Source organism: [Borrelia] turdi, assembly GCF_008828755.2.
GTDB lineage: Bacteria > Spirochaetota > Spirochaetia > Borreliales > Borreliaceae > Borreliella > Borreliella turdi.
Genome location: NZ_QBLM01000001.1, coordinates 1 through 461373 on the forward strand (window position 1 = coordinate 1; position 461373 = coordinate 461373).

Here is a 461373-nt window from a genome sequence, read left to right on the forward strand (position 1 = left end):
ATAAAACATCCCACTTCTATTCCAATCACGAATCGATTTAACTTCTTATATAATAAGAGAAGAGATGAGGTATTTTTAATATATACTAAAAGATAATAATATATATAATTTTTAATTAGTATAGATATCTTATTCATATCTAAAAAGATTATAAAGATTATGCTGAATATCACAACATTTAACGAAAAAATCCCAAACATTAACTGCTAAATCCAAAACTTTAATACGCTGGAAATGAAAAATTAGGTGAAATTTTTCAAGATTTTTCTCTGCAAAAAACTCCAACTCCAGATAGGCAGTGTGTTTTGCTATTATCATTCGATAGTATATTTACTTCAAAATCGGAGTAAATATAACGCATTTAGCAGTCAATTATATCATAGACTTAAGGATTTAGAACGAGCGGTTTACAAAATTTATGATAAGGAAATGGAAAATCCCGAAGGTTATTTTACTATGTGGAACCTAAACTCAATATAGTATAATTTACGAAATGTTGCAAAAAATTATTCAGAAAAGTTACAAATAGAAGTTTAATCCCTAAAAAGAACATCGCTTTTTGATATTTTCCCTAAAACCATAAAATATCCCTAAAAAACCATCCCCATCTTTTAAAAAGAAGAAAATAGATTGAACCATTTCTTACTTTTACTAATAGAACATAGTTTTATCACCCACAATTTCCTTTTTGTAAAACCCTGTTTACCCAAAACTATCTGCTTTTTAGTAGAGCTATTCTAATAACTTTCCCAGAAGCTTTTCTTTTACTATTTTTAGCTTAATATATGAATAAGCACTCTAAAACAAAAAAATAATACTCGGGGCCAATGTAAAAAAATCTACAACCATATACGGGTTAAATACTACGAAACTCTTTATCTACTAAATCGAGCCGATTAATCCAAACAAAAAATTAATATTCTGCGCTTAATATTTTTAAAAAGAGAAGTTAATTCTTCTCTTTTTTTATTCATACAAGCTAACCAAGCCCAAACCAAAAACACAAAGTAAAAATTAAATTTTTAATATCAAGTAGGTTTTGATATTACTTGAAAATAATATCAAATTATTATATTATTTTTTTATATTAAAAATTAATAAGTACTAAATTTAATATAAAAGGAGAACATTTTGAAAAAAAATAAATTAAATATCATTAAGCTCAACATTATTGCAGCAATATTAACATCAATTTGTATATCATGTGCACCTCTTGACAACGTTAATCCAAACAAGCTAAAGAACCACACCAATCCGAGAAAGCTAAAAAAAACAAAAAGACGTTCCAATTCAAAAAATCCAGCAGAAAATAATCAAAATCTTAAAAATGAATCTCAAAATCCAAAATATTCAAATCAAAACCCTCAAGAAAAAATCTTGCCCCCAAAATTAGCAAAAATTAATAAAGATCTGAAAGATCAAAAAAAACAAGAAGATATACAAATAGCTAATATTGATGCACAATATGATTTCCTAGAAACTTTTAAACTTAAAAACCATGAGTATTTTATGCACATTACAAAAATGATATTAAAAAGAATAATTTACTCATCCTTAAATTACGAAAAAGAAAAAATATTGACATTAAAAGAAATTCTTGAAAAACTTGATAACAATTATCAAAACCGACGAATAGCTGATATGTTTTTTGAAACATCTAGGGATATTCAACTTGATATAGAAAAACTACATTCAATAAAAATAGAAGATTTAAGCAAAAAAAAAGCCGAAGAGCTGCTACAAGATATGGAACTTAGTTTAAAGGGAAAACAAAATTTCGCAAAAACCTTAAACGCAACCATTGAAGCTTATAGCAAAGATTCCAACAACCTTAAAACCAATCTAAAAAATCTAGCAACTCACATAAAAGATAAATACTACCATATTACCCTTTATATACCAAATAAAATCTATAAAAAATAATATTCTGCACTTGATATTTTTTTAAAGAGAAGTTAATTCTTCTCTTTTTTTTATTCATACAATCTAAGTCCAAAAACAAAAAGTAGAAATTAAATTTTTAATATCAAATTTATTTAATATCATTGATCTTAGCATTATTACAATAATATTAACTTCAATTTGCATATCATGTACACCTATTGGTAATGTTAATCTAAACAAACTAAACAGAGTAGCCCCACTCTTAAAAATCCAAAAAAACAAAGAGCCTTACCACTCAGAAGTTTTAAAAAACAAACAGCTACAACAATTCAGAAAATCTAGAAAAATTCAACAATTTGATAGTGATACTAACAAGCATTCTGAAAACCATAATAGTATGTAGATAAAATTACTTATAAAGAAGATAAAAAGAACTTTATCATAACTCAACATTTTGTTGCCTTAAAGTTTTTAACTTTTGATTTAATTTCTAAGAAATTTTACTTATTTTTGCAAAGTCTCCAATTTGGTTTTTACTATTTAACACTATCTTAAATACCTTCTACAACCAATAACGAATTATAATTAAGCATCATAATCAAAAATATCCCCTTTTTTATTTTCTTGACATATTGACCTCATTAAAAATCCATTATCAATTACAACAACAAGTTCCATGTAATAAGATGAATAAAAATCTGTAAGATTTCGTTATCCTCCTAGGATAATCTTTTAAAACTTTCAGAGTAAACATTTACATCTAATTTTTTGAAGAATAGGCTTTTAACATTTCCAGAATCAAATTCTTTAAAAGAATATTTGAGCATAATAACACTATCGTATTCGGTTTATTGTGAATAATAATACTCCCTTTTCCTTATTTAAGCTATTCAAATAAAAAATTTCAAGCAACCAAGCACACAAAAGGATTGCACCAAAAAATTAGTAATCCAATAGGGTATTAAGGGAGCAAAATCCTGTCTTTTTAAGCTTAATTATTGCTTATCTTATTAATTATTTAAGACTTAACTTTCTTATAAACAAAGTATAGATTATCAATAGCGGTAATCATCTTTTCTATCTCTTTGTCTGTCTCCTTTCTAGCAAAAATTTTTACTCTTTCAAATCCACCCTTATATTCACCATAAATACTAGTAATAGCACCTACAATAACATCAACAGCATGGTCTCCTTTTCCATTAGCATATTGATTTGCAGCAACACTAAAATCTTTAACAGCTTGCTTAAATTCTATAGAAGATACACAAGATGTTAAAGAAGCATAAGCATTGGCATAAGCTATGCTAGCTATTTCTATAGTCTTTTTAATAACAGGAAGAAGATTTCTAACATTTTTTAAATGCACCATATTTTCTTTCTTTTTAGGTCCATCAGCATCTATAGCTTCTTGATGATCTTCTACTGTCTTTATTTTACTTTCAGCCTCACTAGCCTATTTTATAGCTTTCTTATACTCTTCTATTGTATCTTCTAAATCTTTTTTGTTATAAACAGAAACAGCTTTTTTAGCACATTGTTAAGATTAGAATATTCTTTGTCTAGATTTAATGTTTTTTAATGCATCAAGGGCTTGACTACGCCTTTCAGAAGGGACCCTTTGCTAAAACACCCAATACTATAATTGTTACAACCGGTATAGGTATTAATAGCATTATAAGATTTTGTATATTTGTTATAAATAGTATCTAAATTACATCGATATGTTATAGTTTTTTTAAAAAATTATTAAGCTTATCCCTGTCTTATTTAGCATCCTTTTTTCCTTGCTTTTCTAAACTAGCATTAGTATCAGAATCATCAGCAAGCATAGCAAAGCTACTATCATGAACATCAACTTAAGCTAAAGCAGCTTTACCACCTGTAACATCATTTTTATTTTCCTCTTGTTGTCCCGAAACAACTGAACCTGAATTACTAATATTGCTAGTAGTGTCAAACAAGGAAGCTCCTTCTTTACTTGTGATATTTTTTCCAAAAAACTTGCAAAATACAAACATTATTGTTGCTAGTAGTAAAATATACATATTGATTCTTATCATTAAGCCCCCCTTTTTATTTAGTTATTTTACCAAATATTATTTATATTACATGTTCTAAACTTAGAAAAGTTTCTAAGAAATTTGTGAAGTCTGATTGTACGTTTGCAGAAGAAAATTATCTTATATGGCTATTTAGTGTTTTATGATTTAATCAATATAATAGCTAATTAATTAATAGAGAAGATGTAAATGCAATATCTTAGTAAACAAACTAAATATAAGATGTGTTTAAATTAACAAAATAGTATCAAGAAAGAGTGATAGAAAAGTAAAGTTTCATTTAGTTACTACTTAATTTATAGATTTTTGATAAAGATAAAAGCAATAAAGTTAATTAAGCTGTTATGGTATATTATTCCAATATGTATAGGAGGTAAAATGAGATTAATAGTTAAAGTTTTAATCGCAATTAGTTTAATTAGTAACAATTTTACGTCGTGCAAGCTATATGAAAAGTTGGCAGATAAAAAGGAAGGGTCTTTAGATAGTAAAAAGGAGTATTTGAAAAAGAGGGAATTAATTGTGGAGTCTGCTGATAATGTAGAAACTGATACTTCAACTTATTATGTACAAGATAGTGGTAGAAGTGGGTATAAGACTAGGAGCGTAATTGAAGGAAGAAAAAGTGAGCAAAAAGGAAATATATTAGAAAAACAGATGGAAAAGAACATAAATATAAAGCTTTCGGTTGGTAGATCAACTAGCAGTGAGAATGCTAGTTATAATTATTCTGAACAAGTTGCTAATAAAGCTAAGGAAGCTGAGAATATTGAGAATAAAGCCTCTTTTTATATAGCAGAGACTGATAAAATGACTGCTAGTTTAAATAAGATAAGGTCAGAGCTTGATGCAATAAAAACTAAGATTGATACTGCTGAATCTGATCTTCAGAAAGCAAGAAGAACCTCTGGGATTAGTAAATCTAAGAGAAGATTATTGCCCGACCTGCACAAAGCAATTGTTAAGGCTAAAAATAGTAGGGATTATGCTGACAAAGTATGTTATAGTGATGCAATTAGTGTATTAAAAATTGCCAGGAATGGTTTTGAAAATGCAAAGAGAAGAGCAGTTGATGCTTTAGGAGAAACCAAAGATGACAGTTCTTCTATAGCATATTATGATTATTCTTACTTTTATTGGATGAAAGAAGCTAGAAAAGCAATGAATAATGCAGAAAGCATGTTTAAGAATGCGAAAAAGTATCAAGAAGATCTTCAAGCTAAGATGAATCAAGTAAATAAAGAGCTTGCTCAGTTGAAAGAAAAAATATGAAATTTGGAAAAAACATAAATCTAAGTAGTAGAATAGGAGTAGATTTAACCAAAATGGAATCCTTCTAAGAAGAGAAGGAAGGAGGGGCCTTTTATAACATATTAGGTAGGGGCTTCTTTCAAAGAAGACCCTAATATTAAATATATAAATATTAATATATTTATATATTTTTTTATTTATTTAAACTTGCTTAAAATAGTTTTTGCACGTTGAATAAGTTCTCTTATAGCCCTCTTTCTCCCCATTCCCTCAACTTTTTTAGAAGTATAATATTCTAAATTTTCTAAAGCATCCTCTGCTTTATATGCAGCCGATTTAGATAACTGTGCTGCCTCCTTATCTTCACGCTTCAATCTTTTAATAATACCTTCTTCTAAATTTTTCTTAGCTTCATCAAAAAAGGAAGCTGCGGATCTTATATATTGTTCTGCAACCTCAATGCTAACCATAATATTTTCAAGTTCATCATCTATCTTTAAATCATTTTCCAATTGTCCCAGTTCCTTTATTCCATAATTATTGCTACCAGAATTTCTCATTAGTAATGTTTTTTTATCCCTGACCTCAGTCTTTACCTCATAAAAATCACTTTTTATTAAAGTATATTCATTTTTAAGCGAACACACATTCTCGATTAACTTGGGAAACCCTAAACCTCCAATAATATTCTCTATCTCTTTAATTGCTTGATCCGCTCTCTTTTCTTCCCTAGTAGAAGGAATTAAATCATCTTTTTTTATCTCTTTTTTTTGATCATGCTCAATTATAATATTTGGTATGTCAGCCTTATCATCCAATACTCCAGACCCCGCGGTTTCCAAAAAAGATTCTACAACAGGCTCTAAATCCGAAGAAGACTCAGATAACACCTCTATGGACTCTTTTACTGAAGGATTTGTAGAACCTTCAGTAAGAATTATCCCCACATCTTTCAATTCCTCAAAATTTTTATTTTTAAAACCTTTTTTTTCTTCTTGATTACCATATAACTTATTAATAGCATTTCCTTGAACGCTGCCCAAAACTTCTTTTATATCTTTGTTATTTTTTTGCTCTTTACTCCCAAATAATTTAGAATCTGGGCTGCAAGATATCAATCCTATCGTTAATAATGTGTATAAAAACAAATTTTTTCTCATAAAAATATTCTCCTTTACTTTCGTTAAGAATATATATCATAAATAATAATGATTCTTAATTAATATTACTTATAATAATAATTCAATTATTATAAAATATAAATAAAATTATTTATATTTTATAATTTTTTACTTATTAATCACTCAAAGAACATCCGATAAACTATGAACTAAACTTTATCAAAACTCGAATATTTAATTTCATGATTTTAATAAAAATTAACAGATACCAGTACATTTTTACCTGGAGTTGTCAGCATGCTACTTTACGAATTCCTTTGCCCAATCAAGCTCAATTCCAGAATGGTAAAATCAATTTTTATTACTAAATCTTCAATAAGCTTTATAAGCTTATCTTTTACACTTAAGCATATATAAATTCTCCTTTAAATAGCATACACATTATCTACCACTTGTTCCTGGCAATTTTTTATCTATCTTGCTTGATTTATTTTTTTCTTTTATGAAACAGTATTTTTCTTTAACTACCCCATATCTAACAAAATTTTACTGATGATTAACACCGCGCATTTTAGATCGCGTATTTAAAATATTATTTATATTTTTTGTGGATTATTTAAATATATTTGTCATAATTGACACTCCCCCTTATTTTGCCATTAATAGTAGCAAAACTTTTTTTGCAAAAAGAAATTGGAACCTAGTTAAATTCTCTTCTTAAGAACTTAACCAAATCCCTTATTTATAAAGTACTAATAATTAAAAGAAATAATAAAAAAGCAATAAATATAAATTTTAATTAATAGGTAATTGATTTTGTTTTTATAATCAATAAATTGCCTTATTATTATTATTATTATTATTATTATTATTATTATTATTATTATTATTATTATTTTAATTCTTTATATATTTTTTAATATTTTTTTCTTTACTTCTTTTTTATTGTTAAATGATTTCTCTAAAAAAATACCCAGTGAATTTGACATTACTCTTATAAAAATTATAACATTCCTGACTTTTAAGTTGAAATCTTAATAGATTTTATTGGATTTCGTTTGGACTTCTCAACTGTATTAAAATTGCTATTTCATCATCAATACCAATTACTTATTATTTAAATATAATTAAACAATGGGAAAAAAATAAATTACTTGAAATATATTACAGAAAATTCATCTAAAAACCCCATGTATGGTAAGCCGGAAATATCCTCTCGAATAACCCTTAGATTTTATGAATACAATCAAGCATAAATAATGTTTTATAGTATCAATACACTATAAAACATTAAAATAACCAATCAAATTAATTTTAATGTCTTGAATAATCCCTAGATTTCATTAAAGAAGTATTCACTACAAATTAGTATACTTTTTGAATAGCCTTTAAATAAGTTGAAATATAAAGATTAAATGATGATAAAGCATAAAAATGGGAGTATCTTTATATTAGGATATTTAAAGAAACATGTTTTAAGATCTTGTAAAAAAAATATATAAAAGAATAGTAAAGGATCATTAAAGTGAACATTATGGAGTTAAAGAATATAGTAAGAAGCATTTAATAATCATAAATATAATAAGACTCAAAATAAAGAAGCATAATAGCGGGACTGTAAAGGAAGGCATAGAAAAGATTAAAATCTCTAAAAACATCGTCTTATTATTATGGCTTTTTGAAATTCAAAATGATCAAAGAAGCGTCACTTTTAAACTACAGTAATAGTTAATTCCAAAATTATGCTACTATTGCTTGAATTATAATACTAATATATTTGTATATATAGTCGAATTATGAAACAATGTCAATAATAAATATTGCTGAAGACAAAATATAAAAAAATTCCTACTATTGGGAATAAAACAACCAATACAAGATCTATCAAAAAGACATAGAACAATGAGCTTGCTTATAAAAATTTAGAGAATTTAGAAAAACAATTCAGGCAATTCGATATAAAATTTGATCATCTTAATAACAAGACAAATAGTGTAAATTTAAAATCAATGGTGTCAAAAATTATCTTGATTCAAAATAGGCTACTACAGTAATCAATTTTAAAGAAAAACCTAAAGCAGAAAACAAGTTATTGTGGATTTTAACAAATTAAAAGTTCAACTATAAAAAAATGAAATAATCTTTAAAATTATTAATTTACTTTGATATTTTATTGCTATCAACACAATATATAAAAATTATCAGTGTATCTTTTTTACGCCATAATAATATTATTAATTACAATTTTGTTTAAAGTTTTAAAAGAAAAAATGAATTCACTAAAATAGTAAATAACAAATATGGGAAAGACCTTACACAAAGATAATATATTTAGTGTTAAAAAATAAAATTAATGTAAAAAATAAATAGTATAAACACTAATAAAAGTGCTTGGAAAAAACTTAAACAAATAAATTAATACTCCTTTAAAAGAAAGTAGAAGTAGTAGAAGTAGTAGAAGTAGTAGAAGTAGTAGAAGTAGTAGAAGTAGTAGAAGTAGTAGAAGTAGTAGAAGTAGTAGAAGTAGTAGAAGTAGTAGAAGTAGTAGAAGTAGTAGAAGTAATTTTTTCTTTAATTATTTGCTATATATACTTAACAAGTATATTACAAAATTTATAATTGTCAAAATTTTTACAAAATATTAAATACTCTAGCATTGTACTATTATTTGTAATAACATGGGTTTATTTGTTTTAAAAGTTTTTTTATCACAAATGTATGTATGTAATTCATAAACAAAAGTAAAAAATGTTAGAAAATATTAATAATAATTATGCCTTTTTAATATACAAAAGTCATTCATTAATTTTTGCAATACAAATTGTTATCTTGGTTAGTTTTTTTTATTTTTACGATTTTTTTAGAAGTTAGAACTAAACCAATAGTTTTAAAAATATTGATTCGGCTAATAGTTAAAAAATTAAAACCCGGCAACTCAACAAATAAAAAATAATAACTATTGAAAAAATGATTAATTTAAAATAAAATTTTTAAGGATAAAATTCAAAAAAGTAAATATAAATTAAAACCAATTATATATATTCCGTAAAAGGGTAAAATTGGCAATATCTATTATGATAGAATTTACTAATTGGCTCCTAGCGTATGTTTGTTTATACTATTTTAGAGTTTTCATAAAGTAATATTTGATTATTAAAATCAGGATTAGGAAAAGATATTTATGAGCAAAAAATTTATTATTTCATTACTATATAGCATTATAAACCTTTTATTATTAGGTTGTGATTTATCAGAGAATACCCTTCAAAACAAAAGGAATAATATTCCCAATTTAGTAGGGAAGAACTACATGAATGATTCAAATTATAAATGCTTAACTAAAAAGGAGTCTGTGGGATTTAAAGATTCTCAAAAATTAGATAATAACAATAATAAAACTCATTCTTATTATTCTAGAGTATCTAATTTTTCAAATTTCCATAACAAAACTCATACATCTTGTAAGACAATAATACAAACAAAATGATTAGCGTTATCAAAAAAGTAAAAAATACTCAGCACATAATTAATTATTAAAGCTTATAATTTGCGCCTATATTTGTGGGTTTTGGCATTGATATTTGCTTCATTAATATCAAAAAACAGTCTTTATGAAAGTTTATTATACACAATTTATTTCTCCTATAGCCTTTTAATATTATCTAATCAATAATTTACTCCCCCTTAGCATTGCTTACATTAATATATTTCTGCAAGCTCTTCCCATTCTATGTCTAACTCGGGCAATTGCTTTTATAAATTTAACTATTTTATCTCTCTATTATAAAAATTTTCATGAAAATATAATATTTTCTTTCATTAAAATCTGTAAGTTCGTATTTTTATCGTTTTTTCTCATAGTTTAACTCAAAAAATACTACTAATACTATGTATTAGTAGTTAATATCTTTATTTATTGTTACTGCTTTTTGTTTTTTTTGATAATTTTTACCATTCCTAAGATATTCCTTAATTTATTTCTATAAATAAACAAGACTTGAGACTTAGAGTTGCATTTATTTCTTTATTATAGATAATATTATTAATTATTAAAATTTCACCTAATATCATTTAATTTTAGAATGATATTTTTAATATTATAATTACTACATAATTTAGTTCATGAAAAAAATTTGTATACTCTGTAAAAATATAATCTTATCCCGACTCGATTTATATAATAATTCTCTTACAAACTCATACCATCCTAAATTATTAATACTTTTCCTAAAAATTTCTTTTTGCATGACGCTAATTGACACTTTCCCCAGAATTATATTTTTATAATTAACCGCAAAATAATAAAATATATCATCTTTAGATTTATTGTCATTTTGATATCTATAATACTACATTTTTAATAATTTCATTGCTCTTGACACTTCTATATAAACATGGCTTTACAAACACTATTTTAAAAGCTTTATATATTAATTTTCTATTTTATTGAGTTTTTTATTATTGGCTCCAAAAACTTGCCTATTTCCCTATTATATTTAAAAATCCTTGCATTCTGATTTCCTTTTAATTTCTCTAAAAAGATTATTGTATATAGAGTTTAAATAAAATTAAAAATTGCCAAGAATAAAACTATCAATTTCCTCTTAAGAATATAAATTCTCTTTATCGCCTAGTAAAATTTATACAGTAACCTAAGCGCCTTTTGTTCATCTCCCCTATAAAAAAAGAATATTTCGTAAAATCTCCTTTACTTCTTTATAATAACCTTCTTTTGAATAAGATCCCATAAGTTCATTTGCAAAGACTTTTATGCTATTGGGGAAATAGATCTTGCCTTTAAGCTTTCTATTGACCACCTTTCTACTTAAACTGGAATAATAATGTGGTCTGTAATATTTAAAAGCATTCTTTAAAAAGAAATTTCTACTGAGAGAAATAAGAACTTAAAGAATTTTGTGAATCAAAATCAATTAATAATACTTTTTTATTTAAATTTTTAAGAGCATAAGAAAAAAGTATGGATAGCGAGCTTTTACCACCCCCCTTTTAAACTCGCCATTGTTATTATAATTAGGTTTTTGATCCATTTATTTACAACTCTCTCATTTTTCAATTTTTTATTATAAAATTCATATGCTTTTTCCCCATTTTTTTAAGTGTGATAAATTAAATTAATAATATTCTGCGTTTTCTTTATTTTTTCTTAAAAGCGTTCTTAAGGATTAAACATATGCTTTAATAGAACCATTTTTAAAGTTAAATTCTATATAATAGAGTTTTTTATCGCATAAGTTTTATTATTTTCCTTTTTAAGAAAAAAGGGTTTACTAAGTCTATCTACCTGTATCTTATTTCTAAAAACTCATCATACTTTTTTAAAGGGAAAAGATTGAAAAAAGAAAATCTTTAGTATTGCTAAACTCCTGAAAAGCTAGCCTTAGTCTTTCTCCCTTGTTTGTAATTCTAAAACCAACTAAAATGTTTAGAAATTTTTATATAGCGGCTCTTTCTACTATCTATTTCTTCTATTCTATTAAATAAAATTCTTTTTTAAAATTATTTTTCTTTCTTTTAAGTTTTTTAAGCAAACTACTCAATTTTTTATCCCTTTGTTAAAATGTCAGATAAAATATTATTAGCTAATATACCAGCATATCCTAAAAAACTAGTTATTTTTTTTATTTTCCATTTATTAGAATATATATATATCTTTAAATTCTTCAACAATGGAATAGAAATCAGTTTTATAGGGTGCAATTTTTCTCATAAAATGAATTTTATTTTTATAAAGTTTTAGCTTAAATAAGAGAAATCCCTTAATATATTTACTTCATAATCGTATTTTAGATAATTTTTAAAATCTTTATAGTTTAATAACGTATTTTTTAGAGTTTTTATTGGTTATTTAGTACAAGAAATTATTGATTTTATTTTTTAAACTATAAACTGAGCGAATAAAAGCACAAGCCGAAGTTAATAAGGTAAATATTAGCATTTGGTCTTCCAGTAAAGCCAGTAATTTAGGAAAGGGTACAGAAAATTTTAGACGAAATATTAAAATAAAAAGAATTGTAGCAGTAAAATCAGCCGCATCTATCGAAGAGGAGATAAAACTTGCTCGTGGCAGTGCACGATTTATTCAAATAACCCGACATATATACCAAACTCAAGGGCAATGTCTAGTGGAGTTTAATCAACCCGAATTAGAAATAATCGCTCCTGCATCAATAGATGAAAATCTACGCACAAACTTAAGGCCAAAATTATTACAGAAAAAATTACTAAATTACAAAAAAGCCAAAGCGATACGGTTATAAATAAATTTTTACTGCAATTTCAATGAAGATTTGCTTGATGTTAAAAAATTAGTTAGAATACTGAAATCAAAAAAACATTTGATGACCTTTAGAATGGTAAAGTAGAAAAATATAAAAAAATTTTCAAATCGCTTAATATTTTTCATTTTTTAGCATATATTTTTGGTGTTAATGGTTGATATAATAAATTATGAACCTAGCGCCTTGAAAAAGGCCGTTAGTAAAAGCTAACGACCTTTTTTTATACTATAGCCAGTATAAAGCAACATACTATTTTACTTATTTTCATATCGTTCTAATTTTTTAATAAGTTGTTCTTTGTTTTTTTGGTAAAAATCTTCAAGAAGCTGGTTGGTGAACTTCGGATTTTTTCTATAAAAATCACATGCTTCTTGGGTTTCTAGCCTAACCCTAAGCGGTTTTATTAAATTTGCTCTAGACTTAACTTTTTTATCTTTCATTAAATTAAATAAAGTTTTATCGATTCCATTTTCTATAATATTAACTTCTTTAAGCTTTCCTTCAAAAAGGAGTTTTGCTATTTTAATATACTTATACGCCTGAGTTCTGGCTATTTTAAATTCAAAAATAAAATCTTCAAATCTTTTATATCCATCTAAAACATAAAGCTTCCCATTTCTAATTTTTAGTAAAATTTTCATTGTATTTATTTTATTTCTAATATCATCTTCGATTCTATTTTTAAGCTCGTTTTTTAAAAGCTCATATTCTTTTTTGTTTAGTTCTTCAGTATTAATAGAAGTATTGCTTCCTATAATTCTATTATTTATTACTATTTTTTTAGTTTTTGCCATTTTTTAAACCTCTTTCTAAAAAAGTTCAGTCACTGTACTTTTAAAAAAGTAGATTTTTTCTAAAATTTTTAAGTATTCTTTATAATAATTTTCGTTTTGTTTTGGTTCTATAGCATAATCTATTACCTTTTTTAAAGCTTCACTTTTATGAACTTCTCCAATAAACTTATTTAAATATTTTGCTTTTAGTGCTGCCATAATCTCATTTGAAGCAACTCTGCCTATTTCAACTTTAGACGCAAAAATATAAATAATTTTGGTCTCTTTGCCTATAAAATTATTTTCCAGTTCCTTTATCTGATTTATTAATAATGGTAAATTTTCAACTGCCCATCTTTCAAGCGGGACCGGTATTACAACTTTATCTGCAATCACAAGAGCATTGTCAAGCTCTGATGATAAACTTGGAGGAGTGTCAATTATCACATAATCATAATCTTCTAAATAATTGTACAGTGCATTTCTAAGCATAAGCTCTTTGAACTGATTCCCTTCTTTACTGAATTTGGCAAGTTCTAAATAGCTTGGAATAAAATCTAAATTTTTAGATATATTAATAACAACATCCTTAAAAGTTTTCTCTTTCTTTATTAAAGAATAAGAATTATAAATATTAATTAATTCCATTCTAGGATGATCTTGAGTTATAAAATAACTTGTAACTGCATTTTGCGGATCAAGATCAATAAGTAGTACCTTATTGGTTTTATTAAGAATCGTTGAAAACATTATTGCTGAGGTGCTTTTCCCAACTCCCCCTTTGATTGAAGCAATAGCTATAATATTTGGTTTTTTATCCAATTTTTTTCTATCCATTTTATAAGAGGTCCTTTTTGTGGGTATTTTTTATCATAAAATTCGTATACTTGCTTTTCTAGTGCTGTAAACATACCAAATAATGTTTTACTATAAGGAACATTTATTTGTTCTTTTTTTAGCAACCTAAATAGACTCTTAAAGTAGCAAAAGATGCTCCCTTTTTTAAATCTAAACTCTAGGTAATATGTTTTTGACAATAAATAAGATTTTTTAACTCCGTTAAATTCGTACCTTACAGGAATTTTATTTATTAGTCTTTTATAGCCATAATAAATGCCTAAGAATTTATCGTCTGCTTTTAATGCAAATAAATTAAATTCTTCAACTTTTGATTGATTAAATAATCCTCTTAATGATATACGACATTTGTTTTTTTTCTTATTGAGTCCAAATTTGTAAATATCCATCATTACTTTTGTGTGATACATTGTTTTATCGCCATCTTTCTCAATCTTTATAAAAAGATCTTTTTTATTTGAACGTTTAACTATCGGTTTGTTTACTTGTATTAATTTTTCTATGCCTTGCATGTCAAACTTTTATACACCTTGTTTTAACATTGAAGATTTTTTTTCCTTATGAATTATTTCCAATAATTCATAATAATAGGTATTATCAAATACCTCCTTATATTCTAATTTATTTTTGCTATTCAAATAAGTTTTTATAATTGTCTTTAGAGCTCCAGTATTTTTCTGCTCCTTTAGTCGTTCAACAAGAATATTAAAAACGTTTATCTTTTTATTGTCGTAATTTTTTTGTGAGTTTTCTTTGTTTATTTCGATTGATTTTTCTAATTTGAGTTTCACTTTACTTAAATCATTATATTTTTTATTTTCAATAATAAAATGTGGTTTGTTTTTATAATTTTCATATACTTTTTGTATGTTTGTTTTTAATTGTTCTGTGTTATATCCTTTTTGTTCTAATAACTTTTGTGTATTTATTAGTATTTTTTTTAATTTTTCTTGCTGCTCTTTGAAAGGATATTTATTTAAGGTTATTTTCTTGTTTTTTGTTAGGTTAATTTCAATTCTTTTTATAATTCTAAGCACCTCAATCAATCTTTTTTTACTAAGATCTAAATTTAGTATGGAGAAAGTTTTTTTAGACATAAAGTTACATTTACTGTAATAATTTTTGATTTGAAATTTTTCTATTTGTTTTTTTCTTTCTTCTTTTTTAATATTATTACTATTATTAAAACACTCCCCTAAATCTACACTCCCATTTTTATTAAATTTGGATTTAAGATAGTTGTCAACTCTAAATTTAAACTTAGAGTCTTTTTTTTCTTTAAAATATTGATTTATGATAAGATAACACTCTTTTTTAGGATAATTAAGTTTATAGTAAATTTCAGTTCCAAAATTTACTCCCAGGTGTTTATAGTAGTTAGTTGTTACTTTTAATTCTTTCTCTAATTTGTAAAGATAATTTTGCATTGTCTTTAATTTAACGGCTGGCTGATTATTTCTTTTTAGATTTCCATTAAAGTAATATAGTATGTTTTTTTGAGTATACTTCTTAAATTTACTATTTATATAGTTAAGCGTTGAGATAAGAACTATTAACTTATGCTGTAGCTTGTTGTGGTAATTTGTGCTTTTTGTATTTTTTGATAAAATTTGCATTTTTAATCTCCTGTTTGGTAATGTATAATATGTTATTATGCACAATTTTTTATAAAAGTAAATACTTTTATAAAAAAACCATAAAAACTAAAAATTTGTTTAAATTTGGGAATTAGGGAAATACTAATTTTGTATAAATATAAATTGATTTTAATTCAAAGTTAAGTTATAATAAAAATAGCGTAGTAAATGAAAAAAGTTTTCATTACGGCTACCTGTTTGGTTCATTTACAATTATGGGGCTTAAGGAAGATCTCTTTAAATAAGAGAATTTCTTTAAGCCCTAATAGTGTGTTCTATTTCAATGTAGTGAACTATTATTGTCGAGTTATTTATACGTAAATAGAAATAGCCATAATTTCGATATATAATAAAGTATTATAATGTATTCTTTTTGCTTTAAATAGTCTATAAAGCTCCCTATCTACCTTTTAGATCATTGCTTGCAACTTTTTTTCAAAGCATATAGATCTTAGGAGAAGGCATAGCTCAATATATTATAAATATGTTATATGTAACATTATAAAAAATAAAAAACACAATTACTTAAAATTGTAATTTGTTTTGAAAATAAATTTGAAGTAAAATTACGTAAATAATTATACTTCTTATTCTTTTTATTGAGAATGAGACCCGTTTTTTAATATAAGTTTGTCCATCTTGATTATTATTTCTTTAAGCTTGGTTTTATTATTTATTGTAAATACACCTATTAGTAGATCTTCTGTTTATTCAGAGGAGATTGAGGGTGTAAATCATAGTAATACAAATGCGATTAAGTTTAAGATTACTTTGATAAATCATTTGGGATCTGTTGCTATTATTTATGATTGCAATAAGGATGCTAGTGAGAGATTTTATTTAGATTTTGAGATTATAACAGGTAAGGAGCCTTTTAATCTTTTAAGTGTTTCCCTTAATGGCGTTGATATTAAGCCCGAGGTTTTGTTTACGTCTAATAAAGAATTAAGGTTTGAAGAAGGACAGTATATTTTGGATTTTGACGATTCAATACAAAAGACAGGATTTTTTGTTGACCTAAATTCTCAAGATGAATATTTAAAAATATCAGAGCTTGTAAGAGAGGAGGATGGGATTAATTTTTGTGTTCAATGTATAGAGAGAGGAACAGGTGTTATACGAAATGTTTTTTTAAAATTAAGTGTGGAAAAGTTGAAAAAATTCTTTGATCTTCTTGAAGAATATAGAAAGAGTGTCAAGAATTTTTCTTGAGGATTTAATTTTGAGAAGAGGAATAGGTTGATTTGAGGCTATATATATAATAGCAGTAAATACATTTTATTAATAATGCTTATTGGGGTATTAATTTTTTATTGTGTAGTCTTTGTTTGGTTGTTTTAAATGTTTTATTTGCATAGATTAGAGGAAGGTGAAGGACTATATTATTCAGCAAGTCCCGCAGATAGTGTTATTATGCGAAAATGTTATTTTAAAAAATTTGCTTCTGGGAATGTTAAAAGCGTATTTTTCAAAAAATTAGATGTAAATGTTTACTCTGAAAGTTTTAAAAGACTAGACGAGGGGGGGGGTAAAAGAAATCTGACGGATTTTTATCCATCTTATTACATGGAGTTCGTTGTAATTGATAATGGATTTTTAATGAATTTTCAAAATGTTATTTTTGATGGAATAAATGCTAAAATATACAATCAATATCATATGGTTAACCAAGAAGGATTTAAATCTTCAAGAGTGGCTTATTCCCAAATTGATAGTGGTAGTAATGTTAATTATAAGAAAAAAATGGGGCAGTATTCAGTACGTGTAGTAAATGTTTTTAAAATTAGCATTAATACTACTCTATTTAATTTTTTATTAAAACGAAAAACTTTAAAAATTACTTTAATTACTGATGATAATAAAGAGTATAATTTAGAAACTGATAATTTCTTATTAAAGTATGATTTTTAACTAAAAATAATAAATAGATAATTAGATTTTGAGGATACTTCTAATGATATTGCTATAGAGGTCTCTTCCTTTAGAATCATTTTTTCTAGCACTTATTAAACACCCTTAATTATTTTATTAGATAATAACTAAGTACATTCCTCCTAAATAATTACTATTTACTTTCTAATGTGATAATTGAGTGCGATTGGACATTGAGCTTCAAGAGTGCTATAAAAAAGACTATTAATGAATTGAAAAAATAATTATTTTAGATATAAGGATAGATTTAATTTCTCCTTTTTTCTGCATTATGTCATATACATCGTGTTTTAAAAAATCATAAATTATGTAAGTGAGTAATTTAACCTTTGAAAAGCCGAATAAATTTCGTTTTAGGTTTAGTATTTAGATTATACTTTCATAGTATATACAAATTTATATCCACCTAAATTCCATAGGAAGATAGGTGGAGTATTCTTTGTTTTTTTGAAAAAATTATTTATTTCCTGATTATATTCATATAAACCAATGGTGCTTCAGGAGTTATACTTGGTTTACCATGTCTTACATCTTTAGATGGATACATTGCAATGTATTGTAAGTAATTTATTGTTCCCCATTGTCTTATCATGTGTAAATAATCAGAAATTGTCAGAGATGATGAAAAATGATCAGTTCTAACTAGATTTAAAACAGCACCTTGAATTCTATAGTCCAATAAAGGAGCAAGACTTAAAAAAAGTACAGCAGACACAGCTTCTGAGAAATAGGAAGTTATCTGTGAAGCGTCTTCGGGTTCGTGTTGCAATGCATCAAGAATTATATTTACAAGCTTAGTGATTTTACCTCTATCATGCAATGTAGTTCTAAATTCTTTACTATTGCTGTCTAAGTCCCCATTGAGATCTTTTAGTTTTATACTACTAGTCTCTGCTCTATAAATATTTTTTATTGTAGAACCAAAAAATCTATAATATCGTTTATTAAGATTTCTACGATCATGATGTCTAGCTCTGTGAACCAAGAATCCTTGGGGAACAAGATCGTCCGCTCTTACGACTATTTCCAGTTGTCCCAAGTGTGGACCACCAACGTGGGGAGTTACTACTCCTATTGTAAAAAATGTGCTTTCAGTAGGCGCGTCTGCATAATAAATATGAGCGGGTGGTATTGGAGTCATACCATTTTTTTCTCTTAGGCTTTCTATTTTTTCGTAATTTAATAAATTAGTACTTTTTAACAAACCAGATCTGTAAAGAGCTTCCTGAGAGGCTTTAATACTGTTTAAGAATAATGACCCAGAATGGAAGTCAACAGCAATTGTAACAGTTGGATGTAGATGTGGACTATTATCTTCTTCTGAATAGCTTAAAACCTTGTTTTTTTTACTGTGGCCGTCTTGACTACAAGCCGAAATAAAAATTAAAAGTATTAAAAATGCCACTTTGGGATAAATATTTTTTATTTTCATTTTATTCTCCTTATATGATGACATTAGTCATCTTATAAATTAATTATATTATTTTATAAGATAATTGAATATAATTAATTTATTTAAAAAAAATAATATTCAATTAATATCTTTTTTAGCTATTTTTTATATTATTTGCATAATAACGGTTAAACTTTATCTAAAAAATTCAAACTATTTTATATAGCTAATTATAATTGGCAATTAGATAATATTTTACTCGTTAATAATAAAATTGGTTTTACATATTTAAATGTTCATAATTATAATAAATACTTTTAATAATTTTAATTTTTCTTCATTCAAATCATTTAGAATCTTTTTAAGAAAAACATAAATTCAAAAGTTGCAGGACCCATGATTTCTATTAATAACACAATATTTTGTACATTTTCATTTTTAGTATTAACAATATGTTATGCTTTATATAAGTCTCACATTTATTTAATAAATTTTTTAATAGATAGTCGGAATCTACTTATTCTAATATCAAAATTGGGTTTAGAAGCTGCAATTTTAACTTTGGGTCTTTTTTAAATATTTAAATTAGTACAATGTAAATGTAGATAATTAAATTTTTCAAAAAAGTTAATGAAATTCTAGAAAATTTCAAGTAATTAATGAACCATGTATTAAAATTGTCTTTTTTCTCAGCTCTTCTGCTTCATCATATTTTTCTCGAATTTGATTAGAAAGTGCAGATATATAAGAACCAAGCTTAGGGACATCTGTTTTTAAAGAATTTTTATCATTTTGATAATCGAATAAAAGTTGTTTTGATATCTTGAAGACTACTTACTTTATAAATAAAATTCTATAAACAAATTTTTAAGTCTTTCTAAATTTGAAATTTCCAATTTATCTAAATCATATTTTTTGAGAATATAAGGGAACAATAACATCAACAAGAATGCCCTGAATATTTTATCTTTAATGTAAAAAATATTAATTGACTTCACAAAAGCGTATTATTCGATTTATAAATAGTCGTTCATGCAAGTTGTCACAATATCGCATAATACAACAACAGCTTTGCCTTCACTTTTATTAACAACCAATCGTTTTTTAAATATAAAAAAGAATTTACTCTAGAAAAAAATATTTAAATATACCTATGCGGTTCTTTACTCAAATATTCATAGAACTAAATTTAAGATTTCTTTCTTAAAAATAAACGTTTTAAAGGTGTTCTTGTAAATGGCGATGAAGTATTGGCAATTTTTGGCAAAATTGAAACATAGTTGATTAATTCCCATTTATAAAAGTAATTTCGCAATCAGATAAGAGAAACATAAATAAACTTTACTATAACCAAACTTCTAGATATCAACGGCTCTAAAAAGTATATAGTCAAACTATTCGAGGGTGTGTTCTTGAAAATACTTGAAATATAAAAAAGGAAGAAAAATCAGTGCTAATGAAGTCTAACATCTTTAAAGTCCCTGAGCAAAATTTTTCATATATATTTTCTACCTATCTTAATACCAAAATAAATTTAAATATACAAGTTTATAAACTTGTTTCTATTAAACAATTATCGAAAATTTATTTAGAAGCAACATATGCTATCATTTAAACAAACACACTTGATAAAAGTTAATAAAATAATATCAAAATAGATTTTAAAAACGCGCAAAATGCTATGAAAACTTCATATAATAATAGGTATACATTTATTAATCAAGCAAATGCAGTGTGTTAAGCTTATAACAAAAAACTTAGAAGAGGTGAAGAATTATGTTTAAAATGCACATAATTACTGGGGTTCTGCTAAAAACGTGCTAGAAAATGCTAAGGATAAATTAGGAGAATCTATTTATAAAAGAATGATTAATGAAAACAAAGAAGAGCATATGATAGGTGAAGGAAGATTTATCAAAAGAGAAAATAAACATGCAAAAGAATTAGTAAAAGATTCACTAATATATGCAAACAGGTGCATTGAAAATATGAAAAAAGCAATCTATTCTCTTCAATGTGGAAACTATCTAAAAAAAGAAATAGAAAAATTGTAACAACATCATAAAAGATTCTTAATAAAGCAAAGAATATGGAATACTAAATATTAGGCTCGTTTTTTATTTGGTGGCTTTAAAGATGTGCATTAGCAAGTGTTACAAAAAAACAAGGCTGGTTATCGGTCTTGTTTTTTTGGATATTGAGCTGGCATTTCTAATATCAAAAGTGTGGTATTTTAAAATATTTATAAAGTATCCAAAATTGCTAAGTAAAAAAATAAAGATCTCTTATTCATCAATAATACGTTATCGTGTATATCGTATTAAGTGCTATAAAAAAAGACCAACAAGAAATATTGTTTTTTTGATATTAAACTGCTGTTTCTATCAGCAAAAGTATGAGATTTTTTGAAAAATGAAAATAATCTATAAGATATTTGGTTACGAGATGCTTATAGCTAAGATAATAGCACTTGAGCCAACTGAAGAGTTTGAAAAAAAATACGAAGCTAAAAGTTTAAAGTTAAATTTTGAAAGATCAAATATTGATTTTGAAAAATTTGAAAAATATAGAATTGGTTTTCCTAAAATTAGTCTAAAGCTTATGGAGAACTTGAATACATTAATTCATATAATTTTGGGGTTTTTGACAATTCCTTAACAGTTTTTTTCAACTTTTTTATAATAAGAAGAAATATAATATTGTGCTGGCATGTCTTACTATAAGGAATAAAGAAACGGATAAAAATAAAACCTACAAATTGCATTAAATCTAAAACTATTTAATGATATTGTTATTGCTATTTGTTAAGTATTCAAATTTGTCGAAAGAAAAATTAAAACTCCCTATTAATGAATAATAGATAGTTTTAGCAGCTTCAGCTGTTAATTTATCAGAAATACCAGTAGCCATATTAAGTCTCCTTAATAAAAGGTATATAAGAATTAAATATACATACGACATTTAAATTAATTGCTCTTTCTACTCATTATTCCAATCTTATTATTAATATAACAAACTTTAAGAGAAGATTGAAAGATTTAATTAATTTGTTTATTAAAGCTAAAACATGTTTATAAATAACTAGAAGGGATAACTAAAAGCTTAATAAGTTATTAGGACTTAACTTTCTTATAAATAGCATGTAAATCATCAATAGCTCTAATCATATTATTTACTTAGTTTCCTTTTTTATTGTTGGCAAACATTTTTGCTCTTTTAACCCCCTTATCTTTAAAACCACTATATCTCTATCCCGTGAGAAATTATAATTGATGATATGAATAAAAGTAGAGAAAATAACAAGAAATGTATTTCTTTTATCTTAAACATAGATTATGTCTCCTACAAACAATAGTAAATATTATTAGAATTTATGTATGTAGGCTAATTTTAACATATTACTTGATATTAATAAATCTGAAGAAATTTTAGTAGATCAAAATCTTACATATTAAAATATAAAAATTTATTTTCTCAACTTTTAAATTTGGTCATATTAAAATAATAATTATAGAAGGAAATTCGGCCAACAATTTTGAATCTTTGCATACGTTAATTAATGAGTGTTATAAAAAATATTATGATTCTTTAATGTTTTGTTTTGATGACGCACATCTAAACAATATACTAAATGGATATTAATATTGTAATAAAATATAATAATGAAAAAAATAAAATAAATTGATTTACAGTAAAATAATTAAATTCACAGGCCACCTATTTAATTTTTAGTTAAAATTTATTTTTCTATTTTTTAAAAATTTCTTAATATTTTATATTTTTGGGTGTGTAATTAATGATATTTAATTTGTATTATAAAAAATATCCTTATTTTAGAATATGCAAAAAAAAGGATTCTATTTGCTCTCAGTTTATGAGAACAGATCATGGCAAAGCTTAAAATAAAGAATACCGATATTTTATTAAATAAAAAAATATCAATGATTAAAATCAATATATTGGGATAGCTATTATGGCGGCCACTAATCGATAATTTATATTATATATAAGAATTTTTACTTATTTTTATATTAGAAGATTGCTTTTTTCTAAGAATAAGTAAAAGAAAAAGGCTATTAGCTTCGACTGATAGCCTTTTTAATGATATTAACGCTGTAAAGATCAGGGGCAAATCTTTTAATTGGCATTGGTGTGCTTTTGATAATATGTTTACTTAAAAAAAAAGAATTTATTTATTCATATTTAAAGTAATATGATTCCTTTAAATAAATACCGGTTTAGACATGTTATTTTTTAGAAAGTTTCCGTCCAAAAATTTTTTTATTTTTTTGTGCTTAGTTTTTTACATTTAATACGTATTTATTTTTTTATAAGATTCGAGTTAAAAATGATAAGTCTAGATTTGTTTTATTGGACTGTATATTTTTATTAATAGAAAAGAGAAATCGTTTTAATTTTAATCTTGAGAAACAGATTAAATAATTCTTTGGATCTCTTAGAATTCAAACTCAAAAAAAATGTCAAAATTTTTTCATTATGGTTTTCAAATAATAGTGAAAGATGATTTAAATCATTTTTATTCAATTTATTAATAATCTTCTTCATATTATTCAAAATAAAATATTAAAATGCGGTACTCTCAAACTAGAGAGCATGTCTTTTTAGTAAAAAATCATTATACCGTATTTCAAGAAATCTCAGGAGAATTTCAAAATGCAATTGCAATAGACGTGGAAAGATGTTATATATCTGAAATTGTAGGAGAGGTATTTGGGTAATAAAATTTTCTATATTTTAGTAGTTTCAATTTTAATGGTTGGCTGTGATTGGGGGACTGTTAAAAATAAAAGTATAGAAATTTCTGAGATATTAAGAAAAGATAAGGATAAGACTAAAAATCAAGATAGTATAGAATTGGGTGAAAATAATTCTATGTTTAAAAACAATATATCTACCTTAGACGTAGATATAGATATTGCTTCCTTAGCTTTATTAGCAACTTGTTCAGAATAATTATAACTAGCATTCTCATTGCTAGTTGATCTACTATCAACTGAAAACTTCATATTTATGTCCTTGCCTATCTACTTTTCTAATATATTTCTTTTTTAGTCGCTTTTCCCTCCTTCAATTGCACTCCTAGTCCTACGCTTACCTCTATCACTATCTTGTACATAATAAGTTGAAGTATCGGTTTCTATCTACATTATCAGTAGATCCCACAATTAATTTATTTTTCTTCAAATACTTTCCTTTATTATCTAAAGGCGCTTCTTTTTTATCTACTAATTTTTCATATAGCTTACACGACATAAAATTGCCACTAATTAAACTAATTATAATTAAAACCTTAACTATTAATCTCATTTTATAACCTATACATATTAAAATAATATACCATAACAGCTTAATCAACTTTATTGCTTTTATCTTTATTGAAAATCTATAAATTAAGTAGCAGCTAAATCAAACTCTGCTCCCCATCACCCTCTTAATACTATTTTGTTAATTTAAACAACATCTTATATTTAGCTTATTTGCCAAGATACTGTACTTATATCCTCTCTATTAACTTAATTAACTATTATATTGATATAAATATAAAACACTAAATAGCTATAAGATAATTTTCTTCTGCAAATTCACAAGCAGACTCTACAAATTTATTAGAAACTTTTATAAACTTATAATATATAATATAAATAATATTTAGGCAAAATAACTAAAGAAAAAGGGTATACTACAGGTGAAGCTACTCTAGCTTAAGTTTATGATCATGATAGTAGCTTTGCCATGATTACTGATGATTCTGCTACTAATTTTAAAAAATTAAAACATATCAATTAGTCTAGATACTATCTATAACAAAAATACAAAATCTTATAATACTATTAATACTATAGAAGCTAATGAAACGATAAAGGGAAAAAACATAACTCATTTGCAAAACAATAAGAAATCTTATTCCTATTATTTTATTAAAAAGACTATAGAAATATAGCATAGCTTTATGCGAAGCTTATACTTCTATAGTAGATAGGCTTATCTTCTATAGAAGCATAAGAAAGATGTTAAAGATTTTAGTTTTACTATAAATCAATATACTAATGAAAAAGGAGACCTTGATGTTGATGTACATAATGTCTTTTTACTAAAAAGACACACTCTTTAGTTTAAAATTGAACGCAGTTAAGCATTGTGTTTTGAGTGATATTAAAAATGTCCTTGACAGGCAACAATAATCTTTTCTACTTCCTTGCCCGTCTTCCTTCTAGTAAAAATTTTTGCTTTTTTAAATCCATCATCATCCCTATATTCATCATGAATACTAGCAATGGCGCCACATCAACATCAATATGTAGTATTTCAAAAATTTCATATTTTTTGTGTTAGAAACATTAGTTCAGTATTAAAAAACACAATACTTCTTGTTTATTTTTTTTATTACCTTGAGAGATGGTTTTTTAAGAAATAGAAATGTCTCTTAATACAAGATACAATAATAAAAGGAGTTAAAAGTATTTTTAATCATAAACTTATTAAAATACTTTTTTTGATTTAAAATGAGGTTTTATTCTTTTTATTAATGAGGATAATTTAGTATGAAAAAAATTTTAAGTTTAGTATTTTTAGTGGTTTTATTAGTTCTTGTTAGTTGTAAAAATAATGTAGAAGCAGGCTTGGATAACAGATTTTTAGATTCATTTAATACTTTTAGTGGATTAATTGCAGATGTGTTTGGACTTAAAGCAGATCCAAAAAAATCCGATATAAAAGAATACTTTTCTAATATGGCTAAAGAGTTAGATAAAACTAAAGAAGGTCTTGTAAAATTACTTAAAGAAAATGGCGGGGTTGGCTCAGATGTTAATAGTAGGGGTGAGAAACGCGATAATAAAAAAAATCTTTTAGGCTTAGGAAGACAGTAAGCATGACTATTGAAATTGTAGAGGAGTTAATAAAAGGCGCCAATACCGCTGCTGCTGCTGCAAGTGATAAAGTGATCGGCATAGTTTTCATTAGCAGCAATAATGCTGGTGTAGTAAATAGTGGTAGTGTTAATGGAATTGCGAAGGGGAATAAGGTGGATTGTTGAGGTTGCTTATGGCGCTGCTGAGAAAAAAATAGAGAATAAAGTCGGCTCCAATGCTACTGGTACCAGCAATGAAGATGCAGAGAAATTATTTAGTGGTGGTGGTGCAGATAAGGATGCTGCACGGAAGGCTGTTGCTGCTGTTAGTGCGGTTAGTGGTGATCAAATACTACATACGATTGTTTCTGTTGCTAGAAACGGTAATGTGGATGTTGGTAGCGTTAGTGATGAGTTGAATATTAGCGGTAAGGATGCTCAGAGTGCTAAAAATCCTATTGAGGCTGCTATTGGGATGAATAGTGTTTCTAGTGGTAATCAATCATTTAGTAAAATTAAGAGGAATGATGAGATTGCTACTGCTATTGTTTTGAGGGGAATGGCTAAGGGGGGCAGGTTCTTTGCTAGTGATAATGCTGCTTCTGATGTAAAACAATCAGCACAGTTGTCAATATTTAAAACTGTTACGGCTTTAGCGGATTTGGTGAAAGGAGTTGTAAAAGAGTATCTTGATAGGATAGTTAAGATTCTTGAAGAAGAAGATCATAATAAGGCCCCCGCACTGCTTCTACTTAGTGTGGGCCTTAGAGATGAACTTAACTCTTTAGGGCTGGTTTATTCCCCCTATTAATTTTTCTTTAATACAAGTTATATTAAAATTAATAATAAAATTAATAAAATATTTCAAAATAAGATGAATTTTCTACTATAAAGTGGATTTTAAAAAAACTTATTGTCACCTAAATCTTACTGGTTAACTTTTTTTTAAAAGTTGTATAAACATATTCTTGAAAAAGTTTTTATAAATAACTAACGAGAAAGGGTATTTAGAAAGTATTAGATGAGTTAAGATCAATTATATACTAAAAAATAATAAATAAATTTATTATTTTTTAGTATAAAACGTTAAAACAATCTCTTTCCCTACACCACACCAATTAGGGCTTAAACTTGTATCAGTATAACTCACTTTGCATAAACCCTTGTTTTTACACAAAATTGACAATTGCCAACCTAGGTTATGAAACGCGAACATAAAACTTAACATATTACTATTGGGTATATATTATATACCTTATATATAGGGGTAAAGCATTCTTTATTTTATTTAATTAACATTGCTTCTTTGGTCTAAGATTTTAAAAAGGCACTTAAAAATAAATAAAAATAAATTAAAAATGTCACTTGGGTATTTTTATTTATTTAAAGGAGAACCGAAGATAATAATACCTATTCTTAACTCTTTTTATTATTTTTAAATTTATATGTCATAACAATAGATAATGTGCAAAAAATAAGCATTAATAAAAAAAATGTATTAACAGCACTTATAAAATTAGTTAAAATTGAACATATACCTAGTGCTAAAAATGAAAATATACGAGATAATGTACTATTAATAGAGGTTATAGTTCCTAAGACTTTTGAATCCACATTTTTTCTTAAAAAAAATTCTAAATTATTAGAATATACAGAAATTAAAATTACTAAAAATATTATTATAGTAATAAATATGTAAATATGTGAAACTATTTTTATTAAAACTGATAATAAAAATATTATAGCCAAAATAACATAAATATCATATTTTGAATGTTTAATTTTTCTAAATATCCATACTCCTATAATATTTGATAAGCGAAATAGTACATATATAATTCCAAATATATTAATAACTATATTTTTATCAATAAAAATTGCTTGCCAGTATAAATAAAAAGGTTGATAAAAAAATTGAATAGCACTATTTAAAATAAACAATTCTAAAAGTTCTTTAGATTTTAATAATATTATTATTTTTTGTTTAAACTTTATAAGATATAAAGTTAAATCTTCTTTATTGTGCTTATGATCTATATTTTTATCATTTGGTATGAAAAAAATTGTAATTAAAGAGGATATTAAATATATTAATAATGAAATTAGGTAAATTTTTATATCAATGTACAAATATAGTACACTTCCGATATATCCACCTAAAATGGCACCAATACTTAGTATTATTTTTACAAATGATATAAAAGCTTTTAGCTTTTTTGAATTATTTTGGTATATTTTAGTAAAACTAATATCAATTGTCCCGGTGTTAATAGCAGCTGACATCCCATATATAAACCACGAAATACAAAGAAGTACAAATGAAGAAGCGTTAAAAATAATAAAATAAGAAATCATTAGCAAGAAAATTGATGCCAAGTAAACAATTTTTCTATCAAAAATATCTGATATTACGCCTGATGGAAATTCAAAAATAATAATTGCTACCATATAGCAAATTTGTACTATAGCAATATTTTTTAGTGATAACCCCTTATTTATTAAAATAATAGTTAGTACAGCATGGGGCAACGTTCTTGCAAGTTCTGACAAAAACAATGAATAAAAATAATATCTTTTATGTTTGCTTTCTATCATAAATCCTTATTTATTACATTTGCAAAATTTATTTTTAATAATATCAATAAAATGAAATGAGAAATTATGATTACTAATGCCAATTCGTTTGTTTAAAGAATTAATTTTTTCATATTCATTACCAAAGTAAAATATGATATCAATAATAGCCATGCTCGATGCAATTGCATTATTAGTAAAGAAAGAAGGGGCTTGATAGTCTTTATTTGCTAATATTATTTTACTTTTCAATTTAGAAGATGCTGACTTTTTGATAACTCCTATGTCAGTACAGTAGTAGCAAGATGAGATATTTGGAATATAAAATGGACCAATAACTGAAAAATCATTAAGATATCCAATATTTATAAGTGGAATAGAATTTTCAATGCAAAATTTATTAACTAAAGGTAAACAGTAGTCATCATCTGCTGATAGCACTATTAATGTTGGTTTAATTTTTGAGTTAGTAAAAATATTCTCTAATAATTTTGCTGAAACTTTTTCCTTATAAGATTTAGTTTGAATGGTTTTATTTAGTGATTTTATTTTTTCTTTAATTATATCTACTTTGCTAGATCCTATATCATTATAACTAAATAAAAATTGTCTATTTAAATTAGATTCTTCTATTTCATCTTCATCTATAAAAGTTATAGCTCCTAATCCTAAAGTAGAAAGAGAATAAGACATAAAATTTCCAATACCACCAAATATTTATTCTTTAAGTAACATCTATTTTTTGGATGTTCATAAAAAGGAATCAATACTTTATTTTCTAATGCTAATTTTATAGTTTTATCGCTAATATCATTTTCAGTAGCAAATAATATTAATTCCTTGTATGTTTTTTTATTTTTTGCAAATATTGCGATATCGAGCAAATGTTCAAAAATGTTATCATTTACTTTCATTTGAAATTTGCCTAAATTAACAAGATTGCCAGAAATTGATTTATTAAAAAATGAAGTTGGATTTTTTATATAAGTCATTTTACCCCTTTTTAATACTTAAGACTAAGTACATTAAACATTTAAAATAATCTAATAGCACCTAGCCTTAAATATTAAAATATTAATTAAAATTCTTACCTAGCATAATTACAGCCTCCTATATATTATTATAATAATATATAGCACAATAATGAAAAACCATGATACGGCCAAAAGCAGCATTGGTTGGGACAAACATTAATCTCATTTTTTTGTGTGTGTTTTATAGGAAAGCTATCCACAACACAAAAGAACTGTCTAAAAACCTAGCAATACACATAAACGACATAATAAAGTATCTCAAAAAATCGGAAAACCTTAATATTTCGATATAATCGCACTAATACTTAAGATAACTTAAGCTTTATAAAAAATATCATTAGTAATAATTATTATTAACACTTAAAATGAAGTTATAACAAAAACCTAATTTTAATATAATTACTCTAATACTTGAGCCTATAATTTTGAGCTCATCTATTAAGCCTATCTATTAAGCTTATATCTATACACTATAAACTTGTAAAGTAGACTAAACCAGTTTTAAATGCCCTATAAACTTGTTCAGTAGCCTTAACGGTTTTAAATACATCCCATAACCTTGTAAAATAGCCTAACCCAGCTTAAAATGCTTCATAAAGATAAATAACGGCATATTTTTATATATACCGCATGCTATTATGCTTTAATTTTAACTTTTTTACAAAAATTTTTGCAAAAAAAGTGGGAACCTAGCTAAATTCTCTACTTAAAGAACTTAGTTATGTTCCCATATTACGATTTTTTGCAAATTACCATAAAAGGTAGTCAAACTGAAACACGTTTAAACAACTACGATACTTCTAGTGCAGCCCATTTTAAAATTAAAAGAGAAATTAAAGTTCCCTATTGATGAATAATAAATAACTCTTTGACATTTTTAACTAATAGATTTCTTTTTTAGAGGTATACTAGAAGTACTTTAAGAAGCAAAATAAAAGATAGCAATGATAAAAAAATGCTGTAGAAGCCACCAGCGATATTAGAGATAATTTAGTATAAAAAGAAAGCAAAATATCGTCAATACATACTCTTTGTGACCTTCTGTGCAAACCACAACCCTTTATTTCTAATATCTTTAGCTTTAAAAAACACCTGCCATGATACATTGCTACATTTTTAACATATAAACATTATTTTCTTTAATTTGTAAAAGTTTTTAGTTTCTCTATTGCTTTCTTTGAAAACCGCTTTATTGAAAATAACTTTTCAATTATTTTAGATCAATGTTTTTATTAAAAACATTGATCTAATTAAATAAATATAAATTTCTTTTAAATACCTTAACTAAGCTTGAATTGTTAAGCTTAGTTAAGTTTATTTTTATTCTTAAATAATTCTCATATCCTTTTATTAAAGACGAAATATAATCTTTTCCTTTTTTATTTTTTAATGCTTTGAAATCGCTAAGCAAAGTAATGAAATCTTCTTTGGTTAGTGAATAAAGACTAGCTATAATAAAGTTATTTTCATGTTTTTTTTCTTTAAAGAATTCATCTTCTATATCTAGATTTAGCATTTTATTAACTTTTTTTTATTAAAATCAAAATGTTTTAAGTAAAGTAAATATTTAAAGTTCTCAGGGTCTTTTTTAGCTATCAGCAGAGAAGTATTTTTGCAAGATTTAAATATAAAGAATTACTTAAGATTTTTTTTTCTTCGGGTTGAGGCATTGGACATTGATATAAACTGATTTTACAATATCGGTTTAAAGCAAATCTTCTTATTAAATAGTCAAATGCATATGAATTAAAGATAGATATAATAAATAATTTATTATATAGTGATATTGGCACTTTCTCATAATTTATATATAGTGTAGAAACACAATAACAACTCTTAGGAGACAAAGTGCTAAGATGGGAATTGATGGGAATAAAGAGCCACCCTCAAAATGAAAAAACCCCGCAGTATACTGTGGCGTCTTTAGAGGCTACCTAACAATAAAGCTAGTATACCAACAACAACAACCACAACCATTCCAATTGAGAATAATCAAAAAAAGAGATAAAACAAGAACAACTTTTTCCTTCTACTAATGAAGAAAAGAGAGCAGATAAAAAAATTAAAAATATAGAAAATGCTATTAGAGGCTCTGGATTTCCCAAGTTAATTGAGGATATGAGGTCACTTAAACATGAATATACTTCGATAAAAAGTGATTTTTATGATGTAATAGATAAGATTAACAATAAAATAACATCACTAATGAAAAATCGTCGTGAAAATAGAACTAAAATAACTAAGCTAAGACAATTACAAAATAATTTAAATACAGAAAACGAATTTGATGAAATTATGACTCGCATTGATATTGCAGAACAAGATATAGGATCTACAGATTTATTCTTTAATGAAGCTAAGGAAAGTTTAAAAGAAGGCATTATTAAAAGATTGGAAAATGAAAATAAGTTAAAATGGATAAAAAAATATATAAAAATATATTAATATTTAAAATTAGTTAGAGCCTTTCCTTAAAGAAGGCTCTCTTACTTATATCTTGATAAAATACTAATTATAAGCCTTTACTTTATCTATCAATTTTAACCTTTATTTTTTTGTTTTCTGGCTTTTTATATACTAGGAAGTTTTTTTATATTTTACTTTTAATTTTTAATTTTTAATATATTCAGGAGGTATTAAGTTAGTTATAATAGTTATATCTTTTATATTTAGCTTGCATGTCGTTTAATCTTTTTTGAAATTTTTTATTAGATATTTATCCTTTACTTTTGCCTTGTTTTAGAAATTCTATTTCTTTAGTAGATTTATCATCTAATCCACTTAATTTTTTTTATTATTTTGATTTATGTATTGGAATTCTTTTTAAGTCTTAAAAGTTAAACTTTATTTTGTTTTTTAAGCTCTTTTAAAATTTTGTTTCAATTATCTGTAATGTTTTTATCTAATTTTGCTTGAATCCCTTAAATATATTGCAACTAAATTTATTGCTATAGTGATAATTTCCATAATATGTGCAGTAAAGATAATTTTTTATTAACTTTTTTTAAAATCATTGTCTTTTTTTCTGATAAAGGAGTTTCTATAAATATTAGAAAAAAGCATATTAAAATCAATAAATCAATTTAACAAGCCTATCTTTAATTGTGGTTTATATTAATCTTTTATTATAGATAAGCTTAGAGTATTTCAATTTTAATACACAACCCAAAGGGTTTTTATTGATAATAAATCATTTTTTAGCTTTTTTGCTTCGTTTTCTTTTTCTTAGATCTGTTTTTGAATTTTGATTACATGAGATTGAAGCGTAGTGCTATTATTTGTTTTTATAGAATTTTTATCGTTTACTTACTTCTATTTTAAGATTTAGAAATGCATTTATATCTCTATCATATAAATATTACAACTATCGCAAGTGTTCACCTAGTATCACTTAATTTTAGAGTTGTATTTTTAATACCACAATTGTTGCATAGCTTGCTTAATAAAAAGTGTCTATCTAATTTATGCAAAAAGGATTCATACCATTCTGGTTTATGATAATTGTCTTACAAACTAATACCATACTAAATCATTAATACTTTGGCTAAATGCTACGAAACTCTTTATCTACTAAATTAAACCGATTAATCCAAACAAAAAAATTAATAATTCTGCGCTTAATATTTTTAAAAAGAAAAGTTAATTCTTCTCTTTTTTTTTCATATAAGCTAACCAAGCCCAAAACAAAACCACAAAGTAGAAATTAAATTTTTAATATCAAATAAGTTTTGATATTATTTGAAAATAATATCAAATTATTATATTATCCTTTTATATTAAATATTATATTATCCTTTTATATTAAAATTAATAAATACTAAATTTAATATAAAAGGATAACATTTTGAAAAAAAATAAATTAAATATCATTAAGCTTAACATTATTGCAGCAATATTAACATCAATTTGTATATCATGTAGAACCTCTTGACGAGGTTAATCCAAACAAGCTAAAGAGCCATACCAATCCTAGAAAGCTAAAAAAAACAAACCCTTAAACGCAACCATTGAGGGTTGTAGCAAAGATTCCAACAACCTTAAAACCAATCTAAAAAATCTAGCAACTCACATAAAAGATAAATGCTACCATATTACTCTTTATATACCAAATTAAATTCTACGGTTTTTAAAAGTATGGCAAATAAATTTAAAATTATTGTCTCTACTCTGCATTTGCTTTATAATAAAATAATATTTGAATAATGAATAACTAAAGAACAGAAGGGAATATTAATGATGAAAAGAAATATTACAGGCAAAACTAAAAAGAACAAGAGTAACCCTAAAATATTTGCTGAATGCCCCCCTCCACCGCCACTAGTAAAGAAAAAAGCAAGAAACTAAAGATAAATTAACTGAATAAGACAATAAAAAGTTTATGGATTTTTTAGCAAAACCAAAACATATCAATATAGTCTAGATTCTATTTATAGCAAATATACAAGATCTCATGGCATCATTAATACCTACGGCAGTTGTGGTGATTGTTAGAGATATTGGATGTTTTAGTACAGAGCCTTTCTAAAAAGCATAAAAAACTCTTGATAAACTAGAAAAAATAAACTTAGAAGAAGAGTATTCTAAGCTTAGTAAAATGCTAAAGAGTGCCTGCTTGTTTCTAGTTATAAGGACAACACTTTAGAAAACGCAGCAATAAAGAAGTATATGAAAGCTATAGAGCAAACTAGTAAAGCTTGAAAATAAAATAGAAAGGTAGTAAAAGATTGTACAGGGGCTAAAAGTGTTGCTGAAGAAGAGAAAAAGAAAAAAGCGTAGACCATTTAAAAACAGCTGGGGATGTTATTTCTGTTATTAAAGAAACTATTAAAACAGCCTGCCTGTCTTATGCTGATACTTTTGTTACTGGTAACATCAGCTTATCTTGTAACGAATTTAAGCAAGCTATCAACGAGTTTAATGCTGCTGATATTATTGTGGAGCCTATTTATGGAATGACATATAGTGGACTAAGAACTCAAATAAACGTTGGCTATAATAACTAAAATGGAAATAAAGAACTCAATAACAAATAATGGCAAAACAAACTTAAACCAAGTAGCATAACTTAATTTAGATATCCCTAATACAGCCATTATAACTCCGCTTGTAGGTGTTATTAAATTAATAAGTCCAGATGAAGTCTGCATAGCAATAACAACCGAAGACCTTGGCATTGACAAAAAATCGACAAGTGGCGCCATTATTGGCATAGTTAGACTAGCATGCCCTGATGAAGATGGAACAACAAATCCTATAAATATTTGAATAATTTCATTTAAAATGATAAAAAAAGGTCTGGGAAGATTATATAAAAAATTAGTAGCAGCGTTTAATATAGTAGCTGTAATCAAACCATCATCGCACACTATCATAACACCCCTAGCAAGTCCAATAATAAGAGCTGCTGTTATTACACTTTCAGAGCCTTTTACAAAAGCATCCCACATTTCAGATTCATCCAACCTACAAATAAAAGCGGCTATAATGGCAACTCCAAGATATAACATTGTCATTTCTTGCATCCACCAACCAAGCTTAACAATACTAAATACCAAAATCAATATCATAAGTCCAAATAAAAGTAAAACTAGTTTATGAGCAAAAGTAAAGTTAATAACATTCTGGGTATTGTTTCTAACAGAAAGCTCATTTTTTTCAACAAAATGTTGATAATGTTCATTTTTTTGAGAATAAACAAGTGATTTTGAAGGATCCTTTTTAATTTTAGATGCATAAACAGAAACATAAATTATAGCAATTAATACTGATACAAAATAAAGAACAATTCTAAAATAAAACCCATCCTGTAAACTAATAGAAGCTATTTCGGATGCAATTCCTGTAGCAAATGGATTTACAGTAGAAGCCATGGTACCCACCCCAGCTCCCAAAGCAATAATAGACGCTCCAACAAGACTATCATAACCCAAAGCCACTATCAGAGGAATAATAACAAAATAAAAAGGAAGAGCCTCTTCGCTCATTCCCGTTACAGTTCCACCAATTGAAAAAATAAACATTAACAAAGGAATAAGCAACTTATCTTTATGTCCCAACTTCTTAATTAAACAATAAATTCCTGCATTTATTGCTCCTGTTTTCATAATAACCCCATAAGCACCTCCAACAATTAAAACAAAAATAACAACTTCGGCTGCATGCTCCATGCCTTTTGACATTGCGGTTAAAATAGTCATAATAGGGTGTAAAAATCCTCTGGGACCTCGATCTATAGATTGATAAGTTCCGGCAACGATTATCTCCCTTTTAGAGCCGCCACTTATTTGCCTAAATTCTTTATCAAACTTACCAGCAGGAATTATATATGTTAAAATGGTAACAAATACAATTAAAGAAAATATCATTGTAAAACTACTTGGCATTTTGATCATAACGTTTATTCCTTCTAAATAATTTCATATAAATAAATTACCATTATCCCAAAGTCGATACCATAATAGCTTTAATAGTATGCACCCTATTTTCAGCAACATCAAAAACAACTGAATTTTTACTTTCAAAAATTTCTTCTGTAACCTCAATTCCATTAAGTCCATATTTATCAAAAATATCTTTACCAACTACAGTATTTAAGTCATGAAAAGCGGGTAAACAATGCATAAATATTGCATCATCTTTTGCTATGCTCATCAATTCTTTATTGACCTGATAAAACTTTAAAAGATTTATTCTATCTTCCCAATTACTCTCACCCATAGATACCCACACATCCGTATAAACAACATCAGCACATCTAACAGCCTCTTCTTTAGAATCTGTAATTGTAATTTTACCCCCACTCTTTAAGGCTAAAGACTTGGCCTTAAGCGTCAAATTGGGATCTGGGAAAAGCTCTTTGGGGGCAAAAATTCTGAAATCAAGACCCATAATAGCGCAGCCTTTCAATAAAGAGTTGGCAACATTTCCCCTGCCATCGCCACAAAAAACTATTTTAATTCCTTTTAAACTTCCCTTGTGCTCTTTTATTGTCATTAAATCAGCTAATATTTGGGTTGGATGAGAAACATCTGTCAATCCATTATAAACAGGAACATTAGAATAATTAGCCAAGCATTCAACACTTTGTTGAGAAAATCCTCTAAATCCAATGGCATCATACATGCGCCCCAAAACTCTAGCAGTATCTTTAATAGATTCTTTTATGCCTATTTGACTGCCTTTAGGTCCTAAATACGTAATATTTGCTCCTTGGTCATACGCTGCAATCTCAAAAGCGCACCGCGTTCTTGTTGAATCTTTCTCGAAAATTATAACTATATTTTTACCTTTAAGCTTCTGCACCTCAATTCCTGCGTATTTTGATTTTTTTAAATCGATCGATAAATCAAGTAGATATTCAATATCTTTGCTTGTAAAATCCAAAAGATTTAAAAAGCTCCTATTTCTTAAATTATACATAATAACCTCTAACCTTTACAATTAATTTTTAAATCTTATTTAACTAATTTAGCCCAAATATTAAATATCTTCTCTTATTAAAGGCATAGACATACATCTTGGACCACCACGCCCCCTTGAAAGCTCACTAGACGGAATTCTATGAACCTTAATACCATTTTCTTCAAACAACTTATTAGTCAGGTGATTTCTAGAATAAGCAATCACTTCACCTGGAGCTATAGCTAAAACATTAGCACCGTCACTCCATTGTTCCCTTGCAGCATGTATTAAATCTCCACCTGCACATTTTATTATGTCAATCCTTCTACCAAGATAGAAGCTCAAAACATCTTTAAGTCTAGCCCTTTCCTTTTTAATATGAATTTTACTAGAACTTGGATTATAAGTTAAAACATAAATCGAGAAATGCATATCATCACTCGTAAAACTTGTAAAAACGCTATAATCAATTTGAGTAAAAACTGTATCTAAATGCATATAAGCCCTATTCTTTGGAATTTTAAAAGCCAAAATTGTGTTAAATGAGGTCTTATTTTCAAAAAGACTAGTAGCTAATTTTTCTACAGACTCTGCTGATGTTCTTTCAGAAATCCCAATAACCAAAAGATCCTTACTTAAAACAAACTCATCTCCACCTTCCAAGGAAGCCTTTTCCCATCTGTTAAACCAAATTGGAACATTTTTTTTATAAACGGGATGGTATTTAAAAATATATTCCGCAAATATTGTCTCTCTATGTCTAACTTTAGTAAACATTTTATTTATTGTAATTCCATTACCAATACTAGCAAAAGGATCCCTAGTAAATAAAACATTAGGCATAGGATCAATAATAAAAAGACTTGCTCCATTAACCATATCATCAAGAGAAGATACATAATTTTTAAGCTCCTCTCTTGCAACACCCGAAATCATTTTAGAGACCATAATATCGATAGTCAAACTAGAAAAATAATCTTTTAAAAAATCAATTGTACAATCTGTTTTTACTTCTGCCTCCAGAATAAATTGAGATATAAATTTATTTTTGAGCGATACAGAAGAAGCAAGAACCTCACTAACAAGATCCTCAACATACTCAATTTCAACTGAATTATTTTTCAAAATACCTACAAAGACTTCGTGCTCTTGTCTTGCAACTTCAAGATAAGGAATATCATCAAATAAAAAATTTTTCATAACAAAAGGCGTTAAATTTTCCAATTCTTCTCCTGGCCTATGAAGCAAAACTTTTTTCAAACGGCCTATTTCAGAAAATATATTTATTGGGTTTAAACATCCTTTCATAGATTTTCCCTTTATAAAATTGCCATATATTGAAATATTATACTTTATATTCAAAAATATCAATTATATATTAGATAGAAAACTTACTAAAAACAAAAAAGCTCTAAAATAAAACTTTAAATCCAAAACATTAACGATAATTATGCTAAAATACTACCATGAAGAAAATCAATGGATTAATATTAATATTAGCTATACACGTCTTCACATTCTCTTGTGCTTTAATTGCGAATAACAAACCAAAAAATCTAAGCACATCAGAAATCATATTAACACAAAACACACCACTAGAAAGCTCTTTAATAAAGAATCCTTCTAGTACAGAATATCGAATACCAATATCTAGCATCCAAGAAATTTTAAACAATAATAATAGTTCTTTTTTAATAAAACAAACAGCAGCAAAAATAAAAATAAGCCCACAAAAACTAGAAGAAATCAAAAACTATTTAAATGCTTATAAAAATTATTTAAACAATGAAACAGAATGGATAAAATTTATAGATCAAAGCAGCGTCAATGGCAATCTAACAATTAAAATTGATACTGCTTTTGAAAAAAAAACAAATTTTAATCACACAAATTCAGATAATGAAAAATTGACAGCATTAATAGAATTACAAATGCATCTAGAAAAAGAAATTTTAAACCTAATTGAACAAACATTCCATGATAAAAATTTGGGATACATACAATTAAGCCATATTAATTCATTTTTCCCTCAAAAAAATATAAATTCAATAACAAAAGAAATAATAGATGGGGAAGAATATGTTGCACCGCATACAATAGCAAATCAATTATTAAAAATAAAAGATAAAAAATATTTTGAACAATTTATGTATTTTTTAAAAGTTGAAAACAACATAATAAAAACAATACTTGAAAAACAAAAAATTGCAGATCTTCACAATGAATTGTATTATTCAAAACAACCACCAAGAAGAAGGAAAAGATCAACTATTGATAATTCTGATAATAACAATCAATATGATCTAATACCCAAAATAATAGACCCAAATACAGGCATTGAAATAACCCCTAAAAAATTAAGATCTCTTTTATCAAATGGCGATATAATATTAATAAAACCAAAAATAGATTGGACAGAGTTTTTTTATTTTTGGCAACATGTAGGAATATTTGATGAAGAAAAATACGAAGCTACTAAAAAAATTGCATTTGATGGAAATGATAATTTTGATATAAAGTCAATAATTACAAGCAATCAAATCAAATTTGATACAGCATCTACTCAAGGATCAGGATATGAAAAACTTTCAACATACGTACAATCAAGAATATTAAAAATATTCTCGCCAATAACAGACACAAGAACAATTCAAAAAGCTATTAATTTTGGAAGAAGCAGATACATTGACAATAACTTTGGATATATGATTCCATTAATATCCTCTAATTTATGGACAGATTCATTTAATCTTGAAGAAATTCATAACAAAACCTATTGTTCTTTAGTAGTTGATAGAATATATAAAATAGCAGGACTTAATGTATCAAGAAATTACGAAATTTCAGGAATAATTACTCCTGGAGAAATAAATGCAGCCGCTTACAATTTTTACATGTCTTATACGATTACAGGAATACTCCCAAGCGTGCTTCCAAAAAGACTCATTAAACCAAGCTTAAAAGAAAAATTCATTGGTTATAACAAAGAAATAGTAGATGCAATGGAATTTAAAAAATCGAAAGAAAAAATCTTTGGAAGAGCTTGTAACATAATAAACCTATGGTGCTCAGGAAGTTAATACTACTATCCATATGAACAAATATTATGCATGCATTTTGATCAATAGTAATGAAAAAATTATTTTCAAATCATGGGAAGAATGCAAAAATACCATTAAGGGGAAAAATAATAAAATAAAAAGTTTTAAAACAATAGAACAAGCTCAAAATTGGTTATTCTATAATGGGAATGAGGATAAAATTCATCATCACCCAATTGGTATATATTTTGATTCTGGAACAGGAAGAGGAAAGGGTGTAGAAATTAGGGTTGTAAACGAAAAAAGGATTCCAATATTGGACAAAATCCTAGATAAATCCTTGATTAATGAATATGGTAATCATTATGTCAAAGATTTTCAAGGGATTAGTAATAATTTTGGAGAACTGCTTGCCTTATATACAGCACTCAAAATAGCATTAAAAGAAAATGTAACAAATATATTTGGCGATAGTAAATTAATAATTGACTATTGGTCAAAAGGAATCTATAATGGCAAAAAATTAAAACAAATTACTATTGATTTAATCAAAAAAACAGTTAAACTAAGGAAAAAATTTGAAGAACAAGGTGGAAAAATTTCTCTTATTTCAGGAAATGAAAATATTGCAGATCTTGGCTTTCACAAAGCTAAGTAAAAATAGTACCAAAAAATACATAAAAACAATATTCCTGATTTCAATGGCTTATTTTTATTGTTGCGCTACAATAAAAATAAGCCCAGATGATTATGAAACTAATTTTAAAGTTTTAGATTCTCCCTTTAAATATATTGACATAGATATAATCAAGGGAACAAATGAATATATTTATATTCAAATTACAAACAATAGCTTAGACGCAGTAAAAATAAATTGGCAAAACACTAGCCTTAACAATAATAAAATTGTCTTAAAAAAAGAAGATCTTACAATAAACAATGAAACAAGGTATAAAAATAAATATAGTGAATTTTTTATTGGCCCTAAAACTTCATTTAAATTTGAAGCATATCCACTAAAAACTTTCTCTAAAGACAAAAATAACAATACCTTAAACTTAGCTATTAAATATCCATCTATTTTTAAACTCAACATAACAAAAATAGGTATTGACACAAAAAAAACAATAAATATTTTAATAACAAGAACTATAAAAACCAATGCTACCAATATATAAAAACCGTTATTATTTTTTTGCTTTTCTATTAATGATAAGATCATAGTTTGTATCTTTATTGTTTTCAAATGATGCTTTTACAGGAGCAAAAAAATTCCAAGAGATATAAATTGTAAAATTATTTCTCCAAATGGGAGAATAAATCCCGTCAGATCCTTTTATCAAATCTGGCTCTAAATGATATTCGCCAACAAACTTCCAATCATAAAAATTGAATTTAAAGCCTGATGAAAATTTTTTAATTTTAAAAAGTGAATTTTTTCTGTCTTGGAGATTAAAGAAATTAAAAGATTTCAACAAATCAGTAAAGATATTAACGGTCTCAAGGCCAATTTGATCCATATATACTTTAAAGTATCTAAAAATCTTAGTATTGACAGAAAAAGTAGAAAAGTAAATTTCTAAAAATTCTGTATATTTAAATTTAAAAGTTAATGCAGACCAAAGTTCATTATCAGTAAATTTCTGTAAATTTATTTTCCAGCCAGCATCTATCCCCAAAGTAAAAGAAAGTTTCTTATCAAACAAATTTAAAACACTAAACTCCTTCTTATAACTAGAATCTAAAGAATACGGAACAAGTTTAGTCGTAATACCAACCTTAGAAAAATTCCCTTTTAAAGAATCATAATTATATTCAAAGTCATCTTTCATAGCAAACAAAAACTGAAAATCAAAAACATTAAGTTTAAATGAAAGTTCAGAAATTCTATTTATCAAAGGATCATAAGCAGCTAAAAAAACAAATTTAAAATAGTTTAAATATTTCGGCTCAATTTTATAATACAAAGCAGGAGACATTTCTAAATTTTTATAAGGTGATGATGGCTTTTGGGGCTCTAAAGAATTCAATAAAGATTGCTTAACAGAAATTTCGGGGTTTTTAATGGGGTCTTCTTTAAATTTTTTATAATATTTAATTCCAATTCCAGCTTCTTGTAACAAATAAGGAAAATCTAAAGAAAATTTAAGCTCAGAAGAAGCCTTAATATCTTCAAAACTATTTTTTAATTCGCCTGAAAGCTCAGCATTAAAATAATTATAATCATAAATAAAAGAAGCTGTTAAGCTTTGATAAAAAGTTTCCGGATCAGATAAAAAAATACTACCATTCTTATTAACTAAAGATTTGGCATCAGTATCATATTTTTTATTAAATGAATACAAAGTAGACTTATTTTCAAACTTTAAAATACTCCTAGAAAATAAAGGATACCTAATAAACGGAAGCAAGTTTAAATTTATTTGATTAATAATAGAGTGTTCACTTTTTTTATCTTTATCTTCAACTTCAAAGTTTTTATTTAAAGGATTGTACTCAACAGTATTAAGATATAATGAATTTTCAAAAGTAATTAAACGATTATAAAAATCTGCATGAATTTTTATATCCGTTTTATTTTTTATATCAAATAAATAATTTTTTATCTCATAATTAAAGTCCTTTGGACTTGTAATACCATAATTATTGAAAAAAACATTATTTCTTAAATAAGGATTAATGCTAAACCTAATAAAAAAAGAATCAAATTGATCAGTATTTTCTAAAGTAATTAGTTCTGGAGGAACATATAAATTTTTATTTAAATCTTTTATTTTTTCGGCCTTTTTGTCTTTTGCACTCTGTTTATTATTATCCTTATCTTTTAGATTTTTAATTTCTGGGCCCATTATCATTTCTTTAGCATCAGCTGAAAATGTCCATTGATTATTGTAAAGGTCTTTTTGAAAATTTAAATCAATATATGGGACATAAATTCTCTCTAAATAAAACCATTTTCTTGTAGGATCATTAATCCCTTTTGGCTTTTCTAAAGGAGATCTAATATAAAGATTATCATAATCTGACAATTTAAAACTTAAGCCCAAATTATTTAATTTGTAATCTAAAATTGAACCATCATCAAATTTCCGACTATAAAAAGAAGATAAATTCCAATCAAAAGTGTTAATTTTAGTTTGCTCTTTAACCGAATCTTTATCTAAATTTAAAAGAGAAAAAAATGAAGCACTCTCTATTCTATCTCTAAAATCAATATTAACATATGGATCAGAATAGTGTTCTAAAACAACTGAAAAAAGTGCATCGCTTAAAAGGAATTCTGTTTTTGATTTAAGTAAATATCTAAAAGGAACTTCAAACCCCAATATATCTCCTTTGTTAAGATTGGAAAAACTAAAAAGGGATTGTTTTAAAGTTCTATTGTCAAAAGGATAATATCCTTCATCGTAACTATAAACATTCCTAGTAAAACCTAATCCGAAATTTACTTCCAAAGTTTTAAAACGCCCAAAAGTATTGCTCAAATCAAAATCAATTCCAGAATAAAATCCTAAATTAGCATAAATATCAAAAATCAACTTAACATAATCTTTATTAAGATTATGTGCTAAATTTTCTGCAAAAAAATAAGTTAAATATCCATTTCTTATATAAGGTTTTTTACCTGAATTATAAACAGAATTAAAATCAAAATCTAAAAAAGAAGAATCTTCATTTGAAGATTTATTGCCAAAAAGATAAATAGTATTAAAAACAGAAAAACCTTTTCGTGGATTTAAGCCTAAAGATGGATTAAAAAATAAACCATCTCCCGGCCTGAAGAAAAAAGGAATATAAAATACTGGGACTCTTCCCATATAAAATATAGCATTTAAAAAGCCAAAATCTCCTGAAGGCAATACCCATATTTTAGCAGCTTTGATCGAGTAGTAAGGCTCAGGAATTTTACTAGTTGTTGCAAAAGCTTGCTCCAAAATAGTAACATCATTGTCTATCTTTTTTATAACCTTTCCTCCAAACGAAAGAATATGATCTATTTGATTTTTTTGCATTTTTTTTTGAAGAATACCATCTTTTAATAGAAAATTTTGAGAATCAAAATCAACAAAAAATTCATTACCATAAAAATAAAGCTTTTCATTGCTATCCATATCAAGAATATATTCAACATTTCCAATAGAATAAAGTTTTTTAGAGTCCTTATTAAGGACTATCCTATCACCTTTAATATTATGTTTCTTATTCTCTTTAATATCTTCAACCAAGATATTAACTCTTCCTTCAAAAACAATACTTTCGTCCTTAGTAAGCCCATAGGTAAAATTTTCAAGATTGTCTGTAGCTTCAATTATTATTTTATATCTACCAGATCCAGCAAGTCCTTTTCCTTTGACAAAAAGCCCAGGATCTATTCCAAACTTTTTTAAAAGCAATTCTCGTATTTTTAAAACATCCGTTTCTTCTAGGCCTTCTTGTAAGGCCCATTTTTTCAAATCTTCATCAGTTGAAAGCTCAAGTTCTCTTAAATAAGATTTTTGACTTAAAGTCAGCTTACTTCTTTTTTTAGAATTTTCGTCATTTACAGTTTGAGCAAAAATTACATTAGAAAATGTAAAAAAAATTAATAATATTACAAAAAATTTTTTAAAAACATTCCTGTATAGGAATTCTCGCATTTTGCAACCTCTTCAGGAATACCAGAAACAACAATATTTCCCCCTGCCAATCCACCATCAGGCCCCAAATCTATTATATAATCTGCCTGTTTAATTACATCCAAATTGTGCTCTATTAGTACAACTGTATTGCCATTAGAAACTAACTGCTGCAAAACCTCTAACAACTTCTTTATGTCATCAAAATGCAATCCAGTTGTAGGTTCATCAATAATATAAAAGGTTTTGCCTGTACTCTTTTTGCTCAACTCAAAAGCTAACTTAATGCGTTGAGCCTCGCCTCCTGACAAAGTTGTTGCAGATTGCCCTAACTTAATATATTCAAGCCCAACTTCAATTAAAAATTTCAAATAATGGCTAATTTTTGGAACATTCTCAAAAAAATTTCTAGCTTCAAATACACTCATCTCTAAAACATCATGTATATTCTTTCCTTTATACCTAACTTCTAAAGTTTCCTCATTAAATTTTTTTCCCTTGCACAAATCACAAGGAACAAAAACATCTGGTAAAAAATGCATCTGAATATTAAGATATCCGTCCCCTTGGCATTTCTCGCACCTTCCACCCTTAACATTAAAAGAAAATCTACCAGCTTTAAACCCTCTTGACTTTGCTTCCGGGAGTCTGGCAAAAAGCTCTCTAATTTCTGTAAAAAATCCTACATAAGTTGCTGGGTTTGATCTTGAAGTTCTGCCTATTGGTTTTTGATTTATTTGAATAATTTTATCGATTTTTTCGTATCCAACAATATCTTTAAAACCATCACAATACTTTTCATCAAGCTTTAATCTGCTATCAAGAGCTAGAAAAAGTACTTCGTTAAGTAAAGTACTTTTTCCGCTACCAGAAACACCTGTTATTACAGTAAAAACTCCTAAAGGGATGCTTACGTCTATATTTTTAAGATTGTTTTTATTAGCTCCTAAAAGCAAAATTTCTCCCTTATTTGTCTTTCTTCTAGAGTCTGGAATATCTATTTTAAACTTACCGCTTAAATATTGCCCGGTTAAACTATTTTTACTATTTAAAATATCAATTAAAGCTCCCTTTGCAACTATTTCCCCCCCAAGAATTCCAGCACCAGGGCCCATATCAATAATATAGTCTGCAGTACGCAAAGTTTGCTCGTCATGCTCAACAACAATTACTGTATTGCCAAGATTTTTAAGATTAACAAGAGTAGAGATTAATTTTTCGTTATCTCTTTGATGAAGCCCGATACTTGGCTCATCAAGAACATAAATAACACCCGAAAGTGCTGACCCTATTTGAGTAGCAAGCCTAATGCGCTGAGCTTCACCTCCAGATAAACTGCCTGATATTCTATTTAAATACAAATAAGAAAGACCAACATCAATTAAAAATTTAAGCCTACTTTTAATTTCCTTTAAAATTTCTTTAGATATTTTTTCATCCACCAAATCAAGCTGTAAATCTTCAAAAAACATATAAGAATCAAATACAGATAAATTACTAAGATCTTGAATGTCTCTCCCATTGATTTTCACAGTTAAAGCTCCAACGCTTAAACGCTTACCCTTACATGAATTACAGATTTTTTTAGACATCAAATTTTCATAAAAAATTTTAGTACTCTCTGATTCTGTTGTAAGATATCGTCTTTTTAAAAGAGGTAAAAGCCCTTCAAACTTTTTAGAATAATGAAACCCTCCATCTACTGCCTTTGCTTCCATTTCTTTAGACTGATAAATAAAATCTATTTTTTCATTTGAGCCGTATAAAATTTGTTTAAGAACTTTGTCTGGAATGTCTTTTACAGGGGTATTTAATTCAAAATTAAAATGCTTAGCAAGTCCTTTAAAAATAGCCACGGACCAAGATGAACTTGTCTTAAACGTAATAAAAGCATCATCATTAAAAGAAAGGCTAGTATCAGGACAAATACTCTCAAAATCAAACTCAAGTGTAACACCAAGGCCAGAACACTCACTACAAGCACCAAATGGACTATTAAACGAAAAAAGCCTGGGCTCTATAAAAGGAAGCGAAAACCCACATAAAGGACAACTATTATGCTCTGTAAAAAGCTTATCTATTTTTTCTAAATCATTCTCAATCTCCACTCGCAAATATCCATTAGAAACAAGAAGAGAAGTCTCAATAGATTCTGCAAGCCTAACTCTAACATTATTGTCAAGTTTAATCCTATCAACTATAATTTCAATGGTATGTTTTTTATTTTTATGCAAATTTAAATTAAGTGCATCTTCTATTAAATAATCTTCAGAATTTATTCTCACTCTATTGAAGCCTTGATTTAATATTTTTTCTAAAACTTTTTTATGAGAACCTTTAGAACCCCTTACAATTGGTGCAAAAAGTATAACCTTAGATCCCTCAGAATAACTTAAAATAGTATTAACTATTTTATCTAAAGATTGCTCTTCTATTAATCTACCATCATTTGGGCAGTATGCTTTGCCTATTTTGGCAAATATTAGTCTATAATAATCATAAATCTCAGTAATTGTTCCAACAGTAGAACGAGGATTATTACTTATTGTTCTTTGCTCAATAGCTATAGAAGGAGAAAGTCCGTCTATATAATCAACATTGGGTTTTTTCATTACACCCAAAAACTGTCTTGCATAAGCTGAAACAGACTCCATATACCTTCTTTGCCCTTCTGCAAAAATAGTATCAAAAGCCAGAGAAGATTTACCAGAGCCACTCTTACCAGATATTACAACTAAACCATCTTTTGGAATATCCACATCAATGTTTTTCAAATTATGTTCTTTTGCTCCCCTGACGATAATTTTTTTTTCCAAATTTTTTACCAAAGATTATACCTCTCTTTTATTTACTACTAGCTGCACTAATTTTGCTACTAAGCTCTTTTATTTTATCTCTTAAAACAATTGCATCTTCAAATCTTTCATCATTAACAGCTTCTTCTAGCTCAAACTTAAGCTTATCAATAAGCTTTTTTTTAGACAATCTCTTGCCTGAAATAATTTTTTCAAGGTCATAATTAATATTTTTATTTTTATTATTAAGTTCTTTTTCTAAAATATTTTGAATCTTCTTAACAATTGTCTTAGGAATAATATTATTTTTCTTATTATAATCAATCTGAATTTGACGCCTTCTATTAGTTTCTTCAATTGCCTCCTGCATAGCTAAACTTATTTTGTCGTAATACATTATTACAAATCCATTAGAATTTCTAGCAGCTCTACCAATTGTTTGTATTAATGAAGTAGTAGATCTTAAAAACCCCACCTTATCAGCATCTAATATTGCAACAAGAGATACTTCTGGAATATCTAAGCCTTCTCTAAGCAAATTAATACCAACAATAACATCAATTTCAGATTTTCTAAGCAATGAAATAACTTCCACTCTTTCAAGAGCGTCAAGTTCTGAATGTAAATATCTTGCCTTTATGCCAAGATTTATTAAATATTCAGTTAAATCCTCAGACATTTTTTTTGTCAAAGTAGTAACTAAAACCCGCTCTTTAAGAGCTACTCTTTTTTTAATCTCGCTATAAAGATCTTCCATTTGACCATCAGAATGCCTAGTAATAATTTCAGGATCAACAAGTCCTGTAGGTCGAATTATTTGATCAATAACCACACTGCTCTTTGAAATCTCTTCAAAGCCTGGGGTTGCAGATATAAATACAACCTGATTAATCAATGTATCAAATTCATCATATCTAAGAGGTCTATTTTCAAGTGCTGAAGGAAGCCTGAATCCAAAGTTAACAAGATTTAATTTTCTAGAATAATCTCCATTATACATTCCCCTAAATTGCGGCAATGTAACATGAGATTCGTCTACAAACAATAAGTAATCTTTTGGGAAAAAGTCAAAAAGACAATAAGGCCTTCCCATTGTACTTCCACTTAAATACTTAGAATAATTTTCAATACCCGAACAAAATCCTGTTTCTCTAAGCATTTCCAAATCATATTCTACCCTCTGCCTAAGCCTCTCAGCTTCTACAAGCTTACCATTATCTTTAAAATATTGACATTGAAGATCCAAATCATAAGATATTTTAGGTATTGCTTCTAATACTTTTTGATAAGGAATCACAAAATAAGATTTAGCAAAAAGAGTAAAACTATTTGTGATTCCTAAATTTTTTTTAGAAAATGAACTAATCCTGTATATTCCAACAATTTCATCAAAATCTAAACAAATTCGATAAGCAAACTCTCCGTGCTCACTACTAGGCCAAATTTCAACAACATCTCCCTTAATTGAAAATTTATCCCTTTCTAGATTAATCAAAGTTCTCTCATAATAAAGCTCTACAAAAATATCTGATATTTCTTTAATAGAAATTTTTTGGCCTACAAAAAATTCTCGCGCTGATTTTTTAAAAAAATCTGGAGATCCAAGAGCATAAATCGAAGATACAGTTGCAACAACAATAACATCTCGTCTTTTAGCAAGAGACGTTACCGCCCTTATTCGCTTAATTTCTATCTCAGTATTAATAGTAGCTTCTTTTTCAATAAATAAATCTTTTGAAGGCACATAGGATTCTGGCTGATAATAATCATAATAAGAAACAAAATATTCAACAGCATTGTTTGGAAAAAAATCTTTAAATTCTCTATAAAGTTGTGCCGCTAATGTTTTGTTATGACTGACAACTAAAGCAGGCCTATTTAGATCTTTAATTATATTTGCAATTGTAAAAGTCTTTCCACTCCCTGTAACACCCTTTAATGTTTGATACTTATTCCCCAGTAAAATAGAATTTTCAACCTCTTTTATTGCCTTAGGTTGATCACCAGCAGGAAGATATTCAGACTCCAAAAAAAAATCTATCATTAATTTAACGACCAAAATTTAATACACATTCTCATAAATTATCTAATAATAAATTCTATATCAAGTATATAATTCATTATAAATCAATATAATTTAATTAATCTTTATTAAATAAAATAAAAGGAATAATTTATGCAAAAAATCGAAGCCAAAAAAAAATTGAAAAACTATATTCTTCTTGAAGAAGATATGCATTTTAAAGAAGAAGCAATAAAAATTCAAAAAACAAATAATGAGACAGAAATTCTAAACAGATTTTATAAAGATCTAGAATTTGGTACTGCTGGAATGAGGGGGATTATTGGAGCTGGAACATGCTACATAAATACATATAATGTAAAAAAAATAAGCCAAGGAATATGCAACTATGTACTTAAAGTAAATCAAACCCCCAAAGTTGCAATAAGTTATGATTCAAGATACTTTTCAAAAGAATTTGCTTACAATGCTGCTCAAATTTTTGCCTCAAATAATTTTGAAACATATATATACAAAAGCTTAAGACCTACCCCCCAACTATCTTATACAATAAGAAAATTTGATTGTGATGTTGGCGTTATGATAACAGCAAGTCATAATTCAAAAGAATATAATGGCTATAAAGCATATTGGAAAGGTGGAATTCAAATGATGCCACCTCATGACACACTAATAACTGATGAAATTAAAAAAGTGAAAAAAATAATAAATACAATTACTATAAAAGAGGGTGTTGAAAAAAAGATTATCAAAGAACTAGACGATGAGATCGACCAAGAATATGTGGCAACAATCAACAAAGAATTCCCTGATTTTGAAAAAAACAGTAGAAAAACAAACTTAAAAATAGCCTACACAGCGCTACATGGCACCGGTGGAACTATAATAAAAAAACTCTTTGCAAATAGCAAAATACAACTTTTTTTAGAAAAAAGTCAAATAATGCCTAACCCTAAATTTCCAACAATAAACTATCCTAATCCAGAAAAAAAAACATCAATGCTTAAAGTAATAGAGCTTGCAAAAAAAAAAGATTGTGACATTGCTCTTGCAACAGATCCAGATGCTGACAGAATAGGGGTCGCATTTAAAGATCAAAACGAATGGATATTTTTAAATGGAAATCAAATATCATGCATTTTAATGAACTATATACTTTCAAAAGAAATAAATCCTAAAAATACATTTGTAATATCATCCTTTGTAACAACACAAATGCTAGAAAAAATTGCAAAAAAATATGGTTCTCAAATTTTTAGAACTTACACAGGATTTAAATGGATAGGAAATTTAATTGATGAAATGGAAAAAAATGAACCAAATAAAAAATTTGCTTTTGCCTGCGAAGAAAGTCATGGATATCTAATAGGAAGAAAAGTTAGAGATAAGGATGCATTTTCAGCCATAAAAGGGATTTGTTCTTTAGTACTTGATTTAAAAGCTAAACAACAAACAATTAAAAATTATCTTGAAAAGATATACAAAGAATTTGGATATTATGAAGAATTTAATATAGAAAAAAACTTTGAAGGGGTTAATGGAGAAATTCAAAGAGAAGAACTAATGTCAAAGCTAAGAAAAGAACAAAAAATGCAATTCGCAGGAATTAAAATAATTGAAAAATTAGACTATAAAACTCTTAAAAAAATTAACTTCAAAAAAGAAATTTCAGAAATTGAAGAATATAGATATCCTATAAACGCAATAAAATTCATACTTGAAAATGAAATTGTAATAACCATAAGACCCTCTGGAACAGAACCAAAAATTAAATTTTACATATCTGTAAAGCTAGAGTATAAGGAAAAACATAAAATATTTGATATAATAAATGCAATAAAGATGGAGATAAAAAAATATTAACATAACAGAAAATTTAATAAATTTGGTAGAAATAGATTCAAAAGAAATTGCAAGAAAAAATAAAAATAAAGAAGTTTCAATTTGGCATCTATTAATGTCTATAATTACTACTCCTAAAAAATCTGAAATAAAATTTATAGATACCAAAACTCTAAAAAGCATTAAACAAGAAGTTCTATGTGAAATAGATAAATTAGAGAAAATTTTAATAGAAAAAAATGAAATAATTATTCCAAAAATCAATAAAGAAGTCTTTACCCTTATAAAGGAAGCTAAAAAGGAGTTTAAATCTAAACCCTTAATAGGGGCAAAAGAAATTTTTTATCAAATATTAAAAAATAAAAAACTTTTAAAAAAGTACAAACTAAGTAAATCTAGCTTCGACTTTAAAGATCAAAATATATTAGAATACATGGAAAAAAATAAAATAAGATTAATTGAAACCTACAAAGAATTTGACGAAGAAATACGCTTTGAAAACGAACACTTCGAAATTGAAAAGTATGTCAAAAATTTAACAGCGCTTGCAAAAAATAAAAAATTAGATCCCTTGATTGGAAGAGAAGCGGAGATTAAAACTCTTACAAATATACTCTTAAGAAGAAATAAAAATAGTGCAATGTTAATAGGTGAGCCTGGGGTAGGAAAAACAGCAATAGTTGAAGGACTTGCATCAAGCATAGTACAAAAAAAAATAAGTAGCAAACTCCAAAACAAGACAATTCTAATGCTTAAAGTTTCAAACTTGGTATCGGGAACAAAATATAGAGGTGAATTTGAAGACCGCTTAAATAATATAATTAAATATATTGAAAAAAACAAAAACACAATAATATTTATTGATGAAATACACACTTTAATAGGAGCTGGAAATTCCGAAGGGGCTCTTGATGCATCAAATATATTAAAACCATCGCTCTCTAGGGCTGAAATACAAATTATTGGAGCAACCACTTATAATGAATATCGAAAATATATCTCAAAAGACAAAGCATTTGCCAGAAGATTCCAAACAATTACTGTAAGAGAACCTAATGAAAAAGATACACTAAAAATAATCAAAAACATTGCAAAAAATTTCGAAGACTATCATGGAGTGATCTATGAAAAAAGTGCGCTTATAGATATAATAAAACTTTCATCCAAATATCTAATAAATAAAAGATTTCCGGATAAAGCAATAGATATAATAGACATTGCCGGCGCAATTAAAAAGGAAGAACCTACAAAGGACAATATTGTAACATCAAATGATATACAAAAAGCAATAAATGAAATACTATCTATTAAAGCAACAAATAACATAAAAGAAGAAATTTTAGAATTAAAAGAAATAGAGAACAAAATAAATCAAAAAGTGATCGGACAAAAACATGCAGTAAGCGAGCTTATTAAAGAAATTATTAAAGTCAAACTTGGACTTAATGACGATTCTAAACCTTTAACTTCAATATTGTTAATAGGATCAAATGGATGCGGAAAAACCACTTTAATTGATGAATTATCTAAAAAAATTATCAAGGATCAAAATTCAATATTAAAACTAGATATGTCAGATTACAGAGAAGAAAACTCTATTTCAAAACTAATTGGCACAAATCCAGGATACGTAGGCTATTCTGATGGGGGCATTCTGACAAACAAATTAAAACATTCATTTGAAACTTTAATATTGTTTGAAAACATTGAAAATGCCCACAACTCTATATTAAACTTAATAAGTCGAATGCTTGAAAATGGAGAACTTATTGATAGCAAAGAAGATAAAATACTATTTAAAAACACAATTATAATAATGACTACAAACGTTGGATCTAGAATGCTGCTTGGAGAAAAAAATATGGGATTCAACAAAAATCAACAAAAAATCGCAGAAATAAAAAACTTTAAAGAAGAAATCAAGCAAGATCTTGAGAAAAGATTTAAGCTATCCCTTTTAGACAGAATCCAAAAAAAAATTATACTAAATGTCCTTACAAAGGACAATGTAGAAGAAATTTGTAAAAACTACTTAAATACCCTTAAAACAAAATTTAACTCTAAAGGAATAGAAGTAGAAATAAATAAAGATGTTAACAACTTTATAACTACAAAATACTATAAAAAAAATTCGGGAGCAAGAAGCATAATTGCTGCAATAAAGGAAAAAATAGAAGAAAATATTATCACAAAAATAGCTGAAAATCAAAACATAAATAAAATAACAATTTATTTAGAAAAAGAAAAAATAATAATAGAGTAAAGGAGAATTATAATATTAATATGTTTAAAAAAGTAGAAAACAGGGAAAATTTTCCTAAAATAGAAGAAAAAATATTAAAATTTTGGACTGATAACAAGATCTTTGAAAAATCAATGGAACAAAGAAAAGGATGTGAAGAATTTACATTTTATGACGGACCGCCTTTTGCAACAGGACTGCCTCATTTTGGACATTTTGTTCCAAACACAATAAAAGACATAATTCCAAGATATAAGACAATGCAAGGTAAATATGTTAAAAGAAATTTTGGATGGGATACTCACGGACTACCTGTTGAATACGAAGTAGAAAAAAAATTGGGAATTTCTGGCAAATACGAAATAGAAAATTATGGCATTGAAAATTTTAACAAAGAATGCAAAAAAATAGTACTCAGATATACAGAAGAATGGAAAAATATAATCTTAAGGCTTGGAAGATGGGTAGATTTTGAAAAAGGCTACAAAACTATGGATATAGACTTCATGGAATCTGTGTGGTGGGTATTTAAAAGCCTTTATAATAAAGGTTTAATCTACGAGAGTTATTATGTACTACCCTATTCTCCAAAACTAGCAACTCCGCTTTCAAACTTCGAAGTGAATCTTGGAGAATATAAGGAAGTCAATGATCCATCATTAACAATAAAATTTAAAATAAAAGATAAAAACGAATATCTACTAGCATGGACAACAACTCCTTGGACATTACCTTCAAACCTTGGAATTGCAGTTGGACAAGAAATAGAATATTCTAAAATTTTTGACAAAAAAAAAGAAGAAATTTTAATACTTGGATCAAAAAAACTTAATAGCTATTATGATGATGAAAATTTATATACTATTATAGAAAAATTCAAAGGAAGCAAGCTTGCAGGTATAGAATATGAACCTATTTTTAACTACTTTTTAGAACAAAAAAATAAAGGTGCTTTTAAAGTCCATACAGCCGATTATGTTACAACTGACGATGGAACAGGAATTGTTCATATTGCTCCTTTTGGGGAAGAAGACTACAAGATACTTAAAAAACATACAAATGTCGATATAATAGATCCCTTAGATGCTGAATGTAAATTTACAAATCAGGTAAAAGATTTTAAAGGACTTTTTGTAAAAGATGCTGATAAAAAAATAATAGAAAACCTAAAATTACGCAATTTTTTATTCAAAAGAGAAAATTATCTACACAGGTATCCATTTTGTTACAGAACAAACTGCCCAATTATTTACAGACCAATAAGCTCATGGTTTGTAAATGTAGAAAAAATAAAAACCAAACTCTTAAAAATAAATGAAGAAATTAATTGGATGCCAGCTCATTTAAAAAAAGGAAGATTTGGAAAATGGCTAGAAAATGCAAAAGATTGGGCAATAAGCAGAAACAGATTTTGGGGAAACCCAATTCCAATTTGGATATGCTCAAAAACAGGAAAAAAAATTTGTGTTGGATCTAAAAAAGAGCTTGAAGAGCTATCTGGTCAAAAAATCGAAGACTTACACAAAGACAAAGTAGATAAAATAACCTGGCCAAGCGAAAATGGCGGCACATTTATCAGAACAAGCGAAGTTCTAGATTGTTGGTTTGAATCTGGAGCAATGCCTTACGCAAGCAATCATTATCCATTCAAAAATGAAAGTAATTTTAAAAATATATTTCCTGCTGACTTTATTGCAGAAGGTCTAGATCAAACAAGAGGATGGTTTTATACTCTTACAATTCTAGGAACTTCTCTTTTTGAAAACACAGCATTCAAAAACGTCATTGTAAATGGACTTGTACTTTCAAGTGATGGAAGGAAAATGTCAAAATCTTTTAAAAATTATACAGACCCAATGGAAGTGATAAACACCTTTGGAGCCGATGCCTTAAGGCTTTATTTAATAATGAGCCCTGTAGTTAAAGCTGATGATTTAAAATATAGCGACAATGGGGTAAGAGACGTTCTTAAAAATATAATAATACCAATTTGGAACGCTTATTCCTTTTTTACAACTTATGCAATAATTGATAAATTCAAACCTCCAAAAAATATAAGCTTGGTTAAAAGCAATAGCCTTGACAAATGGATCATAAGCGAACTTGAGAGTCTAAAAAAAATACTAAATAAAGAAATAGACAAATATAATTTAACAAAATCAATAGAATCTTTACTTGAATTTATAGATAAATTAAATAATTGGTATATAAGAAGATCTAGAAGAAGATTTTGGAAATCAGAAAATGATAAAGACAAAAACGATGCCTACGAAACATTATATTATGCAATCAAAACTTTAATGATTTTACTTGCACCATTTATTCCATTTATAACAGAAGAGATTTATCAAAATTTAAAAACCGATGAAGATAAACAATCAATACACCTTAACGATTATCCAAAAGCAAATGAAAATTTCATCGACAAAACAATTGAAAAGAAAATAAATCTCGCAAGAAAAATAACTTCAATGGCAAGATCACTCAGATCACTACACAATATAAAAATACGCATGCCTATTAGTACAATATACATTGTCACAAAAAATGAAAATGAACAAAATATGCTAATAGAAATGCAAGAAATAATATTAGACGAAATAAATGCAAAAGAAATGAAAATAAAATCTAATGAAGAGGAGCTTATAACTTACAAAGCAAAAGCAAACTTTAAAGCACTTGGGAAAAAGCTTGGAAAAGATATGAAAACGGTGTCTACTGAGATTAGCAAGCTAAAAAATGAAGACGTAATAAAAATAATAAATGGAATATCTTATGAAATAAAAGTGGATAATGCAAAATATTACTTATCATTAAATGATATAATATTAGAAAGAGAAGAAAAAGATAACTTAAAAGTAATAAATGAAGAGTCTATTACAATAGGAATAGACTCACTAATAACACAAGAATTATATTTAGAAGGGCTTACAAGAGAATTTGTAAGACAAATCCAAAATTTAAGAAAAGAAAAAAATTTTGATGTTAGCGATAGAATAAACTTATACATAGAAAATAATACAACATTGAAAGAAATACTTAATAAATTTGAAGAATATATTAAATCTGAAACATTAACCTTAAATATTATATTAAACAAAAGCAAGCTAGAAAAGAAAATCAACCTTGACGATAACATATTTACAGTAATAGGAATTGAAAAATGTTAAAAACATTAACAAAAATAATTACAATTTCATACCTCATAATAGGATGCACCAGCCTGTCTTACAGTCCTCCCCAAAAAAATCTAAATTACTTAATGGAACTTTTGCCCGACGCAAATTTATATGCCCATGTAAATTTAATTAAAAATAGATTTATTTACAAATCTTTAAGTCCTAAATATAAATCCATTTTAGGACTTATAAACGATTTATACTTCAGCTATAAAAAAGAAAATAACGACTTTGCTCTACTAATAATGGGAAATTTTCCAAAAGATATTTTCTGGGGAATTCACAAAAATAAAAATATGAAATCAATAGGCAATATACTTACAAGCCCAAAATGGAAACTTAAAAATTCAAACATATACATTACCCCAAACAGAGCTAGAACTAGTATTACAATAAACCAAAAAAAAGATAATACCCTAAAAGAACACAATATACTAACAACAAAATACATTAAAGAAATAGAAAAAAATGAAATGTTTTTTTGGATTCAAGATTCAGCATTATTGCTCCCAGACCAAATAGCAAATAGTAATAAAAATTTAATTCCTTTTAACGGCGGAACCTTGTCTATAAACAGCCTAAATCAAAACGAATATATTTTTAAATCTTTGCTCAAAACAAATAACCCATCAGTGCTAAAAGTATTGTCAAAAAAGTTAATCCCAACTATCTTGACAAACACGACTAATCTCACAATATCAAACAACATAAAAGCTACAATAAAAGACCAAAATACAGTAGAAATAGAATTTAATATTCAAAAATCTAGCGTTGAGAGCTTTATTACAAAACTAGCTAAATATTCAAACCTAAAATAAGCCTCTAATAAGAGAAATTATTTTGCTTTTTGCGAGTAAAATAATGATACAAAGCTCCAATTTTACCAGACTCATTATTAAATTTAGTCGGCTCAAGTGTTACAAGATTTTTTATATCATTATTATTAATAAAAGCCATTTCTAAAGACCATAAATTTTCTAATTTTTCATATATTCTATCTATTAAATCAGGCCTTGCACTTATTCCTCCTCCAATTAAAATTTTTTCGGGATTTAAAATAAAAGTTAAATTAAAAATACCAAATGATAAATTCTCAAAAAATCTGTCAACCTCATTTTTGGCATGAATATTTCCATTCTCAGCAAGATCAAAAACATACTCTCCTGAAATTTCTTTTAAAGGCTTCTCTAGGCGCATAGCAACTCTTTTCCTTAAGGCTAAAACAGAAGAAATGGCTTCCCATCTACAATTAAAAGGAATATTATTACTAATACCTCTAGTAATCATAAATCCAACCTCTCCAGACATAAAAGAATTTCCTCTTAAAAGTTTACCATTTGTAAAAATTCCAGCACCAATTCCTGTACCAAGAGTTATAGCAATAAAATCATTAGAATCAACAGCATTACCCTTAAATTTTTCTGCTAAGGCTACACAATTAGCATCATTTTCAATCTCTGTACTTACTCCAGTTAAAAATTCTAATTTCTCTTTCAAAGGATAATTAACAAACCCAGAAATAGCATTTACCCTAATGACATTTCCATTAATATCAACAAACCCAGGGATGCAAATTGCAACTCCCGCTATATTACTTGATTCCCTGTAAGAATTAATAAGGTTAACTAAAATATTTACTTGTTCATCAGAAGTAGCAGCTGTACTTATTTCATTTTTATCAAAAAAAACACCACTTGAATCTGCAAGCGAATACTTAGTGCTAGTCCCACCAATATCAATTGCTAAATAACATTTCATACTCACCCTCAAAGCTTAATTTTACATAAATGATCATAAATTTTCCATAGCAATATAAGAAATTTTAGAAATCTTGTTTATAACTATTTGTGCTTTAATCATCTCCTTCAAATAAGAAACATGAGAAATTATACCGATTTGTCGTCCAGTCATTATTTGAAACTTAGAAAGCTTAGGCATAATTTGAGCTAAAGTATCTTCATCAAGATTGCCAAACCCTTCATCTAGAAAAAAAGCTTCTATCTTTAGCTCACTATCCCTTATTTTATCCGACAAAGCTAAAGACAAGGCTAAAGATACAAGAAATTTTTCACCCCCAGACAAAGTTTTTACCGTTCTTATTTTATTAACATCTTTTTTATCTTCAATTAAAAAATCAAACTCCTTACTCTCTTTATTAGTTTTAAGCTCAAAATCAGGGAAAATCCACCTTAAATACTTTTCATTTGCTAGTCTTAAAATATCATTAATTAAAAAAGTTTGAACATAATATTTCAATCCAGAAGCCCTAATAACCACCTTTCTCAAAACATCTAGCTTATCTTTCCTTTCTTTGGCAAGATTTAATTCTCCTCGTAGCGCGTCTAAATTAATTTTTTGTTGATTAATCTTTTTTTGAAGAGCTTGAAAATTTAAAAACTTTATTTTATACTTTTCAATGTCTCTAGATAAAAATTCAAACTTAGAACTAATTGACAAGCTCAATTTTTGCAAGAAATCAAGGCTATTCTTATTGATTTGTTCTAAAGCAGTTTCTGATTCAAAAGAAAATGAACTAAAAAAAATACTTTTTAAATCTGAGACTATATTAATAAAACTATTCTGCTCTTCTTTTAGTCTTGCTTTTAAAGTTAAAATAGATTTCTTTATAAATTTAATTTGGGTTTCGGTTTTAATTTTTAAATCTTCTAAATTTTTAAGATTTAAAACAAGCGTATTCCATTCATTTTCTACACTTTTTTGCCTAGCCAAAATAACATTAAATTCTTTTTCCAAGGAGGAATAATCGCTAAAACTTAAATTTAAATTAAATTTTAATAATAAGCTTTTAATTTTTAAAAGATTTTGATCAAAATTCTGATTTTTTAAAGAAATCTCAATTTTTAAATCTTTTTTTCTAGCCTTAAATTGCTCAAACTTTTCCAATTTATTTTCAAATGCTAAAATTTTTTCCCTGTCAAAATAATTTATGTATTTATCAAATAAATTTTTTCCAATCAATCTTAAAATTTCAGCATTATTCTTTTTAAATTCTAAAGTATTAATCTCTTGCTTAGAAATTTCTTCTTGCCTACAAGATAACTGATATTTAAGCTCATCAATTTGACTTTGTATCAAATGAAGTTTTGAATTTAAAACGTAAAGCTCTTTCAAACTACAAACCGATAATTTATCTTTATGCTGATAATTTTCATATTCAACCTCAATATATTTTAACTTCTCTTTATCACTCTCAATAGAAAAATTTTTATCATTAAGATATTTTAACAACTCTTTATACAAATCAATCTTAATAATATTTTTTTCCTTATTTTTATTAAAAGTTTCTTTGTCAGTAGATTTTAATAAAAATTCCAACCTATCTCTATATTTTGAAATCAACTCATCATTAAAAGTTTGAAATAATTTCAATGCTTCATAATAAACATATTTGTCAAAATCGAAATTAGATTTCTCAGAAGAAATACTTTTAATCTCATCATTTTTTCTGCTTTGAGCCTTCAATAATTCTTTTTTTTCATCTTCAAGACTATTTTTCCTTAAAAGCAAACTTTGACAATTATTCTCAATAAATTTAAAATTAAAAATATTGCAATTCTTATTATAAAGCTCCTTAACATAATTAAAATTAAAATTATTAATATCCAAATCTTTAATTTCTTTTAAATTATTTATCACTTTTGAAAGTTCTAAATCAAGTAATCTAATATCATTAAATAACTCGCCTTGCATAGCGACAAGATTTTTCAAATTCCAAAAATCTGAACACAAATAAATTTTTAAATCCAAATCCAACTCTTCTTTTAATTTCTTTTGAAAAGAATAGTCCACCTCTAAAGAATCTTGGTATTTAACCTGAGAAGACAATTGATCTTCTAAAGAAGATATTTCAACTTCTAAACCTAAATATCTCTCATTAGATACTATTGCCTGATTACACAAAGAAATAGCTCTTTTAATATTTTCAAGATCAATTTCCAATCGACCAATATCAACTAAATCTAAATAATCCTTAAGAGATTTATATTCCTTCTCATCATAATCAAGGATTGATTTTTCATAAGACTCAGAATTTAATAATTTATCTATGCTAAACTTTGTACGTTCAAAGTCACTTTTTAAATAAAATTCTAAATTATCATATTTTTTCAAATTAAAAATATTATCAATTATTGCGGCTTTCTCTTTAGGAGTTGATGTTAAAAATTCTTGAAAATTACCTTGTGGTAAAATTACAGTTTGACAAAATTGATTAAAGTCTAATCGACAAAGACTTTTAATATGCTCTAAAACATCAGTTCGACCCTCAATAATCCTATCATCAAAAAAACAACTAAGCAACATGCTCTTGGGGGTCTCTATGTTTTTTACATTAAGCTCAATAAAAGATTCATAAATCTTACCAGAAATAGTAAATGTTAATTTAACATAAGCACTGGTCTCGCCTTTTGATATAATATCCACAATTTTTTTTCCAAGTCTATAAACACGCGCATATAATGCCAAAGTTATACAATCTAAAATTGTGCTTTTACCCGATCCAGTATTGCCAGAAATTAAAAAAATGCCCGATTGCCTTAACAAAAGAGCATCGAAATTTAACTCATGCTCACCCTTATAAGAAGCAATATTTTTAAATATGAGCTTATTTATCCTCATATTCGCCTAAATATCCTTTAGCTAAAACCTCATTAAAAAGAGAAATAAGTTCTTCTTCCTTAAATTTGATATCCTTAATAACGCCACTTTCAAAATCTCGTCTCAACTTTTTCTCAAAAAAATATTTTTCATCCATTTCAAGCACTTCGAGTTCTCCAATAAAACTAGAATCGTCTTGTAAATTCTGACTTAAGAGCAAAGAATAGGAAATAGAAACTAAATTCATAAAATTAAGCTTTGCTAAATCATAAATAGTCTCCTCAGCACTAGTATCAATCGCTTCATTAAGTTCAATTTTCAAATAAATCACAAAAGACTCTTCTTTTTTAAAATTAGTCAAAAAGTCAAGAACTTCATCCAAAGAACCTTTAACAAAGATTAATTTATTGAAAACCGGCACAAGAAATGCTTTTTGCAAGATTAATTTATTGTCATTAAAATGTAAAACATTTATATATTTATCATGAGACTCATTAAATGAATATTGCATGGGAGACCCCGAATAAACAATATTATCCTTTAGTTTCATGAATTTATGAATATGCCCAAGAGCAACATAAGAAAAACTATTCCCAAAAACATTAAAAGGAATAATATAACTACCTCCCAAGGTATCAATCTTTTTACTGTTAGCAAAAAAAGAATGTGCCATTAATATTTTAGGAATTCCTTTATGATTGTTTTCTAAAAAATTAGATAAACTTGATATCTTTTCTCTGTAAGCATTTTCTAAATTTTCAAGAAATAGATTACTGGAAGGCTGATCTTCTAATCCAAAGGTATTGTCAAAATTTTGCCCTAAAATAAGCCTTTCATTTATATGCGGAAGACAAACAACAATAAACTTAAGATTTCCATTATCTTTTAAGAAAACTATTTGCTCATCAGAATCATGCTCTGTTATTAAAAAAAAATTAAATCTCGAAAGAAGTTTTTTATTAATACTCAAATAATCTTTTTTGTCATGATTTCCAGAAATAACCACACACCATTTACAAGAAGTAAAAGAAAGATCATAAAAAAAATTATTTACCAATTTTTGCTCTTCAAATCCGGGCCTTTTGGAATCATAAACATCCCCAGCAACAAGTAAAAGATCTATCTTTTCTTTTTGAATAAATTCTAACAGAAAAAATAAAAATTTTTTCTGTTCCTTAAGTATTGAAAAATTTTCAATTTTTTTTCCAATATGCCAATCTGAAGTGTGCAGAATTTTATAATTGCTCATGAAATACTCTCACTTTTTTTAATTCTTAAATTATGTTTATATATTATAATACAATATATAAACATAAGGAATTTATGCAAAATAAAAAATTAATAATAGTTGAATCACCAACAAAAGCTAAAACAATAAAAAAGTTTCTTGATGACTCATTCTTAGTAGAAGCATGCATTGGACATATAGTAGATCTACCAAACAATGCAAAAGAAATTCCCAAAGAATATAAGAAATACGAATGGGCAAATATTTCTATAGATTATAACAATGGATTTAATCCAATTTACATTATTCCTAGCAATAAAAAACAAGTTGTATCAAAACTAAAAAAATTAATACAAACAATCAATGAGATATATCTTGCAACTGACCAAGACAGAGAAGGAGAAACTATAGCATTTCATTTAAAAGAAGTATTAAAAATTAAAAATTATAAACGGATGGTATTTCATGAAATCACAGAAACTGCAATAACCGAATCACTAAAAAATACTAGAAATATAGACATGAACCTTGTTAATGCCGGGGAAGCTAGAAGAATATTGGACCGACTGTACGGATATACCATCTCTCCGCTCCTTTGGAAAAAAATAGCTTATGGACTTTCTGCTGGAAGAGTACAATCTGTTGGTTTAAAATTATTAATAGAAAAAGAAAACACCAGAATAGATTTTAAAAAGGCTAATTATTATACAATTTTACTTCAATGTAAACACGAGAAAAAAGATTTGTTGCTTGAAACAAAATTAGAAGAAATTGACGGCAAGAACATAGCAGAGGGTAAGGACTTTATAAACGAAACTGGGAAACTTAAAAATAGCGAAAAGACAATAATAATAACTCAAGATTTAATGATCGAGCTTCAAAAAGAATTAAAAAATGGACAAAAAATTGAATTAATTTCAATAGAAACTAAAGAAATAAAAATACCTCCCCCAAAACCATTTACTACATCCACACTTCAACAAGAAATAAATAAGCGCCTTAAAATTGGAACAAAGCAAATCATGCAACACGCCCAAAAACTTTACGAACACGGATACATTACCTATATGAGGACAGACTCTCATAATATTGCTAAAATTGCAAAAGACAAAATAACAAAAATAATAAAAAACAAATACGGAAAAGACTATATAGAGGAAAAAGATAGAATTTATAAAAAAGAAAAAATGACTCAAAATGCACATGAGGCAATAAGGCCTTCTGAAATGTTTATTCCAAACGAAAACATAGAAATAGAAAGCAAAACCGCTAAAGAAATTTACAAAATAATATGGGATAGAACTATTATTTCTGGAATGAAAGATGCAATAAAAGAAAATATAAAGCTGACTTTTAAGTATAAAAACTTAATTTTTAAATCAAGTTTTACAAAAATAATTTTTGATGGATTTCTTAAACATACTAAAGAAAAAGATGAATATATTAACATAAACTTTGACTTAATTGAAAAAGGAGATACATTTTCTATAGTCAAAATGAAAACAAGTGAGCATGAAACAAAAGCTCCATTTAGATACACAGAAGCATCTCTTGTGCAAAAAATGGAAAAAGAAGGAATAGGTCGTCCTTCAACCTATTCTACAATTATATCAACACTTTTAGAAAGAGAATATGCATTTAAACTCAACAATACGTTAATACCAACTATAAAAGGCGCTGCTGTAATAAATCTTCTTGAAAAATATTTTCCAGTACTAATTGAACTAAATTTCACCTCTAATATGGAAGAAAAATTAGATAAAATAGCAATAGGAAAACTGGATAAAATAAAATATCTAAGTAAATTCTATAATGGTAAAAAAGGACTTAAAGATACAGTAATGCAACTAGAACCTAAAATTAATTCTTCTGAATTTAGAACTGTTATTGAAAGTAAAAAAATAGAAAATAAAGATAATAGCATTAATTACACAATAAACATTGGTAAATATGGGCCTTATTTAATATTTAAAGGGAATAATTATTCAATTAAAACAACAACTCCATTAGAAAATTTGTACAAAAAAGATGAAATAGAAAAAATAATAAATGAAAAAGAGCTAAAACCAAATATACTTGGTATTGATCCTTTAACGGGACTTAATGTAATCTTCAAAAATACAATTTATGGAAACATTGTACAACTTGGAGAAGACACTTATGCTCCTCAAGAATATACAAAAAAGGGAAAACCTAAAAAATTAAAAATAATAAAAGCAAAAAAAGCATCAACTAAAAAAATTGATCCTGAAAACATAACATTAGAGCTTGCTTTAAAATTACTTTCACTTCCAAAACAAATCGGCAAATATCCTCAAACCAATGAACAAATCATTGCTGCAACTGGTGTTTTTGGAGATTATATTAAAACTGAAAGCGGAAGTATTGCTTGCTCACTAAAAAAAGATATAAAAGCATATGACATAACGCTAGACGAGGCTATCAATCTACTTAACGAAAGAGTTAATAAAGTAGGGACAATAGTTAAAATGATCCCATTTTCTAAAAACAAAATTGGCAACAAAATATATATTTACAAAAAAAACGACAAATATTATGCTAAAATTAAAAGAAAGAAGATTGATTTACCTGATAACATTAGTCTTGACGAAATAAATGAGAAATATGTATTCAGTTTGTTGTAAATATGAATGATTTCAAACTCCCAATTTATAAATACAAAGATGAATTAATCAAAGTATTAAAAAATAATAATGTTTTAATTGTTGAAAGTCCAACAGGCAGTGGAAAAACTACCCAACTACCAAGAATAATATATGAAGCGGGTTTTGCAAAATTAGGAAAAATTGGAGTAACTCAACCAAGAAGAATAGCTACAATATCAATAGCTGAATATATTGCCAAGCATATTGGTGTAAACGTTGGAGAAGAAGTTGGTTACAAAATAAGATTTGAAGAAATTACAAGCCCAAAAACCAAAATTAAATTAATGACTGACGGGGTGCTTTTGCAAGAGCTAAAAAAAGATACATTGCTTTATGAATATGATGTAATTATAATAGACGAAGCACACGAACGAAGTTTAAACATCGATTTTATATTAGGTCTTATTAAAGATATTTCAAGAAAAAGGGACGATTTTAAAATCGTAATTTCATCTGCTACAATAAACACAAAAATATTTTCAAAATATTTCAACAATGCACCGGTTGTTAGCATTGAAACTATTGCGTACCCAGTACAAATAATATACAATCCTCCTCTTTTAAGCACATCAAAAGGAATGATATTAAAAATAAAAGAAATTGTCTTGAACGTAATAAAAGAAAAAAAAGCAGGAGATATTCTTATATTTTTATCTGGAGAAAAAGAAATAAAAGAAACTATAAAAGAATTACAAGAATTAAACTCAAAAAAAAATTTAATAATATTTCCTTTATACGGTAGGATGCCTAAAGAAGCTCAAGAACAAATATTTGTAGCTACTCCTAAAAATAAAAGAAAAATAATAGTCTCAACAAACATCGCAGAAACTTCAATCACAATTGAAAATATTAAAATAGTAATCGATAGCGGAAAAGTTAAAACAAACAAATTCCAAACAAAAACTCATACCTATTCACTCCAAGAAGTTCCAATTTCAAAATCATCAGCAACTCAAAGAGCCGGTAGAGCAGGAAGACTTTCAAAAGGAACTTGCTACAGACTTTACAAAAGAGAAGATTATCAACTAAGAGAAGATTATCAAAAAGAAGAAATATATAGAACAGACCTATCTGAAGTAGTACTGAGAATGGCAGATATTGGAATCAGAGATTTTACACACTTTGACTTCATATCAAAACCATCAACGCATTCGATTCAAACTGCAAGCAAAATATTAAAATCTCTGGATGCTATAACCAATAACAACGAACTTACAGAAATTGGTAAATATATGATACTATTCCCATTAATTCCAGCACATTCAAGAGCATTAGTCGAAGCAATGATAAATTACCCACAAGCTATCTATCAAACTACAATAGGGCTATCATTTTTATCCACAAGTGGAGTTTTTCTATTACCTCAAAATGAAGAGATGGAAGCTAGACAAGCCCACTTAAAATACAAAAATCCAATGGGAGATTTAATTGGATTTATTAATATCTTTGAAGATTTTGTAAAAGCTACAAATAAAGAAGCTTTTACAAAAGAAAATTATTTAGATTTACAAGGACTTGAAGAAATAGTAAATGTACAAATGCAGCTTGAAAACATTGTTAGCAAACTAAATATACCAATAATACAAAAAGATACTCTTGACAACGAAGGATATTTAAAATCTATAATGAGAGGAATGAGGGATTACATTTGTTTTAAAACCTCAAAAAAGAAATATAAAACAATCAAAGCTCAAAACGTAATAATTCATCCTGGATCACTTATTAGTACTGATTCTGTTAAATATTTTGTTGCAGGAGAAATTATAGAAACTACAAAAATGTATGCAAGATCCATTGGCGTCTTAAAAAAAGAATGGATTGATGATATTAACCTTAATGAAGAGTTTAAGCATAAAAACATACCCGAGAAAGAGAAACAAATAACAAATACCAAACAGACAAAACTTGTCAACGAAATCAAAATAGGAAAAAAAATCTTCAAAGTGGAGCACAAAAATAACATTTATGTAATAAAAATTAGCATAGAAGAACTAAAAGAAATAATTTCAAAAAACGAATTAAATAATCAAAATAATGAAAATTTTAAAAAAATTAAAATACAATTAATGCATAAGAATGTAACAGTTTTCAGCAATAAAAAATTTTTAGAAACTATAGAAATAGTCAAAGGTATGGGAAAAAATTGGCATTGTATAAAAAAATATGAAACAAGCAATGTAAACATTGATGAACCTGAAAAAATGAAAAATCTTTTAGAGTGTACAATGCAGTTCATAATCTCTCCTCCCAAAAAAAATGCTCTTTTCTTATCATTAGAAACAGATCGCTTTGGAAATTTTAGACTAAAACCTAAACAAAATTTCATAATGGCAATAGAAGAATCTATGGAGAGTATAAAAAGCCTAATAGAAAACAAAGAATACATACAAAAGTTACATTCTATAAAGAAATTAATAAATAAAGTTTACAAAAAATTAAATTACTTTTTTTAAAAACTGAACCTTGAAAGCCTTTTTATAATAGAAAAAATAATAATCAAATATTATTCATTATTATCGGCAATGCTAAGAATGATTTTAAATTATTTTCATTATTCTCAAAACAAAGTTTATAATAAATTATGAACTACTTATCCTTTTTTTATATTTTATTACTTTTATTAATTGCTCCTTTTGCATTACAAAGTAATAATAAGGAAAATACAGAAAATTTAATAAAGCTATATATGCTTTATGATTTAACTAATAACTTACCAAAAGAATTAGAAATAATAAATAAAATTAAAGATTTTGACTTAGAACAATATTACCTACTAATTACAAAATACTATCTAAAAATAAAAAAATACAAAGAAGCCAATGATTTTTTAAACAAAATAAACAAAAAAAAGATTAACAATCAAAAAATAAAAAACGAAATTATTTCACTAAAATTAAGAATAAATGAAAATAATATTAATGAAAAAGAAATTGCAAAAATTTTAAATAATGAAAAAAATATAGATGTCAAAATAATTTATCAAATATTTAATCTTATAAAATTTAAAAATAAAAAATTAGCAGCACAGATTAAAAATCTCATACTAACAAGCTATCCCAAAAGCATTTATTCTTATAAAATAAAAAGAAATGAATAAAAAAATATTAACAATACTAATATTTATTTTAAGTATTTCATCAGGACTAATGCTGTCCAAATCAATTGCTAAAAAAGTTAAATACAAAATTATTAAAGGGTATTTTATAAATAGCAATTATGTTCTAGTAAAAATTGAAAATAAAGATCTAAGATTCACCATATCAAAACCTATTTACGATAAAAAGCTAAATAATTATTACTTTAAAGGGCAGACAACAAGTCATTTCTTAATCTCCAACAATGTTGACATTGCAATTAACACAAGTCCATACGAAGTTAAACAAAACATGTTTTTTCCAAAAGGACTATACATATATAATAAAAAATTGATTTCAAAACAAATAACTAACTATGGAGAGATCACAATAAAACACAATAAAATTGTATTAAATCCTAAAGAAGAAGAAATAAAAGACTCCGATTACGGATTTAGCGGATTTTTTGTTTTAATCAAAAACGGAAATTATAAAAAAAACTTCAAAGACACAAGACACCCAAGAACAATAATAGGAACTGATAAAAATAACAAATATTTATTTCTTGCTACAATAGAAGGAAGAGGCGTCAACAATAGCAAAGGGGCTTCTCTAAATGAAGCTATTGATTTTGCATTAAGTTATGAAATGGACAATGCCATTAACTTAGATGGAGGAGGCTCAAGCACGCTAGTTGTAAAATCAAATAACGCTCCTCGCAAATTAAACTTCACCGCAAACATCTTTGGACAAGAAAGATATGTCCCATTTCATTTAGGAATAAAACTTCCTAATTAGAAAATCTCCAACCAATATTAAATCCAAGCATAATCTCAGTTGTTAATCCAGAAAAATTTTCATAATTAGAAAATGGAGAAATAGAAAGCATAAACAAGGGCCTAATGTATAAACCTTCAAAATCTGGGATAAAAAGATCAGCAGCAAGCCCCATGCTTAAGAAAAAGAGATTGTAGCTATTAGAAGTCAAATCAAAAGCATATTTAAACCCAATTAATGGAAAAAGCATTCTAACTTGTTCTTTAAAAACCATTGGATATGTTCCATAAAGCCCAAACGAGAAATATCTCCCATTATGAGTATTAACAAAAGCATCTTTGTAAGACATTTCAAAAAATACATAATTTGCATCAAAAAATAAATTCAAATTAATCCCATGATCTACCCTAGTAAAATTTGGAGCAAATTTATTGGAGCCTGTTTTATCAGTATAATTAGTAAATTGATAAGAAAGCCCCCCGCCAAAAGAAAGTGGATAAGAAATAATTAAATTATTAGAAGAGATGAGAAATAAAATAAAAAAAAGATATTTCTTCATTAACAATCCTTAAAAATTCTAAAAAATACTATATTATTATAGTAACATACTAGAGTAGTATATAAAAAATCAGGGAAATTATGAATACAAAAACATTATATTTAATATCCTTAATTCTTTTAGCTTGCAATAAAAATAACAAAATTCCTCTCATTCAAAAATTGAACTTGCCCAAAAGTAGCATTCTTGGCTTTAGCAATAAAGTAGGTATAATAATAAAAGACTATACTTTTCTTAGTAAAAGCACTAAGAAAAATAGCGAATTGGATTATGACTACGCAATTCTACTTAGAAAAGACGAAATCGTAAAAATTGAAAAAACACTAGAAAAAACAGAACGCTATGGAATTAAAGGGAATTGGATCCTAGTCAATTATAAGGGAACTAAAAGCTATATCTTTAGCAAAGACATAAACATAGTCAATAACATAATAATTGAACATTCTAAATAGTCTCCACTACATAACCAAAAAAAGTCCTATCAATAAAACAAATTATTTATTTTTTTTCTTATGTCTATTTTTCCTTCTTTTTTTCTTCCTTTTATGAGTAGAAATTTTTTTTAATTTTCTTTTTCTTCCGCAAGGCACTCCTTAAATCTCCTTATCAACTTTAAAAATTAAATTCAAAATGTTGTCCAAATCATCCTCTGGATGAAGCCATAAAACATCAGAAATCTTCGCAAAAAAGGTCATTTGCCTTTTTGCATATAAAAACGAATTTTTATTTATCAAACTTATTATATCATTTAAACCATAACAAGGTCTACTTTTCCATAATAAAAACTCATTATAACCTATCCCTTTAAAAGCGGGAGTATTTTCATTGTAACCCCTTCTAAACAAACTTTTAATCTCAGAAAGTAATCCACTATCGAGCATTTCATTAATTCTTATTGATATTCTAGTTTTCAAATCTTCAAAAGACCTTTTAAGCCCTATAATCATAATATTTTTAAATTCGCTATTTTGTTTTTTTTCAAATTGGCTAATAGGAATTCCTGTTTGGTAGTAGACCTCAAGAGATCTTTTAATACGATAAATATCATTCTTATTTAACATATTAAATCTAATGGGGTCTACATTTTGCAATTCTTTTAAAAGATAGTATTTACCTTTAAGATCCAAAAGATTGTTTACATAAATTCTTATTTCAGAAGTAACCAAAGGCGTTGAAGGAAATCCATCTTTTAAATGCTTAAAATAAAAAGCGGTACCTCCTACAAATATAGGAATTTTTTTTTTCTGTCTTAATTCTTTTACTATTCTTAAAGCTTGCTCGTGAAAAATTCCAAGAGCATACTCTTTTTCGGGATCTAAAAAATCTACTAAATGATGCTTTATATGCTTCATTAAATTTTTACTTGGCTTTGAAGAAGCTATATTAAACTCTTTATATACTTGAATAGAGTCAACATTAATAATTTCTGCTTTATTTCTTGGAAAATGAAACAAAATATTGCTTTTGCCCACAGCTGTAGGGCCAAAAATAAAAACTATTCTATCTTCCTTCAATTGAATAGATAAATTTACCAGTTAAAACATCATTAAAAGCTTGTCCTAATATTTTATCATCATAGACAACGTGTTCTGCTAAAGAAATATTGTCTATGATTTGTTCTGTACGCATTATAGTTGCAACAACAAGTTCATAAAAATTTCCATCAAAATCTTGTATTTTTTTTAAAGGCACTTTAGTCATCTAATCTCCTTACAAACTAAACATATTAAATAAGTTTAGCTAATTTTTTAAGTTTCTTTTATCAATTTCATCTCGAATTAATTCAAAAACTTCATTTGAACTAATGTTTGTAACATCAACCACTAAATCGGTCTGCGAAGAATAATCATCAATATCTATATTATAGATAGATAAATATCTTTTTTTATCATTTTCATCTCTATTAAAAGTACTACTTAAAACATCAGAATACATCCCCCCCTCTCTAGTCATTATTCTCTCAGCTCTGACTTCCATTTTAGCATAAAGATATATTTTTAAATCAGCGCTCTTAGAGATCCAAATAGCAAGGCGCGAAGCAAGCACTGTATTGTTTTTTTTAGAAAGTAAAGACAATCTTTTATCAAGATACCTATCCCAATAATAATCATCTCTTCCTATTATCTCTTTCTTGTAAAATTCCGAAAAAGGAATATTATGTTCTCTTGCAATATCGTGAAAAGTATAATTAATAAACTCAAGACCATAATGTTTTGCAAGCATATTACTAACAGTAGTATTACCACAACCACTCTTACCAGAAAGTGCTATTTTCATTCAACATTCCTTATTTGCTCTTTTATTTTTTCTAAATTTAACTTCATATTAAAAATCAAATTTTTAATATCAAGATCAACCGCCTTATTACTCATAGTTGTTATTTCTCTATGCATTTCTTGAGAAATAAATTCAAGAACTTTGCCACATATCTCATATTCAAGGTTTTTATAAAAAGTTTCTATATGAGAATCTAAACGCATGATCTCTTCATTGATATCTAGACGAATCGCCATTTTAGCTGCCTCTTCTGCAATACTTATATCTCTAAATTCATCCATTAATTTAGAGATATTTTCTTTAATACTTGCAAATAATCTGGCATTTATATCATTACAAGCATCCTTAACAACCTTAAGATCCTGCTCTATTAGCACAAGGGTTGACACTATATCTGATTTAGTATTTTCTCCTTCAAAACTTCTCCCATTATTATAATGAAATAAGGTTTCCTCTAAAACACCTTTAAACAACCCATAAATCTCTTCTTGATGATCACTATCCTCATCTATTATCAAAGCGCCTTTTAAGGATAAAAAATCACCTAAACTTAGTTCGTTCTTAATATTAAGATTAGTATGCGCCAAAGAATCTCTAAGTCTAGAAATAGCTTCAATATAATTAGGATTAACCGTAAAATTCATACGAGGAACCAATTCTTTATATCCTACATTTAAAAAAACATTACCTCTACTGATATATTTTGAAATCAAATTTCTTATATCAAGATCATACCCAGAAAAAATTTCTGGCAACCTAAATTTAAATTCTAAAAATTTTCCATTATAAGATTTCAAATTAACGCTAAACATATAGTTACCGATTATCTTTTCCAAATAAAAAAATCCCGTCATACTTTTCACTATAATACCCTTACAGAAAATCGTGTAAAATAAAATTATTTCCAGCGCCCATTGTAATAAACAAATCTCCTGATATTAATAAACTTTTTATAAAGTTAATAGAGTCTTTGACATCTTTAAAAAGATAAGTGTTTTTATTTATTTTTTTAATATTTGAAAATAATTTTACAGAAAGTTCGTCTGGATTAAAATTCTCTCTATTAGTAAGATATATATTGTGCAAAATTAATATATCAGCAACACTTAGAACTTCAACAAAATCATCAAAAAATTCTTTTGTTCTTGTAAAAGTATGGGGCATAAAATCCAAAATTATACGCTTGTTCTTATAAAAATTCTTAATACCCAAAAGCGTTTCTCTAATTTCCCTAGGATGGTGAGCATAATCGTCCATATAAATTATTCCCTTTTCCTCTTTAACAACTTCAGCCCTTCTTTTTATCCCACTATAATTTTTTGCAACTCTCTTTACCGATTCTTCAAAATTAAAAATTGATTTTCCCTTACTTTTCAAAAAAAAATTTAAAGCTAAAAGCGCTGCTGAAAAATTTAATACATTATGAAATAAAACAGTCTTAAGTTCAATATTACAAAAGCCTAAAAAAGAAAAACAAAAATATTCATTCTTAACTGCAATGTTACTTATTTGAAAATTCGACAAATCTCTAGATCCAAAGCTAAAAATATTTATATCTTTTCTATTGATTTTCCTTTTAATTTTAAGTAAATTATTATCATCAGAATTAATTATTAATATTCCATTTTTTTTCAAATTATTAATATATTGTAAAAAAGCATCTTCAAGGGACTCATAATTTTTAAAAAAATCAACATGTTCATAATCAACATTGGTTAAAATGAGCATATTGGGAATAAAATGCAAAAAATGTTTTTTATATTCACAAGTCTCAACAATAAAAATATTGCTAATACCAGCTATTGCAGAATTATCTTCAAAATCTTTAACACTTGATCCCACAATAACATTGGGATTCAATCCTAATTTGCTAAAAAGAATACCTAAAAACGCCGTAGTAGTGGTTTTACCGTGAGAGCCTGCAATTCCAATACTATAGTATTTTTTAGAAAGTTCACCAAGAACCTCAGGATAAGATAAAATAGGTATATTCAATTCTTTTGCTTCAAGTAAAACTTGCAAACCATCCTTATCATAAGCTGAAGAATATACTATTAAATCAAAAGACCTATCAAGCTCTTTTAATGAAAACTCATAAATATTTTCATAATAAGATATCTTATTATTACTCAAAATCTCATCAGTATAAAATTTATCGGGAATATCTACCCCTTCTATAAAATAACCTTTTGAATTTAAAAAACAAGCTAGAGAACAAACCCCACTCCCCTTTATTCCTACAAAAAAAATATTATTCAAACTGTCAAAATTAATTTTCATAGCTCTCTTCTAAATAATCTTTTTTGTCATAAAATTTATGTATAACTATATCAATAGATAATATATTAATTATTGTATACTTAAGTACGTTCGTAATAATATAAGTCCTAAGCATTTCTGTATTATTGAATAAGTTATTTCCAAGAGGAACATTCAAAAATAGCTTAAAAAGATAATTGCTTCCATCTTTTTTAATTTTAAGATCATAAACAATATAACTTCTATCATACTCAGAAACACAATGCTCAATAATTTGCCTTACAGCTCTTTTAGAAATAGATAAAACCCCTTCTTCATAAAAATGGGGCCTTACAACAGATCGAATATAATTTCTCTTCTTAGCAAAGAACCATCCGCTTTTAAAAAAAACTTTAATTGGATTTAATAGCAAATTGGGTCTAACAGACCTTATTTCAAAAGCAGCTGCTGGTACAACATGCTCTCCCATTTGCCTTGAAATCCTTGCTTTTTCTATTTCCTGTTTAGTTGAAACATCTGTTATGTAAATAATCTTATAAACATTTGGCAATAAAAGTCTTGAGATTATTTTATCTATCATTTTAAGACTTGTTCCTAATATTAATATTTTATTAAATTCTTCTCTTCCAAGAACTTCAAGCACTTCACTGCAATGAGCATAATCTTCAAATACAGATCTCTTTACTGCCCTAAAAACATTATCTTCAAACTTAGCAGAGCTCCCAGCAATAATTTTCATATCCTTGATTAAAACACCATCATCAATTATTAAAGGTATTGAATACTTATCTGCTACTAAATGTGATCTAAAGCTCTTGCCAGTTCCAGCAGATCCTACTAGTGCATACACCTTAACCTTAACAAATTTATGCTTAATGCTAGTTGCAAAGTTTTTAACCTTGCTTAATATTTTTTTTAAAAAAAAATCACTTGAAAAATTCTGAAAATTCATAAACACCAAAAATATCTTTTATTTGCTTTAAAAATTCTAAACCGGGCTTAGCATAAAATACATTCTTTTTAAAGAATGCTTGATTAAATTTTACCAAAAAAGCATGTAAAAAGTAATCGCTTTTTTTGAATTTATCACAGTACTTCTTGTCATTAATTAAAGGATGATTGTTAAACGAACATTGAGACCTTATTTGATGAGTAAAGCCCGTTTCAATAACAATCTCAGCAAGAGTAGCTCTTTTGGAAGACAATATTGGATTAACCCTTGTAATTGCATTAATAAACTCTTTATCCTCTAAAACAAAAGTTTTTTTCAGCCTTTTATTTCTAAATAAATGATTCTTATAAACAACAGATGCCTTAACCTCACCCAAAAGTATTGCGAAATATTTTTTAGTTATAGATCCGCTACTAAATGCTGTACTTAGCTTCCTTGCAGTATTTATATTTTTTGCGAAAATAATAATACCAGAAGTATTTCTGTCAAGCCTGTGAACTGCTGAAGGCTTAAAGCTTAGAGATCTTAGACCTTCTCTTAAAAGATAAGCATTCACTAAAAAATCAAGAGAGCTTCTGTCTCCATGAACTAAAATGCCTCTTTGCTTATCCAAAACAAGTAAATCACTATCCTCATAAATTATTCTTCTTCTAATAGATTGAAAATCAATATTGCTTTTATAAAATTCATCCATAGTTAAGTTCAAACTTTCGGCTAAAGATTTATACAAATAAATTTTATCACCTTCACAAACTCTATATGAAAAATGTGATTTTAGCCCATTCAGCCTAATGTCGCCCTTTCTTATATGTTTTATTATCCTAACTTTAGACAAATTTAAAATTTTAATTAAAATTGAATCTAATCGCTTGCCATCATCATTAGCAAGAATTTCTAAAAAAATATACTTATCTAAACGCAAAAAATAATCATCCTAATAAACTTTGCTATTTTTTTTACAAAAAAAATTAACTATTAAAAATGTAAATATAGAAATAAAAAATGCTGGAACAACAGGGTGAAAAAACCAAATATTAAAACCAAAGCATAAAATGCACAAATAAAATATCAAACCCAAAAACATAGATGCAAATGCTGCTATTTTGCTTGCAAAATTTAAATAAAGTCCAAAAACAATAATAGGGAAAAATGAAACTTCTAAAGCCCCAAAAGCAAAAATATTAACAAAGAATAAAAAATTGGGAGGAAAGAAAGAAAATAGAAGTATTATTGAAATAAAAAAAACATTAGAAATCATTATTACCCTACTAACCTTTACGTCTTCTTTTAAATCTTTTTTATAAATAAATATTGACTTTATTAAAACAGATGTTATTAAGAGCAAATTTGAATCTACTGTGGACATTATTGCAGATAAAAGGCCCATAAAAAAAATAAAACGGGAAAAAGGATTTAAAACTTTTAAAGCTACATTTAAAACAACTTTATCATTTGGATTTAAATCTGGAAAAAGAATAATAGAAAAAAACCCTATTAAATGCATTAAAACAATTAAAAAACTGATAATAAAAGTAGAAATGGGAAGAGAAAATTTTATGGCATTCTCATCTTTAAATGCTATAAAATTATTAATAATCTGAGGCTGCCCCAATATTCCTATTCCTATTAATATCCAAAAAGAAATTATATATTGTGGTCTTAGATCAACATTTGAAGGGAGCAATAGGCTTTTATCTAAACTAGACGCCGCTGTCTTGAACAAATTATTAATACCCCCTCCCAAATCTAACATTTTGGAAAACAAAATAACAGATGAAACTAGCATTAAAAATCCTTGAATCAAATCTGTATAGGCTACTGCTTTAAATCCACCAAAAAATACATAAATAAAAACCAATAAAGCAAAAAGCAAAAGACCCGCTGCATAATCAATACCCCAAAAAACTTCTATAAGCTTAGCGCCACCTATTAATTGGGCAGAAATCAAAAACATTGAAAAAAAAATTAATACACATCCACTCATTAACGCCAAAAAATCACTTTCATATCTATATCTAATATAATCAACAATATTTATTGCATTAATTTTTTTTGATTCGCGATTTAATCTCTCCCCAACAATAATAAAAGTAATTAAAGTTGTAGGAATTTGTATGGTAGCTAATAATATAAAAGATAAACCATACTTATAAACAGAAGAAGGACCAGAAATAAAACTGCTAGCACTAATATAGCTAGAAGAAAATAACAAGGCCATAACAATAAAATTAATATTTCGATTTGCAAGAAAGTATTTATTTAATAACAAAAAACTACCTCTATTTATTTTTAAAAAAATCTAAAAATGAAAAATTATCAATAATATATTAAGTTTTACTAATTACTAAAATAAAAAAACAAACCAAAAAAAAAATTATACCGGGGAACAAAATTCCTGACCAAAAAAACCACAAAGGAATATTAAATATAGTAGCTGATCTATCAATAAAATATGCAAAACAACACCATAAAAAAAATATACAAACATACAATAATACAACATATAAAATCCTATTTCTCATTTAAAACAACCTTAGCAAAAGGATATCAAAACTTATAAATTCAAATATAATGTATATTATATAATATATTATATGAATAAAAATAAGCATATATTAATTGGTATATGTGGAGGCATAGCCTCTTATAAGTCAGTTTACATAGTCTCTAGCTTAGTTAAATTAGGATACAATGTCAAAGTTGTAATGACAAAAAATGCAACTAAATTTATTACTCCATTAACTTTAGAAACCATCTCTAAGAACAAAATAATTACTAATTTATGGGATTTAGACCATAATGAGGTCGAACATATAAAAATTGCAAAATGGGCTCACCTAATTCTTATTATTCCTGCTACCTACAATACAATATCTAAAATTGCATCAGGAATTGCTAATGACGCGTTAACTACAATAATATCTGCAAGCACAGCCCCTACTTATTTTGCAATGGCAATGAATAACGCAATGTATTCAAACCCTATTTTAAAAGAAAATATAAAAAAGCTTAAAACTTATCATTATAAATTTATTGAGCCTGATAAAGGATTTTTGGCTTGCTCATCAAATGCATTAGGACGCCTTAAAAATGAAGACAAAATTATAAAAACAATATTAAATGAATTTAACCAAAAAAATTGCTTAAAAAACAAAAAAATACTTATAACGGCATCTAGAACTGAAGAATTAATAGATCCAATTCGCTATTTTTCAAATACATCAACGGGAAAAATGGGATTTTGTTTGGCCCAAGAGGCTATAAAGCTAGGAGCCCAGGTCACAATTATTACAGGACCAACTAATGAAAATAAACCTGAAGGAGCAAATATTATAAAAATAAAAACTGCAATGGAAATGTACAAAGAGGTTCTCAAAATATATAATAAATTTGAAATAATAATTGGAGCTGCGGCTGTTGCTGATTTTAGACCCAAACACATTTTTAATAGTAAAATTAAAAAAAATAAAACAAATAGATTATATATAAAATTAGTAAAAAATCCTGACATAATCCAACACATAGGACACAATAAGCTTAAAAACCAAATTATTGTTGGATTTTGCGCTGAGAATTCTAAAAATTTAATTCAAAAAGCAAAAGAAAAACTAAAAAAGAAAAATTTGGACTTTATTATTGCAAATGAACTTAAATATTTCGGCTCAAACTTAAACAAAATTTATATAATAAATAAACAAAGCATAAAAGAATTACCAGAAATGGAAAAATCAAAAGTAGCTAAAGAAATTTTAAAAATTTTATACTAATACTACTTTATAATAGTTTATCAATAATTAATAATCTTTTAAAAGCATTTTAATATATTCAGAGTTAGTTTCACTTTTAATTTTTTTAAGTTTATCAGAAAGTGATGAAGATTTATTGTAAATAGCTCCTTTTAATGCAAAATGCCTTAAATCAACATTTTTACTGTCAATGATTTTAGAATAGAAATTATCAAAATTACCCTTTTTACCAGCCAACATTGAAGCAATACCTTTTAAAACATTTGAAGGTCTATTAACATTTTCTTTGTTAACAACTTCTAAAGCAATTGACAATGCTTTTAGAGAGTCCTTATCTAAAAGGTAGCTAAACATTGATATTTTAAAACTATTATCAATCTTAAAATCAAATATGATATTTTTAATCTCAATATCCCCAAGATCCATATCAATTAAAGCCTTAGCAGAAGCCTCCCTAACCTTAAAAGATGGATCGCTTTTAACCTTGTAAATCAAAATATCCTTTGCTGAAGAGTCCTTATGACCTTTAATTGCATTAATAGCTTTAAATCTAATATTATCATCAGAATCTCTTAAAAATCCTTGTAAAATCTCTTTGGACTTCAAAGAAGGATCTTTAGATAAAGAAGCAATAATAGCCAATTTAACATTTAAATTATTATTATTACTCTGAAGATACAAATCAGCATTTGTAGTCACTTTATCTGGGGCAAGATATGACAACGCTTCAATTGCGGCAGCCTTAATTGATGGGCTCTCATAGTTATCTAGAGAAATTTCATGAATTTTATTCTGATAATCAACAGCGGACATTTTCCCAAGAGCAATAAGTATTTCTTTTCTAGTGCCATCATTTCCAGAATATTTTTCAAAAACTTCCATCATATTTTTAGAATATTCAAGAGAATTAAGTTCTCCTAGATAATAAGCTGCAATAGATACCACATTACCCTCTTTATTTTCAAGAATCTCAATAAGAGTTTTTTTTAATTTATCTTTATCACCAAACTCCTTAAGATACAAAATTGCCAAACTAAATAAAGCATTTGAATATCTTTTGCTCTCATAATTTTCAAGAATATAATTTGCCGTATCAATACCCCCTGAATACTTAAGAGAAATAAACAATTCAAGTATTTCCTTTTTGATCTCGGCATTAAAGGTTTTTTCAAGTCTTTTTTTAAGAGAAAAGTTATATTGACTGTCACTTGATTTTTTAAGAGCTTTTATAATGTTTGTAACTTGACTATCAAGTCCGTAAAGAATTGTATCGTTAACATACTTGCTGTCTAAACCAACATTAGAAAAATTATCGCCTTTAGAAAAATTTTCTCTCTCAAGCTTATTTTCTATAACTTCAGGCAACAAAGGAGGCTTAGGAAGAACTGGGGAATTAACATTTTGAGCATACACATTTAAAATAAACAACAAAAATAAAAAAATAAAGAATTTCATAAAACATCCCTCCTAATAAACTTAAAAAGTTTATTTATTCCTAAAAGAAAATAACAAACAAACAAAACAAAAATACTAACAATTCCTGCCAAAATTAAAAAATAAAAATTTTTAAAACTAAAACCCACATCCCACTGAAACTTTTCAAAAATTAAATAAACTATATATAAAGGAAAAAGAGTTAAAATTGACTTCACAAGAACAAATAAAATTTCAATTAAGTCAATTTTAACTCCACTTTTTAATATTATAAAATAAAAAACAATTACACAAATCATAAAAGAAATAGATTGGGCTAATGCCAAAGCATTCAAACCATAATAATTAATACCAAAAACAGAAAGTAAAATATCAAGAATAGAAAATAAAACACTCAAGTAAAATGGTGTTTTTGCATCGCGAATAGAAAAATAATATTTTTGAAAAAAACTAAACATCGAATAAAAAAGTAAGCCTAAAAGGAAACATTTTAAAACACCCGCTGTTTTTTGAGTATCATAAATAGAAAATTTACCCCCCATAAGAAATAAATTCAAAATATAATCAGACCAAATAAACATCAAAAAAGACACTGGAATAAAAATTAACAATAAAATTTTAATTCCATCTACTAAAAGGATGTTTAATTTTATATTATTATCCAAAACAGCATACTCTGCCATTTTAGGAAAAATTACTGTTGCAATAGAAATATAAAAAATTCCTACAGGAAGCTGATAATAAACTATAGCATTACTAAGAATAGAAACACTTCCTATCTCAAGGGTAGATGCTAATGCAAATGAAATCTGCTGAGTAACAATTGAAATAGAAAATCCAAAAATCATACGAATCCATCTACTTAAGAAATTTAAAAATACCTTTTCTTTAAAATAAAATGTTGGCTTCCAAGCAAAACCAATCATAAGGCAATTTACAAAAGGAATCAGAAATTGCAAAAACCCACCAAAAATTACTCCAATAACAGCACTATATATTCCAAAACGATCATAAAATAAAAATATGCTCAATATTATTCCAAAAGAAAACATAATAGGTGAAATTGAAGGAATAAAAAAAATTTTATATGAATTTAAAACAGATATGAAAATTGATGATAGACTTATTAATAAAATATACAATACCAAATAACTAAATACAGAACTTGCAAAAATTAAGCTTTCTCCCCTATAATAAGATAAAAAATACATAATAGGCTTTGCAAAAATAATCATAACTAAAACAATTAAACCAATAGAAATAACATTAAAAGTTATAACAGTCCTGAAAAAAGAAACAGCTTTATCTTTCGATTTGTTTTTTTCATATGTAAATTCGGGTAAAAAGGCTGAGGTCATTGCGCCCTCTGAAAGAATTTTGCGCAAATTATTAGGAATATTGAAAACATAGTTAAAAATATCAGCATCAAGATTTGCACCAAAATAATAAGAGAAAATCTTTACCTTTGCAAACCCCATTATTCGTGAAAAAAAAGTAGAAATCATGACCAAAACTGTAGAAACAACATATTTATTCATCAAAATTTCCCTCTTCATACTTTTTTAAGTATGAAGTTCTAAAGTTTAAAAAATTATCATTTAAAATTGAGGTTCTGATCTTTGAAATCAACCGAAACATATAGTGAATATTATGTTCACTTGCCAAAATTATTCCAAAAAGCTCTCTCGATTTTATCAAATGCCTTAAATATCCTCTTGAATACCTTTTACATAAAGTACACCCACAATTTTTCTCTACAGGAGAAGTATCCTCTTTGTACTCTTTCCTACTAATACGCATTATCCCATTATCTGTTAAAAGAGACCCGTGCCTAGCAATTCTTGCAGGATTAACACAATCAAAAATATCAATGCCATAGTATATGGCATCAAGTATGTAATGAGGAGTACCAATGCCCATTACATATCTTGGCTTTTCTTTTGGTATAAGAGAAGAACTATATTCAAGAATTTCTAAATATTTTTCTCTTGGCTCTCCAACAGAAATACCCCCAATAGCAACACCCGGACTATCTAATTCTAATATATCATTGATACTTCTTTTCCTTAAATCTTTAAAAAAATTTCCCTGAGTTATTAAAAATAAAAGACCGTTGTATCCTTCTTTTTTATTTTTATAAGACTTCAATGTACTACGAGCCCAATTGGTTGTAATATTTGTATATAAATTAGCTTCATTATAATTAATCCCATAAGAACTACAAATATCAAGTGGCATAATAATATCACTGCCAAAAATTTCTTGCATAGCAAATACTCCCTCAGGAGTAAAATAATGATAAGATCCATCCAGATGAGATTTAAAATGTACACCTTTTAAATCAATTTTTCTCAGACTAGAAAGAGAAAACACCTGAAATCCGCCCGAATCAGTTAAAAAATTTTTATTCCAAGTTGTAAAATTATGAAGACCGCCATATTTTTCAATAGTTTCAATACCCGGCCTTAAATATAGATGATAAGTATTTGCAAGCATCAAATTACATTCTAACTTCTCAAGAACAGTATGCTTTAATCCTTTCATTGCCCCCAAAGTACCAACTGGCATAAAACAAGGGGTATCTACTCTGCCATGAGGAAGATTTAAAAATCCAACCCTTGCATTAGAATGTTTGTCATTCTTAATTACTCTAAACATATAAACATCCTAAATAATATATTATTTCCTAACAATCCTATAAACAAAAAAATTAACAATCAAAAAAAATATAGTTGTAAAAGAGCTTGCCACATATATATCTAAATAACCAAGATCCGCTAAAAAATTAAAAATTACAATAGATATGACATAAACAACAGCAAAAGCGATACTATTTAATAAACTGAGTATAAAAATATTTTTTTTAAGAGCAAGAGCAATAAAGCCCACAGTAAAACTAAGAAGTATTAATCTAAATGAAAAAAATACCCTATTTAACAAATCAAACAATGCATTAGAATAATTTAAATGTTCACTTTTGAGAAAACTTATCCAATTAATAAGTTTAGTAAAATTTAACGCCTTTGATGACATCATCACAGTTCTTATGTAGTCAGGTTCTAGCTTAATAATTCCTGTCCCATCAAGAACATCATAGGCATTCTCTTTAATTTTTCTACCCGCCTTAACAAACTCTCTAATACCATAAAGCTTCCACTTATTATCTTTCCATTCAGCTTTATCTATATCATATCTTATTTGAAACTCATCTTTACTGTTTTTAATTATAATCATTAAGTTAGAAAAAGAATTCTCATCAATATCATAAGATTTAATATTATAAATTTCTCTAGCAAGATCTCTAATTATTATAGTTTTATCACTAGATCCACTATTGCCAATACTATTCCTAATAAGAATATCTCTTCTTGCTACAGTATCTACTACCAAATAATTATCAAAAAAGAAAAGAATAAATGAAATAAATGCACTAATTAAAATTATTGGTCTTAATATTCTGGTAAGTGAAACTCCACAACTAAAAAGACCTATTATTTCATTTCTCATAGAAAGATTACCAATAAGATTAGAAATAGCAAAAAGAAAAGATAAAGCAACTCCATCAGAGAAAGCTTTTGGCAAATACAAATAATAAATATAAAGAATATCCTTAAAACCAACATTCTTTTCAAGATAATTGAGAAGATTAACAAATAAATCACCAAGCATAATTAAAATCATAAAAAGTAAGTTCATGGATAAAAAAGTAAGAATGATGCTTTTTACAAAAAGCTTATCTATTTTCATTTTTTCAATAATCTCAAAAAGAGAATTGCTCCTGCAATAATTAAAATTAAATTTGGCAAAATAGTAACAATAATAGGATTTGGTGCATACTGCACAGTATAAACTTTTCCACCAATAAACATTACCCAATAAAAAACACAAACAATAATTGAAATTACAAGCTCAAGAATAATAGAATATTTCCTATTAGAATACATTCCCATTGAAAAAGCTAAAAAAATAAAAAATAAAACTGAGAGTGGTAAACTAATTTTTTGATAAAATTCAAGATTAAACAGAGCCAAATTTTGATTCATGCTTTTATCCTGATAAGGCTTAAAATTTAAATTTAAATTATACATATAGTTTAAATTTTCAAAAACATAAGATTCATCTGCATAATAGTTTTGGTTGTATAAGTAATTTAAATAAAGATTTGAAAAATTTAAACTTAAAAAGTCCCCTTCTAGATTATTTTTTATATTTGAATCTGCGATTAAATTGTTTTGCTTTTTAATTAATTTTATAACATCTCTCATGCTCATTTGAGAAGGAGTCACATAATTTAATAAAAAACTATCGCTAAATGTAACTTGATCAATTGAATATTTCATCTTATCTGCATAAAAATAATCATAAAATCCACCTTCGCTGTCTGTTAAAGCAATAGAGAGAACATCATTTAAAATAAAATAAACTTGAAAATTTTCTTTTCTAATATCAAGATTTTTTGCCATAAATATTCTATCAAATCCCTTAAGCCTTGTGTTATCAAAAAAAGTTACATTTTTATAACCATTTTCCGATTTCTCACCAGAAACAAAAATTAAATCTCCATACTGTTTGCTTGAATAAGGTTTTAATACTAAATGGGGGACTTCTTCTTTTATTTCATTGAAAATTTTCAGCCTACCAATAGATCCAAGTGGAAGTAAAATATCATTAGATATAAAAGATATAAAAACAATAACTACTCCCAATTTAAAAAATGGAATAAGCAAATCAAAAATTGATATACCAATTGAACGAAAAGCTAAAATTTCATTATTAATCTTGAATTTATGAATAGTAAGAATTACTGAAATCAAAGAAGCAAAAGGGGGAGAAAGCGCAATTACCATAGGAAGAGAATATATAATAAAAATAAAAGCTTTAAAAAAGGGAACATAATTTTGAAGAAGTATTCTCATAAAGAATAAAATTTGATTTATAAAAAATACGAAAAAGAAAAATAAAAACGTAATTAAAAAATATTTAAAAAATTCAGTAATTATGTAAGACTCATAACTGTTTTTTAATATTTTCATCTACAAAAACCAAGCCATTATTAAGAGTGGCCAATATAACATAATTTTCAAATCTAGAAACTTTGATTAAATTTAAATTAAGAAGTCCATTATTAGGCCCAAAATAATCCCAATTGTCATTTTCAGAATCATAAATCAATAGTCCATGATCAAAGGTTGCAAATAACAGCTTTTGATCTTTAATCTCCATATCCATAAAATAATTAACATTAATATTATTGGCAATAACGTGCTTTTTATAGCTATTTTTATTTAAATTTAATTCAAAAAGACCCCCACCATATGTTCCAATAAAATAACTATCTTTATATCTTTTTATAAAATTAATATTTTTTTCATTATCATTCTTGCTAAAAAAATCCAAATGCTCAATCTTCCCTAAATTATCGACATTAATACTGTAAATAGCCTTGTCAACTGTTCCAACTAATAATAAATTTTTCACACTATCAAAGCACATTGAAGAAATTTTATTAGATCCAAGTGGTATATTTTTCCAATTTTTTAAATCATAAAACCACAGCCCAGAATTTAAAGTACCAACAAATACTCCATTTTTAACACCAAGCAAAACTTGTACATTGCTAAAATCAGCATTATTAGGAACATTTATTTGCTTCAAATCTCCATCAGTATTATCTATATAATAAACAACATTTTTTCCCCCAATATAAATTGTTCCATTATACTCTGAAAAACCCCTAATGCCATTTAGAAAAATGCTTTTTTTATCTTTAAGGTAGACTCTATAATCATTTTTTTTAATATTGTACCTTAAAAGCCCACCCAATATATTAGTTACAAATATATTCTCGTTAAAGACAAATATATCAAAAACACTATTGTCAAGAAAGCCTAAGGATTCTAAGTTTAAATGACTTACCCCAAGCTTATTACTTAAAAAATCATAAATCTCTTTATCATAACCTGAAATAGAAAATTCATTAATCTCTTTAAATGCAGAGATTGCATCTGATTTTTCTTTAACAAGATATTTTAATTCAGCTAATCTTAAGCTAGCATGAGAATATTTATAATTTTTTAAAAATAGATCAAAATTATATTCAGAAAGATCATAAAAGCCATTCTCATAATTTACATATCCAAAAAACAAATTTGCCTTAGCTAACAATTCCCTATCATGCTGATTCTCATTAGCCACTATTTTGTTCAAATAATAGTTCGTCAAGCCAATATTTTTCTTAGCATAACTTTCTCTGGCCTTTTTAAAATAAAAATTATCTTCATTTAAAAAAGCATTACTAAGAAAAAAAGATTCATTATCTTTTAATCCTACCAAATAGTCTCTTTTAAATTCACTCTCATTAACAACATTATTATCATCAATGATAACCGCTTCTTTTTTATTTTCTACAAAATCACTAATTTTAGAATCTTGAATAACCCTATTTTGAATAGATCTATTTGTGGTAAGACAGGAAAAAAATAAGACAAAACATATAAGATAACCTTTAAATAAATTATTTAAAACAAATTTCATATTAATTTTAATAATCTTTATCTCTAACAATTTCAAGATCAATTTTTCCAAATTTGTCTATATCAATTATTCTAACTTTAATTTTCTGCCCTTCTTCTAATCTTGGAGGTCGAACTAATCCTGCATTGCCCCTTATATTGTCCCCACTACCACCAAATCTGGAATATCTATTACTATTCCCAAATCTTCCAGAACCATACTTGCTATCCCTGGATTTCAAGCGAGTACTTAAAAATCCTTCCTTTGTAGGAGTAAGTTCAATAAAAGCCCCAAAGCTATTAATCTTTTTAACAATTCCTTCATAAATTTCACCTACCTTTGGTTCCCTTACAATACTCTCTATTTTTTCCCTAGCCTTTTGCATCTTAAAATCATCATCGCCGAAAAGAATAATTTTTCCATTTTGTTCAATTTGAACCTTAACTTCAAATTCATCTGTTATGGCCTTAACAGTTTTCCCAGTGGACCCTATTACAAGAGATATCTTGTCAATATCAACTTGTAGCTGAACAATTTTAGGAGCATATTTAGATATACCAGCTCTTGAATCCGGAATTACGGCATTCATAATAGAGAGTATGTGCATTCTTCCTATTCTTGCCTGTTCAAGAGCATCCTTCATTAAATGTTTAGTAACATTTTCAATCTTAATATCCATTTGAAATCCAGTAATTCCATTTTTTGTACCAGCAACTTTAAAGTCCATATCTCCTAAATGATCCTCTTCTCCAAGAATATCACTTAAAACTACATATTTATCCCCTTCGCTAATAAGCCCCATGGCTATTCCTGCAACTTGCCTTTTAACAGGAACCCCTGCAGACATTAAAGACATACTCCCAGCGCAAACAGTAGCCATTGAAGAAGATCCGTTAGACTCCAAAATCTCAGAAACCACTCTAATAGTATACGGAAAATCGTTTTTTCCAGGCACTATTGATTCTAAAGCTCTTTGAGCCAAATGGCCATGGCCAATCTCGCGCCTACCAGTCATAAGTCTACCAGTTTCACCAACTGAAAATGGAGGAAAATTGTAATGAAGCATAAAATTAAGACGCTTATCACCATCAATATCATCCATTATTTGCTCATCGATACTCGTACCAAGAGTAGTTACTGCTAAAGCTTGTGTCTCCCCTCTTGTAAAAAGTGCAGATCCATGCGTTCTATTTAAAATATCAACTTCTGCAAGAATATCTCTTATCTCATTAGGAGCTCGACCATCTGTTCTAATCATATCGTTAAGAATAGAATTTCTAACAATCTCTCTTTCAAAATCATCAAAGGCTTTATAGAAAAGAGACTCATTGCTCTCAGTTAATTTCTCAAGAGAAAAAAAATGCTCATAAGATTTATTTCTCAACAAAGTTATAGCTTTATCTCTATTAAGCTTCCCCTTAACAAAACAAGCTTCTTTAAGGTCAGCATAAATAAAATCCCTAAGCTCCTCTTTAAATTCAAATATTTTTTCTTCAAAAGCTAAAGGAAGTTTTTCTTTTTTCCCTACAATATCTAAAAATTCTTTTTGAGCATTGCAAATTTGTTTAATATATTCATGTGCAGCATCTATTGCTGACAACAAAATATCCTCACTAACCTCATTAGCACCGCCTTCTACCATTGTAATTCCATTTAAACTTCCTGCAACAACAATATCAAGATCAGAATCATGAATCTCTTCAAACGAAGGATTTACTATAAACCTACCATTCAAATAAACCATTCTAACAGCTGCAATTGGACCATTAAACGGAATATCTGATAAAAAAACTGCCGTAAAAGCGGCATTCATTCCAACAATATCAGGAGGATTGAGCTGATCTGTAGCTAAAGTTGTAGGAATTACTTGAATTTCTCGACCAAATCTTTTATCAAAAAGAGGTCTCATTGGTCTATCTATTAATCTAGAAACAAGTATTTCTTTATCTTTGGGCTTTCCTTCTCTTTTGATAAATCCTCCTGGAATCTTCCCAGCTGCATAATATTTCTCATTATATTCAACAGAAAGCGGAACAAAATCTAAATCTTCTCTTACATTACTTGAACAACAAACAGTTGCAAGAACCGAAGATCCTCCATAAGTTGCAAGAACCGATCCATTAGCCTGCTTAGCCATAAATCCCGTCTCAAATACTAACTCGTCTTTGCCTATTTTCAACTTTAATATTTTCCTCAAAATTCAACCTCTTTTTATTTTCTAAGCCCAAGCTTAGATATCAATATCCTATAAGCTTCTAAATCTTTTTTCTGGTAATACCGCAATAAACTTCGTCTTTGCCCTACCAACTTTAACAAGCCCCTTTTTGAACTGTGGTCTTTTTTATTTATCTTTAAATGTTCAGTTAAATACTTTATTCTACCTGTAATAAGTGCAATCTGAACCCCAACAGAACCAGTATCGTTTTCATTTTTCCCAAATTCAGAAACTATTTTTTGCTTTTGCTTTTTATCTATCATAAAGCAACTCCTATACCATTATAGCAAAGCTCTAACAACCTATTGCTATAATTTAAATTAACTACTATGATAGATTATAATCTTTTTTCTAAAAAATCACAAAAACAATTTACCTTTTTAAAATTATTTTTAATAATAAATTATTAAATTGTTTAAAAAAAATAAAATTATAATATAACAACATATTTATATTTATTCAAACCTATTCCTTTAATGACCGCTAATATTTCCTCTTCTCTAGATTTTAAAATCTTAAATTCATTAATATTGACTTGAATTTCAACATAAGCCCCATTTCTAACAAGGTTTACCTTGTTAGAATCAATGTAAACCTTTTCAAAAATTCTTAAAGATTCTAATCTAATCAAAGAAGCTTTACTCAAATTTTCACACAACGTGGAATCTTCTAATCTAAACATACCTACCTTAGTTCTTTTTAAATTGCTAACATAAGCGCAAGTATTTAAAGAATAAGCTAAATCTCTTGCAATGCTCCTAATATAAGTACCTTTTGAACAACTAATTTTTAAACTAAGCAAAGAAGAATCACAATCGTAACTTAATCTTTGAATATCATAAACATTTACCCTTCGCTTTTTAGTTTCAAAAAACTTTCCATTCAAAGCAAGTTTATAAGCCCTGCTGCCATCAATATGAACAGAAGAAAATCTAGGGGGACTTTGATAAATCTCTCCCACAAAATCTTTAAGCTTTAAATCTATATCCTCTAAATTGGGAATATAATCTTTTTTATCAACTATTCTTCCATTTGGATCAAGGGTATCTGTTTCTAATCCAAATCTAAATTCTGCTATATACTCTTTATCTAAAGAAATAAAATAGCTTGCAAGCTTAGTATATTTTCCTACAAGAGCAATTAAAATTCCACTTGCAAATTTATCAAGCGTACCAGAATGCCCAACATGATTTGTATTAAAGTACTTTTTTATAGGAAAAAGAGTTTCAAAGGAAGTTTTGCCTTGTTCTTTATTAATTAAAAGGAATCCGTTTTCCAAATTTAATTCTCTCTTGTAATATTTAATCCTTCGATTATTTTATTAACATAAAACGATTTAGAAAGAGAATCATCCTTAACGAATAATAACTTAGGAGTACTTCTAACTTTAATTCGCTTAATAATTTGACTTTGAATAAATCCCTTAGCATTATTTAAAGCTTTAACTGCATTATCCAAAGAAGCACCTTCTTTAATAGAACCAATAAACACTTTGGCATTTATTAAATCTTTTGAAAATTCTACTTTAACCACAGTTAAAAATGAATGAATTCTGGGATCTTTAATTCCCCTACCCACTATTAAATTGCCAATTTCTTGAGCAATTAAACTCTCGAGTTTAAATTTTTTTATATTCTTATACATAAACACATATAAATAAAAGCAACGCTAAGTTTTAAAAGATTTTTTTACCCTTTTTACCTCAAATGCTTCAATTATGTCTCCTTCTTTAATATTAGCATAGTTATCAATCATAATACCACACTCATATTGTTCAGCAACTTCTTTAACATCATCTTTAAATCGCTTTAAAGATGAAATTTTACCAGAATGTATCTGCAAACCATCTCTCATTACATTAGTAATCGCATCTCGTTTTATTAAACCCCGAGAAACATAACAACCAGCTATTACCCCAACTTTAGGAACATTAATTACAGCTCTTACTTCAGCAAAGCCAATAAACTGCTGCTCAACATCTGGCTCAAGCATACCCTCAAGAACTGATTTAACATCACTTATAGCATCATAAATAACATTATACTTTCTAATCTCAACTTTTTCCTGATCTGCAAGTATCTGGGCTTTTACAGTAGGTCTTACATGAAACCCAATAACAATAGCATTGCTTGCTGAAGCAAAGCTAATATCTGTTTCGGTTATTACGCCCGCTGATGAGTGCACAACTCTTACTCTAACCTCATCGTTTGTTAATTTTTCAAGAGAATTCTTTAAAGCTTCGACTGAGCCTTGAACATCTGCTTTTAAAATTATTTTAAGTTCTTTAAGCGCTCCTTCTTTAATTGAATCATAAAGATTCAACATAGTAACTTTCTTTACATTCTTAGAAGATTCATACTTTTTAAGATCTTGTCTTTTAGAACTGATCAATTTTGCTTCTTTTTCAGTTTTAGTTACTTGAAAAGGATCCCCAGCCTGAGGCATTGAAGAAAATCCTAAAACACTAATAGCTTTAGCAGGTCCAACACTCTTAACAGAAACACCCTTATCGCTAATTAATGCCTTAACTTTACCATAACACGCTCCACCCACAAAAGAATCTCCTACATAAAGAGTTCCATCCTCAATAATAACAGAACAAACTATTCCGCGCCCCAAATCAATCTTGGCATCAAGTACTTTCCCAATAGCCCTTTTAGATGGGTTTGCCCTTAATAACATCATATCTGCCTGCAAAAGAATCATATCAATAAGCTTGGTAATTCCTATATTTTTAAGAGCAGAAATCAACACAAAAATAGTGTCTCCTCCCCAATCCTCAGGCACCAAGTCGTACTCTGAAAGCTGATGTTTAATTTTATCAGGATTTGAATCTGGTAAATCAATCTTATTTATAGCAACAATAATCGGAACATTTGCTTCTTTTGCATGATTAATAGCCTCAATAGTTTGAGGCATAACTCCATCAATTGCTGACACAACAAGAACAACAATATCTGTAACTTGAGCCCCACGACTTCTCATCATAGTAAAAGCTTCATGACCAGGGGTATCTAAAAATGTTATTTCTCTATCATTATAAACAATGGTATAAGCTCCAATATGCTGAGTAATACCGCCAGACTCTGTTTGATTTATATCTATATTTTGAAGCACAGAAAGTAGTTTAGTTTTACCATGATCAACATGTCCCATTATTGTAATAACAGGGGGTTTTTCAATTCTTTTACTATGATCTTCTACCTCTTCTTCTATAACCGTTTCATCATAAATAGAAACAACATTGACTTTTGAGCCATATTCTTCAACTAAAATAGTTGCCGTATCAGAATCTATCTTTTCATTAATAGTTACCATTACGCCCAAAGCCATCAATTTGGCAATCAAATCAGAAGATTTTAAATTCATCTTTCTTGCAAGATCAGAGACAGTAATGCTACCCATAATGTCAATTGATTTTGGAATAGGGTTAGCTAAATTTTCTCTTTTCTTTTTTTGAAGTTGTTCAAAAACCTTTTGCTCAATTGTCTTACTCTCAGTTTCTGCTTTTTTCCTCTTATAGCTTTTTTGACTTTCTTGTTGCTGTTTTTTCTTCTCACCAAGCTTACGATTTAACTCTTTGCTATTCTCAGAATCTACTGAAGACGTGCTGCTAACAATAGAAGGAACTTTGGCTTTTATAACTCTTCTAAAAGACATGGGAGTAGTATATTTATTCTGAGGGTTATTTTTGGCAACATATGTTTTCTTTATCGAACCTTGATATTGAGAAGCTAAGCTGTCTCTGTTTTGTGCATACCCACCAGTTCTGTTGTCTCTGTTTTGTGCATACCCACCAGTTCTGTTGTCTCTGTTTTGTACATACCCACCAGTTCTGTTGTCTCTGTTTTGTGCATACCCACCAGTTCTGTTGTCTCTGTTTTGTGCATACCCACCAGTTCTATTGTCTCTGTTTTGTGCATACCCACCAGTTCTATTGTCTCTGTTTTGTGCATACCCGCCAGTTCTATTGTCTCTGTTTTGTGCATACCCGCCAGTTCTATTGTCTCTGTTTTGTGCATATTCACCAGTTCTGTTGTCTCTGTTTTGTGCATACCCACCAGTTCTATTGTCCCTATTTTGTGAATATTCACCAGTTCTGTTGTCTCTATTTTGCGAATATCCAACTTTGTTGTTGTGCTTATACAAATCATCAATAGAGCTATTTGAATTATTTTTACTGCTTAAATCGTTATGCGTTACAATCTTTACTACTTTCTTTCTTAACTTAATAATCTTAATTTTTTTACCATCTTCATTTTTATTATTATCAATATCTTTCGACAAACTTACTCCTCCTCAAACTCGAAACTAAGCCCTATTTTACAACCCGGACAGGAGGTCATATTTTCATTAATAACAACACCACATTCAGGACAAAGAAGCTCTTCCCCTTCACCTTCTTCTATTTTTTCCATAGACTCACCATTGTCATTGTCATTAGAAATTATTATCATCCCCTCTTTTAATATTTTGTTAATTTCTTCTTGTTTTTCATAACTTACTCCAAGATTAAAAAGCACTCCCTCATCTGCTTGTAAAAAATTGTTAATATCATTAAGCCCCTCTTTTGATAAATTAGAAATCACAGAAGAATCGAGCAATTTAAGATCACTTATTTTACTAATCTCCTCAAATTGTTCCTCTTCAACAACATCTTGCATAACTTTATCAAACATTTCAAGTGTTTCTTGCTTAAACTCTGAATTAGCTTTCATTTCTGCAAATTGACTGCTAGTTTTAACATCAATAGCCCAGTCAAGAAGTCTATTAGCAAGTCTAACATTTTGACCCATTTTACCTATAGCAAGAGAAAGTTGATCATCGCTAACAACTACTAAGGCCTTATGTAAATCCTCATCAAGAATATAAACATGCTCTATCTTAGAAGGGGTCAAAGAATCTTTTATAAATTCTTTAATATCTTTACTATAAGGGATAATATCTATTTTTTCTCCTTCAAGTTCCTTAATTATAGATTGAATTCTAACCCCTTTTTGTCCTATGCAAGGACCAATAGGATCAATCTCTTCTTTTTCAGAATAAACGGCAACTTTAATTCTGTAACCCGGATCACGAACTATTTTATGAATTTTAATAATACCTTCTTCAATCTCGGGAATTTCAAGTGCTAAGAGCTCTTCAATAAACTTTGGATGAGTTCTAGAAAGAATAACCTCAATGCCATTTTTACCCTTTTTGACATTATGAACTAAAACTCTAATCTTATCATTAAGGCTATAAACTTCTCTTGGCGACTGATACTTTTTAGGAATTATACCATCAGTATTACCAAGATTAACATAAAGATCTCCATTTCTATTTTGTTGAACATACCCAATAACAACCTTATTCAACTTGCTTTTAAATTCTGATAAAATTTCATTATCCTCAATTCCTTGTAAATCGTTTTTGGTTCTTTGTTTTGCAACCTGAATAGAAAGTCTATCAAAAACTTTAGGATCAATTTCAATGTAAGCATAATCACCTTCTACAATATTTTCTCTTGAGATATCTTTTTCCAATATTTCAAGCAAAGAATCTTTCACCTCTTCTACAATTTTCTTTTTTGCATAAACCACCAAATCTCCAGTATCATCATCAAACTTAATAAAAGCATTCTCATTGCTTCCAAAATACTTTTTATAAGCTATTAATACTGATTCTTTAATTGTTTTTCTAATAGACTCTACGCTCATACTGCGATCATTTGCAATACTTACAATCATATGTCCCGTGCCCTTTATCATCCAAAATTCCTCCTTAAACTAGTCTAGCCTTCTTAACATCACTATAAAAAACATTTAATTCTTTGCTATCTGTTTTAAAAATAAAACTTTTTAATTTTGCTTCTAATATAAAACCCTCTTCAAATTCATTATCTAGCATCAACTTAATCTTTTTACCTTCAAAAATTTGGAACTCTCTGTCACTTTTTATCCTTCTACCTATTCCTGGTGTAGAAAGCTCTAAGGTAAAATTATATTTAAGATTTGCTTCCAAAATTAATAAAATCATCTTATGCAAATCAGTCATCAAATCAATACCTAAAGAAAAATCTTTACCATAAAGAACTATTTGAATTTTTCCGCCATTTTTATTTTTAAAAATATTAATTTCTAATATTTCAACATTTAAACGCTCTGCTAAATTTTTTATTAAATTATAAACTTCATTATTTTTATCAAAACATTTAATCAACTATATTCCTAAAAATAATAAGGTTCTTTTAAAAGAACCTTATTAAATACATAACTAAACCTTAAATCAAGGTTAACACTTGGAAAAAATAATGTCAATATTAAAGCAAATTATAAGATTTGGCCAAAGAAAGCCTTATAACATTATAAGCCCCACATTGCATAACAAGGTCTTCACAGATACACATAGATGTTCCTGTGGTAACAATATCATCAAGCAAAACAATCTTTTTAAATTGGAAATTTTTATACTTTGATCTTAATTTAATTTTATTTTCAAGATTTTTAAATCTAAGATTCCCTTTCATTAACTTCTGACTTTTCCCATACTTTCTTGAAAAAATATTCATATAATTAAAACCAAAACGGCTTAATAAAATACCAATATATTCCATGTGATCAAAACCATAAAATAATTTTCTTTTAAAGCTACAAGGAACAGTTACTATTTGATCAAAATCAATATTACTTAAACATTTAGCAATTCCACTTGCTAAAAATCTGCCAATTGATTTTTGACCATCTCTCTTATAAGACAAAATTAAAGATTTATAATGCTCTTTATATTCAAAAAAATAAATTAAATTCTCATCAAATTTAATTTTAAAATTAAAAAGCGACTTGCATTGGTTGCAAAGAGCATTTGAAGATACATATCTTTTTCTACAAAAAACACAAAAAGGCAAAAATATACTTCTTAAAACACTTAAATAACTCATACTAACTAGACTGAGAAACAACTTTTAAAACAATTTGATTTAGCAGCTCAATTGATTGAAAAGGGGTAATATTATTAATATCTATGTTAGAAATAAATTTTTTCAACTCTAAATACTCATTTAATTTAACATGAACATCAGTGTCATTTTTCAAGATCTCTTTATCACAACTATTAGAAGAAATATAAGGAATAAATTCCAAACAAGAGCTACTCTCTCGGCTCAACAAACTTTTTAGAATAGCATTAGCCCTGTCTATTACCCTTAAAGGAAGTCCTGCTATACGAGCAACATAAATCCCATAAGAATTAAGAGATGGTTTTTCTTCAACTTCTCTTAAGAAAACAAGATCATTACCCTGCTTTTCAATTTTCATTGAAAGATTGATAAAAGCTTTATGATTAATAGCCGATAGTTCATGAAAATGTGTGGCAAATAAACTTCTAGCTTTAATATGCTCTAAAATATATTCTATAATAGAATAAGCAATAGCAAGTCCATCGTTTGTACTAGTGCCTCTTCCAACTTCATCCATAATTATCAAGCTCTTTTCTGTTGCATTTCTCAAAATATTAGCTGTTTCGTTCATTTCAACCAAAAAAGTAGATTCCCCTTTAGCAAGATTATCACTTGCTCCAATTCTGCAAAAAATTTTATCTGTAATACCTATTACAGCATTAGAAGCTGGCACAAAAGAGCCTATGTGTGCCATTAAAGTAATTAAAGCTACTTGACGCAAATAGGTTGATTTACCCGCCATATTAGGGCCAGTAATCAAACAAAAATACCCTTCTTTATTAATCCTTACAAAATTTTCAGTAAAGATTTCGGTGTTTTTTACATAACGCTCAACAACAGGATGGCGCGACTTGTCAAGAAAAACTTCTTTATCTTGTGTCAACACAGGTCTTTTATATTCATTTTTTTTTGCCAAATACCCAAAGTTAACAACCAAATCAATATATGCAAAAAATTCTGAAACCTTTTTAAGAACTTTATTATGCTTAACAACATTTAATGCTATTTCATCAAAAATTTCCTGTTCAAAAGCAACCACACTGTCCTCAGCATTATTAATATCCACTTCAAGAGAAATAAGTTTTTCTGTTTTATATCTTTTTGAAGAATTTAAAGTTTGGCTTTCAATAAAATGTGTTGGCACTTGAGCATAATTACTCTTTGTAACTTCAAAAAATAATCCCCTATTATTAGTTTTTCTAATCTTTAGATTATTAATCTTACTAAGCAGTCTCTCTGATTCAAGATATTCATCAATATATTTATTTGCATTAATCTTTAAATCTTTTAAACTATCAAGTTTTAAATCATAACCTCTTTTAATAAGCTCATCTGATGAGCTTGAAATTGCGCTCTTTATTAAAAAACAAACTTCAGAAATATTATCCTCTTCAGACTTATCAAAATCCCAATAATCAAAATTATGCTTATCAAATAACTTTTTTACCAAAAAAAATACAGAAAGTGCTTTTTCAATAAATAAAAAATCTTTTTTAAGATATCTTTTCATCTGAATCCTAGATATTATTCTCTCAATATCCCATATATTAACAAAAGCTTCTCTTAAGGTCACAGTTAAGCTAATATTTTTGCAAAAAAATTCAACATGATCTAGCCTAGTATTGATTTCAGAAATATTTAAAATTGGATTTAAAATAAATTCACGCAAAAGCCTCTTTCCCATTGCGGTTTTACAATCATTTAAAACAGAATATAATGAGTATTGAGAAGAAAAATCTTTATTATTTTTTACAAGCTCAAGATTCACTTGAGTTACATCATCAAGAAACATATGCAAAGAATCATTATTAATATCTATTTTATCAATATTGCTTAATAAATTTTTTAAATTATTTTTTATATGATTTATAATGAGAAAAATTGAAATGTAATAAGGTTTCTCCTCATCAAAACCAAGAGAACTCAATCCAAGTATCTTAAAATGCTCCTTTATTGCTTTTATTGCAACATCCTTGTCAAGATGCCAATCAGGAACCCTGTTAATTAAAAACCGACTAAGATTAAGCTTCTCTGAGTATTCATAATAAAAGTTCTCAGAAATTATTATCTCTTTAGGAGAGTATTTCTCAAGATCCCTTTTAAGTTTTTCAAAAAAACTATTCTCATAAAACATTATCCCAAGACTAGAAGTAGATAAGTCTATATAAGAAAACGAATAATAATTTTTGTAATCACTAATAGCAACTAAATAGTTATTAACGTCATCATTTAAAAAATCTTCATCAATAATAACACCCGGGGTTATTACTTCAACAACCTCTCTTTCTAAAGGCCCACCCCCAGAAGTAGGATTAGACACTTGTTCACAAATTGCAACCTTTTTATCAAACAAAATTAATTTTCTTATATATTCCTTGCTAGTATGGCAAGGCACTCCACACATTGGAACATTTTCTCTTTTTGTCAATGTTAAATTAAGAAGTTTGCTTGCCTCAATTGCATCTTCGAAAAACATTTCATAAAAACTCCCTACTCTAAAGAAAATAATAGAATCTTTATATTTTTTTTTGATATCTAAGTATTGCCTCATCATTGGGGTAACATTATTTTCCATATGTTTCCTAAATAATATTGAATTATAATTGATATTATAAAATAAATATATTTCAATTAAAAATAAAGAATATAAAATGAGAAAAGGACTCTAAAAGTAATATTTTTACAATTAAAATAACCCAATCATTGGCAAGTTGACTGTTTTAATGAATAGGAACAATAAAAAAATTTGCAGTCTAATTACAGCAAATTTAATAAAGTAAAATCTTAAAGGAAAAGTCTTAAGGATTTTTATTATCCTTTTCTAAAAGATACTTAACAACACTGTCTGTTATATCAACAGTGCTGTTATGATAAAGAATATACGGATTATTTTTTTTCATGATCAAAGAAAACCCATTAGCTTCTGCAATATATTGAATACCATGAAGTATTTTGCTTAAAGATTCACTATTATTGTTTAAACTATTAATATTAGCCAATCTTTGTTGTTCTAAATTATTCTTTGCTAAACTAGATATTCTCTTTATCTCATCAACTTTCAAATTATACTGGTTTCCAAAAGATCTTGCATTATCTAAATCATTATCGGCAATTGATTTATCATACATCTGCTTCAAATTCTTGAGCTCTAAATTTAACAGATTTATTTGTTCTTGATATCTATTTTTTATTTGATCAAGATTAGCTTTCAATTGAGGATTTAAAACTTCAATCACAATCCTATCAAAATCAACAATGCCTATTTTAATAACATCTATTGAAAAAACATTTAAAGACAATAAAAAAAACAATGGTAAAATCAAAAAACACACAAATTTCCCTATAGTATTATATCAATATCTCATCTCAATTCCTAAGAAAAATTTAAATCCAGAAAAATATTTGTAATAACTGTTAACTTTATCATTGTCAAAATAAAAAGGATAAGCTATTACAAAAGAAAGCGGCAACTGAGGCAAAAGACTTCTAATTCCAGTTCCCCAGCTAAAAGCAAAACTACTAAAAGGTCTAAATAAAGAATTTTCTTGCCCTTCTAAAGAATAAGAAGCAAAATCTATAAAAAAAACATCCCAAACTAAAATATTTTTTAACAAAGGAATAGATATTTGAACAGTATTTACAAAAGAACTGTAAATATTTTTCAAAATCCCCCAACCTCTAGCCTGCATAAAATTTTCACTAAGAACTATATGATGATGGGGTTGAATTTCAATTTCAAAACCATTGCCAAGAGGAGGTAATATATTTGAATAGACACTCCTTAAAGTTAAAATAATGTCAAAATAAGGACTAAAAACATCCTCATATCCTAAAAGAGAAAAATACCTTTCAAAGGTTGTAGCTGATTTAATAAAATGGCTCTGACCAAATAAAAACCCGCCAAAAAAATCAAACTGCTGCTTAAGTAAAAATCCATTATTAGACAAAGAAGTAGAATTTCTTGTATCCCAAGCCGCACTCAAACTAAGAGAATTTTCAAATCTAAAAGTCTTATAATTATCTCTTAAATAATAATTTGAAGGCCTGTTAACCTCATTGTCATAAAAAACATATTTCAAAGCGGTTTGTAAAGTCCCAAGAAGAGTCTGCTTACCAAGATAATTAGAAAAAGTATATCCTGTAAATCCTCCAAAACTAAGTTTAAGCAAAGAATAATTCATAGCATTAAAATCGGAAAAGCTTTTGGCATCTCGATATTCTTCCCAACTTGTAAATGGATCAGGAACTTCCCTTTTGCCAGAAAAAATAGGTCCATTAATATCCTGATAAGCAGTATTAACAGAATGTGAAAAATCTACAAATCCACCTACAGTCCATCTTTTTTGAAAAAACCAATTATCTCTAAATGTCAAACTTAGACTTTGCTCTAAAAAAGATAAATTTAGTCTTGCAGCAAAATAATAGCCTTCGCCTAAAAAATTAGAAAGCTCCCATTGTCCAAATACTGAGAATGGGAAAGAAGAATTTGAATTACCTCCAAAATTCATACCAAATCCAAAATTACTTGTTGCTCGCTCCTCAATGTTTAAATTTATTTTCATAAGCCCTTCTGTATTGCTTGGAACAATGTCGGGGATTACGTTTGAAAAATAACCAAGCTGTTGTAAATTTACCATGCCCATCTTAAACTTATCCAAGCTAAAAACATCTCCCTCTTGAAGGGGAATCTCTCTAAGTATTACACGTGAGGCTGTATTTTTATTTTTAGAAACAGTAATAGACTCAATATGAGCTTTATCCTTTTCTAAGATTTTAATTAAAAAATCAACAAACTCTCCTCTTATCTTTTGTGAAGGAATAATTTCTGTAAAAATATACCCTTCCTTAAAATAACTTTCCTTAATTTTAATAAAATCCTGCTCAAATTTAGAATTATTAAAAATATCGCCTTCTTTAAATGTGATAAAATTTTTTAATTCTTCCAAACTAAAAACTGAATTACCAAAAATTTCAAACTTTCCAAATCTAAAAACATTACCTTCTGAAATAAAATATTTCAAAAAAACTTCCTTTTCTAACCTTTGAGAATCTTTAAGAGAATCTTTAATATCAACAGTACTATTTATAATCTTAATATCAATATATCCATTATTTTTATAAAAAGACTCTAATTGTCGCTTATCCTTGTCAACATTACTTTTTAAATATTTACCATCTGAGAAAAGAGATACTACTCTTGATGCTAAAGATTTTCTCAAAGTACTACTTTTAAAACTTAAATTTCCTTCAAAATCAATACCTTTAATAACATATTTGGGCCCAGCTACTATCTTAAAAACAATATCAACTAAATTTCCTTCTTCCTTGATTTCAAAATTTGCAGAAACCTCAAGATACCCCATATCTTTATACATCTCTTCAAGCTTGTTAACACCTTTGTTAACACTTGCAAGGTTTAAAGGCTCATTAGTTTTAATATTTACCTTCTCAACAAGTTCACTATTCCAAAAAACTCTACTGCTATCAGAAAAAACAACAGAATTAACCAAAGATTTCTCTTTTACAATAAATGTAATAAAAAGATCCTCACCATCTATTTTGAAAATCGGCTTAATAAGCCCAGAAAAATAATCAAGAGAATAAAGATCAATTTGCAATTTATCAAAAATTTCATTAGAATATGCTTTACCAATGTAAGGTTTTAAAATATTAATAAAATCTGCCTCTTTCTTATTCTTAAGTCCTTCAAAATTAATACCTTTTATTATTTTCCCTTTGTAATTTTCAACTTGAGCAAAACCAAAAACAACAAAAAACATTAAAAAACTTATAAAAAATAAACCTCTAATTGAACCCATCTTAACCTCTTAACAATTTAATATTTAAATTTCCAAGAAATACCTATATTATTTCCTATTCCATCTAAACCTTTTTTCATAAAATTGTAATCAAACTCATAATTAACTAAAAAAAATGGAGAATCAAACTCAATACCTAAATTAATAACAAAATTTAAATCTTTTGAAAAAGGAGTCATTTGCTCTTTTAAAAATCCAAAACCTCCACTAATAAAAACACCCTCAACAAGATATTTCCCGACCTTAACGCTTGTATTGTCAAGAACATCAACAAAAGTAGGATTTCCAATTTTAAAAAAATTACTATTAATAGAATTCTTCAATATATCTGTCTTTATACTCAACAAATCTAAGTTTAATACAGAACGCATATAATCTTCAATGGGTTGAATTAAAAAATCAAGAGCAATGTCACTTACTATTCCAATTGCCATTTCAGCAGCATTAGTCCCTGCCGATCGCAATCCCCCTTCAGCCCCCCCCTCCATTGTTGAACCTGAAAGCAAATATTTAATCTCCTGTTCAGTTCTAGAAGGATAAGACATAAACTCAATTTTCCATAAACTCAAAGGACAATCAATGCCTATTGTAACAAGCAGCTTATCATTTCTATCTTTAATAGTATTTGTAGCCTCTGCTTTTATCCATGGATCAAATTTAGTTCTGCTCTCATTAAAGGAAATATAAGAGCCACTTTTAAAGATAAATTTTTTATTATTATAATTAACAAAACCACTTGCAATATTCAAATCTCCCTTAAGAATAAAATCATCTGTTTTTGTATCAGATTTTATTATAAGCTTATCCCCTCTTGAAATAGTAGCTTGTAAAAACGAAATATTACTATCTGGCCAATGAAAAGTAACACCACTGTCAAAATTTATCTCAAGATGGGTTAAAATATCAAAATCTCGAATATTAACATCAACTGTTTGCACTTTTTTTACTTGCTTGAAGGGATTTATCAATAAATTAACAATAGAACTTTCAAGGGAATAAACCCAAGCATTTGAAACATTTAAAACGCCTTTAAACATAATTTCATCAGGATTTCCTTCAATTGAAAAATTACCTAAAGCATAGCCTGTAAAGCTTAAAGCAATTTTGTCAAACTTAATAGGAACTCCTGTTCTACCAGTCACATTAATATCTATTTTGTAATAATCAATAATAGTATCACTTAGAAAATTTAAATTTAAACTGGTAGAAACAAAAACTTTAGAGTATCGATCTAGGTTAAACTCATTGCTAAAAATGATTTTATTATCCTGAATTTCAACTGGCACATCAAATATTTCTAAAACCCTATCACCACCAAACTTTCTAAAAGCTCTTAAATACTCAGTACTTATTGATCCTTTTTGAATATTTAAACTTCCATTAATATTAGGATTATACAAATCTCCATCAATATTAAATTCACCATTTAAAACAAGATCATAAAGAATAAAATGAGTGTCAATATTAAATAAAAAATGTGAATCTAAAAAATCTTTAGTTATTATTTTTGAATCAAATTTAATATCTTTAACATTCCCAAGAATTTTATTTTTAATTATTTTGCCTGACGAATTAAAACTAAGAGGAAAATAATCTTTTAAAACAAAACTATATTCTCCACTATCATAATGATATAAAATATTAATAAGATCATAATCAATTGAAGTCATATTAAATTTTTCAAAATCATTGCTAAACTCAACTGTAAGATTAGATAAAAACTCATTTTTATATTTAATATCTCTAAAAGAGAATTCGCCCTCTGTTTTGGTTTTCAAAATTCCAAATTGATCTTTGTCTCTGCTTTCAAAGTTTCTAAAATTTGCACTAAGCTTATAAGAAAACAGGCCGCTATTAAAAACCATATTAGACACACCTATAGAACTGCTTAGATCATATCTTAGGCTGCCAGTAAGAAACTCTTTTTTATTGCGTTTAGCTTTTATATTATATATGTTAAGTTTATTGTCCAATAATCCTAAATTCAGAGAAAATTGAACAGGAATGCCTAATAAAATTAATTTATCAGCCTCAAGATATCCACTCAAAGAATAATTTTTAAAATCATTGTTTTTAAAATTTAGTAAAAAATTACCATTGACCTTCCCCTCTAAAAGAGACAAAGAATTAAAATTGCAAAAATCTAAATCTTGGAATTTAAGCAAAAAATAGCTTCCATATTCATCAGAATTAACCCCTAAAAAATATCGTTCTGAATTTACGCTAGAAAATAGATTCAAACTCCCATTAAAATCATCTTTTAAATTGAATTGTCCGTATCCTTGCAAATTTGAAAGTTTGTTTACAAACTTAACATCAGAAATGTATAACTTATCATATTCATATAAACCCTTAAAACCAAAATTAAAATTATAGGCGGGCATTTTAGAAACTTTTATTATATTAAACTTATCTATTTTAAATTTCAAATCATTATTAATGCCTAAATAGTTTCCATGAGAATTTATATTTATCAAAAGATCAGAAGTTTTATTATAAACCTTAAAACCATTAACATTAAGAGCATAAATTATTTTAGAATCAAAATAATTTATATCTAATTTAATACCAAGAGGAGATTCTGCAACAATAAACTTATCTTTAAGATTCACATTAAAGTTCAAAAGATAACTTTTGTCCAAATAAGAAAAGTTCATACCAATATTAAACCCGCTTTCAAATAACTCAACAAATAAACTAGAATGCAAATTGTAATCATTATACTGTAAATCAAAGTTATTTGATTTGTAAAAATTTTTTTCTCCACTAGCATCAAATATGAATTTGAAATTATCTAACTTTGAAAATACTATAAAATTAAATTTTTTTAATCTATTTTTATGATAGTCAAATTTGTTTAAATCAAAATCAGAAACTAAATTTAAATATTTACCTGAAAATAAAATCTGGGGAAAAAAATTTATTAAGTAAGAACTAGGAATGACTTCTTTTAAAAAAAGCAAAGGAAACTCTTTAATGCCTAAACTAAAAGAAAATTCCTCATCATTAAGATCACCCTTTAAATAAATTTGAGAATTTTTATTTTCTAAATAAATCAAATAGTCAAAAAAAACTTTATCCTTTAAAAAATAAGTTTTTAAGCTTAAATTTTGAAAACTAAGATTTCCAAGGCTAAAATTATTAGACTTAACTGAGAAAATATCCTTATCTTTCTTAAAATCCAAATACCCATTTAAGTCCTTAAAGTTTAAAATTTTTGCAGACTTAAAGTTAAGGCGTCCTATTGGAAGCAAGTCTTTTAAAGAATAATAACCTTTATAGTTTACAACTCCCCTTTTGAGCTTTAAAAAAGCATTCTTAACAATTACAACGCTTTCATCCCCCTTGATTTCAAGTTGTAAGCCTTGAATTTCTTTACCTATAGTATCTACATTTAAAGAAGAATTCATTATCCCTGCATATCTTAAATCTTTATCTTTAAAATCATAAGAAAATGCCACCTGCCCATTTAAACTTATATCAAAATAATCTTTATAAACTTCAAAGTCTTTGTTTAACTTAATCCAATTTAAAAGATTAACATTAAAAAATAAAGCATCTAATCGAATAAAACCATTAGCTTTGTCATAACTTAAATTAAAATCAAAATTCTCCCTTCGTAAATTAAAAATTTTTAAATTTCCTTTTGAATAATTTATTTGGAATCCTTGCTCAAGAAAAGAAAAATATCTTGTTTTAAATTCAAAAAAACTAAAATTAACATAACCATCCTCAAAGCCTTTTTTGAATTTTCCCTCAAAATAGAAAGTTGAATCTAAAATTCCATCATCAACTCTTTCAGGCGGTAAATTAATTTCTAAATTTTTAAAAGCACTAAAATCAATCACAGAGCTAAATAAAAAATCTTCATCTACGGTGCTTAAGGAAAAATTTTTAACTTTAAAATTCAACCAACTATTATTATTAAGCCTAATATTAATATTGATATTTTCTAAATTAATATTTAACCTATAAAGATAGTTTAAAACTTTATTAAAAATTACATTTCTATTATTGTAAGCACTGCTAGAATTTGAATCATCGAATAAACCAAAATCACTTATATCAAAATTCAAATTACTCCCTTTAACATAAACATTTAAAATAATATTTTCATCACCTAAAATTAATTTAAACAGATTTAAATCTACCCTAACAACATCCATTAATATTTTATCTTTTCCATCCAAGCTTAACTCTAAACCGTCTATTTTAATAGATGATAAAAAATACGGTGAAATTTTATCATATTTAATCTTAAAGCCAAATTTTGACTCAAGATATTTTACAACAAAAAACTTGGCAGAATAAATTTGAACTTGAACAAATAAATTAATGGAAAAAATTATTAAAACAAAAACAAAAAATGCTGAAATCAACAATAAAAACGATTTATTTTTCAAAAATCCCAAATTCATACACTCATATATTGATAATTATTATTATATAATAATTATCAATAACCTAATTATTGGCGCCAAAGGAAAGGAAGAAAAAATATTTGTGATTAAAATTTTAAAAAACTTTTATTGCATAGAAGGAATTGATGGAAGCGGAAAAACAAGCATAATTAATAAACTAAAAGCTCTTTGCGACGATAAATCAAGATATTATTTTACAAAAGAACCATCAAGCGGAATAATCGGAGAAATGATAAAAAAGCAATTAATGAATTTTAAAAATCCCTTAAAAGAATCAACATTTGCATATCTTTATGCAGCAGATCGACACGATCATTTATATAAAAAAGGTGGAATACTAGAAATTTTAAAAACAAAATCCATAAAAATAATAACAGATCGCTATTTATTCTCATCAATTGCCTATCAAGGAGAATTAGGATATGAATTAAATAAAAATTTTCCACTGCCTGAAAAAGTATTCTTTATTGAAACAGCTCCAAACATAGCTTACGAAAGAATACAAAAATATAGAACACAAAGTGATCTTTTTGAGCTTGAAAGATACAATACTTTTGAAAAAATTGCTCTAAAGTATTCAAAAGCATTCAAAACCCTAGAAAAAAAAATTGATGTGATTTACCTTAATAATTCAACAAAAGATAATTTAAATAAAAACGCAAAAAAAATTTTTAATCTAATAAAATTCTAATATAATTAATCGTATGATTAATTATATTTTCAAAAGTATAACTTTTCAAATAAGTTTATTTCTACTCCTTTTAGTAGCAGTTGCAAAGATAAATGCATCGTCCAAATTTTATTATGCAGAACAATGGTATGTAATCTTTAGCGCTCAAATGAAAAAAAAACCTGAAAACTATAAAAAAAATATATTTTTTCTTCAAAAAGCCTTAAAATACCCATTTGGAAATCCAAAATACTCACTAACTAAAATAGAAACAAAAGAGCAATGGACAAAATATAAACTTCTTTTCAAAATGCATGTAAATCTGCTCCTGGTTAAACAAAACTTATATCTGGGAAATTTATTTGACACAAGAAATTTATATTTTTTCAAAACTCCAGAAAAAAATGGAATTATTCTCAATTTAGAAAAATCAAAAAAAATATATAAAATGGCTATTAACTACTACGATGAAGCGCTAAAATACCATAAAAAACTTGAAAGCTACAAATCTATCAAACTAGAAACCGATGGAATAACAAATTGGGAAAACGAATATCACAAAATCTCTCTTAAAGAGTTCGATTACTATGACATTATCAAAAAAGAACTACTAAGAATTGACGAAACTAAAGCATTTTTTGAAAAAAGTTTAAACTATTATTAAAAAAATTCTTTGCCCTCTTTGGAAAAAAAAATTTTATTTATATAATCCTTGTTTAATGAAAACTTAAAAACAAGATCTTTAAAATTTTCTTTACTCAAGATACTATATTCTGAGAAAAGGGTTATTAATGCTCTTTCTGCTAAAAAAGGTAATTCTACAATATTTCTCAAAATTTCAGCCCTAAATTCACACATTTTTTCGCTATTTAAAGAATTTACAAAATTGGAATTTTCAACATCAGTGCTTAACTCTACAATTTCATTTTCAAGAAATTTTTTATCTCCTTGTGAATACAGTAGGGCAAATGGCTTTAAAAAAGAAAAAAAATATTCTTTACCCACAAGATAATGATGCATTGAACATCTTGTAGCATAATTTGGATAAATAGCAGATTCAATCTCTTCGTCACCACCAACAATAAGCAAAGGATCAAAATAAGGAGCTGGAATTTCTTTATTGTTGTAAAAATAATACCTATACGAAAAAAAAGATTCTTCCATGCAATCAATGTGACCACAATAAGCTCCAAGCTTATAAATCTTATCTGAATATTCTACCAAAAGTTTAGCAGTATCATTAAAAGACTCTTTTCTAAAATTATAAAGTAATGTGGGCAATATAAATAAAATATTCTCATTTAAAGAAATTTTATTTAAAACAAAAATCAAACGTTCATCATAAAAACATGCCTCATCAATAATAAAAGTACCACAACTAGGATTAGAAGCTATTAAATTTTCAATATCAAACGAGCTGCTGGCAAAACCAATCTCATCAATTTTATCTTTTCCGCCGCCTCTATATGGTATTACATTTTCTGGATAATCCTGAAATCTCCTCTTGTCTAAAAAATTTCTAATAAAAAATACATTAACCCTGCTCCTATTACCTTTAATAACATTGCCTAACACCTTGAAAGATTTTTTTCTTACAACAAGAGAATCTTTATAAATTTTTGCGGCATATTCTGTTTTTCCACTTCCCATAGGACCAACTACAAGAATCAAATTTATTTTGGCTTTAAAATCAAAATGACTAACAGAGATAATGTTATTTAATAATTTAGTATCTTCTTTATTAGCAAAGTCTAAACAAAAACTCAAGAATCCTCCCTGAAGTAAATTCAAATTCAATTATACAAATAAAGAACAACAAAAAACCTAAAATTAATAATTTAAGGCTCTATTAAAGTCATCATTCAAAAGAATAATAACTTTCAAAACAATCATCATCTAATAAAACTTTTTTTATTTTTAATTTGCCCTTCTCATAAATTTCAATATAATTAAATCTTGTAGAACCATTAACTTTTCTATAAATTGAAACCAAACTTCCAACCACATAATTTTTAATTTCTACTAAATTAAATCCAAAGTATTTTTTTTTACTTATCAAGCTTGATCTAATATCTAAAACAGAAATTTTTTCAAAAAATAAATTCAAAGCAGTGGGTAGGAAAAAATCTTTAATATTAATCAAGAATAATTCCCTGATCCCAAGATTATTAAAATCGTAACCTAAATGATTAAAAAGATTGAACTTAAAAGAATGTAAAGCAAATGTATAAACATCTCTTTTATTAGGATATTGAACCTCAATCATATCAACATAAGGATAAACAGAATAGTTTATTTTATAACCAAATAAACTATTCTCATAATAAACTGGAGACTTGTCTTTAAAATAAACTTTATTAAAATATCTGTTATTTAAACTAAATTTATTGCCAAAATCTGCTGTTCCTGAAAAAATACCTACTAAAATTCCATCTTTGAGTATGGCAATATTATTTTTATTGTCAATACAATAAATTCCTGACAACCTTTTATAATCTTCTAAAAATTTACTCTTCATCTCAGGATCTTCTAAAAGATCATAAAACATTTTATATTCATTTATTGTCTCAGGAGGAAATTTTTTAAAAATTCTATAAGCTTCAACGGGGTCTAAAAGCTTGTATTTTAAAAAATAAATGCCGTGAATTCCATTATATTCTTTAATTTTACCCTTAAGAAAAGAAAACAAAGAAACAGAATTGTCATAATTAAAATCTGAATTTCTAAATATATAATTAATATTTTCAGTCGTAAAGAAAAAATCTTCTTTTGATCTAATAGTATTAAAAATGCTGAAAAAAAACCTATCTTCTTTTAAGAACCACTTAAAAAATAAAAAATCATTGCCATACAAAGAAAAGGCTTTAAATAAAACTTTTTTAAAATCATTCCCAAAGCTTTTTAGCCTTCCAGAAGCTTCAAGTCTCATGCAAATTAAATCTTTATCTATTTGTAATTCTTCATTTAAGCTTCCATACAAAGTAATAATTTCTTTATACATATCCTCATTATTATTTTGCCTTAAAAGCAATGCAAAATAATAAGTGTATATTTCTTTAGTAGCTATTGTTTTAAAGTTATTAATCTTAATTGCTTCTTTTAATAAATAAATTCTATCTATTAAAGCAATATCCTCTTTTAATGCAAGCTCATAAAGAGAGTCTGATGCTAGCAAATTAAAATCAAGAGATCCATAAATCAAGTCACTTCCTTTTTGAAAATTGGAAAAATTTTTAGACTCATTAAAAAGAATACTTGAAATATCTTCATCTTCTTTGATTAGAGCTGCATTTAGGTTTATAGAAATAAAAAGAATCAAACCCATCTTTAAATAAAACATAAACACTTATCCTAACCTTTTATCTCTTCCTCCTTTACTTCTTTTGCAGTAGTAGAATCCACTACAAATAAATCGTACTCATCTTTACTAGCTTCAAAACCCAAAAGCTCTCTTACTTCTTTATCTGTCAAAGTTTCCTTTAAAACAAGTTCTTTTGCAAGCTTAACAAGCTGATCCTTATGCTTTACAAGAATATCTGATGCTTCTTTTAAACATTCTTCAAGTATTCTTTTTACTTCTCTGTCAACTTTATCAGCAGTATTCTCAGAATAAGCCTTAGCCTTTGAAAACTCTTTTGGAAGAAAAATGGGTGCTTCATCATCTACTAAAAATATTGGCCCAACCTCTTCGCCCATTCCCCACTCCGTAACCATTTTTTTAGCCAAGCTAGTAGCTTGCATTAAATCATTTTGAACACCCGCTGTTGTAAAGCCCAAATTTATTTGCTCACTAGCATAACCACCATAACATATTTTTATTTTATCAAGAATTTGGTACTTGTTTATTGAAAGTCTATCTTCTCTTGGAAGCGAAAATGCAACGCCAAGTGCCCTGCCTCTTGGGATAATGGTAACCTTATGGAGTGGATCGGCATGTTCAAGATAATAATGAAGCAAAGCATGCCCTGCCTCATGATAAGCAGTCTCAAGCTTTTGCCTATCAGTAATAGTCATAGATTTTTTTGCAACTCCCATCAGTATTTTATCTCTGGCCTCTTCCATATCCTTCATTAAAATTTCATCTTGATTATTCCTTGCAGCTATTAAGGCTCCTTCATTAATTAAATTTGCAAGATCAGCACCACTAGCTCCAGGAGTAGCTCTTGCTATTACATGCAAATTAATATCCTTTGAAAGCTTTGTTTTTGAAGAATGAATATTTAATATTGCCTCTCTTTCTTTAATATCAGGCAAAGAAACTGTTACTTGTCTGTCAAATCGCCCAGGTCTAAGCAACGCAGAATCAAGAACATCTGGACGATTTGTGGCAGCCATAACAATTACATTAGTATGTGTTCCAAATCCATCCATTTCAACCAATAGTTGATTAAGAGTTTGCTCTCTTTCATCATGACCACCGCCAAGCCCCGCGCCACGACTTCGACCAACAGCATCAAGCTCATCAATAAAAATAATGCATGGAGAATTTTTTCTAGCATTATCAAATAAATCTCTAACACGACTTGCACCAACTCCAACAAACATTTCAACAAAATCTGAACCTGACATGTGAAAAAAACTAACCCCAGCCTCACCAGCAACAGCTTTGGCAAGCAAAGTCTTGCCAGTACCTGGAGAGCCAACCAAAAGCACTCCTTTGGGAATTTTTGCGCCTATTTTTTCAAATTTTTTTGGATTTTTAAGAAATTCAACAACTTCACGAAGCTCTTGCTTAACCTCTTCTTGCCCAGCCACATCTTTAAAGGTGATTTTATTCTTTCCAGCTTCGTACTTTTGAGCATTGCTTTTTCCAAATGTAAAAACTTTTCCACCACCACCTTGGGTTTGACGAAATATAAAGAAAAAGAAAATAAAAAATAAAATCCATGGCAAAGTTTGCAATAAAACCCCAATTAATGAAGCTTGACTTTTCCCTGAGCTAAGCTCAACTTTTTTACTTTTTAACTCTGAAAGCAAATTTATATCAAGATAGGGAATAGTGGTAGAAAAATAAGATTTTACAAAGTTGGAGCCCTTAACAACAAATTGAATCAAATTTTTATCAATTATTACTACAGACTCAACTAAACCATTGTCCAAATAACTCTGAAAAGTGCTATAAGGAACATTTTTATAGCTTTCCCCTCCCCTTATAAAATATGACATAAATATTGCTGAAATTAAAAAAATAACAACAAGCCCTAAAATCCAATTTTTATTCTTCTTTTTGTTATTAGATTTGCCATTATTATTTATATTATTATTGCCATTCATTCCTTTAAAAGCCCTCCAATCAAAGATATACTAATTTTTTTAAGAATGCTTTTTTCACTCCATACTAAGTTTAAAGTATTTAAATCAATAATTCCAATTAACCTATTATCTAATGCTAACAACATTAAATAAATCGGATTGAACCTTATAAACTTAGAAAAAAATTTTTTTGCTTTCAACTTATTTTTAAAAAACTTACATCTAAACTCATAAGAACAACATTCTAGCCTTGATACAGAAGCTGTATTGCACTCTAAACATTTTAGCAAAATCTTACCTAAAGATAAACTATACCATTTACCAACTTCTAAAATAAAATCAAAAGGTTTGTAAAGTTTTTCATCCCTTTTAAAAATTAAATTAATTTTATTATGCCTTTTTTCTAAAAAAAAATCATTGGTTTTTAACAAAACATTGTTTTTCTTTTTACTAATCTCTACTTTAAACACTTCATTAAGAGCTTTATAGGAAACTTTAGTTACAATTCCTTCTGAGTTTAAAATTTTAAAAATCAATCTAAATACCAAATACTTGGGGAAATCTAAAAAAGCTTTCAAATCAAAAGAATAATAGTATCTACCCTTCTCAACAGGAAAAAATTCATCTTTTTCAAAATAATCTGAAAATTCTTTTGAAAATTCAGATATTCTCTTAAGACATTTTTCATACCCTTTAAAAATCTTTTCTATAGAAGGTAATAAATTATTTCTAACTCTATTTCTTAGATATAAATTTTGAGCATTTGTACTATCAATAAAAAAACTGATTTTATTCAAAGATAAAAAATTCTCAATTTCTAATCTTGAAACTTCGAGTAATGGCCTTATAATATTTTTGTTAATACTAGGAATGCCTGCAAGACCATCCAAAAAAGATCCTTGAAAAAATCTCATAATTATTGTTTCAATTTGATCGTTCTCGTTATGAGCAAGTGCAATATAATTTGCATCATTTTCTTTAAGGGCATTTTCTAAAGCATTATATCTACATTTCCTTGCAAGTTCTTCAATAGATACTCCCAACCTGGCTGATTCGCTTTTTATATCTATATCGCATTTTTTAATTTGCAAAGCAATGTTGTAAAAATTGCAAAACTCCTTTACATGCTTTATTTCTTGATTTTGCTCATTATCAGACCTAATAAAATGCGCAAAATAAAATGCAATAATATTATTGTCCAAGTAACATTTTAAATTCAATAATAAAGTTGTAGAATCGGCTCCTCCAGAAAAAGCAACAATAACCCGATTTTTATTTAAAGAATTTTTTTTATAAAATTTATCTATTTTAATTTGTATATTATCGTCTAAAAAATGCATTAAAAATTACTAGAATTGATTTTTTGAACCTTATCTTTAAAATTTGCCTCACTAATATCAATTAACTCATCACTTAAAAAGTCATACAATTTTTCAAGCCTATTTATTTCATCCTTGCAAAATCTAGAAAGAACAAAGCTCTTTATATCGTTCACAACATTGCTCCCAATCCCAATATAAAGTCTACTGTAATTAGGGCTTCCAAGAGCACTTGAAATTGACTTAAGACCATTATGAGTAGACGCACCACCCCGCTCTTTAAGTCGACATTTCCCCAAAGGAAGATCAACATTGTCAAGAACCACTAATAAATTCTTTATACTCATATAAAAATCTGAAAATATTGAAGGAAATAAAGATCCACTTAGATTCATATAAGTCAATGGCTTAACCAAAATTACCCTTCTAGAAATCATTCTTAACTCTGAATATTCATACTTTTTTTTTCTCTTTAAAAAGAGGCCATTCTTAGAAGCAATTTTATCTAAAAGAGAAAAGCCAACATTATGCCTCGTTAAAGAAAATTCTAATCCAGGGTTTCCTAATCCAAGTATCAACAACCCCATAAAATCACTTTATAATAACAACTTCCAAATTCTCATCACTTTCTGCAAGCCTAACATTAGAAGGCAACACAAGATCTTTAAGAAGAACGCTATCTCCTTTTTTAACAGGAGTTAAATCAAGCTCTATGAATTCTGGCAAATCCAAGGGTAAAGACTTTACCTTAACTTTCTCTTTCAAAACAGTCAAAATTCCACCCTCTTTAACCCCAATAGAAGCCCCAATAAGCTTAATAGGAATATATCTTTCAAGTTCAACACGCCTATCTACTTCATAAAAATCAATATGATAAATGAGATTGCTTGCAATATTTTCAGCAACATCTTTAATAAAAACGCATCTTTCAAGCTTACCGTCATCTAATATTAAGACAGTATTATCTGTAAACTTTGCAAATTTCTTATTAAACTCACTACTCTTAATTTTCAAGTGTGAAACATCATTACCCTGTCCGTAAACAACCGCCGGTATTTCATATTTAGATCTTATTCTTCGAGCACTAGAAGAGCCAAAGCTTGATCTACATTTACAACTCAAAATCCTGCTATTTTCCACCAAAAAACTCCTAATGTAAAATACTGGGACGGAAGGATTCGAACCCTCGAATGACTGGACCAAAACCAGTTGACTTACCGCTTGTCGACGTCCCAAAATACCTTAATACTTACAATTGACAAGCATACAAGATACAACACGCTTTGTCAATAATTATCTAAAAATCTAATTCAAGCTCAAGATCGGCTGGATTTTCTCTTATATATTCCTTAAAAATAGAAGTTTGTAAAATTTTCCTAAAATCCTGACTAATAGGATGTACAATGTCTTTATATTCGCCAACTCTAGTCCTTCTGTTAGGCATAGCAATAAATACTCCCTTTTGCCCTTTAATAACTCTAATATTGTGAAGAACTAAGCAATTGTCAAAAGTAACTGCAACGTATGCTAGCAATTTAGAACCAGAATTTTTACTTTCAACTTTCTTAATCCTTATGTCTGTAATATCCACTTATAAGCCTCCCGCAAAAAGTACATACCTTAAATCTAAAATATTTTCTATTTTTTGTAAACACATTTTTATGATATTTTTAGTTTTTTTAATTAAACAGTAATTAAGTATAAATCATAATTCCTTTGGACCATATTTTTTCAAGCTCATAGTATTCTCTAGCCTTTTCGCTCATTAGATGAATTACCAAATTTCCACCCGAAACAACAGACCAGTCATAAACCAATCCTTTCCCTTGAACATTAAAATTAATTTTCTTTTCTTTAAAAAATTTAACTATCTTATCAAAATACAAAGTTTCCATCTGCTTAAATGATACAAAGGTAGCTATTATAAAAAAATCAGTCCAATTGCAAATATTACTAACATTAATACCTATAACGTCAATTCCATTAAAATCGCTTATTATTTTGCATAAATTATTAATATCACTTGCTTTTAACATATCTTCCATCAAAATCAGCTCCTAAAATAACTATTACATCGGGATTAATATCAAAGTTATCAAGCTCTAAGAATCTTTTAGTTTGAACTTCAGAAATTGGCTTAATATTTACAGCTTTAATTACTTCCCCAACTCTAACAGCCATTTCCAAATTATCCGAATTATTTATAATCAAGGTATTTTTATAAGAATTTTTATCTGCATTGCCAAATTTTAAAACTTTAAATTTTAAAGAATTAAAAATATTTGCTGTTTTTTTTGCAAGCCCAGCAACTTTTGTTCCATTTAAAACAACAATCTTTACTATCTCTTCTACACCTTCATTAACCAACTCTTTATTCAATTTATCAACAGATTCTTTTAAAATAGCGCCCCCATAATAAGGGAAAACCACCTTTATTAAATTATTATCACTATCCTTAAAAATCTCTTCTTGTCCTTTAATATTAATAGAAATAATTTTATTATTATTTATTTTATAATTTTTAACAATATATTTAAAAACAACCTCTGAAAGGTTAGTATCTAACATGGAATATATTTTAAAAAAATTGTCATTTTCAATGCCAAAATCTGAAATTTGAAAAAGAAGTTTTTTAAAAAACTCTTTAAAAAACTCAACTCTCTCTTCAAACTGATTAACATTGTTAAAATATCTTAAGTAATCGTATGCTTTATCACCATCAAAATTAGAAGTACCAGAAGGTATTAAAATAGAATCCTCAAAGCTATAAACTTTTACTGGGTTTTTAACAAGAAGCCTAACTCCTCCCAAGTAATCAATGAGTTTAACAAAATTTTCTTTTTGAAAACGAATATAATAATCTGATTCATGAGATAGTTGTGTATAAATTTTAGATAAAAATTTATTAAAAGAATTTTTTTTATAAAGATCTTTAAACCAAGATATATTACCTTTTAAATCCTCATATCCAGTATGAATTGGAATATCTAAAAATCCAATATTTCCTGTTTTTATATTAATAAAAATTTCTTGCATACTTACAAGGTTTTTGTTAAGATCTTCTACTAGAAACAAAAAACTAATATTGCTCTTTGTATTAAGCTCAAAATAAACCAACTCTTTTTTAGAACTTCTAATAAAAAAAATTACTACACCTGCTATTATAAGAATAATTAAAAGCAAAAAAATTAAATCTTTCCTCAAATATTTACCTTTTTAACATACAAATTATTATCTTTAATGTATTTTAACACACCAAAGGGTAGTAAATAGCTAACAGGAAATCCATTAGCAATTCTATTTCTAATCTCTGACGAAGAGATCGGTATTATTTTATTGTCTACATAAATATGCTTAAAAGAACTTTTTAGCCTCTCTTTGTAAATTCTGTGAGCAATAACAAGATCAATAGAACTTGCAATACTTTGGGGGTCTTTCCATGAATCAAAATTTTGAAAAAGATCATCGCCAATAACCAAAAAAAGCTTATCGTTTTTATATTTTTTCTTAACACAAGAAACAGTATCAACAGTATAAGTTATTCCGCCATTTATTATGTCACAATCGTCTACAAACATTTTATTTTCATTTTCTAATGCAAGCTTAAGCATATCTATTCTATTTTTAACACTAACATCCCCCCCAATCAATTTATGAGCAGGATTACAAGTAGGAATAAATATTACCTTATCAATATTTAATAAAAACTCTATCTCTTTAGCCAAAAAAATATGTCCAATATGAACTGGATTATAAGTGCCTCCTAATATTGCAATTCTCATAAGTTATTTTTCCCTAAACAAATGAATTTGACATCCAAAAACCAAGTCTTAAAAATAAAAACACCAACAATAAAATCGGTTATTATTAAAAAGTTTTAGCCAAAATAAAAAATTCTTTAATAAGTTCATCAATCCCTTTGTTCTCATAAATAGAAATGCCCAAAATCTTTTCTTTTCCCAAGGTTTTTATCAAGTAATCAAAATTCTTCTTAGAACTATCCAAATCAAGCTTATTGGCAATAATAATTTTTTTTTTATTAAAAAGATCAAAGCTATAAGATTTTAATTCATTTAAAAGAATATTATATGATTCTAAAAAATTTGCTTCAGAAATATCAATTATTAAAGCTAAAATTTTAGTTTTAGTAATATGTTTTAAAAACTTAGTCCCAAGTCCTACTCCAAAGCTAGCACCTTTAATTATTCCCGGAATATCTGCAATTATTAAATTATCATAAGAATATCTGAGTACACCAAGATGAGGAATCTTTGTTGTAAAAGGATAATTTGCAACCTTAGATTTTGCTGAAGTTATTCTATTAAGAAGAGAAGATTTACCAGCATTAGGAAGACCAACAAGTCCAATATCAGCCACCAAAAAAAGCTCAAGACGCACATTTAAGTTAATGCCTGATTCTCCAGGTTGAGCAAACCTTGGCGCCCTTCTAATTGAAGTTTTAAAATTCCAATTACCAAGACCGCCTCTACCGCCTTTTAAAATAACAAATTCGTCATTTAATTTTTCAAGCCTACATAAAAGAGTTCCATCATCTTCATTATAAATATCTGTATTTGGGGGAACAAAAAGAATTAAATCTTCACCATTAGCACCACTTTTCTTAAAGCCCATTCCAGGTTTACCATTTTTAGCACAAAGCACATGACCATTTTTATAAGAAGATAAAGTGCGAAGATTTTCTCTCACCTTGAAAATTACACTCCCGCCACTCCCACCATTTCCACCATCCGGACCGCCCTTTGCATTAAACTTTTCACGCAAAAAAGAAACGCACCCAGAACCGCCATTGCCTGAAACTACTGTTATGCTTACAGAGTCCTTAAAGTTATACAAACTTTCTCCAATTTTTCAAAAATTAAAACTAAATATTAGTTACATACTAAATAATATTTACATATTTTCGTCCCTTCAAAGTTTTAAACTCTACCTTACCAGATGAAAGTGCAAATATTGTATAGTCTCTTCCAAGACCTACGTTTTTACCCTTATGAAATTTCGTACCTCTTTGTCTAACAATTATTTCTCCAGCCTTAACAAACTGACCACCACTTCTTTTAACTCCAAGTCGTTTAGATATAGAATCTCGCCCATTTTTTGAACTACCACCACTTTTACTTGTTGCCATTAATTTTCCTCCAAAACTAATTTAATATCATTAGGATACTCAAAGCACAAATCATTTATGCCTCTAATTAAAAATCTGCTATAATAAAAAAGGCTTTCTTTACTTAAATCCTTAAAAAAGGACTTAAATTCTAAATAACCTCTTTTTGAATTCTTTACAATAAAAGCCTCACCCTCAAGATCAAGAACACTGAAAAAGGTTCTCAAAATAAAAGAAAAAGAAGAACAGACAACGTTGACATTATTCTTACTTATAGCATGCCCATTGGCTAAAAGATAAATGATTACATCATCTTTTACTTTTACTAAAACATCAATCAATAAACTTAAGAAACTATTTCATCAACCAAAATGTAAGAATAGGTTTGTCTGTGTCCAACTTTTCTCTCGCTTGATTTTCTTCTTCTATATCTATAAGAAATAACCTTCTTATCTTTTTTGTCTTCTTTATAGGTACACCTAACAAGAGAATTTATAACATAAGGCTTTCCTATTTTAATCTCTCCATCTTTACTAACAAGCAAAACGCTATTAAATTCTAACTTCTCTTTTTCAATAGGAGAAATTTTATCTATTTTTAAAAATTCGCCCTCAATAGCCTTATATTGTTTGCCATTTATTTCTACCAATGCATACATTACATTACCTCAACTAAATATTGTAAATTTAATAAAAAAGAAAAGTCAAGCATTAAATTAATTGTACCTTACAAGGGAATTAACTTCATAGTCTTTAAGGATGTGTCTGCCATTAATACCACAAAGCTCAATAAAACAAAAAATATCCTTAACTCTGCCTCCGGATTTCTCTAGCAAAATTGCAGATGATTTTAAAGTTCCACCAGTAGCTAATATATCGTCTATTAAAAGAATATTGGAATACATTTTAACATCGTCTTTGTGCACCTCTATTCTCCCAAAACCATATTCAAGCTCATACTCTTCGCTAAAAACCTCTCTAGGCAATTTACCCTCTTTTCGAATTAAAATAAGAGGAAGCTGCATTTTTAAAGACAAAGGAGCGCCTATTAAATATCCCCTAGACTCAACAACTGCAATGCAATCAATTTTTTTAAAATTATAAAAAGAATATGCCTCATTTATTAATGAAGTATAAACTTCGGGTTTTAACAAAACACTAGTAATATCGTAAAAAAGAACACCCTTTTTAGGAAAATCGGGTACTTTTGTAATAAATTGATCATAATACTCTGCTTTATTTTTCATAAACCTACTTATCCCATCTATATGCTTATGTATTTTTTTCAAAATAGTAAAGTAAAAACAAAAACCAAATTTATTCTTTTAAAGGAGGAGCTGGAACAAGATTATGCAAGTCTACTTTTGGTATTTCATCAACTTCAGCTCTTGTCCAAATTTTACTTCTGCCAAAAATCCAAACTTTACCCTTAGTAATAAGATTCCCGGTTTTACTATCAACGCTCATTTCAGAATTATAAATTTTGCCGTTTTTAGGATCTATTATTTTACCCCTATCCCACTTTTTAAAAGAAGGAGAATACTTAAGCCCCCACATAAAATCAAGGCCTTCTATTGCAAGATTTTCAAACCCAACCACAGTGTCTCCTGAAGGACTTTTAGTATCATACTTTTTACCATCTTTTATTACAATTAAAATTCGTCCATAAACTTCTTCATTATATTTATAAATATAAATAATAGAATTTTTTATTTTACTTACATCATCATACCCAACCCAATATCCTAAAACCTCATCTCCAGAATTAAGGTTTTCAGCCTTATTAATAATTTTACTTTCATTTAAATCTTCTGAATTTGCAAATAAAAACATTGCAAAACAAAAAAAAAACTTTGACAAAATCCTATTCATCAATTCTCCTTAAAACTAATAATTCTAAACTATAGTTCTTTTTTTTAAAATTACTCATTTAAGATGGCTAATTGAAAAATTAGCCACAAAAATCATTATACAACTTATTTTATAAATTTTAATTATTAAGGTAAAAACCTAAACAAAAGTTGACCCAAAAAATATAATAATTAAGCAAAAAAACAATAGATCAATTAATTGTTATATAAGACAATTAATGGTAGTATTAATAAAGTTAATTGTCTTTAAGGATTTAATTCGTGATAAGAGGAATTTATACAGCTGCTAGCGGAATGATGGCAGAAAGGCGCAAGCTTGATGTAGTGTCAAACAATTTGGCAAATATAGATCTTATTGGGTATAAAAAAGATTTGTCCATTCAAAAAGCATTTCCAGAAATGCTAATAAGAAGACTAAATGATGATGGCCTTTATAAATTTCCCAAAGGGCATCTTGAAACAGCTCCTATTGTAGGTAAACTGGGAACAGGAGTTGAAGAAAATGAGATATATACAATATTTGAACAAGGCCCATTAAAAACCACTGGCAATCCATTAGATTTGGCGCTCACTGATCAAGGATTTTTTGTAATACAAACTTCAGATGGAGAAAGATATACAAGAAATGGTTCTTTTACTATTGGAAAAGAGGGAATCCTCGTTACAAAAAGCGGATTTCCTGTTCTTGGAGAAAAGGGATATATATATTTAAAAAAAAATAATTTTAAGATAACGCCCCAAGGGCAAATCTTTTACAATTCAAACTTTGAACCAAACCCTAAAAGACTTGTTAGCGAACGTGAAAATTCTTGGGAAAATTACGAACTGCTTGATACCATCAGAATTGTAAATTTCGAAAATCCCAGATTTCTCAAAAAACAAGGAAATTCTTTATGGATTGATACAAAAACATCTGGCAAAGCACAAGAAATTGATATATCATTAAGGCCTAAAATCGAAACAGAAGCACTCGAAGCTTCCAATGTTAATGCCATTAAGGAAATGGTTTTAATGATTGAAATCAATAGAGCTTACGAAGCTAATCAAAAAACAATACAAACTGAAGACGGTCTTTTAGGAAAATTAATAAATGAAATTGGAAAATATTAAGGAGCATATTTTATGATGAGAGCATTATGGACAGCAGCAAGTGGAATGACTGCACAGCAATACAATGTAGACACAATTGCCAATAATCTTTCAAATGTGAATACTACAGGATTTAAAAAAATAAGAGCAGAATTTGAAGATTTGATTTACCAAACCCAAAACAGAGCAGGAACTCCTGCAACTGAAAATACTTTAAGACCGCTTGGAAATCAAGTTGGCCATGGAACAAAAATTGCTGCTACTCAGAGAATATTTGAACAAGGAAAAATGCAATCCACTAATTTACTCACTGATGTTGCTATTGAAGGAGATGGATTTTACAAAATTCTTTTACCTGATGGAACTTATGCGTATACTAGAGATGGGTCATTTAAAATCGATTCTAACCGAGAGCTTGTAACAAGTCAAGGATACAAATTGCTGCCTAATATATTCTTCCCAGAAGAATATATCCAAAACTCAATTACAATATCTGAGCAAGGAATAGTGTCGGTAAAAATTAATAACAACAACGAACAAATAGAACTTGGACAAATTGAAATATCAAGATTTGTTAATCCTGCAGGACTAAGTGCTATTGGAAGCAATTTATTCAAAGAAACAGCTGGATCAGGCCAAGAAATAGCAGGAATACCAGGAAGCGAAGGCATGGGGATATTAAGACAAGGCATTCTTGAAATGTCAAATGTATCTATTGCTGAAGAAATGGTAACAATGATAGTAGCTCAAAGAGCTTATGAAATAAACTCAAAGACTATCCAAACTTCTGACAATATGTTAGGAATCGCAAATAATTTAAAAAGGCAATAAAAATAAATAATTTTTTCTTTATTTTTATTTTATTCTTAACAACAAACTCAATTATGAGCATTGCTCATGATTTGTGCTTCAACATTACTCCTAGTAAAGCATATTTTTTTTCAAGAAAGTATTCAAAAATATGCAATAATCAAAACTTATCAAAAATATATATTCCTCCGCATTTAAATAAAAAATCAATAATTTTTGAAATGATTTATTACATCACAAAAAATTTATCAAATGAAAATATCTACATACTTCAATTCAACTTTGATGAATCTGAAATAAACATAGACGATAAATTTTTCAAAAAAATAAAATTTAAAGTAAAAAGCAATAACTCATACAAAAATATTCCAATTCAAAAAACTCTAGTTTATTATGCAAAAAACTTTGAAAGCTATAAAAGACACAATTACGTTAACATGTATATTGATATAATTGAGCCTATTGCATTTGCAAAAGAAAATCTAAAAAAAAATGAAATCCTTAATGAGCATAATATCTACTTTAAATACAAAATAAACACAACTGGAATAAATGATGTTTTAAGTCTAAATGAATTAAATAATAGTAAATATAAAGTTATACGCAACACAATCAAAAATGAAGAAATACGATTAAATAACGTACAAAAAGAATAATGCTTTATTTTGTCAATTTAATAATTTTAAGATTAATTAGCAATTTGCCAAAAAAATTCATTAATTGCAATAATTGATATAAAATAATAGATATTAAAATAAATAAAATCAATAGGGTAAAGAATGAACAAACTAATGTTAATGTTAATTGCATTTACAACAAGTCTATTAGCCCAAACAAATAAAGCTTCAACAGGATTAAACACAGAACAATCATTTAACAACAAAATGTCTGAAAGCATAAAATTAAAAGAAATTGCTAATATTTGCCCTACCAACACAAATTTTTTAACAGGTATTGGAATAGTAGCAGGTCTTGCTGGAAAAGGAGACTCTTTAAAACAAAAAGACCTTATAAGTAAAATTTTAGAAGAAAATAATACAATAGATAAAATAAGCTTTAATAACATAGAAAGCAAAAATATCGCACTAGTAAGTGTAAGCCTCCAAGTAAAAGGCAATACAATCAAGGGTTCAAAACATAAAACTTGCATTGCACCAATGTTAGACTCAAAAGATTTAACAAATGGAATACTTTTAAAAACAAATCTTAAAAATAAAGAGGGAAAAATAATAGCAATTGCATCAGGAATTATAAAGACTAATAACAAATTAAAAGGTTCTGGATACACTCTAGACAGTATAATAATAAATGAGGATCAAGATATTAATTACAGTTATAATATAATTCTTAAAAAAGGGAATTATACATTAACAAACAGAATTCATAAAATATTGACCTCTAAAAAAATCAACAACAAAATTAAATCGGAGAGCACAATAGAAATAGAAGTGAAAAACATAGGCTTATTAGAAGAGATCGAGAATATTAAAATAGAAACTAATCCTAAGATACTAATAGACAAAAAAAATGGTATTATCTTAGCAAGTGAAAATGCTAAAATAGGAGAGTTTACATTTTCCATTGAAAAAGACAACCGAAATATTTTAAACGGTAATAATAAAATAACAATTCAAGTAAATTCAATGAAATTAAACGAATTTCTATTGAAAAATTCTAACAATCTTAGTAATAAAGAATTAATTCAAATAATTCAGGCTGCGCAAAAAATCAATAAATTAAATGGAGAACTTATCTTGGAGGAAGTTGATGGAAACTAAAATTAATTCACAAAATCTAAAATTTAAAAATCAAATAAATAATTTTAAAAATCCCATAGAAATAAAAAAATCCTTTAAAAAAAACGAAGAACTTCAAAAAGCCTCTTTAGAATTTGAAGCTATATTTATCAAGCAAATGCTTGATAGCATGAAAAAAACTCTTAACAAAGATCAAAATCTGCTAAGCGGAGGCCAAGTAGAAGAAATTTTTGAAGACATGCTTTACGAGCAAAGAGCCAAGCAAATAGCACAATCTCAAAGCTTTGGAATTGCCAATTTGATTTACAATCAATTGCAGAAAAATAAATAATTCGAAAACACTCCTCACCTCAAAAATTATAGCCAATTTAATTTAAAGATATTATTAAACTAAATTGGCACAATTTTTGCATGGAAGTTAAAGAAGTTAAGTAGTAAAAACTTAATCACAATATTCAAGAAAGGGGAGAAAAATATACTACTATGAACATATTTAGCAACGAAGATTTAAACATATATTTAAAATCGGTAAGAGAACATAAGCTAATTACTCACGAAGAAGAGATTAAACTTGCAGGACAAATACAAAGAGGCAGCGCACAAGCAAAAAACAAGATGATAAACGCAAATTTGCGACTTGTTTTGAAAATAATAAAAAGATATACGGGAAAAGGACTAAAAATTGAAGACCTAATTCAAGAGGGCAATTTAGGATTAATAAGAGCTGCTGAAAAATATGACCCGAATAAAAACACTAAATTTTCAACTTATGCATCTTTTTGGATTAAGCAATCGCTACAAAGAGCATTAAACACTAAAACTAGATTAGTAAAAGTCCCATACAGAAAAGAAAATCTAATACTACAAATAAATAAATACTTAACAGAAGAAGAAAAATCGCCCAAAAAAGAAGAAATAATGAAAAGATTCAATTTATCTCCTTCCCAATATATTAAAATTATTCCTTATCTTGAAAAAGAATATTCTCTGGACAAAGAAATAGAGGGATCTGAAAATTCAACACTTTTAAATCTATACGAGGACAATTCTTTTAATCCTGAAATTACTCTTGAACAAGACTCAACTCTAAAACATTTGAATTATATACTTGAAACAAAATTGACCGAAAAGGAAAGATATATAATCAAAAAAAGATACAACCTAGACAATAGTCCAAAAAAAAGCACCTTAAAAGATATTTCAACAGAACTTGGAATATCATCAGAAACTGTAAGACAAATTGAAAAAAGAGTTCTTAAAAAACTAAAAGAAGAGATAAATTAAGATTGACATTCATGACATGTTCTGATCTACTTTTAAGTCAGTGGTCATGAATGTTTATTTTTATGTTAAAAAAAACAAGTTTATTATTGTAATTTTTATTATAATTTCTATTGTTATTGCAAGAACTCAGGCATTTACAAATTTTTTCTATTTTAACAATAATTCAAAAGTTGCAAATGCACCACTTAAAGATGAGTTCCAAAAAATACAAACAGACAGCTTAATAATAAAAAATAAAAAAGCCAAAATTAAGCCTAAGTTTTACTTAATAATTGATGACGTAGGTTATGATGAATTTATGTTAGAACGATTTATAAAACTTAACCTTGAAATAAATTATGCAATTATTCCATTTTTACCAAAATCAATGAGTTTATACAAAAAACTAAAAAACAATAACAAAAAAGTAATAATACATTTCCCAATGCAATCAAAACATAGAAATTCAATAGAAAAATTTCATATAAACATAAAAGATAAAAAGGAAGAAATACATAAAAAAATAGAAAAAACATTTAAAATGTATCCTGATATAAAAATAATGAATAACCACATGGGTAGTTTAATTACTTCAAATAAAGATTTGATGAAAATCATTTTAATAAAGCTTAAAGAGATTGACAGATATTTTTTCGACAGCGTGACTATTGCGGGAGGCGTACCAGAAACAATAGGTAAAGAAATTGGAGTTAGAGTAGAAAAAAGAGACGTATTTCTTGATAATAAAGACACAGAAGAAGCCGTAGTCAAGGAACTTGAAAAAGCAAAAAATATTGCCAGAAAGCATGGAATAGTAAAAGTAATCGGGCACATTTGGTCTAAAAATACACTAAAAGTCCTCAAAAAAGAAGAACCTAATTTAAACCAAGAATTTGAATTTGACAACTTATTAAATCTTTACGAGGAATCAATCAGATGAAAGTACTTGGAATAGAAACCTCTTGTGACGACTGTTGCATAGCTGTAGTAGAAAACGGCATTCGTATTTTAAGCAATATAAAATTAAATCAAAAAGAACATAAAAAATATTACGGCATAGTACCTGAAATTGCCTCAAGACTTCATACTGAAGCCATTATGTCTGTTTGTATAAAAGCTCTCAAAAAGGCAAACACTAAAATATCTGAAATTGACTTAATAGCTGTAACATCTAGACCTGGACTCATTGGGTCTTTAATAGTTGGATTAAACTTTGCCAAAGGTCTAGCAATTTCATTAAAAAAACCTATTATTTGCATTGACCACATCTTGGGCCATCTTTATGCCCCTTTAATGCATTCAAAAATAGAATATCCATTTATATCATTATTATTAAGCGGCGGACATACATTGATTGCTAAACAAAAAAATTTCGATGATGTTGAAATACTTGGAAGAACTTTAGATGATTCTTGCGGAGAAGCTTTTGATAAAGTAGCAAAATATTATGATATGGGATTTCCGGGAGGTCCAAACATCGAACAAATATCTAAAAATGGAGATGAAAACACATTTAAATTTCCAGTTACCAACTTTAGAAAAAAAGAAAACTGGTATGATTTTTCATACTCTGGACTAAAAACAGCTTGCATACACCAACTCGAAAAATTCAAAAACAAAGATAATCCAACAACAAAAAACAATATAGCTGCGAGCTTCCAAAAAGCTGCCTTTGAAAATCTAATTACACCACTAAAAAGAGCAATAAAAGATACTCAAATCAACAAATTGGTAATAGCAGGCGGCGTTGCAAGTAACTTATACTTAAGGGAAAAAATAGATAAGCTTAAAATACAAACTTACTACCCTCCTCTTGATCTTTGCACAGACAATGGAGCAATGATTGCGGGACTTGGATTTCATATGTACTTAAAATACGGAGAAAGCCCAATCGAAACTGAAGCAAATTCAAGAATAGAAAATTATAAAAACCAATATAAGAGGAGAAAATAGCGAAGTGAAAAGAGTTTTAGCAATGCATGATATTTCAAGTATGGGAAGAACATCTCTTACAATATGCATACCCGTAATATCTTCGTTTAATATTCAAGTGTGTCCTTTCGTAACAGCTGTCCTTTCTGCTTCCACAGCTTATAAAAAATTTGAAATAGTTGATTTAACTAATCATTTGGAAAAATTTATCAAAACATGGAAAGAACAAAATGAACATTTCGACATGCTCTATACAGGATTTCTGGGAAGTGAAACACAACAAATAATAATAAAGAAAATAATTAAATTGATAAAATTTGAAAAAATTATAATTGACCCTGTATTTGCTGACGATGGAAAAATTTATCCTCTATTTAATAATAAAATAATTAGTGGATTTAGAAAAATCATAAAGTACGCAAACATAATAACACCTAATATCACAGAGCTTGAAATGCTAAGCAAAAGCTCAAAACTTAACAACAAAGATGATATCATAAAAGCAATATTAAATCTTGATACAAAAGGGATAGTAGTTGTTACAAGCGTCAAAAAAGGAGATCTTTTAGGAAACATCTGCTACAATCCTAAAAACAAAGAATACTCAGAGTTTTTTTTAGAAAAATTAGAACAAAATTTCAGTGGAACAGGAGATTTATTTACTAGCTTACTTATAGGATACTTGGAAAAATTCGAAATGGAACAGGCTCTAGAAAAAACAACAAAAGCTATTCACTTAATAATAAAAGACTCAATTAAAAAAAATGTTTTTAAAAAAGAGGGGGTTCAAATTGAAAATTTTTTAAAAAATACATTTTAAATTTTAATTTCATTAAATTTAATTTAAAAGATTGAATCGATTTTTTATTACAAAGGCAATATTTGCATTGTAATATATTGTTAAAATAACATGTATAAAAATCTGTTACAAAGCAAGTCTTTATTGTTTTTATAGGTAAATAAATATATGTCAAATAAAAAAATAATATTTTTTACAGGAGGGGGAACTGGGGGTCACGTATTTCCAGGAATTTCCATAATACAAAAATTAAAAGAATTTGACAATGAAATTGAATTTTTTTGGATAGGTAAAAAAAATTCAATAGAAGAAAAATTAATAAACGAACAAAATAATATTAAATTTATTTCAGTTCCATGCGGAAAACTTAGACGCTATTTTTCTTTTCAAAACTTTACTGACTTTTTTAAAGTAATACTTGGAATAATAAAAAGCTTCTACGTTTTAAAAAAATATAACCCTCAAATTGTCTATGCAACTGGAGGATTTGTATCAACTCCTACAATTATTGCATCTAGTTTGCTAAAAATAAAAAGAATAACCCATGAAATGGATTTGGATCCTGGACTTGCAACAAAAATTAACTCTAAATTCGCAAATAAAATATACACAAGCTTTAAAGAAAGTGAAAAATACTTTAAAAACCACAAAAAAATTATTTATACAGGATCTCCTATAAGAAAAGAATTTTTAATCCCAAATCCAAAAATAATCAAACAATTAACTCAAAATACTAACAAACCAATTGTTAGCATACTTGGGGGATCTCTTGGCGCTAATGCTTTAAACAACCTTGCGCTCTGTATTAAAAAGGATGCTGAAATCTACTTTATCCATCAATCAGGAAAAAACTTAAATGATCTCAGAGAAGATAATTATCTGAGAAGGCAATTTTTTAATGCAGAAGAAATGGCAAGTATAGTTAAATTTTCCAATATAATAATAAGTAGAGCTGGTGCTGGAGCAATAAAGGAATTTGCAAATGCTTGCACATGTGTAATTTTGATTCCATTTAAAAAAGGCTCTAGAGGAGATCAAATTAAAAATGCAAAATTACTAAAAAATCAAAATGCTTGCATTTATATAGATGAAGATAAAATTTTAAATACAAATATTTTGAAAATTATAAAAGAAACTTTAAAAAATAAAGAAAAAATCAACTCTCTCAAAACAAATATCAAAAAATTCAATAATAAGCATTCTTCAACTTTAATAGCCAAATTACTAATAAAAGATATTAAGGAGACAAAATCTAAATGATAATAAACGATCCTGTAAAAATAACCGGAATAGTAGATATACTAATAATAATAATTTTTACATCTTTGGGGTTTAGAGGATTTTTAAGAGGATTTATTAAAGAAATTAGCGGATTTGCTGAGGTTTTTGTTTTAATACTATTACTTTACAAAAAAACTGAAGAATTTAGAAGACTGGTTGAACCTATTATTGAACTATCTTACATTCAAGCCTTACTTGTATTTTTTCTGCTCATACATATAGGATTTTTAATACTACAAGCCTTAATAGAATCAATAATAAGCCAACTTAAATTATTATTCTTCAATAGAATACTAGGTTTAGTACTCGGCCTACTTGAAGCTTTTGGAATAATTGCAATCGTGGTTTATATAATACACTCACAACAAATATTTAAGCCTGAATATTTTCTAAAAGAAAGCAAACTCCTTGATTATTTAAACCCCGGAATAAACTATCTCTTTAAAATCTCAAAAACAAAATAAGGACCCAATAATGACAATACTCCCAAAGATTGCCAAAGACATAATAAACGCATATGATCAAAAAATATTGCCAAATGCAATTCTTTTACTAGGAGAAAAGTTTTCATCAAAAAAGGTCAGCGCAATTGAGCTTGCAAAAAAAATATTAAATGAAAAAAACTTAACAAACCCTAATTTGCTCATTTTCTCAAATATCGATACAATAGAAACAAAAGCACATCTCTCTGTAGATTCGCATAAGGTAATAAATAGATACTTAGAATACATTAAAACTATAATTTTTACCAAATGTTATTTCAGTAATGAAAAAAATTTAAAAAAAATAGAGAAAAATATAAACTACATCAATTCTGTTTATTATAAAAAAGAATATAATATAAAAATAAAAAATGAACTTATAAAAAATATAGAAAATATAAACAAAGAACTAAATCATAGCATTACTATTTATAATATAAAAAAAATTCAAACTTGGATTTTTTCCGAAAAAGAAAAACCCAAAGTAATCTACATAAACGAAATCGAAAATTTATCATTCAATGTACACAACTCGCTTTTAAAAATACTAGAAGAACCTCCTTTGAATATTTACTTTATCTTAGCAGCAAGAAATAAAAACAAAATACCAAAAACAATACTTTCAAGACTTAGGATCTATAATTTTGCAAAACCAGAAAGAAACTTAGAAATTCAAAGATTCAAAGAAAGTTTTCTAATAAACAAAGATATAACAATTGAAGAGTATTTCGCCTCATTTTATAAAGAAGAAAGCAAAAAAATAAAAAAAGAATTGATAAAAATTTTAAATATAATAAAAGAAAAAAAATCTATATTTAACCTTGAAGAAATCGACTTTATAAAAGATGATCAAAGCTTAAAAATATTTTTAAACGAACTTACAATTAATATTAGAAAAGATTTTTTAGAAAATAAGATAAATATTAACCAATATCTCAAATACACAGAACATTTAAAAAATATTTACAAATATCGCCCTTATAATCAAAATAAAAAATTAATAATAGAAAACTTAATGCTAAACTACGAGGAGATATGAATAATTTTTTTAAAAAAGCCTTAACAAAGCTAAACAAATTATCTAATGAACAAAAAACCAAATTTATTGAACAAATTTATAAAAAAATAGAAATATATGATGGTATATTTGCATCAATTAACGAAGGAATCATTGTACTTGATAAGCAAAACAATATAATCTATTCGAACAAGATTTTATACCAAATTTTAGCTTTAACATCTAAATCAAAAATAGAAATTCTTGATGATATTCAAATTCCAATCTTAATAAATTTAATAAAAGAACTAGTTAGAACAGAAGATAAAATAATAGGATTAGAAGTTCCAATCTCAAACAACATATATATTAAAATTTCATTTATGCCTTATGTAAAAGAAAAAAAACTTGAGGGCAACATTATTTTAATTGAAGACATTAAAGAGAAGAAGAAAAAAGAGGAACTGTTTAGAAGAGTTGAAGCTTTAGCCTCTTTTACAAGACATGCAAGAAATATTGCTCATGAAATCAAAAATCCACTTGGAGCAATCGATATAAATTTACAACTGCTAAAAAAAGAAATTAAAAAACAAAAAATAAAAAATGGTAAAGCTGACAATTATTTTAAAGTAATAAAAGAAGAAATAAACAGGGTAGATAAAATAGTAACAGAATTTTTATTAACTGTCAGGCCAATAAAAATCAACTTACAAGAGAAAGACATTAAACAAGTAATAAACAGTGTATGTGAATTGTTAAATCCTGAATTAGAAAACAAAAATATAAAACTATTGCTTAATTTAAACAAAATAAGCAATATTCTCATTGATGAGAAACTATTAAAACAAGTTATTATAAACATCGTTAAAAACGCAGAAGAAGCACTACTTGAAACAAAAAAAGAAATAAAAAAAATAGAAATTTTTCTTTTAGAAAAAGATAATAAAATACATATAAACATAAAAGATAACGGAAACGGAATAAAAGATGAAGTAAAAGAGGAAATATTTAAACCTCAATTTAGCACAAAAGAAAAAGGAAGTGGAATAGGTCTTACTATTTCTTATAAAATAATAAAAGAGCTTGGGGGTGAAATTTTTGCTGAAAGCAAAGAGGGTAAGGGCACTATTTTTACAATTACACTTCCCAAACTAAATAAAAAAAATATTTTAATTGAAGGGTATTGAAAATGAGCAAAATACTTGTAGCTGATGATGAAAAAAATATTAGAGAAGGAATTGCTACCTATCTCGAAGATGAAGGATATTTTGTTTTCACTGCTAGCGACGGAGAAGAAGCTCTTGAAACAATTGAAAATGAAAATCTTGATGTAATAATATCTGACTTGAGAATGCCCCAGATATCTGGAGAAAAATTGCTCAAAATAGTTAAAGAAAAAAAATTAGAAATACCTTTTATTATTTTAACAGCCCACGGAACAGTTGATTCTGCTGTAGACGCCATGAGAGAGGGAGCTTACGATTTTTTAACAAAGCCTTTAGATCTTGAAAGACTTTTACTAATAATAAAAAGATCGTTAAACAAAAAAGAACATAACAATGAAGAAAATATCAATTTAGAAAATATTCTTATAAGAAAAGATTTAAAATACTATGAAAAAATCATGGGGAAATCACTATTAATGCAAAAAATTTTTGAACTTGTAATAAAAATAGCAAAATCAAATGCATCTGTTCTTATAACAGGCGAAAGCGGTGTTGGCAAAGAAATAATAGCCGATGCCATTTTTGATCTTTCAAACAGACATGACAAACCATTTATAAAAGTAAATTGCGCTGCACTTTCTGAGAGCATTCTTGAAAGCGAACTTTTTGGACATGAAAAAGGAGCATTCACTGGTGCAATTTCCCAAAAAAAAGGCAGATTTGAACTTGCCAACAAAGGTACAATTTTTCTTGATGAGATAGCAGAAATTTCACCTGAAATTCAAGTTAAACTTTTAAGGGTATTGCAAAACAAAACTTTTGAACGTGTTGGGGGAGAAAATACAATTAAAGTTGACATTAGGCTTCTAGCTGCAACAAACAAAAACCTTGAAGAGGAAATTAAAAAAGAAAAATTTAGAGAAGATTTATTTTATAGATTAAATATCATTAATATAAACATACCGCCCTTAAGAGAGAGAAAAGATGACATATCCTATTTAACAAGCATACTAATAAAAGACGTAGCAAAGGAAAATAATAGAAAAGAAAAAACCCTTTCTAATGATGCAATGAAAGCCCTCTATTATTACGATTGGCCAGGGAATATTAGAGAATTAAAAAATGTACTTGAAAGCGCATTGATATTATCAAAAGGTAAGCAAATCACTAAAGAAGACTTACCGGCAAAAATTAAGAATAATGAAAATCTTATATTTAAGATAACACTTCCGATAGGAATTAGCCTAAAAGAAGCTGAAAAAGAGATAATAAAACAAACACTTTTTCATTGCAAAAACAACAAAAGTAAATGCGCAGAAATATTAAAAATAGGAAGAAAAACTTTACATAATAAAATAATCGAATATCGCATTGATCAATAAGATTTATTCTAAATTATCAAATTATAATCAATATAAAAAAATAACATCAATTTAAATTAAATGTATAGTTTTGAAACCAAAAAATTTTTTAATATCAATAATTATATTAAAATGAAACACTTTCTTTCAAAGATCTGGTAAAAAAGTGTAAAAATATTTTTATCAAACAATTAATTATACATTATTATTTATTAATAATCAATACAATTTAATAATATTATATTTAGCTGACTACAGGTTAGTTTTACTTTAAAAGCTTTAAAGGGTTAATAGGAATATTTTTTTTTAATATTTCAAAGTGTAAATGAGGCCCCGTTGAACGCCCCGTTTGCCCTACCTTTCCAAGGAATTCACCCGATTTAATCAAATCTCCTATCTTTACAGAATATGAATTTAAATGCCCATAAAGAGATTTGATATTATTTTTGTGGCCAACTACAACAAAATTACCGTAAAGATCATTGTATCCAACTTCAATAACTATTCCAGAAGAAGAGGCATATACTTCTGTATTCATTGGAGCTGCAAGATCTATTCCAGTATGAAAACTTTTATTGCCAGTAAAAGGATCATTTCTAAATCCAAAATCAGAACTAACAATAAATTTTTTTAAAGGAAAAATAAAGTTGGCATTTAAGAAAAAAAGTAACTCCGTACCTGAAAAAAGTCCATAATCTGAATTCTTAATAAAATCAAAAAAATAAAACTCATAAACTTTGCCATTCCTTTTAATTTTTATTTTTTCGGCTTTGGTAAGATCCCTTGTTGCTAAAAGTAAATTATTAAACCTATAATCTTTACTATCAAAAACAAAAACTCCTTTTTTACTAGGAATAAGAATCTCTTGACCAACACTCACAAAAGGAGAATCTAATAAATTAACGGTAGCAATGCCAGACTGCCATCCATTTATTTTATTAGCAATTTTAAAAAAAGTATCTCCTTTTTTAACCTTATATAAGTAAAAAAACAGGGGAATATGCTGTTTTTTATTATATTTTAAAACTTTAATTTTAAGATCAGAAAAAATAGGATCTTTTCTTGAAAAATTTTTTATTTCTGGATAAGAAAAAACACAAATTATTTTAAAAAAAAAGAAAACTACTTTAAATAAAAAAAAAATTTTATTCATACTGCAAATCATTTCCCGCTTAATTAATCAAATATAATAAAAAACATAAAAAAAATAAATCGGGGTTGGACTTGTAAATAATAACAAACTATAATAAACTGTCTCTTAACATGGAGCTAAACGAATACCAAGAAAAAGCAAAAAAAACTGCTAAGTACAAAAATAAAAAAGAAGAATTAATTTTAACAACACTTGGTCTTGCTGGCGAAACTGGAGAAGTTGTTGAAAAAATAAAAAAATTAGGAAGAGACAAAAATTATATTATTGATGATGAATATTTAATATCAATTAAAAAAGAGCTTGGGGACGTTTTATGGTACTTGTCAACTTTAAGTAATAATTTAGGCATTACGCTTGAAGATGTTGCCCTTACAAACCTAAAAAAAATAAAAAAGCGACATGAAGATGGAACGATAAATGGCGAGGGTGATGACAGGTAAAGCATTTAAATTGAAAAAACTTAAAGTCCAAAAATAAAAATGCTTAATACTTATATCAAGGGAATTTTACTTGGAATTGCAAACATAATCCCAGGTGTTTCTGGAGGAACACTAGCTTTAATATTAAGAATTTATTACAAAGTCATAAATTCTATTTCAGAACTCCTAAAATTCAAAGAAATTAAAAAAAATTCAACTTTTTTAGCTATTTTGGTAACAGGAATGTTAACCTCCATATTATTGACCGCAAAAACATTTAAAACTTATGCATTTGATAATGGAATAATAGAAGCATTGCTAATAATGTTTTTCATAGGATTAACATTCGGGAATATGCTAACACTAAAAAAAGAAATATCTATAAAAGAAATAAATAGTAATACAAAAATATTAAAGCATTTACTGTTTTTTATTGGTATGACCATCATTGTATTTTTCTTAATAATTAAAGAATCTAATATACAATTACAAAGTATAATATCTAAAGACAAAAACTCAATAAAATATTACTTATTATTAATATCCTCTGGGACAATAAGTGGAGCATCAATGATCTTGCCAGGAATCTCGGGATCTGCAATGCTTTTACTACTTGGATTTTATAAAGAAATAATACTTATTATATCTGAATTTAACATCGCTCTTATTATAATATTTGCAACAGCCGTACTAATAGGAATAATTACATCAATATTAATAATAAAGAAAATAATAGATAATCACCTCAATAATTTTATTTATTTATCAAGAGGCTTAATTTTTGGATCAATTCTACAAATGATATTAATAGTTTTAAAATTAAATTTTAAAATCAGCCTTACATCTTTTGCATCTTTAGGAACATCATTTATGCTAGGAATGTTTATAAACAAAAAAATGGCTGAAAAATGTAAATAAAAAATCTGGGAAATACCGAAGACCGGACTTGAACCGGTACGGAGCTTCCTCCTCAGGATTTTAAGTCCTGTGTGTCTACCACTTCCACCACTTCGGCATAGAATAATATAATAAATAATAATATATTGCGATGTCAAGTTAAACAAGAAAATAAATCTAAAAACTCAATTGATAACTATTTTTTGGGGAAAATTTTCAATAGAATAGTTGTTATGCAAATAATCTGTAATTACAAACATAAATGAATATAAAGAAACCCTGGCAAAAAAATTAGAAAAAACTCTAAAATCAATTTTATTTGCCAACATTGAAACATTGTTTGAATCATTTATTAGGCTAAAAAATCCATTATTGATTAATAAATCAATAATAACAAATTCAGATTTATCTAAAATAAACATTAATTTATCCATTTGGTCTTTTAAATATAAAATTTGCTCACTAATTTGCAAGCTAGTAGGATTTTTAATAAAATCATTGCTTAAATTATAAATAACAATACCATAGCGATTATCCTTAAATTTAAAATCGACAAGCAACCCTAATTTTAAATCGTCATAATCTTGAATTACACTTAAAACTTTAATTTTTATTTTACGCTTAGAAAGAATGCTAACAGAAAGCCCTTTCCCTTGATCAATAAAATAAGCATTCTTAAAAGTTCTAAATAAAAGTCTATTATTGATTAAATCAAGAACATTTTTATCCTCAAGGTTCTTAATAATTATTAAATCAAAACTTTGATTTAGAATATTATAAGCAGAATCTAATAATTCCTGAGAAAAATTATCATTTAAATTAAAACTTGCAACCTTAAGCTCCAAAACACTAAAATCTATATTTACAAAATTACAGGAAAAAAATAAAACACTAAGCAGAAATAAACTCTTCAAGTTGACACTTTGTCTCAACAACTTCAAATACAAGTCCATACTTTTTTGCAGCACTACTGTCTAACCAAAAATCCCTATCAGTATCCTTTTCTACTTTAGAAATCTTTTGTCCTGTTTCTTTTGAAATAATATTATTAAGCTCTTTTTTAACTTTATTTAACTCATTAGTATAAATCTCAATATCTGTGGCAACTCCTTTGAATCCACTCAAAGGCTGATGTAATAAATACCTGGCAAAAGGTAGTGAAAATCTATTTTCTAATTTTGCAGCCAAAAAAATTAAAGCAGCAGCACTAGCAACAAGTCCTACTCCAACTGTAAAAACTTTAGGCTTAACAAAACGGATCATATTAAAAATAGCAAATCCAGCATCAATATCGCCTCCTTCTGAATCAATATACACGAATATAGGCTTTTTAAAATCTAAGGTCTCCAACAATAATATTTTTTCCTGAAAAAGTCGAGAAACATCCTTAGTAATCTCACCAGCAATAACTATTGATCTACTCTTTAAAGCCAATTTCAATGATTTATCATGCAAAACACAAATATTATCATCTTCTCTACCAGTCATAAAACATCCCTTATACAAAAACATCATGATATATTATAATTGAAAATAAAAGGTTTTTAAATGATAAGAAAGCATAAAAACTAAACAATGACACCTAATTTCTGAAAAGCAAAAGACTAATAAATCTTTATTAAACTTCATTATATTTAAAAAATACTCTAAATTTATAAACAAGTAAAATCTAAAAAGGAGTTTATAGTGCATCATGAATTTGCAGTTATCGGGGGAGGAATAGCAGGAAGCACCATTACTTATGAACTACTTAAAAGAAATAAAAGGGTAATTCTTTTTGATGACGAAGATACAAAAGCAACAATAATATCAGGTGGACTTATTAATCCTATTATGGGTAGAAAAATGAATATTGCCTGGAAAGAATCGCATATTTTTGAATTTGCAAAAAACTACTATCAAGAGATTGAAAAAACTATTAAATCCAACTTTTTTATAGAAAAAAATATTTTTAGACCATTTACCACTGAAAATCAAAAAAATGAACTGGTTGATAAACTTAAAAATGATAAAAACATAACAAACTTTATTTTAAAAATAAAAGATGAAAAAATTTATGATTTCTCAAATGACTCTAACGGCGGAATGATAATAAAAGGCGCTAGGATTAACACAAAAATCTATATAAAAAATATTAAAAAATATTTAATCAAAAAAAATTCATACATAAACAAAAATATCGACGAAAATAAAATTAAACTTGAAGAAAGTCTTTTTAAAATAGAAAATTTCAAATTTGAAAAATTAATATTTGCAAAAGGATATAAAGAAAAAATTAAAGGATTTTTTTCCTACCTTCCATTTGAACCTGCAAAAGGCGAAATCATTATATTAGAATGCAAAAAATTAAATTTTAAAGAAGTTTACAATAGGCACGTATCTTTAATTCACTTAAAAGGCAATAAATTTTACCTTGGGGGCACTTATGAATGGAACACTTGGAATACGCTTACAAATGAATGGGCAAAATTAGAATTATTGAAAAAATTTAAAAAAATAACAAATCTAAAATGCAAAGTCATTGATCAAAAAGCACACATAAGGCCCTCAACTCTTGATAGAGAACCTTTCTTAGGAGAACACCCCAAGCATAAAAATATATTTATATTAAATGGTTTTGGAACAAGGGGTATATCTATGGCGCCATACTTATCCAATTTATTAGTTAATAATATTGAAAAAAATGAAAAAATTCCAAATCATTATAATATTAAAAGGTACGCAAAATATTACAATATTTTGTATCATCCTTAAAATCAAAAATTTAAATCCGTGCTAACAAATGATTACATATCTTAATATTTCTAAATTCATAAAAAAATAATATAATGTTTAGGTTAAGCTAAAATAATTCTTATCCAAAGAGAAACTAAAAGTGAAGCAAGATTTAATAAAACAATTAAAATTAATTAACACTTTCAAAACAAACCAGGAGAATAATCTTTGGGATTCAATATTAATATTATAGGAACTGGAGGAACAAGACCCCTCCACAATAGATATTTGTCATCCGTACTAATCGAATACAATGGAGATAATTTTTTATTCGATTGTGGAGAAGGAACTCAAATGTCTTTAAGGAAACAAAAAATATCTTGGCAAAAAATAAAAATGATTTGTATTACACACTTACATGCTGATCACATCACGGGGCTACTTGGAATAGTAATGTTAATGTCACAAAGTGGAGAAACAAGAAAAGATCCATTAATAATTGCTGGACCTGTTGGAATAAAAAACTATACAAAAGCTAATATAGATATGCTTAAAATCTATAAAAACTATGAAATAATTTATAAAGAAATAATCATAGATAAAACCGAAAAAATAATATATGAAGATAAAACAAAAAAAATTGAATATACTAGACTAAAACATTCAATAGAATGTATTGGATATTTATTTATAGAAAAAGATAAACCTGGTAAATTCAATACAGAAAAAGCAGAAGAGTTAAATATTCCTAAAGGGCCTATTAGAAAATCCTTGCAAGATGGAAAAGAAATACTAATAAACGGAAAAATTATAAAACCATCAGAAATACTTGGAAAATCTAAAAAAGGATTAAAAGTCGCATACATTACAGATACTGGTTATTTTAAAGAGCTCATAGAACAAATCAAAAATTTTAACCTTGTAATAATTGAGAGCACATTTAAAAATGAGCTTAAAAAAGAAGCAGATAAAAAACTCCACTTAACAGCTGGCAGAGCTGCAAATATTGCAAAGCAAGCAAAAGTTTTACAAACAGGACTTATTCATTTTAGTGAAAGATATACATTAAGAAAAGATCTTGAAAACTTACTAAAGGAGGCAAAATTGGAATATCCAGATGGAGAAATTTTTTTAACAAAAGATGGAATGAGACTTGAAGCAAGCAAAAATAAATTTATTATTAAATAGGAGGGTATATGATAAATGTAGAAAAAGTTACCAAAATGTATGGTTCATTTACAGCGCTATTTAATGTTAGCTTTAAGGTTGAAGAAGGAGAAGTGCTTGGCATACTTGGACCAAATGGAGCCGGAAAATCCACATTAATCAAAATCTTAACATCATTTCATTATCCAAGCAAAGGTAATGTAAAAATTTTTGGAAAAGACATTGTAGAACATTCAAAAGAAATATTACAACAAATAGGATATGTTCCTGAAAAATTAGCTCTTTATCCAGAGCTTTCTGTTAAAGAATATTTAAAGTTCATATCAGAAATAAAAGGTGTTAAAAAAATAAAAAAAGAGATTGACAAGGTAATAAGCATATTCAAATTAAAAGAAGTTGAAGATAAGTTGATTTCTCAACTTTCAAAAGGATTTAAACAAAGAGTAGGAATAGCTGGTGCTTTAATAAACAATCCTAAACTTGTAATACTTGATGAACCAACAAATGGTCTTGATCCAAATCAAATAATTGAATTTAAAGAATTCTTAAGAGAACTTACAAAAGAAAGTACAATATTATTCTCTTCGCACATACTAAGCGAAGTAGAATCCATTTGTAAAAGAATAATTATTGTCAACAACGGAGTAATTGTTGCTGATGACACAAAAGAAAATATTGTTAAAAATAAGCTCAAAGAGATTGAAATAGAATTAATAGTTTTAAAAAAATCTGAAAATGAAAAAAAAATTTTCAATAGTAAAAATGATATTTTTACATTAATACAACTTGAAGAACACAAGAAAGACTTAAATATTTCATTAAAACTATCTCAAGGCAAAACAGAAGAAGATCTCTTTAGTTACATAGTAAAAAATAATATAATCTTAAAAGCAATGATTCCAAAATACGAAAGCCTTGAAAAAATATTTAGCAAATTAACCAAGGAGAGAGAAAAATGAAAATAGATTTAAAGCAATCTTTATCGCTTTCTAAAAAAGAACTAAAAATATTATTTGGAACTCCAACTGCATACGTTGTGATGCTATTTTTTTTAATATTTATAAACTTTTCATTTATTTTTTTATCAGGATTTTTTATTAAAGACAATGCATCTCTTACCTCTTATTTCTCTTCAATGCCTATTATTTTGATGTTAGTACTGCCAGCACTTAGCATGGGGGTATTCTCAGAAGAACACAAAACAGGCAGCATTGAGCTTCTTTATGCTCTACCACTAAGTCCTCAAGAGATAGTCTTGGGTAAATTTATTACTCTTAAAATATTTACACTAATACTATTCTCGCTTACCTTGCCTCTTACAATAATGACAATTTTCATGGGTGAATTTGATCTTGGGATAATATTGCTTCAATATATAGGGATAATTCTTTATTCTCTTTCTGTACTAAGCATGGGAACATTTATCTCCTCTATTACAAAAAGTCAAATAGTCTCTTACATTCTAACTGTATTTACCCTGATATTAATATTATTTTCTGGAAAATTGGTCATGATCTTTGGTAAAGAAAATATAATAGGAGAAATGCTTAATTTTATTTCAATAACTAATCACTTTAGCTATTTTAATATGGGCATATTAAACTTATCAGACTTTATTTATTTTATTACATTCACAATCACATTTTTAATACTAAGCACACACAGCATAACGCTAAAAAAATGGAGATAAAATTATGAAAAATAAAGAAAATGAAGTTTTAAACCTAACTTTAAACCTTACAATAATCTTTTTGATTTTTTGCAATATATCTATTTTCATTTTTAAAATAGACTTTACAAAGCACAAAGCTTTTACAATATCTAAAGTTACAAAAAATTTGTTCTCAAGCGCAAATGAAACAATATATATAACATATTACAATTCAGGAAGCCTTGAAAACTATTTTGCGTTTCCAAATCAAATAAAAAATTTTTTAATAAGCTTTTCTGATGCTTCAAAAGGTAAGGTAATTTATAAAGAACTTGATGCTGATAAAATTTCAACACCATTAGAGCACATTGGCATTCCTTCTCAGCAAATCGACTTAAGAGATATTAATCAACTCTCAATACTTAAAATATACTCAGGAATTGAAATTATTTACGAGGGAAAAAGAGAAATAATACCGGTTGTAACAGAAATCAGCAATTTAGAATATGACCTTGCAAATGGACTTGACAAGCTAATAAACAATACAAAAAAAGTTTTAGGACTTGCTTTTGGAGACAGCACTTTAAAAGAAGCACACAAAAACTTTTCTGAAATAATGAAAAAAGCATTTGATATTGAAATAAAAGAAATAGATTTAAAAACTGAAAAATTAGAAGACATAAGAAAAGAAATAAATGGATTATTCATTATTGGGGCTAAAGAAATTGATGAAGAGATTGCAAAAAAAATTGACGATTTTATTGTTAATGATGGAAAAATATTTGTTGCAACAAGCACAATTGACTACAACCCTCAAAATCCATATGGCATAACTCCTATTAAATCTAAACTATTTGATCTATTTGAAAGCTATGGTATAAAATACGGCGAGAATATTATTCTTGATAAAAGAGCGCCTACAATCTTTTTAGGTGGCAATTTCCAAATTTACTATCCATGGATCTTAATAGACAAAAGTAATATTGTAAAAAAAGACATACCACTGCTGAAAAATTTTTATTCTGCTACAATTCCTTGGAGTAGCTCATTAGAACCTGTAAAAAAAGATACAGAAGAAGTAAAATTTTTACCTCTATTTGCAAGCTCCAAACAATCATGGCAAGTTAAAGAGCCTAATCTTTCAAACATATCTTTGAATGCATTTGAAGTTCCAAATAAATTTGAAGAGAATAAACTCAAAATACTAGGATACGCAATTGAAGGAAAAATTAAAAGCCTTTATAAAGAACAATATTCCAAAAATTCTAAAATCATCCTAACAGGATCAAGCATGATATTTAGTGATTATATGTACAATGGTTCTCCATCAAACTTTGAACTATCAGGAAGAATTTCAGATTATTTAATGCAAAAGGAAGAATTTTTTAATATTAAGTCCAGAGAAGTACGAGCTAAATTAAAATTCACAGGCTCTTCAAACGAAATGGTCAATGCAAAGTTTTCATTAATAATTGTTAATTTAATTATTCTTCCAACGATAATATTAATATTTGGACTTGTTAGATTTACTAGAAAAAGAAAAGCAAATTAAGAATAAAGGAGTGAGTATGACAAAGCTAAAAATATTCTCAATCAATAAAGAAAAAATAAAAATATTGATAATAATAGTGTTAACATCTACGTTCTTATTGGGAATAATTTTTTCAAATGAAAATAAAGTAGCAAGAATACTGGAAGAAAAATTTTTTGATTTTGACTTGAATTTAATTTCTAAGATTGAAACAGAACTTGAAGGAACACTAACAAAACTTGGCAAAGATTGGATACTAACATATAACAAGCAAAATATTCCCGTTGACAATAAAAAGGTTAATTCTCTAATCAAGGCATTAGACGAGCTTCAAAAAAATAAACTTGTAAGTAGAGATCAAAAAAAACATAAAGAACTGGGAATTGGAGAAAACCCAAGTTTCAAATTATTTGACAATAATAATAAACTGTTAACAGAAATTTTTGTTGGAAAATCAGGAGAAGGCGATTCAAGATTGGCATACATCAAAGGTAGTGACAAAAATGTCTACTTAACAAAAAATATTTTCTTATCATACAAAGGGAATTCTTATAATACATTTTCAGATACTACATTATTTCAAGAAAAAAACACAAAATTGGAAAATTTATCATTCAAAATAATAAGAAAATTAAACAAAGAAAATGAAAATAATATAAATAATAACTATGAGGTTACAACTAAAGATGGTCTTTATTTTTTAAATAACCAAAAAATATCAAAGGAAAGGCCTTTAAATATTATTGCTGAATTTAAAGCTGATGGACTTGAAATTGATAAATTTAAAATAAATGACTATAAGCTTCAATACAAAATTGAAATCAAATGGAGCAATAAAAGTGTTAACAATATGGAGGTTTATTTTAATAAAGACGAAGAAAATGACAAAGATATATTAATCAAAAAAGATAAAGATGAATATTACTATATGACTAGTAAATGGACTTTTTTTGATGTATTTAACTTAGAAAAAAAATTAATGGAAAAAGATAATACCTCTAACAATGATAATCAAGAAGATAGCCATGAACATCACAATAATACAGATTAATTTTGCTATGCATTAAAAAGAATAAAAAACAAAACATATAAAAATAAATATAATAAAATGCAACCACAACAATAAACAACATTTTATCAAAAAATAAGATGTTGTTTTGTTTTTTACCGATAAGTTAATCTTTTAAATTAAAATTAATATGTTAGTTAAAACAAAAAATAGTCTGTCTGTCAAAAATTAATTTAATAAATACTTTAATACTTTAATAGAAAAAATAAAATTTAAATGAATAGATTCTTTTAACCTTTAGTGTCTTTAGTAAGTAAAAATTTAACTTTTTTTAAAACTTCATACTCTTGTTTAATTTTAAAAACATTTCTATTAGGATTTAATTCAAGCTCGCTTTCTACCCTATCAATGAAATTTATTAATATGGCTTTTTCATCGTTATTTAGCGCAACGTTACTTAAAGATTCTTCAGCATTAAATTTGTTCACAACTTTTTCAACATCATTAAAATTAATATTAGAAAAAGAATGATCCTCAGTTATATTTTGAGAACTGGGCTTTTCACAATTAGCAATATCACTGCTTTTGCCTTGATCTGCTTCATCTCTCAAATTTTTATCTGAATCATTAGAAAAAGGGCCTTCAATAGCTTGAGAATTCAAGTCCTTTTTTAAAATGCTTTCAAAGTCATCAATTTCTTTTAACTCAAGACTTTCATCAGAACTCTTAAGAATAGTAGAATTACCGCTGTCCTCATGCTCAATGTTTTCATTCTCATCAATTAAATCTAAATGTTGTTTTTTATCTAAAGAACTCTCCAATTTTTCATTATGACCGTTATTGTTTTCATTCTCATCAATTAAATCTAAATGCTGTTTTTTATCTAAAGAACTCTCCAATTTTTCATTATGATTTAACTCAATATTTTCTAAAAAGACATTATCGCTTGCAAAATCAATACCTTCTTTTTCAAGAAAATTATTAGAAAAATTATCAGACATATGTAAATTGTTGGTCAAATTAGAATCTTTATCTCTATTAAATTTAACACCGTGTCGAACCCCTTCATTTTCTTTTGGAACATAATTGATACCTTCAAGCAACGCATCTAATTCTTCTTGTCCAATAGAAATATTAGGCAAATTGTCTTCTTTTTTAGAAAATGAATCGTCAATCTCAGAAGAATTTTTTTCAAAATCTTTCGAATCATAAGCAATAAAATCTCTTTTTGCAAGCCTAAGCCCATTATCAAGCATTTCTTTTTCAACTCTCTCAACACGAAGCTCAACATCCTTTAAACAATTAATCAACTCGCCATGCCTTTCTTTTAATATGTTATCTAGTTTTAAAAGCTTTTCATCCAAAAAAAATTTAATATTATCTGATGCTGTAGGAACAATATCAACAGAATCATTTCTTAAGAATACTTTTTCTATATCAAAATCAACTTCCTTAGGACCTTCTTTGATAAAAAAAATGTTTTTCTTCATGCCAAACCTGCTCTCCAAAACCACCCAATATAACTACAATCTAAATCAACTTTAACTACTTGTAAATATAGTATATTAAGAATATAATTACAAGCTATATGACTATTTATAAAAAAATTGCAATGTCTTTTTACTCAGGAATACTAAGCTATTTTATAATAGCTCCCATATTTGGAGAGAGAGGATTTGTCAATTATCAAAAATTGGACAACAATTTAACATTAATAAAAAATCACATCGAAAAACTAAAAGAAATTCAAAAAGAATTAAAAGCAAGATATATTAATTTGCAAGTATCTAAATCCGAAATTCTAAAAGAAGCCAACAAATTGGGCTACTACCCAAAAAACTCAACAGTAATAAAGATTAATAATAAAGATCAATATAACCAAGGGCAAATATTAACCTTACAAAAACCCATTTCCAAGAATCAAAATTTTTGCCTTATATCAATAGCAATAGGTTTAATTTATTATTTTTTATCAAGCTGCATTATCCAAACCAAAAAAATTACAAAAAGCAATAACCTTGCTTCCGACAGTTCTAAGGATTAGTCTTTATTGAAAGTATTTATTTTTAAAAATATAATATATTTATTAATTAATTTAATTTGTGCATCATTTTTTTGCATATCGTTAGTAAATTTTTTTTCAAATGAAAGCCAGTACAATCCTTTTGTTAAAACAAATATCCTAAAAAAATATTTGCAATACATTGGAATATGCAAAAGTATAAAAAAATATACCCTGATACATGATTTCAATCCTAAATTAAAATTAGAAAAAAATTGCTTTTTAAAGCATATAGCCGGCAATTCATATATAGTATACAAAACAAAAAATGAAGGAATACTATGGGGTGATTATCGGTACTCTTTACTGAGTAAAGGAAAATCAACCACTAAAATAATTTTTAACAAACTATTTAATACTTTAAAAATCTCAATTCCAGGCGCCCTACTCTCTTATATTGTAGCAATAGTCCTTATTATAATTTGGAAACTTTACATAAAAAATAACCTAATAAATAATTTTCTAGAATATTTAATGCTATTACTCCACTCCATGCCAAGAAACTTAACAGTATTTTTAATACTGTCTTTAATATATTGCTTAAATTTAAATCCAAAAAATTTAATAATAGGTGGATTTGCATGGTTTTTTTCATTCTTTATATTCAATTCTGTAATTTTTAAACAATCTCTTGACAAAACTTTATCAGAATTTTACATAAAAGCTGCAAAATCAAGAGGAATAAATAAATTACAAATAATCTTAAAACATGCATTAATTCCATCAATAACACCATTACTTACAAACATGAGGCCTATTATTACAACGGCTTTTTTTGGAGCATCGATGATTGAATCAATGTTTGAAATTGATGGAGTTGGGGCCTTATATTTAAATGCTTTAAAATACAACGATTATGTTATTTCTAAAGATTTGATTTTTATTGGTGTTTTCATTATGCTTATTCCAAATATAATAACAGATATACTAATTTACAAAATCAACCCATATAAGGATACGCTAAGCTAATGAAATCAGATATAATCATAAAAAAAATTTATATAGTACTCTTCAACATATTTATTATATTGTTAATCATTACTCCAGAATTGGTTAATGAAAATTCAAAAATTGCAATCTACAAAAAAAATCCAAATAAAGTTTATTTAAAATCTATCAAAAAAATTCCTATGCCACCCACAAAAGATAATCCACTAGGAATTGACAAAATGGGAAGAGATATTATGGCAAGATTAATAATTGCAACCAGAAATTCTATTCTACTCTCACTAAGCTACGCAACAATTTCTGCAATAATTGGAATCTTCATTGGAACAATAATTGGCATGTTTAGTTTTGAAATTTGCATGCTAATTTCAAAACCAATCGAAACATTGCAAACATTGCCTTTTTTTTATATTGTGTCTCTAGTTTTTTACTACTTTTTAAAACAAAAAACTTACAATATGCTTCAAACAGCAACACTATTGGCATTAATTCATGGATGGATTAGGTTTGCTTTTATTGCAAGAAACAATACATTGATAATAAAAAATTTAGATTATATTAAAGCCAGTGAAGCTATGGGAGCAAGCAAAATTAGAATAGTATTAAATCACATCTTTCCAGAAGTATTCTCATCAATATCATCTATAATCCCATTGCAAATGGCAAGAAGTCTTACCACTTTTGAAGTAGTAAGCTTTTTACAAAAACAAGATAAAAATTTATATCCCAGTCTTGGAGAACTACTCAACTATATGGAAATGGGTAACAAATATCTATGGATATGGATCAACCCCCTACTCATATTAATAAGTATAAACATAATACTAGCAATAATAAATTTAAAGCTGAGAAAAAAAATGAAACATTTAATCTCATCTTAACTAAAAAAATTAGCAAACTCTTGGAGCAAGTCTTTCTAAAAAACAATTAACACAACTTAAATTTCTAGAAGTGCAAATTTCTCTTCCATGCTTATTAATAGCCATAGAAAATCTATACTGTTTGCAAGGTTCTATTTTTCTTTTTAGATCCAGTTCAATCTTAATAGGAGACTTTTCCAAAGAAAGAGCATGTCTTGTAATAACTCTGCTAAAATGGGTATCTACAATAATTGCAGGCTTATTGTAAACAGATCCAAGAATAACATTTGCCGTTTTCCGACCTACTCCGGGTAGCTTAACAAGATCAAAAATATTATTTGGAATAACACCATTAAATTTTTCCAAAACATCAATAGAGCAATTTACAATACTTTTAGCTTTCCTTGAATAAAAACCGGTCTTATAAATTAATTTTTCAACATCTCTCACATCTGCTCTTGACAAACTTTCAAAATTTCCATACCTTTCAAAAAGATCCGGAGAAATTTTATTTACCAAATTATCTGTTGTTCTTGCACTTAAAATTACCATTATTAAAAGTTCATAATGATTTTTATAATTTAAGAAAGGTTTAACATCAGGATACCTAAACAAAGTTTCATCAACAATCAAATCAAGATTAATCATAAAAAAAATTATAAAACATTATAAACACAAAACAAAAAATATACAAAGTAAAGGTATCTAGATTTTATTGACAAGGATTTTTCAAAATGATATACTCATCATTAGCGTTTTTAAAAGCACTAATAGCTCAATTGGATAGAGCAACAGACTTCTAATCTGTAGGTTTTAGGTTCGAGTCCTAATTGGTGCGCTTCATTCGGGATGTGGCCTAGTGGCTAAGGCACCTGCTTTGGGAGCAGGGGATCGTGAGTTCGAATCCCACCATCCCGAAAAAATACTTAAAACTTAAAAAGCTAAAAACAAAGTTTTTAGCTTTTTAATAATTTTCACAAATCCAATAAAACTACAAAATCATTCAACTTTCTTTAAAGAATTTAAATCTAAAGTAATAAGGCTCTTAAACTCGTCTTGCAAATAAATAAAATTATTTCTCACAGAAAAACTAGTAAAAGGCAAGATTTTATTCTCTGAAAGAATAAACTGATCTAAACTTTTAGGAGAGAATTTAGCCAATCTCCAATCATTATTACTATCCTTAACAACTACCAAAATCATTTTAGAGTCAACATAAAGAGATGAATTTTTATTAATCTCAAAATTAGACTCTGATATCACTTTTAAATTCTCAAGTTTATTAAGTATCTGAAGCTTGGCTTTCCCTGAATCCATTTTAATAACAACTAAATCTTTTTCACGTTCATAAATTCCATACCGGTGAATGCCTTGTTGAGTACTTTTTTGGAGTCTAACACCAGTAGTTAAATCAATAAGTTGGAGCGTTCCTAAATTTGTAATTGGATCGATAACCTCCAAAAATACAGGACTACTGGAATCTGTAGACATAGTAGTCAAATCCCTATTTAAAAAATCAGATTGGCTTTTAATTGGGGACTTAGTTTCTTGCAAGTCAACATCTTTGTTATCTACGCCCGATTTTGAATCAATGTCTTTATAAGAAGAATTATCTAAAGGTGATGATTCGCTATCATTGTTGTTAGACTTGGAAATTTTATCTACTTTATCAACCTCAGAAACAGGTTTTAAATCTTTTTTACTATCTAATTTTTTATCCCCAGATAATTTTTCATCTTCAAGTGTCATAAGATTTTTGTTATTATTTAAATCATCTAAACTTGCCTGTGATTTGCCTTTGATTACTTCTTCTTCCTTGCCTTCAATTTTTTCTTTACTAGAATCTTTAGAATTTAAATCTCGATTAAGATCTAATGCTTTATCTTTACTTTTTAAAAGCTCTTCATCATTTTTTTTGATTTCAATTTGCTTTTCAATTTCTCTTTTTTGATTTTCATCACTAGTTTCTTTAAGCTGCTCCTGCAAATCTTCTAGGCTCTCTTTTATCTGTAGCTGTTTATCAGCTTTAGGAGAACTTACATCACCAGGTTTTGGCAAATTCTTTTCTTTATTAATCTCGTTAATATCCTCTTGAATCTTCTCTCTAACAGTATCCCTTTGAATATCTAAATTATCTTCATAAGAATCTAATTTTTGTTGGGCTTTATCAAGATTGATTATCTTTTTATCCAGTTCTTCTTTTTGTTTCTTTTTAGCATCAACCTGACTTTCAATCTCTTTTCTATGTTCTTCATCTGTAGCCTTTTCAAGCTGATCTCTTAAATTCTCAATAGTCTCTGTTATATTAGAATCACTTTCATGAATATTGTCTAATTCAAGATCAATTTTATCTTGATCTGCTTTATGGGTTTCGCCTTGAATGTCTGTAATATCTCTTGCAAAGTTAACACCTGCTTCATTCTCACTCAAAAGAGCTGACACCACTTTATCTGTAACTAAACTGTCAATATCAATGTCAGACTCAACATTTCCAGATAAAATATTTTTTTTAAGAGGAATAAATATTTGTGTATTACCAGCCCATTGACTGTACACCCTGGAAAGACCTGCATTTCCTTTGGTTAAAGACTTCAAAGCAGGCTCAATATAAAAACCTTTATAATAATCCAAATCTCCCCTATAAACAGCATTATATATTGTAATAACCTTAGCAATTAATTCCGCACTAGATCTCTCATAATCGAAAGACTTCATTAAATACCCTGTAAGAATTCTTCTTAGATTTAAGATGCTATCAAGCTGTGACTTAATGCCAATAGAAAAAACATCAACACTTGCTTTTTTATCTTGATCATCAATAAATCTATTAATAAAATATTTACCATAATAGCTTGAGCTGCTATTGGAATTGATTAACGGCCTTGCTAAAAACTCCCCAATACCCACTATCTGTTCGTATGTATTTGTAGAATCATAAGGACCTTTATAATTTACAAACTCAAGATCCATATTAACAAAATCCTTTAATTTCTCCTTATCAACTTCCCTTGCATTAAGAGGAAGTCCATTCAAAAAGATAAGAAAAAAACTAAAGATTAGTAACATTTTTTTCATAAAAGAAATTCTCCTATAAATTTAATTATAATCTACCTTACCAACTAAATTCACTAATTTAAACCTAATTTTAACATAATCAGATTTATATACAAAACAGCTATTCAGTCTTGAATGCTTGAAATAATTTCATTAATATAATTGTTAATATTTTCAGAAAAATTTTGCCGTCTCATAAACATTAATAAATTTAGATACTTATGTTTACAAAGTTTAAGAAGTTTGTCTGTTGAATTTAAAATTATATTTCTCAAATTTAAGATTACAGAATAAGCTATTTCTAAATTGCCTTGGTAATTTAACACTATATGCTGGATGTAGTTATATATAATACAATTTTGCCCATAATAATTTTCAAACTTGGTAATAGTTTGCACTATGGTAATTATATTATTAATATCTCTTTCTCTAATTGCTAAATTAATAAAACTCTTAATTGAAAATTCATCATTAACATATACAAAATATCTATAAAGCTTGCCCCTTGAAATAATTCTATCAAATCCCTTTTCTGGCAAAAGCCACACATTAAAAGCTTTTTTATATAAATTTAAATATTTTTTGGGGAAATTTCCATCTTTATTTGCAAGAAAATCTAAAATCCCTAAAAATTTATCATAAGCAGCATCACTATAGCTAGAATTAAGAATTTCATCAAGAAGTAAATAATTTTCATCATAATCTACAAAACCCTTCTCTTTTAAATCTATCCTACCTTGATTGTATTTATTACCTCTAAAATGATTCCATACACTAACATCAAACTCTTTGTCGTATTCGTAATAATAAGTACTAAGAACCCAATCGCCCCCCCCTACGACAATAATACCCGAATTAGCAGTAAGTCCTGACAAATCCTTAAGATTAGCATCTACAAAAGATGGCTCAAAATCTTCTTCAAAAGACAAAATTCCATTTGATTTGGTTGAAATTAAAAGATTTCTATTATTATAAAGAATAGCTTTCTCAATCTCAAGGTTCATTTTTTTTTTGAATTTAAGCTTAAAATTTCTACTTAAATTAAAAAGTATACCAACACTTGAAATTGCTACATATTCGCCATTAAACTTTTCAAACAAAAAATTAATAGGAAAGCCTAGCTTAACAGAGTTAACAACTTCTCCAAAATCTCTCCCATAAGCAACAATATGACCTGACTTATGACCAACAACTACCTCTTTTTTTGTATTTATCATTAACAAAAAAGGAAAAGCAACCAGCCTGGAAAACCATTTCTTATTACCCAAAGAATCAAACAAAAATATTTCATCATTTTCACTTGCAATGCAAAAATCACCATTATCAAAAACTACAGGAGAAGTAACAGATCTGCCACCTAAGTTGACTTCAAATATTTTTTTCCCACTATTTAAATCAATAGAAACAACCTCCTTATTAACAAGAGGGATTAAAATGCTAGCATTACCTATGGCAGGAGGATGCAAAGGTGAAAATTTGAGCTTATACTTCCAAACAAGCTTTCCTCTTTTGATCTTTTGAACTTCATTTCTAACTGTAATAACATAATACCCATTATCAAAATCTTTCAAAAGAAAAGGATGTGGAACCCTATTTAATCTATAAGAATATTTTTTTTCAAATGACATTGTATAAGTAGTCAACCACCTATCTTTTGTTAAAACCGTAATAGTATCACGTTTTTCATCAATAATTGGATTGCCCACAATTTTACCAGTTAATGCTTTTTGAAAATATAAATTAATATTAGAATAAAGCCTTAAAAAAGAAGTTGAAAAGACAAATATGAAAAGTACACATCTCAAAATAAAAAACCTTTTAACTTTTAAAAAAACTGCTGCTAAAGATTAAAACCAGCATTATCACCATAAAGGCTATTTCTCAGATCCCTAATCTTAGTATCATCAACATACTCAGAAAAATTCATGTGTCGATCAATTATTCCATTGGGAGTAAACTCGATAATTCTATTAGCAACAGTATCTATAAATTGATGGTCATGAGATGTAAAAAGAACAACTCCTTTAAACTCCTTAAGCCCAGCATTTAAAGATGTAATTGCTTCAAGATCTAAGTGGTTTGTAGGCTGATCTAGTATTAAAACATTTGCTCCGCTAAGCATAACCTTAGCAAGCATACATCTTACTTTTTCTCCTCCTGAGAGAACATTTACTTTTTTTAAAGCTTCGTCTTGACTGAAAAGCATTCGACCTAAAAATCCTCTAATATAAGTTTCATCTTGTTCTTTTGAATACTGACGCAACCAATCAACTAAATTTAAATCTAAATCGAAATATTTTCCATTATCCTTATTAAAATATGAAAAATTAACAGTAGAGCCCCATTCATAATGACCTTTATAATTTTTATCTTCATTTGTAATAATGTCAAACAAAAAAGTTGCAAACATGGGATTTCCCAAAAAAATAATCTTTTGCTGGGGTTCAACAACAATACTAAATTTATTTAAAATTAAATTCCCTTCAAATTCTTTTATCAAATTTTTAATTGTAAGAACATTTTTACCAAGCTCTCTTTCGCTTTTGAAATTAACATAAGGAAACTTCCTTGAAGAAGGTTTCAAATCTTCAACCCTTATTTTTTCAATCAACTTTTTCCTTGATGTTGCTTGCCTAGACTTAGACGCATTGCTAGAAAATCTTTGAATAAATGCCTTAAGTTCAGCAATTTTATCTTCAGATCGCTTTTTAGCATCTTTTAGTTGCTTGTTTAAAATCTGGCTTGTTTCATACCAAAAATCATAATTTCCAAGATACACTTGAATCTTTCCATAATCAATATCAACAATATGGGTGCAAACTTGATTTAAAAAATGTCTATCGTGAGACACAACAATAACTGTATTTTCAAAATTAATTAAAAACTCTTCTAACCATTTAACAGATTGTAGATCAAGATTATTGGTAGGCTCATCAAGAAGCAATATATCAGGATCACCAAAAAGCGCTTGCGCTAAAAGAACTCTAACCTTTAAAGACCCTTCAATATCGCTCATTAAATTATTATGAATTGACTCATCTATTCCAAGACCTTTAAGAAGAACTGCCGCATCAGATTCAGCCTCGTATCCTCCAAGCTCTGAAAATTCTGCTTCGAGCTCCCCGGCTCTAATTCCATCCTCATCGCTAAAGTCAAGTTTATTGTAAATTTCATCTTTTTCCCTTTGAACAGAATAAAGTCTTTTGTGACCCATAATAACAGTATCTATAACCTTATATGCATCATAGGCAAATTGATCTTGTTCAAGAGCCGCTACTCTTTGATTTTTAGGAATAAATATTTCACCCTTAGTAGATTCAATCATTCCACCTAGTACTTTTAAAAACGTGCTTTTTCCTGCCCCATTAGCACCAATTATTCCATAACAATTTCCAGAAGAAAATTTAATATTTACATCTTTGAATAAAACTCTCTCTCCAAATGCAACTTCCAAATTATTTACAGTTATCAAACCATTACCCTGCCTAAAATTGATATTCTAATAAGAAAATTATCTTGAAAATTAATTTAATTTTCAAGCACTATATAAATATATTGACTCAACTCTCAATTTTTTCGTATATTTAATATTATTAACATAAGGAGATGTTTGAAATGAAGAATATTAAGCCTTTAGCTGATAGAGTTTTAATAAAAATCAAAGAAGCTGAGAGTAAAACAATCTCAGGACTTTACATACCAGAAAATGCAAAAGAAAAAACAAATATTGGAACAGTTATAGCCATCGGCTCTAAGAAAGAAGAGATCACTGTAAAAGTTGGCGATACTGTACTTTATGAAAAGTATGCAGGAGCTGCTGTAAAAATCGAAAATAGAGAACATTTAATACTAAAAGCAAAAGAAATAGTTGCAATAATAGAAGAGTAAGAAGCTAAGTTTAGCCACTTAGCTTTAAGCTTAATAAAAAATGTATCATAAAAATTACTGAAAATAGGGTTTTAGTATGAATAAAAAAATGGCTGCGACTTAAAAAGAAAGTAAAAATGGTGCAAAGTTTTGTATTTTTAAAAGAAGAATTATTAAAATTTATAAATACTTATAAATCAAAATTTTTATTAAGACTTGCGGCCTTGAATTAAGATTGCAAGTTTATCATAAAAACTTATTATTCTGATCAATCAAATTAAAAATTTCAAGCTTACAGGATGCTGTAAGCTTGAAAAAGTGAACTTAAATGAAAAATCTAATTTTTAAAGAGAAAACCATATATTCAAGCAAATTTGATGACATATATTACAATCCAAAGTATGGAATTGAAGAGAGTTTTTATACATTTATTAAAGGTTGCAATCTGGATTTAGAATTAAAAACAAAAGAAAATCTTTTAATAGCAGAGTTAGGATTTGGAACAGGATTAAACTTTATATGTCTTTTAAAATTCATAAAAGAAAACAACATAACCTCAAAGATTAATTATTATTCTATAGAAAAATTTCCACTTAAAAAACACACAATAATGCAAATTTCAAAATTCTTCACTAAAGAGATCCCTTATTTCAAATTAATGTTAAAACGTTATCCTAAAATTCCAAAAAAAAATTTAAAACTAAAAATAACAGAAAATGTTAATTTAAAAATTTTAATTGGAAGTGCTAAAATAAAAATTAAAGAAATTCCAAAAAATGTAGAATACTGGTTTTTAGATGGATTTAATCCTAAAAAAAACCCTGAAATGTGGAACAATGAAATATTTAATTTAATTGCTAAAAAAAGCAGTCCAGAATGCAAACTTTCAACATTTTCCTCTGCACGAATCGTAAAAGATGGCTTAAAACTTGCTAATTTCAAATACATCCATATAGAAAAAGGATTTGGAAATAAAAGGCATATGATAAGGGCTCAAAAAACTAAAAAATTACTTTTTTAATGCCTTAGACAAAAATCAAAATTCTAGACAAAAACCTAATACAAAAATATTCAACGAATATGATACACTATAAAATAGCAAAAAGGAGAAATTTAATGTCAAAAAAAGTATTTGCTATAGTTTTAGTATTTTTAATATCTAATAATTATATTTTTGCAAAAGACACAATCAAGGATTTGTTTTTTATAAAAGATATATCAATAAAAAAAGAAAAATATTCTGAAGTCCTAAGTAATGCGAGCCTTGAGGGTATTATTGAAATTGAACATAAGGGATCATACATTAAAGATTATGATTCAAAAGTTAAACTTATCCTAAAAGAAAACGGATATAGAAGAAATTTTAGCTTTTTCAATCTTTTAAATACTAGCAATATAATCAGAAGTTTAAGCTTATTTGACGAGAGACCAAAAAGCATTAAAGAAAATGAAATCATATTATTGGGCACAAAAATGATTAAAGAAAATCCCAATAGACGATACAAAGACGATGATGATTTTGAATTAAAGCTAAGCACAACTCGAAAAGGTAATCAAATTTATTTAATTCTTGATTTTGATTTTCTCTTTAGTCGAAGAAAAACGTTTCCATCAATTTATATCAAAGAAGAAGATGTATCAACAATAATAAACAGCTTCATAAAACTACAAGATTCAAACTTTTTATCCCCTCAAACATTCCCTAACAATTAGGAGTGCAAAATAGCTATTAACAAAAAGCATAACTTTTGCTTAAAGTTAAAGGCTAGCCCAATAAATTAATTACATAAACAATTAGGAGTGCAAATGCTATTAACAAAAAGCACACCTTTTTGCTTAAAGTTAAAGGCTAGCCCAATAAATTAATTACATAATAATTTTTCACCTTTTTTACAGATTTTTTAAATTAAAAATATACCTATTTATCTTATCAATTAAAGAAGAAAATTCTACAAATTTTAATTTTTCAGATTCAATAATTTCTTTAGGAGCATTCATTAAAAAATTTTCATTTTCAAGTTTCTTTGAAACAGAAATCTTAAGCATTTTATACTTTTCAAGCTGCTTTTTAAGCCTTATTAACTCCTTAGTTTTATTTATCAATGACCTAACATCTGCATAAATTTCAAAACCAACTGCAGGCACACCAAGCATGTCATCATAATTTTCATTATAAAATATATTTTTAAAATTAATCATCTTTTTTGCAATGCTTTCATTAGCCTTAAAGTATCTCCCATATTTAAAGTCAACATCAAACTTCAAAGCAACATCGATCTCAACACTAGAAGATATATTAAATTCACTCTTAAGTGTTCTAACAGCCACAATGAAAGTTTTAAATACTTTAAAACTTTCAAATTCTTCTTGAAAATTGTTAGCAATATCAAAACTTGGATATTCACTTAAGGCTAAAATATCTCCTTTTTCTGAAAATTCAGAAAAAATTTTTTCTGTAACAAAAGGAATAAACGGATGTAAAATTAACAATACTTTTTTAAGAAAAAATAACAACTTAGAAACAGCCATATTCTGAATATCAACATTTTCACTATTCAAATCAATTTTACTAATTTCAATATACCAATCACAAAAATCATTCCAAAAAAACTCGTAAACAAATTTTGAAGCTTCATTGTATTTATAATTTGCAAAAGAAGACTCTACACCAAGAATGGTTGAATTTAAGCTTGTAAGCAACCATTTGTCAATGTCATTAAATTCCAAATCATTTACTATTTCTCTATTTTTTAAATTTAAAAGAATAAATTTAGAAGCATTAAAAACTTTGTTTGCAAATTTAGCTCCAAGCATAAAATCTTTAGCATCAATATTTAAATCTTGACCTTGAACAGATAAAAAGGATAAAGTAAATCTCAAAGAATCACTTCCATACTTATGAATAATGTCAAGAGGATCTATTCCATTGCCTAAAGACTTTGACATTTTTTTACCTTGTTTATCACGCAAAAGAGGGGTAATATAAACATCTTTAAAAGGAATTTGCCCTGTAAATTCTAATCCCGCCATTACCATTCTTGCAACCCAAAAAAATATTATATCGTAAGCTGTAATCAAGGTATTTGTTGGATAATAATTTTTAAAATCAACAGTATCATCAGGCCATCCAAGCGAAGAAAAAGGCCATAGCCAAGAAGAAAACCAAGTGTCAAGAACATCTGGATCTTGAACAAACCTCTTGCCCTTATTCTTTTCATCTAAAGAAGGATCAGTATCACTAACAATAATCTCAGATGTATCAATATTGTACCAAGCTGGTATTCTATGTCCCCAAACAAGCTGCCTTGATATACACCAATCTCTAATATTTGATAACCAATATTTATATGTATTTTCCCACTTTTTAGGATAAAATTTTAATTCACCATTCTCTAAAGCCTTTAACGCTTTGTCTGCTAAAGGCTTCATACTCACAAACCACTGAGTAGACAAATAAGGTTCAATAACCTCACCCGATCGATAACAATGACCAACCTGTTGTCTATGTTTTTTTACACATTGTAAAAATCCTTTTTCCATTAATTCTATCTCTATTTTAGATCTTGCATCCTTTATCCTTAATCCTTGATACTGTAAAGGAACATTTTTATTAAGTTTCCCATCTTGAGTTAAAATATTAACCTTGGGAATATTATGCCTTTTTGAAATTTCAAAATCATTAGGATCATGTGCAGGAGTAACTTTTAAAGCCCCAGTACCAAAGGTGCTATCAACATAAAAATCTGCAATAATTTTTATTTTTTTAGTTGTCAAAGGAATAGTAACATCTTTGCCAACTAAAGACTTATATCTCTCATCATTGGGATTAACAGCAATAGCAGCATCCCCAAACATCGTCTCGGGTCTAGTTGTTGCAATCTCAATAAAAGAAGAATCATCAATAAAATATTTAACAAAATAAAGTTTACCATCAACTTCTTTGTATTCAATCTCTTCATCACTAACAACACTACCAGATCCAGGATCAAGATTAACAAGATACTCACCCCTATAAATCAAGCCTTTAGAATATAAATCCTTAAAAACCTTGTTAACAGCCTTACAAAGACTCTCATCAAGAGTAAACCTTTCTCTTGAGTGATCATAAGATGCCCCAAGTTTTTTTATCTGATTAACAATTATGCTTCTATGCTTATCTTTTAATTTAAAAATTTCTCGAACAAGCTCTTCTCTTTCAAAATCATCCTTACTTTTACCAATATTTTTAAGATGTCTTTCAAAAACAGCCTGTGTTGCTATTCCTGCATGATCTGTTCCAAAAAGCCACAAAGTATTGTGTTTTTTCATTCTTTTATACCTTACAAGAACATCTTGTAAAACAAAATTAAGAGCATGCCCCATGTGCAATATACCAGTAACATTAGGAGGAGGCGCAACCATACTAAATTTTTTAAATAAAGAATTATCTGGAAAAAAAACATTATTTTTAAGCCACTTGTTATAAATTTCATCTTCAAATGCCTTAGAATCATATTTTTCAAGAGATATACAATTCATTGTTTTAAATCTCCTACCATATCAATAACGTTTAAATTTTCAAAAAGCTCTTCATAAGTTTTTGAATTTATAAGATTTGAGAAATACTTACTCTGTTTTTCCTTCTCAGTAAAATATATCTTAAAATATTTTTTAAGTTTATTAAAATCTTTTCCAAGCCCCCAAGTAGCATGAAAATCCTTTATATGGAATTTTAATATATTTAACCTAAAATTTAAATTACTATCCAAAAAGTGTTTTGAAGAGAATTTGAATAAATTTAAATTCTTAAAAATTCCACGACCAAACATAATTCCATCAATTAAATATTTATCAACATAATATCTAGCATCCTTTAGACTCAAAACATCTCCATTGCCAATAATCAGCGTAGAAGGACTAATATCATTTCGCAATTTAACAAGTTCATAAAAAATATCAAAATTAACAGGACCGTCACTCTGATTAACGGCAAGTCTTGGATGAACCGTTAACATATCAATTCCAAAGCCCAACAAAAACCCTAGCCAATCATCAACTTCTGGATATGAAAATCCATGCCTGGTTTTAACACTAAGGGGTAAATTAAATTTCGCGCAAGCTTCTTTGCTTGCCAGGATTATTTCTTTAGCCAAAGATTTATTATTAATTAAAGCTGAACAAACTCCTTTTTTAATTATCTTACTCTTAGGACAACCCATATTAATATCAATCCCCCAAAACCCCTTGCCTCCTAATATTTCTATTGCTCTATAAAATTGCTCGGGAATATTGCCCCAAATTTGAGCAATTAAAGGCCGATTAAGTTCATTGGGCTTTAAAAAAATATGCTGAATAGATTGTTTTGAACCATTTAAAATTCCTTTTACAGAAATAAATTCAGTAAAATAAATATGAGGCTCTCCTTCTCCAGATCCTATTAAGTGAATTAAATTTCTAAAAACAGTATCGGTAACATCCTCCATTGGAGCCAAAATCATAATTGGAAGAGGAATATCAAATAAAAACTTCATAAAATAACTATATAATAATAAAATAGAACTTTAATCAAAGCAAAACAGTTACTTAATAGATTTAAATTTTTTTAAAAAACATTACAATTTTTAGAATAAAAAACCACTATAAAAGAATTGATAATAAATATTATCATAAGATTTTAAAAAGTCGATAAACAATTTTTATAAAAAAATTTAAAAAATTAATCCATAACAAGACTCTCGCCCGGAACCCTGGTCTTTCTTACTAAAGTATCTTTATATCCAGCAGATTTAATCAACTCTATATTTCTTTGAACATTATCAGCACTCGTAGGAATAAAAACAGTATAAAACGGCCCATGAGAATTTACCACAACAAAAAGACCTGCTTTTTTTAATATTCGATAAGCTCTATCAGCATAATCTTTTTTTCTATAAGATCCAACTTGTATATAAAAATCTGTTTCTTTGTCAGCAGAAATTGAATAATCGGCTGACAAATTTGAAGATTTATTAATAGAAATATTCTTCTCTGATTGCCTGGTTTTCTTTTCTTCTTCAATCTCAGGAGTATTAAATGCTTTTTTAAAATCACCAGATTTTGATACAGAAGGTCTTTTTTCATTTACACTTTCAATGACTTCGATTTTTACAGGAGCAACTCCTATTCCTAAAAAATCAAGCTTCTCAGCGGCATGTTTTGATAAATCAATTATTCTATCTTTCCTAAAAGGACCTCTATCATTAATTCTTACAACAACTGATCTATTATTTAAAAGATTTGTAACCTTCACAGCAGTGTTAAAAGGCAATTCTTTATGAGCAGCAGTAAGAGCCATCATATCAAATTTTTCGCCATTAGCAGTAGTTTTCCCATGAAAAGCTTCGCCATACCATGAAGCAAGACCTACTGTAGCGGAATTTATATAAGAAGTAACAAAAAAAAATATAAACAGAAAAATAAAGCTTCTATTATCTCTTAAGATGGCATCAATTAAATTTCTCATAATGTTCATTATAATATAAAAACATATTTCAATAAACAATTGAACTCACAAATTGCTTATTTGCATTTTTTTTGATTTAATTATAAAAAGAAAAAAGTCTAAAAAATGATATCAACAGAAATAATCACCAGCAATCAAATACAAAAAGCAGCAAAGCTTATCAAAATAGGAGAGCTTGTTGTATTCCCAACAGAAACAGTTTACGGAATTGGCGCAAATGCTTACAATGAAGATGCTGTAAAAATGATTTTTTTAGTAAAAAAAAGACCTATTAACAATCCTTTGATAGTACACGTCGACACAGTAAAAAAAATAAAAGAATTATCAGAATATATTCCCAAAAGTGCGCTAATGCTAATTAAAAGATTTAGTCCAGGCCCTTTAACTTATGTTCTTAAAAAATCTGTAAAGATATCCAGATTTGTAAGTGGAAACTTAGACACAGTGGCAATAAGAATTCCTGCAAATAAAATAGCTTTAAACTTAATCAAAACATCTAAAGTCCCCATAGTAGCGCCATCTGCAAATATATCAAAAAGACCAAGCTCAACAAACTTTGAAATGGCCTTAAAAGAATTAAATGGACTTGTAAAGGGAATAATAAAGACAGAAAAAAGCAAAGACTTTAACATTGGAATCGAATCAACTGTAATTGGATTTGACCTAAAAGATAATGTGCTAATATTAAGACCGGGTGCAATAACAAAAAACATGATAGAAAAAGAGCTAAAAGGAAAATATACAGTAAATTATGCACAAACAAAAATAGAATTAGAAAAATCACCCGGCAACGTAATAGAACATTACAAACCAAAAATTCCTGTCTATTTATTTAAAGGTCAAGACAACATAAGAAAATATTTAAACAAAGATACAAAAATACTTATCACAAAACCTACTCTAAAATCCTATTTATTTAACTTTTTGTGGGATAAAAAAAATATTACGGTATTTAATACTCTTGAAGAATATGCACAAAATCTTTACAAAGAGTTAGTCAATTCTGAGAACAACTATAAACAAATCCTTAGTGAATTCTTAAAAGACGAAGAACTTGGATACTCGATAAACAATAGAATCAGAAAAGCTAGTTCAAATAGATTTATTAAATAAAAATAAAGCTAAATTATTCTTTTAAAAATTTAAATCGTCTAAAACATAGTACAACAAACTTCTTCTCCACACAACCTTAACGAACCAGTAAATTAACAATCAAATAAACTTAACCCGATTATTACAAAGCAAATTTTCACATAACCATAAGAAAAAATTCAATCTTTTGATTAATTAAAATAATCATGGATTAGCATAGTATATTCAAGGGGTATTTTGTCCTCATCAAAAGCAATACCAAGCGCGAAAACCTTTCCATTGGGCGTCTGGATAACACTTAAACTTTTTGATTTACCCTCAATAAAAATCTCTTTATCCATAAATTCAAAACTAAAAATCAAATCAATTGAATCATCCTTGACATTCCCATAATCAAAAGAAGAAATTATTAAAGCACCCCCATAAGATAAATCTTTTATTAAGCATTTATGTTTTAATCCATTAAACTTGATAAAAGCTTTATCAGAGTCAATTTTTAGCTTTCTAATAGAATCTTTATCAACAATAATTCTCTCATGAATTCTTTGATTTTGCCCAAGTTTTAAATCAAGAAGTTTTCCAACCTTAATAGCAATCTCTTCTGGCACAGGAGATAAAAATTCCAACGTTAATAAATTGTATTCTTTATCTTGAGAAGAATAAGCAGAGGCGCTTAACAGTTTTACAGACAAAAAGGGAAAAAAAGCCGTGCTATTCTTGGAATCTGAATTTTTCTTAAGTTGAATAGAGCCTAAATTTTTATTTTTAGCCAAAGCGGGCAATACAGTATCTTCTTGAAAAATAAGCTTAAGAGAATCCATAGAAATAGAATAAATTACTCCAAGCGCAGAATAAACACCTATCTTCATCTCAATAGTATTGCGAAGATTTAAAAAACTATTTATCTCTGTACTCATTTTAATTTCTTTGCCCCTATACTTAGCTCCATAATCTCTTATTTTTCTAGATAAAAGCATAAACCTCTCCTTTCTCCTTTTTTTTTAATATAAAAATAAAAATACTAAACAGAGTTTAAAACTGCTTTAAATAGCTTTAAACCAATAAAATTATAGACAAACTTAATCAACAATCAACAAATCTACTCTTAAAATCAAAACATAACATCACCCAACTCTTACAACTTACAACATACATCATTTGTTTAATTAATAAAATTAAAAATGGTGTTTACATAGTGTAAAATTATAACAATAATTTTACACTATAACAATCAACTTATAATATTATTAATTCTTATACACTTATAGTATACTTTAGTAAAAAGTATGAAATTAAATAGACTTGATTTGAAAAAAATAAATAAGCATAAGCTACTTATTTATTTAACATATTTCACAGTTAGTTTTTCTATTATCGCAGTGTCATTAGCAATATCTAAGACTATAAACATACAAAAAGATAAAAATTTCGGATATGTAAACCCAGCAGTTCCTTCAAGGCTTTTAGATATCAATGGAAAACAAATAACTCAATTTATATCTGATGAGAATAGAGAATTAATGCCTTTGAGAAAAATGCCTGACAATCTAATTAATACACTCTTAATACGAGAAGATATTGGTTTTTTTTCTCATCGAGGTTTTTCCTTGATAGGAATATTTAGAGCCGCATTTAATATTATTCTTGGTAGATATTTTTCAGGAGGCAGTACACTAACCCAACAACTTGCAAAGCTTCTCTACACAAATCAAGCAAGAAGATCTATTTTGAGGAAATTACATGAAATATGGTGGGCAATTCAACTTGAAAAAAAACTCTCAAAATACGAAATATTAGAAAAGTACCTTAATAAAGTTTATTTTGGAAACGGCAACTATGGAATAGTTGCAGCATCAAAATTCTTTTTTGGCAAAAGTGTAAATAAAATCAATACAGCAGAATCCGTGATGATGATAATCCAACTCCCAAATGCAAAACTTTATTCTCCTCTTTACAATCCAGAATTTTCAAAAAAAATACAGCGTGCAGTTTTAAACCAAGTTGTATCAAATGGAATAGTAAAAGCCGAAATTGCTGAAAAAGAATTTAATGAATATTGGCAAAATTATGATTGGACTAGAATGGCTGATACATCTGCGGTTTCAAACAAAAAAGACCAGGCCCCTTATTTCTCTGAATACATAAGACAAAAAATACTGAAATATTTACCAGATGGCGCAAATATATATAAGGATGGATACTCAATATACTCAACTCTTGACCTTGAAGCACAAAAATATGCAGATAAAGTTACAAACGATATGATTACTAAAGCAAGAACAATGCATAATTTAAATAGATCATCTGAAACAATAATTATTAATTCAGAAATTGTCCCTGTAGTAGATGCAATATCAGATTTATTAGGAATTAAAAATTTAAGAATAAATGGAAGGCAATATAAAAAACTAAGAAAAAGAAAATTTTACGAAGACAATATTGATCTAATTGCAAGCTTTGGGGCAATACTTGGAATTGATAAAATAGATAAAGCAACAAAAGAATATATTATTAAAAATAAATTAACACCAAAACTCATTGCACAGCCTGAAGGAGCAATGATAGCAATAGACACAACAAGCGGAGCAATAAGAGCAATGGTTGGGGGAAGTGGCCATGCTAAAGACAATGAATTTAATCGAGCCACACAAGCAAAAGTTCAACCTGGAAGTGCATTTAAAACATTATATTTTGCAGCCGCAATAGATCTAAAAAAAATAACAGCCGCCACGATGTTTTCAGACTCCCCGGTAGCATTTCTAAATAAAAACGGAGAAGTTTATGCTCCAGAAAATTATGGTGGCAAATGGCGAGGTAACGTTTTAACACGACAAGCATTAGCTTTGTCTTTAAATATTCCATCATTGAGAATATTAGACAAACTGGGTTTTGACTCTGCGATTAGCTACTCCTCAAAACTACTAGGAATAAAAGATCCAAAAGAAATAGAAAAAACATTCCCAAAAGTTTACCCACTAGCACTCGGTGTAATATCGGTTTCTCCAATCCAAATGGCAAGAGCATTTGCAATTTTAGGAAATAGTGGTAACGAAATCGAACCTTATGGAATAAGATACATTGAAGACAGAACTGGAAGAATAATAACAAATGAAGAAGCAAACATATTAGCTAAAATAAAAAATAAAGAACATCAAACTCAAATAGTGTCTCCTCAAGCTGCTTATATCATTACAGATATGATGAAATCAACAATTCAATACGGAACCTTAGCAAATCAAAGATATACAAATCTCAAAAATTTTAAATCTGACATTGCTGGAAAATCAGGAACAACCCAAAATTGGGCAGACGGATGGGCAATAGGATACTCCCCTTATATAACAACAGCATTTTGGGTTGGATTTGACAAAAAAGGATATTCACTAGGAATATCTGGAACAGGAACAGGATTGGCGGGGCCTAGTTGGGGAGAATTCATGGCAGAATATCACAAAAACCTACCTAAAAAAGTTTTTGTAAAACCTTCAGGAATAATTAGTATCCCTGTACAAGCAGAAACAGGACTATTACCAGAAGAAATTGCTGAGGAGAAAATAATAAATGAACTATTTATTTCTGGCACCCAACCAATTGAAAAATCAAAATACTATGAAAATAAATTGAAATTTAAAAATACAATGGAATTTAATATATATGGAATTGATGAGATTAACAACAACGAAATTAATTTTGACACTCCAGAATTTGAATATCTTGATAATAATCTTGAAAACCTAAACAACAACAATAATAATAATCTTGAAAACCTAAACAACAACAATAATAATAATCTTGAAAACCTAAACAACAACAATAATAATAATCTTGAAAACCTAAACAACAACAATAATAATAATAATAATAAAAAAAATAACGATGAAATAGAAATTAACATTCAAGAACCCTTAAATGAAATAGAAAATAAAAATTTACAACAAGGTCCAATAAACATTAACAACAATAATAAAGAAGAAATGTTTATTAAAAACACCAAAGAAATTAAAGACGAAGTCATTGTTAATAAAAGAAAAACAGAAGAACAAGACAAAAAAGAATTAGATTTACACAACAATGAAAATAAGAAAATTAACAATAAAGACGTCAACGGAGAAGATATCCAATTGGATTAAAACAATATGTTAATAGATATAGATCAAATAAAAATAAAAAAAAGAATTAGAAAAAATGTAGGAGACATTGAAACTCTTAAAAACAGTATTATAAAGCATGGATTAATTTATCCAATAATAATAGATAAAAATAAAAATTTAATAGCGGGATTTAGAAGATATCAAGCCTTAAAAGAAATCGGATATAAAGAAGCTGAAGTAAAGGTAATCTCAATTGAAAACAAAAAAACTTTACTTGAAATTGAGCTTGATGAAAATAATGTCAGAAAATCATTTACAAAAAGTGAAGCAAACGAAGGTGAAGCTTACTTAAAAATTTATTCTGAAAGTAATTTAATAATAAGATTCCTTAAATTTATTATCTTAAAAATTAAAAACATATGGAAAAGAAAAAATAGAAAAATTTAAACCATAGAAAAGGGGTGTGTTTATGATAAATTACAAAAATCTTAATGAACTTGAAAATTTCAAAGTTCTTGAAGGAATTGCTCCAGAAATGCTAAAAACCGCATTAACTGGAAAAAGAATAAAAGAGTACGACATTACACTAGAAGGGGATAAAGTGCATTATAATTATGCTTCAAAGCAAATTAATGAAAACCACCTTAAAATTTTTCAAAATTTAAGCGATGAAGCAAATTTAATAGAAAAATATAAAGAAGTACTTGATGGGAAAAGAGTCAATATTAGTGAAAATAGAAAAGTCCTACATCACCTTACAAGAGGACAAATTGGTAAGGACGTAATAGAAGACAATAAAGAAAATATGAGAGAATTTTTCCAATCAGAACTTGAAAAAATATATAATTTTGCAAAGCAAATCCATTCTGGAAATATTAAAAGTGCAAATGGTAAAAAGTTTAAAAATGTAGTTCAAATAGGAATTGGTGGATCCAGCCTAGGACCTAAAGCGCTTTATAGCTCAATAAAAAATTATGCAAAAAAACACAATCTGGCTTTAATGAATGGCTATTTCATTTCAAACATTGATCCAGACGAATCAGAAGAAGTGTTAAATAGCATTAATGTTGATGAAACGCTTTTTATTATTGTCTCAAAAAGTGGAAACACATTAGAAACCAAAGCTAATATGCAATTCTTAATAAACAAATTAAAATTAAATGGCATAAAAGAATATAAAAAACAAATAGCCATCATAACACTCAAGAATAGCATGTTAGCACTAGAGGAAAAAGGATATCTTGAACATTTCTTCATGCACGATTCAATAGGTGGAAGATTTTCTCCAACATCATCAGTTGGGCTTACGCTACTTACTCTTTGCTTCACAGAAAAAATTGTAAAAGAAATTATAAAAGGGGCCAATAAAACTGATAAAAAATCATTAAATAAAAACGTAAAAGACAATGCACCTCTATTAGCAGCACTAATTAGTATATACGAAAGAAATGTTCTCAACTACAGTAGCAACTGCATCATTGCTTATTCTAAGGCAATGGAAAATTTTTATCTTCACTTACAACAGCTTGAAATGGAAAGCAATGGGAAAAGTGTAAACAGGTTTAACGAAACAATAAACTATAAGACTGTAAGAATAATTTGGGGGGGCATTGGAACAGATGTTCAACACTCATTCTTTCAAATGCTTCATCAAGGAACAGATATAGTTCCAATGGATTTCATAGGCTTTAGTGAAACACAACTTAAAGAAGATGTAATATCTGATAATAGCTCAAGCAATGATAAATTAAAAGCAAATTTAATAGCCCAAATAATAGCATTTTCAAAAGGAAAAGAAAATAGCAATAAAAATAAAAATTTTAAAGGCGAGAGACCTTCTGCATTAATATATTCAAAAGAATTAACACCTTATACAGTAGGATCAATACTCTCCCATTATGAAAATAAAGTAATGTTTGAAGGATTTTTATTAAATATAAACTCATTCGACCAAGAAGGGGTTCAACTGGGGAAAATTCTTGCTAATCAAATTTTAAAAAATAACACCTCTGAAGATGAAATAATAGAATCTTATTCTAAAAAAATATTAAAACAAGATTAATTAATTTTAAATATATACCCTTAAGTTTAAAAAAGAATGCACTAAGCTTATACAAGAGGTAAGAATGGATAAGGTAAGTATATTATATACATTGATCAATATTGTGGCTATGTTTATTCTAATCAGCATAATTTATCTTTGTAAAAGAAAAAATGTTTCTTTTACAAAAAGAGTGTTTATATCGTTAGGGCTAGGAATATCATTTGGAATGACTATCCAATATTTTTATGGCACAAATTCATCTATAACAAACGAAACTGTCAATTGGATAAATATTTTGGGTGATGGATACGTAAGGCTTCTTAAAATGATTGTAACCCCTTTAATAATAACATCAATAATCTCTGCAATAATAAAATTAACCAACAGTAAAGATGTTGGGAAAATGAGCTTATTTGTAATATTAGTACTAGTATTTACAGCAGGCATTGCTGCTGTAATTGGCATTTTCACTGCTTTAATATTAGGATTAACAGCTGAAGGACTGCAAGCAGAAGCGAGCGAAATTTTACAAGGTGAAACATTACAAAAAGGCCTTGAAATATTAAATCAAACACCAATTACAAAAAAAATAGCAGAGCTTATTCCACAAAATATATTTGAAGATATGGCCGGACTTAGAAAAAGCTCAACAATCGGAGTTGTGATCTTGTCAGCTATCATAGGAATAGCTGCCCTTAAAACATCTATCAAAAAACCAGAATCAATAGAATTTTTTAAAAAAATAATATTAACGCTTCAAGACATAATATTAGGAATAGTAACTTTAATTTTAAAGCTAACACCTTATGCTATATTAGCTTTAATGACAAAAATTACAGCAACCAGCGAAATTAAAAGCATAATAAAACTTGGAGAATTTGTAATTGCTTCCTACATTGCCATAGGCCTTACATTTCTTATGCATATGGCATTAATTGCAATAAACAAATTAAACCCAATTACTTTTATAAAAAAAATATTCCCAGCACTAACATTTGCATTCATATCTAGATCTAGTGCTGCAGCTATACCTATTAATATAGAAATTCAAACTAAAAACCTAGGGGTAAGCGAAGGAATAGCAAACTTATCAAGCTCCTTTGGAACATCAATTGGGCAAAATGGTTGCGCAGCACTTCACCCCGCTATGCTTGCCATAATGATAGCACCAACTCAAGGAATAAACCCTACAGATACTTTATTTATACTCACACTTCTTGGATTAATAATAATAACTTCATTTGGAGCTGCTGGAGCTGGCGGGGGTGCAACAACAGCTTCACTAATGGTGCTCTCAGCAATGAACTTTCCAGTAGGATTGGTAGGACTTATAATATCTGTTGAACCTTTAATTGACATGGGAAGAACAGCTGTTAATGTAAGCGGTTCAATGCTTGCTGGGGTTATATCTGCTAAAAGGCTTAAGCAATTCAACCCAAATATATACAACAAAAAAGAGTTAATAAATAAATAAAATAAAATAAATAAAATAAATAAAATAAATAAAATAAATAAAATAAATAAATGGAAAAACAATTATGAAAATAATAATTATTGGGGGCACAGCAGCAGGAACTAGTGCAGCAGCCAAAGCAAAACGCTTAAACAAAAAACTAGACATTACTATATATGAAAAAACAAATATTGTATCTTTTGGGGCTTGTGGCCTACCCTACTTTATAGGAGGATTTTTTGACAATCCAAATACAATGATCTCAAAAACACAAGAAGAATTTGAAAAAACTGGAATCTCTATTAAAACTAACCACGAAGTTATCAAAGTCAATGCAGAAAGCAATACAATTGTAATAAAAAATCAAAAAACAAAAAGCATTTTCAACAATACTTACGACAAACTCATGATAGCAACTGGTGCAAAACCTATTATCCCAGCAATCAATAATATCGATCTAGAAAATTTTTATACGCTAAGAAATTTAGAAGACGGTCAAGAAATAAAAAATTTAATGGACAAAGAAGAGATTAAAAATATAGTAATAATTGGTGCTGGATATATTGGAATTGAAATGATAGAAGCAGTAAAAAATAAAAGAAAAAATGTAAGATTAATTCAACTAGACAACCATATACTAACAGATTCCTTTGACGAAGAAATAGTTAAAATAATGGAAGAAGAGCTAATACAAAAAGGAGTTAATCTTCATACAAGCGAGTTTGTAAAAAGTTTAATAGGAGAAAAAAAGGTAGAAGGAGTAGTAACAAACAAAAACACTTATCAGGCTGATGTTGTTATACTTGCTACTGGAATAAAACCTGCTACTGGATTTTTAGAAAATCAGCTTAAGACTACTACAAATGGAGCAATAATTGTAAATGAATATGGCGAAACTAGCATAAAAAATATTTTTTCTGCAGGAGATTGTGCAACTATTTATAATATAGTAAGCAAAAAAAATGAATACATCCCCCTGGCAACAACGGCCAACAAACTTGGAAGAATAGTCGGTGAAAATTTAGCTGGAAATCGTGTTCCATTTAAAGGTACATTAGGCTCAGCTTCAATTAAAATACTATCTTTAGAAGCTGCAAGAACAGGGCTTACAGAAAAAGATGCACAAAAGCTTCAAATAAAATATAAAACAATTTTTGTAAAGGATAAAAATCATACAAATTATTATCCAGGCCAAGAAGATCTTTATATTAAATTAATTTATGAGGAGAATACCAAAATAATCCTTGGAGCACAAGCAATAGGAAAAAATGGAGCTGTAATAAGAATCCATGCTTTATCAATTGCTATTTATTCAAAACTTACAACAAAAGAATTGGGAATGATGGACTTCTCATATTCTCCACCATTCTCAAGAGCCTGGGATATATTAAATATTGCTGGAAATGCTGCCAAATAAAAAGAATTTAATTAATTTAATTCTTCATGCTAATCGGCTGTCCCGTACTTGAGAGAACGTCTCTCCAAAAAGAACCATTTGGATTAACCTTATTTCTGTCAATTACTGCCATCTTAATCGGTATATGCACAAATTTTGTACTCCACAAACTAATTAGCATTTTTGTCTTACCAGACATTGCAGCATGCACAGCGTTTGACCCAAGTCTAGCACAATAAAGAGAATCACTAGCATTAGCAGGCGAACTTCTAATAATATAGCTAGGATCAATGTATTTAAGAGTAAATTGTATATTTTTTGCTTTAAAATATTCTGTAATTTTATCCTTAATATAAAGCCCAATATCCTCATAAAGCAAATTACCAGAATCATCTTTCTTGCGAGGAAAATGATCAAAATACTTTTGACCTGCTCCTTCTGCTATCAATATTACTGCATGAGGAATTTCTTCTAAGCTTTCTTTTTCTAAAAGTCGTCTTTCAAGATGAACAAGAAATCCATTAGGACCCTCTATGTCAAAATCAAGCTCTGGAATTAAACAAAAATTAACATCATTAGAAGAAAGCGCGGTATGAGCAGCTATAAAGCCAGAATCCCGTCCCATAACTTTAACAAGCCCAATGCCATTATAAGCGCTATTAGCTTCAAAATGAGCACCAGCAACAGCTGCAACAGATTGTTCTACAGCTGTCTCGAATCCAAAAGATTTTTGAACAAACATAAAATCATTGTCTACAGTTTTAGGAATACCCACAACTGCTATTTTTAAATTTCTTTTTTCTATCTCCTCAGCAATAAGAAGAGACCCCTTTTGAGTACCATCTCCACCAATATTAAAAATCATATTAATATTCATTCTCTCCAAAGTATCAACTATTTCCACAGGCTTAATACCACCTCTTGAAGATCCAAGAATTGTACCGCCAAATTTATTAATATCATCAACAACATCTGGATTAAGATTAATAAAAGGCGAATTTGACTCAGGAAGAAGACCTTGATATCCAAACTTTACACCATAAATATTGCGAACTCCATAAATTTTCCATAAAGTTCGCACAATAGAACGAATAACATCATTAAAGCCGGGACAAAGTCCACCACAAGTAGTAATAGCAGCTTTAACGTGTCTGGGTACAAAATAAATTTTTTCTCTAGGTCCGGCTTTCTCTAAAAGAACATCTTCATATTTATCTCCCTCATCCTCATTTCTATATACACTAAACTTAATTTTATTTTTTTCATTAACAAAATGTGAAGAACCCTCACCAGCATAAAAATCAATCAAAGGATTGTTTTGCTTACATTCTCCTAAACTATCTATTTTAAAATCTAAATTTTCATTTTTAATTCTATACACCAAATGCTCCTTTATAGTATTATAACCTATTTACTTTCTAATAAATTGACTTTGATCTTTAATCATATCGTATATGTCGTCGTAAATATAAGGAGACCCTTCAACAGGAGATTTAATTAAATTGCCAGCTATGAATTCAAAATATTTATTCAATTTTGAATTTTTCTCAAAATCAATAAATGGTACTCTATTATTAATAGCCTCTCTAAAACTTTTTGCAAAAGGCACAAAACCTATAAACTCTATTGGTATATTAATATTATTTTTAACAACATTAATCAAATTTTCACACATGGCAATCTCTTCGCTAGTTTCTATTCTATTTAACACTACTCTAGGATAAAAATTATTCATCATCTTCTTAACTTTCAAAGAAGAACTCAAAGAAATAAATTCAATCCCAACAACCAAATCTTTAAACCCAAGCTTTGTTCCTTCAATCTTATCTTTAAAAAAATTACCAATATAATCTCGCTCAGGACTTTTTTGCGGAAAGCCTAAATATAAAAGACGGAAAAGAGCATTCTTTAAAAAAGAATAAGCATTAAGTATGGAAGGGGTTTCTGGTACTGTAACAATTATACCGCTATAAGATGCCAAATAAAAATCTATTGTATTATAAGAAGTTCCAGATCCTAAATCTAAAAAAATAAAATCAGCAATAAGATCTTTTTGAATGGCTTCTATAATCTTTTTTTTAGCAGAAAAAGGAAGATTTGCCGTTCCTGTATAAAGAGCATCACCTGGAATAAGATAAAGTTTATCATAAGATGTTTTACATACTAAATCTGAAAAACTTTTATCCTTTCTATTAATAAAAGAACCAATGCCCACGCCCTTATTTTTAACACCCAAACACGTATGTAGATTAGAACCTCCAAGATCAAGGTCAACAAGTATTACAGTTTTACCTAAAGTAGAAAGCTTATATCCAACATTTGCAACAAAAGATGTTTTTCCAACACCACCTTTGCCACTTGCTACAGGAATAATTTTAGTCATTATTAAATCCTAATTATCCTTACGATCTTTTTGAAAAATTTTCATAAAATTAAAAATCCCTACAAATCTTGATTTTTTCTCAGTATCTTTATTTAAATTTTCATCCTCCTTAGAAACCGAAATTAAATCTTTAATTAAATCTTTATTGTTTGTAAAATTTTCAATACTATCTGGTTTCCCACAAATTACAATTTTATCATCTTTTAAAAAAAAATAATCGCCATCAACAAATTCATATCTAGAATTACTTAAATTCCTAACAGCAATAACTGTAATCCCACATTCTCTTCTAAGATCAGCCTCAAAAAGAGTTTTACCAACATATTCTTTAGGAATAACAGTTTCAGCAACAATAATATCATACCCAATAATATTATAAGTTGAAAGATTAGGAGATACTAATAATGGGGTTAATCTTCTTGCAGCATCTTTACTTGGAAATATAATTTTTGTTGCACCAAGAGTTTTTAATATTTCAGCATCATCTCTATTTTCTGTCTTAACGCATATTTCCCTTAAACCTAAAAGATTGCAATAATGAGTTACAAGAGCACTTTTGCCAAGATCATCATCAAAGTCAATCACAACAGCATCTGTATCTACAGGAATTATTTTTTTCAAAGCATTTTTAGTAAATTGCTCAATAACAAAGCTTTCTGTAGATATCACATCATATTCTTCAACAAGCTCTTTAGATGTATCTATAATAATAATTTGACAATCAAGTCTGCTTAAATCTTCAAGTAGGTGAATTCCTAAATTACTAAGCCCAATAATAACAAATGTCTTCATATGCTTCAACCAACCAAAATATCTTGCCTTGGCCTTGTAAATTCTTCAAAACGCGACTTTCTTGAAACAAAAACAGCCATTGAAAAAAGCCCTATTCGTCCTGCAAACATAGTAAAAATTATAATAACTTTACCCCAAAATGACAAATCCCTAGTTACTCCAACTGAAAGACCAACTGTTCCAAAAGCAGAAAATACTTCATAGCCCAAATCAATAACTTTCCAATTACCAGATCCTCCCTCAAAAAAAAGAAGCATAAAAAAAGAAAAACTTACAATAAAAATAGCTCTTGCAAAAAATAAAAGTGCAAATCTTATACTGTCTATTGAGACCTTGTAAGACCCAATAATATATCCATTGCCGTTTTGATTTTTAACAACAGCTAATATAATTAAAAAAAATGTCGTAATCTTAATTCCTCCTGCAGTTGAACCGGGTGCCCCACCAATAAACATAAATGGCAAAGAAACTATTTGAGTTCTTCCACTTATCAAAGAATTATCAAGATAATTAAAGCCTGCTGTCCTGGTACTAATCGAATAAAAAATTGAATTAAATATTAAAGTAATCACTGAATAGCCATCTTTTAATTTGTGCATCTCTGTAAAAAAAAATAAAATTGCACCAAATATAATTAAAACAAAACTTAAAGAAAAAACTATTTTAGCATGAAGTGATAGTTTTTTTTTGTTCTTAATAGTATTCCTTACATCTCTATAGACCATAAACCCAAGCCCACCACAAATTATTAAAATAGAAACCACAACTATGGCCTCAGGAACATCTTTCCATGCGTAAATACTCTCAGAATGCATAGAAAAACCTGCATTGCAAAAAGCAGAAATTGTTGTAAATAAAGCCTCTAAAAATGAAATATCAACCCCCCTAAGTTTAAAACAAATAAGTATCAATATTAAACCTATCATTTCAATTGAAAAAGTTATAAACAATATACTTTTTAAAATTCTAATAGGATTATATTCTATATTTGAAAGGGAATACTGCTTTATTATTCTTGCATCTGTTAAATTCATTTTCTTTTTAGGTATAAGCAAATAAAAAGTAGTAATACTTATAAATCCAAGCCCCCCAAGCTGAATTAATAACATTATCAAAATAAATCCAAAAGTAGAAAAACTTTCTATTTTAACCGTTATAAGCCCTGTAATACTTACAGCAGAAACAGCAGTAAAAAGAGCATCAATGTATGCTAATTTGCCATCACCTCCCCAAGAAATAGGCAGCATTAATAAAAGAGAGCCTATAAGCATAATTAAAACAAAATAACTAAAAAGTAAAAACTTATCGCTAAATTCAAATTTCAACATATCATACAAAAAGCTGTTTAAATTATTAAAAATCTATCTTATATAGCATAATATTTTAACATTGAAATATTATCATAATTACATTATTTTTAATATATGTTAGAAATAGAATTAAAAGCATTTATTCCCCCAAAAGAGTTAAAAAGAATTATCAAGTTAGCAAATAAAAAATTCAAGTTTATTAAAGAAGAAATAAAAACTGACATCTATTACTCAAACCTAAAAAAAATTATAAGAATAAGAAAATTAAATACTCTAGAAAAAATTGTTACATTTAAAAAGAAAATATTAGACAATAACAATGCTATAGAAATTAATAAAGAGGTAGAATTTAAAATAGATAATGTTAACAATTTTTTAATCCTTATAAAAGAACTTAAATTTAAAAAACTATACAAAAAGATAAAAAAAAGTTTAGTTTATCAAACTAATAATTTAAATATAGAAATAAATGAAATAAAAAATCTTGGATTTTTTTTAGAAATAGAAAAAATAATTAACAATCAAAATGATATAGATTTAGCAAAAAAAGAAATTATCAATATAATTAATCAATTTGGCTTAAAAGAAAACCTTGAAACTAGAACTTACTTTGAATTACTTAAATTGGCAAAACTAAAGTAAAAAATAATTCATTGGAATTAGTACTTAACGTAGAGACTAAAAGCCCTTGATTGCCATAAATTCCAATCTGGGGACTAGTAACATTACTCTTAAAATACTCTAATTTATTTAAAAAATACCAATTCTTATTTTTAAAATAAATTAATCTCACATTGTTACTGTCTTCAAAAGCTAAAAACAAATTATTTTTATAAAGCCCAATATCAATACTTAACCCTTCCACTTCAATATTAGGGCTTATATTAATCCATCTATTGCTTTTTAAAGGACAAATGCTTACAATGGGCCTATTCTCAGAAAGAAAACTCATAATTATTTGATTAAAATTAGAATCAAAAAAACCTTTAATAAAATTAGCCATATAAACAGAAGAAATATTTGCATTTACCCAAGCATTCTCATTGTTTACAATAAATTCAGATTTAATTTCATTATTTGACTTATAATTATAAAAAATACCCAAAAAAGGTTCGGATATTAGCCCAATGTTTGATGAATTAACATTAGCATCACCTTTGCTTAAATAAGAATGTATTACATCAGTCCAAACACTTCCATAGCCCATATTTGATATTAAATTTATTTTATATTCACCTTCAATTTCCCTTAAATATGTCAAATATAATCTATCTTTTAAATCAATACTAATATTTAATAAAGATCCAAAATTTTCTATGTACCCAGGACTAATATCAATCCATTTTCTACTATTAAACTTTTTAACTACAAGTTCACTAGCGAAATCGGAACCTGATTTCGTAACAAAAGCAATATATAAATTTCCTTTTGAATTAATTGAAAAATCAAAATTAACTATATTAGTAATATTTCCATTAACAGATGAATCAAGATTAAACCAACCAACATCCTCAATAAACTCAGCAACTTTAATATCATCGCTATTTTCTAGCTGATAAGCAATATAAATATTGCTTTTATAGATCCTTAATACATGCTTTTTAAGCTTGTTAGTTAAATTTAAAACAGGCAAATCTTTTAAAGTAAAAAATAAATCTTCTTTTTCAATCTTAGGTGTTTTAGCTTTCAAGGAATTGCTATTTAAAATTGAAAAATCTAAATCTGTAAGCGAAAACTTTATGTTTTCATTTTTAGTGCCAACGTATATTATTGCATAAAGAGAATTTTTATCTAATCTTATTTTAAAATCTCTTCTTTTTATTTTATCAGTTATGTACTTTTTATTAGAAATATCATAAATTTTAAAAACAAAATCAGAATTTGAACTCTTATCTAAAGTCAAAACATAATCAGAAGATTTGCTAACTTTTAAATAAACGCTTCCTTTCCCATTTCTGCTTAAAATGCTTAATGGACTAATTTCTGTTAATATTTGATTTACTTGAGCTTGAATAAAAGAAAGATTTATAAATAAAAATAGCAAAATTAATGTCTTATTTGTCTTCATATTTTTTTACATTCAAGAATATTAATACATAATCTAAAAATGATAAAATTGCAAAAAAAGCAGCACAAACATACGTTGTTTGAACAATAAATAAAAATTTGAATTCAAAATTTAAAATGTAGCTAATAAAATTTTGAGTCGGCTCTGTAAAACTCAGTTGATTTAAAGTATAAAACAAAAGACTTGCAAAAGTAGAAACAGCATAAAGAATTGACTTTAATTTTCCCAAAAAATTGGCTTGTTGAACTATATTAAACTGAATGATTAAATTTCTAACAAAACCAATAGAAATTTCACGATAAATAAATATTACAAAAAAATAATAAGGGGTTATGCCTTTGTAAAAGAAAAAAACAAAATATGTTAAATGCTGTAAAACATCCGCATAAGGATCTAAAATTTTACCCACATTACTAACAAGATCAAATTTTCTTGCAAGGTACCCATCAATAAAGTCAGTAAATTCATTAAAAATGATTAAAAACCAAATAATTCCAAAAAACAAATATGGAGAAAAAATATTTTCCAAAAAAAATAAAATTAATATAATAAAAGAAAGTATAATCCTGGCTAATGTTATCTTATTAGGAGTAATAACCTTGATTAAATTATTCAATTTATCAAATCTCCTTATCTCTTATTTTTAATAAAATAAGTTTGAGAGCTTCGTCAAGTTCAATTCCATTTATTTGCTTATTTGTTCTTGTTCTAATAGATATTTTCTCTTCTATTGCTTCTCTTTCTCCAATTATAAACATATAAGGTATTTTTTTAGTCTGATATTCTCTAATTTTAGCATTCATTCTTGAGGAGCTATTATCAAGTTTTATTCTAATCCTTTCATTTTTAAATTTATTAAAAACCTTAATAGCATAATCTTCTACAACATTGTTAACAGGAATGATTACTACTTGAACAGGAGACAACCATAAAGGAAACACTCCACCATAGTGCTCTACAAGAATTCCAAAAAATCTTTCAATAGAACCCAACAAAGCTCTATGAATCATAAATGGTCTTTTTTCTTTACCATCCTCAGCAGTATAAGTCATATTAAATCTCTCAGGGAGATTAAAATCAAATTGAACTGTACTCATCTGCCACTCTCTCTCAAGCGAATCGACTATCTTAAGATCAATTTTAGGTCCATAAAAAGCACCTCCTCCTTCATCAATTTCATAAGGAACTTCAAAATCAATTAACGCCTCTTCAAGAACTTTTAAAGACATTTCCCAATCAGTATCATTTCCAACAGACTTGTCAGGCTTTGTAGAAAGATACGCCTTTAAGTTATTAAAGCCGAATTTACTCCACATATAAATAGCAAACCTAATAACTTCTTTAATCTCATCTAGAACTTGAGAATGAGTACATATAATATGAGCATCATCTTGAGTAAAACCTCTTGCTCTCATCATGCCATGCAAAGCGCCTATCTTTTCATAACGATATACAGTACCAAGTTCAGCCCATCTAAATGGCAAATCTCTGTAAGAATGCTTGCCTGTATTGTAAATTGCAATATGAAAAGGACAATTCATGGGTTTAAGATAATAATCGCTTTTATCCATTTCTATTTTTTCAAACATGCTATCCTTATAAAAGTCTAAATGACCAGAAATTTGCCAAAGCCAAGATTTACCAACATGAGGAGTATAAAGAATATCATACCCATTTTTATAATGCTCTTCTCTCCAAAAATCTTCTATTAAAGCTCTTATTTTGGCCCCATTGGGATGAAAAAAAACAAGCCCTGGCCCAATCTCTTCATGAATAGAAAATAAATCAAGCTCTTTTCCAAGCTTTCTATGGTCTCTTCTTTTTATTTCCTCTCTCAAATTAAGATAAGATTTTAGATCTTTTTCATTATTCCATAAAGTCCCATAAATTCTAGTGAGCATTGTATTTTTTTCATTGCCTCGCCAATAAGCTCCAGCAATACCAGTAAGCTTAAATGCCTTTGGATCAATTTTATTCATATTCTCAACATGAGGACCCCTACAAAGGTCAATAAAATTGTGACTCTTGTAAATAGAAATTTCATTTTGTAAATCAAAATTTTTAATCAAATCAATCTTATAAGGCTCATCTTTAAAAATTTCAAGAGCCTGCTCTACGCTTATTATCTTTTTTTCAAAAGAACTACCGGTCTTTAAAATTTCTCTCATTCTATTTTCTATATCCAAAAGAGAGTCTTCTGTAATTTGCTTTTTAAATTCAAAATCATAATAAAACCCATCTTTAATAGGGGGCCCTATTGCAATTTTGGTATTTGGAAATAAATCACGCACAGCTTCTGCCATAACATGGGCTATTGAATGTCTTTTTTTGTAAAGAATATCTGCTTTATCTAAATCTTTGCTCACAATAATACCTTTAATCTTTCGATTTTTATTAAAAAATTAAAATTTACATTTATCACTTTTAAGTAAAAATACGCACCTCGAATATTTATAATTACTAAATTTAAATATACAAAAAAATTTTCTAAAAAAATAGAGATAAGAAAACAAAAAAATTAAAAATAAATTCTCAATCCATAGCAACTATTGATTCAATATTAAAATAAAAAGACATTGCTAAAAAAAATGTAATAGTAGAAGAACCCCCATAAGATAGGAAAGGAAAAGGAATCCCAGTAATAGGAAGAACTCCTAAAGACATTCCAACATTAAAAGAAGTATGAAAAAATAAAAGCCCCAAAATTCCAGATATTACCAAAGCCATATACCTATCTTGACATTTATTCATTATTATCAAAAATTTTAAAAAAAGAAAAAAAAATAATATTAAAATAGTGCTAACACCTAAAAACCCAAACTCTTCAGCAAGAATAGAGAAAATAAAATCTGTGCTTTGAGACGGCACATAATTAGCATGAGTATAAGGTCCCTTTAAAAATCCTTTGCCCAAAAGACCCCCAGAACCAATTGCTATTTTAACCTGATTTAAATTCCAACCAGCACCCTTAGCATCAATAGCCGGATCTAAGAAAACTAAAAAACGTTTAATCTGATAAGTCTTCATTAACTTTGAAAGGATTTTTGAAAACACTATTGAAACCAATAAAATAGAACTTGCAAAAAATACATAAAAATAAATTATTTTAATACTCAAGCCATATTTAGCAATAAAAAATCCTAAAACAGAAATCAAAAGTATTAATAGCAACACTCCTATTATTACTCTAAAATAAAAAGGATTTGAAAAAATAAGATAAAATACATTACCCATATTCACCTTATATTCATACCAAACTGGCAAAATTGCAAAAACAAAAGAAAAAAACCCTATCAATGCAAATGCTAAAACGTAATGTAAATCTATCCCTGCAAAAAAAGAAATAAATATAAAAATAGTTAAATATACTATTGCTGTACCAAAATCAGGTTGCAATAATATAAGAATTACCGATGGAAAAATTAACAAAAATGCAGTAGTAAAGATAAAAAATTCATTATAACCTTTTTTTTCAGTATAAAATTTTGAAAGGGTTAAAATAATAATAACTTTACCAAATTCAGAAGGCTGTCCTCCAAGCTTCCATATACCAATCCAAGACCTTGCTCCGTTTATAGTCATTCCAAAAAATGCAGTAAAAATTAAAGCCAATATTAATAAAAAATATAAAGGATATACCATGCTATAAACAAATTTTAAATCATATTTACCTACTATAAAAATTATAAAAAATCCAATAATTACCCAAAAAGTTTGTTTTATATATTCATTCTTAGTTAACAATCCACTAATATTATAATCGCTAGAATAAATCAGCAATATACCAACAAAAGAAACTATAAGCAAACTTATTAAAGCTAAATAATCATAATTTTTTCTAAAAACCATTAATCTACCTGATATACCATGGCCTATAACCTTTAAGAATATCTTCATAACTTTGATTTGCGAAAATACCCTGCATTATTAAATCTGTAGATTTTGCAGGCCACCAATCTACATTGCTTTTTGCCTCAACTAAACTAAAAACAATAATTTGATTCTCAACTGAACCATTATAAGGAGCAAGTCCAATAAAAGAGCTATTTTCAAAACCATCTATACCGGTTTGACCAGTACCTGTTTTGCCTCCCACTTTAACAGCTTTAGTAAGAACTGCATATCTTGCTGTACCATAAGTTACAACACTTCTCATATATTTTTTTAAAAGCTTAAATGTGTTCTTACTAATAAGATTTGTCTTTCTTAGTATTTCTGGCTTATTCTCAAGAATAACCTCACTTGTACCACCCTTTAAAATTTTATTCACAATTCTAGGCTTATATATAACACCTTCATTTGCAATCATAGCAACCATATTAACAATCTGAATAGGAGTAGCATTTAAAAAACCTTGACCTATTGAAAAATTTACAGTATCTCCTCCTACCCAAGGCTGATTAAAAGTTTTTTCTTTCCACTCAGGGCTAGGAAGAAGCCCAGATACTTCATTTGGCAAATCAATTTCTGTTTTTTCTCCAAACCCAAATTCCTTTGCATATTTTCTAATTTTATCAACCCCAAGATACTTAAGTCCAAGTGTATAAAAATAAACATTAGAAGAATGTGCAATTGCCTCTTCTAAATTAACATAACCATGACCACCGGGCTTCCAACAATGAAAAATTCTGTTTCCAACTTTAAAATATCCAGGACAATAAATTTTACGATCTTTATCTATAACTCTCTCCTCAAGAATAGCAGCAGCAACAACCAATTTAAAGATAGATGCTGGTGGATAAACAGATTGAATAGCTTTATTTAAAAAAGAGTAATCTTCCTTATTATATTTATTGTAAACATCTTTCATAGAATAATAAGGATAATTGTGAAGAGCAAGTACAGCGCCTGTTGATGGTTTTAATACCACAACAGAACCATACCTTTTACCTAAAGCATTCTTAACAAGATCTTGAATATCTTTATTAATATTAAGTACAACATCATTACCTGGTACCATATTCCTTATAATAGAACCGTCGTCTATTCTTCTCTCCTTAGAATCCACTTTGTATTTAATTAGCCCCTCTTGACCTCTAATATAATTATCATAAACTTGTTCAATACCTAACTTTCCAATCGTAGAAGTATTATCATACCCACTAACATTATAAAACGTTCTCAGTTCTCTTTGATTTATTTGCCCAACATAGCCTATTGAATGCGAATATGAATCGTCAACTAAATAGTTACGCTTAAAAGAATAGGCCCACAAAAGAGCAGGATAATAAAACTTTTTTTCAGAAATTTTAAACAACATCTTAGGAGTAAGTTCGACTATCTCAACATCTTTGAGATATCCACCAGGCTCTTGAAGCTTAGATAAAATAATTGATTTATCAATATCCAAAGTACTTGATAAAAAGTCTATCATCTCAATTCTAGTAGCAACAGGCATATTATAATACTGTTGCAAACTTATCTTTAAAACAAACATAGTTAAATTATTTGCCAAAATATTAGAATTAGAGTCTAAGATTTCACCCCTTGAGGCATTGATTTTTTCTAATCTTGTTAAAAAAACATTAGCTTCTCTATCATAAAATAAATGCTTACCAATTTGCATTTGAAATAAAATCGCTAGATAAAGCACCATAATTGCTATTAAAAAGAATATGCCAAACTTGTATCTAAAATTTGTTATAACACCCACTAATAATCCTCTTTAAAGGTATAAAAATTTCTAGTAAAATAATTTTGAATTGGATATAAAAAGTTAATAAACATTATATTTACAACAAGATCAAGGTTAAAAATTGAATAATTAAAAGATTTTAAATCTATTAAATCATAAAATAAAATAGCTAAAAACCATAATATAACTTTTGAAAGAATAAAAAATATTGTCATGCTAAGCATATTTTTAGGCATTAATAACTTTATTTTATTGTTAAAATAAAATATTATTGTATACCCAAAAACAAAAAATCCAAGTGACAATCCTGTAAAATAATCCATAAGAAGACCATATAAAATGCCGGATAATAACCCCACATTAAAAATAAAATTTAAAGAATTAAAAACTAGAAAAATTAAAAAAATATCTATTGAAAAATAAAAATAAGTTGCAAAATAGTGTTGAAAAATTTTACCTAAAAATGCACTAGAAATGAAATATGTTAAAAATGCTACCATTATTCACCAATCTCTTTGTTGTTTTTAATAAGAAAAACATACTCAAGCTTATCTAAAACTATAGCTGGCTCTACTTCTATTTTTAAAAGAGAATTGTAATCAAGAATATGAAAATTTGTAATCTTTCCAATATAAATGCCAACTGGATATTCACTAAAACCAGCAGTAACAATAGAATCACCTATCTTTAAATCTTTTTCAGCAAGTCTATTAACATAATTCATTTCAAGTTTTTTGCCATAACCATTGCCTTCTACAAGGCCTATAAACCGGCTACTTTGAATCCTTGCCGATACAAAATTTTCATAATTAGTTAAAGGCAAGATTTTAGCAGTATTAGAATAAACCTTTACAACTTTGCCTACAAGACCACTAAACCCATCTTGATATGCAACTGCTATCATATCCTTTTCTATCCCATCATTGAATCCTTTATTAATAGCCATTAAAGTCGATATATTTGAATAATTTAGATATATAATCTCTGCTGAAATAAAATCATTAGGACTTGAGGAATAAAAATTTAATTGCTCTTTAAGCCGAACATTCTCTTGCCTTAATGATTGTATATTCTTAGTTACTATTTCAAGCTGTTGTATCCTTTTTTTATAAAATTCTATTTTGTCTTTATAATTCTTGTATTCACTTACAGTTTTAAAAACATTGGAAATAAAACTAAAAATTCCATGCATTCTACTTTGAATATAAGAATTAAGAGTAAAAAACAAAAAATTATCAGGCTTTCTCCTTTGAATACTGCTTGAATCATAAATCATAAAAACAAAAGAAACTATCAACACTAAAAATACTTTGATAAAATTTTTGAATTTAACAAGAAAATTCATAACTTATTCATTGATAAAACTGTAAATATTCTTACTAATATCTATTCTGTTAGCATAATCATAAAATAATCCAGCACCAACAGCCACAGAGAGAAGCGGATTGTCTGCAACATAAACAGGAACTCCTGTCTCTTTTGAAAGAAGTCTATTTAAACCCTTAAGAAGGGCACCTCCTCCTGTCAAAATGATACCACGCTCAACAATGTCTGTAGCAAGCTCTGGCGGAGTTGCACCAAGAGTACGCTTAACTTCATCTACAACAACATTAATAGGTTCTTGCAAAGACTCTCTTACCTCCATAGAATCAACAAGCTGCTTTCTAGGAAGACCTGTTACAGCATCTGTGCCCTTAATATCTATTTTTTCTACCCTTAAATTTTGAATATCAGGGTATACATTTCCTATCTTAATTTTTAATTTTTCTGCTGTCTGTTGACCAATTATAATATTATGAGAATTTCTCATATACTTTATTATACTCTCATCAAATTCGTCACCACCAGTTCTAATTGCTCTACTTACAACCATACCACCAAGAGAAATAACCGATATTTCTGTAGTTCCACCCCCAATGTCACACACCATGTGGCCTGTAGGTTCAAAAATAGGAATATCAGATCCAATAGCAGCTGCAAGAGATTCTTCTATTACCTTAACTTCTCTTGCACCTGCATTCATTGCACTCTCTTTTACAGCTCTTCGCTCAACCTCTGTAATACAAGTTGGAACACCTATTACCATTCTTGGCTTAAAAAACAATTTTTTACGAGAAAAAATTTGATTAATAAAATATTTAATCATCTTCTCTGTATTTTCAATATCAGCAATAACTCCATCTCTAAGTGGGCGAACGGCTTTAATATTTTCTGGGGTTTTCCAAAGCATTTTTTTAGCGTTTCGGCCAACTGCAACGACCTTATTGCCTTTAGTAATATCTATTGCAACAACAGAAGGCTCACTCATAACCACACCATAATCTTTAATATAAACTAACGTATTACATGTTCCAAGATCAATACCAATATCTATCAAAAAAGACTTAAACAAATTCAAATCAACCTCCCTAAAAGTCTTCCAAAGTAATTCCAAGCCTCTCTCTTGCTGATTCTAAATAAGGATTAAGATTGAGAGCTTCTCTCCAGTATTTTCTAGCTTTAGGATAATCTTTATCTCTTTTCCTATATATATCTCCTATTTTAACATAAACGCTAGAATTTGAACTATTAATTTCTAGAACTTTATTATAGTAATTAAAAGCATTGTCATAGTCACCTTTATCTAATAGAATGTCTCCATATAGCAAATATACCTTTTGAATTAAATTTTCATCCGTTTTCTCACCCTTTGACAATTTTTCCTGCTCTTCTTTTATTATTTTTTTTATATACTCGATGCTTTTGTTTACATCATTCAACTTATAATTAACATAAGCTAAACTCCAAAGCACTAAATCAGATTTATTTTCATTATAAGCTTTTTCAAAAAACTTTAAACTGGACCTGTAATCTCTTAAAAGCTGATACGAATACCCCAAATATTCAAAAATATCTTCTTTAATATTCATGAAATCAAAATTATCAACACTTAAAGCCTTCTTCAAAAATTTTACAGCAAGTTCACTATAAAACTCTCCTTTATGAGAATATGCCTTTCCTAATATATAATACAAAGGACCTATAGAAACTCCATTATTTATAGAAATTAAAAATCTTAATCTTTCTATGGATTTATCTAAAAATTCTCCTTTTAAATATCCTTCATTTACTATCAAAGAATAATAAAAGTATGAAAATCCCAAAAGCAAATTTAAATTAAAATCAAATCTATGATTTTTAATATCATTCTCAGCATAATCTATTATTTCTTTATATTCTTTTTTATCCCACAGCAAAAGCAAATCAACTTCTGTTGGCCCTGCTTTTAAATAAGAATTAGAAAAAGATTTAAAATATGACAAGATATAATAAATTAAAAAAACAAAAATGAAAATCATAAATAAATAAACAATGTATCTTAAATACCTTATTTTCATTTAAAACTCTCTTTTGGGCTTATGAAATTAAGCTGACACCCATAAGCCGAGTTCTGTACTATGCCATCATCTCTCTTGTTTTTTTATCGCTAAAAAAATCATGCGATCTACCCGTAAACATGTCCTCAAGAACAAAGGAAGCTTACATACTTGATCTTGCTCCTAATGAGGTTTATCTTGCCTGTATTTATTGCTAAATAAGCGGTGAGCTCTTACCTCACCTTTTCACCCTTGCCTTTTATGGCGGTAATTTTCTGCGACACTTTCTTAGGTTTAAAACCCCTAGGCATTACCTAGCATTATGTTCTTATTGGAGCTCGGACTTTCCTCTTAAGCTTTAATTATTATAAAACTAAGCGATGGCTGACTGTCAGCTTAAATAAAAAGTATCAAATTAATAAATTTTATTCAATAAGATCTGCTAAACTGCCAGGAATTATTTCATCACTTATTTGAATTTTATCCTGATAATAGAGTATTCTACTGCAATAAGGGCAAAATTTAATATCATTGGGCTCCCGTCTTACTTTATTTGCAAATTCAATAGGAAGTATCATATTACAGCCTTTGCAAACATTGTTAATCAAGGGCACAACGCCATTTGATTTATTTCTTATTATTCTTTGAAATTTAAATAAAAAATCCTCATTCATTTTAGAAGTACAATTTAACTCTTCGCTCTCTATTTCTAAAAGTTTCTTTTCAATTTCTAAAAGCTCCAACTCTAAACTATTGCTTTCAGACCTAAAACATTCTTCTTCTTTACTATGCTTCTCGTTGATATCTAATATTTCCTTTTCTATTTTAGTTTTAAGCCCATTAACATGTGTCATCTTTTTTCTAATTGTAACTTCATCATCAATAATAACCTGAAGTTCTTTTTCAAGAGCCTCATATTCTCTTTGCGTTTTAATGCTATCGATTTTTTCTTCTGCCTTACTCTTTCTTGAATTAATATCTTGAATATCTAACTTTAAAGCAGAGTCTTCTTTTTGATATTCTTTAAACTTTTGTTGCAAATCAATAAGAACTTTAGATAATTCTTCAATCTGATTTTTTTTCATCTCCAAATACTTGGGAATACTTTTTCGCCTTTCCTCAAGCTCAAACTTAGACTTATATATAACTTCAAGTTTTTTTAATGTATCAATATTATTCTCCATCAATCCTCCATTTTCAATTTAAATCTTCAAGATAATCTTTTAATTTTTGAGTTTTTTTGGGATTTTTAAGACGCCTTAATGCCTTAGATTCAATTTGCCTAATTCTTTCTCTTGTAACATTAAAATGAAGTCCAACCTCTTCAAGAGTTAAAGAATAACCATCTTCAAGGCCAAATCTCATTTTTACAACTTCTTGCTCTCTTTCGGGAAGAGTTCCAAGAATTGCTCTTATTTGATCTTGTAAAACTACAAAGGATGTATGATTTGCAGGATTTTTTATTGCCTTATCCTCAATAAAATCACTAAGAACAGAATCCTCTTCTTCTCCAATTGGTGTTTCAAGAGAAACTGGCTCTCTTGAAACACTTTTTACAGTTTTAACCTTTTTAAGTTCCCATCCAAGTCTGTCTGAGAGCTCTTCATCTGTGGGATCTTTCCCTAAAACTTGGATTAAATATCTAGTTTCTCTATTAAGTCTATTTATTTGTTCAATCATATGTACAGGAACTCTAATTGTACGAGCTTGATCAGAAATAGATCTTGTTATAGCCTGTCTAATCCACCAAGTAGCATAAGTTGAAAACTTAAAACCTCTCTTATATTCAAACTTTTCAACAGCTTTAATTAATCCAATATTACCTTCTTGAACAAGGTCAAAAAAATGAAGCCCCCTATTTGCATATTTTTTAGCAATACTTACAACAAGCCTTAAATTGGCCTTAATCAACTGATCTTTAGCATGTTGCATCATTTGTTTCCCTTTAGCAATCTCTTCTGACATACTTATTATTTTATCCATTGGATATTCATAATACATTTCAATTCTCTCAAGTTCTTTTTGAGCAAGCTGAGCCTCTGTAATCTGCTCTTTAATAGCATCTTCTTTAAGTTTAAGAGATTTTTCTATCTCTATTCTTTTTTCAGCAATAGTCAAATCCCTTCCAAGCACCCTTAAGTCTCTTATTTTTTCAATTTTCAACCTGCCTAGAATTATTCTTTGCTGTCTTTGTAAATCCTTTATTTTGTTAGCAGAGTCAATATAATCATCTGAAAAGATCCTTAATTCATCTTGATACAAAGGAATGTCTCTTAAAAGCTCTTTTAGGGCTAATCTTTCCATTTTTAAATTTTTTTCAAAAATATCCCCCCCAAGCTCGTATACCCTATGCTTATTATCTACATAACTTATTAAACGATCTTGAATTGGTTTTAAAGGAATTTTGTAAAAAGAGGCAATTCTTTTTTTTTTATTATAATAATCGGGATTACTCTCTTTATCCTTATCTTTTTCTCTTTTAAAAAACTCTTCTCTTTCCATTCTTGAATAAATAGTATTAACAAGATTATAATAGTTTTCTATAACAAGTCCTTCATTCTTGAGAATATTCTCAATTATACTCTCTCCAGAATCCATTTGCTTTGCAAGTTCAACTTCTTGATTTCCTGTTAATAGAAACTCTTTTCCTATTTCCTTTAAATAAAGCTTTATTGGATCTTCTGAGTGACTATCTTTTAAGACATTGTTTTTAATATAACCTGAACCTAAATCATCCTTAACAGAAATATTTTCTTCATCACAATCATCCAGCTTTCCATCAATATCAATATCCTCCTCATCACTTTGAAAACCATCATCTAAAATCATAAAATTTCTATCAGATTCAATATCTTCCTCTTCTTCTTCATTTCCATCTTCGGTGCTGACCAGATCTAATTCTGAAATTTTATTAACTAACCTTATTCCTCTATCCTCAAGCATTGAACAAATACAATCAAGTATCTCTGGCTCTAATATGTCATCAGGAAGCAAATTTGATAATTCACTAAAACTAAGAGATTTTCTATCTCCCAAATGAATAATAATACCCTCTATCAGCTTCGAATATTTCTTTTCCAAATCGGACAAAACTTAACTCCCCGAAACATCGTCTGTATAGATTTTTAAATTTTTTCTTTGCATATTTAAAAACATTAACTCATTTATTTGAATCTTAGCATCTATCAAAGAGTCCCCATCAGATCTTTTTTTGCAAAGCAAAACACGGGACTCTAATTTTCTTCTCTTGATTGCAAGTAAAATATGAATAAGTGTCTCATTATCCACTTCAAATTCAGAATTTAAAATTTCTTCAAAAAAAAATTCACTAACTTTGTAGCTATCCTTTAAAGTTCTTTTTAAATCCATTAATGAAAAATCTTTATTATTTTCAAATAAATACTCAAAGCACATAAAAATTTTTCTGACATTGATATCAATTAAATCGCTATCAATAATGTTGCGCCTTATTATACCAAAATAACTAAAATTTTTCAACAAAGCTACTATTAGATACCTCTCATAAGAATCATCATTATGAGCATACAAATTTCTTTTATTATTGTCAACTACAAATCTTTCTTTTATCCTATAATAATCTTTTAATAAAGTCGCCATACCAATACCAAGCTTATTGCTTAGCTTGTCTAAAAAAATTTTTTTCTGAGTATCTATTTTTGATAAATTTATCAAATTTAAAAATAAATTAATCATTGCATTTAAATCTACAGTCTTATTTAAATCATATTTATTAGAATAAACATCTAAGAGATAATCAAAAGCATCACATCTATTATTTAAAATTTTATGCAAAAAGCTTTCACCTTCATCTTTAAGAGCATCTGCAGGATCACGACCAAAATCCATTTTAACAACACTAACATTGATATTAAACGGCAAACAAATTTGATACGCCTTTAAAGTCGCAGAAAGTCCAGCATCATCACCGTCAAAAGAAAATATTACCTCATTAGCATATCTTTGAATCAAAGCTAGGTGTTCTTTTGAGAAAGAAGTGCCAAGAGTAGATACGGCTCTCTTAACCCCAGATGTAAAAAAAGCAAGAACATCTATATATCCTTCTACTAAGATAACTGACTTTGTAGATTTAATCTCATCAAGCCCTTCGTAAAATCCATAAAGAAGCTCCTTTTTTTTAAAAACTTCAGTTTCGCTTAAATTAATATACTTAGGACCTTTCTCATCTAAATCTCGACCCCCAAAGCCAACAACATTTCCTTTAAAATCTTTAATTGGGAAAATTAATCTTTGAGATAAAATAGAAGCTTTAGGATTTGCTTTTGAGAATAACCCACTTTTTCTTAGTATTTCAGAAGAGTACCCCTTTGAAACTAAAAAACCATAAAGATCTAAACCATCTTTAACATAAAATGGTAAATAACCAAGCTCAAATAAATCAACAACTTCTTTAGATATTGATCTATTCTTTAAAACGTAATCTAAAGCTTTTTTGTTTTTATTTAAAAAAAATTTAATAGTATTTATTAATCTAGAATTCAAAGAGTAAATTTTTGAAACTATGTCTTTATTTTCATTTTTTTTTTCACTTTCTCTATTTATTTTTAAATCATTATAATAAATACCAGATTTTTCACATAAAATCTTAAGAGCATCATTGTAATTAATTTTTTCCATGTCCATTAAAAATCCAATAACATCTCCACTCTTTTTACATCCAAAACAATAAAAATATCCCTGCAAAGGGTTTACAAAAAAAGAAGGGGTTTTCTCAGCATGAAAAGGACAAAGCCCTTTATAAGTAGATCCCGATTTAATAAGCTTAATATACTGCTCCACAATAGCTACAATGTCAAATTTGGCTTTAATTGAAGTTGCAGTTTGCAAATATTCCATACTTCCTAATCCTTAGTAATAAAATTTTTAATATAATCTTTTGCTCCTAAAAGATGTGAAGAATAATCTGATGAAAATTGATGTGTGCCTAACTTAGAGTCTTTAACTACAAAAAATAAATACTGCGTATTTTTCGGGAAAAAAGCTGCTTGTAGCGAAATAATACCAGCATTTGAAATTGGAGTAGGAGGATACCCTTTATTAATATATGTATTATAAGGAGAATTTATTTCTAAATCTGAAAAATAAATTCTTTTAGGATGACTTCGTCCTAGCTCCTCTGTAATAACATATTCAATAGTAGCACAAGATTGTAATGCCATACCAGATTTTATTCTGTTATAAAAAACCGAAGACATTATTGAAGCTTCACTTTTAACTCTATATTCACGCTCAACAATAGATGCTATAATTACTCTATTGTAAAAATCTTTACTTGAATAATCACTAAAAACAATGCCTATAGATTTAAGCTTATTTAAAAAATTATCAACAAACATGCGAACAATATTCTTTATTTCCATACCCTTATAAAATTTATAAGTATCTGGAAATAAAAATCCTTCAAGAGAGTCATAATCAAATCCAAGCTCATAAATAAACGATTTTTCTTTGATCAAAAAAATAAAATCTTTAACATCATCAATTAAAGCACATTCTTTAAGCTTAAAAGCAATTCTTCTGCTGGAATACCCTTCGGGTATTGTAACATCAATATTTATATTAGAAGATCCCCTTAACAATTCTTTATATATCTCAAATGTAGAAAGATCACTATTGATTAAATATCTTCCCTCTTTAAATTGTTTATCACTACCAAAAATATAAGAAATAAAAACAAGAAGTAATTCGGATTTAATTAATTTCTGCTTTTTCAATTCTTTAGCTATTTTTCTAACTCCCCAACCTTTTTCAACATCAAATTCATAAACTAAACCATTTGATAAATAAGATAGATTTAAAAAATATATAAAAATTGACAAAACAGATCCCAAGAAGAACAAAAGAATAAATACTTTCCCAATTTTAATAAGCACAAGAATCTCCTAGCTAAACAAAAGTATTTGCTAATATAAGTAATAAGAACTTTTCTAAATAAGCAAAAATATAAGAACCGCAATTAAACGACATAACGCATTTAAAAGATCATAACCAAAACATTTTAAAAAGGCAATCATTTATAATTCCACTAAATTGGGGAGGGTGGGATTCGAACCCACGTAGGCAAAGCCAACAGATTTACAGTCTGCCCCGGTTAACCACTTCGGTACCGCCCCTAAAAGCCGACTGTCGGAGTCGAACCGACGACCTGCGGTTTACAAGACCGCTGCTCTGGCCAGCTGAGCTAAGTCGGCAAATAAGAAACTAATAGTTAGTTTATAAAAATAAAATTCATTAGTCAATAGAATAATAAAAAACAATTACTGCAATCTTTTTATTAATCTATTTGTTACCAGAAAGAAAAATTTTAAAAACAAGAGCACAAGAAAAAATCATAAAACTAAAAATTAAAATTAAATAATAATTAATTTTTTTATTTCTCAATAAATAAAAAAATATCAACCTAGTAGATTCAAGCCCAAAAGAAACAGAGCTTAAAATAATAGTAAGATCAAGGTAAAATTTCTGAAAATTGTAAACAAAAATATTGTAAGAACCAGCAAAAAAAACGAATAAACTCAACAAAGAATTTAAAAACAATACAATAACCAAAATTCTAATAAAATTTGAAAAACGTCTTAAATTTTTTACTTTAAAAGCTCCCATGAAATTTATAAATTTTTTATTATAAAAAGTGCTTGGTTGATGATTTCTAAAAGATTACCAATAACATCAGCTAATGTAATTTTTTTATTTTCATTTCCCATTGACTTATAAGAAACTGTTAAAGATTTTCTAATAAAAGCATTATGATTTTCCAAAAGAGTCAAACATCTCTTTTTAAGCTCAATAAAATAATCTACAAATCTATTTGAAACCTTATCAATAAAAGCAGATTCATTTAAACACCACTTTAAAATCCTTTCTTTATAAGAATCATCAATTTTGCTATCTCTTTTATGCCTTTCAAACTCCTCATTTTTATAATCAATCTCAAAGTAAATATTATAAATTTCTTTTTTTAAAACAGTAATATTATTTTCAATATCAACATATATATTTCTCAAATCATGATTATTAATTAATACAACATTATTTATAGTTCTTAAAACTTCCATCATTCTAACATCATATATATTTTTAAAAAAATAATTGAGAAAATATAACTTTTTAAAGCTATAGCGACTAAGATTTAATTCGTTAAAAATCTCACCCTTTAAATTTAAAATTATACTAGGATCTCTAATAAGACTTTTTATCTCTTTAATCACAAGAACTTTTAAAGAACTATCACGCCTTGTAATAGCTTGTCCCATAACATTTAAAAATAAAATATTCTCATAAAAATTTTTTATATCAAAAAAGGGTACATATTTTTTAGGAGATGCAACTGGGTTTTTGCAATATACCCTAAAAACATCCAAATAAGGTAAAGTTCTCGATAAGCTAACAATCTTAGATACAATAGATAAAACATTTTTCAATACATATTCTACTCGAGATAAATGATCTTCTCTTGAAATTATTTCTGAATTACTAATATCATCGGATATTAAAAAATAGTTTGATATAATACTTTTAACGATATCCTCATCTATCTCAACATCTTTTAATGTATACAAAATGTCAAAAAAATAATTCAAATACTTACTAACACTTGAAAAGCTAGTTCCAAATCCAACCTCAAGATCAACAATACTAATATTTTCAACATTATCTAAAAGATCTACATTAAAAAATGAAAAAAAAGATTTGTAAGGAAAAAACGCTAAACTATTAAAAACATAATAAAATTCAAACATATCAGAGACAGTTTTATAAGTATCTGCTGGGATTGAATTAATATACTCATTTATCTTGATCTTAAGCGATTCTTCTAAATCGTTTTGGGTCTTTTCTTTTTTTAAAAAAAGCTCATATTCACCTTCGTCCAAAAAATCTTCCAAATTTTTCTTAAAATGAAGAACTTTATTTTGAATAATTTCTAAAATAGTCTGTTCAACAGCAATGCCACCTTTTTCTAATTTCTTAAAAAATTCTTTCAATTCCATTGAATATCGACAAACGCCAAAAAACATTTCTACAAAACCAACATACAAACATTCTCTCTTAAAATCTATTACTGGATTTTTACACATTTCATTAATTTGATTTTCTAGACTCTTTATAACATAAGCTTTATAAATATCTTCTTTACTCTTATCCTTCTGAAAAAAATTTAAAATGGTTAACCAAATTCTTATAAGAAATGATTCTTCCATTAAACGCCCTGAAAGAAATTTTTCAAGCTGAGAATCAACATAAGGCTCATTGCTACAATTGGGCAAAACAAACTCAGAAGAATTTAAACCCAAACTTTTTCTTATATCATTCATCAACCTATTTTTAGTCTCTTTTGAAAGCTGACATATAGCGTTGTATACACTATTGTTATTACCACTCATAAAACCTCAATAAAACCATTTAAAAAAATAAATGCACTATTTATAACATAGTTCAAATAAATTAAAATTGTAAATCAATTTTAGAAAAAAATTATTTACACTATAATATAATTTTATATGAATCTGGGCAAAAATAATCAAAATATAATTAAAATTGCTAGAATATTTAAAAAAAACAACTATGAATTTTATTTAGTTGGAGGCGCTTTAAGAGACTTATTGCTTAATAAACAGCCTTGCGATTTTGATTTTGCAACAAATGCAACTCCTGAAGAAATAATAAGATTATTTCCAAATAACATTAAAACGGGAATAAAACATGGCACAATTAGTATTATTTTTAATAAAAAAATCTTTGAAATTACCACATATAGAATAGAAAAAGAATATAAAAACAAGAGAGCCCCTAAACAAGTAGAATATACTAAAAATTTAATTAAAGATCTTAAAAGAAGGGATTTTACAATCAATGCAATTGCAATGGATATTTTTAACTTTAACATAATAGATTGCTATGATGGGAAAAAAGACCTTAATAAGAAAATAATAAGATGCATAGGAAACCCAAATAAAAGACTTGAAGAAGACGCCCTTAGAATACTAAGAGCAGCAAGATTTTCATCTACACTCAATTTTAACATTGAAAAAAATACTTTAATTTCAATGAAATATAAAAAAGAAAATATTTTAATGATTTCAAAAGAAAGAATAAAAAATGAATTTCAAAAATTATTAGAAGGTACAAATATACAAAAAGGAATTTATTATCTTAAAAAAGTTGATTTTTTTAAGATTTTTTTTAATTTAGAAGTAAAAACAAAATTAATTAAAAAAACTGCCCTGCTTAACAAGGATAAATTTTATCTAAAGGCAATAACTATATTGACAATTAAAAAACCCATAAAAGAACTAAAAGAAAAATTAACTTTGCTTAAATTTTCAAATAAAGAAATTAAATTAATTTTATTTTATAGAAATATAATTGATAATAACAACATTTTTAATGTTAAAAAATTGAGCGATATTAGATATTTGCTTAGCAAAAGCACAAGAGAACATTATAAAGAAATAATTGATATATACAAGGCACTCAAAGGAAAAAAGAAAAAATATTTATTTATAATAAAAAATATCAAAAGAAAAAAATTACTAAAAAATCCCCTCTCTTTAAAAGATTTAAAAATAAACGGAACAGATATCCAAAATCTAGAACAAATAGAAAGTAAAAACATAGGCAAAATTTTAGAAATGCTCCTAAGCTATGTAATTGAAAATCCCAAACTTAATACTAAAAATTGCCTTATTGAAAAAATCAAAACCCTAAAGATTAATATTTTCCATGGCTTTTAAAGCTACTTCGGCCGCTCTCATTTCAGCCTCTTTTTTAGACTTACCCTTTCCATTTGATATAAACTTTTCTCCAACATAAAGCTCAACGCAAAAAACTTTATCATGATCTGGACCTATTTCCTTGTCTAACTTATAACTTGGTGAGATTTTATATTTCTTTTGAACATATTCCTGCAACAAGCTCTTATAATCTTTAAAATCTCCCCTATTAAACATCAATCTTATATACATGTCAAAAAGTTCAACTACGAATTCTGTTGCTATTGAAAACCCGCTATCAAGATAAATAGCGCCTACAAAGGCTTCAATAGCATCTGCAAGAATGCCTTTTTTATTGCGACCATCATTACTTTCCTCTCCTCTGCCAAGTAAAATATAAGAACCAAGATCAATCTCTCTGGCAATACTAGATAAAGAATCTTCGCTAACAATATAAGATCTGGCCTTACTAAGCTCTCCTTCACTTTTATTTGGATAAGTTTTATAAAGATAATCCGTGATAATCAAATTAAGCACAGAATCTCCTAAAAATTCCAATCTCTCATTATTGTCAGATTTTTGATCCAGCTCATTAGAATACGAGGAATGACTCAATGCTATATTTAATAAATCAAAATTATTAAAATCAATACTCAAATTTTCCAAAAATTCACTCAATTGGGCTTTTCTTTCACTATCAAAACAAAAATCGGAAGATTTTTTTTTCATCAACCTTTTCTCTTTTTAATAAAATTAACAACATCGCCTACCGTCTCAAATTCATTGGCTTCGTTCTCTGGAATCTTATCATCAAAAGCCTCTTCAAGCAAATACAAAAGTTCATAAATATCAAGACTATCTGCACTAAGATCTTCAACAAATCTAGAGTCTAGGGTAATTTCATCTTCTTTTTTATCAAGCTGCTCAGATATAATAGACCTAACCTTACTAAAAATTTCATCATTATCCATGAATACACCTTCCTTGCTACAAACTATAACCCTATTTCTAGATATTGATTATTCCTATAATATCCACATTTTAAACAAATTCTGTGCCTAACTCCAAGATTACCACAATTAGAACATTCTTGAAATTGCGGAATTTTCTTTCTCATATTTATGCTACGCCTTGTTCTACTTCTAGACTTTGAAGGCTTAAATTTTGGAACAGCCATTACTTTCTCCTACTACTTTTAAACTAGATTAAATTATCTTAATAATATATATATTAACCAAGGCATTTGTCAACAAACTTAGATTTCAATCTATTGAACACCAATTCTGGAACAAAATGAGAAAGATCAACATCCTTTTTCCTCATCAACTCCTTTACAAACTCTGACCTTACATATAAATGTTCTGCACTACTTGGTAAAAATATAGTATCAATTTTAAAATTTAACTTATTATTAACAAGATACCTTTCAAACTCTATATCAAAATCATTAAAAGCCCTAATTCCCCTAACAATAAATCTAATAGAATTAATTAATGCATAATCAACAATAAACCCATTATACCTATCTACAAATACATTAAAAAGATTTAAAGACAAAATAACATCTTTTGTAAGACTAAACCTCTCAATATCGCTTAGCAAATATTTTTTTGATTTGTTGTCAGCTACTAAAACAACAATTTTGTCAAAAATAGCCAATGATCTTTTAATTAAATCAATATGGCCCCAGGTAATTGGATCAAAAGATCCTGGAAAAACTGCCACCTTCATATCAACGAAGTCTAACCCCTCTATTGACATCTTTGAGAATTTTTTTGCGCCATATTGGCTGTTCTTCTAAATTTTCAAACTCAATTTCTTTAATAATTTTGAAATATAGATATTCTCCCCTAGAAGATGTATCCACAACAAAAAATTTACCAACACCCCTATAAACTAATTTTTCATTACTTGAAAGATTATTTTCAACTGTTAATTTATTTATAGCACAATCAAAATGAACAGGCCTATCTTCATTTTCAACCTTTAAAGACATGCTGCAAACAATATCATTAATTTTTTTTTCACAAATAGCACAAGTAATATCAAGATTTATTCTTGTTTTAAATTTTATATTTTTTCTTCTAAATTTACCTTTAAAACCATTTTGTTTATCTGTATTTAAAACAGTAGATCTATTATTAAAACTATTTAAAGGGGCAACATTTTGACTTTTGCTCTCAGAATTTAATCTTTTATTTTTAAAACCATAAAAACGCTTATTGTATTTATGAAAATTGCTACCCTTAAATTTACTTTGAGTATATTCCAAAATCAACTCTCCTTAACGATAACAAATAAATATTTGCCGTCCAAAAAATAAAAACAAAAACTTAAAGACGAATACTTACACAACTTAAAAGCTTTTCAACAAATCGGAATTTCAAACCCTTGGCTTTTTAAAGGACAAAAAGCGAAATTAAAGCCTCATTGAAATTAATAAGAATAATTAGTTAATTAATGCTTTTAATCGTAACAAATACCCGACCAAACTTAACAAGTTAATTTTCAAAACAGTAAAAATTCTAAATTTTGAATAAAAATTATTAAAACAAAAGCACATTCAAAAATAATTTTTAATCTTAATCTAATTTGCCGCTAAAATATTTAAAATAACTTAAAAACTAATGCTTAACTTTTTTAATATTAAGGCGCTCCTTTATCTTCATAGCGGCTTTACCAATTCTATTTCTCATATAATAAAGCTTTGCCCTTCTAACCTTTCCCCTTCTTAAAACTTCAACTTTTTCTATAATAGGAGAATATACTGGAAAAATTTTTTCAACACCTATTCCTGAAGAAATTTTTCTAACTAAAAATGTTTTACCAATTCCCTTATTTTGAAAAGAAATAACAATCCCTTCAAAATTCTGTAACCTCTCATTATTACCTTCAATAATTTTATAAACAACCTTAACAGTATCACCCACATTAAAGACAAAACCCTCATTTATCTTATTTTGGGCTTCAATTTTTCTTATCAAATCCATTATCTTCTCCTATTATCTTTAAATATTTAAGGTATAAATCATATCTATTTTTCTTAGTTTTTTCTCTAGCCTTAAAAAGCCTCCAATTCTTTATATTTTCATGATGCCCTGAAACAAGAACTTCTGGAACCTTTATTCCCATGAAATTATAAGGCCTAGTATAATGAGGATATTCAAGCAACCCATTTTTCATACCAAACGATTCCTCTAATAAAGAATTAGGATTTATTACTCCATCCAACAATCTATATACACTATCTATTAAAACAAGAGCTGCGATCTCTCCAGAAGATAAAACATAATCTCCAATAGAAATCTCAAAATCAACATACAAATCTATAATACGCTGATCAATTCCCTCATATCTTCCACAAATTATAACAATTTCTTCTTTTTTTGACAAGGAATACGCTAAGTCTTGAGTATACTTTATACCAGAAGGACTTAAAAATATTGTTGTTTTCTTAATAGCTTCTACATGCTCAAGAGCAAAAAACATGGGCTCAGCCTTTAATACCATCCCAGCACCGCCTCCATAAGGCAAATCATCACATCTTTTATGTTTATCTTTTGAGAAATCTCTAACGTCAACAAGCTCAAAATCTACTATTCCTTTGTTAATAGCTTTTTTCATTATTGAATTTTCAAAAAATGGTTTAATTATTACTGGAAAAAGGGATATAACTGTAAATTTCATCTTAAAAGATCTAGAACCTTAAGCTCAATTGTTTTTTCTCTTACATCTATATCTCCAATATAAATGCTCAAAAAGGGAATAAAAAAAAATTTAATACCCACTTTAACTTCAAGAAATACGCTATTTAAATATTCAAAGAAAGCTACAACTTCCCCGAGCTTCCTATTGTCATTAACAATAGTATAGCCAATCAATTTTCCCAAATAATATTCGCCTTCTTTCAAACTCGATGCAAGCGAATCATCAACCCATAATTCAAAGCCAATCAAAGACCTGACCGACTCTGGGGTATTAATCCCTTCAAACTTCAAAAATAAGGAATTGCTTTTTATATTAACATCCACAACCCTAACTTCAAGGGTAAGTCCATTGCTTTTTTTTAAAAGGACTTTATTGTCTTTTAGATTAACAAAATCATAAAAATTATTGGATATGCTTTTAATCTTAGCATATCCATTAACTCCATAAGACGATAATATCACGCCTTTAATAAACATAAATCAATCTAAAATTTCTAATTGTACTCGCCTATTGGTTTTAGCAGCACAAGCTCCAAGCAAAGTTCTAATAGCTCGTGCAATACGACCTCGTCTTCCTATTATCTTGCCCACATCACTTTGAGAAACCCTTAATTCTAAAATAGTTGATTTTTCCCCTTCAATTACATTTAGTTTTACTTCATCTTGTTTATCTACAAGAGACTTTACTATAAACTCTATAAGTTCAATCTCATTTCCATACTCTTTCATTTAAACCTCCTGACTTTTCACATTCAAGTTGTTTTTATTTAAAAGCATTTTCACTGTATCGCTTAAAATTGCTCCCTTGTTTATCCAATCTTTCATTCTATCTTCCTTAATTTTTATTTGTTTTTGCTTTTCAACAGGATGATAATAACCAAGTTCTTCAATTGCTCTACCATCTCTAGGAGAAGCAGAATTCATAACTACAATCCTATAATAAGGTCTTTTCTTAGCCCCCATTCTCTTCAATCTTATCCTAACACTCAAATTTATTCCTCCTTATTTTCCCAAAAGGGATGCAATCTTATTTTGAAAATCTTTATTTTTCATTTTTTTCATAATCAAAGTTGTTTGACTAAACTTTTTTATGAGTTTATTAACATCAAAAATAGTTGTTCCACTTCCCAAAGCTATTCTTTTTTTTCTTGAGGGATTGTTCAAAATCACTGGGTTTATTCTTTCTTTTTTAGTCATAGAAAGAATAATAGCTTCTTCTTTATTAAAACTTTCTTCGGTTAAATTATTGATATTCAGCATTGATTTTGAAACACCTGGTAAAAAACTCACAAAATTAGAAAACCCTCCTACTTGCCTTATACGTCTAAATTGGCTTAGATAGTCTTCAAAATTAAAACTAGCTTTATTAATTTTTTCCTCAAGCTTAATAGCCTCTTCTTTATCAACAACACTTTGAATCTTCTCTACAAGACTAACAACATCCCCCATGCCAAGAATTCTAGAAGCAATTCTTTCTGGATAAAAGGAATCAAGATCTTCAATTTTTTCTCCAACTCCAATAAATTTAATAGGAACTTCACAAATACTTTTAAACGATAGTACAGCGCCACCTCTAGTATCTGAATCAAACTTAGAGAATATAGCACCAGTAAGTCCAACATTTTCATTAAATTCCTTAGCAATATTTACCGCAACTTGTCCCATCATAGAATCTACCACTAAAATGGTTTCTGAGGGCTGTAAAATCTCTTTAATCTTTTTTATCTCTTCAACTAAAAAAGATTCAACCTCAAGGCGACCTCTAGTATCAACGATTACAGAATCAAAAAACTCAGACTTAGCAAATTTCATGGACGATTTAACAATTTTAATAGGATCTTTTTCACCCTCAAGTGAAAATACTGGAACATCTATTTGGCTACCTAATATTTTTAACTGTTCCGTGGCCGCTGCTCTAAATGTGTCAGCAGCTACAAGGAGCACTTTTCTATTTTCCTTTTTAAGCCTTAAAGAAAGCTTAGCACATGTTGTGGTCTTACCAGAACCTTGAAGTCCAATCATAAGAATATAAGATTGTTTATTAACAGGATTTAAGCTAAGCTCATAATTTTTGCCTCCCAAAAATTTAACAAGATTATCATTGACAATTTTAATAAACTGAGACTTAGGATCAATACCTCTTAAAACTTTTACTCCCTTGGATTCTTCAATTATAGAATTTAAAAAACGTCTTATAACCCTTAAGTTAACATCAGCATCAACTAAAGAATTCTTAATAATCTCAATAGCCTCTGCAATGTTTTTATCATTTATTGTAGATTTTCCAGAAAGATAGTTTATAAAATTTTTAAAATTTGACCCCAAACTTTCAAGCATTAAAAATAACCCTTATTCTCAAAAATAATCTTATCAAATATAAGATACAAAAAAAGGCAATATTAATCAATATCTCCTCCTGTCAAATAAAATTTATTAAAAATAACACTAGAAGCGGGCCCAACAACAGAAACTTCAGTATCTAATGAACTAAGCTTTAATACTATATTCTCTTTATTTCGCTTTTTAATCTCTTCTTTTAGCAAATCAAAAAAAACTTTTAATTTGAAACTTTGACCATAGAGCACTAAATAATTAAAATCAAGCATTCTTTGAATATTGATAATAATTATTGCCAAATATTTAACCGTATCTTCCATAATTTTATTTATAAAATCATATTTTTCATAAAGAGAAAAAACATCATATATTGTAACCTTTTTCAATTTACCCTCATACTTTTCATAAAGTTCAGGAATCTCACCATTCATAAACTCTTTTGAAATCAATCTCTGCAAAGCAAAATTAGATATTAGCATATTAACACAACCCTTATTACCACAAGTTGGACAATTTTTCTCTCCCTCATAATCAATTATCATGTGGCTAACCATCCCTGACTTATTATTAAAACCGGGATAAACATTGCCATCTGACCAAATCGAAAGTTCAGCAGTATCTGTATAGTCAAAAAACATAATATTATCTATATTTTTACCCATAAATTCAGCAAGAGATAAATTTTTAACATAACTTTCAAGATAAACTGTAAGTGAAAAATATTCCTCAAGTATCCTTTTAACAGGAACATCTTTTTCAATCCATGCTCCATAACTATCATTAACAATACCTGATTCTTTATCTTTTATTAACCCTGTAATGCTAAAACCTAAGCCAATAAATTTATCTCTTGAAAAATTATGTTTCCAAATAATTTCTATCATATGATCTTTTATTTTTTCTAAAATGTCATAAGCGCTAACTGGGGGTTCAAAAGAATGAGTCTCGCTTATTAAAACCTCACATTTAAGATTAGCAATACCTATTTGAAAATAATTGCTAGAAATAATAACTCCCATTGAATACGCATAATCTTTATTAATATCAAGAAGTATTTCTTTTCGTCCATGTTTTTTAACATCAGACACTCTAGACCCAACTTCAATCAAAAGATTTTCTTTTATCATTTGATTAGTCAAAATAGTAACCGCAGCATTCGTTAAAGTTAACTTACGGGCTAAGTCTGTTCTTGAATATTGCATATTTTTCAAACTAAGAAGAATTTTTCTTCTATTCCCACCCCTAATCGAAACCATATTTTCACCCTGCATAATGCACCTCCTTTGTTTTTTAAAATAAAAAAATATTATAAAATATCATATTAAAACCCAATATAATATCCTATATATTCCCAAAAGACAAACATACCTTTATAAGGCTAAAAAATAATTTTATATCATAAAATCACATTCATAAACTATCAGAAACTTAAAGCTTAACAAAAAAAGGAATAAAGTCATTTTTATATAAAAACTAATCAATAAAAATTAATTAAATTTAAAAAATAGCAAAAACAAAAAAAGCCACTTTGCCTTGAAACTAATAAATTTAACTTGCTTTTTCCTTAAAATAAGAAAATTCCATAGTAAAACTGCCTCTTCCCTTGGTAGAACTTCTTAAAATAGAAGCATACCCAAAAAGTTTTTCAAAAGCCGCCTCTGATTTTATCAAATCATACTCCCCAATATTGCTAACTGAATGAATAACGCCTCCTATAATATTTAATGTAGAAATAATTTCTCCTGTATGCTCAATGGGTGTTCTAACCTCCAATAACATTATTGGTTCAAGTCTAATAGGATCTGATTTTTGAAAAATACTATGAAAAGCAAATCCCGAAATTGATTCAAAAGCACTCTCGCCAATCTTGTTAATCTCACAAACAATAGAAAAAACGCTAACATTAATATCAATAATAGGATATCCAAAAACTCCACTTACAAATGCCGCTGTAATTCCCCTCAATATTGCAGACTTAATTGAAGAGTCAATAACACATTCAAAATCAATTTTATTTCCTTCACCCCGTGACAAAGGTTTAATGATCATTCCAATTTTAAAATCAATATTTTTGCCAGCAAAAATATTATTAAACTCAAAAACTTCTTTCACAACTTTACTTGAGCTCTCTCTGTAACTTACTTGAGGTTTTCCTGTATAAACATTAAGATTAAATTCATCTTTAATTCTTGTCAAAATAATCTCAAGATGTAATTCACCCATTCCAGATATAATAAGTTGCCCTGTTTCTTTGCTCTCAGAATAACTAAAAGTAGGATCTTCTTTGGATATTATTTCAAAAATTTCCTTTAGTCTAACCTCATCTGATGATCTTTCAGGCTCAACAGACATTAAAACAACTGGCTCTGGAAACGTAACAGATTCAAGTAAAACATTATTGCTTTCCTCAACAAGAGTATTCCCTGTAACAGAAAACTTTAATCCTAAAACAGCACCAATATCCCCTGGCTTCACAAAATCTATTTGTTCATTTTTATTTGAAAAAACTCTAAAAATTTTTGTAAACTTTTCACGCTTACCATTTGAAGCATTGAAAATTTTTTTACTAGAATTAATCTCTCCAGAATAAACTCTAACAAAATAAAGATGCGCAGCAATTACACTTGAATATTGAACTTTAAAAACAAGAGCTGATAATTTTTTATTTTCATTAGGATCAACTAAAATTTTTTTATTTGTATCTAAAGAAAAAGCTTCAAAACTTTTTTCAAAAGGACTTGGCAAGTAATCTACAATCGAATCAATCAAAGGCTCTATTCCAATATTTTTTAAACTGGTTCCCATTAAAACAGGAATAATAAATCTAGAAATAGTCCCTCTTCTAATCTCACTCTTAATAATGTCTAAACCAATCTCTTTATCTTCAAGAAATAATTGAGTAATCTCTTCGCTAAATTGACTAAGAACGTCTATTAACTTTTTTTTAAAAACCCCTACTTTTTCAGCAAATTCTTTTCTAACCTGACTGTAAGCTAATTTTGGAATTCCATTTTCCATTGTAAAATGGAGCTCTTTATTTAAAATAATATCAACTACTCCTTCAAAATTGCTTTCATTTCCAATTGGAATTTGCAAAACTAAAGGAATAGTTTTAAACTTATTCTCAATATCTTCTACAACTTTAAAAAAATTAGCGCCTAATCTGTCCATCTTATTAACATAAGCAAGTCGTGGAATTTCATATTTTTCTGCTTGCTTCCAAACAGTTTCTGTTTGAGCTTGAATTCCATCAACAGCGCTAAAAATAACAACACCCCCATCAAGAACTCTAAGGGATCTTTCAACTTCTGCTGTGAAATCAACATGGCCAGGAGTATCAATAATATTTATTTGGCAATCCTTCCAATAGCAAGTAATAGCAGCTGAACTAATAGTAATTCCTCTTTCTTGCTCTTGGGGCATCCAGTCAGTAATAGTGTTTCCAGAATCTACATCCCCCATTTTATGGCTTTTACCAGTATAATAAATAATTCTTTCTGTAGTAGTAGTTTTACCAGCATCAATATGAGCCATAATTCCAATATTTCTAATACCCATAAATCCCTAAAACAACTACAACCTTAATTCAAATAAACCAATCATTATGCAAGTTAAACCTTTTAATACAATTATTATTGCATATCACACTCACAACATTTGTGCTCATCATGACAAATACAATCACAATTTTCAAGCAATGCCTTATGCATCCATAAATGCTTCTCAAGATCACTCATAATGTCATCTATAATATTACCAGTACCATAATCACAAGCAGCATCAATAAATTTTCTCATTTCAAAAATATTTTTCAAAATCTCAGTAAGACTGCAAACAATGTTTTGCATTGAAGGTAAAAAATTAGAAGTTGATTCAATATTAAACTCCTTAATAAAGGACTTTTTTATAAACTCAGAATATCTAAATTCAGAATCATATCCAAGCATTCTTGAGCGTTCTGCAACAATATCAATAATCTCTTCAATATACTCATAAAGATCTTGGGCTTTTTTGTGAATAACAAAGAAATTGGTATCTTTTATATTCCAATGAATACCTCTTAAATTAGAATAAAAAATATGCAAACTCGCTAAGAGTTCTTGTAATTTTGAATGTATTTCATCTAAGTCATCTTTTTTTATATAACTTAAATACTTTTCCATAACTACCTCCTTGATATAATCATTATAATACATAATGATATATAATTATGATTTTAATACCATAATATAATAAATAAAAAGGATCTTTAATGAAAAAATTGATTTTGATTTTTGCACTATTTCTATCTCAAGCATGCAATTTAAATACAATACATCCAATAGATACAAAAGAAGATATGAAAATTCTATATTCAGAAATTGCTGAATTGAGAAAAAATTTAAATCTAAATCACCTAGAAATAGATGATACTCTTGAAAAAGTTGCAAAAGAATATGCTATTAAACTAGGTGAAAATAAAACACTAACTCATACACTTTTTGGCACCACGCCAATGCAAAGAATACACAAGTACGATAAATCCTTTAATTTAACAAGAGAAATACTAGCATCAGGAATTGAACTTGAAGGAGTAGTTAATGCGTGGCTTAACAGCCCAAGCCACAAAGAAGCTCTTATTAATAAAGATACTAATAAAATAGGTGGCTATAGATTAAAAACAAATAACAATATAAATATATTTGTGGTTCTTTTTGGAAAAAGAAAAGAGAAGAATTGACACCATTAAAGATTATACTGTATACTACTTATTAGTAAAAGGGCTCATAGCTCAGTTGGTCAGAGCGCCTGCCTTACAAGCAGGATGTCGGGAGTTCGAATCTCTCTGGGCCCAAAAATAACCTAAACTTCAATTATTTTTAGCTGTAAGGCTAAGTTTATTTTATAATTTTTAATTATGTTATTAAGCTCTTTTTTAGCTGTATTGGCTTTTTCTTGACTTTCAAAAAGAAAAATAAACGCTCCTCCTTTACCAGAGCCACTTAACTTTCCAGAAAGAGCGCCTAATTTAATCCCCCTGCTTATCAACCAATCAAGAGTATCATTAGACAACCCCAAATGCCTTAAACAATAATGTGCAACATTCATTTCATTAGCTAAAGAATATACATCCTTATTCTTAAAAGAAATATAAGCATTGCTTACAACAAGACCAAGCTTTTCAATAAAACCAAATAGATCAGTATTAAATAATAACTGTTTTTTTAAATTTACAACTATTTCTTTAGTTGTAAAATCTCTTTTTATAGCTCCGATTAAAAAATAAAAACCAGAATCTTTTAATTTTCTTGAATTAAAAACATCTTCTTTTTTCTCTAAATAAAAGGTTCCACCAAGATCAATTAGCCTAATATCCATTCCAGAAGATTTGCCATGAAAAATATTTTCAATTTGATTTGCCAATAAAATTTTATTACAATCCCTATATTCAAAATGACTTGTAATATATTCTGCAAAACACAAACTAAGACTAGCAGAAGAACCAAGACCAACTCCAATAGGAATTTCAGAAATAATAGTAAACTCAATCGGATTAACTTTATTGTAATTTGAAACAATAAAGCTTATAAGGCTATTTAATTTAGTACTAGGTTTCCCCAAATATTTCCAATTTTTAGACACACTACAAATAAGATCCATATAAATTGGAACTGTAGCCCCAATAACTGGAAACCCATAAACAGCACTATGTTCCCCTAAGAACAATATTTTAGCAGGCTTTCTTATTCTTAACATTTATTGCTTTCAAACTTAATACTTTCATGCTCTAAAACAATTGGAATAATTTTTGATAAATCAAAAGCTTTAATATTGGGTCTATAAACTAAAAAAGTTTCGTTTCCAGCTCCCAAAGCTTTAATCAAATCGCATTGATCTCTAAGGTGTTCAAAATTTGAAGGCAAGGCTGCAGAAACTCCTATTGCCTCTCCTATTTCCAATCCTAATTCTTTAGCTCTTCTTAAGCTAGAAATTAATTTGGAGTTAGAAGTACCAACACTTAAAACAAGTTTTTTTACCTCCAAATTGCATTTTAATATCAAGTCTAAAATAGAATTTCTATGTTTATTGTATTCACAAATAGAAGCGGTAGTTTTAACAGCTTTCAAACCTTGCATCAAATAAAAATCATCAAGCTTAACAATGCCCAGCTGTCTGCATTTAGGAGTAAAACCGCCTTCAAACTCAACAACACCTCCAAAAATACTAGTAGCAATATCGTATCCGCTACCCATCCCTCCTTGAGAGTGCCTGTAGGCCTCTAAACAATATTTAAAGATTTCACCCTTATCAACAACATTAGTAGAATTGTAAATTAAAAAAAGACCACACACTATACCAATAGCAACAACAGCGCTTGAACCAAATCCCTTTTTAGTTCCATCATTAAAGAAAAAATTACTTGTATCAATGTAAACATCATATGCAAAGCTTTCTAGATTAAAAAAATATTTTTGACTCAAGTAAGAAAACATTTTAAAAACAAAATCATCTCTATTTTCTATTAAAGAAAAATCGTCTATCTCTTTCTTTTTGCTAAAGAAACGCCAAAAATCGCTCTTTTTAAAAGAAAAAAATGCTCTCTTGTTAATCGCAATTGCCAACCCCAAGCCCTTTTCCTCTAAAATAGTATACTCCCCCATTAAAAGCAAATTTCCAGGCACAGAAAAACTAATCAAATCCATTCTAAGTCACGCCCAACCTTTGAAACAATAAAATTAATGCCAGTAAAATTTTGCTTAAGTCTTTTTAAAATAGTATTTAAATTTTTTTCCAAACAAAGAAACTTTACCTGGGGGCCTGCATCCATTGTCTCAAATACAAAAATTCCCTCATTTCTCAAATTAGCAGCATATTTAATTAAATCTATTGTACTGCTTTTAAAATAAAAAATAGAAGATGCAAACATTAAAGCAAACATATTTTGATAACTTTTTACAACATTTGCTCCAAAATGTATAAAATCTTTTTTTAAAAAAAAATATAAAGCATCTTTAAAAATCTTTTTACTAGAGGCAATCCAAGCATCATAATAAAACTCATGAAGTTTACAAATATTCATTGCAACTCTTGAAGACAATTCTTTTTCATTGCTATCAATTACGGCAAATATTATGCGCAAATCATTAAAATAAGATCGATCTCTTAATTGAAAAGATTCTTTTGAACCTTCTTTTAAAATGGTAAACCCCCCATAAATAGCCCTTGCTGCAGAAGCTGATCCTACTCTTGCAAGACTAGATGCACTGCTAAAAGAATATTTATTAAAATATTTCAAAATACAAGCAGCAATAGAAGCAAAGCCCGAACTAGAACTTGCAAGGCCCGCTGCTGTTGGAAAATTGTTTTCACTTTTAATTTTAAATCTAACATTCGGCTCACTAAGAATTTTTCTTGCATAATCAAAAAATACCTTTTCTCTATTTTGCAATATAACTGGCTTTGAATTTAAAATTATTTCATCTTGATCTGAAAGTTCAAGCTCACTTATTGAATAAAACTTATCAACACTAACAGCAAGACTAGAAGTCGCGGGGATGTTTAAAAAAATATCCTTCTTGCCCCAATATTTAATTAAAGCTAAGCTTGCATTAACTTTACACTTTACCTTCATTCTCTAACCTTATTTTCTTTAGAATTTTAAAAGCAAAATCAAAAGAATAAATACCCACTTTTTGCATTTCTAATAATAATTTGTCTTTCTCAAAATCAGAAATATTATATTTCATCTTTAAAAAGTAGAGTATTTTATTAACATGTAATCTCATGTGACCCTTTTGAATTCCGTTAAATGCAAGAGCCCTTAATGCAGCAAAATTACTAGCAAGTCCAACACAAGATAAAATACCCATAAATTCAGTCTTACTACTTACATTCATAATTCTAAAACTTAAAATTGAAGCTTCGCTAAAAGACGTAACCCCGCCTTTAGTTCCAACTTGCAAAGGAATTTCAATTTCTCCAACCAAAGCATTATCAATAATATAAAATTTACTAAGAGGAAGATATTTGCCACTTTTTGAAGCAAATCTGTGAACAGAAGCCTCAAGTGCTCTTGTATCATTAAAAGTAGCAAGACACACCCCCGTAATTCCATTCATAATACCTTTATTATTAGTAACAGCTCGCTCCTCTTCGTAGAAACCTATACTAGAAATAAGTTCAATTTTTTTAGCCAAATTAAAAGAATCCTCTTTACTCGATAGTAAATGCTTAAAATCTAAAACAAAACAAGCTTTAGTTGTAAATTCACTAACATCATTGCTTAAAATTTTTAAAACACACTCATATCCAAACTCTAAAAAAATACATTCTGCTACACGCTCTGCAATTGAGTTTAACAAATTAGCGCCCATAGCATCACAAGTATCCAAATAAAGATTCAATTTCTGAATACCAAGCTCTTTAATATATTTAGTTGACAATCTCTTAAATCCACCTCCCCTTTGATTCATATTGGATAAAAGAGGTTCAATCCAAGTCTTGATTTTATCGCCAAGATCAACAAAAATTTTACTTAGGTCTTTTTCCGATTTTATATAAATTTGAGAAATTCCCAACACTTCACTCAAAGAATAATTCAAATTAGCATTTTCAAGGGTTTTTGCTGCAAAATTCAAGGCAGCAATAACAGAAGATTCTTCTGTTGCAATAGGCAAAGAATAGTATTTACCATTTATTTTTAAATTTTTTACAATTCCAACAGGAAAAGATAAGTATCCAATGTAATTTTCTATCATATTAAAAAGAAAATCTTCATTGGTATTATTATAAAAAAAATCATTAAAAGATAATCCTAAAAAACTTTTTATCTCTTGCCTTTTTTCTAAAATACTTTTATGTCTAAAATTTTTACTAAGTTTCATAAAACTGCTTAAAGACTCCAAGCTCAGTAAGCAAATAGCTACTCAAAAAATACTTATTATTTTTAAATTCAGACAAACTTCTGCTTCCACTTAAAAACATAGACATTTTTAAAACATGCTCATAATCAGAAAAAAGACTAAATACAGCATCTTCTCCTGAATTGTAAAAAGCTCTAAGAACAACAGCTGCAACACCTATCAGTTTAGCTCCAAGAGCAATGCCTTTAGCAATATCCATGCCTGTCTCATACCCGCCAGATGCAAAAATATTAGCCTTTAGAGAATCATCAATGCTAAGCAAAGTAAAAATCGAAGGAATCCCCCAATCAGAAAAACAAGATGCAATATTTAGATTATTGCCCCTCATGCCTTCTACTAAAACCCAATTAGTACCGCCACTACCCGCAAGATCAATACAAGAAACACCAAGTTTAAATAACTCCTTAACATCATTTGGTGAAATTCCAAAACCTGTCTCTTTGACAATTAATGGAACACTTAGAAAGTTGGACAATTTGGCTATTGATTCTTTTATTCCTTTAAAATTTCTCTCTCCATTAACATTCATTAATTCCTGCCCCGCATTAAGATGCACAATAATTGCATCAACTTCCAATCTCTTGATCATTTCAGCTATCCTAGAAATACCAAACTCAACAATTTGAACAGCACCAATATTGGCAAACAAAGGAATATTGTGAGCATAGCTTTTAAGAGTAAAATCTTTTATATACTCGGGATACTTAAACAAAAGCTTAAAAGAACCTAAACCAATAGGAATTTTTAAATAATTTGCAATCTTAACTAAAGATTTATTAAAGTCATTCCCTTCTTTACTGCCTCCTGTCATGGAAGAAATAAAAACAGGCATGCTAATATTGTATCCAAATATTTCTTCTTTTATGTCTATCTCAGAGAAATTAAAATCGCTCAGAGCATTATGTTTTAGCTTAATAAATTTTAAAAAATTACAACTGCTTTTAACATTGTTCTTATTTAGACAAATCTCAATATGTTTTTTTTTATTTTCTAATATATTAGGCTCGATACCCATAAACTCGGTATCCGTCATTCCTTAATTCTTTTAAATAAAATCCTCTGGATTCACCAGGAACTATTTTATTTTGAAAGAAATCTTTATATTCTTCAAAATTTGCATTATTTCTATTTTTTATAAGTCCATCAAGATCCCATGATTTAACAACATCAAAAGCACTTTTTTCAATGGTAAATTCATAAACAATCATAATATTGCCAGATCCATAAGAACAAAATAATATTTTTTCTCCCGTAATATCCTTCTTAGAAAATACTCTTTTTAAATAAAATGCTAAAGATAAAAAAATTGAACCCGTATACAAATTTCCCACCTCCATAGCAGCTTCAACTCCATCGTAAAAATCTATTGACTCTAAATAAGCATTTCTAACAGATTCATCATCACTATAATATTTTTTTAAAATATAATGCATTGAATCTATCGGCATCTTAGCAAAAGGAACATGTAAAATAAATCTATAATTAGAAAATAAATCTTTCATATTAAGTTGCTTTTTGAGAGCAAAATCTCTTAAAGCATTTTCATTTGCATTATTGTAACATTCAACTGAATATTGACCACGCACCTTGGCCTCAACACTTCCAAAAGGCCTAAAAAAATCATCAACATCATCGGTATAAACTCCAAATTCAGATAAATTGATAGAAAGTAGCTTTGGATTTTTTTCAACAAGCATTGCAGTTGCACCAGCTCCTTGAGTAATCTCAGCTGTAGTAAGATTGCTATAGTGCGCAATATCTGAAGAAAAAACTATACCATATTCAGAATTATTAGAATGACTTAGAACACTTGCTACACTGTGCAAAGACATAGCAGCGCCAGCACATGCATGTTGAACTTGAAAAGTTAAAAAATTATTCCCCAGACAAATGCCAGACTTCTTTAAAGCTCCAAAAACATAAGAAGAAATTGACTTTGAATGATCAACACCTGTTTCAGTTCCGCCTAAAAGTATTCTAATTTTACTCAAATCAAGATTATTGTTGTCAAAAATAAGCTTAACAGCTGAACTTGCCATGGTTACACTATCCTCATTGGGGCCTGTAAATCTAAAACCTTTTTGCAAGGTTGCATCTATTGCTCTATTGATTTTTTTAAAAAAAACTTCATTAGAAAAATATAAAGGATTCTCCAAAAGAACAGAAAAATCTAAATAATTTAAAGGTAAAAAAATCCTAATATCACTAATGCCTATTTTCATATATTCCTCAATACATTAATGGATTTAAGTTATTATATTATAATTTACAAAAATTAGCAAAATCTTATATAATAAAACCTAAAAAGGGAAATTTATGAAAATAGCCGTACTTTTATCTGGAGGAGTTGATAGTTCTGTTGCCCTTTATAGAATTATAAACAAAGGATATACAAATATAAAATGCTACTATTTAAAAATTTGGCTTGAAGATGAGCTGTCTTATATTGGAGACTGCCCATGGCAAGAAGATTTAAATTACGTTGAAGCTGTATGCAACAAGTTTAATGTACCATACGAAATAATAAACTTTCAAAAAGAATATTATAACAAAGTAGTAAGCTATACTATTGAAGAACTAAAAAACGGCAATACCCCAAGTCCAGATATTTTTTGTAATCAAAGAATAAAGTTTGGAGCATTTTTTGAGAAAATCAACGAACAATATGATTTAGTTGTCACAGGACATTACGCTAAAATACAAATAAAAGAAAAAAAATTCTTACTAAAACAAGCCAAAGACAAAATTAAAGACCAAAGCTATTTTTTATCTCATCTATCTCAAAAACAAATGTCAAAACTATACTTCCCCTTAGGAACATTGCTTAAAAGCGAAGTGAGGCAAATAGCTAAAAGTATAAATTTGCCCAACAAAGATAGAAAAGATAGTCAAGGCATTTGCTTTTTAGGAAAAATCAAATATAACGAATTTGTAAAATATCATCTTGGCGAAAAAAAAGGCAGTATAATTGAAAAAGAAACGGGAAAAATAATAGGAATTCACAATGGATATTGGTTTTTTACAGTTGGACAAAGAAGAGGAATAAAACTTAGCAACGGACCTTGGTTTGTCATAGAAAAAGACCTAGAAAAAAATATTATATATATCTCCCATAACGAGAATTATTTAAAACAAGCAAAACGCAAATTTTTAGTCCATGAAATACATTGGATAAATGGAACACCTTCAAATTTTGAAAATTTCAAAATTAAAATAAGACATGGTGAAAAGAAATACTCATGTAAATTAAAACTTATCACAAATAACTTAATTGAAATTGCTTTAAATAAAAAAGATCATGGAATATCCCCAGGGCAATTCGCAATCTTTTACAAAAATACAGAATGCCTGGGGGGTGCTAAAATTTTTAAAATAATAGAATAATAATCAGCCGAAAAGTTAGAGAAGATTTTTCAAGTCTTATCCTTACTTTTCAATTTTAAAGTAATCAACAGATTCTTTTAAATCTTTTACGCTCTCTAACATCTTTTCAGACATTGCAGAAAGTTCTTCACTACTTGAAGCTGTAGTCTGCACTAGCTGACTAACCTGTTCTATTGCATTTTTAAATTGCTCTATCTGAACGCTTTGCTTAGAACTTTCATTAGAAATATTTTTTACAAGCCTGGCCGTTTGCTCCATACCAGGAACTATTTGTTCAAAATTTTCCCCAGCACGACTTGCAACAGTTAAGCTTCTGTTTGCAATATCAATAATTTCTCTTGCTGATTCCTTACTTTGATCTGCAAGCTTTCTAACCTCAGCAGCTACTACTTCAAATCCCTTACCTTTTTCTCCTACTCGTGCAGCCTCAATTGAGGCATTTAAAGCAAGCAAATTAGTTTGTCTTGTTATCTCATCAATAATTCCAATTTTTTCAGTAATTACAGTCATTGCCTCAATAGCTTTAACAACAGATTTATGCCCTTCTTTAGTTCTCTCATTAGTATTAACAGCAATTTTTTCAGTAGTAGCTGCATTATCAGTATTCTCAGAAACACCTTGTGATATTTGCTCAATATTTGCCGTCATTTGCTCTAAAGTAGAAGCCTGTTCAACGGCACCAGAACTTAAATTTTGGCTTGCATTTGCTATTTGAATTGCATTTTCATAAAGGTAATCTAGGTTTTCAATAACTCCCTTTGCAACTGAGGAAAAATTGGTTCTCAATTGCTCAAAACCTTTGTATAAGCTATACAGCTCTATAGTACCCCATCTACAAAAATTAATATCAGCGGTAAAATTACCAGAAGCAAGTCGCTCAGAATATTCTAATATCTTATTCAAAGAAGAGCTCAGCTTTTTCACGAGATAAAGAGTTACAATAGCAAGAATAAGCAATGTAAATACGAAACTAATGCCTAAGATTAAAGATGTAACTCTAGACATGTAATGAAAATCATCTTCTGAAGTCCTCATTAAAAGAATAAATTTATTATTAGACAAGTTTAATGACACCTTTTGACTAATTCCCACATATTTTTTACTGGTATTAGGATCATAATAATAAACAGTTGAAATTTCTTTATTTTTTTGCAACAAATCTTCAGAGGTTTTCTTAAGAATATTGGCATAAGAAGCACTAAGGTCAGTTAAAACATCGCCTGGAAATACTGTATGATGAACCAAAAATCTACCTGTAGCATCATAAGCTAACGCACGACCGCTAGAGAGTATTCCAAAATTAATTCCTCTAAAAGACCTATATATATAATCCAATGAATAAAAAAACATAAAATAACCAAAAATATCGCCTGTACCAAAATCTCTTAATGGTATCCCTATTAATATGTAAGGAATCTGGCCTTTTTTATTTTTTATCTTGGAAATGTTTTTAAGTAAAGACTCCTCAATAGACCCAGAATCTGCCAACATAACAAATGAATTATAAACAATGCTTTGAGACTCTTTAAGTTTTGTAAAATATTCTCTATCTCTAATAGACTTACCAAAATCACTATTATCTTTAACAGCTGTAGTAAAAACTATTTCACCTTCTTTGTTTGTAACCATCATATTGCTACCAGTTTGAACAATTATTTCAGATTGATCTGAAATAAAGCCCAACCTTTTAGATCTAATCTTACTAGCCCTATTAAATTTTTCAGCAGAATTAAAATACATGGAACTAACCCTAACTTTCTCTTCCATTGAAGAAATATAAAGGTTAAAAGAACTTTTAATGTTTCCAATAAGATTTATCATAAGATCAAACTGCTGATCTACCAATTTACTATTAATTAACATTCCAAACACAAAAAACAATATTGATATAAAGAATGCTATCAGAATAAGAACAAGTAGCAACATCCTAGCTTTCAGCTTCATACTAACACCTCTTTTACCAAAAAATAAATTCTAAAATTCTGAAAAATCATCATCAAAATTCAAATCCTTATCAGCAATATCTATAGCTTTTTTAGGATCAACTCGCTTATTAATAGTTCTTACAGGAGTCTCATCCTCAATACTTAAATGGTTATTATGCCCACTATTATTTAAAGTTGAAATTCCATTACTTTTAAAATTTTGATTTTCATCTTTAAAAGAATTTTCAGAACAATCCATTAACCTGAAATCATAATTATCATCATCTTCTAGATTTTCAATCTTAGAATCTTTAATTTTGAAAAATAATACAGATTTTCTGAGTTCTTTAGACTTTTCTAGCATTTTATCGGACATGCTAGAAAGTTGCTCACTACTTGAAGCTGAAGACTGAACAACTTCTCCAACCTGGTCTAAAGCCATTTTAAATTGAGCAATCTGATCACTCTGCTTAGAACTACCTTCTGAAATCTTTTTAACAAGATTAGCTGTTTCTTCTATTTCTGGCAACATTTCTTTAAAGATCACTCCAGCTTCAGTTGCTATCTTAGAGTTATCTTCGACCAACTCTCCAATCTCAAGAGCCGAAATTTTACTAAGATCCGCCAATTTTCTAATCTCACTAGCTACAACAGCAAACCCCTTTCCTTCATCACCTGCTCTTGCAGCTTCAATAGCCGCATTTAAAGCAAGCAAATTAGTCTTTCTAGCTATTTCTTCAATAACACTAACTTTCTCTACAATATCTTGCATAGCAATAACAGATTCTTCGACAGCCTTGCCACCTATCTGGGAACTTTCATTTGTCTTTAAAGCTATTTGCTCGGTTTCATAAGAATTATTTGCGCTCATATTGACACCTGACGCTATCTGCTCAACATTAGCTGCCATTTCTTCAAGAGCAGATGCCTGCTGTAACGCACTAGAACTTAAATTTTGACTTGAACTGGCAACTTCTAGGCTTGCCTTATTCACATAACTAATATTTCTCAAAACACTTGCAATTGCTACAGAAATAGCTTTTTTCATTTTTACAACCTGAAGACTTAACATACTAAGCTCATCAGAGAAATAATCACTATCATCAAGACCCTCAAGAGCATAATCTTTATCTAAATTCCCCTTAGCCATATCCTGAACTAAAACTCTAATTGCATTTAAACGAAAACTAATAACCCTATCTATTCTCGCCAAGAGAACCATGCTTAATGCAATAACACCTAAGATAGAATATAAGATATACTGGAATCTTAAACTAGATATTACTCCGTAAATATCTTTATAAGGAAGCCTAGCTATAAGTATTCCACTTTTTTCTCCTAATTTACTAGTTATGGGCAACAGTGTATAATAACACTCTTCCCCCATTTCGGTAAAAAATATTCTATCAATAGTATAAACTGCCACTTCAGTAGGCGTATTTGATAAAAGAGGTGGCTTAGAAAAAACATCTTTAAGAACATTTAAAAATTTAGAACTAACCCTGCCAATTTCATTGTATTCTTCAAAAGGATTAACTGCTATATTATTAGGATCTATATAAATAAAATTGCCTCTTTTATAAAAACCAAATCTAAATCTATCAAAACTATCTGCTAAAACATCATTAAGCAAATATCCAGCCAAATATCCACAAACAAGTTTATCTTCTGGAGAGTATACAGGCACAATTATTGCAAAAGCCTTTTTTTCGCTTTGTCTAGACCTAATAGCAACCTCTGCAGATATTCCTTCAGAAAGATTTGAATACCAGCCTATAAATTTTAATTGTTTTTGCTTATAATCCTCAATCGCTTTTTTAAAATAATTAGTATTAGCCTCAGAATGCCCAAAATCCATATTATTTTCATGCCTTGTACTAACAATTATTCTCCCTTCAAAATCAAAAAATGCAAATTCTTCAAAAAGGGTATCATTTTTAAGATTAATCATAAAATTGTATAAATATTGTCGATATTTTTTATTAACCTTTACAGAATCAATAACAAATTTTGAATTTTTTCTTAAATCTACCAATTCAGGCTCAGAGAAATCTTTTCCTTTATTCTCAGAAATTGCGAATTCTGATATGGTTTCAAGCGCCAAATTAGAAGCTGCGCCATTGATTATAACATACAGAGTGTCTAAAAAAGATTGAGTAGAAAAAGCGGCTCTTCTTAATTGTGCCCTTGTAAGTTGCTTATAATAATCTTCCAAATAGCCGCATAAAACAAAATTAAAAATCATAGAAAAAAGTAACAGTATGAAAATTAAAGACAATAATAAAAATCCAACAAACCTGTACTTAAGCTTCAAAAGCATAATAAACTACCTCACAAATCATCTACTTATTTAATTAAACTCAAGACCAAAAGGGTATTAAAAAAATAATACAGCAAAAAATTAAAAACTCTTGAAAAATTAAAAGAATTTTCACAATATGCAAAACAAATTATAAGCTATTATTGAATTTTAATGCTTCTTATAAGGTATTCCTAAGAACTTAGGAGCATAATTCTTTTTTGAAAAAAAGATAAGACTTAAAATAACAATTAAATATGGAGTAATAACTAGTATTTTAGGAGACATTATTAAAGATAAAAAAGGCGATTGGGCCAAAACAATTGTCAAGGTTTTCACAAATGAAAACAAAAAACTGCCCATTAAAATTCCCAAAGGAGTCCATTTCCCAAAAATTAACATTACAATGGCAATAAAACCTTGCCCACCTGTAACCCCTTGCACATAACTTGATGCAATCACAGTTGTAAGAATAGCACCTGAAATCCCAGCTAAAAAACCACTCAAAAGAACACAAAAAAATCTAATTTTATTTACACTAACTCCAACAGACTCTAATACCTCTGGATTTTCACCACTAGCATCAATTCTAAGCCCAATCTTAGTATATCTGAAAATAATATGAAACAAAACCACACCTAGCATTGCAATGTATACAGAATATCTTTTGCCAAAAATTTGGAATATAAAAGACGTTTTACTTAAAATTCCATCAAAAAGTATCGGCAACTTTGTTTCTATAAGCGGAGTTGAAATAGAAGAAAAAATCAAAGTACCTATAAAAACAGCAATAGCGGGTCCTAAAAAATTAAGCGCCATTCCGGTTATAATTTGATCTGATTTTAAAAAAATTGTAAAAACAGCGTGCAAAATAGCAAGCGCAAGCCCCGATAATCCACCAACAAAAATTGAAAATAATGGGGCATTTGTAAAATATGCAACTGCGGCTCCTGAAAATGCTCCTACTGTCATCATTCCTTCAAGTCCAATATTAATAATTCCACTTTTCTCACTTATAAGCCCTCCCAAGCCAGCTAAAATTAAGGTTTGAGAATTTATTAAAGTTTCACTAATTAAGAATATTATTATACTTGACACCCTTAACACCTTTTAAAAAGATTTTATTTAAAAAATAACTAGCAGAAATTACAAGAACAATTATTCCCATCATTAAAGATACAATTGAAGATGGAAGGCCCATTAAACTTTGAACCCTACTGCTTCCATAAAGCAACATAGAAAAAAGAATACTAGAAAATATTATGCCAATAGGGGAATTGTTTCCTATCAAAGAAGTAGCTATCCCATTAAAACCAATTCCTTCCATATAAGAAAGCTTAAATATAGCTTTATTAACACCCATAATTTGAACAGCTCCAGCAAGACCCGCAACAGCTGCTGAGAGAAACATTGAAAAAATTAAAACAGCTTTTACATTAATACCCATACGTCTTGAAGCCTCAATATTGTTTCCTATGGCATTTATTTTAAATCCAATAATAGTTTTATTAAGCAAAAACCATATTAAAATAGCAAAAATTATACCCAAAATTATTCCAAAATGAAGGGGCGCTTTTAAAAGCTCATTAACAAAAGGATGAGAAGATCTATAAGCAAGACCTTCTGGTGAGAGCTTCCAAGAACCTAAAAAATCAATAAATGCACTTTCTTTAATGGACTTTGAAAAGTCGCTATTATCTCTTTTAATAAAACTAAAATCTAAAATTATATTATTTAAATGAAATAATATCCAATTAAACATTATTCCTGAAATCACTTCGCTAATATTGAATTTAGCTTTTAAATATCCAATTAAAATTCCCAAACTACCTGACGCTAAAAAAGTAATAACAAAAATAGAAATTACATGTAAAATTGGTGGCAAATCAAGCAAAATCGATGCTATTAAAGCAACAATAGACCCTAGTATAAACTGACCTTCAACTCCAATATTAAAAAGACCTGTTTTTAAAGAAATAGCAAAAGAAAGGCCTGTAAAAATCAAAGGAGCTGCATAACTTAAAACATAGCCTAAATGCTTGGGAGATGAAAACATAATCTCTAGTATTATAAAATACATTCTAAAAGGAGAATAACCAAATACCATCACCACTAATCCAACAATTAAAAATCCAACAACCAGAGCAAAAACACTAACAAATGCTGAAGAATTTAAAAATTTTAATATAAATTTACTGCATACGTTTTTACTAATACTCATTTAACTTAAACCTATCATCATTTTGCCAATAACATCAATATCAAAATTGTCCTCTAGAATACCCACTATCCTTCCATCGTGCATTACAGCTATTCTGTCGCAAACATTAACAAGTTCATCAAGTTCAAAAGAAACTAACAAAACAGACCTCCCGGCATCTCTTTGCTCTATTATTCTTTTATAAATATTCTCAACAGCTCCAACATCAAGCCCTCTTGTAGGCTGAATAGCTAAAAGGATATCTGGCTCTAAACTAACCTCACGAGCAATAATAACTTTTTGCTGATTACCTCCAGATAAATACTTTACCTTATTTAAAGTATCTCTTGGCCTAATATCAAAATAATTTATAAGTTGATTGCTTATTTTTTTTAAGATATTAAGATCAAACCCTACAAATTGTCTTTTAACCCTGTCAAATTGTCTTTTAATAAAATTGAAAAAATTAAATTTTAAATCACAATTGCTCTTTGAATGATTTTTTTTAAATCCTAAATAATAAGGATTATCAAAGCTCTTAAGCCCAATATTTTGCATAACACTGAATTCTAAAATAAGACCATGCCTTTGCCTGTCCGAAGGAATATTGCCAATTTTTTTATCTATTATTTGCTTAATAGTTAAACCTTTTAAAGATTCCAAACTCCCTGAAGAATTTTTTTTAAAAATATCGCCTTTAAATATGCTTTTCAAACCTAAAATTGCATCAACTAAATCTTCTTGGCCACTTCCCTCAATGCCTGATATCCCAAGAATTTCACCATTTCTCAGATTAAGATTAACATCTTTAACTTTTAAAACACCCCTTTCATCTTTAACGCTTAAATTTTTTATTTCAAGAACATTAAAATGATTTTTAAATTGAATTTTAGATGAACGAAGCGCAATCTCTTTGCCTATCATTAATTTTGTAAGATCCTTGTCATCAATCTCAGAAATATTAACAGTTTTAACAATCTTCCCAAGGCGCATAATTGTACAGCGCTTTGCAATAGACCTAATTTCTTTTATTTTATGAGTAATAAGTATTACAGTATGACCCTCTTGAGTGAGAACCTTTAAAATATTTATAAAATCATCAACTTCGCTTGGAGCAAGCACTGCAGTAGGTTCATCAAAAATAATAATATCTGCATTTCGATAAAGAACTTTCAATATTTCTATTTTTTGCTCCATGCCAACACTCAAATCTTCAACCTTTTTCTCTAAATCTATCTTTAAACTATACTTTTCTGAAAGATAATTTATTTTTTTTCTAGCCTGTTTGTAATCAAGAAAACCAAATTTTGAAGTTTCATACCCTAAAATAATATTCTGAACAGCAGTAAATTGTGGAATTAACATAAAATGTTGAAAAACCATTCCAATCCCATTTCTAATAGCCTCACTTGAATCCTTAAAGCTTACTTCTTGACCTTTTAAAATAATTCGACCGCTATCTACTTGATGAATACCATAAATAGTCTTCATTAAGGTGGTCTTTCCAGCGCCATTTTCCCCAAGAATAGCATGAACTTCACCCGCTTTAAATTTAATAGAAACATCGTCATTGGCAATAAAATTGCCATACTTTTTTGTAATATTTTCTAATATTAGTATATCTTTTTCCATTAAACTTTAAATCCTAATAAGTATTAAACATGAATGGCTTACAATATTTTATTCTAATGAAATATAATAAAACTTAAAGTTTATATTTTCAATAGTATTTTTGAATTTTAATAAACAAAATAAATTATTCATAAAGATTGATTTATATAGGATTGATTTATAGAAAATAAAAAATGCTTAAAACATAAAACTTAATCAAGAGCGCAAATAAATGCTAAAATAAAAGAATGATTAAATTATTATAAAAGGGAGTACTATGAAAATCAAAGCCTGCATTTTTGATATGGATGGAACCCTGGTAAATAGCATTATGGATATTGCATTCTCAATGAATTCTGCTCTTTCAAACTTGGGATACAATCAAATAGAACTAAACAAATTCAATGCTCTTGTTGGTAGAGGATTTGACAAGTTTGTAATAGACACTCTAAAGCTATTATCTCTTGAATATAATAATCTCAATTTAAAAGACAAACTTTACAAAGAATTTGTAAAAGAATACAATAAAAACCTTTCATCTCAAACACAACCATACAAAAACATAAAAACACTTCTAGAAAATATGAATAAACTTAAAATTCCAATTGGAATTTTAAGCAATAAAAACCACGAAGAATTAATAAATTTAGTAAAAAATATTTTTGAAAATATATTTTTTTTTGAAATCAGAGGTTATTCTAAAAAATTTTTACCAAAGCCAGACCCTAAAAATGCTCTTGACATGATATTAGGGTTAAATGTTTGCAAAGAAGAAATTGCATATATTGGAGACAGCGATGTAGACATGCTAACTGCAATAAACGCTGGATTTATACCAATAGGGGTTTCCTGGGGATTTAGAAGTGTCCAAGAATTAAAAGAAAATGGGGCAAGGCACATACTCTATAAACCACTTGAACTATTGGAACTAATCAAATGAATGCAAAACCATATTTCCCTTACCTATATCATTACCTATTCAATCATAAAAGCATAAAAAGTTTATCTGCTATAGAAAAAGAAATTGAAATGCTCAACTATTTAAAAGAAAACAAAAAAACTATTGCTACATTCATTAAGAATGATTTTGAATCAGAAGTAAAAGATCTAATTCAGTACATCAAAGATAAGACAGATATAATGATTACGCCATTTGTTTTGTCTGGTATTGAAGCTATTGATTTTAACATTGTAAAGCCTCTTTTTAGCAAAGAATTAACAAAAAACGACTTAAATTTGATATTTAACTTCGTTAAAGTCAACTCGTCTTTAAGAAAAGAATTCTTTTATAATTTTAATACTATAAGCAATGGATATATTACATTTTACATAAACAAACTATTTGAAGGAAAAAATTCTTATACAATATATTTAATACAAAAGGAAAATAAAGCCCTTTATTCATCAGACATTATAAAAAATTATATAAAGATATTACTTCTCTTAAAAGTATTAGTAATTAAATACTGTTTTGAAAAAGGAATAGAATTAACTACCAAAAATATTGAATCGACTTCAAAAGCAATAAGCAATGATACCGATTTTCTAGATGAAAAAACAGCCAAACTCATAATTGAAAGCTTTTTTAAATATGAGATTTTACAAACAATGTCTCCAATTTCAACATTAATTGCCATTTTTTCAGCCAGAGCAAGAATTCCAAAATATAAAAACAATCCGATCAAAGGTTTTATTGGGTATGATGAAAGTTGGTTTTCAATAAAACAATCGGGCTCTAAAGAGTATGATTCAAGAATAATCAAAGAATTATTAGAAATAGCCAAGGGAAATAAATGGTAAAAAAATTTTCGATTTTCTTAAAAGCAATAATAATTTTTTCAATATTTGAACTTTTAATCGAAGAACTCTCAATAATTCTTTTTTTACCATACAAAATACGATTTGCATTAATATTTCTTGGTTTTCTATTTGACACAATTTTTATTTTTATTTTTTTATACAAAATAACCAAGGCTTACCTTTCTAAAAGATTAGAAATTTATGTTAGAAACAATCTATTCTTCGATATAATCCACTGCCTTATCCCTTTAATATTTTATAGTTCATATCAGCTTAAAAACATAATTGTAGCCCAAGAAACCATATTAAATCCAATAATGCTATCACTTTTCAAACTAAGATTTTTAAGACTTCTTAGGTTTAATGACCTAATAATAGAAATCTATTACAATTCAAAAGAAAAAAACTTAATACTAATAGCATTTGCCAGAACATTTTCAATGAGCTTGTTAATACCATTTACATTTTTTATAATAATATCAAGCTCAAAAATTGGAAATTCAATACCAGAAAAACAAGAATTTAATATCATTAAAAATATATCAATAATAAATGAAAAAGCTTACATTAAAGAAAAATATCCTTTCATCTTAATAATCAAGGAAAAAGAAGAAATAATATACTCAAAATCGGACGAAATTTTTGTTTACTATAGCCCTAGTGAATACAGAGTAATAGAAATAGAAAAAACAAAATTTTATATAGATAAATATTTGCAAAGAAAAAGCGATTCTATTCTTGGAATTTTTCTATTTACATTGTTTGCATCATTTACTATTTTTTTAATGAATTTTTATAAATTTTTTAAAGCAAGCTTTTTAAATCCTATTATTTTAATGACAAAAATTTTACAAGACCCATTAGAATATCGAAAAATTCAAATTCCTTTTACTTTAAGCGAAGAAAAAGTATATGAACTTGCAAAATCATTTAACAATCTTTTACTAAAAGAAAAGCTAAATTCAAAGCGAAAAAGCAAAATACCTTTAGAAATTGAAAAAGTAAAAAAAATAATTAATAAAAACGAGGAATTACAATGAGAATTCAAATAATTGCAATGCTACTTATATTGTTAGATTTTCCACTTAATGCTAGACTTTTAAACATCTCAATTGAAAAAAGAGTAAAAGAAGAAATAAAAAAATATTCATCTTTTAATTTAATTTTAGAAAAAGAATACTATACCGATTTTCCAACAAGCGAAATAGAAAAAAATATTTATAAACTAACCGAAAATTTTGTAAAAAGCATAATACTCAACAAACCTGACTATAACTTGTTAAATTCGAACTACAAAGAAGCAAATAAATATTTAATTCAAAGCGAGCTTATTGATAACAAATTTTTAAAATATAAAATATTTAAAATTAAAAATATAAATGGAATTTTTAAAAGTTATTCACTAATATACACGAAAAAAGGATTTTACAAATTAGAACTTTATATAGAAAAAAATACAGAACCTATAAAAATATTCAATCTTAACATTACTTATTTTTTAAAGAATTTAGATAAAATAAGTAATGAAATGATTTTTTCTTTAAAAGAATGAAAATAATAAAATTAAAGCTTACACTAATTTCATAAACAATTTATTTAACAAATACAGACATTACTCTTTGAAGAACCTTTGCCCTATCCAACGGCTTAACAATAAATGTTTTTGCTCCTTTTATTAAACAATCTTTAACTAATTGTTCTTTACCTAAAGCCGATATCATTATCACTCTAGCATTTTTATCAAATTCCATAATATTAGAAAGACAAGTTATTCCATCCATTTTAGGCATGGTAATATCAAGAGTAACAATATCAATATTAGGATAATGATTCTTGTATTTTATCACAGCCTCTTCCCCATCAGCTGCCGTATCAATAATATTAAAACCCTCTGATGTAAAAATTTGCGTAAGCTGCTTTACGGTAAAAACAGAGTCATCAACAATTAAAACATTAAAAGGAATGCCTGTATCATAATTAATTCCCCTAGGTTTAGATGAAGAATCTGCGGCAATTGTAGTCTTTTGAATCATATTAACCTCTCTTTTTTAATAAAAAGAATTTTTTTCATATCAAACCCTCTCTCTTATTGCAATATTAACTTCTATAATTTTACCATCAGGCAAAGAAAAAGGAACAATTAAGGCCTCAGAACCTTTATTGCTTATTTTCATATTTTCTCCATAAATAAAAGCTGGTGGGGTTATATCAAATACAAAACCTTTGGCATGCAAAGTAGTGACAAAATTTCCAGCAATAATGTTGCCAACCTCGGTAAGAGTTGCAGCGACCATCTCTTTTGTTTCCTCATCATCAAAATTATCATATTCTTCAAAATTTAACTTAGAAGCAACAAAAAGAGCTGTTTCTATATCCATATCAATAATTATACTACCCTCAACAGACCCAGCAAGCCCTACTATTACAGAAACACCTTTTATCTTTTGATTTATTGATTTAAGCCCCGGCTTACCCATTTCTATATTCTCAACAAGTAACATATCTCTTAAAACCGAAGAAGCGGCATCCAAAAATGGCTCTATATAATCTATTCTCATTAATTTCTCCTTTAGACTTTCCTGTACAAGTTAAAATATTTTGTGGATTTCTCTTTTATAAAAACATCATTATTTTTAAGCTCTTCGTTATCTCCTAAAACCAAAAGAGCTCCTTTAATAGTTTTAGAAGCGATGATATTTAAAATCAAAACTTGATCTTTACTGTCCAAAAAACATAAAACATCTTTTAAAAAAACCATTCCCAAATTATCAGGCAAATCTGAAAAAAGAGCATCAGAATATTCAAACAAAACATTATTGAAAATTTCTGATTTAAATTTATAAAATCCAGGACTTTGTTCAAAAGAGTTCCTACGATAAATTTCACTAATGCCAATTTCTGACTCTGAAAAAATCAACCTAGAAGTTTCAACAACTTTTGATAAATCATTATCAATAGCTGTCAATTTAAACGGTTTTAAATAATATTCAGACAAAGCGTTAACTAGCGCCATAGTCTCCTTTCCACTACCACAACCAATTTCCAATACATTAAAAATAGAATTTAAATTATCCATAAAATCTAAGCGATTCTTAACAATTTCATTTTGAAATTCTTCCAAACAATCAGCTCCCCACAAATTTCCCGATGATTTTGAATAAAATTCATTTAAAAAACTATCGTAAGGCAAGCAATCAGTATCAACCATATTAAATTTTACTCCAACTTTTTCTAAAAACACATCATTTACTAAAGAAGCATTAAACGAGTATTTCAAAAGATTTCTTTTAATATCCTCCAAATTAAAAGTTGCAATATTATTTAAAGTTGAATTTTCATTGCTATTACTATTTTTTGAAAAGTCATCATTGGAAAAATTACTTTTACAATTCTCTAGTATATTTAAATCATTAAAGCCGCTTACAAAATCGGTTTTTTCAACAGAATTTTGATTAGATTTTATCCTCCCCTCTTCTTCACCATAATTAAAAACTTTAAAAACATCAAGGAGTATATAAAGTTTTTCATTATAATCTACAACGCCTTTTATATAATTTATTAAAGAATCCTGAGATAAAACTGGATGTGGATCTTGAATAAGGCTAGAATCTATTGAAAAAACATTATTAATCTTATCAACAATAACGCCTATAAGAAGATCTTCATTTTTTAAAACCATAATATCTTCAAGATCTTTTTTATTAAATTCCAAATTAAACATTATTCTAAGATCTATAATAGGAATTATTTCACCTCGTAAATTATCAAGCCCAGCTACATATTTTTTAGCATTTGGCACATAAGTAAAATTACTAGATTTTCTAATTTCTTTAACCTGCATAATGTCTACTAAATAATGATCCGATCCAAGCTCAAAAGAAACAACCTTAAAATCGAAATTAGTCAATTTAGAATTACAATTTTTATCATCTAAAATTTTAGGTCCAAAATAAATTTCTTTTATCTGCACAAGAGATTCACTCCTTAGTATCCTTTTTTAAATCAAAAAGTTTAAAAACATCAATTATTAATACAACCTTACCATTGCCAAGCGTAGTAGCTCCGACTACACCTGTAGTTGCTGAGAATTTATCCTTAATAGGCTTTACTACAAAATCTTCCTCACCAAGAATAGAGTCTACAACAATTGCAGTCTTTATGTTGTTAGTATTTACAACTATTAAAAATTTCTCTATTAATGAATCATCTCTTATTATATTAAAAAGTTTATCAAGCCTGAGAACAGAAATGATTTCGTCTCTTAAATTATAAACTTCATGATAATTCTCAAGCAATTTTATATCATGCTCAGTTATTCTATGAGTTTCAAGAACATTATTCAAAGGAATAACATAAGTCTCAGATCCCGACTTTACTAAAAGACCTTGTATAATTACCAATGTCAATGGTAGTTTAATTTTAAAAATTGTTCCAATACCAATTTCTGATTCTACTAAAATAGTTCCATTAAGCTTTTCAATGCTTTTTTTCACAACATCAAGACCAACCCCCCTACCTGAAAGGTCTGTTACTTGAACTGCTGTTGAAAATCCGGGAGCAAAAATTAAGTTAATAAGTTCAAAATCAGAATAAACTGCATCTTCTTTTATAGTCCCCTTTTCAATTAATTTGCGCTTAACAACCTTTGGATCTATACCAACACCATCATCTTCGATTTCAATTGATATTACATTACCCTCATTCTTAGCACGTAAAATTATAGTACCTGCTTTGTTCTTCCCCTTTTTAATTCTCTCCTCAGCTGTTTCAAGTCCATGATCCATTGAATTTCTAACACAATGCATCAAAGGATCTACAAGATCGTCTATAACAGACTTATCAAGCTCAGTCTCTTCTCCTTCCATTTTAAGATTTACAATCTTGTTCAATTTCTTTGAAAGATCTCTAACGACTCTTGTAAACCTTGAGAATATATTAGATATTGGCAACATTCTAGTCTTTAAAACACTCTCATGCAAATCTGTAATTATTCTGGATAATCGCCCAGAAGTCATTTTAAAATTTTGAAGAAGCCTGAAAAAGGAATTTCTCAATTCTGAGATATCATTAAGAGCCTTTTCCATTTTAAAATTCATCAAAGAATTAATCTGAGATTCGACCTCATCTTCTAGTGTTAAGCCTATATCTTTAAAAATTATCTTTAAATCAATTAAAAAGTTTCTCTGAAAACTTTCTTGATAATCATAAAAATAATTAAAATTATAAAATAATGTAATCATTTCTGAATTTATTTGATTATAAGATGATTTACTTATTACAGCCTCACTGACAAGATTTAATATGTAATCTATTTTTTTACTATCTATTCTAATTAAATTAACGCTAATTGGACTGTTTTTTTTAATACTTTTATCGGCCTTAAAAGGCACTTCATCGTTTTCTTTTAGATTTACATTTTTAAAAGATTCTAAATCAATATTTTCAATTTCAAAATGACTAACAACATCCGGCAAATTAACCTTTTTAGCAATACTGTCTTCACTAACATTTGATATTAAATAATATATAACAAAATCAAAAAACTTATCTGCCAATAATTCACTAGAATCTGGAATAGACTTAAAAATCTTCCCAAGACTTTTTAATGCCTGAAGCATTTGAAAACCACTAATAGTAGACATGGGATTGTCTTTTACAAAATTTAATCTAACTTTAAATAACTTTTGATCTTCAATCTCAAGAAATAAATCAGAAATTTCATTCTCTGTAAAATCAAAACCAGCATTTAAAACATAATTAGAATTTAAATCAATATCTTTAATGCCTCTGTCTTCAAGCTTTTTTAATTCTTCTTTTACATTAAATTCTTCAACCAAATAGCTTTCAATTAAACTAGAGGCATCTAAACTTTTTTTCACGACCTCTATATCTGAATATATTAGATAATAATCTACTCTTGTTAAAAATTTATCTTCGATGATTTGCTCATATTTAGGAATTGTATGTAACACAGACCCTAGATTTTTTAAAATATTAAATATCTTCAACCCACCATTTTCAACTTCAGAATCATTATTTGCATTAAAAATAACACTGATCCTTAAAACCTTTTGTCCAATTCCTAGCCCCTCTCTTATCTCTTCAAAATCTAATTTTGAAAGACAAAAATCGTTTTTAGTTGAATTTTCATCAAACCTCTTAAGATAAGTTTGGTCGTCAATTACTAAAAATTGCTTTAATTTGCTCTTAAGATTACTTATATCATTCAAATAAACCTTGCCATCAAGGCGAAGTGCAAGCATTTCCTTAATAACATCTAATGAATTTAAAAGCAAATCAACAAGATTGTTGTCTATATTTATTTTATCATCTCTAATAGCATCAAAAACATCTTCGACAATATGAGTAAAATCAGATAGCTCCATCATATCAAGAGAAGCAGAGCTTCCTTTTAAAGTGTGAGCTGCCCTGAATATTTCATCAATAGTATCAGAATTATTAGGATCATCCTCTAATGACATAATATTCTCTTCAAGGATATCTACAAGATTTTGAGCCTCTTCAAAAAAAACTCCTAAAAGCTCTTCATTTTCCAAATCTAATATTTCCATACCATTTCCTATTAACCTTATATATGTAAAGCTAACCTTTTAGGTTAGCTTTACATATTAATTTAAACCTACTTTTTTGGGGATGATTCTTCAGGTTTTTCGCTCTCAACCTTTTCTATAAAATCTTGAAAAGAACCTTCAGGCATAGAAATTTTTTCTCTAAGCTTTAAAACTCTTTTAAAAGTTTCATGTGCCTTTAACTTACGAAGGGATTCAGTTCCACTAGACTCATAAACTTTAAATACAGACTCACTATCAATGTCAGAATCTATTGAAACACTCAGCTTATCGTAAAGAACTCTTAAATCTTTAACATAAAAGATAAAATTTTGCTCTTTTGAACTGTGTGATTTTGAAACTCTAAAAGCCTTAAATCTCATTTTACTTGAAGCAAGAGGATAATTTGGAACATCGTCTTTAATTATTCTAGATGATATGTTGGGAATATAGTTAGGATTTGACCAAATTAAATCCGCCCACCCTTTAAACTTTAAAGTTCCCATAGAGTAAGCATACTCCATGCCATTCATATCTTCAAATAAAACTTCAAGATCTATTTCATATCCTAAGCTATATACTGATACTTTAATCTCTTTCATGGTTTTAATATTATCAATAAGGCCTTTACCCAAGAATTGATTCCCACTTTCCCCTGAATAAAAAGGAATTTTAAATGGCGGCATAATCATAGCAGATGATTGAGAATAGCTTGGGAATAAAACTCTTACCCCTAAAATAGTATCACCCGCATACCTTTTTGACTCACTCTTAACAACAGCAGGCGCAACAACTGAATTTTTGACATAAGCTTGCAACCTTGCAGAAGGAGTAAGTAAAACACTCCAATTGTTTATTCCAAGATCCACAACCATATCTTCAGGCTTAACAATACCAGAAGCGCCCGAATACACATAATCAACATAATTTGTAAGATCAAGTTTAGTTGGACTTGGATCTCTTGCAAGTTCGGCAAAATCCAAAACTAATTCTCCGGGCTCTGGCCTTTTAGAGCCCCCTGACAATCCATCAGTCTCTTGAGCAAAAAGAGCAGTGGATAATAAAAAAAATAAAATACTTCTCGCTTTCCTCTTCATTTAAGCCAACTCCTTATATATATAATAAATCTTTTATAAAATTTTCGTTTTTTAATTATCTTTAATTATCATTAATTAGTAAAATTATAAAATTTAATTTATCAACTTTGCTCCTTTAGCATACACCCTTCAATAAGAATAACAAGCTTTTTCGCCTTGCCAGGATAGTTAAAACGTATTGTTTTTATTAAAGACATAGCAAACAGGTTAACCTTAACATCAAAAGATTCATAAGATTCATTATAATCTCCACTATTAAAAGAATCATAGAATTCCTTTGAAAAATTTATATAATAAATTCCATTTTTTAAAAAAGAATATAAAAATCTTGCATCACTTAATAAAAATCCAAAAGAAAACCCTTCATTGCTTCCTAAAAGGAAATCTTTTACTAAAAGATCTAAATTATCTTTCAAATTTTTCCCATCTCTTAAATACCTTAAATTAGCAACAAATCCCTTGTTAGAGTAAAAATAAAAAACCTTTTTTGAAAAAAGATTGTCATAATTTAAAAAAACCATATAAACAGAAAACAAAAAACTTGCTGCCAAAGCCCCTAAAAGCACTTTAATTGTATACTCTTTTTTCAAATTTAAAAATTTATAAATTACAGCATTATACTTAAAAAATACATCCGAAATATTATTTTTCATAAAAATTTATAAATTCCACTAAAGATTTAAGTATTAGGATATTAAACTTGCTCATGTAATTATAATCCAAAATTAATTTAGCATCTAAAATATTGGACAAAAATCCCATTTCAATCAATACAGCAGGCATGCTGCTATTTTTTATTACAAACCACTGCTCTTCTCTGATTGGCCTAATATTAGTTTCGCTTAACTCATTTTTAAATACTTTATACAAAATTTCAGCCAATCTTTTAGATTCATACTTATATTTAATATCTAGTATATCATTAAGCTCGCTTAAGTATCTATTGCCTTTAATATCATATCCTTTAAAATCTTTAATAACCTCTCTTTTTGAATCCTTGGGAAGATACCAAAACTCAACTCCTCTAGCTTGATTATTTGGAGCATCATTAGCATGTATGGACAAAAATATAACATTGTTTGGAAAATTTGGTTTTATTGCATTTGCAAATTCTGACCGCTCTTTTAAAGTTAAAAACACATCATTTATACGAGTTAACAAAATATTTTTATTTACAAAATAATTACTTAAAATTTTAGACAAATATATAGAATAGGTTAATGCAAAATCTTTTTCTTGAAGCACAACATCATAACCATTTATCTTTAAAGTTACAACCGCGCCAGTATCATGTCCACCATGTCCAGGATCAATGATTATCGAAGTAATCCTAGGTTTATTATAACTTTTAAGAGAACTAAAATAATTTTCAATTTGTCTTAATACCTTTTGACTTATTAAAATTTCTCCACGAATGTCAATAATTGGATCTACAAACATATAATAACCAGAAGATGTAAGAGCATATTCAAAACCTACCCTAAACTTTAAATACCCTTTATCATTTTCAATTGTAAAAACATCATTTTCAATGTTAAAATCAAACTTAAAAACATTAGTATCAAAAGAATCAAGAACATTTAAATAATCAAGAGTCTTAGAATATAAGCTTAAATATGAAAACAAAACCAAATTAATCAATAATATCATTTTCCCAAAGTTCAATGGCACTCTTTAAGTCTCCTTTAAATCTTAAGCTATTTTTAGCAATCTCGCCTTTTATCTCTTTAAACTCTTTTTGGAAGAGAAAAGGATTAATTTTGTATTTTAAACAAATTTTACAAAACCTTAAAAAAGAAAAAACAACGCCATTTCCAACAAAAATTGGGACATAATTCTTAAGTAAAAAAATCAAAAAACTTTTATTTTTGGTTAAATTTTCTGGAGAATTTAATGCAGTATACTGGATTCTCAGCTTCCTATAAATATAAACATGTTCGCCAAAATAAACAGCCCTTAGTCCAAAATCTATTCTTTGAAAATATTCATTTTGGATTCTTCTGTCAAAACCTCCAAGCTGTAAAAACTTCTCTTTAGAATAAAGTCCGCAATAATCCATGGTAATTAGAGTTTTTTCATAGTCTTTTTCAGAATTCACTAAAATTACCTTAAACTTTTGCTGTTTATCTATGCTAGGAAGAAAAATTGAAGGAATCATTTCCTCTTCTTTATCAAAAAACTCACCCCCAACAAGAAGAACATTTTTTTTGACTATTTCATCGAATATATTTGGAATCCAAAAAGGATTTAACAAGTACATATCACTTTGCAAAACAAAAACAAAATCACAACTGGACTCTTTCATGGCTAAATTAACCTTTTCTCCAGAATTCAAATCATCAGAAAGTAAAATAAATTTTAACTTACCGTAACTTTCTGAGATAAACTGCAAAGAGCTTCTATTGCTCTGTTTTTCAATTGAAATTATTTCTCTTATAAAGTCAAAATTTGATAAAAACTCAAACAAATCTTCTCTAAAAATTTTTGTTCCTCTGCTTAATATTACAAAAGAAATTCCAAAAGAAGATTTTTGTGAATAATTATTTTTAGATTGAATAACAGTATATGAATAGCCGCTATCTTTAAAACGCATAAATTACTTTTAAAATCCTCACAATTAAATTATAATAACCATATGCCAAATAATACAATGTTAATTTCAAGAATAATGAATATTTATACATTATTCTATGGTATGATTATTATCATTTTTACACTCATTTCTTGCAACCATAAGAATATACAGTATGACAAGAGAATTAAAAAATTTTTAGATAAAAATAAAATTGAATATAAAATAGATTCAGAGAGTGACTTTATAGCATTTAAAAATATAAACAATAACGAAAAAGAAGAAGTAATCATTAGATCAAGGCTAAACTCATATAAAAATTCAAAAATAAGAGAAATATTTGGAATTGTCAAAGTATTTGATGTAAACACACAAAAAATTAAAGAAATATCTGAATCCCTTATGAGTGACAGCTATAATAACAGAGTGCTCGGTTCATGGGAGATTATTCATAATGCAGAAAGAGGTATTAACTCTTTAGTATATATTGTAAAAGCAGAAGAATTTGCAAGTGAAACACTTTTGCTTGATGCAATTGACGAGATCGCCTCAACAATAACTATTTTCAAAAAAATAATAACAATCAACAATGAAGATATTGGCAATAATGAAACAAATAATAATATAAATAGAGCATCAAATAAACAGCCCTCTTTAAAGCAAGAAAAAACAAATTCAACAAAAGAATCTAATAAAAACGAACTCAAAATCGAAGAAGATCAAATCGAAGAAGAACTTCAAGAAATTAAAGCCCAATGATTTATCATTCCACCGATAAAGAATTAATATCAAAACAAAAATTCACTTTATCACCTATTTTTATTTGAAATTTAGAAAATGAGCCTCTTGGAAATTCAAGGGCATACTTTGCCTTATAAATAGAATTAATATTTGCCCTAGAAAATGGTTTTAAATCATAAATCTCTTTAATAATTCCATTCGAATCAATATAAGCTATTTCAAGGGGCAAAGATGTATTTTCCATCCAAAAAGATAAATTTTGTTCTTTTTTAAAAACAAAAAGCATTCCATTTCCATATTCAACTTTTTCAGTACCCATATAGCCTTTTGCTCTATCAAATTCATTAGATGCTATTTTTACAAAAAACTTAAATCCATTTATCACAACTTCTTTATCATAAACATGATCAGCAAAAGATAAAAAAGGCATAAACAAAGCTAAACATAAAAATGGTTTTAAAATTCTTTCCAATTATCAACCCTGCTAACAATCATTTATTATAATTTGCAATATACGATTTTAAAGTCATTCTTAAAATATTTTTATTTAAAACAATAATACACTCCCCAAGATCCCACAAATAATTCAAAGGTGTTACCAGCGTAGCCTCACCAAACCTTTTTTTTACCTCAATAAAAATTGAATACTGAGATATTAATTTTTTATCAAAAACAAAAGTGTATGAAAACATTTTATTTTTGTCAAAATTAAAAACAGCATATTTTAAATGGGTTTTAGCAATGAATTGTAAAGTCTGTTTCCTAGCATAAGGAAATTCAACTTCTTCAACATCATAATAAAAAATAGTGCTCTTGAGAATATTGTCTTTAACAGATTCCATGCTAGAACCCATAACAAAAGATGTAAAAATAGAAAATAAATAAAAAACCGTAATACCCATACAAAGCCTTTATCCATAAACAATGTAAAGAAAAAGCATAACAAATAAAAAACTTGAAAATAAATAAAGCAAAACATCAACATTAATCCCAAAATGAAAAAGTCTTAAAAAGACTTTAGACACTACTGCATTACTTATTATTCTTACTCTTTCTTTTCTTTTAAAAGGTTTTTCTTTAAGCTCTTGAAAAGGGCTGTAATGACAATTAGGGCAACCCTCTCCAAAAGCAGAAACTGGCCCTACATGCCGACAATTTGGACATTCAATATCACCAAGCTTAGCAGCACAGTTAGGGCAAATAGATCTATTAAGTCCAACTTTTTCACCACATTGCTCGCAAAAAACTTCAAAATTTACCTTTGCCAAACGAAAATTCCTTAAATTTTACTTAAAAATAAAGTATCTAAAATACTATATAATTAATTATAATAAAAAATGTATGAATATTACATATTTAAGGGATGCTAAACATGAAATCAGGATTTGCAGCAATACTTGGTAGACCATCAACTGGAAAATCTACACTTTTAAATTCAATATGCGGGCACAAAATATCAATAATATCTCCTATTCCACAAACAACTAGAAATAAAATAAAAGGGATCTTTACAGATAACAGAGGGCAAATTATTTTTATAGACACGCCAGGATTTCATCTAAGTAAAAAAAAGTTTAATATTGCGATGATGAAAAACATACACTCTTCAATAGGAGAAGTCGAACTTATTCTATACTTAATTGACATTCAAGACAAACCTGGAGAAGAAGAAAATAAAATGTTAGAAATAATTAAAAACTCTAAAATTAAATTTTTAGTACTACTTAATAAAATTGATCTTCAAAATACAAAAATAAAAGAAATAACACAATTTTTAAAAGAAAAAGGAATAGAAGATAACAATATAATTAAGATATCCGCTGAGAAAAAAATTAACATAGAAGAATTAAAGAATAAAATTTATGAAAATTTTTCAGAAGGTCCACTTTATTATCCACAAGAATACTACACAGATCAAAAAATAGATTTTAGAATTAGCGAAATAATAAGGGAAAAGGCTATTGAAAACCTAAAAGAAGAACTTCCCTATTCTTTATATGTGGATATTGATACTTTGGAAAATAAAAAAGAAAGTCTTTTTATCAGGGCAAACATTTTTGTAGCTAACGAAAGTCAAAAAGGAATAATTGTGGGAAAAAACGGAAAAGAAATAAAATCAATAGGAGAAAGAGCAAGAAAAACAATTACTAAAATTTTTGGAACAAAATGCAACTTATTTCTCCAGGTAAAACTAAAAAAAAATTGGAACAAAGAAGATAAACTAATAAAAAGACTTATAAATTAATAATTAACTACAATTTTCTAAATTCTTGAAACTTGAAAAATAAAATGCTAAAATTTGGGTTAGGAATAAAATGTGAAAACAGCGCATTGGGCAGATTTTTACGCAGAAAAAATAAAAAAAGAAAAAGGTCCGAAAGACTTATACACAGTAGCATCAGGAATTACTCCATCTGGAACTGTGCATATTGGAAATTTTAGAGAAGTTATCTCGGTAGACCTTGTAGCTAGAGCTTTGAAAGACTCTGGATCAAAAGTAAGGTTTATTTATTCTTGGGATAATTACGATGTATTTCGAAAAGTTCCCAAAAATATGCCAGAACAAGAACTTCTTGCAACTTATTTAAGGCAAGCAATAACAAGAGTTCCTGACACAAGAAGCCATAAAACAAGCTACGCAAGAGCTAACGAAATTGAATTTGAAAAATATCTGCCTATAGTAGGAATCAACCCTGAATTCATCGACCAAAGTAAAAAATACAGCAATAGCGCTTATGCAAATCAAATAAAATTTGCACTTAATAACAAAAAAGAACTGGCTGAAGCATTAAACGAATACAGAACTTCAAAGCTTGAAGAAAATTGGTACCCAATCAGCATATTTTGTACAAAATGTAACAGAGATACAACAACTGTAAATAATTATGATAATCATTACTCTGTTGAATACTCATGTGAATGTGGAAATCAAGAATCTATAGACATAAGAACTACATGGGCAATTAAGCTTCCTTGGAGAATAGATTGGCCTATGAGATGGGAATATGAAAAAGTTGACTTTGAGCCTGCGGGGAAAGACCACCACAGCAGTGGTGGTAGTTTTGATACATCTAAAAATATTGTAAAAATTTTTAAAGGTAGCCCACCTGTAACATTTCAATATGACTTTATTTCAATAAAAGGGCGTGGTGGAAAAATATCCTCCTCATCAGGAGATGTCATATCGCTCAAAGATGTTCTTGAGGTTTATACGCCTGAGGTCACAAGATTTTTATTTACTGCTACAAAACCAAATACTGAATTTTCGATCTCATTTGATCTTGACGTAATTAAAATATACGAAGATTACGACAGATTTGAGAGAATCTACTATGGAGTAGAAGATATAAAAGAAGAAAAAAAAAGATCATTTAAAAGAATTTATGAGCTATCTCAACCATACATGCCAAGCAAAAGAATCCCTTATCAAATCGGATTTAGACATTTAGGGGTAATCTGTCAAATATTTGAAAATGATATAAATAAAATTCTAAATTACTTAAAAAACGTTCAAGATGATCAAAAAGACAAACTAATTAATAAAATCAAATGTGCAATTAATTGGATAAGAGATTTTGCACCTGAAGATTTCAAATTTTCATTAAGATCTAAATTTGATAGCATAGAAATGTTAAAAGAAAACGAAAAAAAAGCTATTAATGAGCTTTTGGATTTTTTAAAGAAAAATTTTGAAGTTGCTACAGAGCAAGACATTCAAAACGAAATATATAAAATTTCAAGAGGGAATAATATAGAGCCCGCTTTATTTTTTAAACAAATTTATAAAATTTTAATTGATAAGGAAAAAGGCCCCAAATTAGCCGGATTTATCAAAATAATTGGTATTGATCGCTTTGAAAAGATTGTAAGTAAATATATTAAGCCTTAAAATAATAAAAAAAAATAAGCCATAATTATATGACTTATTAACACCTTAATACCAATAGACCATTACTTTAACTTTCCCTGACTAGCAACAGATTCCATTGCCCTTTTAATCTTGCTTTCATCACCTAAATAGTAATGTTTAATAGGATTTAAATCTTTATCTAATTCGTAAACCAAAGGAATACCCGTAGGAATGTTAAGTTTTAAAATATCTTCTTCACTTAAATTATCAAGATATTTAACAAGAGCTCTTAAAGAATTGCCATGAGCAGCAACAATAACTTTTTTACCTTCAAGAACTTCTTTTGCAATCTCATCAGTCCAATAAGGAATAACTCTTGCAACAGTATCTTTAAGACACTCTGTTGAAGGAAGCTCCCTTTTAGGAATATATTTATATCTTGGATCTTTTACTGGGTGACGATCATCAGACTCATCTAAAGACATTGGGGGCACATCATAACTGCGTCTCCAAATTAAAACTTTATCTTCCCCATATTTTGCAGCTGTTTCTGATTTATTTAAACCTTGTAAAGCCCCATAGTGTCTTTCATTTAATCTCCAAGTTTTTTTTATACTAATATAAGATTGCCCCAGTTCTCGTAAAATAATATTTAAAGTATCATTAGCCCTTGACAATAAAGAGCTAAAAGCAATATCAAAAGAATAGCCTTCTTGCTTTAGAAGCAAACCCGCCTCTAAAGCCTCATCGATACCTTTATCAGAAAGTTTAACATCTGTCCAACCAGTAAAAAGATTTTCTCTGTTCCACTCACTCTCTCCATGTCTCACTAACACTAATTTATACATAAAATCTCCTAGTATATTATTTTATTTACTAATACTAATAATTATAAATTAGCACAAAATCTAGTCAAGATTTTAACCTTAATTAAATAATGATATACTTTAAAATGCATTGAGATTTAAATTAATTCAAGCAAGGAAAAAAATTTATGGAAAATCAAAAAATGTTGGTAGCAAAATACGCAATTGATCGCTACATAAAAAGCAATATGAATCTTGGGATTGGAACGGGTACGACTATTTATTATGCAATAAAATATTTAAGCGAAAAACTAAAATCAGGCAACTTGAAAAATTTAAAATTCTATACAACAAGCAGTGATACAAAATATTTACTCTCAAAAGAACAAATTCCTTATGAATCAAATTTCTCAAAACTTGACAAAAATCTAGACATCGCAATTGATGGGGCTGATGAAATTCTATTAGAAAAAAAAAGCTTAATAAAAGGAATGGGGGGTGCACATCTAATGGAAAAAGTAGTAGCTTACAATTCAGAAACATTACTAATAATAGCAGATGAAACAAAAATTGTAAAAAAATTAGGAACAAAAATGCCTATTCCCATAGAAGTTGCCCAAAATGCTGTTGGATTTATTATGACTAGACTTGAAGAAATGAATTTAGACACAACCTTAAGAATTTGTAATGAAAAAAAAGGCCCGATTATAACTGATAACAATAATTATATTTTAGACGTAAAAATGCACATAGAAAATCCCGAAGGAGCAGAAAAATACTTCAAACTATTTCCAGGTATACTTGAAATTGGAATATTCAATCATAAAAACACAAAAATAGTTTATTACCAAAACAAACAAATCAAGGAAGCCTAAACTTCACTTTAAAAAAGTTATCATAAAAATAGTTTATAATTTTTACTAAATAAAAATCTAACTTAAACCTTTCACGCCCTTTTAATAACATAAAATTATTATCAAAAACAAGCTTTCTACTTAAATTTGAGCAATAATTAATAAACTGAAAAAATTTTTTTTCATTATACTCAAATCTAAGCCTAAGAGACCGTAAGTTAACACCTTGAACAGTACCAAGTCCTTGAATAAAATGATAAATAAAAAACTCTAAATCCTCTAACAATTCAAACGTTGTTAAGTGATTATTTACTTTAGAAAAACCACTATCTTTTCTAATCAAAGCTCTTACATTATTATTCTTGTCATTGCAGAAAAGCAAGCTTACAGCTTGCAATCCCAACCCTAAATAAGGCTTTAACTCCCAACTTAGTTTATTATGCCTGCTCTCGTGCCCCTTTAATACAAAATTAGTAATTTCATAATTAATGTAACCATTGGATTCTAAACACTCTACGGCACAAAACCATAGCTTTTCTGAATCAATCCCGGTATTAAAATTTCTCAAGGAAAGACCTTCCTCTTCATATATAAAATCACTAAAACAAATATGCTCAGGCATATATGAGAGCAATTCTTTTAAATCTTGCTTGAGATCAGATTTATTTTGCAAAGGCATATTGATAGTCATATCAATATTTAAATCAAAAGGAAACTTTCTAATATTGTTAATTAAAATATTCATTTTTTCATAAGAAATTTCAGGTAACCCCATAATCTTTCTAAATTTTAAAGAAAAACTTTGAACACCAAGATTAATTCTAGTAATACAAAATTCATCCAAAAGTTTAAATTTTTCAAAATCAACATAACCTGGAATAATTTCTAAAGTAAATTCTTCTAATAAAGCCAAATTAATATATTCGGACAAAGAAGTAAAAATAAATTTTAAATTATCCTGCCTACATAAACAAAAATCTAAATGCTTAATGTAAAGTGTTTTTATAATTGGATAACCTAACAAAGTTAAATGATATTTTAATTCCTCTAAAATTCTATTAAAAATGCTAAAATCTTTATAACAAAATGACATATTAATATAAAGGCTTAACTCGACAAGAGGTAAAAGATCTACTCTCATAATTGGTCTTTTAAAAATTTAAGTTTAATTATAACATATATAAAGTATAAATATTAAAATATATTTAAAAAATACAATAAATAAAGTAGATTTGAAGGAGATTTTTTAATGACTAAAGATTACTATAATATACTTGGAATACAAAAAAATGCTAGTAATGAAGAAATTAAAAAAGCTTACAAAAAATTGGCAATAAAATATCACCCGGACAAAAATAAAGGAAACAAAATAGCCGAAGAAAAGTTTAAAGAAATAAATGAAGCTTATGAAATTTTATCTTCTCCTGATAAAAAAAGAAATTATGACGCTTTGGGTAGCGCTAATTTTAATAACAACAACGACCATTTTGAAAGAGAATTTAACAGCTCAAGATTTAGCAATTTTGAAGATTTAGATTTTTTTTCCCAAATATTTACTGGATCTTCAAGAAAAACAATAGACAAAGAAATAACTTTAAATATCTCACTTTATGATGCTTATATGGGAAGTAAAAAAATAATACTTATAAACAATAAAGAAATCGAAATAATAATTCCAAAAGGAACATTAGAAACAACTAAAATAAAAATAAACAATAAAGGCCCTATTAATCCAATTTCTGGAATAAAAGGGAGCTTAATAGTTAAATTTAATATATCAAGCTATAAAAAATTTAAACTAAATGGAAAAACCTTAGAAACAACAATAGAAGTTTATCCATGGGAAATAGCTCTAGGTTGCGAAAAACTATTTGAAACAATTGAGGGGAAAAAAATAAAACTTAAAATTCCTTCGGATGCAAAAAATGGAGAGATTTTAAACTTAAAAGGACTAGGAATGCCTATAATTGGAAGTAGCTCAAAAAGGCATCTTAAAGTCACTTTGACAGTAAAAATTCCAAAAATAATAAATAACGAAGTAAAAGCTATTTACGAAAGATTAAAAGAGATATACAGTTAAAGTGTTTCTGAAAATAAATGCCCAAAATTTTTTAAATTTGCCTCCCAACCTGACCTATATTCATTAAATTTATTTATCTTAGACTCATATTCTTTGATTCCATCCTCAATATTATCAAAATTCTTAGCAATATCCACTGAAAATTGAAAAACATCGCCTTGTCGGGGAGCAAGAGTAAAAAAGGCAAATTTCCAATTTCCAGAATTTATAGTAGATATTATCCTTTTTTGGAAAACATAATCAGATATTAAAACAAATTTTTGAAACTCTTTTCTTCGTAAATAAATAAGCTCATTCCACTCATTAAAAATAGCATCTGGCAATTCGTTTAAACCTATCTCAATTATATTGTTGATAGATAGAAGAATTTGTAAAATTTCCAATAAATTCAAATAATAGCTATCAAAACATTGAATTGTAATCTCAAGCAAAGCAATTTTTATAAGCAATTTAGAAATGTCAAGACTGTGATCTTTCATGATTTTATCAATTCTATCTTTTGTGTGATCTATAATAAATTTTTTATGAGTTTCTTTAATATTGCTACTTTTTTTAATTTGCTCTAATTTTTCATAATAATCATTAATTTCTTTATTAATTACATCTAAATTATTGCTATTGGCCTCATTGGAGAAAAAATCCAACGAATTACTAAGTCGATCTAAAAATTCTTCTTGAATAAAAAATGAAGCAATTCTTATGCAAGAAAATGGAGCTTTACCCTTTTTTTCAAAATTTTCTATTTTTTGCTTAAGATCTACTCTAAAATTTAAGTATTTAAGCTTATCTAAAAATTTATTAAAATGGGAAACATTTTCTAACAATTCATCTTCTTGAATCTCTAAAAATTCCGAATGGGGATGATATTTCCTTATCAAATTTTTAATAACAAGCAAAGTATCTAAAAAAATAGATTTATTAGCATCCCAAGATTTACTGATATTGGGATTAAAATCCTTATAAATCTTATCTAAAAACACAAGTTTATCTTTAAGCAAATTAGCATCGTTAATAAGGCTTGACTGTTCGCGATAAGAATAATAATTTATTAAACTATACCTAAAAATACTGAAATTAAGATGTTTTTGAAAATCAAAAAATCTATAAAATCCTAATGAACCAAAATCAAAAAACTTCATGCCCAAATATCATATTATTAAAGACCTACTTTATCTTTTTATACAAATTTAAAAGTATTGGAGATGCTATAAACACAGAAGAATAAGTCCCAACAATTACTCCTACCATAAATACCAAAGAAAAATCTTTTATAGGTCCTTCAGTAAACACATAAATAGAAAATACTGCAACAAATGTTGTAATTGAAGTCAAAACAGTTCTTGATAAAGTTTGACTGATGCTTATATTTAATATATTTAAAAATGTATTATCGGTTAATCGCCTAACATTATCTCTAATCCTATCAAAAATAATTATTGTATCGTTTAAAGAATATCCAATAATGGTTAGTATTGCCACAATAATATAACTATTAATCTCTATTCTAAATACCCCTAAAAAAGCAACTATAAAAAATATATCATGAAATGTTGAAAGTATGGAAGCAATAGCATAACTTAGTTTAAATCTTAAAGTTATATAAATCAAAATCAAAGTGAATGTTCCTAATACCAAAAATATTGACCTAATTCTCAAAGTAGAAGAAAAGCTTGAATCAATAAAATAAGAGTCTAAAACTTCAATATTAGCATCAAATGTCTTTTTAAGTTCGTCCATTATTGTTTTTTGAACTTCTGTTTTAAAAGCATAATCAATGATATCTGACTTTACCATAATGGAGAATTCGCTTTTATTCTTATTAGATGAAAAAATGCTATTGACATCTAAAGCCTTATAAATCGGAGAAAATATTTTTTTAATTTCATTTTCTTTAATATCTGATTTTTCTATTGAAAGATTAATATTAACTCTAGGAGAAAAATCTATTCCCCAATTATATCCACCATGATAAAAAAAGGTGTAAATAAGTCCAATCAAAGTCAAAATAAAGCTAACAATTAAAACATTGCTTCCATATTTTGAAAAATTAATTACTCTTTGCATATTTTGAACTCCAAGATATACTTACAAATTTGCTTTTTCTAACAGATATGATAAATTCCAAAATAAATCTTGAAAAAATCAAACTACTAAAAAGGGATGCCACAATTCCAACAGAAAGAGACCATGCGAAACCTTGAATAACTCCTGTCCCAAGAAGAGTTAAAAAAAGAACCGCAATAAATGTCGTTATATTTGCATCCATAATGGATAAAAAGGCTTTCTTAAAACCACCCTCAAAAGCATTTTCAAATTTTCTACCCTCTCTGATTTCTTCTTTAATTCTCTCATAAATAACTATATTTATGTCCACAGCCATACCCATTGTCAAAATAAGACCTGCAATGCTTGTCAGAGTTAAAGTAAAATTAAAGGCCGACAATATTGCTAAAATTAAAAATACATTATAAATAACAAGTGAAAATCCGGCTACAAAGCCACTCAACCCATAATAAATACACATAAATAAAAATACCAAACAAAGAGCAAGCGCAGAAGCTTTAATACCAAGATCAATAGTCTTAGCACCAAGAGTAGGCCCTATTATTCTCAAATCATCTATTTTAATCTCAACCGGAAACGCTGCGGTTTTAAATACCAAAGCAAGATCCAAGGCCTCTTTTTTATCAAAAGAGTCGCCCTGAATTGAAACATTACCGCCTGTAATAGCGTACCCAATTCCTGCCACAGACCTAATTTTACCCTCCATAACAACAGCTAAAGACTTTCCAACATTTTTTTGAGTAAATTTAAAAAATTTTTCACTTCCATCAACATCAAGGTTAAAAGCAACAATATCTCGACCTGTTCTAGGATCATTAGAGACCCCAGCATCTTTAATGTGAGCACCATCAAATGAGTTTTCAGGGCTTGCATCAACTACATAATAACGAACTGACGACTCATCATCTACCCCATAAGAGTCTTTAACATACCAAGGAAAAATTTGCTTACTATCTGAAAGGTTCATATTTGCCTGAATTTCGGAAATAGAAAAAAGAGAGCCTGCTTCTAATATTTTTTTATGCAAAAGAGATGTAGACTCGTCATCAACCACATAAAAAGTCAAATTACCCTTCCCACTCAAAAGAGTACTTACCCTGCTCTCATCTTTTTCTCCAGGAATATCTAAGAAAATTTTATTTCCTCCAGCCTCTCTTGCAATTTTAGGCTCTGTAAGTCCAAATCTATCTACTCTATCTTTAAGAATTTGCATTATACGATAAATAGCATCTTCTCTCTCAGCAAAAGTCAAAGAACGACCTAACTTTTTTTCAATATTTGAATAATTAAGAGAAATGGTAACACTCATCCCTCCAGACAAATCAAGTCCAAGATGTATTATTCTGCTCTTACTTTTCTTTATGTTCTCATAATATCTATAAATCTCTAAACTTACTTCTTCCATATCTGAATCAGTTAAAAATCCTTCACGCAAAGTTTTAGCAGTAAAAGAATTAGGCAAAATTTTCATTGAAGACTTATAATTATTTTTTGCTATGGGAATTAAATAAGAAAGACTAGGCGGAATGCTACTATTGGGATCTTTATGATACAACTCCTTAAGCTTAACAAGATCATTCAAGGCTTTTTTCTTTGAATAATCTCTTAAGGCCTCTTGTGAATATGAGCTTATCTTTTTATCCTCAATGCTCATTAAAAAATACCACTTTAAAGTCGGATATATTAAAAAACACGCAAAAAACGTCACCAGCAATATCAATACAAGCTTAGATCCTTTTTTCATTATACAAATCCTTAAAATTTTTAACAAATACCATCATTAGCTACCAGCTCTAATTTTATCTTAAATTATAATACCTTATAACACCTTTTTAACTTCATTTTTTTCATACAAAACTTTATCAATAGAGGTTTTTACAAATACTGCTTCGATATTTGGATTTAATTCTAAAATAACATCCGTATCGCCTAGTTTTTTAACAACTCCAAAAATTCCACCTATTGTTAATACCTTATCGCCTTTTTTTAGATTTTTTATCATTTCTTTTTTATTCTTTTCTTCCTTACGCTGAGGAGATATCACTAAAAACCAAAATATAGCAATAACAGGCACAAAAACTAACAAACTTCGGAAAAAGCTACTACTGCTACTAAATTCTTGCAATAAAAACACAAAACCCCCCTTACTATATATACGTCACTTTTATCTTATTAATATCATCGGGATAAACTACTCCAAATAAAAGCTTAAAGTCGTCTTTTTTGGTATAATTAGAATTACTTATTTTATTATACTCTTCAATTAAATAATTAATAAGAGCATCATCATTTCTATAAAGAGCCTTACTAAAGGCGCTTCTATAAAGCCCAAGTTCAAAAAGCTCCTTAACGCTTTTGCCTCTGTTTTCCCTTAAAAGCTGCCTATCTACTATTGCTTTTGAACAATCATAGCCTATACAAAAAACAAATTCATCCTCACTCAAAATAATTCCCTTGAATAATAAAATATTCCACCGGCAAAAACACAAGCTTCACCGGTGAAACTTTAATTTACATCATCCCCATTCCTGGGTCCATAGGATAACCACCACCACCGCTAGAAGTATTTTTTTCTTCTTTAATATCGGTGATTGCACATTCTGTTGTTAATAAAAGTCCAGCAATTGAAGCAGCATTTTGAAGCGCACTTCTTGTAACCTTAGCAGGATCAATTATTCCACTCTCAATCATATTTACCCACTTAAAGCTAGAAGCATCAAACCCGAGTCCCTTTTTCTCGGTTTTGATTTGATGGATATAAATAGACCCTTCAAATCCAGCATTTGAAATAATTTGCCTCATTGGCTCTTCAAGACTTCTTTTTACAATCTCAAAACCTTGCTTTTCCTCATAACTTAATTTACTTGTATCTATTGTATCCAAATACATGGCAACTTCAATAAGGGTTGATCCTCCACCAGGCACAACACCCTCTTCAACAGCAGCACGAGTTGCAGAAAGGGCATCTTCTACTCTATGCTTTTTCTCCTTAAGCTCCACTTCAGTAACAGCCCCAACATTAATAACGGCAACTCCTCCAACAAGCTTTGCAAGACGTTCTTGAAGTTTTTCTTTATCATATTCAGATGTTGAATCTTCAATTTGTTTTTTAATAAGCTCTGAACGCTCTTTTATTTGTTTTTTATTTCCAGTATTAATAATAGTAGTATTGTCTTTATCAACCTTAATAGTTTTAGCCTGTCCAAGTTGCTCAATTTCAACTGTCTCAAGAGTAAGGCCTAGCTCTTCACTAATTAAAACACCACCGGTAAGCACTGCAATATCCTCAAGCATTGCTTTTCGTCTATCACCAAAACCAGGCGATTTAATTGCACAAACTTTCAAGGCTCCTCTAACGCTGTTTAAAACAAGAGCAGCAAGAGCATCCCCTTCGATGTCCTCAGCAATAATTAACAAAGGTTTATTTGTTCCTAAAACTTTCTCAAGAACTGGTAAAAGCTCTTTAATAGAACTAATTTTCTTCTCGTATATTAAAATAAAAGCATCATCAAAACTAACGCTCATATTCTCTTTATTGGTAGAAAAATAAGGAGAAAGATATCCTCTATCAAATTGCATACCCTCAACATAAGAAATCGTAGTATCAAAAGTTTTTGACTCTTCAACTGTTATAACTCCATCTTTTCCAACTTTATCCATTGCCTCAGCAATTTTTTCGCCTATATAGCTGTCATTATTAGCAGAAATTGAAGCTACTTGTGCAATCTCTTCTTTTGTTGTAATCTTCTTTGCAGACTGTCGAATTTTCTCAGCAGCTAAATTTACAGCATGATCTATTCCCTTTTTTATTCCAATAGGATTAATTCCTGAAGACACATTCTTAAGACCTTCTCTTGCAATGGCATAAGCAAGAACAGTGGCAGTTGTTGTTCCATCCCCAGCAACATCATTTGTTTTAATAGCAACTTCCTTTAAAAGCTGCGCTCCCATATTTTCAAATGGATTTTCAAGCTCAATCTCACGAGCAACGCTAACACCATCCTTTGTAACTGTTGGAGAGCCGAACTTTTTATCAATAAGGACATTTCTCCCCTTTGGCCCAAGAGTTACTTTTACAGCATTGGATAATTTTTCAACGCCACTAAGTAAGCTTTTTCTAGCATCTTCATTAAAATATATGTCTTTAGCCATAAAAATTTTACCCCTTTTTATTCATAAAATAATTTATATTTAACATTATAAGATTAACACAAACTTAATACATTCGCTATAGCGTATTGCTTTTGTATATTAAAAAATATAAAATGTACAAAACCAGCACAATTTTGTATATTAAAAAATATAAAATGTACAAAACCAGCACAAATTTTTATTATATAATATAAATATTGACTAATCTTTATATCATAAAGACAAAGTATTTATGTTTAGAAAACTAAAAAAATCAAAAACTTACATTATTATTATTTCAATAACTAAATTTTCAGAGAACAACCTGTTATCAATAATATCAAATATAAAATATTTAATTGAACACAAACAGCTAGCTTACAAAATACATTGGACATTCCCAATATACTTTTTTGAAATTCTAAGAGAACATGAAGAATTAAATAAATGGCTATTTGAAAGATTTAAAACTAATAAAGATATATATATGCCTGGAACTTACAGTGGGAGCCCTCATGAATACATGCTACACGATGAAATACATTTGGATTTGTATTGGGCACTAAAAAATCCATTTAAAAGTGGATACAAAGACATATTTCAAAATACTCCTATTATGCTTTACATATACAATATAGAAAAGCTTAGAAAAAAAGTGACTGCGCTTTACAGAAAACTTAATTTCAATTATACAGAGGGCATAAGACAGAGCAAAAATAATAAAACTTACTTAATTTTCTATAAAAATAACTGCCAATATTTATATGAAGTCCAAAAGATAAATTCTCCAAAAAACAACCTAGAAACTCTTATTTATTTTTATGAAATCAAAGAAACTTATGACAATCAAGAATTAAAAAATTTTTTACTTCATTTAAAAGCCTTAGAAAACAACTTGCACAGCATTAAGATACAAAATTTAGAAGGATCTAAGCTTACTACCGAACTACTAGAAATTCCAAAATTCAATTCTCTTAAAGAGCAAGAACCAATAATAAATTTTCAAAACAAAAGACTCAAAGATTATCAAATCAACGAAAAAAGCTTAAGAGAATTTTTAATAAATAAACACCAAGAAAAAATTGTAAAAAATTCAGAATCCATTGTACCTAAGAATTTAGAATACAATATGGAAGGAAATTTCACACTATCTCACGATCAATACAATATCAAATTCGAAAACGGAAAATTAAATAAAATAAGATTTAAAGATAAAAAAGTTGAATTTCTAAATACATCTAGAACCTATTTCAAGGTTTTATCTAAAAAAGAATTAATAAAAGAAGCATCTATTGAAAGCTCATTTTCTTTCTCAAATGAAAAAATTTTAGGAATAAAACAATATTTAGCTTTTAGCTCTGCTAAAAAATCAACAATTGATTTTTTTATAGATGAGACTATCTCTAGCTTCTTTGTGTCCATTAAAATAAAATGGCCTTCTAAAATCGATCTAGATAAAAAAACATTGAAAAAGTGCAATCCCGATTATCTTCTTGAATATTCAGCCCTTGAAATACCTGTTTTTGAAATTGCAAAAGGCACTAACTTAAAAATCACAGCAAAATACAGCGATCTTGATACTTATGAAAAAATAATAATAACTAAAAACAATCCGAAGGGTTACATTAATGGTACAGAATTTTTGATATCTAAAGGAAATGATAAAAACAGTAATTTTTTTATAAGTTTTTTAAATGTTGAAAAACAAATCATTCATACAATTAATTATAAAATTGAAAAAATAAATTCTAAAAAATGGTTAATTTTAAACATAGGGGGCTCTTATAACACAGTTAAGATCCAAGATGTAATAAACTACTCTCAAACGCTAAATTTAATGATATTGCCATTAAATAATAATTTTGACAACAAAATAAAACTGAATTCAAAAATAAAAAATTTAATTTTTTATACCAATATAAAAAAATATGAAAATAAATAAATAATAAGTAGTAAAATATTAATAACTAGGTATAAAATTATCCTAAGAAGAACATAAAAAATATTTAATCTTTAATTTAAACAAAAAGGTATAATAATATGAACGATAACATAATAGATGTCCATTCTACATTAGAAAAAGTTGGCATTACAAATGATCCTGTATTATTGAAAAATTTAACATCAGAATTGGGAATGAAAGCATCTCATTCTAGAAATAGAATTATTCTATACATAGCATCAAACCCAAAAGAATACTTTACAGCAAAAGAAGTTTATAACAAGCTTGTAAAAGAAATTCCAAGCCTATCAAAAGCAACAGTATATAACACGTTAAACATTCTAAAAGAAAGAAATATCCTAAAAGATATAAAAACTACTGATCAAAAAGAAACAAAATTTTATCTAAGCTTGGCTTCCACAATAGCTCACTTTAAATGTAATAAATGCAATCAAGTCCATCCTATTCAACTTGACGATATTAAAGATATTTTGAAAGACAAGCTTGGAGAAAACTGGGAAACAAAATCTATTGAAATAATTTACTCAGGACATTGCAATAATTGTTATAAAAAAGATACCCATAACAATAATGACATAGACAGCAAGGGAATCACTGTATGAATATAAAAAATATCATTTTTATAATTATATTTTTATTGCTTTTAATATTGGTTAGCCCAAGGATAAAATTTAAAAATGAATTTTCAAAAAAAACAATTCCTAAAAACATAGAAGAAATTGATAATTACCTATTAAAAGAAGAATTACAATTTAGTTTAGAAAAAAATACAAAAAAAGAAATAATCTGGTATCAAGAAGCACAAAAAACAAAATATTCTGTAGTCTATATTCATGGATTTGGAGCATCAAAAAATGAAATTTATCCGGTTCCAAATAATATTGCAAAAGCTCTTAATGCAAATATTTTTTTTACAAGATTAAAAGGACACGGGATTAACAATAAAAATGCATTTCGGGGAATAACTATCCAAGATTGGCTTAGAGACATTGATGAGGCTATTAAAATTGGCAAACTAATAGGTGATAAATTAATATTAATTGGAACCTCTAATGGGGGTGCTGCCAGCATCTGGGCCTTAGCAAACTATCCAGATGAAATAAACTCAGCAGTATTGATTTCTCCTAATATATTCCCTTATGACAAGAGAACAAACATAGTTTACTATCCCTGGGGACGACAAATTGCACATATTATAACGGGTGGTTACCATAAATTCGAAACAACAGAGAGTAAACGAAAAGAACACATAGCTATAAAAAGCTATTCTTCAAGAATACAACATGTAGATGCAATTATTGCGATGATGGGACTTGTTAAATTATTAAATTCATATAATTTTGATGAAATCAAAACACCTTTAATAATTACCCACACACCTAATGATCATACAGTAGACCCAATAAAAATAAACGAATTCATAAAAAATTATGGAGGTGAAAAAAAAGATATCCCCATTATACTTCTTGAAAATTCACATGCACATGTACCCATTGGAAACCAAAGCTACAAAAGCGCCCAAAACACATCATACTTTACAAAGTATGCGGTTGATTTCATAAACAATATTAATAAGCAATAGCCTTAAAGGCTATTGCTTATTAAAAAAATCAATTATCTAGTAATTCTTCTATTTCATTCTTAAGAACACTAACGCCTGGTCCGTAAACTACTTGAACCCCATTACCTTTAATGATTATCCCTTTAGCGCCAGTTTTTTTTAAAATTTTTTCAGAAACTTTAAGAGCATCTCTTACTGTAATCCTTAGCCTAGTTGCACAACAATCAAGCTCAACAATATTTGAAGCCCCACCAAGCCCAATAACAACTTTAGTAGCATAATTTTTTTCAAATTCACTATTCTTAGAATTTGAAAAATCTTTAGAATTTAAATCTTGCGTTCTACCAGGAGTTTTAAAATCAAACTTATTTATTAAAAATAAAAAAGTAAAGTAATAAAGGAAAAACCAAACAATACCTACAGCTGGCACCAAAAGCCAATTAGTTTTTGAATTTCCCTGCAAAATGCCAAAAAGAATAAAATCAATAAACCCTCCAGAAAACGTTTGCCCTATTGTAATTTGAAGAATGTGCGCCAACATGAAAGCAACCCCATCAAATGTAGCATGAACAACATAAAGAATAGGAGCTACAAAAAGAAAAGAAAATTCAAGGGGTTCTGTTATACCCGTTAAAAATGAGGTTAGAGCTGAGGACATTAAAAGACCAAAAATTTTTGTTCTCTCCTCACGCTTTGCAGTGTAATATAGCGCAAGTGCGGCTCCGGGTAAACCAAACATCATAGTAATAAATCGCCCACTCATAAAACGACTAGTTCCAATAAAAAATCTATTTGTACCTTGAGCAGCAAGTTCTGCAAAGAAAATATTCTGAGTCCCTTCAATCAACTTTCCATCAATAATAACAGATCCCCCAAGGCCTGTTGTCCAAAATGGCAAATAAAATATATGATGAAGCCCAAAAGGGCCAAGCATTCTTAAAGAAATTCCATAAATAAACGTTCCAATATAACCGGTTGAATCTACTAGGCCTCCTACTTTATTAATTCCATTTTGTACAAATGGCCAAAAAATAAACATAATTACAGCAAGAAAAATACTAGAAAAAGAAACAACAATCGGCACAAATCTAGATCCTGAAAAAAATCCAAGAACCTTGGGTAAATCTACCCTGTTAAACCTATTATGAAGATAATAAGTCAAAATACCAACTATAATCCCACCAAAAACTCCTGTTTCTAAAGTCTTAATTCCAAGAATCAAACCCACAGAACCGCTAGAGAAAGACTCTGCTTTCCCTGACATATCAATTAAAACTCCAATAGTAGCATTCATTACAAGGTAACCAATAAATGCTGCAATTCCAGCTGTACCTTTATCCGACTTGGCAAGTCCAACAGCAATCCCAATAGAAAATATTGGCGCCAAATTTGAAAAAATAATAGAACCTGATGCACTCATTATTTTGAAAACTGACTGCAAGAAAAATATATCTAAAAAAGAATACGCCTTGACAGTTTCTGGATTAGAAAGAGAACCTCCAATTCCTAAAAGCAAGCCTGCTGCTGGCAAAATAGCAATGGGAAGCATGAAGGAACGACCAAATTTTTGAGCTTGTTCAAAACCCTTTACCATAAAAACCTCCTAAAATAAATAATAAATTAACTTTATAAGCTTAAAATCATCTTTTAACCTGATTTATTTTCTCTACGAATTTTTTAGTAATCTCAACAGGCCTTGTAATGGCTCCCCCTACAACTATTAAATCAATCCCCATTTCAAAACATTTTTGAGCCTTTAAAGGGGTGTCTATTTTTCCTTCCACTATTAAGGTGGCTTTCAATTTAGAATTAATCAAGGTCTTTAAAAAATGAAAATCATTGTCTGCAATATTCAAACCATTAGTATTTTTTGTATATCCATACAAAGTTGTTCCAATAAAGTCAAACCCCAATTTATCGGCATTAATAGCCTCATCTAAAGAAGAAATATCTGCCATCAAGCACTGATTTGGATATTTTTTTTTAATCTTTTCAAAAAAATCATCGAGTAATACGTCATTAGGTCTATTTCTAAAAGTGGCATCAAGAGCAATTATATCTACCCCTTCATTACAAAGCTCATCAATCTCTTTCATAGTAGGAGTAATAAAAACATCACAATTATTATAATTTTTTTTAATAATACCTATTATTGGCAAATCAACTTCCAACTTAATCTGGCTAATGTCATTAACTCCATTAGCTCTTATTCCAACAGCTCCGCCCATTTTAGCTGCTAACGCCATCTTGGACATAATAAAACTACTGTGTAAAGGCTCGTCCTCAAGAGCCTGACAAGATACTATTAATCCGCTTTTGATTTTTGCAATAATAATCAAACCTCCTATGAAATTTATTTTTTAAAAAAATAAAAACTTAAATACAGGTTATATTCTTTCTTTAAAAAAAACAATTCTTTTAAAGAAATTTAATTTAAGTTAACAACATTAAAAACAAAAATAAAATAATTTATTATTCAATAAAGATTAAGCTATAATTTAGGCATGATAAATAAAATTAACTGGTTTCCTGGTCACATGAAAAGAGCCTTAAATCTGATAAAGAATAATTTACAAAAAACCAATATTGTGTTAGAAATACTTGACGCGAGAGCTCCATTTAGTAGTAAAAACCCATTAACCGAAAAAATTATTAAAAATCAAACCAAAATAATTCTTTTACACAAATCCGATGTTGCTCAAACAACTGAAATTATAAAATGGAAAAAATATTTTGAAAATCTTGGCAATACTGTAATAATAAGCAATATTTACAAAAAAGGAATGCGTAAGCAAATAATTGATATTATTAAAAAAATAGCCGTTGTTAAAAAAATAAAAAACTATAAAGAAAAAATAAAAGTTTTGATTATTGGAGTTCCAAATGTTGGAAAATCTTCAATAATAAATCTACTATCTGGGAAAAAGAGTGCCAAAGTTGCCAATAAACCTGGATATACTAAGAATATACAAATAGTAAAAATAAATGAAGACATCAATCTTTTTGATATGCCAGGAATTTTATGGCATAATCTAGTAGACCAATCTATTGCAAAAAAACTTGCAATATTAGATATGATTAAAAATGAAATAGTAGACAATATAGATCTTGCATTATATTTACTTGAAATAATGGATCAAAATAATAAAAACATTTTACTAAAAAAATACAAAATAATATATCATAAAAATTCACTTGATATTCTACAAAATTTTGCAAAAACAAGAAAATTAATCCATAAAAAAAATGAAATTGACCTTGAGAAAGCATCAAAAATATTAATTAAAGAATTCAGAGAAGGTAAATTTGGGAAAATAATTCTTGACAAGAATTATAATACCTTTTAAAAAAGCCATTTACATAAATAATAATATTAAGTATAATCTTGATCTGTATTAATACAGCCACAAGGAGGTTAGAATTAGTTGGATAACTATATCCTAGAGATTAAAAATCTAAGTCATTATTATGATAACAATGGAAACAAAACTTTAGATAACATAAATTTAAAAATTAAAAAAAATGAGTTTATTACATTATTAGGCCCATCCGGATGTGGAAAAACAACATTAATAAAAATATTAGGTGGTTTTTTAAATCAAAAAAATGGAGAAATTTATTTCTTTTCTAAAGAAATATCTAAAACCAACCCAAATAAAAGAGAAATTAATACTGTATTTCAAAATTATGCACTTTTCCCGCATATGAATGTTTTTGACAATATTTCATTTGGACTTAGAATGAAAAAAACACCAAAAGATACAATAAAAGAAAAAGTAAAAACATCTCTTTCATTAATAGGAATGCCAAAATATGCATACAGAAATATTAACGAACTATCAGGGGGACAAAAACAAAGAGTTGCAATAGCAAGAGCAATAGTAATGGAACCTAAGCTTCTATTATTAGATGAACCACTTTCTGCTCTTGATTTAAAAATGCGACAAGAAATGCAAAAAGAATTAAAAAAAATACAACGCCAACTTGGAATTACATTCATATATGTTACTCATGATCAAGAAGAAGCATTGACAATGAGCGATAGAATTGTTGTAATGAATGAAGGAATAATCCTGCAAGTAGGAACACCTGAGGAGATTTACAATGAGCCTAAAACAAAATTTGTAGCCGATTTTATTGGAGAAAGTAATATCTTTGATGGAACATACAAAAAGGAGCTAGTTGTAAGTTTACTAGGGCATGAATTTGAATGCCTTGACAAAGGATTTAAAGCTGAAGAAGCAGTTGACCTTGTAATACGCCCAGAAGATATAAAGCTACTTCCAAAAGGAAGTGGGCATTTAAGCGGAACGATAACATCTGCAATTTTTCAAGGAGTTCATTACGAAATGACTCTAGAAATTCAAAAAACAACTTGGATAGTTCAAAGCACAAGACTTACAAAAGTTGGAGAAGAAGTTGACATATTCTTAGAGCCTGACGATATTCATGTTATGCATAAGGAATAATGGTTGTGAAAAAATTAATATTAATTGTATACTCTATATTCCTATTAACATTTAGTATTCTTCCCTTACTAATAATATTATTGATGGGATTTTTAAATGAAAAACATGAATTTACAATCTATAATTTTATTGGGCTTTTAAATCCAAGTTATCTTAGTATCTTTTCAAGGAGTCTAAAACTAGCAACAATAGCAACAATTTTCTGCATTTTAATAGGCTATCCTGCCGCCTGGCTAATTTCATTATCAAAAAAAAGTGCTCAAAACAAATTAATAATAATGATAATACTTCCCATGTGGATAAATACATTACTTAGAACTTATGCATGGATGAGAATACTTGGAAAAAACGGATTTATCAACAACTTATTTGAAAAGATTGGAATTGGAAATTTAGATCTTCTTTACAACGAACAGGCTGTTACAATAGGCATGGTATACAATTTTCTGCCTTTCATGATCTTGCCAATATATACAGGATTTTTAAAAATTAGGTCAGAATACATTGAGGCAGCACAAGATCTTGGAGCAAGAATATGGCAAATACTAATTTATATAAAAATACCCCTAACGCTCTCTTATCTGGCAACAGGAATAATTATGGTCTTTATTCCTTCGGTTACTGTTTTTGTCATTTCAGATTTGCTAGGAGGCTCTAAGCAAATTTTAATAGGAAATCTAATAAGCAAACAGTTTCTCTTCATGGAAGACTGGAATACTGGAGCTGCAATTTCATTTATTTTAATGTTAGTAATATTAATTTTTAATTTAATAATAATAAAATTAATGCGAAAAAATGATGGAGAGTAAAATATGTTTAAGGTTTTTAAAAACATTTTCTTATTTCTAATACTCAGCTTTATTTACCTCCCAATAATAATCTTAATAATTTACTCTTTTAACTCTGGTGACAGTGGATTTATATGGCAAGGACTTAGTCTAAAATGGTATAAAGAAATTTTTGCATCAAGTCAAATCAAATCAGCAATATTTAACACCATTTTAATAGCTACAATCTCATCTTTGACCTCTGTTGTTATTGGAATTATTGGTGCTTACGCAATCTATAAAACAGAAAACAAAAAATTAAAAACAATACTATTATCAGCAAATAAAATAACAATAATTAATCCAGACATCGTAACAGGAATAAGTTTAATGACATTTTATTCTACGATAAAAATGCAATTAGGATTTTCCACAATGCTAATATCACACATAATTTTTTCAACACCATATGTAGTAATAATAATTTTACCCAAATTATATTCTCTTCCCAACAATATTATTGATGCTGCCAAAGATCTTGGAGCCTCAGAAATTCAGATATTCTTCAATATAATTTATCCAGAAATCGTTGGAAACATAGCAACCGGAGCTCTTATTGCCTTTACATTATCAATAGATGATTTTTTGATATCATTTTTCACCACTGGACAAGGATTTAATAATTTAGCTATTTTAATAAACTCACTAACAAAAAGAGGCATCAAACCTGTAATAAATGCTATTTCTGCTATATTGTTTTTTGCAATATTGAGCCTTTTATTTATTATTAATAAATTTATAGGAATTAAAAAATTAACAACAGGTGCTGAGATTTAAAATAAAAAAAGGAGTACTTATGAAAAAAATTTTTATGTTAATAACAATTCTTACAACTTTTGCGTGCACCAAAAAAGACGCAATAACTTTAAACGTATTTAATTGGGCAGAATATATTGACAAGACTTTATTAGATCAATTTGAAAAAGAAAATAATATAAAAATTAATTATGAAATCTTTCATAACAATGAAGAAATGATGGCTAAATTTAACAACACAAAAAACTACTACGATATAATAGTCCCATCAGAATATTTAATCCAAGAATTAATCGATGAAAGCAAAATTGAAAAATTAGATTACTCAAAATTGCCAAATGTAACAAAAAATATTTCTCAATATCTTACAAACTTAGAACATGATCCTGGCAATCTTTATTCAGTGCCAGCCTACTGGGGATTAATGGGCATACTTTACAATAAAACCAAAATAGATTTAAATGACATGAGAGGTTTTGACATACTCTTTAATAAGAAATATAAAAAAGAAATTACAATGCTAGATTCCCCTAAAGACAATATTGGGGTTGCCCTTAAAAAACTTGGATACTCAATAAATGAACATGATATAGATAAAATCAAAGAAGCCGGCAAACTTTTAAAAATCCAAAATCCACTATTAATAGGATATTTCTCAGATGTGCCTGCAAAATCATTAATGCTAAATGGAGAAGCATCTATTCAACTTACATGGAGTGGTGAAGCACAAAACGCTATGCTAAAAGATAAGAATCTAGATTTTTATGCGCCAGAAAACACCAATTTATGGATAGATGTATTTGTAATTCCTATTGATGCTCCAAATAAAAACCTAGCTTATAAATTTATAAACTTTCTATACGACAATGAACCATCTTATAAAAATTTCAAAGAAACTAGATATAACTCTCCAAATAAAAATGTAATAAAAAGAATCGAAGAAGAAGCAAAAAATAATCCTGAAATGAGATTGTATTTAGAAGAAAAATTTCTACCAAAAGATTTTTCCAAATTTGAAATTTTTAAAAAAATACCTAAAAAAATAAAAGAGGAGATGCTTGAAATATATTTAAATATATCTTCTTAAATATTTAAATACAAAAAAATCTTAAAAGCTTTTAAAATGGAAGCTTTTAAGATTTTTGGCTGTTCCTTAAAAAGGATCTAAATATTAATCTTATATCAAGTCCAATTATAGACAAAATAATCAATAAGACCAAAAACCCTTGATAAATTAAAAATGGAAAAATGTCAAAAGGAGAAAGCTTACCTTTTGTAAAATCTATAAGAGCTATAACATGCATACTATAAGGCAAAATACTTAAAAAAAAGCAGGAAGACATACAAAGTAAAGCTGCAATACGCCTTGAGTTTAAATTATTCTCTTTAGCTATTGATCTTACAACAGAACCGCTCATCAAAATAGCAAGTCCATTGTTTGCAAGAAACGCAGTCAAAATGCCAACTAAAAACACAATTACAAATTCTGAGGTTCTTTTAGACTTTGACATTTTTTGCAATTTTAACAGTAACCAATCAAACCCGCCATACTTCATTGCCATATAAGAAGCTCCTCCCGTAAAAACAACAAGAATAAACATTTCTCCTAAGCCTAAAAATCCTTCATTAATTTTTTTAGCCAGCAATAAAAAAGTAATATCTGAGTAATAAATTCCAATAATACCAGCAACAACAATACCTAAAAACAAGGCCAAAAATACATCAAAGCCCGAAATTGCAACAACCATAACAAAAATATATGGAGCAATTTTAAAAAAATTTATCTCACCAGGCTCAATAATATAACCACCAGTCTTGCCATAAGAAGAGCCTAAAAACGCAAAAACAATGCTTGCTAAAATTGCTGCTGGAAACGTATAAAAAGCTCCATTTTTGAAAACATCTATAATATTAACCTTTTGAGTATTACTTGCAATAATAGGAGTATCTGATATTAAAGACATATTGTCTCCAAATGCTCCGGCGCTAAGAATAGCTCCTGCAACCAATGGAAGAGAAATGTTTACCTTATCTGCAAGTTCCAAAGCAATAGGAGCAACGGCAACAACAGTCCCCATAAAACTTCCAGTAGAAAAAGATAAAAAAAGGGTAATTAAAAAAATACCACATACTAGCAAATTCAATGGAACATACTTAAGACCAATATTTACTACAGCCTCAACACTTCCTATTTCTTTGCAAACAGCAGAGAAAGCACCAGACAACATAAATATTAAAGATATAAAAATAACATCTTGTTGAGCGCACCCTTCAATAAATTTATTCATTTTTGATAAAAAAGATCCCTTAAAAACAATAAATGTCAAAACAATAGCAATAAACATAGCAAATATGGGGGGCATTTGATAAAATGCCCTTTCTACATCATTAAAATAAAGAACAAGTCCTGTGCCAATATAAACCCCTATAAAAATAAAAAAAGGCGTAAGTCCCCAAAAATTTGGAACTATATCGGGTTTTCTTTCCAATTTCAAACCTCCCAAATCATATAATACAATTTAAAACAATTTATTCTAAATAAAATAAATAAAAATTAAACAGGTCAAATCTTAAAATTTTTAAAATTTTTATTTTTTAAAAAAAAATAAAAAAAGTTTTTTTATATCAATTCCTAAAATAGATAAAATCACAAAAAATAATAAAAATCCAAAATAAACTAAAAATGGTAAAACGCTAATTGGCGATACAAGTCCATTTGAAAAGCCTACTAAAATAATCATTTGAGCACCATAAGGAATAATGCCTTGAAAAATACAAGAGAACATATCTAAAATAGAAGCACTTCTTTGAAAGCTAATGTTATTTTCAAAAGCTATCCTTTTTGCTACTTTGCCGCAAATAAGTATGGCAATTGTGTTATTAGCAAGAAAAACGTCAACTATTGAAACAAAAGCCCCAATAGAAAATTCAGCTGAACTTTTTCCTCTAATTAAAGATTTAAATTTAATAAGCAACCATTTAAAGCCTCCATTATGGATAGTAGCAAAAGAAACTCCCCCTGTTAAAATTGAGAGAAAAATTAAATCTGCCATATTTAAAAACCCTTTATTAATGTTTTTCATTACATCTAGAAAATATAAACCACTATACAAAACACTAATAAGGCATATCGAAAAAATACCCAAAAAAAGAACTAAAAAAACATTCGTTCTAGCCAAAGAAAAAAATATAATTATTAAATAAGGAACGGTTTTCACTAAATCTATTGAACTTTCATATAAAAAGTTTGTAGTATTAAACAAATTTCCAGAAAGAAAGAAAAAAGAAAAAAAAGTTAGTATAGCAGATGGAAAAGCATAAAAACTGCTACTAATAAAAACATCTAAGATACTACTACCTTGAGTTCGACTAGAAACAATAGTTGTATCTGATATTAAAGAAAGATTATCTCCAAACATAGCCCCACACATTACAGATGCTGCTATTAAATTTGGATTAATATTGCTTTTAAAAGCAATATTAAAAGCAATAGGAGCAATTGCAACAATAGATCCAACAGAGGTACCTGCAGCAAAAGAGAGAAAGCAAGTTATAAAAAATATACCAGAAACAATCCAATTGGGATTAATATATTTAATCCCCAAATTTGCTACAGCTTCAACACAGCCTATTTCTTTACAAAGAGAAGAGAAAGCCCCAGAAAGCATAAAAATAAGACACATTAGCATAATATCGTACTGAGCGGCTCCTTTAATAAATATATGAATTTTATCGGAAAATTTTCCTTTAAACACTAAAAAACAAACAATAGAAGCAAAAAACATTGCAACACTAGCCGGCAACTGATAAAAGGCCATTTCTATGCCTAGAACCCCTAAATAAATTCCTGTGCCTAAATACATAATAATAAAAACGAAAAAAGGAATAAGCCCAAAAAAATTTGGTTGACCCCTTACTTCAATATTTTTCATATACATCCTTTTAAATATAGGTACTTTTTTTAAAAAAGATTGTTTATATTTTTTTAATGATACTGTAAATTATTAATTCTCGCATAAATTTGAAATCAATTCAATAGCAAAAATCACCAATTCTCTTAAGGTATTTAAAAAATAAAATTTATCAAAAACCTTACTAGTAAGTCACAAAAAATAAAAAACTGAAAACTTTAAATTACAAATAAGGTAGGCATAAAAATGAATAGAAAGAAATTATATAAAAATTAAATTTTACGCCAAAAATGATCTTTTTCTAAAATAGAATCTATCTCTTTTGGACCCTCAGATCCATAAAAATAATTACAAATTTCAATATCCGTCCATTTATTTGCAATATCTGAAACAAATTCCCAAGAACTCTCTATCTCATCACTTGTAGCATACAAAGTGCCATCCCCTAAAAAAGCGTCTAACAATAACCGCTCATAAGCCTCATCGAATAATCTTTTAAATGTCCCATGATATGAAAATTCCATATTAGCAGTTTGGATTTCATAATTATATCCAGGTTTCTTTGTATTGAACTTAATTTCAATTCCATCTCGTGGCTGAATCCTAAATATTAAAGCATTAGAAAAATCAACAGAACTATTGCTAAAAAGAGTAAAGCTTGGTTTTTTAAATTGAATATATATTTCTGAAAATTTTCTAGCAAGACCCTTACCAGTTCTAAGATAAAAAGGAACACCAGACCAACGCCAATTATTAATAAACACTTTCATAGCTAAATAAGTTTCAGTACTTGAATTTCCCAAAGATTCTGTTTCATCTTTATAGCCTTTTTTAAAAACCCCTTGAACTTGTGAACCTATATATTGCCCCTTGATAATACAATTTTTAATATCCTTTTTGCTAATTTTTCTCAAACTTTTTAAAACTTTTACTTTCTCGTCATGAATAAACTCAGAATCAAATTTAATAGGAGATTCCATTGCAACAAGACTTAGCAATTGTAAAATATGATTTTGAACCATATCCTTCAAAGCTCCAACAGAATCGTAATATTCAGCTCTTCCATCAAGACCTAATTCTTCTGCCACTGTAATCTGAACAAAATCTACATAACGATTGTTCCAAATATTTTCAAAAATAGAATTTCCAAATCTAAATGTAAAAATATTTTGAACTGTCTCTTTACCTAAATAATGATCTATTCTATAAATTTGATCTTCTCTAAAAGCAGAATAAAGTAAACTATTTAATTTTTTTGCCGTCTCAAGGCTAGAACCAAAAGGCTTTTCAAGAACTATTTTTGACAAAGTCAATCTTTCACTTAAAAAATACTTTTTCAAATGATCAATTATTGGTTCATAAAATGTAGGAGATGTCGAAAGATAATATATTGTTTCTCGTCTTTTATCTAAAAATTTAAATAATTTCTTATAAGACTCCTTTTCATTAAAATCACCAGATACATAAATAAAGAAATTTAAAAAAATTTCAATCAAAGAATCGGTCTCTTCCTGCCATAAAGAATCTTTAATATATAATCTAAACTCTTTATCTGTAAAAATTTTACGAGAAAAACCAATAACTCTAAAATTACTAATACATTTATTTTTAAACAAATTAAAAAGGGAAGGAATAAGTTTTTTTCTAGACAAATTCCCAGTAACTCCAAAAATTACAATATCAAAATTAGAAGCACTTTTTTCTTTCATAGACTTTAGTCCAATCTGGTCAATTTATTTATTATAAATTGCAAAAAATATATTCATAAATACTAATAAATAAAAATTAAGCAAAATTAAGCTCAAATTAAATATCATTTTTTTTACAAACAAAACTAGTATATAATAAGGAGAATGAAAAATCTATCACTATTTACAGATTTTTATGAAATTTCAATGATGAATGCTTATTTTACAAAAGGTATTAATCCTAAAGCAAAATTTGAAGTATTTTTTAGAAAAACCCCATTTAAAAATGGGTATATTGTTTTGGCTGGAATCCATACATTAATTAATGAATTGAAAAATATTCGTTTTAATAAAAACGAACTAATATATTTAAAAAGCTTAAATATATTAGATGAGCAGTTTTTAAACTTTCTCAAAGAATTCAAACTAAACATAAAAATAAGCTCAATAGAAGAAGGTCGCCTGGTTTTTCCCTATGTACCAGTAGCTGTGATTGAAGGGCGTCTAATAGAATTACTATTAATCGAAGGGCTAGTTTTAAATATAATAAACTTTGAAAGTTTAATAGCAACAAAAACCGCCAGAATAAAAGAATCTGGTGCAAAAATTTTAGCAGAACTTGGATTAAGAAGAGCGCAAGGAATAAATGGAGCTCTATCTGCCAGCAAAGCTGCCTACATAGGGGGAGCAGACTTTACCAGCAATATGCTTGCTGGATATAAATACAATATACCAGTTACAGGAACAATGGCCCATAGTTGGGTAATGAGTTTTGAAAGCGAAGAACAAGCATTCAGAGAATATGCAAAAACATACCCAAACAAAGTGAGCTTACTAATTGATACTTACGACACGCTTAACAGCGGATTAAAAAATGCCATTAAAATATTTAAGGAGTTAAAACAAGAGGAAAAAAATAATTTTTCAATAAGAATTGACAGTGGGGATCTTGAGTATCTAAGTAAGGCGGCAAGAAAAGAATTAAATCAAAATGGATTAAATCACGTAAAAATTATCGCATCTAATGAACTTGACGAAAATATTATTATGTACTTAAATTCAATAAATGCTCCAATTGATATTTGGGGCGTTGGAACAAATTTAGTTACAGCAAAAGGAGATCCAAATCTTTCAGGAGTATATAAAATGATTTCTATAGAAAAAAATGGAAAATTTATACCAAAAATAAAAATATCAAATAACACAGAAAAATCGACATTACCTGCCCAAAAAGAAGTTGCAAGAATCTATTTAAATGGTCAGATGATCTTTGATTTCCTATTTTTAAAAGAAGAAAAAGATAAAATCAAAGATCATCTGACCTCAAGAAAAGAGTTTGCCATTTATCATCCAATACAAGACAACGTTTTCAAAGTCATTAAACAATATGACGATTTTGAATTTTTGATTCACACTGTCTTAGAAAATGGAAAATTTCACAAAGGCTATGAACCTAGCCTAAACAATATTAGAAATAAAACCAAGCTTGACTTAAGCAAGCTTGAACATACTTACAGAAGAATCATCAACCCTCACATATATAAAGTGAGTATTAGTAAAAACTTAAGAAAGTTAAAAAACAAGCTCATAAAAGATAATAAAAGTAATTAATCTGTGAATATATATAAAACTAACAAAGTAAATAAAATTTATAATAAAATCAAAGAATTGACCCAAAACGACAATATCTTTAAAAAAGAAACACTAATTATAGTAAAAAATGATCTTTTAAAAGAAGAAATTAAAAAAACTATAGCAAGGCTAAATGAGATTTCTTACAATTTAAATATTAAAAAAAATGCTATAAAAAGCATATACGAAATTTCTTTAAAAAATCCCAATATAAAAAAATATATAGAAAAAAACACTTTTTCATTTTATTTGGAAACAGAAAAATTCATTTTATATAACATATTGAAAACCGAGAAACTCAAATACATAAAAGATTTCAAATCAACAAAGAATAGATACTTTTTTGCATCAAAAATAATAGATTTATTCCACCATTATTACTCAAAATTTTCAAAATTAATCGAAACCTGGCAAGACAATGGATTTTTATTCCAAGAAGAGAATTTAAAACCCTACGAGAATATGCAAAAAGAACTATTTAAAAAACTCTTTGAAAAGCAAAAAAATATTTTAAACTTACATAAAAAAATAATTCAGGAAAAACCAACAAAAAATATAAAAATTGAAATTAAAAAAATAATATTTATTGGCAATAATAGAGAAATTGAGAAAAAAATTCTCAACTCTTTAGAAAAAATTTTTGATTTTGAAGTACATGTGTTAATTTTTGAAGATTTGTTCAACTATAAATCTACTCTTATTAAAGAATTATTGTTAACAAAAACAAAGATTAACCCAATTCAATATCAAGCTATAGAAAAAGAAGATATTGAGTTGTTTAAAGGTAAAAATTTTTTAACAAGCATTAAAAATAACATCATAGCAGAAACTCCAATTTCAAAATTAGACGATAGCTTTAAAATAATAGAAGCTAAAAATCAAAAACGTGAAGTAGAAATTTTGGTAAATCAAATAGTACACTCAATGCAAAAAAATAACCTAAAATTAAGCGAAATAGCAATAACTTGTTTACAAGAAAAATTTAATGAATATTTGCCATATATAGAAGAATGCCTAAATAAATATGAAATTGAATACAGCGTTCTATCTTATAACAATCTATCAAGAGGAGAGAGTATATTAGCCTTAAAAAGGCTAATGGATCTTTTTATATCAAAAAACGAAACAATTAGCGATTTCAGTAGAAAAGAAGTATTCAACCTACTAAGTAACAATAAAGTAATGAAAAAATTTAATATATCAGCATCTGAATTAAACTATTTAATAGAATTTAGCGATGCAATGAACATTAGTTTTGGTGTAAACAACACTCACAAAGAAAATTTAAAATATGATCAAAACTTTTTAAACTCATGGGAAGACGGATTTAATCGATTTTTAATGTCTGAAATATTTGATGAAAAATACGAAGAAGAAATTCAAAAAGAAAGCATAAGGTTTCAAGATCAAGAATCAATAATAAAACTTATAACAATAGTAAAAAGCTTGTATGAAGATATAAACTATTTTAAAAATAAAGCATATAAAGTATATGAATGGGCAGAAATAATAGAAATTTTTATTCAAAAATATATTGATCTTGAAGAATTTAATACAACTGATGAATATTTAAAAAATAAAATAAAATCCTTTAAAAATTTCCCCAAAGATTTTAATGACAATCTTCACAAAAACTATTTAAAAGAAATTAATGAAATCAAAATTGAATTTTATCTTTTTAAAATTATGCTTGAAGAAAGCCTTGAAAAAGAAAAATATGGGGTAATGTATAAAAAAAATGGAATATTGATTGCAAATTTTAAAGAAATAGAATATCTTCAAAAAAAAGAAATTCATTTTTTAGGATTTCATAAATTCAACTCTAAGATAAGTTATGATAATATGAATTTATTAAATGAATACTACGAATACGAGAACACTGAAAAAGAAGCAATCACGGCTCTTTTTAATTTAATTCTTGCAACATCAGAAAAATTTTACCTTTACTACTCATTACAAGACAATCTGAACCTAGAAATTAATATATCAAAAACAATAAACAAAATTCTTGATCACATACAAAAATATGAAAAAAATTTTCAAATAGAAAAGCATCCAAATGAAAACCATGACCTAGCATATTTTAAAGATGTAAAAGAAAATTATTTGATAAACTATGATTTAGAAGCCTTTAATATTGCAAAAATACTACAAAATTCCAAACCAATTAGGTTTAAGCAAAATAAAATTCAACTAGAAAGTCCAATTAAGCTAAATTTATACGAACTAAAAACTGCCCTTTCTAATCCTTACAAACATTTTTATGAAAAAACTTTAAACGTGAAAATACAAGACATAAGATTAGAAAATGAAATCAAAGAAAAACAAGAAGAACAAATTTTCAGTGTTATTGAGATTATTTACAGACTTATAAAAAATTCAACACTACTGCATGAATATATAATGGGGAAAAAAGATGATGGAGATAAAACAATAGAAATTATTAAAAACCATATTAAATATGAAATACAGCAAGGAAGTATTCCTTTAAATATAGATCAAAAAACGCTTGTAAATGCTATCTTCAAAAAGATAAATAAATTAAAATTTAATACTACTAAAAGCTTAAAAAATCTTTCAATAATGATAAAAACCAAAATTAAATTTTGTCAAACAATAAAACTAAGTTTTCAAAAAAAAAATATAGAATTTGAATTAAAAAAAGATATTGAAAATCTATATAAAATCGAAAACGATTATTTTCATTTAAATTTCGTAAAAAAAGACTATTCCAGCATCCAAGATAAAATAAAAAATGAAATAGATTTATATATAACAGGACTACTAATAAAAAAAGAAATACAAAATTTCAATTCATTAACAGAAGTAAAAATTGATCTTGAAAACTTATCTACAAAAACAACTATTTATTATAACCACAAAGAAATAATAATTGATGACATTGAAAATATACTTATGCAATTTGCATACATATCAAGCTATCCAACTCCAATTTACCAAAGCTTAATAATTAAAATTTTAACAAAAACAAATCAAAACAATTTTTCAAATTGTTTTGAGGATTTCATAAAAATGCAAATAAAAAACCCATCCAAAGCTTATTTTACAAGCAAAGCACATGAGAGATTCTTAAAAACTAGCGAAATAACACTATGTGATTACTACAATAGATTTAAAGACACTCATGATTTCAAGCTAGACAAAAATTTACTAATATTGATAGAAAAATTTTATATTAAATTTGCAAGGACAAAAAACTAAAATTCATGGACCAAATCATAGAAAAAGTTCAAAATAACGCAACAATATTAATAGAAGCATCAGCGGGCACTGGTAAAACTCATATACTTGAAAACGTAGTTATAAATTTAATAAAAACTAAACTATATTCTATAAATGAAATCTTGGTATTGACTTTTACAAAAAAAGCCACAGAAGAAATGCACACAAGAATACTAAAAGCAACAGAAACTGCTTATTTTAGCTCAAAAACAAATGAAATTTTAAAAGAAGCTTATGAACAATCAAAAAAACTCTTTATATCAACAATTAATAAATTTGCATTACATGCCTTAAATAATTTTCAAATCGAAATAGAAAATTATTCCAAATACAAACCTAAAGAAAAATTTTCAAAAGAAATAGATGAAATAGTTTATAGCTTTTTAAGAAAATCAGATAGCTTGATTCAAGATCTTGATATTAAAGACTATGAACTTAAAGTATTTAAATCTGCTGCTAAAAAAACTGAAGAAATTGTTTTAAAAATAAAAAAAGCTTACGAAAGAGACACAACTCAAGAACTAGGAGATTGGCTTAAAACTCAAACATCATTTGAAAACATTCTTCTCAAAAAAGAAGAATTAATCAAAGATTACAACAAAATAATAGAAGAATTAGACAAAATGACAACAGATGAAAGATTAAGTTTTTATAATAAACATATTCAAACTGGTAAACTTGAAATAGAATATTATAAAGAAACCGACATATTCAAAATAGCAGAAATATTATTAAAAAATAAATTTTTTTCAACTCTAATAGAAAAAGAAACTAAAAAAAATACTAAATTATCACCCAAAGAACTTCAAATTAAAAATGACTTAATCCGTTTGGGGATTAACATTAAACATGAAAAATACAAATCAGAAGACAATAGAAATAAAAATAGAAATAATTTAAAGCAATATGTTATTTTAAAAGTTGAATACAAAATACTAAAATATATAGAAAAAGAACTAGAGAAAATTATTAAATCAACAAACACAATAGATCAAAATTACATAATTTCAAATTTAAAAAATTACTTAAAATCAGAAGACAAAAAGCTTCTAAATGCAATAAAAAATCGATATAAAATCATTTTAATTGATGAGGCACAAGACTTAAGCTTAACACAAATTGAGATATTCAAAATATTAAAAACAGCAGGAATAAAATTGATATTCATAGCTGACCCCAAGCAGATAATATATTCCTTTAGAAAAGCAGACATTTCTTTTTATAACAAAGAAATAAAAAATAAAATTAATACAGATGCTAGAATTGTGCTAAAAATAAACCACAGGTCAAGTAAAAAACTTATCGAACCTTTAAATAAAATTTTTAATAATATATACAATAATACAATAGTCGATGAAATTGAAAAAATTGAATTTACCAATTCACTTCCAAATCCAAAAAATGACAATAATAAAATTTTCATCAACGGACAAGAAACAGAAGGAATCAATATAATAACCACAAATACCGAAAACGAAGAAGACATTTACCAAAAAACAGCATTAATAATAAAATATTTACTTACATATGGAAAAATTGCTGAGAACAGCAAAATTAGAAATATTAAAATGCAAGACATTAAAGTGCTTTGTAGAGGAAAAAATGAAATCGATTTAATAGACAAAGCATTAAAAAAAGAGCAAATTCAAACAAACAAAACTCAAGAAAAATTTTTAAAAACCAAAGAATTTAGCGAAATTTTTTATATTCTCAAGTGTTTAGACCGAAAACAAAATTTTAAAACCTTAAATTATATTCTAAACAGTAAAATATTAAATGTCCCATGGAATTTGCAAAGAATTTTAATCAAACAAGACAAAATTAACCTTATAGAAGAATTTATTGAAAATATAATAGTTTTGCTTGAAAAAAATGAAATTGCATTAATAAATGCAATTAACAAAATCACATTAGAAAAAAACTTGTGGATCAAAATTGCAAATAGCACCAAAGATCAAAAAATTATTGAATGGGCAAAAAATAAAATAAATTACAAAGGTCTTCTTATTAAAGAAGGTAAGCTTGAAAATTTAAAAACCTATGAAACAGTACTCGAGATTGTCTCTAAAATATATTATAAAGAACAAAACATACAGTCTCTAATTTCTGCTTTAGAAAATCTAATAATAAACGAAGAGCCTGAAGAAATAGAAGAAAGGGTTAATAATATAAACAACGATAATGAATCTATAGAGCTTATGACAATACACAAATCAAAAGGGCTTAGCATGAATATTGTATTCTTAATAAATACATCTCCAATAGAAAATAGCAATTTTTCAAAAAAAAATCATTTTTACAAATTTTATAAAGATGGAAACATTGAATATGATTTTTTTAAATTGGAAGAAAACAAAAAATATGCAAGACTAAAAATACTAAGTGAAGAAAAAAATATATTTTATGTGGGAGCAACAAGAGCCAAATCTTCTCTATTTATTACAAAAACAAATAGCATAACTAGCAAATTATTAGAAATGGCAAAAATTTTTACTATCGATGGTATAAAATATGACTTTAATATATATGAATTTATTAACCAAAAGAAATTCAATAAAAAAAAGAACAATGCAAATATTAATACAAAATTAATTCCACCAAAACCAATAACTAAAAACATGTTTAAAAAAGAACATACATCTAGTTTTTCAAGTTTAACAGCACAAGCTCATCACGCAACATTTTACGAAAACTATGATTTTAAAAATACCGACTACGAAAGAGAAGCAGACCTTGATTACGACATTACATTAGAAGAGACTCTGCCTAAAGGAAAAGATAGCGGAAACATTTTGCATGCTGCAATGGAGGAAATAATCTTTAGTACAGCAAAAGATACATTTGACAACTTTAAAAAGAATAACATTGAAATTATTAAAAACCAAATACAAAAAATTAACTCAAATCTCAATACAATAGAAATACAAAATTCACTAACTAAAATGATTTACAATATACTAACTTATAATATAAGAGCAATTAATATCCGTTTGTGTGATATTGAAGAATTACAAAAAGAAATGGAATTTTTAATCAAAATAAATCCTAAATTTCAAAAACAAAAACATCTTTTTGAAAACCAATTTGAAGATCTTCACATAAAACTAAATGATGGATACTTAAAAGGAATAGTAGATCTCATATTTAAAGCTAATAATAAAATATATATCCTGGATTACAAAACAAACTATCTTGGAAAAGATAACGACGACTATAATATAACAAATTTAGAAAATATAATAAAAAAAGAATATTATGATTTTCAATATAAAATATATGCACTGGGAATAAAAAAAATATTATTTAAAACCCAAAAAGAATATAATCAAAAATTTGGCGGAATAATATATCTTTTTACAAGAGCATTTAAAGACAATATTGAATGCTTGCAATCAAAATTTGAAAATGGCATTTATTTTGATCTTCCAAAATTTAATGACGTAGATTTAGATAAAATTATCTTAGAATTGAGTATTAAAATGCAATTATGAGAGATTTTTTAGTACTAAGAGAGTTTTTAAAAGATAAAAACAAAAAATTCTTAACCCCAGAACTTAAGCTTTATGAAATAATTGAACTTTTAAATATCAATAAAAAAAATTTTTATAAAGCACAAATGCTTACAAAATCTATAAACAATGAAAATATTTTAATATTTTTAATATTTTTATTTAACTACTTTGACAAAGGTCACTTAAGAGCTGATATAAATCTATTAGCAAAAGATATTCAAAATACAATAACATTCGCAAAAGACAACCTAGAAAAAAGCAATAAAGGCTATAACAAATTAATAAAAATACTAAAAAGACTAGAAATATTTGAAAATCTAGAGACTATTAATAATATAGTCTCCCTTTTAAAGAAAAATAATATACTAATGGAATTTAATAAACTTAAAATTACAACTCCCCTAATCCTAGAAAACAATATCTACATTTATACTCAAAAAAACTATAGAGAAGAAGAAGAGTTAATAAAACAAATTATAAAAAGATTAGAAAATTATAAAAGTGAATTAAATGACAACGAAATACAAAATATAATATCAAATTTGGACACTAATAATTTAAACAAAGAGCAAATTACATCGGTGATAAAGGCACTAAAAAGCAACTTCTTTCTATTAAGCGGAGGCCCTGGAACAGGCAAAACTACAACTATTAACTATATCTTAAAGGCAATTAATAAAATATTAAACAATAAAACAAAAAGATTAGTAGCAATTACAGCACCTACAGGAAAAGCTAGCTTAAGGCTACAAACAAGTATCGACTATTCATTCAAAAATTTAGAAATAGAATGCAATACGATCCAAAAAATATTGGGAATCAAATTTATAAACAAAAAAAATCTATATGATGAAGAAAATCAACTAAATTTTGACGTAATAATAATTGACGAAGCCTCAATGGTAGATGCATATACTTTTTTAAAGCTATTAAAAGCAACTCCAATAACTACTAAATTAATAATGGTAGGAGATAAAAATCAGCTCCCATCAGTAAATGAAGGGAATGTATATTCAAGTATTCTAGGAGTCAAAAAAATAAATACTGATAATATAGAAGATCTTAAAGAAAATTTCAGAAGCAACAAAGAAATAAACTTGCTCTCAAAAGCCATATACAAAGAAGATAGCGCTTTGATTTGTAAATACATTAATAACAATGAAAATATTCAATTAAAAGAAATAGAAAAAATAAACTTAAAAAAAGATCTAATAGAATATACAAACAATTTATATAAAAAAATAACCACTTTTAATCTTAAATTACTACAAGAATCAAAAATTGAAAAAATACTTGAAACTTTACTTGAAAATATAATTTTAAGTTCAAAAAATTTTGGAAAATTTGGAACTAAAACATTAAATGAAATAATAAAAAATTACCTAAAAAAAACCTATGGAAATCTTATTGGTCAAATAATAATGATAACTAAAACTGACTATAAAAACAAATTATTTAATGGAGAACGAGGTATCATTTTTAATGAAAATTCTAAATTTTATGCTTTATTCCAAAGAAAAAATGAAAAATATAAAAAAATAAATTTAGATTTACTAACAAATTATGAATTCAGCTTTGCAACAACAATACACAAAAGTCAAGGATCTGAATACAAGCATATAAAGGTAATATTAGAAAATAACCCCTTTTTGACAAAAGAACTTATGTATACCGCAATAACAAGAGCTAAAGATAGTTTAGAAATAATTTCTAACAAAGAGACTATTCTTAAACTGAGCAAAAAATCTAGCAAAAGAGATTCAAAAATACTAGAACACTTAAACTCATTTAAAGAAATTGACAAATAAATTAAAAACCACTATAATCGTAAAAAAGTATGATTTTGGGGGCGTAGTTCAGATGGTTAGAACGCCTGCCTGTCACGCAGGAGGTCGCGGGTTCGAGACCCGTCGCTCCCGATAGCAACTTTTAAAATTTATTATATCAACAGTTTTTCTTAAAGAATCTATTACTAACTTAGAGAGTTTTGAATAATAAAAAATTACAAATGTTTAATTTAAAAGTTATAATTTAAATAATTCAAAAAAATAAAACCTAAAAGGAGAAGATAAAATGAATCTTAAAAAATACTTATTTTTTACTACTTTACTATTGATTTCAGCATCAGTTTTCGCACAAACCAATACAGAAAGAGGAAATATAATTACAAATGAAAACTTAAGCCAATTTGGAGTAGAAGAAATCTGCCCAATATGTGGATATGTTAACTGTGTTTGCGATGAGAAAACTACAGAAATCGCTGCAAAAATCACTCAACCAAATACAACAAACAGCTTGTTTACAAGCATAACTATGTTTGCATTCTTAGCAATTACAGGATTGGCCATAGTAATAAATAAATCATATAAATCAAAATTAAAAATTTAAGAAAACTAACTACTGTAGCTTTTTAAAAGCTACAGTAAAGTTTTTAAATAAAATCCTTAACTCTATTTAAAAGATTAAGAAATACAAATGTCTTCAACCCTAATATCACAAAGCATATTTTTAACATCTTGAAATTCACAAAGATTGCCTTTTAATGCCGTAGCTGTACCAGCTGCAACACCAAATTTAAATGAATCTTTTAAAGTATTTCCATTATCAAAAGCATACAAAAATCCTGCAATCACAGAATCTCCTGCACCAATAGTACTAACAGAGTTAATCTTTGGAACAAAGGCCCTATAAGCAACATTTTTATTGCCAACAAAAATAGCTCCGTCACTTCCCATGGAAATTATAATATTTTGAACCCCACTTTCTATAAGATTTTTCCCGATTTTAATCAATTCTTTTGTAGAATTACATTTAGCATTAAAAAGATCCTCAAGCTCATAAATATTAGGCTTTATTAAAAAGGGATTTAATCTGAGAATTTTTTTTAAAGGCTTACCACTGGTATCAATGACAAGCTTAACATCATTAGAAATGCTATTAGATATTCCATTATATGCATTCTCACCAAGAGCCGCAGGAACACTTCCTGACATTACCAATATACTATTATTTGTTAAACTTTTAAGCTTATCTTTTAAAAGTTCAAATTCATTCTCAGAAATATCTGGAGAATTGGCATTAATTTCTGTTTCCCTACCATTTGCTATCATTTTAATATTTAATCTTGTATCATATTTTATTTTAATAAAATCATTTTTTATGCCCTTAGAATCAAGGGACAATCTTATATAATCGCCTGTAAACCCTCCCAAAAATCCAAGAGCCACACTGGGCTTCCCCAAATTTTTAAGAACAGTGCTTACATTTATTCCCTTACCACCAGCAAAGAAATTGTTATTCAAAGCATAATTAAGACTTTCTTCATGAAATTCTTTTAAAACTATTTTATAATCCACAGCAGGATTAAGCGTTAGAGTATATATCAAGATAATCTCCTTTAATTAATTGATAAAATCAATTAATTAAATGTAAAATTTAATTAATGTATATACACTATATAATATATAAAGGTGATTATTATGCAAAATTTATTTTCAAAAAACTTGATTGTTTTAAATTACAATGCAACTAGCAAAGAAGATGTAATTAGAAAAATGGCTTGCATGCTTAATGAAAATGGATACTTAAATGACATGGAAGCATTTATAAAAGAAATTAAAAAAAGAGAAGAAATTAACGGGACAGGAATTGAAGAACATATAGCCATACCCCATGCAAAAGGTGATTTCATTAAAAAACATGGAATTGCCATTTTAAGAGTTAATGGCAATGGATTTGACTTTAACTCTTCTGATCAAAAACTTTCAAAACTGTTTTTCATGATGGCTCTCCCTAAAGAAACTCCTAGTAATGCACACATAAAAGCTATATCACATCTAAGTAATACTTTTAGTAATGACTTATTAAGGCATGAACTTATGAGCACAAATAATGAAAATAGATTTTTAGAAATAATTATGAGCAATAATAATGTAAATGAATCTAATAATTTAAATACAAAAAAAGATTTCATTCTTGCCGTAACAGCATGTCCTGTGGGAATAGCTCATACTTATATGGCAGCAGAAAGTCTAAAAAAAGCGGCTTTAGAATTAAACATAAACATAAAAGTGGAAACAAATGGGTCTAGTGGAACCGAAAACCCAATAACAGAAGAAGAAATAAAAAATGCAAAAGGAATCATTATTGCATCTGGCAAGACTATCAACAAAGAAAGATTTAGCGGAAAACCTTTAATCGAAGTAGGCGTAAAAGACGGCATACACAAAGCAAAAGAGCTTATTCAAATAATTCTAAAAAACGAAGCACAAATTTACAACAAAAGTAATACAAATAAAACCGCCGAAAACCCTAAACAAAACCAAAAAACAGGAATTTATAAACACCTAATGAATGGAGTCTCATTTATGCTTCCATTTGTAGTCTCAGGGGGAATAATAATAGCAATATCATTTATGTTTGGAATTAAAGCATTTGACATAAACGACCCAAGCTACAATAAAATAGCAGATATTCTGATGCAAATCGGCGGTGGAAGCGCATTTGCTTTAATGATCCCAATACTTTCTGGCTATATTTCATTTAGCATAGCAGAAAGGCCGGGACTTGCGCCTGGAATGATTACAGGATTAATGATGAATAATGGAAATGCAGGATTTCTGGGGGGCATCTTAGCAGGATTTATTTCAGGATACGTTACACTAATTGTAAAAAAAATATCTGACAAAATCATTCCTAATAATTTAAGAGGAATAAATCCAGTATTAACTTATCCTTTTTTATCAGTTATAATCTCAGGAATTTTAATATATGCGCTGCTTAGTCCAATAGCATTTATTAATGAATCAATAACAAATATACTAAATCAACTTAGTGGAACTAATATGGCAATACTTGGGGCTTTACTTGGAGGAATGATGGCAATAGATATGGGAGGACCTGTAAATAAAGCTGCATACGCATTTGGAATTGCAATGATAACTGCAAAAAATTATATTCCTCATGCAAGCATAATGGCAGGAGGAATGGTGCCGCCTATAGGAATTGCTATTGCTACAAGTTTATTTAAAAATAGGTTCTCAAAAGAAGAAAGAGAATCTGGAAAAGTTTGTTATTTTTTGGGAGCATGCTTTATTACAGAAGGAGTAATTCCATTTGCAGCATCAGATCCTTTAAGAGTAATCCCTGCATGCATACTAGGTTCATCTGTGGGGGGATTTATTTCTGCACTTTTTTCGGTAGAAGTTATAGCACCTCATGGCGGAATATTTATTCTACCAATAGTAGTAAACCCATTAATGTGGATAATATCTATCTTAGCAGGTTCAATTATAACGGCTGTTTTAATAGGAATTTTTAAAAAAGAATATAAACTTTAATCGTTTATATTCTTAAGGTCTGTCAATAAGCTAATCTAAGTTTTATTGGTGTCTCAAGACTCAATCCTTTAACCATGTCTATCTCAAACTTTAGTGTGTTTGAGTTAATCTGTTTAAATCCAAAGTGTTCTTTAATATTTCTAGAAGTCTTAACTATAAGATTAAGTTTTGAATTGTCAATAAGTTCACTTGCCCTGGAAGTAAAATCTGATAAAAAATAAACCAAAACATCTTTATATTCTTCAGCAGACATTGGAATCTCATCTGATGGTAAAAGAGCAGCAAGTGCATCACTAATATATTCTTTATTTTCATTAATATTCTTAGTAGCATTTTCCAAATTAATATTAAGTTCAATAATATTTTTACCGTCTTTTTTTTCAATCTTAAACACAGACATATCATGTTTTTCCATATAATCGCCCAAAATTTTAATTAAATTATCAAACTTAACAACTAAATTAATAGAATCTCCTTGGGTTTTAATACTCAAAAGCTTAAGCCCAAGTTTTTCCTCTCCATTTTTAAAGTATTTTTTTATTTCATCTACAGGGAAAAGAGGCATATTTGCAACTTCTTCTCCCAGCAAAGTTGTTAAGAGTTCTTTTCTAATTTTCTCAAATTCTCTATTAACATTAACAAATATTGAAACAATACCACTAATATCATCTTTTAACTCAATTTCAACATTAGAACTACAAGCAAAAAAAATAAACAATAAACTCAAACAGACAAAACGTTTTTTCATAACAAACTCCTAACTAATATACAGCTAAAAACTATTATAATAGAATATATAACTATAAAGCAATAAAATTAAAGGAGAATACCCATGGTGCACGATAAAACATTAGAACCAAAATTTTTTCAAAGCCTACTAGACAATAGTCCTACCCCTTATCACTTAGTAAACTATATTGAAGAGAAATTAATAAATTATTTTAATGCACAACAATTAAAACTTGATGAAAAATGGAAAATTGAAACAGGATCGTATTACATAAAAAAAGAAGGAACTAGCCTTATTGCCTTTAATATTGATGTCGAAAAAAAACATGAACCGTTTCTAATAGCAACAGCACATACAGACAGTCCGGGATTAAAATTAAAAATAGATGCAACAGAAAAAACAGGTGATGTATTCTACAGTCATATTGAAGTTTATGGTAGCCCAATAATTTCTACTTGGGTTGACAGAGACTTAAGCTTAGCAGGGATTGTATATTTCAAAAAAAATGAGAATATTAATTCAAAATTAATCAATATTGAAAACATAGGAATTATTCCAAACCTTGCAATTCATTTAAACCGACAAATTAACGAAGGATTTAAATATAATACTCACGACAATTTAACAGTAATCAATAGCACTAAAAAAACAATAAAAGATAATATCTTAGAACAACTTGGAATAGAATATGAAAATTTTCTATCTTGTGATCTAATATTCACAGAATCACAACCTTCTAAAATAATAGGAACTGAAGGAGAATTTTTAGCTTCTAAAAATCTTGATAACAAATCAGGATGTCATGCAATCATGAACTCTTATATCTATACAAGCAATAATAAAAATAAAATAGCTGTATTTTTTGACAATGAAGAAGTAGGGTCTTTAACATCAAGAGGCGCTGATTCCAATTTTTTATCAGAAGTTTTAGAAAGAATTGATCTTGCTCTTAACTTAACCAGAGAAGAGCATCTAATAAAAATAAACAAATCATTTAATATATCGATCGACAGCGTTCACGGTATTCATCCAGGATATGCATTCAAACATGATCCAAACTATCAAGCAACTTTAAGTAAAGGCGTAGTTGTAAAAAATAGCGCCAATTTCAGATACGCAACAACTTCAAAAGGATTTGCAAAATTAAAAAATTTGGCTATTAAAAGTAATATTAAGATTCAAGAAATAATAATGAAAGCAAATGTTCCTTCAGGCACAACAATTGGTCCAATATCAAATGCAAGAACAGGAATAGAAACTATTGACATTGGAACACCAATGTGGGCAATGCACTCCCTACGCGAAACAGTATCAATAGCTGACCATATAGAAGCAATTAAATTGCTAAGAGCTTTCTTTGAAAAAGGAATTTAAAATTGGAAAAAATACAAGAAATAATTGTAGTTGAGGGAAAAGATGATCTTAAAAGGATAAAAGAATCTTTTGACTGCACAGTAATAGAAACAAAAGGATTTGCTTTGAAAAGCGAAACCATTAAATTGCTAAAAAAAGCCTTAAAATACAAGGGAATAATAATATTAACAGACAGCGATAAATCTGGAAACATTATTAGACAAAAAATAGTCAAACATCTAGGAGAAAATAATAAAATCAAACATGCATATCTTAATATTAAAGACACTGAAGTTGAATCAGTAAATAAAACAGAAATAATAAAAATACTTAAAAAAATTGGAACTTTCTCTAAAGATGAAGATGCTCAAAAAGATTTATTAAAATTAAGCGATTTATTAGAACTTGGCATAATAGGAGAAAACTCAAAAGAAAATAAACAAAAAATACAAACACACCTTTGCTTGGGATATAGTAACAGTAAAAAACTCTTAGAAAGACTCAATTACTTTAAAATAACAAAAATGGAACTAAAAACTCAATTAGCTTTAATTAACTCCCCCAGAAGGACTTGAACCTCCGACCTAGTGGTTAACAGCCACCCGCTCTACCACTGAGCTATAGGGGAAATTGAACACTAGCAATATTATCTTAAATTTCAAAATTTTTGTCAATTATTTTCTAATATTTTTAAAATCCCATTAGCAAGAATTTTGGAATCTTGATCTCTAAGCTTAGAAGATCTAATAGACCAAGCTTCTTCTGGAAATGCTAGATTTCTAACTTCTATTAAAAGCTTAGTCATTACTATATTGTTTCTTAAAACATGAAGATTTTGACCCTTAATATAAAAACTTCTTTTCATTCCTTCTGTAATTTTTTCTGCTACAGACTTTGAATGAATATCATATTTTTTTTCGTCATCTTGTTGATAATAAAATCCCATACTCTTAGGGGCTCCAACGCTATTATCCGCATGTAGACTAAAAAAGGCTATATCCTTATCTTTAATATTTTTATATTTACTAACAATGTTTTTAACAACGACCAATCTTTTTTTAAGGCCCGATGGAGTGCCGCTTATCCAGGAATCAACAGTATCATTTTTATTGAGATCATAATCATTGTAAACCTCATTTTTAACATTAACAAAAGTATTGTTGGCAAAAACACTATTCCTAATTAAATGATCGGGGGCTAAAATAGTAAGTTCAACATTAGCTCCTTCTTCTTTAAGATACACATAAAGCCTTAAAGCAATATCATACACATATTCATCTTCAACAACAAAAACTTCGTTTCCAAGACCATCTCTGGACTTAACAATAGCTCCAGGATCAAGACCCCCGTGGCCAGGATCAAGAATTATTAACTTATCTTTAAGCCTTGATCCTTTATTAAACCTAGAATTTACTAACTTTTCAAAACTTTTGAAAAGTTGAGTAGCCTTTTTATAAGAATTTAAAGGAGAATGCCAATCTTCTGAATAAAACTCACTTGGCTGACTTATCTTTTTCGGCCTATACCAATAATAGAAATCACCAACAACTTCAAATATTGGTATTTTGGAGTCTAAAATAACCAAAGAGTTAATATCAAAAAGGCCTCGATTAGAAGTAATCTCAAAAGTATTTAAATTTAACTTTTTGTTTTTACTTGAAGGAAGATTAACTATTGTTTGAAATTTATCAGAAGAATTAAAGCTAGAATCAACCTTATTTTTAATGTAAGAATCTTTTTTAGATTTAATTACAGGAGAATCAAGTAAAAGTTTTTTATCAAAAATTTTCAATTTTTGATCATGCATAATACTGTTACCACTTAAATTATTCCAATTTTTAAGATCCTCAATTAAAACACCGTAATGTCTGGCAATGCTATACAAAGTCTCCCCTATAGCAACTGAATGATAGATAAACTGATTATTTGTTTCTTTTTCGATTTTCAAATCTCTCCCAACAGGCTTTTTCAAATCATTATTTGCAATCTTTAAAACATTTAACAATGAACCTGCTTTAAGATTAACAGCGCGATTGCCATTAAGAGCTACAAGATCCTTAGCAGTAACACCATAAATATAAGCTATTCTACCAAGGGTTTCTCCTTTTTTAACATAATGAAAACCAACATTCTTAGTAGCTTTCTTTAAAAAAAGCTTTTGGCCAATCTTTAATTTATCATCATTAAGAAAATTAAATTTTAAAATATCTTTAGAACTAATATCAAAATCCTGAGAAAGTTTTGAAAGTGAATCACCTTTCTTAACTACATAAGGCTTTAAAAAATCAGGCTCAGTTAATACAAGCTTCATCCCAACCTTAAGATCTTTAGATCGCAAATCATTCCAAGCTATTATCTCTTCTTGACTTACCCCAACAAGCTTTGAAACACTCTCAACAGTGTCGCTCTCTTTTACAGTGTAAAGAATTGCACCTCTTTTAACATATTCTAACGAATCAAGAGAATGATTGCCCTTATAACTAATATTTTGATCTAAATTGGAATCACTTGGAATAATTAATATTTGGCCTATCCTAATATTGTCAACATTAAGCTTATTAATTTTTTTAAGATCTTTTACTTTAACTTTATGTTTAATTGCAATTGAAAAAAGGGTATCTCCTTTAACAACCTTATACTCAAAATCAGCATTAAGACTAGCAGGATTTATTATTAAAAAATAAAATAATATAATAAGTTCTATAATTTGCAAAATACAAAAAGTTTTATTTTTCCTTAATGCCAGTATTTTGAACAATGTAGTCATAAATTATCCAATAATAATCATATTTTTTGAAGAAAAAAGTATATCTTTTGGAAATATAAAAATGCCCATCGTCAAAATATAAATCAGCAATCACTTTACCCGCAGTATCAGAATAAGTTGTCTCAATAATAGAAAATTCATTTGGTGCTTTTGCAATATCTGAATTATTAGAATTCCACAAATATTCCTTATATTCTTCAACTACATTTTTATTAGAAGCAGATGATAACTTTTGCTTGTAAAGATATGCCTTGCCTTTGTCATTTAATAATAAGCCTTCAATATCAAGATATAAAAAGAATTTTTCTTTTTTTCCAAGCTGCAATGCCTTTAATAAATATTTGACAATCTCATCAGGAGACAGTTTTTTCTTTCTTAAGATATCTTGAATATCCTTATTTTCAGACAAATTAACAAGATCTACACTCCCTGGATTTTCATCAAAACTATCATTTAAAAAAAGTGTAATAATATTGGATTCTTTTTTCTTAGATGGATCTGAAATGTCTGGGAAAAAAATACCCTTAACAAAATAAACTCCATCCTTACTAAACTTAACAAATTGATTTAAGTTAATAACTACAGAAAACTTTTCATTAGGTCTTAAGCTCATATTCCTAACAGGAATAGCAACATTTTTAGATCTCCTTTTAACATATTCAATAGGTCTTTTAACTTTAATATTGGTGGTATCAGTAACATCAAAATCAAAGCCATAAGAATTAATATCACCTATTTCTAAGGTTAAAACACTGTCAGATAAATTACTAAGAGAAACTTCAACAAAAACATTACTATTGATGCGATAAATAGATTGATTAAAAAACTTAATTTTAAAATCAAGGCCTTTGTAATCCCCTGCAAACAAAACAAAAGAAATATTTGTAAAAAAGATACAAAAAAGCAATTTTCTAATTTTCATAAGCTCCCCTCAAAACCTAACCATATTATATATAAAGAAAGTAATAATACTTATAGTATATTATTATACTAAATTAATTAAACAAAAAGGTAAAAAATGAATATATATGAAGAACTAACAACAATATTAAAAAATAATTCCAATTTAAAAAAAATAAAAGAATTTTTAGAACAAAATACATCTTTTTCATTAACAGGATATGAAGGCTTTTTCAAAGCTTTCTTAATTAAAAAAATCCAAGAATATAGCAAAACCGGAAAAATAATATTAATAATTAAAGACGAACATACATTAGATCAAATCAAAAATGATTTAAAAGTAATTACAAATCAAATCTTTGAGCTCAACTATTTTAGTCCCCTTATATATAAAGACATTGGCTCAAAAAATACAATCTTCAACGAAAGAACCAAATTCTTAATCAATTTTTATAAAAAAAATCCTGGCATATATATTACAGTCTTAAAATCATTACTCAGTAAAATACCTGATAAAAATACAATACTGAAGAATATATGTAAAATTCAAAAAAATACAAAGATTAATACAACAGATATTGAAAAAACTCTTATAACGTTAGGATATGAAAAAACAGCACTAAGAGTAACAATCCCAGGAGAATTTACAATAAAAGGAGAAATTATAGACTTATACCCTTTTGGAGAAGAAAGCCCAATAAAAATTGGGCTAAACTTCGACAAAATAGAAGAAATAAGAAAATTTGATCCTTTAACCCAACTAAAACAGGATAATGAAATTTTAGAATTCCAAATTGTTCCAAAAAAAGAAATCATTTGGAATAATGAAGTTATTAATAACTTAAAAACAAAAATTAAATCTGTTGAATATAAAAAGATTCTTGAAGAGCTGAATTTTAAAAAAGAAGCAAAAACAGAAGAAATGTTTTATCCACTAGTAGCAAATACCTACTTAATCGATGAAATTGAAAATAACACGCCTATTATAAACCTTGAAATTAACAATTTCGAAAAAGAAATTGAAAAAATACATCAAGAATATGAAAAGCTTTATAAAGAAGCAAAAGAAGCTGGTAAAAATACAATTGATCCAAAAAGAATTCTCCTAAATTCTAAAACCTTCACTCTAAAAAGTGATGTTTTATTTTCAAAGATTAAAAGCTCTAAATTCAAAGAAGTCATAGAATTTAAAATTGAAAGTGAGAGAAGTTTTTTCTCAAATATTATGCTTACAAAAGAAGAATTTAAAAATTGGTTAAACAATGGATTTAAAATCATTATTGCAGCAGAATCTGAATCACAAAAAGAAAAACTTAAATACATTTTCAAAGAATTCCCAAAAATATCAATTGAGGTTTTAAAAATATCCAGCTCTTTAATAATAGAAAAAGAAAAAATTGCTATTATCCTTGAATCAAACATCTTTAATACAGGGCAAAAAATAAACAGAGCCTTTGAATCTTCAAAAACAAAAGCTATTGACTCTTTTATTGAGATTGAGAAAAATAGTCATGTAGTTCACATAAACCATGGAATTGGTATATTCAGGCAAATAAAAAGAATAAAAACAAGCTCTCTTGAAAAAGATTATATTGAGATTGAATACGCTGAAGGAGAAAAATTATTTATTCCAATTGAACAAACAAATTTAATCCAAAAATACATTGGGAGTGATCCCAAAAACATTAAATTAGACAAAATCAGTTCTAAAACATGGATAAAAAATAAAGCAAACGCAAAAAAAAGAATCGACGAGATTGCCGACAAATTAATAGAACTTTATTCAAAAAGAGAAAGCATTAAAGGTATTAAATACCCAAAAGACAACGAATTACAATTATTATTTGAATCTGAATTTCCATACGATGAAACTCCAGATCAAATAACAGCAATAAAAGAAATCAAAGAAGACATGATGAGTTTCAAAGTGATGGATCGTCTTCTTTGTGGAGATGTTGGATTTGGGAAAACTGAAGTCGCAATGAGAGCCGCATTTAAAGCTGTAATGGGGAATAAACAGGTTATTGTACTTTCCCCAACAACCATCTTGGCAGAACAGCATTTCAATACATTCAAAAAAAGATTCAAAAATTATCCAATCAAAATCGAAGCATTAAGCAGATTTGTAAATAATAGCTCAGAAAAACGAATTTTAAAAGAATTGAAAAGCGGAGAAATTGATATAATAATAGGAACACATAAAATTTTTTCAAAAAAATTTACTTGCAAAAATTTAGGATTAATAATAATTGATGAAGAGCAAAGATTTGGTGTAAAGGAAAAAGAAAAACTTAAAGAAATAAAAATTTCCGTTGATTGCCTTACTCTTTCTGCAACACCAATTCCCAGATCTCTTCACATGTCACTAATTAAACTTAGAGATATTTCTGTTTTAAAAATTCCGCCTAAAAACAGAGTAAAAATAGAAGCTTATTTAGAATCGTTTAGTGAACTTTTAATAAAGCATGCAATTGAAAGTGAACTATCTAGAGATGGTCAAGTTTTTTTAGTAAATCATAATATTGAAGAACTGTATTATTTAAAAACGCTAATTGAAAAATTAACTCCTTATGCGAGAATTGCAATAATTCATGGAAAACTAACAGGAGACGAGATTGAAAACATAATGCACAATTTTATTAAAAAAGCGTATCAAATTTTATTAGCAACAACAATAATTGAAAATGGAATAGACATTCCAAATGCAAATACAATAATAATTAATAATGCAAACAAGTTTGGACTTGCACAATTATATCAGCTAAAAGGAAGAGTTGGAAGAGGATCCAAGAAAGCTTATGCTTATTTTTTGTACCAAGATAGTGAAAAACTAAATGAACGCTCTATTGAAAGACTAAAAGCAATAACCGAATTTTCAGATCTAGGATCAGGATTTAAAATAGCAATGAAAGATATGGAAATAAGAGGTGTTGGAAATTTGCTTGGTAGAGAACAACATGGAGAAATTGAATCGATTGGATTGGATTGCTATCTAACAATGCTAAATAAGGCAATTGAAAAGAAAATGGGGAAAACCCCATCAGAAGAAGAAGTTGATATTGAAATTAACCATAGTGGCTTTATTCCTGACAATTATGTAAAAAATGAACAAGATAAAATACTAATCTACAAAAAAATTTTTGCAATTCAAACTGAAGAAGAAAGTGAAAAGATAAGATCGGAAATCCACGACAACTTTGGTCCAATCCCTAAAGAAATAAACAGTCTATTAATGTTAGCTGAACTTAAAATTTTAGCAAAAAAATTCAATATATCAAAACTAAAAGAAACAAACAGAACTTTGGAAATAGAATATAAAAATGCAAAAAGCATTCCTATGGAAAAAATAATAGAAATACTTAAAAAGTATCCTAATCTATTAATATTAAATCCATCGTATCAAAAATCAATATTTTTAAGCTTTAAAAATATTGAAAAATCTGACAAAATGAATTACATATATAATAATATTAACTTACTAAATACAAACACATAACTTGTCAAGCATAAAAGGAAAAAAATGAAAATATTAATCATAAACACAGGGAGTTCTTCATTAAAATTTACTATTTATCAATATGAAAATTCAAAAAAATTAATATCTGGAATTGTTGAAAAAATAAAATCACAAAAATCAATCGTAAAAATTATAAATACTGACGGATCAATAACAGAAAAATTTGAGAAAGGAATTGAAAATCACCAAAAAGCAATAGAAAAAATGTTTCAAATATTGCTAAATAGCAATTCAAAAATCCTTAAAACTATCAGTGAGATTAAAATAATAGGTCATCGAGTTGTACATGGGGGATCAAACTTTAAAAATTCAGTAATTCTTAAAAAGAGTATTTTAGATAAATTAAAAAAAATTTCTGAACTTGCTCCGCTTCACAACCCAAGCGCAATCACCACAATAGAAACAGTGCTTAAAATTTTACCAAATACAAAACAAGTTTTATGCTTCGATACCTCATGGCATCAAACTATAAAAGAACATGCTTTTCTTTACGCAACTCCATATTCTTGGTATAAAAAACACAATATTAGAAAATATGGCTTTCATGGCCTTTCTTATTCGTATATAACAAAAAGATCCTCTGAAATTTTAAATAAAAAAATAGATAATCTAAATTTAATAATATTACATCTTGGAAATGGAGCAAGCATTAATGCTGTTAAAGATGGAAAATCATACGACACAAGCATGGGAATTACTCCACTTGAAGGCCTTGTAATGGGGACAAGAAGTGGTGATATAGACCCATCAATTATTAATTTAATGAGCACCATATTAAATAAAACCACTAAACAAATTGAAGAAATATTAAATAAAGAAAGCGGTATACTAGGAATTTCTGAAAAATCAAATGACATGAGAGATATTTGGAACAAAATTGAAAAAGGAGAATATCAATCAAAACTTGCAGTAAATATAATGACATATAGAATAAAAAAATATATTGGATCTTACATTGCCATTCTTGATTTTAATGTTGATGCAATAATTTTTACGGGCGGAATTGGTGTTGTTGATTATGAAATAAGGAATCTTTCACTAAAAGGGTTTGAAAAAATTGGAATAGAGATGGACCTTGAAAAAAATAAAATGGCTCAAAACAAAAATTTAGAATCCGAAATATCAACCATTAAGAGCAAAGTAAAAATACTAGTAATACCGGCAAACGAAGAATCAACTATCCTTGAAGAAATTTATAATTTAATTCCAAAAAATTTATAATTTTCAATTTTAAAATCTAAATTTGATTTATTTATTACAACCATTTTAAATAGTTTTATAACTAAATCTCACAAAGTAAAGTTGCTTTTTTAACATTTTCCATTACTTGCCTTCCCTTTACAATTTCAAGAATAGTAAAAGCAAATTCAAAGGAAGTTCCAACTCCTTTAGAAGTAATAAAATTATTACTTCTAACAACATTTTTATTTACAAATTCACCATCAATCACATTTTTTTCTAAACCCGGATAACATGTAAACTTATTAAATCCTAAAAGACCTTTAGCAGCAAGTACTACCACTGGGGAAGCACAAATAGCTGCAATAAATTTACCTTTAACATTCATATCTTTTAAAATCAAATCCAATTCTTTTGAATTAAAAAGATTAGTAGCTCCAGGCATGCCTCCCGGGAGAATTATTAAATCAAAACAACTTTCCTTACAGTTTGATATTATATCGTCTGTTAAAAAAGAAACGCCTTTTGAACTTGTTACAACATTGTTATCATTTACACTGATAACTTTAAGATTAACATTGCCCCGTCTTAAAATATCAATCGGGATTATAGCCTCAATATCTTCAAAGCCATTTGCAAGAATAATTCCTACTACCATTACAACCTCTAATGCTGATGGAGGGACTTGAACCCACGACAACTCGGATATGAGCCGAGTGCTCTAACCAGCTGAGCTACATCAGCTTAAACTTTTATTAAGTGTATAAATTCAATAATGCTTTGTCAATGTTATTATTCAAAAGCATTATTATAAAGTATAATACAAAATGATTTGCTAATAAACATCAATACTAATATTAGCATTTATTATTTGTATGGTTAAATGAAAAGAAATTTTTATCTCATTCTCCTTTTTATAACTAACAACTGCTTCTCCATTGATTTTTGGGATACTATGGAAAGAGAAAAACTAATAAATGAAATGGTAAGCAAAATGGAAGATCATGAGCTACTAGGACAAATGTTCATGATAAGCTATCCAAATCAATCAATAACAAATTTTGTTCTTGATTTTATAAGTAAAAAAAACCTTGGGGGAATTAAAATTTTTGGATGGAACGCAAAAAATTTAAAAAACTTAACAGAAAGTATTAATAAAGCTCAAAAAACATCTCAAAATAATAAATTTAAAATTCCTTTATTTGTGGCAACAGATCAAGAAGGAGGGCTAGCACAACACATAAAATTAAATACATCAGAAACAATTGGTAATCTTGGAATTGCAGCATCTCTATCCTCAAAAGATTCTTATAATACGGGATATTATATAGCACAAGAGCTAAGCCAACTTGGAATAAATTTAAATTTTGCACCTATAGTAGATATATATAGTGATGAAAATAATTTTGCAATAGGACCAAGAACATATTCAGATAATCCCAAAATAGTATCACTTCTCTCTCTGGCCTTTTATAAAGGGCAAAAGCAAGGAGGGATAATTTCTACTGCAAAGCATTTCCCGGGGCATGGCAATACTGCTCTTGACTCCCATATAAACATTCCAATAATAAATTCTAATTTACTAGAAATAAACTTAAATGAACTTTTGCCATATAAAATATTAATCCAAGAAAACATTCCGGTAATAATGACAGGTCATCTAGCATATCCAAAGCTTACAAATGGAGAAAATATTCCTGCATCATCTTCAACAAAAATAATTAAAGATATACTAAGAAAGAAATTAAAATATAATAACATAATAATTACTGACGACCTATTGATGAGTGCAGCAAAATACAATAATGAGAGCATTTATAACACAATTGAAAGAATAGCTAGAACCAAAAGTGATATTTTTTTAATATCTTTAAATGAAAACATACAAAAAAATGCTTATAATATGCTATTAAACTTAATGAAAAAAGATTCAGAAATAAAAAACAATATTATTGAATCTAATAAAAGAATATTAAGAATAAAATTGGAATACTTAAAAGAAAATAAAAATAAATCTGTTCTTTATCCTAATTTCAATAAAGATGAGAAAATATATTCAAAAGAAGGTGAAGAATTTTTCAAACAAAACACATTAAGAGGCATTACAAAAGTAAGAATAGAAAAAGAAATATCTAAAACTAAAAAAACTCTTATAATATCTCCTTACCACAAAATGATTATAGAAGGCAAAAAAATATTTCAAAATACATATGCTTATTATTACAACTATTATCCCTTAAACAAAATCAACCCTCAAAAACTAGAAGAAATTAAAAAATTAATTAAAAAATTTGAGCAAGTTATTTTTAATTTATCAACACCTGGAAGCTTGAAATATTTAGAAAATTTAAAAGAATATAAAGATAAAATAAGCGTAATTGCATCTCTTACGCCTCAACATATTAAAAAATTAAATTGGATAAAAAACATAGTAATTATTTATGGAACAACATCTCTGGCATTTAAATCTGGATTTTTAACACTCACTAAGGATTTTGATCCAAAAGGAACCATCCCTTTAAAAAATATTATAGACAAATATTATCCTTAATATATGCTAGCATTCGATTTTTTACAATTTCTAAAGAACCTTGTTTAATTCTAAACCCGCTAGCATTTTTATGCCCCCCACCTCCAAAATCTTCTGCTAATTTTCCAACATTAAAAGAATCTTTGGATCTTAGCCCAACTATAATCGAGCCATCCTCCATTTCCTTTAAAATACCTAAAATTTCATTATTCTCAACATTGCTTAAAATCATATAAAAAAGCTCATTAACCCCACTAACACCACCATCTTTGCTAGAACTAGAAAAAGATAAAGACGCAAACAAAACCTTTCCATTCCAATAAGATTCAAGACTATTTAACATTAACTTGAGAATTTCTATTGATTTTAAGCTTTTGGTTGCTTCTATATAGCTATAAACTTCTTTAAGACTTATTCCTTTTGAAACTAGCCTTGCAACCATTTCAAAAGGCTCTGGGTCGCTTCTTGAAATAAATTTAAAAAACCCAGTATCAGTACAAAATCCTACTAAAATATACCAGGCCTCTTCTTTTGTAAGCTCATATCCAAACTCTCTGATCAATTTTTCAATTAAAAAAGTAGTAGAAGGCGCAAAAGGATCAATATAACTTTCACATTTTAATTTTTCACCAGACATATGATGATCAATTACTAAAATAGGCATATCCTTTACATAAAATATAAATTCATCACCTATCCTATCTAAAATTGAGCAATCTAAAATAATAACTGAATAATCTAAAAGCTCAATATTGGGCCATTCAGATAAAAATTTATCCCTAAAAGGAATTATTTCTTTTCTAACAAAAGGACCTTCATTTAACAAAATAGAATTTTTACCAATCCTTGAAAGAAAAGAAGATAAAGCTAAAGACGAACCTATACAATCAAAATCAGGATCTTTATGCCCAATAATAATAAAATTATTATACTTCTTAATAAAATTAATAACATCTCTCATAATAAAGTCTAAACCCTTCGTAAAGCAAGTTTTTAGATTGTTTTATATTGACTATATTACAATATTTCAATAAAATAAACCACAAGGGTTAATAAAATAAAAAGGCGGGGACATTGTGAAAAAACCGAATCAAGAAGATATCGATAAAGCATTTTGTCTAGCAGAAAAAGCAAGAAACAATTCATATTCCCCATATTCAAAATTCAAAGTAGGTGCCTGCATTAAAACTAAAACAAACGATTTTTTTATTGGAACAAATGTAGAAAATGCAAGCTTTGGAGCAACTTATTGTGCAGAAAGAAACGCTATTTCAAGTATGATTGCAAAAATTGGTGTACAAAGAATAGATTTTTTATTGCTTAATACAAGCCCTGAGGCTATTCCATGTGCTATGTGCCTACAAGTAATGGCAGAATTTTTTGATCAAGATACAAAAATAATAATAACAGAATCTAACTCATTTAATAAAAATAAAACGCTAATAAAAATTTATACATTAAAAGATTTACTTAAAGCTCCTTTTAATAGAAAAGAGCTAAAAAGAGTAACACAATCTCAACTTACAAAAAATTAAATCAATCTAATACCTTTAGAGAAACTAAAGCGCTCCCAAGCCTGTTTAATTTATCACTTTCAAGAGTATTAGAGGATAAATCAAAAACATTTAAAATAAGTTTTTTCTCATCAGAATTAAAATTATATTCCAAATTTTCAAATAATAAAAAATTAATAATTGGAATAAATTTTTCCACAAAGCTGTATAAACTACTATTACGATCATAAGCTTCAAAATAATAATTAAATATATCCTCTAATGACTTTCTGTCAAACTCTTTTAAAACATCACAAAAAATATTTTTAATATTTTCATTTAAACTATGCAAATCATTATTATTTAAAATAATTTTTTTACATTTTTTCACAAAAAAATTCACTTGCCGCATAAAATATTCCTCACTTTTGTCTTAATAAGCCAAGATTGAGCTTGAATTTAATAAATGATAAAATGTAGCATTAACGCTATATTAATAAAATTATGCAACAACTAGGAGAATGTTACAATTATGATCAAGGTAATAAACTTAAAAAACATTCATAAATTTGCGTATTTAAAACTAGATCCTTTAAAAAAAGAAGATATACACATCGTTTATATTGAAAAAAATTCAAAATTAATTGCAAATCTTAAAGCAAAAGCTAAAGATAACCAAATTGAAATAATTCATTTTTATATTGATGATGATTTTAAATCGGAAGGTATAGAAAGAATAATGATTAGCAATTTAATTTACTACGGCAAAAAAAATAAATTTAAAGCAATTTCATGTAAAATTACTGAAATACAAGAAGAGCTTTTAAGCTTGGGATTTGAAAATATAAATTTTCAATATAAAAAAGAATTAATATCTGAAATAGAAGAAGATAAACTTGTAATGGGAATAGGAATAATCTCTATATTTACCGAAGTGGCATCAATATCTTCCAAACTTACTATTGGAATACTGTTTAACTCATTTGCACTTATTGCTGATGCTTTTCATGTCATGGCCGACTTTGTTTTATCTACAATAACTTACTTTAGTTTAAAAATTACAAGCAAACCTGAAACTATACATTATCCTCATGGGCACAAGCTAATGGAAAGCTTAATAGCTTTTATCATGGGAATAATCATACTTATGGCAGGATTTACACTATTTTTGAATACAACCGGATTAAATAAATTTATTACTCTTGGAGGAGAGTATGGATTTAATTTGCACATACACCAAAACAAAAATAAAAATGATAATATATATGAACATGACCACAGTCATCCACACGACCACGACCACGACCACGACCATGACCACAATCACAGCGAAGAAGACAAAAAAAATATACTAGAAATATTTTCAAATAAATCTCTTAAAAAAAGCTTATGGATCCCAATAACTCCCTTCATTTTTTTTATAGTGAAAATAATAGAATATTTAACAAAATTTCAAATAGGAAAAAGATACAATAACCAACTTCTCTTAGCATTAGCATCAGCTGATAAAAACTGTATATTCTCACATGGTGGGATTACACTAAGTTTGCTACTTGCAACTTATATGTGGAGCGGTTTTGACAAAATTATGTCTATATTAATTGGCTTTATCATAATAAAAGAGGGGCTTAATGTAATAATAAATAACGCAAACAATTTGCTCTCAAAGCAAAATATAGACCTTAAAAGAAGTGTAAAAGATATATTAAAAAACTCACATATAAACTTTAAAACACTTGATTTTCATAATCAAGGCAAAAAACTTCTGCTTTATATCAAAATAAATTTGAATTCAGAAAATGATTTTCAAAGTTTTACAAATAAAACAAACAATATAAGAAAAATCATAAAACAAGAATATAAGGAAATAGATGATATATATTTCTTAGTCTAATTAAATTAATAATAAGCAAATAATTGACACTTATAATAAAGTTGTGCTAACATTTTAAACTGTAAGACGCAGGGTAGAGCAGTTGGTAGCTCGTCGGGCTCATAACCCGAAGGTCATAGGTTCGAGTCCTATCCCTGCTATACTTTATTTTTAGTATGTGAGGAATTGATGAATAGAAAAAAAATAGCTAAAGGTAAGCTGGTAAGGAGATTTGGTATTAACATTTTTGAACAGCCAAAATATGACAAAATCCTTAAAAAAAAGCCACACCCTCCCGGAATGCATGGAAAATCCAGAAAAGCTAAAATCACAGAATATGGGAAACAATTAATAGAAAAGCAAAAAATAAAATTTACTTATGGTGTAAGCGAAAGACAGTTAACTAATACTTTTAAAGAAGCAAAAAAACATCACGGTGTTACTGGGGATAACTTGCTCTCAATACTTGAGAGAAGAATTGACAATATTGTATATAGAGCTGGATTTGCCATTTCAAGAGCACACGCAAGACAAATAGTTTCTCACGGTATTATTATATTAAATGGAAGAAGAGTTACAATCCCTTCAATAATACTAAGAGCAAATGATCAAATTCGAATAAAAGAAAAAGACAGTCTAAAAAAATTGATAAGATCAAATATAGAAAAAACTTCGACTCTTAGAAATTTACCAACTTGGATAGAAGTAAACGCTGATGATTTAAACATAAAAGTAAAGCATGCTCCATCAAGAGACGAGATACCTACACTTGCTAACGAGCAAATGGTTGTAGAATATTATTCTAAGAGAGCATAACATATCTTTTATTTTGTATTATTAAAATAAAAAAGTGGCCAATTAAAAGCCGCTTTTTTTTATTTACCCTTTTTTTTACCCTTTAAAAAATTTTTTCCCAAATTATTTTTAGCAAAACAAGAAAAGCCATTATTCTTTTTTAAACTTTTAGAATAAGGCTGAGCACTAAAAGATGCCCTGCTACCTGAAGGCTTTCTAACTCCATCTTTCATAGATCTACTCCTAAAGTATAAATTTAAATATGTAAATTTTTAAATAATATTCAAATAATCAAAAACTTCTTCCAAGCTAGAAACAAACTTAACATCTATATTATCCTTGACTTCTTCTGGAAGCTTAAAATAATCTTTTTTATTGTCTTTAGGTAAAATAACTTTATTTATACCGTTTCTATAGGCTGCTAAAACTTTTTCTTTAATACCTCCCACAGGAAGAACAAAGCCTTTTAAAGTCACCTCGCCAGTCATTGCGAGATCCAAAGGAACTTTCTTATTAGACAGTATTGAAGCAATTGCTGTTGCAATGGTAATACCCGCAGAAGGTCCGTCTTTTGGAGTTGCTCCTTCTGGAAAATGTAAATGAATTTCAGGACTTTCTTTTACGTCAAAGTTAAGCTTAGAAGAATAGGTCTTAACTATAGAATATGCAAGCTGTGCGCTCTCTTTCATAATAGCCCCAAGACTACCTGTTAGAATAATATCTCCTTTTTTTTCAAACTTAGTCGCCTCAACAGGAAGAACTGTACCACCATAATTTGTCCAAGCAAGTCCATAAACAAATCCAGAAGAGTCAATTTTAATCAAATCCAAATTATACTCAGTATCAACATAATTATAATAATTATTAATATTGATTATTTTATAAATACCTGGAATATCAGGATCATGGGTAAAAAGCGAATTATTTCCATGTATCAAAGAACTTGGTGAATAAAAATTACCTTTAATGATTTGATCTTTAGAATACTCATAAAGTAACTCCCTTACAAGCTTCCTAATCAAATTAGTTAAAACCCTCTTTAGCCCCCTTACTCCAGATTCCATAGTATAGTTTCTAATTAAATTCAAAATAACATCATCTTCTATTCTTATATAAACTTTGTCTAAAAAACTCTCTTTAATTATGCTTGGAATCAAAAAAATCTTAGCAATCTCTAACTTTTCAATATAAGAATAACCTTCAACCTTAATTATCTCCATCCTATCAAGAAGTGGCTTTGACATGCCATTAAGAGAATTGGCTGTTGTAATAAATAAAACATTAGAAAGATCATAAGGGATTTCTAAATAATGATCTATAAATTTATAATTTTGCTCAGGGTCTAAAACTTCTAAAAGGGCAGATTCGGGATTTCCTTTATAACTATTATTAATTTTATCTATTTCGTCAAGAAGAATAACAGGATTAGATTTGCCTGATCTTTTCATTGCGCTAATAAAAACACCTGGCAGAGAGCCAACATAAGTTCTCCTATGCCCCCTAATTTCTGCCTCATCTCTTAAACCACCAAGAGATATTTTAACAAATTCTCTAGACAACGATCTTGCAATAGATTCTACAAGAGACGTTTTACCAATACCAGGAGGCCCTACAAGGCATAAAATGGGAGCTTTAACCTTAGAATTAATTTGATAAACAGCTAAAAAATTTATTATCTTTTCTTTTGCTTCATCCATACCATAATGAGAATTTCTCAAAATAAACTCAATTTCGCTTAAATGATTTTTCATAACAGTATTTTCATTCCATGGAAGATCTAATATTAATTCTATATAACTTCTAATAATATTCGCATCAGGAGAATTCATCTGCATTTTAGATAATCTAGAAATTTCTTTTTCAATCTTAGATTTAACATCTTCTGGAATATCTTTAGAATTTAATCTGTCAATATAATCATTCTCATCCTTACCTAATCTTTTTTGTATCTCTTTAACTTGCTCAGAAAGAAAATAATCCCTTTGCCCTTTATCCAACTTGGCCCTAACTTTAGAATTAATATCTTTTTTAAGATCCAAAAGGTCAATTTCAATGTTTAAATTAACAATTAACTTTTCTATTCTGGTTTTAACATTTAACTCTTGCAAAAGCTCTAATTTTATACTATTTTCTAAGTTTGAATTAGAGGCTATAATATCTACAAGCTTGCTTGGATTCTCAAAATAATTAATTGCCTCATTATCACTATCATAAGATTTTAAAGACAAGGAATTTCTATAAACCTCATAAGTTTCTTTTAAAAATTTAGAGTAAGTAAAAAGCTCTCTGTTTAATCCGCCAGAATCAGACACAAAAGTAACTTTGGCTCTCAAATAATCATTTTTTTTTGAAACACTGCCTATAAGAACTCTGCTTTGACACTCAACTAAAACCTTTACTACATCTTTACTAACCTTTATAACCTGGATAAGTTTAGAATAGGTCCCCACAGAACATAGGTTTTTAACCCCTTCTTTACCAGATTCGCCGCAATTAGATTCATTAGGATAAGCAAATAAAATTAATCTTTCCTCTAACATGGATTGGGCTATGGAATTAATTACATATTCATTATCAAAGGTTACCCACAATGTTACATTTGGGAAAAGAACATTTTCTTTTAAAATAACAATCGGAAGATCTTCTTTTCTATTTTTTATCATATTTAAGATTGATTTCATATAACTCTTTTGCCCAAGGTTTTTTAATTGCATTTCCCACCAAAATTAATGGGTTAATATCTGCATTTAAAACAGATTCTTTTGTAACAACAACCTTCTTGGTTTTACTAATCGAAGGAACCTCAAACATAACATCTTTAAGAAGACCCTCTAAAATAGATCTAAGACCTCTTGCTCCAGTATTTTTTAGAATAGCTTCATCTACAATTGATTCTAAAGCATCTTTTTCAAATACTAACTCCACATTGTCCATTTTAAACATATGATAATACTGCTTAACAATAGAATTTTGGGGATCAACTAATATTCTCATCAAATCTTCTTTATTTAACTTTTCAAGATACGAATGTACAGGAAGTCTACCAACAAACTCTGGTATCAAACCAAATTTAATCAAGTCTTCCATTTCTAAATACTTTAATGAAGTATCCTCTCTTATATTCTTTTTTTCAATTGCTGAAAACCCAATAGAACTTTTATTTATTCGATTCTTAACAATATTTTCAAGCCCAACAAAAGCGCCACCACATATAAAGAGTATATTTTGGGTATTAATTTCAATAGTATCCTCATAAGGGTGTTTTCTTCCACCTCTTGGAGGAACATTGGCAATAGTCCCCTCAATTATCTTTAACAAAGCCTGTTGAACCCCTTCTCCAGAAACATCTCTTGTTATTGAAACGTTTTCATTTTTTTTAGCAATTTTATCTATTTCATCTATATAAATAATCCCTTTTTCAGCTAAACTAACATCTCCATGAGCAGCATGTATTAATTTAAGTAAAATATTTTCTACATCTTCACCAACATATCCAGCTTCTGTTAAAGTTGTAGCATCTGCTATTGCAAATGGCACATTCATTTCTGCAGCTAAAGTTTTTGCAAGCAAAGTTTTACCACTGCCTGTAGGACCAACCAAAAGTATATTGGATTTTTCAATCTCAATACCATCATCATATTTATTATTTTTTAATATTCTCTTATAATGGTTATAAACAGCCACGGATAAAACTTTTTTTGCATCTTCTTGCCCAACAACATGCATATCTAAATGATCTTTAAGTTGTTTGGGAGTTGGCAAACCATTGGACTTAGAATCCAAAGGCTTACACAATTTTTCTTTAAAAAGATTGTGACATATTTTAGAACATTCAGGGCAAATCGCTACTCCATTAGATATAACAACATTACCCCCAAGCTCAGCAACGCTAAGTCCACAAAAAGAACACTCTTTTACTTTTTGACCTTTTACTCTTGCCATAAAAACTTTTACCAAAAATAAAACTACTCCCTCACTAAGACACTATCAATAAGACCATATTTAAGAGCATCACTTGAAGTCATAAAATAATCTCTTTCCATATCAAGAGCCAGTTTTTCTTTATCAACCCCTATCTGATTAGACATAATATCTATTATTAATTTTTTAAGTCTTAAAATTTCATTAGCTTGTATATTAATATCACTAGCCTGACCGCTTATTCCTCCCCAAGGCTGGTGAATCATTATTCTAGAATAAGTTAGAGACTCTCTTTTGCCTTTGGCGCCACCAGCAAGCAAAAAAGCTCCCATTGAAGCAGCTTGCCCAATACAAATTGTCCTTACATCGGGTTTTATATATTGCATAGTATCATAAATCGCAAGACCTGCAGTAATGCTGCCACCCGGAGAATTCAAATAAAGATAAATATCTTTATTTGAATCTTCTGATTCTAAAAACAAAAGTTGAGCAATAACAGTATCTGCCTTTGGATCATTAATCTCGCCACTCAAAAATATTATACGCTCTCTAAGTAATCTTGAATATATATCAAATACTCTCTCATAATTTCCTGTATGCTCTATCACGGTAGGTATTAAATTATGCATAAACTCCATTTTTCTTACTCACAAATTTTATAATTAACAAAATCTTTAAAAGAAATTTGACTGCCTTTTACTTCTTTAAGATTTGCCAAAATTTTTTTCTTAACTCTTTTTCTTTTGATATCATCCTTTAAATAAGAAATCAAATTTTGATCTTCATAAAATTTTTTAACCTCTTCATAACTCACACTGGAATTATCAGCCCGTCTAGCTATCTCATACTCAAGATCACACTCAGTAACTTCAATTGGATCTAAATCCACCATTTTCTGAATTATCAACTTAGACTTCAAATTGCTAAGAATTTCATCTTTTAAATTATTGCTACCAACAAATTCTGAAGAATAAAACATACTTTTAAACTCTTCCAGACTCATTTTATTATGCTTTGCAATATCCTTAAAGGCAATTTCAATTTCAGCCTCAAGCATTGAATGAGGAATATCTATCTCTAATTTTTTAGAAATAACAGAAAAAAATTTATTTAGCTTTAAAGCTTCTTTTTTTTCTTCAATAAGTTGTAAAATATTAGATCTTATAAAATTTTTAAGATCATCTAGTGTATTATATCTGTCGCTAATATCTTTTGCAAACTCATCATCTATTAAAGGGAGATCTCTTTTTTTAATACTCTTAATCTTAATCTTCAATTTTCTTGAAGAACCTGCAAGTTCTTCAAATTTGTAATCCTTAAGATAAGATTTTTCTATTATTCTCTCCTCATTTATTCTCATGCCAATTACATCTTTGTCAAAATCATAATAAGTCTCAGATTTTCCAACTGTAAAAACAAAATCTTGTCTTTTTGTTGATACTATTTCATTCGAAAGATCATCAAGTTCAACAAAATCTACTTTAACAATACTATCTTTTTTGACAAACCCTTCCTCATCTTCAATGATAATTGAATTTTCTATTTGAAGACGGCTAATTTCATTATCAATATCAGAATCATCAATAAAAACTTCAGGAACCTCTACTTCAATATCAATACCATCAATACTTGGAACTTTAAATTCAGGATAAGTTTCATATACAAAAGTAAATTCAAAATCTTTATCAAGATTTAATCTTAAATTTTTTTCCTTTATAATAGGAGAAGCATAACTCAAGGGCCTTTTGGGTTCTTCTTCAAAAAATTCTTTAAGAGAATTATTAACCACTTCTTCTAAAACAGAAGCTCTTAAAGCCTCAGAATATTTGTTTTCAATAATATTAATAGGAACTTTTCCAATTCTAAAGCCCTGAATCTTAAGTCGAGAAGAATAATCTTGCAATAATAAGTTATATTTTTCTTGAATAATATTTTTTGAAACCCTAATTAAAACCTCAACTTTTGAACCAGGAAGAAGCTTAATATCTTTACTTAAAATCACTGCTAATGCCTCAATTAAACTTTATTGATAATTATTAAAAAGCGAAAGACGGGATTTGAACCCGCGACTTCCACCTTGGCAAGGTGACACTCTACCCCTGAGTTACTTTCGCACTTTTACAGAAGGTGGGAGTCGAACCCACACGCCAAAAGCACTAGATCCTAAGTCTAGCGTGTCTGCCAATTCCACCACTCCTGCATACTTCATACTCAAACTAGTATACAAAAACTTAAAAGCTTTTGCAAGTATGCTTAATCTAGCAAATAAATAATATTTCGCACTCAGCAGGACTCGAACCTGCAACCTTTGGATTCGAAGTCCACTGCTCTATCCAATTGAGCTATGAATGCAGCTAAAAAGAAAATTATTGCAGGGTGATTGACGGGGCTTGAACCCGCGACATTCGGAACCACAACCCGACGCTCTACCAACTGAGCTACAACCACCAATAACAAGTAACTATGATTACCTATAATATTTTATAGATATTTAATTTCTAAGTCAATAAAAGATAAAAATCATAAAAATATGCAATTTTTTATTAGAAAATTCATATTAAAACATCAAATTTTTTAAAACTAGATTTTTTGAAATCTTTCTAAACTTTTTTTCAAAAAATCATAAACTCTAATAGTTGAAGAAATATTTACTCTTTCTCTAGTAGTATGAGGTGATTCAATCCAGGGCCCAAGAGTAACAGATTCTATACCCCCTAATCTAGAAGATATTATGCCTGTTTCAAGCCCTGCATGCACTAAAGAAACATTAGCATCTTCAAGATACATCTCTTTATACACATCCTGAAGATGTTTTAAAAGATTGCTATTCTTATCAGACTGCCAAGAAGGATAGTCATAAATTACGCGCAAATCAGCTCCTGATAAATCGCCTATTGATTGCAAATGATTAAAAACATACTCTTTATCTGAATCAAATAAAGATCTTATTAAAAAAGTAAAAATATAGTCGCCTTGCATTTTGGAAAGACTTGAAAAATTTAAAGAAGTCTTGATAAGCTTATTTTCATAATTTTCTACTTTTTGAACTCCATGTAAAAATCCCATTCCCATATTTAAAAGCTTGCTTTTGCTATTTTCATCAAGAACTTTAACTGATGAAAATTCTCTTTTATTAACAATAATATCAAATTCATTTTCAAGAGAATATATACTTTTAACTTTAAATACGAAAAGTTTAAGCTCTTTAGTTAATAAAGTATAATCACTATCATTAATAAAGATTAAAGCCCTAGCCTCATTTGGAATTGCATTGCTACTCTCTCCACCAAAAATACTTTCAATCTCAAAATCAATATTTGCTTTAATTTCAAAAAGAGCAAAAAACATTAATTTTAAAGAATTTGCTAAATCTAAATGAATATCTGCCCCAGAATGGCCACCTTTAAGCCCTTTAAATAAAATTTCTACTTTTGTTTTTTTTGTTGCAAGACTATATTGAGGAGAAAAAACAATCTCAACAAGTCTTGATCCCGCACAACCAACTAAAAAATAACCCTCTTCTTCTCCATCAAGATTAATAAGGCTTTTACCACTACATAGCTTAGAATCAAGACCAATAGCACCTATTAAGCCTATTTCTTCATCAACGGTAAAAAGAAGTTCTAAATCGGGATGAGGAAAACTATTGGCTTCACTCATAATGCTTAACATCATAGCTACTCCAATTCCATTGTCAGCTCCAAGGGTAGTCCCTACTCCTTTAAGATACCCATTCTCTTCAACAATTTCAATTGGATCTGTTTCAAAATTATGTAAACTAGATTCATTTTTTTCACAAACCATATCAACATGGGATTGTAAAATAATAGGATGCATATTAATGTTATTATTGGATTTTATCTGAACCACAATATTACCAACACTGTCTTCTTTAAAAGAATAACCAAATTTTTTAGACTTCTCCTTAATAAAATTAATAATTCCTTTAACATTTTTTGAACATCTTGGAATTTTTGATATCTCTTTAAAAGAATCAATTACAATACTCATAACAACTTTCCTTTGATTATATTAAATCCATAAATATGCTTAATATTTAAATTATAATTAACCATATACTATACTAAATTAATCTTAAAATTCATTCAATAATATTCATTAAGCTTTACTTTCAACAAAATCCGTATAATAATTAAAATTTAAAAATTCTTTAGGAATTTCTGCAATAAATCTTGAAGGCAGCTGTTCAAAAATTTGCCTATCTTTTTTCCGCTTATTAGCCATAGTAATAATAAGAGAATCTTTTGCACGAGTTAATGCAACATAAAAAACTCTCCTCTCCTCTTCCAAGCCAGCATCACTATCTTCAATAATTCTATGATGTGGAATAATATTGTCTTCAACGGCAATAAAAAATACATAATCAAATTCCAAGCCTTTAGCAGAATGTACTGTCATTAAATTAATATTAATATTTTCAGATTCTTCACTCACTTCGTTAGATTGAAGAACTATGTAGTTTAAAAAACTACTTAAATCTCTCAATTCACCAAATTGTTTAGATTCCCAATTTTTAATTATACTTAAAAACCCCTCTACATTTTGATATTTATATTCAGCCACCTTGATTGAATTTGGATTTTCATTAACTAAAAATCCCCAATATTCAATACTTTCTATCATTTCTCTGATTATATTAGAATACATGTTTTTTGTTATACTAAATTTATATTGATACTCTTCAATAAAAGATACAAAATCCTCTATGCTTTCAATTACCTGTTTATTTAAAGCCTTATCGTAACTAGAAATGTTTGTAAAAGAAAAAGTAATATCACAAAGCGCATCGTAAATACAGCAGCCCTTTTTGTCTGCTATATCTCTAATTTTTTTCAAATATTCCTTACCAATCCCTCTTCTTGGAACATTAATGATTCTAAGCAAATCATAATCACTTTTAGGATTTATTATTACATTTAAATAAGAAATAATATCTTTTATTTCTTTTCTCTGGAAAAAAGATGTTCCCCCTGAAACTTTATATTTTATGCCCTGTCTTTTTAAAATCATCTCAATGTTTTTAAAAAGAGCATTGGTTCTCATAAGAATTCCTATCTTTTTAGATTGAAAACCTTCTAGCCTTGAAAGCTCTATGATTTGATTTGCAACAAACTCAGATTCTTGAATTTCGTCCTCAAATATAAAAACATCTATAACTTTATTACACATCTTTGAAGACCACAAAGTCTTCTCTTTTCTATTTTTATTATTTAAAATCACAGAATTAGCAACATCTAAAATATTTTTTGAAGAACGATAATTTTGTTCAAGCTTTATTTCTTTAACCTTATAATCCTTTTCAAATTGCACCATATTGTTATAACTAGCACCACGCCAAGAATATATTGATTGATCATCATCTCCAACACAACATAAATTACCATGATTTATTAAAAGGCGAACAAAATTATATTGAATCAAAGAAGTATCTTGAAACTCGTCAATCAAAACATACTTATATCTTTTAGAATATTTATTTCTAAGATCAGAGTTGTTACTTAACAATTCTTTTGGCTTTAAAATTAAATCGTCAAAATCAAAAGAATTATAAAGCCTTAATCGCTCTTCATAAAGTTTAAAAATATTTATATCTTCTTTATTTAAATCATTAAGGACAAGAATCCCATTTTTTAAAAGTGAAATAACATTACTAAGTGAACTTAAAGAAACTTTTTTATTTAAAAGGCCTTCATCAAGTAAAATCTCTTTAAGAAGAGAAATTCTATCATTATCATCATAAATGCTGAAGTTTTTTTTATATCCTAGCAATTTATAATTTTCTTTTAAAAAGAAAAGTCCAAAAGCATGGAAAGTTGAAACCATAAGGTTACTAAGAGGTCTTTTCAAAATTTTTTTAATTCTATCTTTCATTTCATTAGCCGCCTTATTAGTAAAAGTTAAGGCTAAAATTTCCTTCTGAGCAATACCTTTTAGAAGTAAATACGCTATTCTATGAGTAACAACCCTTGTTTTTCCACTGCCAGCACCAGCAATAATTAAAAGAGCGCCTTCAATAGTGGTAACTGCTTCATATTGAAATTGATTGAGAGAATTTTTAAAAAAATCATCAAGCAAAATTAAAAAACCTTTGTTCCATCTGGATATTCAACAATAACTTTAAAGTTTTCAGGAAAAGCAAAAATCTTTCGTGACTTAGATTGATCAAAATCTTTAGTTAATATTGGAATACGATACTTATTTAATGTATTAACAGCAAACTCCGAATTTTCAAGTCCCACTTTAATCGCTCCTTTTGCCATAAAATTAGTTCCTCCAAAAAGCTTGGCCTTAAGATTGTTTTTATTAGCTCCATTTTCCAACATCGCATTTATTAACATGGGAATAGCATAAACTCCATACCTTCCCCTTTGGGCAAGAGATATATCAAGGTCTGACTTAACTAGGACATAATGATTCATTCCAATTAAATTGCTTGATTCGTCCCAAAGCACAACAGCAATACAAGAACCAAGAATTGTAGAAATAACTCTTTTGTTTGAAACAAAAGCTTCACCTGGAACTATTATTGTAACATCTCTTTTTAATTTAAAATTAAAATGATTTAACATAAAATTTAATCTCTCTTAAAAAAATTTATAAAACTCTTATAAAGACCTTGCCAAAACCCTAGTTTATTTACCTTACTACTAAACAAAACAACATCTCCTACTTTTTCATTTTCTAAAAAAATCATAGCCTTCCCAACAGGCATATCCCCACTAAGAGGAGCAACCAACTTATCAACAGCATAGCTTATATTAATTTTATCAAATTCATCTTTAGTTAAAACATAATAAAAAGGCTCTTTGGGAGAAAGAGCAACTGTATCTACTGTACCATTATAGACTTTTTCTTTTAATTTTACTATTAAAGAAACTTTAGAATATTCATTAAATCCATATTCAAATAAATTTTTTGCAATCAAAGCCCTCATCTTCTCTCCAGCCCCATTAATTGCTTTCTCAACTCCCAATATAACTGCTATTAATCTTCTTTTATCCTTTTGGGCAGTAGCAACAAGATTTAAGCCTGATTCCTTAATGTATCCTGTTTTAAGACCATCTGAATAAGAATAATCATATATTAATAAATTGGCATTTCTTTGTTTTAAGTTTAAAAATTTTGATGATAAAGTAGTTCCTAAATTTTTACTCTTTGGGTAAACAAAATACTTTAAGGAGTGGATATTAAGCATAAATTTGAACTTTTCTATATAAGATTTTACAAAAAAAGCCATATCTAATGCCGTAATTTTATTCTCATCACTGTATCCAGAAGGTTCTACAAAATGCATATTAAAAAGCCCTAAATTTAAAACATTAATATTCATTAAATTAACAAAACTATTTAAATCACCTACTACAAACTCAGCAATTGCAATAGAAGCATCATTGCCCGACGAAACTGCAAGTCCCTTTAAAATCTCTTCAAAATTAACAATTTGACCTTTTTCTAAAAACATTAAAGAAGAATTCAAAGGTGCATTATAATATGCAGCAGACTCGCTAATAGGAACTATACTTTTTAATTTTATATTTCGCTTTTCAGCCTCAATTAAAGCCGTATAAATTGTAACAATCTTTGTAAGCGATGCCGGAGGAACAATTAAATTGGGCTTCTTAGAATAAAGTATGCGCTTAGTATCAAAATCCATTAAAACTATTGATTTTGCATGCTTTGATAATTCATTAATTTTAGCTAAATTAACTGCAAAAAGATCATCACAAGGCAAGGAAAAAACTAAAAATAAAGTTAATAATAATCTTTTAATAACATAGATATTGTTCATGTTGTAATATTAAAATTATATATTATTTATTGATTGTTATTATAACACAATTTAAAAGGAGCAATTTTTTATGAATTCTTATGATTTTATAATGGCTTTAACACCAATAATCCTAATCATTATTGGACTTGGAATAATAAAAAAGCCCGCTTACTATGTAATACCTATATCATTAATAACAACTACTGCTATAGTGATATTTTATAAAAACTTAGGAATAGTAAGCGCAAGTCTTGCAACGCTTGAAGGAGCCTTAATGGGGATATGGCCAATAGTAACCGTAATTATTGCCGCCATATTTACATACAAAATGTCAGAAGATCAAAAAGATATAGAAATTATTAAAAATATATTATCAAGCGTATCTTCTGATAAAAGGATTATAGTTTTGCTAGTAGCATGGGGATTTGGAAATTTTTTAGAAGGAGTTGCTGGATATGGAACTGCCGTTGCAATCCCTGTGTCAATATTAATAGCAATGGGATTTGAACCATTTTTTGCCTGCTTAATCTGTTTAATAATGAATACCTCATCAACCGCTTATGGATCTGTGGGAATTCCTATAATATCTTTAGCTCAAGCAACTAACTTAGATGTTAACACTGTTTCATCTGAGATTGCATTACAATTAATACTTCCAACCTTAACAATACCTTTTGTATTAGTAATTCTTACAGGAGGAGGTATTAAAGGATTAAAAGGAGTATTCCTTCTTACCCTACTCTCCGGAATGTCAATGGCAATATCTCAAGTATTAATATCAAAAACTTTGGGGCCTGAACTTCCCGCAATCCTTGGAAGCATTCTTTCTATGACAATAACAATAGTTTATGCAAAGTTTTTTGGAAATAAAGACGTGTACGAATACCAAAACAAAAACATAATCCCTCTATCAAAAGGAATTATTGCTTGTTCACCATACATTTTAATAGTAGTATTTATAGTGCTTGTATCTCCTCTTTTTAACAAAATTCATGAATACCTAAAAACTTTTCAAAGCACTGTTAGCATTTATCCAGGAGCAAATCCCCTGCACTTTAAATGGATTACCTCTCCAGGCTTTTTAATTATGCTTGCAACAATAATATCTTATTCAATAAGAGGAGTCCCAATATTAAAACAACTAAAAATATTTACACTAACCTTGAAAAAAATGGCACTATCTTCATTTATAATCATATGCATTGTTGCAATATCAAGATTAATGACATACAGTGGAATGATAAGAGATCTTGCTAATGGAATCTCAATAATAACAGGTAAATTTGGCCCATTATTTAGTCCACTAATTGGGACTATTGGAACATTTTTAACAGGGAGTGACACAGTTTCAAATGTTCTTTTTGGACCTTTACAAACACAAATGGCAGAAAACATTGGAATAAATCCTTACTGGCTTGCAGCAGCAAACACAACAGGAGCAACTGGAGGAAAAATGATTTCTCCCCAAAACATCGCAATAGCAACAACAACTGCTGGATTAATTGGACAAGAAGGTAAGCTTTTATCAAAAACAATGCCTTACGCTTTATACTACATTTTAGCAACGGGGCTACTGGTTTATTTAGTATAAATTAATCATTTAAAATAAATAAGATTAATTTTATTGTAAATTAATCTTATTTATAAATTTAAATAATCTAAAAATCATAAAATAATAATATGGTTTTGAATTTTTACCCAATAGTTTTAATATTGTATACATGCTATTATGTACAATATAATAACATGTATACAATACATTTTATTAATACGTTTAATAAATAACTAGAACTAATAAAAAGTTTATAGTTACAACAGGAAGGTATAATTATGAAAAATCATATTCTATATAAATTAATTATATTTTTAACTACATCTGTAGCAATATTTGCAGCAGATGAATTAAAGGAAAAAGATATATTTAAAATAAACCCGTGGATACCCACATTTGGAATTGAAAACACAAGTGAATTCAGATTAGATATAGATGAGCTTGTCCCTGGATTTGAAAACAAAAGCAAAATTACTATTAATCTTAAACCATTTGAGGCTAATCCCGAACTAGGCAAAGATGATCCATTCTCAGCTTACATTAAGGTAGAAGATCTTGCTTTAAAAGCAGACGGCAAAAAGAATGATCCATTTAAACTTGACTTGGGAGATATAACAGCCCAAATTAATATATACGATTTTTCCATTAAAATAAGTACTATGACAGATTTTGACTTTAATAAAGAATCTCTATTTAGTTTCGCGCCTATGACCGGATTTAAAAGCACTTATTATGGATTTCCAAGCAATGATAGAATAGTAAGGGGTACAATTCTTGCAAGAGGTACTTCTAAAAATATAGGAACAATTCAAATGGGATATAAACTCCCACAAATTGACCTTACATTTGCAATAGGAGGAACAGGTACAGGTAACAGAAATCAAGAGAATGACAAAGACACTCCATACAATAAAACTTATCAAGGAATTCTTTATGGATTTCAAGCAACATGGAAACCAATAAAAAATCTACTTAATCAAAATGAAGATACCGAGTCTGTAATTGCAGAAATACCTTTTGAATTAAATTTTGGCTTATCAGGGGCTTATGGAAATAAAACATTCAATAATTCATCAATAACATATTCCTTAAAAGATAAATCCGTAATTGGTAACGATTTATTGAGTCCAACTTTATCAAATTCTGCAATTTTAGCATCTTTTGGAGCCAAATATAAGCTTGGATTAACAAAAATCAACAATAAAAATACCTATCTTATTTTACAAATGGGTACTGATTTTGGAATAGATCCTTCTGCAAGCGATTTTTCCGTATTTGGACACATCTCAAAAGCAGCAAATTATAAAAAAGGAACGTCCTTAGATCCTAATAAAAAAGCTGAAGATACATTCGATCCAAATGGTAATGCTCTTAATTTTAGTAAAAATACAGAACTGGGCATTGCATTTTCAACAGGAGCAAGCATAGGACTTGCTTGGAATAAAGACACTGGTGAAAAAGAATCTTGGGAGATTGGGGGATCTGATTCTTACAGTACAAGACTATTTGGAGAACAAGACAAAAAATCTGGAGTTGCATTAGGAATAAGTTATGGACAAAATCTCTACAGATCCAAGGATACAGAAAAAAAATTAAAAACCATATCCGAAAATGCATTTCAAAGCTTAAATGTTGAAATCTCAAGCTATGAAGACAATAAAAAGGGACTTATAAATGGACTAGGATGGATAACATCTATTGGTCTTTATGATATTTTAAGACAAAAATCTGTAGAAAACTATCCTACAACAAGCTCAACTACTAATGAAAACAATAAAGCTGGACAAAATCCAACAAACACCCAAGCTATAGCCCCTAATCTTACATTTGAAGACGCAATGAATCTAGGTATAGCTTTATATCTTGATTATGCAATTCCAATAGAATCTATTTCAACAGAAGCGTATGTAGTACCTTATATTGGAGCATACCTTTTAGGGCCTCCTAATAAAATCTCAAGCGATGCTACAAAAATTTATCTAAAAACAGGACTTAGTCTTGAAAAACTAATAAGATTTACAACAATTTCAATTGGATGGGATTCAAATAACATTATAGAACTTGCTAATAAAAACGCAAATAACGCCGCTATTGGTAGTGCTTTTTTGCAATTCAAAGTAGCCTACAGCGGAAGCTAACAGTAAAAGAAGGGCTTTTGACCCTTCTTTTTTTATCTTTTAAAACAAATTAATAATTAATTACTTCATATTTCTTTCTTTACAAATCTTTTCATAAGCATCTTGAATTTTAATAAATTTATCATTTGCATCTTTTTGCCTTACAGGATCATTTGTAAACTTATCAGGATGATATTTTATAACAAGACTTTTATAAGCCTTTTTAATCTCATCATCACTGGCACTATAAGTTAACCCCAAAACACTATAGGGATTTACAATTTTAATATTAATATCTTTATAAGCTTCATAACCATCAGATTCAAGTTCAAGAAAAACGCCAACATAAGAAATAAATTTTTCAGCTTCCAAGTTTTTATACCTAGAAAGCTTATTAATTTCTTTAAGAGCAGCAAAAAGCCATATAAAAAGATCTTTATGTTGAAAATAGCCAAGCTTGAGGGTATACAAAATTTTATCCGCATTATTATTCTTATTAATAGCAGAATGAAAAATAGTATACAATTCTGATTTACCACGTTCGGACAAATTCAAAGAGTTGATAATAAAGTTAACATAACTTAGCTGTTCTCCTGTTACAGTTCCCAAAATAGATAATAATTTGGCCATTAATAAAAAAGAAAGTTTATAAAATTCAAACTCTCTAGATCTAGAATATGAATAATCCCTTGTAAAATAAATTCTAAAAACACCTAAAAAGCTAAATAATATCAAAATAAAAGGAAATAATATAAAAAGCATTCCTATTAAAATGGGATTAAAAATGAAAATAAAAAACAACACTAAAAAAAATGTTCTAATTAAGCTTGGCATTTATTGCTCATAACCTCCAAACATAATTAAGGCATATCAAAATCTCTAATAAATTTTACAACTTCCTTTTTTATTTGTTTTAATTCAATATCAGACCTTGTCTTTAAAGCTCTAACAATAAATTTAGCAACATTTAAAGAATCGCTTTCATTTAGACCTCTAGAAGTAATAGCAGCGCCCCCAATTCTAATACCAGAAGCCAAAGAAGGACTTTTTTTATCAAAAGGAATAGCATTTTTATTTAAAGTAATATTTACACCTTCAAGCAATTTCTCAGCATCAGCACCCGTGATATCCAAGTTGCTAAGATCAATCAAAAATAAATGATTGTCTGTGCCTCCACTAACAATTCGAAACCCTTCCGATTTGAAATATTCAGCCATAACTTTGGTATTTTTTATTACATTGGCAATGTATTCTCTAAAATTTTCTTGAAGAGCCTCTTTGAATGCAATAGCTTTGCCTGCAATAACATGAACTAAAGGACCTCCTTGAGTGCCAGGAAAAACTGTAGAATTTACAGCATTAAACAATGCTTTCTCTTTTCCATTAAAATTTACTAACCTGTTAAAATCTTTTCCGGAAAGTATTATTCCACCTCTTGGCCCTCTTAAAGTTTTATGCGTAGTACTCGTAGTAAGATGTGCCACATCAATCGAAGAATTATGAAAACCAGTAGCAATAAGGCCCGCAATATGCGCAATATCACATAAAAGATAAGCAGAAACTTCGTCTGCTATTTCTCTAAATTTCTTAAAATCAATTTCTCTTGAATAAGAAGAAGCTCCGGCTATTATTAAATTTGGCCTACAATCTCTAGCTATTTTTAGAACCTCATCATAATCAATCAGCTCAGAATCCCTAGAAACACCATAAAAATAAGTGTTAAAAAATATGCCAGAAAAATTTACTCTACTGCCATGAGTTAAATGTCCCCCATGAGACAATTGCATGCCAAGGATTCTGTCACCCGGATTAATAAGAGCCATTATGGCAGCCATATTGGCCTGAGATCCGCTATGAGGTTGAACATTAGCATACTCTGCACCAAAAAGCTCTTTTGCCCTTGAAATTGCTAAAGTTTCAATCTCATCAATAAAAGAACAACCACCATAATATCTATTCAAAGGATATCCTTCAGCATACTTATTAGTTAAAATACTTCCAACAGCCTGCCTTATTTCTAAAGATGCAAAATTTTCAGATGCAATAAGCTCAATATGTTCCTTTTCTCTTAATTTCTCTTTCTCAATTAAATTAAATATTTGATCATCTCTCATCAAAAATTATCCTCCAAAACAAACCTATGCATTAAAGAATACGATCCGTTTGTCAAGCTTTTATACTTTAAAAACCCAGAATCTGAATATCCATCAAAAAATTCATTTTTATCATAATCCTCTTTGCACCCATATTGAATATAGTTTTCAGACATATTTAAAAAATACTTAGAGCTATCCTTAAATAATACTGCATTTATTATATCAAAATATACAAAACCAACCCCATCCAAAAAAAATTCAAACCAAAAATGCTCATTCAATTTAAGAGAATTAGGATCATAGTAAAGCCCAACTATATTTCTCAGCGGAATCTCGTACTTTAAAAATAATAAATTAGTAAGAACTATTAAATTGCTAGATGAAATTTTTCTTTCTTTAATAGAATCCTTTAAACTTAAATTATTCTCGACAATTTCAAAATTTAAAGTCAAAGCATCAATAATTGCTTTAGCTAGCTTATAAGCTGAATTATTCCCAGCAGTTATAGATAAAATTATAGAATCTAACGACATTAAATCAACAGAGCTATAAGACAAATAATCTTTTTTTTTGCTCTGAATATATGTTTTGTACTCTTGATTGTTAATATCTCTATTAACCTCAATACTTTCTAAATATTTAACATCCAAAAATTGTAAATTAAGTTTATGGGTCTTTACCCTAGTCTTAAAAATAAATTTATTTGTCTTTAGATTTGCAAAAAATAAATTACTAATATTAAAATTAAAATCAAAATACTCATTACTACACTCTGTAATTTTTTGACGCTCATTCTCAACAGGCCTTAAATAAAAAATATTAAAATTAATATCTTCGGGGTTTGAATCAAAATTGCTGCTAATATCTTGAGTAAAATAAATTTCCTCAATTATTGTAAACTTTTTTGAATCGCTCAAAGTCCACTTGAAAAAAGAATCTTTAACAGAGAACGGAACCTTATTACTTTGAAGATTGTCCAATAAGACATAAAGCTTACCACCAGAATTTAAAGTTTTAGGAGAAATAAATTCTACTCTATTTTCAGAAACATTTAAAATATTTTGGGGCAAAATTGTATAAAGTTTATCCCTAGTTTCAAGAAAAATTTGAATATCGCTAGAACGTGAAAACAAATTCATACCCTGCAATAAAGTTGAAGAATTTGCATTTAAAATTATTTTATTTTCTGAAAAAATAACCGGTATATTTTCTCTATTAACTTTAACAGGAACTTGTCTACTAATAACAAGAAAAAGTTCGTTACTAGTCCCGCTTCCATTTTTTACAAAAATAAGTCCAGAATTTACTTCGTCTGTAATTTTAAAAACTATTTCAGTATTATTCCAACTAATGATACTACTTTTAACCAAATAATTATTGTTAATATTAATCTCTCCTATACTATAGCCTAAATTGTTACCTTTAATAACAATAATATCCTTGTGAGAAGTGGGAATTGGAGATATATCATAAATAATTGGCTTTGAATAAAATAAAAATCCTGAAAAAACAAATAAAAATAAAAAAATAATAAAAATTAAGCTTAAATAAAAATATTTGTTTTTTAAAAAAATAGCCAAATACTAGCCTCTTTTAACCTTGGTTCCTTCCTTAGTATCAACCAAAACAAAACCCCTTTTAGCAAAAAAATCCCTAATCTCATCAGCGCGCTTAAAATTTTTTTCACATTTGGCTATTCTTCTCTCTTCAATCAAAATTTTCATATTATCGTCAACAACCACATCATGACTTTTAAAATTTTTCAAAACCTCTTCCCTTAAATTAAGCGAAATAATCTCATCAAAAATAAAAGCCAATCTAAGCTTTGAAACAAAGCTTAGATTTTCAGACTTAATTACCTCCCAAAGCAAAGCTAATCCTTGAGAAACATTCAAATCAAAAGAAACTTTTTCTACAAAAAAATCGTAATATTCTTTTTCTATGCTAAAACCAAAATTTTTTAAATCCTTATTAAGCATATTTAAATCAGCTGGATCTAAAGATGCATAAAAATAACTTAGCCTGTTTATCATATTTTCTCTAGCAATCTTGCTTGCTTTAAGATTATTAAATGAAAACTTTAATTGATTTCTGTAATGTGATGTCAAACACAAATATCTAAAGTCAAGAGGAGAAAAATTTTGCTCTTCTAAGTCTTTAATTGTAATAAAATCCCCACGTGACTTTGACATTTTATTATAATCCATTATCAAAAATTCTCCATGAACAAAAATATCACACCATTTCTTATCTAAAAAACATTCTACTATTGCTATCTCATTTATGTGGTGAACCCCAATATGATCAACTCCTCCTAAATGAATATCAAGTGTATCTTTGAAATACTCCAAATTCATAGCAGCACACTCCAAATGCCAACTCGGATAACCAAATCCCCAAGGAGAATCCCATTTCATTTCCTGATCTTTAAATTTAGAATTAGTAAACCATAAAACAAAATCGGTTTTATTCTTTTTAAACTTATCAACATCAACCCTAGAAAAAGTCATATCCTTATCAATCAAGTCAATGCCAGCCATCTCACCGTAGCTTTTAAAAGAAGAAGTATCAAAATACACATTACCATTAGAAAAATAAGTGATTTTTTTTTCTTCAAGAATTTTAACAACCTCTATCATAATAGGAATATGTTTACTTGCAATAAGAACTTTATCAGGATATGTAACGTTTAATTTTTTACAATCCTTAAAAAAAGCTTCTGTAAAAAATTCACTAATCTCATAAACTGTAAGACCTTTCTCTCTTGCAGTTTTAACAACTTTATCTTCTCCATCATCAAGATCACCTGTTAAATGCCCAATATCTGTGATATTCATTGCATAGTTAACTTTATACCCTAAAAACCTTAAAGTTTTAATTAATAAATCTCCAAAGATATAAGTTCTAAGATTTCCAATATGAGCATAATTATAAACAGTAGGCCCGCAAGCATATACTTTAACATCATCAAAGCTTGTTAATTCTGAAAAATCCTTCGTTCTAGTATTATATAATTTTAAAATCATACATTTCTCAAAATTGAAAAAATAAAAAGTCTAATTTATTATTAAGTAAGTATGTTTAAAAGCCTAAATAATTTTTTTAAAAAAATCAATATAAAGCCTCAAACAAAAAATCTAACTGACTATACAACATATAAAATTGGAAACATTTCGAAATTATTTCTCATTCCTAAAAATATTCAAGAAGCCGAAAATATTTTTAAAGCAGCAATAGAAGAAAAAATTAAACTATTTATTCTCGGAGGAGGATCTAATATTTTAGTCAATGATGAGAAAGAACTTGATTTCCCAATAGTATACACTGGCCATCTAAACAAAATAGAAATTCACGAAAATAAAATTGTCGCTGAATGTGGTGCAAATTTTGAAAATTTATGTAAAATTGCGCTCAACAACGGTTTAAGTGGCCTAGAATTTATCTATGGACTACCCGGAACGCTAGGAGGCGCTGTATGGATGAATGCTAGATGCTTTGGAAATGAAATCTCTAAAATAATAAAAAAAATTACATTTATAAATGATAAAGGAAAAACTATTTGCAAAGAATTTAAAAAAGAAGAATTTAAGTATAAAATATCACCTTTTCAAAATAAAAACTTTCTCATATTGAAAGTTGAATTGAATTTAAAAAAAGAAAATAAGAAAATTATTGAAGAGGAAATGAATAAAAACAAACAAACAAGAATAAACAAAGGTCACTATTTATTCCCAAGTAGTGGGAGCACTTTTAAAAACAATAAAGCATTTCTTAAACCTAGTGGACAAATAATTGAAGAGTGCAAACTCAAAGGGCTAAGCATTGGGGGTGCTGCAGTATCTAAATATCATGGAAACTTTATTATCAACATTGACAATGCCACTTCAAATGAAGTAAAAAGCTTGATTGAAAAAGTAAAAACTGAAGTCTACTTGCAAACTGGGCTTTTACTCGAAGAAGAAGTTCTTTATATAGGATTTAAAAATCAAAAAAATTAGAAAAGAATATCTTTAATCTCATCATTAATCTTTTGAATCAATTCCTTTGTCTTTAATATCTTACCCTTAGAAGATTTCACCAAAGATGAATATTCTTGAAGAGAAGCTACTGCATCTAAATTCATCTTAGAAACTTTAAACTCTTTTAAATCCTGACTAAAATTGTTAAACTTGCTGCTAACAAAAAAATGATTATTAAATATTTCTTTATACATATTCTTAGCATCTCTGATCTTAGTATCATAAGATAAATACCTTTCTTTAAACTCACCAATTTCTTTAAAATGCTTAGCAAGAGTAAGATCTACTTTTTCATGTCTTGAAAAATTGCTGTCCACATTATCTTGAATATCTATAAAATTTTTATAAATTGTGTCAATCTCTGAATTAATTACCGAAATAATGCTATCAACCGTTTTAAGTTCATCTTTAATAGTTTTAGAATATTTTCCAGAATTAATAGCAAGCTTTCTAATCTCCTCAGCAACAACTGCAAAACTTTTACCCGCATCACCTGCTTTTGCTGCTTCAATTGCTGCATTCATAGCAAGCATATTGGTCTGAGCTGAAATTGAAACTAAAAGTTTATTTGCACTTTGCAAGCTGTTCGTTTGAGATAAAAGATCTGCAAAATTTTTATTTACATTTTCAAAAACAATATTTAAATCAAAAACTTTACTTTTAATATTTTCAATATCAGTAGAATTTGTAGTAGCAACTTTATTAAAAATTTCTAAATTTTTATCTATACTATAAAAAAAACTAACATTCTCTTCAAAATTTGATGAGATCTCGGACATATACTTATTGTGGTCATTAATCGGATCAGCAACAGATTCAAAACCTTTTAAAATATCAACAATTGATTTTTCAAATCTAGAAAAAGTATCTCTTAATTGCTCATAAGCCAAAACGCTAGAATCTATACTCTCAGTATTTAATATTGCAGTTTCTATTTGTTCTAAATAATCATTTAAATCTTCAGAATAAAATTTTATCTTCTCAAAAGACTCTTTACTCTTAGACGAAAGGCTGTCTAGCCTTGAACTAATATAAGAAATAATAGCCGAAGAATACTTAACCTCTAAAGCAGGCTCAAGACTAAAAGAATCTATTTTTGATTTTTGATAATCAACAATTTTGTTAAAATCATTAATTAATGAAAAAACAAAAGTATTACACAAGTAAAATATAATCACAAAAGATGATAATAGAAATATAAAAAATATAACCCAATTTGACTTAAACATAATAGGAATAGAATTGACATTAAAAATCAATCCTTGAATTAAAAAATCATCGGTTTTTACAAAGTTTAAAGAATAATAATCACTCCCATAATTAAAAGTGTGCTGAGAATCAGAAGAATCTTTTCTAGTATAATTTATAACTTTGCTCAAAACATTCTCACTATAAACTGTAGAAAAAGATTTGGACTTAAGATTATTAAAGTTGAAAAAAATGGGCATATAATTTCTATCAAGCATAAAAAAATTATAGTTCTTACTACTAAATTTAAGTGAAGAATACAGCTGATTTTCAATCATATCAAATGCCTCATCAAAACATACTAAAATCCCTATAACGCCCAATGTTGAAACAGAATCTCTTACAGGGAAACTTACTACAGAATAAATTTTCCCATCTATTCTCATATACCTTGAATAATATTTAGAATTTTTTTCTACAGGAACAGAATAAATTGGATCTAATCTAATGTCTTTTAACCCCAAAGATGAAAAATTTGAATTTGATATTAAAACATTCTTCCCTATAGGAACATAAAATATACCTTCTAGCGAATTTTCTGATACAGGAATAGTTTTAAAAATTTTATCTATAGAGCTAAATTCTCTTGACTTTAAAAACAACTCGCTATTTTCATCCAAACTATCACCCAATTTTAAACTCGAAGACAAAAGAAAGCTTTTAGAAGAATTCACTAGTATCCCAAACCTATAGCTATCTTTTACAAGTTCTTCAAGAAATCTAGAGGATTCCAAATACTTAGCCTTAATAACAGCAGACACACTGTTTAAAAACAACTTAGCATCAAATTTAAAGCGATCCAAATATTCATTTTTATGATTCATATAAGAATAGCCTATAAATAAAAAATTTAAAAAAAGAAATCCTAATAAAACTAGATAAAGAAATCGTTTAGTATTTTTCAGATTAGCGTCGATTAACTTCTCATCGGTCATAAAAGCTCTCCAAACATAACATTAATATGATTAAAACCTTAAAACAAAACTTTCACCTTAATAAATCACATATAAATAATTACTAATAATAATAATTGGCAAATTAGACTTTTCTTTTTGAATTTTAAAGATCAAATCCCCAAATATTTGCAAATAATTATTTTATTATTTAGCTACATGCATATATAATTATATAATAAAACATATAGAATACTAAAAATTTAATATTTTAAAAATTTTATGAAAAATTAAGATTTTAAGGGGACTTAGTGAAAAAAAAGAAACTTAACTCCAACCTTTTTTATAAATTTAATTTTATAATTCTGGCATATACAATAATCATTATTGCAACAACCTTTTTACTACTAGATCAAGGTTATAAAAAAATCATAACAAAAGAACTTCAAGATTTTACAAAATTTATTAACCAAGCAATGATTAAAAGCTTTTCTGATGAATCTAAAGAAATAATAAAAGCTTTAAGCACATTAACAACTAGATATGATTATAAATCTGCGATTTTAAATAACAAAAGCGAAGAACACTTAGTATCTGATAAGATTTTAGTTACACTCCCGGCCTTTATTAAAATAATAGAGTATGCAAACAAAGATGGATACATAATCGCATCAAGTGAAAAAAAAAGAAACGGCCAATATATGAGTTTAAAAGAATTGATCTTGGGCAAGGCCATAACTACATTTCAAATTTCAATTCTTCACAACAGTTTAGCAAAAATAAATAACAATTTTTATATTCCAATAGCATATAAAATAACGGATTCAAAAAAATCTAATATTGGATATATTATTTTATATGCTGACATTTCAGAGAAAATTTCTGAACTAAAAGAATATCTTTTATTGCTTTTGGAAAACTCGTTGCTAGAACAAAATGCAAGCAGCCAAAACTCATCAAAATACTTTAATGTATACATAATAAACGGAAATGGAGATGCATTTGGAGGAAAAGATGAGGTTTTGAAAAACATAAAGCACATATTTGGTTTTAACACAAAAACATTAACTCAAATATTAAACGCATTATCTCAAGGAAAAGCAAATTACAATACAAGCAATTCAAATGAAATAATTTCCTTAGCAAGGATTGCATCATCGAATTGGTACCTAGGAATAAAAATAGATTATAACAACATATTCTCAAAAGAATTTAAAAATATGAGAGTGGTTTCGCTTAGCATTATATTTATTCTGGTAATAATTTTTATATTAATAATGATATCAACCATAAAAACTTTAATAATCTCAAAAATAGATAAACTTAATGTTGTAATTCCAAAAGTTAAAAACGGTGACTTAACATTTAAAATCGAATCAAAAGGCAAAGATTCAATAAGCTCAACGATAAATCTTTTTGGTCATTTTATTGAAAATCTAAAAAATGTAATCAATTCACTACAAGAGCGAGTAAGGCTGTTAAAAGAAAATGGGGATCATTTATTTAGTGAAATAAACAAAACCCACAATACAATAAAAAATTCAAATCAATACATAGAAAAAACACAAGAAGAAGTAGAAAAACAAGTAGAATTCATATCTAACACAACAAACGTAATTGAAAGTCTTTCAAAAAATATTTCATCTCTTGACAACTCAATTGAAACTCAAGCCGCAAGCGTTGAACAATCCTCATCAGCTATTGAAGAAATGATAGGAGGAATACAATCAATAACAGAAATAACTCAAAAAGCTGCAAAAAGCACAGAAGAGCTAAAAAGATTCTCTGATGATGGACGAAAAAAACAAGAAGAAGTTATTACTCAAATCAAAGAGATTTTCAAAAACTCAACAAGATTACAAGAAGCAAACTCTTTAATTTCATCTATAGCTAGTCAAACCAATCTGCTCTCAATGAACGCTGCAATTGAAGCATCTCATGCTGGTGAAGCTGGAAAAGGATTTGCTATTGTTGCAGAAGAAATAAAAGACCTAGCAGAACAAGTAACATCACAATCAGAATCTGTTGCATCATCAATTAACGAAATAATGGATTCAATAACCAAAACTGTAAACACTTCTGAATTAACAAATAAAGCTTTCAACCAAATATTTGATTCAATCAATCTAGTTGTTCAAGTAATAGAAGAAATAAATCATACAATGCAAGAGCAATCAATAGGTAGCCAAGAAATTTTAAAGGCTTTAAATACAATGCGAGAAATAACATATGAAGTAAAAATTGGCTCGAATGATATGTTTAGAGGCAACAAAAAAATCATTAGCACTGTTAAATTATTAGGAGAAATTAATATTACGGTCTCAAACTCAATGAAAGGTTTAAAAGAAGAGATTAATAAATTAGTAGAAGCAATTGAGCGCATTAAGGTTTTAGGAACTACAAACTCAAGTCATATTTCTGGAATTAATGAAAGTACAAATCAATTTAAAACCAAATAAAATAGATAAAAAGGAAATAATATGCAAAAAAAGACATTTTATAACACTGAAAAATATCTTAAAAGTCATTTAATGTTATTTCCTATTTTTGCTTACACAAAAAACTTTTTAGATGCTAGCATCATATCTATCTGGATTTCACTATGCATTATATTTCCTGCCTTAATAATCAATCAAATAGAATTAAAAAAACATAAAAGTCATATATTAGGAATATACCTATTAATAATAGGAATTTTTACTAGTTTAACTTACTTATTCATGCTTTATTTAACGCCAACTTTATACAAAGAGTTCAAATTTTCAATACCTATTTTAATAGCCATAATAATATCATTCCATAAAAATGAGCCTTTTAAAATCCTAAAAAATCCATCAATGGTAATTCAATATTCTAAAATTCCAATTTCAATTTTTATTGTTCTAAGCTCAGCAATTTCACTTATTAGGGAAATATTAAACACAGGAAGTTTAAAACTTTTTAACAAAGAAGTGTTTATAATAGAAGGGCTTATAAATACAAAAATGGCAGCCCATAGCTCAAACATTTTTATTGTGACGTCTTTAATTTTCCTATTAATAAATATATTAACAAGTGTTAAAGAAGAAAAAAATGAATAAAAGTGTTAAAAAAAATATTAAAGACGAAATCAGCATTATAGTTGCCAATCTAGCATTATCAAAAAACATAAAGCTAGATAAAATCAATATAAATATTCAAAAACCTCCCAAAAGTGACCTAGGAGATATTTCCATATTAATATTTGAACTTAGCAAAACCTTGAAACTTCCTATTTCAACTATCTCTGAAGAAATAATAAAAGCCCTTAAAGCTAAATACGAAATTAAAGCTATGGGACCTTACTTAAATATTAAAATTCCTAGAAAAGAATATATGAACAATACAATACAAATGATAAATACCCAAAAAGATGCCTATGGAACAAGTAAATATCTAGACAATAAAAAAATAATATTAGAATTTTCATCGCCAAATACAAACAAACCGCTACATGTGGGACATCTTAGAAATGACGCAATAGGAGAAAGTCTGTCAAGAATATTAAAAGCTGTAGGGGCAAAAATTACAAAAATAAACTTAATAAACGATCGCGGAGTTCATATCTGCAAATCAATGCTTGCATACAAAAAATTTGGAAACGAAATTACCCCAGAAAAAGCTTTTAAAAAAGGAGACCATTTAATTGGCGATTTTTATGTTAAATACAACAAATACTCACAAGAAAATGAAAATGCTGAAAAAGAAATTCAGGACCTCCTTTTAAAATGGGAGCAAAAAGATGCAAGCACAATTGAACTTTGGAAAAAGCTAAATAAATGGGCAATTGAAGGAATAAAAGAAACATACAAAATTACGAACACCTCATTTGATAAAATATACCTTGAAAGTGAAATTTTTGAAATTGGAAAAAATGTCGTATTAAAAGGACTTGAAAAAGGATTTTGCTATAAACGAGAAGATGACGCAATATGCATTGATTTACCCCTAGATTCGGATGAAAAAGCAGAAACTAAAGTAAGGCAAAAAGTACTAATAAGATCAAACGGAACATCTATCTATCTTACCCAAGATTTAGGAAATATAGCGATTAGAACAGAAGAATTTAATTTCGAAGAAATGATTTATGTGGTTGGAAGTGAACAAATTCAGCACTTCAAAAGTTTATTTTTTGTATCAGAAAAATTAGGAATCTCTAAAAATAAAAAACTTATTCATTTGTCACATGGAATGGTCAATCTTGTTGATGGCAAAATGAAGTCAAGAGAAGGCAATGTAATTGACGGAGATAATCTAATCTCAGACTTAATGGAATTAATAATTCCTGAAATTACACAAAAAATTGAGAATAAGAAGAATATTGAGAAAAATGCTTTAAATATTGCACTAGGAGCAATTCATTATTATCTGCTAAAATCGGCTGTACATAAAGATATTGTATTTAATAAAAAAGAAAGTCTATCTTTTACAGGAAATTCTGGACCATATATTCAATATGTCGGAGCAAGAATTAATAGTATTCTTGAAAAATACAATTCACTTTCTATTCCCATAGTGGAAAAAATTAATTTTGAACTTTTAAGACATGAAAAAGAGTGGGAAATTATTAAAATAATATCAGAATTAGAAGAAAACATAATCAAGGCAGCAAAAGACTTAAACCCCGCAATACTTGCAAGCTATTCATACTCACTTGCAAAGCATTTTAGCGCATATTATCAAGAAGTTAAAGTAATAGATATAAACAATCCTGATTTAACAGTCGCAAGAATTGAATTTTTAAAAGCTATATTACAAACAATAAAAAATTGCATGTACCTACTAAATATTCCTTATATGTTAAAAATGTAGACAAGAAAATTCTACAAAATTTTCTTGTCTAATATCCATTTAAATCTAAATCACTTTTACTAAAAATTAATTTTATTTTATCTTCATACTTTTGAGATACATAATATCTTTTTAGCTTAAGAGTATTGGTAAGCTCTTCCCCAATTGAAAAAGAATCCTGAAGCAAAACAAAGCCTACTATTTTTTCAAAATTTTTAAAACCTAATTTGGTATTAATAGTATCTGAAATATGCTTAGAATAAAGTTTATTAACATCCTCATTAACTAATAAATCATTCCTAGAGGAAAAAGAAATTCCACTAGAATTTGCCCACTTTTCAAGATTATCAAAATTGGGCACAATAACAGCTCCTAAAAATTTTTGATCTTGACCAACAATCATAATATTTTCAATAAATAAAGATTTACCCAAAACTCTCTCAAGGGGCTCAGGTTCAATATTTTCTCCTCCCCTGAGAACAATTGTATCTTTACTTCTACCAACAATTGAAATTTCATTATTAATTGTTAATCTAACTAAGTCTCCAGTATTAAGCCAACCATCTTCTGTTAAAACTTCGCTTGTTTTGACTTTATCCTTGAAATAACCGCTCATTATTTGTGGTGACCTTACCCAAAGCTCGCCTTTTTCTCCATAAGGCAAAACTTTCCCATCAACTCCAACTACTTTGTACTCAACATCCGGCAAAATGGGTCCTACAGTTCTTGCTACGGGAGCTTTAAGGCGCCTAACGCTCAAAATAGGACCCGTTTCAGTAAGACCATAACCTTCAAGAACTTTAATTCCCACAGCCTTGAAAAAATAATCAACATAATCAACCAATGCTCCACCACCAGAAACTCCAAATTCAAAATTTCGCCCAAGAGCATTTTTTATTTTTTTAAATACCAAAATATCACCTAATAATTTAACAGGAAAAATCAAAATAATCCCAACAAATAAAAATAACTTTGAAAAAATCGAAATAAACAAATTGGGTTTTTTATAAACAGGTGAAAACCCTAAAAATTTTTCCTTAAGCTTCGCATAAACAATTCCAATTTTTAAAAACCCTCCAAACACAAGCTTCTTAATCAAAGATTCTGATACCTTTTTAATAATGCCTATTCTTATACCTTCCCAAATTCTAGGTACAGAAATAATCATTTGGGGATTTAAAATTAAAAAATCTTTTAACAAAACAGGACCTATAGGCTTTGAATATGCAATTGCTATACCCTTTAAAGCAACTATATATTCACAAGCTCTCTCAAAAGAATGCCAAAGGGGAAGAATAGAAATCATTATCTTGCCCGGCTTGAGCGTTGGAAGATAATCATAAAGTCTGTCTAATTGAAAAATGAAAGATTCATGCCTCAATATTACTCCTTTTGGCATACCTGTTGTACCAGAAGTATATATTATAGTTGCAATATCTTTTAAAGAACCTTTTTCAATTTCCATATCAAATGATTTTGGATTAACTCTTAAATGCTCGGCTCCAAGTTCTAATAATTTTTTATAAGAAAATATAGTAATGTTTCCCATCTTTTCTTCATAAGATTTATCATCATCAATAACAACAATGCACCTTACCAATCTAAGCTCATGTTTTTTGGATAAAACTTTTTGGAGTTGTTTATTGTTTTCAACAAAAATAAAAGTAGATTCAGAATGGTTAATAATATAAGTTAATTCATCCTCAGAAGAATCATTTCCTCTAGGAACATCAACACAGCCTAACCCTAAAGTAGCAATGTCAATTATTATCCACTCTCTTCTAGAATCAGAAATAATTACAACCTTTTCTCCCCTTTTAATGCCATAATGCAAAAGCCCAGAAGCCACTCTTTTTACTTCATTCCAAAAGTCGGCATATATTTGCTTTTTAAAACTTTTAGAATCCCCTTCTTTATATATAAAAATATCAAGCTCGCTATAAAGAGCTATCACCTCTTTAAAACGCTTGGGCACAGTATCTCTCATAAATCCCCCTCAAATCAATTTAAAATTAACTTAAAATAAGTAACAGGCCACTAACAATAATATTATAAAAACTATGTATAAAAATCACATAATATACATTTTTATACCTTAAATAGATAAAAGCAAAAAATATCCCTAATATAAATGTAACCAAAAATCCTAAAATTCCATAATATAAATGCCCATAAGCAAAAAAAATACTACTGAGGAAACCCGTAACTATAATAGGAAATCTCATTTGTATAAGCTTGGTAATAACAAAAGCCCTGTAAAACAACTCTTCAAAAGCTCCTGTAAAAAAAGAGGTAAAAGTCATTAAAAACAATGCTGTTTTACTGCTAATTTTCCAATTAAATCCAACATTGTTTTGAAAATAATAGGCAAATGCCGATTCTGACAACAGATATTCAAGTAAAAAAGCTATTAAAAAAATAAATACCATTGCAATCAACATTGTTTTAATAAAAATTAAAACAGATTCCCAAACAAAAATAAATTTAAATTTAGGAAAAAAAAATTCTACTCTAAAATCATCATAAGAACTGGTAAGTTTAAAAAAATAAATTATAAAAATAATTAAAAAAGATCTTGAAATCCAAAAATAATAATGATTTTCATTAACATTCCAAAATTCTGAATCGACATTTCCAAAAGGAGATGCAAGATGAATAACAATATAAACCAAAAAAAGATCAAGCAAAGCCAGCTTGAATGGATATTGATTTTTTAACAATTGCATAAAACATTGTAATTAAATAATTATTAATTGTCAATAAATGATTATTGATTGATTAATTAAAACAAATTAAAATTTAAAGAATAATTATTTATAAATAAAAAATGAAAACATTGTAAATGATTTTAATATTTTTACTAATTTCACTTAATTTATCAATTCAATATTATTTAAAGCTCAATTTGATTTACTTTAACACAATACTAACATTATTTTTTGCAATAAAAAATAACAAACACTTAGCACTTAGTTTTATTTTTTGTACAATATTACTATTAGGCTTTCAAGCTCGATTAAATTTTAAAACATTGGAAAAAAATACTTATCAAATAACAAACATTAAAAATTTTAAAAAAGATTCAAAAACCATTATCGAAGTAATTGATGCTAGCTCGAATACACAGAAATTCAAATTCAAAAATATTGAAAATATTTACAAAATCGGAGATACTATAAAACTTGAAAGCCAAAAAATAAAACTTATTAAAAGACCCTTTTTTGCCAAACTTAGAGAAAAATATAAAAACACTTTAAATATTTTTTTTACCACATTAAATCCTAGTTATTCCCATTTTTCAAAAACAATAATTTTGAATATCAAATCAGAAATAACAAAATATGAAAAAACATTATTTCAAAATGCAGGGATTGCCCACATTTTGGTAGTATCTGGACTACATTTTTATCTAATAAGTTTAATAAGCTATTATTTACTTTTAATAATCACAAATGAAAAATTAAAATACTTAATACTAAGCATAATTTTATTAAATTATCTAATATTAACTGGATTTACACCTTCAACACTAAGAGCATTTATAATGACAGAATCTCTTATAATGTACAAACTAATTTACGGAAAGATTAATTTAATAAGCTGTATATCTATTAGTTTTATAATAAATGCTATTGCATTCCCCGAAACACTAAGTTCAATAGGATTTCAACTCTCCTATCTTGCAACAATAGGAATATCAGCATCCGTTTATCTAAAAAATAGATACAATCTTAAAAGACTAACATCATCAATGCTCACAACATTTTTTATTCAAATATTCACTTCACCAGTAATTTATTTTAACAATTTTGATCTTACACCAATCTCAATATTATCAAACTTAATAATTATTCCATTAATATTAATTTTCTTAGCAATAACAATATTAAGCTTAATAACTTATTTTTCAAGCTTAAATTTATTTTTTCTCTTTGACCTTATAAACGCCTATATATTCCAAACAATAAAAATTACAGCAACATTTTTTAGCACATTCTTTATAGTCAAGCATCAACAAATACCTATATTTTTAATATTAAGCATCCTACTTATAGCTTACATTATTTATAATAACGAAACTAAAAAAAATCAAAATAATTAAAAAATAGGTGCAAATATAAAGAATAATATGCTACTATCTCTTTTATCTATGAAAATCAACTATAATAGTATAATTAGCATAAAACAAACATTAAAAGAAAGAAAAATAGCTCCAAGAAAACTGTGGGGACAAAATTATCTAATCAATGAAAGCATAAGACAAAAAATAATAGAAAGCTTAGATATAAAAGAAAATGAAAAAATCTGGGAAATTGGTCCTGGCCTTGGCGCAATGACTGATATTTTATTAAAAAAAACTAATCTTTTAACCGTATTTGAAATTGACCTAAAATATTCAGAAATATTAAATGAAAAATTTGGAAAATTAAAAAACTTTAAATTGATAAAAGGTGACTTTTTAAAAAAATACAAAAACGAAAATAAAAACATTGATAAAATATTTTCAAATTTACCATACAATATTGCATCAAAAGTAATATCTAAACTAATTGAAGAAAATTTTTTAAAAGAAATGGTATTCACAGTACAAAAAGAATTGGCCGACAGAATAATTGCAAAAATAAATAGCAAAAACTACTCTTCATTTACAGTCTTAGTACAATCACACTTTACAGTAATTAAAATAGTAGACATAGGAGAAAACAATTTTTATCCTGCACCTAAAGTTAAATCCACAACGCTAAAATTAATTCCTAAAAAAAATAATATAAAAGACTTCAAAAAATTCAACAAATTGATTAGGACTGTATTCTCAAGCAGAAGAAAGAAATTAAAAAACACCATTATTAATTTCATCGCAAATAAAGCTACTTTAAGAGAAAATTTTTTAAAAGAATATTTAGACAAAAGGCCTGAAAACATTTCTGTTGAAGAATTTATACAGATTTCCAATACTTTAACTGATTATCATTAAAGCACTTGCAAATACAATTTCATCAACAGAACAACCTCTTGAAAGATCACTAATGGGTTTAGAAAAACCTTGTAAAAAGGGCCCATAGGCCTTAGCAAAAGCAAATCTCTCTACTAATTTATAACCAATATTCCCAGCATCTAAATTAGGAAATATTAAAACATTAGCAGAACCTGCTACTAAAGATTCTTTGCATTTTTTTTCTGCAACATTTTTAATTATAGCTGAATCAAGTTGAAGCTCTCCATCAATAAGCAAGTCATTCTCTTTATTCTTCACAATATTTAAAGCATTCTTTACCTTTTCAGTTTCTTTAGCATTAGAAGATCCTTTTGTTGAAAAGCTCAAAAGAGCAACCTTGGGCTTTGCATCTAAAATATCTTTAAAAGATTTAGCACTTTGTAATGCAATTTCTGCAAGCTCTAAAGAATTGGGATTGACCACTACAGAACAGTCTGCAAAAAATAAAATTCCATTATATCCAAAACAAAAATTAACGTTACCAGCAACATTCAAAGTATCCATAATCATAAAAGATGATATAATCTTAACACCATCCAACTTAGGAATTATTCTCAATGCATTAGACAAAACCTTAGCAGAAGTTGAAATAGCCCCACAAACACAAGACTTGACATAGCCAAGCCTTACCATAAGCATAGCAAAAGTAATTTCATCTAAAACTTGAGTTTTTAAACTTTGCTTCGTAGCGCCTTTTGTCTTTAACAAACTCCAATATTCATCCAAATACATTTCAATATCTGGGAAATAATTAGGATCAACAACTTCTATTCTTTCTAAAATATTATTACAATTAGAAAATTCTTTTAAAGAATTAATAACAGGATCTTTTTTACCTATCAAAATAATTGAATTCGCAAGATTTTTTTGCAAAACAATAACAGCCGCCTTCAAAACTCTAGAATCACTGCTTTCGGGAAAAACTACACTGGCCTTAAGCTTATTCTCTTTTACAAATACTTTCGCCTTCTTAAAAATATAATCTTTTAAACAAAACACTTTATAAAAAGAATACAATGCAAATTAAGAAATGCATAAAAAAACATTTTTATGCATTTCTTAAAGAATTCTTAAAATTTCTTGTACAACTTTAGCTGAATTAAAAGCGGCTAATTTTAAAAATTTACTATATTCAACTTCATTTGCTTTTTTATTTACAATGTCAGATATAGACCTAATAACTATAAAAGGTATATTAAACATATGAGAAACATGTCCTATTGCTGCACCTTCCATCTCAACAGCTATTACATCTTTAAAGTTTCCCATAATCTTGTTAATATAAGTCGGGTCAATAAACTGATCGCCTGTTAATATTAATCCTGAATATGAATTAGAACCTCCAACCTTTGATTTAATGGCCTCTTTGGCCTTATTAACTAAATTTTTATTGGCACTAAATTTTTGGGGTAATCCCGTAAGCTGCCCCATCTTGTATCCAAATCTAGTTAAATCAACATCATGATATGCAACCTCTGAAGACACTACCACATCTCCTACTTTAATATCCTTGTATTTATCACTAATAACACCACCAGCAACTCCAGAATTAATTACATGACTTATATTGTATTTTGACAAAATATAGCTAGTCCACACACCTGCATTAACCTTACCAACTCCACAAAGAATAGTTATAACATTACGATTAGACAACTTCCCCTTTACAATCTTTTTATTAAGACCATACTCCTTAAGCAATATTTCTTCCTTATTAGACATAAGCTTAGTTATCTGCTCAAGCTCAGAATCTATCGCAGTTACTATTAAAACACTGCTATTTTTAGAAAAAGCAACATAGCCGTTTGAAAAAACTAACAAAAAAAGCAAAAATTTTATTAAAAAATTGTTCATAAAATCATACTCCTTATAGTAAAAAAATATATTATATTACTATTTTACAAAATAAAAAATTAAAACTAAGTTACTTTTGAAATAATTTTTGCAAAAGATATTGAAAAAAAATATCCTATCCGTATTACAATATTAATAGCTTAAACAAAAAGGGGAAAACTAAATGAAAAAAATGAATCTGGTTACAGCTGCTCTACCCTATGTTAACAACATTCCTCATCTTGGAAATTTAGTGCAAGTATTGTCAGCCGATGCTTTTGCAAGATATTCTAAAATGTCAGGAATTGAAACTCTTTATGTCTGCGGAACAGATGAATATGGAACAGCCACAGAAACCAAAGCCTTAATTGAAAAAACTACCCCTTTAGAACTTTGCAATAAATATTATGAAATACATAAATCAATTTACAAATGGTTTAATATTGAATTTGATATCTTTGGTCGCACAACCAACAAGCACCATCAAGAAATTGTACAAAATTTTTTCTTAAAATTAGAAAAAAATGGTTATATAAAAGAACGAGAAACTGAACAGTTTTTTTGTAACAAAGATTCAATATTCTTAGCTGATAGATATGTAATAGGAGAATGCCCAGAGTGTCAAAGCATAGCTAAAGGGGATCAGTGCGACAACTGTTCTAAGCTTTTAAATCCAATAGACCTAATAAATCCAAAATGCATAATTTGTAAAAACAAACCTATTTTAAAAAAAACAAACCATCTTTATATAGATCTTCCTAAAATAAAAACAAAACTTGAAAAATGGATAAAAAATTCGACTACTAATAAGAATTGGAATACCAATGCCCTTAAAATGACAAATGCTTTTTTAAGAGATGGTCTTAAAGAAAGAGCAATTACAAGAGATCTAAAATGGGGAATTCCTGTGCCTAAAAAAGGTTATGAGAATAAAGTATTTTATGTCTGGTTTGATGCTCCAATAGGATATATTTCAATTACTAAAAACATTGTAAAAAATTGGAAATCTTGGTGGAAAAATAATGAACAAGTAAATCTTGTACAATTTATTGGAAAAGACAATATATTGTTTCATACAATTATATTCCCTTGCATAGAAATTGGAAGTAAAGAAAATTGGACAATATTAAATCAGCTCTCATCAAGCGAGTACTTAAATTATGAAAATCTTAAATTTTCAAAATCAGAAGGAACAGGAATTTTTGGAAACGATGTTATTAGCACAGGAATCCCTTCTGATATTTGGCGATTCTACGTATATTATAACAGACCTGAAAAGTCTGATTTTCAATTTATGTGGCAAGATCTTATGGAAAGAGTAAATACAGAACTTATTGACAATTTTTCAAACCTTGTCAACAGAGTATTAACATTTCAAAAAAAATTCTTTGGAGATGCAATAGAAATAATAGAAATTCAAAATAAATTTTGGAAACGAATAACACCAAAATATAATAAAATACTAAATCTTTTTAAAAAAACAGAACTAAAATCTGCGCTCAAAGAAATACTTAAAATTTCAGCTCTTGGAAACAAGATATTTCAAGATAACGAACCGTGGAAAAAAAAAGACAACTCTCCACAAGAAACAAAAGAGCTAATCTCAAACTTAATATACCTAATCAGAGATTTATCTATTTTAATGATGCCATTTATTCCCGAAACAAGCAAAAAGATACAACAATTCTTTGGCAACAGTTATCAATTTTCTACAAAAATTCTTGGAACTAAATTGGGGATTAAAAAAATTGAATTCACAGAAATATTATTCAATAAACTAGAACAAAAAAAAATCAACAATTTAAAGCTAAAATATTCGGGGGAGAAATACATGGAAGAAAAAGAAACGCCAGAAAACTTATTTAGAGAAAAAGTGCTCTTAAGAGTCGTAAAAATAAATAAAATAGAAAGAAATCCTGAAGCTAAAAACTTATTCATATTAAAGCTAGATGACGGAACTAATGGAGAAAAACAAATAGTAAGTAGTCTTGAAGGGCATTATACAGAAGAAGAGCTTTTAGGAAAACATATAATAATAGTAGATAATTTAAAGCCTGCAAAATTTAGAGGAATAAAATCTGAAGGAATGTTAGTAGCTGCTGAGGATAAAAATAAAAATTTTAAAGTTATAATCGTAGAAGATTCAATCAAAAATCCTATTGCTGGAGAACGAATAATACTTGAAAACGATCAAAATAAAGATATTGCCTATCCACCTAAAATTAGCATAGATAAATTTTCAAAAGCTAATATAGTAACAGAAAGCGGAGAGCTTAAAATAAATGGAATAAACTTAATATTAGAACATTCTAAGAAAAAAATATTGTCCAAAGATATTCCAAACGGAATAGTTTGCTAAGAGTTACTAATGACTATTAAAAAAATAAAAATAAAAGAAATGGAAGAAAATTATCTTCAAAGCGAATTGTGGGCATTAATAAAAACAACAAAAAACAGAAATTGGAAAGCCATAGCATTTGAAAGTGATATTCTTGGTAAAATCGTTGTAATGCAAAGAAGACTATTTAAAATTTTTTATTTGGCATACATTCCACATCCAGAATTCTCAAACAAAACTCTTGAGAACATTAATATTGAGGAAATCAGCAAAAATATTAAAGAATTTAGCATAAAAATAAAACCTTACTTAAATAAAAATACAATTTTTTTAAGATTCGATTTAATGTATTACTATCAAAGAACACTGAATGACAAATACTGTCCACTAAAAATTAAAATCAAATATCTAAAAAAATCATTTGATGACATACAGCCTTCAAACACAACAATATTAAACTTAAATAATTCTCTTGAAAATATTTTGCTTAACATGAAAAAAAAAACAAGATACAATATAAAGCTCAGCACAAAAAAAAATTTAAATATAATAATAGATGATAAATTTAAACATCTAAATGCATTTTACAATCTTTACAAAGAAACTAGCAAAAGAGATAAATTTACTATCCATTCAGAAGAATATATACAAAACCTAATTGAAATATTCAAACAAGACAAAAATGCTCAAATAAAATTAATAATTGCATTTTATAACAACATAATTGTTTCTGGCATAATAATAGGGATTTATAAGAAAAAAGCAGTATATCTTTATGGGGCTTCCAGCAGAAAATATAGAAATTTAATGCCCAATTATGCAGTTCAATTTAAAGCAATACAAACTTTAAAAAAATTAGGAATAAAAGAATATGATTTTTTAGGAATCCCCCCAATTGCAAATAAAAAACATCCTTTATCTGGTCTTTTTGGTTTTAAAACAGGATTTGGAGGAAATATTATTCACAGAATTGGCTGTTATGATTTTACTTACAAAAATTTTATTTACAAGATTTATGCAAATCTTGAAAAACTCAGATACTTTTATTACAAAATAATAAGAAAAAAAATTTAACCAAGCATATTGACTAAATTTTTGAATTGTAAGCCTCTATCAAACTCATTATTAAAAAGCTCAAAAGAAGCGCTAGCGGGAGAAAATAACACAATGTCACCTGGAGTTGAAATATTGAGAGAATAATTTACTGCATCTCTTAAAGAATCAAATACAAAATATGGTATGTTACTTTTTTCTAAAATCTTAATAATTTTTACAGTTGCACTACCTTTTATCAAAATCCAAGTTTTCACAAGATTTATGATATTATAAAAACTTAAAAAATTAAGTTCTTTATCAGTTCCTCCAACAATTAAGTTAATACAATTATCATTTGTTTTTAAGCTTTTAACAGATAAAACTGTAGAATCAGGAATAGTTGAAGCTGTATCATTATAAAACATTACATTTTGAACTATTTTAACAAACTCTAATCTATGCTCAATGCCTTTAAAATTATTTAAAATATGAAACGTATGATTAAGATCCATATTTAAATAATAAGAAACAAAAAAAGCAATAAGCTTAAAGATCATAAAAACAAACGGTGACTCAGAAAAACTTCCAATTAAGTTATCATTAAAATATACTTTGCCCTTATTACAATAAAAAATATCTCGATCAAAATTACAAGGATTAAATTCAGAAAATAAAATAACTTTGGCTTTTGATTCAAATTTTGAAAAATATTTGTAATAGGCCTTATCCTGAATAATCACAATTCCTGAAGTTTGATTTACAAAAATTTTTGACTTATCAATAATATAGTCATCAAAATTTAAATAATAGTTTTGATGATCGTTATAAATATTTGTAATAATACTAAGAATAGGATTAAAATTCTCTAAAGATTGCAACTGCCAAGAAGAAAGCTCTAAAATTAAAGGAGATAGTCCATCAAGTTGATCAAAAAAGCTCAAAGGAGATACACCAATATTTCCCCCAAGTTTTACCTTTGAATATTTTTTTTTCAAAACCTGATACAAAAGAGACACAAGGGTCGATTTACCTTTAGTACCTGTTACTGCTATTATGGGGTTCTTGTTGAACATTAAAAATAAGCTAATATCTGTTTCAACTCGTTTTGCAAACTTTAAATATTTATTATTGGGTTTAACGCCAGGATTTTTAACAACAATATCAGCTTTTTTAAAATCATTTATATCGTGCTTACCTAAAACATACCGAATTTGATCATCAAACTCTCTTAAAGAATTAATACTTAAGGCTAATTCTGCCTCACTTTTAAGATCAGTAATTACTAACTTTGCCCCATGCTTTAATAAAAATCTAGAAAGAGCTACTCCTCCTCCATTAAGACCTAATCCCATGATTAAAAAATTTAAATTTCTAATTTCGTCTAAACGCACAATAAGATTATATCAAACCCACCAGCTTGTTTTAACAGATTTAATCCACCTTTCACTATAAAAATAAGGAAGTGAAATGGCAAGTTTGATTGCATCCTCAAGAGCTGGAATAAAAACAACAATTTCAAAAGGCAAATTTGTATAATTTGCTAAAAAAAAAGCAATGGGAATAGTATAAATAAATGTTACAGAACCTTCCATAATAGCACCAAAGCTTGGAGATGCTCCCGCACGAAAAAATCCAAAAAGATACTGAAAAGCAAGTGCCATAAAAAAAGCAGAAATAGAAGAATACCTTAAAATAATTCCTATAAGGTGCGAATATTTTAATGTATAAAAAATATAAGGAGCAAAAAATGAAAACACAAATAATACAAAAGATGTTAAAAAAGCAAGTTTAAAGCCGATTTTACCTAAATAGATTGCAACTTTCATGACTTCTTTTTTACTATTATGCATTTCATAGCCCATCATAATATTTAAAGAAATACAAAAAGAATTTATTATATTAAAGATAATAAAATAAACAGAAAAAGATATACTGTAAGCAGCATATTTATGAACATCAATTCCTATAAAAATTGATGTCAATACAAGATAGCCAAAAAACCAAATAAAATCATTTAAAAGGATTGGAATAAAAAATTTAATTAACTGAATAAACGACTTAATATTTACATTTAAATCTTCAAGCTTAAGGTTTAAAATTGAATTTTTGTTAAACACTGTATAAATAAGATATATAATAAGCTCTAAGCTACGAATAACTGTTGTTGCAATAGCAGCTCCAACTACCCCCATATGAAAAACAAAAATAAAAATATAATTTAATATTAGATTTAAAAGCACTGAAAAAACAGAAATGTAAACTTGAAATTTAACAATTTCAACAACTTTAAGAGCATTAGCAACAAGTCCTTTTATGATTGCAAATACGAAAGAAAAAATAGCTATGTTTAAATAAATAGCTCCATAATAAACTGCCTGCACATCATTAGAAATTAATCTAAGTAAAAAAAAAGGATTCACTCTAGAAATCAATATAAATGGAAAAGAAAATAAAATAATAATTAATATACTAATAAAAAATGTATTTCTAAAACTCTTAAAATCGCCTCGATTGTATTGCCTTGTGGCAATTATATTATAAGCTCCTACCATGGCAAACCCAATAGTAACAAAAAGTTCGAAAAATTTATTTGCAAGAGAAACTCCTGCAACAGGATAGTCGCCAATATATGCAACCATAGCATTATCTGTAAGAGAAATAAAATTAAATAAAAAAAACTCAATAGCAGTCGGAATTGCAATTTTTAAAAGATTTTTATAAATTTTATCTTTTTTAACCACACTCAATGAATACATAAATTTCTCCAAATAAAAATCAAGATTTTTGCAAAGAAACTACTAAAATACTACGATAAAACAAAAGGAATTGCTTTTAAAGCAATATAATCTTAATGAATTCTAGAATTCATTAAGATTATTAAAATTTTTATTAACGCCAAATATATCATGCTATCCCATAATCAATCAAGCTCTTCATAATCAATCTCCCGTATCCAATCATCGTGAAAAAATTCAATTATAATAAATACGTTTTTAATGATCTCTTCTGCATTTACAATAAAAACCACTATTGGTAAACTTAAATTTGTATAAAACACTAATAAATAAGCAACTGGAAGCGTATAAAAAACAATTACTCCTGATTCAATAAAAAAACAAACATTTGGTATACCACTAGCCCTAAAAACTCCAACAAGAACTTGCGCCGTAAAAGCTTTAAAAACTACACTGCTTGCAAAAACATAAATAAACACACTAACAAGTTTAGGAGAATTTAAATTACTAAAAATATAAGGTGCAAAACTCGATATTCCAATAAGTAAAATAACTACAAAAATGCCTAAAAGAAAGCCTACAAAAGATAAAAAAAATCCAACCGACCTAACATGTTTCTTATCATAAATCATTAAATGCCCAATAACAACACCTGTTGCAAGTCCCATGCCATGAAGCAATACAAAACAAATGTCAAAAAGATTTGACGCAACAGCAAATGAAGCATATTCAATGCTCCCAACACGAGCATAAAATGCATGCAAAATAGTTATGCTCAAGACCCAAAAAATCTCATGAGATAAAACAGGTATAATTAGTTTCAAATTAGCTCTAGCAACTATCTTTGAAACAAAAAAATCGCTAAACTTAATCCGATAATATGAATCATTACTTAAAAGGCTATATAAAAAGTAAAAAACAAACTCAACAATCCTAGCAAGCACAGTGGCATATGCAGCACCTTTTATTCCCATGCTCAAACCAAAAATAAAAATATAATTAAAAACAATATTTATTAAAACAACAATAGAAGTAACATATAAAGGTATTTTTACCTCTTTAGCACTTTTAAACCCCATAGCTGATAAAAAAGAATATGCCATTAATAAATAAGACCATGAAATAATTTTTAAATACTCTGATCCAAAATTTAAAGAACTCTGATTATCTGTAAATAGTTTGATAATGTTTTTTGGGAAAAAAAATGAAAATATAAAAAAAATTATTCCCACTGTAGTTCCAATTGATAACATATAGGCAAAAGATTGTCTTATTTGAAGAAGCTTCTTTTTTGCAATTGCTTGAGACACATAAGCGCTTAAAGCTGTACCAAGTCCAAACACAATAATAAAAAAAAGAAAAGTTACTCTATTTGCTAAAGAAACTCCTGTAACGTGAAAAGAACCTAAATAAGAGATCATAAAATTATCAAAAAAAGTTACCATTTGAAATAAAAGCGATTCAAAAGCCGTAGGAATAGCTATAATAAATAGCTCTTTTATTATCTGATCATAATTTTTAAACTTTTTGATCATATTCCCTGTACAAACTCCCCTTTATTTATTTCTTTTAACTAAATTTAACCCAATCTAGAATATACATATACACACAATTAAATAATTAGAATTAATTATTTAATTATACTAAAATATACTATAATTAAATATTATGAAATCAATTTATGTTTTATTGCTTCTATTTATTAACCTATCCTTGTTCACCAACGGCATTTCAAAAAAAGACTTAAAAATATTATTAGAGATTACCAAAACAATGAATGAACAGTGTAAAAACTTTATTGAAAAAAATCCCATTCGGTTCTTAAAAGAAATAAAGCCTTTAGTAGATGCAGAAAAAAACAACCTCTTAACTCTAATAAATAAAAAAATACCAATTCCTGTAGATTATAAAGTATCTGATCTGGTAAATGTTAATGATTTTAAAGATCTTAAGAATCTTGGGAAAAAAACTCTTCAAGTAAGAAGAATCTTAATTAAAGATTTAATTCAACTAATAACAGATGCAAAAAAAAATGGAATTGAAATTAAAATCAAATCCGCTTATAGAACTCGAGAATACCAAAAATTTTTATTTGATTACAATGTAAAAACTTATGGCAAAAAAGTTGCAGAAACTCAATCAGCAATTCCAGGTCATTCTCAACATCATATGGGAACAGCAATAGATTTTATAAATCTAGATGATAATTTGCTAAACACAAAAGAAGGAAAATGGCTTTACGAAAATTCTTTAAAATATGGATTTTCTCTTTCCTACCCAAAAGGATCCGAAATAGAAACTGGATATAAAGCAGAGCCTTGGCACTACTTATACATAGGCCCTAAGCCATGCTTTATTCAGAAAAAATATTTCAATAATCTACAATATAAGCTTCTTGAATTCTGGAATCATAACAAAACAAATCTTATTAACTTAATTGAAAAGTACACAAACTAAATACTTCTTCCGACATTCAAATAAGAACAAAAAAGATTGTCTAGCAAGTCAATATCAAACTTATCGTAAGCAGAATTATCATGAAAAAATAAGTTGAGCTCTTCTCGAATCAAGACTATGATATCTCTATCATCAACAAAATTAGCTATTTTTAATTTTAAATATCCTGCTTGCTCAAGCCCAAATAAATTGCCAGGCCCTCTTAACCTTAAATCTTCTTCTGCTATTTTAAATCCATCCAAATTTTCTTTTATGGTTTTCAATCGAAATTTTCCAGTACTTGTTAAAGGCTCTTTATAAAGTAAAAAGAAAAAAGATTGTAAATTACTTCTACCAATACGGCCTCTAATTTGATGCAAGGTAGAAAGCCCAAAACGCTCAGCATGCTCTACCACCATACAAGTTGCATTTGGACAATCAATTCCAACCTCAATAACGCTAGTAGCCACCAAAATATCTACTTTTTTAGAATAAAAATTTTTCATAATTTCTTCTTTTAAATCAGATGGTAACTTAGAATGAAGCATCTCAACAACATATTCGCTAAATACTTCCTTCAATTTTAAATACATATTATTAACATCTTTTAATTCAAATTTTTCCGAAGATGAAATTAATGGATAAACAAAATAAACCTGATGACCCTTTAAAAGCTCTTTTCTTAAAAACTCATAAACTTTATCTTCATTACCATGTTTTGCTAAATAGGTAGTAATAGGCAAACGCCCCTTAGGCAAGGTTCTAATAAACGAAACTTCAAGATCGCCAAAAAGTGTTAACGCAAAGCTTCTAGGAATAGGTGTTGCAGACATTAGAAGCATATCTACCCCTTCTCCTTTATTTTTAAGTTCTTCTCTTTGAGCAACTCCAAATTTATGCTGCTCGTCAATGATAACATATGCTAATTTTTTAAATTCTGTACTTTCGTAAAAAATAGAATGTGTTCCAACTATTAAACCAGAAGTTCCACTTTTAATATTTTCCAGCGCTTGTTCCTTATCTCTTTTTTTTAAACTACCGGTTAAAAGAGTCACTGAAACGTTAAAAGACGACAATATGTTGGATAAATTATCATAATGTTGACGAGCCAAAAGATCGGTAGGAGCCATAAACGCCACCTGATATCCAGCTTCAATTAACGGAAGCCCTGAAAGCAAGGCAACAAGAGTTTTGCCACTTCCAACATCACCTTGAAGCAATCTATTCATTGGCCTAGAAGAGCTAAGATCTGAGAATATCTCATCAACAGAAATTTTTTGATCTTCTGTAAGTTCAAAAGGCAGACTCGAAACAACTCTCTCAAGTAAATCTCTTGATAAATGCTTTTTTTCTCGGAAAAGAACCTTAGAAGATCTATACCTTGAAAAAAACTGAAGCAAGAAAATTTCTCTGTGAATTAAAGTTTTTTTTGCCTTTTCAAGCATTTCTAATGAACTTGGAAAATGAATCTCTTTTAAAGCATCACCCAAAGACAGTAAAGAATACTTTTCCATTAAAAATTTAGGAATATCTGTTTGCCCAAACTTTAAAAAATATTCAAGAGCTTCCTTTACATATAACGAAATCTTCTTTGATGTTAATCCTTCTGTCAAAGAATAAACTGGAAAAATTTTTTTAAACCTTTCAGGATTATCACTAAAAACCTCACTGTCAAAATTAGAACAACTCCATAAACCACTATAATCGTTATAAGTAAATTTAGAATAAATATAGAATTTTTTATCTATTTTAAAAACATTCTCTAAAAAAGCTCTATTGAAAAGTAAAATTTCGAAATGCTCATCATTTACACTTCTAGCTGTTAACTTTAAATTTTTTTTAGAACTATCCCCAAATTTTTTATGCCCAACAACAGTGAACACCGTCATCATATCACAACTTTTAACCTTAGAAAAATCCGGAAAAGTTTGTATATTTTTACGATCCTCATATTTTATAGGAAAAAACTCAATAAGATCTTTAACATTTAAAATTTGTAGATTTTTTAATCTTTCAACCCCTTTCTCACCAAGACCACCTATACCTTTAAGTTCATACTCAAACTCATGTAAAAACATTTTAATCTCCTTAAAAAGGTAAATATCTTTCTAAAGATACAATAGCAAATACAACTTGTTCAATAATAATGATAAATGCTATTATTAAAGCGCTCCCAACAATTAAACGAGAAATATAAGACATATGTTTATCGGTAACTACACCACTTATCCTAGTGGATAAAGGAAGTAAAAATGAATCGACTGTTTTTAAAAAGTCTGAACCTTGAAACAAATTTAAAAGCAATAATAACAATCTCAATAATAAAAAGAAAACTGTAGCAATAAAAATGCTTCTAAATATTCCCCAAACTTCAACAATAAATAAAATAATAAATGTAGAAAGCTTATAATTCCCATAAGCTAACATTCTTTCAAAAATAGTTAGAGTTATTAAAGCTGCAATTGGAGAAAAGTCAAACATACCAAATGTAAAAAAAGGAATTCTTCTGAAAAAAGATAAAAATGGCTCTGTTACAATATGTATAAATCTGAAAAACGCATTAGTACTAATTCCTGAAGACACAAGCCAGCTAAGGATAATCCTAATTAAAATTAAAATCCTATAAATTTGCAAAAATACCATTAAAGTTTCTATTAAAACAACTAACACAGAACCTCCTAATCAACCCAAACATCTTCAACTATCACACACTTTCTCAACTTATCAAGCTTATCTTCATCTGGCTCAAAATTTAAAATTGAATTCATTTTTAATTTTAAATCCTTGCCATTCTCCCTTAAATAAAAATAAACATTTGAAAATCCAGAATTATCCTCAAAATTACTTATACTCTCTTTTAAAGAATTAAGTAATTGCAAGTCATTTAATTTATTATTTAAAAATTTAATATGAATATTATTTACTTTATCTTCAGAGAGTTTCTCAATATTTACAACTTTTTCAACTACAATCGAAAATTTATCTCTGTTAAACGTAAGCCTACCTATAACCCCAATAACATTACCTTCAAGTAAAAAATTCTTATACTTCTCATAACTTTCTGTAAAAACTACAATATCTATTGCGCCTTTAAAATCTTCAATAACTCCAAAAGCCATTTTTGCATTATTTCTTTTGGTTTGAATAACTTTTACTGAATTTAAAATACCAGAAAATTGGACAATGCTATCTTTTTTTGCAGCAAGATCTTTTAAAACATTTAAACTAGAAAAACTATTAATTGCCTTTTTATAAGGATCAAGAGGATGCCCCGACACATAAAATCCTAAAAGTTCTTTTTCAAATCCTAAAAGCTCAGAATAAGAATATTCTTTGAAAACCTGATAATTAAAATTTTGCTGAATTGGGTCTTGACTTTCAAGAACATCAAATAAGCTATTCTGACCAAGCTTTTTATTATTTTTATCTTCTGAAACAACATCAACCAAGCGATCAAGATTTTCAAACAAAGTTTTTCTATTTTGATCCAAACTATCAAAAAGTCCAGATTTTATTGCAGATTCTAAAAATTTCTTATTAATTACTTTATCATCTACACGTCTGACAAAATCCTCAAAAGAACTATATTTGCCGTTTTTTTCTCTTTCGTCAATTATTAAATCAACAACAATTCCTCCAAGATTTTTAATCCCATTAAGTCCATAAGAAATTCCAGAGTCAGTTACACGAAATTCTCTAAATGATCGATTTATATCGGGCTTGAGAACGTTTATACCTATAGCTTTTGATTCCTCAATGTAATAAGAAAGTTTATCATTATTATTGATTTCATTTGTTAAGTTGGCAGCCATAAAATACTCAGGATAATTAGCCTTAAGATACGCGGTTTGATACGCTATTAAAGAATACGCTGCTGCATGCGATTTATTAAATCCATACCCTGAAAAAGGCTTTAAAAGTTCAAAAATTTCACTAGCAATTTCTTTGTCATACCCTTTCTCAACAGCACCTCTTAAAAAGTCGACCTTCATCTCATCCATCTCGTCTTCTTTCTTTTTACCCATAGCACGTCTTAAAATATCGGCCTTGCCAAGAGAAAACCCTCCAATTATTTTTGCAACTTCCATTACTTGTTCTTGATAAACAATAACTCCATAAGTTGGTTTTAAAACCTCCTTTAAATCTGGATGAGGATACTTAATTCTTTTAATACCTTTTTTAGCAGCAATAAATTGGGGAATAAATTGCATAGGACCCGGCCTATAAAGAGCATTTAAGGCTATTAAATCTTCAATATTATCAGGCTTTGCATCTTTTAGAATTTGCTGCATTCCCTCAGATTCAAATTGAAAAACAGACGCACTTTTTCCCTCTCCTAGCATCTTAAAAGTCTTAACATCATTATCTGGAATATTTTTTATTTTAAAATCGGGATTTACACTTCTAATAAGATTTTCTGCATTTTTTATTAAAGTTAATGTTTTCAAACCAAGAAAATCCATTTTAACAAGTCCACATTCTTCAAGCAAATCCATTGTATATTGAGTAGAAACAGAACCTTGCTTATAATCCTTATAAAGAGGCACATAATCGGTTAAAGGGGTTTTAGAAATTACAATTCCTGCAGCATGAGTTGAAGCATGCCTATTCATTCCTTCAAGAACCAATGCAGCATCCATTAATTCTTTATAAACAGGCTTGCTAGTAAAATATTCTTTTAAAGAATTGTCATCTAAAACCTCTTTTAAAGAAACTTTAGGCCCATCAGGAATAAACTTGGTAAGTTCATTCGATTCGGCAAATGGAATATCTAAAACTCTAGCTACGTCTTTAACTACAGCTTTAGGCTTCAAGGTTCCAAAAGTAATTATTTGAGCTACCTTATCTTCTCCATATTTATTGGTAACATATTTTATAATCTCATCTCTGCCTTCAAAACAAAAATCAATATCAAAATCGGGCATAGAAATACGCTCAGGATTTAAAAATCTCTCAAAAAGCAAATTATACTTTAAAGGATCAATATCAGTAATTCTAAGAGCATAAGCTACAATTGAACCAGCACCAGAACCACGCCCAGCTCCAACAGGAATATCGTTGTCATGAGCAAATTTAATAAAATCCCAAACAATCAAAAAATAGCCTTCAAACCCCATTCTAATTATCACGCTCAATTCATAAAAAGCTCTATCTTTTATTTTGCTTGTCAAAGTTTTATATCTAAACTTTAAACCTTCAAGAGTGAGATATTCTAAATATTCACCAAGAGTATTAAATTCAATAGGAATTTGATAATCAGGCAAAATAGGCCCTGGAAAAGTTATTTTAAAATCATCACACTTTTCTGCAATCCTTACAGTATTTTCTAAAGCTTCAGGCAAATCATTAAAAAGTTCACACATTTCCTCTTGAGATTTAATATAAAATTCATTAGTCTCCATTTTCAATCTATTCTCATCGCTTTTCTTAGAGCCAGTGCCAATGCAAACAATGATGTCTTGAGCAACTGCATCTTCTCTATTAACATAATGAGAATCATTAGCTACTGTTAAAGGAACTCCAAGTTCCCTAGAATACTCAACCAACCTTTCATTCACAATGTCTTGAGCTTTAATGCCATGCCTTTGAAGTTCAAGATAAAAATCATTACCAAAAACTTTTTTAAACCAAAGAATTTCATTTTTAGCATCTTCAAATCTATTGGCCAAAATAAGCCTTGGAATGAGTCCTCCAATGCAAGCTGAAGTACAAATCAACCCTTCTGAATATTTTTCAAGATCCTCTTTATCTATTCTTGGGCGATAATAAAACCCTTCAAGATAAGAAATACTTGTTAACTTTAATAGGTTTTTATAACCCAGCTCATTCTTGGCAAGCAAAATTAAATGGTAAGACATTTTTCCAAGATCATCATGTTTTTTTAAAAGCTTAGAAGTTTTTGCCATATAAGCTTCAATACCAATTATTGGCTTAATTCCTGCTTTTTTAGCTTCTTTATAAAATTTAATAGCTCCAAAAAGATTCCCATGATCTGTTAATGCAATATGAGACATATTGCATTTTTTTGCTTTTGATATAATATCTGATATTTTTGCAGCTCCATCTAAAAGAGAATAATCTGAATGAACATGGAGATGAATAAACTTAGCCCTAAAACTCATACCTAAAATTATTCTATCAAAATAAAACTTGATTTTTAACAAACCATAGCCAAATAAATAAAAATTTAAAAGGCCACAATAATTTTAAATCTCTAATTTAAATTATTCCAACAAGCTTTATTAAAACAATCAAGAAAAAATATTAATTCCTTGATTATCTAATTCAATTACCATTTTTTTAATGTGCTCAAATTTTCTGATAATTTCTTCGGATAAACTCTCAGCTTGAGACAAAAAATCTTTAGCTTGCCTTAAACTACTATCATTACGATTCTCCACCCTAAATATAATTAAAATCTCAGCTGCAAACTTATTAATATTTAAATAAGGGATATATACTTCTTCCCACAACTGTTTAATAGCCTCATTTTTGGGGGATAAGCCTTTATAAAACAATCCAAACCCATGCTTGGAAGCATCCGTTTGAATGAATACTGCCCTTTGCCCTTCAACAATTAATCTCAAGTTATTCATCCAAGAAAACTGCTCTGAGATAATAAATTCTAGCTCTTTTAAAAATTCATCATTAGAAAGCACAAAAGTATCAGAACTAATCAAAGAATCACAGTTTTTTGAATAATAAACCATACTAGCATCTATGCTCTCAAGATTTTCAATCAATGAAGAAAATTCCTCTTGACTTCTTGAAAAGCGCTTGAATATGCCCTCAAGATAATTAAGCTGTTCAAGAATCTCAGCAAAGAACTTATCAATATCAATCTGCAAATCCTTAAGGTTATGAGAAATTAAATCTTTAGAAACCTCCTCAATTTCCTTTACAGAAATCATATTCATAACACCTTTTGCCTGATCAGAAAGTCGCTTAATCTCATCTGCAACAACAGAAAATCCTTTACCATATTCTTTAGCTCTTGCAGCTTCAAGCTTTGCATTAAGAGAAATCATATTGGTAGCACCCAAAAAGCTACTTATTGTTTCTAAGCTTCCTTGAATTCCAATAATAACAGAAGATATTTGATTTAGCTTTTCCTTGTTATTTTTATCAAGATCACTAAAAATAACGCCTATCTGATCACGGGCATTATTTGTCATCTTAACAAGAACAGAAAATATATTATCAAAATCTTCTATTCCAGAAAACAAAATTCTTTGTAATGACTCAAATCCTACTTTTAAAGTAGCAATGGAAGCTTTAGTATGATAAAATCCCTTTAGCATTTCCTTAACAGGAGCTTTATATTCATACGTACTCAAATCTTTTTTGTCATTATCGACAATATTTAAAAGGTTTGAATCAAAAGCTTTTTCTTTCTTTTTCTTTAAAAACGAAAATTTTTTCATAAAGGGATTCTACCATAATTTTTTTTTTTTGAATAGAGTAACAAGTACTTAATTTGACACATTATTCCAACTTTAATATCAAATTAAATACTTCAATAAGCAAAAAATATTTTTACATTTAAATAGTAAAAATTAACACTTTGAGATAAGCTTAAGTCTTACCTTAAACCATAAAACCATCTAAAGATACAAATCATTCTCCCCATTTAATTAAATTTACAACCAATATTAAATTTTATTTACCTCTTTTTATCCAAGAGTAACGCCCACTAACCTTATTATACTCAAAAAGAGCATCTCTGTAAGAAAAAAAACATAAGAAAATATTAATAAACTCCTCTAATTTAACCTTAACTTTTGGCAGGTTAAAATCATTATCAAAATTAAAAATATCGTCTGATCCTGTTGTCAATAATTTATCATCCTGCTTGAGAATAACTTTTTTGGGCTGCCAAAAAAGAACATTGTTTTTTTTCTCTTGAAGAAAAAATCTATTAAATTCATAATCAAGATCAACTTGATCAGTTTTTGCTTCAATAATTCCAACAATAACACATCTTTCATGGTCAATTCTTTTAATCAAAACAGCATCCGTAAGAACAACTCTCTCTCCAACTTCAAGAGCAAACTGCTCTTCTATCTCATATTGCTTATTAAAAGAAAGATTTGCAATTTTCCTAAAAAGATTGAGAAGTATGTACTTAGTACTCATTTCTTTGTTACTGATCCTAAGACAAGGAATCTTCATTCTATATTTAAGCTCATCAAAAAAATATTTAACTAGTCTTTTCATTAAAATTGTCTTTCTAATGTCTTCTTCTTTCATCCAATCCTCCTAATAAAAATTGCCAAAAATTAAAACTATTGTACAAATATAATAAAATACAAATAATATTAAAAAATCAAAACATTTGATTATATACCAATTATAATTAAATCATTAGCTAAAATGAAGGAAGAAATTATGTTAATCAAATTTATGTTCTCAAATATTAATCTAATATTAATATTCAGTATAACTTTATTTAAAATATTATTAGAAATAATATACCGAAAAGTATTATTAAAAAAAATAATAGGTAATGTCAATATATTAACTACTCAAAACAAGCAATACAAAATAATTGTTATTGTGGTTTTAGCTTTCAATCATTTACTACAAAGTTTTTTAATCAACGCTCTTATCAATTTGTTCAACAATTTAATAACCCTAACTAACAACTCTCTTGAAAGCTTAACAGACTTAAATTATAATATATTATCTGCAATACTAATATCTAGCATAACTTGGCTTGCATTTAGCCTGCCTAAAGTAATAAACGATATAATCTATGAAAAAATGCCATTCAATTTGACAATAGCTAATGCTTTTTTTGACCTTTTAATAATATTATTACTAACCACATTCTCTAAATTATTTTTAAGCTACAAAATATTACAATTTGAAAACGCTACAAACATTAATTTTGAAAACCTGCCTACTCACTAAGTAAATAAACAGACACTCAAATACAAGCTTTAATTAGCCCTAAAAAAAGCTTGGCTGGATTTTCTATTCTTGTAATAAGTTCTGGATGAAATTGACAAGCTACAAAAAATTTATTTTTGGGAATTTCTATTAATTTTGCTATTTTAAAATCGCTTGAAAAGCCAGATACTATAAGTCCATTCTTTTCAAATAAATCTATATAATCATTATTAACTTCATACCTATGTCTAAATCTTTCAATTATCCTGTCTTGACCATAAAGCTTAAACGCTATTGTATTCTTTTTAAGAATTACAGGATACCCTCCAAGCCTCATTGTAGCACCCTTATCTTTAATTCCCTTTTGATCGGGAAGTAAATGAATAACAGGGCTTTTTAAGGGTTTATCTTTTGCTAAATTTTCCTCCGTATCAGCATCGAGTATTCCACAAACATTGCGAGCAAATTCTATTACAGCAAGCTGCAAGCCAAGACAAATTCCAAGAAATGGAATATTATTCTCCCTAGCATATTTAATAGCAATAATTTTACCTTCATATCCTTTCCCTCCAAAACCGCCGGGAACAATAATGCCATCAAACTGCTTTAAACAAGCTTCCTTTAAATCATTGGAATCAATTAGGGTACTTTTAATAAGTAAATCTAAATTAGCTCCAACATGGACCAAAGACTCTCTAATTGACGCATAAGAATCATCAAGTTCAGCATATTTACCACAAATAGCAATATTAATAATTTTTTTAGGCACAAAAAAATTAGATTTTATAACTCCTACAAGCTTTGAAAGCTCTTCTATTTTTGGATCAACCTTAATATTCAACTTAGAACTTAAAATCTCATGTACACCTTGTTTGTAAAAAGATATAGGAATTTCATAAATACTAGAAACATCAACATTATCAATAATACAAGCGCTCTCAACATTACAAAACATTGCTACTTTTTTTCTGATTTGATCTGTTAATACTTGAGAACTTCTAGCAATAATCAAATCCGGGAAAATACCTGCTTTATTTAAAGTTTTAACACTCTGTTGAGTAGGTTTAGATTTTTGCTCATTAATTCCGGCCGGACTTGGCACATAGGTTAAATGAATAAAAGAAATATTGCAACTTCCAATCTCATGCCTTATTTGCCTTACTGTTTCAATAAATAAAATATTTTCCATATCCCCTACAGTTCCACCAATTTCAATTATCAACATCTCGCTATTTTCAGAACTTGCAATCTGAAAAATTGTAGACTTAATCTCATCAGTAACATGAGGAATAAGCTGAACCGTTCTCCCCAAATATTTACCCTTTCGCTCATTTTCAAGTATCTTTTTGTATATTTTGCCCATTGTAATGTTCCAGCTAGACTTCGCATTAAGATTTAAAAATCTCTCATAATGACCAAAGTCCATATCAACCTCTCCTCCATCATCAAGTACAAAAACTTCTCCATGCTCAACAGGATTAATAGTCCCAGGATCAGTATTTAAATATCCATCACATTTAATGGGAGTAACCTTAAAATCATATCTAAACAACCTTGCAATACTTGCCGATGTAACTCCTTTGCCAATCCCAGAGATCACGCCTCCTGTTATTACTAAAATCTTTAAGTTTTTTTTCATGTATACCCCAAAATTAAACCTTTAAATTTCAAATCAATTAAGCTTTCACTTAAAAAGAACACATAAATAAAACATACTTACTTGCTAAAATAAAAATTATTAATACTCAAGCCAAAAAGCTATTTTTAAGCCCTTGTTTTAAATCTTTTTTTAACCGTTTTAATCATACTTAACAAAGCAATATAATGAGCCTTTAGTTAAATAGTAATAATTAAACATTGCTAAAAAAATTAAAAATCCTAAAATAGCAAACAAATTGCTCTTTTTTCTAATACTTCCAAACTCTACTATTTTAAAATATGAAGCTAAATATAAAAAAAATGCCGAACTATAAACTATTTTTAAAAAAAAATCACCTAAAAATCTATCAAAAGAAAAAATTAAATCTAAAGAACATGGTGAATATTTAAAAATCAAATAAAGAAAAGATGTGAAAGAAAGCAGTAAAACAATAGTTCCTAAAAAAAATATTAAAACCTTAGCCAAAGGATGTGTCTTAAAAGACATTCTAAAAAACATGAAGATTGGAAAAATAGATAAAAAATTAAAATACCTAAAAAAGAAAAAATCAGAAAGATACCTTAATTCTAAAAAGACAGCATTCTCTTCTCTTGCAAAAAATGCACCATCTAGAAATAAAAAAATATTAAGCCCCAAATAATACAAAAATATTAAAATCAAAGGCAACCCAAATAGATATTTAATTAAGTTGAAAAAATAACGTTCAAAAGTTGAAACAGGCAAAGATAAATAAAGAATATTTCTAAACGGATCGTGAATTACTTTGTAGTAATCACACATAGCAAACATTGATATAATCAAGACTAAAACCATAATTTTAGGAACAAAAAATCTTAAAAAATCAGTTGCTGCAAAATTAAAATAAAATCTAACAAGCAAATAAGATATAAATATCATTCCTAAAATTTTAACTATCAATAAAATATAGAATTTTTTATTATAAAAAAAATCAAAATAAAATAAATTTAAAAATCTTTTCAAGCTAAACATCTTTTATTGCCCCCTACTTTTATTTTCAGTAGCATATAAAAAGAAAAATTCAATATCAACAATCTCAGCGCCATTGCTGCTCTCAAAATAAAGCGCTTTAAACCCATCTTTATTTTTCTCATAATATAATTCATTACCATTAAGTTCGCTGATAATTTTAATCTTATAATTTTTATTAATATAAGATACTGAATTAGAAAAAAGAATTGACTTTTCTCCAACAATAATTAAATAATCTATAATTCCTATTAAATCCCTTACATTGTGACCTGTGATAAAAATGACTCTATCATTTAAATTAGAAAGCACATTTCTAAAAGCATTTTTTGAAACAATATCAAGACTATTTGTTGGCTCGTCAAATAATAAACAAGAAACATTTGTGGCTAGAGAAAATGCAATAATACTTTTTTTCTTTTGTCCAAAAGAGGCTGAAGATAAATCAAGAGAAATATCCAGATTAAAATCTAATAAATATTTTTCAAAATCTGAATTATTAAAATTTGGATAAAATCTAGATAAAGCTTTGCTATATTCAGCCAAAGACAATCTAGGAAGTGAAAATTCTTCAGGAACAAAAAATAAATTTACCAAATTCAAAGGATCTCTTGGAAAAGCTGCTAAAGAGTTAAATAAAATCTTTCCTTTTAGTGGCTCTAAAAGCCCACTTATAAGCTTAAGCAAAGTTGTTTTTCCAATTCCATTTTTACCAAGAAGCAAATAAGCTTGGGGGGTCTTGATATTTAAATTTAAATTCGAGTAAACTTCTTTTCCCTTATAGGAAAAGCTTACATTAACAACTTCAATGGCCATAAATACTCCCTTTAATATTAAAGGTCAAAATATAAAAAAATTAATTACTTCTCCCAAAAAACTATAAATTCAATTTTTTATAAACAACTTATAAATAAATATAGAAAAATTTACATAAAGTTTTGAACTAAAATTCCAAATTTTTAGCATAATCCTAGGCAAAATTTGAATTTCGTTAAATCTAAAATTTTTTGAATATTCATAATAATCTTGAAATTCAGACAATCCCTTAATCTCATCAAGAACAGAAATAAGCTTTTCTTTGTAAGCCTTATAAACAAGCTTATCTGAAATATTCCAACCAATAATATAAACCTGCTTAAAAGAAATAAAATAGTAAAATTGCAAGAAAAATCTTTTATATAAATGTTGATATTCGTTAAAAACACCTTCTTTTTTTAACAAAGTTTCTATTATATTAAGAGATAATTTAGCTTTATGTAAAACACTAATAGAAGAGCTCATACTTCCCATTCTTTGGAAATTAGTATAAAAATAATTATTTACAAAAGAAACCTTAGAGGCTTTTAAAAAAATTTGCATAACAAAAACTATATCTTCAAATACTACATTTTGCTGACGAATATTATTTTTTAAGATTAATTCTCGTCTAATCAATTTATCCCATAGCGTTCCAACAACAAAATTCTTCTTTCCAAAAGTTGCATAAACAGTAAAAAGCAAATTTTTAAATGCTTCCTTACCTGTTAATGGATAATTAGGAAAAGGAAGCAGAGATTTTCTTTTTACATTTATTGCAAGAAAATAAATATAAAATTGCGAGCACACAATATCAGAATTGTCTGCCTTTGCCCTATTATATAAAACTTCAAGCATAGTACTCTCTACAGAATCATCACTATCCCAATAAATAACATATTCCCCTTGAGCCTCAGAAAGTCCCCTATCCCTAGAAGCAGGAAGCCCCATATTTTTTTGACTAAAAATTTTAATAAAGCTATACTTATCAGCATATTTTTCTGCTATCTCTAAACTATTATCATAAGAACCATCATTAATTAATATAATTTCTTTATCTTTTAATGTTTGATTAACAGCATCCTTTATCATTGCATCAAGAGTTTCAGCCGAATTAAAAAAACAAATAATAACAGAAACTTTATACTTATGCACAATATCCTCCAAAATAAAAACTGCTAAGTAAAACCAAAACTAAAAAACTTACCAATAAATTCTTTTAATTTTTTGCATAACAATTAAATTGTAATATATAATTAACAAGTTTGTATTGTTTTAAACTTATTTTTAATGAAAAGTTTAGCAGAAATTGTTATATTATTAAAAGTAAAAATTTAAAAAATATTAACCTAAATAAGGAGCTTGAATGCTTGAAATAATAAGTCTTGGAGGAGGAGTAATAAATTCAAATCAAATCAACATAGAATTCATTAAAAACTTTAAAAACTTTGTTTTCAAATGGTTACTAGAAAATGAAAAAAGAAAAATCATTTTAATAGTTGGTGGAGGGAAAGTTGCAAGAGAATACCAAGACGCCTATAAAAAAATCAATCCCGATTTTCAAGTTCGTGAACTTGATGAGATCGGAATAATGTCAACAAAGTTGAATGCAGAATTTCTATGTAAAGTAATGAATCCCCTTTGTAAAGACAAAATTGTAACTAATCCTTTAAAAAATTTTTCTTTTAAAGGGAAAATACTAATTGCTTCTGGCTGGAAATCGGGATTTTCAACAGATTACATTGCCGTAAAATTTGCAGAAAAATTTAACAAAAAAGATATCATAAATATAACAAACGTAAGTCAAGTTTATGATAAAGATCCAAAAAAATTTAAAAACGCAACAGCTTTTAAAAAATTAAATTGGAAACAATTACAAAATATTGTGGGTCAAAAGTGGAATCCAGGCTTAAATTTACCTTTTGATCCAATAGCAACAAAGCTCTCTTCAAAACTTGGGCTTACCCTTTATATAGTAAATGGAAATAATATTGAAAACTTAGAAAAAGTTTTTAACAAAAATAATGATTTTTTTGGTACTGTTATAGTAAAATAAAAGTTAATACCGGTATGGCGGAATTGGTAGACGCGTCAGACTCAAAATCTGATGAGGGCAACTTCGTGTCGGTTCGACTCCGACTACCGGTACTCTATTGCTTTTTTAAAAACTTAAAAATTACTGAGCATTAATATACAATAATTGATCCTTTTAAGTAAAATTTAGCATTATTATAATATAAATACCTTCTTCAATATGCTATCTTTATATTAAAATAACATATTAAAAATCATTTTAATATATAATAAAACTTTAAAGTCTACAAATTAATTGTAAATAAAAACTTAAAATATCTTTGAGATTGTTTTCATTAAAGCCTCAGGATTAAAAGGCTTAACAAGCCAACCAGTAGCACCTGCTTTACGCCCCTCATCAACCTTAGATTGCTCAGATTCAGTAGTAAGAACTAATATGGGAACAAAGCTGCCAAATTCTCTTATCTGCTTAATAACACCAATACCGTCTAAATTAGGCATGTTAATATCTGTAATAACAAGGTCAAAATCTTTATCTCCTTGTCCAACTGCTTCTTTAAACTTTAAAACCCCTTCTAAACCATCCTTTGCTTCTGAGACTCCAAACCCATTTTGTTCTAAAATATAAGCAACACTTTGCCTTATTGCCCTATTGTCATCAATAACCAAAATTCTTTTTTTCATCTAATTTTCTCCTAAAGCCCTCCCAAAAAAGTATATAAAAATTAAAACAAAATTACACTACCTTCATCAAAAGAATGAACATCTTTAGCTTCCTCTATTAAAGATAATAAGTGCTTTTTATGAACAAATAAAGTAAATCTATTAGCAATTCTATTAACAAATTCTTTATCTTCAATTTCAACAGATTGAATTCCAGCTTTAGATAATTCTAAATTAAGATTAAAATTTATTTTACTTTCCATATTGCTTAAAAAGTTATCTATATCTAAAAGAGAATTTTTTAAATTCCTAACATTGTAGACTTCTAATTTTATTTCTTCAAATATTTCCATAAATTCAATTGAAAAAACTTCATAAGACAAAATATTATCAATAGCTACGTTTTTAATATCAAAAATATCATTTTTAATTTCCATAAATAATTTTTTAAATTTATTAAAATAATTTTTTTCAAGATAGAATCTATTGTCATAATCCTTAACAACTTTTTCAAGAAAAAAGATTATTTGATCTAAAAATTCTATTCCCTTGGTAATATTAGAATCAATTTCTTTGATAATTTTCGACATTTCTGAAATATTTCCTTCCATAGCTTTAAGTTCTGATCTTTTGACAACTTCTATCTTTGACGCTATATTAATATTTTGAAACCTTGCAGAAATAGCTGAAATATTTGAAAACATTAACTCTAATGATTTTATCAGCTTAACCTGTTCATAATATAAATTCAAAAAATTAGAATTATTCTTCTCAACATCATCAATTCTTCTAAGCAGATCAGACAAAATGCTAGAAAATTGTTCTATTATCTTAGGAATATCTATGTATAAAGAATTATCAGACCTTAAATCATTAATAGCTTGAATAGAACTAAAAGAGGTATCAATAAATTTCTCAAAAGCAGTATAATTTTTTTCAAGCTTTTCAAGAACATCTTTTACTATAACTTTTGATGTATCAGTAAAAACTGATAAAATTTTTAATTTTTGAATCTCACTTATATCTCTAAATTTAAAAACATCAATATTAGAATACATAATATTTAAATGTTGCAAAGATTGAGTTAGCCTGTCTTGGAACTGAAGATAAGAAATAGAATTTACAAGTTTAAACTTAAATTCTAATAAAACTTTTAAAATATCATCATAAAGAGCAATAACACTTCCTATTCCATCTGAAAAGGCATCTATTTTTTTCATTAAATTATCTCTAAATTCTTCAAGAATTTTATTTTCAGCCGTATTGCTTTCATATACTTGATTTTTAGCCCTATCTAGACCAATTTTAACTTCGCGCCCCTTGCTAGTAAGTTGATCCGCCTGTTTGATCATAGATTGAGTTAAAACTTTAATTTCACTAGTAATATAAGAAAAAGCTCCGCCAGCCTTACCAGCCCTCATAGCAACTGTTAACGTATTAATAGACATTATTTCCATATCAAGAGAACTTTTTTTCATCCTCTCAATCACATCTTCAAGTATTTCTATATCTTTAACTTTACTCTGTATTATACTAAATTGCGATTCAAGAGAAGTTGTTGAAGAATTAAAGTAAGCAACAAAATCATCTAATGCTCCTATAATTTTAGATATAAAATTATTCAAAGAAGTATCATTGTCAAGATCAAGATTAGAAATTAAGTCAATACTAAAAGATAAGTCCTTAGAATCTTTAGAAATTTTTTCTATTAATTTAGGAATTGATTTGCTTAAACTTGAATAAATATGCCTTGCATTCTCATCAAAAACTTCAAGTTTATAAAATAGGGTCGCCAAATAATCATTGGCAAAAAAATCATTACTGTCATTATACATTGCTAAGATCTCCTCAAAACATGATCAGCTATTTTGCTTAAAGGAAGGATTTTGTCTACAGCCCCTATTTTTATAGCCTCCATTGGCATACCAAAAACAACAGAAGTCTCTTGATCTTGGGCAATAGTATAAGCACCATTTTGTTTCATTTCAAGCATACAAATAGCACCATCATCTCCCATACCCGTAAGGATAACTCCAATAGCATTAGAACCTGCATACATTGCGGCAGACCTAAAAAGTACATTTACAGAAGGCTTATGTCTACTAACAAGAGGTCCATCTAATAAATTTACAAAATAATTTCCACTACCATATTTTACAATCAAATGATAACTTCCATTAGCAATTATTACAAGACCCGGACGAAGAATGTCTCCATCTTCAGCTTCTTTAATATCAATATCAAACTCATTGTTTAAGTTTTTTGCAAAAGATCTTGTAAATCCTCCCGGCATATGCTGAACAACAATAATTGGAGGAGAGTCTTTTTTAAAAGAGCTTAAAAAAATTCTTAACGCCTCTGTACCACCTGTTGAAGAGCCTACAACGATAATTTTACCAGTTTTGTGCTTATTAAGAAGACCTTGATACTTAATAACAACATCCGGATCATTTTTAGGAGCAAAATTAATAACATCAGAAGCTCTATAGCTTTTTCTTATACTTGAATCATTTAAACTATTTTCTCTCAATTCTGCTTTAGAACGATTAGAAAAATCAGGTGCATGAATCCTTTTAACTTCATAAGAAGATATTAATTTATTTTTTCCTAGATTTTTTAACTCCAGCTTTATTAAAGCCAAATACTTGCTACGAAATAAATCAACTGTAAGCTTGAAATTAAGCTTATTTATTATTAATTTAACTTTTTCTTTACTTTGCTCAAGACATCCAAAATTTGGTAACATTTCATTTTGCGCAATAAATACAACAGGAAGAGATATATTATTAAGAACATTATTCAAAGAATTTCCAAAATTAGATCTTGCCGTATTCTCATCAATAATAACTAAATCTGGAAACTTTTGTAAAAATACATTAATAAGATTCAAAGAATTAAAACCAGCATTTAATATCTCAACATCATTATCTTTAGAAAAAGCCCTAATAAAAACCTGCTTTATAAGGCCTTGAATATCAATTACTAATATCTTCATTGTTATATTTTAATATTTTTTTACCTTTAAAACCAAAAATCTGTATTTTAGATTCCTTTATCTTATAAGCTTGGTTATTGCATCTATATCAACAACTAAAGCCAAACTTCCATCACCAAGTATAGTGGCTCCAGAAACACCTTCTACTCGAGAATAAATTTTACCTAAAGCTTTTATAACAGTTTGATGTTGCCCTAAAACTTCATCAACCACAATCCCCATTTTCCCACTATTAGTGTTCACAACAACAACTTGCTCATTTATACTCTTACCGCCAGAAACCTGAAAAAACTCTCTAAGACTAATAAAGCTAATCATGCTACCCCTATAATTCATTACATTGCTTTTAGTCTCAACCCCATCTATTTGAGAAATCAACTTATTAGATTCTAAGCAAGACTCAACATTAGAAAGAGGAATAATAAAGTGCTCATCTTTTACCCTGACAAGCCAACCTTCAATAATAGCTAAGGTCAATGGAAAAATTAATTTAGTTCTAGTATATTTGCCAAGCTCACTTTCAAGTACAACATGCCCTCTTAAAGATTCAACCTGTTTCTTGACAACATCCATACCAACCCCACGCCCTGATATATCAGTAACAGAAGTTGCAGTTGAAAATCCAGGCTCAAAAATCAAATTATAAACGTCAATATCTGATAAAGTTTTAGCAGCTGAATCAGAAATTATATTGCGCTCTATGGCCTTTTTAAGTATTTTACTCTTATCAAGACCTCTCCCATCATCTTCAATAATAACAATAACAGAATCCCCAGACTGACATGCTGAAAGTTTAATAGTGCCTTTAGGATCCTTACCTAACCTTTCTCTTTCTTCAGAAGACTCAATCCCATGATCTATTGAATTGCGAATTAAATGAACCAATGGTTCATTAAGCTTTTCAATAATACTTTTATCAAGAACAGTATCGCCCCCATAAGCACGATAAAGAATTGACTTACCAAGATTAGTAGATAAATCTTTTACTATCCTTTGAAATTTGACAAACAAAATCTCAATAGGGACTGTTCTAAGCCCTGTTGTATAATCCCTAAGTTCATTAATTAGTAAAGAAAATTCTGCTGATATTGAATTTAAAATATTACTATTCCTGTTTTCAGCCTCTTTTGAAAGTTTTGATTGTATTGTAACAAGTTCTCCAACAAGATTTACCAAATGATCAAGCTTTTTAGAATCTACCTTAATACTGGCAATATTAATCTTACTTCTAGCAGTATCATCTTGAACATTATTAAATCTATTTTTATTCACATTTAAAAAGGTTTTCCCAGCAAATTCTGATTCTTTAAATGAAGAATTTGCAGCATCCTTGGCATTGCTATCCAAATTCAATAAATTGAAATTTTCAAACCCTACATTATCGTCTTTATCAGACTCAAAGCATTTATCCAATTCTTGAATATCAATTTTTGATTGAGAATCTAAAAATACAAAAATATCTTCAATGCTCTCCCTACTCTCTTCTGTATTTAGCCTTATCTCCCAATCAACATAAACATTATCAGGAGAAATAAGCTCTAAATCAGGAATTTTATCTACCTTAGCTCTAACATGACCACTGCCTAAATCAATTAGCTTGTTCAATAAATTTATAGGCTTGTGCCCATGAAACAAAATACCCCTAGCAGGAGAAAAAAGAATTTTGTAACTCTTAAATTCAGATCGAAAAGCCTCATCATCAAATTTATTATCTGAATTTACTTTAACAGTCTCTTCCGAAACAGAGCTGTTATCAAACTTTGAAAAATCATTTTCTAAAACCTCTTGAAAAGCACCCTTATCATTAAAAGCCCCAAGAACCTTTTTAATTTCATTTACTAAAAACTGCTTACGATTATCAAAGTCAATCTCAGAAATTTCTTCATCACCTTCAATAAGCTCCCTAATAAAATCAACTGACATTAAGGTAGCATCAATAACAGCTTGATTAAAAGCCGCCTTACCATCTTTTACAACATCAAGAACTGTTTCTATTTCATGTACAAGCGATGCTGTGAAATTAAAACCAAACATACCAGAGCTTCCCTTTATGGTATGTAAATTTCTAAAAATAGAATTAATAGTGTCTTGATCTGAGCTTACCTCAAGATTAAGAAGTGCTTGTTCAATGTCTGAAATATTTTCTATTGATTCTTCCTTAAATGAGTTCTTAAATTTATCAATAACATCACTACTATCCATAAGTCTTCCTTAAACCTAAAATCCAACTAAGTTAAGTCCTAAATCAAAGCTATCAACATCTTCAATATCTACTAAAAACCCACCATATATTAATGAGCTTAAAACCTCGTCGGATGGATACTCAATTTTTACAAATAAATTTCTATTCTTGGCATATTTATTAGATGCATACAAAATTTGTATAAAAGTAATATCTATTTTTTCAACGTTCGAAAGATCAATGGTAAGAGTATCTCCCTCTTTCATTTGCTTAAAAATATGCAACAAATCTTCTTTTACCTTGAAAATATTATTTACTACAAGCTCGCCTTCCGGCCTATAAATCATGACTAAAACTCCTATTGCTGCTGATATTCAGGATCATATATTGTTGTATTTCTAAATCTAGAAAGCTCTCTAACGTCAAATAAGTTTTCTACATCTAAAATAATAATAAACTTATTATTGCTCTTACCAATTCCTGAAATAAATTTCGAATTAAACCCTGATCCAATCTTAGGAGCATCGTCAATACTAAATGGATCTAATTCAAGAACTTCGTTGACATAATCTACCAAAATTCCAAGATTAAATTCGTCTCCTTCGTAAACTAAAGTCAATATAATAATATTTGAAATATTAACTCCCTTATTTCTCTTTTTCTCATCCTCATCAATAACACGATCCCCCATTCCAAATTGTTTTCGAATATCAATTATTGGAACGATTTTACCTCTATTATTTATTATTCCTGCCATGTAACTGGGAGTCCTTGGGATTTTTGATATCTTAGTATATTCTAAAACCTCAACAACATACTTAATCTCAATAGCATAAAGTTCGTCCAAACTAAATAAAAGATATTGACTTAAAGAATCTTGCATATCTGAATCCATGCCTATAAACGCCCCTTTAAATGAAATTTAAATCGCAAATAGAATGCTGATATCAAGATTAATATTACCTCATATATTAATAAATACAAATAAATACAAATTAGAAATTAATAAAATTTAATTTCTAATAAACAAAAAAGACGTGATTTTAATAGAATTCTATCTTATAATTTAGATATAAAATTGTAGTTTAATTTAAATCTCAAATAAAAAAGTTAACAATGCAAAGTAAAAACAAACTAATTAGATTATTAATAATTATTACATTATTTTTCAATGTTGAAAATATTTTTACAAACGAAAAATCTAAAAGCAGTACAGCTAGTCCAAAAATAAAAAGCTCAAAAACTAAAATAAAATTTGGCTTTATTTTGCCTTATCCTACTGCAATAGAATTCAGCATTAATAACTTTGATATTGGGTTAGGAGTAACAATACTAAGCGTCTCGGAATTTTTTCCAAAATCCCCAATAGCATTGCTATTTAAAGCATATTTTGACTATATGTTCTTAAACTTAAGAATTCAAAATTCAAATTTTATCTTTTTCTTAGGATCTGGTCTATTTTTTGAAATAGGCAAAATTACAAACTCAAATTTAACAAATGTTTTTTCTGGGATTACCTATAAAATCGGGTTGGGTCTGCCCTTAGGAATAATATATGAAGCTCATTATGACGTTATTGAAATTATAATAAAAACAACACCATCGATTTTTATTGGCCAATTACCTAATGGAAATTTAATATTTCCAATAAAAGGCAACTTATCTATAGGAATAAAAGGCTCTCTTAAGATATAGTTTCTATCTTTTAGATAAAAAAATTATTGAACAAAAAAACTTATTGAACTAAAATTTTTTTAAAAGCTAGTATGTTGCACTTAGGAGGTGACAAAACAATGAGAACAAAAATAATTATTATGTTAATTATTATTTTATTAACCTCAATCTCAGGATTTGCTAATTCAAAAGAATTTGCAAGGGGTAAATTTGGAGCAGGAATTATACTCCCATTCCCAATTGCTTTACAAATTAATATGGGAAACTTTGATCTTGACATTGGGCTTTACAGCGGAGTAAATAACTTATTTTTAGACTGGAAGACACTGTTTATAGCATTAGACTACATTTTTTACATACATATATTCCCAGGAGCTGCTAATATTTTGAATTTTTCAGTTGGAGCTGGAGGATATGGAACAATATGGTTTTCAAGATTTGGCGGCAGTCGATCAGGCTCTGGGCCAATGAGCATTGGTGCAAGATTACCTTTGGCTTTAAATCTTGTAGTATTTAGAAAAAAATTTGACATATTTTTACGAATAGCGCCTGGAATTGGAATGAATATTTGGAGCCGTGGTATTGGATTTAGATGGGAAGTATTTGCAGGATTGGGGCTAAGATTCTGGTTTACTTAATAATAAAAATTATTCTTTTTTAAAGAATAATTTTTAAAAAAATCAAAACTCTCCAAAAAAATTAAACACAATATTTAAAAAAGTTAAAAGCTTGTTTTTATTGTTTTACAATTTAAAAATCAATATAATAATACAATTTAAAAATCAATATAATAATACAATTTAAAAATCAATATAATAATACAATTTAAAAATCAATATAATAATACAATTTAAAAATCAATATAATAATACAAAATTTGGGAGACAATAGTGAAAAAAATCTTCATGTTATTCATCATGATTGCAAATATATCTACAAATAGTTTTGCAAAAGATTCATATTTAAACAGGGGTATTGGCTTTGGAGCAAGCATTGGAAATCCAATTATTAACTTAATAATGTCATTTCCATTTATTGACTTTGAAGTAGGCTATGGTGGTAGCAATGGAATAAATTTATCAGACCTTAAACTTGAATCAAAATTTTATGATTTTAATTTATTAGCAATAGCAGCACTTGATTTCATTTTTACAATACCTTTGATAAAAAATTTAAATTTGGGGGTTGGAATAGGGGGAAATATAAGTCTATCATCGCACACATCTAGATTAATACATATAGAATTAGGATTTGGAATAAGAATTCCACTGGTTATTTTTTACGACATTAGAGAAAATTTAGAAATAGGCATAAAAATAGCACCCTCAATAGAATTCATCTCAAACACGAGATCCCTTGCACATCACAAAACCTATTCAGGAATAAAATCGAACTTTGCGGGGGGAATATTTGCTAAATACTATATCTAAATCCCTATACTAATTTATTTTATTGCCAAGCACTATGAAAAAATTCACCTCGTTTTGAGTCTAATCTTTCAAAAGAATGAGCTCCAAAAAAGTCTCTTTGTGCTTGAATTAAATTGGAAGGCAGATAATTAGTAGAATAAGAATCTAAAAACGAAAGACTTGCATAAAATGCCGGCAAAGGAATCCCAATTTCACTGGCTTTTGAAACTATTCTCCTTAAAGACTTGTGATTATTTTTTAATAAATCTAAAAAATAATCATCAAAAAGCAAATTAATAAGATGAGGATTTTTATCATAAGCTAATTTAATTTTATCTAAAAAACTACTGCGAATAATACAACCTTCTCTCCAGACTAAAGAAATTTTACCCAAATTTAAATCCCAGCTATAATTTATAGATGCGGTCTTAAGCATCATAAACCCTTGAGCATAAGCTACTATTTTTGAAACTAAAAGAGCATAATAAAGATCTAAAATCCAATCACTAATCTCAAATTCAAAAGAAACAGTGTCCATTTTAAGCAAATCACTAGCAATAATCCTTTCGTGCTTTAATCCCGACATAAATCTTGCAAAAACGGATTCAATAATTAAATTTACAGGCATATTAGATTCAAGAGCATCAATAGATGTCCAAACACCAGTACCTTTTTGATTTGCAATATCTAAAATCTTATCAACTAAATACTCATTATTTTCTTTATACCTAAGAATCTTAGAAGTTATTTCTAATAAATACCCTGAAAGATCGCCTTCATTCCACTTTTCAAAAACCTCAGAAATTTTTGAATTATCTAAATTGAAAGCTTTTTTCATGAAAAAATAAACTTCGCTAATAAGCTGCATATCAGCGTATTCTACCCCATTATGTATCATTTTAACATAGTGCCCAGAACCATTCTCTCCAATATAGGTTGAACAAATATCATTGTTTTTAGTTTTAGCTGCAATTTTATTTAATATAGGCTCAAGAACTGAGTACGCTGATTTACTCCCCCCATACATTAAAGCAGGACCAAATCTTGCTCCTCTCTCCCCTCCAGAAATTCCAAGTCCCACAAAATAAATATCTTTAGCAAACAACTCTTTTTCCAATCTCATTGTGCTCTTATAATGAGAATTTCCACCATCAATAATTATGTCTAATTTGTCCAAAAAGGGTAAAATTTGTTCAACAACCTTTTCTACAGCCAAGCTTGTCACCATTAAAATGATTTTTCTTGGGGTTTTCAAGCTTTTAACAAAAGATCCGATATCTTTAAAGCCATTTATCTTTTTATGAGAATTTTGTTTAACAAAAATTTCAGTTTTTTCAGTATCTCTATTGTAAACAGAAACATTAAAACCGTTATCAGCAATATTTAGAGCTAAATTACTACCCATAACACCAAGACCATAAATTCCTACATCCATTGCATTCTCCTTGATTCTAATTTTCCATTTTAAACAAATTGCTTTATTTATTATTTCTAGATTATGTTATATTATAAAAAAAGTAAAGATTAAATTGAAAAGGAAAATTTGCATGAAAAAACAATTTGACACAGAAGTAAATGATTTGCTTTATTTAATCATTCACTCTCTTTACTCTCATAAAGAAATATTCTTAAGAGAATTGATATCAAATGCGTCTGACGCCATTGATAAGCTCAAGTTTTTAAGCTTAACAAATGAAAAATTCAAAAACATTTCTCTAGAACCAAAAATAGAAATAACATTTGACGATAAAAGCATCCTAATTAAAGATAATGGAATCGGGATGAATGAACAAGATTTAACTAATCATCTTGGTGTAATTGCTAAATCAGGAACTAAAGAATTTATTAACAATTTAAAACAAGATGAAAAAAAATCTGCAAGTCTAATTGGCCAGTTTGGAGTTGGATTTTACAGCGCATTTATAGTATCAGAAAAAGTAGAAGTTACGTCAAAAAAAGCACTAGAAAGCGATGCTTATACTTGGTCTAGCGATGGCAAAACAGGATACGAAATAGAAAAAGCAAAAAAAGAAGAATCGGGTACAGAAATAAAGCTTTATCTTAATAAAGAAGGACTTGAATATGCTAATAAGTGGAAAATTCAAGAAATTATCAAAAAATATTCAAACCATATAAATTATCCCATTTATATAAAATACAGCGAACCTATAATGAAGGACGGAAAGCAAGAGGGAATAGAAGAAAAAGAAGAAAAAATAAATGAAACTACTGCTCTTTGGACAAAAAATAAAAGCGAAATTAAAGCAGAAGAATATAATGAATTTTATAAAAATACAACCTTTGATTATGAAAATCCATTGATGCATATTCATACAAAAGCTGAAGGAAATTTAGAATATACCAATTTATTTTATATCCCAAGTAAAGCTCCTTATGATTTATATTACCCAAACACTAAACCTGGGGTAAAGCTATTTATAAATAGAATCTTTATTACAGATTCTGAAGGCAGCTTGCTTCCAAACTATCTAAGATTTATAAAAGGAATTATAGATTGCCAAGATTTACCACTCAATGTAAGTAGAGAAATTCTACAACAAAATAAAATTTTGTCTAAAATAAAATCATCTTCTGTAAAAAAAATACTAAGCGAGCTTGAAAAGCTAAGTAAAAAAAACCCTGAAAAATTTTCAGAGTTTTCTAAAGAATTTGGAAGATGTATTAAAGAAGGTGTTTATTCTGACTTTGAAAACAGAGAAAAACTTATTTCATTAATAAGATTTAAATCTTCAAATATAGACGGATTTGTATCTTTTAAAGAATACAAAGAAAGAATGAATGAAGGCCAAAAAAGCATTTACTACATAACAGGTGGCAAAGAAAATATATTAAAAGAAAACCCAATAGTAAACGCGTATAAAGAAAAAGGATTTGAAATCCTAATCATGGACGATGAACTTGATGAGGCTATTTTAAATCTAATTCCAGAATACGAAGGATTAAAGCTAAAAGCAATAAACAAAAATGAAACTAGCAATGAATTAAAAGATGAAAATTTCAAAAAAATTGAAGAAGAGTTCAAAGATACCCTTATAAAAGTAAAAGAAATCCTGAAGGAGCACATAAAAGAAGTCAATCTCTCGGCAACATTGATAAAAGAGCCTTCAGCAATAATAATTGATAGTAATGATCCAACTTACCAAATGCAAAAAATTATGATGTCAATGGGACAAGAAGTAAAAGAAATTAAACCAATACTTGAATTAAATCCTAATAATAAAATAATCCAAAATTTAAAAAATCTAGAGCCTGAAAAATTAGAAAAAATAAGCATTCTCCTTTTTGAAGAAGCTCTACTAACCTCAGGAATGCCTAGCAAAAATCCAGGAAGATTCACAAGTATAATAAACGAATTTCTAGAAAAAACCTTATTATGATTAAAATAAAAGAGAGAGTTTCAAGCTCTCTCTTTTTTACTTTTTAACTCGCAATACTAAATCTTTGCCTGCTGTAACAGGCTTTGTTTGAGATATTTTATGTCTAATTTCTTCTGTTAAAACAGTTGACGACAACAAAATATATTCAGAATCATTTTCAAGTCTACCAAAAGAGTATTCTATGCTTGAAACTTCATCTGAATTTGCAATAACAACTGGAGTAATAACAGATTCTGAATGCTCTTTTAAATATTCAAGATCAAGCCTAATAATAACTTCGCCTTGTTTAACATTAATGCCTTCCTCAGCAACTCTTGTAAAACCTTTGCCATTTAAATTAAGAGTATTAATTCCAAAATGAACAAAAATTTCAACACCCTCTTTAGTTTCAAGACTAAAGGCATGATTGGTTTTAAAAATTTTACCTATTTTACCATCACAAGGCGCTAGTAACTCATTACTTGTTGGAAGAATTGCAATTCCATCACCAACTATTTTTTCAGCAAACGCTTCATCAGGAACCTTATCAATTGACATAACTTTTCCACTAATCGGAGCAATCAAATCCAATGTAGCGGTTTTTTTAAAAAAATCTAAAAACCCCATAACTAATCTCCTATAAATTTATCAAAATAACTTAAAGTTTCTTGCTCAGAATCACTATTTAAAACTCTATTTGCCAACTCTTCTAATTCTATTATTGTGTACTTTTTAAGCAAATATTTAACTCTAAGGGTAGCACTAGGAATCATACTTAAAGATCTAAATCCAAGGCCCACAAGAAGCAATGCTCCAGCATCATCTCCCCCAAGCTCGCCACAAACAGATACATCAATTCCAGAGCTAACTCCATCGTCAAGAACCTTTTTTATTAATTTCAACACAGCAGGATTATACTTATCATATAAATTTGATATTTTTTGATTACCACGATCAACAGCTAAAACATATTGGGTTAAATCATTAGTTCCTATACTAAAAAATTTCAATTTATTGGCAAGTTTAGAAGAAATTAAAGCTGCAGAGGGAACTTCTATCATACAACCCACTTCCAAATTTTCATCAAAAGGCAAATTTCTAGACTTCAAGTTAATTTTTGCGTTATTCACAAAATATTCGATCGTCTCAATCTCTTCATATCTGGTAAGCATAGGCACCATTACCCTTATCTTCCCATAATGACTGACCCTAAAAATAGCATTAAACTGTGCTTGGATCAATTCTTCATATTCCTTATACATCCTAAGTGCCCTAAACCCCAAAAAGGGATTCTCTTCTTTCTCAAAATTAAGATAGGGAATTTCCTTATCCCCACCAACATCAAGAGTACGAATTGTAACAACCCCCTTTTTTTCCATTGTATCTATAACTCTCTTATAAGTTTCAAACTGCTCATCTTCTGTTGGGGGTTGTAAAGATTTCATATATAAAAATTCTGTTCTAAAAAGACCTATCCCTTCAACGCCATATTTATTAACATAGGTAATATCAACAGGTGTTCCAATATTTGCCTTTAAAAATACTTTTACGCCATCTTTTGTTTCAGCATCTTTCTCTTTTAAAGAAAAAAGCTCTTTTTCCATCTCTACTTGACGCAAAATCTTACCATTATAAAAATCAAGCTCATCAGAAGAAGGATTTTTAATAACAATAGAAGATATTGTATCGACGATTATTTTATCGCCATCCTTTAACGCATCAATATCTAGCAAAGTCATAACAAGCGCTGGAAGCCCCATTGTTCTTGCCAAAATAGCAGCATGGGAAGTTTCTCCTCCAACTGCAGTTAAAAATCCTTTAACATAATTTAAGTCAAATTGCATAGTATCAGATGGAGTTAATTCTTCGGTAACAAGAATAATATCTTTATTAATCTCAGAAAAATCGGTTACTTGACCTAAAATAATAGAAATTAATCTATTCCTAATATCCTTATAATCAGATGCTCTTTCTTTTAAATAAGGATCTTTATAGTCTTCTACGCTTTTAACCAAATTTTCAAACGCTAAATAAACAGAATAAGCAGCGCTATAATTTTCCTTTATAATAAACCCAATAACAAGCTCAGAAAGTTCATCATCTTCAACGATCAACACTTGACCTTCAAAAATACCTTTTTTGTCATCTCCAAATTGAAGCACAGCCTTTCTATCAAGAGCTTTCAACGCTTCAATTGCTTTTAACTTAGCCTTATTGAATTTTGATATCTCGCTATCAACTTGAGAAAAATCGATTTTTTCCCTACTTACAATTTTATCAAAATTTTTCCTAATACAAAGAACTTCTCCAATGCCTATTCCTTTGGATATTCTTTTGCCCGATAAAGTCATAACTTAAATCCTTCTAAAATTCATTCTTTAAAAGATTCGATAAGCTCTGCAAGCTCTGAAGCAGCAATCTCCTCATCCTCACCCTCAGCACATATCAAAAGCTTTTTACCTGATGACAATTCTAAAGTTTGAAGCCTGAACAAACTTTTACCGCTAACAGACTTTCCATCAGATTCTATTGTTATCTCGCTAGAATATTCTTTAGCTTTTTTTACAAAAGTTGATGCAGGCCTAACATGTAAACCGTTTACAGCCTTAATAATTGCTTCTTTTTTTACCATAAGTACAGAAACCCCTCATTATGAATATTATTTTTTGATTAACTTTTTACATTATAATACATAAAAATAAATTATATATTCCCTTTATATAAGAAATATAGCATACTAAAGATAGTAATTAAACTTATTCAAACCATTAAAAATTAAAATTCATTAATACATCTAAATAAAAATTCTTTATTAGTTTTAAATTTCTCTCTCCTATATTAAAATTTTTAGAATCTCTTATATTTTTATCCAACATTTTAAGAGAATTTTCTATCTCAGAAAATGAAAGCGGCAAAGATTTGTTTAAAAGTAAAACCTGAAAATCCTTTATAACAATCACCCTATCATCATAAAATATTTTTAACAAAAAATCATTTATAACATCTCTTTTTATGTTTAAAAGAATGCATATAAATATGATGTCCGTTTCTTCTAAAATGTCAAAAGACAAAGTATTGAAAAATATTTTGTGATAAAAACTTCTGTTCCATAGATTCATCATTGGAAATTTAAATTTAGTAACAAGAAAAGTGCTTCGATTTGTAATATACTCAACTCTATTTAAGTTATAAGCACTAAAAACATAAGTTTTTTTGGTTAAAATATTTTTAAACTCAATTTGTGCATCAAGACTTAACAATAAAGGATAAATATCAAAAACAGTGTTTTTATAATAAAACCCATTTGCAAGATTAATACTATTTAAATATGTTTTATCATTAAATTTTGAAATAAACTCATAAAATAGACTTGGAATATTTTTCTTACCAATCTGAAGTATCTCGTTGTAAGTAACACACGGTCCCATCTCGAGAAAATTACCCCTTAAAGACACCTTATTAAATTTTTCAAAATTACCAACAAGAAAAAAATTATCAATAGGTGTTTCTCTATTAAACAAATTAGGATTTTTTTTAAAATCTAGCTCATTATAAATGATATAATTATTTAAATTTTTATTAAATAAATAAGATAATATATTAAAATTTTCAGGATAATAAACCTTAACATCAACCATTTTTTCTATACAATTCTTCAGCTTTCAAATAAAGAGATAAAAAAGTATTAACATCCATACAATTACATTTTAATGAATTTCTATAGCCTAAAATATCTGATCTGCTTATAATCTTGTTTTCCAAAAAATAATAAAACAACAAAGTATTAGATTCAAAACAATTGCTACAAAAATTAAAATCGTCTTCTAATAAAATTTTTTGCATGTGCTGATAAAAACTTTTTCTCTTAAGTCCCTCAAGAGTAACCACACTACGACCATTTAAAATAAAAGCAGGAATTAAACTCGAATAAACAAGTCTAAAATCTAACAAAATTAAAAAAAATCTGTTATTAATAATATACTCCAAACTATTACTCTTGGAAAAAAAGATAGACTCTAAAAGACTTCTAGTCGACAAAGAAAGACTAATCTTTTTTGAAATACTCTCTCCATTTAGATTAAAATTAATTAATATCAATTTTTACACTCCAGCTATTTAAAATTTCTTCAAAATCAAGAGGTGTCCTGCTTGCATTAAAATCAAATATCTGAATCAACGCAGTTCGAATTGCAGAAACAGAAACGATAAAAAAACTTCTAAAAGAAAAAACAAACTCACCATCTTCAATAAACTCTAAGCTTAAACAATCTTTAATATCACAATTTACATTAGCACTGCAAAATACATAATCAACTGCTAACTCAAATATTGTATAAATTCTTTTGTTATTTAACTTAAGCTTGGTAAATTTACCTTGCTCTACAAAAAAACTTACATTAGTAAAAACAGCACTAAGCGAATAAAATTCAAATTTAAGTTCAACAGAACACCCAAGCACACAATCATTAACAGAATCAGCGGATATTTTTTCTTTAAAAATAACAGGATATTCATTTATAAAGTCTTTACTTATCAAAGAAGAAAAATTATCCTTAATGGTTAAAATTGCTTTTTCAATCAGATAAGGATCTTTGAAAAGAAGACTATAAAAATTAGCAAAATCTAAAACATTCTCATTTATCAAAAAATTTATACTGCTATAGGCCAAGCCCAATGCTTTAGCCAAGCTATTTTTCAAATAGTTGCTTAAATTGTTGTCAATAATGCTATAAGGCACAAATATATCTAATTTATCCTTATATAAGAGAGCAACAACATATTGCTCTTCGATTAAAAAACAAGTGCTTGAATTTAAATAAGCAAAGCCAACTCCTCTGCGACTAGTGTCAAAAATATTATAATTCTTGTTAAAACTTAAAACAGAAGATTTTTTTATTAAAGAATTCTTTAAGTCTAGTTTTTTAAAAACTTTAAAAAAGCTACTATAATCACCCTTGATCTGCGTAAGCAAATAACCTATTGGCTCACAAGACATCCCTAAGGCAAGATTATAAAAATTAGAATAAATAAAATTATAAACAGAGGTCTCAAATGCCAAAAGATTATCATAAAAAAATATGAAATCACTTTTATTCTCAACAAAAAAAATTTCTAAAAACCCATCAAAAAATAAATTTTTAAAAATATTATTAATAAATTTAAAATAAAACTTATATAAAAAATTTAAAGGTCTATTTATTATAATTTCTAAAATAATCTTTGAAAGTTTGTTATCTGCCAACAAACAATTAGAAACTGAAAAAGTTAAATTTAAATTATCTAAAATTCCAAAATGCCTTTTGTAGTAAATAACATTAACCCTTTTATTAATTTTTTTTGAAATTACAATGCCCTGTAAAATTGCATTAAAAGAAATAGGAAAAATACAGCTAGACCAGTAATTATTAAAAGAATTAATTTTTATTTTGTCCTTATCCATACCAAAATTTTCACTAATAAAAAATTTCAAAAAAGAAATATTGTCTACATTAGCATCAATAATTAAATTATCAGAATCAAAAAATATTTTAACTAAAATAAAGTCATCTGAAAAACTATTATAATCACTAAATTCATAACAAGCATTCAAAACATTGCAAGTTCCAGATTCTTTTTCTTTAAATCCAGAAGAGTAATTATTATTTCCATCACCAATTCTTAGATTAAAAAGAACACTTTTTTCTGCTTTTAGCAAATACTCCAAGTTATCTGAATACAAAACCAAAGGAATTTGACCCTTAAAGTTTACCTTATTATCAAAAAGCTTTAAATTAAATTCATTAGAATCAACAAAATCTCTAAACTTTAAAGTTATATTGTCTTTATAGCTAATACTAAAAATTGAACTTACAGGGTCATCTACAAAGCTAAAATCTTCAATAAAAGAATCTTTAACATTGCAGCAAACTGGCAAAGCCCAAAATTCATTTGCATCCACATTTGTCAAATTCGCAAACTCCAACTAAACAAAAAATTAAATCAGTAAAAACCTATCATTACATAAATAAAAAGGATTTAAAAATAAAACTTCAAAAACAACTTACCTTACCAACATATGCAACAATTTTAAAGCAACTTAATAAGAAATTCACTTAAAACTAACTTGAAATCAGCGCCACTTGCCAATAACAATAGCACCTCCGGTGATTTTTTATCACTTTTGATAAATGGACAAACTATGATAACATTATAAATTATAGATGTTTTCTAAATAAAAACAAGGACCTTATGAATAAAAGAAAAAATCGAAACTTTAAGTATTTTATACTGCTTTCATGTATATCATTATTTGGGGCTAATAATACAATAAATTATTCTAGCATTAAAATTCCTTTAGAAGACTTAAGTGAAGAATTTAAAGATACTGGAAATAAAAACGATCAAATAAACACCTCAAAACATTTAAACAAAAACATAGTTTCTTACAAAGATCCAAAAAAAGGTAAAGATTTAAAATTACCAGAAAACATAAGAGACAAAAACCTGTTTAAAAAAAGAATGGACGAAAATGATCTAAAATCTGTAATTGAAAATTATGAAAATAAAATTAAAAATATAGAAAAGCTTTTAAAAACAAAAAATCAAAAAACACCGACAAATGAAAATAAAAAAATAGAATCAATAGAAAGAAAAGCAAAAAAGTATGAAATATTAACAAATAAATTAAAAAACGAAATATTAGAAATAAAAAAACTCCTTAACAAGAAGGCCAGATCCGAAGAAGATGAAAATTATGAAGAAAAAATAAATATTGAAAACATTGAAGAAGAGGAAGAAGAAGACGACGATGATGATGATTTTGAAGAAAATTATGAATATAATGATGAAATTGAAGAATTAAATAAGGACAACTACCCCTCTAGTGAAAGAATAATAAACAACCTAAAAAAAAATCTTGATGAGAATGAAAAATATTATGCTATTAATGAAAACAAAATAGATGAACTTGAAGACAGAATCAATGACAATGAAAATACTATTTTAGACTTGCAAAGAGAATTAAGAAATTTTAAAAAAAAAGATGACTCAGATAAAAACTTAGAAGAAATTAAAGAAAATTTATCTTCAATAGGGAAAATAATAAACAATCTAAAAGGAAAAATTCACGCAAATGAAGCAATAAATAAAGAAAATCAAAAAAAAATAAGAACCGATAAACATAAATTCAAAGAATTAGAAGATAAGATAAAAGAGAATGAAGAAACTATTTTGAAACTTCAAAAAGAATTAAACAATTTTAAAAAAAAAGAAATTTCTCAAAAATCTTTAAACGAAGAAGCCCTAATTCCAACTATTACAAACAAAAATGATGAACTAGAAGAAATTAAAAAATTAGAAAAAAAATATTCAAAGCCTACAGAAAAAAATGAAAACCAAAATCTAGAAAAGCCCACTAAAAGCAAGCCAAAAACAACTATGATAAAAACAGCAGATTTTCAAATCTATCCTGACATATACCTTAATAACTATAAATTTAAAGAAAAAGGGGATCAATTTGCATTTAAAAAGGAAAACACATACTATATTGAAATAGATCCAACTAATAATTTAAATGAAGCTCTAAAAAATCATGAAATAATCTCAAAATTCAAATTTGAAAAATATTTCATTAACCCTACTCTAAAAAATAAAGAAGAATTTTTTAGAAACTTAATAGAAGTCAAAAATATCCATGAATTAGGCATTATGTATAAAAGCCTAAAGCCTGAATTCAAACAAATAAAAATAATTAAATAGAAAATAAACCTTTTTAAATCTAACTCAATCCAAGTAGCTCTTAATATCTTCAAAAGAGATAATTTTTATATTCAAATCCAAAGCTTTTTTAAGCTTTGATCCAGCTTTTTCTCCTACAACAAGAAAATCCAAACTACTAGTTACACAGGTTTTAAAAACTGCCCCTTTATTTATTAGTCTATCAATAACAATAGACCTAGAATAACCATTAAAAGCTCCAGTAATGCAAAACTTTTTATCAAGTAATAACTTATTTCCATCATCAATCATGATAGACTCTTCCATTTTAAATTCTAAATTTTCAAAAAATTTAAACTTATTAAGCATTATTGAATCATTAAAAGCTTCAATAATATTTAAAGCAATTTTTTCTCCTATGCCTTTAATTTTCAATAATGTTAAAAAAGCAAAATCTCTATCTTGACAAAGCCTAAAAAGCTTTGAAAATGAATTTAAGTTATTAATAAATAACAACCTTATAGCATTTTCTCCTAACTCTTTAATTCCCATACTAAGAAGTAATTTACTAAATGGCTTTTTTTTGCTAGCTTCAATTGAATTTATCAAATTATTTACCTTTTTATCTTTAAACCCTTTAAATTCAAGAAGTTTATAAAAATTAAATGTATAAAGATCAACTTCTGAAGAAATAAATTTCTTCTCAAAAAGAAAAGAAATGGTTTTATCAGAAAGTCCTTCAATATCCATACAATTTTTACTACAAAAAAATTTTATCTTCTCAACTACCACTGAAGGACAATTATTATTTACACAAAAAAAATGGGCTCCCTCTTTTACTAAAACCATCTTGCAAGCTGGACAATTATCAGGAACCTTGAAAAACCCTTTTGAAAATTTATTTACTACCATTTCAACAGCAGGAATCACATCTCCTCTTCTTGAAACCTTAACAACATCACCAACATTCAAACCAATAGATATTATATAATCTTGATTATGCAAGGTTGCATTGGTAATAAACGCCCCCGAAACAAAAACTTTATCAATATTAGCAACCGGAGTAATTTTACCACTACGCCCAACCTGAACAACAATACTATTTACCCTGCTAAAACCTGAAAGGGCTTCAAATTTGTAAGCCATTGCCCATTTAGGGTGATGCGAAGTATAACCCAATCTTTCTCTTAAAGTAAAATCGCTAACCTTAAGAACAACTCCATCTATTTCATACTCAAAAGAATTTCTTTTTTTTGTTATATCTGCTATGTAATTTAAAACTTCCCCAATAGAACTTTTTTGATCAAAAAATCTAATCAAAGGATCAACTTTAAAACCCAATTTCTTTAGTCTTTCAATGGCCAAATCATTAGCTTTAAACTCCAATCCAGCATTCAAAAAATCATAAATGAAAATATTTAAAGGGAAATTAGCAACCTCTCTACTATCAACCCTTCTAAGTATTCCTGAGGCTAAATTTCTAGAATTAGTATAAGGTTTTTCCAAAAATTTATTTATTTTAAAAAAATTTTTTTTAGTAATATAAACCTCTCCTCTTAATATTAAATCAACCTTTTCATCAAGAAATAAAGGAATATGCCTAATGGTTTTAATGTTTTTAGTAACGTCATTACCAAATTTTCCATTACCCCTAGTAAGAGCTTTTTCAAGAATACCATCTTTATAATAAAGAACAATAGAGCATCCATCAATCTTTGGTTCAACAGAAATATTAAAAAAATTGTTAAAATCAATCTTATCTATCCATGATTCTAACAAATTAAGATCATAAACCTTGTCAAGACTTAATATAGGAACAGAATGTTCAACTTCTTTAAAGTCATTCAAAAGATCGCTGCCAAACTTAAGAGTGGGGGAATCCGGGGTCTTATATTCAGGATACTTACTTTCCAACTCTTGAAGCCTTAAAATATGCTTATCATATACAAAATCTTCAACACTGGGCAAAGAATCGACATAGTACTCTTTATCCCACTTTCTAATCAACTTTTTCAAGTTTGCAATTTCTTGCTGTATTTTACTGCTCATAGGAGTAAAATTTAACACATTCTTCATTATTTTATCAAACAATCTAAATTCATAAGAAAAAGCCACCTTGTTATTATTATAAAAACTATCAAATAACACCAAAAAAACACATATTATTTTTACTTATATTCAAAGTAAAATAATCTTTAAATAAAAAAATCAATCAAAAAGGCAATATTACAAAAATGTGAATTATATTTTAATTGTCGTCAAAGATATTTTAATATGTTAAAATGGACAAAGGAGTGCTTATTTGGAAGAAGGTAAAAAAGCTTTAATAACAGATGACTCACTTTTTATGAGAAAAAACCTAATAAACATCTTAAAGCAATTGGGATTCAAAGAATTCTTAGAGGCCGAAGATGGAATTCAGGCTGTTAAAGAATTTGAAAAACAAAATAATATTGATCTAATAACACTCGATATAACAATGATGGGAATGGATGGAATTACGGCTCTTGAGAGAATATATGAAATTAATAAAAAATTGCTTAAAAAAGTCAATATATTGATGGTTACAGCTATTGGAAAACAAGAATTAATACAAAAAGCTTTATCGCTTGGGGCTAGAGGATATATTACAAAACCTTTTAAAAAAGACCAAATAATAGAACAAATCAAACTTTTAGATTAGAGGAAATTTTGATATCAAAAGAAAAAATATATAAACAAACGCAAATAAACACATCAAACCCCCTCTCAATATTGATAATGCTTTATGACAAAGCAATACAAGACTTGAAAATTGCCAAAGAACTTATAAAAGATGGAAATTGGCAAAATACAATTAAAGCTAATGAAAAAATTTTTCATGCACAAGAAATCATTACTGAATTAATGTCAACATTAAATTTTGAACAAGGTGGAAATATCTCTACAAACTTACTCTCAATATACTCGTTTCTAAATAAAGAGCTAGAAAATGTTTTTTTAAAAAAAGAAATACACAAAATTGACAATGTTATAAAACAATTGCAAATATTAAGCCTTACTTGGAAAAAGTTAAAAACAAAAGAAAATAATACTACTCACAATAAGTTAGGAATCAATATTGTTGGCTAATGAAATTTTAAAAAAATATTTTAACAATTTATTATTAGAATTAAAAGAACTAAAGTTGATATTAACAATAGAAAGTGATAAATTGCAAAGAGAAGAAATAAGAATATTAAATGTAACCAATCCTAAAAAGGATTTAATCTTAGAATCAATCAAAAACTATTATAAAACAATAAATGCATGGTTAAAACCTAAAAACCAAAAATTGGATAATTTTGACCATTTGATTAAAGAAATTAACCTACTAAAAGAAGAAATATATATTAAATATCAAAGTTGTTATAAACTCTTACAACAAATTGCAAGTGCAAAAAGAAAAATCTCAAAAATTAAAAAACATCAAAACCACATTACAGTAATCAATACACCTATAATGCTAGATATTAAAATATGAAAGAACTTTACTTAATTGACGCACTAAACATAATATTTAGAAATTATCACGTAATGAAAAATTATCCACTTTTAAATACACGAGGAGAAAATGTTAACGCATTTATTGGCTTTTTTAAAACATTATTTTTCATAATAAAAGAAAAAAATCCCGAACATTTGATTGTTACCTTTGACTCAGAAATACCAACTTTTAGAAAACAAAAATATCCAAACTATAAAGCAACAAGAGATGCGCCTCCGAATGATTTAATACCTCAAATAGGATGGATAAAAGAGGGGCTTTTAAAGGCAAAAATACCAATCTTTGAGATCGAGGGCTACGAGGCTGACGATCTTTTAGCTAGTTTTGCTAAAAAAGCTACAAAGAATAACTATTTAACTTACATTATTTCTCCTGACAAAGACTTGCTGCAAACAATGTCAGAATACACAAAGATACTTAAAATTGAAAACAACAGCTTTGTTGAAATGAACAATGAGTACGTAATAAAAAAATTTGGAATAAATAGCTTTCAAATAAAAGATTATTTAGCTATTGTTGGAGACAGATCTGATAATATACCTGGAATAAAAGGCATTGGGCCAAAAGGAGCAGCAAATTTATTAAAAGAATTTAAAACCTTAAAAGGAATATATTCAAATTTAGAGCTAATAAATAAAAAACATCAAGAACTTTTAATCAAAGAAAAAGAAAATGCTTTTTTAAGCTATGATCTTATAAGTCTTGAAGAAAATTTAAAAATTCCAGAAATTGAAAACTTTGCCTTAAAAAATTTTAGTGAAGATATAATATCTTTGTTTGAAAAGCATTCAGCAATTACGCTAATAAAAACTTATAAAAAAGATATCCTAAAACAAAAAGAAGAAAATATAGGCCAAAAAAGCCTTTTCAATCAAGAATCTACTACTAAAAACTCAAATACCCTAAATACAATTGATACAGAAAATGTTAAATATCATACAATAACAACAAAAAAAGATCTTGACAATTTAATAGAAAGCCTTAAAAAGGCTAAATACATATCAATAGACACAGAAACATCTTCGCTTGACACATATACGGCAAAATTAATTGGAATTTCCACTTCATTCAAAGAATTTGAAGGTTACTATATCCCAATCGAAGCTAAAGGAAAAGTTTACATAGAAAAACATTATATAATACAAAAATTTAACAATCTCTTTGAATCAAGCCCAAAAATAATTGGTCAAAATTATAAATTTGACTATAAAATACTAAAAAACAATGGATTTAGCCCTATCCCACCTTATTTTGATACAATGATTGCAGCATACCTTATTGACACAAACTCAAAAGTATCGCTTGATTTTCTTGCAGAAAAATATTTACTGCATAAAAATATCAAATACGAAGATGTGATACAAAAAAATGATAACTTTGCAAACATATCTCTAGAAATGGCAACAAGTTATTCATCCGAAGATGCTGATATTACATTCAGATTATTTAAAATATTTACCAAAAAATTAAAAGAAGATGGGCTTGATAAGTTAATGCACGAAATAGAAATGCCTTTTAACAATGTAATTATAGAAATGGAAGAAAATGGCATTTATCTTGATAAAGAATATTTAAAAGAATATGGAAAAGAACTTGGAAAAGAATTAGAACTAATTGAAAGCAAGATAATAAAAAGCATAGGAATTGATTTTAATCTAAATTCTCCAAAACAAATGCATGAAATTTTATTTGAAAAACTAAATCTAAAATTACCAGAGAAAATGAAAAAAGATTCAACTGATATAAAAGTGCTCGAATCTCTGAGAGGACAGCATGAATCAATTGAAAACCTAATAAAACACAGGCAAATTGCAAAATTGAAGAGCACCTACACAGATAATTTGGCAGCACTAATAAACTATAAGACAAATAGACTGCATACAAGCTTCATACAAACAAAAACAGCAACTGGTAGAATCACCAGTATAAATCCCAACTTACAAAACATACCAATAAAAGATGAGAAAGGAAGAAAAATAAGAAAAGCATTTAAGCCGGAAAATGGGAATATTTTTATTTCAGCTGATTATTCTCAGATTGAGCTTGCTATACTTGCTCATTTATCACAAGACGAAGCACTTATTAAAGCATTTGAAAATAATAAAGACATTCATGCAGAAACTGCTTCTAAACTTTTCAAAATAGAGGAAAAAGAAATTACTCCCAACTTGAGAAGAATAGCAAAATCTATTAATTTTGGAATAATTTATAGAATGTCAGATTTTAGACTCGCAAAAGAACTGGGAATTACAAAAGAAAAAGCAAAAGGATTTATAAACTCTTACTTTGACTCTTATCCAAAGATTAAAGAGTTTATAATAAATCAAATAAACTTCGTAAGAAATACTGGATATAGCGAAACTATCTTAAAACGAAGAAGATATATAAAAGAAATTAATAGTAATAATTATTTGGAAAGATCTGCTGCAGAAAGAATAGCAATAAATAGCATAATTCAGGGAAGTGCTGCTGATATCATGAAAATTGCAATGGTCAAAGTATTTAATGAATTTAAAAGTAAAAAAATGGAATCAAAAGTATTACTGCAGGTACACGATGAAATGCTTATTGAATCTCCTATTAAAGAGGAAGATGAAGTAAAAAAAATATTAAAAATTATGATGGAAACCGCTTACACATTAAATCTACCCTTAAGAGCAAATATTGAAACGGGCAAATCATGGGGCGAAATCCATTAATCATTGGGATAACAGGAAAAATTGCATCTGGAAAAGATGTTACTTCTAAAATAATTAGCAATAAATATGGATTTTACGAAATAAATGTAGACAAACTTGGGCATTTAGCCTTACATGAAAAAAAAGAAGAAATAGTTAAAATATTTGGTCAAAAAATATTAAATACTAAAAATGAAATAGACAAACTCTTGATAAGAAATCTTGTATTTAATAACAATAAAGAATTAAAAAAACTTGAAAGTATATCTCATCCAATAATACTTAATAAAATAAAAAAAATACTAATTCAAAACCAATCTACAAAAATAATAATCAATGCTGCTTTACTTTTTAAGCTAAATTTAGAAAAACTTTGCGACTATATAATTGTAGTCAAAGCAAAGATTCCTATAATAAAAAATAGATTATCATATTCTATGCCAAGAATAGACTCAAATATAATTAATAAAATACTCAAAATTCAAAAAGATATTTTTTTTAAAAAAAATATTATAAACTTAAGAATAATCAATATAATTAATAACAAGAATTATACATATCTAGAAAAAGAAATTGAAAAAAAAATGCAGGAGATAATTAACTATGAAAGATTTGAATGAAAACAATGATAATAACAAAGGATTTTTTGTAGCATTAACCTCAATTGCAACGGTTTGTATCATAATATTTCTTGGAACAATTATTTTTTTCCCAAACAAAAATTTGACTTCAGATATTGCAGAAAAGAATATTGTCTTAGAAGAAACTAAAGATCAAAACACCTTAGAAAACACTGACCAAAATGAAAAATCTTTAAAGGTATCTGAAACCCCAAACGAAATAATCATAGATTTAACACAAGATTTAAATAAAGAAAAAAAACCTACAAAAAAAACACCCAACACTTCTCAAAAATCAAAAATTATTGAAAAACCTCAGCCTATAGCCAAAAAAATAACTAATACTTCCCACCAAAAATCAAAAATTATTGAAAAACCTCAGCCTATAGCCAAAAAAATAACTAATACTTCCCACCAAAAATCAAAAATTATTGAAAAACCTCAGCCTATAGCCAAAAAAATAACTAATACTTCCCACCAAAAATCAAAAATTATTGAAAAACCTCAGCCTATAGCCAAAAAAATAACTAATACTTCCCACCAAAAATCAAAAATTATTGAAAAACCTCAGCCTATAGCCAAAAAAATAACTAATACTTCCCACCAAAAATCAAAAATTATTGAAAAACCCCAACCTATAGCCAAAAAAGCCTTAAATATTGACAACATATATGATCCTAATACAGAATATTACATACAATTTGTATCACTCTCAGACCCAATCAATGCTGACAACTATATTCAAAAATTACTCAAATATAATATTGTTGCCAAAATATATTCTGCAACAATAGATAATAAAGATATTTACAGGGTAAGATCTGGTCCTTATAAAACAAAATCAGAAGCAAAAGCAGACTTTAAAAAAATAACAGGAATAAGCGAATTTAAAGAAACTTATATATTACCCGTTAACAAATAGACTATAATTATTAATATATTTTTGATATTTTTCTAAATATTCTTCATGGATCTCAATAATAGGCAAGACAATATGCTTAATCTTTGCAAGCTTGAAAAAAGCATCATTTAAACTACTAAATTCTCCTAAAGAATAGAATGCCTGAATTGCTCCCCCAATAATCTCTGAATGTTTAAAATCAAAAATATTTAAATCTTTGCCAAGAATATTTGCCTTGATTTGATTTAAAAGCAAATTATCAGAATTAGATCCACTAACAAAAATACTCAAAATTTCTTTTTTACAGGCTTTTAACTCTGCTAATCTGTTGTAAAAAGCAAAGCATACAAACTCAAGTATTGCCAAACCAATCTCTAATGGATTTTTAATACTACCAAAAATTCCTTTATTTAAATCTTTGCAAATAGAAGGATCCAAAACAAATAAATCATTAAAAAGTTTAATTTTGCTTGGATAAAAATATACATTATCTAAAGTAACACTTTTAACAATCTTTTTTAAAAGAAAATCAAAAGTTAAACTTTTTTTATAAAAACTGTCTTTCAGTAATTGAATCAAATATCCAAAAGGAACAATTCTCCCAATAATAAAATATCCTTCTAAAAAATAAGGATATTCCAAAGAAAATCCGGGCAAATACGTACTTGAAACAAAATTAAACCCTTCGCTTGTACCCATTCTATTTGACACAATTCCCTCTTGAAAAGCCCCGCTTCCTACCAAAACACTCAAATAATCTGCTCCAGCATTAATTACATTAATTCCGCTATTTAGCCCAAATTCAACTCCTGCTTTATAAGTTACAACACCAATATTTTCTCCCATTTTTATGAACGGAGGGAATTTATTCTTATCAAGTCCATATTTTTTTATCTCTACATCATCCCAAATAAAAGGAATATACTCTGTGCTTGGAAAGCTTGTAAAAAGCTTTCCTGTAAGCAAATAAATAAAATACTCAAAACAAGAAACAAAATAGCTTATTTTAGAATATATGCCTCTTTCAACAGTGCTAAGCACATAAGGTAAAAATACAGACTTCCCCCTAAAATCGGACTTGATTTTAAGGGAATTCCAATGTAATACTTCTAAAGGCTTTAAATTTGAATTTAAAGCAATTAAGCATGGCGAAATACCACTAACAGAAATGCAATCTATTTTGCTAGGTTGAAAATTGGATATGGCTTTTTTAAAAGAAAAAAGCCATATATTGAAGTCAAAATTTTCGAAATCGACATTAAAATAATCTGAATAGCTAACATCAATATAACTTAAAACTCCATTTTCAGAGCTAACTAATGCTGCCTTTAAAACACTAGTGCCAATATCAATGCTAAGGGTATTCATAAACTAACCTTTGGTAATCAATTTTTGAATATCGTCTTTTCTATCAAGAATTTTTTGTAAACCAACCTTATTATAAATTGCAAATATTGCATTCGCAAAAAGATGCGCAACATTAGCTTCATGATACCAAGGCTTATTTATTAATTCATCATTATGGCAAACAGCATTGGTTCCGATTATTTTATAAAAATAACCCTCCTCATAAGCTTTGTCAAAATATTTAATAGCATCTCCATTGAAAAACGGCAAACTAATCCCACATATAATCTTTTTAGCGCCCATATTTTTAAGCAATTTCATTGCCTTAATCAGAGTACCCCCAGTAGCTAACATATCATCGCTCATAAAAACATTCCTACCTTCAACATCTCCTAAAAGTTTAGTTACAGAAATATTTGAATCAGAAACGTCATTTGAAACTCTTGAATAATCCCTCTCCTTATAAAGCAGAGCAAGAGGACTCTTAAGGCTTGATGCAAAAAATTTATTTCTACTTACAGCGCCTGTATCGGGCGAAACAATAACCAAATTAGAATCTTTAATGTCAATCAAATCCCTAAGAGATTTAAAGATTTCATAAGAAACATTTAAATTTTCAAAATAAACCTTCCTAAATACATTCTCAATTGCCTTTGAGTGAATGTCCAAGGTTAAAATATGTCTAATCCCCAACTCTTCTAAAAATCTTCCAATAAGACTTGCTGTTAAACATTCTCTTGAATGTTTTTTATCTTGCCTTGAATAAGGATAAGATGGAATAATAACACTAACAGAGTTGGCTTTAGCCTGCATACAAGCATCTATTGTTGTCATTAAATTCATTATGTGATCATTAACTGTCATAATTATTTTTTCACTACTATTTATTTCAACTTCATAAGTATTAGCAACATCTTGGACAATAAAAATATCCTTATTCCTAATTGTTTTTAAAATTTCAGTTTTAAATTCACCATTGGCAAACTTAACAAATTTAACAGGAATTTCCAAAGACTCCCTGTTCTCAAGAGAAGATAAACTAAACCCTTCTAAAAAAGGAGATAAAACTTTTTCAATTCTAAAAATTTCTTCCTTTAAGGCTTTACAATCTTGACATACATTGGCTACAATGTCATTTTCAACATTTATAAATATTCTTTCAAGCTCTTCTATTATTTTACTGGCAAAAACTCTACCCCCAGGACAAGCAATAATTCCTATTGATTTTTTTTTAAGTAAATTCACCTAGTTCCTCGTTATTTTTTATAAAAAAATCTTAATAATATTAATTTGATAATTAATATCTCTTATACGCATAAAATAACTAAAAATATTTTAGCTTTAATAATAAAAAGAAAAAATCCTATTAATATAAAAAATAAATATTATAAATAATCCCAAAACAAAATTGACTTAAACTAAACAATCCCAAATTCAAATCCTATCCCAAACTTAAAATCAGAAAATTTAAAGTTTTGAATATTCCAAACATAATAACCTTCAAGAATTAAAAAAGAAAATGAAAGCCTAGCGCCAATATCCCAGCCCATTGTTCCTAATTCTGCTAAAACAGAATCTGCAGCAGCAGTAGTTATATTGATCTTAGGACCTGTGAAAAACGCTAAAGCTAAAACAAAAAAATCTAATTTTGTATAAAATCTCGGTGTTATTGCCATAATAAACGAGAAATTTTCATTTGCAGTTCCATCTGAACGCTTTATTGCTTTAAAAAAGTTCATGTCAAGCAAAAGCTCAAATCCAACAGAAATAAAATCATCAAATTTAGCGCCAAATTGAGTATAAATCCCATATTTTAATCCAGCTTTAGCAATATTGGCCAAATCGGAAAAATTTTGGGCTATATCTTCTTTTTCTATCAGGGATAAATTTGAAGGCGAATTTTGCTTAAGCTTTGCATTAATATCTAAAGCCTCATTATAAAAGCTTGAAAAGGGACTAACAGGAAAAGCAGCCCCACCACCAAAATTGAATTCAAAATTAGTATCTGTAAAACCATTAATCACAACGATCCCAAACAAACACAAGATTAAAACTTTAATCCTCATCATATACAAACTCTCCTACAAAAATTTACAAAAAATAAAACGGGGTTTATATTGCATATCTTATTATATAATAATTGTCATAAAGTAAAAAAGTAAAAATTAAACAATTAATTAAAAATTAACTCTTAATAACAGAAGAAACTATTTCTTCTGCACCACTTGGTATAGAATGATTTAGCTCTTTATATTTTAAAATATATTTTTTTGCATTTTTTTTATCGCTCTTTAAATGATAAATGTAAAAAATATTAAATAGGGCTTCTTTATTTGCAGGCGCAAATTCTAGAGTTTTCAAATAGCAAATCAAAGCATTATCTAAATCATTTTTCTTAAAGAATAAATATCCCTTCAAATTAATTAACAAAATATTTTCTGGATCTTTTTCTATAATGGAATTAAGTTTCAACTCCGCCTCTACATATTTTTTCAAATTAATGTAAGCTAAAATAAAATTGTAACTTGAATCATCACCAGCATTAATATTAAATTTAATAGATTTTTCATAAAGCAAAACAGAAGTCTCATCATTACCAAGCTCTTCATTTAATTTAGCAAGATTATAATATTCTCCTGATATATTTTGATATTCCCTAAAAATAGAGCTGCAAGACAAAATAAAAACAATAATAAATAACACATTATGCATAAAAAATTTACCTGAATTCTTAATACTATTTAAAGCAGCAAAATAACACCAAATCTAATAACAACCAAAATATAAAACTCCAATGCCTCCAATGCTATTAAACTTTAAAATTAAATAGCCCATATTGATGATTATAAATAAAATTATCACCCTAAAAAGCTAACTATAAATAGGCCCTTCTGTTTAAAAAAACAAAAGGGCTTTAATACTATCTACCTATCTATCTAAAAAAACAAATTAAAGCTTTTCTTGGTCATACTTATTAAATATGTTTTCTGTTAAGTATTTACCAACTGATCTTTTGTCCTCAATAAGTTTAGATATTACACTAAAATGTCTTGGTTCAATCTTAAAATACTTATAAGCTCTTCCATCCTTAAAAAACACAGAAAGCTCCGACACAGAAGAATCATACCCTACCTGTGATATCTTGCTCAATTCATTAGATATTGTTAAAGTTTCCAACTCAAATTCCTCCAAATAATTATTTTAGGAGTATAATAATAAAGTAAGAGTCAATTCACCAAATAAAAAGTTTTAATCAATAAAATCAAAATCTACTAAATGATATATTCCCTATAATAAGGATATACATTAATACAACTTTAATCAAGCAAACTGCAAACATCACATTAAATATTTTAAAATTTAAAATATTTAGTATCATAAAATGCTATCGGATAGATTTTTAAAAAAAAATTTTGTAAAATTATTAAGATAGTTAATCTTTTACTCACATATCATCAGGAGGGACAATGTCCAATGGACTATAATAAATTACGAAACATAGGTATTAGCGCTCACATCGACTCAGGGAAAACCACTCTTACAGAACGCATTCTTTTTTATTGTAATAAAATTCATGCAATTCACGAAGTAAAGGGCAAAGACGGAGTTGGGGCAACAATGGATTCAATGGAACTTGAAAGAGAAAGAGGAATCACAATAGCATCAGCTGCAACTCACGTTGAATGGAAAGATTTTCCAATAAATATTATTGATACACCCGGTCACGTAGATTTTACAATTGAAGTTGAAAGATCTCTTAGAGTGCTTGATGGAGCAATATTAGTTCTTGATTCTGTTGCAGGAGTTCAATCCCAATCAATAACTGTTGATCGACAGCTTAAAAGATACGGCGTTCCTCGCCTTGCATTTGTAAACAAATGCGATAAAACTGGAGCAAATCCCTACAATGTAAAAGATCAACTAAGATTAAAACTTGACTTAAACTCTGTTTTAATGCAAATCCCAATTGGATTGGAAGACAAACATATTGGAGTTGTAGACCTTGTATTAATGAAAGCTTACTATTTTGAAGGAAAAGATGGAACAGAAATAATAGAAAAAGAAATACCCTCAGATCTATTAGAAGAAGCAAAAAATAAACGAGAAATAATGCTTGATACTCTTGCCGATTTTAATGATGAACTTATGGAATTGCACATGGAAGGAGAAGAAGTTCCCATTGAAATAATATACAATGCAATTAGAGCGGGAACATTGGCTTTAAAATTGTGCCCCGTATTTATGGGATCTGCTTATAAAAACAAAGGAGTACAATTGCTCTTAGATGCTGTAACTAGATTTTTACCATCCCCTCATGACATAAAAAACACTGCTCTTGACCTCAATAATAACGAAAAAGAAATCGATCTTAAAATTGACAACGACCTCCCAACTGTTGCTCTTGCATTCAAACTTGAAGACGGACAATACGGTCAATTAACCTATGTCAGAATCTATCAAGGAACTTTAAAAAAAGGACAAGAACTTATCAACTCAAGAACTTCTAAAAAATTCAAAGTTGGAAGACTCATCAGAATGCACGCTAATAATACAGAAGATATTGAATTTGGGGGAAGCGGAGACATTGTTGCTTTATTTGGAATAGAATGTGCATCAGGAGACACATTTTGTGATCCATCAATCAACTATTCAATGACATCGATGTTTATTCCAGACCCAGTAATTTCTCTTTCTGTAAAACCGAAAGACAAAAAATCTGCTGACAATATGGCTAAAGCTCTTGGAAGATTTACAAAAGAAGATCCAACATTTAAAACTTATGTTGACATTGAATCAAACGAAACAATAATTCAAGGCATGGGAGAACTACACTTAGAGGTATACATTGAAAGAATGAAAAGAGAGTTTAAAGCAGAAGTTGAAACCGGAATGCCACAAGTAGCTTATAGAGAAACGATTACAGGAAAAGCTGAGTTCAACTACACTCACAAAAAGCAATCTGGAGGAGCTGGTCAGTTTGGACGAGTTGCTGGATTTATGGAACCTCTTAACAAAGAAGGAGAAACATATGAATTTGTTAACCTGATAAAAGGAGGAGTAATCCCAACAGAATACATCCCATCATGTGATAAAGGATTCCAAAAGGCAATGGAAAAAGGGACATTAATTGGTTTTCCAATAGTTGATATAAAAATCACAATCAATGATGGCCAATATCATATTGTTGACTCATCTGATATTGCATTCCAATTAGCAGCGATTGGTGCTTTTAGAGAAGCTTACGAAAAAGCAAAACCTACAATCCTTGAGCCAATAATGAAAGTTACCCTTGAAGGGCCTACTGAATTCCAAGGGAATATGTTTGGACTTTTAAACCAAAGAAGGGGAATAATAACAGGCTCACTAGAAGACGGAAGTTTTTCAAAGGTTGAAGCTGAAGTGCCCTTAAGCGAAATGTTTGGATTTTCGACAGTCCTTAGATCCTCTACCCAAGGAAAAGCAGAATTCTCAATGGAATTCTTAAAATATGGAAAAGTTCCAAGCGCTATATTTGATGAACTTCGCAAAAAATTTAACGATCAAAACAAATCTAAACAATAATAAGGAGGCTTTATTATGATCGAATTAACACAGGAAAAACAAGAAATATTAATAAAAAACAAATTTTTAGCCAAAGTTTTTGGGCTTATGTCAATCGGACTTTTAATTTCAGCAATATTTGCATATGCAACCTCAGAAAATCAAACAATAAAAACAATAATATTCTCAAATCCAATGTCATTTATGGCTATAATACTTATACAATTTGGACTTGTATACGCAATAAGTGGCGCTCTTAATAAAATATCAAGCAATACCGCAACAGCCCTTTTCTTGCTATACTCAGCACTAACAGGAGTAACATTATCTTCTATATTCATGATTTATACACAAGGATCAATAGTATTTACATTTGGAATTACTGCTGGAACGTTTCTTGGAATGTCTTTTTATGGATACACTACAACAACAGATCTAACAAAAATGGGAAGCTATCTAATAATGGGCTTATGGGGAATCATTATTGCATCTCTTGTTAATATGTTTTTTAGAAGCTCAGGCCTTAATTTTCTTATATCTATCTTAGGCGTAATCATATTCACAGGACTAACAGCTTATGACGTTCAAAATATTGCTAAAATGGATAAAATGCTACAAGACGATACTGAAATAAAAAATAGAATGGCAGTTGTAGCATCACTTAAGCTTTATTTAGATTTTATAAATTTATTCTTATATCTTCTAAGATTTTTGGGCCAAAGAAGAAACGACTAAAATAACAATAAAAAAACATTTTTATGAAAAATTAAATCAAAAATGAATGCTTTAAGTTACAGGCATTCATTTTTAGAGGTTTCAATGAGCATAGATAGCTTAGAATTCGAAGAAAGCAATACTCAAAATGTAATTAAAAAAAATTTTGAATTTGAAGGATATATTGAAAGCAATAAACCAATAATAATAGAAGGAAATCTTAAAGGCTTAATAAACTCATCAAACTCAATCTATCTAAGGGAAAAAGCTAATGTTGAAGCGGAAATAAAATGCCAACACTTACTAAATCATGGAAAAATAAAAGGAAATATTGAGGCTTTAAAAACAATTAAAATCTATAAAACCGGCAAATTAATAGGAAACATTAAAACTAAAGAACTTTTTATTGATTCTGGAGCAATATTTAAGGGGAATTGCGAAATGGAGGATTTTGAAGAATGAATTTTTTTTTTCTATTACAAATAACTTTAATTCTGCTATCCAATTCAAGCTTATTATTCGGACAATCACAGATTAAAGAAAAAGAAGACTCTCTCCTTCTCTATAAAGAAGGAAAATTTAAAGAAGCTATTTTAAATACGTTAGAAGAAATTCGTTTAAATCCTAACAACTTAGATGCTAGAACAATATTGATATGGAGCTTAATAGCTATAGGAGAATACAAAAGAGCTGAAAAAGAAGCGATTGTGGGTCTTGGCATTAAAAAATATGACATAAGAATTATTCAAGCACTAGGAGAAGCTTATTTTTTCCAAAAAAATTATGAAAATGCATTAAAATACTTTCAAGAATATATTAGCCTTGATTCTAAAGGAGCAAGAATAATAAAAGTTTATAATTTGATTGCAGATTGTTTCTATGAGCTAAAAAGATATAATGAAGCGGATTTTGCATACGAATATGCATTGCGATTTGCCCCTAATAATCAGAATTTATTAATAAAGTTAGCAAGATCAAGAATAAATGCAAAAAATAAAATATTAGCAGAAGAAACATTAATTAAACTTCTTACGATCTCTCCTAACAATCTAGAAGCAAAAAATTTACTAGAAGAATTAAAAAAAAGCAACAGTAAACCTTGACATTCAATTTATAAAAATTTATTCTTATTGTTAGCAAATTAATAAAACGGGCTGCTAGCTCAAGTGGTAGAGCAGCGGACTCTTAATCCGTCGGTTACAGGTTCAAGTCCTGTGCAGCTCAAATTGTTAAGTACCTTTTTGGTATAAATTGCCAATTTTTTATGCCAATTTAACTTGACATTATTGGAAATTAAATATATTATTACTTTTGATGGTCGTAAAATGACTTTTGGGCTCATAGCTCAGGTGGTAGAGCAGCGCCCTTTTAAGGCGTTTGTCGTAGGTTCGAGTCCTACTGAGCTCACTTTTGTCCTCTTCGTCTATCGGTCAGGACTCCAGGTTTTCATCCTGGCAAGAGGGGTTCGATTCCCCTAGAGGATGTCTTTTAAAGAAGAATTATATTTAACTTATTAGATTTTACTATACATAAGCTATTCAGGTATTAATAATATTTCTGTTTTTTCCTTAAGATTAATCTTTTTAAAAAGTTTATTTATCAAATCTTTGCTTAGACTTGTTTCTATAAACTTAACACCAAAATTATTTTTAAATACTCCATGCCAAGATAATGATGCCAATATATTTGAAATCCAATAACTATTTTGATCTGAATTTATCTTTGTATTTTTAATATAATTTTTCTTAACATAAGAAAAATCTTTATCATTAAAATCTATTTTTTGCCTTTCGATCATATAGCGATTAATAGAATTTAAAACATTATCCAGCTCTTTAGGCTCAGTAGTAAAAAAAATAGACAAAATACCATCGGAATCTACATATTTTCTTAATTTGGAATCAAAAAAAGCTTGAATTGCATAAACACTAGACATTTTTTCTCTAATATTTTTTATAAGGCCATCCGTTAAAAGATCCGCTAAAGCATTTAAATTTAATGAGATCTCTTCTAAATAAGAGAATTTAAAAGGATAAATCACATAAGCAAAGCTAGTTGAATCTTTCCCCTTCCTTACAACTATTTTATCAAAATTTTTACTGTAAGAGTAATCTAAATCTTTATACTCGCTTATTTTTTTAAAGCTAAGATTACCTAAATATTTTTTTGAATAAGCTTTTATTGTCTGAATATCCGAATCTCCAACAAAGACAAACTTAAAATTATTTGCATAAGTAAACCTTTTCTTATAAAAAGATAAAATATTTTCTTTTGTAAAATACTGTAAATCACTATCTTTTACATCTTCAAATCTAGGATCATTATTGTTTAAAAATTTACTAATAGCTTTTTGAAAATGATATTTAGAGCTATTTTCATTACTTTTTATTAATGCTTTTATATTATTAATAGCATTTTGCAAAAAAACATCATCTATTTTGGGTTCCTTAAAAGTCAAATATATAAGCTCAAAAAGAGTTTTAAGATTTTTTTTATCTGAACTTCCAAAAATATATGATTCTTGAGCTCCAACACCAACATTTAAAGAAACAGCTTTATCTGACAAATATTTTTCAATCTGCAATGCAGAATAATCACCGTACCCTGAACCAGATACTACTTCGGGCGCAAAAGTTAAAACGGGTATAAGTTTTAAATCCTCATTGATTAAACCACCCCAAGAAGTTGCCCTAAAGTCAACTACACCCTTATTTTGATCATTATATTTAAAATAAACTTCAACCCCATTTTCAAGGACAAATGATGAAATTTCATTTTCAAACTCATTTTCTCTAATAATATCTTTATTATCTAAAGACTTCTTAAAAAATTTACCTTCAATTGAAGAGTTTTCATAAGGCTTAAACTCTCTTTTTAAAGCTATCTTTTGAAGATTATTAATGTCTTCAAAAGACAAAGTAGGATGTACTTTCCCATGATAAGAATAAAAAATTGCACAATTTTTCACATCAAACTCTCTTGCTACAAGATTGTTTATTGTCTTTAAATCAATTTTTTCTAAATATTGAAAAGAAAGATCATAATATTCGCTCATATCAAATTTATTAGAACCACTAATAGCAATTTCTATTAAATCTTCAAAAATAGTCCACGAATTTGTTTTATTTATATTATTTTTCCCTAATTCTAAAAATTTGAAGAATTGAGATCTAACTTTTTCAAACTCGCCCTGGGTAAATCCAAATTTTCTTATTCTCTCAAGCTCATAAAAAAAATCCTCTATTCCTTCCTTAAAATAATCTGGATTAAAGTTTAAGGAAATTGATCTTGCAATAATAGTGTTGTTATCTGATTTAAATGAAAAAAAATCTCCATTTGAAACGCCTTTAAAATGCTTTACCCCAGAAGTCTTTAATTCAGAAAATCTATTTTCAAAAAGAGCAGTCAATAAAGACTTTTTAATAGCATTTAAAACGTTATCCTTGGTCTGTTCTACATTGGCAATTCTCTTTTTAAGAAACATTAAGCTGGGCTCCCCTACTTCCAAATCCTCTAAAGGTAAAAACTTATCTTTAAGCTTTACATCTAAATTTACTTTTATCCTTTTAATTTTATCAGTTGGATTTTTCCAAGAAATAAATTGCTTCTTTATTTTCTCTTCAATTTCTCTAGGATCAATATCTCCTACCACAATAACACTTGCAAGTTCTGGCCTATACCACTTTCTATAAAATTTTTTGAAATCTTCTGGTTGAAAAGACAAAATCTGTTCTTCAAGTCCAATAGGACTTCTAAATTCATAAATACTTCCGCTTACCAAAAACTCATACATTTTCTCATAAATTCTTCTAGGATAAGTTTCGCCAAGCCTTTTTTCCTCGATAATAATATTGCGCTCTAAGTCTATTTCTTCTTTCATGAAGCTAATTTGAGAAGCCCAATTCCTCAAAATATTTATAGATTCATCAATTTCATTTTTATTATTACCGTCTGACAAATCAAGTCTATAATAAGTGAAATCAAAACCAGTAGCGGCATTAATATCAGAACCAAATTGCATTCCAAATTTTTTAAGAACATCAACAATGGAATTACCTGGATAATCTTTTGTACCATTAAAAGCCATATGTTCAAGATAATGAGCAATACCTCTCTGATTATCTTCTTCATTAATAGAACCCACATTAAAAACAATCCCCATATTAACAGCATTCTTTGGAATTTGATTTTTATAAATAAAATACCGCAGCCCATTAATAAGCTTTCCCTTTACTAAATTTTTATCTAGCTTTAACTCATTAGAAACACAGGAAAACAAAAAAATTAGAAAAACACTTGTAAATTTACAATAATTTTCAATTCTTTGACAATTCATTTACACGCCCTCTTATTGAATTTATTTTTTCAGAATAAATTTTATTTAATGCTTTTAAAATAGATGAAAATCCAAAATCATTCCAATCTTTTAAACTCTTTAGCTTAGAAACTGGAAATAGTTCATAAAATAAAAACAATAACTCTCCTTTGCTTAATTTTGGAAGATCATTTAAGTAAACGTTTTTATCAAAATCTTCAAGATAAACAAAAGGATTTGATCGCTTATCTAAAAGAAATTTATTTAAATTAGGCATTATAATGCTTTTATTATAAATTTCAATAGTAGTATATTCACTTGGCATATCATTATAAAAATCATTATTCAAAAAAGAATCTAAAATAACAAATTTATTATCCTTAACACCCACATTTCTTCCATCTAAAGTCTTTAAAAGCCCATCCTTACTAATATGAACTAAAGCATTTAAACTCTTTGTAGCATTAAAAATAAGCCTTGCATTGTTATAGACCTTAGATTGTCTTAAATGCTTAATATTACTATCTACTGCTAATTCTTTATCATTTTTTGATAATAAATTTATATTTTTTTCTTCTAACGCCTTATAAGCTAATTCAATATACTTTGAAGCACAACTATTTGCCAAAGTCAGTTGCTCTCTATTTAGCAAATTAATAATAAACAGCAATTCTTCCTTTTCAAGACTACGATAAAAATCAAAATCATTTAAATCAATGCCAAAACTAAAAGTAGTGCTAAATATTAAACAAAAAATTGTAATGTTTTTTTTCAATCTAGCTTCCCCTCTTTAACTAACTATATCAGCCAACTCTAAAAAAACAGGACAATGATCACTTCCCATTACTTTGTCCAAAATTAGAGATTTTTTAACATTTCTCTTAAAAAATTCATTAACAATAAAATAATCAATTCTCCAACCCATATTTCTCTCCCTAGCTCTTGCTCTATAGCTCCACCAAGTATAATAACCAGGCTCCTTATTAAATATTCTAAATGTATCTACATATCCTTTGTTCAAAAAACTATCTAACCAAGTAGTTTCTTCAATATAATATCCAGGAGAATCTCTATTAGAATCAGGATTCATAAGGTCAATCTCAGTATGAGCAATATTAAAATCACCACAAATTACTACATTTTTCCCAGCATTTACAAAAGAATCCATAAGATTCTCAACATAAGATAAAAAATCAAGTTTATAAACAAGTCTTCTTCTTAAAGCTTGAGAATTGGGAAAATAACCGTTAATCAATACAAAATCGTCGTAGTATGCTATAAGACCTCTACCTTCATTGTCAAAAACTTCTTTTCCAAGTAAATTTACAGCAATAGGCTTAACTTTGGAGTAAATACAAACACCACTATAGCCTTTAAGCTTTGACCTTGAAAAATAAGAATAATAATTTTCAAGAATTAAATCCCTTGGCAATTGCTCTCTCAAAGCTTTGGTTTCTTGAACGCATAAAATATCTGGCTTATATTCTTTTACAAACTCAAGGAAACCTTTCTTTAAAACAGCTCTAATTCCATTTACATTCCATGAAATTAATTTCATAAATCCCCTTTAAATTTAAATCAAACATAAATCTTTAATCCATCATAAGCCAAATAGATATTATCTTTTCCCAAATAATCAAATTCTTCATGCATTATATCATGTGCAATATGTGTAAAATAAGAAATTTTAGGATTGATTTTTTTAACCTCACAAAAAGCCTCTGAAAAATTTAGATGAGCAGGATGGGGTTTAATCCTCATAGCATCTATTATAAGTAGATCTAAATTCTTTAAATAATCATAGGACGCTTCAGGAATAAATTTAACATCAGTAAGATACGCTAAATTGCCTATCCTATAACCTAAACTAACTATCTCTCCATGAATCAAAGGAATTGGCACTATCTTTAGACCTTTAAAAAAAATAGGCTCAAAATCTCTAATCACATTGGGAATAATGTCGGCCTTTCCACTTACAGAAGGTTTTGATGAAAAATTATGAGAAAAAGCATTCATTATGTGAACCATAGTAGTATCTCTAGCATAAATGTTTAAAGGAGCCTCCCGTGTATAAAACTTAATATCATCAAGCCCCATAATATGATCATAATGTTCATGGGTGTAAAGCACTAAATCAAGCTTATCTATATTCTCTCTTAAAAGTTGTTGTCTAATGTCAGGACCTGTATCAATCAACAATTTAATGCCAGAAGATAGCTTGAGGAAAAAAGAGCTTCTCAACCTTTTATTTTTCCTAAAACTAGAAACACAGACTCTACAGCTACAATTTAACATGGGAACTCCACTTGAAGCACCAGTTCCTAAAAAGGTTCCAACCATATGTTCCTACCTTTCGCCTGTAACCTTAATCTATTTTAACACAACATTTTATATTAAACAAAAATAAACTCCCTTAATAAAAAACTCCCTTAAATCTAAAATTAAATTAAAACTATTTAATAAGCAATTCTTTAAACTATTTTGGAAAAAACACTTTTATGCTTATAATTATTTAAGGAAAAATTATTTTTATGGATACGCAAATTTATGAACTCATTTTCTTAACCAGCTTTAGCATATTTTTAATAGTAAATTTATTTAATTTTAAAAAAGAATTTACTTATGAAGACTACTTCATAATATTCCCAGGTACATTTTTTATAATAACTTTATACTTCACAGAAATCACTCCATTAATGTTATATATTGGCAGTATATTCTTAATCTTTATGGTAATCATCTTCTTTAAAAACATAAAAACAATAATAAATAGAAGAAGAAGAAGAAGAAATAACAGCAAGCCTATAAAACAATCAAAAGGAATATTTCTTTCAATTTTGCTAAAAACAATTCTTGTAATGCCTGCTATTTTAACTGTTATTATTGCAACCATTTTTTCATACTTAGCGCTTTTTGTAAATTATCCCAAAGATGAAAACAATAACTATCAAATTGGATTCACAAGAATTAAAGATCACAAAAATGATTTAAACTTATCGATTTGGTATCCTGTAAGCTTAACATTGGGCCTAAAAAAACAAAATCCATTTCTTTTGTATGAATTTAATCCTTTTTTCATAAACGAAATGAATTATTTACCAAAACAAAATAATATATATAAAAAAGCCTTTATTAGCGATAATCAAAAAATATATGATTCTATTTTAATTATACTTCCTTATTATTCTCACGATTCAATGTTCAAATCCCTAATCAGCAAGCTTGTTAAAAAGGGAAAAATTGTTTATTTATATTCGCCAAAATATAAACATATGAAAAGCTACGACTTTATTAAAAATAGCCACAAAAGCATATTTAGCTATGTAATCAATAAAAGCATTAGCTATTTAATTGAACCTGTCAATATTCTTAATGAAAAAGCTGATATCGCATCTACTGAAAATGATATTCAAAACATTATTGAACTAGTAAAATCAAGCCAAAATTTAAAATTTTTAAATTCAAAAATGAACCTTAATAAACTAACGTTAATTACAATGGGGAATCAAGCAAATATTGCTAATTTTATCCTTGCTAAAAACACAAACATAACAAAATATATCAATATAGGAGGCAAACCACAAACAATAAAAAATTTAAAAAATTTACAACTAATCCTAAAAGAAAATGAAAAAGAACTACTCCTTATAAAAACTACTAATCCAAATTCTATAAAGCTAATAAACATAAGCAACATTGCAGAAATTTCTGACCTTATTTTTAGCAGAAACTATTTAAAAAGTTTCAATTTTTTAAAAAACAAAAAATCAATGCTATCAAGATTCAATTCTATAGTTACTGAAATTAATAAATTTATTGAAGAGGAAAAATAATAATGATAAAAAAATTCTTGCTATTTACAATGATCAACATACTTCTAACAAGTAAGACTCATAGTAATAAAGAGGTAATCGAAATAAGTACTGAAATACAAAAAGAAAAATATATTCCCTTTTTAATAAGTAGAGGAAAAACTCAACTGGAAGACCTTGTAAAATATACTCTAGAAATAAATCCAGACCTTGACAAAAACTATGTAAATACTATTGCTAAAACCTACATAGACGAATCTTTGATTGAAGGTATTAATTATGACATTGCCTATGCTCAAATGCTACTAGAAACAGGCATTCTAAAATTTAATGGGATAGTCTCAAAAGAACAACACAATTTTTCAGGAATAGGCGCTACTAATCATCTTACAAAAGGAAATTCTTTTTCCAATATTAAAGAAGGGATTAAAGCCCATATTCAACATTTAAAAGCTTATGCATCAAAACAAAATATTAACTCAAATATGGTTGATCCTAGATTTTATCTTGTTGAAAGAGGATCTGCTCCAACAATATATGATTTAACTGGAAAATGGGCAAAAGACAAATTTTACGATAAAAAGCTTAAAAAAATATTATTAGAACTATTAGAATATAATAATGCAAATAAAAGCTAAAAACTCACTATATGATTTTCTAGAAGAAATATATCTAAAATACAATAAAAAAAAATTTATACATCCTGATCCTTTAGAATTTTTATATAGGTATAAAAAAAAAGAAGACATTGAACTTGTAGGCCTAATTAGTTCTTCATTGTCACTTGGAAGAGTAGAAAAAATTTTAGAAGCAATAGAGAGAATACTCAAACCACTTGGCAAATCTCCTTCTGAGAGCCTTAAGCTAATAAATGAAAAAGACTTAAAAGAAATGTTTAAAGGATTTGTTTATAGATTCTTTAAAGAGGAAGACATTGTAAGGCTACTATATACCCTCAAGACAATAAAAGAACAGCATCATACGCTTGAAAATCTTCTTCACAGTATTTATTATAAAAATCAAAATTTTATACTTAGTATAGATGAACTAATAAAGCATATGGAAAAAATAAATGGAAGAGAATTTGGAATGTTACTTCCAAAGCCTTCAAAGGGAAGTTCTTGTAAAAGACTTTTTTTATTCTTAAGATGGATGATACGAAAAGACGCCGTAGATTTAGGTATTTGGAATAAATTCAATCCCAATAAGCTTATAGTGCCAATGGATACTCATATGACAAACATTGCATCAAAACTATTTAAAATCAAAGAAATAAAAAACGTAAATCTTAAAAAAGCAATAAAAATCACAAGCTATTTTTCAAAAGAAAATAACGAAGATCCTGTAAAATATGATTTTTCTTTAACCAGGTTTGGAATAAATAGAGATTTTAATAAAGAAAAATTACTAAAAAACATTGATAAACTATAAAGCTTTCGTTAAAAACTATTTGAAATAAGAACTACTTAAATTATTGAAATAAAACACTAATATAGCAATAAAATAAAAAGGAAAATCTATAAATAATCTTAAAGAAAAGATAAATACTTATAGCTGATTATGTAGATATCTACTATACGCTGGACTAAAAGCGATTTTGACCTTATAGTAGGGTTTAGCAAGGAAAGTTATGTAGAATTAAACTTAAATTCATTTAAAGCGAAAATTAATGACAAACCATACAAAAAAATTACATCAATCTTAGATGATTTTAATCATCTAACAAAAAGTTTCCCAAATTTATTTAATAAAAATTCCAATTAATAAACTTAAAAAACAATAGAATTTCCTAAAATTCTAACACCTTCTACAGTTAAATGAATATTAAAAATAAACTCTATTTCAATTAGTGGCAAAAGTAGGCTTGCATTACCTCCAGTAATTATCAAATTAAATTCTTTTTTATACATCTTTTTAATATCCTGGTAAACACCTTCTATTAAATACTTATATTGATAAAACAAACCGCTATTTACACTCCCAGACGTAGTTCTTTCTAAAAGATTGCTAGGAGTACTTATGGGGAATTTCTTCAAAAGATATGCATTATCTAATAAAGAATTAAAATTTATTAAAGGACCAGAATTAATAAGACCGCCAAGTATTCCATCCTGCCTACTAACAGCAAAAATAGTACAAGCTGTCCCAAGATCTACTACCAAAACATTTTCCAATAAATAATTTTCAATGGCTGCAACCAGATTAGCAAAAACGTCAGAACCTAACAAAAATTTACCACTTTTGTAAGGATTAAATGTTAAATCATATTTTAAATCAAAACTAACAAACAGGGAGTTTATCTTAAAAAAAGAAAAAATGACTTTTTCAAATATCCCGTTAAGAACAGGAACAACACTACTTATAAAAACTCGACTTACATTAAAATCAAAATTTTCCTCAAAAAAACTATAAACCTCATCGTGTCTTAACATAAGATTTGTTTTCATTTTAATAAATAAATCAATTTTATTATTCTTAAATACAGCAAAAGCAATGCTGGTATTCCCAATATCAATGATCAATTCTGATAATAAAGGCTTATTCATAAATATTTATTTTTTTTGGAGCTTTGTCAAATCTTAATAAAAGATTAACGATTTTCTTTTTCTTAGGTGTTGCTTTAATGACCAAAATTTTATTCAAAGGATAATACTTCCAACCATCAGAATATGTATAAAACTTATAATCTGTAAACCAATCAATTTCCCTAAATCTAACTAAAGTTGGATTTAAAATATTCCCAAAAAATATATAGTTTGAATAATTAATCTCTTGATCAAAATCAATTACAACCTTGGGATTAGTAATTTCACGATTTAAAACCCCAGACGCAGCATATATCCATCTAATAGATTCATGTCCAGTAATGAAAATAAATTGGGGCATATATTGATTATCAATAATATCAGAATAATAGCTTTCATAAGGAATTCCTTTGACATGATCACTAATTAAAGAATAATAAATCATATTAAATGAAAGCTTTAATATTAAATTATCTTTCAAATAAGATGCTATTCTTTTAAGAACACCAGAAATCTTTAATACATATTCAACAACATCAGATGAATTAATATTATTATTATTTAAAATATACACTTTTCCTTCATCTGTAACACCAAATAAAGTAAATACAAACTTATAAAGCTCCTTTTTAAAATTTAAATAAACAAAATCATCATTGTTAATCTTAAGAAAAGTAAGATAATTAGAGAGAATGTTATATACTTGGCTAAAATCAAAATTAGAACTTAATATTTTTTTAGGATCTTTGAGAAGATTTAAAGCATCATTTAATTTGGAAACATTTTCTGATAAAAAAATTTTTTCCAAAAGACGAGAATCCTCCTTTAAATAAACAATAAGTCTGTCTTTTTCAAGAGAGTCAATAAAAGTTTTATTTCTTGATAAATAAGAAAAAAATTTATCAATTTGATCTGAATTAGCATAATAATTTAAACTTAAATAAGTAAGTTTATGTTCATTTTTAACCAATAAAGAATCTAATTTTAAAAATATTGATTCGTAATCTCCTCTAATTAAAGATTCTGCTAAAAAACAAACCATTAGATTTTCATCAAAGCTATAAGCTCCGTACTTAAGCCATCCTCCCTTTGAAACATTAAAATTAACAGGATTGTTCCAAAAATCATAAGCACTTTGTCTAAAATTATTTAAAGTATCATTAAAAATTTTATTATCCACCTCTTTAATTTTTGAATGAATAACAGAATGGTCTAATATATTAGTTGGATTGCTATCTATAATGGAACTTGGAATATTTTTCTTTGGTGACTTGATATAAATAGCATTACCAATTCTAAATGTTGCTCGAGGAAAAATTAAAATATCTTTTTCTCTTAGCTTTACATTTTCTCCTAAAAAGACTTTATATTCCAAATTATCTCCTTGTCTTATTGAAATATTAGACTTATCAAATAAAACTTCATAATGGTCTTCAACTTCATAGCTTAACAAAAAGCTCTTAGAAAGATTTGATTCAATAATAAAATTATTTTCTGAATCAAACAAAAATCCTAGAAAAATATTATTCTCAAAATAAACATAAATGCCTATGTCTTGCACTTTATAAGAGATAGGTAAAAGATTTAACCCAGTTTCTAAAACAATAAGTGGATTAAGTTTGGACAAAAGTATTCTAAGTCCTCTAACATTAACAACAATATCATTTAAAATATATTCACTATTTTCAACCTTATTATTTACTTCTAATTTTATATCTTTTAGAAAAAATATATTTAAGTTTAAATTCCTAAATTGTAAAAAAATAACAACAAATAATATTAAAACACCAAGCAATAAATTAAAAGCTCCTGCCCTTAAAAACCCTTTCATATGATGATTCTAATCATAAAAAATCAAAATATCAATATTGATTGAATAAAAACAAAAAAAATAATAAAATGTATAGGTTGGTTATCTGAATGGGAGTGAAATTTATGAAAATTCCTAAGAATTATATTCCAGGAACAAATCCTTACAAGTCTTTACCTAAAAAGCCTGTTATTGAAAACAAAAAAAAAATTACTAAAAAACAAGAGCAAATTAATTTAGAAATTATGAAATCGCAAGAGCGTATTTTGAAGTTATATATGAGACGCTTGCAAAAAAAAGATCAAATAACTCTTCAAAATTTTATTCTAGAAGGACATAAAGTTGGTTCCAAAATTTTCAACAATTTACCAAAAACATTAAAAGAAATAATAGCTTTAATGAATATAGAGTCATTGAAAGTGCTAAAAAAAAATACAAAAAATCCAATTAAAATGCTTTACATAAAATTTTCAAGCTGGACCTTAAATAAGCTAATAAAAACACTCGACATTGAATCTAATAAAAATAGAACTATAAAACATAAATAACAATTTAAAAATTCTTTTTAAGAATCTTACTTATTAAATTTTTTATTTGCGACTTTCCTTACAATGTCTATTATTAATTTACTATCAGAATAAATAAAAAAATCTTTCAAGGACCATCTTTTTGCTTATGAGGCTATAAAATGTACATTAAATCTGAGGATATCTAATGTCATTTTATTGCTACAATAAAATTTACCAACCATGTCTAATTTACTTCCAATAGCTAAGTCCTAAAAGAAAAATAGGCCTTATAAGAACATGTAAAAAGCATAGCAAAAGGATAAACACAAAATCCATCAATATGAATATGAGAATAAATATTAAGATTAAATGACCTTACAATAAACTTTGAAACTGCAAGCAAAGCTGTAGATATTGTAACATTCAGAATTAGTAAAAACAAACTTATTAAAAGCTTTTCTTAAAAAGATAGTTACCAAAGAATTCAAAAAACTAAGCACCCTTAATAATTTCAAACCATATTATTTAAAATAGGAATTGAAAGTTCAAATCCAAAGGTTTTTTTTGAAATCTTAACTATAGGAGCTCCTTGTCTTCTTTTGTATTCATTTTTAAAATAAAGATTTAAAACTTTATCAACTACACCTTTTTCAAAATTAAGATAAATTGAATCTAGAGATTCATTGTCAATCAAATATTTATTTAAAATAAAATCAAGAACTTCATATTTTGGAAGATAATCACTATCTTTTTGATCAGCCCTTAACTCTGCCGAAGGCTCCTTTAAAATAATATTGGTAGGAATACATTGGTCAAACTTTGCATTAATATACTTTGCAAGATCATAAACCTCAGTCTTAAAAAGATCTCCAATCAAAGCAAGTCCCCCACAAGTATCCCCATAAAGGGTACAATATCCAACTGCAATCTCGCTTTTATTACCAGTATTTAAAAGTAAAGAATTTTGAGAATTACTATAAGACATTAATAAAAGTCCCCTTAACCGCGCTTGTAAATTTTCTCCAGTAACGCCTTTAACATCAAAATACCCTTCAAAAAATCTACTACTTACCTCAAACAAGTCTTTTATTGGCATTTCAATCAATTTAAAACCTAATTTTCTAGAAAGCTCTTTAGCATCAGAAATAGAATCTGTTGATGAAAATTTACTAGGCATAGAAATTCCAGTAACATTCTCAGAGCCCAAAGCAAAACATGCAAGACACGCAACAAGAGTAGAATCAATACCCCCGGATAACCCAAAATGCACTTTAGAAAATCCCGAACAATAAATATATTCTCTTAAGACAAGAGATATTGCTAAAATAATCTTTTCAAAAAGCTCATTACATGCATCAAATTTCAAATCTTGAAATGCATCATTAGATATAAAATCAAATTCAAAACCTTTAGCTTTTTTCATCTTTCCAAAACTATTAATAAAAAAGCTACACCCATCGTAAACTGCAGAATCTTCAACTCCATAAAAATTTGAATAAACAACCTCCAAATTATTCTCAACAGCAACTTTCTCAAAGAATTTTAGCCTAAGATTATTCTTTTCCTTAGTAAAATAAGATTTGGACGGTATTATTAAATACTGAGCCTGCTTTAAATTCTCACCAAATTCAGGACTCAAGTCTTCAAACAATAAAGCATCCTCAAAATTTAATACAGCAAATACAGTGTCCTTATAAGTAAAAAAACTGGGTAAATTGCATTGTGATACAGTTAGAATAACTTTATGATTACTAATGACAGAAACAACATCTACAAATTTACCACCCCCCTTATAAACACTATATCCAAAAACAATTAAAGTGCTCTCATTAACCTGTTCTCTCATAAATTCAATGCACTTACATATATTTTGAGAATACTTAGAACGAACAAAAAGCCCATCATACTTAGCCTTGCTTAAAAACATAGAGGGGAAAACTAAAACGTCTGATCCCCTTTGCAAGGCTTTCTCATAATTAATTTTAAAATCAGAAATACATTCATCAAAATCTAAAAATCTATATTTCGTTTGAGCAATGCTTATTTTCATAGGTAAATAATAAGCAATAATACATCAAATTACAACAAAAAAAAGTTTAATGCCTTGCAAAGCCAATGCTCATCTATATTTTAACAATACCCTGAAATTAGGAAGTATATATAGACACACCAAAAACAAATAAAATCAAAAAATGATATCAAAAATATTTTTATAAATAATAAAAAAATAAAATTTTTTATTTTGACAAAAAAATACACACCGACATTTTATTGAATAACAATATGTATCAATACAACACTATTACTAAAAGCTTAAGAAAAATATATATCTTGCAAATGCTCAAAATGAATCAATTTTGATAAATTCTGAGAAAGAAAAAAATTTGTAAATTTTTTTTTAAAAAGATAAAATGCTTTATCAAAGGAGGAAAAATGGAAAAAAAAGAAACTAAAAACGAAACCGAAAAAGCCAATAAACAAGATAATAAAAATACAAAATCTCAAAAAAAAGAAAACTTAAATTCGGTAAATTCTGATAAAAAAATTACCGAGCTTGAAAATGAAATCTCCAATCTTAAAGATTTGTATTTAAGAAAACAAGCAGAATTTGAAAACTTTAGAAAAAGATTAGAAAAAGAAAAAGACAATTTTGTTAAATTTGCAAATGAAACCATAATGAAAGATGTCGTTAATTTTCTTGATAACCTAGAACGAGCTATTAACTCTTCAAAAAAATCAAAAGATTTTGACAATCTATTAACAGGAATCAGCATGATTGAAAATGAAATACTGTCAATCTTTGATAAAAAATATAATTTAAAAAAATTTGGAGAAAATGGCGAAAATTTTGATCCAAGTCGTCATGAAGCAATAAGTATTGAAGAAAAAGAAGATCTTAAAAATCCAGAGATAGTAGAAGTATATCAAAAAGGATATTGCTACAACGACAGAATATTAAGAACAGCAAAAGTTAAAGTTGCTCAAAGTAAAAATTAATTAGAAAAAAGGAGGTTTATAATATGGGCAAAATAATAGGTATTGACCTAGGAACAACAAACTCATGCGTAGCTATAATGGAGCATGGCAAACCAGTTGTAATACAAAATTCAGAAGGAGGAAGAACTACTCCATCTATTGTTGCCTACACAAATAAAGGCGAAAGACTTGTAGGACAAGTTGCAAAAAACCAAATGGTTACAAACCCTGAAAACACAATTTATTCTATTAAAAGATTTATGGGAAGAAGATTTGAAGAGGTTGCAAGCGAAATCAAAATGGTTCCTTATAAAATAGAAAAGGGACTAAATGGCGATGCACGAATAAACATTTCTAATATAAAAAAGCAAATGTCACCACCTGAGATCTCAGCAGCAACTCTTACAAAAATGAAAGAAACAGCAGAAGCTTACCTGGGTGAAAAAGTTACAGAAGCTGTAATTACAGTCCCTGCTTACTTTAATGATGCTCAAAGACAAGCTACAAAAGATGCTGGTAAAATAGCAGGACTTGAAGTAAAAAGAATTGTTAACGAACCAACTGCAGCTGCTCTTGCTTATGGAATTGAAAAAAAACACGAAGAGATTGTTGCTGTTTACGATCTTGGTGGGGGAACATTTGACATTTCAATATTGGAGCTTGGAGATGGTGTTTTTGAGGTAAAGTCAACCAATGGAGACACACATCTTGGAGGCGACAATTTTGACGACGAGATAATAAAGCACTTAATTTCAGAATTCAAAAAAGAAAGCGCTATTGATTTGTCAAATGACAAAATGGCACTTCAAAGGCTAAAAGAGGCTGCCGAAAAAGCAAAAATAGAACTTTCAGGTGCCCAAGAAGCTTCAATAAATCTTCCATTTATTACAGCAGATGCAAACGGCCCAAAACACTTACAATACACCCTAACAAGAGCAAAATTCGAACAAATGGTAGACCATTTGGTTCAAAAAACAAAAGAACCATGCCTTAAAGCTATTAAAGATGCTGGGCTTAAAGCTTCTGACATCAATGAAGTAATACTTGTAGGCGGATCAACAAGAATTCCTGCTATTCAAAAAATTGTAAAGGATATATTTGGGCAAGATCCCAACAAAGGAGTAAATCCAGATGAAGCTGTAGCAATTGGGGCTGCTATTCAAGGTGGTATTTTAACCGGAGAAACTAAAGACATGGTTCTCCTTGACGTTACTCCACTCTCACTAGGAATAGAAACTCTAGGTGGCGTGATGACCAAACTTATTGAACGAAACACTACAATTCCTACAAAAAAAAGTCAAGTTTTCTCAACAGCCGCTGACAATCAAACCTCTGTTGATATTAAAGTTCTTCAAGGTGAACGCGAGATGGCAGCACAAAATAGAATACTTGGTAATTTTATACTTGATGGAATACCAGCAGCACCAAGAGGAGTGCCCCAAATTGAAGTTAGCTTTGATATTGACGCTAATGGAATAGTTCACGTGTCTGCAAAAGATATGGGAACAGGCAAAGAACAGAAAATTAGAATTGAATCATCATCAGGGCTCTCTGAATCAGAAATAGATCGCATGGTAAAAGATGCAGAAGCTCATGCAGAAGAAGATAAAAAATTAAAAGAAAATATTGAGACTAAAAATACAGCTAATTCTTTAATTTATCAAACAGAAAAATCATTAAAAGAATATTCTGAAAAAATTTCAAGCGAAGACAAAGAAGCTATTGAAAATAAAATAAAAGAATTAAAAGAAAGTCTTGAAAAAGAAGACATTTCACTTATAAAATCTAGAACAGAAGAACTTCAAAAAGCTTCTTATAAGATAGCTGAAATGATGTATAAAGATTCTTCCCAGCAAAATGCAACCAACCAACAAGAAAATGGTACCCAAAGCAATACAAGCGAAGAAGGGAAAGAAGCTGATTACGAAGTTGTTGACGAGGATAAAAAATAGTGAAAAAAGATTATTATGAAATTTTGGGGCTCTCAAAAGGAGCCTCAAAAGATGAAATAAAAAAAGCTTATAGAAAAATAGCAATTAAATATCACCCCGACAGAAATCAAGGAAATGAAGAGGCCGCTTCCATCTTTAAAGAAGCCACTCAAGCTTACGAAATTTTAATAGATGACAATAAAAAAGCCAAATATGACAGATTTGGGCATTCAGCTTTTGAAGGAGGAGGATTTGAAGGATTTTCAGGTGGATTTAGTGGATTTTCAGACATCTTTGAAGATTTTGGTGATATTTTTGATTCATTTTTCAGCGGAAACAAGGGACAAGAAAAAAACAGAAAAAATGCAAAAGGCGAAGATGTAGGATATAACATAGAAATATCCCTTGAGGATGCATACTTTGGTTACAAAAATAATATAAACATAACAAGACAAATATTATGCCATTCTTGTTTAGGAAAAAAATCCGAAAAAGGCACAGGTCCTTCGATATGTAACATGTGTAATGGCAGCGGAAGAGTAGTACAAGGCGGAGGATTTTTCAGAGTTACAACAACATGTTCTAAATGCTACGGTGAAGGCAAAACAATATCAAACCCTTGTAAATCTTGTAAGGGAAAAGGGAGCCTTACAAAGCAAGAAACCATTCAATTAAACATTCCTTCAGGCATTGATAATAACCAACAAATAAAAATGAAAGGCAAAGGCAATGTTAATCCAAACAACCAAGAATATGGGGATCTTTATGTAAAAATATTGATAAGATCTCATAAAATATTTAAAAGAAATGGCAAAGATCTTTATGCAATGCTTCCAATAAGCTTTACTCAAGCAGCCCTTGGAAAAGAAGTAAGAATAAAAACAATTGCTTCAAAAGAGATTAAGATACAAATTCCAAAAGGAATAGAAAATGAAGAACAAATTTTAATTAAAAACTCAGGAATGCCCATTCTTCAAACAGAAAAGTTTGGAAACTTAATATTAATTGCCAAAATAAAAACACCTAAAAATTTAAATTCTAATGCCATCAAACTTTTTGAAAACTTGAGCAAAGAATTAAGAGATGGTGATGAAATAGATTTACTCAAAGTATAATATGTATATAACTCATGCCAATTCAATAATTGAAAGCATAAAAAATAATAAAGGATTTGAACTTTATATATCAAAAAAAAGTTCAAAAACTAAAGAAATTGAAAGTCTGGCCAAAACACAAAATGTAAAAATAATAAGAATAAGTATAAATGAACTTAATAAAATTCTTAAAAACACAAACCATAGGGGGTTTGCATTAAAATTAAAACTTGAAAAAAATAAAAATGTAAAAACACAAACCAAGGATTTTGAAAAATTACTAGAAACATTTAAAAAAAAAGAAAATGCTTTCATTTTACTTCTAGATGAAATAGAAGATCCCCAAAACTTCGGAGCAATCCTTAGAACAGCAGAACAATTTAGTATAGACCTTGTAATTACTACTCAAAAACGTAGCGCAAAAGACAATTTAACAGTTTTGAGAACTAGCTCTGGTGCAAGTCAATATGTAAAAAAAATAACTGTGACAAACATAAACAACACAATAAATTTTTTAAAAAAACATGACTTTTGGATATACACTGGTGATGTTAAAGGACAAGATATAAACAAAATCAAAATAAACAACAAAAAAGTTGCACTTGTTTTAGGAAATGAAGGCAAAGGTGTACACAAACTAATAAAAGAAAATTCTGATTTTTTAATAAGGATTCCCACTAGCGGCAAAATAGACTCACTTAATGTTTCAGTGTCCACAGGCATTTTAATCTTTGAAATCAAAAGGCAATTAAATATGCTCTAAAACATTAAATAAAAACTTTATTTAAAAATAAAAAACATCTCAACAAAAACTATTTTAAAAAATTTCCTAACTCAACAGATGCAATAAACCCCTCAGCAGCAGCAGTAATGGCTTGAGCATAAAGCTTATTACTAACATCTCCACACGAAAAAACACCATCAACACTTGTTTTAACAACATCTTTAGTTATAATAAACCCTTCTTCATCCAAGTCCAAAAATCCCTTTAAAAATTCTGTATTCGGCTTATAGCCAACAGCCATAAATACAGCATTTACTTCTAATACATAAACAACATTATCTTTTTCATTGAAAATCTTAACCGAAGAAACAGAAGATTTACCATCTACTTCTATGGCTTCTGAATTATACAAAATTTCAATATTTGGCAACTTTGCAACACTATCTCTTAACATAGCAATAGCTCTAAGATAATCTTTTCTTACAATAAGATAAACCTTATCCGCTAATTTGCTTAAATAAATTGCTTCTGAAAGGGCAGTATTACCTCCACCAATTACTGCAACCCTTTTACCTTTAAAAAGATGTCCATCACAAATAGCACAAACCGAAATACCTTTATTCCAAAATAAATCTGAATTTTTAAGAGTTTCAAGTTTTTTAGGTTTTGATCCCACAGCAATAATAACAGCTTTACTTTTATAAACATAATTTTCTGTACAAAGATAAAAAATACCATCCTTTCTTTTTATAGAAAAAACAGTTTCGGGAAAAGTTTTGGCTCCAAGATTTACTACTTGCTCTCTCATATTTAACATCAAATCTCTACCACTTATTCCATTTTTAAAGCCAGGATAATTATAAACTTCTGTGGTTGTAGTAAGCTGCCCTCCAGGCTCAGGTCCTTCTAAAATAGCAGTTTTATAATTGCTCATAACAGAATAAATCCCAGCTGTTAAACCAGCCGGACCAGACCCCACAATTATTACATCCTCAATAAATTCTATCTCTTTTTGAGATAAATTTTCCTTTTTGGTCAGATTTATATCAATAGTTTCAAATTCTAACATATCTAAACTTCAACTCTCTCTTAAAAATTTGAATATTAATCTTAGCGTTGCTAAAATTAATATTCAACACTTAAGATTGACTCATAAGCTTATTGATATTAACCTCAAAAACAGAACATGGAATAAAAATTCCAAAATTATTTAAAACATAAGGTGAAATTTCACCAAAACTACCTACATTCAAGTCTTCAATTAAAATATCCGCGCTCCTACCATTAATATAAAAAGTAGCCTTTGATTCCCTTAAATTAATCTTAATATTTAAATAATAAAAAAACGTTGCAACAATTGAATTAATCTCATTAAAAGAAATTTCTTTGCCAGACATTAAAAAAGCTAAATTAGTAAAAGTGCTTGTTCCTTCAAAAGTATCCAAATTCTTTAAAGCTACCTTACCAACTTCAAAAATTTTATGTGGATAAGGAAAATTAGAACTAACGCTTTCTGATTTTAATAAATTAGGAATTATTGATGCCCTAATATATTCATAATTCTCTGTCATTGGATTAGATACTTTTAAAAAATTTTTATCATTAATATTCATTCTGTCAATAAAATCTTTCTTAGAGCCCATATAATTATAAATCATCTCCTGAAATCCCATACCCACCATTAAATTTCTGACATTCCTTGAAAACTCTTCCAAATCGCTAAGCTTTCCAACTGCAAAAGCCTTAGGAAGCTCTGGATTAAAACTTGCAAGACCTTCTCCTATCATTACATCTTCAATTACATCAACCTCATGAAGAAAGTCGTTTCTATAAAAAGGCGGGATAATATAGTTTTTCAAATCTCTAGAATAAGAATTTACTCCCATTTTTTTTAAATTAAGACAAATGCGTTCTAATGTTAAATTGCTTCCAAGCAGTCTATTAACATTTTTAACATTAAACTCCACTTCTTCTTGAAAATAATAAGGGCATACTAATTCTTTAAATTCTAAGCCAAAAGGCTCTCTAAAGACAGTTTTTACGGGCAAAATTTCAAAACCCATATCATAAAAATCACAAGCTACTATAGATAACGCTAACAAAGTTGCTTCAAAATCGATACCTGTAACCTCAATAAATAAATCAGTATCACCGACCTTTAAAGATCCAATATTGTTAGAATTAATTATTGGGGGATAAGAGACTACATTATTATTATTATCTAATAATAACGGATACTTATCAAAATTTTTGATAATATGAGAATATTCCAATCCTTTAGGATGCTTTTTGTTTATTTCTAAAAGGGAAAGCTCATAATCCATTCCTAAAGGAATAAACCTATGATTAGGAGATGAAGCAATATAACTTATTGGGAATTTAATAAACTTAGAATTATACATCCCCATTGCAACTCTTCTCCTCTTTTGTCCATAACTTTGACAAAGTTTTTCTTGAAATTGAATTAATGCCTCAAGCATTCTATTATTAATAATCAATCCTTTTGCTAAAAATCCAAAAATAAACGGCCTGATTTGAGATATTTCATTATCCACCAAAATTTCACCATGGCACTTTTTAAAATCTCCTTTTTTTGAAAAAAAATCATAATAAGGCATTTCTCCAAAAAGATATGTTTTTATTTGACGAGCAAGTCCAGTATAAGACCACAAATCTGGCCTATTTGTATCATTAAATTCTATTTTTATTTTTTCTGAACTTTCATCAAACCCATCAAATTCTGCTTTAAATAGCTCAAGTAATTCTGAAATCTCTAAATCTGTAAAATTTCTTCCTACTTTATCTAAAAAAAGATTTTTGTAAATTTCTATCTTTGGCATCTTATATTTCCTCGCCTTAAAACAACATCACTAATATCATAAGTAAAAAGATCTCTTAAATCATTTAAACCCAATTGCATTAAAGCCATTCTATCTATTCCAATCCCCCAAGCAATAACAGGAATATCAATGCCTAAAGGCTTTGTAACTTCTGGCCTAAAAATTCCACTTCCTCCAAGCTCAAACCAGCCAAGAACAGGGTGTTTTACATGTATTTCAATCGAAGGTTCAGTAAAAGGAAAATATGCAGGAACATATTTAACTTCTGTAGCACCTGCAAACTCTTTGGCAAAAATTTCAAGAAGACCCAACAAAGTTTTAATGCTAACATTATCCTCAATAACAATGCCCTCAGTTTGATAAAAATCGACTCCGTGAGTTGCATCTACTTGATCATATCTAAAACATCTAATAACTCCAAAATATCTGCTTGGATTTTTGGCATTAATCAATTGTTTTGCAGAAAGAACAGTACCCTGAGTTCTTAAAACCAACCTCTTAGAAAGATCTTCATTAAAACTATATCTCCAGCCTCTTGAACCTGTTGCATGGCCTGTTTCGTGAGCTAATTTTACATTAGAAAAATAAGGTTCGGGTAAAGATTTTTGCATACTAGGATCTGAAATGTAATAAACATCCTTAATATCACGAGAAGGATGAAATTGAGGCATAAAAAGAGCATCATTGTTGAAAAATTCTGTTTCTACTAAAGGACCGTCAAACTCTTCAAAACCAAGACCTACTAATTTGTCTTTAATTTTAGAAATATAATCTAAATAAGAATTAAAGCGCCCAATAAAAGTTTTAGCTGATGGAATATGAATATTATAAGCTCTAAATTTTTTATTCTCATAAGTTTTATTTTTTAAAATTTCAGGAGTAAGCTTAGTAAGCTCATCTCCTGTTAATCTACTTTTAATTAAAAAATTTTTTACTTCCAATCCAAAACTAGATAATCTAAACTTTAAATCAAGTTTTTCTATTATTTTAAAAAATACAGAATCTGATCCTTTTTTCTTAGCAAAATTTGATATTAATAAAAGCTCTTCGGTTGTTAAACTTTCTCTAAGAAGATCGCTGCTTTTTGCCCTTTCTAACAAAACACGTATTTTTTGATAATTAGCCTCTATGCCATCGTCTAAACAATTTATAATAATCTTTTTATTTAAATCAAGAGAAAGAATGCCCTCTTTTAATAAATTGCCAAACGCTTTTCTTACTTCTTTAACATCAAGATCCAGCTCTAAAGCCAAATCTGAAACCAATACTGCATTTCTAGAGACCAGATTTATTATTTTCTCTTCAACAAACCCATCTCTTAAAACGTTAAGCCCCCTTTCTGTTGCTTTATAAAATACATTTAATTTCCTATAAATTTCTTCAATAATCCTTTTAGAATTTAGCCATTCAATTGTTTTATTTGCCTGACCTTCATTAAACCCTAATTTTTCAATAATAATTGAAGCAGAAATATCATCCTTTTCTTGATTATTTAAAATTACTTTTATCTCAAGAGGATGTAATGTTTTTATTAAATTTAAATCTGCCTTCATAAATATAACCTTTAATCACCCTTATTACTTATACCAAGCTCTAAAATAAGCTCAACTTCACCAATAGATAATTTAGTAGCTCTAGAAATTTCTTCAGCGCTCCACCCTTGCCTCATTAATTTTATTACAGAATTTCTAACAGTTTCATTATTAAAACCAACATTATCTTGATATTTAGAATCTGTTTTAACAAGAATACCAAGAGTTTTTATTCTCTCTTCTGCTGCAACATTTAAATTCTCCAACCTTGTCTCAGATTTAACTACTTTCTCTCTCATAATTAAAGTATTTTTCAACCTATTTTCAATATCTAAGAGCATTTCCTTTAAATTTTTAGCATTAATCAACACTTCTTCTGACAACCCTTTGTTTAATAAGAGACTCGAAACAACATTTTCCATATCTTTGAGATTGTCCTGAAACTTAGCGCTCTCTTTATTTAAAGTATTAAATCTTTTTTCCACTTCATTTATTAAATCAAAATTTTTATCAACGGACTCTATAGTACTCTTTAATATACCCTCTTTGTTGCTAATCCTTTCATAATTATCAAGAATAGTTCTCTGCTCATCGGCTATCTCTTTTATTTTGGCCTTATAAATTTGCATTTCATCATAAGATTCGATCAAGCTCTTATATCTACTATCAAATGAAGAGTAAAATTCAAAAAATCTATTAAAATCATTCTTAATAGCCTTAATAGATTCCTGTTCTAACTTTAACTCATTAAAAGTTTCAATAATGCCCAATGTTTCTTTTTGAATATTATGGAATTCTTTGTTAACATTTTCAAAATTATTTTTATATTCCTGAGCAGAGTCTATCTCATTCTTTAAAGTTTCCCATAATTTTTCCAACTTGTCCTTAAGAGAATAAGCTTCCAAAAATATCGAATTATTTTTTTCAAGCTCAGCATCTAATTTTTTAAAATTTGCAATTTGCAGATTTATTTTATTATAACTATCTTCAAATTCTTTTTTCAAATCAGATTTATATTCAACCAAATTGTCTTTAATGTCACTAATAAATTTATTAAATTCAATATCACAATTTAATATTTTAGATTCAAGCCCTAAAATATTAGTATCAACTTCTTTTAATAATTCTTTATGATTTTTCTTAAATTCAGCTTCAAATTTATCAATTTGTTCTTGTAGGCCATTCTTTATGGTTTGAATCTCCAAAGTTGAATGTTTTAAACTCTTTTTAAGCTCGTCCTCAAGTAAACTAAACTCTGATTTTATTGATTTAGAAAACGAATTATATTCATTTTCAATTGATGTCTCAATATTATTTCTATATAAACTAATTTTTTCAGAAAATTCTGAAATATTTTTATGCATTAATTCAATTTGACCCTCAAAACTTTCTTTATCACTAGAGATTACATCAACCATTTCCCGCCTTACTTTATCAAGATTAGAAGACAAGTTTGTAAATTCATGCTCCAATTTTTGATTAAGCTCAAAAATCCTATCTTCAAGATTCTTTTGCTGAGTTAAAAATTTCACTTCTGCTTGAATTAAAATGTCTTCAGCTTTCTTATTAACCCTTTCGTCTATCTTTTCTACTTTAAAATCAACAATTTTTTCAAGATCTAAAACTTTAAGATTTAATGATTCACCAATATTTTTAAAATCAAGATGAACTGATTGTTCAATTTTTTTAGCCTCGCTTTGCAAATTGCCAAAAATCTCTTCAGCCTTAATTTCAAAACCATCTTTAAAAGATTCTAAACCAATCTTAACATTAAGAATATCATTCTCAAATGATCTAATTTCAAGTTCAGCAAGACTTATTTTCTTTTCTATTGCACTATAAGATTTTTCTTGCCAATTTTTTACATCATCTTTTATATTTAAAAACCAAGAATCAATAATATTTTGCCGATTATTTACAAAATCAATAAATTCATCTACTCTCCCGGTAATATTAGTTTCCATTAAAGCTATCTCATTCTCCATATCTTTTTTTTTAGAAGAAAATTCTTTAGTAAAATCTAAATAAAAATTTTCTTTATCATTTTTGATTTTTTGTTCAATATCTAGGCTAAAACTTTGAATAAGCTCTGTTTTGTCTTCTAAATTTTTAGATAAATTATGTTCTAAATCTTGAATTTTATCATTATATGAAGAAATAAATTTTTCCAAAGAATATTTAAGCTCTTCACCTCTAATTTTCAAATCCTTGAAAAAATCTTCTTCTAATAGCTTAAGATGTGATGAAACATTATGATAAGACTCCTCTTTTAATCTAATAACATCTTTTTCAACATTATTTAAATCAGATTCAAGATTTTTAAGATTTTTCAGTTGAGATTCAAGCTCAAAAATCATCTCTTTATTCGAATGCTTAAACTCTTGACTTAAAGTTGTAATATAAGAATTTAATCTTTCTAAAAACTCATCATGCATATCAACATACTTTTTCTCAAGACTATCATATTGACTTAAAGCTAAATTATCAATGGCTTTAATTTTATTGTCAATTTTACTCTCCAAATCCAATTGACCTTCATTACACCTTTCTTCAAGTTCAACATACTTAAGATTAAAATCATTGGCTATTTTATCAATACACCCATTCACCTTGTCATTCAAATTTTTTTCTATGCTATCAAAAGTATTCTCAATCAATTTTAAAGAATCAATTCTTTTATGAATTTCATTTTCATACTTTACAATGTCATCGTCAATTAAAGTGTTTACCCTTTTTATACAAACTTCAAAATGATTTTTTATACTCTCTTCAACACCTGCCTTAATCTCTCCAAATTGAGAATTTATAATGCCGTAACAATCTTTAATTTTATCTCTTAATTCTTTTTCAAACTCTAAAATATCTTTTGATCTTTGCTCTATTATTTCAAAATTATGATCCATTTCAGAAATCTTAACCTGCAAATTTTCATCATTGATTGTAAGTGTTTTATAAATCTCATCTCTAATTTTTGAAATAGCTCCCTCGCTCTCAATTAAAAATGTAGAATATCTCTCTTCAAAATTACTCTCAATAAGTTTAAATCTTTCCCTATAAAGATCGTTTAAAAACTCAGACTTGCTCTCAATATTATTCTTAAGATCATTTGTTATCTCTCCAAATCTCTCTTTTGCTTGCATAATATCACTATCAATCGTTTTTCTATAATCAATTGCTTCCTCTAATCTAGATTTATAATACTGCTCAATCTCTTTAACAAACTCACTAATTTTTGCTTTTCCATCATCTGTTAGATCTTTAACTTTTAATTCAAATTTTTCAACTTGATATTTTGATACATCAAAAGATTCCTTAAGTTTTTGAAGATTTTCATCCATACCTTTACTAAGACTATCTATTTTATCTGTTAATCTTCTATTTAGATTTTCAATCTCATGCATTATTTCATTTTCAAGTTTGCTAGAAATATTTTCTGAATACCCTCTATAATTAGATATCACCTCATTATATTTTCCATTAATTTCTTTGTTTATATCATTAAACTTTACACTAAGAGAATCAAGAGTAATGTCTATATTAGCCTGAAAAGACGCAATATCGGTTCTTTTGTCCTGCAATAAACTATCAACCTCTTTAACAAATTCCTCTGAATTATTTAAAACTACAGCAAACTTTTTTGACAAATTTTCTTCAAGTTCTCGAGCCTCTTTATCAAAATGATTCATTATATCTTGTAAAAGCTCGTCAGAATATATAGCACCTTGATTTCTAAACTCATCTATTTTCTCAAGATAATAACTCTCAAGACTTTCTATAGAAAATTTAAGCTCTTTGATTTTTGTAGTCACCTCAGAATCTATTAAATCCAGATCAACTTTACCCGAAGATAATAAATTCTCAATTTTAACGGTTATTTCGTTCAATTTGCCTTGCCAATCGCTCAGCTTGTTATCTACTTCATTGTTAATTGAATCTTTCCTATTTAAAATATCTTCAGAAATTCTATCTAAAAAATCATCAATTTGCTTTTGATTGTCTGATTTTATATTAGAGACAATTTGTAATTTTGATTCAATAAATTCATTAAGATCAGATTTAAAATTATTTAAAATATCTTCTGATTCAATCTTGAAATCTTTTAACTTATAATCACATTCTTCAATCTTGCTTATAATAAAATTATTCTTGTCATCAAACTTTTTATTCAAATCTTCAAGCATAAATACACTTTTATCTTTAATTATTTCTGTTTGCCTATTAATAAATTCTTTAATTCCCAATATAGCCTCATCACTTTGTGAATATGACATATCTTTTAATTCTTTATATTTCTCTATCACCAAACTCTCAATATCGCCTGTTTTTAACAAAACATATTCCATTCTATCGTTAACATCTCTTTCTAAATTTTCTATCTTTAAAGTAGCAGACGAAAGTAGCTCTTCACTAGAAATCTTAATATCAAGCAACGATTTATTTAAAGCAATAAGCTCATCTTTCCAATTACCATGCATGTCCATAGCTTTTTTTTGAATATGATCTGAAAGATCATTAAAAACGCTCTCACTAAGCTCTATTCCTTTGTCTTTCTGAATCTGAATTAAACTTAAAAATTCTTCATTTGTTTTATTTATTTGAGATTCAATGTTTTTTAAATTAGAATCCATTTCTCCTTGCCACTTTGAATATTGAAGCTTGCTTTCTTCTAGTTTACTAACAAAAATATTTACCTCATCGTAATAACGATCCTTAAACTCTACTATATTTTTACCAATTTCATCTTTAATGTTAATTAAACTAGTATTAAAATCTTGCTTTAAAATCTCTTGATTTTCTTCAAAAATATTACACAAAGATCCAATTTCATTTTCTAATTTTTTGTTTAAATCTTGGAATTCTTGATAATTATTAATCGCATCCTGAGAGAGTGTGTCAAATTTCTCACCATAAATTAAAGAAAACTCATCCATTTCTGCTGTTAATTTATCTGTAAAGTCTTTATATTTGGATTCCATTTGATCTTCAAATTTAGAGCTGCTAGAATCTAAAGATTCAAAAAGAGTCGTGTACTTGGCATTTATATTATCAGTTAAATTTGAATAATTATTATTAAACTTTGCATTAATTTCTTCAAAATTAGAAATCAAATTATTATTAAGTTTAATAAGCTTGTCTTGAATATTTGAATCAACATCTAAAAGTTGAGATTCTAATTGCATTTTAAGTTGATTAATATCATTTTTAAAACTTTCACCAAATACTTCAATATCTGCCCCAAATTTATTTTTAAATTCAAGATATATTCCATTAGAATCATCTTCAAGCCTTTTCATTAAATCTATAGCACCTACTTGAACACTTTCCATTTTAGAATTCAAATCTAACAAACTAAGCTCTACCTTTTCTCTAATATTCTTATTAACTTGATTTATTTTATCTTCATAATCCTCATAAATATTTTTAAGATTCAATTCAGTTTGAGATCTAAATTTATCAAAAACATCATCAACCTGCTCCTCATACTTTCCTACCTCTATTCGTATTGACTCCTCAAGTGAATTAATTCTTGAATAAACATTATCCTTAAAAGAAGAAGTCATAGTAGAAATTTCATTCTCCACTAAAATCAACTTATCCTCAAGTTTATCTTGAATTTCCTTAGAACGATCATCAACGTATGTAAAGATATCATTAAATTTATTTTGTAATTCTTCATTCAGTCTATTTAAAATAAAATCTTCTTTCTCATTAATTTTATTCTTTACGCTCTCCATAATAAGCTCTATAGAATCTTCTATTAACTTATATTTGTTCTCATAAAAAATAAAAGAACTTTCTATATCTTTATTATATTTGCCAATATTAAATTCAACTTTTTCAAGAAAATCGTTAAATTCTAAATCTAATTTTTCATTACCCTTAACTAAAATATCCTTTTTTCTCTCTTCAATATTTGCTAAATTTTTTTCGTAAAGATCAATTTCTTTATTCAAATTGTCCATTTTAAAAACAAGATCCTTAATATTAATATCAAACTTTTCCCAACTAGCAATTTTGATAGACTCGAGATTTTCTTTATTAGTCTTGTCAAATTTTTCTAACACTGAATTTAAATTTGATTCAACCGAATCAATCTGAGCATTAAACCCTTTTAAAGTTTTTGAAAGTTTATCTACTATTTTCCCATCAACTTGCAATCTTTGTATATTCTCTTGAACTTTAAAGGTCATCTCATCAAGATCTTTAAGCATAGAATCATGATAAGCTATTTTTTTTTCAACCTCTGCGAAATCATTGCTTTTGTTTTTAATCTTTTGCTGAACTTCGTCAATCTTTTTTATTATTTCTATACTAGATCTTTGATAAGCTTCCATATCAACAGCAAGATCATTAATCTCTTTTGTCTTATCTTCAATAAAATCTTCAAGATTAACCTTTGCAAGATCGATGAACTTTTTAATTTTATCTAAAGCTCTAGAACGCTTATCATATTGCCTATAAACAAACAAAACTATTGAAACCAAAAAAAGGTTAACTAAAATAGTTGCAAAATCTATCATAAAATATTATACCCATATTCTATATATTCATACGTATATATTCTCTTAAGTCTTTATAATTATGAAAAATAAAATCAACCATCTCTTTGCAATTTATATTCTTTTTTGAAAAAAAAGCTGCTTTCATTGAAACGTTTTTAGCACCCAAAATGTCATATTCATAAGAATTCCCTACATACAAAATATTATTACTACTTAAATTTAAATCCTCAATAACTTTTAAAAAAGGCGCTTTATGTGGCTTTAAATATCCAGTATCTTCTGAGGAATAAAGAATATCCCAAAAACTGTCTTGAATGCCTAATAAATTTTTGACACGACCTAAAATAGGAAAGTCTGACATTACTCCTAATTTTATTCCCTTAAATTTAAGCCAATAAATTAAATCTTGAACGCCAAGATATGGCTTGAGTTTTTTAAACTTATCGCTAAAAATCTGACTGTAATATATTTTATTTAATAAAAAAGAACATCTATTCTCATTAAGATTCAAATGCTGAGAAAGCATTTTAACCTGAAGAGAAAACAATTCATCCCGATTTGAAGGCGAAAATTGATTGTTTTGTAAAATTCGTATTTTTTTCCTAATCTGTTTAAAAGCTAAAAAAAACTTTACATTAGTTAAAAATTCAAAAAACATTAATTTATTTCTATCCACCTCAGGGTATAAGGTGCCATCTAAATCAAATACTACAGCTTTAATCATGATGATTGATTATTTGCCTTTATAGGTATAGGTACTATTGGTAAATTTCTAGGAATCTTAACTCTAACTAAATGAATATAAGAGTTTGGATATCTTTTTTGAAGAGACTTTATTGAAGTTTCAGCATTAACCTCGTTAACAGAAACTCTAAAAATCCTATTTTCATCAAGAAATGGAAGAAACAAAACAACATGTTTATGAAGCACCATACCTGATAAATTACTAACATCTGTGCTAATAGATCCAAAATAAATATATCCAGGCTCATCTAAAGCTAGACTATATAATAAAAACTCTAAATTTTCAATTTTATAGCCACGATTGTCAATATAATCAAAAAACTTAATATTATTGACATCATTTTCCTTAATTTTAGATAAATCTAAATCCATATTAATATTATTTATCCTATAAGCAATATTACGAATCCAATCAAGACCAAAAAAAGGATCTCTGTTAAATTCATGACTTTTAGTAAAAGCACCGCCTCTAACACCAATATGTCTAAGCTTAAGATCATCAATTCTTAAAAGTCGTCCCGTCATTGATTTATAAATTGAATCTGCTACCCATTTAACAAATCCTGAACAATTAAATCCTACAGAATCTTTTTGCAACAAACCAGTTTCTATATACACCATTTTACCATGCTCATCCATTGCACCATCAGCAACCTCAGCAATAGAAAAAGACTTAAGAGCCTTCCTTAAACTAATTACCATATTAGAAATATCTTTATAAATATCAAAATATTCAGGAATAAAGTACCTAAAGTCAATAACCTGACCAATATAATTTATTATATTGCCAAGCGAAATTACTGCAATGTCTTCAATCTTAAAAGGCAATTTAACATCTTTATAAATTAAAGTATTTACTAAGTAAAAATCAGCACTAGAAGAAAATTTTGCAGGCTTTATTCTAATAAAAGAATCTCCTCTGTTTATGAAAAATATTTTTATCTGTTCAATACCGTCTTTACCTACTTTAATCACATAAGACCCTGGAAAAATATAATCTACATTCTTTTTTTTATTAAAAAAAGAATAGTAAACATGCCCAGAAGAAACTTCACTTGAAACTTCAATATAATAATTTTCTGTAATAAAATGCTTTATCGGACTTATTTTTTTTTGCACATAGCTTGAATTAAAATATTTTGAATACTTAGTCCTTATATCAAAATCATAAAAAAAACTCTCAAGCGCAAAAAGATTTAGACTCTTAATTATTAATAAAAAAAATATATATTTCACTTTAAATCTCTTATTTTTTCTCTCAATTCTACTAAAATTGGAATATTGTTATATCCAATTTTACGCAAATTATTTACTAAATAATTATAGTAAGAATTTGGAAAATTCTTTATTTTATTTGTAAAAAGAATAAACTTTACAGGATTGGTATTAACTTGTGTAATATATTTTATTTTATAAGAAATATTTAAATGATAATCTTTGATCCATAAATTTAACATTTTATTTAAATCTGGAGTGCTAGTTTTAAGCTCAAGCTGATCTTTTAACTTAAAAGCCTCTTTAAAAAGAGAGTCTATACCCATCCTTTTATGAACAGAAATTCTAAATATAGGAGCAAAATTTAAAACAGGAAAAAAAAATTTCACACGACTCTTTAATGCTTCAAAATAACCTTTAGATTTTCTCTCCACAAGATCCCACTTACTAAACACGATAATAATTCCTTTCCCCTTTTTAGCAATATAATGAGCAATCTTTTTATCCTGAGAGGTCAATTCTTCTTTAACATCAATCAACAAAAATACAATATCCACCATGTCGATTACTTTTAATGCCCTATTAACAGAATAATATTCAACAATTTCATTTACTCTTGCTCTTCGCCTTATCCCAGCTGTATCAATAATCTCAAAAACTTTGCCATTTCTAGTTAACTTAGTTTTAATAAAATCTCTAGTAGTACCGGGTTGATCTGAAACAATTGAAATTTCACTTCTAGATAAATAATTAATAAGGGTCGATTTGCCTGAATTAGGCTTACCTATAATTCCAAGCCTAATATTAACTTCATCTTCAATATTAGCTTCACCAACTTCTGATTTTAAAAAATCTCTAAGCTTAGTAATGCCTCGACAATGAACTGCACTAACCAGAAAATAGCGCTTGAACCCTAAATTATGAAATTCATGAGCTAAAAATTCCTTATCTTTAGTGTCTACTTTGTTTAAAACCAAAATTACCTTACTACTATATTTCCTCAGTCTTTCAATAATCTGATAATCTTCAAGTAAAATTTCATTAACATCTAAAACTAATAAAATTAAATCGACTTTTTCTAAAGAACTCAAAACTTTTTGAACAACAATTTTACTAATCTCATCTTTTAAAATCGTAAATCCACCAGTATCAATTAATTTAAAATTAAAAGAACCAACCTTACAAACCTCTTCAACTAAATCTCTAGTAACACCGTAAGTATTCTCAGTGATACTTCTTTTTGAATCTAAAATTCGATTAAATAAAGCAGATTTCCCGACATTTGGTCTACCAATAATAAGAACCTTTTTATAACTAAGCAAAGCAAATACACCTCTTTATTTATTCCGATATTTCCATTATAATATCAAATATTAGTATTTATGCCAATTGCAAATGAGTGTTTATATTGAAAAGAAAAAAAAGCTCAAGCTCAACCAAATCAGACACACTTTTAATTTTAGTTGCTATTATTTTAACAATAATTAGCGCAGTATTAATAACTAAAAATCCACTGATTATGCACATTTTTAAGGAGAAAAACTACGATAACAATTTGTTTGAATCAAGCCAAACACCAAACAATCAATTAATTGAAGCTGTAAAAGACACCAATAAAAATACAAATATAAAAATGCTTAAAAATGAAAATTTTTTAATCCAGCCACCAGAAATAAAAAAACTTGAAGAAGAACTCAATCAAAATCAAAGAAATAATAACCTTAAAAACAAAAAATTTATTAAACTTTATTTTATAAAAGTCACTCCAGAAGGCTATTTTTTAAGACAAACTGTAAAACGAGCTATATATTACGACAAAAATATTCTTGAAGAAACGCTAAAATCTTTAATCAAAGGGCCAAATGAATACGAGCTAAAAAATAATTTTTTAAGTTTAATCCCTATAAAAACTAAGCTGTTAAGCTTAAGCCTAAGCGAAGGAATTGCCAAAATAAACTTGTCTAAAGAATTTTATGAAAATAGTTTCGGAATTGAGGGAATAATTAATCAAATCGCTCAAATAACCTTAACATGTATTGAAATTAAAGGAATTTCTGGAATAATTTTAACAATAGAAAATAATCCAATAATACTTGAGGAATTAAACTTAAACTTCTCAGGAATATTAAATAAAAAGATTTTAGACAAATATTAAAATTCAATGTTATTAATCAATTGCATAGAACTTGCAATATCTAAAACACTTGACCTAACAACTAAAAACATAAATTCTTGATTGCCTTTTTTACCTTTGGTTTTTAGCTTTAATATATTTTTAACTTGTAATTTATTTTTATAGAACTTTTCAATTACACTTTGCAAAATCATCTTTAAATACTTGCCATTCACAACACCATTAAAATTTTTTATATCTAAATTTAAACCTTTAAGCTCAAACTGAGGCTTGATCAAAACTATAATAAAATTATCAGAAAGTTTATTTATTAAATTTACACATATGCTTATTGATGATCTAAAAGAAACATCTACAACGGCAAAATTAGGCACAATTTCAAATTCTATAACATCAAAAATATTAGTTCTCTCTAAAACTCTAACTCTTGGATCAATTCTCAATTTATAAGAAAGTTGATTAATGCCTACATCAATTGAATAAACAAAATTAGCACCACACTGCAATAGGCAATCAGTAAAACCACCTGTTGAAGAACCAACATCAACACAAATCTTATTTTTAACTTCGATCTTAAAATCCTCAAGAGCTTCTAAAAGCTTATACCCCCCCCTTGATACAAATACTTGAAAAGTATTCTCAACTAAATCTATTTTACTTGTTTTGTTTATTAACATTTTAGGATTTTTTTCTTTATGAGAATTTACATATACATTCCCTGTTAAAATCAAAACTATTAATTCTTCTCGTGTTTTTTCTGGATACCTTTTACAAAGTATATTTAATAAATTATTTCTGAATCCTTTCAATTTTTAAAGCACGGCCTGTCTTTAAACTAGAAGTAATAATAACTCCCTGTAAAATTATATCATCTTCTACAACTTCAGCTCTTAAAGAAGTATATTCAAGCAAACCTTTAAGAGAAATATCAGGATTAAATCCTATTACAGAATTTAATCCACCTGTCATTCCAACATCACTAATATAGGCTGTCCCTTTTGACAATATCCTTTCATCCTTAGTCATAACATGAGTATGAGTACCAACTATGCCTGTTACAAGTCCATTTAAAAAATATCCAAAACTTTCTTTTTCATAATTACTCTCAGCATGAAAATCTACAAAAATAGTTCTAACCTTATTGCTTAGCATATTAACCAATTTTTTTGTGTTATCAAAAGGATTCTTGACAATAAAATTCATATTTAAAACCCCTTGAACATTAACCACAGCAACCCTTTCATCTCTAATAGTCAAAAAACAATAACCATGCCCATCTAACAAATCTGAAAAATTATTTGGCCTTAAGATATACGTCTGCTTATTTAAGTAATCATTTATTTTGTAATTAGAATATACATGATTACCAGTAGTAATAACATTAACGCCCGATCTAAAAAGATTATTTGCTATTTCTGGAGTTATTCCAAAACCATTTGAAGAATTTTCTCCATTAGCAATTACCAAATCTATTCTATACTTGTTCTTAATATTTTTAAGATTAAAAAAAACCTTTTTTAATCCACTCTCGCCTATTATATCCCCAATTATTAAGGTTTTAATAGTACTATCTGGCATATTCAATAACTCTGGTTTCACGAATAATTGTAACTTTAATTTTTCCAGGATACCTCATTTCAGCTTCTATTTTCTTAGCAATGCCTCTTGCAAGCAAAATTGATTTTTCATCATTAACTAAAGCATTGTCAACAATAATCCTAACCTCGCGACCAGCTTGAATAGCATAACATTTTTGAACACCTTCAAAACTATAAGCAATATCTTCAAGTCTTTTAAGTCTATTTATATAGTTATTTAAACTTTCCCGCCTTGCTCCAGGACGAGATGCCGAAATAGCGTCTGCTATTTGAACAACAATAGCTTCAAGACTCTCGGGTTTTACTTCGTTATGATGAGCAGCAATAGCATTAACAACAATTTCACTTTCGCCGCAACTTTGAGCAAGTTCGGCGCCAGTAATGGCATGTCCTTCGCTATTTTCAGAAATACTTTCCATTCCTTTTCCAATATCATGCAAAAGACAGGCTCTTTTTACTACAATAGGGTCTAATTTCATCTCTTTAGCTAAAATTTCTCCTATTATAGCCGTTTCTTTAGAATGGCTTAAAACATTTTGACCATAACTACTTCTAAAATAAAGCCTTCCCAACCCTCTAATAAGTCTCTTATCAAGACCATGGATGTTAAGATCAAAAACTACTTTTTCACCTTCTTCTTGAATAATGCTATTTATCTCATTAGTAACATTATATACAACTTCCTCAATCCTAGCAGGATGAATTCTACCATCTGTAACAAGTCTTTCTAAGGTTCTCTTGGCAAGCTCTTTTCTTATTGGATCAAAACAAGATATAACAACAGCCTCAGGAGTATCATCAATAATAATATCGGCTCCTATTAAAGTCTCAAGAGCCCTAATATTGCGCCCTTCTTTACCTATAATCCTGCCTTTCATTTCATCATTGGGTAATTCAACAGAAGCTACTGTAAACTCCGAACTTACCTCTGTAACAATACGCTGCATAGTAGATACTATAATATCTTTTGCAACTTTATCTGCTAATAACTGGGCCTCCTGTTCACTTTTATTAATAATAACTTGAACATCTCTTCTAGACTCATGCTCAACTTTTTCAATTACAATTTTTCTTGCATCTTCTCTTGTAAGACCAGAAATATTTTCCAATCTCTTAACAAGATCAGCCTCTTTTTCCCTTATTGCTTTTTCTTTTTGTTCAAATTCTTTAATTTTAAAATCAATTCTGGACTGCTGTTTATCAAGAGCAGATATCCTCTTATCTAAGGTTTCTTCTCTTTGTAATAATCTTTTTTCTAGATTAACAATCTCATTTTTCCTATCTCTTATATCCCTATCTTGCTGGTTTTTTTCTTTAAGCATTTGAGATTTTGCATTGGCAATAATTTGCCTTCTTTCATTTTCTATCTCTAATTGTGATTCTACCCTTACTTTTGTCAGATTTTTTTCTAAATCCAATAAAGACAATCTACCTAAAAAAACTCTTACTAAAAATCCTAATATAAAGCCAGCAAAAATAGAAGAAAAAATAATATATATCATATCATTTAACTCCTATGCTGTTTAAAAGTAATTTAAACTTTAATCTTTAAAACAGTGCGCTCAATCATCAATTATTCAACTTTCAAAGGTTTTTCAACTAACTCTAGGATAGCCATTTCAGCTGCATCTCCATATCTTTTTCCCAATTTAATAATCCGAGTATACCCACCACTTCTTTGTCTAAAAACAGGAGAAATTTTGGTAAATAGCTTATTTAAAATATACTTATCATGTATAAATTTTGATAATTCTCGCCTATTATGCACAGTATCAACCTTCGCCTTTGTAATTAATCTTTCAGCAAATCTTTTAACTTCAAACAATTTTGCCCTAGTAGAAGAAATCTTTTCATGTTTTAAAAAAGAAATTACCATATTTTTTAAAAGCGCTCTCCTATGGCTAGATTTCCTACTCAACCTATTAAAACCCAATTTTGTTTTCATGAAACAACCTAAGCTCTCCTTTTATTCAGATATTTTAACATTCTTACTCAATACAGATAAAGCATCTTCTTTAGACATTCCTAAAAACAATCGATAAGAACCAAGTTTTTCAATTATCTCTTCTAAACTTTTTTTCCCAAAATTTCTCGCCTTAGAAAGCTCTTCTGCATTTTTACTAATAAGTTCCCCTAAAGTTCTAACATTTTCTTTAACTAAACAATTTAAAGACCTAACTGATAAATCCAATTTTTCAATACTCATATCAAGTAAGTTAGAATTTTCTGATTTTGATTTTTCAAAAGATATATTAATATTATCTTCAAAATCTACAAGAGGAAATAAAAATTCCCTTACTATTGATGCGGCCTTTTTTATTGCATCCTTAGCAGAAATCACACCTGTAGTCCAAATTTCCATTACAAGCTTGTCATAATCTGACCTTTGGCCAACCCTAGTATCTTCTACAGAATATGAAACTTTTTCTATAGGCGAAAATATAGAATCTAAGGCAATAACATTAACTTCTTCTAAATACTTGGAATTTTGCTCAGAAGACACATATCCTCTACCATAATTAATTTGAAATTCAAGATCTAAATTCACATCACTTGATAAAGTAGCTATAACTAAATCCTTATTAAAAACTTCAACTCCATCTCTTTCAAAATGAGAAGCTTTCAAAACATTAGTATCTTTACCACTAACACTAAAACTTATTGTCTTTCTTTGTTCTCCTTCTCCAAGTTTCAAATGAATATTTTTAATATTAGCAATGACTTCAAGAGTATCTTCAGAAACTCCAGGAATCAAATCAAATTCACTTGAAACAACCTTTGACGAAGAGTCTTTATTGTTAGACTGAACTCTCATAGCAGTAATTGCATATCCTTCAATAGAAGAAAGTAACACACGTCTTAAAGTATTACCTATAGTAACTCCAAAACCTCTTTCAAAAGGATATATCGTAAATTTACCATAAGCTCCATCATCTTGGCTTTTTAAAAACTCAATTTTTTCAGGTATAGTAAAATCTTTTAAAAATTTATCCACAGACATCATAACTCCTTCTAGCTAAACTCGTCTGGTTTTTTTCGGCCTGCACCCATTATGAGGGATAGGGGTAATATCTGAAATTGATTTTACAGTCATCCCAATCGAACCAATAGCTCTTATTGCAGATTCTCTGCCAATACCTGGACCTTTTATATACACATGAACATAATTAATCCCAAAATCTCTCACTTTATTTAAAGCAGATTCTGCTGTTATTTGAGCAGCATATGGAGTCGACTTTTTAGCCCCTTTAAACCCCATCCCACCAGCACTTGCCCAAGCTAAAGCATTCCCCTTTATATCAGACACAGTAACTATGGTATTATTAAAAGTAGCTTGTATATAAACTTTTCCTTCTCCGATATTTCTTTTAATTTTTTTTTTACTATTAGTTGATAATTTTGCGCTCAACTTGCCCTCCAAATCTTAAAAACTATTTCATTTGCTAGCTATTTTCTTATTAGCTACAGTTTTTCTTTTTCCTTTTCTAGTCCTTGCATTCGTTTTAGTTCTCTGTCCTCTCAAAGGTAATCCTTTTCTATGCCTAACACCCCTATAACATGCTATATCCATAAGTCTTTTAATAGACATAGCAACTTCACTTCTAAGTTTTCCTTCTACAACATAATCACTCTCAATTACCTTCCTAAGTCGATTAACCTCATCATTATCCAAATCTTTAGCAATTTTACTTGGAGAGATACTTGCCCTATCGCAAACTTCCAAGGCTCTCGTTCTACCTATACCATAAATAGAAGTAAGAGCTATTTTTAATTGTTTATTACTTGGTAAATCTATTCCCGATATTCTAGCCATCTTATTTCCTCTAATTTTTACTTTTGCCTTTGCTTGTGCTTTAAATTATCACAAATAATCCTTAATATACCTTTTCTTTTTATAACTTTACATTTTTCACAAATTGGCTTTACACTTGCCCTAACTTTCATAGTCAAACACTCCTAAATTTTTTGCAAAAATGCATAATTCTTTTTATTTCTATGAGAAAATCCTTGAGTTTTCAAATAGGCATCAATATGAATCAATGTATCAAGCGCAACTCCTATCATAATAAGCAAAGAAGAGCCCCCCATTATTTTAGAAACATCATGCGGAAATCTAAAAATATTTTGCACTAAAAATGGAATAATTGCAATAATTGATAAAAAAATAGATCCTGAAAATAAAGTCTTATTCATAATTTCATCTAAATATTTTTCCATCTCGTCAGACTTTATTCCGGGAATAGTGCCTCCATTCTTACGAATATTATTACTTATATCTTTAGGACTTAACTGAATCTTAGAATAAAAATAAGTAAATCCGATTATCAAAACTACATTCAAAAAAGTGTAATAAAACCCATTAGGCCTTAAATAAGATAAAATTTGCCTAGCTATAGAAGAAGTTTCTGCAAAACCACTTAAAATTTGCAAGGGCAAGGTAATTAAAACAGAAGCAAAAATAACAGGTAAAACACCCGATGGATTCAACTTGATTGGCAAATAAGAACTAACAGTACTATTAGAATTTGCCCTAGCATAATGAATAGCAATTCGCATTTGAGCTTTATATTCATATATAATTAAGATAACAACCAAAATAAATATACTTATAACAAGTATCACAAAAACAGGATTAACATTTTGAGAAGGATCTTGCATGCTTTGGAATAAGTTAAACAAAGCTGCCTGAAGTCTAACCACTATACCGGAAAAAATTATCAAAGATGTTCCATTGCCTATACCTCTTTGATTAATCTGCTCTCCAAACCATAAAAGAATAAATGTCCCTGTAGTAACTGTTAAAATAGCAATAAATATATATCTGTAAAAAGGAATAGTAACAGCGCCCGGAATACTTTTAGCATAAAGACTTGTTGCATATCCTTGAACTACAGCTGCAACTATTGTTAAATATTTTGTATATTTTTTAGTCTTTTGTCTCCCACCATCACCTTCTTGCATTTTTTTCAAAGAAGGGAAAGAATAAACAAGAAGCTGAACAATAATAGATGCTGAAATGTAAGGACCTATACTAAGCATAAATATAGAAAAATTACTAAAAGCTCCGCCTGAAAAAAAATCAAAATAATTAGCAATTGAAAAATCTGATTGTGACTTAAAATAACTTTTAAGCGCTACAGAATCTATTCCGGGTATCGGCAAGTAAGAACCAACTCTAAAAAGAAAAAGAATAAACAAAGTAAACAAAAACTTATTTCTCAAATCCTTAACAGTAAATAAACTTAAAAACAATTCCTTCATTTTTATTCCACTTTAAACTAATTTAATAGTACAGCCAATTTTTGTCACAAGGCTTTCGGCCGATTTAGAAATTTTAGAAACCTCCAAGGAAACTTTTTTTGTAAGCTTGCCATTAGACAAAATCTTAATTTTTTTATTTTTCTTTCTTATAAGTTTATTTTCAAGCAAAGTATCATAGTTGACCACTTGTCCATCCTTAAATTTTTTATCTATATCTCCAAGATTAACAATTGCATATTCCAATTTATAATCATTATTAGAAAAACCCTTCCTAGGCAATCTTCTATAAAGAGGAGTCTGCCCACCTTCAAATCCAAGTCTTGGCGAAGTATTTCTTGCTTTTTGACCCTTTTGCCCTCTTCCAGAAGTTTTGCCAAGTCCTGAACCCGGACCTCTGCCAACAATTTTACGTCGCTTGCTAGCTCCCTCGGGCTTTAATAGGTTAAACATTTCTTACCTCACTTAATAAAATCATATTAATAGTCTCGTTAAGCATGCCCTTAATAGATTTATTTAAAAAATGAACCCTTTTGTCGCCTATTTTATTTAAACCCAATGCTTTTAAAACTTTGACCTTTTTATTTAATTTTCCAATAAGACTTCTTACAAGAAAAACCTGCACATTAATATTGCTTTTAGAAATAATTGCCCTATTCTTTTCTATTCTTCTAATAAAACATTTATTCTTAGCCCTAGACCTTGAAGCATTAAACCTGGCCTTCTTTAGTTGTAATCTTAATTTCCTTTTAATCATATATTAACCCCATAAAGTTTTCAAAGTTTTTCCCCGCATATCTGCCACTTTTTCAGCATCCAAAATCAAATCAAATGCCTTAAAAGTTGCCTTTACTACATTCATAGAATTATTAGAACCAAGAGATTTGCTTAAAATATCATGCACTCCTAAAGCTTCCATTACAGCACGAACAGGACCTCCTGCAATAACACCAGTACCATGAGTAGCTGGCTTGATTAAAACTTTAGCTTTTTTAAAGCAACCAATAACCTCATGCGGCAATGTCCCTTTTCGAATAGGAACAAATCTTAAATTTTTCCTAGCACTTGTTAAACTTTTTTTTATTGCATCGCTAGCATCATTAGCCTTACCAAAGCCCCAACCAACATGTCCTTCTCCATCTCCAACAACCATAAAAGCAGCAAAAGAAAATCTTCTCCCGCCCTTAACAACTTTAGTAACTCTATTGAGTGATATTAATTTTTCTATTTGCTTTCTCTGAGCATGAACATCTACCATAAATACACTCCCTTAAATATTAATACCAAACTCTCTCAAAGAAGTTGCAAAGCTTGCAATAAGTCCATGATACTTATAACCATTTCTGTCAAAAATAAGATTGTTTATATTTTTCTCTTTAAGCCTTTTAGCAAGAACTTCTCCAAGTTTTTTTATATCATCAATATTTTTACTTAAATTAAGACTTTTTTCAATAGTAGAAACACTTGCAACAGTATGTCCCTTACTATCATCTATAACTTGCGCATAAAAATATCTATTAGATTTAAATACAGTAATTCTTGGCCTGCTAGTTACTCCACGGCCTATTTTATCCCTTATTCTTTTTTTACGCCTAAGTTTTTTCTGTTCTGCTTCTTTTATTTTTTTCATAACTACCTAACCCAAAATTTATTTTTTTACACCAGATTTTCCAACTTTTCTCCTAATAACTTCATTATCATACTTAATTCCCTTTCCTTTATATGGCTCTGGTTTTTTTAAACTTCTAATCTCAGCAGCAACCTGACCAACCTTAAACTTATCTATTCCTTCAATAAAAATTTTAGTATTGCCGTCAAGCTTTACACTAATACCATCTGGAATAATATATTCAAACTGTGTTGAATAGCCAAGGCTTAAAAAAAGACTATTACCCTGTTGCTCTGCTCTATATCCTATACCATTTATAGTAAGAGACTTAGAAAACCCTTCAGTTACTCCTTTTACCATATTAAAAATCAAACTTCTATAAAGACCATGATAAGCTTTCGACTTTTTATCATTAAAAACTCGATCAACAATAACACTACCATTCTCAACTTTAACATTAATACTATCTTTTATATCTTGAACTAATCTCCCTTTAACGCCTTCAACTATTACCAAATTATCCTTAACATCAATCCTAACAGTATCCGGAATCTTTACAGGAAGTCTTCCAATACGCGACATATTATCCCCCTATTAAACTACCAAACTGAACAAATCAACTCGCCACCTATTTTTTTATCTTTGGCTTCTTTACCAGTAATAATACCTTGAGAAGAAGATACGATTAATATCCCATATCCATTCTTTATTCTTGGCATATTCTTATATGAAGAATAAATTTTTCTACCGGGAGTGGAAATGGCATCTATTTTGTTTATAACAGGATTTCTTTTGTTGTCATACTTTAATAAAACCCTAATAAAAGCAATTCCTTCTTTTTCTAAAAAATTAAAATCTTTGATATAGCCCTCTTCTTTAAGAATATTTAATATTGATTTATTCATATTAGACATCTTTAAATCTACAGACCCATGCTTAACTCTGCTTGCATTTCTCAATTTAGTTAGCATGTCCCCTACCGAATGAGTAATCGCCATAAAATCCCCTTACCAACTTGATTTTGAAACGCCAGGAATTAATCCTTCAGACGCATACTTTCTAAAACATATTCGACACATACAAAAATCTCTCAAATATCCTCTTGGACGACCACATAACTTACATCTATTATTATGCCTTGTTTTATATTTAGGCTTTCTTAAAGCCCTAATAATCATTGATTTTTTAGCCATATACCTATAAATCCCTTTAATTACTAAATGGCATTCCAAATTTCAAAAGTAAAGCTTTGCTTTCTTTATCATTTGAAGCTGTTGTCACAATTGTGACATTCAAGCCAGATATTCTCTCTATTTTATCATAATCTATCTCAGAAAATATTATTTGCTCCGTTATACCAAAAGAATAATTTCCATTACCATCAAAAGCATCTCCATTAATTCCCCTAAAATCCTTAACCCTTGGCAATGCTAAATGAATAAGCTTATATAAAAATTCATACATTACATTGCCCCTAAGTGTAACTTTAGCGCCTATTTCTTGCCCTTGTCTAATTTTAAACCCAGCTATTGCCTTTTTTGCTTTTGTCTTTACAGCTTTCTGCCCAGTAATCTGAGCAAGCTCTAAAACCGCAGAATCTAACAGCTTCTTATTTCTAACGGCCTCGCCAACACCTACAGAAATTATTATTTTCTCAAGCTTGGGAACTTGCATTATAGATTTGTATTCAAATTCCTTAACAAGCTCTTTTATAACACTGTCTTTATAATATTTCTTCAATTCAGGAACATAATTCATAAACTCTATATCCTCTGTCCATTTTTTTTAAGATATCTTATTTTTTCATTATTTTCAAATCTAATGCCTAATCTTGAAGAAGTTCCTTTGATAAATATCATCACATTTGAAATATCTATAGCGGCCTCCTTATCTATTATTTTACCTTTTTCTTGGGGTGTCCTAGCTTTAACGACTTTTTTAACCATATTGCAAGATTCAACAATAACTTTATTTTTCTTTCTATTTATACTAGCAATATTACCTATTCTTCCCTTATCTTTTCCAGAAAGAATTTTCACACTATCACCTATCTTCAACTTTGTCTTCACAAAACCCCCTTTTTGCTATATCACCTCTGAAGCCAATGATACTACCTTCATAAAATTAGCATCCCTAAGTTCTCTTGCAACAGGGCCAAATACCCTTTTGCCTCTAGGGCTTAAATTAGCATCAAGTATCACACAAGCATTATCATCAAATCTAACATAAGTTCCGTTCTTGCGTCTTACTTCTTTAGAAGTTCTAACAATTACAGCCTTACAAACATCCCCTTTTTTAACAGAAGAATTAGGAATTGCTTGCTTTACTACAATAGTTATTATATCGCCAATTTTAGCATAACGCCTTCTACTACCACCAAGCACTTTAATACATTGAGCTACCTTGCCACCAGTATTATCAGCAATTGTTAAATAAGTTTGCATCTGAATCATAATCAACCTCCTTTAGAAAAATAAAGACTATTTTAATTTTTCTAAAACCTCAACAAGAGACCATCTTTTATCCTTACTAATAGGCCGAACTTCAATAATTTTCACCTTATCGCCAACCTTTGAAACCTCTTTTTCATCATGCGCTTTAACTTTCTTGCTAACTTTTAAATACTTATGATAGATTGGATGCATTTTCCTTTGAACAATTTCTACTACTATAGTCTTAGACATCTTGTCACTAACAACCTTACCAATTAATTCTTTTTTATTTTCTCTTGCCATATTTAAACCTTTCTAATACCTAATTCATATTCATAAATAATTGTATTAAGCCTTGCAATATCACGCCTAATCTCTCTTTTCTTTAAAGGATTTTCAACATGACCAACAACAGATTTAAATCTTAAATCCAAATATTCTTTCTTTAACTCTAGCCTTTTAGCTTTCATATCCTCAAGAGTAAAATTCTTAAAATTTTTTAACATAATTACCTCAAATCTCGTCTTACAACAAACATAGTTTTTACTGGAAGTTTAGAACTAGCAAGTGACATAGCCTCTTGAGCAAGCTCCTCTACAACTCCAGCCATTTCAAACATAACAGTGCCAAGCTTAACAGGAGCATTCCAATGATCAACACCCCCTTTCCCTTTGCCCATTCTAGTTTCAGCTGGTTTTTTAGTATACGGGATATCGGGAAATATTCTTATCCAAACTCTCCCACCTCTTTTTATTTTACGAGTCATCGCAATACGAGCAGCTTCAATTTGGCGAGCCGTAATAAAATTTGTTTCCAAGGAAACAAGACCATATTCACCAAAAGAAATTTTACTGCCCTTCTGAGCCTCTCCAGACAATCTTCCCCTCTGCTTTTTTCTATATTTAACCTTTTTTGGACTTAACATCTAATTAACCTCCAATATTCTGCTCACTAGAATCGACCTTTTCTTTAGAAAAAGAGGAAGTAGATTTCTTTAAAAGAACTATTTCATCTTTAGACAACCCATCTTTTTTATTTAAAACTCTAGCTTGTTTTTCACTAGTCTTCTCTCTATTATTTAAAATTTTATCAAAATTTTTAACAGCCTCGCCTCTTTCCCTAAAAGGTTTTTTATTTATTACTTGACCAGCATCAGAATTGGTTTGCCTACCTAAAACTTCACCTTTAAATAACCAAACCTTAACTCCAATAATTCCATAAGTAGTTTGAGCTTCAGAAAATCCATAATCTATATTAGCTCTAAGAGTATGTAGGGGAACTCGCCCCTCCTTAACCTCAAAGCTTCTTGCAATCTCAGCTCCACCAAGTCTCCCAGCAATCTTAATTTTTAATCCTTGAGCACCTTTTAACATAGAAGTAGAAAGAGATGATTTTAAAACTTTCCTATAAGACACTCTATTTTCTACTTGCTTTGCAATCCCATTAGCAATAATTTGAGCATCAAGTTCTGGCCTTTTGACTTCTTTAATCTTAATACTAATCTTTTTAGAAATTTTTTTAGTCAACAATTGACCAATCTTCTCAAGATTAGAGCCTTTAAGGCCTATCACAGAACCAGGCCTTGGAGTAACAATTACTACTGTTACTTTTTGAGGATTATTTCTAATTATTTCTATATCAGAAATATCAAATTTAATTCCCTTAAGAAACTTCATAATTTCCAGTCTTATTAAAAAGTCTTCATGAAGAATTGTAGAATACAATTTTTTATCAAAATACCATTTTGATTTCCAATCCTTATTAATTTTTACTCTTAAGCTATATGGATGTACTTTTTGGCCCATAACCTATCCTTTAATATCTTTTTTTTCATCAACTTCAACAAAAATATGACAATTTCTATTAACAAGCCTATCGGCCCTACCTCTAGCTCTAGGCCAAATCTTTTTACGACGACGGCCGTCATCAACCATAACTATTTTAACAAATATCATATCCTCGGAAAGATTTTTATTATGATACATCGCATTTGATGCCGCTGATCTAACAACTTTTTCTAAAAGTTTAGCTCCTTTATTAGGCATAGAACAAAGAACTGCAATAGCTTTAATATAAGACTTCCCTCGTATATTATCAGCTATTGGCCTAACTTTTTTTGGAGAAGAGGGTAAATTTTTGCCCCTTGCTGTATATCTTCTATTTACAAACATAACTACTTTACTTCCTTCCCTTTTTATCCGACTTAGCATGCCCTCTAAAAATCCTTGTAGGTGAAAACTCGCCAAGCTTATGACCCACAAGATCCTCAGTAATATAAATAGGTATAAAAGTCTTGCCATTGTAAACAGATATAGTAAGACTTACCATCTCAGGAATTATTGTTGAAGATCTAGAGTAAGTTTTAATAACAACTCTCTTCTCACTTCCAAAAGATGATAAAACTTTTTGATAAAGACTCTTTTCTATAAAAGGCCCTTTTTTAATAGATCTTGCCACTACACTCTCCTACTTATTTCTTCTTTTAATAATAAATTTATCTGAATATCTCTTCTTCTTGCGAGTCTTATAACCCTTAGTAGGCTGTCCCCAAGGAGAAACAGGATGACGACCTCCAGAGGTTTTTCCTTCACCACCACCATGCGGATGGTCAACGGGATTCATGGCAACACCCCTAACCTTTGGCCTTCTCCCAAGCCACCTACTTTTACCGGCTTTCCCTATAGAAATATTGGCATAATCTTCATTCCCAATTTCACCAATTGTTGCAATACATTTTTTAAAAATTAACCTCATCTCGCCAGATGACAATTTTACAGTGACATAGTTCCCATCAGAAGCAAGTATCATAGCATATCCACCAGCACTTCTTACAAGCTGTCCACCTTTTCCCACATTAAGCTCAATATTATGAACAGTTCTTCCAATAGGAATATTTTCAAGAGGCAAGGCATTGCCAATTTTAATTGGGGCATTCGGACCACTTTCCAAAACATCTCCAACCTTAATGCCTTTAGGAGAAATAATATACCTTTTTTCTCCATCTTTATAAACAAGCAAAGCTATATTGGCACTTCTATTAGGATCATATTCAATAGAAGCAACTCTAGCAGGAATGCTAAATTTATCTCTTCGATTAAAATCAATCACCCTATACTTTCTCTTATGCCCACCACCTCTTCTTCTAATACTAATCCTACCAGAAGAATCTCTGCCTGATTTAAACTTTTTACCTTTTGTTAAAGATTTCAAAGGATCATTACCTTTGCTCAAATCATCAAAAGATAAAGTCGTCTTATAGCGCAAAGAAGAAGTTTTTGGCTTATAAGTCTTAATACCCATATTTATTTTTCTCCAAAACCACTAAAAAATATCTATTTTATCTTCCTTTTTGAGATAAACATACGCCTTCTTCCATGAAGAAGTTTTCCCCTTGCCTATAGGATATCCTCTTCGAGACACCACAATCTTGGCTTTACTTTTAATATTAAGCAAATTACACGATACTGGAGCAACATTGAAAAGCTTTTTTATTGCTGAACAAACCTCTTTTTTATTTGCTCTTTTATTAACCTTAAAAACATAAACATTAATACTTTCTCTTTGAGTATTGGTTTTTTCAGTAAGCATAGGCGAAATTATTATATCATAAGCTTTCATACTTATCCTCAACATCTTTTTTATTTAACGTAAAACTCATTGAGCTTGATAATAGCAGATTCCAGAGCTATTAAATTCTTAGCATAAAACAAATCAACAACTCTAAGTTTATCAAAAGACAAAATCTTTAAGTCTCTTATATTTTTACCAGCCCTTTTAATCATCTGATCATCATTGCCCAAAAGAATAACCACCTTACCATTGGAACTTACAAAATTTTTTATTATTAAAGCAAGATCTTTTGTTTTCCCTGATTCAATATTAAAATTCTCAATAACCTTAAAATTATTTTCATCAGCGGCACGTAAACTTAATATAGACTTAAATGCAAGCCTTTTTACCTTTTTGGGCAATCTATAGCTATAATCTCTAGGTTTTGGCCCCAATGCTATGCCTCCGCCAACCCAAACAGGATTTCGTTTTGTGCCCACTCTAGCTCTACCGGTTCCTTTTTGCTTCCAGGGCTTTTTAGAACTACCCCTAACCTCTGATCTAGTTTTAGTTGAAGATGTTCCAACCCTAAGATTAGACAATTCATTTTTTATAGCATTGTAAATAGACCCATGACTAATTTCTATATTAAAAACTCTATCATCCAAATTTATAGTTCCAATCTCTTTCCCATCTTTAGAAAAAACTTTTCTTTCCATACTAAATACCTACTTTTTAGATTTCTTAACAACAACAAAGGAACCCTTAGCACCGGGTACAGCTCCTTTTACTAGAATGGCTCTCTTTTCTTCATCAATTAAAACAACCTCAAGATTTTGAATAGTTTGTTGATTTCCACCCATTCTACCAGCCATTTTGGTACCTTTAAATGTTCTTGCAGGAGTAGTAGCCTGTCCTGTTCCACCAAGATGCCTATGGAATTTTGACCCATGAGAAGATGGCCCACCACTAAAATTATGCCTTTTCATAGCTCCCTGGAAACCTTTACCCTTAGTAGTGCCTGTAACATCTACATACTTAACCGACTTAAAAACATCAACTTTAATCTCATCACCAGCATCATATCCGTCAAGCCCCTTAAGCTCTATTATATACTTTTTAGGCTCAATATCTTTTAAACTCTTATATTGACCTTTTATAGGCTTTGAAACTTTAGAACCTTTAAGATCAACAGAGCCTGCTATAAGAGCGCTATAACCATCTCTATCAACTGTTTTCTTCCCTATAATATAATTGGGCTGAAACTCTATAACAGTAACGGGAACCACAATGCCATTTTTCTGAAATATCTGAGTCATGCCAACTTTTTTTCCAATCAATCCCAACATTAAAACACCTCAAATTCATATACTTAAAATATCATTTACTGTTTAATATCTACTTCAACACCTGCTGGAAGCTCCAATTTCATTAAAGAGTCCATTAAAGCAGAAGTGGGTTCTAAGATATCAATAAGCCTTTTATGAGTTCTCATCTCAAATTGCTCTCTTGACTTTTTATTGACATGAGGAGAACGTAAAACAGTGTATTTTTTTATTTTTGTCGGCAAAGGAATTGGACCCTTAATTTGAGCTTTAGCTTTCTGAACAGCCTTAACAATAGATTCGGCACTCTGATCTAATATTTTAACATCAAAACTAAATAATCTTACGCGTATCTTATCTTTAGCAATCAATTTATTCTCCTAAACTTTAAAGAGTATTAAATATATCCTTAAAGTCTTAAACTATTCCAATATCTCAAGAATTCTTCCTGAAGCAACAGTTCTCCCACCTTCTCGAACAGCAAATTCTACATTTTTATCCATAGCTATTGAAGAGATAAGCTCAACAACAATATCAACATTGTCGCCAGGCATAACCATTTCTTTACCTTCTAAAGCAACAACACCGGTAACATCGGTTGTTCTGAAAAAGAATTGTGGCCTATACCCTGGAAAAAACGGCTTGTGCCTACCCCCTTCTTCTTTAGTCAAACAATAAATTGAAGCTTTAAACTTCTTATGTGGAGTAATTGTACCTGGAGCTGACAAAACTTGTCCCCTCTCAATATCTTTTTTATCAACCCCTCTTAAAAGAAGACCAACATTATCCCCCGCTTGACCTTGCTCAAGAATTTTCTGGAACATTTCAACACCAGTAACAGTAGTTTTTCTGGTTTCTTTAATACCAACTATTTCAACTTCTTGACCAACCTTAATAACACCTCTTTCAATACGCCCAGTAGCGACAGTGCCTCTCCCTGAAATAGAAAATACATCTTCAACGGCAAGTAAAAATGGCTTGTCAATATCTCTTTCTGGAAGATCAAAATAATTATCCATAGATTCAAGTAGTTCTTTAACGCATTTTGTAGATTCAGGATCTTCTGGATTTGACATAGCTCCAAAAGCTGAGCCCTTGATTATTGGAGTATTAGCTGAAAAGCCATATTTTTCAACAAGCTCTAAAACTTCAACTTCAACAAGTTCAACGAGTTCAGGATCTGCCAAGTCTAATTTATTTAAAAAAACTATTATTTTTTTTATTCCCATTCTTTGGGCAAGAAGCAAATGCTCTTTTGTTTGGGGCTCAGCACCACTGTCAGCAGCAACCAAAAGTATAGCCGCATCCATTTGAGCTGCCCCTGTAATCATATTTTTTATATAATCAGCGTGGCCTGGACAATCTACATGAGCATAATGTCTATTAGCTGTTTCGTACTCAATATGCCTAGCATTAATTGTTATTCCCCTTGCTTTTTCTTCAGGCGCATTATCAATATCCTCATACTTTAATGCTTTTGCATCTTTATTTAATTTTGAACAATAAATACTAATAGCCGCTGTTAATGTTGTTTTACCATGATCAACATGACCTATTGTTCCAACATTCATGTGCGGCTTTGTTCTTTGAAAAACCTCTTTTGCCATGATTACCCTCCTAAATTTTACATTCTAAATAGCTACTTACATTTAATCTCTTTAAAAAATTTTTAAAAAATTTATTCTCATCAAAATAAAAGATAGCTACAAATAATCAAAAAAATAAAAAATCAATTTTTAGAAATTGACCCGCACTGCGTGTTTTTCTAAAAAATTTTAATAACTTCAAAAGTTTACACATTTTATAAAATATAGTCAATATGCTTGAACTTTTAAGCTCAATTAATAGCAATTATAATAATATTAAAAATTAATATTAGCTTTATATTACTTAAAGAAAAATACAAAATACTAAAAAATCAAGCTTTAAAAGCAACTACTTAAAATAAGAAATATTCAACCAATACATTAAAAACATGAAATTAAAAACAATAGTAAATAATTTTTAAAATCTAGTCATCATTTAAAATTGATCAAGCCCCCTTATTTTATCAAAAAGGTTAACACTAGTCTAATAAAAAAATATAATAAAAAATGATGAAAACTCTAAAATTTAAGCTTAAATTACTATCAATGCTTACAATTTCTAGCATTTCAATTATTTTTATGTCTTGCCTTAAAACGAGCACAATAAAATCAAAAGAATATGCACAAGAAATTACCTATCTTATTAGCACTATAAAAACCAATAAAAAAATAGAAATAGTAAACTACAAATCCGACAACAAAAATAATCTAATAATTACTCTTAAAAACAGAAGTGGAGAAAATATAAATGCAAATTCATTAGCAATTTTTAAAGAAGGCAGCAAAATAGGTGAATTAATTAGAGAAAAACTTAATGGATTTGAGACAAAAACTTTCCATTTAAAAACTAAAATCAACACTAAAAGAAAAAACACACTATATGTTTTTGAAAAACAATAACAAAGAGAAGTAATTTAAAACCAAAATTATTAAAATTAATTAAACTTAAAATAAGCTCTATTACAAATAAACTATTTAACTCAAAAATAGATTAATAAAAAATCTAAAATCTATTTTAAAGGTCAAAAACATTAAGCTTATTTAAAAACAAGCCAACCATTTTCTTTAGTAAAATGCAAATATAAATAAATTTTAATTACTATTTGTATTTTTTAATTAAAATGGGTTTAGTCCAATAACGAGTACAAGTAAACCCAACTAAAATTATAATTGATAAATAATTTGAAATTATAAAAGCATAACCTAAAGAATTTTCAATTATGCCAAAATATTGAAAAATAAAAACTACTGGAAGACGAATGAACCATAATCTAATAAAAATAATAATCATGGCGATTTTTGTCCTACCAGACCCAATAAGCCCTCCAAAAAATACTTGTTGTAATCCATATCCAAAAGTACCAATGGTCGTTAACAATAAATAATTGTTAGCATAATTTAAAACTTCTAAATCATTTGTAAATAATCTTAATATAAACTGTTTATTAATAATAACAATTGAATTTATTATTAATAAAATTGCTAAAGAAATAAAAAACCCTTTTTTTAAGACTTCTCCAACCCTATTGATTTTCTTAGCACCAAGATTTTGACCAACAATTGAAATAATTCCAGTACCAATTCCCATAGCAGGAAGAAATAAAAAAGAAATAATGGTGTTTGTAAGTCCATAGGCCGCCAAAAATTTTGAACTAATTTCAATAACGATATAATTGAAGATAAAAAAAGACACCGAAACCATTATTTGTCCAAAAGTTGAAGGTAATCCCAAATTAACAATTTGTTTAATAGATCTTATATCTAACACTAAGTCCTTCGGATAAATTTTTAATCCACGATTCAGCCTATAAGTCAAAAACAAATAAAAAGCAACGGTTAATAATTTTGAAAATAAAGTAGCCCAAGCGGCCCCAGTAATGCCCATATTAAAAGTAAATATTAAAATTGGATCAAGAATAAAATTAACAATATTAGCAAATAAAACTATTATCATTGAAAGGATGGTTTCTCCTTGAGCATTTAAAATATATGTAATTGAAATGCTTAAAAACATAATAGGTATTCCAAAAATTGTCACATAAAAATAAGCTCTTGAAAGTTCTTTAAGCTCGCCTTTTGCACCCAATAAATCTAAAAGATGCTCAATAAAAAAAAAAGCACAAATAGCAACAAATAAAGATAACGCAAAATTTAAAACAATAAGTTGTCCTGCATATCTTGAAAAACGAGAAAAATTTCCCTCCCCTATACATTTAGACATTAAAGAAATACTTCCCGTAGCCATACCCATAGCAATAGCTATAATAAAAAAATTTACAGGACCAGCAAGCGAAAGCGCTGACAAAGGCATGGCCCCAAGCTTACCAACATAAAACATATCGGTAAGATCATAAAGAGCTTGAATAATATTGGTTATAACAATAGGAAAACTTATTAAAAAAAGAACTTTGTATAAATTGCCATTTAATATTAACTCTCTAGTCTTACTCTTATTTGTAGACATAAAATTTTATCCTTATCTATAAAATATTTTTTTTATAAAAACCTAACCACAAATTTACTTATTATTGATAAATAAATTTTTGATTTTTAATTTTTGAAATTAAAAATCAACATGCAATGTCAAAACAATTAGCAGTTAATATGTTATACATCGCAATGGTTAAGCTACAAATAAATCTATTAACCTGTTGTATTAAAAATGCATAACTAAAAACAAAAAAATTGACATCAGATATAAAAATTTAACAATATTTATGCTAAGCATAAATAAACAGCAATTAATAAAATTAAAACTATTCTAACAAATTAAAGCAGAGTAATAAACACTTATTTAAAATAATAAGTAGTACTATAAAGACAAAAACTTAAAATCAGAAATACCTCTACAAATTTTTCTCAATTCTTTTATAATATTTTTATATTAGGATCTTTAAACTGTGCAATTGAATAAAATTCAATATATTCCCATTCATAATTCAACCTATTAATACCCCCTATTTATTCGTTGTTAAAAATATTTTCCATAAATCATGTATAATATAATAAAGCTTAATATTAAGCTATTGACTTTTAACTTTCTTTATTTTTGCTCCCAAGCTAGTTAATTTATTAGTTACATCTTCATATCCCCTTTCAATTTGATAAACATTTTGAATCTCGCTGCGACCTTCAGCAACAAAAGCAGCAATAAGAAGAGACATTCCAGCCCGTACATCTGGAGAAGATAAAATATCGCCCTTAAGAGGAGATTTGCCCGTAACCACTACACGGTGTGGATCACAAAGTACAATTTGAGCTCCCATTTTTATTAACTTGTCTACAAAAAACATCCTGGATTCAAACATCTTCTCAAAAATAAGAACTGTGCCTTCCACTTGAGTTGCAGTTACTATGATAATACTCATAAGATCTGTTGGAAAGGCTGGCCACGGACCATCATCAATTTTTGGAATGTGCCCACCAAAATCTAGCTTAACTTTTAACTCTTGTTTATCTTTTACATATACATTTTCCCTGTCATATTCAAAATTAATACCAAGTCTTGAATATATATGCCTAATTAATCTGAAATGTTGGGGATCTGCTTTTTTAATTTCTAACTCGCCCCCTGTTAATGCAGCAAGACTAATTAAAGAACCAACTTGCATAAAATCGGCTCCTATTCTAAATATGGTTCCACTTAATTTTTTAACACCCTTTATTTCTAAAATATTTGAACCAATCCCTAAAATATTAGCACCCATTGAATTGAGCATATTACATAAATCTTGAACATGTGGCTCACAAGCAGCGTTCATAATAATAGTATTTCCTTCCGCAAGAACTGAAGCCATAATAATATTTTCTGTAGCTGTAACAGAAGCTTCATCTAAAAACATTTCGGTTCCAATAAGCTTTTTTGCCTTTAAAACAATTCTTCCATCCTTTCTACTTAATTTAGCACCCAGCTTGCAAAGACCATAAAAATGGGTGTCAAGTCGCCTCTTCCCAATTACGTCTCCTCCTGGAAGCGCCATATCTATTTCCCCAAATCTAGAAATAAAAGGTCCCAATAAAAGTATGGAAGCCCTAATTAAATTTGTAAGAGAGGAGTCTATTTCCGTTTTTACAATATTTAAAACTTTTATTTTTAAAGTATTTCCCTCTCTTACAATATTTACTCCTATATCACTTAAAATATCTAAAACAACTTTCACATCATTAATATTGGGAATATTTTCTAAAATAACATCTTCATCAGTAAGCAAGGCAGCTAAAATACAAGGTAAAGCAGAATTCTTATTACCACTAGCTGTAATTTTACCACCTATCTTAAAACCACCTTCTACAATATAACTATACATAACCCATCCTCCTATACATAAGAAAACCAATAAAATTAAATCTCGCAAATCAAATCAAATCAAATTAATTAAATCTAAAGAATATCTTAAAAAATGAATATCAAACAATATCTACATCTTTTAAAATTGATTTACAATCTACATATTCTCTAACAGTCTCTACAGAAAAAGAATGCCCATTCTCATCAATATCAATTAAAACACCATTAAAACCAAGACCTTCCCAAGATTCATCAAACCTCTGATTTAAAAATCCTTTCAAAAATTTATCCACCTCTAAATTGGGGACATATCCAATAACGCTATCCAAACTTCCAACTCTGCCTAAATCAGTTATAATAGCAGTATTATCTAAAATTCTCAAATCAGCTGTTAAAATCCTTTTACCAGTTCCAAGACAAGCGCTAACTCTTGATTTTAGATAAAAAAACAAAGCATTAACTTCAGCCGTAGTATTTGAATCAAAAAGAACAATAATATTGTTTGTTTGCATTTTGATTTTTTTATAAAAAAAATCAAAACTATAGAAAGGATGATTAAATTTATACTTAGTTATTCCAGTTTGACCTACAATTCTCATCACAGCTAATTTTTTACCATTAATATTATAAACAAAATAAGAATATCCTTTTAATTTTGCAGGACAATTTAAAGGCTTTAAAATAAAATTATACTTATCAAGATCATCAGACAAATCAGGCCTTGTAAAAGCATTTTCACCTAAGGTTAATACATCAACTCCATACTTTTTCAATAAAAAGGCATGCCTTTTCCCAAGACCTTTTAAACCCGTAGTAAAATTATTACCAGATATTACAAAATCAATCCTTTTTCTAGCCTTAAAGGATGATAAAAAAGATTTTATCGAAATAATCCCAGCTTTACCAACAACCTCACCAGTAATCAAAACTCTTAAAGACACAAAGCCTCTCTTTTTATTGATCCAGTTTAAATAGCTTAATAAGTAAACTTCTTACAATAAAAATTGACACATAATACCCTATCAAAACAGCAAAAATAATCATTATGAAAATCAATATAAATTGCAAATAAGGCTTTACAATAATACTAAATTTAACAACTAAAAGAAACTCTAAAAAAAAAACTAAAAACGTTAAAGATAAGTTCATTAAAACACATAAAATAAAGCCTAAAATCTTCATTTATTAAGCGCTTTTCTTTTTATAAAAAAAATCATAAACCAAAAATAAAATCATTCCTATAACAACATAGCTATCTGCAAAATTAAAAGTAGGCCATCTATCAAGCCCAAAAATTCCATAAAATTTGAAATCTAAAAAATCCACAACTCCAGAAGGTCTAAACAGTCTATCAATAATATTACCCACTCCTCCTGAAAAAATTAATAAAAGTGAAATTCTGGCAATATAATTTTTCTCTTTCAAAGAAAGAGAAAAAACAAATATTAAAATGACAATAGGCATTATGAGAAAAAAAATTGTTTTCAAGCTATAATGAATATTAGAACCCATAGAAAATAAAATGCCCGTGTTTCTTACATGTATTATCCTAAAAAAATCCTCAAAAAAGGAAAAATATATTGAACCCAATTTGACATATTTTACAACTAAATACTTAGCAAGTTGATCAAAAAAAATTAAGCTAATAATAAATACAAAAATATTAAAATACTGTTTACTTTTAGCGCTCATAAAAAAATCCTTATAAATTAGTATCTTTACAAATAAATTTAACCTCTAAATCTTCCTGAATTTTAAAATCTTCCATTAATTTAATTAACCCAAAAGTTTCAGTAAAATAATGACCTGCAAAAATCAAGCTCACACCGCATTCTTCTGCTAAAGAATATATTTGATGAGAAGTGTCTCCAGTTATAAATAAATCTATACCATGATATAAAGCCTCTTCAAAAAAAGAATATCCAGAACCACTAACAATAGCAACCTTATTCACTGACTCTTTAAACTTTTTAAAAAAAAGAATATGTTTATTTTCCTTTTTGATTTTTTCTAAAATTTCAGAAAAGCTAAAATTAGAGTCTGCAATAATTCCTAGATTAAACCCTCCGTAATTTGCAAAACCAAAAGGATTTTTTAATCCTAAAAAATCTGAAAACACTTTGCTGTGTGAATAAATAGAATGAGCATCCATAGGTAAATGGACTGAATAAAGAGCTAAATTGTTTTCAATCAAAAACTTAATTTTATCATACATATTAGAAATAATACGCTCTTTTTTTGACCAAAAAATACCATGGTGGGTAATTAAAAAATCATTTCCTTTTGCTTCTTTTAAAGTTGAATAGCTAGCATCAACTGCAAAAGCAACCCTAGTAACTTTAGAATCAAGGTTCCCTACTTGAAGGCCATTTAAGCTTTTATCAATATATTCATACTTCTTTATGTCAAAAATTGAACTAAGTTTAAAAGACAAATCCCTTACTTTCAAATTAAATTCTCCAAATTAAAGCGTAGCTTTGACCTTCTCTTAATCTTCTATAAGAATAAAGATTCTTTAAACAATGCGTACAAAGCTTTGAATTATAAATATCTAAATTAAAATTAGAAAGCAAATTTAAATTAAAACTAGCATTATCAAAATACATTTTACCATTTCTTATTGCAAAAGCAGTATTTAATAAACCTTTGCTAAATTTATTACTTACCTCTTTCAAAAAAATTTCAGAAACTTCATAACAACAAGATCTGTTATAAGGTCCAAAAACAATTTTTAAATTTTTAAAAGATGATCCCATTTTTTCAAACATAAGCAACATTTTTAGAACAATCAAGTTAAAGCTTCCTTTATATCCACTATGAACAAGTCCTATAAATTTTTTCACTGAATCATAAAAGTATATTGGAAGACAATCTGCAAAGTAAGCAACAAGAGCTACATCTAAAGAACTAGATATAAGACCATCTCCTTCTTGGAAATTCATAAAATCATCTTCAACTTTATAAATAATATCTGTATGCAATTGCTTTAAATACTTTATTTTTTTTGCCTTGGGGACAAAATTTAAATTATCATTACTAAGTTCTTTTAAATTCAGCTTAAAAGGTTTTTTAGTATAAATCATTCTAACATCGTCAGCTATCCTAAATTCATAATAAAGTTCATGATCTATTGTTTTCATAATTTAAATTCTTCTCCCAAATAAAGCTTTTTAGCTTTTTCGCTACTTACTATATAATCAACATCGCCTTCATCAAGCACTTGCCCCTGATAAACAATATAAGCTCTATCAATTATATCAAAAGCATCCCTTACATTATGATCAGTAATAAGAACTCCAATATTTCTTTCTTTTAAAATTTTTATTATATCTTTTATATCTCCAATCGCAATAGGATCAATACCAGCAAAAGGTTCATCTAAGAGTAAAAAATAAGGATTTACAGCTAAAGCTCTTGCTATCTCTGCTCGTCTTCTCTCTCCACCAGAAAGGGTATAAGCTTTTTGGCTTTGTATTCTTTTTATCTCAAATTCTTTAAGTAAACTCACAAGCTCTATCTTGCGCTCAGCCTTAGATAGATCTTCTCTTCTCTCTAAAGCAACCATAATATTCTCTTCAACTGTAAGTTCTCTAAAAATTGAAGCATCTTGAGGAAGATATACAATTCCTATCCGTGCACGCTCATACATATTAAGAGATGAGATATTATAATCATTTATTAAAACTTTCCCTGCATTGGGCCTAATAAAGCCTACAATCGTATAAAATGTTGTTGTTTTACCTGCACCATTTGGACCAAGAAGCCCCACAACCTCACCTTTATGGATGTTGATCGTAATACCATTAACAGCAAGCTTTTCGCCATACTTTTTAATAATGTTATCCGCTCTTAAAATAACATTATTTACAGAATTAAGATTAAGGCTTTCTTTAATTTCTTTTATTTTATTTTTTTTCTTTAGAAACATCATTTTCAACTTGAGTAAACTCTCCCTCAACGCTTCCCTCAAGCTTATACCTATTAGTTTTTGTATTGAAAATTATTCTTGAAGCAGAATAATAGTTGTCTTTCTGATAAATTGCTGGAACCCCCTCAAGAATCATTTCTTTTTCTTCTTTATTATAAGTCCCACTCTCAGATCTTGCAAAAGTATCATCCTTATATATTTTAACAGAATATTGCATAATGTAAACATTAGCCTTATTATTACCTTCAACTCTTTCTGCTTTAATAAGCATATTGTTTTCCAAGTCTTCAAGCTCAACCCCTTTTTGAAGATAAAAATTATCCAATTTTCTATTAAAAAACAAAAACTGCGCCTTAACATGCATCTTATTCTTATAATCTTCATAAAAAACATTGCCTCTAGCTTCAAGACAAGATCCATTTTCTCCATAAATTTCAATTTCATCTGCTCTAAGTTTAAAATCTGACGAAACAACCTCTGAGTTCCCTTTTAAAACAATTTTTTTATAAAAAGAAGACACTACTCCTTGCGCAAAATCTGACTTAAAGGTAAAATTAGTACTTCTCTCCTGATTTCCCTTAACCATCTTAGATTTAGACCTAGATTCTTTTTGTGTTGCTTGAATATTGTTAACAAAAATAATTAAAATCCATATTAAAATCAAATCCTTCAATTCATGATTCCTTCAACTCCAGAATCAAAATAAAAAACATTGCTCTTTAAAAAATAAGAAAATCCTTTTCCTTTTATTTTGCTATCATTAAATCTAATTAATACTAACTCATTTGGGGGAGATTGCAACTTCTTATCTTTATTCTTCCATAAAATTCTATTTGAATTAAGTAAATAATAACTATTCTTATCTTCTATTTTAAATTCTACAGAATCTCTCATATCTAAATCTTTTGTAATATAAGAGCCTTCTAAATTATTAAACTTACCTGAAATTTCATTATCTAGCGAATGATATAAAAACCTTCCATTCTCTGCCTTATAAAGCTTATAGTCATTAAAATAACTAAAACTTAAAGACTCTAAAACAGTTTGCTCTTTATTATATACAACATCATAATACTTGATTCCTAATATCTGTATTGAAGGAAACTTTTTAGCCGCATCAGACCTATTAGAATATTCATCATAATCAAAAGTGCAAGCTAAAAACAAAAATAATAAATAAAGCCTAAGTATTTTCATAAATATTTTTCACAAGACTAAAAATTTTTTATTTCAATTGACAATCTCTTAAACATAACAATATAACATTAAAAACTTTATCAAACAAAACTTATTTATATAATCAATTATAATGTAAAACATAAAAGCAAAATAAAAATACTACTTTCAAGAACAGTTTTCTTATGAAAATCCTTCTAAAAATGCAACAAATTAAAACAAAAGTATGAAAATTGCTTCTACTTTAGACAAGTATTAAATTGCCAATTTAATACTTGTCACTTTAAAAAATAGATTATAAAAATTAACAATAATAGTGTTCACATTCATCATCTCTTTTGTAGTTTAAAATTTCATTTTCTTTAAACCAAATTGGTATTTCACGAATTGCATCTACCTCATTTGCAGATGCATGAATCACATTGTAAATTGAAAAACCTTTTTCATTTGAATACCTAAAACTATGATAAGAGAAATCTCCTCGTATTGTTCCTGGAATGGCTAATCTTGGCTCAGTGGCGCCACAAAGCTTTCTGACAACCTCAATGCTTTCAACTCCTTCAACAACAAATGCAAAAACAGGAGAATTTGAAATAAATTTAATTAAAGACTTCCAAACCGACTCACTATGCCTAAAGGCAATATCATCATACAAATAATGTTTTTTTGCTAGACTTTCATTAACAATAAGCATTTTAGCAGCTACTATTTTTAAACCTACCCTTTCAAATCTAACAATTACATCGCCAATCAAACCTCTCCTAACCCCATCTGGCTTAATAATACATAAAGTTTTTTGCAATAACATTGACATAAAATCCTCCTAAAATTTAGGACATGTATTTAAAAAATCATTAAATAAAATTAAAATATTTACTTAATTCTAAAATTATATCTTATTAATTAAATTTATACGGAACACTACAAGTTATAAAGCGCTTAAAATTACATTAAAAAATCATAATATAGCTTTTACAAAATTAATAACTATATTCCAAAAGGAAGAACTCCCATAGTTTTTAATTTTATCTCTTCTTTAACCTTAGAAACAGCATCATTTAAAGCAGATTTAACCATTTGCTCAAAAGCATCATTGTCTAAATCATTAAAAAATTCCTTATTAATTGAAACTTTTTTAACATTAAATTCACCATCCATCTCAATAACAACAATATCACTACCGGCTTTACCACAAACAGCAATTTTAGACATTTCCTTTTTAATATTATCAATATTACTCTTAACATTAGACATATTTTTCAAAAAATCTAACGGATTTACTGCCATATTTTTATCCCTCCAGAACTTCACTTGCTCCAAAAATATTTTTTACAGTTTTTAATTTTTCAAAATCCTTTTCAAGGATTTTGAAATTTTTTTGAAACACAATGCTTAAATTGGGAAATTCTTTATAAAATTCAGACCTTATCTCACCTTTATAATTTTGAAGCTCATTATACTCGAATTCACTAAATACCTTATAATAAAGAATATTACCATCAATAACAACCTCTCCTGAATGAACTAAGGTTTGAATATATCTTGAAACAATATAGACAAACTTATCTCTTATATCAATAAAATCATTTGCTTTACTTGAATTATCATCCTCAATAAAAATCTCATCAATCTCGTCAATGCTATTGGTCTCCAAAAGATTTCTATCAATTTTTGTTGACAAATTTTCATCACAATAAGTCTTTTCTTTTTCTAAAGATTTAATTTTAGGAAATTCATACTCTAAGCCAGTTTTTTTTGGAATAACAGCTGAATCAGCTTTACTCTTTTCATTTACCAAAACATCAAATTTGTTTGAATCTAAAGCCATATTTTCTAATAAATTATCCTCAAGATTTTGAATTTGTTTTATTAAAACATGATTTGGAATATAGTTTTTAAGTCTTAAAATTTTAATAAAATTAATCTCAAGCTCATATCTTGGATTAACCGAAAATTGCAAATCCCTGTAAGTTTCAAGCAAAACTACAATAATTCTCTCAAGATAATTTAGATCAAAATCAATTAATTTCCTTCTTAAATCCTCAGATTTAATCCCAATAAACTCAAAATTTTTAATACCTATCTTTAAAAACAATGCCTCTCTAAAAAATTCGATTGAATCTAATAAAAATTGCTCATAAGACACGCCCGCCAAAAAAATAGAATCAAGAACACAAATCAACTCTTTTACATCTTCACTAAGAATGCTAACTGATAATTTCTCCAAAAATTCATCGTTAGTTAAGCCCATCTTAGATCTTATTTGATCTAACTTAATGTCAGCATTAGTAAAAGAAACCACCTGATCAAAAAGAGTGTAGGCATCTCTTACGCTACCACTACTTTTATATGCAATCCATTTTAAAGCCTCATCTTCATATTTAATATGATCCTCAAAACAAACCTTCTTAAGCATATTATAAATATTTTCTAAAGATAAAAGCTTAAAACTAAAATGTTGGCATCTGCTTTTTATTGTCTCTGGAAGCTTATGTGACTCTGTAGTAGCAAAAATAAAAACAATATAATTTGGGGGTTCTTCAATTGTCTTTAAAAGAGCATTAAAAGCAGAATTGGAAAGCATATGAACTTCATCAATAATATATATTCTATATTTAGAAATTGCAGGAGGAAACATTATTTCTTCTTTAATCTGTCTAATATCTTGAACCGAAGTATTTGAAGCACCATCAATTTCAATAACATCAAGACTGCTATCATTCTCAATAGATTTACAATTTCTACACTCTCCACAAGGCATAACTGTCGGACCATTTTTACAATTTAAGCATCTAGCAAAAGCCCTAGCTGATGAAGTCTTACCGACACCTCTTGGCCCTGAAAAGATATAAGCATTTGCTATTTTATTTTTCTCTATAGAATGCTTTAGAGTTTCAACAACAAAATCTTGCCCTTCAAGAGAATTGAAATCTCTGGGGCGTTTCTTAAGAGCAGTACCCCTTGAAGACGCCATTAACTTTTTACCTCCCAATAATTTAATAAGCAAAATGCTATAAATACATACTATACAACATATTTATATCTCAAAACTATTGCTTTAAAAGAATTTTATAAATTTTATAAAACATAAAAAATATCTAACAAAAAAGGCTTCCCAATAAAACATAATAAAGCTGAAGGCTTTAACAAGATAAATCCAGACCTTAACATAAAGCAAGGTATTATTTTGACTTAAAATTAAACCTAAGACTTGCGTACTCACCAAAAAATCGCTTACCGCTGCTACCTTCCAGTCCTGACGGGATTTGGCGACACTTGATAGTACGGGTCCTAGGAATCGGAGAGAATGGGATTCGAACCCATGATACATTTTACGTATACACGCTTTCCAAGCATGCGCCTTAAGCCACTCGGCCATCTCTCCAAACTAATAAACTTTTCGTGTCCAAGAGGACTTGAACCTCCGACCTTAAGAATCGCAATCTAACGCTCTATCCAACTGAGCTATGGACACAAACAATTAGCTTTTATTGTAATAAAAATTACTATTTATTACAATAAAAACATTCAACAGAAAATGGAGAAGTTGTGAGAACCAAAATAATCATTTTCCCTTTAATATTATTATCTATTTTATCATGCTCTAAATCAGTATCAAGTGAAGTTAATTATGAATTTAGAATTAAAACTAAAAATATCAAAGAAAAAGAAATACTAAAAAATAATAGTATTCTCCACATAGATGCAAAAATCCCTTTTATGGAAAACACAAACTTCGAATTTGAAAATTTTATAAAAAAATGGAAAAAAGACGTCGAAAATAAAATATCAAAAACCAAGAATTCACAAAATGAATATTTTTATTTTTCCAGCTTTACAATATTTAAAAATGAAAATATCGGCATTACATCTATTTTATATAAAGAATCATTTAAAGAAAAAGAATCAAGCACCCTCTTAAAATATTATTCTTTAAACTTAAAAGGAAACAAAAAAATAGAAATTTCAGAAATAATATCAAAAGATCAGCTAGACTCTCTAATAAACGTATTAAAAGAACAGATAAAACGCAAGATTAAAGATCTTAATGCTAAAGATACGCACAATCCAAAAGAATTGGAAAAAAAATTTACAACAATCTTTCCAAGATATAAATACTACTTTAAAAATAACCAAATTATTATTTTTTATAATCCATTCTTAATTGATTGTAAAAAATGTGATAAAATTGAGTTTCAATTCCCTATACATGAAAATACAGAAAATGAACATCGGCCTAATAAAAACTTACAGTTTTCTTAGCCTTTTTAATGCTTAAAATTAAATTACATAATTATAATAATTACGGAGAGGGTGAGATTCGAACTCACGGTAGGCTTACACCTACAACGGTTTTCAAGACCGTAGCATTAAACCACTCTGCCACCTCTCCAGGATTTAAAATAAATTTTAATAAATAAAGTATTCACTGTCAAGATTTATATAATTACGGAGAGAATGGGATTCGAACCCATGGTCCCCTTTTAAAAGGACAACTTCTTAGCAGGAAGCCCCATTCGGCCACTCTGGCATCTCTCCTACAATATTAATACATATTATCTTAGAGATATTACTATTGTCAACTAAATATAATTACAAATATTAATAATTTATTCTAAACTCTTTATAAGCTTCTATTAAATTTTGAAAATCTCTAATAGAAATGCCAATTTCAGAATAAATACATTCTTCATGCAAAATCTTTTGAACCATTTTTTCCTCATTATTGCTAAATTTTAATTCAATGCACTCATTTTTAATTCTCCAAATATATGTATTTACTCTTATATTGTGATCAAAAACAAAAACAGGATCTCTCAAATTTAAAGAATTGTCAATAAAAAATAAATACTCCAAATACCAATTTACTCTTAAAGATGCTGCGAATTCTTCAAGCAAATTTTCGATTAACATATCCTCGCTAGATTCAAACAATTTTAAAAATTTTGAATAAGGCTCTGGATTAAACTCGCAAAGTTTTTTCATGTAAAAATAGGCATCCTCAAGATCACGATTTCTAAGAAAAAACAAGGTTGCATACAAATATATCAAATCTAGGTTAGAATAATCATTAACCATTCTCTCAATAGACTTTTTGGGAGAAAATTTCAAAAGCTCAATTGTTGCAATATGCATATTATAAATTGTATAAATATTTGAAAAATTCAAAATGGCTTTAACATAAGACGTTGTTGCTTGAGTCATATTACCTATTTTATGGAATATAGTTGCCCTATTGTGCCAAATATACTTAGAATAATAAGAATCTGTTAAAAACTTTTCAGAAAGCGCAATTGCCCTACTTATTTCTCCAATAGAATAAAGATAATACATTAAATAATTAACAACAAGGGCAAGATTGGCATCAAAAAAAATTTCGTCTACTTTCAAAAAGCTTGCCGTTTCAAGAAATTCGCTATTTTTTAAAATCCAAATATTAAGCTTAACTAGAGAATTGTTTTGATCCAAATCTCTGGCCTCAAAAAACAATTTCAAAGCCTCGTCCTTGTTGCCCAAAATTTCAAATAAAACAGCACCATTGTTTAAAGCTTGTATAAAATCGGGTTTTTGCTCTTTGGCTTTCAAAAAACAACTTAACGCAAGTTCATATTCTCTTAAATTAAAATAAAAAACACCTAAATTATAATTCTCAAAAGGGCCTAGATCATTTTTGTTTTTTTCAATTTTACCATAATCTATAAGCTTAACTAAAAAATTATATTCACTCAAAACAGCAGGATAGGTATTTAAAATATATAAAAGCGCCTTATAATCCTTTTTCTTGAAATAAATAAGCGCTTTAAGTGAAAGAGAATCAAAATTTTCATCAAAAACATCTAAATTATCAAGAGAATTTTTAAAATCTCCATTTTTATAAAAATTTAAAGCTTTCTCAAAACTAAAGTTATTCATATTTTTTAAAAATCTCCATAGGCCTTACAGAAATTTCCTTCGAAAAAGAAGTCTTATTAACGCTTTTATCTAAATTATAAGCAGCAATACTAATATAATAAAGCCTTCCATCTTCAAGTCCTGTAATCTTAAAAGAAGTTTGATTTCCAACATCAATAGGAGAAGTTAAAACGCCCCCGATTTTTCCATAATAATTTCCAGAGGCAACCCCAATATAAATATAATATCCTTCAACACTACTATTAACAACAGGAATCCACTCAATAAAAACTTCTCTTGAACCTGGAATAACTTTTGTTATCACAGGAGGAAATGGAGCTGCTTCGGGAACATAGGTGATCGACATACTATAAAGAGAAGGACTGCTTACAGAATCTCCACTAGGATAAAATTCAACTTTTATTTGGATATATTTTGATATCTTTGAATCTGGAAAGTCTTTTTTAGGATCAAAATGAATCCATGCCCCAGTTAAATTTTTTTTAATATTCCCATAACTATCTGTATCATAAAATACCTTATTATCTAATCTATAATAATAAATAATCTCTGTATCCTTAGGAACATTAGAATCAACATCAAAAGACAATACTTGAGAATAATATTTAGAAAGCTTGATGGGTTCTGTAATAATGAATCCCATATTCTTTGAAAAAAAAGCATTATTAACCTCTTCAAAACTTTTATGTATTTCCAAATTCTCAACAGCACCAGTAAAATAAGTTCCCAAAGTAAAATCAATAAAATTGCCAATACTTAATAAGTATCCTGCCCCTTCCTTCTTGTCATCTGTTATATATTCTATTGCCTGAGGTTTAGAATCTATCAAATATTCAAGTATGCCGTCCCTTTGCCTATATCGCAAAGTATGCAAATGCCATTTCTTTGGAATAAAATCATCATTACTCTTCATTCTAATTTTGATAGGATTTTTATTATCTTTTAAAAATACATTGTTTAAAACCCAAACAAAATTACCCTCGTCACTTTCTAATCTAATAGACTGATCTACCCACAAATTATTAATATTTTTGTAACCATCCCAGCTAAAAATAATCTCTCCTGTAACAGAGGTTGTTCGATATACCCAAAACTTAATAGTAAAATCAGAAACAGTATTACCCGAGGAAAAGAAAGCTTTCTTTGTTAATGGCTTAAACTTAACAGGATTTTGATTTGAATAAAAAATTAAAGAGCCGTTAGATACATTACGAAATTCATTTGAAACTCTCAAACTTTTTGCACTAACCAAATAGTTTGAAGATGCGTCTTTTAATTTATTATCCCTTCCTATTTCTAAGCGCAAATCAATATTGTTTAAATCTAAAACGGCTTTATATCTATCCAAATAAATGCCTAGCAAACCTCTCATATCCCTTTCAAAAGTAATATTGCTAGAATCTTGAATAAATTTAAAATTTTTTTTTGAATCAAGTATTAATTTCAATTCTTGAGATAAAAGAACAGAAAAGCACAAAAAAAATAGCAAGGGCACTAAAATTAATCTCATTTTTGACCTTTATTTGTTATTATTTATATTTTTAAATATCTAAGAACATAAAACAAACTGTCTTATGATACAATATTATATCATAAGATGATTTTTAAAGTCTAAAAACTACCTGACATTATGAAAGAGACCCTAACAAGTTTATTCGAAAAAGCAATAAAACTGCCAACTACATGCGGTTGCTATAAAATGCTAAATGAAAATAAAAAAATACTCTATATTGGAAAAGCAAAAAATCTAAGATCAAGGATAAAAAGTTATTTTTTAGAAAAAAAAAGTCATAAAATTAAAATATTAATGAAAAATGTAAAATCAATAGAAGTTATTACAACAAATAGCGAATACGAAGCATTGCTTTTAGAATGCAATTTAATCAAAACTCATAAACCTGATTACAATGTAAAATTAAAAGACGGAAAGGGCTATCCCATGGTAAGAATAACTCATGAAAAATATCCAAGAATTTTCAAAACTAGAAAAATAATTAATGACCAAAGCGAATATTTTGGCCCATTCACCAATGTAAAAAAATTAGACCAAGTATTAGATTTTATTAACAAAACATTTAAAATTAGAAAGTGTAAAAAAAAATCCAATACTCCTTGCCTGTATTACCATATGGGACAGTGCCTTGGAGTATGCTACAAAGAAAACCTTGAAAAAGAATATCAAAAAGAACTATATAAGGCAAAATCAATACTAAAAGGGGATATATCAGAAATATTAAGCCAAATTGACATTAAATTAAAACTTGCTGTGCAAAAAGAAGACTTTGAAGCTGCTATTAAATTAAAAGAAATTAAAAGTTCTTTAATAGAAATTAATCAAATCCAAATCATTACAAAAACCAATAATTTAAACATAGACTATGTACATGTTCATCCAGGAGAAAATATAAATATAATAATGGTATTAAAATACAGAAATGGAAAATTAGTTGAAAGAGATGCAAACTTTGATGGGAGTATATGCAGAAAAGATGAGTTGATTTTACAATTTTTGACTCAATATTATACATCTATTAATATGATAGTGCCTGACAAAATTCACATATTTATTAAAGATGTTGACACTAAAAATGTTGAAAAATTAATAAATGAGATTAAAAATACAAAAACAGAAATTATTTACAAAGAAACAGAAGAAATTTTAAAAATAAGGGAAATGGCCATATCTAATGCTGAATTATCTTTAAAAGAGTATGAAAATAAAAGCAACAAAGCACTTGAGAGTTTAAAAATTTTTCTAGAAATGGATAAACTTCCCAAAATAATTGAAGGATTTGACATTGCTCATCTTGAAGGTCAAGAAACAGTAGCTTCTATGGTTACTTTTAAAATGGGCATACCCCTTAAAGAAAGCTACAAGCTTTACAGGCTAAAATCACTATTAAAAGGAGAGATTGACGACTTCAAGGCAATAAAAGAAGTTATTTTAAGAAGATATTCAGAAATAATCAATAAAAACTTAGAACTACCAAATTTAATTTTAATTGACGGAGGAAAGGGACAATTAAGCGCTGCTTTTTCTGTCTTAAAAGGCTTAAAAATAGAAAACAAAATTAAAGTCTGCTCGTTGGCAAAAAAACAAGAAACAATATTCTTAACAACCAACAAAAAAGGAATAAATCTGCCCCAAGGACATCCTGCTCTTAGGATACTACAAAATGTAAGAGATGAAGCACATAGAAAAGCTAACGGATTTAACAAAAAAAGAAGGGAAAAAATAACCCTATTATATACAAAAATAAATGGAATTGGAGAAAAAAAAGCCCAAAAAATATTAAAATTAATTGGAACCTATGAGGATATATTACTTTTAAGTGAAAATGAAATTTCAGAAAAAATAAAAGTAAATATTCAACTTGCAAGAAAAATAAAAGAATTTGCAATAAAAGAAAACTCAATAAAAAATCATAATCACAATAAATAAATTTTAAATTTAATCAAAATTTTAAACTAGATTATTATTTATTAATATTTTTTAAAATAAAAACACTATTTGAAATTCCAGGTGATAAAGCCAAAAAAAGATCATTGATAAGCTTATTTCTAACTTGCACATCTAAAACATCTCCTAAAAGCTCTATTTTATAGTCTCCATAAGAACTCTTGACTACTCTAAAAAAATGAACAATCTCAATGTAATCAAAATTATCTAAATCTCCAACAACTTCATTTACTAAATTGTCAAATATTTTTTTACGCTCTTTTTTTTCTAAACTTTTAATCTTTGAAGATCCTCCTTCAATTTTATTTAATTTAGCCAAAAATTTCTCTATCCCGTTTTGAAAATTAATATTTTTAATAATAACTTTAAATTCAAAGCCATTAGAAATATTTTTTTTACCTATTATTTCATATCTTAGATTATTAAAAAATAAAGGATAAAAAATAAAATCATTCTTTACTTGAGATTTTAACCCGCGAATTTTTGCCCTCAGATCATCATCACCTGGAATATTTAAATAATCAAAAAATATTTTGGGATTGCTTTGCAAATTTTTAACAGAATCAAAAAACCCTATTAAACAAATTTCTGCTAATCTGGATTCAGATCTACAGGATAAAAAATAAAACAATAAAATCCAAATTAATTTTTGTTTCATACATTAAAAATTAAATTTTGATTCTGTAGAACAATGTATTAAAAAATTATTATTGAGCTTTAAGATTGAAAATATTAAAAAATATGACAAATTTTGATGAATATTTTTAGAATAAATCCTCAAATATAAATCAAACTTATATAAAATTTTTAAAACAATTTTTATTTCTGCAATTGAATAATTTTTAATCCCGATTCTATAAATTTTATTTAATGAAAAAAAGATTTTATTTTTATTCAATGCACTCTGCAAACTTCCACCTGCATTATAATCTATTTGCACCTTTAGTAATCTTTTAAATTGCCAAATAAGACTCATTAAAACATTAAGAAAATCTTCTCCCTGATCCAAAATAGACTTAATCTTTATCAAAGAATGAGTCATATCTTTTTTTAAAATTGAATTAAATAAAGAAAAAGAGTTCTCAAAGCGAACAAAACTAATCCAAGAAGCTATATCTTCCTCATTAATGGTATTGTTCTTAGCAAAAAGTGCAAAAGAATCTATATAAAATTTCAAAATTTTAGTATCTGAATTTAGCATTAAAAGCATTAAATTTATTGCAGAATCTGTAATTTCAATATTAAGATTAAAAAAATTTCTTTTTACAAATGTAAATTTGTCATCATCAGAAATCTCATAAAAAACTTTTTTTATAAACTTAAGCTTATTCTTAAAATCAATGTTGCATGTATTACTATTAGAAATAAAAATCACAGTTTTATTGCTAGCCTTTAAAATCGCACTACATACTAGTTCTAAATCTTTTTCTG

The 461373-nt window shown here is 27.8% G+C and carries 402 protein-coding genes, 22 tRNA genes, 2 other RNA genes and 9 pseudogenes (1 of these 435 only partly in view); 149 read left to right on the forward strand and 286 right to left on the reverse strand.

All coding sequences use genetic code 11. The annotated features are described in order from the left end of the window. Positions 1-246: 246 nt before the first annotated feature. From DB318_RS06215 to DB318_RS00015, 3 genes are all read left to right on the forward strand, one after another. Positions 247-480, forward strand: coding sequence for a DUF226 domain-containing protein (locus DB318_RS06215; RefSeq protein WP_151074080.1), 234 nt, complete (start codon positions 247-249; stop codon positions 478-480). A 651-nt stretch (positions 481-1131) separates the two neighbouring features. Continuing rightward, positions 1132-1923, forward strand: coding sequence for a complement regulator-acquiring protein (locus tag DB318_RS00010; protein WP_151073903.1), 792 nt, complete (start codon positions 1132-1134; stop codon positions 1921-1923). A gap of 118 nt (positions 1924-2041) precedes the next feature. After that, complete coding sequence (locus tag DB318_RS00015) at positions 2042-2287, forward strand: complement regulator-acquiring protein (RefSeq protein WP_272872972.1); 246 nt, start codon at positions 2042-2044, stop codon at positions 2285-2287. Between the two features lie 316 nt (positions 2288-2603). On the opposite strand, the gene DB318_RS06220 is transcribed toward DB318_RS00015, so the two are convergent. The 3 genes from DB318_RS06220 to DB318_RS00030 form a co-directional block, all read right to left on the reverse strand. Further along, positions 2604-2711 (reverse strand): hypothetical protein, encoded by a 108-nt coding sequence (locus tag DB318_RS06220; RefSeq protein ID WP_234909371.1) that lies wholly within the window; start codon positions 2709-2711, stop codon positions 2604-2606. Positions 2712-2902: 191 nt separating this feature from the next. Beyond that, positions 2903-3253, reverse strand: a complete 351-nt coding sequence (locus DB318_RS00025) for a hypothetical protein (RefSeq protein ID WP_236840923.1) — start codon at positions 3251-3253, stop codon at positions 2903-2905. A 487-nt stretch (positions 3254-3740) separates the two neighbouring features. After that, entirely contained in the window at positions 3741-3944 is a 204-nt protein-coding gene (locus DB318_RS00030; RefSeq protein ID WP_151073902.1) for a hypothetical protein, read from the reverse strand. A gap of 378 nt (positions 3945-4322) precedes the next feature. Here DB318_RS00030 and DB318_RS00035 point away from each other — a divergent pair, with 378 nt between their 5' ends. Next, positions 4323-5216, forward strand: coding sequence for a hypothetical protein (locus DB318_RS00035; RefSeq protein ID WP_151074081.1), 894 nt, complete (start codon positions 4323-4325; stop codon positions 5214-5216). A 176-nt stretch (positions 5217-5392) separates the two neighbouring features. Here the strand turns inward: DB318_RS00035 and DB318_RS00040 are convergent, their stop codons facing one another. Both DB318_RS00040 and DB318_RS05955 read right to left on the reverse strand, forming a co-directional pair. Beyond that, positions 5393-6355, reverse strand: coding sequence for a P12 family lipoprotein (locus DB318_RS00040; RefSeq protein ID WP_151074082.1), 963 nt, complete (start codon positions 6353-6355; stop codon positions 5393-5395). 909 nt (positions 6356-7264) lie between these two features. Next, positions 7265-7315, reverse strand: a pseudogene (locus DB318_RS05955) (hypothetical protein); the annotation flags it as partial. A 2182-nt stretch (positions 7316-9497) separates the two neighbouring features. On the opposite strand from DB318_RS05955, the gene DB318_RS00050 reads away from it, so the two are divergent. Beyond that, positions 9498-9803 carry a DUF5425 family lipoprotein gene (locus DB318_RS00050; protein ID WP_151074083.1) on the forward strand — a complete coding sequence of 102 codons (306 nt, stop codon included), beginning with the start codon at positions 9498-9500 and terminating at the stop codon, positions 9801-9803. 1406 nt (positions 9804-11209) lie between these two features. Here the strand turns inward: DB318_RS00050 and DB318_RS06225 are convergent. The 7 genes and pseudogenes from DB318_RS06225 to DB318_RS00080 form a co-directional block, all read right to left on the reverse strand. After that, a pseudogene (locus DB318_RS06225) lies at positions 11210-11336 on the reverse strand (ParA family protein); the annotation flags it as partial. 163 nt (positions 11337-11499) lie between these two features. Next, the gene (locus DB318_RS06230; protein ID WP_419465844.1) at positions 11500-11544 is read right to left on the reverse strand and encodes a hypothetical protein; all 45 of its coding nucleotides are present in this window, start codon (positions 11542-11544) and stop codon (positions 11500-11502) included. A 334-nt stretch (positions 11545-11878) separates the two neighbouring features. After that, positions 11879-12211: pseudogene (locus tag DB318_RS05965) on the reverse strand (plasmid maintenance protein); the annotation flags it as partial. Between the two features lie 658 nt (positions 12212-12869). After that, entirely contained in the window at positions 12870-13409 is a 540-nt protein-coding gene (locus DB318_RS00065; protein WP_151074084.1) for a chromosome replication/partitioning protein, read from the reverse strand. Between the two features lie 15 nt (positions 13410-13424). Further along, entirely contained in the window at positions 13425-14225 is an 801-nt protein-coding gene (locus tag DB318_RS00070) for a ParA family protein (protein WP_151074085.1), read from the reverse strand. Then, positions 14186-14758, reverse strand: a complete 573-nt coding sequence (locus tag DB318_RS00075; RefSeq protein ID WP_151074086.1) for a DUF226 domain-containing protein — start codon at positions 14756-14758, stop codon at positions 14186-14188. The genes DB318_RS00070 and DB318_RS00075 overlap by 40 nt, the downstream gene beginning before the upstream one ends. 9 nt (positions 14759-14767) lie before the next feature. Next, positions 14768-15862 (reverse strand): plasmid maintenance protein, encoded by a 1095-nt coding sequence (locus tag DB318_RS00080; protein WP_151074087.1) that lies wholly within the window; start codon positions 15860-15862, stop codon positions 14768-14770. Between the two features lie 651 nt (positions 15863-16513). Between DB318_RS00080 and DB318_RS00085 the strand changes: the two genes are divergently transcribed. Continuing rightward, a complete protein-coding gene (locus DB318_RS00085; RefSeq protein ID WP_236840924.1) occupies positions 16514-17095 on the forward strand; it encodes a hypothetical protein in 582 nt (193 codons plus the stop codon). 129 nt (positions 17096-17224) lie between these two features. Continuing rightward, the gene (locus DB318_RS00090) at positions 17225-17794 is read left to right on the forward strand and encodes a hypothetical protein (protein ID WP_236840925.1); all 570 of its coding nucleotides are present in this window, start codon (positions 17225-17227) and stop codon (positions 17792-17794) included. A 481-nt stretch (positions 17795-18275) separates the two neighbouring features. Here the strand turns inward: DB318_RS00090 and DB318_RS00095 are convergent, their stop codons facing one another. Both DB318_RS00095 and DB318_RS05970 read right to left on the reverse strand, forming a co-directional pair. Further along, positions 18276-19247, reverse strand: a complete 972-nt coding sequence (locus DB318_RS00095) for a hypothetical protein (RefSeq protein WP_151074089.1) — start codon at positions 19245-19247, stop codon at positions 18276-18278. A gap of 609 nt (positions 19248-19856) precedes the next feature. Continuing rightward, a complete protein-coding gene (locus tag DB318_RS05970) occupies positions 19857-20030 on the reverse strand; it encodes a virulence associated lipoprotein (RefSeq protein ID WP_236840930.1) in 174 nt (57 codons plus the stop codon). Positions 20031-21025: 995 nt separating this feature from the next. Here DB318_RS05970 and DB318_RS00105 point away from each other — a divergent pair. The 7 genes and pseudogenes from DB318_RS00105 (at position 21026) to DB318_RS00135 (ending at position 26890) form a co-directional block, all read left to right on the forward strand. Continuing rightward, positions 21026-21262, forward strand: coding sequence for a hypothetical protein (locus DB318_RS00105; protein ID WP_151074090.1), 237 nt, complete (start codon positions 21026-21028; stop codon positions 21260-21262). Between the two features lie 370 nt (positions 21263-21632). Then, positions 21633-22065: pseudogene (locus tag DB318_RS06235) on the forward strand (BB0158 famile outer surface lipoprotein); the annotation flags it as partial. Positions 22066-23797: 1732 nt separating this feature from the next. Continuing rightward, the gene (locus tag DB318_RS00115; RefSeq protein ID WP_172964859.1) at positions 23798-23947 is read left to right on the forward strand and encodes a hypothetical protein; all 150 of its coding nucleotides are present in this window, start codon (positions 23798-23800) and stop codon (positions 23945-23947) included. Beyond that, entirely contained in the window at positions 23940-24182 is a 243-nt protein-coding gene (locus DB318_RS00120; RefSeq protein ID WP_236840926.1) for a hypothetical protein, read from the forward strand. Before DB318_RS00115 ends, DB318_RS00120 begins: the two co-directional genes overlap by 8 nt. Before the next feature lie 1589 nt (positions 24183-25771). Beyond that, positions 25772-26098 carry a variable large family protein gene (locus DB318_RS00125; protein ID WP_151074092.1) on the forward strand — a complete coding sequence of 109 codons (327 nt, stop codon included), beginning with the start codon at positions 25772-25774 and terminating at the stop codon, positions 26096-26098. Between the two features lie 2 nt (positions 26099-26100). After that, entirely contained in the window at positions 26101-26265 is a 165-nt protein-coding gene (locus DB318_RS00130) for a hypothetical protein (protein WP_172964860.1), read from the forward strand. Beyond that, on the forward strand, positions 26231-26890 hold the full coding sequence (locus tag DB318_RS00135) for a variable large family protein (protein WP_151074093.1): 660 nt from the start codon (positions 26231-26233) through the stop codon (positions 26888-26890). The genes DB318_RS00130 and DB318_RS00135 overlap by 35 nt, the downstream gene beginning before the upstream one ends. Before the next feature lie 605 nt (positions 26891-27495). Here the strand turns inward: DB318_RS00135 and DB318_RS00140 are convergent. The 4 genes and pseudogenes from DB318_RS00140 to DB318_RS00150 all read right to left on the reverse strand — a co-directional run. Continuing rightward, complete coding sequence (locus DB318_RS00140; protein WP_151074094.1) at positions 27496-28674, reverse strand: MFS transporter; 1179 nt, start codon at positions 28672-28674, stop codon at positions 27496-27498. A gap of 6 nt (positions 28675-28680) precedes the next feature. After that, entirely contained in the window at positions 28681-29346 is a 666-nt protein-coding gene (locus DB318_RS00145) for a ThiF family adenylyltransferase (RefSeq protein ID WP_236840927.1), read from the reverse strand. After that, entirely contained in the window at positions 29322-29645 is a 324-nt protein-coding gene (locus DB318_RS05975) for a hypothetical protein (protein WP_236840928.1), read from the reverse strand. The genes DB318_RS00145 and DB318_RS05975 overlap by 25 nt, the downstream gene beginning before the upstream one ends. 1288 nt (positions 29646-30933) lie before the next feature. Beyond that, positions 30934-31543, reverse strand: a pseudogene (locus tag DB318_RS00150) (class I SAM-dependent DNA methyltransferase); the annotation flags it as partial. A gap of 148 nt (positions 31544-31691) precedes the next feature. Between DB318_RS00150 and DB318_RS00155 the strand changes: the two are divergent. Continuing rightward, positions 31692-32132 (forward strand): P12 family lipoprotein, encoded by a 441-nt coding sequence (locus DB318_RS00155; RefSeq protein WP_151074095.1) that lies wholly within the window; start codon positions 31692-31694, stop codon positions 32130-32132. Positions 32133-32982: 850 nt separating this feature from the next. Here the strand turns inward: DB318_RS00155 and DB318_RS06240 are convergent. Further along, positions 32983-33236: pseudogene (locus DB318_RS06240) on the reverse strand (zinc ribbon domain-containing protein); the annotation flags it as partial. A gap of 295 nt (positions 33237-33531) precedes the next feature. Here DB318_RS06240 and DB318_RS00160 point away from each other — a divergent pair. After that, complete coding sequence (locus tag DB318_RS00160; RefSeq protein ID WP_236840931.1) at positions 33532-33618, forward strand: complement regulator-acquiring protein; 87 nt, start codon at positions 33532-33534, stop codon at positions 33616-33618. A gap of 1036 nt (positions 33619-34654) precedes the next feature. On the opposite strand, the gene DB318_RS00165 is transcribed toward DB318_RS00160, so the two are convergent. From DB318_RS00165 to arcA, 3 genes are read right to left on the reverse strand one after another with little or no spacing between them, the layout of a single operon-like run. After that, on the reverse strand, positions 34655-36079 hold the full coding sequence (locus DB318_RS00165) for a YfcC family protein (protein ID WP_151060482.1): 1425 nt from the start codon (positions 36077-36079) through the stop codon (positions 34655-34657). 43 nt (positions 36080-36122) lie between these two features. Continuing rightward, positions 36123-37106, reverse strand: coding sequence for an ornithine carbamoyltransferase (gene argF, locus DB318_RS00170; RefSeq protein ID WP_151060481.1), 984 nt, complete (start codon positions 37104-37106; stop codon positions 36123-36125). 60 nt (positions 37107-37166) lie between these two features. Beyond that, positions 37167-38396 (reverse strand): arginine deiminase, encoded by a 1230-nt coding sequence (arcA, locus tag DB318_RS00175; RefSeq protein ID WP_151073706.1) that lies wholly within the window; start codon positions 38394-38396, stop codon positions 37167-37169. Positions 38397-38554: 158 nt separating this feature from the next. On the opposite strand from arcA, the gene DB318_RS00180 reads away from it, so the two are divergent. From DB318_RS00180 to DB318_RS00190, 3 genes are read left to right on the forward strand one after another with little or no spacing between them, the layout of a single operon-like run. Beyond that, complete coding sequence (locus DB318_RS00180) at positions 38555-40168, forward strand: hypothetical protein (protein WP_151060479.1); 1614 nt, start codon at positions 38555-38557, stop codon at positions 40166-40168. Between the two features lie 13 nt (positions 40169-40181). Further along, positions 40182-40787 carry a ribonuclease H family protein gene (locus tag DB318_RS00185; protein WP_151073705.1) on the forward strand — a complete coding sequence of 202 codons (606 nt, stop codon included), beginning with the start codon at positions 40182-40184 and terminating at the stop codon, positions 40785-40787. Next, entirely contained in the window at positions 40756-41307 is a 552-nt protein-coding gene (locus tag DB318_RS00190; protein ID WP_151074302.1) for a hypothetical protein, read from the forward strand. Before DB318_RS00185 ends, DB318_RS00190 begins: the two co-directional genes overlap by 32 nt. Positions 41308-41316: 9 nt before the next feature. Here DB318_RS00190 and DB318_RS00195 read toward each other — a convergent pair whose 3' ends face one another. Genes DB318_RS00195 through uvrB form a run of 3 tightly spaced genes read right to left on the reverse strand, consistent with a single transcriptional unit; the run spans position 41317 to position 49584 of the window. Next, positions 41317-44766: an LPS-assembly protein LptD gene (locus tag DB318_RS00195; RefSeq protein ID WP_151074096.1), complete on the reverse strand. Its 3450-nt coding sequence runs from the start codon at positions 44764-44766 to the stop codon at positions 41317-41319. Then, positions 44721-47573, reverse strand: coding sequence for an excinuclease ABC subunit UvrA (gene uvrA / locus DB318_RS00200; protein ID WP_151073701.1), 2853 nt, complete (start codon positions 47571-47573; stop codon positions 44721-44723). Before uvrA ends, DB318_RS00195 begins: the two co-directional genes overlap by 46 nt. Positions 47574-47589: 16 nt before the next feature. Continuing rightward, the gene (gene uvrB / locus DB318_RS00205) at positions 47590-49584 is read right to left on the reverse strand and encodes an excinuclease ABC subunit UvrB (protein ID WP_151060474.1); all 1995 of its coding nucleotides are present in this window, start codon (positions 49582-49584) and stop codon (positions 47590-47592) included. Positions 49585-49716: 132 nt separating this feature from the next. On the opposite strand from uvrB, the gene DB318_RS00210 reads away from it, so the two are divergent. The 4 genes and pseudogenes from DB318_RS00210 to DB318_RS00225 all read left to right on the forward strand — a co-directional run bounded on the left by DB318_RS00210 (position 49717) and on the right by DB318_RS00225 (position 57639). Continuing rightward, a complete protein-coding gene (locus tag DB318_RS00210) occupies positions 49717-51426 on the forward strand; it encodes a phospho-sugar mutase (RefSeq protein WP_151074097.1) in 1710 nt (569 codons plus the stop codon). Positions 51427-51448: 22 nt separating this feature from the next. Beyond that, on the forward strand, positions 51449-53668 hold the full coding sequence (locus DB318_RS00215) for an AAA family ATPase (protein ID WP_151060472.1): 2220 nt from the start codon (positions 51449-51451) through the stop codon (positions 53666-53668). Between the two features lie 20 nt (positions 53669-53688). Further along, the gene (ileS, locus tag DB318_RS00220; protein WP_151060471.1) at positions 53689-56817 is read left to right on the forward strand and encodes an isoleucine--tRNA ligase; all 3129 of its coding nucleotides are present in this window, start codon (positions 53689-53691) and stop codon (positions 56815-56817) included. Beyond that, positions 56811-57639: pseudogene (locus tag DB318_RS00225) on the forward strand (lipoprotein). Before ileS ends, DB318_RS00225 begins: the two are co-directional and overlap by 7 nt. A gap of 9 nt (positions 57640-57648) precedes the next feature. Here the strand turns inward: DB318_RS00225 and DB318_RS00230 are convergent. From DB318_RS00230 to DB318_RS00240, 3 genes are read right to left on the reverse strand one after another with little or no spacing between them, the layout of a single operon-like run. Then, positions 57649-58584, reverse strand: coding sequence for an ROK family protein (locus DB318_RS00230; RefSeq protein ID WP_151074099.1), 936 nt, complete (start codon positions 58582-58584; stop codon positions 57649-57651). 33 nt (positions 58585-58617) lie between these two features. Then, positions 58618-61464, reverse strand: a complete 2847-nt coding sequence (locus DB318_RS00235; protein ID WP_151074100.1) for an AAA family ATPase — start codon at positions 61462-61464, stop codon at positions 58618-58620. After that, positions 61451-62692 carry an exonuclease SbcCD subunit D gene (locus tag DB318_RS00240; protein ID WP_151074101.1) on the reverse strand — a complete coding sequence of 414 codons (1242 nt, stop codon included), beginning with the start codon at positions 62690-62692 and terminating at the stop codon, positions 61451-61453. The genes DB318_RS00235 and DB318_RS00240 overlap by 14 nt, the downstream gene beginning before the upstream one ends. 74 nt (positions 62693-62766) lie before the next feature. On the opposite strand from DB318_RS00240, the gene topA reads away from it, so the two are divergent. From topA to DB318_RS00260, 4 genes are all read left to right on the forward strand, one after another. Next, positions 62767-65316 carry a type I DNA topoisomerase gene (gene topA / locus DB318_RS00245; protein WP_151074102.1) on the forward strand — a complete coding sequence of 850 codons (2550 nt, stop codon included), beginning with the start codon at positions 62767-62769 and terminating at the stop codon, positions 65314-65316. 2 nt (positions 65317-65318) lie between these two features. After that, positions 65319-67790: an ATP-dependent RNA helicase gene (locus DB318_RS00250; protein WP_151060465.1), complete on the forward strand. Its 2472-nt coding sequence runs from the start codon at positions 65319-65321 to the stop codon at positions 67788-67790. 128 nt (positions 67791-67918) lie between these two features. Next, positions 67919-68434 carry a hypothetical protein gene (locus DB318_RS00255; RefSeq protein WP_151060464.1) on the forward strand — a complete coding sequence of 172 codons (516 nt, stop codon included), beginning with the start codon at positions 67919-67921 and terminating at the stop codon, positions 68432-68434. After that, entirely contained in the window at positions 68427-69209 is a 783-nt protein-coding gene (locus DB318_RS00260) for a phosphodiester glycosidase family protein (protein ID WP_151060463.1), read from the forward strand. The genes DB318_RS00255 and DB318_RS00260 overlap by 8 nt, the downstream gene beginning before the upstream one ends. Here DB318_RS00260 and DB318_RS00265 read toward each other — a convergent pair. After that, a complete protein-coding gene (locus DB318_RS00265; RefSeq protein ID WP_151060462.1) occupies positions 69202-69747 on the reverse strand; it encodes a hypothetical protein in 546 nt (181 codons plus the stop codon). The genes DB318_RS00260 and DB318_RS00265 overlap by 8 nt on opposite strands. Positions 69748-69827: 80 nt before the next feature. Between DB318_RS00265 and DB318_RS00270 the strand changes: the two genes are divergently transcribed. Beyond that, positions 69828-70199, forward strand: coding sequence for a hypothetical protein (locus DB318_RS00270; protein WP_151073693.1), 372 nt, complete (start codon positions 69828-69830; stop codon positions 70197-70199). A 141-nt stretch (positions 70200-70340) separates the two neighbouring features. On the opposite strand, the gene miaA is transcribed toward DB318_RS00270, so the two are convergent. From miaA to DB318_RS00315, 9 genes are read right to left on the reverse strand one after another with little or no spacing between them, the layout of a single operon-like run. Beyond that, complete coding sequence (miaA, locus tag DB318_RS00275) at positions 70341-71261, reverse strand: tRNA (adenosine(37)-N6)-dimethylallyltransferase MiaA (protein WP_151060460.1); 921 nt, start codon at positions 71259-71261, stop codon at positions 70341-70343. Then, on the reverse strand, positions 71248-71448 hold the full coding sequence (locus DB318_RS00280; protein WP_151060459.1) for a DNA-directed RNA polymerase subunit omega: 201 nt from the start codon (positions 71446-71448) through the stop codon (positions 71248-71250). Before DB318_RS00280 ends, miaA begins: the two co-directional genes overlap by 14 nt. Positions 71449-71487: 39 nt before the next feature. Continuing rightward, positions 71488-72024: a (d)CMP kinase gene (cmk, locus tag DB318_RS00285; protein ID WP_151060458.1), complete on the reverse strand. Its 537-nt coding sequence runs from the start codon at positions 72022-72024 to the stop codon at positions 71488-71490. Then, positions 72021-72887, reverse strand: coding sequence for a YicC/YloC family endoribonuclease (locus tag DB318_RS00290; RefSeq protein ID WP_151060457.1), 867 nt, complete (start codon positions 72885-72887; stop codon positions 72021-72023). Before DB318_RS00290 ends, cmk begins: the two co-directional genes overlap by 4 nt. Positions 72888-72897: 10 nt before the next feature. Then, positions 72898-74304 carry a UDP-N-acetylmuramate--L-alanine ligase gene (gene murC, locus DB318_RS00295; RefSeq protein WP_151060456.1) on the reverse strand — a complete coding sequence of 469 codons (1407 nt, stop codon included), beginning with the start codon at positions 74302-74304 and terminating at the stop codon, positions 72898-72900. After that, complete coding sequence (locus DB318_RS00300) at positions 74294-75235, reverse strand: hypothetical protein (RefSeq protein WP_172964861.1); 942 nt, start codon at positions 75233-75235, stop codon at positions 74294-74296. Before DB318_RS00300 ends, murC begins: the two co-directional genes overlap by 11 nt. Then, positions 75210-76157: an RluA family pseudouridine synthase gene (locus DB318_RS00305; RefSeq protein ID WP_151060454.1), complete on the reverse strand. Its 948-nt coding sequence runs from the start codon at positions 76155-76157 to the stop codon at positions 75210-75212. The genes DB318_RS00300 and DB318_RS00305 overlap by 26 nt, the downstream gene beginning before the upstream one ends. Before the next feature lie 12 nt (positions 76158-76169). Continuing rightward, positions 76170-77504 (reverse strand): sodium/pantothenate symporter, encoded by a 1335-nt coding sequence (gene panF / locus DB318_RS00310; RefSeq protein WP_151074104.1) that lies wholly within the window; start codon positions 77502-77504, stop codon positions 76170-76172. Positions 77505-77562: 58 nt separating this feature from the next. Beyond that, entirely contained in the window at positions 77563-77757 is a 195-nt protein-coding gene (locus DB318_RS00315; protein ID WP_151060452.1) for a DUF997 family protein, read from the reverse strand. Positions 77758-77829: 72 nt separating this feature from the next. Between DB318_RS00315 and coaBC the strand changes: the two genes are divergently transcribed. Further along, positions 77830-79002, forward strand: coding sequence for a bifunctional phosphopantothenoylcysteine decarboxylase/phosphopantothenate--cysteine ligase CoaBC (coaBC, locus tag DB318_RS00320; protein WP_151060451.1), 1173 nt, complete (start codon positions 77830-77832; stop codon positions 79000-79002). A 27-nt stretch (positions 79003-79029) separates the two neighbouring features. Here the strand turns inward: coaBC and DB318_RS00325 are convergent, their stop codons facing one another. The 18 genes from DB318_RS00325 to DB318_RS00410 form a co-directional block, all read right to left on the reverse strand. Next, positions 79030-80436, reverse strand: coding sequence for a HEAT repeat domain-containing protein (locus tag DB318_RS00325; RefSeq protein ID WP_151073684.1), 1407 nt, complete (start codon positions 80434-80436; stop codon positions 79030-79032). Continuing rightward, positions 80433-81953: a murein biosynthesis integral membrane protein MurJ gene (gene murJ, locus DB318_RS00330; protein WP_151060449.1), complete on the reverse strand. Its 1521-nt coding sequence runs from the start codon at positions 81951-81953 to the stop codon at positions 80433-80435. The genes DB318_RS00325 and murJ overlap by 4 nt, the downstream gene beginning before the upstream one ends. Continuing rightward, positions 81946-83073: a tRNA guanosine(34) transglycosylase Tgt gene (tgt, locus tag DB318_RS00335; protein WP_151060448.1), complete on the reverse strand. Its 1128-nt coding sequence runs from the start codon at positions 83071-83073 to the stop codon at positions 81946-81948. The genes murJ and tgt overlap by 8 nt, the downstream gene beginning before the upstream one ends. 21 nt (positions 83074-83094) lie before the next feature. Further along, positions 83095-84162, reverse strand: coding sequence for an LptF/LptG family permease (locus tag DB318_RS00340; protein ID WP_151060447.1), 1068 nt, complete (start codon positions 84160-84162; stop codon positions 83095-83097). After that, positions 84159-85448 (reverse strand): LptF/LptG family permease, encoded by a 1290-nt coding sequence (locus DB318_RS00345; RefSeq protein ID WP_151073682.1) that lies wholly within the window; start codon positions 85446-85448, stop codon positions 84159-84161. Before DB318_RS00345 ends, DB318_RS00340 begins: the two co-directional genes overlap by 4 nt. Then, positions 85423-86949, reverse strand: coding sequence for a hypothetical protein (locus DB318_RS00350; protein ID WP_151060445.1), 1527 nt, complete (start codon positions 86947-86949; stop codon positions 85423-85425). Before DB318_RS00350 ends, DB318_RS00345 begins: the two co-directional genes overlap by 26 nt. A 7-nt stretch (positions 86950-86956) precedes the next feature. Beyond that, positions 86957-89125 (reverse strand): polyribonucleotide nucleotidyltransferase, encoded by a 2169-nt coding sequence (gene pnp / locus DB318_RS00355; protein ID WP_172964862.1) that lies wholly within the window; start codon positions 89123-89125, stop codon positions 86957-86959. 14 nt (positions 89126-89139) lie between these two features. After that, entirely contained in the window at positions 89140-89406 is a 267-nt protein-coding gene (gene rpsO, locus DB318_RS00360) for a 30S ribosomal protein S15 (protein ID WP_151060444.1), read from the reverse strand. 167 nt (positions 89407-89573) lie between these two features. Next, the gene (gene truB / locus DB318_RS00365) at positions 89574-90422 is read right to left on the reverse strand and encodes a tRNA pseudouridine(55) synthase TruB (protein ID WP_151074105.1); all 849 of its coding nucleotides are present in this window, start codon (positions 90420-90422) and stop codon (positions 89574-89576) included. Between the two features lie 2 nt (positions 90423-90424). Then, positions 90425-90787, reverse strand: a complete 363-nt coding sequence (gene rbfA, locus DB318_RS00370) for a 30S ribosome-binding factor RbfA (protein ID WP_151060442.1) — start codon at positions 90785-90787, stop codon at positions 90425-90427. A gap of 24 nt (positions 90788-90811) precedes the next feature. Next, positions 90812-93430 carry a translation initiation factor IF-2 gene (infB, locus tag DB318_RS00375; RefSeq protein ID WP_151074106.1) on the reverse strand — a complete coding sequence of 873 codons (2619 nt, stop codon included), beginning with the start codon at positions 93428-93430 and terminating at the stop codon, positions 90812-90814. Between the two features lie 2 nt (positions 93431-93432). After that, positions 93433-94893 (reverse strand): transcription termination factor NusA, encoded by a 1461-nt coding sequence (nusA, locus tag DB318_RS00380; RefSeq protein ID WP_151060440.1) that lies wholly within the window; start codon positions 94891-94893, stop codon positions 93433-93435. Between the two features lie 13 nt (positions 94894-94906). Next, positions 94907-95344, reverse strand: coding sequence for a ribosome maturation factor RimP (gene rimP, locus DB318_RS00385; RefSeq protein ID WP_151060439.1), 438 nt, complete (start codon positions 95342-95344; stop codon positions 94907-94909). A gap of 100 nt (positions 95345-95444) precedes the next feature. Further along, the gene (locus DB318_RS00390; protein ID WP_151060438.1) at positions 95445-96062 is read right to left on the reverse strand and encodes a ComF family protein; all 618 of its coding nucleotides are present in this window, start codon (positions 96060-96062) and stop codon (positions 95445-95447) included. A gap of 1 nt (position 96063) precedes the next feature. Next, positions 96064-98655, reverse strand: a complete 2592-nt coding sequence (gene mutS / locus DB318_RS00395) for a DNA mismatch repair protein MutS (protein WP_151074107.1) — start codon at positions 98653-98655, stop codon at positions 96064-96066. Positions 98656-98878: 223 nt separating this feature from the next. Then, positions 98879-99412, reverse strand: coding sequence for an OmpH family outer membrane protein (locus DB318_RS00400; RefSeq protein WP_151073677.1), 534 nt, complete (start codon positions 99410-99412; stop codon positions 98879-98881). Positions 99413-99433: 21 nt separating this feature from the next. Then, positions 99434-101899 (reverse strand): outer membrane protein assembly factor BamA, encoded by a 2466-nt coding sequence (gene bamA, locus DB318_RS00405; RefSeq protein WP_151074108.1) that lies wholly within the window; start codon positions 101897-101899, stop codon positions 99434-99436. Positions 101900-101916: 17 nt separating this feature from the next. Further along, entirely contained in the window at positions 101917-106317 is a 4401-nt protein-coding gene (locus DB318_RS00410; protein WP_151074109.1) for a translocation/assembly module TamB domain-containing protein, read from the reverse strand. An 85-nt stretch (positions 106318-106402) separates the two neighbouring features. Here DB318_RS00410 and tmk point away from each other — a divergent pair, with 85 nt between their 5' ends. Together tmk and DB318_RS00420 are read left to right on the forward strand one after the other, a co-directional pair. Beyond that, positions 106403-107011 (forward strand): dTMP kinase, encoded by a 609-nt coding sequence (tmk, locus tag DB318_RS00415; protein WP_151074110.1) that lies wholly within the window; start codon positions 106403-106405, stop codon positions 107009-107011. A gap of 13 nt (positions 107012-107024) precedes the next feature. After that, positions 107025-107654, forward strand: a complete 630-nt coding sequence (locus DB318_RS00420) for a hypothetical protein (protein ID WP_151060432.1) — start codon at positions 107025-107027, stop codon at positions 107652-107654. On the opposite strand, the gene DB318_RS00425 is transcribed toward DB318_RS00420, so the two are convergent. The 17 genes from DB318_RS00425 to DB318_RS00505 form a co-directional block, all read right to left on the reverse strand. After that, positions 107651-108757, reverse strand: coding sequence for a thymidine kinase (locus DB318_RS00425; RefSeq protein WP_151060431.1), 1107 nt, complete (start codon positions 108755-108757; stop codon positions 107651-107653). The two genes, DB318_RS00420 and DB318_RS00425, sit on opposite strands and share 4 nt — an antisense overlap. A gap of 91 nt (positions 108758-108848) precedes the next feature. Then, entirely contained in the window at positions 108849-110330 is a 1482-nt protein-coding gene (locus tag DB318_RS00430) for a hypothetical protein (RefSeq protein ID WP_151060430.1), read from the reverse strand. Positions 110331-110341: 11 nt separating this feature from the next. Beyond that, entirely contained in the window at positions 110342-112264 is a 1923-nt protein-coding gene (gene ftsH, locus DB318_RS00435) for an ATP-dependent zinc metalloprotease FtsH (protein ID WP_151060429.1), read from the reverse strand. Continuing rightward, positions 112261-113583: a tRNA lysidine(34) synthetase TilS gene (tilS, locus tag DB318_RS00440; protein ID WP_151074111.1), complete on the reverse strand. Its 1323-nt coding sequence runs from the start codon at positions 113581-113583 to the stop codon at positions 112261-112263. The genes ftsH and tilS overlap by 4 nt, the downstream gene beginning before the upstream one ends. Further along, positions 113583-114149, reverse strand: a complete 567-nt coding sequence (gene pth, locus DB318_RS00445) for an aminoacyl-tRNA hydrolase (protein ID WP_151060427.1) — start codon at positions 114147-114149, stop codon at positions 113583-113585. Before pth ends, tilS begins: the two co-directional genes overlap by 1 nt. 4 nt (positions 114150-114153) lie before the next feature. After that, the gene (locus tag DB318_RS00450; RefSeq protein WP_151060426.1) at positions 114154-114702 is read right to left on the reverse strand and encodes a 50S ribosomal protein L25/general stress protein Ctc; all 549 of its coding nucleotides are present in this window, start codon (positions 114700-114702) and stop codon (positions 114154-114156) included. A 23-nt stretch (positions 114703-114725) separates the two neighbouring features. After that, positions 114726-114797, reverse strand: a tRNA-Gln gene (locus tag DB318_RS00455). Between the two features lie 62 nt (positions 114798-114859). Then, positions 114860-115153 (reverse strand): DNA-binding protein SpoVG, encoded by a 294-nt coding sequence (gene spoVG / locus DB318_RS00460; RefSeq protein ID WP_151060425.1) that lies wholly within the window; start codon positions 115151-115153, stop codon positions 114860-114862. Positions 115154-115256: 103 nt separating this feature from the next. After that, positions 115257-115607: a ribosome silencing factor gene (gene rsfS / locus DB318_RS00465; protein ID WP_151074112.1), complete on the reverse strand. Its 351-nt coding sequence runs from the start codon at positions 115605-115607 to the stop codon at positions 115257-115259. Next, entirely contained in the window at positions 115582-116766 is a 1185-nt protein-coding gene (locus DB318_RS00470; RefSeq protein ID WP_151060423.1) for an LCP family protein, read from the reverse strand. Before DB318_RS00470 ends, rsfS begins: the two co-directional genes overlap by 26 nt. Continuing rightward, entirely contained in the window at positions 116763-117344 is a 582-nt protein-coding gene (nadD, locus tag DB318_RS00475) for a nicotinate (nicotinamide) nucleotide adenylyltransferase (RefSeq protein WP_151074113.1), read from the reverse strand. The genes DB318_RS00470 and nadD overlap by 4 nt, the downstream gene beginning before the upstream one ends. A gap of 85 nt (positions 117345-117429) precedes the next feature. Further along, a complete protein-coding gene (gene obgE, locus DB318_RS00480) occupies positions 117430-118416 on the reverse strand; it encodes a GTPase ObgE (RefSeq protein WP_151060421.1) in 987 nt (328 codons plus the stop codon). Positions 118417-118462: 46 nt separating this feature from the next. Beyond that, positions 118463-118708 carry a 50S ribosomal protein L27 gene (gene rpmA, locus DB318_RS00485; RefSeq protein ID WP_004791364.1) on the reverse strand — a complete coding sequence of 82 codons (246 nt, stop codon included), beginning with the start codon at positions 118706-118708 and terminating at the stop codon, positions 118463-118465. Beyond that, on the reverse strand, positions 118708-119028 hold the full coding sequence (locus tag DB318_RS00490; RefSeq protein ID WP_151060420.1) for a ribosomal-processing cysteine protease Prp: 321 nt from the start codon (positions 119026-119028) through the stop codon (positions 118708-118710). The genes rpmA and DB318_RS00490 overlap by 1 nt, the downstream gene beginning before the upstream one ends. A gap of 5 nt (positions 119029-119033) precedes the next feature. Further along, positions 119034-119345, reverse strand: coding sequence for a 50S ribosomal protein L21 (rplU, locus tag DB318_RS00495; protein ID WP_151060419.1), 312 nt, complete (start codon positions 119343-119345; stop codon positions 119034-119036). 57 nt (positions 119346-119402) lie between these two features. Beyond that, positions 119403-119933, reverse strand: a complete 531-nt coding sequence (locus tag DB318_RS00500; protein ID WP_151060418.1) for an adenine phosphoribosyltransferase — start codon at positions 119931-119933, stop codon at positions 119403-119405. Positions 119934-120003: 70 nt separating this feature from the next. Next, on the reverse strand, positions 120004-120558 hold the full coding sequence (locus DB318_RS00505) for a DUF2147 domain-containing protein (RefSeq protein WP_151060417.1): 555 nt from the start codon (positions 120556-120558) through the stop codon (positions 120004-120006). Between the two features lie 260 nt (positions 120559-120818). Between DB318_RS00505 and flgF the strand changes: the two genes are divergently transcribed. The 14 genes from flgF (at position 120819) to DB318_RS00575 (ending at position 133515) form a co-directional block, all read left to right on the forward strand. Then, a complete protein-coding gene (flgF, locus tag DB318_RS00510; RefSeq protein WP_151074114.1) occupies positions 120819-121667 on the forward strand; it encodes a flagellar basal-body rod protein FlgF in 849 nt (282 codons plus the stop codon). A 12-nt stretch (positions 121668-121679) separates the two neighbouring features. Continuing rightward, entirely contained in the window at positions 121680-122477 is a 798-nt protein-coding gene (flgG, locus tag DB318_RS00515; RefSeq protein ID WP_151060415.1) for a flagellar basal-body rod protein FlgG, read from the forward strand. A gap of 53 nt (positions 122478-122530) precedes the next feature. Beyond that, complete coding sequence (locus DB318_RS00520; RefSeq protein WP_327786609.1) at positions 122531-123112, forward strand: hypothetical protein; 582 nt, start codon at positions 122531-122533, stop codon at positions 123110-123112. Positions 123113-123235: 123 nt separating this feature from the next. Next, positions 123236-124234 carry a flagellar basal body P-ring protein FlgI gene (locus tag DB318_RS00525; protein WP_151073670.1) on the forward strand — a complete coding sequence of 333 codons (999 nt, stop codon included), beginning with the start codon at positions 123236-123238 and terminating at the stop codon, positions 124232-124234. After that, positions 124224-124544, forward strand: coding sequence for a rod-binding protein (locus DB318_RS00530; RefSeq protein WP_151074115.1), 321 nt, complete (start codon positions 124224-124226; stop codon positions 124542-124544). The genes DB318_RS00525 and DB318_RS00530 overlap by 11 nt, the downstream gene beginning before the upstream one ends. Before the next feature lie 152 nt (positions 124545-124696). After that, positions 124697-125497: an RNA polymerase sigma factor RpoS gene (gene rpoS / locus DB318_RS00535; protein ID WP_151060412.1), complete on the forward strand. Its 801-nt coding sequence runs from the start codon at positions 124697-124699 to the stop codon at positions 125495-125497. Between the two features lie 46 nt (positions 125498-125543). Continuing rightward, entirely contained in the window at positions 125544-126416 is an 873-nt protein-coding gene (locus DB318_RS00540) for a divergent polysaccharide deacetylase family protein (RefSeq protein WP_151060411.1), read from the forward strand. Then, the gene (gene tsaD, locus DB318_RS00545) at positions 126413-127429 is read left to right on the forward strand and encodes a tRNA (adenosine(37)-N6)-threonylcarbamoyltransferase complex transferase subunit TsaD (RefSeq protein ID WP_151060410.1); all 1017 of its coding nucleotides are present in this window, start codon (positions 126413-126415) and stop codon (positions 127427-127429) included. The genes DB318_RS00540 and tsaD overlap by 4 nt, the downstream gene beginning before the upstream one ends. A 4-nt stretch (positions 127430-127433) precedes the next feature. After that, complete coding sequence (locus tag DB318_RS00550; protein ID WP_151060409.1) at positions 127434-128228, forward strand: PfkB family carbohydrate kinase; 795 nt, start codon at positions 127434-127436, stop codon at positions 128226-128228. Positions 128229-128375: 147 nt separating this feature from the next. Next, positions 128376-129467: an undecaprenyldiphospho-muramoylpentapeptide beta-N-acetylglucosaminyltransferase gene (gene murG / locus DB318_RS00555; protein ID WP_151060408.1), complete on the forward strand. Its 1092-nt coding sequence runs from the start codon at positions 128376-128378 to the stop codon at positions 129465-129467. Then, positions 129464-129952 (forward strand): CvpA family protein, encoded by a 489-nt coding sequence (locus DB318_RS00560; protein WP_151060407.1) that lies wholly within the window; start codon positions 129464-129466, stop codon positions 129950-129952. Before murG ends, DB318_RS00560 begins: the two co-directional genes overlap by 4 nt. 10 nt (positions 129953-129962) lie before the next feature. Beyond that, positions 129963-131009 carry a hypothetical protein gene (locus DB318_RS00565; RefSeq protein WP_151060406.1) on the forward strand — a complete coding sequence of 349 codons (1047 nt, stop codon included), beginning with the start codon at positions 129963-129965 and terminating at the stop codon, positions 131007-131009. Next, complete coding sequence (locus DB318_RS00570; RefSeq protein WP_151060405.1) at positions 131006-132154, forward strand: two-component system sensor histidine kinase NtrB; 1149 nt, start codon at positions 131006-131008, stop codon at positions 132152-132154. Before DB318_RS00565 ends, DB318_RS00570 begins: the two co-directional genes overlap by 4 nt. A 2-nt stretch (positions 132155-132156) precedes the next feature. Then, entirely contained in the window at positions 132157-133515 is a 1359-nt protein-coding gene (locus DB318_RS00575; protein ID WP_151074116.1) for a sigma-54-dependent transcriptional regulator, read from the forward strand. A gap of 244 nt (positions 133516-133759) precedes the next feature. On the opposite strand, the gene DB318_RS00580 is transcribed toward DB318_RS00575, so the two are convergent. Continuing rightward, positions 133760-134647 (reverse strand): LysM peptidoglycan-binding domain-containing M23 family metallopeptidase, encoded by an 888-nt coding sequence (locus DB318_RS00580; RefSeq protein ID WP_151060403.1) that lies wholly within the window; start codon positions 134645-134647, stop codon positions 133760-133762. 110 nt (positions 134648-134757) lie between these two features. Between DB318_RS00580 and DB318_RS00585 the strand changes: the two genes are divergently transcribed. Both DB318_RS00585 and DB318_RS00590 read left to right on the forward strand, forming a co-directional pair. Continuing rightward, positions 134758-135087, forward strand: coding sequence for a nucleoside triphosphate pyrophosphohydrolase family protein (locus DB318_RS00585; protein WP_151060402.1), 330 nt, complete (start codon positions 134758-134760; stop codon positions 135085-135087). Positions 135088-135126: 39 nt separating this feature from the next. Further along, positions 135127-135984: a DUF368 domain-containing protein gene (locus DB318_RS00590; protein WP_151060401.1), complete on the forward strand. Its 858-nt coding sequence runs from the start codon at positions 135127-135129 to the stop codon at positions 135982-135984. A 13-nt stretch (positions 135985-135997) separates the two neighbouring features. Here the strand turns inward: DB318_RS00590 and DB318_RS00595 are convergent. The 3 genes from DB318_RS00595 to DB318_RS00605 form a co-directional block, all read right to left on the reverse strand. Further along, positions 135998-136081: transfer RNA gene (locus DB318_RS00595), tRNA-Leu, on the reverse strand. A 67-nt stretch (positions 136082-136148) separates the two neighbouring features. Beyond that, positions 136149-136808 carry a hypothetical protein gene (locus DB318_RS00600; protein WP_151073723.1) on the reverse strand — a complete coding sequence of 220 codons (660 nt, stop codon included), beginning with the start codon at positions 136806-136808 and terminating at the stop codon, positions 136149-136151. A 46-nt stretch (positions 136809-136854) separates the two neighbouring features. Beyond that, a complete protein-coding gene (locus DB318_RS00605; RefSeq protein WP_151060400.1) occupies positions 136855-137451 on the reverse strand; it encodes an ATP-dependent Clp protease proteolytic subunit in 597 nt (198 codons plus the stop codon). A gap of 198 nt (positions 137452-137649) precedes the next feature. Here DB318_RS00605 and DB318_RS00610 point away from each other — a divergent pair, with 198 nt between their 5' ends. The 6 genes from DB318_RS00610 to DB318_RS00635 all read left to right on the forward strand — a co-directional run bounded on the left by DB318_RS00610 (position 137650) and on the right by DB318_RS00635 (position 144078). Continuing rightward, a complete protein-coding gene (locus DB318_RS00610) occupies positions 137650-138717 on the forward strand; it encodes an NAD(P)/FAD-dependent oxidoreductase (RefSeq protein WP_151073667.1) in 1068 nt (355 codons plus the stop codon). 189 nt (positions 138718-138906) lie between these two features. Next, the gene (locus DB318_RS00615; RefSeq protein WP_151060398.1) at positions 138907-139866 is read left to right on the forward strand and encodes a ribonuclease Z; all 960 of its coding nucleotides are present in this window, start codon (positions 138907-138909) and stop codon (positions 139864-139866) included. An 8-nt stretch (positions 139867-139874) separates the two neighbouring features. Beyond that, a complete protein-coding gene (locus DB318_RS00620; RefSeq protein WP_151060397.1) occupies positions 139875-140804 on the forward strand; it encodes an ABC transporter ATP-binding protein in 930 nt (309 codons plus the stop codon). After that, positions 140801-141535: an ABC transporter permease gene (locus DB318_RS00625; RefSeq protein ID WP_151060396.1), complete on the forward strand. Its 735-nt coding sequence runs from the start codon at positions 140801-140803 to the stop codon at positions 141533-141535. Before DB318_RS00620 ends, DB318_RS00625 begins: the two co-directional genes overlap by 4 nt. A gap of 4 nt (positions 141536-141539) precedes the next feature. Continuing rightward, positions 141540-143048 carry a GldG family protein gene (locus DB318_RS00630; RefSeq protein WP_151073666.1) on the forward strand — a complete coding sequence of 503 codons (1509 nt, stop codon included), beginning with the start codon at positions 141540-141542 and terminating at the stop codon, positions 143046-143048. A 16-nt stretch (positions 143049-143064) separates the two neighbouring features. Further along, the gene (locus DB318_RS00635) at positions 143065-144078 is read left to right on the forward strand and encodes a DUF4340 domain-containing protein (RefSeq protein WP_151060394.1); all 1014 of its coding nucleotides are present in this window, start codon (positions 143065-143067) and stop codon (positions 144076-144078) included. A gap of 248 nt (positions 144079-144326) precedes the next feature. On the opposite strand, the gene DB318_RS00640 is transcribed toward DB318_RS00635, so the two are convergent. Further along, positions 144327-145526: a hypothetical protein gene (locus DB318_RS00640; RefSeq protein WP_151060393.1), complete on the reverse strand. Its 1200-nt coding sequence runs from the start codon at positions 145524-145526 to the stop codon at positions 144327-144329. A 98-nt stretch (positions 145527-145624) separates the two neighbouring features. Here DB318_RS00640 and DB318_RS00645 point away from each other — a divergent pair, with 98 nt between their 5' ends. Genes DB318_RS00645 through DB318_RS00655 form a run of 3 tightly spaced genes read left to right on the forward strand, consistent with a single transcriptional unit; the run spans position 145625 to position 147927 of the window. Then, entirely contained in the window at positions 145625-146080 is a 456-nt protein-coding gene (locus DB318_RS00645) for a septum formation initiator family protein (RefSeq protein ID WP_151060392.1), read from the forward strand. A gap of 6 nt (positions 146081-146086) precedes the next feature. Further along, positions 146087-147067, forward strand: coding sequence for an ABC transporter permease subunit (locus DB318_RS00650; RefSeq protein ID WP_151073664.1), 981 nt, complete (start codon positions 146087-146089; stop codon positions 147065-147067). Next, complete coding sequence (locus DB318_RS00655) at positions 147067-147927, forward strand: ABC transporter permease subunit (RefSeq protein WP_151074117.1); 861 nt, start codon at positions 147067-147069, stop codon at positions 147925-147927. Before DB318_RS00650 ends, DB318_RS00655 begins: the two co-directional genes overlap by 1 nt. 9 nt (positions 147928-147936) lie before the next feature. Here the strand turns inward: DB318_RS00655 and DB318_RS00660 are convergent, their stop codons facing one another. Continuing rightward, entirely contained in the window at positions 147937-148554 is a 618-nt protein-coding gene (locus tag DB318_RS00660; RefSeq protein ID WP_151074118.1) for an endonuclease III domain-containing protein, read from the reverse strand. A 116-nt stretch (positions 148555-148670) separates the two neighbouring features. On the opposite strand from DB318_RS00660, the gene DB318_RS00665 reads away from it, so the two are divergent. Together DB318_RS00665 and DB318_RS00670 are read left to right on the forward strand one after the other, a co-directional pair. After that, positions 148671-148744 (forward strand) — tRNA-Arg (locus tag DB318_RS00665). A 7-nt stretch (positions 148745-148751) separates the two neighbouring features. Further along, a tRNA-Pro gene (locus DB318_RS00670) sits at positions 148752-148824 on the forward strand. 81 nt (positions 148825-148905) lie between these two features. Here DB318_RS00670 and DB318_RS00675 read toward each other — a convergent pair. The 3 genes from DB318_RS00675 to DB318_RS00685 form a co-directional block, all read right to left on the reverse strand. After that, complete coding sequence (locus DB318_RS00675) at positions 148906-150981, reverse strand: P83/100 family protein (protein ID WP_151074119.1); 2076 nt, start codon at positions 150979-150981, stop codon at positions 148906-148908. A 104-nt stretch (positions 150982-151085) separates the two neighbouring features. Next, positions 151086-152765, reverse strand: a complete 1680-nt coding sequence (locus tag DB318_RS00680; protein WP_151060387.1) for a PQQ-binding-like beta-propeller repeat protein — start codon at positions 152763-152765, stop codon at positions 151086-151088. Positions 152766-152800: 35 nt separating this feature from the next. After that, the gene (locus DB318_RS00685) at positions 152801-154432 is read right to left on the reverse strand and encodes an ABC-F family ATP-binding cassette domain-containing protein (protein WP_151060386.1); all 1632 of its coding nucleotides are present in this window, start codon (positions 154430-154432) and stop codon (positions 152801-152803) included. Positions 154433-154575: 143 nt separating this feature from the next. On the opposite strand from DB318_RS00685, the gene groES reads away from it, so the two are divergent. The 3 genes from groES to DB318_RS00700 all read left to right on the forward strand — a co-directional run bounded on the left by groES (position 154576) and on the right by DB318_RS00700 (position 156540). After that, entirely contained in the window at positions 154576-154848 is a 273-nt protein-coding gene (gene groES, locus DB318_RS00690) for a co-chaperone GroES (RefSeq protein ID WP_151060385.1), read from the forward strand. A 307-nt stretch (positions 154849-155155) separates the two neighbouring features. Then, positions 155156-155848, forward strand: coding sequence for a tRNA (5-methylaminomethyl-2-thiouridine)(34)-methyltransferase MnmC2 (mnmC2, locus tag DB318_RS00695; protein WP_151060384.1), 693 nt, complete (start codon positions 155156-155158; stop codon positions 155846-155848). A gap of 95 nt (positions 155849-155943) precedes the next feature. Then, the gene (locus tag DB318_RS00700) at positions 155944-156540 is read left to right on the forward strand and encodes a hypothetical protein (RefSeq protein ID WP_151060383.1); all 597 of its coding nucleotides are present in this window, start codon (positions 155944-155946) and stop codon (positions 156538-156540) included. A gap of 177 nt (positions 156541-156717) precedes the next feature. Here the strand turns inward: DB318_RS00700 and valS are convergent, their stop codons facing one another. The 3 genes from valS to DB318_RS00715 form a co-directional block, all read right to left on the reverse strand. Further along, positions 156718-159345, reverse strand: a complete 2628-nt coding sequence (valS, locus tag DB318_RS00705) for a valine--tRNA ligase (RefSeq protein ID WP_151074120.1) — start codon at positions 159343-159345, stop codon at positions 156718-156720. Then, a complete protein-coding gene (locus tag DB318_RS00710) occupies positions 159342-160337 on the reverse strand; it encodes a tRNA dihydrouridine synthase (RefSeq protein WP_151074121.1) in 996 nt (331 codons plus the stop codon). Before DB318_RS00710 ends, valS begins: the two co-directional genes overlap by 4 nt. 185 nt (positions 160338-160522) lie before the next feature. Beyond that, positions 160523-161308: a septal ring lytic transglycosylase RlpA family protein gene (locus tag DB318_RS00715; RefSeq protein ID WP_151073658.1), complete on the reverse strand. Its 786-nt coding sequence runs from the start codon at positions 161306-161308 to the stop codon at positions 160523-160525. A gap of 105 nt (positions 161309-161413) precedes the next feature. On the opposite strand from DB318_RS00715, the gene DB318_RS00720 reads away from it, so the two are divergent. After that, positions 161414-162421 (forward strand): L-threonylcarbamoyladenylate synthase, encoded by a 1008-nt coding sequence (locus tag DB318_RS00720; RefSeq protein ID WP_151060379.1) that lies wholly within the window; start codon positions 161414-161416, stop codon positions 162419-162421. 170 nt (positions 162422-162591) lie between these two features. Here the strand turns inward: DB318_RS00720 and plzA are convergent, their stop codons facing one another. Next, positions 162592-163377 (reverse strand): c-di-GMP-binding receptor PlzA, encoded by a 786-nt coding sequence (gene plzA / locus DB318_RS00725; RefSeq protein ID WP_151060378.1) that lies wholly within the window; start codon positions 163375-163377, stop codon positions 162592-162594. A 309-nt stretch (positions 163378-163686) separates the two neighbouring features. Between plzA and DB318_RS00730 the strand changes: the two genes are divergently transcribed. The 5 genes from DB318_RS00730 (at position 163687) to DB318_RS00750 (ending at position 171405) form a co-directional block, all read left to right on the forward strand. Continuing rightward, positions 163687-166530: a penicillin-binding protein 1A gene (locus DB318_RS00730; RefSeq protein WP_151074122.1), complete on the forward strand. Its 2844-nt coding sequence runs from the start codon at positions 163687-163689 to the stop codon at positions 166528-166530. Between the two features lie 6 nt (positions 166531-166536). After that, complete coding sequence (locus DB318_RS00735) at positions 166537-166938, forward strand: ParB N-terminal domain-containing protein (protein ID WP_151060376.1); 402 nt, start codon at positions 166537-166539, stop codon at positions 166936-166938. A 22-nt stretch (positions 166939-166960) separates the two neighbouring features. Continuing rightward, positions 166961-168553, forward strand: a complete 1593-nt coding sequence (locus tag DB318_RS00740) for a glucose-6-phosphate isomerase (RefSeq protein ID WP_151060375.1) — start codon at positions 166961-166963, stop codon at positions 168551-168553. 64 nt (positions 168554-168617) lie between these two features. Further along, the gene (locus DB318_RS00745) at positions 168618-170009 is read left to right on the forward strand and encodes an L-cystine transporter (RefSeq protein WP_151060374.1); all 1392 of its coding nucleotides are present in this window, start codon (positions 168618-168620) and stop codon (positions 170007-170009) included. Positions 170010-170073: 64 nt separating this feature from the next. Beyond that, positions 170074-171405: a CoA-disulfide reductase gene (locus tag DB318_RS00750; protein WP_151060373.1), complete on the forward strand. Its 1332-nt coding sequence runs from the start codon at positions 170074-170076 to the stop codon at positions 171403-171405. Between the two features lie 16 nt (positions 171406-171421). Here DB318_RS00750 and DB318_RS00755 read toward each other — a convergent pair whose 3' ends face one another. The 4 genes from DB318_RS00755 to DB318_RS00770 are packed head-to-tail and all read right to left on the reverse strand — an operon-like array spanning position 171422 to position 175887. Continuing rightward, positions 171422-172765, reverse strand: a complete 1344-nt coding sequence (locus DB318_RS00755) for an ATP-dependent 6-phosphofructokinase (protein WP_151060372.1) — start codon at positions 172763-172765, stop codon at positions 171422-171424. A 30-nt stretch (positions 172766-172795) separates the two neighbouring features. Next, entirely contained in the window at positions 172796-173767 is a 972-nt protein-coding gene (locus DB318_RS00760; protein WP_151073656.1) for a MinD/ParA family protein, read from the reverse strand. A 9-nt stretch (positions 173768-173776) separates the two neighbouring features. Further along, positions 173777-174559 (reverse strand): potassium channel family protein, encoded by a 783-nt coding sequence (locus DB318_RS00765; protein ID WP_151060370.1) that lies wholly within the window; start codon positions 174557-174559, stop codon positions 173777-173779. A gap of 5 nt (positions 174560-174564) precedes the next feature. Continuing rightward, the gene (locus DB318_RS00770; protein ID WP_151060369.1) at positions 174565-175887 is read right to left on the reverse strand and encodes a TrkH family potassium uptake protein; all 1323 of its coding nucleotides are present in this window, start codon (positions 175885-175887) and stop codon (positions 174565-174567) included. Between the two features lie 96 nt (positions 175888-175983). On the opposite strand from DB318_RS00770, the gene cyaB reads away from it, so the two are divergent. Beyond that, a complete protein-coding gene (gene cyaB / locus DB318_RS00775) occupies positions 175984-176511 on the forward strand; it encodes a class IV adenylate cyclase (RefSeq protein ID WP_151060368.1) in 528 nt (175 codons plus the stop codon). On the opposite strand, the gene DB318_RS00780 is transcribed toward cyaB, so the two are convergent. The 18 genes from DB318_RS00780 to DB318_RS00865 form a co-directional block, all read right to left on the reverse strand. Continuing rightward, positions 176489-177937 carry a hypothetical protein gene (locus DB318_RS00780; protein WP_172964704.1) on the reverse strand — a complete coding sequence of 483 codons (1449 nt, stop codon included), beginning with the start codon at positions 177935-177937 and terminating at the stop codon, positions 176489-176491. The genes cyaB and DB318_RS00780 overlap by 23 nt on opposite strands. Next, the gene (pgsA, locus tag DB318_RS00785) at positions 177924-178553 is read right to left on the reverse strand and encodes a CDP-diacylglycerol--glycerol-3-phosphate 3-phosphatidyltransferase (RefSeq protein WP_151060367.1); all 630 of its coding nucleotides are present in this window, start codon (positions 178551-178553) and stop codon (positions 177924-177926) included. Before pgsA ends, DB318_RS00780 begins: the two co-directional genes overlap by 14 nt. Before the next feature lie 4 nt (positions 178554-178557). Continuing rightward, positions 178558-180303 carry a threonine--tRNA ligase gene (gene thrS / locus DB318_RS00790; protein WP_151074123.1) on the reverse strand — a complete coding sequence of 582 codons (1746 nt, stop codon included), beginning with the start codon at positions 180301-180303 and terminating at the stop codon, positions 178558-178560. A gap of 166 nt (positions 180304-180469) precedes the next feature. Further along, a complete protein-coding gene (rodA, locus tag DB318_RS00795; RefSeq protein ID WP_151073655.1) occupies positions 180470-181786 on the reverse strand; it encodes a rod shape-determining protein RodA in 1317 nt (438 codons plus the stop codon). Positions 181787-181790: 4 nt separating this feature from the next. After that, on the reverse strand, positions 181791-183590 hold the full coding sequence (gene mrdA, locus DB318_RS00800; protein ID WP_151060365.1) for a penicillin-binding protein 2: 1800 nt from the start codon (positions 183588-183590) through the stop codon (positions 181791-181793). Continuing rightward, entirely contained in the window at positions 183590-184072 is a 483-nt protein-coding gene (gene mreD / locus DB318_RS00805) for a rod shape-determining protein MreD (protein WP_151060364.1), read from the reverse strand. Before mreD ends, mrdA begins: the two co-directional genes overlap by 1 nt. Then, complete coding sequence (gene mreC, locus DB318_RS00810; protein WP_151060363.1) at positions 184072-184917, reverse strand: rod shape-determining protein MreC; 846 nt, start codon at positions 184915-184917, stop codon at positions 184072-184074. The genes mreD and mreC overlap by 1 nt, the downstream gene beginning before the upstream one ends. 3 nt (positions 184918-184920) lie before the next feature. Then, positions 184921-185970, reverse strand: a complete 1050-nt coding sequence (locus tag DB318_RS00815) for a rod shape-determining protein (RefSeq protein WP_002557301.1) — start codon at positions 185968-185970, stop codon at positions 184921-184923. A gap of 10 nt (positions 185971-185980) precedes the next feature. Next, the gene (locus tag DB318_RS00820; protein WP_151060362.1) at positions 185981-186949 is read right to left on the reverse strand and encodes a tetratricopeptide repeat protein; all 969 of its coding nucleotides are present in this window, start codon (positions 186947-186949) and stop codon (positions 185981-185983) included. 24 nt (positions 186950-186973) lie between these two features. Further along, positions 186974-187327, reverse strand: an RNA gene (gene rnpB, locus DB318_RS00825) — RNase P RNA component class A. 26 nt (positions 187328-187353) lie between these two features. Continuing rightward, on the reverse strand, positions 187354-188112 hold the full coding sequence (locus tag DB318_RS00830) for a zinc ribbon domain-containing protein (protein ID WP_151073653.1): 759 nt from the start codon (positions 188110-188112) through the stop codon (positions 187354-187356). A gap of 13 nt (positions 188113-188125) precedes the next feature. Then, a complete protein-coding gene (gene rpoD, locus DB318_RS00835) occupies positions 188126-190018 on the reverse strand; it encodes an RNA polymerase sigma factor RpoD (RefSeq protein WP_151073652.1) in 1893 nt (630 codons plus the stop codon). A gap of 3 nt (positions 190019-190021) precedes the next feature. Further along, complete coding sequence (gene dnaG / locus DB318_RS00840) at positions 190022-191803, reverse strand: DNA primase (RefSeq protein ID WP_151060359.1); 1782 nt, start codon at positions 191801-191803, stop codon at positions 190022-190024. A 5-nt stretch (positions 191804-191808) separates the two neighbouring features. After that, a complete protein-coding gene (gene mltG, locus DB318_RS00845) occupies positions 191809-192840 on the reverse strand; it encodes an endolytic transglycosylase MltG (protein ID WP_151060358.1) in 1032 nt (343 codons plus the stop codon). A 158-nt stretch (positions 192841-192998) separates the two neighbouring features. Further along, positions 192999-193080: transfer RNA gene (locus DB318_RS00850), tRNA-Tyr, on the reverse strand. 4 nt (positions 193081-193084) lie between these two features. Next, positions 193085-193158 (reverse strand) — tRNA-Thr (locus tag DB318_RS00855). A gap of 88 nt (positions 193159-193246) precedes the next feature. Next, positions 193247-193570 (reverse strand): hypothetical protein, encoded by a 324-nt coding sequence (locus DB318_RS00860; protein WP_151060357.1) that lies wholly within the window; start codon positions 193568-193570, stop codon positions 193247-193249. 5 nt (positions 193571-193575) lie between these two features. Beyond that, on the reverse strand, positions 193576-195348 hold the full coding sequence (locus tag DB318_RS00865) for a hypothetical protein (protein WP_151060356.1): 1773 nt from the start codon (positions 195346-195348) through the stop codon (positions 193576-193578). A gap of 117 nt (positions 195349-195465) precedes the next feature. Between DB318_RS00865 and DB318_RS00870 the strand changes: the two genes are divergently transcribed. Then, entirely contained in the window at positions 195466-196698 is a 1233-nt protein-coding gene (locus tag DB318_RS00870; protein ID WP_151074124.1) for a CCA tRNA nucleotidyltransferase, read from the forward strand. On the opposite strand, the gene rnc is transcribed toward DB318_RS00870, so the two are convergent. From rnc to DB318_RS00940, 14 genes are all read right to left on the reverse strand, one after another. After that, positions 196669-197406, reverse strand: coding sequence for a ribonuclease III (rnc, locus tag DB318_RS00875; protein ID WP_151074125.1), 738 nt, complete (start codon positions 197404-197406; stop codon positions 196669-196671). The genes DB318_RS00870 and rnc overlap by 30 nt on opposite strands. Continuing rightward, positions 197406-197648 (reverse strand): acyl carrier protein, encoded by a 243-nt coding sequence (acpP, locus tag DB318_RS00880; RefSeq protein ID WP_006068702.1) that lies wholly within the window; start codon positions 197646-197648, stop codon positions 197406-197408. The genes rnc and acpP overlap by 1 nt, the downstream gene beginning before the upstream one ends. Before the next feature lie 23 nt (positions 197649-197671). Next, positions 197672-197854 (reverse strand): 50S ribosomal protein L32, encoded by a 183-nt coding sequence (rpmF, locus tag DB318_RS00885; RefSeq protein ID WP_002557290.1) that lies wholly within the window; start codon positions 197852-197854, stop codon positions 197672-197674. A gap of 53 nt (positions 197855-197907) precedes the next feature. After that, positions 197908-198408, reverse strand: coding sequence for a pantetheine-phosphate adenylyltransferase (coaD, locus tag DB318_RS00890; protein ID WP_151060353.1), 501 nt, complete (start codon positions 198406-198408; stop codon positions 197908-197910). A 1-nt stretch (position 198409) separates the two neighbouring features. Beyond that, positions 198410-198949, reverse strand: a complete 540-nt coding sequence (locus tag DB318_RS00895) for a hypothetical protein (RefSeq protein WP_151073646.1) — start codon at positions 198947-198949, stop codon at positions 198410-198412. A gap of 352 nt (positions 198950-199301) precedes the next feature. Then, complete coding sequence (gene rplS / locus DB318_RS00900; protein ID WP_151060351.1) at positions 199302-199667, reverse strand: 50S ribosomal protein L19; 366 nt, start codon at positions 199665-199667, stop codon at positions 199302-199304. Further along, positions 199645-200364: a tRNA (guanosine(37)-N1)-methyltransferase TrmD gene (gene trmD, locus DB318_RS00905; protein WP_151073645.1), complete on the reverse strand. Its 720-nt coding sequence runs from the start codon at positions 200362-200364 to the stop codon at positions 199645-199647. Before trmD ends, rplS begins: the two co-directional genes overlap by 23 nt. Beyond that, complete coding sequence (rimM, locus tag DB318_RS00910; RefSeq protein WP_151060349.1) at positions 200361-200861, reverse strand: ribosome maturation factor RimM; 501 nt, start codon at positions 200859-200861, stop codon at positions 200361-200363. Before rimM ends, trmD begins: the two co-directional genes overlap by 4 nt. 3 nt (positions 200862-200864) lie before the next feature. Then, the gene (locus DB318_RS00915) at positions 200865-201113 is read right to left on the reverse strand and encodes a KH domain-containing protein (RefSeq protein ID WP_004791279.1); all 249 of its coding nucleotides are present in this window, start codon (positions 201111-201113) and stop codon (positions 200865-200867) included. Then, positions 201114-201374 (reverse strand): 30S ribosomal protein S16, encoded by a 261-nt coding sequence (gene rpsP, locus DB318_RS00920; RefSeq protein ID WP_151060348.1) that lies wholly within the window; start codon positions 201372-201374, stop codon positions 201114-201116. A gap of 12 nt (positions 201375-201386) precedes the next feature. Continuing rightward, a complete protein-coding gene (ffh, locus tag DB318_RS00925; protein WP_151060347.1) occupies positions 201387-202721 on the reverse strand; it encodes a signal recognition particle protein in 1335 nt (444 codons plus the stop codon). Between the two features lie 62 nt (positions 202722-202783). Beyond that, positions 202784-203992, reverse strand: a complete 1209-nt coding sequence (gene badR, locus DB318_RS00930) for a host adaptation transcriptional regulator BadR (protein WP_151060346.1) — start codon at positions 203990-203992, stop codon at positions 202784-202786. A gap of 277 nt (positions 203993-204269) precedes the next feature. Beyond that, positions 204270-206279 (reverse strand): elongation factor G, encoded by a 2010-nt coding sequence (gene fusA / locus DB318_RS00935; protein ID WP_151060345.1) that lies wholly within the window; start codon positions 206277-206279, stop codon positions 204270-204272. Between the two features lie 74 nt (positions 206280-206353). Then, positions 206354-206884 carry a Dps family protein gene (locus DB318_RS00940; RefSeq protein ID WP_151060344.1) on the reverse strand — a complete coding sequence of 177 codons (531 nt, stop codon included), beginning with the start codon at positions 206882-206884 and terminating at the stop codon, positions 206354-206356. An 89-nt stretch (positions 206885-206973) separates the two neighbouring features. On the opposite strand from DB318_RS00940, the gene DB318_RS00945 reads away from it, so the two are divergent. Both DB318_RS00945 and DB318_RS00950 read left to right on the forward strand, forming a co-directional pair. Then, positions 206974-207441, forward strand: coding sequence for a BB0689 family surface lipoprotein (locus tag DB318_RS00945; protein WP_151060343.1), 468 nt, complete (start codon positions 206974-206976; stop codon positions 207439-207441). Between the two features lie 40 nt (positions 207442-207481). Then, a tRNA-Val gene (locus DB318_RS00950) sits at positions 207482-207555 on the forward strand. An 8-nt stretch (positions 207556-207563) separates the two neighbouring features. Here the strand turns inward: DB318_RS00950 and mvk are convergent. The 6 genes from mvk to DB318_RS00980 are packed head-to-tail and all read right to left on the reverse strand — an operon-like array spanning position 207564 to position 213846. Further along, positions 207564-208457 carry a mevalonate kinase gene (mvk, locus tag DB318_RS00955; RefSeq protein ID WP_151073643.1) on the reverse strand — a complete coding sequence of 298 codons (894 nt, stop codon included), beginning with the start codon at positions 208455-208457 and terminating at the stop codon, positions 207564-207566. Next, complete coding sequence (locus DB318_RS00960) at positions 208451-209404, reverse strand: GHMP family kinase ATP-binding protein (RefSeq protein WP_151073642.1); 954 nt, start codon at positions 209402-209404, stop codon at positions 208451-208453. The genes mvk and DB318_RS00960 overlap by 7 nt, the downstream gene beginning before the upstream one ends. Continuing rightward, positions 209395-210333, reverse strand: a complete 939-nt coding sequence (mvaD, locus tag DB318_RS00965) for a diphosphomevalonate decarboxylase (RefSeq protein WP_151073641.1) — start codon at positions 210331-210333, stop codon at positions 209395-209397. The genes DB318_RS00960 and mvaD overlap by 10 nt, the downstream gene beginning before the upstream one ends. Continuing rightward, positions 210317-211585, reverse strand: coding sequence for a hydroxymethylglutaryl-CoA reductase, degradative (locus DB318_RS00970; RefSeq protein ID WP_234909474.1), 1269 nt, complete (start codon positions 211583-211585; stop codon positions 210317-210319). The genes mvaD and DB318_RS00970 overlap by 17 nt, the downstream gene beginning before the upstream one ends. Then, on the reverse strand, positions 211575-212639 hold the full coding sequence (gene fni, locus DB318_RS00975) for a type 2 isopentenyl-diphosphate Delta-isomerase (protein WP_151074304.1): 1065 nt from the start codon (positions 212637-212639) through the stop codon (positions 211575-211577). Before fni ends, DB318_RS00970 begins: the two co-directional genes overlap by 11 nt. Continuing rightward, positions 212623-213846, reverse strand: a complete 1224-nt coding sequence (locus DB318_RS00980) for a hydroxymethylglutaryl-CoA synthase (RefSeq protein WP_151060338.1) — start codon at positions 213844-213846, stop codon at positions 212623-212625. Before DB318_RS00980 ends, fni begins: the two co-directional genes overlap by 17 nt. Before the next feature lie 94 nt (positions 213847-213940). On the opposite strand from DB318_RS00980, the gene mnmA reads away from it, so the two are divergent. Then, positions 213941-215008: a tRNA 2-thiouridine(34) synthase MnmA gene (mnmA, locus tag DB318_RS00985; RefSeq protein ID WP_151074126.1), complete on the forward strand. Its 1068-nt coding sequence runs from the start codon at positions 213941-213943 to the stop codon at positions 215006-215008. A 42-nt stretch (positions 215009-215050) separates the two neighbouring features. Here mnmA and DB318_RS00990 read toward each other — a convergent pair whose 3' ends face one another. The 5 genes from DB318_RS00990 to DB318_RS01010 all read right to left on the reverse strand — a co-directional run bounded on the left by DB318_RS00990 (position 215051) and on the right by DB318_RS01010 (position 223064). After that, a complete protein-coding gene (locus DB318_RS00990; protein WP_151060336.1) occupies positions 215051-216952 on the reverse strand; it encodes a methyl-accepting chemotaxis protein in 1902 nt (633 codons plus the stop codon). Positions 216953-216982: 30 nt separating this feature from the next. Next, positions 216983-219253, reverse strand: coding sequence for a methyl-accepting chemotaxis protein (locus tag DB318_RS00995; protein WP_151074127.1), 2271 nt, complete (start codon positions 219251-219253; stop codon positions 216983-216985). Between the two features lie 150 nt (positions 219254-219403). Further along, positions 219404-220330 carry an ABC transporter permease gene (locus tag DB318_RS01000; RefSeq protein ID WP_151060334.1) on the reverse strand — a complete coding sequence of 309 codons (927 nt, stop codon included), beginning with the start codon at positions 220328-220330 and terminating at the stop codon, positions 219404-219406. After that, positions 220302-221453, reverse strand: coding sequence for an ABC transporter permease (locus tag DB318_RS01005; protein ID WP_151060333.1), 1152 nt, complete (start codon positions 221451-221453; stop codon positions 220302-220304). Before DB318_RS01005 ends, DB318_RS01000 begins: the two co-directional genes overlap by 29 nt. Continuing rightward, entirely contained in the window at positions 221454-223064 is a 1611-nt protein-coding gene (locus DB318_RS01010) for an ABC transporter ATP-binding protein (protein ID WP_151073637.1), read from the reverse strand. A gap of 256 nt (positions 223065-223320) precedes the next feature. Here DB318_RS01010 and DB318_RS01015 point away from each other — a divergent pair, with 256 nt between their 5' ends. From DB318_RS01015 to DB318_RS01030, 4 genes are read left to right on the forward strand one after another with little or no spacing between them, the layout of a single operon-like run. After that, positions 223321-223983: an HAD family hydrolase gene (locus DB318_RS01015; protein WP_151060331.1), complete on the forward strand. Its 663-nt coding sequence runs from the start codon at positions 223321-223323 to the stop codon at positions 223981-223983. Next, complete coding sequence (locus DB318_RS01020) at positions 223980-224843, forward strand: hypothetical protein (RefSeq protein ID WP_151060330.1); 864 nt, start codon at positions 223980-223982, stop codon at positions 224841-224843. The genes DB318_RS01015 and DB318_RS01020 overlap by 4 nt, the downstream gene beginning before the upstream one ends. After that, positions 224837-225883, forward strand: coding sequence for a hypothetical protein (locus DB318_RS01025; RefSeq protein WP_151074128.1), 1047 nt, complete (start codon positions 224837-224839; stop codon positions 225881-225883). The genes DB318_RS01020 and DB318_RS01025 overlap by 7 nt, the downstream gene beginning before the upstream one ends. Then, entirely contained in the window at positions 225880-226395 is a 516-nt protein-coding gene (locus DB318_RS01030) for a hypothetical protein (RefSeq protein WP_151060328.1), read from the forward strand. The genes DB318_RS01025 and DB318_RS01030 overlap by 4 nt, the downstream gene beginning before the upstream one ends. Before the next feature lie 40 nt (positions 226396-226435). Here the strand turns inward: DB318_RS01030 and DB318_RS01035 are convergent, their stop codons facing one another. The 8 genes from DB318_RS01035 to DB318_RS01070 all read right to left on the reverse strand — a co-directional run bounded on the left by DB318_RS01035 (position 226436) and on the right by DB318_RS01070 (position 235102). Then, entirely contained in the window at positions 226436-226876 is a 441-nt protein-coding gene (locus DB318_RS01035) for a response regulator (RefSeq protein WP_002557259.1), read from the reverse strand. Positions 226877-226915: 39 nt separating this feature from the next. After that, positions 226916-227401: a chemotaxis protein CheX gene (locus DB318_RS01040; RefSeq protein WP_075552324.1), complete on the reverse strand. Its 486-nt coding sequence runs from the start codon at positions 227399-227401 to the stop codon at positions 226916-226918. Between the two features lie 11 nt (positions 227402-227412). Beyond that, positions 227413-228813, reverse strand: coding sequence for a CheR family methyltransferase (locus tag DB318_RS01045; RefSeq protein WP_151073636.1), 1401 nt, complete (start codon positions 228811-228813; stop codon positions 227413-227415). A gap of 7 nt (positions 228814-228820) precedes the next feature. After that, positions 228821-231415 carry a chemotaxis protein CheA gene (locus tag DB318_RS01050; RefSeq protein ID WP_151074129.1) on the reverse strand — a complete coding sequence of 865 codons (2595 nt, stop codon included), beginning with the start codon at positions 231413-231415 and terminating at the stop codon, positions 228821-228823. 68 nt (positions 231416-231483) lie between these two features. Next, complete coding sequence (gene flaA, locus DB318_RS01055; RefSeq protein WP_151074130.1) at positions 231484-232509, reverse strand: flagellar filament outer layer protein FlaA; 1026 nt, start codon at positions 232507-232509, stop codon at positions 231484-231486. Positions 232510-232610: 101 nt separating this feature from the next. After that, positions 232611-233162: a flagellar filament outsheath protein gene (locus DB318_RS01060; protein WP_151060324.1), complete on the reverse strand. Its 552-nt coding sequence runs from the start codon at positions 233160-233162 to the stop codon at positions 232611-232613. Next, positions 233152-234150 (reverse strand): N-acetylmuramoyl-L-alanine amidase, encoded by a 999-nt coding sequence (locus tag DB318_RS01065; RefSeq protein WP_151060500.1) that lies wholly within the window; start codon positions 234148-234150, stop codon positions 233152-233154. Before DB318_RS01065 ends, DB318_RS01060 begins: the two co-directional genes overlap by 11 nt. Then, a complete protein-coding gene (locus DB318_RS01070) occupies positions 234143-235102 on the reverse strand; it encodes a glycosyltransferase family protein (RefSeq protein ID WP_151060323.1) in 960 nt (319 codons plus the stop codon). The genes DB318_RS01065 and DB318_RS01070 overlap by 8 nt, the downstream gene beginning before the upstream one ends. Before the next feature lie 57 nt (positions 235103-235159). Between DB318_RS01070 and DB318_RS01075 the strand changes: the two genes are divergently transcribed. Further along, the gene (locus tag DB318_RS01075) at positions 235160-235840 is read left to right on the forward strand and encodes a hypothetical protein (protein WP_151074305.1); all 681 of its coding nucleotides are present in this window, start codon (positions 235160-235162) and stop codon (positions 235838-235840) included. Between the two features lie 4 nt (positions 235841-235844). Here DB318_RS01075 and DB318_RS01080 read toward each other — a convergent pair whose 3' ends face one another. From DB318_RS01080 to DB318_RS01090, 3 genes are read right to left on the reverse strand one after another with little or no spacing between them, the layout of a single operon-like run. Further along, positions 235845-236294, reverse strand: coding sequence for a DUF192 domain-containing protein (locus DB318_RS01080; RefSeq protein WP_151060322.1), 450 nt, complete (start codon positions 236292-236294; stop codon positions 235845-235847). A gap of 19 nt (positions 236295-236313) precedes the next feature. Then, positions 236314-236724 carry a hypothetical protein gene (locus DB318_RS01085; protein WP_151060321.1) on the reverse strand — a complete coding sequence of 137 codons (411 nt, stop codon included), beginning with the start codon at positions 236722-236724 and terminating at the stop codon, positions 236314-236316. Between the two features lie 9 nt (positions 236725-236733). After that, on the reverse strand, positions 236734-237090 hold the full coding sequence (locus DB318_RS01090) for a hypothetical protein (RefSeq protein ID WP_151060320.1): 357 nt from the start codon (positions 237088-237090) through the stop codon (positions 236734-236736). 104 nt (positions 237091-237194) lie between these two features. Here DB318_RS01090 and era point away from each other — a divergent pair, with 104 nt between their 5' ends. Then, entirely contained in the window at positions 237195-238067 is an 873-nt protein-coding gene (gene era, locus DB318_RS01095) for a GTPase Era (RefSeq protein WP_151074131.1), read from the forward strand. Between the two features lie 72 nt (positions 238068-238139). After that, positions 238140-239711, forward strand: coding sequence for a lysine--tRNA ligase (gene lysS, locus DB318_RS01100; RefSeq protein WP_151074132.1), 1572 nt, complete (start codon positions 238140-238142; stop codon positions 239709-239711). A gap of 62 nt (positions 239712-239773) precedes the next feature. Here the strand turns inward: lysS and gpmA are convergent, their stop codons facing one another. Next, complete coding sequence (gene gpmA / locus DB318_RS01105; protein WP_151060317.1) at positions 239774-240520, reverse strand: 2,3-diphosphoglycerate-dependent phosphoglycerate mutase; 747 nt, start codon at positions 240518-240520, stop codon at positions 239774-239776. A 146-nt stretch (positions 240521-240666) separates the two neighbouring features. Between gpmA and rpiA the strand changes: the two genes are divergently transcribed. Continuing rightward, positions 240667-241353, forward strand: coding sequence for a ribose 5-phosphate isomerase A (rpiA, locus tag DB318_RS01110; protein ID WP_151060316.1), 687 nt, complete (start codon positions 240667-240669; stop codon positions 241351-241353). On the opposite strand, the gene psgB is transcribed toward rpiA, so the two are convergent. Continuing rightward, positions 241340-242473 (reverse strand): HemN-related non-iron pseudo-SAM protein PsgB, encoded by a 1134-nt coding sequence (gene psgB / locus DB318_RS01115; RefSeq protein ID WP_151074133.1) that lies wholly within the window; start codon positions 242471-242473, stop codon positions 241340-241342. The two genes, rpiA and psgB, sit on opposite strands and share 14 nt — an antisense overlap. A gap of 108 nt (positions 242474-242581) precedes the next feature. On the opposite strand from psgB, the gene DB318_RS01120 reads away from it, so the two are divergent. Next, positions 242582-243412, forward strand: coding sequence for a DnaJ domain-containing protein (locus DB318_RS01120; RefSeq protein WP_151060312.1), 831 nt, complete (start codon positions 242582-242584; stop codon positions 243410-243412). On the opposite strand, the gene DB318_RS01125 is transcribed toward DB318_RS01120, so the two are convergent. The 6 genes from DB318_RS01125 to groL form a co-directional block, all read right to left on the reverse strand. Beyond that, positions 243409-244551 carry a hypothetical protein gene (locus tag DB318_RS01125; protein ID WP_151060310.1) on the reverse strand — a complete coding sequence of 381 codons (1143 nt, stop codon included), beginning with the start codon at positions 244549-244551 and terminating at the stop codon, positions 243409-243411. The two genes, DB318_RS01120 and DB318_RS01125, sit on opposite strands and share 4 nt — an antisense overlap. A 25-nt stretch (positions 244552-244576) precedes the next feature. Continuing rightward, positions 244577-245476, reverse strand: coding sequence for a protein translocase subunit SecF (secF, locus tag DB318_RS01130; protein ID WP_151060308.1), 900 nt, complete (start codon positions 245474-245476; stop codon positions 244577-244579). Then, positions 245460-247220 (reverse strand): protein translocase subunit SecD, encoded by a 1761-nt coding sequence (gene secD / locus DB318_RS01135; RefSeq protein ID WP_151074134.1) that lies wholly within the window; start codon positions 247218-247220, stop codon positions 245460-245462. Before secD ends, secF begins: the two co-directional genes overlap by 17 nt. A 75-nt stretch (positions 247221-247295) precedes the next feature. Continuing rightward, positions 247296-247631: a preprotein translocase subunit YajC gene (gene yajC, locus DB318_RS01140; RefSeq protein ID WP_151073631.1), complete on the reverse strand. Its 336-nt coding sequence runs from the start codon at positions 247629-247631 to the stop codon at positions 247296-247298. Beyond that, positions 247624-247920 (reverse strand): hypothetical protein, encoded by a 297-nt coding sequence (locus tag DB318_RS01145; protein WP_151060301.1) that lies wholly within the window; start codon positions 247918-247920, stop codon positions 247624-247626. Before DB318_RS01145 ends, yajC begins: the two co-directional genes overlap by 8 nt. 67 nt (positions 247921-247987) lie before the next feature. Beyond that, positions 247988-249628 carry a chaperonin GroEL gene (groL, locus tag DB318_RS01150; RefSeq protein WP_151060299.1) on the reverse strand — a complete coding sequence of 547 codons (1641 nt, stop codon included), beginning with the start codon at positions 249626-249628 and terminating at the stop codon, positions 247988-247990. 232 nt (positions 249629-249860) lie between these two features. Between groL and DB318_RS01155 the strand changes: the two genes are divergently transcribed. From DB318_RS01155 to DB318_RS01165, 3 genes are all read left to right on the forward strand, one after another. Further along, positions 249861-251549, forward strand: a complete 1689-nt coding sequence (locus tag DB318_RS01155) for a histidine kinase (protein WP_151060297.1) — start codon at positions 249861-249863, stop codon at positions 251547-251549. A 98-nt stretch (positions 251550-251647) separates the two neighbouring features. Beyond that, a complete protein-coding gene (bosR, locus tag DB318_RS01160) occupies positions 251648-252172 on the forward strand; it encodes an oxidative stress transcriptional regulator BosR (protein WP_151060295.1) in 525 nt (174 codons plus the stop codon). Beyond that, on the forward strand, positions 252169-253152 hold the full coding sequence (locus DB318_RS01165; protein WP_151060293.1) for an alpha/beta hydrolase: 984 nt from the start codon (positions 252169-252171) through the stop codon (positions 253150-253152). The genes bosR and DB318_RS01165 overlap by 4 nt, the downstream gene beginning before the upstream one ends. Positions 253153-253180: 28 nt before the next feature. Here the strand turns inward: DB318_RS01165 and DB318_RS01170 are convergent, their stop codons facing one another. After that, a complete protein-coding gene (locus DB318_RS01170) occupies positions 253181-254725 on the reverse strand; it encodes a maltose/glucose-specific PTS transporter subunit IIC (RefSeq protein ID WP_151060291.1) in 1545 nt (514 codons plus the stop codon). Positions 254726-254771: 46 nt separating this feature from the next. Next, complete coding sequence (locus DB318_RS01175) at positions 254772-255470, reverse strand: N-acetylmannosamine-6-phosphate 2-epimerase (RefSeq protein ID WP_151060289.1); 699 nt, start codon at positions 255468-255470, stop codon at positions 254772-254774. Between the two features lie 165 nt (positions 255471-255635). Between DB318_RS01175 and ylqF the strand changes: the two genes are divergently transcribed. The 5 genes from ylqF to DB318_RS01200 all read left to right on the forward strand — a co-directional run bounded on the left by ylqF (position 255636) and on the right by DB318_RS01200 (position 260270). Then, positions 255636-256478: a ribosome biogenesis GTPase YlqF gene (gene ylqF, locus DB318_RS01180; RefSeq protein ID WP_151060287.1), complete on the forward strand. Its 843-nt coding sequence runs from the start codon at positions 255636-255638 to the stop codon at positions 256476-256478. A gap of 78 nt (positions 256479-256556) precedes the next feature. Continuing rightward, the gene (locus tag DB318_RS01185) at positions 256557-257600 is read left to right on the forward strand and encodes an ABC transporter ATP-binding protein (RefSeq protein ID WP_151060285.1); all 1044 of its coding nucleotides are present in this window, start codon (positions 256557-256559) and stop codon (positions 257598-257600) included. A 5-nt stretch (positions 257601-257605) separates the two neighbouring features. Continuing rightward, on the forward strand, positions 257606-258409 hold the full coding sequence (locus DB318_RS01190; RefSeq protein WP_151060283.1) for an ABC transporter permease: 804 nt from the start codon (positions 257606-257608) through the stop codon (positions 258407-258409). Between the two features lie 3 nt (positions 258410-258412). Beyond that, complete coding sequence (locus DB318_RS01195; protein ID WP_151060281.1) at positions 258413-259204, forward strand: ABC transporter permease; 792 nt, start codon at positions 258413-258415, stop codon at positions 259202-259204. Positions 259205-259223: 19 nt separating this feature from the next. After that, on the forward strand, positions 259224-260270 hold the full coding sequence (locus DB318_RS01200) for an ABC transporter substrate-binding protein (RefSeq protein ID WP_151060279.1): 1047 nt from the start codon (positions 259224-259226) through the stop codon (positions 260268-260270). A gap of 46 nt (positions 260271-260316) precedes the next feature. Here DB318_RS01200 and DB318_RS01205 read toward each other — a convergent pair whose 3' ends face one another. From DB318_RS01205 to zwf, 3 genes are all read right to left on the reverse strand, one after another. Further along, entirely contained in the window at positions 260317-261672 is a 1356-nt protein-coding gene (locus DB318_RS01205; protein WP_151060277.1) for a Na+/H+ antiporter NhaC family protein, read from the reverse strand. 99 nt (positions 261673-261771) lie between these two features. Then, positions 261772-263115: a Na+/H+ antiporter NhaC family protein gene (locus DB318_RS01210; RefSeq protein WP_151074135.1), complete on the reverse strand. Its 1344-nt coding sequence runs from the start codon at positions 263113-263115 to the stop codon at positions 261772-261774. A 251-nt stretch (positions 263116-263366) separates the two neighbouring features. Continuing rightward, entirely contained in the window at positions 263367-264803 is a 1437-nt protein-coding gene (zwf, locus tag DB318_RS01215; protein WP_151074136.1) for a glucose-6-phosphate dehydrogenase, read from the reverse strand. Positions 264804-264947: 144 nt separating this feature from the next. Between zwf and DB318_RS01220 the strand changes: the two genes are divergently transcribed. The 6 genes from DB318_RS01220 (at position 264948) to DB318_RS01245 (ending at position 275557) form a co-directional block, all read left to right on the forward strand. Continuing rightward, positions 264948-266393 carry a nicotinate phosphoribosyltransferase gene (locus DB318_RS01220; protein ID WP_151074137.1) on the forward strand — a complete coding sequence of 482 codons (1446 nt, stop codon included), beginning with the start codon at positions 264948-264950 and terminating at the stop codon, positions 266391-266393. 3 nt (positions 266394-266396) lie between these two features. After that, a complete protein-coding gene (locus DB318_RS01225; protein WP_151073625.1) occupies positions 266397-269636 on the forward strand; it encodes a PD-(D/E)XK nuclease family protein in 3240 nt (1079 codons plus the stop codon). Between the two features lie 5 nt (positions 269637-269641). Then, complete coding sequence (gene recB, locus DB318_RS01230; protein WP_151060267.1) at positions 269642-273148, forward strand: exodeoxyribonuclease V subunit beta; 3507 nt, start codon at positions 269642-269644, stop codon at positions 273146-273148. Next, positions 273145-274977 carry an exodeoxyribonuclease V subunit alpha gene (gene recD, locus DB318_RS01235; RefSeq protein WP_151060265.1) on the forward strand — a complete coding sequence of 611 codons (1833 nt, stop codon included), beginning with the start codon at positions 273145-273147 and terminating at the stop codon, positions 274975-274977. Before recB ends, recD begins: the two co-directional genes overlap by 4 nt. Positions 274978-275014: 37 nt before the next feature. After that, positions 275015-275088 (forward strand) — tRNA-Asp (locus DB318_RS01240). Between the two features lie 154 nt (positions 275089-275242). Next, positions 275243-275557 carry a hypothetical protein gene (locus tag DB318_RS01245; RefSeq protein WP_151060264.1) on the forward strand — a complete coding sequence of 105 codons (315 nt, stop codon included), beginning with the start codon at positions 275243-275245 and terminating at the stop codon, positions 275555-275557. A 74-nt stretch (positions 275558-275631) separates the two neighbouring features. Here DB318_RS01245 and pfkB read toward each other — a convergent pair whose 3' ends face one another. Further along, positions 275632-276555: a 1-phosphofructokinase gene (gene pfkB, locus DB318_RS01250; protein ID WP_151060262.1), complete on the reverse strand. Its 924-nt coding sequence runs from the start codon at positions 276553-276555 to the stop codon at positions 275632-275634. A gap of 93 nt (positions 276556-276648) precedes the next feature. Between pfkB and DB318_RS01255 the strand changes: the two genes are divergently transcribed. After that, positions 276649-278508 (forward strand): fructose-specific PTS transporter subunit EIIC, encoded by a 1860-nt coding sequence (locus tag DB318_RS01255; protein ID WP_151060260.1) that lies wholly within the window; start codon positions 276649-276651, stop codon positions 278506-278508. Positions 278509-278530: 22 nt separating this feature from the next. On the opposite strand, the gene DB318_RS01260 is transcribed toward DB318_RS01255, so the two are convergent. Beyond that, positions 278531-279256, reverse strand: coding sequence for a hypothetical protein (locus DB318_RS01260; protein ID WP_151060259.1), 726 nt, complete (start codon positions 279254-279256; stop codon positions 278531-278533). Positions 279257-279340: 84 nt separating this feature from the next. Here DB318_RS01260 and DB318_RS01265 point away from each other — a divergent pair, with 84 nt between their 5' ends. Then, positions 279341-280612 carry a M18 family aminopeptidase gene (locus tag DB318_RS01265; protein WP_151060257.1) on the forward strand — a complete coding sequence of 424 codons (1272 nt, stop codon included), beginning with the start codon at positions 279341-279343 and terminating at the stop codon, positions 280610-280612. Between the two features lie 2 nt (positions 280613-280614). Then, positions 280615-281166, forward strand: coding sequence for a ribonuclease M5 (rnmV, locus tag DB318_RS01270; protein ID WP_151074138.1), 552 nt, complete (start codon positions 280615-280617; stop codon positions 281164-281166). Here the strand turns inward: rnmV and DB318_RS01275 are convergent. The 3 genes from DB318_RS01275 to DB318_RS01285 all read right to left on the reverse strand — a co-directional run bounded on the left by DB318_RS01275 (position 281148) and on the right by DB318_RS01285 (position 284280). Then, a tRNA-Asn gene (locus DB318_RS01275) sits at positions 281148-281219 on the reverse strand. The genes rnmV and DB318_RS01275 overlap by 19 nt on opposite strands. A 42-nt stretch (positions 281220-281261) precedes the next feature. Next, positions 281262-283358, reverse strand: coding sequence for a LysM peptidoglycan-binding domain-containing protein (locus tag DB318_RS01280; protein ID WP_172964863.1), 2097 nt, complete (start codon positions 283356-283358; stop codon positions 281262-281264). Beyond that, complete coding sequence (locus tag DB318_RS01285) at positions 283318-284280, reverse strand: hypothetical protein (protein WP_151073623.1); 963 nt, start codon at positions 284278-284280, stop codon at positions 283318-283320. Before DB318_RS01285 ends, DB318_RS01280 begins: the two co-directional genes overlap by 41 nt. Before the next feature lie 96 nt (positions 284281-284376). Between DB318_RS01285 and mfd the strand changes: the two genes are divergently transcribed. Both mfd and DB318_RS01295 read left to right on the forward strand, forming a co-directional pair. Then, a complete protein-coding gene (gene mfd, locus DB318_RS01290) occupies positions 284377-287754 on the forward strand; it encodes a transcription-repair coupling factor (protein ID WP_151074139.1) in 3378 nt (1125 codons plus the stop codon). Between the two features lie 24 nt (positions 287755-287778). Continuing rightward, positions 287779-288996 carry an acetate kinase gene (locus DB318_RS01295; RefSeq protein ID WP_151060252.1) on the forward strand — a complete coding sequence of 406 codons (1218 nt, stop codon included), beginning with the start codon at positions 287779-287781 and terminating at the stop codon, positions 288994-288996. A 61-nt stretch (positions 288997-289057) separates the two neighbouring features. Here the strand turns inward: DB318_RS01295 and DB318_RS01300 are convergent, their stop codons facing one another. Then, complete coding sequence (locus DB318_RS01300) at positions 289058-289612, reverse strand: DJ-1 family glyoxalase III (protein WP_151074140.1); 555 nt, start codon at positions 289610-289612, stop codon at positions 289058-289060. 12 nt (positions 289613-289624) lie between these two features. After that, a tRNA-Met gene (locus DB318_RS01305) sits at positions 289625-289698 on the reverse strand. Between the two features lie 211 nt (positions 289699-289909). On the opposite strand from DB318_RS01305, the gene DB318_RS01310 reads away from it, so the two are divergent. Continuing rightward, positions 289910-291505, forward strand: a complete 1596-nt coding sequence (locus DB318_RS01310; protein WP_151060250.1) for a glycoside hydrolase family 3 N-terminal domain-containing protein — start codon at positions 289910-289912, stop codon at positions 291503-291505. Here DB318_RS01310 and DB318_RS01315 read toward each other — a convergent pair. Continuing rightward, complete coding sequence (locus DB318_RS01315; protein WP_151074141.1) at positions 291483-292445, reverse strand: DHH family phosphoesterase; 963 nt, start codon at positions 292443-292445, stop codon at positions 291483-291485. The genes DB318_RS01310 and DB318_RS01315 overlap by 23 nt on opposite strands. Before the next feature lie 115 nt (positions 292446-292560). Between DB318_RS01315 and cdd the strand changes: the two genes are divergently transcribed. Continuing rightward, complete coding sequence (gene cdd, locus DB318_RS01320) at positions 292561-293019, forward strand: cytidine deaminase (RefSeq protein ID WP_151060248.1); 459 nt, start codon at positions 292561-292563, stop codon at positions 293017-293019. A 1-nt stretch (position 293020) separates the two neighbouring features. Here the strand turns inward: cdd and DB318_RS01325 are convergent, their stop codons facing one another. Next, a complete protein-coding gene (locus tag DB318_RS01325) occupies positions 293021-293389 on the reverse strand; it encodes a hypothetical protein (RefSeq protein WP_151073621.1) in 369 nt (122 codons plus the stop codon). A gap of 120 nt (positions 293390-293509) precedes the next feature. Here DB318_RS01325 and DB318_RS01330 point away from each other — a divergent pair, with 120 nt between their 5' ends. The 3 genes from DB318_RS01330 (at position 293510) to rpsD (ending at position 295666) form a co-directional block, all read left to right on the forward strand. Beyond that, positions 293510-294871, forward strand: coding sequence for a cation diffusion facilitator family transporter (locus DB318_RS01330; RefSeq protein WP_151074142.1), 1362 nt, complete (start codon positions 293510-293512; stop codon positions 294869-294871). A gap of 67 nt (positions 294872-294938) precedes the next feature. After that, positions 294939-295011 (forward strand) — tRNA-Met (locus DB318_RS01335). Between the two features lie 28 nt (positions 295012-295039). Further along, positions 295040-295666, forward strand: a complete 627-nt coding sequence (gene rpsD, locus DB318_RS01340; RefSeq protein ID WP_151060245.1) for a 30S ribosomal protein S4 — start codon at positions 295040-295042, stop codon at positions 295664-295666. Between the two features lie 59 nt (positions 295667-295725). On the opposite strand, the gene DB318_RS01345 is transcribed toward rpsD, so the two are convergent. The 13 genes from DB318_RS01345 to DB318_RS01405 form a co-directional block, all read right to left on the reverse strand. Further along, the gene (locus tag DB318_RS01345; RefSeq protein WP_151060244.1) at positions 295726-295878 is read right to left on the reverse strand and encodes a hypothetical protein; all 153 of its coding nucleotides are present in this window, start codon (positions 295876-295878) and stop codon (positions 295726-295728) included. A 39-nt stretch (positions 295879-295917) separates the two neighbouring features. Beyond that, positions 295918-298308 carry an endopeptidase La gene (gene lon, locus DB318_RS01350; protein ID WP_151060497.1) on the reverse strand — a complete coding sequence of 797 codons (2391 nt, stop codon included), beginning with the start codon at positions 298306-298308 and terminating at the stop codon, positions 295918-295920. Next, positions 298295-299587: an ATP-dependent protease ATP-binding subunit ClpX gene (gene clpX / locus DB318_RS01355; RefSeq protein ID WP_151060496.1), complete on the reverse strand. Its 1293-nt coding sequence runs from the start codon at positions 299585-299587 to the stop codon at positions 298295-298297. Before clpX ends, lon begins: the two co-directional genes overlap by 14 nt. Positions 299588-299610: 23 nt before the next feature. After that, positions 299611-300195, reverse strand: a complete 585-nt coding sequence (gene clpP / locus DB318_RS01360; protein WP_151060243.1) for an ATP-dependent Clp endopeptidase proteolytic subunit ClpP — start codon at positions 300193-300195, stop codon at positions 299611-299613. 14 nt (positions 300196-300209) lie between these two features. Beyond that, on the reverse strand, positions 300210-301568 hold the full coding sequence (gene tig, locus DB318_RS01365) for a trigger factor (RefSeq protein WP_151074143.1): 1359 nt from the start codon (positions 301566-301568) through the stop codon (positions 300210-300212). Between the two features lie 40 nt (positions 301569-301608). Beyond that, positions 301609-301680 (reverse strand) — tRNA-Gly (locus tag DB318_RS01370). Positions 301681-301685: 5 nt separating this feature from the next. Next, positions 301686-301766 (reverse strand) — tRNA-Leu (locus DB318_RS01375). Between the two features lie 78 nt (positions 301767-301844). After that, positions 301845-301918: transfer RNA gene (locus DB318_RS01380), tRNA-Arg, on the reverse strand. 23 nt (positions 301919-301941) lie between these two features. Next, a tRNA-His gene (locus DB318_RS01385) sits at positions 301942-302014 on the reverse strand. 132 nt (positions 302015-302146) lie between these two features. Then, complete coding sequence (pepD, locus tag DB318_RS01390) at positions 302147-303577, reverse strand: beta-Ala-His dipeptidase (RefSeq protein ID WP_151060241.1); 1431 nt, start codon at positions 303575-303577, stop codon at positions 302147-302149. A 108-nt stretch (positions 303578-303685) separates the two neighbouring features. Next, positions 303686-305662 (reverse strand): ATP-dependent helicase, encoded by a 1977-nt coding sequence (locus DB318_RS01395; RefSeq protein WP_412677493.1) that lies wholly within the window; start codon positions 305660-305662, stop codon positions 303686-303688. Positions 305663-305664: 2 nt separating this feature from the next. Then, positions 305665-306156 (reverse strand): chemotaxis protein CheD, encoded by a 492-nt coding sequence (locus DB318_RS01400; protein WP_151074144.1) that lies wholly within the window; start codon positions 306154-306156, stop codon positions 305665-305667. A gap of 5 nt (positions 306157-306161) precedes the next feature. Next, positions 306162-307376: a D-alanyl-D-alanine carboxypeptidase family protein gene (locus DB318_RS01405; protein WP_151060236.1), complete on the reverse strand. Its 1215-nt coding sequence runs from the start codon at positions 307374-307376 to the stop codon at positions 306162-306164. A 70-nt stretch (positions 307377-307446) separates the two neighbouring features. Here DB318_RS01405 and DB318_RS01410 point away from each other — a divergent pair, with 70 nt between their 5' ends. Both DB318_RS01410 and DB318_RS01415 read left to right on the forward strand, forming a co-directional pair. Continuing rightward, the gene (locus tag DB318_RS01410) at positions 307447-308949 is read left to right on the forward strand and encodes a lactate permease LctP family transporter (RefSeq protein WP_151074145.1); all 1503 of its coding nucleotides are present in this window, start codon (positions 307447-307449) and stop codon (positions 308947-308949) included. A 239-nt stretch (positions 308950-309188) separates the two neighbouring features. Beyond that, a complete protein-coding gene (locus tag DB318_RS01415; RefSeq protein ID WP_151073618.1) occupies positions 309189-311048 on the forward strand; it encodes an integrin-binding adhesin P66 family protein in 1860 nt (619 codons plus the stop codon). A 60-nt stretch (positions 311049-311108) separates the two neighbouring features. Here the strand turns inward: DB318_RS01415 and DB318_RS01420 are convergent, their stop codons facing one another. The 4 genes from DB318_RS01420 to DB318_RS01435 are packed head-to-tail and all read right to left on the reverse strand — an operon-like array spanning position 311109 to position 316149. Continuing rightward, complete coding sequence (locus DB318_RS01420) at positions 311109-311861, reverse strand: J domain-containing protein (RefSeq protein WP_151074146.1); 753 nt, start codon at positions 311859-311861, stop codon at positions 311109-311111. A 26-nt stretch (positions 311862-311887) separates the two neighbouring features. Further along, entirely contained in the window at positions 311888-313141 is a 1254-nt protein-coding gene (gene glyA, locus DB318_RS01425; RefSeq protein ID WP_151060495.1) for a serine hydroxymethyltransferase, read from the reverse strand. After that, the gene (locus DB318_RS01430; protein WP_151073616.1) at positions 313141-314703 is read right to left on the reverse strand and encodes an IPT/TIG domain-containing protein; all 1563 of its coding nucleotides are present in this window, start codon (positions 314701-314703) and stop codon (positions 313141-313143) included. Before DB318_RS01430 ends, glyA begins: the two co-directional genes overlap by 1 nt. A gap of 3 nt (positions 314704-314706) precedes the next feature. After that, on the reverse strand, positions 314707-316149 hold the full coding sequence (locus DB318_RS01435) for a cysteine--tRNA ligase (protein WP_151074147.1): 1443 nt from the start codon (positions 316147-316149) through the stop codon (positions 314707-314709). Between the two features lie 51 nt (positions 316150-316200). On the opposite strand from DB318_RS01435, the gene murB reads away from it, so the two are divergent. Next, positions 316201-317121, forward strand: a complete 921-nt coding sequence (murB, locus tag DB318_RS01440; protein WP_151073614.1) for a UDP-N-acetylmuramate dehydrogenase — start codon at positions 316201-316203, stop codon at positions 317119-317121. Here murB and DB318_RS01445 read toward each other — a convergent pair. Then, the gene (locus DB318_RS01445; RefSeq protein WP_151074148.1) at positions 317118-319325 is read right to left on the reverse strand and encodes a methyl-accepting chemotaxis protein; all 2208 of its coding nucleotides are present in this window, start codon (positions 319323-319325) and stop codon (positions 317118-317120) included. The genes murB and DB318_RS01445 overlap by 4 nt on opposite strands. A 269-nt stretch (positions 319326-319594) precedes the next feature. Between DB318_RS01445 and DB318_RS01450 the strand changes: the two genes are divergently transcribed. From DB318_RS01450 to argS, 3 genes are read left to right on the forward strand one after another with little or no spacing between them, the layout of a single operon-like run. Then, positions 319595-321742, forward strand: coding sequence for a methyl-accepting chemotaxis protein (locus tag DB318_RS01450; protein ID WP_151060228.1), 2148 nt, complete (start codon positions 319595-319597; stop codon positions 321740-321742). Between the two features lie 21 nt (positions 321743-321763). Continuing rightward, positions 321764-322363, forward strand: a complete 600-nt coding sequence (locus DB318_RS01455) for a hypothetical protein (RefSeq protein WP_151074149.1) — start codon at positions 321764-321766, stop codon at positions 322361-322363. Next, a complete protein-coding gene (argS, locus tag DB318_RS01460) occupies positions 322356-324113 on the forward strand; it encodes an arginine--tRNA ligase (RefSeq protein WP_151074150.1) in 1758 nt (585 codons plus the stop codon). The genes DB318_RS01455 and argS overlap by 8 nt, the downstream gene beginning before the upstream one ends. A gap of 28 nt (positions 324114-324141) precedes the next feature. On the opposite strand, the gene DB318_RS01465 is transcribed toward argS, so the two are convergent. Together DB318_RS01465 and DB318_RS01470 are read right to left on the reverse strand one after the other, a co-directional pair. Next, on the reverse strand, positions 324142-326079 hold the full coding sequence (locus DB318_RS01465; protein WP_151074151.1) for an AMP-binding protein: 1938 nt from the start codon (positions 326077-326079) through the stop codon (positions 324142-324144). Between the two features lie 25 nt (positions 326080-326104). Continuing rightward, complete coding sequence (locus DB318_RS01470; RefSeq protein ID WP_151060224.1) at positions 326105-326818, reverse strand: CPBP family intramembrane glutamic endopeptidase; 714 nt, start codon at positions 326816-326818, stop codon at positions 326105-326107. Between the two features lie 116 nt (positions 326819-326934). Here DB318_RS01470 and DB318_RS01475 point away from each other — a divergent pair, with 116 nt between their 5' ends. Together DB318_RS01475 and rsmA are read left to right on the forward strand one after the other, a co-directional pair. Continuing rightward, a complete protein-coding gene (locus DB318_RS01475) occupies positions 326935-328194 on the forward strand; it encodes a ComEC/Rec2 family competence protein (protein WP_151073609.1) in 1260 nt (419 codons plus the stop codon). Positions 328195-328221: 27 nt separating this feature from the next. Next, complete coding sequence (rsmA, locus tag DB318_RS01480; RefSeq protein ID WP_151060222.1) at positions 328222-329067, forward strand: 16S rRNA (adenine(1518)-N(6)/adenine(1519)-N(6))-dimethyltransferase RsmA; 846 nt, start codon at positions 328222-328224, stop codon at positions 329065-329067. Here rsmA and pta read toward each other — a convergent pair. Both pta and DB318_RS01490 read right to left on the reverse strand, forming a co-directional pair. Continuing rightward, positions 329050-330087 carry a phosphate acetyltransferase gene (gene pta, locus DB318_RS01485; RefSeq protein ID WP_151060221.1) on the reverse strand — a complete coding sequence of 346 codons (1038 nt, stop codon included), beginning with the start codon at positions 330085-330087 and terminating at the stop codon, positions 329050-329052. The two genes, rsmA and pta, sit on opposite strands and share 18 nt — an antisense overlap. Positions 330088-330147: 60 nt before the next feature. Continuing rightward, entirely contained in the window at positions 330148-330942 is a 795-nt protein-coding gene (locus DB318_RS01490; RefSeq protein WP_151060220.1) for a 5'-methylthioadenosine/adenosylhomocysteine nucleosidase, read from the reverse strand. Between the two features lie 163 nt (positions 330943-331105). Between DB318_RS01490 and metG the strand changes: the two genes are divergently transcribed. Beyond that, complete coding sequence (gene metG / locus DB318_RS01495; RefSeq protein ID WP_151074152.1) at positions 331106-333280, forward strand: methionine--tRNA ligase; 2175 nt, start codon at positions 331106-331108, stop codon at positions 333278-333280. A 9-nt stretch (positions 333281-333289) separates the two neighbouring features. Continuing rightward, a complete protein-coding gene (locus DB318_RS01500; RefSeq protein WP_151060218.1) occupies positions 333290-334333 on the forward strand; it encodes a lipid II:glycine glycyltransferase FemX in 1044 nt (347 codons plus the stop codon). Here DB318_RS01500 and murD read toward each other — a convergent pair. The 3 genes from murD to DB318_RS01515 form a co-directional block, all read right to left on the reverse strand. Continuing rightward, the gene (murD, locus tag DB318_RS01505; RefSeq protein ID WP_151060217.1) at positions 334330-335685 is read right to left on the reverse strand and encodes a UDP-N-acetylmuramoyl-L-alanine--D-glutamate ligase; all 1356 of its coding nucleotides are present in this window, start codon (positions 335683-335685) and stop codon (positions 334330-334332) included. The two genes, DB318_RS01500 and murD, sit on opposite strands and share 4 nt — an antisense overlap. A 12-nt stretch (positions 335686-335697) precedes the next feature. Continuing rightward, a complete protein-coding gene (locus tag DB318_RS01510) occupies positions 335698-337050 on the reverse strand; it encodes an MATE family efflux transporter (protein ID WP_151060216.1) in 1353 nt (450 codons plus the stop codon). A gap of 164 nt (positions 337051-337214) precedes the next feature. Beyond that, positions 337215-338564, reverse strand: coding sequence for an MATE family efflux transporter (locus DB318_RS01515; RefSeq protein ID WP_151073606.1), 1350 nt, complete (start codon positions 338562-338564; stop codon positions 337215-337217). Between the two features lie 133 nt (positions 338565-338697). Between DB318_RS01515 and DB318_RS01520 the strand changes: the two genes are divergently transcribed. Next, on the forward strand, positions 338698-339486 hold the full coding sequence (locus DB318_RS01520; protein ID WP_151074153.1) for a M15 family metallopeptidase: 789 nt from the start codon (positions 338698-338700) through the stop codon (positions 339484-339486). Here DB318_RS01520 and recG read toward each other — a convergent pair. The 5 genes from recG to DB318_RS01545 form a co-directional block, all read right to left on the reverse strand. Next, positions 339483-341543 carry an ATP-dependent DNA helicase RecG gene (gene recG / locus DB318_RS01525; protein WP_151073604.1) on the reverse strand — a complete coding sequence of 687 codons (2061 nt, stop codon included), beginning with the start codon at positions 341541-341543 and terminating at the stop codon, positions 339483-339485. The two genes, DB318_RS01520 and recG, sit on opposite strands and share 4 nt — an antisense overlap. Positions 341544-341553: 10 nt before the next feature. Beyond that, positions 341554-342108, reverse strand: a complete 555-nt coding sequence (locus tag DB318_RS01530) for a YggT family protein (protein WP_151060494.1) — start codon at positions 342106-342108, stop codon at positions 341554-341556. Positions 342109-342143: 35 nt separating this feature from the next. Next, complete coding sequence (dnaE, locus tag DB318_RS01535) at positions 342144-345629, reverse strand: DNA polymerase III subunit alpha (protein ID WP_151074154.1); 3486 nt, start codon at positions 345627-345629, stop codon at positions 342144-342146. A gap of 87 nt (positions 345630-345716) precedes the next feature. Beyond that, positions 345717-346889: a methyl-accepting chemotaxis protein gene (locus DB318_RS01540; protein ID WP_151073602.1), complete on the reverse strand. Its 1173-nt coding sequence runs from the start codon at positions 346887-346889 to the stop codon at positions 345717-345719. A 235-nt stretch (positions 346890-347124) separates the two neighbouring features. Then, entirely contained in the window at positions 347125-347715 is a 591-nt protein-coding gene (locus tag DB318_RS01545) for a hypothetical protein (protein ID WP_151073601.1), read from the reverse strand. 138 nt (positions 347716-347853) lie between these two features. Between DB318_RS01545 and DB318_RS01550 the strand changes: the two genes are divergently transcribed. Then, entirely contained in the window at positions 347854-348378 is a 525-nt protein-coding gene (locus DB318_RS01550) for a DUF1761 family protein (protein WP_151073600.1), read from the forward strand. A gap of 16 nt (positions 348379-348394) precedes the next feature. On the opposite strand, the gene pyrG is transcribed toward DB318_RS01550, so the two are convergent. The 4 genes from pyrG to DB318_RS01570 all read right to left on the reverse strand — a co-directional run bounded on the left by pyrG (position 348395) and on the right by DB318_RS01570 (position 352966). Further along, positions 348395-349996, reverse strand: a complete 1602-nt coding sequence (gene pyrG, locus DB318_RS01555) for a glutamine hydrolyzing CTP synthase (RefSeq protein WP_151060208.1) — start codon at positions 349994-349996, stop codon at positions 348395-348397. A 159-nt stretch (positions 349997-350155) separates the two neighbouring features. Next, entirely contained in the window at positions 350156-351007 is an 852-nt protein-coding gene (locus DB318_RS01560; protein ID WP_151074155.1) for a hypothetical protein, read from the reverse strand. A gap of 3 nt (positions 351008-351010) precedes the next feature. Continuing rightward, positions 351011-351820 (reverse strand): ATP-binding cassette domain-containing protein, encoded by an 810-nt coding sequence (locus DB318_RS01565; RefSeq protein WP_151074156.1) that lies wholly within the window; start codon positions 351818-351820, stop codon positions 351011-351013. A 69-nt stretch (positions 351821-351889) separates the two neighbouring features. After that, entirely contained in the window at positions 351890-352966 is a 1077-nt protein-coding gene (locus DB318_RS01570; RefSeq protein WP_151060205.1) for a glycosyltransferase family 2 protein, read from the reverse strand. Positions 352967-353165: 199 nt separating this feature from the next. Here DB318_RS01570 and pyrH point away from each other — a divergent pair, with 199 nt between their 5' ends. Together pyrH and DB318_RS01580 are read left to right on the forward strand one after the other, a co-directional pair. Then, positions 353166-353855 carry a UMP kinase gene (gene pyrH, locus DB318_RS01575; RefSeq protein ID WP_151060204.1) on the forward strand — a complete coding sequence of 230 codons (690 nt, stop codon included), beginning with the start codon at positions 353166-353168 and terminating at the stop codon, positions 353853-353855. Between the two features lie 8 nt (positions 353856-353863). Beyond that, a tRNA-Leu gene (locus DB318_RS01580) sits at positions 353864-353947 on the forward strand. Positions 353948-354142: 195 nt separating this feature from the next. Here the strand turns inward: DB318_RS01580 and DB318_RS01585 are convergent. From DB318_RS01585 to DB318_RS01610, 6 genes are read right to left on the reverse strand one after another with little or no spacing between them, the layout of a single operon-like run. Continuing rightward, positions 354143-354517 carry a response regulator gene (locus DB318_RS01585; protein ID WP_002557158.1) on the reverse strand — a complete coding sequence of 125 codons (375 nt, stop codon included), beginning with the start codon at positions 354515-354517 and terminating at the stop codon, positions 354143-354145. Between the two features lie 41 nt (positions 354518-354558). Then, a complete protein-coding gene (locus tag DB318_RS01590; RefSeq protein ID WP_151060203.1) occupies positions 354559-356331 on the reverse strand; it encodes a BB0569 family chemotaxis protein in 1773 nt (590 codons plus the stop codon). A 2-nt stretch (positions 356332-356333) separates the two neighbouring features. Next, a complete protein-coding gene (locus DB318_RS01595) occupies positions 356334-357491 on the reverse strand; it encodes a CheB methylesterase domain-containing protein (protein ID WP_151074157.1) in 1158 nt (385 codons plus the stop codon). A gap of 57 nt (positions 357492-357548) precedes the next feature. Next, the gene (locus tag DB318_RS01600; RefSeq protein ID WP_151060201.1) at positions 357549-359693 is read right to left on the reverse strand and encodes a chemotaxis protein CheA; all 2145 of its coding nucleotides are present in this window, start codon (positions 359691-359693) and stop codon (positions 357549-357551) included. Positions 359694-359708: 15 nt separating this feature from the next. Beyond that, entirely contained in the window at positions 359709-360020 is a 312-nt protein-coding gene (locus DB318_RS01605; protein WP_151060200.1) for an STAS domain-containing protein, read from the reverse strand. Positions 360021-360031: 11 nt separating this feature from the next. After that, the gene (locus DB318_RS01610) at positions 360032-360574 is read right to left on the reverse strand and encodes a chemotaxis protein CheW (RefSeq protein WP_151060199.1); all 543 of its coding nucleotides are present in this window, start codon (positions 360572-360574) and stop codon (positions 360032-360034) included. 215 nt (positions 360575-360789) lie between these two features. On the opposite strand from DB318_RS01610, the gene DB318_RS01615 reads away from it, so the two are divergent. The 3 genes from DB318_RS01615 (at position 360790) to DB318_RS01625 (ending at position 362777) form a co-directional block, all read left to right on the forward strand. Beyond that, positions 360790-361368: a BAPKO_0422 family outer member beta-barrel protein gene (locus DB318_RS01615; RefSeq protein ID WP_151074158.1), complete on the forward strand. Its 579-nt coding sequence runs from the start codon at positions 360790-360792 to the stop codon at positions 361366-361368. 98 nt (positions 361369-361466) lie between these two features. Further along, the gene (locus DB318_RS01620; RefSeq protein ID WP_151074159.1) at positions 361467-361985 is read left to right on the forward strand and encodes a DUF3996 domain-containing protein; all 519 of its coding nucleotides are present in this window, start codon (positions 361467-361469) and stop codon (positions 361983-361985) included. A 252-nt stretch (positions 361986-362237) separates the two neighbouring features. Next, a complete protein-coding gene (locus tag DB318_RS01625; RefSeq protein ID WP_151060196.1) occupies positions 362238-362777 on the forward strand; it encodes a DUF3996 domain-containing protein in 540 nt (179 codons plus the stop codon). Positions 362778-362796: 19 nt separating this feature from the next. Here DB318_RS01625 and gnd read toward each other — a convergent pair whose 3' ends face one another. Further along, the gene (gnd, locus tag DB318_RS01630; RefSeq protein WP_151060195.1) at positions 362797-364191 is read right to left on the reverse strand and encodes a decarboxylating NADP(+)-dependent phosphogluconate dehydrogenase; all 1395 of its coding nucleotides are present in this window, start codon (positions 364189-364191) and stop codon (positions 362797-362799) included. 112 nt (positions 364192-364303) lie between these two features. Here gnd and htpG point away from each other — a divergent pair, with 112 nt between their 5' ends. After that, on the forward strand, positions 364304-366154 hold the full coding sequence (htpG, locus tag DB318_RS01635; RefSeq protein ID WP_151060194.1) for a molecular chaperone HtpG: 1851 nt from the start codon (positions 364304-364306) through the stop codon (positions 366152-366154). A 36-nt stretch (positions 366155-366190) separates the two neighbouring features. Here htpG and crr read toward each other — a convergent pair whose 3' ends face one another. The 6 genes from crr to DB318_RS01665 all read right to left on the reverse strand — a co-directional run bounded on the left by crr (position 366191) and on the right by DB318_RS01665 (position 372080). Continuing rightward, positions 366191-366760 carry a PTS glucose transporter subunit IIA gene (crr, locus tag DB318_RS01640; RefSeq protein WP_151060193.1) on the reverse strand — a complete coding sequence of 190 codons (570 nt, stop codon included), beginning with the start codon at positions 366758-366760 and terminating at the stop codon, positions 366191-366193. Between the two features lie 2 nt (positions 366761-366762). Then, entirely contained in the window at positions 366763-368484 is a 1722-nt protein-coding gene (gene ptsP, locus DB318_RS01645; RefSeq protein ID WP_151060192.1) for a phosphoenolpyruvate--protein phosphotransferase, read from the reverse strand. Between the two features lie 20 nt (positions 368485-368504). Beyond that, on the reverse strand, positions 368505-368765 hold the full coding sequence (locus DB318_RS01650; protein WP_002557145.1) for an HPr family phosphocarrier protein: 261 nt from the start codon (positions 368763-368765) through the stop codon (positions 368505-368507). A gap of 136 nt (positions 368766-368901) precedes the next feature. Beyond that, positions 368902-369771 (reverse strand): FAD binding domain-containing protein, encoded by an 870-nt coding sequence (locus DB318_RS01655; RefSeq protein ID WP_151060191.1) that lies wholly within the window; start codon positions 369769-369771, stop codon positions 368902-368904. Then, a complete protein-coding gene (locus tag DB318_RS01660; protein WP_151074160.1) occupies positions 369764-370231 on the reverse strand; it encodes a hypothetical protein in 468 nt (155 codons plus the stop codon). Before DB318_RS01660 ends, DB318_RS01655 begins: the two co-directional genes overlap by 8 nt. Further along, the gene (locus tag DB318_RS01665) at positions 370218-372080 is read right to left on the reverse strand and encodes a hypothetical protein (protein ID WP_151074161.1); all 1863 of its coding nucleotides are present in this window, start codon (positions 372078-372080) and stop codon (positions 370218-370220) included. The genes DB318_RS01660 and DB318_RS01665 overlap by 14 nt, the downstream gene beginning before the upstream one ends. A gap of 281 nt (positions 372081-372361) precedes the next feature. Here DB318_RS01665 and DB318_RS01670 point away from each other — a divergent pair, with 281 nt between their 5' ends. Further along, entirely contained in the window at positions 372362-373870 is a 1509-nt protein-coding gene (locus tag DB318_RS01670; RefSeq protein WP_151074162.1) for a coiled-coil domain-containing protein, read from the forward strand. A gap of 24 nt (positions 373871-373894) precedes the next feature. Here DB318_RS01670 and ligA read toward each other — a convergent pair whose 3' ends face one another. Then, positions 373895-375877, reverse strand: coding sequence for an NAD-dependent DNA ligase LigA (gene ligA, locus DB318_RS01675; protein ID WP_151073717.1), 1983 nt, complete (start codon positions 375875-375877; stop codon positions 373895-373897). Positions 375878-376130: 253 nt separating this feature from the next. On the opposite strand from ligA, the gene DB318_RS01680 reads away from it, so the two are divergent. From DB318_RS01680 to DB318_RS01705, 6 genes are read left to right on the forward strand one after another with little or no spacing between them, the layout of a single operon-like run. Continuing rightward, on the forward strand, positions 376131-376511 hold the full coding sequence (locus DB318_RS01680; RefSeq protein ID WP_151073587.1) for a response regulator: 381 nt from the start codon (positions 376131-376133) through the stop codon (positions 376509-376511). An 8-nt stretch (positions 376512-376519) separates the two neighbouring features. Continuing rightward, positions 376520-376939 (forward strand): flagellar export chaperone FliS, encoded by a 420-nt coding sequence (fliS, locus tag DB318_RS01685; protein WP_151060186.1) that lies wholly within the window; start codon positions 376520-376522, stop codon positions 376937-376939. Then, positions 376929-377330, forward strand: a complete 402-nt coding sequence (locus DB318_RS01690) for a hypothetical protein (RefSeq protein ID WP_151060185.1) — start codon at positions 376929-376931, stop codon at positions 377328-377330. The genes fliS and DB318_RS01690 overlap by 11 nt, the downstream gene beginning before the upstream one ends. Then, positions 377327-380053 carry a DNA polymerase I gene (gene polA / locus DB318_RS01695; protein WP_151074163.1) on the forward strand — a complete coding sequence of 909 codons (2727 nt, stop codon included), beginning with the start codon at positions 377327-377329 and terminating at the stop codon, positions 380051-380053. The genes DB318_RS01690 and polA overlap by 4 nt, the downstream gene beginning before the upstream one ends. Then, the gene (gene coaE, locus DB318_RS01700) at positions 380035-380652 is read left to right on the forward strand and encodes a dephospho-CoA kinase (RefSeq protein ID WP_151074164.1); all 618 of its coding nucleotides are present in this window, start codon (positions 380035-380037) and stop codon (positions 380650-380652) included. The genes polA and coaE overlap by 19 nt, the downstream gene beginning before the upstream one ends. Continuing rightward, entirely contained in the window at positions 380636-381574 is a 939-nt protein-coding gene (locus DB318_RS01705) for an SPOR domain-containing protein (protein ID WP_151074165.1), read from the forward strand. The genes coaE and DB318_RS01705 overlap by 17 nt, the downstream gene beginning before the upstream one ends. On the opposite strand, the gene DB318_RS01710 is transcribed toward DB318_RS01705, so the two are convergent. The 5 genes from DB318_RS01710 to DB318_RS01730 all read right to left on the reverse strand — a co-directional run bounded on the left by DB318_RS01710 (position 381557) and on the right by DB318_RS01730 (position 386077). After that, positions 381557-382921, reverse strand: a complete 1365-nt coding sequence (locus tag DB318_RS01710; RefSeq protein WP_151074166.1) for an FGGY-family carbohydrate kinase — start codon at positions 382919-382921, stop codon at positions 381557-381559. The genes DB318_RS01705 and DB318_RS01710 overlap by 18 nt on opposite strands. A 3-nt stretch (positions 382922-382924) precedes the next feature. After that, complete coding sequence (locus DB318_RS01715; RefSeq protein WP_151074167.1) at positions 382925-384145, reverse strand: ribose-phosphate pyrophosphokinase; 1221 nt, start codon at positions 384143-384145, stop codon at positions 382925-382927. Between the two features lie 173 nt (positions 384146-384318). Further along, a complete protein-coding gene (locus DB318_RS01720) occupies positions 384319-384969 on the reverse strand; it encodes a hypothetical protein (RefSeq protein WP_151060179.1) in 651 nt (216 codons plus the stop codon). 115 nt (positions 384970-385084) lie between these two features. Beyond that, positions 385085-385612 (reverse strand): tetratricopeptide repeat protein, encoded by a 528-nt coding sequence (locus DB318_RS01725; RefSeq protein ID WP_151074168.1) that lies wholly within the window; start codon positions 385610-385612, stop codon positions 385085-385087. A 237-nt stretch (positions 385613-385849) separates the two neighbouring features. Beyond that, entirely contained in the window at positions 385850-386077 is a 228-nt protein-coding gene (locus tag DB318_RS01730) for a KTSC domain-containing protein (protein ID WP_004789464.1), read from the reverse strand. A 297-nt stretch (positions 386078-386374) separates the two neighbouring features. On the opposite strand from DB318_RS01730, the gene fusA (DB318_RS01735) reads away from it, so the two are divergent. The 6 genes from fusA (DB318_RS01735) (at position 386375) to DB318_RS01760 (ending at position 390562) form a co-directional block, all read left to right on the forward strand. Beyond that, positions 386375-388462, forward strand: a complete 2088-nt coding sequence (gene fusA / locus DB318_RS01735; protein WP_151060177.1) for an elongation factor G — start codon at positions 386375-386377, stop codon at positions 388460-388462. A 15-nt stretch (positions 388463-388477) separates the two neighbouring features. Beyond that, positions 388478-389176: a Bax inhibitor-1/YccA family protein gene (locus tag DB318_RS01740; protein ID WP_151060176.1), complete on the forward strand. Its 699-nt coding sequence runs from the start codon at positions 388478-388480 to the stop codon at positions 389174-389176. Between the two features lie 42 nt (positions 389177-389218). Continuing rightward, positions 389219-389617 carry a bactofilin family protein gene (locus tag DB318_RS01745; RefSeq protein ID WP_151060175.1) on the forward strand — a complete coding sequence of 133 codons (399 nt, stop codon included), beginning with the start codon at positions 389219-389221 and terminating at the stop codon, positions 389615-389617. Next, positions 389614-390258 (forward strand): tetratricopeptide repeat protein, encoded by a 645-nt coding sequence (locus tag DB318_RS01750; RefSeq protein WP_151074169.1) that lies wholly within the window; start codon positions 389614-389616, stop codon positions 390256-390258. The genes DB318_RS01745 and DB318_RS01750 overlap by 4 nt, the downstream gene beginning before the upstream one ends. Positions 390259-390306: 48 nt before the next feature. Next, a tRNA-Lys gene (locus DB318_RS01755) sits at positions 390307-390379 on the forward strand. Positions 390380-390489: 110 nt separating this feature from the next. After that, positions 390490-390562: transfer RNA gene (locus DB318_RS01760), tRNA-Lys, on the forward strand. A gap of 127 nt (positions 390563-390689) precedes the next feature. On the opposite strand, the gene DB318_RS01765 is transcribed toward DB318_RS01760, so the two are convergent. Genes DB318_RS01765 through DB318_RS01780 form a run of 4 tightly spaced genes read right to left on the reverse strand, consistent with a single transcriptional unit; the run spans position 390690 to position 395810 of the window. Then, entirely contained in the window at positions 390690-393491 is a 2802-nt protein-coding gene (locus DB318_RS01765; protein ID WP_151074170.1) for a M16 family metallopeptidase, read from the reverse strand. Continuing rightward, positions 393472-394245: a hypothetical protein gene (locus tag DB318_RS01770; RefSeq protein WP_151074171.1), complete on the reverse strand. Its 774-nt coding sequence runs from the start codon at positions 394243-394245 to the stop codon at positions 393472-393474. The genes DB318_RS01765 and DB318_RS01770 overlap by 20 nt, the downstream gene beginning before the upstream one ends. A 15-nt stretch (positions 394246-394260) precedes the next feature. Continuing rightward, positions 394261-395028, reverse strand: coding sequence for an exodeoxyribonuclease III (gene xth, locus DB318_RS01775; protein ID WP_151060171.1), 768 nt, complete (start codon positions 395026-395028; stop codon positions 394261-394263). Positions 395029-395048: 20 nt separating this feature from the next. After that, positions 395049-395810, reverse strand: a complete 762-nt coding sequence (locus DB318_RS01780; protein ID WP_151074172.1) for an MBL fold metallo-hydrolase — start codon at positions 395808-395810, stop codon at positions 395049-395051. 191 nt (positions 395811-396001) lie between these two features. Between DB318_RS01780 and DB318_RS01785 the strand changes: the two genes are divergently transcribed. The 4 genes and pseudogenes from DB318_RS01785 to DB318_RS01800 all read left to right on the forward strand — a co-directional run. Further along, positions 396002-397303, forward strand: coding sequence for a hypothetical protein (locus DB318_RS01785; protein WP_151074173.1), 1302 nt, complete (start codon positions 396002-396004; stop codon positions 397301-397303). Between the two features lie 2 nt (positions 397304-397305). After that, on the forward strand, positions 397306-397920 hold the full coding sequence (locus DB318_RS01790) for a glucosaminidase domain-containing protein (RefSeq protein WP_151060168.1): 615 nt from the start codon (positions 397306-397308) through the stop codon (positions 397918-397920). Further along, positions 397904-398713 (forward strand): TIGR02757 family protein, encoded by an 810-nt coding sequence (locus DB318_RS01795; RefSeq protein ID WP_151073573.1) that lies wholly within the window; start codon positions 397904-397906, stop codon positions 398711-398713. Before DB318_RS01790 ends, DB318_RS01795 begins: the two co-directional genes overlap by 17 nt. 171 nt (positions 398714-398884) lie before the next feature. Further along, positions 398885-399046: pseudogene (locus tag DB318_RS01800) on the forward strand (aldo/keto reductase); the annotation flags it as partial. On the opposite strand, the pseudogene DB318_RS01805 reads toward DB318_RS01800, so the two are convergent. Together DB318_RS01805 and DB318_RS01810 are read right to left on the reverse strand one after the other, a co-directional pair. Then, a pseudogene (locus tag DB318_RS01805) lies at positions 399027-399828 on the reverse strand (type III pantothenate kinase). The pseudogenes DB318_RS01800 and DB318_RS01805 sit on opposite strands and share 20 nt — an antisense overlap. Beyond that, a complete protein-coding gene (locus tag DB318_RS01810) occupies positions 399821-401638 on the reverse strand; it encodes a hypothetical protein (RefSeq protein ID WP_151073572.1) in 1818 nt (605 codons plus the stop codon). The pseudogene DB318_RS01805 and the gene DB318_RS01810 overlap by 8 nt, the downstream one beginning before the upstream one ends. 104 nt (positions 401639-401742) lie before the next feature. On the opposite strand from DB318_RS01810, the gene DB318_RS01815 reads away from it, so the two are divergent. After that, the gene (locus DB318_RS01815; protein ID WP_151060164.1) at positions 401743-402165 is read left to right on the forward strand and encodes a hypothetical protein; all 423 of its coding nucleotides are present in this window, start codon (positions 401743-401745) and stop codon (positions 402163-402165) included. Positions 402166-402637: 472 nt separating this feature from the next. Here the strand turns inward: DB318_RS01815 and nadE are convergent, their stop codons facing one another. Then, on the reverse strand, positions 402638-404176 hold the full coding sequence (gene nadE, locus DB318_RS01820; RefSeq protein ID WP_151073571.1) for an NAD(+) synthase: 1539 nt from the start codon (positions 404174-404176) through the stop codon (positions 402638-402640). A gap of 383 nt (positions 404177-404559) precedes the next feature. On the opposite strand from nadE, the gene grpE reads away from it, so the two are divergent. Genes grpE through rlmB form a run of 4 tightly spaced genes read left to right on the forward strand, consistent with a single transcriptional unit; the run spans position 404560 to position 408890 of the window. Continuing rightward, positions 404560-405123, forward strand: a complete 564-nt coding sequence (gene grpE / locus DB318_RS01825; protein WP_151060162.1) for a nucleotide exchange factor GrpE — start codon at positions 404560-404562, stop codon at positions 405121-405123. A 23-nt stretch (positions 405124-405146) separates the two neighbouring features. Beyond that, positions 405147-407054, forward strand: a complete 1908-nt coding sequence (gene dnaK, locus DB318_RS01830; RefSeq protein ID WP_151060161.1) for a molecular chaperone DnaK — start codon at positions 405147-405149, stop codon at positions 407052-407054. Then, a complete protein-coding gene (gene dnaJ / locus DB318_RS01835; RefSeq protein WP_151074174.1) occupies positions 407054-408148 on the forward strand; it encodes a molecular chaperone DnaJ in 1095 nt (364 codons plus the stop codon). The genes dnaK and dnaJ overlap by 1 nt, the downstream gene beginning before the upstream one ends. 1 nt (position 408149) lies before the next feature. Continuing rightward, a complete protein-coding gene (gene rlmB / locus DB318_RS01840; RefSeq protein WP_151060159.1) occupies positions 408150-408890 on the forward strand; it encodes a 23S rRNA (guanosine(2251)-2'-O)-methyltransferase RlmB in 741 nt (246 codons plus the stop codon). A 49-nt stretch (positions 408891-408939) separates the two neighbouring features. On the opposite strand, the gene trxB is transcribed toward rlmB, so the two are convergent. From trxB to der, 7 genes are all read right to left on the reverse strand, one after another. Next, positions 408940-409920 carry a thioredoxin-disulfide reductase gene (trxB, locus tag DB318_RS01845; RefSeq protein WP_151060158.1) on the reverse strand — a complete coding sequence of 327 codons (981 nt, stop codon included), beginning with the start codon at positions 409918-409920 and terminating at the stop codon, positions 408940-408942. A 70-nt stretch (positions 409921-409990) separates the two neighbouring features. Beyond that, positions 409991-411691, reverse strand: a complete 1701-nt coding sequence (gene pheT, locus DB318_RS01850) for a phenylalanine--tRNA ligase subunit beta (protein WP_151074175.1) — start codon at positions 411689-411691, stop codon at positions 409991-409993. Continuing rightward, positions 411679-413244: a phenylalanine--tRNA ligase subunit alpha gene (gene pheS / locus DB318_RS01855; RefSeq protein ID WP_151060156.1), complete on the reverse strand. Its 1566-nt coding sequence runs from the start codon at positions 413242-413244 to the stop codon at positions 411679-411681. Before pheS ends, pheT begins: the two co-directional genes overlap by 13 nt. Positions 413245-413255: 11 nt before the next feature. After that, complete coding sequence (locus DB318_RS01860) at positions 413256-419744, reverse strand: SpiroCoCo family coiled-coil protein (protein ID WP_151074176.1); 6489 nt, start codon at positions 419742-419744, stop codon at positions 413256-413258. A 19-nt stretch (positions 419745-419763) separates the two neighbouring features. After that, positions 419764-420450, reverse strand: coding sequence for an HAD family hydrolase (locus tag DB318_RS01865; protein ID WP_151074177.1), 687 nt, complete (start codon positions 420448-420450; stop codon positions 419764-419766). Next, on the reverse strand, positions 420447-421706 hold the full coding sequence (locus DB318_RS01870) for a hypothetical protein (RefSeq protein ID WP_151074178.1): 1260 nt from the start codon (positions 421704-421706) through the stop codon (positions 420447-420449). Before DB318_RS01870 ends, DB318_RS01865 begins: the two co-directional genes overlap by 4 nt. Beyond that, positions 421703-423007 carry a ribosome biogenesis GTPase Der gene (gene der / locus DB318_RS01875; RefSeq protein ID WP_151074179.1) on the reverse strand — a complete coding sequence of 435 codons (1305 nt, stop codon included), beginning with the start codon at positions 423005-423007 and terminating at the stop codon, positions 421703-421705. The genes DB318_RS01870 and der overlap by 4 nt, the downstream gene beginning before the upstream one ends. Positions 423008-423093: 86 nt before the next feature. Between der and DB318_RS01880 the strand changes: the two genes are divergently transcribed. Continuing rightward, positions 423094-423840: a GerMN domain-containing protein gene (locus DB318_RS01880; RefSeq protein WP_151074180.1), complete on the forward strand. Its 747-nt coding sequence runs from the start codon at positions 423094-423096 to the stop codon at positions 423838-423840. On the opposite strand, the gene DB318_RS01885 is transcribed toward DB318_RS01880, so the two are convergent. From DB318_RS01885 to tuf, 31 genes are all read right to left on the reverse strand, one after another. Next, positions 423837-424628: a TlyA family RNA methyltransferase gene (locus tag DB318_RS01885; protein WP_151074181.1), complete on the reverse strand. Its 792-nt coding sequence runs from the start codon at positions 424626-424628 to the stop codon at positions 423837-423839. The genes DB318_RS01880 and DB318_RS01885 overlap by 4 nt on opposite strands. Beyond that, positions 424609-425397 carry a TIGR00282 family metallophosphoesterase gene (locus DB318_RS01890; RefSeq protein ID WP_151073560.1) on the reverse strand — a complete coding sequence of 263 codons (789 nt, stop codon included), beginning with the start codon at positions 425395-425397 and terminating at the stop codon, positions 424609-424611. Before DB318_RS01890 ends, DB318_RS01885 begins: the two co-directional genes overlap by 20 nt. After that, positions 425387-426919 carry a ribonuclease Y gene (gene rny, locus DB318_RS01895; protein ID WP_151074182.1) on the reverse strand — a complete coding sequence of 511 codons (1533 nt, stop codon included), beginning with the start codon at positions 426917-426919 and terminating at the stop codon, positions 425387-425389. Before rny ends, DB318_RS01890 begins: the two co-directional genes overlap by 11 nt. 71 nt (positions 426920-426990) lie before the next feature. Further along, positions 426991-427362, reverse strand: a complete 372-nt coding sequence (gene rplQ, locus DB318_RS01900) for a 50S ribosomal protein L17 (RefSeq protein ID WP_151073558.1) — start codon at positions 427360-427362, stop codon at positions 426991-426993. Positions 427363-427383: 21 nt separating this feature from the next. Beyond that, positions 427384-428418: a DNA-directed RNA polymerase subunit alpha gene (locus DB318_RS01905; protein WP_151073715.1), complete on the reverse strand. Its 1035-nt coding sequence runs from the start codon at positions 428416-428418 to the stop codon at positions 427384-427386. A 15-nt stretch (positions 428419-428433) separates the two neighbouring features. After that, positions 428434-428826, reverse strand: a complete 393-nt coding sequence (gene rpsK, locus DB318_RS01910; protein ID WP_151060146.1) for a 30S ribosomal protein S11 — start codon at positions 428824-428826, stop codon at positions 428434-428436. Between the two features lie 27 nt (positions 428827-428853). Then, the gene (rpsM, locus tag DB318_RS01915) at positions 428854-429231 is read right to left on the reverse strand and encodes a 30S ribosomal protein S13 (protein WP_151060145.1); all 378 of its coding nucleotides are present in this window, start codon (positions 429229-429231) and stop codon (positions 428854-428856) included. Positions 429232-429248: 17 nt separating this feature from the next. Continuing rightward, positions 429249-429362 (reverse strand): 50S ribosomal protein L36, encoded by a 114-nt coding sequence (gene rpmJ, locus DB318_RS01920; RefSeq protein ID WP_151060144.1) that lies wholly within the window; start codon positions 429360-429362, stop codon positions 429249-429251. Positions 429363-429374: 12 nt separating this feature from the next. After that, complete coding sequence (secY, locus tag DB318_RS01925; protein WP_151060143.1) at positions 429375-430679, reverse strand: preprotein translocase subunit SecY; 1305 nt, start codon at positions 430677-430679, stop codon at positions 429375-429377. Positions 430680-430691: 12 nt separating this feature from the next. Next, positions 430692-431129, reverse strand: coding sequence for a 50S ribosomal protein L15 (rplO, locus tag DB318_RS01930; protein WP_151073556.1), 438 nt, complete (start codon positions 431127-431129; stop codon positions 430692-430694). Beyond that, a complete protein-coding gene (gene rpmD, locus DB318_RS01935) occupies positions 431122-431433 on the reverse strand; it encodes a 50S ribosomal protein L30 (protein ID WP_151060141.1) in 312 nt (103 codons plus the stop codon). The genes rplO and rpmD overlap by 8 nt, the downstream gene beginning before the upstream one ends. A gap of 3 nt (positions 431434-431436) precedes the next feature. Beyond that, positions 431437-431934: a 30S ribosomal protein S5 gene (gene rpsE / locus DB318_RS01940; protein WP_151074183.1), complete on the reverse strand. Its 498-nt coding sequence runs from the start codon at positions 431932-431934 to the stop codon at positions 431437-431439. A gap of 12 nt (positions 431935-431946) precedes the next feature. Further along, the gene (gene rplR, locus DB318_RS01945; protein WP_151073554.1) at positions 431947-432306 is read right to left on the reverse strand and encodes a 50S ribosomal protein L18; all 360 of its coding nucleotides are present in this window, start codon (positions 432304-432306) and stop codon (positions 431947-431949) included. An 18-nt stretch (positions 432307-432324) separates the two neighbouring features. Further along, a complete protein-coding gene (gene rplF, locus DB318_RS01950; RefSeq protein WP_151060138.1) occupies positions 432325-432867 on the reverse strand; it encodes a 50S ribosomal protein L6 in 543 nt (180 codons plus the stop codon). A 17-nt stretch (positions 432868-432884) separates the two neighbouring features. Then, positions 432885-433283: a 30S ribosomal protein S8 gene (rpsH, locus tag DB318_RS01955; RefSeq protein WP_151060137.1), complete on the reverse strand. Its 399-nt coding sequence runs from the start codon at positions 433281-433283 to the stop codon at positions 432885-432887. Positions 433284-433292: 9 nt separating this feature from the next. After that, positions 433293-433478 carry a type Z 30S ribosomal protein S14 gene (locus DB318_RS01960; protein ID WP_151060136.1) on the reverse strand — a complete coding sequence of 62 codons (186 nt, stop codon included), beginning with the start codon at positions 433476-433478 and terminating at the stop codon, positions 433293-433295. Positions 433479-433494: 16 nt separating this feature from the next. After that, positions 433495-434043 (reverse strand): 50S ribosomal protein L5, encoded by a 549-nt coding sequence (gene rplE / locus DB318_RS01965; RefSeq protein WP_151073553.1) that lies wholly within the window; start codon positions 434041-434043, stop codon positions 433495-433497. Positions 434044-434048: 5 nt separating this feature from the next. After that, positions 434049-434354, reverse strand: coding sequence for a 50S ribosomal protein L24 (gene rplX / locus DB318_RS01970; RefSeq protein WP_151073552.1), 306 nt, complete (start codon positions 434352-434354; stop codon positions 434049-434051). A gap of 15 nt (positions 434355-434369) precedes the next feature. Further along, positions 434370-434738, reverse strand: coding sequence for a 50S ribosomal protein L14 (gene rplN, locus DB318_RS01975; RefSeq protein ID WP_151060133.1), 369 nt, complete (start codon positions 434736-434738; stop codon positions 434370-434372). Between the two features lie 27 nt (positions 434739-434765). Further along, a complete protein-coding gene (gene rpsQ, locus DB318_RS01980) occupies positions 434766-435020 on the reverse strand; it encodes a 30S ribosomal protein S17 (protein WP_002557078.1) in 255 nt (84 codons plus the stop codon). 2 nt (positions 435021-435022) lie between these two features. Next, positions 435023-435223, reverse strand: a complete 201-nt coding sequence (gene rpmC, locus DB318_RS01985; RefSeq protein ID WP_014023713.1) for a 50S ribosomal protein L29 — start codon at positions 435221-435223, stop codon at positions 435023-435025. A 2-nt stretch (positions 435224-435225) separates the two neighbouring features. Further along, entirely contained in the window at positions 435226-435642 is a 417-nt protein-coding gene (gene rplP, locus DB318_RS01990; RefSeq protein WP_151060132.1) for a 50S ribosomal protein L16, read from the reverse strand. Between the two features lie 4 nt (positions 435643-435646). Further along, positions 435647-436522 carry a 30S ribosomal protein S3 gene (gene rpsC / locus DB318_RS01995; RefSeq protein ID WP_151073551.1) on the reverse strand — a complete coding sequence of 292 codons (876 nt, stop codon included), beginning with the start codon at positions 436520-436522 and terminating at the stop codon, positions 435647-435649. A gap of 3 nt (positions 436523-436525) precedes the next feature. Beyond that, positions 436526-436888 carry a 50S ribosomal protein L22 gene (gene rplV / locus DB318_RS02000; RefSeq protein WP_151074184.1) on the reverse strand — a complete coding sequence of 121 codons (363 nt, stop codon included), beginning with the start codon at positions 436886-436888 and terminating at the stop codon, positions 436526-436528. A 7-nt stretch (positions 436889-436895) separates the two neighbouring features. Further along, on the reverse strand, positions 436896-437174 hold the full coding sequence (gene rpsS, locus DB318_RS02005) for a 30S ribosomal protein S19 (RefSeq protein ID WP_002557073.1): 279 nt from the start codon (positions 437172-437174) through the stop codon (positions 436896-436898). 9 nt (positions 437175-437183) lie between these two features. Next, positions 437184-438017: a 50S ribosomal protein L2 gene (gene rplB / locus DB318_RS02010; RefSeq protein WP_151060129.1), complete on the reverse strand. Its 834-nt coding sequence runs from the start codon at positions 438015-438017 to the stop codon at positions 437184-437186. A gap of 21 nt (positions 438018-438038) precedes the next feature. Then, positions 438039-438335: a 50S ribosomal protein L23 gene (rplW, locus tag DB318_RS02015; RefSeq protein WP_151060128.1), complete on the reverse strand. Its 297-nt coding sequence runs from the start codon at positions 438333-438335 to the stop codon at positions 438039-438041. A 20-nt stretch (positions 438336-438355) separates the two neighbouring features. Beyond that, on the reverse strand, positions 438356-438985 hold the full coding sequence (rplD, locus tag DB318_RS02020; protein ID WP_151074185.1) for a 50S ribosomal protein L4: 630 nt from the start codon (positions 438983-438985) through the stop codon (positions 438356-438358). A 9-nt stretch (positions 438986-438994) separates the two neighbouring features. Beyond that, positions 438995-439615, reverse strand: a complete 621-nt coding sequence (gene rplC, locus DB318_RS02025) for a 50S ribosomal protein L3 (protein ID WP_151060126.1) — start codon at positions 439613-439615, stop codon at positions 438995-438997. A 35-nt stretch (positions 439616-439650) separates the two neighbouring features. Next, positions 439651-439962, reverse strand: coding sequence for a 30S ribosomal protein S10 (gene rpsJ / locus DB318_RS02030; RefSeq protein WP_002557068.1), 312 nt, complete (start codon positions 439960-439962; stop codon positions 439651-439653). Positions 439963-440013: 51 nt separating this feature from the next. Then, positions 440014-441198 carry an elongation factor Tu gene (gene tuf, locus DB318_RS02035; RefSeq protein WP_011193796.1) on the reverse strand — a complete coding sequence of 395 codons (1185 nt, stop codon included), beginning with the start codon at positions 441196-441198 and terminating at the stop codon, positions 440014-440016. Between the two features lie 489 nt (positions 441199-441687). Here tuf and DB318_RS02040 point away from each other — a divergent pair, with 489 nt between their 5' ends. Then, positions 441688-442077, forward strand: coding sequence for a hypothetical protein (locus DB318_RS02040; RefSeq protein ID WP_151073549.1), 390 nt, complete (start codon positions 441688-441690; stop codon positions 442075-442077). 199 nt (positions 442078-442276) lie between these two features. Here the strand turns inward: DB318_RS02040 and DB318_RS02045 are convergent, their stop codons facing one another. The 16 genes from DB318_RS02045 to DB318_RS02115 all read right to left on the reverse strand — a co-directional run bounded on the left by DB318_RS02045 (position 442277) and on the right by DB318_RS02115 (position 454044). Next, positions 442277-443641: an MATE family efflux transporter gene (locus DB318_RS02045; protein ID WP_151074186.1), complete on the reverse strand. Its 1365-nt coding sequence runs from the start codon at positions 443639-443641 to the stop codon at positions 442277-442279. A gap of 559 nt (positions 443642-444200) precedes the next feature. Beyond that, positions 444201-445484: a UDP-N-acetylglucosamine 1-carboxyvinyltransferase gene (gene murA, locus DB318_RS02050; protein ID WP_151073547.1), complete on the reverse strand. Its 1284-nt coding sequence runs from the start codon at positions 445482-445484 to the stop codon at positions 444201-444203. 100 nt (positions 445485-445584) lie between these two features. Further along, on the reverse strand, positions 445585-446406 hold the full coding sequence (locus DB318_RS02055) for a TIGR00282 family metallophosphoesterase (RefSeq protein WP_151074188.1): 822 nt from the start codon (positions 446404-446406) through the stop codon (positions 445585-445587). Between the two features lie 13 nt (positions 446407-446419). Beyond that, a complete protein-coding gene (locus DB318_RS05980; protein WP_327786611.1) occupies positions 446420-446614 on the reverse strand; it encodes a hypothetical protein in 195 nt (64 codons plus the stop codon). A gap of 36 nt (positions 446615-446650) precedes the next feature. Continuing rightward, on the reverse strand, positions 446651-447157 hold the full coding sequence (gene lspA / locus DB318_RS02060) for a signal peptidase II (protein WP_151073545.1): 507 nt from the start codon (positions 447155-447157) through the stop codon (positions 446651-446653). A gap of 10 nt (positions 447158-447167) precedes the next feature. Further along, positions 447168-447914, reverse strand: coding sequence for a Nif3-like dinuclear metal center hexameric protein (locus DB318_RS02065; RefSeq protein ID WP_151074190.1), 747 nt, complete (start codon positions 447912-447914; stop codon positions 447168-447170). Position 447915: 1 nt separating this feature from the next. After that, on the reverse strand, positions 447916-448605 hold the full coding sequence (gene pgeF / locus DB318_RS02070; protein ID WP_151074191.1) for a peptidoglycan editing factor PgeF: 690 nt from the start codon (positions 448603-448605) through the stop codon (positions 447916-447918). Next, the gene (gene lptB / locus DB318_RS02075) at positions 448602-449393 is read right to left on the reverse strand and encodes an LPS export ABC transporter ATP-binding protein (RefSeq protein WP_151074307.1); all 792 of its coding nucleotides are present in this window, start codon (positions 449391-449393) and stop codon (positions 448602-448604) included. The genes pgeF and lptB overlap by 4 nt, the downstream gene beginning before the upstream one ends. Further along, positions 449371-450066: an LptA/OstA family protein gene (locus tag DB318_RS02080; protein WP_151074193.1), complete on the reverse strand. Its 696-nt coding sequence runs from the start codon at positions 450064-450066 to the stop codon at positions 449371-449373. Before DB318_RS02080 ends, lptB begins: the two co-directional genes overlap by 23 nt. Then, positions 450063-450590 carry a hypothetical protein gene (locus DB318_RS02085; protein WP_151074194.1) on the reverse strand — a complete coding sequence of 176 codons (528 nt, stop codon included), beginning with the start codon at positions 450588-450590 and terminating at the stop codon, positions 450063-450065. The genes DB318_RS02080 and DB318_RS02085 overlap by 4 nt, the downstream gene beginning before the upstream one ends. 283 nt (positions 450591-450873) lie before the next feature. After that, entirely contained in the window at positions 450874-451383 is a 510-nt protein-coding gene (locus DB318_RS02090; RefSeq protein WP_151060115.1) for a nucleoside-diphosphate kinase, read from the reverse strand. A 173-nt stretch (positions 451384-451556) separates the two neighbouring features. Then, positions 451557-451856: a YbaB/EbfC family nucleoid-associated protein gene (locus DB318_RS02095; RefSeq protein WP_151060114.1), complete on the reverse strand. Its 300-nt coding sequence runs from the start codon at positions 451854-451856 to the stop codon at positions 451557-451559. Between the two features lie 4 nt (positions 451857-451860). Further along, entirely contained in the window at positions 451861-453543 is a 1683-nt protein-coding gene (gene dnaX, locus DB318_RS02100; protein ID WP_151060113.1) for a DNA polymerase III subunit gamma/tau, read from the reverse strand. Between the two features lie 226 nt (positions 453544-453769). Beyond that, positions 453770-453865: signal recognition particle sRNA small type (gene ffs, locus DB318_RS02105), an RNA gene on the reverse strand. Between the two features lie 3 nt (positions 453866-453868). Next, positions 453869-453954 (reverse strand) — tRNA-Ser (locus DB318_RS02110). A gap of 16 nt (positions 453955-453970) precedes the next feature. After that, positions 453971-454044: transfer RNA gene (locus tag DB318_RS02115), tRNA-Arg, on the reverse strand. A gap of 74 nt (positions 454045-454118) precedes the next feature. Here DB318_RS02115 and DB318_RS02120 point away from each other — a divergent pair. Next, positions 454119-454832, forward strand: a complete 714-nt coding sequence (locus DB318_RS02120; protein WP_151073540.1) for a hypothetical protein — start codon at positions 454119-454121, stop codon at positions 454830-454832. Between the two features lie 43 nt (positions 454833-454875). Here DB318_RS02120 and DB318_RS02125 read toward each other — a convergent pair. The 4 genes from DB318_RS02125 to DB318_RS02140 form a co-directional block, all read right to left on the reverse strand. After that, positions 454876-454962, reverse strand: a tRNA-Ser gene (locus tag DB318_RS02125). A gap of 57 nt (positions 454963-455019) precedes the next feature. After that, a tRNA-Ser gene (locus tag DB318_RS02130) sits at positions 455020-455108 on the reverse strand. Positions 455109-455171: 63 nt separating this feature from the next. Continuing rightward, positions 455172-456482 carry a tetratricopeptide repeat protein gene (locus tag DB318_RS02135; protein ID WP_151060111.1) on the reverse strand — a complete coding sequence of 437 codons (1311 nt, stop codon included), beginning with the start codon at positions 456480-456482 and terminating at the stop codon, positions 455172-455174. After that, positions 456475-457992 carry a fibronectin type III domain-containing protein gene (locus DB318_RS02140; protein WP_151074196.1) on the reverse strand — a complete coding sequence of 506 codons (1518 nt, stop codon included), beginning with the start codon at positions 457990-457992 and terminating at the stop codon, positions 456475-456477. The genes DB318_RS02135 and DB318_RS02140 overlap by 8 nt, the downstream gene beginning before the upstream one ends. Before the next feature lie 120 nt (positions 457993-458112). On the opposite strand from DB318_RS02140, the gene uvrC reads away from it, so the two are divergent. Then, positions 458113-459924 (forward strand): excinuclease ABC subunit UvrC, encoded by a 1812-nt coding sequence (uvrC, locus tag DB318_RS02145; protein ID WP_151074197.1) that lies wholly within the window; start codon positions 458113-458115, stop codon positions 459922-459924. 34 nt (positions 459925-459958) lie between these two features. On the opposite strand, the gene DB318_RS02150 is transcribed toward uvrC, so the two are convergent. After that, positions 459959-460600, reverse strand: coding sequence for a hypothetical protein (locus tag DB318_RS02150; RefSeq protein WP_151060108.1), 642 nt, complete (start codon positions 460598-460600; stop codon positions 459959-459961). A gap of 3 nt (positions 460601-460603) precedes the next feature. Then, a protein-coding gene (gene holA / locus DB318_RS02155; RefSeq protein ID WP_151074199.1) for a DNA polymerase III subunit delta crosses the window boundary here: on the reverse strand, positions 460604-461373 show its 3' portion. Its footprint extends 220 nt past the window's final position; the window shows 770 of its 990 coding nt (coding positions 221-990); its start codon lies off the right edge, out of view; its stop codon occupies positions 460604-460606.

What these genes read in the sequence shown, in the direction of transcription:
- ligA (WP_151073717.1), bottom strand. Translation starts at nt 375,877, where the DNA reads ATGAGCAGTAAAATACAGCAAGAAATTGCAAACTTGAAAAAGTTGATT.
- DB318_RS00945 (WP_151060343.1), top strand. Translation starts at nt 206,974, where the DNA reads ATGAAAAAATTGATTTTGATTTTTGCACTATTTCTATCTCAAGCATGC.
- nadE (WP_151073571.1), bottom strand. Translation starts at nt 404,176, where the DNA reads ATGAAAATAAGCATTGCTCAAACGAAATATAGATTTTTAGATTTTGAT.
- tsaD (WP_151060410.1), top strand. Translation starts at nt 126,413, where the DNA reads ATGAAAGTACTTGGAATAGAAACCTCTTGTGACGACTGTTGCATAGCT.
- DB318_RS00865 (WP_151060356.1), bottom strand. Translation starts at nt 195,348, where the DNA reads ATGAGTGGTAATAACAATAGTGTATACAACGCTATATGTCAGCTTTCA.
- crr (WP_151060193.1), bottom strand. Translation starts at nt 366,760, where the DNA reads ATGGGGTTTTTAGATTTTTTTAAAAAAACCGCTACATTGGATTTGATT.
- DB318_RS06220 (WP_234909371.1), bottom strand. Translation starts at nt 2,711, where the DNA reads ATGCTCAAATATTCTTTTAAAGAATTTGATTCTGGAAATGTTAAAAGC.
- argS (WP_151074150.1), top strand. Translation starts at nt 322,356, where the DNA reads ATGAATAAAAGTGTTAAAAAAAATATTAAAGACGAAATCAGCATTATA.
- DB318_RS01545 (WP_151073601.1), bottom strand. Translation starts at nt 347,715, where the DNA reads ATGAAAGAAGAAGACATTAGAAAGACAATTTTAATGAAAAGACTAGTT.
- DB318_RS00700 (WP_151060383.1), top strand. Translation starts at nt 155,944, where the DNA reads ATGTCAAAAAAAGTATTTGCTATAGTTTTAGTATTTTTAATATCTAAT.
- fusA (WP_151060345.1), bottom strand. Translation starts at nt 206,279, where the DNA reads ATGGGTATTAGAAATATTGGAATTATGGCTCATATTGATGCTGGTAAA.
- DB318_RS00630 (WP_151073666.1), top strand. Translation starts at nt 141,540, where the DNA reads ATGAAAAATAAAGAAAATGAAGTTTTAAACCTAACTTTAAACCTTACA.
- ylqF (WP_151060287.1), top strand. Translation starts at nt 255,636, where the DNA reads ATGATAAATAAAATTAACTGGTTTCCTGGTCACATGAAAAGAGCCTTA.
- coaD (WP_151060353.1), bottom strand. Translation starts at nt 198,408, where the DNA reads ATGAAGGTGGCAGTTTTTCCAGGATCTTTTGATCCAATTACCTGGGGC.
- rpsC (WP_151073551.1), bottom strand. Translation starts at nt 436,522, where the DNA reads ATGGGCCAAAAAGTACATCCATATAGCTTAAGAGTAAAAATTAATAAG.
- uvrC (WP_151074197.1), top strand. Translation starts at nt 458,113, where the DNA reads ATGAAAGAGACCCTAACAAGTTTATTCGAAAAAGCAATAAAACTGCCA.
- DB318_RS01815 (WP_151060164.1), top strand. Translation starts at nt 401,743, where the DNA reads ATGAAAATTCCTAAGAATTATATTCCAGGAACAAATCCTTACAAGTCT.
- DB318_RS00075 (WP_151074086.1), bottom strand. Translation starts at nt 14,758, where the DNA reads ATGCAAGGCATAGAAAAATTAATACAAGTAAACAAACCGATAGTTAAA.
- DB318_RS02095 (WP_151060114.1), bottom strand. Translation starts at nt 451,856, where the DNA reads ATGGCAGTAAATCCGTTAGATTTTTTGAAAAATATGTCTAATGTTAAG.
- DB318_RS00390 (WP_151060438.1), bottom strand. Translation starts at nt 96,062, where the DNA reads ATGAGTTATTTAAGTGTTTTAAGAAGTATATTTTTGCCTTTTTGTGTT.
- DB318_RS02040 (WP_151073549.1), top strand. Translation starts at nt 441,688, where the DNA reads ATGAAAACTCTAAAATTTAAGCTTAAATTACTATCAATGCTTACAATT.
- DB318_RS00505 (WP_151060417.1), bottom strand. Translation starts at nt 120,558, where the DNA reads ATGAATAGGATTTTGTCAAAGTTTTTTTTTTGTTTTGCAATGTTTTTA.
- DB318_RS00820 (WP_151060362.1), bottom strand. Translation starts at nt 186,949, where the DNA reads ATGAAAATAAGGTATTTAAGATACATTGTTTATTTATTTATGATTTTC.
- DB318_RS05980 (WP_327786611.1), bottom strand. Translation starts at nt 446,614, where the DNA reads ATGAACTTATCTTTAACGTTTTTAGTTTTTTTTTTAGAGTTTCTTTTA.
- DB318_RS02140 (WP_151074196.1), bottom strand. Translation starts at nt 457,992, where the DNA reads ATGAGATTAATTTTAGTGCCCTTGCTATTTTTTTTGTGCTTTTCTGTT.
- pheT (WP_151074175.1), bottom strand. Translation starts at nt 411,691, where the DNA reads ATGCCAAAGATAGAAATTTACAAAAATCTTTTTTTAGATAAAGTAGGA.
- rplR (WP_151073554.1), bottom strand. Translation starts at nt 432,306, where the DNA reads ATGAAAAAAATAAAAGAAGCAGAACAGAAAAAACTTAGGCGTAAAAAA.
- DB318_RS01810 (WP_151073572.1), bottom strand. Translation starts at nt 401,638, where the DNA reads ATGAAAGGGTTTTTAAGGGCAGGAGCTTTTAATTTATTGCTTGGTGTT.
- DB318_RS00590 (WP_151060401.1), top strand. Translation starts at nt 135,127, where the DNA reads ATGCTTAATACTTATATCAAGGGAATTTTACTTGGAATTGCAAACATA.
- rpsD (WP_151060245.1), top strand. Translation starts at nt 295,040, where the DNA reads ATGAATAGAAAAAAAATAGCTAAAGGTAAGCTGGTAAGGAGATTTGGT.
- secF (WP_151060308.1), bottom strand. Translation starts at nt 245,476, where the DNA reads ATGCAAAGAGTAATTAATTTTTCAAAATATGGAAGCAATGTTTTAATT.
- rplD (WP_151074185.1), bottom strand. Translation starts at nt 438,985, where the DNA reads ATGGAAAGAAAAGTTTTTTCTAAAGATGGGAAAGAGATTGGAACTATA.
- DB318_RS01125 (WP_151060310.1), bottom strand. Translation starts at nt 244,551, where the DNA reads ATGAAGTTTTTTGATTTTGGTTCATTAGGATTTTATAGATTTTTTGAT.
- murB (WP_151073614.1), top strand. Translation starts at nt 316,201, where the DNA reads ATGTTTAAAAGCCTAAATAATTTTTTTAAAAAAATCAATATAAAGCCT.
- recG (WP_151073604.1), bottom strand. Translation starts at nt 341,543, where the DNA reads ATGTTTTTACATGAGTTTGAGTATGAACTTAAAGGTATAGGTGGTCTT.
- bosR (WP_151060295.1), top strand. Translation starts at nt 251,648, where the DNA reads ATGAACGATAACATAATAGATGTCCATTCTACATTAGAAAAAGTTGGC.
- DB318_RS01200 (WP_151060279.1), top strand. Translation starts at nt 259,224, where the DNA reads ATGAAAAAAATTTTTATGTTAATAACAATTCTTACAACTTTTGCGTGC.
- DB318_RS00580 (WP_151060403.1), bottom strand. Translation starts at nt 134,647, where the DNA reads ATGAATAAAATTTTTTTTTTATTTAAAGTAGTTTTCTTTTTTTTTAAA.
- rplN (WP_151060133.1), bottom strand. Translation starts at nt 434,738, where the DNA reads ATGATTCAGATGCAAACTTATTTAACAATTGCTGATAATACTGGTGGC.
- DB318_RS01550 (WP_151073600.1), top strand. Translation starts at nt 347,854, where the DNA reads ATGTTAATCAAATTTATGTTCTCAAATATTAATCTAATATTAATATTC.
- DB318_RS00210 (WP_151074097.1), top strand. Translation starts at nt 49,717, where the DNA reads ATGCAAAAAATCGAAGCCAAAAAAAAATTGAAAAACTATATTCTTCTT.
- DB318_RS01325 (WP_151073621.1), bottom strand. Translation starts at nt 293,389, where the DNA reads ATGCGGCAAGTGAATTTTTTTGTGAAAAAATGTAAAAAAATTATTTTA.
- DB318_RS00565 (WP_151060406.1), top strand. Translation starts at nt 129,963, where the DNA reads ATGACAATACTCCCAAAGATTGCCAAAGACATAATAAACGCATATGAT.
- fni (WP_151074304.1), bottom strand. Translation starts at nt 212,639, where the DNA reads ATGGGTATCGAGCCTAATATATTAGAAAATAAAAAAAAACATATTGAG.
- DB318_RS01705 (WP_151074165.1), top strand. Translation starts at nt 380,636, where the DNA reads ATGAAAGATTTGAATGAAAACAATGATAATAACAAAGGATTTTTTGTA.
- DB318_RS01560 (WP_151074155.1), bottom strand. Translation starts at nt 351,007, where the DNA reads ATGTTTAGCTTGAAAAGATTTTTAAATTTATTTTATTTTGATTTTTTT.
- DB318_RS01345 (WP_151060244.1), bottom strand. Translation starts at nt 295,878, where the DNA reads ATGAAAGATGGAGTTAGAAAGCCTTCAGGTAGCAGGGCATCTTTTAGT.
- DB318_RS01295 (WP_151060252.1), top strand. Translation starts at nt 287,779, where the DNA reads ATGAAAATATTAATCATAAACACAGGGAGTTCTTCATTAAAATTTACT.
- DB318_RS01510 (WP_151060216.1), bottom strand. Translation starts at nt 337,050, where the DNA reads ATGTATTCATTGAGTGTGGTTAAAAAAGATAAAATTTATAAAAATCTT.
- rpmC (WP_014023713.1), bottom strand. Translation starts at nt 435,223, where the DNA reads ATGTTAAAAAATTTTAAGAATTTTACTCTTGAGGATATGAAAGCTAAA.
- uvrB (WP_151060474.1), bottom strand. Translation starts at nt 49,584, where the DNA reads ATGATAGATTTTTTTTTGGAGTCTGAATATCTTCCTGCTGGTGATCAA.
- rnc (WP_151074125.1), bottom strand. Translation starts at nt 197,406, where the DNA reads ATGAAAAAAAAATCTTCCGATTTTTGTTTTGATAGTGAAAGAAAAGCC.
- DB318_RS01070 (WP_151060323.1), bottom strand. Translation starts at nt 235,102, where the DNA reads ATGCGTTTTAAAGATAGCGGCTATTCATATACTGTTATTCAATCTAAA.
- DB318_RS00280 (WP_151060459.1), bottom strand. Translation starts at nt 71,448, where the DNA reads ATGACTAAAGTGCCTTTAAAAAAAATACAAGATTTTGATGGAAATTTT.
- murC (WP_151060456.1), bottom strand. Translation starts at nt 74,304, where the DNA reads ATGAAAATTAATTTTGACAGTTTGAATAATATTTTTTTTGTAGGAATA.
- dnaK (WP_151060161.1), top strand. Translation starts at nt 405,147, where the DNA reads ATGGGCAAAATAATAGGTATTGACCTAGGAACAACAAACTCATGCGTA.
- DB318_RS01500 (WP_151060218.1), top strand. Translation starts at nt 333,290, where the DNA reads ATGACTATTAAAAAAATAAAAATAAAAGAAATGGAAGAAAATTATCTT.
- DB318_RS00035 (WP_151074081.1), top strand. Translation starts at nt 4,323, where the DNA reads ATGAGATTAATAGTTAAAGTTTTAATCGCAATTAGTTTAATTAGTAAC.
- DB318_RS01655 (WP_151060191.1), bottom strand. Translation starts at nt 369,771, where the DNA reads ATGGTTGATGTTAAGGTTTATTATCCTGAAAATTTTAATATATTATCT.
- pyrH (WP_151060204.1), top strand. Translation starts at nt 353,166, where the DNA reads ATGCTTGAAATAATAAGTCTTGGAGGAGGAGTAATAAATTCAAATCAA.
- DB318_RS01780 (WP_151074172.1), bottom strand. Translation starts at nt 395,810, where the DNA reads ATGGTTGGAACCTTTTTAGGAACTGGTGCTTCAAGTGGAGTTCCCATG.
- DB318_RS00420 (WP_151060432.1), top strand. Translation starts at nt 107,025, where the DNA reads ATGATTAATTATATTTTCAAAAGTATAACTTTTCAAATAAGTTTATTT.
- valS (WP_151074120.1), bottom strand. Translation starts at nt 159,345, where the DNA reads ATGAATTGTATATCTCTTGAAAAATATGATTCTAAGGCATTTGAAGAT.
- fusA (WP_151060177.1), top strand. Translation starts at nt 386,375, where the DNA reads ATGGACTATAATAAATTACGAAACATAGGTATTAGCGCTCACATCGAC.
- DB318_RS01455 (WP_151074149.1), top strand. Translation starts at nt 321,764, where the DNA reads ATGCAAAAAAAGACATTTTATAACACTGAAAAATATCTTAAAAGTCAT.
- DB318_RS01740 (WP_151060176.1), top strand. Translation starts at nt 388,478, where the DNA reads ATGATCGAATTAACACAGGAAAAACAAGAAATATTAATAAAAAACAAA.
- era (WP_151074131.1), top strand. Translation starts at nt 237,195, where the DNA reads ATGAAATCAGGATTTGCAGCAATACTTGGTAGACCATCAACTGGAAAA.
- DB318_RS01860 (WP_151074176.1), bottom strand. Translation starts at nt 419,744, where the DNA reads ATGATAGATTTTGCAACTATTTTAGTTAACCTTTTTTTGGTTTCAATA.
- murA (WP_151073547.1), bottom strand. Translation starts at nt 445,484, where the DNA reads ATGTATAGTTATATTGTAGAAGGTGGTTTTAAGATAGGTGGTAAAATT.
- murJ (WP_151060449.1), bottom strand. Translation starts at nt 81,953, where the DNA reads ATGAATAAATATGTTGTTTCTACAGTTTTGGTCATGATTTCTACTTTT.
- DB318_RS00715 (WP_151073658.1), bottom strand. Translation starts at nt 161,308, where the DNA reads ATGAGAAATTTAATTGATGCCATCTTAAGAGATAATAGAAGCTTTATT.
- DB318_RS00735 (WP_151060376.1), top strand. Translation starts at nt 166,537, where the DNA reads ATGTTAATAGATATAGATCAAATAAAAATAAAAAAAAGAATTAGAAAA.
- rsmA (WP_151060222.1), top strand. Translation starts at nt 328,222, where the DNA reads ATGCTACTATCTCTTTTATCTATGAAAATCAACTATAATAGTATAATT.
- rpmD (WP_151060141.1), bottom strand. Translation starts at nt 431,433, where the DNA reads ATGATTAAAAGGAAATTAAGATTACAACTAAAGAAGGCCAGGTTTAAT.
- DB318_RS00625 (WP_151060396.1), top strand. Translation starts at nt 140,801, where the DNA reads ATGAAAATAGATTTAAAGCAATCTTTATCGCTTTCTAAAAAAGAACTA.
- secD (WP_151074134.1), bottom strand. Translation starts at nt 247,220, where the DNA reads ATGAAAAAAGGATCTAAGCTTGTATTGATATTGCTGGTGACGTTTTTT.
- DB318_RS00560 (WP_151060407.1), top strand. Translation starts at nt 129,464, where the DNA reads ATGATAATAAACGATCCTGTAAAAATAACCGGAATAGTAGATATACTA.
- DB318_RS01795 (WP_151073573.1), top strand. Translation starts at nt 397,904, where the DNA reads ATGCAAATAAAAGCTAAAAACTCACTATATGATTTTCTAGAAGAAATA.
- DB318_RS01520 (WP_151074153.1), top strand. Translation starts at nt 338,698, where the DNA reads ATGAAATCAATTTATGTTTTATTGCTTCTATTTATTAACCTATCCTTG.
- DB318_RS00145 (WP_236840927.1), bottom strand. Translation starts at nt 29,346, where the DNA reads ATGTCTTATTCTCTTTCTACTTTAGGATTAGGAGCTATAACTTTTATA.
- DB318_RS01600 (WP_151060201.1), bottom strand. Translation starts at nt 359,693, where the DNA reads ATGGATAGTAGTGATGTTATTGATAAATTTAAGAACTCATTTAAGGAA.
- DB318_RS01315 (WP_151074141.1), bottom strand. Translation starts at nt 292,445, where the DNA reads ATGAGAGATGTTATTAATTTTATTAAGAAGTATAATAATTTTATTATT.
- DB318_RS01170 (WP_151060291.1), bottom strand. Translation starts at nt 254,725, where the DNA reads ATGGTAAAGGGTTTTGAACAAGCTCAAAAATTTGGTCGTTCCTTCATG.
- DB318_RS01255 (WP_151060260.1), top strand. Translation starts at nt 276,649, where the DNA reads ATGCAAAATTTATTTTCAAAAAACTTGATTGTTTTAAATTACAATGCA.
- DB318_RS00860 (WP_151060357.1), bottom strand. Translation starts at nt 193,570, where the DNA reads ATGGGAGCTTTTAAAGTAAAAAATTTAAGACGTTTTTCAAATTTTATT.
- DB318_RS00500 (WP_151060418.1), bottom strand. Translation starts at nt 119,933, where the DNA reads ATGAAAAATAAAGCAGAGTATTATGATCAATTTATTACAAAAGTACCC.
- lptB (WP_151074307.1), bottom strand. Translation starts at nt 449,393, where the DNA reads ATGTTTCTAAAGAAAAAAAATAAAATAAAAGAAATTAAAGAAAGCCTT.
- rplQ (WP_151073558.1), bottom strand. Translation starts at nt 427,362, where the DNA reads ATGAAAACAAAATTGGGTTTTAATAGGTTGAGTAGGAAATCTAGCCAT.
- DB318_RS01195 (WP_151060281.1), top strand. Translation starts at nt 258,413, where the DNA reads ATGTTTAAGGTTTTTAAAAACATTTTCTTATTTCTAATACTCAGCTTT.
- DB318_RS00960 (WP_151073642.1), bottom strand. Translation starts at nt 209,404, where the DNA reads ATGGATTTGATTAGTTTTTCTGTGCCTGGAAATTTGCTTTTAATGGGG.
- cyaB (WP_151060368.1), top strand. Translation starts at nt 175,984, where the DNA reads ATGTTAGAAATAGAATTAAAAGCATTTATTCCCCCAAAAGAGTTAAAA.
- DB318_RS02090 (WP_151060115.1), bottom strand. Translation starts at nt 451,383, where the DNA reads ATGTCAATGTTATTGCAAAAAACTTTATGTATTATTAAGCCAGATGGG.
- DB318_RS00140 (WP_151074094.1), bottom strand. Translation starts at nt 28,674, where the DNA reads ATGATAGAAAGCAAACATAAAAGATATTATTTTTATTCATTGTTTTTG.
- acpP (WP_006068702.1), bottom strand. Translation starts at nt 197,648, where the DNA reads ATGGATAATGATGAAATTTTTAGTAAGGTTAGGTCTATTATATCTGAG.
- DB318_RS01330 (WP_151074142.1), top strand. Translation starts at nt 293,510, where the DNA reads ATGATCAAGGTAATAAACTTAAAAAACATTCATAAATTTGCGTATTTA.
- rpsQ (WP_002557078.1), bottom strand. Translation starts at nt 435,020, where the DNA reads ATGGCAAGAGAAAATAAAAAAGAATTAATTGGTAAGGTTGTTAGTGAC.
- flgG (WP_151060415.1), top strand. Translation starts at nt 121,680, where the DNA reads ATGATGAGAGCATTATGGACAGCAGCAAGTGGAATGACTGCACAGCAA.
- DB318_RS01075 (WP_151074305.1), top strand. Translation starts at nt 235,160, where the DNA reads ATGTTAATTTCAAGAATAATGAATATTTATACATTATTCTATGGTATG.
- DB318_RS00340 (WP_151060447.1), bottom strand. Translation starts at nt 84,162, where the DNA reads ATGAAAATAGATAAGCTTTTTGTAAAAAGCATCATTCTTACTTTTTTA.
- DB318_RS00230 (WP_151074099.1), bottom strand. Translation starts at nt 58,584, where the DNA reads ATGAAATGTTATTTAGCAATTGATATTGGTGGGACTAGCACTAAGTAT.
- DB318_RS00730 (WP_151074122.1), top strand. Translation starts at nt 163,687, where the DNA reads ATGAAATTAAATAGACTTGATTTGAAAAAAATAAATAAGCATAAGCTA.
- DB318_RS01725 (WP_151074168.1), bottom strand. Translation starts at nt 385,612, where the DNA reads ATGCATAATGTGTTATTTATTATTGTTTTTATTTTGTCTTGCAGCTCT.
- rlmB (WP_151060159.1), top strand. Translation starts at nt 408,150, where the DNA reads ATGTATATAACTCATGCCAATTCAATAATTGAAAGCATAAAAAATAAT.
- DB318_RS01050 (WP_151074129.1), bottom strand. Translation starts at nt 231,415, where the DNA reads ATGGAAATATTAGATTTGGAAAATGAAGAGCTTTTAGGAGTTTTTTTT.
- DB318_RS01605 (WP_151060200.1), bottom strand. Translation starts at nt 360,020, where the DNA reads ATGATTTATAGGCCGGAAGGCGAGCTTGTAGTAAATAATATTTTCAAG.
- DB318_RS00180 (WP_151060479.1), top strand. Translation starts at nt 38,555, where the DNA reads ATGAAGAAAATCAATGGATTAATATTAATATTAGCTATACACGTCTTC.
- DB318_RS01565 (WP_151074156.1), bottom strand. Translation starts at nt 351,820, where the DNA reads ATGGCCATTGAAGTTGTTAATGTAAGCTTTTCCTATAAGGGAAAAGAA.
- rodA (WP_151073655.1), bottom strand. Translation starts at nt 181,786, where the DNA reads ATGGTTTTTAGAAAAAATTATGATTATTTAGCTTTAATAAGTTTGCTT.
- DB318_RS00760 (WP_151073656.1), bottom strand. Translation starts at nt 173,767, where the DNA reads ATGACTAAAATTATTCCTGTAGCAAGTGGCAAAGGTGGTGTTGGAAAA.
- DB318_RS01310 (WP_151060250.1), top strand. Translation starts at nt 289,910, where the DNA reads ATGGAAAGAGAAAAACTAATAAATGAAATGGTAAGCAAAATGGAAGAT.
- DB318_RS00770 (WP_151060369.1), bottom strand. Translation starts at nt 175,887, where the DNA reads ATGTTGAAATTTGAATTTAGCGATAAGTTTTTACTTTTTAGTTATTTT.
- DB318_RS01530 (WP_151060494.1), bottom strand. Translation starts at nt 342,108, where the DNA reads ATGGTATTTTTGCAAATTTATAGGATTTTAATTTTAATTAGGATTATC.
- DB318_RS01030 (WP_151060328.1), top strand. Translation starts at nt 225,880, where the DNA reads ATGAGAATTCAAATAATTGCAATGCTACTTATATTGTTAGATTTTCCA.
- DB318_RS00410 (WP_151074109.1), bottom strand. Translation starts at nt 106,317, where the DNA reads ATGAATTTGGGATTTTTGAAAAATAAATCGTTTTTATTGTTGATTTCA.
- rpsH (WP_151060137.1), bottom strand. Translation starts at nt 433,283, where the DNA reads ATGGCGATTACTCATTCGGTAGGGGACATGCTAACTAAATTGAGAAAT.
- nadD (WP_151074113.1), bottom strand. Translation starts at nt 117,344, where the DNA reads ATGAGAATTGCAATATTAGGAGGCACTTATAATCCAGTTCATATTGGA.
- DB318_RS00315 (WP_151060452.1), bottom strand. Translation starts at nt 77,757, where the DNA reads ATGAGAAATAGGATTTTATATGTTGTATTATTGTATGTTTGTATATTT.
- DB318_RS00990 (WP_151060336.1), bottom strand. Translation starts at nt 216,952, where the DNA reads ATGAAGCTGAAAGCTAGGATGTTGCTACTTGTTCTTATTCTGATAGCA.
- DB318_RS01405 (WP_151060236.1), bottom strand. Translation starts at nt 307,376, where the DNA reads ATGAACAATATCTATGTTATTAAAAGATTATTATTAACTTTATTTTTA.
- DB318_RS01890 (WP_151073560.1), bottom strand. Translation starts at nt 425,397, where the DNA reads ATGCCAGATAGTACTATTAAAACCTTAATAATTGGGGATATAATAGGC.
- DB318_RS00710 (WP_151074121.1), bottom strand. Translation starts at nt 160,337, where the DNA reads ATGAAGTTTTTATTTGATATTCCTCTTCCAATTATGATTTTGGCTCCA.
- DB318_RS00090 (WP_236840925.1), top strand. Translation starts at nt 17,225, where the DNA reads ATGTTTTATTTGCATAGATTAGAGGAAGGTGAAGGACTATATTATTCA.
- DB318_RS01085 (WP_151060321.1), bottom strand. Translation starts at nt 236,724, where the DNA reads ATGGGTATTACGGTTTTTTATTTATTTTCTATTTTTACATCTTTTGTT.
- tilS (WP_151074111.1), bottom strand. Translation starts at nt 113,583, where the DNA reads ATGCATTTTTTAGACGATAATATACAAATTAAAATAGATAAATTTTAT.
- rbfA (WP_151060442.1), bottom strand. Translation starts at nt 90,787, where the DNA reads ATGTATAAGAATATAAAAAAATTTAAACTCGAGAGTTTAATTGCTCAA.
- DB318_RS00070 (WP_151074085.1), bottom strand. Translation starts at nt 14,225, where the DNA reads ATGGATAGAAAAAAATTGGATAAAAAACCAAATATTATAGCTATTGCT.
- DB318_RS01010 (WP_151073637.1), bottom strand. Translation starts at nt 223,064, where the DNA reads ATGGAAAAAGATATACTAATATTAGAAAATATTACAAAAAAGTATGGC.
- mreC (WP_151060363.1), bottom strand. Translation starts at nt 184,917, where the DNA reads ATGAATTTTCTTGTTAAATTCAAAAATTTTATCAAAGTATTTTTAGTG.
- rpsO (WP_151060444.1), bottom strand. Translation starts at nt 89,406, where the DNA reads ATGATAGATAAAAAGCAAAAGCAAAAAATAGTTTCTGAATTTGGGAAA.
- DB318_RS00130 (WP_172964860.1), top strand. Translation starts at nt 26,101, where the DNA reads ATGACTATTGAAATTGTAGAGGAGTTAATAAAAGGCGCCAATACCGCT.
- DB318_RS00745 (WP_151060374.1), top strand. Translation starts at nt 168,618, where the DNA reads ATGGATAAGGTAAGTATATTATATACATTGATCAATATTGTGGCTATG.
- DB318_RS00660 (WP_151074118.1), bottom strand. Translation starts at nt 148,554, where the DNA reads ATGATTAATCTTGATTTGATTGTTGATGAAACTTTGTTTAGGTATCCT.
- DB318_RS00655 (WP_151074117.1), top strand. Translation starts at nt 147,067, where the DNA reads ATGAAATCAGATATAATCATAAAAAAAATTTATATAGTACTCTTCAAC.
- DB318_RS00025 (WP_236840923.1), bottom strand. Translation starts at nt 3,253, where the DNA reads ATGGTGCATTTAAAAAATGTTAGAAATCTTCTTCCTGTTATTAAAAAG.
- DB318_RS01750 (WP_151074169.1), top strand. Translation starts at nt 389,614, where the DNA reads ATGAATTTTTTTTTTCTATTACAAATAACTTTAATTCTGCTATCCAAT.
- DB318_RS01475 (WP_151073609.1), top strand. Translation starts at nt 326,935, where the DNA reads ATGATTTTAATATTTTTACTAATTTCACTTAATTTATCAATTCAATAT.
- rpmF (WP_002557290.1), bottom strand. Translation starts at nt 197,854, where the DNA reads ATGGCTGTTCCAAAATTTAAGCCTTCAAAGTCTAGAAGTAGAACAAGG.
- badR (WP_151060346.1), bottom strand. Translation starts at nt 203,992, where the DNA reads ATGCAGGGTGAAAATATGGTTTCGATTAGGGGTGGGAATAGAAGAAAA.
- gnd (WP_151060195.1), bottom strand. Translation starts at nt 364,191, where the DNA reads ATGGATGTAGGAATTTATGGTCTTGGTGTTATGGGTAGTAATTTAGCT.
- tgt (WP_151060448.1), bottom strand. Translation starts at nt 83,073, where the DNA reads ATGTTTAGAGTAATTAAGAATGACAAACATTCTAATGCAAGGGTTGGA.
- DB318_RS01745 (WP_151060175.1), top strand. Translation starts at nt 389,219, where the DNA reads ATGAATGCTTTAAGTTACAGGCATTCATTTTTAGAGGTTTCAATGAGC.
- DB318_RS01300 (WP_151074140.1), bottom strand. Translation starts at nt 289,612, where the DNA reads ATGGTAGTAGGAATTATTCTTGCAAATGGCTTTGAAGATATTGAGGCT.
- DB318_RS00050 (WP_151074083.1), top strand. Translation starts at nt 9,498, where the DNA reads ATGAGCAAAAAATTTATTATTTCATTACTATATAGCATTATAAACCTT.
- DB318_RS01515 (WP_151073606.1), bottom strand. Translation starts at nt 338,564, where the DNA reads ATGATCAAAAAGTTTAAAAATTATGATCAGATAATAAAAGAGCTATTT.
- rplV (WP_151074184.1), bottom strand. Translation starts at nt 436,888, where the DNA reads ATGTTTGTAAATAGAAGATATACAGCAAGGGGCAAAAATTTACCCTCT.
- DB318_RS00780 (WP_172964704.1), bottom strand. Translation starts at nt 177,937, where the DNA reads ATGAAGACAAATAAGACATTAATTTTGCTATTTTTATTTATAAATCTT.
- DB318_RS01590 (WP_151060203.1), bottom strand. Translation starts at nt 356,331, where the DNA reads ATGTATAATGACAGTAATGATTTTTTTGCCAATGATTATTTGGCGACC.
- xth (WP_151060171.1), bottom strand. Translation starts at nt 395,028, where the DNA reads ATGAAATTAATTTCATGGAATGTAAATGGAATTAGAGCTGTTTTAAAG.
- mvaD (WP_151073641.1), bottom strand. Translation starts at nt 210,333, where the DNA reads ATGAAGGTAAAGTGTAAAGTTAATGCAAGCTTAGCTTTAATTAAATAT.
- DB318_RS01905 (WP_151073715.1), bottom strand. Translation starts at nt 428,418, where the DNA reads ATGTCTGTGGATAAATTTTTAAAAGATTTTACTATACCTGAAAAAATT.
- DB318_RS00995 (WP_151074127.1), bottom strand. Translation starts at nt 219,253, where the DNA reads ATGCTTTTGAAGCTTAAGTACAGGTTTGTTGGATTTTTATTATTGTCT.
- DB318_RS00255 (WP_151060464.1), top strand. Translation starts at nt 67,919, where the DNA reads ATGAACTACTTATCCTTTTTTTATATTTTATTACTTTTATTAATTGCT.
- gpmA (WP_151060317.1), bottom strand. Translation starts at nt 240,520, where the DNA reads ATGTATAAATTAGTGTTAGTGAGACATGGAGAGAGTGAGTGGAACAGA.
- rplC (WP_151060126.1), bottom strand. Translation starts at nt 439,615, where the DNA reads ATGTTGGGATTGATTGGAAAAAAAGTTGGCATGACTCAGATATTTCAG.
- DB318_RS00350 (WP_151060445.1), bottom strand. Translation starts at nt 86,949, where the DNA reads ATGAAATTTGTTTTAAATAATTTATTTAAAGGTTATCTTATATGTTTT.
- DB318_RS01020 (WP_151060330.1), top strand. Translation starts at nt 223,980, where the DNA reads ATGAATGCAAAACCATATTTCCCTTACCTATATCATTACCTATTCAAT.
- rplF (WP_151060138.1), bottom strand. Translation starts at nt 432,867, where the DNA reads ATGTCGCGTATTGGAAGACTTCCTGTAAAGATTCCGGATACTGTTAGG.
- coaE (WP_151074164.1), top strand. Translation starts at nt 380,035, where the DNA reads ATGGGGCGAAATCCATTAATCATTGGGATAACAGGAAAAATTGCATCT.
- mfd (WP_151074139.1), top strand. Translation starts at nt 284,377, where the DNA reads ATGAATATATATGAAGAACTAACAACAATATTAAAAAATAATTCCAAT.
- DB318_RS00135 (WP_151074093.1), top strand. Translation starts at nt 26,231, where the DNA reads ATGGAATTGCGAAGGGGAATAAGGTGGATTGTTGAGGTTGCTTATGGC.
- DB318_RS00065 (WP_151074084.1), bottom strand. Translation starts at nt 13,409, where the DNA reads ATGGCAAAAACTAAAAAAATAGTAATAAATAATAGAATTATAGGAAGC.
- DB318_RS00970 (WP_234909474.1), bottom strand. Translation starts at nt 211,585, where the DNA reads ATGAAACTTAGTAAAAATTTTAGACATAAAAGTATTTTAGAAAAAAGG.
- topA (WP_151074102.1), top strand. Translation starts at nt 62,767, where the DNA reads ATGCAAAATAAAAAATTAATAATAGTTGAATCACCAACAAAAGCTAAA.
- rplE (WP_151073553.1), bottom strand. Translation starts at nt 434,043, where the DNA reads ATGAATTATGTTCCTGAATTGAAGAAATATTATAAAGACAGTGTTATA.
- rplS (WP_151060351.1), bottom strand. Translation starts at nt 199,667, where the DNA reads ATGGATTTGATAAGAAAAATTGAAGCCCAAAATAAGATAAATGAGGGT.
- DB318_RS00250 (WP_151060465.1), top strand. Translation starts at nt 65,319, where the DNA reads ATGAATGATTTCAAACTCCCAATTTATAAATACAAAGATGAATTAATC.
- trmD (WP_151073645.1), bottom strand. Translation starts at nt 200,364, where the DNA reads ATGAAATTTACAGTTATATCCCTTTTTCCAGTAATAATTAAACCATTT.
- mutS (WP_151074107.1), bottom strand. Translation starts at nt 98,655, where the DNA reads ATGGAAAATAATGTTACCCCAATGATGAGGCAATACTTAGATATCAAA.
- DB318_RS00915 (WP_004791279.1), bottom strand. Translation starts at nt 201,113, where the DNA reads ATGAAAGAGTATGGAAATGAGATTGAACTTATAGAGTTTATAGTAAAG.
- ileS (WP_151060471.1), top strand. Translation starts at nt 53,689, where the DNA reads ATGTTTAAAAAAGTAGAAAACAGGGAAAATTTTCCTAAAATAGAAGAA.
- DB318_RS00235 (WP_151074100.1), bottom strand. Translation starts at nt 61,464, where the DNA reads ATGAGGATAAATAAGCTCATATTTAAAAATATTGCTTCTTATAAGGGT.
- ffh (WP_151060347.1), bottom strand. Translation starts at nt 202,721, where the DNA reads ATGCTTGAAAGTTTGGGGTCAAATTTTAAAAATTTTATAAACTATCTT.
- rplB (WP_151060129.1), bottom strand. Translation starts at nt 438,017, where the DNA reads ATGGGTATTAAGACTTATAAGCCAAAAACTTCTTCTTTGCGCTATAAG.
- DB318_RS00430 (WP_151060430.1), bottom strand. Translation starts at nt 110,330, where the DNA reads ATGTTTTATTTAAAGATGGGTTTGATTCTTTTTATTTCTATAAACCTA.
- rpsM (WP_151060145.1), bottom strand. Translation starts at nt 429,231, where the DNA reads ATGGCTAGAATATCGGGAATAGATTTACCAAGTAATAAACAATTAAAA.
- pepD (WP_151060241.1), bottom strand. Translation starts at nt 303,577, where the DNA reads ATGAGTATTGTAATTGATTCTTTTAAAGAGATATCAAAAATTCCAAGA.
- rimM (WP_151060349.1), bottom strand. Translation starts at nt 200,861, where the DNA reads ATGTTTATTAAAGGCGTGATATTATCGTCTTATGGAGTTAATGGATAT.
- DB318_RS01040 (WP_075552324.1), bottom strand. Translation starts at nt 227,401, where the DNA reads ATGAGAATAGATTATATAGAGCCATTTTTGGATGCCGCTTCTTCGGTT.
- DB318_RS01165 (WP_151060293.1), top strand. Translation starts at nt 252,169, where the DNA reads ATGAATATAAAAAATATCATTTTTATAATTATATTTTTATTGCTTTTA.
- DB318_RS00260 (WP_151060463.1), top strand. Translation starts at nt 68,427, where the DNA reads ATGAATAAAAAAATATTAACAATACTAATATTTATTTTAAGTATTTCA.
- DB318_RS01410 (WP_151074145.1), top strand. Translation starts at nt 307,447, where the DNA reads ATGAATTCTTATGATTTTATAATGGCTTTAACACCAATAATCCTAATC.
- DB318_RS01540 (WP_151073602.1), bottom strand. Translation starts at nt 346,889, where the DNA reads ATGAAAAAATTTTCGTTTTTAAAGAAAAAGAAAGAAAAAGCTTTTGAT.
- DB318_RS01015 (WP_151060331.1), top strand. Translation starts at nt 223,321, where the DNA reads ATGAAAATCAAAGCCTGCATTTTTGATATGGATGGAACCCTGGTAAAT.
- DB318_RS00720 (WP_151060379.1), top strand. Translation starts at nt 161,414, where the DNA reads ATGATATCAACAGAAATAATCACCAGCAATCAAATACAAAAAGCAGCA.
- grpE (WP_151060162.1), top strand. Translation starts at nt 404,560, where the DNA reads ATGGAAAAAAAAGAAACTAAAAACGAAACCGAAAAAGCCAATAAACAA.
- groL (WP_151060299.1), bottom strand. Translation starts at nt 249,628, where the DNA reads ATGGCTAAAGACATATATTTTAATGAAGATGCTAGAAAAAGCTTACTT.
- DB318_RS01465 (WP_151074151.1), bottom strand. Translation starts at nt 326,079, where the DNA reads ATGAGAGATACTGTGCCCAAGCGTTTTAAAGAGGTGATAGCTCTTTAT.
- bamA (WP_151074108.1), bottom strand. Translation starts at nt 101,899, where the DNA reads ATGGGTTCAATTAGAGGTTTATTTTTTATAAGTTTTTTAATGTTTTTT.
- DB318_RS00570 (WP_151060405.1), top strand. Translation starts at nt 131,006, where the DNA reads ATGAATAATTTTTTTAAAAAAGCCTTAACAAAGCTAAACAAATTATCT.
- secY (WP_151060143.1), bottom strand. Translation starts at nt 430,679, where the DNA reads ATGAAGGAATTGTTTTTAAGTTTATTTACTGTTAAGGATTTGAGAAAT.
- DB318_RS00675 (WP_151074119.1), bottom strand. Translation starts at nt 150,981, where the DNA reads ATGAAAAAAATGTTACTAATCTTTAGTTTTTTTCTTATCTTTTTGAAT.
- DB318_RS00115 (WP_172964859.1), top strand. Translation starts at nt 23,798, where the DNA reads ATGCGGTACTCTCAAACTAGAGAGCATGTCTTTTTAGTAAAAAATCAT.
- DB318_RS00620 (WP_151060397.1), top strand. Translation starts at nt 139,875, where the DNA reads ATGATAAATGTAGAAAAAGTTACCAAAATGTATGGTTCATTTACAGCG.
- mreD (WP_151060364.1), bottom strand. Translation starts at nt 184,072, where the DNA reads ATGGTAGCATTTTTAACATATTTCATTTCTAGTGCATTTTTAGGTAAA.
- DB318_RS02135 (WP_151060111.1), bottom strand. Translation starts at nt 456,482, where the DNA reads ATGAATAACTTTAGTTTTGAGAAAGCTTTAAATTTTTATAAAAATGGA.
- DB318_RS00605 (WP_151060400.1), bottom strand. Translation starts at nt 137,451, where the DNA reads ATGACTGGTAGAGAAGATGATAATATTTGTGTTTTGCATGATAAATCA.
- DB318_RS01790 (WP_151060168.1), top strand. Translation starts at nt 397,306, where the DNA reads ATGATAAAAAAATTCTTGCTATTTACAATGATCAACATACTTCTAACA.
- DB318_RS01470 (WP_151060224.1), bottom strand. Translation starts at nt 326,818, where the DNA reads ATGCAATTGTTAAAAAATCAATATCCATTCAAGCTGGCTTTGCTTGAT.
- DB318_RS01435 (WP_151074147.1), bottom strand. Translation starts at nt 316,149, where the DNA reads ATGATTTTAAAATTATATAATACTAGAACGAAGGATTTTTCAGAATTA.
- DB318_RS01865 (WP_151074177.1), bottom strand. Translation starts at nt 420,450, where the DNA reads ATGATTAAAGCTGTAGTATTTGATTTAGATGGCACCTTATACCCTGAG.
- DB318_RS01415 (WP_151073618.1), top strand. Translation starts at nt 309,189, where the DNA reads ATGAAAAATCATATTCTATATAAATTAATTATATTTTTAACTACATCT.
- DB318_RS00640 (WP_151060393.1), bottom strand. Translation starts at nt 145,526, where the DNA reads ATGAAGAAAAACATTTTTTTTATCAAAGAAGGTCCTAAGGAAGTTGAT.
- rplW (WP_151060128.1), bottom strand. Translation starts at nt 438,335, where the DNA reads ATGAAAGCTTATGATATAATAATTTCGCCTATGCTTACTGAAAAAACC.
- zwf (WP_151074136.1), bottom strand. Translation starts at nt 264,803, where the DNA reads ATGAAAGAAAAAAGTGCTTCTAATTTTGATATTGTAATTTTTGGAGTT.
- argF (WP_151060481.1), bottom strand. Translation starts at nt 37,106, where the DNA reads ATGTATAATTTAAGAAATAGGAGCTTTTTAAATCTTTTGGATTTTACA.
- DB318_RS00980 (WP_151060338.1), bottom strand. Translation starts at nt 213,846, where the DNA reads ATGAAAATAGGCATTAGTGATATTAGGATTTTTTTACCTTTAAATTAT.
- recB (WP_151060267.1), top strand. Translation starts at nt 269,642, where the DNA reads ATGGACCAAATCATAGAAAAAGTTCAAAATAACGCAACAATATTAATA.
- DB318_RS00575 (WP_151074116.1), top strand. Translation starts at nt 132,157, where the DNA reads ATGAGCAAAATACTTGTAGCTGATGATGAAAAAAATATTAGAGAAGGA.
- DB318_RS00635 (WP_151060394.1), top strand. Translation starts at nt 143,065, where the DNA reads ATGACAAAGCTAAAAATATTCTCAATCAATAAAGAAAAAATAAAAATA.
- DB318_RS01060 (WP_151060324.1), bottom strand. Translation starts at nt 233,162, where the DNA reads ATGAAAAATAATATTTCGGATGTATTTTTTAAGTATAATGCTGTAATT.
- pheS (WP_151060156.1), bottom strand. Translation starts at nt 413,244, where the DNA reads ATGAAGGCAGATTTAAATTTAATAAAAACATTACATCCTCTTGAGATA.
- DB318_RS01960 (WP_151060136.1), bottom strand. Translation starts at nt 433,478, where the DNA reads ATGGCTAAAAAATCAATGATTATTAGGGCTTTAAGAAAGCCTAAATAT.
- mnmA (WP_151074126.1), top strand. Translation starts at nt 213,941, where the DNA reads ATGAAAATAGCCGTACTTTTATCTGGAGGAGTTGATAGTTCTGTTGCC.
- DB318_RS01615 (WP_151074158.1), top strand. Translation starts at nt 360,790, where the DNA reads ATGCAAAGTAAAAACAAACTAATTAGATTATTAATAATTATTACATTA.
- DB318_RS01005 (WP_151060333.1), bottom strand. Translation starts at nt 221,453, where the DNA reads ATGAGTATTAGTAAAAACGTATGCAGTAAATTTATATTAAAATTTTTA.
- DB318_RS01710 (WP_151074166.1), bottom strand. Translation starts at nt 382,921, where the DNA reads ATGAATACCCTTAGCATTGATATTGGCACTAGTGTTTTAAAGGCAGCA.
- DB318_RS00830 (WP_151073653.1), bottom strand. Translation starts at nt 188,112, where the DNA reads ATGGAGAATAATATTGATACATTAAAAAAACTTGAAGTTATATATAAG.
- DB318_RS01025 (WP_151074128.1), top strand. Translation starts at nt 224,837, where the DNA reads ATGGTAAAAAAATTTTCGATTTTCTTAAAAGCAATAATAATTTTTTCA.
- groES (WP_151060385.1), top strand. Translation starts at nt 154,576, where the DNA reads ATGAAGAATATTAAGCCTTTAGCTGATAGAGTTTTAATAAAAATCAAA.
- pth (WP_151060427.1), bottom strand. Translation starts at nt 114,149, where the DNA reads ATGGGGTTGTTGATACTTGGATTAGGAAACCCTGGATTAGAATTTTCT.
- DB318_RS01595 (WP_151074157.1), bottom strand. Translation starts at nt 357,491, where the DNA reads ATGAAGATATTAGTAATTGATATTCAAGGCCTTATAAAGCAGGTTTTT.
- lon (WP_151060497.1), bottom strand. Translation starts at nt 298,308, where the DNA reads ATGATAAAAAATAGAAAAGAAGATCTTCCGATTGTTATTTTAAAAGAA.
- DB318_RS05975 (WP_236840928.1), bottom strand. Translation starts at nt 29,645, where the DNA reads ATGACTTATATAAAAAATCCAACTTCATTTTTTAATAAATCAATTTCT.
- rny (WP_151074182.1), bottom strand. Translation starts at nt 426,919, where the DNA reads ATGATATATATTATTTTTTCTTCTATTTTTGCTGGCTTTATATTAGGA.
- DB318_RS00195 (WP_151074096.1), bottom strand. Translation starts at nt 44,766, where the DNA reads ATGCGAGAATTCCTATACAGGAATGTTTTTAAAAAATTTTTTGTAATA.
- rplP (WP_151060132.1), bottom strand. Translation starts at nt 435,642, where the DNA reads ATGTTAAGTCCAAAAAAGGTTAAATATAGAAAAAAGCAGAGGGGAAGA.
- psgB (WP_151074133.1), bottom strand. Translation starts at nt 242,473, where the DNA reads ATGAGAGTAGATCTTTTACCTCTTGTCGAGTTAAGCCTTTATATTAAT.
- recD (WP_151060265.1), top strand. Translation starts at nt 273,145, where the DNA reads ATGAGAGATTTTTTAGTACTAAGAGAGTTTTTAAAAGATAAAAACAAA.
- DB318_RS01120 (WP_151060312.1), top strand. Translation starts at nt 242,582, where the DNA reads ATGACTAAAGATTACTATAATATACTTGGAATACAAAAAAATGCTAGT.
- DB318_RS00265 (WP_151060462.1), bottom strand. Translation starts at nt 69,747, where the DNA reads ATGAAGAAATATCTTTTTTTTATTTTATTTCTCATCTCTTCTAATAAT.
- DB318_RS00185 (WP_151073705.1), top strand. Translation starts at nt 40,182, where the DNA reads ATGAACAAATATTATGCATGCATTTTGATCAATAGTAATGAAAAAATT.
- DB318_RS01765 (WP_151074170.1), bottom strand. Translation starts at nt 393,491, where the DNA reads ATGAATTGTCAAAGAATTGAAAATTATTGTAAATTTACAAGTGTTTTT.
- DB318_RS01035 (WP_002557259.1), bottom strand. Translation starts at nt 226,876, where the DNA reads ATGATTCAAAAGACTACAATTGCCGCAGATTCTTCATCTAAACCTAGG.
- DB318_RS00740 (WP_151060375.1), top strand. Translation starts at nt 166,961, where the DNA reads ATGATAAATTACAAAAATCTTAATGAACTTGAAAATTTCAAAGTTCTT.
- DB318_RS01420 (WP_151074146.1), bottom strand. Translation starts at nt 311,861, where the DNA reads ATGCCAAGCTTAATTAGAACATTTTTTTTAGTGTTGTTTTTTATTTTC.
- DB318_RS00300 (WP_172964861.1), bottom strand. Translation starts at nt 75,235, where the DNA reads ATGAATTTTCAGAATTTTTCAAGTGATTTTTTTTTAAAAAAAATATTA.
- DB318_RS00095 (WP_151074089.1), bottom strand. Translation starts at nt 19,247, where the DNA reads ATGAAAATAAAAAATATTTATCCCAAAGTGGCATTTTTAATACTTTTA.
- DB318_RS01650 (WP_002557145.1), bottom strand. Translation starts at nt 368,765, where the DNA reads ATGGTAAAAAAAGAAGCAATTATTAAGGCTGTAAACGGTTTACATGTT.
- pgeF (WP_151074191.1), bottom strand. Translation starts at nt 448,605, where the DNA reads ATGAAAACAATAGATCATGAACTTTATTATGAATTTAGGATAGCTGAC.
- murG (WP_151060408.1), top strand. Translation starts at nt 128,376, where the DNA reads ATGTCAAATAAAAAAATAATATTTTTTACAGGAGGGGGAACTGGGGGT.
- metG (WP_151074152.1), top strand. Translation starts at nt 331,106, where the DNA reads ATGAAAAAAATGAATCTGGTTACAGCTGCTCTACCCTATGTTAACAAC.
- rpmJ (WP_151060144.1), bottom strand. Translation starts at nt 429,362, where the DNA reads ATGAAAGTTAGGGCAAGTGTAAAGCCAATTTGTGAAAAATGTAAAGTT.
- glyA (WP_151060495.1), bottom strand. Translation starts at nt 313,141, where the DNA reads ATGAGAGATGATCAAATATTTAATTTAATTGAGAAAGAGAAATTAAGA.
- DB318_RS01265 (WP_151060257.1), top strand. Translation starts at nt 279,341, where the DNA reads ATGGTGCACGATAAAACATTAGAACCAAAATTTTTTCAAAGCCTACTA.
- nusA (WP_151060440.1), bottom strand. Translation starts at nt 94,893, where the DNA reads ATGATAAAGGGCACGGGACATATGATTGTAAGTATTGCAAATGATCGC.
- dnaG (WP_151060359.1), bottom strand. Translation starts at nt 191,803, where the DNA reads ATGGAATATTTGCAAACTGCAACTTCAATTAAAGCCAAATTTGACATT.
- DB318_RS01220 (WP_151074137.1), top strand. Translation starts at nt 264,948, where the DNA reads ATGAAAAATCTATCACTATTTACAGATTTTTATGAAATTTCAATGATG.
- mvk (WP_151073643.1), bottom strand. Translation starts at nt 208,457, where the DNA reads ATGTTAAGAATAAGAAAGCCTGCTAAAATATTGTTCTTAGGGGAACAT.
- DB318_RS01210 (WP_151074135.1), bottom strand. Translation starts at nt 263,115, where the DNA reads ATGAAAAATATTGAAGTAAGGGGTCAACCAAATTTTTTTGGGCTTATT.
- htpG (WP_151060194.1), top strand. Translation starts at nt 364,304, where the DNA reads ATGAAAAAACAATTTGACACAGAAGTAAATGATTTGCTTTATTTAATC.
- rpiA (WP_151060316.1), top strand. Translation starts at nt 240,667, where the DNA reads ATGGAAAATCAAAAAATGTTGGTAGCAAAATACGCAATTGATCGCTAC.
- mnmC2 (WP_151060384.1), top strand. Translation starts at nt 155,156, where the DNA reads ATGAAAAATCTAATTTTTAAAGAGAAAACCATATATTCAAGCAAATTT.
- DB318_RS00645 (WP_151060392.1), top strand. Translation starts at nt 145,625, where the DNA reads ATGACTATTTATAAAAAAATTGCAATGTCTTTTTACTCAGGAATACTA.
- rpoS (WP_151060412.1), top strand. Translation starts at nt 124,697, where the DNA reads ATGAACATATTTAGCAACGAAGATTTAAACATATATTTAAAATCGGTA.
- rpmA (WP_004791364.1), bottom strand. Translation starts at nt 118,708, where the DNA reads ATGGCAACAAGTAAAAGTGGTGGTAGTTCAAAAAATGGGCGAGATTCT.
- DB318_RS00540 (WP_151060411.1), top strand. Translation starts at nt 125,544, where the DNA reads ATGAATGTTTATTTTTATGTTAAAAAAAACAAGTTTATTATTGTAATT.
- clpP (WP_151060243.1), bottom strand. Translation starts at nt 300,195, where the DNA reads ATGCATAATTTAATACCTACCGTGATAGAGCATACAGGAAATTATGAG.
- DB318_RS00030 (WP_151073902.1), bottom strand. Translation starts at nt 3,944, where the DNA reads ATGATAAGAATCAATATGTATATTTTACTACTAGCAACAATAATGTTT.
- dnaX (WP_151060113.1), bottom strand. Translation starts at nt 453,543, where the DNA reads ATGGCGTCTTCAAGGGGTACTGCTCTTAAGAAACGCCCCAGAGATTTC.
- lspA (WP_151073545.1), bottom strand. Translation starts at nt 447,157, where the DNA reads ATGAGCGCTAAAAGTAAACAGTATTTTAATATTTTTGTATTTATTATT.
- pyrG (WP_151060208.1), bottom strand. Translation starts at nt 349,996, where the DNA reads ATGAAAAAAAACTTAAAGATTTTAGTAATAACAGGAGGCGTGATCTCT.
- DB318_RS00940 (WP_151060344.1), bottom strand. Translation starts at nt 206,884, where the DNA reads ATGGAAAAGTATTTAAGTTATATAAAAAAAGATGACTTAGATGAAATA.
- trxB (WP_151060158.1), bottom strand. Translation starts at nt 409,920, where the DNA reads ATGTTAGAATTTGAAACTATTGATATAAATCTGACCAAAAAGGAAAAT.
- rplO (WP_151073556.1), bottom strand. Translation starts at nt 431,129, where the DNA reads ATGTTTAACCTATTAAAGCCCGAGGGAGCTAGCAAGCGACGTAAAATT.
- DB318_RS00125 (WP_151074092.1), top strand. Translation starts at nt 25,772, where the DNA reads ATGAAAAAAATTTTAAGTTTAGTATTTTTAGTGGTTTTATTAGTTCTT.
- DB318_RS00040 (WP_151074082.1), bottom strand. Translation starts at nt 6,355, where the DNA reads ATGAGAAAAAATTTGTTTTTATACACATTATTAACGATAGGATTGATA.
- clpX (WP_151060496.1), bottom strand. Translation starts at nt 299,587, where the DNA reads ATGGCAAGAGTAAAAGGTCAAAAAGTAAAAGAGTGTTCTTTTTGTGGA.
- DB318_RS00530 (WP_151074115.1), top strand. Translation starts at nt 124,224, where the DNA reads ATGGAAACTAAAATTAATTCACAAAATCTAAAATTTAAAAATCAAATA.
- DB318_RS01245 (WP_151060264.1), top strand. Translation starts at nt 275,243, where the DNA reads ATGAATCTTAAAAAATACTTATTTTTTACTACTTTACTATTGATTTCA.
- DB318_RS00270 (WP_151073693.1), top strand. Translation starts at nt 69,828, where the DNA reads ATGAATACAAAAACATTATATTTAATATCCTTAATTCTTTTAGCTTGC.
- DB318_RS01720 (WP_151060179.1), bottom strand. Translation starts at nt 384,969, where the DNA reads ATGATGAGGATTAAAGTTTTAATCTTGTGTTTGTTTGGGATCGTTGTG.
- arcA (WP_151073706.1), bottom strand. Translation starts at nt 38,396, where the DNA reads ATGAAAGGATGTTTAAACCCAATAAATATATTTTCTGAAATAGGCCGT.
- DB318_RS01285 (WP_151073623.1), bottom strand. Translation starts at nt 284,280, where the DNA reads ATGAAAATTAGAAAATTGCTTTTTTGTATCTTTTTTACAAATATTTCT.
- DB318_RS01280 (WP_172964863.1), bottom strand. Translation starts at nt 283,358, where the DNA reads ATGACTACATTGTTCAAAATACTGGCATTAAGGAAAAATAAAACTTTT.
- coaBC (WP_151060451.1), top strand. Translation starts at nt 77,830, where the DNA reads ATGAATAAAAATAAGCATATATTAATTGGTATATGTGGAGGCATAGCC.
- DB318_RS01445 (WP_151074148.1), bottom strand. Translation starts at nt 319,325, where the DNA reads ATGACCGATGAGAAGTTAATCGACGCTAATCTGAAAAATACTAAACGA.
- cmk (WP_151060458.1), bottom strand. Translation starts at nt 72,024, where the DNA reads ATGAAAATAGCACTTTCTGGTAAGAGTGGTTGTGGTAATACTACTGTT.
- DB318_RS00870 (WP_151074124.1), top strand. Translation starts at nt 195,466, where the DNA reads ATGAATCTGGGCAAAAATAATCAAAATATAATTAAAATTGCTAGAATA.
- DB318_RS00165 (WP_151060482.1), bottom strand. Translation starts at nt 36,079, where the DNA reads ATGATCAAAATGCCAAGTAGTTTTACAATGATATTTTCTTTAATTGTA.
- DB318_RS01155 (WP_151060297.1), top strand. Translation starts at nt 249,861, where the DNA reads ATGTTTAGAAAACTAAAAAAATCAAAAACTTACATTATTATTATTTCA.
- polA (WP_151074163.1), top strand. Translation starts at nt 377,327, where the DNA reads ATGAAAGAACTTTACTTAATTGACGCACTAAACATAATATTTAGAAAT.
- rsfS (WP_151074112.1), bottom strand. Translation starts at nt 115,607, where the DNA reads ATGGAAGATATGTTAAAAGCAAGTGATATTAATAATTTATGCAAAATA.
- DB318_RS00345 (WP_151073682.1), bottom strand. Translation starts at nt 85,448, where the DNA reads ATGAAAATATTAAAAAACAGTTATGAGTCTTACATAATTACTGAATTT.
- DB318_RS01585 (WP_002557158.1), bottom strand. Translation starts at nt 354,517, where the DNA reads ATGAAAAAAAGAATTTTGGTTATTGATGACAATAGGGCAATAAGGCAA.
- DB318_RS00750 (WP_151060373.1), top strand. Translation starts at nt 170,074, where the DNA reads ATGAAAATAATAATTATTGGGGGCACAGCAGCAGGAACTAGTGCAGCA.
- rpsE (WP_151074183.1), bottom strand. Translation starts at nt 431,934, where the DNA reads ATGGTAGATGTTCATGCTCAGAGAAAGCAAATAGAAAAATTAATATCA.
- DB318_RS01785 (WP_151074173.1), top strand. Translation starts at nt 396,002, where the DNA reads ATGGATACGCAAATTTATGAACTCATTTTCTTAACCAGCTTTAGCATA.
- flaA (WP_151074130.1), bottom strand. Translation starts at nt 232,509, where the DNA reads ATGAAGAGGAAAGCGAGAAGTATTTTATTTTTTTTATTATCCACTGCT.
- DB318_RS02045 (WP_151074186.1), bottom strand. Translation starts at nt 443,641, where the DNA reads ATGTCTACAAATAAGAGTAAGACTAGAGAGTTAATATTAAATGGCAAT.
- DB318_RS01620 (WP_151074159.1), top strand. Translation starts at nt 361,467, where the DNA reads ATGAGAACAAAAATAATTATTATGTTAATTATTATTTTATTAACCTCA.
- DB318_RS00080 (WP_151074087.1), bottom strand. Translation starts at nt 15,862, where the DNA reads ATGCAAATTTTATCAAAAAATACAAAAAGCACAAATTACCACAACAAG.
- ptsP (WP_151060192.1), bottom strand. Translation starts at nt 368,484, where the DNA reads ATGACTTTATCGGGCAAAAGAATATCCAAAGGAATAGGCATTGGAGAA.
- DB318_RS02085 (WP_151074194.1), bottom strand. Translation starts at nt 450,590, where the DNA reads ATGAAAATACTTAGGCTTTATTTATTATTTTTGTTTTTAGCTTGCACT.
- DB318_RS01670 (WP_151074162.1), top strand. Translation starts at nt 372,362, where the DNA reads ATGAATAAAAGAAAAAATCGAAACTTTAAGTATTTTATACTGCTTTCA.
- DB318_RS00525 (WP_151073670.1), top strand. Translation starts at nt 123,236, where the DNA reads ATGAACAAACTAATGTTAATGTTAATTGCATTTACAACAAGTCTATTA.
- DB318_RS02150 (WP_151060108.1), bottom strand. Translation starts at nt 460,600, where the DNA reads ATGAAACAAAAATTAATTTGGATTTTATTGTTTTATTTTTTATCCTGT.
- DB318_RS01400 (WP_151074144.1), bottom strand. Translation starts at nt 306,156, where the DNA reads ATGTTAAATCATTTTAATTTTAAATTAAAAAGAGATGTTACAATAATA.
- rplU (WP_151060419.1), bottom strand. Translation starts at nt 119,345, where the DNA reads ATGTATGCATTGGTAGAAATAAATGGCAAACAATATAAGGCTATTGAG.
- DB318_RS01260 (WP_151060259.1), bottom strand. Translation starts at nt 279,256, where the DNA reads ATGAAAAAACGTTTTGTCTGTTTGAGTTTATTGTTTATTTTTTTTGCT.
- DB318_RS00585 (WP_151060402.1), top strand. Translation starts at nt 134,758, where the DNA reads ATGGAGCTAAACGAATACCAAGAAAAAGCAAAAAAAACTGCTAAGTAC.
- DB318_RS01490 (WP_151060220.1), bottom strand. Translation starts at nt 330,942, where the DNA reads ATGAACAATTTTTTAATAAAATTTTTGCTTTTTTTGTTAGTTTTTTCA.
- tuf (WP_011193796.1), bottom strand. Translation starts at nt 441,198, where the DNA reads ATGGCAAAAGAGGTTTTTCAAAGAACAAAGCCGCACATGAATGTTGGA.
- DB318_RS00520 (WP_327786609.1), top strand. Translation starts at nt 122,531, where the DNA reads ATGAGCATTGCTCATGATTTGTGCTTCAACATTACTCCTAGTAAAGCA.
- DB318_RS00240 (WP_151074101.1), bottom strand. Translation starts at nt 62,692, where the DNA reads ATGAGCAATTATAAAATTCTGCACACTTCAGATTGGCATATTGGAAAA.
- ftsH (WP_151060429.1), bottom strand. Translation starts at nt 112,264, where the DNA reads ATGAATGGCAATAATAATATAAATAATAATGGCAAATCTAATAACAAA.
- plzA (WP_151060378.1), bottom strand. Translation starts at nt 163,377, where the DNA reads ATGCTTTTATCTAGAAAAATAAGAGATTATGGAGCTAAGTATAGGGGC.
- DB318_RS00325 (WP_151073684.1), bottom strand. Translation starts at nt 80,436, where the DNA reads ATGAAATTCTTTATTTTTTTATTTTTGTTGTTTATTTTAAATGTGTAT.
- DB318_RS00765 (WP_151060370.1), bottom strand. Translation starts at nt 174,559, where the DNA reads ATGAAGACATTTGTTATTATTGGGCTTAGTAATTTAGGAATTCACCTA.